General features: G+C 58.1%; 426 protein-coding genes, 5 tRNA genes and 86 pseudogenes (2 of these 517 only partly in view). 273 read left to right on the top strand and 244 right to left on the bottom strand.

Annotated features, from left to right (window positions below; all coding sequences use genetic code 11):
- Positions 1 to 875 carry the 5' portion of a dihydrodipicolinate synthase family protein gene (locus tag PSQ19_RS15420; RefSeq protein WP_282218457.1) on the bottom strand. It extends 40 nt beyond the left edge of the window, so the window shows 875 of its 915 coding nt (coding positions 1–875); the start codon lies at positions 873 to 875; its stop codon lies beyond the left edge, outside the window.
- A gap of 192 nt (positions 876 to 1067) precedes the next feature.
- Between PSQ19_RS15420 and PSQ19_RS15415 the strand changes: the two genes are divergently transcribed.
- The 3 genes from PSQ19_RS15415 to PSQ19_RS15405 are packed head-to-tail and all read left to right on the top strand — an operon-like array spanning position 1068 to position 3898.
- On the top strand, positions 1068 to 2072 hold the full coding sequence (locus PSQ19_RS15415; protein ID WP_282218456.1) for a sialic acid TRAP transporter substrate-binding protein SiaP: 1005 nt from the start codon (positions 1068 to 1070) through the stop codon (positions 2070 to 2072).
- A 6-nt stretch (positions 2073 to 2078) separates the two neighbouring features.
- Complete coding sequence (locus PSQ19_RS15410) at positions 2079 to 2582, top strand: TRAP transporter small permease (protein ID WP_282218455.1); 504 nt, start codon at positions 2079 to 2081, stop codon at positions 2580 to 2582.
- A 14-nt stretch (positions 2583 to 2596) separates the two neighbouring features.
- The gene (locus PSQ19_RS15405; RefSeq protein WP_282218454.1) at positions 2597 to 3898 is read left to right on the top strand and encodes a TRAP transporter large permease; all 1302 of its coding nucleotides are present in this window, start codon (positions 2597 to 2599) and stop codon (positions 3896 to 3898) included.
- 30 nt (positions 3899 to 3928) lie between these two features.
- Here the strand turns inward: PSQ19_RS15405 and PSQ19_RS15400 are convergent, their stop codons facing one another.
- Entirely contained in the window at positions 3929 to 4678 is a 750-nt protein-coding gene (locus PSQ19_RS15400) for a hypothetical protein (RefSeq protein ID WP_282218453.1), read from the bottom strand.
- Positions 4679 to 4744: 66 nt separating this feature from the next.
- On the opposite strand from PSQ19_RS15400, the gene PSQ19_RS15395 reads away from it, so the two are divergent.
- Positions 4745 to 5218, top strand: a complete 474-nt coding sequence (locus tag PSQ19_RS15395) for a MarR family winged helix-turn-helix transcriptional regulator (protein ID WP_282218452.1) — start codon at positions 4745 to 4747, stop codon at positions 5216 to 5218.
- 419 nt (positions 5219 to 5637) lie between these two features.
- On the top strand, positions 5638 to 6450 hold the full coding sequence (locus PSQ19_RS19980; RefSeq protein WP_407649008.1) for a hypothetical protein: 813 nt from the start codon (positions 5638 to 5640) through the stop codon (positions 6448 to 6450).
- A gap of 17 nt (positions 6451 to 6467) precedes the next feature.
- On the opposite strand, the gene PSQ19_RS19975 is transcribed toward PSQ19_RS19980, so the two are convergent.
- The 5 genes and pseudogenes from PSQ19_RS19975 to PSQ19_RS19970 all read right to left on the bottom strand — a co-directional run.
- On the bottom strand, positions 6468 to 6656 hold the full coding sequence (locus PSQ19_RS19975) for a glycosyl hydrolase-related protein (RefSeq protein ID WP_407649168.1): 189 nt from the start codon (positions 6654 to 6656) through the stop codon (positions 6468 to 6470).
- A gap of 364 nt (positions 6657 to 7020) precedes the next feature.
- Positions 7021 to 9099: pseudogene (locus tag PSQ19_RS15390) on the bottom strand (glycoside hydrolase family 38 N-terminal domain-containing protein); the annotation flags it as partial.
- Between the two features lie 16 nt (positions 9100 to 9115).
- Entirely contained in the window at positions 9116 to 11629 is a 2514-nt protein-coding gene (locus PSQ19_RS15385; RefSeq protein ID WP_282220717.1) for a glycoside hydrolase family 38 N-terminal domain-containing protein, read from the bottom strand.
- 159 nt (positions 11630 to 11788) lie between these two features.
- Positions 11789 to 12211, bottom strand: coding sequence for a lactonase family protein (locus PSQ19_RS15380; RefSeq protein ID WP_282218450.1), 423 nt, complete (start codon positions 12209 to 12211; stop codon positions 11789 to 11791).
- Between the two features lie 91 nt (positions 12212 to 12302).
- Positions 12303 to 12845 (bottom strand): annotated as a pseudogene (locus PSQ19_RS19970) (lactonase family protein); the annotation flags it as partial.
- 186 nt (positions 12846 to 13031) lie between these two features.
- Here PSQ19_RS19970 and PSQ19_RS15365 point away from each other — a divergent pair.
- The 9 genes and pseudogenes from PSQ19_RS15365 to PSQ19_RS15325 all read left to right on the top strand — a co-directional run bounded on the left by PSQ19_RS15365 (position 13032) and on the right by PSQ19_RS15325 (position 20088).
- Positions 13032 to 13811, top strand: coding sequence for an SDR family NAD(P)-dependent oxidoreductase (locus PSQ19_RS15365; RefSeq protein WP_282218447.1), 780 nt, complete (start codon positions 13032 to 13034; stop codon positions 13809 to 13811).
- A 3-nt stretch (positions 13812 to 13814) separates the two neighbouring features.
- A pseudogene (locus tag PSQ19_RS15360) lies at positions 13815 to 14546 on the top strand (enolase C-terminal domain-like protein); the annotation flags it as partial.
- Positions 14547 to 14580: 34 nt separating this feature from the next.
- On the top strand, positions 14581 to 14967 hold the full coding sequence (locus PSQ19_RS15355) for an enolase C-terminal domain-like protein (protein ID WP_282218446.1): 387 nt from the start codon (positions 14581 to 14583) through the stop codon (positions 14965 to 14967).
- Between the two features lie 84 nt (positions 14968 to 15051).
- Positions 15052 to 16149: pseudogene (locus tag PSQ19_RS15350) on the top strand (ABC transporter ATP-binding protein).
- Between the two features lie 37 nt (positions 16150 to 16186).
- Positions 16187 to 17425: an ABC transporter substrate-binding protein gene (locus tag PSQ19_RS15345; protein WP_282218445.1), complete on the top strand. Its 1239-nt coding sequence runs from the start codon at positions 16187 to 16189 to the stop codon at positions 17423 to 17425.
- A 68-nt stretch (positions 17426 to 17493) separates the two neighbouring features.
- On the top strand, positions 17494 to 18438 hold the full coding sequence (locus tag PSQ19_RS15340; RefSeq protein ID WP_282218444.1) for a carbohydrate ABC transporter permease: 945 nt from the start codon (positions 17494 to 17496) through the stop codon (positions 18436 to 18438).
- Between the two features lie 9 nt (positions 18439 to 18447).
- Positions 18448 to 19335, top strand: coding sequence for a carbohydrate ABC transporter permease (locus tag PSQ19_RS15335; protein ID WP_282218443.1), 888 nt, complete (start codon positions 18448 to 18450; stop codon positions 19333 to 19335).
- Positions 19332 to 19769 carry a GntR family transcriptional regulator gene (locus PSQ19_RS15330; RefSeq protein ID WP_282218442.1) on the top strand — a complete coding sequence of 146 codons (438 nt, stop codon included), beginning with the start codon at positions 19332 to 19334 and terminating at the stop codon, positions 19767 to 19769. The genes PSQ19_RS15335 and PSQ19_RS15330 overlap by 4 nt, the downstream gene beginning before the upstream one ends.
- Positions 19684 to 20088 carry an FCD domain-containing protein gene (locus PSQ19_RS15325; protein WP_282218441.1) on the top strand — a complete coding sequence of 135 codons (405 nt, stop codon included), beginning with the start codon at positions 19684 to 19686 and terminating at the stop codon, positions 20086 to 20088. Before PSQ19_RS15330 ends, PSQ19_RS15325 begins: the two co-directional genes overlap by 86 nt.
- A gap of 5 nt (positions 20089 to 20093) precedes the next feature.
- Here PSQ19_RS15325 and PSQ19_RS15320 read toward each other — a convergent pair whose 3' ends face one another.
- From PSQ19_RS15320 to lepA, 17 genes and pseudogenes are all read right to left on the bottom strand, one after another.
- Complete coding sequence (locus PSQ19_RS15320) at positions 20094 to 21191, bottom strand: Gfo/Idh/MocA family protein (RefSeq protein ID WP_282218440.1); 1098 nt, start codon at positions 21189 to 21191, stop codon at positions 20094 to 20096.
- 173 nt (positions 21192 to 21364) lie between these two features.
- Positions 21365 to 21739 (bottom strand): DUF1801 domain-containing protein, encoded by a 375-nt coding sequence (locus PSQ19_RS15315; RefSeq protein WP_282218439.1) that lies wholly within the window; start codon positions 21737 to 21739, stop codon positions 21365 to 21367.
- Between the two features lie 31 nt (positions 21740 to 21770).
- On the bottom strand, positions 21771 to 21995 hold the full coding sequence (locus PSQ19_RS15310) for a hypothetical protein (protein ID WP_282218438.1): 225 nt from the start codon (positions 21993 to 21995) through the stop codon (positions 21771 to 21773).
- Positions 21996 to 22030: 35 nt separating this feature from the next.
- Positions 22031 to 22442, bottom strand: a pseudogene (locus tag PSQ19_RS15305) (SRPBCC family protein).
- Positions 22442 to 22761, bottom strand: a pseudogene (locus PSQ19_RS15300) (ArsR/SmtB family transcription factor). The pseudogenes PSQ19_RS15305 and PSQ19_RS15300 overlap by 1 nt, the downstream one beginning before the upstream one ends.
- Before the next feature lie 105 nt (positions 22762 to 22866).
- Positions 22867 to 24654 carry a hypothetical protein gene (locus tag PSQ19_RS15295; protein WP_282218437.1) on the bottom strand — a complete coding sequence of 596 codons (1788 nt, stop codon included), beginning with the start codon at positions 24652 to 24654 and terminating at the stop codon, positions 22867 to 22869.
- A gap of 176 nt (positions 24655 to 24830) precedes the next feature.
- Positions 24831 to 25467 (bottom strand): annotated as a pseudogene (locus PSQ19_RS15290) (peroxiredoxin).
- 168 nt (positions 25468 to 25635) lie between these two features.
- Positions 25636 to 26142, bottom strand: a complete 507-nt coding sequence (locus PSQ19_RS15285) for a CreA family protein (protein ID WP_282218436.1) — start codon at positions 26140 to 26142, stop codon at positions 25636 to 25638.
- 64 nt (positions 26143 to 26206) lie between these two features.
- Positions 26207 to 27020, bottom strand: a pseudogene (locus tag PSQ19_RS15280) (amino acid ABC transporter permease).
- Positions 27021 to 27061: 41 nt separating this feature from the next.
- A pseudogene (locus PSQ19_RS15275) lies at positions 27062 to 27857 on the bottom strand (substrate-binding periplasmic protein).
- Positions 27858 to 27996: 139 nt separating this feature from the next.
- Complete coding sequence (locus PSQ19_RS19965) at positions 27997 to 28356, bottom strand: YegP family protein (protein WP_282218435.1); 360 nt, start codon at positions 28354 to 28356, stop codon at positions 27997 to 27999.
- A gap of 104 nt (positions 28357 to 28460) precedes the next feature.
- Entirely contained in the window at positions 28461 to 28913 is a 453-nt protein-coding gene (locus PSQ19_RS15265; RefSeq protein WP_282218434.1) for a Crp/Fnr family transcriptional regulator, read from the bottom strand.
- Between the two features lie 100 nt (positions 28914 to 29013).
- Entirely contained in the window at positions 29014 to 29634 is a 621-nt protein-coding gene (locus PSQ19_RS15260) for a DUF1236 domain-containing protein (protein WP_282218433.1), read from the bottom strand.
- A gap of 423 nt (positions 29635 to 30057) precedes the next feature.
- Positions 30058 to 30576 carry a hypothetical protein gene (locus PSQ19_RS15255; RefSeq protein WP_282218432.1) on the bottom strand — a complete coding sequence of 173 codons (519 nt, stop codon included), beginning with the start codon at positions 30574 to 30576 and terminating at the stop codon, positions 30058 to 30060.
- Between the two features lie 197 nt (positions 30577 to 30773).
- Entirely contained in the window at positions 30774 to 31442 is a 669-nt protein-coding gene (locus PSQ19_RS15250; RefSeq protein ID WP_282218431.1) for a Fic family protein, read from the bottom strand.
- A 7-nt stretch (positions 31443 to 31449) separates the two neighbouring features.
- Positions 31450 to 31641, bottom strand: coding sequence for a hypothetical protein (locus PSQ19_RS15245; protein ID WP_282218430.1), 192 nt, complete (start codon positions 31639 to 31641; stop codon positions 31450 to 31452).
- 110 nt (positions 31642 to 31751) lie between these two features.
- Complete coding sequence (gene lepA, locus PSQ19_RS15240) at positions 31752 to 33557, bottom strand: translation elongation factor 4 (RefSeq protein ID WP_282218429.1); 1806 nt, start codon at positions 33555 to 33557, stop codon at positions 31752 to 31754.
- A gap of 140 nt (positions 33558 to 33697) precedes the next feature.
- Between lepA and PSQ19_RS15235 the strand changes: the two genes are divergently transcribed.
- The 3 genes and pseudogenes from PSQ19_RS15235 to mbfA all read left to right on the top strand — a co-directional run bounded on the left by PSQ19_RS15235 (position 33698) and on the right by mbfA (position 36631).
- Positions 33698 to 34438: an extensin-like domain-containing protein gene (locus PSQ19_RS15235; protein WP_282218428.1), complete on the top strand. Its 741-nt coding sequence runs from the start codon at positions 33698 to 33700 to the stop codon at positions 34436 to 34438.
- A gap of 246 nt (positions 34439 to 34684) precedes the next feature.
- Positions 34685 to 35611: a LysR substrate-binding domain-containing protein gene (locus tag PSQ19_RS15230; protein ID WP_282218427.1), complete on the top strand. Its 927-nt coding sequence runs from the start codon at positions 34685 to 34687 to the stop codon at positions 35609 to 35611.
- Between the two features lie 40 nt (positions 35612 to 35651).
- A pseudogene (gene mbfA, locus PSQ19_RS15225) lies at positions 35652 to 36631 on the top strand (iron exporter MbfA).
- Here the strand turns inward: mbfA and PSQ19_RS15220 are convergent.
- Both PSQ19_RS15220 and PSQ19_RS19960 read right to left on the bottom strand, forming a co-directional pair.
- Positions 36628 to 36957, bottom strand: coding sequence for a DUF2306 domain-containing protein (locus PSQ19_RS15220; RefSeq protein ID WP_282218426.1), 330 nt, complete (start codon positions 36955 to 36957; stop codon positions 36628 to 36630). The pseudogene mbfA and the gene PSQ19_RS15220 overlap by 4 nt on opposite strands.
- 34 nt (positions 36958 to 36991) lie before the next feature.
- Positions 36992 to 37153: pseudogene (locus PSQ19_RS19960) on the bottom strand (DUF2306 domain-containing protein); the annotation flags it as partial.
- Between the two features lie 100 nt (positions 37154 to 37253).
- Here PSQ19_RS19960 and PSQ19_RS15215 point away from each other — a divergent pair.
- Positions 37254 to 38033: a LytTR family DNA-binding domain-containing protein gene (locus tag PSQ19_RS15215; RefSeq protein ID WP_282218425.1), complete on the top strand. Its 780-nt coding sequence runs from the start codon at positions 37254 to 37256 to the stop codon at positions 38031 to 38033.
- Between the two features lie 27 nt (positions 38034 to 38060).
- On the opposite strand, the gene PSQ19_RS19955 is transcribed toward PSQ19_RS15215, so the two are convergent.
- Genes PSQ19_RS19955 through trhO form a run of 3 tightly spaced genes read right to left on the bottom strand, consistent with a single transcriptional unit; the run spans position 38061 to position 39545 of the window.
- The gene (locus tag PSQ19_RS19955) at positions 38061 to 38192 is read right to left on the bottom strand and encodes a hypothetical protein (RefSeq protein ID WP_407649007.1); all 132 of its coding nucleotides are present in this window, start codon (positions 38190 to 38192) and stop codon (positions 38061 to 38063) included.
- A 13-nt stretch (positions 38193 to 38205) separates the two neighbouring features.
- Positions 38206 to 38454, bottom strand: a complete 249-nt coding sequence (locus tag PSQ19_RS15210; RefSeq protein WP_282218424.1) for a hypothetical protein — start codon at positions 38452 to 38454, stop codon at positions 38206 to 38208.
- A 50-nt stretch (positions 38455 to 38504) separates the two neighbouring features.
- Positions 38505 to 39545 (bottom strand): oxygen-dependent tRNA uridine(34) hydroxylase TrhO, encoded by a 1041-nt coding sequence (gene trhO, locus PSQ19_RS15205; RefSeq protein ID WP_407649006.1) that lies wholly within the window; start codon positions 39543 to 39545, stop codon positions 38505 to 38507.
- A gap of 100 nt (positions 39546 to 39645) precedes the next feature.
- On the opposite strand from trhO, the gene PSQ19_RS15200 reads away from it, so the two are divergent.
- The 5 genes from PSQ19_RS15200 to PSQ19_RS15180 all read left to right on the top strand — a co-directional run bounded on the left by PSQ19_RS15200 (position 39646) and on the right by PSQ19_RS15180 (position 43564).
- Positions 39646 to 40587, top strand: coding sequence for an aldo/keto reductase (locus PSQ19_RS15200; RefSeq protein WP_282218423.1), 942 nt, complete (start codon positions 39646 to 39648; stop codon positions 40585 to 40587).
- Positions 40550 to 40684: a hypothetical protein gene (locus PSQ19_RS15195; RefSeq protein ID WP_282218422.1), complete on the top strand. Its 135-nt coding sequence runs from the start codon at positions 40550 to 40552 to the stop codon at positions 40682 to 40684. Before PSQ19_RS15200 ends, PSQ19_RS15195 begins: the two co-directional genes overlap by 38 nt.
- Before the next feature lie 48 nt (positions 40685 to 40732).
- On the top strand, positions 40733 to 41338 hold the full coding sequence (locus PSQ19_RS15190) for a hypothetical protein (protein WP_282218421.1): 606 nt from the start codon (positions 40733 to 40735) through the stop codon (positions 41336 to 41338).
- A gap of 61 nt (positions 41339 to 41399) precedes the next feature.
- On the top strand, positions 41400 to 42596 hold the full coding sequence (locus tag PSQ19_RS15185; protein ID WP_282218420.1) for an O-antigen ligase family protein: 1197 nt from the start codon (positions 41400 to 41402) through the stop codon (positions 42594 to 42596).
- Between the two features lie 68 nt (positions 42597 to 42664).
- Positions 42665 to 43564: a glycosyltransferase family 8 protein gene (locus PSQ19_RS15180; protein WP_282218419.1), complete on the top strand. Its 900-nt coding sequence runs from the start codon at positions 42665 to 42667 to the stop codon at positions 43562 to 43564.
- Here PSQ19_RS15180 and PSQ19_RS15175 read toward each other — a convergent pair.
- From PSQ19_RS15175 to PSQ19_RS15140, 7 genes are all read right to left on the bottom strand, one after another.
- Positions 43561 to 44379 carry a hypothetical protein gene (locus PSQ19_RS15175; protein ID WP_282218418.1) on the bottom strand — a complete coding sequence of 273 codons (819 nt, stop codon included), beginning with the start codon at positions 44377 to 44379 and terminating at the stop codon, positions 43561 to 43563. The genes PSQ19_RS15180 and PSQ19_RS15175 overlap by 4 nt on opposite strands.
- Before the next feature lie 25 nt (positions 44380 to 44404).
- Positions 44405 to 46828 carry a phenylalanine--tRNA ligase subunit beta gene (gene pheT, locus PSQ19_RS15170; RefSeq protein WP_282218417.1) on the bottom strand — a complete coding sequence of 808 codons (2424 nt, stop codon included), beginning with the start codon at positions 46826 to 46828 and terminating at the stop codon, positions 44405 to 44407.
- 12 nt (positions 46829 to 46840) lie between these two features.
- Positions 46841 to 47881: an ASCH domain-containing protein gene (locus tag PSQ19_RS19505; protein ID WP_328517671.1), complete on the bottom strand. Its 1041-nt coding sequence runs from the start codon at positions 47879 to 47881 to the stop codon at positions 46841 to 46843.
- Positions 47881 to 49011, bottom strand: coding sequence for a phenylalanine--tRNA ligase subunit alpha (gene pheS, locus PSQ19_RS15155; RefSeq protein WP_282218416.1), 1131 nt, complete (start codon positions 49009 to 49011; stop codon positions 47881 to 47883). The genes PSQ19_RS19505 and pheS overlap by 1 nt, the downstream gene beginning before the upstream one ends.
- Before the next feature lie 111 nt (positions 49012 to 49122).
- Positions 49123 to 49527: a 50S ribosomal protein L20 gene (rplT, locus tag PSQ19_RS15150; protein WP_282212642.1), complete on the bottom strand. Its 405-nt coding sequence runs from the start codon at positions 49525 to 49527 to the stop codon at positions 49123 to 49125.
- Positions 49528 to 49550: 23 nt separating this feature from the next.
- A complete protein-coding gene (gene rpmI, locus PSQ19_RS15145) occupies positions 49551 to 49751 on the bottom strand; it encodes a 50S ribosomal protein L35 (protein ID WP_282212643.1) in 201 nt (66 codons plus the stop codon).
- 116 nt (positions 49752 to 49867) lie between these two features.
- The gene (locus PSQ19_RS15140) at positions 49868 to 51418 is read right to left on the bottom strand and encodes a methyl-accepting chemotaxis protein (RefSeq protein ID WP_282218415.1); all 1551 of its coding nucleotides are present in this window, start codon (positions 51416 to 51418) and stop codon (positions 49868 to 49870) included.
- 247 nt (positions 51419 to 51665) lie between these two features.
- Here PSQ19_RS15140 and PSQ19_RS15135 point away from each other — a divergent pair, with 247 nt between their 5' ends.
- Positions 51666 to 51980 (top strand): hypothetical protein, encoded by a 315-nt coding sequence (locus PSQ19_RS15135; RefSeq protein ID WP_282218414.1) that lies wholly within the window; start codon positions 51666 to 51668, stop codon positions 51978 to 51980.
- Here the strand turns inward: PSQ19_RS15135 and PSQ19_RS15130 are convergent.
- Complete coding sequence (locus tag PSQ19_RS15130; RefSeq protein WP_282218413.1) at positions 51977 to 52240, bottom strand: hypothetical protein; 264 nt, start codon at positions 52238 to 52240, stop codon at positions 51977 to 51979. The two genes, PSQ19_RS15135 and PSQ19_RS15130, sit on opposite strands and share 4 nt — an antisense overlap.
- A 49-nt stretch (positions 52241 to 52289) precedes the next feature.
- Positions 52290 to 52856 (bottom strand): glycosyltransferase family 2 protein, encoded by a 567-nt coding sequence (locus tag PSQ19_RS15125; protein WP_282218412.1) that lies wholly within the window; start codon positions 52854 to 52856, stop codon positions 52290 to 52292.
- A 124-nt stretch (positions 52857 to 52980) separates the two neighbouring features.
- Between PSQ19_RS15125 and PSQ19_RS15120 the strand changes: the two genes are divergently transcribed.
- Positions 52981 to 53400, top strand: coding sequence for an Hsp20 family protein (locus PSQ19_RS15120; RefSeq protein ID WP_282218411.1), 420 nt, complete (start codon positions 52981 to 52983; stop codon positions 53398 to 53400).
- A gap of 175 nt (positions 53401 to 53575) precedes the next feature.
- On the top strand, positions 53576 to 53704 hold the full coding sequence (locus tag PSQ19_RS15115) for a DUF1150 family protein (protein ID WP_282218410.1): 129 nt from the start codon (positions 53576 to 53578) through the stop codon (positions 53702 to 53704).
- A 70-nt stretch (positions 53705 to 53774) separates the two neighbouring features.
- On the opposite strand, the gene PSQ19_RS15110 is transcribed toward PSQ19_RS15115, so the two are convergent.
- The 4 genes from PSQ19_RS15110 to PSQ19_RS15100 all read right to left on the bottom strand — a co-directional run bounded on the left by PSQ19_RS15110 (position 53775) and on the right by PSQ19_RS15100 (position 56084).
- Positions 53775 to 54242 carry a PTS sugar transporter subunit IIA gene (locus PSQ19_RS15110; protein WP_282218409.1) on the bottom strand — a complete coding sequence of 156 codons (468 nt, stop codon included), beginning with the start codon at positions 54240 to 54242 and terminating at the stop codon, positions 53775 to 53777.
- A gap of 48 nt (positions 54243 to 54290) precedes the next feature.
- The gene (locus PSQ19_RS19500) at positions 54291 to 54539 is read right to left on the bottom strand and encodes a sigma 54 modulation/S30EA ribosomal C-terminal domain-containing protein (protein WP_328517670.1); all 249 of its coding nucleotides are present in this window, start codon (positions 54537 to 54539) and stop codon (positions 54291 to 54293) included.
- Positions 54508 to 54858, bottom strand: coding sequence for a ribosome hibernation-promoting factor, HPF/YfiA family (gene hpf / locus PSQ19_RS19495; RefSeq protein WP_328517669.1), 351 nt, complete (start codon positions 54856 to 54858; stop codon positions 54508 to 54510). The genes PSQ19_RS19500 and hpf overlap by 32 nt, the downstream gene beginning before the upstream one ends.
- A gap of 194 nt (positions 54859 to 55052) precedes the next feature.
- On the bottom strand, positions 55053 to 56084 hold the full coding sequence (locus tag PSQ19_RS15100; RefSeq protein ID WP_282218408.1) for a 2-hydroxyacid dehydrogenase: 1032 nt from the start codon (positions 56082 to 56084) through the stop codon (positions 55053 to 55055).
- Between the two features lie 146 nt (positions 56085 to 56230).
- Between PSQ19_RS15100 and PSQ19_RS15095 the strand changes: the two genes are divergently transcribed.
- Complete coding sequence (locus PSQ19_RS15095) at positions 56231 to 56767, top strand: SH3 domain-containing protein (protein ID WP_282218407.1); 537 nt, start codon at positions 56231 to 56233, stop codon at positions 56765 to 56767.
- 73 nt (positions 56768 to 56840) lie between these two features.
- Here the strand turns inward: PSQ19_RS15095 and PSQ19_RS15090 are convergent, their stop codons facing one another.
- Positions 56841 to 57593: a copper homeostasis protein CutC gene (locus PSQ19_RS15090; protein WP_282218406.1), complete on the bottom strand. Its 753-nt coding sequence runs from the start codon at positions 57591 to 57593 to the stop codon at positions 56841 to 56843.
- A gap of 182 nt (positions 57594 to 57775) precedes the next feature.
- Between PSQ19_RS15090 and PSQ19_RS15085 the strand changes: the two genes are divergently transcribed.
- The 6 genes from PSQ19_RS15085 to PSQ19_RS15060 all read left to right on the top strand — a co-directional run bounded on the left by PSQ19_RS15085 (position 57776) and on the right by PSQ19_RS15060 (position 62131).
- Positions 57776 to 58201 (top strand): TadE/TadG family type IV pilus assembly protein, encoded by a 426-nt coding sequence (locus PSQ19_RS15085; RefSeq protein WP_282218405.1) that lies wholly within the window; start codon positions 57776 to 57778, stop codon positions 58199 to 58201.
- A 38-nt stretch (positions 58202 to 58239) separates the two neighbouring features.
- A complete protein-coding gene (locus PSQ19_RS15080) occupies positions 58240 to 58761 on the top strand; it encodes a TadG family pilus assembly protein (RefSeq protein WP_282218404.1) in 522 nt (173 codons plus the stop codon).
- Complete coding sequence (locus PSQ19_RS15075; RefSeq protein WP_282218403.1) at positions 58652 to 59860, top strand: hypothetical protein; 1209 nt, start codon at positions 58652 to 58654, stop codon at positions 59858 to 59860. Before PSQ19_RS15080 ends, PSQ19_RS15075 begins: the two co-directional genes overlap by 110 nt.
- 108 nt (positions 59861 to 59968) lie before the next feature.
- Positions 59969 to 60352, top strand: coding sequence for a GntR family transcriptional regulator (locus PSQ19_RS15070; protein ID WP_282218402.1), 384 nt, complete (start codon positions 59969 to 59971; stop codon positions 60350 to 60352).
- Positions 60345 to 61244 (top strand): ABC transporter ATP-binding protein, encoded by a 900-nt coding sequence (locus tag PSQ19_RS15065; RefSeq protein ID WP_282218401.1) that lies wholly within the window; start codon positions 60345 to 60347, stop codon positions 61242 to 61244. Before PSQ19_RS15070 ends, PSQ19_RS15065 begins: the two co-directional genes overlap by 8 nt.
- On the top strand, positions 61241 to 62131 hold the full coding sequence (locus PSQ19_RS15060; RefSeq protein ID WP_282218400.1) for a hypothetical protein: 891 nt from the start codon (positions 61241 to 61243) through the stop codon (positions 62129 to 62131). The genes PSQ19_RS15065 and PSQ19_RS15060 overlap by 4 nt, the downstream gene beginning before the upstream one ends.
- A 36-nt stretch (positions 62132 to 62167) precedes the next feature.
- On the opposite strand, the gene pncB is transcribed toward PSQ19_RS15060, so the two are convergent.
- Both pncB and PSQ19_RS15050 read right to left on the bottom strand, forming a co-directional pair.
- The gene (gene pncB / locus PSQ19_RS15055; protein WP_282218399.1) at positions 62168 to 63472 is read right to left on the bottom strand and encodes a nicotinate phosphoribosyltransferase; all 1305 of its coding nucleotides are present in this window, start codon (positions 63470 to 63472) and stop codon (positions 62168 to 62170) included.
- A gap of 85 nt (positions 63473 to 63557) precedes the next feature.
- Entirely contained in the window at positions 63558 to 64712 is a 1155-nt protein-coding gene (locus PSQ19_RS15050; protein ID WP_282218398.1) for a winged helix-turn-helix domain-containing protein, read from the bottom strand.
- 110 nt (positions 64713 to 64822) lie between these two features.
- On the opposite strand from PSQ19_RS15050, the gene PSQ19_RS15045 reads away from it, so the two are divergent.
- Positions 64823 to 65074: a YdeI/OmpD-associated family protein gene (locus PSQ19_RS15045; RefSeq protein ID WP_282218397.1), complete on the top strand. Its 252-nt coding sequence runs from the start codon at positions 64823 to 64825 to the stop codon at positions 65072 to 65074.
- A 620-nt stretch (positions 65075 to 65694) separates the two neighbouring features.
- Positions 65695 to 65817: pseudogene (locus tag PSQ19_RS15040) on the top strand (transposase); the annotation flags it as partial.
- A 253-nt stretch (positions 65818 to 66070) separates the two neighbouring features.
- On the opposite strand, the gene PSQ19_RS19950 reads toward PSQ19_RS15040, so the two are convergent.
- Positions 66071 to 66391: a helix-turn-helix transcriptional regulator gene (locus PSQ19_RS19950; RefSeq protein WP_407649166.1), complete on the bottom strand. Its 321-nt coding sequence runs from the start codon at positions 66389 to 66391 to the stop codon at positions 66071 to 66073.
- Between the two features lie 28 nt (positions 66392 to 66419).
- A complete protein-coding gene (locus tag PSQ19_RS15035) occupies positions 66420 to 67136 on the bottom strand; it encodes a hypothetical protein (protein WP_282218396.1) in 717 nt (238 codons plus the stop codon).
- 117 nt (positions 67137 to 67253) lie between these two features.
- On the opposite strand from PSQ19_RS15035, the gene PSQ19_RS15030 reads away from it, so the two are divergent.
- The 9 genes and pseudogenes from PSQ19_RS15030 (at position 67254) to PSQ19_RS14995 (ending at position 74202) form a co-directional block, all read left to right on the top strand.
- The gene (locus PSQ19_RS15030) at positions 67254 to 68099 is read left to right on the top strand and encodes a sugar phosphate isomerase/epimerase family protein (protein WP_282218395.1); all 846 of its coding nucleotides are present in this window, start codon (positions 67254 to 67256) and stop codon (positions 68097 to 68099) included.
- Positions 68100 to 68115: 16 nt separating this feature from the next.
- Positions 68116 to 68982 carry a carbohydrate ABC transporter permease gene (locus tag PSQ19_RS15025; protein WP_282218394.1) on the top strand — a complete coding sequence of 289 codons (867 nt, stop codon included), beginning with the start codon at positions 68116 to 68118 and terminating at the stop codon, positions 68980 to 68982.
- Positions 68983 to 69060: 78 nt separating this feature from the next.
- Positions 69061 to 69891 (top strand): carbohydrate ABC transporter permease, encoded by an 831-nt coding sequence (locus tag PSQ19_RS15020; protein ID WP_282218393.1) that lies wholly within the window; start codon positions 69061 to 69063, stop codon positions 69889 to 69891.
- Positions 69892 to 69991: 100 nt separating this feature from the next.
- Complete coding sequence (locus PSQ19_RS15015; RefSeq protein ID WP_282218392.1) at positions 69992 to 71284, top strand: ABC transporter substrate-binding protein; 1293 nt, start codon at positions 69992 to 69994, stop codon at positions 71282 to 71284.
- A 79-nt stretch (positions 71285 to 71363) separates the two neighbouring features.
- Positions 71364 to 72416, top strand: a pseudogene (locus PSQ19_RS19945) (ABC transporter ATP-binding protein).
- Positions 72417 to 72471: 55 nt separating this feature from the next.
- Positions 72472 to 73146 carry a ThuA domain-containing protein gene (locus tag PSQ19_RS15005; RefSeq protein ID WP_282218391.1) on the top strand — a complete coding sequence of 225 codons (675 nt, stop codon included), beginning with the start codon at positions 72472 to 72474 and terminating at the stop codon, positions 73144 to 73146.
- Positions 73147 to 73171: 25 nt separating this feature from the next.
- Positions 73172 to 73534, top strand: coding sequence for a Gfo/Idh/MocA family oxidoreductase (locus tag PSQ19_RS19940; RefSeq protein WP_407649005.1), 363 nt, complete (start codon positions 73172 to 73174; stop codon positions 73532 to 73534).
- 10 nt (positions 73535 to 73544) lie between these two features.
- Positions 73545 to 74021, top strand: coding sequence for a hypothetical protein (locus tag PSQ19_RS15000; protein WP_282218390.1), 477 nt, complete (start codon positions 73545 to 73547; stop codon positions 74019 to 74021).
- Complete coding sequence (locus PSQ19_RS14995) at positions 74014 to 74202, top strand: hypothetical protein (protein WP_282218389.1); 189 nt, start codon at positions 74014 to 74016, stop codon at positions 74200 to 74202. Before PSQ19_RS15000 ends, PSQ19_RS14995 begins: the two co-directional genes overlap by 8 nt.
- A gap of 583 nt (positions 74203 to 74785) precedes the next feature.
- Here PSQ19_RS14995 and PSQ19_RS14990 read toward each other — a convergent pair.
- The 4 genes from PSQ19_RS14990 to PSQ19_RS14975 form a co-directional block, all read right to left on the bottom strand.
- Positions 74786 to 75028, bottom strand: a complete 243-nt coding sequence (locus PSQ19_RS14990; RefSeq protein ID WP_282218388.1) for a hypothetical protein — start codon at positions 75026 to 75028, stop codon at positions 74786 to 74788.
- 73 nt (positions 75029 to 75101) lie between these two features.
- On the bottom strand, positions 75102 to 75269 hold the full coding sequence (locus PSQ19_RS14985) for a hypothetical protein (RefSeq protein ID WP_282218387.1): 168 nt from the start codon (positions 75267 to 75269) through the stop codon (positions 75102 to 75104).
- Positions 75270 to 75610: 341 nt separating this feature from the next.
- A tRNA-Ala gene (locus tag PSQ19_RS14980) sits at positions 75611 to 75686 on the bottom strand.
- Positions 75687 to 75892: 206 nt separating this feature from the next.
- Positions 75893 to 76540, bottom strand: coding sequence for a glutathione S-transferase family protein (locus tag PSQ19_RS14975; RefSeq protein WP_282218386.1), 648 nt, complete (start codon positions 76538 to 76540; stop codon positions 75893 to 75895).
- A gap of 51 nt (positions 76541 to 76591) precedes the next feature.
- Here PSQ19_RS14975 and PSQ19_RS14970 point away from each other — a divergent pair, with 51 nt between their 5' ends.
- Positions 76592 to 76783, top strand: a complete 192-nt coding sequence (locus PSQ19_RS14970) for a hypothetical protein (protein WP_282218385.1) — start codon at positions 76592 to 76594, stop codon at positions 76781 to 76783.
- A 30-nt stretch (positions 76784 to 76813) separates the two neighbouring features.
- A pseudogene (locus tag PSQ19_RS14965) lies at positions 76814 to 77107 on the top strand (MarR family winged helix-turn-helix transcriptional regulator); the annotation flags it as partial.
- 209 nt (positions 77108 to 77316) lie between these two features.
- Here PSQ19_RS14965 and PSQ19_RS14960 read toward each other — a convergent pair.
- Positions 77317 to 77730: a TIGR02300 family protein gene (locus PSQ19_RS14960; protein WP_282218384.1), complete on the bottom strand. Its 414-nt coding sequence runs from the start codon at positions 77728 to 77730 to the stop codon at positions 77317 to 77319.
- 205 nt (positions 77731 to 77935) lie between these two features.
- On the opposite strand from PSQ19_RS14960, the gene aroA reads away from it, so the two are divergent.
- The 13 genes and pseudogenes from aroA to PSQ19_RS14900 all read left to right on the top strand — a co-directional run bounded on the left by aroA (position 77936) and on the right by PSQ19_RS14900 (position 89606).
- The gene (gene aroA, locus PSQ19_RS14955; RefSeq protein WP_282218383.1) at positions 77936 to 79279 is read left to right on the top strand and encodes a 3-phosphoshikimate 1-carboxyvinyltransferase; all 1344 of its coding nucleotides are present in this window, start codon (positions 77936 to 77938) and stop codon (positions 79277 to 79279) included.
- A gap of 15 nt (positions 79280 to 79294) precedes the next feature.
- Positions 79295 to 79369 (top strand): annotated as a pseudogene (locus tag PSQ19_RS19480) (hypothetical protein); the annotation flags it as partial.
- Between the two features lie 112 nt (positions 79370 to 79481).
- Positions 79482 to 79937: a (d)CMP kinase gene (locus tag PSQ19_RS14950; RefSeq protein WP_328517668.1), complete on the top strand. Its 456-nt coding sequence runs from the start codon at positions 79482 to 79484 to the stop codon at positions 79935 to 79937.
- A 187-nt stretch (positions 79938 to 80124) separates the two neighbouring features.
- Positions 80125 to 81828: a 30S ribosomal protein S1 gene (rpsA, locus tag PSQ19_RS14945; protein WP_282218382.1), complete on the top strand. Its 1704-nt coding sequence runs from the start codon at positions 80125 to 80127 to the stop codon at positions 81826 to 81828.
- Between the two features lie 70 nt (positions 81829 to 81898).
- Complete coding sequence (locus tag PSQ19_RS14940) at positions 81899 to 82405, top strand: GNAT family N-acetyltransferase (RefSeq protein ID WP_282218381.1); 507 nt, start codon at positions 81899 to 81901, stop codon at positions 82403 to 82405.
- A gap of 63 nt (positions 82406 to 82468) precedes the next feature.
- Positions 82469 to 83416: a signal peptide peptidase SppA gene (gene sppA / locus PSQ19_RS14935; RefSeq protein ID WP_282218380.1), complete on the top strand. Its 948-nt coding sequence runs from the start codon at positions 82469 to 82471 to the stop codon at positions 83414 to 83416.
- Between the two features lie 50 nt (positions 83417 to 83466).
- Positions 83467 to 83748 (top strand): integration host factor subunit beta, encoded by a 282-nt coding sequence (locus tag PSQ19_RS14930; protein WP_282218379.1) that lies wholly within the window; start codon positions 83467 to 83469, stop codon positions 83746 to 83748.
- A 127-nt stretch (positions 83749 to 83875) separates the two neighbouring features.
- On the top strand, positions 83876 to 84238 hold the full coding sequence (locus PSQ19_RS14925) for a lipopolysaccharide assembly protein LapA domain-containing protein (protein ID WP_282218378.1): 363 nt from the start codon (positions 83876 to 83878) through the stop codon (positions 84236 to 84238).
- A gap of 70 nt (positions 84239 to 84308) precedes the next feature.
- Positions 84309 to 84956 (top strand): phosphoribosylanthranilate isomerase, encoded by a 648-nt coding sequence (locus PSQ19_RS14920; RefSeq protein WP_282218377.1) that lies wholly within the window; start codon positions 84309 to 84311, stop codon positions 84954 to 84956.
- Positions 84957 to 84997: 41 nt separating this feature from the next.
- Positions 84998 to 86219 (top strand): annotated as a pseudogene (gene trpB / locus PSQ19_RS14915) (tryptophan synthase subunit beta).
- Positions 86219 to 87042, top strand: a pseudogene (trpA, locus tag PSQ19_RS14910) (tryptophan synthase subunit alpha). The pseudogenes trpB and trpA overlap by 1 nt, the downstream one beginning before the upstream one ends.
- 100 nt (positions 87043 to 87142) lie before the next feature.
- Positions 87143 to 88126 carry an acetyl-CoA carboxylase, carboxyltransferase subunit beta gene (gene accD, locus PSQ19_RS14905; RefSeq protein WP_282218376.1) on the top strand — a complete coding sequence of 328 codons (984 nt, stop codon included), beginning with the start codon at positions 87143 to 87145 and terminating at the stop codon, positions 88124 to 88126.
- Between the two features lie 94 nt (positions 88127 to 88220).
- Complete coding sequence (locus PSQ19_RS14900) at positions 88221 to 89606, top strand: bifunctional folylpolyglutamate synthase/dihydrofolate synthase (RefSeq protein WP_282218375.1); 1386 nt, start codon at positions 88221 to 88223, stop codon at positions 89604 to 89606.
- Here the strand turns inward: PSQ19_RS14900 and PSQ19_RS14895 are convergent.
- On the bottom strand, positions 89566 to 90783 hold the full coding sequence (locus PSQ19_RS14895; RefSeq protein ID WP_282218374.1) for an alpha/beta fold hydrolase: 1218 nt from the start codon (positions 90781 to 90783) through the stop codon (positions 89566 to 89568). The genes PSQ19_RS14900 and PSQ19_RS14895 overlap by 41 nt on opposite strands.
- A gap of 698 nt (positions 90784 to 91481) precedes the next feature.
- Here PSQ19_RS14895 and PSQ19_RS14890 point away from each other — a divergent pair.
- Positions 91482 to 91558 (top strand) — tRNA-Arg (locus PSQ19_RS14890).
- Positions 91559 to 92342: 784 nt separating this feature from the next.
- Here the strand turns inward: PSQ19_RS14890 and PSQ19_RS14885 are convergent.
- The 8 genes and pseudogenes from PSQ19_RS14885 to PSQ19_RS14850 all read right to left on the bottom strand — a co-directional run bounded on the left by PSQ19_RS14885 (position 92343) and on the right by PSQ19_RS14850 (position 98672).
- Positions 92343 to 93446: pseudogene (locus tag PSQ19_RS14885) on the bottom strand (ABC transporter ATP-binding protein).
- Complete coding sequence (locus tag PSQ19_RS14880; protein WP_282218373.1) at positions 93443 to 94993, bottom strand: sulfatase-like hydrolase/transferase; 1551 nt, start codon at positions 94991 to 94993, stop codon at positions 93443 to 93445. The pseudogene PSQ19_RS14885 and the gene PSQ19_RS14880 overlap by 4 nt, the downstream one beginning before the upstream one ends.
- Positions 94994 to 95010: 17 nt before the next feature.
- A complete protein-coding gene (locus PSQ19_RS14875) occupies positions 95011 to 95841 on the bottom strand; it encodes a carbohydrate ABC transporter permease (protein WP_282218372.1) in 831 nt (276 codons plus the stop codon).
- The gene (locus PSQ19_RS14870) at positions 95838 to 96722 is read right to left on the bottom strand and encodes a carbohydrate ABC transporter permease (protein WP_282218371.1); all 885 of its coding nucleotides are present in this window, start codon (positions 96720 to 96722) and stop codon (positions 95838 to 95840) included. Before PSQ19_RS14870 ends, PSQ19_RS14875 begins: the two co-directional genes overlap by 4 nt.
- A gap of 54 nt (positions 96723 to 96776) precedes the next feature.
- Entirely contained in the window at positions 96777 to 97355 is a 579-nt protein-coding gene (locus PSQ19_RS14865) for an extracellular solute-binding protein (protein ID WP_282218370.1), read from the bottom strand.
- Positions 97252 to 97632, bottom strand: coding sequence for a type 2 periplasmic-binding domain-containing protein (locus PSQ19_RS14860; protein WP_282218369.1), 381 nt, complete (start codon positions 97630 to 97632; stop codon positions 97252 to 97254). Before PSQ19_RS14860 ends, PSQ19_RS14865 begins: the two co-directional genes overlap by 104 nt.
- A gap of 34 nt (positions 97633 to 97666) precedes the next feature.
- Positions 97667 to 97996, bottom strand: a complete 330-nt coding sequence (locus tag PSQ19_RS14855; protein WP_282218368.1) for an extracellular solute-binding protein — start codon at positions 97994 to 97996, stop codon at positions 97667 to 97669.
- Between the two features lie 139 nt (positions 97997 to 98135).
- The gene (locus tag PSQ19_RS14850) at positions 98136 to 98672 is read right to left on the bottom strand and encodes a hypothetical protein (protein ID WP_282218367.1); all 537 of its coding nucleotides are present in this window, start codon (positions 98670 to 98672) and stop codon (positions 98136 to 98138) included.
- 1056 nt (positions 98673 to 99728) lie between these two features.
- Between PSQ19_RS14850 and PSQ19_RS14845 the strand changes: the two genes are divergently transcribed.
- Positions 99729 to 100433, top strand: coding sequence for a FadR/GntR family transcriptional regulator (locus tag PSQ19_RS14845; protein ID WP_282218366.1), 705 nt, complete (start codon positions 99729 to 99731; stop codon positions 100431 to 100433).
- Between the two features lie 12 nt (positions 100434 to 100445).
- Here PSQ19_RS14845 and PSQ19_RS14840 read toward each other — a convergent pair whose 3' ends face one another.
- On the bottom strand, positions 100446 to 101597 hold the full coding sequence (locus PSQ19_RS14840; RefSeq protein ID WP_282218365.1) for an ABC transporter ATP-binding protein: 1152 nt from the start codon (positions 101595 to 101597) through the stop codon (positions 100446 to 100448).
- Positions 101598 to 101716: 119 nt separating this feature from the next.
- Here PSQ19_RS14840 and PSQ19_RS14835 point away from each other — a divergent pair, with 119 nt between their 5' ends.
- The 7 genes and pseudogenes from PSQ19_RS14835 (at position 101717) to PSQ19_RS14805 (ending at position 108487) form a co-directional block, all read left to right on the top strand.
- The gene (locus PSQ19_RS14835) at positions 101717 to 102289 is read left to right on the top strand and encodes an ABC transporter substrate-binding protein (protein WP_282218364.1); all 573 of its coding nucleotides are present in this window, start codon (positions 101717 to 101719) and stop codon (positions 102287 to 102289) included.
- A complete protein-coding gene (locus tag PSQ19_RS14830) occupies positions 102273 to 103016 on the top strand; it encodes an extracellular solute-binding protein (protein ID WP_282218363.1) in 744 nt (247 codons plus the stop codon). The genes PSQ19_RS14835 and PSQ19_RS14830 overlap by 17 nt, the downstream gene beginning before the upstream one ends.
- 292 nt (positions 103017 to 103308) lie before the next feature.
- Positions 103309 to 104037 (top strand): carbohydrate ABC transporter permease, encoded by a 729-nt coding sequence (locus tag PSQ19_RS14825; protein ID WP_282218362.1) that lies wholly within the window; start codon positions 103309 to 103311, stop codon positions 104035 to 104037.
- A 2-nt stretch (positions 104038 to 104039) separates the two neighbouring features.
- Positions 104040 to 104909 carry a carbohydrate ABC transporter permease gene (locus tag PSQ19_RS14820; protein ID WP_282218361.1) on the top strand — a complete coding sequence of 290 codons (870 nt, stop codon included), beginning with the start codon at positions 104040 to 104042 and terminating at the stop codon, positions 104907 to 104909.
- A 14-nt stretch (positions 104910 to 104923) separates the two neighbouring features.
- Complete coding sequence (locus PSQ19_RS14815) at positions 104924 to 106969, top strand: alpha-amylase family protein (protein WP_282218360.1); 2046 nt, start codon at positions 104924 to 104926, stop codon at positions 106967 to 106969.
- Positions 106970 to 106984: 15 nt separating this feature from the next.
- Positions 106985 to 108204: pseudogene (locus PSQ19_RS14810) on the top strand (alpha-hydroxy acid oxidase).
- A complete protein-coding gene (locus PSQ19_RS14805; RefSeq protein WP_282218359.1) occupies positions 108125 to 108487 on the top strand; it encodes an L-rhamnose mutarotase in 363 nt (120 codons plus the stop codon). Before PSQ19_RS14810 ends, PSQ19_RS14805 begins: the two are co-directional and overlap by 80 nt.
- Before the next feature lie 222 nt (positions 108488 to 108709).
- On the opposite strand, the pseudogene PSQ19_RS14800 reads toward PSQ19_RS14805, so the two are convergent.
- Positions 108710 to 109343, bottom strand: a pseudogene (locus tag PSQ19_RS14800) (Vgb family protein).
- 9 nt (positions 109344 to 109352) lie between these two features.
- Complete coding sequence (locus PSQ19_RS14795; protein WP_282218358.1) at positions 109353 to 110573, bottom strand: HTH domain-containing protein; 1221 nt, start codon at positions 110571 to 110573, stop codon at positions 109353 to 109355.
- Between the two features lie 106 nt (positions 110574 to 110679).
- On the opposite strand from PSQ19_RS14795, the gene PSQ19_RS14790 reads away from it, so the two are divergent.
- From PSQ19_RS14790 to PSQ19_RS14780, 3 genes are read left to right on the top strand one after another with little or no spacing between them, the layout of a single operon-like run.
- Positions 110680 to 110970, top strand: a complete 291-nt coding sequence (locus PSQ19_RS14790) for a hypothetical protein (RefSeq protein ID WP_282218357.1) — start codon at positions 110680 to 110682, stop codon at positions 110968 to 110970.
- A gap of 2 nt (positions 110971 to 110972) precedes the next feature.
- The gene (locus tag PSQ19_RS14785) at positions 110973 to 111623 is read left to right on the top strand and encodes a DUF899 domain-containing protein (RefSeq protein WP_282218356.1); all 651 of its coding nucleotides are present in this window, start codon (positions 110973 to 110975) and stop codon (positions 111621 to 111623) included.
- Positions 111577 to 111681 carry a DUF899 family protein gene (locus PSQ19_RS14780; protein ID WP_282218355.1) on the top strand — a complete coding sequence of 35 codons (105 nt, stop codon included), beginning with the start codon at positions 111577 to 111579 and terminating at the stop codon, positions 111679 to 111681. Before PSQ19_RS14785 ends, PSQ19_RS14780 begins: the two co-directional genes overlap by 47 nt.
- A gap of 62 nt (positions 111682 to 111743) precedes the next feature.
- On the opposite strand, the gene PSQ19_RS14775 is transcribed toward PSQ19_RS14780, so the two are convergent.
- Both PSQ19_RS14775 and PSQ19_RS14770 read right to left on the bottom strand, forming a co-directional pair.
- Positions 111744 to 112097, bottom strand: coding sequence for a DUF2200 domain-containing protein (locus PSQ19_RS14775; RefSeq protein WP_282218354.1), 354 nt, complete (start codon positions 112095 to 112097; stop codon positions 111744 to 111746).
- A gap of 244 nt (positions 112098 to 112341) precedes the next feature.
- Positions 112342 to 112983, bottom strand: coding sequence for a dihydrofolate reductase family protein (locus tag PSQ19_RS14770; RefSeq protein WP_282218353.1), 642 nt, complete (start codon positions 112981 to 112983; stop codon positions 112342 to 112344).
- Positions 112984 to 113070: 87 nt separating this feature from the next.
- On the opposite strand from PSQ19_RS14770, the gene PSQ19_RS14765 reads away from it, so the two are divergent.
- Positions 113071 to 113556 (top strand): winged helix-turn-helix transcriptional regulator, encoded by a 486-nt coding sequence (locus tag PSQ19_RS14765; RefSeq protein WP_282218352.1) that lies wholly within the window; start codon positions 113071 to 113073, stop codon positions 113554 to 113556.
- Positions 113557 to 113780: 224 nt separating this feature from the next.
- Positions 113781 to 114480: pseudogene (locus PSQ19_RS14760) on the top strand (DUF899 family protein).
- A gap of 135 nt (positions 114481 to 114615) precedes the next feature.
- On the opposite strand, the gene PSQ19_RS14755 reads toward PSQ19_RS14760, so the two are convergent.
- Together PSQ19_RS14755 and PSQ19_RS14750 are read right to left on the bottom strand one after the other, a co-directional pair.
- The gene (locus PSQ19_RS14755) at positions 114616 to 115305 is read right to left on the bottom strand and encodes a CPBP family glutamic-type intramembrane protease (protein ID WP_282218351.1); all 690 of its coding nucleotides are present in this window, start codon (positions 115303 to 115305) and stop codon (positions 114616 to 114618) included.
- Between the two features lie 75 nt (positions 115306 to 115380).
- Entirely contained in the window at positions 115381 to 115773 is a 393-nt protein-coding gene (locus tag PSQ19_RS14750; protein ID WP_282218350.1) for a cupin domain-containing protein, read from the bottom strand.
- A gap of 300 nt (positions 115774 to 116073) precedes the next feature.
- Between PSQ19_RS14750 and PSQ19_RS19935 the strand changes: the two are divergent.
- Positions 116074 to 116157, top strand: a pseudogene (locus tag PSQ19_RS19935) (TetR/AcrR family transcriptional regulator); the annotation flags it as partial.
- Positions 116158 to 116223: 66 nt separating this feature from the next.
- Positions 116224 to 116610 (top strand): hypothetical protein, encoded by a 387-nt coding sequence (locus PSQ19_RS14745; RefSeq protein WP_407649164.1) that lies wholly within the window; start codon positions 116224 to 116226, stop codon positions 116608 to 116610.
- 50 nt (positions 116611 to 116660) lie between these two features.
- Here PSQ19_RS14745 and PSQ19_RS14740 read toward each other — a convergent pair whose 3' ends face one another.
- Positions 116661 to 117215, bottom strand: a complete 555-nt coding sequence (locus PSQ19_RS14740; RefSeq protein WP_282218348.1) for a substrate-binding domain-containing protein — start codon at positions 117213 to 117215, stop codon at positions 116661 to 116663.
- 76 nt (positions 117216 to 117291) lie between these two features.
- Positions 117292 to 117696: pseudogene (locus PSQ19_RS14735) on the bottom strand (LacI family DNA-binding transcriptional regulator); the annotation flags it as partial.
- A gap of 178 nt (positions 117697 to 117874) precedes the next feature.
- On the opposite strand from PSQ19_RS14735, the gene PSQ19_RS14730 reads away from it, so the two are divergent.
- The 9 genes and pseudogenes from PSQ19_RS14730 to PSQ19_RS14690 all read left to right on the top strand — a co-directional run bounded on the left by PSQ19_RS14730 (position 117875) and on the right by PSQ19_RS14690 (position 124775).
- Positions 117875 to 118084 carry a hypothetical protein gene (locus tag PSQ19_RS14730; protein WP_282218347.1) on the top strand — a complete coding sequence of 70 codons (210 nt, stop codon included), beginning with the start codon at positions 117875 to 117877 and terminating at the stop codon, positions 118082 to 118084.
- The gene (locus PSQ19_RS14725; protein ID WP_282218346.1) at positions 118065 to 119129 is read left to right on the top strand and encodes an ABC transporter substrate-binding protein; all 1065 of its coding nucleotides are present in this window, start codon (positions 118065 to 118067) and stop codon (positions 119127 to 119129) included. Before PSQ19_RS14730 ends, PSQ19_RS14725 begins: the two co-directional genes overlap by 20 nt.
- A 176-nt stretch (positions 119130 to 119305) precedes the next feature.
- Positions 119306 to 120217, top strand: coding sequence for a carbohydrate ABC transporter permease (locus PSQ19_RS14720; protein WP_282218345.1), 912 nt, complete (start codon positions 119306 to 119308; stop codon positions 120215 to 120217).
- On the top strand, positions 120214 to 121065 hold the full coding sequence (locus PSQ19_RS14715) for a carbohydrate ABC transporter permease (protein WP_282218344.1): 852 nt from the start codon (positions 120214 to 120216) through the stop codon (positions 121063 to 121065). The genes PSQ19_RS14720 and PSQ19_RS14715 overlap by 4 nt, the downstream gene beginning before the upstream one ends.
- 20 nt (positions 121066 to 121085) lie before the next feature.
- On the top strand, positions 121086 to 121640 hold the full coding sequence (locus tag PSQ19_RS14710) for a GH116 family glycosyl-hydrolase (protein ID WP_282218343.1): 555 nt from the start codon (positions 121086 to 121088) through the stop codon (positions 121638 to 121640).
- A pseudogene (locus tag PSQ19_RS14705) lies at positions 121537 to 121953 on the top strand (hypothetical protein); the annotation flags it as partial. The gene PSQ19_RS14710 and the pseudogene PSQ19_RS14705, both read left to right, overlap by 104 nt.
- Before the next feature lie 79 nt (positions 121954 to 122032).
- On the top strand, positions 122033 to 122413 hold the full coding sequence (locus tag PSQ19_RS14700; protein ID WP_282220780.1) for a hypothetical protein: 381 nt from the start codon (positions 122033 to 122035) through the stop codon (positions 122411 to 122413).
- A 1-nt stretch (position 122414) separates the two neighbouring features.
- The gene (locus tag PSQ19_RS14695) at positions 122415 to 123671 is read left to right on the top strand and encodes a GH116 family glycosyl hydrolase (protein WP_282218342.1); all 1257 of its coding nucleotides are present in this window, start codon (positions 122415 to 122417) and stop codon (positions 123669 to 123671) included.
- A 51-nt stretch (positions 123672 to 123722) separates the two neighbouring features.
- Entirely contained in the window at positions 123723 to 124775 is a 1053-nt protein-coding gene (locus tag PSQ19_RS14690; RefSeq protein ID WP_282218341.1) for an ABC transporter ATP-binding protein, read from the top strand.
- Positions 124776 to 124969: 194 nt separating this feature from the next.
- Here PSQ19_RS14690 and PSQ19_RS14685 read toward each other — a convergent pair whose 3' ends face one another.
- Complete coding sequence (locus PSQ19_RS14685; RefSeq protein WP_282218340.1) at positions 124970 to 126412, bottom strand: mechanosensitive ion channel domain-containing protein; 1443 nt, start codon at positions 126410 to 126412, stop codon at positions 124970 to 124972.
- 106 nt (positions 126413 to 126518) lie between these two features.
- Between PSQ19_RS14685 and PSQ19_RS14680 the strand changes: the two are divergent.
- The 5 genes and pseudogenes from PSQ19_RS14680 to PSQ19_RS14670 all read left to right on the top strand — a co-directional run.
- A pseudogene (locus PSQ19_RS14680) lies at positions 126519 to 127433 on the top strand (CorA family divalent cation transporter); the annotation flags it as partial.
- A gap of 4 nt (positions 127434 to 127437) precedes the next feature.
- The gene (locus tag PSQ19_RS19930) at positions 127438 to 127653 is read left to right on the top strand and encodes a CorA family divalent cation transporter (RefSeq protein ID WP_407649163.1); all 216 of its coding nucleotides are present in this window, start codon (positions 127438 to 127440) and stop codon (positions 127651 to 127653) included.
- Between the two features lie 200 nt (positions 127654 to 127853).
- Complete coding sequence (locus PSQ19_RS14675) at positions 127854 to 129563, top strand: putative bifunctional diguanylate cyclase/phosphodiesterase (RefSeq protein WP_328517666.1); 1710 nt, start codon at positions 127854 to 127856, stop codon at positions 129561 to 129563.
- Between the two features lie 34 nt (positions 129564 to 129597).
- The gene (locus PSQ19_RS19475; RefSeq protein ID WP_328517665.1) at positions 129598 to 129762 is read left to right on the top strand and encodes a hypothetical protein; all 165 of its coding nucleotides are present in this window, start codon (positions 129598 to 129600) and stop codon (positions 129760 to 129762) included.
- Positions 129763 to 129915: 153 nt separating this feature from the next.
- A complete protein-coding gene (locus PSQ19_RS14670) occupies positions 129916 to 130689 on the top strand; it encodes a hypothetical protein (RefSeq protein WP_282218338.1) in 774 nt (257 codons plus the stop codon).
- A 40-nt stretch (positions 130690 to 130729) separates the two neighbouring features.
- Here the strand turns inward: PSQ19_RS14670 and PSQ19_RS14665 are convergent, their stop codons facing one another.
- Entirely contained in the window at positions 130730 to 131617 is an 888-nt protein-coding gene (locus PSQ19_RS14665; RefSeq protein WP_282218337.1) for an SH3 domain-containing protein, read from the bottom strand.
- Positions 131618 to 131962: 345 nt separating this feature from the next.
- Positions 131963 to 133318 (bottom strand): annotated as a pseudogene (locus PSQ19_RS14660) (enolase C-terminal domain-like protein).
- A 261-nt stretch (positions 133319 to 133579) separates the two neighbouring features.
- On the opposite strand from PSQ19_RS14660, the gene PSQ19_RS14655 reads away from it, so the two are divergent.
- Positions 133580 to 134191, top strand: coding sequence for a rhomboid family intramembrane serine protease (locus tag PSQ19_RS14655; RefSeq protein ID WP_282218336.1), 612 nt, complete (start codon positions 133580 to 133582; stop codon positions 134189 to 134191).
- A gap of 179 nt (positions 134192 to 134370) precedes the next feature.
- The gene (locus PSQ19_RS14650) at positions 134371 to 135753 is read left to right on the top strand and encodes a serine hydrolase (RefSeq protein WP_282218335.1); all 1383 of its coding nucleotides are present in this window, start codon (positions 134371 to 134373) and stop codon (positions 135751 to 135753) included.
- 61 nt (positions 135754 to 135814) lie between these two features.
- On the opposite strand, the gene PSQ19_RS14645 is transcribed toward PSQ19_RS14650, so the two are convergent.
- From PSQ19_RS14645 to fabA, 10 genes are all read right to left on the bottom strand, one after another.
- Entirely contained in the window at positions 135815 to 136258 is a 444-nt protein-coding gene (locus PSQ19_RS14645) for a DUF1772 domain-containing protein (RefSeq protein ID WP_282218334.1), read from the bottom strand.
- Between the two features lie 25 nt (positions 136259 to 136283).
- The gene (locus tag PSQ19_RS14640) at positions 136284 to 137405 is read right to left on the bottom strand and encodes a nucleoside hydrolase (protein WP_282218333.1); all 1122 of its coding nucleotides are present in this window, start codon (positions 137403 to 137405) and stop codon (positions 136284 to 136286) included.
- A 20-nt stretch (positions 137406 to 137425) separates the two neighbouring features.
- Positions 137426 to 137911, bottom strand: a complete 486-nt coding sequence (locus PSQ19_RS14635; protein ID WP_282218332.1) for a sigma-70 family RNA polymerase sigma factor family protein — start codon at positions 137909 to 137911, stop codon at positions 137426 to 137428.
- Positions 137856 to 138440, bottom strand: a complete 585-nt coding sequence (locus PSQ19_RS14630) for a sigma-70 family RNA polymerase sigma factor (protein WP_282218331.1) — start codon at positions 138438 to 138440, stop codon at positions 137856 to 137858. Before PSQ19_RS14630 ends, PSQ19_RS14635 begins: the two co-directional genes overlap by 56 nt.
- Before the next feature lie 125 nt (positions 138441 to 138565).
- On the bottom strand, positions 138566 to 138892 hold the full coding sequence (locus tag PSQ19_RS14625; protein ID WP_328517664.1) for a carboxymuconolactone decarboxylase family protein: 327 nt from the start codon (positions 138890 to 138892) through the stop codon (positions 138566 to 138568).
- A 217-nt stretch (positions 138893 to 139109) separates the two neighbouring features.
- Positions 139110 to 139568 carry a Rossmann-fold NAD(P)-binding domain-containing protein gene (locus PSQ19_RS14620; RefSeq protein WP_282218330.1) on the bottom strand — a complete coding sequence of 153 codons (459 nt, stop codon included), beginning with the start codon at positions 139566 to 139568 and terminating at the stop codon, positions 139110 to 139112.
- Positions 139561 to 140337: an FAD-dependent monooxygenase gene (locus PSQ19_RS14615; protein WP_282218329.1), complete on the bottom strand. Its 777-nt coding sequence runs from the start codon at positions 140335 to 140337 to the stop codon at positions 139561 to 139563. Before PSQ19_RS14615 ends, PSQ19_RS14620 begins: the two co-directional genes overlap by 8 nt.
- On the bottom strand, positions 140321 to 140893 hold the full coding sequence (locus PSQ19_RS14610) for a TetR/AcrR family transcriptional regulator (RefSeq protein WP_282218328.1): 573 nt from the start codon (positions 140891 to 140893) through the stop codon (positions 140321 to 140323). Before PSQ19_RS14610 ends, PSQ19_RS14615 begins: the two co-directional genes overlap by 17 nt.
- Positions 140894 to 141064: 171 nt before the next feature.
- Positions 141065 to 142288 carry a beta-ketoacyl-ACP synthase I gene (gene fabB / locus PSQ19_RS14605; protein ID WP_282218327.1) on the bottom strand — a complete coding sequence of 408 codons (1224 nt, stop codon included), beginning with the start codon at positions 142286 to 142288 and terminating at the stop codon, positions 141065 to 141067.
- A 43-nt stretch (positions 142289 to 142331) separates the two neighbouring features.
- The gene (gene fabA / locus PSQ19_RS14600) at positions 142332 to 142838 is read right to left on the bottom strand and encodes a bifunctional 3-hydroxydecanoyl-ACP dehydratase/trans-2-decenoyl-ACP isomerase (RefSeq protein ID WP_282218326.1); all 507 of its coding nucleotides are present in this window, start codon (positions 142836 to 142838) and stop codon (positions 142332 to 142334) included.
- A 196-nt stretch (positions 142839 to 143034) separates the two neighbouring features.
- On the opposite strand from fabA, the gene irrA reads away from it, so the two are divergent.
- The 6 genes and pseudogenes from irrA (at position 143035) to PSQ19_RS14570 (ending at position 146513) form a co-directional block, all read left to right on the top strand.
- Positions 143035 to 143463 (top strand): iron response transcriptional regulator IrrA, encoded by a 429-nt coding sequence (irrA, locus tag PSQ19_RS14595; protein WP_407649161.1) that lies wholly within the window; start codon positions 143035 to 143037, stop codon positions 143461 to 143463.
- A 178-nt stretch (positions 143464 to 143641) separates the two neighbouring features.
- Positions 143642 to 144241, top strand: coding sequence for an arylamine N-acetyltransferase family protein (locus tag PSQ19_RS14590; protein WP_282218324.1), 600 nt, complete (start codon positions 143642 to 143644; stop codon positions 144239 to 144241).
- Positions 144222 to 144473 carry an arylamine N-acetyltransferase family protein gene (locus PSQ19_RS14585; RefSeq protein ID WP_282218323.1) on the top strand — a complete coding sequence of 84 codons (252 nt, stop codon included), beginning with the start codon at positions 144222 to 144224 and terminating at the stop codon, positions 144471 to 144473. Before PSQ19_RS14590 ends, PSQ19_RS14585 begins: the two co-directional genes overlap by 20 nt.
- The gene (locus tag PSQ19_RS14580; RefSeq protein WP_282218322.1) at positions 144473 to 145081 is read left to right on the top strand and encodes a YdeI/OmpD-associated family protein; all 609 of its coding nucleotides are present in this window, start codon (positions 144473 to 144475) and stop codon (positions 145079 to 145081) included. Before PSQ19_RS14585 ends, PSQ19_RS14580 begins: the two co-directional genes overlap by 1 nt.
- A pseudogene (locus tag PSQ19_RS14575) lies at positions 145078 to 145600 on the top strand (DUF1697 domain-containing protein). The gene PSQ19_RS14580 and the pseudogene PSQ19_RS14575 overlap by 4 nt, the downstream one beginning before the upstream one ends.
- Positions 145601 to 145613: 13 nt before the next feature.
- Entirely contained in the window at positions 145614 to 146513 is a 900-nt protein-coding gene (locus PSQ19_RS14570) for a ribokinase (protein ID WP_282218321.1), read from the top strand.
- Positions 146514 to 146589: 76 nt separating this feature from the next.
- Here the strand turns inward: PSQ19_RS14570 and infC are convergent.
- Positions 146590 to 147125, bottom strand: a pseudogene (gene infC / locus PSQ19_RS14565) (translation initiation factor IF-3).
- A gap of 267 nt (positions 147126 to 147392) precedes the next feature.
- Here infC and PSQ19_RS14560 point away from each other — a divergent pair.
- A complete protein-coding gene (locus PSQ19_RS14560; protein ID WP_282218320.1) occupies positions 147393 to 148163 on the top strand; it encodes an alpha/beta hydrolase in 771 nt (256 codons plus the stop codon).
- Here PSQ19_RS14560 and PSQ19_RS14555 read toward each other — a convergent pair.
- From PSQ19_RS14555 to PSQ19_RS14535, 5 genes and pseudogenes are all read right to left on the bottom strand, one after another.
- Complete coding sequence (locus PSQ19_RS14555) at positions 148160 to 148831, bottom strand: GNAT family N-acetyltransferase (protein ID WP_282218319.1); 672 nt, start codon at positions 148829 to 148831, stop codon at positions 148160 to 148162. The genes PSQ19_RS14560 and PSQ19_RS14555 overlap by 4 nt on opposite strands.
- Positions 148828 to 149685: an NAD-dependent epimerase/dehydratase family protein gene (locus PSQ19_RS14550; RefSeq protein ID WP_282218318.1), complete on the bottom strand. Its 858-nt coding sequence runs from the start codon at positions 149683 to 149685 to the stop codon at positions 148828 to 148830. Before PSQ19_RS14550 ends, PSQ19_RS14555 begins: the two co-directional genes overlap by 4 nt.
- 3 nt (positions 149686 to 149688) lie before the next feature.
- Positions 149689 to 150836, bottom strand: a pseudogene (gene queG / locus PSQ19_RS14545) (tRNA epoxyqueuosine(34) reductase QueG).
- Positions 150790 to 151191, bottom strand: a complete 402-nt coding sequence (locus PSQ19_RS14540) for a glutathione S-transferase family protein (RefSeq protein WP_282218317.1) — start codon at positions 151189 to 151191, stop codon at positions 150790 to 150792. The pseudogene queG and the gene PSQ19_RS14540 overlap by 47 nt, the downstream one beginning before the upstream one ends.
- Entirely contained in the window at positions 151175 to 151495 is a 321-nt protein-coding gene (locus tag PSQ19_RS14535) for a glutathione S-transferase family protein (RefSeq protein WP_282218316.1), read from the bottom strand. The genes PSQ19_RS14540 and PSQ19_RS14535 overlap by 17 nt, the downstream gene beginning before the upstream one ends.
- A 119-nt stretch (positions 151496 to 151614) precedes the next feature.
- Here PSQ19_RS14535 and PSQ19_RS14530 point away from each other — a divergent pair, with 119 nt between their 5' ends.
- Together PSQ19_RS14530 and PSQ19_RS14525 are read left to right on the top strand one after the other, a co-directional pair.
- The gene (locus PSQ19_RS14530; RefSeq protein ID WP_282218315.1) at positions 151615 to 152424 is read left to right on the top strand and encodes an undecaprenyl-diphosphate phosphatase; all 810 of its coding nucleotides are present in this window, start codon (positions 151615 to 151617) and stop codon (positions 152422 to 152424) included.
- An 87-nt stretch (positions 152425 to 152511) separates the two neighbouring features.
- Positions 152512 to 152731: pseudogene (locus PSQ19_RS14525) on the top strand (DUF6500 family protein).
- 11 nt (positions 152732 to 152742) lie between these two features.
- On the opposite strand, the pseudogene PSQ19_RS14520 reads toward PSQ19_RS14525, so the two are convergent.
- Positions 152743 to 153730, bottom strand: a pseudogene (locus tag PSQ19_RS14520) (complex I NDUFA9 subunit family protein).
- Between the two features lie 225 nt (positions 153731 to 153955).
- On the opposite strand from PSQ19_RS14520, the gene PSQ19_RS14515 reads away from it, so the two are divergent.
- Positions 153956 to 154040, top strand: a tRNA-Leu gene (locus tag PSQ19_RS14515).
- 355 nt (positions 154041 to 154395) lie between these two features.
- Here PSQ19_RS14515 and PSQ19_RS14510 read toward each other — a convergent pair.
- The 3 genes and pseudogenes from PSQ19_RS14510 to PSQ19_RS14500 form a co-directional block, all read right to left on the bottom strand.
- Complete coding sequence (locus tag PSQ19_RS14510) at positions 154396 to 154719, bottom strand: hypothetical protein (RefSeq protein ID WP_282220779.1); 324 nt, start codon at positions 154717 to 154719, stop codon at positions 154396 to 154398.
- Between the two features lie 171 nt (positions 154720 to 154890).
- Positions 154891 to 155072, bottom strand: a pseudogene (locus PSQ19_RS14505) (KilA-N domain-containing protein); the annotation flags it as partial.
- Positions 155073 to 155386: 314 nt separating this feature from the next.
- A pseudogene (locus PSQ19_RS14500) lies at positions 155387 to 155555 on the bottom strand (IS1595 family transposase); the annotation flags it as partial.
- A 22-nt stretch (positions 155556 to 155577) separates the two neighbouring features.
- Here PSQ19_RS14500 and PSQ19_RS14495 point away from each other — a divergent pair.
- Positions 155578 to 155907 carry a thermonuclease family protein gene (locus PSQ19_RS14495; protein WP_282218314.1) on the top strand — a complete coding sequence of 110 codons (330 nt, stop codon included), beginning with the start codon at positions 155578 to 155580 and terminating at the stop codon, positions 155905 to 155907.
- Positions 155908 to 155954: 47 nt separating this feature from the next.
- On the opposite strand, the gene PSQ19_RS14490 is transcribed toward PSQ19_RS14495, so the two are convergent.
- Positions 155955 to 156371, bottom strand: coding sequence for a hypothetical protein (locus PSQ19_RS14490; protein ID WP_282218313.1), 417 nt, complete (start codon positions 156369 to 156371; stop codon positions 155955 to 155957).
- Positions 156372 to 156709: 338 nt separating this feature from the next.
- Between PSQ19_RS14490 and PSQ19_RS14485 the strand changes: the two genes are divergently transcribed.
- The 5 genes and pseudogenes from PSQ19_RS14485 to rpoN form a co-directional block, all read left to right on the top strand.
- The gene (locus tag PSQ19_RS14485; RefSeq protein ID WP_282218312.1) at positions 156710 to 157324 is read left to right on the top strand and encodes a ribonuclease D; all 615 of its coding nucleotides are present in this window, start codon (positions 156710 to 156712) and stop codon (positions 157322 to 157324) included.
- A 12-nt stretch (positions 157325 to 157336) separates the two neighbouring features.
- Positions 157337 to 157969 (top strand): hypothetical protein, encoded by a 633-nt coding sequence (locus tag PSQ19_RS14480; protein WP_282218311.1) that lies wholly within the window; start codon positions 157337 to 157339, stop codon positions 157967 to 157969.
- A complete protein-coding gene (locus PSQ19_RS14475; RefSeq protein ID WP_282218310.1) occupies positions 157966 to 158421 on the top strand; it encodes an LptA/OstA family protein in 456 nt (151 codons plus the stop codon). Before PSQ19_RS14480 ends, PSQ19_RS14475 begins: the two co-directional genes overlap by 4 nt.
- A complete protein-coding gene (gene lptB / locus PSQ19_RS14470; RefSeq protein ID WP_282218309.1) occupies positions 158418 to 159176 on the top strand; it encodes an LPS export ABC transporter ATP-binding protein in 759 nt (252 codons plus the stop codon). The genes PSQ19_RS14475 and lptB overlap by 4 nt, the downstream gene beginning before the upstream one ends.
- A 122-nt stretch (positions 159177 to 159298) precedes the next feature.
- Positions 159299 to 160787: pseudogene (rpoN, locus tag PSQ19_RS14465) on the top strand (RNA polymerase factor sigma-54); the annotation flags it as partial.
- Positions 160788 to 160888: 101 nt separating this feature from the next.
- Here the strand turns inward: rpoN and PSQ19_RS14460 are convergent.
- The 11 genes and pseudogenes from PSQ19_RS14460 to PSQ19_RS14410 all read right to left on the bottom strand — a co-directional run bounded on the left by PSQ19_RS14460 (position 160889) and on the right by PSQ19_RS14410 (position 171488).
- Complete coding sequence (locus PSQ19_RS14460) at positions 160889 to 161509, bottom strand: hypothetical protein (RefSeq protein ID WP_282218308.1); 621 nt, start codon at positions 161507 to 161509, stop codon at positions 160889 to 160891.
- Between the two features lie 188 nt (positions 161510 to 161697).
- Positions 161698 to 163503: an ABC-F family ATP-binding cassette domain-containing protein gene (locus PSQ19_RS14455; RefSeq protein WP_282218307.1), complete on the bottom strand. Its 1806-nt coding sequence runs from the start codon at positions 163501 to 163503 to the stop codon at positions 161698 to 161700.
- 143 nt (positions 163504 to 163646) lie between these two features.
- Positions 163647 to 164111 carry an iron-responsive transcriptional regulator RirA gene (gene rirA, locus PSQ19_RS14450; RefSeq protein WP_282218306.1) on the bottom strand — a complete coding sequence of 155 codons (465 nt, stop codon included), beginning with the start codon at positions 164109 to 164111 and terminating at the stop codon, positions 163647 to 163649.
- Between the two features lie 129 nt (positions 164112 to 164240).
- Positions 164241 to 164594: a hypothetical protein gene (locus tag PSQ19_RS14445; RefSeq protein WP_282218305.1), complete on the bottom strand. Its 354-nt coding sequence runs from the start codon at positions 164592 to 164594 to the stop codon at positions 164241 to 164243.
- A 59-nt stretch (positions 164595 to 164653) separates the two neighbouring features.
- Positions 164654 to 165454: an ROK family transcriptional regulator gene (locus PSQ19_RS14440; RefSeq protein WP_282218304.1), complete on the bottom strand. Its 801-nt coding sequence runs from the start codon at positions 165452 to 165454 to the stop codon at positions 164654 to 164656.
- A 236-nt stretch (positions 165455 to 165690) separates the two neighbouring features.
- Positions 165691 to 166404, bottom strand: coding sequence for a Crp/Fnr family transcriptional regulator (locus tag PSQ19_RS14435; protein WP_282218303.1), 714 nt, complete (start codon positions 166402 to 166404; stop codon positions 165691 to 165693).
- Between the two features lie 83 nt (positions 166405 to 166487).
- Positions 166488 to 166859, bottom strand: a complete 372-nt coding sequence (locus PSQ19_RS14430) for a response regulator (RefSeq protein WP_282218302.1) — start codon at positions 166857 to 166859, stop codon at positions 166488 to 166490.
- A gap of 101 nt (positions 166860 to 166960) precedes the next feature.
- The gene (locus PSQ19_RS14425; RefSeq protein ID WP_282218301.1) at positions 166961 to 168193 is read right to left on the bottom strand and encodes a Gfo/Idh/MocA family protein; all 1233 of its coding nucleotides are present in this window, start codon (positions 168191 to 168193) and stop codon (positions 166961 to 166963) included.
- Positions 168194 to 168279: 86 nt separating this feature from the next.
- A complete protein-coding gene (locus PSQ19_RS14420; RefSeq protein ID WP_282218300.1) occupies positions 168280 to 169104 on the bottom strand; it encodes a sugar phosphate isomerase/epimerase family protein in 825 nt (274 codons plus the stop codon).
- Positions 169101 to 170270 (bottom strand): annotated as a pseudogene (locus tag PSQ19_RS14415) (dihydrodipicolinate synthase family protein). The gene PSQ19_RS14420 and the pseudogene PSQ19_RS14415 overlap by 4 nt, the downstream one beginning before the upstream one ends.
- A 65-nt stretch (positions 170271 to 170335) precedes the next feature.
- Positions 170336 to 171488, bottom strand: a pseudogene (locus tag PSQ19_RS14410) (Gfo/Idh/MocA family protein).
- Positions 171489 to 171759: 271 nt separating this feature from the next.
- Between PSQ19_RS14410 and PSQ19_RS14405 the strand changes: the two are divergent.
- Complete coding sequence (locus PSQ19_RS14405) at positions 171760 to 172413, top strand: TetR/AcrR family transcriptional regulator (RefSeq protein ID WP_282218299.1); 654 nt, start codon at positions 171760 to 171762, stop codon at positions 172411 to 172413.
- Between the two features lie 28 nt (positions 172414 to 172441).
- On the opposite strand, the gene PSQ19_RS14400 is transcribed toward PSQ19_RS14405, so the two are convergent.
- Positions 172442 to 173365 carry a LysR family transcriptional regulator gene (locus PSQ19_RS14400; RefSeq protein ID WP_282218298.1) on the bottom strand — a complete coding sequence of 308 codons (924 nt, stop codon included), beginning with the start codon at positions 173363 to 173365 and terminating at the stop codon, positions 172442 to 172444.
- 301 nt (positions 173366 to 173666) lie between these two features.
- Between PSQ19_RS14400 and PSQ19_RS14395 the strand changes: the two are divergent.
- From PSQ19_RS14395 to PSQ19_RS14370, 6 genes and pseudogenes are all read left to right on the top strand, one after another.
- Positions 173667 to 174959: pseudogene (locus tag PSQ19_RS14395) on the top strand (ABC transporter substrate-binding protein).
- 81 nt (positions 174960 to 175040) lie between these two features.
- Entirely contained in the window at positions 175041 to 175916 is an 876-nt protein-coding gene (locus PSQ19_RS14390; protein ID WP_282220714.1) for a carbohydrate ABC transporter permease, read from the top strand.
- A 109-nt stretch (positions 175917 to 176025) separates the two neighbouring features.
- Positions 176026 to 176799 (top strand): carbohydrate ABC transporter permease, encoded by a 774-nt coding sequence (locus tag PSQ19_RS14385; RefSeq protein ID WP_407648208.1) that lies wholly within the window; start codon positions 176026 to 176028, stop codon positions 176797 to 176799.
- A gap of 33 nt (positions 176800 to 176832) precedes the next feature.
- Positions 176833 to 177849 (top strand): Gfo/Idh/MocA family protein, encoded by a 1017-nt coding sequence (locus PSQ19_RS14380; RefSeq protein ID WP_282218297.1) that lies wholly within the window; start codon positions 176833 to 176835, stop codon positions 177847 to 177849.
- Positions 177846 to 178932, top strand: a pseudogene (locus tag PSQ19_RS14375) (Gfo/Idh/MocA family protein). Before PSQ19_RS14380 ends, PSQ19_RS14375 begins: the two are co-directional and overlap by 4 nt.
- A gap of 10 nt (positions 178933 to 178942) precedes the next feature.
- Positions 178943 to 180023 (top strand): annotated as a pseudogene (locus tag PSQ19_RS14370) (ABC transporter ATP-binding protein).
- 19 nt (positions 180024 to 180042) lie between these two features.
- Here the strand turns inward: PSQ19_RS14370 and PSQ19_RS14365 are convergent.
- Entirely contained in the window at positions 180043 to 181122 is a 1080-nt protein-coding gene (locus PSQ19_RS14365) for a citrate synthase/methylcitrate synthase (protein ID WP_282218296.1), read from the bottom strand.
- A gap of 85 nt (positions 181123 to 181207) precedes the next feature.
- On the opposite strand from PSQ19_RS14365, the pseudogene PSQ19_RS14355 reads away from it, so the two are divergent.
- A pseudogene (locus PSQ19_RS14355) lies at positions 181208 to 182355 on the top strand (citrate synthase).
- Here PSQ19_RS14355 and PSQ19_RS14350 read toward each other — a convergent pair.
- From PSQ19_RS14350 to PSQ19_RS14330, 4 genes and pseudogenes are all read right to left on the bottom strand, one after another.
- On the bottom strand, positions 182352 to 182891 hold the full coding sequence (locus tag PSQ19_RS14350) for an OmpA/MotB family protein (RefSeq protein ID WP_282218293.1): 540 nt from the start codon (positions 182889 to 182891) through the stop codon (positions 182352 to 182354). The pseudogene PSQ19_RS14355 and the gene PSQ19_RS14350 overlap by 4 nt on opposite strands.
- Positions 182854 to 183273, bottom strand: a complete 420-nt coding sequence (locus PSQ19_RS14345; RefSeq protein ID WP_282218292.1) for a flagellar motor protein MotB — start codon at positions 183271 to 183273, stop codon at positions 182854 to 182856. Before PSQ19_RS14345 ends, PSQ19_RS14350 begins: the two co-directional genes overlap by 38 nt.
- A gap of 27 nt (positions 183274 to 183300) precedes the next feature.
- On the bottom strand, positions 183301 to 184164 hold the full coding sequence (gene motA / locus PSQ19_RS14340; RefSeq protein ID WP_282218291.1) for a flagellar motor stator protein MotA: 864 nt from the start codon (positions 184162 to 184164) through the stop codon (positions 183301 to 183303).
- 272 nt (positions 184165 to 184436) lie between these two features.
- Positions 184437 to 185457 (bottom strand): annotated as a pseudogene (locus PSQ19_RS14330) (Ldh family oxidoreductase).
- Between the two features lie 373 nt (positions 185458 to 185830).
- On the opposite strand from PSQ19_RS14330, the gene PSQ19_RS14325 reads away from it, so the two are divergent.
- Positions 185831 to 188257 (top strand): transglycosylase domain-containing protein, encoded by a 2427-nt coding sequence (locus tag PSQ19_RS14325; RefSeq protein WP_282218288.1) that lies wholly within the window; start codon positions 185831 to 185833, stop codon positions 188255 to 188257.
- Here the strand turns inward: PSQ19_RS14325 and PSQ19_RS14320 are convergent.
- Entirely contained in the window at positions 188254 to 188985 is a 732-nt protein-coding gene (locus PSQ19_RS14320; RefSeq protein ID WP_282218287.1) for a M48 family metallopeptidase, read from the bottom strand. The two genes, PSQ19_RS14325 and PSQ19_RS14320, sit on opposite strands and share 4 nt — an antisense overlap.
- 130 nt (positions 188986 to 189115) lie before the next feature.
- Positions 189116 to 189631 (bottom strand): DUF2852 domain-containing protein, encoded by a 516-nt coding sequence (locus PSQ19_RS14315; RefSeq protein ID WP_282218286.1) that lies wholly within the window; start codon positions 189629 to 189631, stop codon positions 189116 to 189118.
- A gap of 136 nt (positions 189632 to 189767) precedes the next feature.
- Between PSQ19_RS14315 and PSQ19_RS14310 the strand changes: the two genes are divergently transcribed.
- Genes PSQ19_RS14310 through PSQ19_RS14295 form a run of 4 tightly spaced genes read left to right on the top strand, consistent with a single transcriptional unit; the run spans position 189768 to position 193326 of the window.
- On the top strand, positions 189768 to 191105 hold the full coding sequence (locus PSQ19_RS14310; protein ID WP_282218285.1) for an ActS/PrrB/RegB family redox-sensitive histidine kinase: 1338 nt from the start codon (positions 189768 to 189770) through the stop codon (positions 191103 to 191105).
- A 24-nt stretch (positions 191106 to 191129) separates the two neighbouring features.
- Positions 191130 to 191681, top strand: a complete 552-nt coding sequence (locus tag PSQ19_RS14305) for an ActR/PrrA/RegA family redox response regulator transcription factor (protein WP_282220713.1) — start codon at positions 191130 to 191132, stop codon at positions 191679 to 191681.
- Positions 191682 to 191705: 24 nt separating this feature from the next.
- Positions 191706 to 192644, top strand: coding sequence for an MBL fold metallo-hydrolase (locus tag PSQ19_RS14300; protein WP_282218284.1), 939 nt, complete (start codon positions 191706 to 191708; stop codon positions 192642 to 192644).
- Entirely contained in the window at positions 192622 to 193326 is a 705-nt protein-coding gene (locus PSQ19_RS14295) for an MBL fold metallo-hydrolase (protein ID WP_282218283.1), read from the top strand. Before PSQ19_RS14300 ends, PSQ19_RS14295 begins: the two co-directional genes overlap by 23 nt.
- An 8-nt stretch (positions 193327 to 193334) precedes the next feature.
- On the opposite strand, the gene PSQ19_RS14290 is transcribed toward PSQ19_RS14295, so the two are convergent.
- From PSQ19_RS14290 to PSQ19_RS14275, 4 genes are all read right to left on the bottom strand, one after another.
- The gene (locus PSQ19_RS14290) at positions 193335 to 193811 is read right to left on the bottom strand and encodes an MmcB family DNA repair protein (protein ID WP_282218282.1); all 477 of its coding nucleotides are present in this window, start codon (positions 193809 to 193811) and stop codon (positions 193335 to 193337) included.
- A gap of 3 nt (positions 193812 to 193814) precedes the next feature.
- Positions 193815 to 194900 (bottom strand): MFS transporter, encoded by a 1086-nt coding sequence (locus tag PSQ19_RS14285; protein WP_282218281.1) that lies wholly within the window; start codon positions 194898 to 194900, stop codon positions 193815 to 193817.
- A gap of 170 nt (positions 194901 to 195070) precedes the next feature.
- Positions 195071 to 195619, bottom strand: a complete 549-nt coding sequence (locus PSQ19_RS14280) for a hypothetical protein (RefSeq protein ID WP_282218280.1) — start codon at positions 195617 to 195619, stop codon at positions 195071 to 195073.
- Positions 195620 to 195731: 112 nt separating this feature from the next.
- Positions 195732 to 196097 carry a septal ring lytic transglycosylase RlpA family protein gene (locus tag PSQ19_RS14275; RefSeq protein WP_407649003.1) on the bottom strand — a complete coding sequence of 122 codons (366 nt, stop codon included), beginning with the start codon at positions 196095 to 196097 and terminating at the stop codon, positions 195732 to 195734.
- A gap of 125 nt (positions 196098 to 196222) precedes the next feature.
- Between PSQ19_RS14275 and PSQ19_RS14270 the strand changes: the two genes are divergently transcribed.
- From PSQ19_RS14270 to PSQ19_RS14240, 7 genes are all read left to right on the top strand, one after another.
- Entirely contained in the window at positions 196223 to 196495 is a 273-nt protein-coding gene (locus PSQ19_RS14270) for a hypothetical protein (protein WP_282218278.1), read from the top strand.
- A 61-nt stretch (positions 196496 to 196556) separates the two neighbouring features.
- On the top strand, positions 196557 to 197897 hold the full coding sequence (locus tag PSQ19_RS14265; protein ID WP_282218277.1) for an NAD(P)-dependent oxidoreductase: 1341 nt from the start codon (positions 196557 to 196559) through the stop codon (positions 197895 to 197897).
- 23 nt (positions 197898 to 197920) lie between these two features.
- Entirely contained in the window at positions 197921 to 198307 is a 387-nt protein-coding gene (locus PSQ19_RS14260; protein ID WP_282218276.1) for a VOC family protein, read from the top strand.
- On the top strand, positions 198300 to 199619 hold the full coding sequence (gene preA / locus PSQ19_RS14255) for an NAD-dependent dihydropyrimidine dehydrogenase subunit PreA (protein ID WP_282218275.1): 1320 nt from the start codon (positions 198300 to 198302) through the stop codon (positions 199617 to 199619). The genes PSQ19_RS14260 and preA overlap by 8 nt, the downstream gene beginning before the upstream one ends.
- A 99-nt stretch (positions 199620 to 199718) precedes the next feature.
- Positions 199719 to 200186, top strand: coding sequence for a cytochrome b (locus tag PSQ19_RS14250; protein ID WP_282218274.1), 468 nt, complete (start codon positions 199719 to 199721; stop codon positions 200184 to 200186).
- A 35-nt stretch (positions 200187 to 200221) separates the two neighbouring features.
- Positions 200222 to 200593, top strand: a complete 372-nt coding sequence (locus PSQ19_RS14245; protein ID WP_282218273.1) for a DoxX family protein — start codon at positions 200222 to 200224, stop codon at positions 200591 to 200593.
- Positions 200590 to 201534 (top strand): DMT family transporter, encoded by a 945-nt coding sequence (locus tag PSQ19_RS14240; RefSeq protein ID WP_282218272.1) that lies wholly within the window; start codon positions 200590 to 200592, stop codon positions 201532 to 201534. Before PSQ19_RS14245 ends, PSQ19_RS14240 begins: the two co-directional genes overlap by 4 nt.
- Here PSQ19_RS14240 and PSQ19_RS14235 read toward each other — a convergent pair whose 3' ends face one another.
- Positions 201535 to 202206: a TetR family transcriptional regulator C-terminal domain-containing protein gene (locus tag PSQ19_RS14235; RefSeq protein WP_282220712.1), complete on the bottom strand. Its 672-nt coding sequence runs from the start codon at positions 202204 to 202206 to the stop codon at positions 201535 to 201537.
- A 196-nt stretch (positions 202207 to 202402) separates the two neighbouring features.
- On the opposite strand from PSQ19_RS14235, the gene PSQ19_RS14230 reads away from it, so the two are divergent.
- The 9 genes and pseudogenes from PSQ19_RS14230 (at position 202403) to PSQ19_RS14190 (ending at position 212959) form a co-directional block, all read left to right on the top strand.
- Positions 202403 to 203683, top strand: coding sequence for an aspartate aminotransferase family protein (locus PSQ19_RS14230; RefSeq protein WP_407649160.1), 1281 nt, complete (start codon positions 202403 to 202405; stop codon positions 203681 to 203683).
- A gap of 66 nt (positions 203684 to 203749) precedes the next feature.
- Entirely contained in the window at positions 203750 to 205246 is a 1497-nt protein-coding gene (locus PSQ19_RS14225) for a CoA-acylating methylmalonate-semialdehyde dehydrogenase (protein WP_282218270.1), read from the top strand.
- Positions 205247 to 205268: 22 nt separating this feature from the next.
- Positions 205269 to 206518, top strand: a pseudogene (locus PSQ19_RS14220) (Zn-dependent hydrolase).
- Positions 206519 to 206563: 45 nt separating this feature from the next.
- Positions 206564 to 208015, top strand: a pseudogene (gene hydA, locus PSQ19_RS14215) (dihydropyrimidinase).
- Positions 208015 to 208794, top strand: coding sequence for an ABC transporter ATP-binding protein (locus tag PSQ19_RS14210; RefSeq protein WP_282218269.1), 780 nt, complete (start codon positions 208015 to 208017; stop codon positions 208792 to 208794). The pseudogene hydA and the gene PSQ19_RS14210 overlap by 1 nt, the downstream one beginning before the upstream one ends.
- Before the next feature lie 6 nt (positions 208795 to 208800).
- Positions 208801 to 209680: pseudogene (locus PSQ19_RS14205) on the top strand (ABC transporter permease).
- On the top strand, positions 209677 to 210795 hold the full coding sequence (locus tag PSQ19_RS14200) for an ABC transporter permease (RefSeq protein ID WP_282218268.1): 1119 nt from the start codon (positions 209677 to 209679) through the stop codon (positions 210793 to 210795). The pseudogene PSQ19_RS14205 and the gene PSQ19_RS14200 overlap by 4 nt, the downstream one beginning before the upstream one ends.
- A 23-nt stretch (positions 210796 to 210818) precedes the next feature.
- Positions 210819 to 211796, top strand: a complete 978-nt coding sequence (locus tag PSQ19_RS14195; RefSeq protein WP_282218267.1) for an ABC transporter substrate-binding protein — start codon at positions 210819 to 210821, stop codon at positions 211794 to 211796.
- A 281-nt stretch (positions 211797 to 212077) separates the two neighbouring features.
- Positions 212078 to 212959 (top strand): hypothetical protein, encoded by an 882-nt coding sequence (locus PSQ19_RS14190; RefSeq protein WP_282218266.1) that lies wholly within the window; start codon positions 212078 to 212080, stop codon positions 212957 to 212959.
- A 193-nt stretch (positions 212960 to 213152) separates the two neighbouring features.
- Here PSQ19_RS14190 and PSQ19_RS14185 read toward each other — a convergent pair whose 3' ends face one another.
- Complete coding sequence (locus tag PSQ19_RS14185) at positions 213153 to 213350, bottom strand: hypothetical protein (RefSeq protein WP_282218265.1); 198 nt, start codon at positions 213348 to 213350, stop codon at positions 213153 to 213155.
- Between the two features lie 97 nt (positions 213351 to 213447).
- On the opposite strand from PSQ19_RS14185, the gene miaB reads away from it, so the two are divergent.
- From miaB to PSQ19_RS14160, 5 genes are all read left to right on the top strand, one after another.
- A complete protein-coding gene (gene miaB / locus PSQ19_RS14180; protein ID WP_282218264.1) occupies positions 213448 to 214908 on the top strand; it encodes a tRNA (N6-isopentenyl adenosine(37)-C2)-methylthiotransferase MiaB in 1461 nt (486 codons plus the stop codon).
- A 72-nt stretch (positions 214909 to 214980) separates the two neighbouring features.
- Positions 214981 to 215988 carry a PhoH family protein gene (locus PSQ19_RS14175; RefSeq protein ID WP_407649001.1) on the top strand — a complete coding sequence of 336 codons (1008 nt, stop codon included), beginning with the start codon at positions 214981 to 214983 and terminating at the stop codon, positions 215986 to 215988.
- 145 nt (positions 215989 to 216133) lie between these two features.
- Positions 216134 to 216469, top strand: coding sequence for an rRNA maturation RNase YbeY (ybeY, locus tag PSQ19_RS14170; RefSeq protein WP_282218262.1), 336 nt, complete (start codon positions 216134 to 216136; stop codon positions 216467 to 216469).
- A gap of 65 nt (positions 216470 to 216534) precedes the next feature.
- Complete coding sequence (locus PSQ19_RS14165; protein WP_282218261.1) at positions 216535 to 217299, top strand: CBS domain-containing protein; 765 nt, start codon at positions 216535 to 216537, stop codon at positions 217297 to 217299.
- Positions 217250 to 217567 (top strand): transporter associated domain-containing protein, encoded by a 318-nt coding sequence (locus tag PSQ19_RS14160; RefSeq protein ID WP_282218260.1) that lies wholly within the window; start codon positions 217250 to 217252, stop codon positions 217565 to 217567. Before PSQ19_RS14165 ends, PSQ19_RS14160 begins: the two co-directional genes overlap by 50 nt.
- Positions 217568 to 217630: 63 nt before the next feature.
- Here the strand turns inward: PSQ19_RS14160 and PSQ19_RS14155 are convergent, their stop codons facing one another.
- From PSQ19_RS14155 to PSQ19_RS14115, 9 genes are all read right to left on the bottom strand, one after another.
- Positions 217631 to 218197, bottom strand: coding sequence for a NifU family protein (locus PSQ19_RS14155; protein ID WP_282218259.1), 567 nt, complete (start codon positions 218195 to 218197; stop codon positions 217631 to 217633).
- A 107-nt stretch (positions 218198 to 218304) separates the two neighbouring features.
- On the bottom strand, positions 218305 to 218778 hold the full coding sequence (locus tag PSQ19_RS14150) for a universal stress protein (protein WP_282218258.1): 474 nt from the start codon (positions 218776 to 218778) through the stop codon (positions 218305 to 218307).
- A 14-nt stretch (positions 218779 to 218792) separates the two neighbouring features.
- A complete protein-coding gene (gene trpS / locus PSQ19_RS14145; RefSeq protein WP_282218257.1) occupies positions 218793 to 219824 on the bottom strand; it encodes a tryptophan--tRNA ligase in 1032 nt (343 codons plus the stop codon).
- A gap of 90 nt (positions 219825 to 219914) precedes the next feature.
- Complete coding sequence (gene murJ, locus PSQ19_RS14140) at positions 219915 to 221471, bottom strand: murein biosynthesis integral membrane protein MurJ (protein ID WP_282218256.1); 1557 nt, start codon at positions 221469 to 221471, stop codon at positions 219915 to 219917.
- Positions 221472 to 221474: 3 nt separating this feature from the next.
- The gene (locus PSQ19_RS14135; RefSeq protein ID WP_282218255.1) at positions 221475 to 221777 is read right to left on the bottom strand and encodes an ACT domain-containing protein; all 303 of its coding nucleotides are present in this window, start codon (positions 221775 to 221777) and stop codon (positions 221475 to 221477) included.
- Between the two features lie 119 nt (positions 221778 to 221896).
- Complete coding sequence (locus PSQ19_RS14130; RefSeq protein ID WP_282220711.1) at positions 221897 to 222640, bottom strand: hypothetical protein; 744 nt, start codon at positions 222638 to 222640, stop codon at positions 221897 to 221899.
- A gap of 37 nt (positions 222641 to 222677) precedes the next feature.
- Positions 222678 to 224282, bottom strand: coding sequence for a [protein-PII] uridylyltransferase (gene glnD / locus PSQ19_RS14125; RefSeq protein WP_282218254.1), 1605 nt, complete (start codon positions 224280 to 224282; stop codon positions 222678 to 222680).
- A 161-nt stretch (positions 224283 to 224443) separates the two neighbouring features.
- A complete protein-coding gene (gene mutS / locus PSQ19_RS14120) occupies positions 224444 to 226978 on the bottom strand; it encodes a DNA mismatch repair protein MutS (protein WP_328517663.1) in 2535 nt (844 codons plus the stop codon).
- 65 nt (positions 226979 to 227043) lie between these two features.
- Positions 227044 to 227916: a DUF2189 domain-containing protein gene (locus PSQ19_RS14115; RefSeq protein ID WP_282218253.1), complete on the bottom strand. Its 873-nt coding sequence runs from the start codon at positions 227914 to 227916 to the stop codon at positions 227044 to 227046.
- Between the two features lie 316 nt (positions 227917 to 228232).
- Between PSQ19_RS14115 and PSQ19_RS14110 the strand changes: the two genes are divergently transcribed.
- The 3 genes from PSQ19_RS14110 to PSQ19_RS14105 are packed head-to-tail and all read left to right on the top strand — an operon-like array spanning position 228233 to position 229338.
- Positions 228233 to 228715 (top strand): PAS domain-containing protein, encoded by a 483-nt coding sequence (locus tag PSQ19_RS14110; RefSeq protein WP_282218252.1) that lies wholly within the window; start codon positions 228233 to 228235, stop codon positions 228713 to 228715.
- Positions 228716 to 228740: 25 nt separating this feature from the next.
- Positions 228741 to 228815 carry a histidine kinase dimerization/phosphoacceptor domain -containing protein gene (locus PSQ19_RS19925; protein WP_407649159.1) on the top strand — a complete coding sequence of 25 codons (75 nt, stop codon included), beginning with the start codon at positions 228741 to 228743 and terminating at the stop codon, positions 228813 to 228815.
- A gap of 31 nt (positions 228816 to 228846) precedes the next feature.
- Positions 228847 to 229338 carry a sensor histidine kinase gene (locus PSQ19_RS14105; RefSeq protein WP_282220710.1) on the top strand — a complete coding sequence of 164 codons (492 nt, stop codon included), beginning with the start codon at positions 228847 to 228849 and terminating at the stop codon, positions 229336 to 229338.
- A gap of 11 nt (positions 229339 to 229349) precedes the next feature.
- Here the strand turns inward: PSQ19_RS14105 and PSQ19_RS14100 are convergent, their stop codons facing one another.
- The 4 genes from PSQ19_RS14100 to PSQ19_RS14085 form a co-directional block, all read right to left on the bottom strand.
- Entirely contained in the window at positions 229350 to 230972 is a 1623-nt protein-coding gene (locus PSQ19_RS14100) for a glycoside hydrolase family 43 protein (RefSeq protein ID WP_282218251.1), read from the bottom strand.
- 98 nt (positions 230973 to 231070) lie between these two features.
- Positions 231071 to 232378 (bottom strand): xylose isomerase, encoded by a 1308-nt coding sequence (gene xylA / locus PSQ19_RS14095; protein ID WP_282218250.1) that lies wholly within the window; start codon positions 232376 to 232378, stop codon positions 231071 to 231073.
- The gene (xylB, locus tag PSQ19_RS14090) at positions 232375 to 233844 is read right to left on the bottom strand and encodes a xylulokinase (protein ID WP_282218249.1); all 1470 of its coding nucleotides are present in this window, start codon (positions 233842 to 233844) and stop codon (positions 232375 to 232377) included. The genes xylA and xylB overlap by 4 nt, the downstream gene beginning before the upstream one ends.
- 86 nt (positions 233845 to 233930) lie before the next feature.
- Positions 233931 to 234974 (bottom strand): LacI family DNA-binding transcriptional regulator, encoded by a 1044-nt coding sequence (locus PSQ19_RS14085; protein ID WP_282218248.1) that lies wholly within the window; start codon positions 234972 to 234974, stop codon positions 233931 to 233933.
- A gap of 113 nt (positions 234975 to 235087) precedes the next feature.
- Between PSQ19_RS14085 and PSQ19_RS14080 the strand changes: the two genes are divergently transcribed.
- Together PSQ19_RS14080 and cfa are read left to right on the top strand one after the other, a co-directional pair.
- A complete protein-coding gene (locus PSQ19_RS14080; RefSeq protein WP_282218247.1) occupies positions 235088 to 236098 on the top strand; it encodes an aldose epimerase family protein in 1011 nt (336 codons plus the stop codon).
- Between the two features lie 110 nt (positions 236099 to 236208).
- Positions 236209 to 237159 (top strand): annotated as a pseudogene (gene cfa, locus PSQ19_RS14075) (cyclopropane fatty acyl phospholipid synthase); the annotation flags it as partial.
- Positions 237160 to 237373: 214 nt separating this feature from the next.
- On the opposite strand, the gene PSQ19_RS19920 reads toward cfa, so the two are convergent.
- Together PSQ19_RS19920 and PSQ19_RS14070 are read right to left on the bottom strand one after the other, a co-directional pair.
- Positions 237374 to 237832 (bottom strand): NUDIX domain-containing protein, encoded by a 459-nt coding sequence (locus PSQ19_RS19920; RefSeq protein ID WP_407649000.1) that lies wholly within the window; start codon positions 237830 to 237832, stop codon positions 237374 to 237376.
- A 1-nt stretch (position 237833) separates the two neighbouring features.
- Entirely contained in the window at positions 237834 to 239357 is a 1524-nt protein-coding gene (locus tag PSQ19_RS14070; protein WP_282218245.1) for a YifB family Mg chelatase-like AAA ATPase, read from the bottom strand.
- A gap of 244 nt (positions 239358 to 239601) precedes the next feature.
- On the opposite strand from PSQ19_RS14070, the gene PSQ19_RS14065 reads away from it, so the two are divergent.
- On the top strand, positions 239602 to 240390 hold the full coding sequence (locus PSQ19_RS14065; RefSeq protein WP_282218244.1) for a GH25 family lysozyme: 789 nt from the start codon (positions 239602 to 239604) through the stop codon (positions 240388 to 240390).
- A 460-nt stretch (positions 240391 to 240850) separates the two neighbouring features.
- On the opposite strand, the gene PSQ19_RS14060 is transcribed toward PSQ19_RS14065, so the two are convergent.
- From PSQ19_RS14060 to rsmI, 5 genes and pseudogenes are all read right to left on the bottom strand, one after another.
- Positions 240851 to 241477, bottom strand: coding sequence for a MarC family protein (locus PSQ19_RS14060; protein WP_282218243.1), 627 nt, complete (start codon positions 241475 to 241477; stop codon positions 240851 to 240853).
- Positions 241478 to 241550: 73 nt separating this feature from the next.
- A complete protein-coding gene (locus PSQ19_RS14055) occupies positions 241551 to 241898 on the bottom strand; it encodes a YrdB family protein (RefSeq protein WP_282218242.1) in 348 nt (115 codons plus the stop codon).
- A 121-nt stretch (positions 241899 to 242019) separates the two neighbouring features.
- Positions 242020 to 242941 (bottom strand): annotated as a pseudogene (gene gshB / locus PSQ19_RS14050) (glutathione synthase).
- On the bottom strand, positions 242823 to 243353 hold the full coding sequence (locus tag PSQ19_RS14045) for a YraN family protein (protein WP_282218241.1): 531 nt from the start codon (positions 243351 to 243353) through the stop codon (positions 242823 to 242825). The pseudogene gshB and the gene PSQ19_RS14045 overlap by 119 nt, the downstream one beginning before the upstream one ends.
- Entirely contained in the window at positions 243331 to 244230 is a 900-nt protein-coding gene (gene rsmI, locus PSQ19_RS14040) for a 16S rRNA (cytidine(1402)-2'-O)-methyltransferase (RefSeq protein WP_282218240.1), read from the bottom strand. The genes PSQ19_RS14045 and rsmI overlap by 23 nt, the downstream gene beginning before the upstream one ends.
- Before the next feature lie 124 nt (positions 244231 to 244354).
- On the opposite strand from rsmI, the gene PSQ19_RS14035 reads away from it, so the two are divergent.
- Both PSQ19_RS14035 and PSQ19_RS14030 read left to right on the top strand, forming a co-directional pair.
- Entirely contained in the window at positions 244355 to 245626 is a 1272-nt protein-coding gene (locus PSQ19_RS14035) for a penicillin-binding protein activator (protein WP_282218239.1), read from the top strand.
- A gap of 8 nt (positions 245627 to 245634) precedes the next feature.
- Positions 245635 to 246441, top strand: coding sequence for an MBL fold metallo-hydrolase (locus PSQ19_RS14030; protein WP_282218238.1), 807 nt, complete (start codon positions 245635 to 245637; stop codon positions 246439 to 246441).
- Here PSQ19_RS14030 and hemW read toward each other — a convergent pair.
- The 3 genes from hemW to rph form a co-directional block, all read right to left on the bottom strand.
- Positions 246438 to 247598, bottom strand: coding sequence for a radical SAM family heme chaperone HemW (hemW, locus tag PSQ19_RS14025; protein ID WP_282218237.1), 1161 nt, complete (start codon positions 247596 to 247598; stop codon positions 246438 to 246440). The genes PSQ19_RS14030 and hemW overlap by 4 nt on opposite strands.
- A 35-nt stretch (positions 247599 to 247633) precedes the next feature.
- Entirely contained in the window at positions 247634 to 248281 is a 648-nt protein-coding gene (locus tag PSQ19_RS14020) for a non-canonical purine NTP pyrophosphatase (protein WP_282218236.1), read from the bottom strand.
- A 166-nt stretch (positions 248282 to 248447) separates the two neighbouring features.
- Complete coding sequence (rph, locus tag PSQ19_RS14015; RefSeq protein WP_282218235.1) at positions 248448 to 249164, bottom strand: ribonuclease PH; 717 nt, start codon at positions 249162 to 249164, stop codon at positions 248448 to 248450.
- A gap of 144 nt (positions 249165 to 249308) precedes the next feature.
- Between rph and hrcA the strand changes: the two genes are divergently transcribed.
- Both hrcA and grpE read left to right on the top strand, forming a co-directional pair.
- Positions 249309 to 250382, top strand: coding sequence for a heat-inducible transcriptional repressor HrcA (gene hrcA, locus PSQ19_RS14010; RefSeq protein WP_282218234.1), 1074 nt, complete (start codon positions 249309 to 249311; stop codon positions 250380 to 250382).
- Between the two features lie 81 nt (positions 250383 to 250463).
- Positions 250464 to 251051: a nucleotide exchange factor GrpE gene (gene grpE / locus PSQ19_RS14005; protein ID WP_282218233.1), complete on the top strand. Its 588-nt coding sequence runs from the start codon at positions 250464 to 250466 to the stop codon at positions 251049 to 251051.
- Positions 251052 to 251104: 53 nt separating this feature from the next.
- On the opposite strand, the pseudogene pncA reads toward grpE, so the two are convergent.
- A pseudogene (gene pncA, locus PSQ19_RS14000) lies at positions 251105 to 251742 on the bottom strand (bifunctional nicotinamidase/pyrazinamidase).
- 3 nt (positions 251743 to 251745) lie between these two features.
- On the bottom strand, positions 251746 to 253545 hold the full coding sequence (gene pabB / locus PSQ19_RS13995; RefSeq protein WP_282218232.1) for an aminodeoxychorismate synthase component I: 1800 nt from the start codon (positions 253543 to 253545) through the stop codon (positions 251746 to 251748).
- 239 nt (positions 253546 to 253784) lie between these two features.
- Here pabB and dnaK point away from each other — a divergent pair.
- The 3 genes and pseudogenes from dnaK (at position 253785) to dnaJ (ending at position 257758) form a co-directional block, all read left to right on the top strand.
- Positions 253785 to 255699: pseudogene (dnaK, locus tag PSQ19_RS13990) on the top strand (molecular chaperone DnaK).
- 143 nt (positions 255700 to 255842) lie between these two features.
- Positions 255843 to 256319 carry a hypothetical protein gene (locus PSQ19_RS13985; protein ID WP_282218231.1) on the top strand — a complete coding sequence of 159 codons (477 nt, stop codon included), beginning with the start codon at positions 255843 to 255845 and terminating at the stop codon, positions 256317 to 256319.
- Between the two features lie 290 nt (positions 256320 to 256609).
- Entirely contained in the window at positions 256610 to 257758 is a 1149-nt protein-coding gene (gene dnaJ, locus PSQ19_RS13980; RefSeq protein WP_282218230.1) for a molecular chaperone DnaJ, read from the top strand.
- Positions 257759 to 257775: 17 nt separating this feature from the next.
- Here dnaJ and PSQ19_RS13975 read toward each other — a convergent pair whose 3' ends face one another.
- The gene (locus PSQ19_RS13975; RefSeq protein ID WP_282218229.1) at positions 257776 to 258186 is read right to left on the bottom strand and encodes a VOC family protein; all 411 of its coding nucleotides are present in this window, start codon (positions 258184 to 258186) and stop codon (positions 257776 to 257778) included.
- Between the two features lie 119 nt (positions 258187 to 258305).
- On the opposite strand from PSQ19_RS13975, the gene PSQ19_RS13970 reads away from it, so the two are divergent.
- The 5 genes from PSQ19_RS13970 to PSQ19_RS13950 are packed head-to-tail and all read left to right on the top strand — an operon-like array spanning position 258306 to position 261718.
- Positions 258306 to 258854: an NADPH-dependent FMN reductase gene (locus PSQ19_RS13970; protein ID WP_282218228.1), complete on the top strand. Its 549-nt coding sequence runs from the start codon at positions 258306 to 258308 to the stop codon at positions 258852 to 258854.
- A 2-nt stretch (positions 258855 to 258856) separates the two neighbouring features.
- Positions 258857 to 259468: a histidine phosphatase family protein gene (locus PSQ19_RS13965; protein WP_282218227.1), complete on the top strand. Its 612-nt coding sequence runs from the start codon at positions 258857 to 258859 to the stop codon at positions 259466 to 259468.
- A 49-nt stretch (positions 259469 to 259517) separates the two neighbouring features.
- Entirely contained in the window at positions 259518 to 260216 is a 699-nt protein-coding gene (gene pyrF, locus PSQ19_RS13960; protein ID WP_282218226.1) for an orotidine-5'-phosphate decarboxylase, read from the top strand.
- A 50-nt stretch (positions 260217 to 260266) separates the two neighbouring features.
- Entirely contained in the window at positions 260267 to 261070 is an 804-nt protein-coding gene (gene dapB, locus PSQ19_RS13955) for a 4-hydroxy-tetrahydrodipicolinate reductase (RefSeq protein WP_282220709.1), read from the top strand.
- A 33-nt stretch (positions 261071 to 261103) separates the two neighbouring features.
- Positions 261104 to 261718, top strand: a complete 615-nt coding sequence (locus PSQ19_RS13950; protein WP_282218225.1) for a 2,3-bisphosphoglycerate-dependent phosphoglycerate mutase — start codon at positions 261104 to 261106, stop codon at positions 261716 to 261718.
- A gap of 31 nt (positions 261719 to 261749) precedes the next feature.
- Here PSQ19_RS13950 and PSQ19_RS19915 read toward each other — a convergent pair.
- Positions 261750 to 262620: pseudogene (locus PSQ19_RS19915) on the bottom strand (methylated-DNA--[protein]-cysteine S-methyltransferase).
- Positions 262621 to 262649: 29 nt separating this feature from the next.
- Positions 262650 to 263147 (bottom strand): DUF2244 domain-containing protein, encoded by a 498-nt coding sequence (locus tag PSQ19_RS13935; RefSeq protein WP_282218222.1) that lies wholly within the window; start codon positions 263145 to 263147, stop codon positions 262650 to 262652.
- Positions 263148 to 263185: 38 nt separating this feature from the next.
- On the opposite strand from PSQ19_RS13935, the pseudogene nth reads away from it, so the two are divergent.
- Both nth and PSQ19_RS13925 read left to right on the top strand, forming a co-directional pair.
- Positions 263186 to 263876 (top strand): annotated as a pseudogene (nth, locus tag PSQ19_RS13930) (endonuclease III).
- Between the two features lie 107 nt (positions 263877 to 263983).
- The gene (locus PSQ19_RS13925; RefSeq protein WP_282218220.1) at positions 263984 to 264988 is read left to right on the top strand and encodes an adenosine kinase; all 1005 of its coding nucleotides are present in this window, start codon (positions 263984 to 263986) and stop codon (positions 264986 to 264988) included.
- A 22-nt stretch (positions 264989 to 265010) separates the two neighbouring features.
- Here the strand turns inward: PSQ19_RS13925 and coaA are convergent, their stop codons facing one another.
- From coaA to hisB, 8 genes are all read right to left on the bottom strand, one after another.
- The gene (gene coaA, locus PSQ19_RS13920; protein ID WP_282218219.1) at positions 265011 to 265961 is read right to left on the bottom strand and encodes a type I pantothenate kinase; all 951 of its coding nucleotides are present in this window, start codon (positions 265959 to 265961) and stop codon (positions 265011 to 265013) included.
- A 2-nt stretch (positions 265962 to 265963) separates the two neighbouring features.
- Entirely contained in the window at positions 265964 to 266284 is a 321-nt protein-coding gene (locus PSQ19_RS13915) for a phosphoribosyl-ATP diphosphatase (protein ID WP_282218218.1), read from the bottom strand.
- A 19-nt stretch (positions 266285 to 266303) separates the two neighbouring features.
- Entirely contained in the window at positions 266304 to 267104 is an 801-nt protein-coding gene (gene hisF / locus PSQ19_RS13910; RefSeq protein WP_282218217.1) for an imidazole glycerol phosphate synthase subunit HisF, read from the bottom strand.
- Positions 267101 to 267430 (bottom strand): hypothetical protein, encoded by a 330-nt coding sequence (locus tag PSQ19_RS13905; protein ID WP_282218216.1) that lies wholly within the window; start codon positions 267428 to 267430, stop codon positions 267101 to 267103. The genes hisF and PSQ19_RS13905 overlap by 4 nt, the downstream gene beginning before the upstream one ends.
- On the bottom strand, positions 267427 to 268161 hold the full coding sequence (gene hisA / locus PSQ19_RS13900) for a 1-(5-phosphoribosyl)-5-[(5-phosphoribosylamino)methylideneamino]imidazole-4-carboxamide isomerase (RefSeq protein WP_282218215.1): 735 nt from the start codon (positions 268159 to 268161) through the stop codon (positions 267427 to 267429). Before hisA ends, PSQ19_RS13905 begins: the two co-directional genes overlap by 4 nt.
- Positions 268158 to 268811 carry an imidazole glycerol phosphate synthase subunit HisH gene (gene hisH / locus PSQ19_RS13895; RefSeq protein WP_282218214.1) on the bottom strand — a complete coding sequence of 218 codons (654 nt, stop codon included), beginning with the start codon at positions 268809 to 268811 and terminating at the stop codon, positions 268158 to 268160. The genes hisA and hisH overlap by 4 nt, the downstream gene beginning before the upstream one ends.
- Positions 268808 to 269158 carry a DUF2628 domain-containing protein gene (locus PSQ19_RS13890; protein ID WP_282218213.1) on the bottom strand — a complete coding sequence of 117 codons (351 nt, stop codon included), beginning with the start codon at positions 269156 to 269158 and terminating at the stop codon, positions 268808 to 268810. Before PSQ19_RS13890 ends, hisH begins: the two co-directional genes overlap by 4 nt.
- A 94-nt stretch (positions 269159 to 269252) precedes the next feature.
- Positions 269253 to 269840: an imidazoleglycerol-phosphate dehydratase HisB gene (hisB, locus tag PSQ19_RS13885; protein ID WP_282218212.1), complete on the bottom strand. Its 588-nt coding sequence runs from the start codon at positions 269838 to 269840 to the stop codon at positions 269253 to 269255.
- Between the two features lie 146 nt (positions 269841 to 269986).
- Here hisB and hslV point away from each other — a divergent pair, with 146 nt between their 5' ends.
- Together hslV and hslU are read left to right on the top strand one after the other, a co-directional pair.
- A complete protein-coding gene (gene hslV, locus PSQ19_RS13880) occupies positions 269987 to 270544 on the top strand; it encodes an ATP-dependent protease subunit HslV (RefSeq protein ID WP_282218211.1) in 558 nt (185 codons plus the stop codon).
- A 47-nt stretch (positions 270545 to 270591) separates the two neighbouring features.
- Positions 270592 to 271927 (top strand): annotated as a pseudogene (hslU, locus tag PSQ19_RS13875) (ATP-dependent protease ATPase subunit HslU).
- On the opposite strand, the gene PSQ19_RS13870 reads toward hslU, so the two are convergent.
- From PSQ19_RS13870 to PSQ19_RS13860, 3 genes are read right to left on the bottom strand one after another with little or no spacing between them, the layout of a single operon-like run.
- Positions 271908 to 272318, bottom strand: coding sequence for a helix-turn-helix domain-containing protein (locus PSQ19_RS13870; RefSeq protein WP_282218210.1), 411 nt, complete (start codon positions 272316 to 272318; stop codon positions 271908 to 271910). The pseudogene hslU and the gene PSQ19_RS13870 overlap by 20 nt on opposite strands.
- A complete protein-coding gene (locus PSQ19_RS13865; RefSeq protein WP_282218209.1) occupies positions 272315 to 272893 on the bottom strand; it encodes a Smr/MutS family protein in 579 nt (192 codons plus the stop codon). The genes PSQ19_RS13870 and PSQ19_RS13865 overlap by 4 nt, the downstream gene beginning before the upstream one ends.
- 24 nt (positions 272894 to 272917) lie before the next feature.
- Positions 272918 to 273628: a Tim44/TimA family putative adaptor protein gene (locus PSQ19_RS13860; protein WP_282218208.1), complete on the bottom strand. Its 711-nt coding sequence runs from the start codon at positions 273626 to 273628 to the stop codon at positions 272918 to 272920.
- 163 nt (positions 273629 to 273791) lie between these two features.
- Between PSQ19_RS13860 and PSQ19_RS13855 the strand changes: the two genes are divergently transcribed.
- Both PSQ19_RS13855 and secB read left to right on the top strand, forming a co-directional pair.
- Entirely contained in the window at positions 273792 to 274241 is a 450-nt protein-coding gene (locus PSQ19_RS13855; RefSeq protein WP_282218207.1) for an FxsA family protein, read from the top strand.
- 81 nt (positions 274242 to 274322) lie between these two features.
- Positions 274323 to 274841, top strand: a complete 519-nt coding sequence (gene secB, locus PSQ19_RS13850; protein WP_282218206.1) for a protein-export chaperone SecB — start codon at positions 274323 to 274325, stop codon at positions 274839 to 274841.
- A 5-nt stretch (positions 274842 to 274846) separates the two neighbouring features.
- On the opposite strand, the pseudogene dnaQ reads toward secB, so the two are convergent.
- From dnaQ to PSQ19_RS13830, 4 pseudogenes are all read right to left on the bottom strand, one after another.
- A pseudogene (dnaQ, locus tag PSQ19_RS13845) lies at positions 274847 to 275544 on the bottom strand (DNA polymerase III subunit epsilon).
- Positions 275541 to 276116, bottom strand: a pseudogene (gene coaE / locus PSQ19_RS13840) (dephospho-CoA kinase); the annotation flags it as partial. The pseudogenes coaE and dnaQ, both read right to left, overlap by 4 nt.
- 22 nt (positions 276117 to 276138) lie before the next feature.
- Positions 276139 to 276968, bottom strand: a pseudogene (locus tag PSQ19_RS13835) (shikimate dehydrogenase).
- A pseudogene (locus tag PSQ19_RS13830) lies at positions 276965 to 277580 on the bottom strand (Maf family protein). Before PSQ19_RS13830 ends, PSQ19_RS13835 begins: the two co-directional pseudogenes overlap by 4 nt.
- 437 nt (positions 277581 to 278017) lie before the next feature.
- Here PSQ19_RS13830 and hemE point away from each other — a divergent pair.
- The 9 genes and pseudogenes from hemE to PSQ19_RS13785 all read left to right on the top strand — a co-directional run bounded on the left by hemE (position 278018) and on the right by PSQ19_RS13785 (position 286531).
- Positions 278018 to 279055 (top strand): annotated as a pseudogene (hemE, locus tag PSQ19_RS13825) (uroporphyrinogen decarboxylase).
- A gap of 4 nt (positions 279056 to 279059) precedes the next feature.
- Positions 279060 to 279482: a protoporphyrinogen oxidase HemJ gene (gene hemJ, locus PSQ19_RS13820; RefSeq protein WP_282218204.1), complete on the top strand. Its 423-nt coding sequence runs from the start codon at positions 279060 to 279062 to the stop codon at positions 279480 to 279482.
- A gap of 225 nt (positions 279483 to 279707) precedes the next feature.
- Positions 279708 to 280926 (top strand): annotated as a pseudogene (gene rho, locus PSQ19_RS13815) (transcription termination factor Rho).
- Between the two features lie 7 nt (positions 280927 to 280933).
- A complete protein-coding gene (gene mnmE, locus PSQ19_RS13810) occupies positions 280934 to 281989 on the top strand; it encodes a tRNA uridine-5-carboxymethylaminomethyl(34) synthesis GTPase MnmE (RefSeq protein ID WP_282218203.1) in 1056 nt (351 codons plus the stop codon).
- On the top strand, positions 281955 to 282227 hold the full coding sequence (locus tag PSQ19_RS13805; RefSeq protein ID WP_282218202.1) for a hypothetical protein: 273 nt from the start codon (positions 281955 to 281957) through the stop codon (positions 282225 to 282227). Before mnmE ends, PSQ19_RS13805 begins: the two co-directional genes overlap by 35 nt.
- Positions 282228 to 282311: 84 nt before the next feature.
- Positions 282312 to 284176, top strand: a pseudogene (gene mnmG, locus PSQ19_RS13800) (tRNA uridine-5-carboxymethylaminomethyl(34) synthesis enzyme MnmG).
- Complete coding sequence (gene rsmG / locus PSQ19_RS13795; protein WP_282218201.1) at positions 284176 to 284823, top strand: 16S rRNA (guanine(527)-N(7))-methyltransferase RsmG; 648 nt, start codon at positions 284176 to 284178, stop codon at positions 284821 to 284823. The pseudogene mnmG and the gene rsmG overlap by 1 nt, the downstream one beginning before the upstream one ends.
- Before the next feature lie 30 nt (positions 284824 to 284853).
- Entirely contained in the window at positions 284854 to 285654 is an 801-nt protein-coding gene (locus PSQ19_RS13790; RefSeq protein WP_282218200.1) for a ParA family protein, read from the top strand.
- A 10-nt stretch (positions 285655 to 285664) separates the two neighbouring features.
- A complete protein-coding gene (locus PSQ19_RS13785) occupies positions 285665 to 286531 on the top strand; it encodes a ParB/RepB/Spo0J family partition protein (RefSeq protein ID WP_282218199.1) in 867 nt (288 codons plus the stop codon).
- A gap of 158 nt (positions 286532 to 286689) precedes the next feature.
- On the opposite strand, the gene PSQ19_RS13780 is transcribed toward PSQ19_RS13785, so the two are convergent.
- The 4 genes and pseudogenes from PSQ19_RS13780 to leuS form a co-directional block, all read right to left on the bottom strand.
- Positions 286690 to 286974: a DNA polymerase III subunit delta gene (locus PSQ19_RS13780; RefSeq protein WP_282218198.1), complete on the bottom strand. Its 285-nt coding sequence runs from the start codon at positions 286972 to 286974 to the stop codon at positions 286690 to 286692.
- On the bottom strand, positions 286961 to 287584 hold the full coding sequence (locus tag PSQ19_RS13775) for a DNA polymerase III subunit delta (protein ID WP_282218197.1): 624 nt from the start codon (positions 287582 to 287584) through the stop codon (positions 286961 to 286963). The genes PSQ19_RS13780 and PSQ19_RS13775 overlap by 14 nt, the downstream gene beginning before the upstream one ends.
- Positions 287584 to 288093, bottom strand: a complete 510-nt coding sequence (lptE, locus tag PSQ19_RS13770) for an LPS assembly lipoprotein LptE (protein WP_282218196.1) — start codon at positions 288091 to 288093, stop codon at positions 287584 to 287586. The genes PSQ19_RS13775 and lptE overlap by 1 nt, the downstream gene beginning before the upstream one ends.
- A pseudogene (gene leuS, locus PSQ19_RS13765) lies at positions 288080 to 290697 on the bottom strand (leucine--tRNA ligase). The gene lptE and the pseudogene leuS overlap by 14 nt, the downstream one beginning before the upstream one ends.
- A 192-nt stretch (positions 290698 to 290889) precedes the next feature.
- On the opposite strand from leuS, the pseudogene PSQ19_RS13760 reads away from it, so the two are divergent.
- The 3 genes and pseudogenes from PSQ19_RS13760 to PSQ19_RS13750 all read left to right on the top strand — a co-directional run bounded on the left by PSQ19_RS13760 (position 290890) and on the right by PSQ19_RS13750 (position 292919).
- A pseudogene (locus PSQ19_RS13760) lies at positions 290890 to 291523 on the top strand (YggS family pyridoxal phosphate-dependent enzyme).
- Between the two features lie 164 nt (positions 291524 to 291687).
- On the top strand, positions 291688 to 292371 hold the full coding sequence (locus tag PSQ19_RS13755; protein ID WP_282218195.1) for a response regulator transcription factor: 684 nt from the start codon (positions 291688 to 291690) through the stop codon (positions 292369 to 292371).
- Between the two features lie 98 nt (positions 292372 to 292469).
- Positions 292470 to 292919: a Crp/Fnr family transcriptional regulator gene (locus PSQ19_RS13750; RefSeq protein ID WP_282218194.1), complete on the top strand. Its 450-nt coding sequence runs from the start codon at positions 292470 to 292472 to the stop codon at positions 292917 to 292919.
- Here PSQ19_RS13750 and PSQ19_RS13745 read toward each other — a convergent pair.
- The 5 genes and pseudogenes from PSQ19_RS13745 to PSQ19_RS13725 all read right to left on the bottom strand — a co-directional run bounded on the left by PSQ19_RS13745 (position 292916) and on the right by PSQ19_RS13725 (position 299253).
- Positions 292916 to 293735 (bottom strand): annotated as a pseudogene (locus tag PSQ19_RS13745) (exodeoxyribonuclease III). The gene PSQ19_RS13750 and the pseudogene PSQ19_RS13745 sit on opposite strands and share 4 nt — an antisense overlap.
- An 85-nt stretch (positions 293736 to 293820) precedes the next feature.
- Positions 293821 to 294453: a LolA family protein gene (locus tag PSQ19_RS13740; RefSeq protein ID WP_282218193.1), complete on the bottom strand. Its 633-nt coding sequence runs from the start codon at positions 294451 to 294453 to the stop codon at positions 293821 to 293823.
- A gap of 117 nt (positions 294454 to 294570) precedes the next feature.
- Positions 294571 to 297238: pseudogene (locus PSQ19_RS13735) on the bottom strand (DNA translocase FtsK 4TM domain-containing protein).
- A gap of 278 nt (positions 297239 to 297516) precedes the next feature.
- Positions 297517 to 298888 (bottom strand): annotated as a pseudogene (locus tag PSQ19_RS13730) (ammonium transporter).
- A gap of 26 nt (positions 298889 to 298914) precedes the next feature.
- Entirely contained in the window at positions 298915 to 299253 is a 339-nt protein-coding gene (locus PSQ19_RS13725; protein ID WP_282218192.1) for a P-II family nitrogen regulator, read from the bottom strand.
- Between the two features lie 273 nt (positions 299254 to 299526).
- On the opposite strand from PSQ19_RS13725, the pseudogene PSQ19_RS13720 reads away from it, so the two are divergent.
- A pseudogene (locus PSQ19_RS13720) lies at positions 299527 to 300751 on the top strand (FAD-dependent monooxygenase).
- A 5-nt stretch (positions 300752 to 300756) separates the two neighbouring features.
- On the opposite strand, the gene PSQ19_RS13715 reads toward PSQ19_RS13720, so the two are convergent.
- From PSQ19_RS13715 to PSQ19_RS13700, 4 genes are read right to left on the bottom strand one after another with little or no spacing between them, the layout of a single operon-like run.
- A complete protein-coding gene (locus tag PSQ19_RS13715) occupies positions 300757 to 300984 on the bottom strand; it encodes a Trm112 family protein (protein ID WP_282218191.1) in 228 nt (75 codons plus the stop codon).
- On the bottom strand, positions 300984 to 301652 hold the full coding sequence (locus PSQ19_RS13710) for an LON peptidase substrate-binding domain-containing protein (protein WP_282218190.1): 669 nt from the start codon (positions 301650 to 301652) through the stop codon (positions 300984 to 300986). The genes PSQ19_RS13715 and PSQ19_RS13710 overlap by 1 nt, the downstream gene beginning before the upstream one ends.
- A gap of 11 nt (positions 301653 to 301663) precedes the next feature.
- Positions 301664 to 302482, bottom strand: coding sequence for a thioredoxin family protein (locus PSQ19_RS13705; RefSeq protein WP_282220708.1), 819 nt, complete (start codon positions 302480 to 302482; stop codon positions 301664 to 301666).
- Positions 302427 to 302615 carry a hypothetical protein gene (locus PSQ19_RS13700; protein ID WP_282220778.1) on the bottom strand — a complete coding sequence of 63 codons (189 nt, stop codon included), beginning with the start codon at positions 302613 to 302615 and terminating at the stop codon, positions 302427 to 302429. Before PSQ19_RS13700 ends, PSQ19_RS13705 begins: the two co-directional genes overlap by 56 nt.
- A gap of 189 nt (positions 302616 to 302804) precedes the next feature.
- Between PSQ19_RS13700 and PSQ19_RS13695 the strand changes: the two genes are divergently transcribed.
- Positions 302805 to 302879 (top strand) — tRNA-Gly (locus tag PSQ19_RS13695).
- A 234-nt stretch (positions 302880 to 303113) separates the two neighbouring features.
- Here PSQ19_RS13695 and PSQ19_RS13690 read toward each other — a convergent pair.
- On the bottom strand, positions 303114 to 303824 hold the full coding sequence (locus PSQ19_RS13690; protein WP_282218189.1) for a L,D-transpeptidase family protein: 711 nt from the start codon (positions 303822 to 303824) through the stop codon (positions 303114 to 303116).
- Between the two features lie 443 nt (positions 303825 to 304267).
- Between PSQ19_RS13690 and PSQ19_RS19910 the strand changes: the two are divergent.
- Positions 304268 to 304888: pseudogene (locus tag PSQ19_RS19910) on the top strand (AMP-binding protein); the annotation flags it as partial.
- Positions 304809 to 307100 (top strand): AMP-binding protein, encoded by a 2292-nt coding sequence (locus PSQ19_RS13680; RefSeq protein WP_282218187.1) that lies wholly within the window; start codon positions 304809 to 304811, stop codon positions 307098 to 307100. The pseudogene PSQ19_RS19910 and the gene PSQ19_RS13680, both read left to right, overlap by 80 nt.
- Here PSQ19_RS13680 and PSQ19_RS13675 read toward each other — a convergent pair.
- The 7 genes from PSQ19_RS13675 to PSQ19_RS13645 form a co-directional block, all read right to left on the bottom strand.
- Positions 307075 to 307731, bottom strand: a complete 657-nt coding sequence (locus tag PSQ19_RS13675) for a cytochrome P450 (protein ID WP_282218186.1) — start codon at positions 307729 to 307731, stop codon at positions 307075 to 307077. The genes PSQ19_RS13680 and PSQ19_RS13675 overlap by 26 nt on opposite strands.
- Complete coding sequence (locus tag PSQ19_RS13670) at positions 307670 to 308326, bottom strand: cytochrome P450 family protein (protein WP_282218185.1); 657 nt, start codon at positions 308324 to 308326, stop codon at positions 307670 to 307672. The genes PSQ19_RS13675 and PSQ19_RS13670 overlap by 62 nt, the downstream gene beginning before the upstream one ends.
- Entirely contained in the window at positions 308304 to 309425 is a 1122-nt protein-coding gene (locus tag PSQ19_RS13665; protein WP_282218184.1) for an amidohydrolase family protein, read from the bottom strand. Before PSQ19_RS13665 ends, PSQ19_RS13670 begins: the two co-directional genes overlap by 23 nt.
- A gap of 556 nt (positions 309426 to 309981) precedes the next feature.
- On the bottom strand, positions 309982 to 310350 hold the full coding sequence (locus tag PSQ19_RS13660) for a hypothetical protein (protein WP_328517661.1): 369 nt from the start codon (positions 310348 to 310350) through the stop codon (positions 309982 to 309984).
- A 49-nt stretch (positions 310351 to 310399) separates the two neighbouring features.
- A complete protein-coding gene (locus PSQ19_RS13655) occupies positions 310400 to 311212 on the bottom strand; it encodes a cytochrome-c peroxidase (protein ID WP_282218182.1) in 813 nt (270 codons plus the stop codon).
- Positions 311213 to 311291: 79 nt separating this feature from the next.
- A complete protein-coding gene (locus tag PSQ19_RS13650; RefSeq protein ID WP_282218181.1) occupies positions 311292 to 311576 on the bottom strand; it encodes a hypothetical protein in 285 nt (94 codons plus the stop codon).
- Positions 311533 to 312447, bottom strand: coding sequence for a helix-turn-helix transcriptional regulator (locus PSQ19_RS13645; protein WP_282220707.1), 915 nt, complete (start codon positions 312445 to 312447; stop codon positions 311533 to 311535). The genes PSQ19_RS13650 and PSQ19_RS13645 overlap by 44 nt, the downstream gene beginning before the upstream one ends.
- Before the next feature lie 275 nt (positions 312448 to 312722).
- On the opposite strand from PSQ19_RS13645, the gene PSQ19_RS13640 reads away from it, so the two are divergent.
- Positions 312723 to 312869, top strand: a complete 147-nt coding sequence (locus PSQ19_RS13640) for a DUF1127 domain-containing protein (protein ID WP_282218180.1) — start codon at positions 312723 to 312725, stop codon at positions 312867 to 312869.
- 103 nt (positions 312870 to 312972) lie between these two features.
- Entirely contained in the window at positions 312973 to 313626 is a 654-nt protein-coding gene (locus tag PSQ19_RS13635) for a DUF4386 family protein (RefSeq protein WP_282218179.1), read from the top strand.
- Positions 313627 to 314009: 383 nt separating this feature from the next.
- Here the strand turns inward: PSQ19_RS13635 and PSQ19_RS13630 are convergent, their stop codons facing one another.
- Together PSQ19_RS13630 and PSQ19_RS19905 are read right to left on the bottom strand one after the other, a co-directional pair.
- Positions 314010 to 314675, bottom strand: a complete 666-nt coding sequence (locus PSQ19_RS13630; protein WP_282218178.1) for a substrate-binding domain-containing protein — start codon at positions 314673 to 314675, stop codon at positions 314010 to 314012.
- Positions 314676 to 314741: 66 nt separating this feature from the next.
- Positions 314742 to 314843 (bottom strand): annotated as a pseudogene (locus tag PSQ19_RS19905) (hypothetical protein); the annotation flags it as partial.
- A gap of 137 nt (positions 314844 to 314980) precedes the next feature.
- On the opposite strand from PSQ19_RS19905, the gene PSQ19_RS13620 reads away from it, so the two are divergent.
- Positions 314981 to 315901: a DMT family transporter gene (locus PSQ19_RS13620; protein ID WP_282218176.1), complete on the top strand. Its 921-nt coding sequence runs from the start codon at positions 314981 to 314983 to the stop codon at positions 315899 to 315901.
- A 102-nt stretch (positions 315902 to 316003) separates the two neighbouring features.
- On the opposite strand, the gene PSQ19_RS13615 is transcribed toward PSQ19_RS13620, so the two are convergent.
- Entirely contained in the window at positions 316004 to 317416 is a 1413-nt protein-coding gene (locus PSQ19_RS13615) for a helix-turn-helix domain-containing protein (protein ID WP_282218175.1), read from the bottom strand.
- 460 nt (positions 317417 to 317876) lie between these two features.
- On the opposite strand from PSQ19_RS13615, the gene aceA reads away from it, so the two are divergent.
- Complete coding sequence (gene aceA / locus PSQ19_RS13610) at positions 317877 to 319160, top strand: isocitrate lyase (protein WP_282220706.1); 1284 nt, start codon at positions 317877 to 317879, stop codon at positions 319158 to 319160.
- Between the two features lie 184 nt (positions 319161 to 319344).
- On the opposite strand, the pseudogene PSQ19_RS13605 reads toward aceA, so the two are convergent.
- The 4 genes and pseudogenes from PSQ19_RS13605 to PSQ19_RS13590 form a co-directional block, all read right to left on the bottom strand.
- Positions 319345 to 320420, bottom strand: a pseudogene (locus tag PSQ19_RS13605) (ABC transporter ATP-binding protein).
- Positions 320421 to 320430: 10 nt separating this feature from the next.
- Positions 320431 to 322672, bottom strand: a pseudogene (locus PSQ19_RS13600) (glycoside hydrolase family 2 TIM barrel-domain containing protein).
- Positions 322673 to 322686: 14 nt separating this feature from the next.
- Positions 322687 to 323500: pseudogene (locus PSQ19_RS13595) on the bottom strand (carbohydrate ABC transporter permease).
- Positions 323497 to 324387 (bottom strand): carbohydrate ABC transporter permease, encoded by an 891-nt coding sequence (locus PSQ19_RS13590; RefSeq protein ID WP_282218174.1) that lies wholly within the window; start codon positions 324385 to 324387, stop codon positions 323497 to 323499. Before PSQ19_RS13590 ends, PSQ19_RS13595 begins: the two are co-directional and overlap by 4 nt.
- Positions 324388 to 324492: 105 nt before the next feature.
- Between PSQ19_RS13590 and PSQ19_RS13585 the strand changes: the two genes are divergently transcribed.
- Entirely contained in the window at positions 324493 to 324852 is a 360-nt protein-coding gene (locus tag PSQ19_RS13585; protein WP_282218173.1) for a hypothetical protein, read from the top strand.
- Here PSQ19_RS13585 and PSQ19_RS13580 read toward each other — a convergent pair.
- The 9 genes and pseudogenes from PSQ19_RS13580 to PSQ19_RS13540 all read right to left on the bottom strand — a co-directional run bounded on the left by PSQ19_RS13580 (position 324776) and on the right by PSQ19_RS13540 (position 332741).
- Positions 324776 to 325765 carry an ABC transporter substrate-binding protein gene (locus PSQ19_RS13580; RefSeq protein WP_282218172.1) on the bottom strand — a complete coding sequence of 330 codons (990 nt, stop codon included), beginning with the start codon at positions 325763 to 325765 and terminating at the stop codon, positions 324776 to 324778. The genes PSQ19_RS13585 and PSQ19_RS13580 overlap by 77 nt on opposite strands.
- Before the next feature lie 95 nt (positions 325766 to 325860).
- Positions 325861 to 326613, bottom strand: coding sequence for a substrate-binding domain-containing protein (locus PSQ19_RS13575; RefSeq protein ID WP_282218171.1), 753 nt, complete (start codon positions 326611 to 326613; stop codon positions 325861 to 325863).
- A gap of 193 nt (positions 326614 to 326806) precedes the next feature.
- A pseudogene (locus tag PSQ19_RS13570) lies at positions 326807 to 326890 on the bottom strand (LacI family DNA-binding transcriptional regulator); the annotation flags it as partial.
- A gap of 212 nt (positions 326891 to 327102) precedes the next feature.
- Positions 327103 to 328755 carry an ABC transporter permease gene (locus PSQ19_RS13565; RefSeq protein ID WP_282218170.1) on the bottom strand — a complete coding sequence of 551 codons (1653 nt, stop codon included), beginning with the start codon at positions 328753 to 328755 and terminating at the stop codon, positions 327103 to 327105.
- Positions 328752 to 329837 (bottom strand): ABC transporter ATP-binding protein, encoded by a 1086-nt coding sequence (locus PSQ19_RS13560; RefSeq protein WP_282218169.1) that lies wholly within the window; start codon positions 329835 to 329837, stop codon positions 328752 to 328754. Before PSQ19_RS13560 ends, PSQ19_RS13565 begins: the two co-directional genes overlap by 4 nt.
- Before the next feature lie 31 nt (positions 329838 to 329868).
- Entirely contained in the window at positions 329869 to 330903 is a 1035-nt protein-coding gene (locus PSQ19_RS13555) for an extracellular solute-binding protein (protein WP_282218168.1), read from the bottom strand.
- A 95-nt stretch (positions 330904 to 330998) separates the two neighbouring features.
- Entirely contained in the window at positions 330999 to 331559 is a 561-nt protein-coding gene (locus PSQ19_RS13550; protein ID WP_282218167.1) for a HupE/UreJ family protein, read from the bottom strand.
- Positions 331559 to 332392 carry a hypothetical protein gene (locus tag PSQ19_RS13545; RefSeq protein ID WP_282218166.1) on the bottom strand — a complete coding sequence of 278 codons (834 nt, stop codon included), beginning with the start codon at positions 332390 to 332392 and terminating at the stop codon, positions 331559 to 331561. The genes PSQ19_RS13550 and PSQ19_RS13545 overlap by 1 nt, the downstream gene beginning before the upstream one ends.
- Positions 332393 to 332504: 112 nt before the next feature.
- Complete coding sequence (locus PSQ19_RS13540) at positions 332505 to 332741, bottom strand: hypothetical protein (protein WP_282218165.1); 237 nt, start codon at positions 332739 to 332741, stop codon at positions 332505 to 332507.
- A gap of 102 nt (positions 332742 to 332843) precedes the next feature.
- Here PSQ19_RS13540 and PSQ19_RS13535 point away from each other — a divergent pair, with 102 nt between their 5' ends.
- Complete coding sequence (locus tag PSQ19_RS13535; protein WP_282218164.1) at positions 332844 to 333479, top strand: TetR/AcrR family transcriptional regulator; 636 nt, start codon at positions 332844 to 332846, stop codon at positions 333477 to 333479.
- Here PSQ19_RS13535 and PSQ19_RS13530 read toward each other — a convergent pair.
- The 5 genes from PSQ19_RS13530 to rplS form a co-directional block, all read right to left on the bottom strand.
- A complete protein-coding gene (locus tag PSQ19_RS13530; RefSeq protein ID WP_282218163.1) occupies positions 333476 to 334672 on the bottom strand; it encodes a class I SAM-dependent RNA methyltransferase in 1197 nt (398 codons plus the stop codon). The genes PSQ19_RS13535 and PSQ19_RS13530 overlap by 4 nt on opposite strands.
- Before the next feature lie 53 nt (positions 334673 to 334725).
- A complete protein-coding gene (locus PSQ19_RS13525; protein ID WP_282218162.1) occupies positions 334726 to 335298 on the bottom strand; it encodes a (Fe-S)-binding protein in 573 nt (190 codons plus the stop codon).
- Between the two features lie 7 nt (positions 335299 to 335305).
- A complete protein-coding gene (locus PSQ19_RS13520; protein ID WP_282218161.1) occupies positions 335306 to 337633 on the bottom strand; it encodes an FAD-binding and (Fe-S)-binding domain-containing protein in 2328 nt (775 codons plus the stop codon).
- 81 nt (positions 337634 to 337714) lie between these two features.
- Positions 337715 to 338407 carry a PadR family transcriptional regulator gene (locus tag PSQ19_RS13515; protein ID WP_282218160.1) on the bottom strand — a complete coding sequence of 231 codons (693 nt, stop codon included), beginning with the start codon at positions 338405 to 338407 and terminating at the stop codon, positions 337715 to 337717.
- Between the two features lie 147 nt (positions 338408 to 338554).
- A complete protein-coding gene (gene rplS / locus PSQ19_RS13510; protein WP_282218159.1) occupies positions 338555 to 339097 on the bottom strand; it encodes a 50S ribosomal protein L19 in 543 nt (180 codons plus the stop codon).
- A gap of 245 nt (positions 339098 to 339342) precedes the next feature.
- On the opposite strand from rplS, the gene PSQ19_RS13505 reads away from it, so the two are divergent.
- On the top strand, positions 339343 to 339756 hold the full coding sequence (locus PSQ19_RS13505; RefSeq protein ID WP_282218158.1) for a group III truncated hemoglobin: 414 nt from the start codon (positions 339343 to 339345) through the stop codon (positions 339754 to 339756).
- A 2-nt stretch (positions 339757 to 339758) separates the two neighbouring features.
- On the opposite strand, the gene trmD is transcribed toward PSQ19_RS13505, so the two are convergent.
- The 8 genes from trmD to PSQ19_RS13465 all read right to left on the bottom strand — a co-directional run bounded on the left by trmD (position 339759) and on the right by PSQ19_RS13465 (position 345776).
- On the bottom strand, positions 339759 to 340421 hold the full coding sequence (gene trmD / locus PSQ19_RS13500) for a tRNA (guanosine(37)-N1)-methyltransferase TrmD (RefSeq protein ID WP_282220705.1): 663 nt from the start codon (positions 340419 to 340421) through the stop codon (positions 339759 to 339761).
- A gap of 15 nt (positions 340422 to 340436) precedes the next feature.
- Positions 340437 to 340973: a ribosome maturation factor RimM gene (gene rimM / locus PSQ19_RS13495; RefSeq protein WP_282218157.1), complete on the bottom strand. Its 537-nt coding sequence runs from the start codon at positions 340971 to 340973 to the stop codon at positions 340437 to 340439.
- A gap of 96 nt (positions 340974 to 341069) precedes the next feature.
- On the bottom strand, positions 341070 to 341501 hold the full coding sequence (gene rpsP / locus PSQ19_RS13490; protein WP_282218156.1) for a 30S ribosomal protein S16: 432 nt from the start codon (positions 341499 to 341501) through the stop codon (positions 341070 to 341072).
- Positions 341502 to 341544: 43 nt separating this feature from the next.
- A complete protein-coding gene (ffh, locus tag PSQ19_RS13485; RefSeq protein WP_282218155.1) occupies positions 341545 to 343122 on the bottom strand; it encodes a signal recognition particle protein in 1578 nt (525 codons plus the stop codon).
- Positions 343123 to 343340: 218 nt separating this feature from the next.
- Positions 343341 to 344495, bottom strand: a complete 1155-nt coding sequence (locus PSQ19_RS13480) for a GNAT family N-acetyltransferase (RefSeq protein ID WP_282218154.1) — start codon at positions 344493 to 344495, stop codon at positions 343341 to 343343.
- Positions 344496 to 344586: 91 nt separating this feature from the next.
- Positions 344587 to 344937 carry a hypothetical protein gene (locus PSQ19_RS13475; RefSeq protein ID WP_282218153.1) on the bottom strand — a complete coding sequence of 117 codons (351 nt, stop codon included), beginning with the start codon at positions 344935 to 344937 and terminating at the stop codon, positions 344587 to 344589.
- Positions 344915 to 345508 (bottom strand): hypothetical protein, encoded by a 594-nt coding sequence (locus tag PSQ19_RS13470; RefSeq protein ID WP_282218152.1) that lies wholly within the window; start codon positions 345506 to 345508, stop codon positions 344915 to 344917. Before PSQ19_RS13470 ends, PSQ19_RS13475 begins: the two co-directional genes overlap by 23 nt.
- Positions 345509 to 345641: 133 nt before the next feature.
- Entirely contained in the window at positions 345642 to 345776 is a 135-nt protein-coding gene (locus tag PSQ19_RS13465; RefSeq protein ID WP_282218151.1) for a hypothetical protein, read from the bottom strand.
- 13 nt (positions 345777 to 345789) lie between these two features.
- On the opposite strand from PSQ19_RS13465, the gene dapF reads away from it, so the two are divergent.
- From dapF to PSQ19_RS13445, 4 genes and pseudogenes are all read left to right on the top strand, one after another.
- Entirely contained in the window at positions 345790 to 346647 is an 858-nt protein-coding gene (gene dapF / locus PSQ19_RS13460; protein ID WP_282220704.1) for a diaminopimelate epimerase, read from the top strand.
- Positions 346644 to 347909: a tRNA (N(6)-L-threonylcarbamoyladenosine(37)-C(2))-methylthiotransferase MtaB gene (gene mtaB / locus PSQ19_RS13455; protein WP_282218150.1), complete on the top strand. Its 1266-nt coding sequence runs from the start codon at positions 346644 to 346646 to the stop codon at positions 347907 to 347909. Before dapF ends, mtaB begins: the two co-directional genes overlap by 4 nt.
- Positions 347906 to 349103, top strand: a pseudogene (ftsY, locus tag PSQ19_RS13450) (signal recognition particle-docking protein FtsY). The gene mtaB and the pseudogene ftsY overlap by 4 nt, the downstream one beginning before the upstream one ends.
- Positions 349104 to 349175: 72 nt before the next feature.
- On the top strand, positions 349176 to 349808 hold the full coding sequence (locus tag PSQ19_RS13445; RefSeq protein WP_282218149.1) for a septation protein A: 633 nt from the start codon (positions 349176 to 349178) through the stop codon (positions 349806 to 349808).
- On the opposite strand, the gene PSQ19_RS13440 is transcribed toward PSQ19_RS13445, so the two are convergent.
- The 5 genes and pseudogenes from PSQ19_RS13440 to tsaD all read right to left on the bottom strand — a co-directional run bounded on the left by PSQ19_RS13440 (position 349805) and on the right by tsaD (position 353071).
- Entirely contained in the window at positions 349805 to 350194 is a 390-nt protein-coding gene (locus PSQ19_RS13440) for a DUF1761 domain-containing protein (RefSeq protein WP_282218148.1), read from the bottom strand. The two genes, PSQ19_RS13445 and PSQ19_RS13440, sit on opposite strands and share 4 nt — an antisense overlap.
- A 90-nt stretch (positions 350195 to 350284) precedes the next feature.
- Positions 350285 to 350717 (bottom strand): annotated as a pseudogene (locus PSQ19_RS13435) (EVE domain-containing protein).
- Positions 350717 to 351013 carry a YciI family protein gene (locus PSQ19_RS13430; protein ID WP_282218147.1) on the bottom strand — a complete coding sequence of 99 codons (297 nt, stop codon included), beginning with the start codon at positions 351011 to 351013 and terminating at the stop codon, positions 350717 to 350719. The pseudogene PSQ19_RS13435 and the gene PSQ19_RS13430 overlap by 1 nt, the downstream one beginning before the upstream one ends.
- Positions 351014 to 351015: 2 nt before the next feature.
- Positions 351016 to 352002: an NAD(P)H-dependent glycerol-3-phosphate dehydrogenase gene (locus PSQ19_RS13425; protein ID WP_282218146.1), complete on the bottom strand. Its 987-nt coding sequence runs from the start codon at positions 352000 to 352002 to the stop codon at positions 351016 to 351018.
- A complete protein-coding gene (gene tsaD / locus PSQ19_RS13420; protein WP_282218145.1) occupies positions 351992 to 353071 on the bottom strand; it encodes a tRNA (adenosine(37)-N6)-threonylcarbamoyltransferase complex transferase subunit TsaD in 1080 nt (359 codons plus the stop codon). Before tsaD ends, PSQ19_RS13425 begins: the two co-directional genes overlap by 11 nt.
- A gap of 47 nt (positions 353072 to 353118) precedes the next feature.
- Between tsaD and hemC the strand changes: the two genes are divergently transcribed.
- The 7 genes from hemC (at position 353119) to PSQ19_RS13385 (ending at position 361412) form a co-directional block, all read left to right on the top strand.
- Positions 353119 to 354078: a hydroxymethylbilane synthase gene (gene hemC / locus PSQ19_RS13415; RefSeq protein ID WP_282218144.1), complete on the top strand. Its 960-nt coding sequence runs from the start codon at positions 353119 to 353121 to the stop codon at positions 354076 to 354078.
- Entirely contained in the window at positions 354075 to 354806 is a 732-nt protein-coding gene (locus PSQ19_RS13410) for a uroporphyrinogen-III synthase (protein ID WP_282218143.1), read from the top strand. The genes hemC and PSQ19_RS13410 overlap by 4 nt, the downstream gene beginning before the upstream one ends.
- Before the next feature lie 27 nt (positions 354807 to 354833).
- Positions 354834 to 356162 carry a hypothetical protein gene (locus tag PSQ19_RS13405; protein WP_282218142.1) on the top strand — a complete coding sequence of 443 codons (1329 nt, stop codon included), beginning with the start codon at positions 354834 to 354836 and terminating at the stop codon, positions 356160 to 356162.
- On the top strand, positions 356159 to 357586 hold the full coding sequence (locus tag PSQ19_RS13400) for a heme biosynthesis protein HemY (protein WP_282218141.1): 1428 nt from the start codon (positions 356159 to 356161) through the stop codon (positions 357584 to 357586). Before PSQ19_RS13405 ends, PSQ19_RS13400 begins: the two co-directional genes overlap by 4 nt.
- 32 nt (positions 357587 to 357618) lie before the next feature.
- Positions 357619 to 357695: transfer RNA gene (locus tag PSQ19_RS13395), tRNA-Thr, on the top strand.
- 341 nt (positions 357696 to 358036) lie between these two features.
- On the top strand, positions 358037 to 359224 hold the full coding sequence (locus tag PSQ19_RS13390; protein WP_282218140.1) for a GNAT family N-acetyltransferase: 1188 nt from the start codon (positions 358037 to 358039) through the stop codon (positions 359222 to 359224).
- A gap of 16 nt (positions 359225 to 359240) precedes the next feature.
- Positions 359241 to 361412 carry a lipopolysaccharide biosynthesis protein gene (locus PSQ19_RS13385; RefSeq protein ID WP_282218139.1) on the top strand — a complete coding sequence of 724 codons (2172 nt, stop codon included), beginning with the start codon at positions 359241 to 359243 and terminating at the stop codon, positions 361410 to 361412.
- 133 nt (positions 361413 to 361545) lie between these two features.
- On the opposite strand, the gene PSQ19_RS13380 is transcribed toward PSQ19_RS13385, so the two are convergent.
- Positions 361546 to 362043 carry a GNAT family N-acetyltransferase gene (locus tag PSQ19_RS13380; protein WP_282218138.1) on the bottom strand — a complete coding sequence of 166 codons (498 nt, stop codon included), beginning with the start codon at positions 362041 to 362043 and terminating at the stop codon, positions 361546 to 361548.
- Positions 362044 to 362154: 111 nt separating this feature from the next.
- Positions 362155 to 362914: pseudogene (locus PSQ19_RS13375) on the bottom strand (Bax inhibitor-1/YccA family protein).
- A gap of 216 nt (positions 362915 to 363130) precedes the next feature.
- Between PSQ19_RS13375 and thpR the strand changes: the two are divergent.
- The 6 genes from thpR (at position 363131) to PSQ19_RS13345 (ending at position 366827) form a co-directional block, all read left to right on the top strand.
- On the top strand, positions 363131 to 363679 hold the full coding sequence (thpR, locus tag PSQ19_RS13370) for an RNA 2',3'-cyclic phosphodiesterase (protein ID WP_282218137.1): 549 nt from the start codon (positions 363131 to 363133) through the stop codon (positions 363677 to 363679).
- 217 nt (positions 363680 to 363896) lie between these two features.
- A complete protein-coding gene (locus PSQ19_RS13365) occupies positions 363897 to 364418 on the top strand; it encodes an invasion associated locus B family protein (protein ID WP_282218136.1) in 522 nt (173 codons plus the stop codon).
- Positions 364409 to 365020, top strand: coding sequence for an invasion associated locus B family protein (locus PSQ19_RS13360; protein WP_282218135.1), 612 nt, complete (start codon positions 364409 to 364411; stop codon positions 365018 to 365020). Before PSQ19_RS13365 ends, PSQ19_RS13360 begins: the two co-directional genes overlap by 10 nt.
- Before the next feature lie 98 nt (positions 365021 to 365118).
- Positions 365119 to 366321 (top strand): 23S rRNA (adenine(2503)-C(2))-methyltransferase RlmN, encoded by a 1203-nt coding sequence (rlmN, locus tag PSQ19_RS13355; protein ID WP_282218134.1) that lies wholly within the window; start codon positions 365119 to 365121, stop codon positions 366319 to 366321.
- Between the two features lie 85 nt (positions 366322 to 366406).
- Complete coding sequence (locus PSQ19_RS13350; RefSeq protein ID WP_282218133.1) at positions 366407 to 366616, top strand: hypothetical protein; 210 nt, start codon at positions 366407 to 366409, stop codon at positions 366614 to 366616.
- Positions 366552 to 366827 carry a GNAT family N-acetyltransferase gene (locus tag PSQ19_RS13345; protein ID WP_282218132.1) on the top strand — a complete coding sequence of 92 codons (276 nt, stop codon included), beginning with the start codon at positions 366552 to 366554 and terminating at the stop codon, positions 366825 to 366827. Before PSQ19_RS13350 ends, PSQ19_RS13345 begins: the two co-directional genes overlap by 65 nt.
- Here PSQ19_RS13345 and PSQ19_RS13340 read toward each other — a convergent pair.
- Positions 366824 to 367471 (bottom strand): LysE family translocator, encoded by a 648-nt coding sequence (locus PSQ19_RS13340; RefSeq protein WP_282218131.1) that lies wholly within the window; start codon positions 367469 to 367471, stop codon positions 366824 to 366826. The two genes, PSQ19_RS13345 and PSQ19_RS13340, sit on opposite strands and share 4 nt — an antisense overlap.
- A 113-nt stretch (positions 367472 to 367584) precedes the next feature.
- On the opposite strand from PSQ19_RS13340, the pseudogene PSQ19_RS13335 reads away from it, so the two are divergent.
- From PSQ19_RS13335 to PSQ19_RS13285, 11 genes and pseudogenes are all read left to right on the top strand, one after another.
- Positions 367585 to 368815 (top strand): annotated as a pseudogene (locus PSQ19_RS13335) (argininosuccinate synthase).
- Between the two features lie 122 nt (positions 368816 to 368937).
- Positions 368938 to 370908, top strand: coding sequence for a PAS-domain containing protein (locus PSQ19_RS13330; RefSeq protein ID WP_282218130.1), 1971 nt, complete (start codon positions 368938 to 368940; stop codon positions 370906 to 370908).
- A complete protein-coding gene (locus tag PSQ19_RS13325) occupies positions 370817 to 371044 on the top strand; it encodes an EAL domain-containing protein (RefSeq protein ID WP_282218129.1) in 228 nt (75 codons plus the stop codon). The genes PSQ19_RS13330 and PSQ19_RS13325 overlap by 92 nt, the downstream gene beginning before the upstream one ends.
- Positions 371045 to 371309: 265 nt before the next feature.
- Complete coding sequence (locus tag PSQ19_RS13320; RefSeq protein ID WP_282218128.1) at positions 371310 to 371969, top strand: ferritin-like domain-containing protein; 660 nt, start codon at positions 371310 to 371312, stop codon at positions 371967 to 371969.
- A gap of 11 nt (positions 371970 to 371980) precedes the next feature.
- Positions 371981 to 372643: a ferritin-like domain-containing protein gene (locus PSQ19_RS13315; RefSeq protein ID WP_282218127.1), complete on the top strand. Its 663-nt coding sequence runs from the start codon at positions 371981 to 371983 to the stop codon at positions 372641 to 372643.
- 253 nt (positions 372644 to 372896) lie between these two features.
- A pseudogene (typA, locus tag PSQ19_RS13310) lies at positions 372897 to 374710 on the top strand (translational GTPase TypA).
- A gap of 84 nt (positions 374711 to 374794) precedes the next feature.
- The gene (locus tag PSQ19_RS13305) at positions 374795 to 375403 is read left to right on the top strand and encodes a DedA family protein (protein ID WP_282218126.1); all 609 of its coding nucleotides are present in this window, start codon (positions 374795 to 374797) and stop codon (positions 375401 to 375403) included.
- Between the two features lie 312 nt (positions 375404 to 375715).
- On the top strand, positions 375716 to 376012 hold the full coding sequence (locus PSQ19_RS13300) for a YggT family protein (protein ID WP_282218125.1): 297 nt from the start codon (positions 375716 to 375718) through the stop codon (positions 376010 to 376012).
- A 10-nt stretch (positions 376013 to 376022) separates the two neighbouring features.
- Complete coding sequence (locus PSQ19_RS13295; protein WP_282218124.1) at positions 376023 to 376328, top strand: DUF167 family protein; 306 nt, start codon at positions 376023 to 376025, stop codon at positions 376326 to 376328.
- Between the two features lie 682 nt (positions 376329 to 377010).
- A pseudogene (locus PSQ19_RS13290) lies at positions 377011 to 379153 on the top strand (sodium-translocating pyrophosphatase).
- Between the two features lie 305 nt (positions 379154 to 379458).
- Complete coding sequence (locus PSQ19_RS13285) at positions 379459 to 380820, top strand: diguanylate cyclase domain-containing protein (RefSeq protein ID WP_407648997.1); 1362 nt, start codon at positions 379459 to 379461, stop codon at positions 380818 to 380820.
- On the opposite strand, the gene PSQ19_RS13280 is transcribed toward PSQ19_RS13285, so the two are convergent.
- Together PSQ19_RS13280 and ppa are read right to left on the bottom strand one after the other, a co-directional pair.
- Positions 380776 to 381393 (bottom strand): chloramphenicol phosphotransferase CPT family protein, encoded by a 618-nt coding sequence (locus tag PSQ19_RS13280; protein ID WP_282218123.1) that lies wholly within the window; start codon positions 381391 to 381393, stop codon positions 380776 to 380778. The two genes, PSQ19_RS13285 and PSQ19_RS13280, sit on opposite strands and share 45 nt — an antisense overlap.
- On the bottom strand, positions 381393 to 381926 hold the full coding sequence (gene ppa / locus PSQ19_RS13275) for an inorganic diphosphatase (RefSeq protein ID WP_282218122.1): 534 nt from the start codon (positions 381924 to 381926) through the stop codon (positions 381393 to 381395). Before ppa ends, PSQ19_RS13280 begins: the two co-directional genes overlap by 1 nt.
- A gap of 120 nt (positions 381927 to 382046) precedes the next feature.
- Between ppa and PSQ19_RS13270 the strand changes: the two genes are divergently transcribed.
- Positions 382047 to 382619: a hypothetical protein gene (locus PSQ19_RS13270; RefSeq protein WP_282218121.1), complete on the top strand. Its 573-nt coding sequence runs from the start codon at positions 382047 to 382049 to the stop codon at positions 382617 to 382619.
- Between the two features lie 90 nt (positions 382620 to 382709).
- Here PSQ19_RS13270 and PSQ19_RS13265 read toward each other — a convergent pair whose 3' ends face one another.
- A complete protein-coding gene (locus PSQ19_RS13265; RefSeq protein ID WP_282218120.1) occupies positions 382710 to 383054 on the bottom strand; it encodes a tellurite resistance TerB family protein in 345 nt (114 codons plus the stop codon).
- A 130-nt stretch (positions 383055 to 383184) separates the two neighbouring features.
- Entirely contained in the window at positions 383185 to 383475 is a 291-nt protein-coding gene (locus PSQ19_RS13260; protein WP_282218119.1) for a 4a-hydroxytetrahydrobiopterin dehydratase, read from the bottom strand.
- Positions 383476 to 383704: 229 nt separating this feature from the next.
- Between PSQ19_RS13260 and PSQ19_RS13255 the strand changes: the two genes are divergently transcribed.
- The 8 genes from PSQ19_RS13255 (at position 383705) to PSQ19_RS13220 (ending at position 388585) form a co-directional block, all read left to right on the top strand.
- Entirely contained in the window at positions 383705 to 384955 is a 1251-nt protein-coding gene (locus PSQ19_RS13255; RefSeq protein ID WP_282220702.1) for a diguanylate cyclase, read from the top strand.
- On the top strand, positions 384915 to 385751 hold the full coding sequence (locus PSQ19_RS13250) for a putative bifunctional diguanylate cyclase/phosphodiesterase (RefSeq protein WP_282218118.1): 837 nt from the start codon (positions 384915 to 384917) through the stop codon (positions 385749 to 385751). Before PSQ19_RS13255 ends, PSQ19_RS13250 begins: the two co-directional genes overlap by 41 nt.
- 10 nt (positions 385752 to 385761) lie before the next feature.
- The gene (locus tag PSQ19_RS13245; RefSeq protein ID WP_282218117.1) at positions 385762 to 386016 is read left to right on the top strand and encodes an EAL domain-containing protein; all 255 of its coding nucleotides are present in this window, start codon (positions 385762 to 385764) and stop codon (positions 386014 to 386016) included.
- A gap of 146 nt (positions 386017 to 386162) precedes the next feature.
- Complete coding sequence (locus PSQ19_RS13240) at positions 386163 to 386483, top strand: N-acyl amino acid synthase FeeM domain-containing protein (RefSeq protein ID WP_282218116.1); 321 nt, start codon at positions 386163 to 386165, stop codon at positions 386481 to 386483.
- Complete coding sequence (locus tag PSQ19_RS13235) at positions 386401 to 386922, top strand: N-acyl amino acid synthase FeeM domain-containing protein (protein ID WP_407648996.1); 522 nt, start codon at positions 386401 to 386403, stop codon at positions 386920 to 386922. Before PSQ19_RS13240 ends, PSQ19_RS13235 begins: the two co-directional genes overlap by 83 nt.
- A gap of 86 nt (positions 386923 to 387008) precedes the next feature.
- Positions 387009 to 387164, top strand: coding sequence for a hypothetical protein (locus tag PSQ19_RS13230; RefSeq protein ID WP_282218114.1), 156 nt, complete (start codon positions 387009 to 387011; stop codon positions 387162 to 387164).
- A 151-nt stretch (positions 387165 to 387315) separates the two neighbouring features.
- On the top strand, positions 387316 to 388110 hold the full coding sequence (locus tag PSQ19_RS13225; protein ID WP_282218113.1) for a di-heme oxidoredictase family protein: 795 nt from the start codon (positions 387316 to 387318) through the stop codon (positions 388108 to 388110).
- Positions 388079 to 388585 carry a di-heme oxidoredictase family protein gene (locus PSQ19_RS13220; RefSeq protein WP_282218112.1) on the top strand — a complete coding sequence of 169 codons (507 nt, stop codon included), beginning with the start codon at positions 388079 to 388081 and terminating at the stop codon, positions 388583 to 388585. The genes PSQ19_RS13225 and PSQ19_RS13220 overlap by 32 nt, the downstream gene beginning before the upstream one ends.
- A gap of 10 nt (positions 388586 to 388595) precedes the next feature.
- Here the strand turns inward: PSQ19_RS13220 and PSQ19_RS13215 are convergent, their stop codons facing one another.
- The 3 genes from PSQ19_RS13215 to acnA form a co-directional block, all read right to left on the bottom strand.
- On the bottom strand, positions 388596 to 388988 hold the full coding sequence (locus PSQ19_RS13215; protein WP_282218111.1) for a DUF2794 domain-containing protein: 393 nt from the start codon (positions 388986 to 388988) through the stop codon (positions 388596 to 388598).
- A gap of 274 nt (positions 388989 to 389262) precedes the next feature.
- A complete protein-coding gene (locus tag PSQ19_RS13210) occupies positions 389263 to 390000 on the bottom strand; it encodes a DUF1223 domain-containing protein (RefSeq protein ID WP_282218110.1) in 738 nt (245 codons plus the stop codon).
- A gap of 109 nt (positions 390001 to 390109) precedes the next feature.
- Positions 390110 to 392785 (bottom strand): aconitate hydratase AcnA, encoded by a 2676-nt coding sequence (gene acnA, locus PSQ19_RS13205; protein ID WP_282218109.1) that lies wholly within the window; start codon positions 392783 to 392785, stop codon positions 390110 to 390112.
- 209 nt (positions 392786 to 392994) lie between these two features.
- Here acnA and ccmA point away from each other — a divergent pair, with 209 nt between their 5' ends.
- The 5 genes from ccmA to PSQ19_RS13180 are packed head-to-tail and all read left to right on the top strand — an operon-like array spanning position 392995 to position 395733.
- On the top strand, positions 392995 to 393597 hold the full coding sequence (ccmA, locus tag PSQ19_RS13200; protein ID WP_328517771.1) for a heme ABC exporter ATP-binding protein CcmA: 603 nt from the start codon (positions 392995 to 392997) through the stop codon (positions 393595 to 393597).
- Positions 393594 to 394259, top strand: a complete 666-nt coding sequence (gene ccmB, locus PSQ19_RS13195; RefSeq protein ID WP_282218107.1) for a heme exporter protein CcmB — start codon at positions 393594 to 393596, stop codon at positions 394257 to 394259. The genes ccmA and ccmB overlap by 4 nt, the downstream gene beginning before the upstream one ends.
- A gap of 9 nt (positions 394260 to 394268) precedes the next feature.
- A complete protein-coding gene (locus tag PSQ19_RS13190) occupies positions 394269 to 395027 on the top strand; it encodes a heme ABC transporter permease (protein WP_282218106.1) in 759 nt (252 codons plus the stop codon).
- Positions 395024 to 395191, top strand: coding sequence for a heme exporter protein CcmD (ccmD, locus tag PSQ19_RS13185; RefSeq protein ID WP_282218105.1), 168 nt, complete (start codon positions 395024 to 395026; stop codon positions 395189 to 395191). Before PSQ19_RS13190 ends, ccmD begins: the two co-directional genes overlap by 4 nt.
- Complete coding sequence (locus PSQ19_RS13180; RefSeq protein WP_282218104.1) at positions 395191 to 395733, top strand: DsbE family thiol:disulfide interchange protein; 543 nt, start codon at positions 395191 to 395193, stop codon at positions 395731 to 395733. The genes ccmD and PSQ19_RS13180 overlap by 1 nt, the downstream gene beginning before the upstream one ends.
- On the opposite strand, the gene PSQ19_RS13175 is transcribed toward PSQ19_RS13180, so the two are convergent.
- Positions 395730 to 395927: a DUF1674 domain-containing protein gene (locus tag PSQ19_RS13175; protein ID WP_282218103.1), complete on the bottom strand. Its 198-nt coding sequence runs from the start codon at positions 395925 to 395927 to the stop codon at positions 395730 to 395732. The two genes, PSQ19_RS13180 and PSQ19_RS13175, sit on opposite strands and share 4 nt — an antisense overlap.
- A gap of 85 nt (positions 395928 to 396012) precedes the next feature.
- On the opposite strand from PSQ19_RS13175, the gene htpX reads away from it, so the two are divergent.
- From htpX to leuC, 7 genes and pseudogenes are all read left to right on the top strand, one after another.
- Positions 396013 to 396996 (top strand): zinc metalloprotease HtpX, encoded by a 984-nt coding sequence (htpX, locus tag PSQ19_RS13170; protein ID WP_282218102.1) that lies wholly within the window; start codon positions 396013 to 396015, stop codon positions 396994 to 396996.
- Positions 396993 to 398303 (top strand): RsmB/NOP family class I SAM-dependent RNA methyltransferase, encoded by a 1311-nt coding sequence (locus tag PSQ19_RS13165; protein ID WP_282218101.1) that lies wholly within the window; start codon positions 396993 to 396995, stop codon positions 398301 to 398303. Before htpX ends, PSQ19_RS13165 begins: the two co-directional genes overlap by 4 nt.
- A 116-nt stretch (positions 398304 to 398419) precedes the next feature.
- A complete protein-coding gene (locus tag PSQ19_RS13160) occupies positions 398420 to 400069 on the top strand; it encodes a heparinase II/III family protein (protein WP_282218100.1) in 1650 nt (549 codons plus the stop codon).
- A gap of 107 nt (positions 400070 to 400176) precedes the next feature.
- Positions 400177 to 401771 (top strand): annotated as a pseudogene (gene purH / locus PSQ19_RS13155) (bifunctional phosphoribosylaminoimidazolecarboxamide formyltransferase/IMP cyclohydrolase).
- Between the two features lie 116 nt (positions 401772 to 401887).
- Positions 401888 to 402316, top strand: coding sequence for a YciI family protein (locus PSQ19_RS13150; RefSeq protein ID WP_282218099.1), 429 nt, complete (start codon positions 401888 to 401890; stop codon positions 402314 to 402316).
- 18 nt (positions 402317 to 402334) lie between these two features.
- Entirely contained in the window at positions 402335 to 403603 is a 1269-nt protein-coding gene (locus PSQ19_RS13145; RefSeq protein WP_282218098.1) for an RNA polymerase sigma factor, read from the top strand.
- A 73-nt stretch (positions 403604 to 403676) separates the two neighbouring features.
- Complete coding sequence (leuC, locus tag PSQ19_RS13140) at positions 403677 to 405083, top strand: 3-isopropylmalate dehydratase large subunit (protein ID WP_282218097.1); 1407 nt, start codon at positions 403677 to 403679, stop codon at positions 405081 to 405083.
- A gap of 74 nt (positions 405084 to 405157) precedes the next feature.
- Here leuC and PSQ19_RS13135 read toward each other — a convergent pair whose 3' ends face one another.
- On the bottom strand, positions 405158 to 405427 hold the full coding sequence (locus PSQ19_RS13135; protein WP_282218096.1) for a hypothetical protein: 270 nt from the start codon (positions 405425 to 405427) through the stop codon (positions 405158 to 405160).
- A 117-nt stretch (positions 405428 to 405544) separates the two neighbouring features.
- On the opposite strand from PSQ19_RS13135, the gene PSQ19_RS13130 reads away from it, so the two are divergent.
- Positions 405545 to 406309, top strand: a complete 765-nt coding sequence (locus PSQ19_RS13130) for an SDR family NAD(P)-dependent oxidoreductase (RefSeq protein ID WP_282218095.1) — start codon at positions 405545 to 405547, stop codon at positions 406307 to 406309.
- Positions 406310 to 406337: 28 nt separating this feature from the next.
- On the opposite strand, the gene PSQ19_RS13125 is transcribed toward PSQ19_RS13130, so the two are convergent.
- The 3 genes from PSQ19_RS13125 to PSQ19_RS13115 are packed head-to-tail and all read right to left on the bottom strand — an operon-like array spanning position 406338 to position 408925.
- Entirely contained in the window at positions 406338 to 406658 is a 321-nt protein-coding gene (locus PSQ19_RS13125) for a hypothetical protein (protein WP_282218094.1), read from the bottom strand.
- Between the two features lie 18 nt (positions 406659 to 406676).
- Complete coding sequence (locus PSQ19_RS13120; RefSeq protein ID WP_282218093.1) at positions 406677 to 407552, bottom strand: COG3904 family protein; 876 nt, start codon at positions 407550 to 407552, stop codon at positions 406677 to 406679.
- Positions 407552 to 408925: a hypothetical protein gene (locus tag PSQ19_RS13115; protein ID WP_282218092.1), complete on the bottom strand. Its 1374-nt coding sequence runs from the start codon at positions 408923 to 408925 to the stop codon at positions 407552 to 407554. The genes PSQ19_RS13120 and PSQ19_RS13115 overlap by 1 nt, the downstream gene beginning before the upstream one ends.
- Positions 408926 to 409300: 375 nt before the next feature.
- On the opposite strand from PSQ19_RS13115, the gene PSQ19_RS13110 reads away from it, so the two are divergent.
- Complete coding sequence (locus tag PSQ19_RS13110) at positions 409301 to 409660, top strand: MerR family transcriptional regulator (protein ID WP_282218091.1); 360 nt, start codon at positions 409301 to 409303, stop codon at positions 409658 to 409660.
- A 12-nt stretch (positions 409661 to 409672) separates the two neighbouring features.
- Here the strand turns inward: PSQ19_RS13110 and deoD are convergent, their stop codons facing one another.
- A complete protein-coding gene (gene deoD, locus PSQ19_RS13105; RefSeq protein WP_282218090.1) occupies positions 409673 to 410485 on the bottom strand; it encodes a purine-nucleoside phosphorylase in 813 nt (270 codons plus the stop codon).
- Positions 410486 to 410513: 28 nt separating this feature from the next.
- Between deoD and argC the strand changes: the two genes are divergently transcribed.
- The 3 genes and pseudogenes from argC (at position 410514) to leuB (ending at position 413438) form a co-directional block, all read left to right on the top strand.
- Positions 410514 to 411464 (top strand): N-acetyl-gamma-glutamyl-phosphate reductase, encoded by a 951-nt coding sequence (gene argC, locus PSQ19_RS13100; protein ID WP_282218089.1) that lies wholly within the window; start codon positions 410514 to 410516, stop codon positions 411462 to 411464.
- Between the two features lie 84 nt (positions 411465 to 411548).
- A complete protein-coding gene (leuD, locus tag PSQ19_RS13095) occupies positions 411549 to 412154 on the top strand; it encodes a 3-isopropylmalate dehydratase small subunit (protein WP_282218088.1) in 606 nt (201 codons plus the stop codon).
- A gap of 185 nt (positions 412155 to 412339) precedes the next feature.
- A pseudogene (gene leuB, locus PSQ19_RS13090) lies at positions 412340 to 413438 on the top strand (3-isopropylmalate dehydrogenase).
- Between the two features lie 50 nt (positions 413439 to 413488).
- On the opposite strand, the gene PSQ19_RS13085 reads toward leuB, so the two are convergent.
- Positions 413489 to 413695: a DUF1737 domain-containing protein gene (locus PSQ19_RS13085; RefSeq protein WP_282218087.1), complete on the bottom strand. Its 207-nt coding sequence runs from the start codon at positions 413693 to 413695 to the stop codon at positions 413489 to 413491.
- Positions 413696 to 413766: 71 nt separating this feature from the next.
- Between PSQ19_RS13085 and PSQ19_RS13080 the strand changes: the two are divergent.
- A pseudogene (locus tag PSQ19_RS13080) lies at positions 413767 to 414409 on the top strand (carbonic anhydrase).
- A gap of 373 nt (positions 414410 to 414782) precedes the next feature.
- Complete coding sequence (locus PSQ19_RS13075; protein WP_282218086.1) at positions 414783 to 415022, top strand: EF-hand domain-containing protein; 240 nt, start codon at positions 414783 to 414785, stop codon at positions 415020 to 415022.
- Positions 415023 to 415066: 44 nt separating this feature from the next.
- On the opposite strand, the gene PSQ19_RS13070 is transcribed toward PSQ19_RS13075, so the two are convergent.
- From PSQ19_RS13070 to PSQ19_RS13060, 3 genes are all read right to left on the bottom strand, one after another.
- Positions 415067 to 415951, bottom strand: a complete 885-nt coding sequence (locus PSQ19_RS13070; protein ID WP_282218085.1) for an EamA family transporter — start codon at positions 415949 to 415951, stop codon at positions 415067 to 415069.
- The gene (locus tag PSQ19_RS13065; RefSeq protein ID WP_282218084.1) at positions 415951 to 416763 is read right to left on the bottom strand and encodes an EamA family transporter; all 813 of its coding nucleotides are present in this window, start codon (positions 416761 to 416763) and stop codon (positions 415951 to 415953) included. Before PSQ19_RS13065 ends, PSQ19_RS13070 begins: the two co-directional genes overlap by 1 nt.
- Before the next feature lie 169 nt (positions 416764 to 416932).
- Positions 416933 to 417973, bottom strand: a complete 1041-nt coding sequence (locus PSQ19_RS13060) for an aspartate-semialdehyde dehydrogenase (RefSeq protein ID WP_282218083.1) — start codon at positions 417971 to 417973, stop codon at positions 416933 to 416935.
- A 383-nt stretch (positions 417974 to 418356) separates the two neighbouring features.
- On the opposite strand from PSQ19_RS13060, the gene PSQ19_RS13055 reads away from it, so the two are divergent.
- Positions 418357 to 419535, top strand: coding sequence for a BaiN/RdsA family NAD(P)/FAD-dependent oxidoreductase (locus PSQ19_RS13055; RefSeq protein ID WP_282218082.1), 1179 nt, complete (start codon positions 418357 to 418359; stop codon positions 419533 to 419535).
- Here the strand turns inward: PSQ19_RS13055 and PSQ19_RS13050 are convergent.
- The 3 genes from PSQ19_RS13050 to PSQ19_RS13040 form a co-directional block, all read right to left on the bottom strand.
- Positions 419532 to 420089 carry an acyloxyacyl hydrolase gene (locus PSQ19_RS13050; protein ID WP_282218081.1) on the bottom strand — a complete coding sequence of 186 codons (558 nt, stop codon included), beginning with the start codon at positions 420087 to 420089 and terminating at the stop codon, positions 419532 to 419534. The two genes, PSQ19_RS13055 and PSQ19_RS13050, sit on opposite strands and share 4 nt — an antisense overlap.
- Positions 420090 to 420179: 90 nt before the next feature.
- Positions 420180 to 420779 (bottom strand): acyloxyacyl hydrolase, encoded by a 600-nt coding sequence (locus tag PSQ19_RS13045; RefSeq protein WP_282218080.1) that lies wholly within the window; start codon positions 420777 to 420779, stop codon positions 420180 to 420182.
- A gap of 174 nt (positions 420780 to 420953) precedes the next feature.
- The gene (locus PSQ19_RS13040) at positions 420954 to 421487 is read right to left on the bottom strand and encodes a fasciclin domain-containing protein (RefSeq protein WP_407649158.1); all 534 of its coding nucleotides are present in this window, start codon (positions 421485 to 421487) and stop codon (positions 420954 to 420956) included.
- A 178-nt stretch (positions 421488 to 421665) separates the two neighbouring features.
- On the opposite strand from PSQ19_RS13040, the gene PSQ19_RS13035 reads away from it, so the two are divergent.
- Together PSQ19_RS13035 and PSQ19_RS13030 are read left to right on the top strand one after the other, a co-directional pair.
- Positions 421666 to 422424, top strand: coding sequence for an MsnO8 family LLM class oxidoreductase (locus PSQ19_RS13035; protein WP_282218078.1), 759 nt, complete (start codon positions 421666 to 421668; stop codon positions 422422 to 422424).
- Positions 422408 to 422680 (top strand): LLM class oxidoreductase, encoded by a 273-nt coding sequence (locus PSQ19_RS13030; RefSeq protein WP_282218077.1) that lies wholly within the window; start codon positions 422408 to 422410, stop codon positions 422678 to 422680. Before PSQ19_RS13035 ends, PSQ19_RS13030 begins: the two co-directional genes overlap by 17 nt.
- On the opposite strand, the gene PSQ19_RS13025 is transcribed toward PSQ19_RS13030, so the two are convergent.
- Positions 422677 to 423261 carry an NUDIX domain-containing protein gene (locus PSQ19_RS13025; protein ID WP_282218076.1) on the bottom strand — a complete coding sequence of 195 codons (585 nt, stop codon included), beginning with the start codon at positions 423259 to 423261 and terminating at the stop codon, positions 422677 to 422679. The genes PSQ19_RS13030 and PSQ19_RS13025 overlap by 4 nt on opposite strands.
- A 199-nt stretch (positions 423262 to 423460) precedes the next feature.
- Here PSQ19_RS13025 and sdhC point away from each other — a divergent pair, with 199 nt between their 5' ends.
- The 19 genes and pseudogenes from sdhC (at position 423461) to lpdA (ending at position 440910) form a co-directional block, all read left to right on the top strand.
- Complete coding sequence (sdhC, locus tag PSQ19_RS13020; protein ID WP_282218075.1) at positions 423461 to 423847, top strand: succinate dehydrogenase, cytochrome b556 subunit; 387 nt, start codon at positions 423461 to 423463, stop codon at positions 423845 to 423847.
- Positions 423847 to 424242 carry a succinate dehydrogenase, hydrophobic membrane anchor protein gene (sdhD, locus tag PSQ19_RS13015; RefSeq protein ID WP_282218074.1) on the top strand — a complete coding sequence of 132 codons (396 nt, stop codon included), beginning with the start codon at positions 423847 to 423849 and terminating at the stop codon, positions 424240 to 424242. Before sdhC ends, sdhD begins: the two co-directional genes overlap by 1 nt.
- A gap of 6 nt (positions 424243 to 424248) precedes the next feature.
- Positions 424249 to 425416: pseudogene (locus PSQ19_RS19895) on the top strand (FAD-binding protein); the annotation flags it as partial.
- A complete protein-coding gene (locus tag PSQ19_RS19890; protein ID WP_407649156.1) occupies positions 425411 to 425866 on the top strand; it encodes a hypothetical protein in 456 nt (151 codons plus the stop codon). The pseudogene PSQ19_RS19895 and the gene PSQ19_RS19890, both read left to right, overlap by 6 nt.
- A complete protein-coding gene (locus PSQ19_RS19885; protein WP_407648993.1) occupies positions 425820 to 426062 on the top strand; it encodes a hypothetical protein in 243 nt (80 codons plus the stop codon). Before PSQ19_RS19890 ends, PSQ19_RS19885 begins: the two co-directional genes overlap by 47 nt.
- The gene (locus tag PSQ19_RS13005) at positions 426062 to 426796 is read left to right on the top strand and encodes a hypothetical protein (protein WP_282218073.1); all 735 of its coding nucleotides are present in this window, start codon (positions 426062 to 426064) and stop codon (positions 426794 to 426796) included. Before PSQ19_RS19885 ends, PSQ19_RS13005 begins: the two co-directional genes overlap by 1 nt.
- A 24-nt stretch (positions 426797 to 426820) precedes the next feature.
- Positions 426821 to 427604, top strand: a pseudogene (locus PSQ19_RS13000) (succinate dehydrogenase iron-sulfur subunit).
- A 41-nt stretch (positions 427605 to 427645) separates the two neighbouring features.
- Complete coding sequence (locus tag PSQ19_RS12995) at positions 427646 to 427867, top strand: hypothetical protein (protein ID WP_282218072.1); 222 nt, start codon at positions 427646 to 427648, stop codon at positions 427865 to 427867.
- A 178-nt stretch (positions 427868 to 428045) separates the two neighbouring features.
- Positions 428046 to 428327, top strand: a complete 282-nt coding sequence (locus PSQ19_RS12990) for a hypothetical protein (protein WP_282218071.1) — start codon at positions 428046 to 428048, stop codon at positions 428325 to 428327.
- Entirely contained in the window at positions 428302 to 428634 is a 333-nt protein-coding gene (locus PSQ19_RS12985; protein WP_282218070.1) for an AprI/Inh family metalloprotease inhibitor, read from the top strand. Before PSQ19_RS12990 ends, PSQ19_RS12985 begins: the two co-directional genes overlap by 26 nt.
- Positions 428635 to 428689: 55 nt before the next feature.
- On the top strand, positions 428690 to 429841 hold the full coding sequence (gene zapE, locus PSQ19_RS12980) for a cell division protein ZapE (RefSeq protein WP_282218069.1): 1152 nt from the start codon (positions 428690 to 428692) through the stop codon (positions 429839 to 429841).
- A 130-nt stretch (positions 429842 to 429971) separates the two neighbouring features.
- Positions 429972 to 430935: pseudogene (gene mdh / locus PSQ19_RS12975) on the top strand (malate dehydrogenase).
- 150 nt (positions 430936 to 431085) lie between these two features.
- Positions 431086 to 432282, top strand: coding sequence for an ADP-forming succinate--CoA ligase subunit beta (sucC, locus tag PSQ19_RS12970; protein WP_282218068.1), 1197 nt, complete (start codon positions 431086 to 431088; stop codon positions 432280 to 432282).
- A gap of 40 nt (positions 432283 to 432322) precedes the next feature.
- Positions 432323 to 433231, top strand: a complete 909-nt coding sequence (sucD, locus tag PSQ19_RS12965) for a succinate--CoA ligase subunit alpha (RefSeq protein WP_282218067.1) — start codon at positions 432323 to 432325, stop codon at positions 433229 to 433231.
- A 219-nt stretch (positions 433232 to 433450) separates the two neighbouring features.
- On the top strand, positions 433451 to 436447 hold the full coding sequence (locus PSQ19_RS12960) for a 2-oxoglutarate dehydrogenase E1 component (protein WP_282218066.1): 2997 nt from the start codon (positions 433451 to 433453) through the stop codon (positions 436445 to 436447).
- A 24-nt stretch (positions 436448 to 436471) separates the two neighbouring features.
- A pseudogene (odhB, locus tag PSQ19_RS12955) lies at positions 436472 to 437750 on the top strand (2-oxoglutarate dehydrogenase complex dihydrolipoyllysine-residue succinyltransferase).
- A 254-nt stretch (positions 437751 to 438004) separates the two neighbouring features.
- Positions 438005 to 438418, top strand: a complete 414-nt coding sequence (locus tag PSQ19_RS12950; protein ID WP_282218065.1) for a hypothetical protein — start codon at positions 438005 to 438007, stop codon at positions 438416 to 438418.
- A gap of 38 nt (positions 438419 to 438456) precedes the next feature.
- Positions 438457 to 439479, top strand: coding sequence for a LysE family transporter (locus PSQ19_RS20145; protein WP_282218064.1), 1023 nt, complete (start codon positions 438457 to 438459; stop codon positions 439477 to 439479).
- Positions 439480 to 439500: 21 nt separating this feature from the next.
- A complete protein-coding gene (gene lpdA / locus PSQ19_RS12940) occupies positions 439501 to 440910 on the top strand; it encodes a dihydrolipoyl dehydrogenase (protein ID WP_282218063.1) in 1410 nt (469 codons plus the stop codon).
- A gap of 86 nt (positions 440911 to 440996) precedes the next feature.
- Here lpdA and PSQ19_RS12935 read toward each other — a convergent pair whose 3' ends face one another.
- From PSQ19_RS12935 to PSQ19_RS12925, 3 genes are all read right to left on the bottom strand, one after another.
- Positions 440997 to 442142, bottom strand: coding sequence for a hypothetical protein (locus tag PSQ19_RS12935; protein WP_282218062.1), 1146 nt, complete (start codon positions 442140 to 442142; stop codon positions 440997 to 440999).
- Positions 442143 to 442217: 75 nt separating this feature from the next.
- A complete protein-coding gene (locus tag PSQ19_RS12930; RefSeq protein ID WP_282218061.1) occupies positions 442218 to 443171 on the bottom strand; it encodes a DMT family transporter in 954 nt (317 codons plus the stop codon).
- A gap of 196 nt (positions 443172 to 443367) precedes the next feature.
- Positions 443368 to 444297 carry a tyrosine recombinase XerC gene (locus tag PSQ19_RS12925; RefSeq protein ID WP_282218060.1) on the bottom strand — a complete coding sequence of 310 codons (930 nt, stop codon included), beginning with the start codon at positions 444295 to 444297 and terminating at the stop codon, positions 443368 to 443370.
- Between the two features lie 124 nt (positions 444298 to 444421).
- Between PSQ19_RS12925 and PSQ19_RS12920 the strand changes: the two genes are divergently transcribed.
- The 7 genes and pseudogenes from PSQ19_RS12920 to atpD form a co-directional block, all read left to right on the top strand.
- Positions 444422 to 444553, top strand: coding sequence for a hypothetical protein (locus tag PSQ19_RS12920; protein ID WP_282218059.1), 132 nt, complete (start codon positions 444422 to 444424; stop codon positions 444551 to 444553).
- A gap of 41 nt (positions 444554 to 444594) precedes the next feature.
- Positions 444595 to 445407, top strand: a complete 813-nt coding sequence (locus PSQ19_RS12915) for an omptin family outer membrane protease (RefSeq protein ID WP_407648992.1) — start codon at positions 444595 to 444597, stop codon at positions 445405 to 445407.
- 64 nt (positions 445408 to 445471) lie between these two features.
- Positions 445472 to 447640 carry a primosomal protein N' gene (locus tag PSQ19_RS12910; protein WP_282218058.1) on the top strand — a complete coding sequence of 723 codons (2169 nt, stop codon included), beginning with the start codon at positions 445472 to 445474 and terminating at the stop codon, positions 447638 to 447640.
- Between the two features lie 27 nt (positions 447641 to 447667).
- Positions 447668 to 448363: pseudogene (locus tag PSQ19_RS12905) on the top strand (F0F1 ATP synthase subunit delta); the annotation flags it as partial.
- Between the two features lie 42 nt (positions 448364 to 448405).
- A pseudogene (atpA, locus tag PSQ19_RS12900) lies at positions 448406 to 449943 on the top strand (F0F1 ATP synthase subunit alpha).
- Between the two features lie 23 nt (positions 449944 to 449966).
- Positions 449967 to 450846, top strand: a pseudogene (locus PSQ19_RS12895) (F0F1 ATP synthase subunit gamma).
- Positions 450847 to 450861: 15 nt separating this feature from the next.
- A protein-coding gene (gene atpD / locus PSQ19_RS12890; protein ID WP_282218057.1) for a F0F1 ATP synthase subunit beta crosses the window boundary here: on the top strand, positions 450862 to 451926 show its 5' portion. The gene runs 375 nt beyond the window's last position; 1065 of the gene's 1440 nt are visible here — the first part of the coding sequence; its start codon is at positions 450862 to 450864; the stop codon falls past the right edge of the window.

The raw sequence follows: 451926 nt of genomic DNA, 5'->3' as shown, positions 1-451926 counted from the left end.
GCTGCAAGCACGGCGGTGGCTTGTGCACTGTTCAACCCCTGCAATGGTGGGACCGCCCGCAGCCACGCTGCGTCATCATAGATCGCCGCCAGCGCCGCCTTGAGCGCCAGCATGCCGCCATTGCTGTCAACGGTGCCAATGCGCTGGGCGGCATACTCGCGCAGCGTTGCGGTTTCGGGGGACGTTGGAGCGGCGTAGATTTTGGCGAGATCGGCGCAAAACACATTGGGCATGCCCCCGATCATACCGGCACCGCCCGCCGTAACCAGACCGGGCATGACCCGGTCGTCGCCGGTAAAGATCGAGAGGTTTGGATAGCGTTCCGCCAGCATGACGGCGTTGGCGGCAACCCCGGTTGAGTCCTTGAGCCCGACAATGGCAGCGCCGAATTTGGCGATCAGTTTGTCGATCAGTTCAGGGGTATAGGTGATACGGCTAAAGCGCGGGATGTTGTAGAGCAGGATGTCGATGTCGGGGCGGCCCGCGCGGGTCATGGCATCATCGATGAAGGCAACGATGCCCTCGTCGGTTGGCGCATCGTAATAAAAAGGTGGCAGCACCAGCACACCGCGACAGCCCAAAGCGGCGGCGGCGGCGATCATCCGACCAGCCTCGTCGGCGCTCGGGGTCATGACCGAGGGAATGTGGCGCGCGAGGTCAGCGCCCTCGGCCTTGAGTTGCTCCAGCGCTGCGACCTTGTGCTGGCTCGAGAGTGAGGCGCCCTCCCCGGTGGTGCCAAAGGTCGAAACAAAACTGCAACCGGTGCTCAACAACCGCTCGCAATGGCGCGCCAGACGTGCCGCATCGATGTCAAAACTCTTGGTAACCGGGGTCGTTACGGCGCTTATAACACCGCACAGATCGGAATTTGGCACATTTTCCTCCGAGATTTCAATATGTTATAAAACTGATACAATCAGTTATGCAATCAACTATCACATCAGTGTTTACATCAGTCCAATGATGTTGCAAAGTCCGTTTGTCAAATTGAGCCTGTCTCGGCCCGGTCGCTCCAAACCTCGATCACTCTGGGCAGGGCAGACGAATAACCCCGGAAAGGGAGGAATATGAAAACTCTAATGCGCAGTGCGCTTGTCGCACTTTCAGCTGTGTCCTTTGCCGCCATGGCAATCGGCGCGGCTCAGGCACAGGATCCGATCGAGCTGAAATTCACCACCGTTTCCGTGCCAACCGATCTGCACACCCAGGCGATGAAGGTGTTTGCCGACAAGCTGAACGAACTCGAACCCAATCTGTTCGATATCCAGCTTTATGATTCCGGCTCGCTGTTCTCGCAGAATGGCGATCTTGATGCGTTGCAGCGCGGCAATGCGGAAATGGCCTATGTGTCGTTCCAGCTGATTGCCGACGCCATTCCAAAATTCGGCCTGTTTACCGCCGGCTACCTTTTCCAGAACGCTGACCATTATCGCAAGGTGATGGATTCCGATCTTGGTGCCGAATTCAAGCAGACGGTGTCGGACGAGATGGGCATCCAACTGCTCGACGTGTGCTATCTCGGCACGCGTGAATTGAACCTGCGCCGCGAGCGTGATGTGCAGACGCCGGCTGATCTCGATGGCATCAAACTGCGCATGCCCGGTTCTGACGCGTGGCTGTTCCTCGGCGAGGCGCTTGGTGCAAACCCGACACCATTGCCATTCTCGGAAGTTTATCTAGGCCTGCAGACCGGCACGATCGACGCGCAGGACAATCCCCTGCCAACTGTTGATGCGGCCAAATTCTATGAAGTCACCCAGCAGATCGTTCTGACTGACCACCTGGTCGACGGGCTGCCGATGGCCGTCAATAACCAGACCTGGGATCAACTCGATGAGACCCAGCAGGCTCATATGGTTGAAGCGGCGCACGTGGCCTGCGATTTCAACAATGAAAAGCGCTATGCCGAAGAAGCGCGGCTGGTCAAATTCTTTGAAGAAAAGGGTCTTAAGGTCACGACCCCTGACGTTGCTGCGTTCCGCAGCCATGTGCAGGAGTTTTACCTGACCTCGGACCGCGCCAAGCAGTGGCCTGAAGGCTGGGTTGATCGTATCAACGCCCTGGCTGACTGACACTGAATGTCGCCTGCTACCGCCCATAGGGTCCATACGGGCCTGCTCTGGCTGAAACGGGGCGCCGACGCTGTCGGCGTCCTGTTGTTCATGACCGCCTTTAGCGGTTTTATCGTGCAGATATTCTTCCGCTATGTGCTCAACCAGCCGCTGGCGTGGACCGAAGAAGCCACGATGATCGCCTTCATCTGGACCGTCTTCTGGGCTGCCGCCTTTATGGTGCCGGTGCGCGAGCACGTCACTTTTGACGTGGTCTATGATCTGGCGCCTGAACATGTAAGGCGAATTTTTTCGCTCTGCACCATGGTGCTGCTGGTCGTCGCCTTTGTCATTCTCGTGCCCTATACCCTCGACTATCTGCAGTTCCTGATGCGCAAGAAATCCAATGTGTTGCGCTTCCAGATGACCTGGATTTATGGGTGCTATCTATTGTTCATCGTCGCCTTTGCCATTCAGGGCGTCTGGCGCATCTATAATCTGTTGCGGCCGAACTGGCGCGACCAGATCTGATCCGGAGTGTTTGAATGTTAGTGGCTCTCGCACTGCCGGTGATGCTGATCCTGCTCATTGCCTCAACAGTGGCTGGCATGCCCATGGGCATCGCCATGATCGTTTCCTCGATCTTTTACCTGCTGCTGGCCGGGCGCGATGTCGGGCTGGCCGCCGAACAGGTGCTCAATGGCGTCTTCGGCAATTTCGTTGCCTTGGCGGTGCCGCTTTTCATCTTCGCCGCCAATGTGATGAATGCCGGGCAGATTTCGGACCGATTGCTCAAGTTCGCGCTGGCCATGGTCGGACGGTTGCCGGGCGGGCTGGCGCAGGTCAATATTCTGACCAGCCTGATCTTTTCGGGCATGAGCGGCAGCGCCGTGTCGGATGTGGCAGGCGTTGGCAAGGTTTTGACCAACATGATGATCAAGGACAATCGTTATCCGCGCGGCTTTGCCGGCGCGATCACGGCGACGTCTTCGGTGGTCGGGCCGATTTTCCCGCCCTCAATTCCGATGGTGTTTTACGCGCTGATCTCCTCAACCTCGGTCGGCGCGCTGTTTCTGGGCGGTATCGTGCCGGCGCTGCTGATCGTTGTGGTGCTCGGCATTGTGGTCATGATCATGGCCAAACTACGCGGCTTCCCGGTCGAAGAGGCCATTCCTTTCCGTGCTTTTCCAATGATCATCCTGCAGGCGCTGCCGCCGCTGATGATGCCAATCATCCTGCTGGGCGGGATCTATTCGGGTGCCTTTACGCCCACCGAAGCGGCGGCGGTATCGGCGTTTTATGCGCTGTTACTCGCCATCTTTGCCTATCGGGCGCTGAGCCTGCGCCAGTTCTGGGATGTCGTGGTGTCGACGGTCAAGACCACCGCCGTGGTCACGCTGGTTTTGTGCGGTGCTTTCATCTTCAATTATGTGGTGACGATCGAGCGCATCCCGCAGGAAGTGTTCCTGTTCTTTGACCAGTTCGAGATGAATGCGGCGATGTTTTTCCTCGTCATCAACATTCTCTATCTGGTGCTGGGCTGTTTTCTGGACGTCTCCACCATCATGCTGGTGATTACGCCGCTGTTTATCCCAACGGCAGCGGCGCTGGGCATTGATCTGCACCATTTCGGCATCGTGGTGGTGTTTAACATGATGATCGGGCTGATCACCCCGCCCTATGGCATATTGCTGTTCATCATCAAGGCGTTGAACGGCATACCATTGGGCGAGATGATCCGGGAGATCTGGCTGTTTGTCGGGGTCTTGATTGCCCTGTTGATGGTCATCACCTATTGGCCAGATCTCAGCCTGTGGCTGCCGCGCTATGCGGGGCTATTGGGGTAAGTACCCGCCTGTCTGGCGACACAGGCTGGCTCAGTTGAGCTTGCCCGGCAGGCTCAGATCGCCCGAGGCAATGTCGAACACATCAGTAACGCACAATAGCGGCGCGTGAATGTTGGCATTGACCTGCAGGGCGGCGGTGACCCCGTCATAGGCAGCATCGGCGAGGATGCTCTGGTCGGCAAAGGCCACATTGACGGTGATCTCGGGGCCGTCGAATAGCGGGGTAAATCCGGGGCTGTCGATGAATATCGGCAGGCCGGGCCACGTCGCTGGCATCCGTGGCGTTGTACCCTCTTCGATGTCGCGAACGCCAAGAGCCCCTTCCCCGCACGCGGGCGTTGGCGTCAGTACCACCCAATGACTATGCCATTTGGTGCCGTCATTGGCCGGGTCGCCATCGCCATCCTCGTCAAACAATGGGGTATCGTCAAAATCGGGATGGCTGGTCGCGGCCAGAGCCAATATGCCGGTCTCGCCCTCAAAGCCGACGCTGGACGGATCAAGCGAGGTTGGCCACACATAGGACAGAACCGGTGCGCCTGCCAGATCGCCAACCGGGGTGGGCGTTTCCGATCCAGCGGTGCCATTTGTTGTCATATGGAACGTCACGCGGCGACCGTCGCGATGGGCGTGGGCGGCCAGAATGTCAAAAGCGGCAACCTTGGCAGTGTCGGCGGACGAAATGACCGCGCCCTCCTGGTTGACCGCATGGTTTTCATCGGCGGTTGCAGCGCCCGCCATCAGCAGCAGGCTGGTCGGCACAATTAGAATGGATCTCATCGCGGTTCTCCGGGTTCATCATCGAGGACTCCCTTATAGTAGCGAGTCGCTATTATTGCAATGATAATGTCGACTCGCTATATATTGCGCATGAACCAGTCCCATTATCTGCGCACCCTGATCAATCGCCTGTCGCGCCTCGATGCTGCGCAAGGCTGGGTCGACGATCTCAATCCCACACAGTTGGCGGCGCTGACCTATCTGGCCCATGCCAATCGGTTTTCGCGCTCACCCTCCCATGTGGCCGATTATCTGGGCACCACCCGAGGCACCATGTCGCAAACGCTCAAGGCGCTGGAACGCAAGGGCCATGTCGAGGAGCAACGATCTGAAAGTGACAAGCGCTCGATCTCCTATGGGCTGACGGCGAGTGGGCAAGAGGCCACCGCGGCACCGAGCCTGATGGAAGCGGGACTTGAGGGGCTAAGCCGCGACGCGCGTGACGCGCTGGCGCAATTGCTGACCCGGTTGCTCAAACTATCTCTGGCCGAGAATCAGGGCCGGGCATTCGGCGTGTGCAAGAGCCTGCCGCTATTATAGCCCGGTTGGCGACAAGGCGCGTTGCGCCTTGCTGCAGGTCCCGCTGACGCCCCAAGATAGCCAAATGATCTGCCACGAGCATGTTCCGGCTGAAACCTGATTAAACCATGGTTGAGACATGGGCGGCAGCTGTTGGCCAACGTCGCCCCCGGTCCCAAATCATGCTAAGGCAGCGGCTCGGACTGATCCCCAAATTATTTGCAACGAGGTGAACCGGCAATGAGCAACCAAGTGCAGGCGCTGGCCTGGGATCATGGCGTTGTGAGCGTGCAAAGCCTGGGCGGTATGTTGGGGGCAACTTTGTTTGTACTGCCAGATGGCCGCCAGATCGCGCCCTTCCAGATTGCACCATGGGCCAATGAGGCGGGCCATGAGCAATTGCCCGGGATATTGCGCCGCTTGCGGGGGAATGGCCGTGCGTGCCGTTTGGTTCGGATGAGGATCGCCCCGCCCATGATGGTTGGCCCGGCTCCAGTGTCGCCGGTCGGGTTGATGTGTCGGCGCATGGATTTGGTGCCAATCACGACTGGGTATTCGCCAAGGGCGAGCCAGACCAAATTACCCTCTCGATCACCTATCCCGACACCCACCCCATCGCCTCGCTGGATCGGATCGTTCGCCCCGACGCCAACGGCGCAGCCGTCGATTTTGAACTGGGGATCAATGTTCGCGCCGACTGCGCATTGCCCATCGGGTTGCATCCCTGCTTTCGGCTGCCCGAGGCGCCAGGCGCCATGCGTGTCGAGTTTGGCGATAATATTGCCGGAGCAACCTACCCGATTGATGTCGATGATTCCTCGATATTTGCCACCGGACAAATGCTGCCCCGTTGGAACGAGGTGCCGTTGCGCGCCGGTGGCAAGATCGACGCCGGCCGCTTGCCGCTGGACCGGAACACCGAAGAACTTCTGCAATTGTTCGACGTACCCGGACAGGCGGCACTATGGAACAGTGCAGAGGGCTACCGGGTGCGCCTTGGCTGGGACCAAAGCCATTTCCCCAGCGCGCTGATGTGGATCAGCAATCGCGGTCGTCAGGCGGCACCATGGAACGGACGCCATCTGGGCTTAGGGCTGGAGCCGATCTGCGGCGCCTTTGATCTCGGACCGCAAATTTCTGCGGCGGACAATCCCATTGCGCGGCGCGGCACGCCGACGGTGCGCCAGTTCAAGGCGGGCGAGCGGTTTGTTACCCGCTATCGCATCGCGGTGGAGCCTGCGGCAGTGGTTTGACCGCCGCAGGCTGATCGTCAGGAAGCAAACCGCACCAGGATGGTGCGGATTTCGCGTGGTTTTAGCGTCACGCTCAGTGCCTTGCCATCGAGCGGCAGAGGATCGCCTGGATGCTCGAGCGGATCGGCGGCGCGCGCGCCTGCCGGTCGCTGTGCAAAAGTCAGGGTTGGCGACGCTGGTTTTGACGACAGGTTTTGCAACCGCATGGCGACCCAACCATTGTCCTCGCCCGGCTTGGTGGTGACCAGCACCGGGGATTTGAGATCGACGGCAAAAAAACTGTCCGAGGTTTTGCCGGTCGGGGCAATGTCGCGCACCGTGACCGGGGGGACCGCCATTTCGGCGGCAAAGCGGGCCGCGACCGCCGCGTCGGCGGGACCATCGTGGGTTACCAGACGATAGCGCAGCGGGATTGGTCCACTTTGCGATGATTTGAAATTGACCAGCCAATGGTTGTTGAGTGCCCAGTCTCATGATCGTTGGCCCCTCGGGATGCAGGGTGCGATCCCACTTGCCGGTGGTGATGCCACCAAGATGGGCGAGCGGGGTATCGAGCGGCACCAGGGTGACGCCACGGCGCTTGTCGCTGACATTGATCCAGCGGCCGGTCGGGTACCAGTCCTTGGCGGCGCCATCGAGTTGATCATCGTTGGGGGTGGCGGCAATGCCGTTGAGATCCAGCTCGAAATTGGCGGCATCGAGATTAAAGGGAAAGGCGATGAACACCGCCTCAGCCTTGGGGTGGTCGAGCTTGTCGATCAACCAATCCACCATGACGCATTTGGTATCGGCATCAAGGGCATAAACGACGCTGGCGCTGGAGACGCCGGGGGCCTCGATGGTAACAGTGATCGAAGCGCGGCCTTCAAATATTTCGGCCTTTTTGAGCGTGACCTTTGTTGCGGTCTGGCGACGCCACGGGGTGTCCTTGTGGCCGGTAAAAAACTCTGGCTTGTCAAAGCTGATGTCGGCAATGGCCAGGCGATCATCGGGGGAATCGACGGTTTCATAGATATATTCACCCGGTCCCCAGCCCTGATATTTGGCAGCAAAATCATGGCTTTGCGCCTTGTCGAACAGCTCGGCGATGGCACCGGTCTTGGGGTCGATCTTGAGGCGATAATGCTTGTTTTCGATAGTGTCGCCATCGGCCTTGAGATCGCTGGCCGGCACGCCTTGCGTGAGATCTAGAAAGGCATATCCCATGGGCGGCACGGTGCCGGCAACGCGGCGAATTTCGGGGTAAGGGCGCGGACCACCCCAGGTGCTGCGCCGATTGAAGAAGGTGTCGAGCACCCCGACCGGGGCGGCACCACCGCGTGGTTCAGGCTCTTCGACAATCACCTTGCGCTCCCAAGGCAGGGTATTGAACACCAGCAATTGCTCAATGCCCGAAGCCTTGAAGGCTTCGCTGGGATCAAGATTGCCGAGGTTGAAAATGCCCTCCGGCCCCTTGGTGCCGAGCGGTGCTGCCAGTGCATTGGCGGCGTTGGCAACGCTGGAGTGCCCTTCCATGGCGGCGCGATAGGCAAAGCCGGCCTTATGATTCCACTGGGCCTGGCTGAACAGCGAATGGGGCGCTTCGACCGAAGAGTAGGCACCCCAGGTGTGTTCATCAAACAGGGTCATCGATTCATAGATATCGGCAGCCTTGTCAGCGTCCCAGGCGCTTTGCCCCTTGCTTCGGCGCCAGGCTTCAAGCGCTTCGCCGATGCCGACGATTTCGTGGGCGGCACGATTGACGCCAACCTCGAAGGCCGACGAGCCGACACCATCGGCCCAATGGTCGGTCCAGTCGCCTCGTTGGGTGGCAATGGATTTGGCGTATTTTTCTTCCAGCAGCCGACCAAAATCTGTGACGGTGATGAATTCCATCTTGTAGGGGCGGCCATCCTCATTCCAGCGCTTGACGAATTCGGGCATGCGCGCGTCCGGTGGGCCATTATCGACGCGCACCGGGTGGGTGGATTCGCAATAAAGGAAATCGAAGGGATAGGATTTGTCGTTTTCAAGTTCGTCGATCCAGCGCGGCAACAGCCGGTCGACCAGATCCCAATTGCCCAGCCCCGCCTGACTGCGACCGAACAGATAATGATAGCCATTCCAGGCCAGAATTTTGTTGCCGCTCGGGCCTTCCCAGCGGAAGGCACCGGGAAATGGCTTTGGCCGTGCGCCCCGGATCGGGTTGATGGCGGCGGTATAGAATTTGATGCCCAGCTCAGCCAAAAGATCGGCATAGAGCCAGGAGACGCCATTGACGTCATCCTGCATCGCCGCTTCGACATGAAAGCCGAATTCGTCCCGCAGCGCCCGCAATGGATAGAGACTGCGGTGCATCTGCTCAACATTGAGTAGCGGCGTCATGTTGTATTGCATGCCGGCAATATCGATGCGGCCCTGCTCATGCCAATGGCGGAACCGCGCGATTTCGGCCTTGCTGGCGCTACGCAGATATTTGAGGAACGGCCCGGTGGTTTCGATTGTCCAGCGATATTGCGCCTCGGCTGGAAATCCATCGGTGGCCTCTATCAGGTCAAGAGCCTGACCAACAAACTCGCCATGCTGGCGCAAGGCGACTGGTTGATAGTCGGTAAAGCCGATATCGGTGTGGGCGTGGTTGCAGATATAGATGGTCTTGATCTTGCTCATCGGGGTCTCCTTTGGGCTAATGGGTCGCTAGTCTGATGCGGGTCCAGGCACGGGGGCCGACAGTGAAGCGGGCCGTACCCTCCGAACAGGAAAGAGTTTCGAGCGTCTCGCCGGCAAGCGAGGTTCTGGCGGCGCTGGCAAGTTTGAGAAGGCCAGAGCCGATTTTAGCCTCGATGGTTTCATCGCCGGGATTAAGCAGGCTCATCGCAACGCCTGCCCCATCGGTTTCGAGCCGGGTCAGTACCAATGGCCCGAGATCGGTGGTCAGAAGCGATGCTGCCGCCTGCTTGACCGCGCCGCGTTCGGCATAGACGTGGGTTGCCAGCGGACGGGTATGAGCCAGTGCACCTTGTATCGACGCACCAAGTGCCTGTTTTGGCGCCGGCAACAGCGTAAAGCGGAAGCGGAGTTTGCCGCTCTGGTCGGCCTGGAAATTGGTGCTCCAGTAATTGTTGGTAAGCCATGCCAGAAGTGCCGGGTGCTGGCGTTCAACGCGGCCATCAGGCTCGCCGAACCGGCCATAGGTAAACCCGCCGATCTGCCAAAGCGGCGCATCAGGACAGGCCACCATCAGTTCGTGTTTGGCATCGGCAACACGAATGAATCGCTGGGTGGTGATGTAATGACGGCTGGCATAGGGCAACTGCTCGTCGTCGAGCGCGACGGTGGCGCCTCCGGTTTCATAATCGGTCGACCAATCGGGACCGAGCGCTGCCATCATCGGCAAATAGAGCGATTCGGCGTCGGCGCGTGGCAATTTGCTGACCACCGCTTCGATCTGAACGCTGGGATCGTCGGGCAGGAGCCGGTAGATCATTTCGACCTGCTCGCCATTGGACAAGGCAAAGATCTGGGTCAGTTGGGCACTGCCACGAGCGGATACGGTTTTGGTGTCGACCAGTTTGGTCGGCATATGGCGCCGGGCTTTCCAGTCAGTATGCCAGGCCTTGTGCCAATCGGGGGATTCCAGCGCCACCTTATCGAACATGTCGGTGCGAACGCCGCTTTCGATCTGCTCCAGCACCGGGACGCCGAATATTAGATTTCCGGCGGCGGGGGCGGCATATTCGACGCCATTGCGTTCAAGCGAGGTCACGCCGCCAGCCTGCTGGTCGAAGGTCAAGGTAACCTGACCGTTTGACAGGGTGCTGTCGGTGCAACTCATGGTGCTGGTATCGGCGGGACGCACCGCCTCGGCGGCAAACGTCTGGTAGGAAAGCGGCGGCACCGAAATCGGGGCGCTCCAGAAAGCGCGCTCATCGGTGAGGTCCGAACTTACGACGTCCTGGCGTTGGATGCGATGCGAGGACGGGCCGGTTGGCACGATATCCTCAAGTCCGAACCCCTGTTTGGGATCCGGCGCCCCAGCCAAGGGCGGCAGGTACGGCAGCCGCACCGACTGACGCACCGCAAAAGGATGGGGATTAAAGACCAGAACACGCGGTTCGTCGCCGCCCGCTTCGATGGCCAAACGTTCAAGCCCGTCCCGGCGCAACATGCGTGCAACGCTTGCCCCTTCGGCAACAGTCGCCAGCTTGAGCAGTTGCTGGGTACGCGTTTCGGGTGAATGCGGATGGCTGATCGAGCGGTCTGCGCCCCAGGTGTGTTCGGCATAAAGTGCCAGTCCGGCGCGGGCGCTATTGTGTAGCATGGCACGGCGCGGGGTCGCGTCGCGATGCCAGGTTTCGAGCGCCAGCGCATCATCAAGGTCGCGCTGGCCGCGCAGGACCTGGGCGGTTTCATGGGCCGTGCTGCCGGCGCCAAAATTCCACCAGTCAGTCCAGTCGCCGCGCAGGGTCGGCAAGGTTTCCGCCGGTTCGGCGCGCAGCCGGTCAAAAAACTCCGAGAGGGTGCCAAAACGCAGTTTTACGCCCTGGTTGGCAGCGTTGCCATCATTGAAACGACGAATGAAATCGGGCAGGGCGGCTTGGGGCGCACCATTATCGTGGTAACGAATATTGGTGATCTGCATCATCAGGAACGGGTGGGGATAGCCGGTGGCCTCCCAGCGTTGTGCCCATTGCGGCACGCGGGTGCGCGCTTCGTCCATATCGAGCGGGATGCGCAGGCTCCGGTCCGAGGTGACGCCATAGATGAAGCCATTATAGGCGGTGATAGTGCGCCCGCCCGGTGCCTCCCAGTTGAAAGCGCGCGGCCAGGGTTTGAGCGCGTGGCCATAATGTTCGTTGATCGCCATCGAAATGCCGGTGATGCCATGATCAAGCAGAGCATCAATGACGCCCCATGGCAGGCCATTGACGTCCGTATTCATCGCCGAGCGCACGGGAATGCCCAGATCGCGGAAGAACTGGACCGATTTGAGAACATCGATCACCATGGAATGATCCATCAGCGGGGTCATGTGCCACCCCATGCCGGCGACTTCGAACTGGCCGCGCTTGACCGCCGCCAAGAAGCGATCGCGGTCGGTGTTGGAGGCGTTCTTCCACCAATCCATGGTGATGCCGGTGACTTCGCAGGTCCAGCGGAAGCGACTGTCGTCGGGATAGTCGGCAGTGCGCTCGGCAATATCGAGCGCCTCGTCAATGAAGCGGCGATGCAGGCTCCATCACCACCGGTTGGGGGTGGGTATAGCCAATATCGGTGTGGCTGTGATGGACGAACAGAATTTCCTTGATCATGGTGTGCTCGATTTGGAGAGAGTGATTGGTTGTGAGCGGTACACCGCCTAGACGGTGGCAAAGGCGACAGCCATCGGACTGCCCGTGGGTTGGTTGTGAACAAGCGCACCGAGTTCGCCGCTTTGCGGGTCAAAGGTGAATACGGTGACACTATCGGAATCCTGATTGGCAACGACGACATGGCGACCCGACGGCGCAAAAGCCAGCGCGCGCGGTGTATTGCCGCCACAGGACCAACGGCCGGTCTCAACCAGTGCGCCGCTATCGGCATCAATGGCAAAGCCCAAAATCTCGTTGGATACGCGTAGGGAGACCAGCAGGTGCCGATTGTCGGGCGACAATATGATGCCCGCGGGCTGCGTGATCGGCGCGTCGCCCGGCGGGATCGCCATGGTCTGCTCGGCGTGAAGTGCACCACTGACCTTGTCTATGCTGAAGCGCATGACGACAGGGGTCAACTCGCTTACCATGAACAAGAGCCTGGCCATCGGGATGAAAAACAATGTGGCGCGGGCCGACACCGGCAGGCACGGTAAAATCACGGTCGGGTGCAGCGCTCAACTGGCCGTCTTGGCCAAGCGCATAGGCAAACAATCGGTCGGCGCCGAGATCGGCGACGTAGACATGTTTGCCGTCCGGGGTTGGCATAATGCAATGGGCATGGGCACGCGTCTGGCGTTCGGCGTTGGGACCACTGCCGGTATGGGCGATGCTGCAGACGGCCGGCAACAAATTGCCGTCCTGTGCAAGCGGAAACACCGAAATGGATTTGTCCGGCCATCCCGTCGGGGTGGCGCCATTATAGTTGGCCACCAGAAGAAATCGTCCATCAGGGGTTATTGATGCATGGCACACTTCGCCGCCAAGGCTTGGCTGTGAGCCAAGGTGAGACAGGTGCCCGGTTTTAGCGTCAATCGCAAAGGCGGTTACGGCGCCCTGATCAGAACCGGTGACTTCGCAGGTCGCATAAAGCCGGTCCCCGGCCCCATTGACCACCAGCCAGGAGCCTGTCTTCGATGGCGCCTTCGACCGATTTGACGGTAAGTTTTCCGCTTGTCGGGTCCAGTTCGAACTGGGTAATCCCCTCGCCGTTTGCAGCGCCATATTGCGGCAATTGCCGCGTCAGGCTGCCCGCGAACGCAAAAATCCGCATGATTGTTTCCTCCGCAAACCAAGGTCGCGCTACTGGCATTGGCTGGGTTTTGCCAAACGCCGCATCGTCAGCACAAGTCAATTGACACGACTAGTATGGTAGCTCTACATTGGTTTGGCAAGAGGAGGAAATACGCTGTGAATGAGGCAGGCAAAACGGTTTTGGTCACGGGTGCTGCCATGGGAATTGGCCGTGCTGTCGCGGAGGTGCTGGCGGCTGAAGGCAAAAATCTCGTGCTGTTTGACCGGGATGCAGCTGCGCTCAAAACCACAGCCGCCGAGATCGGGGGCGCTGTGGCGACCCATGTCGGATCGGTCAGCAGTCTGGCCGATTGCGAGGCCGCCGTTAGCCTCGCGAAAGACCGGTTTGGTGGCCTGGCCGGGGTTTCCCACAATGCCGGTATCCAGCGCTATGGCGACGTGCTGGAAACCAGCGAGGCGCTATGGGCCGAAGTGCTCGATGTCAATCTGACCGGCGCATTTCTGGTCGCCAAGGCGGCAATGCCTGAATTGCGCCGCCAGCGCGGCGCCATCATTTTGACAGCATCGGTGCAGGGCATGGCGGCACAAAAAGGCGCATTGGCCTATGTGGTTTCCAAGCATGCGCTGGTTGGCCTTGTCACCGCCATGGCCGTGGATGAAGCGGGCAATGGCGTGCGTGTCGTTGGCGTTGCGCCCGGCTCGGTCGATACACCTTTATTGCGCGCCGCCATTGCGCTTGATCCTGATCCCGAAGCGCTGAGCGCTGTAGTAGATGCCATGCATCCGCTGGGCCGCCGCGCCGAAGCCTCCGAAATTGCCGATGTCATTGCCTTCTTGCTCTCGGACAAGGCCTCCTTCATCACCGGCGAAACCATCCGGGTTGATGGCGGGCTGCTGGCCCAGATCGGTGGCGCCCCCAAGGACGCGGGGAAATAGCAGATGAAGATCGTCGATATCAAGGCGACCACAATTGCGCTGCCCCTTGAAGCACCGCTTCGGCACGCGGCGGGGGCGCATTGGGGCCGATTTATCCGCACCATTGTGGAAGTCGTGACCGATGAGGGACTGTCGGGCTGGGGCGAATTGGGCGGCGGGGGCGAGGCGGCGGAAAATTCGGTTCGCAGCCTTTTGCCCTATCTCAAGGGCCATGATCCGCTGCAACTGGAACAGTTGCGCTGGAAAATCATGAATCCGGTGGCCAGCCTTTATAATTCGCGCATGCAGGTCCATGCGGCTATAGAGATGGCCTGCATGGATGTCGCTGGCAAGGCGCTGGGCGTGCGTGCCTGCGATCTGATCGGGGGCGCGTTGCGCGAATCCATCCCCTTTGCCAGCTATCTTTTTTATCGCTACGCCAATGCCGAAAACGGGTTTGGGGACGAATTTTCCGCCGACGAGATTGTTGCCGAGGCCAAGCGACAGAAAACGCTCAACGGCTTCAAGACTCACAAACTCAAGGGCGGCGTGTTCAAGCCCGACCATGATGTTGACGTCTATTCGGCGCTGGCCGATGCGTTTCCCGGGGACAGTTTCCGGTTAGACCCCAATAGCGTCTGGACGGTTGAGGATTCGATCCGTGTTGCCGGGCAGATCACCCATATCCGCAACGATTATTATGAAGACCCCTGTTTTGGTCTGGAAGGCATGCGGCGGTTGCGCGACCGCATTTCCATTCCCACTGCCACCAATACGGTGGTGGTCAATTTTGAACAGGCTCGCCACCTGCGTGCGACTCGAAGCGGTCGATGTCATCCTGCTCGATACCACCTTCTGGGGCGGGCTGAGACAGGCCTACCGCGCCGGGCAGGTGCTGGAAACCTTCCAGATGGGCACCAGCGTGCATTCCTCGGGGGAAGCGGGTATCCAACTGGCTTCGATGCTGCATCTGGGCGCAGCGCTGCCCAATATGAGTTTTGCGGCGGACGCACATTATCATCATCTGCTCGACGACATCATTGTCGGGGGCAAGATGAAATATGTCGATGGCGAAATTGCCCTGCCCAAGGGGCCGGGGCTCGGTGTCGAGGTCGACCGCGACAAGGCTCGCCCATTACGCCGGCCATTTTGCCGATGTCGGCGGCTACACCTATGACCGCGATCCGCAACGGCCTGGCTGGTACTCGATCCAGCCAGAGAGCCGCTATGCCGATCCGGCACAACGCTAGGAGGACTGCGGGTGGCGACTGTTACCTTGCGCAATATTATCAAGATCTATGGCGAGTTCGTCGCCATCAAGGGCGTCGACATCGATGTCGAGGATGGCAGTTTTGTGGTGCTGGTGGGGCCATCGGGCTGTGGCAAATCGACGTTGCTGCGCATGATCGCCGGGCTTGAAACCATTTCCCATGGCGAACTCAGGATCGACGACAAGCTGGTCAATGACCTGCCCTCGCGTGATCGCGGCATTGCCATGGTGTTTCAGTCCTATGCGCTTTATCCCCACATGAGCGTGTCGGACAATCTGGGATTTGGACTCAAGATCAGCGGCGCCAAACCCGACGAAATTGCCCGACGGCGCAATGAAGCCGCCACGATGCTCGGGCTGGACCCCTATATGGATCGCCGACCTTCCCAGCTTTCGGGTGGACAGCGGCAACGCGTCGCCATTGGCCGGGCCATGGTGCGCGATCCGGAAGTTTTCCTGTTTGACGAGCCGCTGAGCAATCTGGATGCCAAGCTGCGTAACCAGACCCGCATCGAGATCAAGCGGTTGCAGCGCGAGACTCAAGGCGACGGTGGTTTTTGTTACCCATGACCAGGTCGAGGCAATGACGCTGGCCGACAAGATCGTGGTGTTGCATGATGGTCTCGTCGCCCAGGTCGGCACGCCGCTGGACGTGTTCGAGCGGCCGCGCAACCAGTTTGTCGCCGGTTTCATTGGCGCACCATCGATGAATTTTCTCGATGCCGTCGTGGACGCCGATGCCAATGGTCCGGTGATCAAGGTGGGGGGCTTGATGTTGCCGTTCCCGCCGATCGATTTGATCTGCCGGCCAAGGGCGCACCGGTGGTTTTGGGAGTGCGTCCCGAGGACATCATTCCAGAGGGGCACGGCTCGCGACCCGAAGTGGGGGTCGATTTTACCGCCAAAGTCAATTTTGCCGAAATGCTCGGCAATGAAAGCCTGCTGTTCGCCCATCTCGGGGATACCGAGATTGTGTCGCGCATGCAGCACCCACGAGTTGTCGATCCCGACGAAACGCTGAAATTTCGCATTGATGGATCGCGGGTGCACGTTTTTGACAAGCAAACGCAGGACTCGGTGCTCCGGTGAGCACCGATCAACAAACTGTCAAAGGGAGAGAAGAACCATGTCACTGACAAAAACACTAACCGGACTGGCACTGACGACGCTGCTGGCGGCGGGCGGGGTCCAGGCCCAGGAGCTCAAACTCTATTCGGACAAGGCCGAATGGCATCCGGGCATTGAAGCGGTAACCGATGCTGCCGGTGAGGCTGCCGGGGTGACCATCAATGTGCAGGATTTGACGCCGACCGACAAATATCAGGCTTTCATGCAAACCTCGATTGCCAGCAACAATGTGCCGGCCTTCTTTACCTGGTGGAACGGCAACCAACTCAGTGACCTTGTCGCCACCGGCGTGGCTGCTGATCTGAGCCCCTATTGGGACCAGGCGATTGCCGACGGCGACTATTCGGCAGCGCAACGCGAACTGGTCAGCGTTGACGGCAAGCCCTATGGAGTGCTGCTCAATGTCGCCAACTGGGTGGTGTTCTACAATACCAAAGCATTTGCGGATGCCGGGATCGACGCACCGCCGACAACCTGGGAAGAATTCATCGCCGCTTGCGACAAGCTCAAGGCTGCTGGATATACCCCGATCAATGCGCCTACGTCGGGCGGCTGGATGCCGTTCATCTGGTTCAGCCAGTTGGTGCTGGGCACCAATCCTGATGATTTTGTCGGGTTGACCGATGGCTCGGTGCCGTATGACGGCCCAACTGTACAGAACGCCTTCAAGGTTTGGGGCGAGATGTATGACAAGGGATACTTTACCGATCCGCGCGAGCAGGACGACCAGAAATTCTTCGTCGACAAGTCCGCCGCCATGTTCCTGATCGGCGACTGGCATTCGGGGACTTTCGCGGCGGCTGGCATGGAGCCGGGCGTCGATTTCAAGACTTTTCTGATGCCTCCTGTTTCGCCCGATGCGGAGCAATCGGTGATCGTTGAAGCCTCGCCAATCGTTGTATCGGCGCAGGCCATGTCGGCCAATGCCGACCTTGGTAAGGCCGTCCAATCGATGATGGGGGAAGCTGCCTCAACTGCCTTGGGTACCGAGATCCAAGTCTATAACGGCAATCTCAAGGCGGCGGCACCCAATGCCACCATCGAGGCCAACAAGAAAATGGTTGCCGAGGCAAATCCACGGGCACTCGTGCGCTGGTGGGAAGCTGTGCCGTCTCAGATCCAGGGCGATCTGGTGGCAGCGATGGGGGCGTTCATGTTCAACCCGACCCCCGATCAGGCTCAAAAATCCATGTCTGACATGCAGGCTATCAATGCCGACTATTGGGCAAATCTTTAAGTCCTGAACCTGATCTCGGCTGCGCTCACCCGGGCGCAGCCGAGACCCAAATTTACAGGAAACCAATCATGGCCAGCAGCGCCTCTCATATGCTCAGCCCGGACGTCATCAAGGTGGCGCGCTCACGCGAGCGACGGGCCGCCTGGCAGCAGACGCGCGTGGCATGGCTGTTCATTGCCCCTGCCGTGATCATGGTGACGGTTTTTCTTCTGACGCCGGTGGTCTTCAACGTCATTCTCAGCTTTACCAAATGGCGTAAATTCACCGGCCTGGATCAGTTCGCGGGGATGGCCAACTATCAGCGCCTGTTCGCCGTGCCGTATTTCTCCGAAGCGCTGGGCAATACCGCGCTCTGGGTGGTTGGCGCGATCGTGTTTCCGCTGGCGTTCGGACTGGGGCTGGCGCTGCTTTTGCGCAATATTCCGTTTCAGGAGACGTTCAAGAGTCTCTATTTCCTGCCCAAAGTGATGGCGCCGACCGCCGTTGGTGCCATTTGGTATTATGTCTATGCCCCGCACGGCGTGATCAATTCGGCCGTATCGGGTCTTACCGGCAGCGATTTCGATTTTGGCTGGATTTTTGTGCCCGAGACAGTGACGCTCTCGATCATTTTCACCTTCGTTTGGCAAACCGTGGGCATTACCATGGTGCTGCTATTGCTGGGGCTGGCGGCGATGCCGCGCGATCCGCTGGAAGCGGCGCGGGTCGATGGAGCGTCGCAATGGCAGATTTTCCGCCACATCATCTGGCCGCTGCTGCTGCCAACGGTGCTGGTGGTGACCATTCTCAATGTCGCGGCGGGCTTTACAACGTTTGACCTGTTGTGGGTGATGGCCAGCAGTTATCCGGGCAAACGCACCTTATCGCTGGCGGTCTATATGTATTACGAATCCTTCTCCAACGGCGCCTGGGCCTATGGCTCGGCGGTGGCGGTAGTGCTGGGGGGCATGGTGATCACGGTGAGCGCGGCGCTGGCCATTATCCAGTCGCGTGTTGAAAAAAGCATCAGATAGGAGCCGGTCATGACTACCGACATCACTGACCAGAGTTTCATCAATAGTCTGATTGAAAAGGAGCGGCGCGCTCAGGCCAGCGGCGGGCGCTGGCTGATGGTGCCGATCATCGCCCTGACAATCGCCTATCTGACGCCGTTCTATTATCTGTTTGTCACCATCTTCAAGACCACCGAGGAATATGCCACCAGCGGCGTGCTGCAACTACCCCAATCGCTGGCGCCATTGGTTGACAATGTGGTGCAGGCCTGGACGCTGGCCAATCTGGGGTCGGCCGCGATCAATTCGCTGACCTATGCCGGGATCGGCTCGGCGCTGGCCGTGGCGTTTGCCGCCGCTGCCGCCTATGGCATGACGCGGCTCAACCTGTTGGGCGCCAATGGCTGGTTCATGCTGATTTTCACTGGCACTTTGTTTCCGTTCCAGATGTATCTGGTGCCACTGCTTTTTGGCTATCAGCGTCTGGGGCTGGTCAATTCGTGGCTGGGCATGTTGCTGATCTATGTGGCGATCTGCATTCCGTTTCCACTGCTGGTGCTGCGCAATTCGTTTTCGGGGATTACCCGCGAAGTCGACGAGGCGGCGCGCATTGAGGGGGCCAGCGAATGGCGGGTGTTTATCTCGATGATCATCCCCAATGCGACCGGCCCATTGATTGCATTGTTTTTGTTGCAATTCACCTTTATCTGGAACGACCTGCTGTTCTCCTCGATCCTGGCCAATGGCATCGAGGTGCGCTCGATCATGGTGGCATTGCAATCACTACAGGGAACCTATTCCACTACCGGCCCCAATGTTGTGATTACCGCCACGCTGATCTCGAGTATTCCCACTGTGCTCATGTTCGTGGTGTTGCGAAAATATTTCATGGCCGGTCTTCAGCTTGGTAACAAATGACAGACAAAGCCCAGCCCAGTATCGACCATGTCGGCAGCCAATTCGGCGGTGATGAAACATATCTGTTTAACCGCAGTAGCGGCTCGATTGCCTCGCAGGTCTATGATTATCTGATGCAACGCATTCTCGACATGAAGCTGGAACCATTTCAGGAATTGTCGGAGGCGCGGCTGGCAACCGAATTCGGGGTCAGTCGCACCCCGGTGCGTGAAGCGTTGGCGCGGCTGGCACGGCGCGGGCTGGTTGATATCCTGCCCCAACGCGGCACCAGGGTGTCGCCGCTGAGCGAAGAGCCTGATCGCCAAGTCGCGCTTTATCCGCGAGGCGCTGGAGCGACCGCTGGTGCGCATGGCAGCGGTAAAGTTGACGCCGGAAATTGCCGGGCTGATGCGGCGCGAAATTGCGCTGCAAAAGACCTATGCCAGCCTGAATGATGATCAGGGATTTCTTGATTCCGACGATCAGTTTCATGCCCTGATCGCCCGGGCCGCCGGGTTTGAATCGATCTGGGATGATGTGAGAGAGGCCAAGTTCCACATGGACCGCGTGCGCCGCCTGTCGCTATTGAGCCAGCAGCATATGCTCGACCTGGTGGCCGAGCATGAAGAAATTCTGGGCAAGCTGGTGGCCCACGATGTCGATGGCGCCGACAAGAGCATTGCCAGCCATTTGACGTCAGTCATGCACGAGCTGGATCTCATCCGCGCCCGCGCCCCACAATATTTTATCGGCGACAACGCCCAGAACCGTTGACCGGTTCAGCTTACTTTGCCCTTTGTCAGGTTTTCCGACAGCGGCGCGGGTCGGGTGACCGGCGTGGCAATCTCGACGACAGCCCCGTTACGCGATGCGGTGTCAAACGCCTCCATGACTTCGAGCACGTGCAACGCCAGATCGCCATTGGCGCGATGTGGCCGATCGGCAAGAATGGCGTGCGCCATGTCGGCCAGCCCGATAGATCGGTAATTGCCGTCGGCATAGGGCATATCGGTATCGATATTTGCCCACTCGCCACCGTTTTTCAATAGTTCGATCTGGCCACCGAAATTGTTGGGATCGGGCACGATCAGCGTGCCGTTCGTGCCATAGATTTCGAGCGGCACATGCTTGTGACCAGCCACATCAAAGCTCATCGCCATTTGCACCACGGCCCCGTTGTGAAATATCAGCGTGCCCGACACATGGGTTGGAACATGAACAGGAATGACCTCCCCTGCCCGCTCCTTGGCGGTGATGGTGCGGGTTGAACGCACCATGGTTCCAACGCCGAAGACTTTGGCGACGGGGCCCAAAAGATTGACCAGGTCGGTAATGTAATAGGGACCCATGTCGAGCATCGGCCCGCCGCCCTGTTCATAATAAAATGCCGGGTTGGGATGCCAGCGCTCGTGGCCGGGGCACATGAAATAGGCAGTGCCGCCAACAAGTTGGCCCAATGCGCCCTTGTCGACTAACTTGCGGGCGGTCTGATGGGCGCCGCCCAGGAACGTGTCGGGAGCCGAGCCGACCCGCAGCCCTTTTGCCTTGGCGGCAGCGATCAACTTTTGCGCTTCAGCAAAAACTATGCCCAGCGGCTTTTCGGAATAGACATGCTTGCCCGCTTCGATGGCGCGCAGGCCAACATCAACATGCGCTTTTGGAATGGTCAGATTGAGGATGATATCAATTGAAGGATCGGCAAAAAGTGCGTCCAGTGCCACGGCTTTGAGGCCAAACTCATCGGCCCGCGCCTTGGCTGCGTCAGGGTTCATGTCGGCAACCCCGCGAATATCGAGCACCGGAAATTGCTTGCTGGCCTTCAGGTAAGCCGCCGAAATATTGCCCAGCCCAACAATGCCGATGCCAATTTTTGCCATGAGTGTCGTCCCTGCCCCTTGATAGATTCTGACTGGCACGTGGCGGTGAGGCCCCGCACATTGCCAATAGCGCCATAGCACCGTCGCGCCGCGCCCACAACTCGATAGCAGCAGGACAAGCCAAGGCGTGGCGCGGGCGGGATGATCTTGGTCAATCGCTATCCGGCCCGGTTCTATCCGGCTTTCGATTTTGCCTGATTATAGGCAATAGCGGCACGGACGAGGTCTTGCAGGGCGCACTCGTTGATGTTGTCGCCCTGGAAAATATCAATGGAGCGCCAGACCTTGCCGCCAAAACCATTGTTGAAAATTTTCTCTGGGTCGGGCAAAGCGGCCCCGTGGGCGAAGGTGAGCTTGACCTTGTCCTTGTGGGCGTTGCCGACTACCAGATTACCAAATCGCGCCCAGACCGGGCTGCCCATCCATTTCCATTCCTCGGTAATTTCAGGATCGGCGGCAAGGATGGCCTTGCGGACGCTGGCAAGGGTTTTGCCGCGCCAGTCGTCCAGATTGTCGATATATTGGTCTATTTGTTCGGTTGCTTCCATTTGATCCGTCACCTCTGATTCCGGGCGCGCTCTAGGCGTGCCGGCTGGCCGCCATATTCCGACGGCGCCCTTTGTTGATGTAGGGTAAAAAGAACATATACAGCCCACTGAACAACATCAGAAAGAGCGGCGGCAGCGGTGAATAGACCACCCATGGCGGCGGGGTGCCAACGGCCATAAATCCAAAATTGGCGATAACGGTCGCCGTGAAAATGATCGATAGCCAGCGGTGGGCGTGCCGGATAGTCGGGCTCATTTGCTACTCCTGTTGTCCAGTGTCAAACCGGGCGTTCAGCCGATCTTTGCGACCACATCCTCCAGTTTTCCGAGGAATTGCTGCCACCCGAGTTTGGCGCCATTGTATGCTTGGTTCTGATCGGCCCTGAATCCCGCCTGTTCCATGCGCAAATGCGTGCCCGCACCAGTGGCGGTCAGCGTCCAGGTAACGGTGCTTTCAAGCCCCATCGCGTCCCAGGTGTACGCCAGCGTTTTCTGCGGTTCGACTTCGGTTACGGCACACTCAACAGATCCCCAATCTGCCGAGAATCTGAACCGATGTCCCACATCGGGCTGAAAATCATTGCTCATGAGCCATTCTGAAATCAGGTGCGGTTGGGTAAGTGCACGCCAGAGCCTTTTCTGGCGGACAAGCGATCTGGCGCTCGATGACAACAGAGCGTGTTTTGGTCGATTGGTCGGTCATTAGTCCATCCTTTGAAGCAGATCTTCGAGTTGGTCGATCCGATTTTCCCAGAAGCCGGTCATTTCTCGTGTCCAGTCATTCAGCGGGGCGAGCCTGTCAATCTGGGCGCTATAATGCGTCTGGCGACCCTGCTGCCGGAAGTGCACCAGCCCGGCGCGCTTGAGTACGCCGAGATGTTTGGAGACGGCCGGCTGGGAGACACCGGCATGGAGTGTCAGCCCCCCACTGTCTGGTCGCCATCGCGACACAGGCGCTCGAAAATGGCCCGGCGCGTCGGATCGGCGAGCGTCTTGAACAAAATATCGTGGGATTGGGGCATGATTTTCCATAACTCTTTGGTTATGGGTTTGATCAATAACCAGTGGGTTATCTAATGTCAAGTCGCCGTTGATAGCCTATGATCCGGGGAGCACGACACCAAGTGTCAGCGCGGTGCCACCGCGTAGATGTTGAGCGGTCCGGAGGTGCTGACCGGCTTTAGCCAATCGGGCAACTGGCCCTTGGGTGCCAGTTTGACAAAAGAGTCCGGCGCGGCGTCCGGCAGGCCGGCCATTTCTGGCAGCGCCGGGCAGGTCACGACCAAGCCAATGCCGCGCTTGTCAAGAATGTCGCGCACACTCCCAATGGGCTGATTGAAGAAATGGAACGCATCGAGCAGACCCTCGGTGTTGCGGTGATAGGGCGCCGCGACGACCGAATGGGCGGTGTTCAGCAAAATATGGGAACCGAGATCGATCGGGTTCATGAGCGGTTGGGCCGGCAGTTTTTTCAACGCGTCGAAGGCGTCGGGCAGCAGGCAGGCGGAGCGGTCAGGCTGGTTGGTCTGACTGGCATTGGACGGGGTGATCTGTCCACCGGTTATCAAGGTAACCAACACTACCATGATAATGCCGGAAAATGTCAGCCAACCGCCAACCAGCAAAGCGGCATCGGCAAGTTGTGCGCTATTGAGGTAGCGTTTGCGCAGGGTCACGATGAGCCATGCGGCCGCCGGAATGGCGGGCATGGTGACCAGTCGCGCGCCGCGCACCTGAAGCGCCATGACCAGCGTTGCCATGGCCAGAAATCCCAGCAACACCAGCCATTCGGCGCGATCATGCCGACTGCGGATGGCGCGCACGGCGATAATGATGAGCCCGGCAAATCCTGGCACGCTCACCGCGATTGTATAGGCGGGCAGTTCCCAGATGCTGTCCCACCAGGGTTTGGCCTCGGAGATGGCGTCGAGCCAATGGCTGACCAGCCATGGATCAACGGCAGCATAGGGCCCGCTTATACATTGCGGATCGATCATCAGGGTCAAGGCGACGCCGACAATACCCGCGACGGCCAGCCCGAGAAATTTTCGGCCGTGCGCGGTTTTGGCATTCGGCATGAAACTGAGCGCCGTAAACAGCACCCCAACCAGCACCGCGCCACCGACATAAAAAATAGAGATGGCATCGCAGGCGGGCACGAACCAGCGCCAGGGCGGCACCGCAATGGCTAGATTAACCAGGCCGGCAAGCGCAAAGCTGATGCCAAAGCCACGCAGATTTTTGCCCTGGTCGGCCCGGATGGCCCAAAGCAGAGCCATTGCGGCAATGGCGGTGATGACAGCGGGCACGGATTCGGTGCCGATGGCGAGTGCGGTTGCACACAACACACCGGCGAGTACCGCAAAGTGGTCGCGTTTGACGGCTTCGACGCAGGCCCAGGCGATTGCCAGCGTCAGGATGATCTGCACGCTATGATGATCAATCCGGCCGGGGGTGAATTCTGCGGTCACGGCGGGGCTGAGAACAGGCAATATCAGCGCCGGCAGCACGCCCTGCTGGCCGACCAGTCGCAAGGACAGTCGAGCGCTCAGCCACAGCAGCACCAGGAGCAAGAGCAATGGCCAGACATAAGCAGCAACCTGTTCGGCATGCCCAAAGGAAAAAGGTCGCGCCAGAGTGATAATGGTGGCAATGGGCAGATCGACCAGTCGCGACCAGTGTACCTCCGCGCCAAAGGGTGCGTTGAGCCGATGCTGGACGATATCAAACCAGTTCTGACCGTTGATAAGATCGCGGACCACAACCATGCGCATGGCATCGTCGGTATCGGCCAGCAGAGGGGTGTGGGCGGCGCCGACAACAGCGCGAACGACGAGCGTGACAACGGCGATGCCGAAGACGGCCAGCACCAACACCGGATTGATCCGCCCCGGTGCACTCGTTTTGTCGATCATTTGCCCGCAACCCAAACTCGCCGATACTGGAACGGCATCGGACAATTGCTAGCGCCTTGTCCTTAAGATCAGTTAAAAGGCAATCTCCCGATCCTGCCAGCCAGGCGGCAGACAGAAAACGGACGGCAGGTGGGGCGCCTGCCGTCCGGTCGTTCGGGAAGTAGCGGGCACCTATGTCAGGCGCGCGGCTGTGGCACAATGCGCAAATAGGGTTTTGGTTCCTTCCAGCCATTGGGGTATTTGGCCTTGGCCGCCTCATTGTCGACGGTGCCGGCAATGATTACATCCTCGCCGTTCTTCCAGTTGACCGGCGTTGCCACGGCATGGTTGGCAGTCAGTTGCAAACTGTCGATGACGCGAAGAACTTCATCAAAGTTGCGCCCGGTGGAGGCGGGGTATTCAATCTTGAGTTTGACCTTCTTGTCCGGCCCAATGACAAATACCGAGCGCACAGTGAGGGAATTGTCGGCATTGGGATGGATCATGTCATATTTGCGCGCAACCGCACCATCGGTGTCAGCCAGCAGTGGAAAGTTCAGGGCGGTGCCCTGGGTTTCTTCAATGTCCCTGGCCCAACCGGCGTGATCTTCAAGCTTGTCGACCGACAGGCCCAGAACCTTGACGCCGCGCTTGTCAAATTCGGGCTTCAGTTTTGCGGTATAGCCGAGTCTCGGTGGTGCAAACAGGCGTGTAATTTTTGGGATGCGAAAACAGCACAGCCCAAGAGCCATCGATATAGTCGTAAAAATGAATACGTCCTTCGGAGGATTCTGCCTCAAAATCGGGTGCCGTGTCGCCAATCAGAATAGCCATTTCTTGCTCCTTGCCTGCCCCGTTTGCGGAGCCCTCTGGTTTCGCCAATGATATCGTAGACTTATCGGTCGAATATAGCGGTATTGTGAAGAAAATTTTTGGTCAATGGCGCCAACCTGCACCATCTTGTTCCAACGCCGCTGCCAGCGGTAAAAAAACCCGCTTTCGCTACTTTGCGGATGGGGGTGTTGGCGGCCCGTTCGACCAGGTGACGTCTGCACCATTCAGCGGCACCACCGATAGCGACATCTTGCCCGAGCCCTGCTGCAATTCGCGCGCGTGAGCCAGATAGATCAGCGCATTGTTCTGCCCATCATAAATGCGCGAGACGCGCAGCGATTTCCAGATCAACGACCGGCCCTCGCGAAATATCTCCTCGCCACCCGACCCCATGGCAATGTCGCCGACGGTGATCGGGCCCATGGCCGAACAATCAAGGGCCGAATAGGAGGGATCTTCAAACCAGTTTCCCTGTTGCAGCCGGTCAATGAAACTGCGGTTGAAATAGGCCAGGTGGCAGACGACCCCCGACACTTCAGGATCGGCAACCGCATCGATGGCAATATCGTTGCCGGTCCAGTCGACGCCAACGCTGGCCACCTCGCGTTTGTCTGAACAGGCGCCAAGACTGACGGCGAGCACGAGGCCAACCAATAGGGCGGGAACAGGTTTCATGCCTTAACTCCGGTTGACGATGTTGTCGGGTCCCATGTGGTAGGTGCCCCGGTGCGACACAAGGCTAGCGCTTGTTGCGGGCCATACGTTTTTCGAGCAGGCGCACCAATAGTGATAGGGAAATGGTCATGGTCAGATAGAGAAATGCCACCACATTATAGGTTTCGAAGAACTTGAAATTGCTCGACGAATAGACCTTGCCCAGCTGGGTGATATCCTGCACGCCGAGCGCTGAAACCAGCGCCGAATCCTTGATCATCGAGACGAAATCATTGCCCAGCGGGGGCAGGATGGTGCGCAGGGCCTGTGGCGCGACGACATGGCGAAAGGTGCGCCATGGCGACAGGCCCAGCGCCCGCGCCGCCTCGGTCTGCCCTTCATTGACCGCCTCGATACCGGCGCGAAAAATTTCGGCGATGAAGGCGGAATAAGCAACCGTCAGTGCAAAAATTGCGCGCCAGGTGAAATCAAAGCTGCGAATGGTCAATTCTGGGAACAAGCCCATATTGACCATCGGCGCGATCAACCAGTTTGCGGCCCCAACCATCGCCGGGGCGCCGACAAAGGCGACGTAGAACAGAGCAACCAGAATGGGAATGCCGCGGACAATTTCGATATAAAAAGTTGCCAGCTGCACCAGGATGCTGGTGCCGCGAGGTGCGCGCCAATGCGACGAGCAATCCAAGCAGCATGGCCAGCGTAAACGCCACCATGGCCACCCAGAGCGTTGTGACCACGCCCCGAACCAGGACGGTGAAAATCTCGTTGTAGCCCTGATCGGCGACGATGGCCCACAAGATGAGCAGACCAATAAGTGCAATGGCCACGAGCCACCACGGAAACTGCACCGATCTGGGTTGCGGGTTAGGTTCGGACATTGCTGGGACCGTACATCATTAATGCACGGCCGATGCTTGTTTTACTGTTCAGCGCCGTATTCGAAGAACCACTTGTTGATCATCTTGTCGAGCGTGCCGTCGCCCTTCATTTGGGACAGTGCGTCATTGAAAGGATCAACAAGATCCGACTTTGGTGTCAGGATAAAACCCAGCGGTTCGGATTTGATCGGTTCGCCAACGATTTTGAAGGCGCCAGGATCGGCCCCGATATAGCCCGCCGCCGCCGCCTGATCGGCAATCACCGCGTCGACGTCGCCACTTTTGAGGGCCTGAACGGAAGCGCCAAACGTATCGAAGAGCCTTGATGCGTGGATTGGCCTCGTCGCCATCGAGCACGTCATAGACGGCTGTATAGAATGCCGAAGTGCCCGACTGGGCCCCGAAAAGCAAATCTGGATGTTCGGCAAAGCTGGCCGCATCCCTGATCCGATCCTCATCGGCGCGCACCAGGAAGGATTGGTCGACGGTAATGAAAGGTTGGGTAAAGTCGACCTGCTCGGCCCGTTCCGCATTTATGGTAATGCCGTCAGCGCCAATGTCGAACTGGCCGGTCTTGACCGCCTCGATCATGACGTCCCAAGCCGAAAGGCTCCAGTCGACCTTGGCATTTAGCCGCTTGGCCGCCTCATTGATCACATCATATTCCAGCCCGACACCGGCACCGGTCTTGTCGGCAAAGTTGAGTGGGTAATAGGCGTTCTCGGTGACCGCGTGGATGGTTCGCCCCTCAAGATTGGGCAAGGCCTGGGCTTGGGTCGGGATGGCCAATGCCAGTGCCAGCAAGGGCACGGCCAGAGTGGAAAGCAGGATTTTCATGAGGCGGCATTCTCCTGACAGCGGGGCGGAGGACAAAGTGGATCGCGGCGATCACCGGACCCCTGTTTGAGCCCAGTATAGGCAAATCTTTTCGAGCAGGTCCAAGATATTCTGATCAGCGGACGCTGGTCAGGATTCATCAACGGTGTCGGCGGCAGGTCCGTTTTTCTGAACCGAAGCGATACAATTTTTTGAGCCTGGATTTGGACTTGTAGGTTTCCGAACGCACCAAGGGTTCGCCATTGGCCGCCACGAAGCGCACAAACGTCTGGCCGTCCTTGGACGCGGCGATTTCGAAGCGGTAGCCCTTGCCTTCTTCGCCAGCGGTCTGGTCGACAATAGCGGCGCCGGGGGCATTCTTCTTTATCGATTCGATGCAGTTCTTGGCGCTGGCCTTGGATTTGTAGGTTTCGGACCAGACGAGAGTTTCGGCATTATAGACGAACTTGGCGACAAACTCGCCATTCTTGGCGGCGGTAATCTTGAATTTATGGGCCATGGCGCAGGGTGCTCCTCAAGTAATTGTTGGCGATTCTTTGGGTCGCGGGACACCAAGACTAGCAACGATCACAAAAATTGGAAGCGTTTGCTGAGGCACGGGCATCATTTGTTGTTATCGGACTGGGGTTCGACGAGCCGGGCGAGGATTTGATCGACGAGATCAAGGTCCTGACGCTTGCCGGCGGCCTGTTGTTGCAGATCGACGAGATAGGACGTTGTGTAATAGAGCCGCCGCGCCAGCATGGTGGCGATGTGCAGGGCAAATTCGGGGCGCTGGTCAAGAAAGGTCAGTGCGTCGGGGATCTGGTACGCCCGCACGTCCGAGAGTGCCTTGACGGTGGCCGAATGGGGCATGTCGAGCAAAACACTCATTTCACCAAAGAACGAGCCCGGTTCGTCCACATGGGTCACCTGGGTTTTTTCCCGGATTATTTCGATCTGGCCCTCGATCAGGATATAGAGCCTCCCCAGCCGTTCGCCCTCGGGCAGGATTATCTGCCCCGGCTTGAAATCGGTAATCTCCAGATCCTTGCAATAATCAAGAATATCGGCCATCGGCACCCTCCGCGAATGGGGCTGTTATATCGCGCATTGGCGGCGGGTCAAAGCAAAGCCGCCCGCCAGGAGCGGACGGCCTCGATCACAGGGAGTGTGATTATTTAATCCAGATGACGGTGCGGCTGGAATTTTCAACCAGGACCGGTCGGTCATTGATATAGGCGTAGCTATAGGTGCGATCGTCGGGCACCGCGGTCAGTTGCACGTCGGCGGGCACCTGATAGCCGACGACAATGTCACCATCGACATTGACCGAGCCAACAGGATTGTTGACGACGAAATCGGCGGTCGACTGCGCGACCAGATAGCCGGGCGACTGAACCAACGCGCGGCTTTGCAGGTCGACGATCCAGACACGATCATTGGCATAGACATAGCCATATTTGTCATCGCCTTCGACCGGATAGATGTTGACGTCTGCGGGCAGGGTCGCGCCAACATCGACGCCGCCATCAATATAGATGGGATCGACCGGGTGACTGCCGGCATATTCGACCGTGGTTGCGGCAACACCGGCTTCAGCACCAAGTGTAGCGCCAGCAAAACCGCCGACAACGGCACCGATCGGACCGCCGAGCACGAAGCCCAGAGCCGCGCCACCCGAACCGCCAGCGGCGGCGCCGACTGTGGCGTTGGCATCGGTCGTGGTTTGGGCAAAAGCTGGTGTCATGGCACCAAGTGAAAGGACGGCGACAGTCGCCAAAAGAATGTTCTTCATGGTTCTAGTTCCTTGTTTTGAGTGATTAATTCCCACTCGATTTTACGGAAGCGCCCAGAATGAGCAGGACGCCTTGCCACCCCGTGCCAATCAACGAGGCGCGTGGAGCCCGGTTCCTGAGAAGTGTGGCGCTGTAACCAACTGTGATAATTTGGCCACGCCAATTGCCCGACTGACCAAAAAGCCATCGGGGAACAAGCAGACGGCCCCCGAGGCGGCGGGCGCCTCTGTGGGTAGGTTAGTGTGAGGCACAAGTCGCCTCGGGGCGCCGGGCTTTCTGGACTACGGAGCGCTGCATGGGCCTGGCTGGCAGGCCGACATCCGTCACGCGGACCCAGGCGGAAAACGACTTCCGCCCTCCCGGCTGTCCTGCGCGCGGTTGGTCGTTGCAACTCCGTCCGGGCCCGCAGGATGGTTTTGAGTTTACAGCGGGTTTTGGCTAGGGGGATAAGTTTTGGCCATAAGGGTTGGCGTGCGGCCCGCCAAAATCTTTTCAATGCGCCGGGCCAGCTTGGCGCGAATGCGGGCGGTATTATCCTTTGCCGACGCGGGTGGTGGTGGCGGCAGTTGCGGCCTGAGGCGCTGCACCGGCAAAAATCCATTGTCGCCCAGGTGCCAGACGTAGCAATTATGCTGACCATCATAGCTGGTGCAGCGCGCCTCAAAAGCCACCAGCCCCGCCAGCGCCTGCCCCAACTGGGCCGCCAGCGCGCCATAGACAGGCGCGGCCACCGGCAGCGCGCGCCCAGGAGAGCGCACCAGAAACGGTCGGCAATCAAACAACAGGCCCTCGGCAACCATGCGCACCCCGTCTGGCACTTCGCCACCGGGCCGACGCGCCGCCGCCGCTTCGGCCTGTTTGGTCAGGCTGGTCAGCCGCAAAAAGATCGCCTCATGGCGCTGGGCGGTGGGGCGCGTGATTTTGGTCATTTTGTCGGGCATGGGGTTTCTCCTGCAGCAAGGTTTGTGTCAGGAGAGAGTAAAGCGCGGTGGTGAGTGCGGGGATTGGGGGGATTACGTTCCCATCCACGTGGGATGCTTGTGGCGGCACGTCACGATGGGCCTCGGGTCAAGGCCGGGGTGACGTGCGGTAGTGTGGGGTGACGTTGAGGTCAGAACGGGCGGCGTTGGGAAAGGTGCTATTCGGCGTCCTGCGCGCCAGAGGCGGCGTCATGGACCCCTTTCAACTGCACGGCCAACATGCCGCTGAGGAGATCTTCCATGGCCGACAAATCCAAATTTCCGACTTTGTATGCCGCATCGGCGGCGTCCAAGGCGTCAAAGTAGGGATTTCTATTGCTTACGATCTGTTCGGGTATCGTGGGATGTCCCGGCAACACGGCCTGCAGTCGACTGCACATCACGACATAGGAAAGCATTCTGGATGTGCGCCCATTGCCGTCTGAGAACGGATGTATCCAATTTAAGCGCCACATGACGTACGCGGCTAGATGGATCGGCGATGCCGTGTTCCAATGCTCATTTACATAGTCGCACATTTCCTCGACCAATTCAGGAACGAGGTGGGCGCCTGCGGGCTCGTGTTTGCTGCCTTCGATCGTGACGCCCGCTGGTCTAAAATTACCCGCGTATGCGCTGATACCATGTAGGGCTTCGCGCTGTAGAGCCAGTACGAGCGATACCCGCAACTTGAAGGCTTGGCGCTCAATTGCGGTTTTGACGGCGTCGATACCAAAATCATATTGCCGCAAGCCATTGAGCGCTTCCGCTTCGGCTTTCGCCAAAGGATCTGTAATCAACTCGGCTTCAAGTGCCTTGCTGTGGCGCTGGCTCGTCTCGTCGGCCATAATCGCCCTAGCGGTCACGCACTTCTGTATGCTGCACCGCAAGGCGGTCCGCCTGCTCGTCGACCATGGAACGGGTTATGTTCGAGTTCTCGAAAGCCGTGTTGCCAAAAGCGAAGCTGCGCCGCTGTTGCTCCTGCTGCTGCGGGGTCTGCTGAATTTTTTTGGTTGCCTCAATAAGCGCGTCAAGTGCGTTAGTCATCAAAACCTCCAAATCACTTTCAATCTATCTTGCACCATTGAATCACTAATGTCTTGTATCCAAAAAGTACGAAGAAATTTGTTGTAGGCCGAAACGGGTTTATGGAACCCTCATTCGTCACCCATTTTGAGGGCTTTGATGAAGGCTTCCTGGGGGATTTCGACGTTGCCGTACTGGCGCATCTTGGCTTTGCCTTTTTTCTGCTTGTCCAGGAGTTTGCGCTTTCGGGTGGCGTCGCCGCCATAGCATTTGGCGGTCACGTCCTTGCGCATGGCGCGGACGGTTTCGCGGGCGATGATCTTGCCGCCGATGGCAGCCTGGATGGGAATGACGAACAGGTGCGGCGGGATCAGTTCCTTGAGCTTTTCGCACATGATGCGGCCGCGGGTTTCGGCGACGGTGCGATGGACCAGCATGGAAAGCGCGTCGACCGGTTCGGCATTGACCAGCACGCTGAGTTTGACCAGATCGCCGGGGCGGTGGTCGATCAGGGCATAGTCAAAGCTGGCATAGCCCTTGGAAATGGATTTTAGCCGATCATAAAAGTCGAACACCACTTCATTGAGCGGCAGTTCATATTCGACCAGCGCCCGGCTGCCGACATAAGAGAGGTTTTTCTGAACGCCGCGCCGGTCCTGGCAGAGTTTCAGGATTGAACCGAGATATTCGTCGGGCGTCAAAATCGTCGCCTTGATCCAGGGTTCGCGGATTTCCTCGATCTTCATGACATCGGGCAGATCGGCGGGATTGTGCAGCGCGATGGTTTCGCCATTGGTCTGGACGACGTCATAGACCACTGACGGGGCCGTCGCGATCAACTCGAGATTGAATTCGCGGCTCAAGCGTTCCTGGATGATTTCGAGATGCAACAGGCCCAAAAAGCCGCAGCGGAAGCCAAAGCCCAAGGCGGCGCTGGTTTCCATTTCAAACGAAAAGCTTGCATCATTGAGCCGCAGCTTGCCCATGGCGGCGCGCAACTCTTCAAAGTCCGAGGCGTCGACGGGGAACAGACCGCAAAACACCACCGGCTGGGCCGGACGGAAATCGGGCAATGCCGTGGTGGTGGGCTTTTTGTCGTCGGTGATGGTGTCGCCGACATTGGTATCGGCCACTTCCTTGATCGAGGCAGTGAAAAAGCCCAACTCGCCGGGGCCAAGCTGATCAACCGCGACCAGTTTTGGCGTGAATACGCCAACGCGGTCCAGCTCATAGGTGGCCTTGGCATTCATCATGCGGATTTTCTGGCCTTTTTTCACCTTGCCATCGATGACGCGGATCAGGACCACGACGCCGAGATAGGTATCGTACCAGCTATCGACCAGAAGCGCTTTTAGCGGGGCGTTGATATCGCCCTTGGGCGCAGGCAGGCGGGTAACAATGGCCTCGAGCACACTATCAATGCCCATGCCCGATTTTGCCGAAATTTCGAGCGCGTCGGAGGCGTCAAGGCCGATGACATCCTCGATCTGCTGCTTGACGCGCGGAATATCGGCGGCGGGCAGATCAACCTTGTTGAGCACCGGCACGATTTCATGATTGGCATCGAGCGCGTGATAAACATTGGCCAGGGTCTGCGCCTCAACGCCCTGGGAGGCATCGACCACCAGCAGCGAGCCTTCAACGGCGGCCATGGAGCGCGAGACCTCGTAGGCGAAATCGACGTGTCCGGGGGTGTCGATCAGGTTGAGGATATAATCCTCGCCATCCTGAGCATGATATTTGAGGCGCACGGTCTGCGCCTTGATGGTAATGCCGCGTTCGCGCTCGATATCCATCGAATCGAGCACCTGAGCTTTCATCTCACGGATTTCCAGCCCGCCGGTCAATTGTATGAGGCGGTCGGCCAAAGTGGATTTGCCGTGGTCGATATGGGCCACGATGGAAAAATTGCGGATATTTTTAAGCGGCGTTGTCATGGCCGCGCTGATAGCAGAAGCGGGGCATGGCGCAAAGATGGTTTATGTGCCCTTAACCGTGCTATTTGCGTGATTGTGTCATTGATGGCAACGATTGGCAGAAACAAAACGTTTGGCCTGCCATGCGATGGCTCCTGATCATGAGTTTGATATTTGGTGTGGCCGGCCCGGCGGGGGCGGTCAATCTGCCCATTCCACGGCCGGACAGCGCCGCTGCGGAGACCGATGTGGCGTTGCCGCGACCGCGCCCCGTCCAATCCAAGCCAGTGGTGACACCACCAACCAGGGTGAAAACCGAAGCGCCTGCCAAGGCAGAGGCGCGGGTTTACCAGACTGCCTGTCCTGCGGTGATCCGTGGGCAGGTTGAAGCCAAGGCCTTGCCGCCAATCCGTGACGGTGTGTGCGAAGCGCGCTCGCCGCTGAGCGTGACGGGGGTTCTTGCCAATGGCCGGATGGTGGCACTATCGAGCCCGATCATTACCGATTGCGCCATGGCCAGCAGCCTGCCGGGCTGGGCGGGGGCGATTGACGGGTATCTGGGCGCGGCGCAGAACACCAATTTGGAAACCATATTGGTGGGCACGAGCTATATGTGTCGCAAGCGCAATAATGCCGCCGATGGTTTGACCTCCGAACACGGGTTTGCCGATGCGCTCGATGTGGTGGGCTTTGCCCTTGGCGATGGCACAAATGTCAAAGTGGCGGATGATTGGCTACCCGCCAGTAGCGCGGGCGGACGATTGTTGCGGCTGGCCCATGATGCGGCCTGCGCCCGGTTTACCACGGTGCTTGGACCCGAGGCCAATGCGCTGCACCGCGATCATTTGCACCTCGACCTTGGGTGCCATGGCAAGACCTGCACGGCGCGGCTGTGCGAATAGGGTTTTAGCCGCAGGGGCAATTCTGGTCCGGATGATAGGATGGCAGGTCGGCCCACAGCCGGGGCGGCAAATTATCCAGCGGTGTTGGCGGGCAGTCGCGGCGCCAAAGCGCGCGCAGCCAGCGTGTCAGAATAGTATACATAATGTACTCCTGTTATAAGAGTGCGTTGCGATATTCGACAGGATGAGCCTGCACCATCGAGAAAACAATCGACATCAGTTCGGTCAGCGATATAGATTATCTATATGCAAAATCCGTTTCCCATTCCGCTGAATGCTGTAAGGGCCATCGAGATCGTGGCGCGTCGCGGGGCGTTGGCGCCGGCGGCTGAGGAGTTGGGTGTGACCGTCGGCGCGGTCAGCCAGCATGTGCGGCGGGCTGAAGAGCGACTGGGGTTTGAACTGTTCGAACGTACGGCACATGGCCTGGTGCCACGCCCGGCGCTGGCGCAGGTGTTACCACAAATATCAGCGGGGTTTGCAGCGCTACAGGACGGGCTGGCGAATTTGAGTGGACGCGACGAGCTGGTGCTGAACCTGACCATGGGCAGCGTATTTGCCTCGCGCTGGCTGATCTGGCGGATCAATAAATTCACTGCCCTTAATCCGGGCCTTGAAGTGCGCCTGACAGTGACCGCGGCGATGCTGGATCTGGGGCGACCCGATATTGATTGTGCCATTCGCTATGGCTTGGGCGATTGGCCGGGGGTGGCGACCAGCGCGATTGGCGGCCGCGATTTCAGCCCGGTATGTGCGCCGCGGCTGGCCGAACGCCTGCCTGATCCGGCGGCATTGGCGCAGGTGCCGGTTATTCACGATCAGACCAGCATGCTGTCCTGGCCGCTATGGCAAAAGGCGGCGGGGCTGGACGCGGACATCCAGTGGCGCGGGCCGCGATTGTCAGATGCGTCGCTGGCATTTGATGCCGCCATTGCCGGGCAAGGTGTGTTGTTGGCAGCGGACATGATGAGCGCCGATGCAATCAGCGACGGGCGGTTGGTGCGCCCCTTCAAAATGTCGGCCAAGGGGCAGTGCGGCTATTGGCTGGCAACGGCCAAGGGACGGCGCGAGCCGGGCAAGGTCAAGCGTTTCCGGCAATGGCTAGCCAGTGAAGTGCCCGCATCAGCGGGCGGCTATATGCAACAGATGTCATCGGACTTGCCGATAGATTAGAATTGTTCTAAAAAATGACACCCTATCGTTGGGAATCGCCATGCTGCGCTTGTTGCCTGATAATCGTCGTGAATTTTCTTCGCTCAATGAGCGCGAAATCCTTTCGCTTGCTATTGCCGCCGAGGAAGAAGACGGGCGGATATATGGTGAGTTTGCCACCAGACTTGGCGAGCAATATCCCGGCTCGGCTGCGGTGTTTGAGGGGATGGCCGCCGAGGAAGACGAGCATCGGCGGCGGTTACTGGACCATTATCGCGAAAAGTTCGGCGAGCGGCTGGTGCCGATCCGGCGTGAACATGTGCGCGGTTTCCTGCAGCGCAAGCCGCTGTGGCTGATGCAGAACTTGACGCTCGAAGGCGTGCGCCAGCAGGTTTGGGAGATGGAAGAAGGGGCATACCGCTTCTATCTGGCGGCGGCCGAGCAGACACAGGATGTCGGGGTGCGCAAGCTCTGGGCGATCTGGCAGCGCAGGAGCGCGCCCATGCCAATGTCGCTGATCGGCTCGAAGCCAACGAACTGGGTGCCGATGCGCGATCCCAGGAGGCCAGCGAAGAGCATCGCCAGTTTGTCCTGACCTATGTGCAGCCGGGGCTGGCGGGGCTAATGGATGGGTCGGTGTCGACACTGGCGCCGGTGTTTGCCGCCGCCTTTGCCACAGGTGACACCTGGCAGACATTTCTGGTGGGGCTGGCGGCAGCGGTTGGCGCCGGTATTTCGATGGGCTTTACCGAGGCGGCGTCCGACGATGGCAAGCTGACCGGGCGCGGCTCACCACTCAAACGCGGGCTGGCCGCCGGGATCATGACCGCCATTGGCGGGCTAGGCCATGCGCTGCCTTATCTGATCCATGACTTTACCCTCGCCACAACGATTGCCGTTGTGGTGGTTTTGATCGAATTGTGGGTCATTGCCTTTGTCCAGAGCCGCTATATGTCAACGCCGTTCTGGCGCGCCGCCCTGCAGGTGGTAGTGGGTGGTGCGCTGGTGTTTGCGGCGGGTGTTTTGATCGGCAGCGCCTAGTGGGCCAGGCTTTTCTGCCGACGGGCACGGCGGGCGGGACGATAGCGGGCGATCATCATGGCGGCCAGCGCGATGGTAATGATGGTTATGCCAAAGGCCAAAAGTTCGGGTGCACTGGCCCCATCGGCGCCAAAAATGACCCGGTTCATGATTCGCGTGGGCAGGAAGGTGAAGAGGCCGGTTATCAGCAAGGCACCGACATAGGTCAGCTGCATTGTGCGCTTGTGCCGGGTGATATTGCGCTGGCGTGCATAGGATACGGCGCGCCACAAGGCATAAAGCGTGCCCAGCGACAGCAGATGGATGGGGCTGAACAGGCCGACCATGCGCAGGCTCCCAGATAAACAGCGAGCTGACACAGACCACGACCATCAAGCTGACCCAGATGCGCCCCATCATTTTGTGACGCGCATCGCCCTTGCGATTGAACAACACATAGGCGCCGGTGATCAGGGCAAGGGTGGCGGCCAGCGCGTGTAGCTGGATAATGGGGCTGGCGTGAAGGAGTGGGTCGAGGCTCATGAAAATCTCCGGCGGTTGGCGGCTCGTACGTCTTGCAAGTGCAGATGCCCGCGCTAGAGTGCAGAGGCAAATTGTGATGCGCCAAACCCCGGATTTCTACGTGAGCAACTCGCCCCTGCGTTTCACGATGCGCGAAATGCGCGCCCAGATGACCAATCGCGCCACCCAAATCGTGCTGCTGGGGCTGGCACTGGTATTCGGATTGTCGGGTCCGTTTGGCACGTTTGACGCGCTGGAGCCGTTGCCACGCCTGCTCTATTGGGCCGTGGTGGTTCTGAGCACCTATGCCATCGGTACGGCGACGGCCAATCTGGTCAAATTTGGGCTGACGCCGACCGGGATGAACCCCTGGCTATTGGCTTTGGTTGAAGGGTTTGTCGGCGGTGTGCCGGTAGCGCTTTGTGTATTGGGCATCAATCTGGTGGTTATGGGGGACTTGGGTATCAATCCCTGGCACCTGCTTGCCTATTGCATGATCATTTGCGCCGGCGCGATCATCATCACGCGCCTTGTCGAACGCGCCCGGGTTCCGGTTGCCCAAACAGCTGCCGCACCGGCGCCGCAGCCGCCCGTCATCCTGCAACGGCTACCCCTGCCCCAACGCGGAAAATTGCAGCAGATTTCGGTTGCTGACCATTATGTCGAGATCACCACCGACAAGGGGCACGGGCTGGTGCTGATGCGGTTGGGCGATGCCATTGGCGAAACTGGCGCGGTCGAGGGCCTACAAATTCACCGCTCCCATTGGGTGGCGCTGGATGCGGTGGCACGCTGCATCCGGGTCGATGGCAAGCCAATGGTGGAAATGGCCGATGGCACCCGCCTGCCAATCAGCCGTTCGTTCTTGCCGGCAGTAAAAGCTGCGGGGCTTATGCCATAGCGGGGACCGCCACTGGCCTTTAAATGGTCAGTTGTGCCCTAGAGCGTTTTTCCGCTCACTTACGGCGCTTCGGATCAAATCGACCAGCGCGGGATTGGCGCAATCGGCCATCGAGCGGATTTTGACATGCCGCATTTTGGCGCCGGTGCCCTCGAGCAAATTGTGTGGATCATCAAGCGCGACGCCATAATTGAAGCCGAGATTGACCCATCGCGCATGCGGGATGATATGGAGATAGGCTCTCGGTCATTTTTTTGGCGCCAACACCAAAGTTGGCGGCGCGGTAGCCGAGTTGAACCACAAGGCACGTTTCCGGATCGGCGGCCAGCACCAGATCGCGCAGGCGACAGACTACCGGCTGCAACGCTTCTGGTGCCAAGCTGACAATATCGTCAAAACTGACGGATTTTTCTGTGCTCATCGCCAAACCCATCCCATTGAGTGGCCCGCTGAACGGCCCGAAATCGAGCCTTAGCCAACCTTGCCACGGGCGCGCGCCCGGTTGGCTTCGGCGCGCTGTTGCTTGGCCAGCTTGCGCGCTTTGGCAGCATTATGGGAGGCATCGCCCATATGCTCAAGGCCGCGCGCATGGGCCAGTTCGATCTGGCGATGGCGCTCAGCGGCGGCGGCGTGTTTTTGCGGCTGATCGGCGCAATAGGGGCAGCAGATATCTTGCTGATAGGCCGGATCGGCGCGGTCAGCAGCGGTCAGCGGATGGCGGCAGGCCCGACACAGCGTGGCGTCGCCCTCGACCAACCCATGGCCGACGGCGACGCGCTCGTCAAAAACAAAGCACTCGCCCTGCCAGCGGCTATGCTTGGCGGGGACGGTTTCGAGATATTTCAAAATGCCGCCCTTGAGGTGGAATACTTCCTCAAAGCCTTTGCTCAAAAGGTAGGAGGAGGCCTTTTCGCAGCGGATGCCGCCGGTGCAGAACATCGCCACCTTCTTGTCGCGTTTGGGATCGAGGTGGGTGGCGACATAGTCCTTGAACTCGGTGAAATTTTTGGTCGCTGGATCAAGAGCGCGCGAAAAGGTGCCCAGGCCCACTTCATAATCATTGCGGGTATCGACCAGAACGATGTCATTGCGTTCGATCAGCGCGTTCCAGTTTTCCGGTTCGACATAGGTGCCGACCGATTGTGCGGGATTGGCCTCGGGAGCGCGCAGGGTGACGATTTCGGGCTTTAGCCGCACCTTCAAGCGCAGGAACGGCATGGTGCTGGCCGTTGAATACTTGATTTCGGCGCCCGCCAGGCGTCCGGCGAAGATTTTGCCAGTCAGCAGGAAATTTTTTAGCGCATCAATGGCCTCGGGGCGTCCGGCGACAGTGCCATTGATCCCCTCATGGGCAAGGATCAGCGTGCCAAAAATTTCATTGGCGCGGCAAAAATTCTCCAGCGCCGGCACAATCGCGGCGGCGTCGGGCAATAGGGCAAACTTGTACACAGCCATGACCGTGACGAGGGGGGTCTTGAAGGTTGGGGCGGTTTGGGTCAGGTTAGCGTTCATAGGGCAGGCCGCTGTTGGAATTTGCCCGCTTCTATCATTGCTCGCGGCGCGCTGCAAAGGGCGACGCCATGATGCATTTGCAGATATTTGGAGCTTTGACATGACCTATCGGGCCGATCCGGCACGCTATGATTCAATGCAATATCGCCGCTCGGGCAAATCGGGGCTGAAGCTGCCGGTTATCAGTCTGGGGCTTTGGCAAAATTTTGGTGGTACACGCGACTATCCCGGCGCCATGGAAATTCTGGGCCACGCCTTTGATGCAGGGATTACCCATTTTGACCTGGCCAACAATTATGGCCCTCCAGCCGGATCGTCCGAAGAATTGTTCGGCACCGTGCTGGCGCGCGACTTTCGCCCCTATCGCGATGAAATGATCGTTTCGACCAAGGCAGGCTACAATATGTGGCCGGGGCCCTATGGCGAGTTTGGCAGCCGCAAATATCTGCTGGCCAGCCTTGACCAGAGCCTTATGCGCATGGGTCTCGATTATGTCGATATTTTCTATTCACACCGCTTTGATCCCGAAACTCCGCTCGAGGAAACCATGGGCGCACTTGCCCATGCGGTGCGGTCAGGCAAGGCGCTTTATGTCGGCATTTCCAGCTATCCTGAAAAAGAAACGCGCGAGGCCTATCGGATCTTGAAGGAGATGGGCGTCGCCACCACCATCCACCAACCCTCCTATTCGATCCTCAACCGTTGGATCGAAGAGGACAAGACCATGGATGCCTGTGGTGAATTGGGCATTGGCATGATCGCTTTTTCGCCGCTGGCACAGGGCGTTTTGTCGGGCAAATACAATAAGGGCAAGACCGAGGGCACGCGGGGCGACAATCCCAATGGCTCACTGCGGGCCAGCCATATCGAGCCGCGTGTACTCTCGGCGGTCGAGGCGCTTGGGCCGATTGCCCATGCACGGGGCCAGTCCATGGTGCAGCTGGCGCTGAGCTGGGCCTTACGGCGCCCCGAAATGACCTCGGCGCTGGTGGGTGTACGGACGCTTGAGCAGGCTCAAGGACAATCTGGGTGTGCTCAATAATCTGAGCCTTGCCGATGAGGAGATCGCGGCGATCGATGCGGCGACCAAGGGCGGATTGATGGATTTGCATCCGCGCCCCAGCGGCTGGCTGCGCTAGGCGTTTTGCCAAGCGCGACGTGTTGGGCCGAGGGAAAGGGGAGCGTGCATGAATAGAGCCATGACGGGCGCGGCGGCGCTGGTGCTTTGCTGCGCGCCAGCGCTTGGTTTCGATGCGGCTACCGATGCGGCGCTGGCAAATGTCAAAATTGGCAAGGTGCTGCATCTTGACGCGCTCACCACGCTGATGAGCAGTTCGCAACGCTGGTGCTATCAACAGCAGCAAGACAGCTGCGGCTGGAGCGACATCTATCTCGACATTGGTGATAATAGAGTCAGCTATGAAGGCTCGACCCGCTGGGACGAAGCAACCGAGATCGCCGTGGTGCATGAACTGGCGCTGCGCGACGACCGGTTTGTGTGCGAAGTTGCCGAAACCGCCACGGTGACAACGCGGGCCTTTGCCGTGGGGACCGGACAACCCATTGGGGGACGCCCGCTGGCCGGGCTCAAGCGCGAGATCGGCGCGGCGGAAGCGGCGGACATTTCCTACGATTGTTTTGATTATGTGCTGATTTCGCTCGCTCAAAACCGTGAAAGCCTGGTCTTGCGCCAGCGTCAATATATCGATGGCACCACCGACGCGGCTAACGATGTATTGGTGACGCTGCACTTCGATCCGACCGTCGCCCATTCGCTGAAATTGCGGTGGTGAGGGGCAATTGACCTGACGCAGCAGGTCGTGCATTTTCCCGGCGACTCTTGAGGGACAATAATTGCCAGCCTTTCCATTGCCGTCGGCGCTGCGGACCGTAGCCCTGGTTGCGGGCCTTGTTCTGGGCTGTGTCGCCCCTGAAGCCAGCACCACCCTGACCATTGTGGCGGCAGTTGCAGGCTTTGGGGTGCTGCGCCGTCGGCATGGTGCGCTATTGGCACGACCGGCGGTGTGGATGCCACTGGCGGCGGGACTGTTGCTGGCGGCAACATATGCCATCGGATCCGGGTCTGCGGTCGGAGCGGTGGCGATCTACTTTTTTATTCCATTGTTTCTGATTGCCCCATTGCTGGCTTTACTGGACATAGAGACGAACGAAAACGACAATCTGATCATGGCGAGCCTCGCCCTGATCGGGGTTGCGGGGGCATGTGTTGTGGCTCTGAATGATCGATTGGTGCTGGGCGAGGTTCGCTCAGGATTTTCGGTCGCCAACCCAATCCATTTTGCCGACCTGGCGCTGGGCGTTGGTTTTCTGGCGCTTGTGGGATTTGTGCTGACGCAGCGCTGGTGGCGGGTGCTCTTTCTTTTCGGGCCGTTGCTAAGCCTTGTTACCATCTGGCTTTCTGGGTCGCGTGGGCCGCAGGCGGCGTTTTTGGTGATGATCGCGACAAGCATTGGGTTTCTGGTGTTTTGGGGCGGGCTCTCACGCCGACTGACACTGCTGGTCGCGTTGGGGGCAGTCGCCTTGTTGGTGGCAGTCCTGGCGATCGGTATCAACAGTCCGACGGGACCGTTGCAGGTCATTGCCGACATCTGGCAGCCGCTGATCAACGGGACAACTGACGACGCGTCTACGGGCGAGCGTCTGGTCATGTATCAAAGCGCCTGGAACGCCTTTATGGCGGCACCGATATTTGGGCATGGACTGCTCGATCTGGTGCCGATCACGGCAAACTATGTCCCTGCCGGGGAGGTATTTCCGGCCTATGAGCACCTGCATTCGGACCTCGCCGATTTTGCCGTCAGCGGTGGGATATTGGGGATTGCAGGCTATGCCATGCTCGTGTTGGCACCATTGGTTGAAGCATTGCGGGCGCCTGATGGTCCCAATCGCCGCCCCGCCATTCTCGCGGCAACCCTGTTGTCGGTCGGGTTTGTTTCTATGGGCCTGACCAACGCCATGTTCGGCATAATCCTGCTGACTGTGTTTTTTGCCTTTGCGACAGCCATGGTTAGCCGTTTGGCCCATTCGTGAGGCCGCAGTTGCGCCGCGCGACCCGTATGCTAGAAGCCCGCGTTGGAACCAATCCGGCGGGATGAGCCTTGACACAAACGATATCTGCCTCAACCGATCAGCCCATGCATATCGCGCTGACCTTTGATGACAATTTCTGGGCACCAGCATACGCGGTGATGCGCTCGATCTGTGTGCATACCAAGCGCAAGACTGATCTGGTGTTTCATCTTTGCCATCGCACCATGAGTGATGCGCACAAGGCGGACCTTGCCAAGATCGCAATCGAATTTGGCGCCAAGCTGGTCTGGTATGATCTTGATCAATCTGACCAGTTCAATCAAACGGTCGACCGCATTCCAGCAAAAAAACGGTTCGGCAAGATCGTCTATGCGCGCCTGTTGCTGGACCGGCTTATTGATCCTTCAATCGGGCGGGTTGTCTATCTCGATTGCGATGTATTGGTGCGAGCGCCCATCGAGCAGCTATACGACGTCGATCTGGGCGACTGCGCAATCGGGGCTGTTCGCGACACGATGGGCGGCTTTATCACCGGGGGACGTGACCTGGCGCACAATGGCGAGATCTTTGACATCGCCGACCCCTATTTCAATTCCGGCGTCATTGTCATCGATGTTGCCAAGTGGCGGCAAGCCGATATTGGCAGTCGGATCGATGGACTTCTGGCCGACGGCACCATGGACAAACTCTATTTTGATCAGGACATTTTGAACCTGATATTTGTCAACAAATGGCAACAACTGCCCGCGCGCTGGAATACGATTGACGCGCGCGGCGCGCACGAAGGCATGGACGTTGCCGTGTTGCATTATACCGGCCCATCAAAGCCCTGGAACCTGATATCGACCGTGGCCTATCGGCGATTTTACCGCCATGTGATGACCAATGAGCTGTTTTATCGCTTCATGCGGCATCGCTGGAAGCGCTATTGGGGCAAGAAATTTGGCGCGCTGACCGGCAGGCGCTAGGCCACCGGATCGATATTGTGACGCGCACACAATAGCGCCATGGCGCTGTTGGGAGCGGGCAATTGCATGCCGGCGCGACCGCGATTGGTGAACTGGCTGCGCCAGACATGCACACCCAGGGTTTCGGGCGTTATTGCCACTTCGATGCGGCTGCCGGGCTGCATAAGCGCGGGTACATCCTCATAGGGCACAGGGTAGAATACCGGCGGCGGTTGCACCTGATCCCAGAGACCGCGCTGGCGGGCAAAATGGGTCAGGGCAAAAGGGCCGGTGGCGCCATATTGCATGTTTTCAGGTGGCACTTTCAGGCCGACCAGCCGCTTGGTAGCGACTTCAAGACGCCGGATCGGGGGCAGGTGCGGCTCGAACAGGGGTCGGTTTTCTGCCGAAAAAACCTTTATCAGATCATCGAGCAAGGGCGCGTTGGCGGGCATTGAGAGCACCGCTACATTGATCGAGCCGGGGCGCTCAAAGCCCATCAGATAGTCTGGCAGATCGGCAAAGGGGCGGACGCAGAAAATATCGGCGTCTGACCAGATGCCCGCTTCGGCCTGCAACAGCTTTAGCCGAAAATAGTCGGAAAACACTGCCGGGGTGCCGTGGCCCTTGTAAAAAACGAGGCGATCTTCGGGCACGATCTTTGCTGCATCGTGCCAGACCGCGCCGGTTGGGATGTCGGGGACTGGGGCGTAGCTATAGAGGTGGAAGACGTGGCCCTGAGCGATGAAGGAGCGGATGCACAAATGCTCCAGCCAGCTCAAGGGTCCATGCCAGAAAGAAGCGATGACCGGCAGGCCGTTTTCCTGTGCGATCATCGCGCTTACTTCTTTCTCAAATCGGTCACGCCCGAAGCGTACCGCCGGTTGATTTGGTCACCGCGCCAATGATGGCGGCGGAGACTTTTTCGATATCCTCGTCGGTCAAGGTCTTATCCAGCGGCTGAAGCGTTACCTCGATGCCGACCGACTTCTTGCCTTCCCCGACATGGGCACCTTCAAAGACGTCAAAGATACCAACATCGCTGATCAAATTCTTGTCGGCGCCCCTCGCGGCGCGCAGAATGACCGCGGCAGTGACGGCGCGATCGACCACAAAGGCAAAGTCGCGACTGACGGGCATCAGGCCTGAGAGATTAAGCGCCGGCTTGGTTTTGGTCGGTTTTTTGCGCGGTTCGGGCAACGCGTCGAGGTCGATTTCAAAGGCAGCGACCGGCCCGTCAATATCAAGCTCGGCGGCCCAGGCGGGATGCAATTCGCCGAACCAGCCCAGAATGAGCTTTGGCCCCAGTTGAATGCGACCGCCCCGGCCCGGATGGCTCCAGGGTGCCGGGTCGGCCACCACTTGCACCTTGTCGATATCAACGCCCAAGGCATCGAGCGCGGCGCCGATATCGGCCTTTGCGTCGAAAACGCCGACGGGTTCGGCCTTGCCGGTCCAATGGCGCCCAGCGCCGGTCAGCCCGGCGGTGCCGGTACGCACACCGCTGGCAAATGTGTGTTGACCCTCGGGGGCCGATGACAGGAATATCTGGCCCACTTCAAACAGGCCCAGATCGGCAATGCCACGATTGGCGTTGCGCTTGGCGGCGGCCAGCAGGCCGGGCAGCAATGAGGGGCGCATGTCGGTCATGTCGGCGGCAATGGCATTGGCCAGTTGCAACTCGTCCTGACCACCGCCGAACTTTTCGGCCATCTCGTGATCGATAAAGCTCCAGGTGACCGCCTCATCCAGCCCGCGCGACGCCAGGGCCCTGCGGGCGATGCGGCGGCGATTCTGGATGGTCGTCAACATGGGAGGGGCGACATGGGTGAGCCGTTCAAGCGGCTCGACCGGGACATTATCGACCCCGACCATGCGCATGATTTCTTCGGTCAGATCGGCCTTGAGGCTCACATCGGGCCGCCAGCTTGGCACCTTGACAGTGAGGCTGTTGCCCGTAGCTTCAATGGCGAAGCCCAAAGCTGTCAAAATGGCCTTGATCACCATGGGTTCTACGTCGAGCCCGGTCAGGCGTTTGACTTCGCTCAAGGGGAACTGGATAGTTGTATTGGCATACTCATCCTCGCCCGAAATCACCGGCTGGCAGGGCTCGCCGCCGCAAATCTGCATGACCAGCCGGGTGGCCAGTTCGAGGCCCGGTTCAGTCAGCGCCGGATCGACGCCGCGTTCCAGCCGGTAGCGTGCATCGGAAACAATGCCGGTGGTTCGTCCGGTGCGGGCAATAAGATCAGGGTCCCAACTGGCGCATTCCATGAAGATATTGACCGTGCCCTCAGTGCAACTGGTGGGCACGCCTCCAAGGATGCCGCCGAGGCAGAGAGCGCCGCTATCGTCAGCAATGACGGTCATGGTTTCGTCGAGTTGATGGCTTTTGCCATCGAGCCCTTCAAGGGTTTCGCCGGGCTTTGCATTGCGCAGGAACGGCGCGCCGGTGAATTTATCGGCATCATAGGCGTGCAAGGGGCGCCCCCAGCCGAGTGAGACCAGATTGGTAATATCGGCCAGGGCATTAATGGGGCGGAGGCCAACGGCGCGCAGGCGTTGCTGCAGCCAGTCGGGCGATGGACCGTTTTTGACATTGCGGATCAGGCGACCGGCAAATTTGCGGATGGTTTTGGGTTCATCGGCGGCAAATCGCTGTTCGAGCGCGCCAATCGGGCTCGGCCCAACGGAAGGGACCGGCGACATGTCGGTGGGCCTTAGCGCGCCCAGCCCATAGGCGGCCAGATCGCGGGCGATGCCGAAAACGCCGGTGGCGTCGCCGCGATTGGGGGTGATGGAAATATCGAAGGTGACGCCATCCAGTTTGGCGAACTGATCGTAGGGCACGCCAACCGGCGCATCCTCTGGCAATTCAATGATGCCGTCGTGATCGCCCGACAGCTCCAGTTCGGCACCCGAGCACAACATGCCATTGCTGACCGCGCCGCGAATGTTGCCCTTGCCGATGGTCATGTCCTTGCCCGGAATATAGGTGCCGGGCGCGGCGAAGACGGTTTTCAGACCGGTGACGGCATTGGGCGCGCCGCAGACCACATCGATCAACTCGCCAGTGCCGGCATCAACCTTGCAGACGCGCAATTTGTCGGCGTTGGGATGTTTTTCGGCCGACACGACATGGGCGGTGACAAAATTCTTGAGCGCATCGCCCTCATGAATCACCTCTTCGACTTCCAGCCCGATCATGGTCAGGGTTTTGGCAATGTCGGCGACGCTGGCGTCGGTATCGAGATGCTCTTTGAGCCAATCAAGGGTGAATTTCATTGCTTTGGCACCTTATCGGAAGTCGCTGGCTGACCCGGAGATCGCGGGCAGTTGGCGGGAAATCTTGAACAGTTCGACCAGCACATTGGCAAAGCCGCGCGCATCATCAATGGCGTTATGGGTGTGGGCGATATGGCCGTAAAACTCGGCGGGCAATTTGCTCATGCCCCAATCGAGATAGGGCGCGCCGCGCAGGGTGCCAGCCATGGTGTAAAGACACACACCGCCGCCCCTGAAAATCTGCCGTGTCTTGAACGGGCCGCTTAAAACCCGCGTGCCGGCAAAAACATCCAGATAATGGTCCATCCACAGACCATCAAACATCATCGGCGCGGCGGCGAAAACCTTGGGGCCGGGCAGGCTATCGACCCAATCGGCAAAGCGCGGCATGACGATTTCCGGCGCCTCGGCATTTACGGTCGCCACCTTCCATGCCTCAGGCTGGGTTTGCCACCAAGCCATGGTGGTCGGGTCGGTGCCGCGATCGGCGCGTGGCTGTAATTGCGCTTCAAATTCACCATGGCGCGTGCCATCGGCTTCAATCGCCACCGAGGCGAAACTCAGCATCGAGTGATGCAGGGGCGTTGGGCCATTGCTTTCAATATCGGTGACAATGAAAATCGGACTGACCAATTGCGCATAGAGCGCTCTGCCGGCTGGCAAAATTTCCACCAGTTTGAAGGTCTCGCAGACAATCTCCATATCGGGGGTGAAACCGCCATTGCGGGCGAAATAGGCCTCATGGCCAGCGCGCCATTGTGCATAGTCGCCTTCCCCTTCAAGATCGGAAAACGCGGCGGTGATGGCGGCGAACGGCTTGATCTGGACCGAGTGGGTTTCGATGCGGGCCGCAGCTTCCCCGCGCCCGTTGAGCACGACATCGCGCCGTCCCACGACCGGCATCGGCTCGCCGTCGGCGCCAAAATCGCGCAGAGCGCCACAGGTCGCGGTTTTTTTGCCCGCTAATACCAGTGCGAGCAGCGAATCGGCCAGTGCCGGGCTGTCCCCGAAGCTGAACGTTACGCCGCCATCAATGGAGGGGGTCTGGCTCATCAGCTGCTCAGTCCGCCAAACAGAGTTGGCAGGTCAAGCGGGCGGAAGCCGTAATGATCGAGCCAGCGCTTGTCGGCGTCAAAGAAGGCGCGCAGATCCGGCATGCCATATTTGAGCATGGCGATGCGATCGATCCCCATACCCCAGGCAAAGCCCTGATAGATTTCGGGATCGAGGCCGACCATGGTGAGGACATTGGGGTGCACCATGCCGCAGCCGAGAATTTCGAGCCAATCGCTGCCCTGCCCGATCCTGATCTCGTTGCCCGAGCGGTCGCACTGCACGTCAACTTCCATTGACGGTTCGGTGAAGGGGAAAAAACTGGGGCGGAAGCGCAAGGTGACGTCGGGAATTTCGAAATAGGCCTTCAGAAACTCTTCGAGCACGAAACGCAGCTGGCCGATATGGCTGGACTTGTCGATCACCAGCCCCTCGATCTGATGGAACATCGGGGTGTGGGTCTGGTCGCTGTCATTGCGATAGGTGCGACCGGGAATGACGACGCGAATGGGCGGGTCCATCGGCGGAGTCATATATTTGGCTGCCGGTTTTTCATTGGCTTTCTGCATGACGCGGATCTGCACCGGCGAGGTATGGGTGCGCAGCACTTTCTTGACCCCGTCGGGGCCGGGCTTCATGAAAAATGTGTCGTGCATTTCCCGGGCCGGATGGCCTTCGGGGAAATTGAGCGCGGTGAAATTGTAATAGTCGGTTTCGATATCGGGGCCTTCGGCAATGGAAAAACCCATGTCGGAAAAAATCGCGGTGATTTCATCGAGCGTCTGGCTGACCGGATGAATGCGGCCCCGCGCGGTCGGCGCCGGCGGTAGCGGCAGGGTGATATCGACGGTTTCGGCGGCAAGACGCGCTTCGAGCGCCCTGGACCTGATCTCGACAAGGCGTTGTTCAATGAGGCCGGCGATTTCTCCCTTGAGCCCGTTAATTGCCGGTCCGGCGGTCTTGCGCTCTTCGGGGTCCATTTTGCCAAGGCCCGCCAGCAGCGCTGATACACTGCCCTTTTTTCCCAGACCCGCCACGCGCACTGCATCAAGGCTGGTCTCATCGCTGCTATCGGCAATGGCCTCTGTCAGTTCGGTGCGCAAACTGTTTATTTGTTGGTCTAGGGACATGGCTGGTTTCTCTTAAGAGCGGTGGGCAGACTGCTTGTACAAAACAAAACGCCCTGCGCCAGCCCCCAAGGGCGGCACAAGGCGCAAAATTTGCCTCAGCGATGCTGAAGATCAGGCGGCGTTGACGCGCGAGTGGGTCGTTTTTTCGACCCCTTCGAGATATGCCAATGCTGCCTTGGCCTTTTCGACCAATACGCCGAACGCTTCGGGCTGCGTGATCGCGAGATCGGACAACACCTTGCGGTCAACGGCAATCTCAGCCTTGCTGAGGCCGTCGATAAATCGACCGTATGTCAGGCCATGATCGCGCACGGCGGCGTTGATACGCTGGATCCACAGGGCGCGGAAGTTGCGCTTTTTGACGCGACGGTCGCGGTAAGCATATTGGCCAGCCTTTTCGACGGCCTGCTTGGCGATACGGATGGTTGACTTGCGGCGGCCATAATAGCCCTCCGCAGCTTTCAAAACTTTTTTGTGGCGGGCGTGGTTGGTAACGCCTCTTTTAACGCGTGACATGTGTCAGCTTCCTTTCAGCGTTCTTAGCGGTTGTAGGGCATGTACCATTTGACCAGATTCTCATCGCCCTTTTGCAGGATCTTGGTCCCACGATTGGTGCGGATGTACTTGGCATTGTGGTTGATCAAACGGTGACGCTTGCCTGCGACACCGGCTTTGACGCGGCCAGTCGCTGTGAAACTGAAACGCTTTTTGGCGCCAGACTTGGTCTTCATCTTGGGCATTTTGCGGGTCCTTGGTGTTATTAGATAGGTTTGGGCCTATCGCATTCATAGATCGCCACGGCATGCCTTTTGGCCGGGCGATCCGGAGAAGTTGGGTCTATAGGACCAATATGCGATTAAGGCAAGTCGGCTGGCCGCATTTTCAGGCTCGCCAGCGACAGGGCCGATGGGTTTTCTAGCTGATCGCGGTTTTGGCGCCCGGCGAATTGAGCGACAATGGCATCGAGCAGGGTGGCCTGCGCCTCCGTCTGGCCGATGGCGGCATTGGTCTGCTCGACCAATGCGGCATTGTTCTGGGTCATGATATCCATTTGCGCCATGGACTGGGCAATCTCGGCCACTGAGGCCGCCTGACGCTGGCACGCCCCCGAAATTGCCAGCATCTGCTCGCTGTTCTGGCCGGTGGCGCCGACAATCGCCGTCAATTTGTCGGCGGCCTCGGATACAAGGCGCGCCCCACCCCGGACCTCATCGCCCGATTGCTCGATCAGGCCCTTGATTTCCTTTGATGCCCCGGCGGCGGACTGGGCCAGTCGCCGCACTTCCTGGGCGACGACGGCGAAGCCATTGCCCGCCTCGCCCGCCCGCGCCGCCTCCACCGAGGCATTGAGCGCCAATAAATTGGTCTGGAAGGCGACATCATCGATCATGGCAATGATGGTGGCAATGCGGCCCACCGAGTTGGTGATCCGGTCCATGGCGTCTGTCGCCGCCGTCATCGCCGCCTCGCCGGCGCGCGCCACGCCCAGCGACTCCTGCATGGCCAAGGCCGCCCCGTCGGCAAGATTGGCATTATCGCTGATCGAACCATCAAGGCCTGTAATGGCCGCTGCCGTTGCCTCGATCGCGGTGGCCTGGAGATTGGTGCGCTCGGATAGATCGTTGGACCCACTCAGGATTTCGCCGGTGGCAACCTTGAGGGCGTGTGCAGAGTCCTCAAGGCGGGTCATTGTATCGGACAGAATTTCGGCCAACGCATTGGTATTGTCCTTGAGAATGGCAAAGGCGCCGGCATAGTCACCCTGCACCCGGCCACCGAGATCGGCATTGGCCAACCCCGCCAGTACCGTGCCGGTTTCCTCAAGACCCTTGGAGACCGTGTCGAGCAATCCATTAACGGATCGCGCGACGCCATTTAGATCTGGGGCGCCATAATCGCGGTCCAACCGGCCGGTGAAATCACCAACGGCAGCGGCAGCAAGGAGAAATTCGATATCTTCCTGCAACTCGTCGCGCACGGCCTGGCGGACAGCGGCCTCTTCGGCTTCTTCAATGCGCAGGCGCTGGCTTTCCATCAGGGTTCGCCCATTGGCACCAAAAACTGCTATGGCGCGCGCGATGCGGCCCAGTTCATGTTGCTGTTCGGCTCCGGTCAAGGTCACGTCCAAATCGCCGTCGGCCATCTGTTCCATGATTTCGGACATCTGCCGGATCGTTCGGGACAGCCAGCGTGCTGCAAGCAGGGCAATGGCAATAGCGATGGACAAGGTCAGAATGCCAAAACCGATGACTATGGCATGAATGCTGATCGCCTGGGTCTGACTATCCTTGTCCAGCGCTGCCTGGATACCAAAGACCGCCACCACCAACACTATGGCTGGCAGGACCGTCAGGGCGCCGAACACTGTATAAATGCGCCCCGAGATTGACAGGCGTGACAAATTCATCGGCATTACTCAACTCTATTCAGTCTTTTGCGTATAAATACGGGACAAGGGTTAAGGACCGACAAATTGCATTGTCATCGACTTGTTCCCTGGGATTTTCGGGCGGATCGCCACATCCAGACGCCCGGCACGGCACCGGGATGGTCATGGTCGCCAAACAGGGGGTGAAACTCTTTTTGCCAAGGTGCCGTTGTTTCAACCGAGCTTTAGAAAACTCGCAACCCATCAAACCCAAAGGAACATGACCATGAAAATCCTCAAAATTATCGCCGTCTCCGCGACGCTTCTTGCCGGTGCATCAGCCGCCTATGCCAGCCCCTTCAACGCCATGGGCGGGGTCGAAGGTCTCGACATGCTGAGTGATGCGACCTATGCAACCGTTTTGACCACTTCGGCAGGTGATGTGCCGTTCCTGCGTTCGCAGACCGACACACAGGCCCTGCAGCAGCGCATTTCCAACAATCCTTATCTGGCACAAACCGTGCAGGATCAGGGCTATAAGATCACCGACGTTGTCGGCCTTGATGCCAGCGGCTCAAGCATTACCCTTTACGTGCTTTAAGCGGCATGTCGGCTTCTCCCGATCGGGCGGTCCCTAACGGGGCTGCCCGTTTTTTTGAGCATCGGCTCGAGATGATCTTCGAACAATTGGCCTGTTTCGGGGGCGAATGTACGTTCGGCGGCCAGCGAAATCTCCAGAAACCTGATTATTCCACCGGGGCCATCGGTGTTTGCCAATGGATAATAGTTGGTACCAAGCCGCTCCAGCAGCGTCAGTTTCGAAGCGATCATGCCGGCCTTGGCCTTGTCGCTATTACTCATTGATCCGGCGCGCTTGATATACTCATGCAGCGGCGTGCCCAGATGATAGCTATGAGATGCGGTGCGGTAGAGCCTGGAGCAAAAATTCCAGGTCGGTCATGTTGCTCATGTCCAGATCATAGCGGCCATCAGCAACCCGCTGGTCCCAGACGAGCATGGAATCCATCGAAATACTGACCCATTTGTGGGTGCCCGGGGACAATGGCTGGTCCTTGCCCCGCGCCACAAAACGCAAATGGGCGAATTTTTCGTCCATGACATCGAGGGCAGTGGTGACAATCGGGTGATCGGCCAGCGCCGTTACTGCCAGCGCCAGTTTTTGTGGCTTGAGCCGGTCGTCGGCATCGAGAATAGCGGCATAGGGTGTGGTAATCGCATCGAGCGCCACATTGCGCGCCGCTGATGCACCACCGCCAATCCGCCCGCTCTGCATGAATTTGATCCGCTTGTCAGCAATGTCCTGGGCTTTCAGCACCGGGGCATAGTCGAGACCGTCATCGGCAATGATCACCAGTTCCCAATCGGGGCAGGTCTGGGCGATAACGCTTTTGACGCTGTAGCCGATTGTGTCGTGCGCCTTATAGGCGGGCATGATGATCGAGACGGTTGCACTCATGATATTTCTCCCCCGCGCAGGCGCTCTTGAAGCATTCTCATCACTGCCCCATATCAGTTGGGAACGCCAGATGCTGAACTAATCGGGTCTGGGTGTTGACGTTGCTTGGTTCAAGGACGCTTTGATGTCGCGCATTTCTGTATTTTCAGCCCCGTTTCTGCTCGGCTTCGACAGTTTCGAAGAGCGCGTGGATCGTATGGCCAAATCGGCCGAGGGCTATCCGCCCTATAATATCGAACGATCAATGACGCCCGAGGGCGTTGAGCGGTTTCTGGTGTCGATTGCCGTGGCTGGTTTTGCTCTTAACGAACTCGAAGTGATTGCGGAGGACAATCAGATATTGGTCCGCGGTCGGCAAAAGGACGACCCAGGCCGGGAGTTTCTGCACCGCGGCATTGCCGCCCGACAGTTCCAGCGCAGTTTCCTGCTGGCGGAAGGCATGGTGGTCAAGGATGCAACTTTAGGCCATGGTATGCTCGTTGTTACTCTTGAGAGGCCGCCTGTCGAAAAGATCGCCCGTCATATCGAAATTCGATCAGTTTAGAGAAAGGGCCGAAAAATGTACGAAAAGCGTAGTGAACAGCCCGAATCCATCGACCCCAATCATCCGCTCAAGATGCTGACGGCTGCCGAATTCGCCGCTTTGGGTGGCAATGCAGTGGCGTATGTGCGGGCCATCAGCGGCCACGAACTGGATTTTTTGATACAGGACGCAGACTTTGACGCCAACGAGCCTTTATCAGCTGGTGATGTCAGCCGATGGTACGCCATTGCTGGTTACAGACACCGAAGACGCGGTGGCGGAGTGGCTTGACGACAAGAATCTTGGCCTGGTGCTGGTGCACTAGGCGATAGCGCGGATCCAGCCGACACAAGCCGGTCCCCAGGGATCGGCTTTTTTTGACCGCAATTACTCGATCAGGCGGCAAAATGCGTGGTGATCGGGGCGGTGAGCAGTTCGAACAGGCGTTCGGGATCATCGCTGCGACGCAAATCGGCCACCAGCGCCTCGGTCCGCAGCAGGCGGGCGACGCGTGACAGTGCCTTGAGGTGATCGGCGCCCGACCCGGCCGGCGCCAAGAGCATCATGACCAGATCAACTGCCTGATCGTCGACCGAATCAAAATCGAGCGGCGGCACCAGGCGGGCAAAGACGGCGGTGACGCCATTAAGACCCACCAATTTGCCGTGTGGCACCGCCACACCGTCGCCCAGCCCGGTTGAACCCAGCGCCTCGCGATCCAGCAAAGTGTCAAGAATTTTGTCTCGATCATGCCCGCAAGTCTGCGCCGCTTGGTCGGCAAGGTGTTCAAATAACTGGTGTTTTGAATTGAGATCGGTACAAATAAGTACCGATCCCTTTGCCAGAATATCGGCCAGTTCCATTAATCTACCCTAGAATAATATCATTAGGTTATTTGGATTGACCGCGCGCTAATTCACCCCCAGCGCCGGATCGATCCAACCAATATTGCCATCGGAGCGGCGGTAGACCACATTCAGTCCACCATGTCCAGCGTGGCGAAATACCACAACGCCCGATTGGCTCAGGTCGAGTTCCATTACCGCCTCACCAACACTGAGCGAGCGCAGGTTCTTGGTGGTTTCGGCGATGACGGGGGCGTAATCCTCATCGAGTTCATCATCGTCATCACTGACGCCCAGCACTGTATATTGAGCCATGAGCCCTTCGCCCTTGGCACCCTTGCCATGGGACTTGAGCCTTGCGCTTGTAGCGGCGCAGGCGTTTTTCGATATTGAGAGTCATCACGTCATAGGCTGCAGTCGCATCGTTCCCCTGGGCGCTCGATTGCAGCATGGCCCCCGAATCGAGATGCACGATACAGTCGGCTCTAAAGCCACCGCCATCCGGGGTCAGGGTGAGATGTCCATCATATCCGCCATCAAAATATTTGGCGACGATGGCATCGAAGTTTTCTTCCGCCTTGGAGCGGAGCGCTTCACCAACGTCCATGTTTTTGCCTGAAACACGTAAGGTCATGGATCCCTCTTTTCGTTTAGTGCGTCGATATGGTTGCGACGATTATCTGGATATGGTCACGAACCACCCTGGATGCTAGCCCCAAGCCCGGCTTTGAGGCAATGAGCAACTATCCGTGCGGCGGCAAATGTCAGGGTGACATTGACGCCGAACGGGCTTAGGCTTCGCCTCGCGATTTCAGGGGTGGTCTTGCCCTATTCGCGCAGGTCGGCGCGCTTTAGCCCATGGCTGCCATCGGGCAGGACCAGATGCGGTGGCTGGTGCCCATCCATGAAGGCGCGGATGTTGACGATTACCGCTTCACCCATCTCGATTCGCGCTTCCAGCGTTGCCGACGCCATATGCGCGGTCAGCACGACCTTGTTGGCCTCGGCCAGTGCCAGAAGCCGCGGATTTATGCCGTTGCGATTCTCAAAAACATCGAGCGCCGCCCCACTCAGATGCCCGCTTTCAATGCCGGCCACCAGTGCGGCTTCATCCACCAGTTCAGGCCGGGACACATTGACCACGAAACTACCCTGCTTCATCCGCTCCAGCCGGTTCGCATCAAGGATGCGGAAGGTTTCGCGGGTGCGTGGGGTGTGCAGGCTGACAATATCGACGGCCTCGATCATGGCGTCGAGATCGGGCCAATAGACCGCCTCGAGCGGCTCTTCAACGGCGGGCGGACGGCGATTACGCGAATAATAATGAATCTTGAGACCGAAGGCCTTGGCGCGCTGGGCGACGGCGGTGCCGATGCGGCCCATGCCGACAATGCCAAGCGTCTTGCCGCGCAGGCGGTGGCCAAGCATCCAGGTCGGCGACCAACCGGCCCAGGCGCGTTCGCGCACCAGCAGTTGGGTGCCCTCGATCAATCGTCTGGGCAGGGCCAGCATCAATACCATTGCCATGTCGGCGGTATCTTCGGTCAAAACGCTGGGCGTGTTGGTCACCGACAATCCCGCCGCCAGCGCGGCGTCAATATCGATATTGTCAACGCCATTGCCGAACTGGGCAATCATGCGCACCGATGCGGGCAGGCGCGCAATCAATCTTGTGTCGATGATGTCGGTAATCGAGGATACAAGCACGTCCTTGTCGGCCAGCCCGGCCACCAGATCATCGGCATGCAGGGGCAGGTCGGCCTCGTTGACGTCGGTTTCAAACAGCGTGCCCATGCGGGCCTCGATGACCTCGGGCAGGCGGCGTGTCACCAGAATTCGAGGCTTTCGCGTGTTCATCAATATCGTAATTTCCGCACCGGTTTGGACCGTTCCAAGGCGCGGGAGAGCGGCGCCTCTGGGCAAAAACGACAGTCAAACTGCCATTTTCAAGGACCATTAAGGATCATCGTGTAGTGATAGGTCAATTCCACGACCTCTGCAAAGCCATGTTTGATTCCATGCTTCCCAAGCCATTGCTCGTTCCCCTTCGTCTGCTCGCCGCCTGGCGCGTGGGGTTGATTTGGGTTCTGGTGCTTGTCGGCACCAGCCTGCCGGTGATGGCCCAAGACAATCCCAGTGGCCTGCCGCTGCCCCGATTCGCCAGCACCCGCTCGGACCCGATCAATGTGCGGGTCGGTCCGGGCACCAAATATGATGTGGCATGGATCTATCTCAAGGCCGGCATCCCTATTGAAATCATTGCTGAATTTGATACCTGGCGCAAAGTACGCGACGTGGACGGGCAAACCGGCTGGATCCATCAGAATCTGTTGTCGGGCAACCGCGCGGCCTATGTGAAAGCGGGGGGCGCCAGCGGCGAGGTGCCGATGTTGTCATCAGCGGCGCCGGATGCCAGCCCGCGCGCCAATCTGCAGGATGGGCTGCGCGTGCAGCTCAATGAATGTGACGGCGATTATTGCCAGGTCACCGCGAGCCTATCAGCCCGAGCGCGGTCGCAGCCAAACCTACACCGGCTATGTTGAGCAGGGCGAACTCTGGGGCGCTTATCCCGACGAGACGTTCGACTAGCCCGAATGTGCTGGTCAATTATTGATGCTAGCCGCGCGCCGCCGCAATGGTGCGTGCCACCACCGCCGAATCGGTCACGGTAAGCTCATATTCGCGTTCCAGATTATCGCCGCCCATGCCGACATGAGGATTGGCAAACTCCATCGGGCTCTTGCGCGTCTTGAGCGCGGCGAAATGCATTTCGACCACACCGGTACCGGCGCGCACCGCCGCAATATTGTCAGCATCAAGTTCGCCGCAGGCCATGATCGCCAGCCGCCCGTCGGCCCGTGCCACACAATCCTTCAAGATATCGAGGCCTTCAATGGCGGTATCGCGTTGCCCGCTGGTGAGTACGCGATCAACCCCGCACCGGACCAGCGCTTCGATGGCCGCGGCATAGTCGCGGGTCATGTCGAAGGCGCGATGGCAGGTGACACTCATCGGTCCGGCGGCCTCGACCAGGGCTTTGGTACGCTCTTCGTCAATCTCGCCAGTGGCGGTGAGACAACCAATGACGACGCCCGGCACCTCAAGTTCGCGCAGGGCGGTCACATCGGCGAGCATGGCGGCAAACTCGACCTCGGAATATAAAAAATCGCCGCCGCGCGGCCGCACAATGACATGGAAGGGAATGGTGGCGAGCCGCAAGGCCTCGTGCACCACGCCAAAGCTGGGGGTCAGTCCACCTTCAATCAGGCTGGCGCACAGTTCCACCCGGTCGGCGCCGCCTTGCTGGGCGGCGATCAGCCCGTCTGTCCCCTCAACGCAAATTTCTATGGTCAGCGTATTGGCTGTCATCTCGTGCTCCCCCAAATCAGCGGCGAGTAGACATTGGGCCGGTTGGGGAGGCAAGCCCCATAGCAGGCAAACTACCTATTGTGTGGCGCGATATGGGGTGAACTGCGCATTTGCGTGGCAAGCAGAGTGCAAGCTATGCCCGCCATTGTGCTGGCATTGTAACAGATCCGGCTGGAGCCTTTATGCTGCATTGTCGCGCTTTCCTGTCCGACTGTCGGGCTGCATCGGCAGTGGAATTCGCCATTCTGGCCCCGGTTTTCATGCTGATGCTGACCGGCATGCTGGCTTACAGCATCTATTTTGGAGCGGCGCATTCGGTGCAGCAGATTGCCGCCGATGCCGCCCGCACCTCAATTGCCGGGCTCAATGCGCGCGAACGCGATGCGCTGGTTGGGGCCTACATCAACAATAATGCCGCCGACTATTTGCTGATCGAGCGCGCGCGACTGACCTATTCAATCGGGGACAAGGCCAGCGACCCCAACCAATATCAGGTCAATGTCGAATATGACGCCAGTGCGCTGCCGATCTGGAATCTTTATCCGCCGCTGCCGCTGCCCAGCAAAACCATCAGCTTTTCATCCTCGATCCGCCGGGGCGGGCTGTGAAACAGTTTTGGCGCTTTGGCCCGGCGGATGACGGGAACATGGCCATCCTGTTTGCTGTGGCACTGTCGATTTCGGCGGTGGTATCGGCTTTTGCCGTCGATGCGGCCAGCCTTTACAATGAGCGGCGGGTCATGCAGTCCAATGTCGACCTTGCAGCCCTTGCCGCCGCGCGTGATCCAGACAATGCGCTAAAAATTGCCGGTGACACGCTGGCCGAAGCAGGGTTGATCGCCGCGAACACGACTGCACCCGGCGTGCGGCTGCATGTCGATGTTGGGCATTATGAACCTGACCCTGACCGGACACCCGAACGGCGCTTTGTGGTTGGACAGACCCCGGTCAATGCCGTGCGCATTCACCTTGAGCGACCCGGCGAGCCTGTTTTTTGCCAAATCATGGAGCCCGACACCGGTGCTGGCTGTGTCAGCTACTGCCCGCATCACGCCGCAGGTGAGCCTTTTCCATCGGCTCGCGGTTGGCGCGTTTGCAGGGGGGCTGGTCAATGGGGTTCTCAATGCCCTGCTGGGCACAAATGTATCGCTCAGCCTGGTCGACTATAACAGCCTGCTGGACGTCAAAATTGACAGTTTTGCGTTTCTGGACGCACTGGCGCAGCGACTGCACATCGTTGCGGGCACCTATGATGATGTATTGGCCGCCGAGGCCGATCAGGGCGATATCGCTGCGGCCCTGGCGGCCATATTGGATGGCAACGCGCAATTGGTGGCGCACAAGCTCGCCAACAGTGTGAGTGGCGGCGGCCCGGTTGCCTTGGCCAGCCTGTTTGATCTAGGTGATCTGGGGCGGCTCGATCTCAAGTCCGGCGGACAAAACCTGTTTACCAGCGTATCCGCCTTGCAGATGCTGGTAGCCAGCGCCGGGCTGAGTGACGGGGACCATCAGATCGACCTTGATCTGGCGGCCAATGTGCCCGGACTAGCAGGGATTTCGCTCAAGCTGGCGGTGGGTGAGCCGCCTCAAGGAGGAGGCTGGTTTGCCATTGGGCCGCAAGGCACGGTGGTGCGGACCGCCCAGGTGCGACTGGCCCCGACCGCGCATCTGCTGGGCGGCGGTATTTTGGGCAATGCCGGGGTCACGCTGCCGCTCTATCTTGAACTGGCCCATGCCGAAGCCGTGGTCAGTAAGGCCACCTGCCCGACAACAGCCAGTCCGCGTGGCACCGCCACCATCGCCGCCCGCCCCGGCGTGGCGCGCCTGATTCTCGGCGAGGTCGATGCCAATAGCTTTGGCGCTTTTGCCAGCAAACCCAGGATCGGGGATGCGCAACTGATCAATGCCCTGCTGCTCAAGGTCACGGGCAGCGCCATGGTCGAGATTGCGCAGACACGTCCCCAGTCACTTGATTTTTCCGCCGCCGATATCGAGGCGGGGCGCGTCAAAAGCGTGCACACCCAAACCATTGTTTCCTCGCTGATCGGCTCGCTCCTCGGCGATCTCAAACTCAATGTGCGCACGCTCGGCCTCGGGCTGGCATCGCCCGCGCTCATCACCCAGGCGATCAAGGGGCTGGTGCGACCGCTCGCCCCGACGCTCGACCTCACCATCGAAACGCTGCTCAAAACCCTCGGGCTTAGCCTCGGCGAGGCCGATGTGCAGGTCTATGGGGTCAAATGTATCGAGCCGGTTCTGGTCGGCTAGCCCCGTAATTTTGTCGTTGGTCGCGCTGTTTGACGCGGCGGGAATTTTTGATGCTTGACATTCCGATATAGTGTGTTAGTTATCCAGCACACTATGCAGGTAATTCACATGGACGACTTTCATACTGGCCAGCCGATCTTCATGCAGATCCGACAACGCCTGATCGAGATGATCCTGCGCGGTTCGGTCGGGGAGGGTGATCCCCTGCCCTCGGTGCGCCAGATCGCCGCCGACATGGCGGTCAATCCATTAACAGTGACCAAGGCCTTTGAGGCGCTGGTCGATCTTGATGTTGTCGAAAAACGGCGGGGACTTGGCATGTATGTCAAAACTGGCGCGCGACCGGCCCTTTTGGCCCATGAGCGCGAAAAATTCCTGAGTGAAGACTGGCCGCGCATTGCCGCCCAGATCAAGGCACTCGAACTCGACCTATCCATATTACTGGCCAAGACGCGGCCGGCCACGCCCAGGGGGGACAAATCCAATGACTGAAGCTGAAGCCGCACTGGCCCCAATCGTTACGGCGCGTGGCCTGCGCAAGAAATTTGGCAGCAAGGAAATCCTGCATGGGCTGGATTTCGACATTCCTGCCGGGCGTATCTATGGGCTGATCGGCCATAATGGCGCGGGCAAGACCACCACGCTCAACGCCATTCTGGGGCTGACCAATTGCCAGGGCACCATACGGGTGCTGGGCGAAGACCCGTTTGCCCGCCGGGCTAATCTGATGGAAAATGTCGCTTTCATTTCCGATGTCGCCAGCCTGCCGCGCTTTTTGCGGGTGCGCGAATTGTTTGCCCTCCTGTCCAATATTCATCCCAATTTTTCGCAGGACAAAGCCCATAGCTTTCTTGAGGGCACCGACATTCGCCCCGAAGCCAAGATCAAGCAATTGTCCAAGGGCATGATGGCGCAATTGCATCTGGCCGTGGTCATGGCGATCGATGCCAAACTGCTGGTGCTGGACGAGCCGACGCTGGGGCTGGATATCACCTATCGCAAGCGGTTTTACCGCCGCCTGCTCGAAGATTATATGACCGAGGAGCGCACCCTGCTCATCACCACTCATCAGGTTGATGAGATCGAATTCATGCTCTCCGACATCATGTTCATTCGCGATGGCGATTTGATCCTGCACATGCAGATGGAAACCGTGAACGACAAATTCGCCCAATTGGTGGTTGGTGACGAGCAAAGCGCCGAGGCGGCGCGGACGCTCAAGCCGGTCTATGAGGAAACGCGGTTTGGCCAGACGGTGATGATTTTTGACGGGGCGGACCGTGAAACACTCGCGAGCCTCGGCAAGGTCTCGACGCCGACCATGTCGGATCTGTTTGTCGCCTTGATGCAACGGCCAACCGCCAATCCGGAGACCGCGAAATGAGGGCCTTTATCGCACTTGTTCGTCGTGAGCAGATCGAGCATCGCGGTGCGTTTCTGATCGCGCCGCTGGGCTTGGTCGCCATTCTGTTCGGCGCCACCATTCTGGCCTTTACCGTGGGGCGTGTCGATGCGCGCTTTTCGGGCGCGATGATGACGCTGGCACCATTGCGGGTGTTTGCGCTGGGCTTTTTGGGCATCGGCTTTGCCTGGGTGCTCTATCTGATCGCGACGCTGTTCTTTTATTGCGCCGACGGCTTTGCCGCCGACCGGCGCAACAATGCCATGCTGTTCTGGAAATCGATGCCGGTGTCGGATTTGCGCATCCTTCTTGCCAAACTGGTCGCGACGCTCACCATTTTTCCGGCGACGATCTATGTCGTATCATTGTTGAGCAGCGCCCTGTTGATGGCGGTTGCGGTGATCACCTCCAATATCAGCACCGGCAACGGCATGGCGCTGTTCGGCAATATTGTCGATATCTATCTGCAAGTCGCCGGCTCGACCCTTCTGGCGCTGGTTCTGGGGCTATTATGGTATGTCCCCTACATGGCGTTGGTCGGGGCAATGGCAACAGTTGTTGGACGTTGGGCCATACCCTTGTCGCTGTTACTGCCATCCCTTCTGGCGCTGCTCGAGTGGGTGACGCTGGGCGGCTTGAGCCCGATTCATACCCGTGTCTGGAACTATCTGGCCTACCGTAGCGATTTCAAGCTTGCCGATGGCTATCTCGAAAGCTGGTTTCACGCCGAGGGCACATTCAGCCTGAGTGAATTTGCCAGCGACCTGATTGCCCGCATTGACTGGGTCCAGATGGGAATCGGATGGCTGTTTGCGGTTGGGGTGATCTATCTGGCCAGCGAATATCGTCGCCGCTACAACGACAATTAAGGCGCTGCGGCGGGCGCTTGAACAGAACCTGCCGCTCTAGACCTTGACCGGGTGTTCGGCCCGGTCAAGGTTGCCGAAAATACGGATATAGCGATCGATTTCGCTCGGATCGCCGGTCGCCTTGGCCGGATTGTCCGACAGTTTGACCGCCGGGCGGCCATTGGCCTTGCTCACCTTGATGACGATGGAAATCGGGTCAAGGCCGGGATTGTGGTCGGGGGCGCAGCCTTCAAAATCATTGGTCAGATTGGTGCCCCAGCCAAAGGCCATGCGTACCTTGCCATCAAAATGCAAATAGGCCGCCTCGATCATGTCGACATCGAGCCCGTCTGAAAAGATCAGCAATTTTTCGCGCGGGTCGCGGCCGTGCTGCCTCCACCACTCAATGATCCGCTCCCCGCCGGCAATGGCGGGGGCGCTGTCGGGGCGGAAACCGGTCCAATCGGCCACCCAGTCGGGCGCGTCGCGCAAAAAGGCGGCGGTGCCGAATGCATCGGGCAAAACGATCTTGAGATTGCCGCCATAATAGCTCTCCCAATCCTGCAACACCTGATAAGGCGCGGCCTTGAGCGAGGATTCGGTGGTGGCGAGCGCTGCCAGAACCATGGGCAGTTCGTGGGCGTTGGTGCCCAACGCCTCCAGATCATTATCCATGGCCAGCTTTACGTTGGAGGTGCCGGTGAAATTTTCCCCGATCCCTTCCTTGAGGGCCTCCACGCACCAGCGCTGCCACAGGAACGAATGCCGCCGCCGCGTGCCGAAATCGGAAATTTTCAGGTCTGGCAGCTTTTGTAACCGCTCGACCTTTTCCCACATCTTGGCCTTGGCGCGGGCATAGAGCACATCGAGCGTAAACGGCCCATAACGCTTCATGGCAGCGCGTGAGCGCAGTTCATTGATGATGGCAAGCGCGGGAATTTCCCACATCGAGGTTTCCATCCACAGCCCGTAAAATTCCAGTTCAAACTGGCCATCGCGCTTTTCCAGCCGATATTCGGGCAGGCGGAAATTTTCCAGCCAGTTCAAAAAACCGGGCTCAAAGATCTGCTTGGAGCCGTAAAAACTGTTACCGGCCAGCCAGATCATTTCCTTTTTTGAAAAGCGCAGGCCGCGTGCATAATCGAGTTGGGCACGCAATTGGTCGATATCGATCTCATCTGCAAGACGCACCCTTTTGGTGCGATTGATCAGGGAAAATGTCGCCTCGACCTTGGGATAAAGTCCCCAGATCATCTGCAGCATCAATATCTTGTAGAAATCGGTATCGAGCAGGCTTCGTATGATCGGATCAAGCTTCCAGGTGTGGTTGTGCACCCGTCGCGCTATATCGGTCTTCGGCATTGGTCCCGCCCAGGCTCTTGCAAATTCACCTTGGGCTTTTATCGCGAACTGACGATGAATGCCAGTCGTTGCCCGGCCCTCAGCGTCAGGCGAATTGAAAGGCCGCGAAGCGATCAAGCGCCTCATCAAGCGCTGTTTTGGCGGTGGCGTCTGGGGAGCAACGCCAATGCAGGTTTTGCACCAGTAGCGATTTGGCTGCCCGATCCGCCTTGAGGTCGATCACCGCCGCGATTTCGTCGCCCATCAGCACCGGCAGGGCAAAATAGCCTATCTTGCGCTTTTCTGATGGCAGATAGGCCTCGAACTGATGGTCATAGCCAAAGAACTGCTTGAGGCGCGGGCGCTGGATGATCAGGGGATCGAAGGGCGAAAGGATATGCACCAGTTCAGGCGCCGGATGCGGTGATGCCGCCAAGGCCGCAGGGGTGACCCAATGTTGCGCCTCAGGGGCGTTTGCGAGATGGACCGGCACCAATTTTTTGGCCCGCACCCGCGCCGCGATCAGCGCGTTGACGGCTTTTTTGCGCGGGGCGTCGAGATGGCAGATGGATTGCAGGCTAACCATGCCCTGGGCCCGCAGCGCCCGATCCAGCACATAGGCGGTGACCTGGTGCTCGCTTGCCGGCCGGGGACGCGGTGGCCAGCCAAAGTGGCGCGCGCTCAGATCATAGGTCTTGAGCATCCCCTCGCGGGCGCTGACGGTCAGGTGGCCCTGGAAAAAAGCCATTTCGAGGACACGTTTGGAGGGTTTTCGACTGGCCCAGGGATGGGTCTTGTCGACGCGTACGTCACTATCGAAATCACGCATCGACAATGGGCCTTCGGCGCGGATGCGCCGGAGCACCGTTTTCACATCACGCGGCGCCACAGTGCCAAACCAGCGGTTCGGCGTTTCCCGAAGGCGCGCCATCGATCCCATGAAATAACGGTAGTCGGCCCTCGGCACATAGGCCAGCGCATGGGTCCAATATTCAAAGACCGATTTGTCATCGGACTGGGCCGTGCCCAGATCGGTTCGCCGATAGTCGGGAATGCGTGAATAAAGGATATGATGGTGGCAGCGCTCGATCACATTGATGGTGTCGATCTGGACATAGCCCAGATGCGCAATGGCGCGCGGCGTCGCGTCTGGTCCTGCGCCGAAGGGGGCCGACACATCGAGCCGCTGCGCCCGCAACCAGATGCGGCGTGCCTGCGATGCTGAAACGGGATGGGAGGAAACGATTGGGCCACGACTCATGGGCGCCACTATCGCCAAGACCGGGCGACATTTCCAGCGCGAAACTGGCATATCGCAACTGGCTCATTATATGATCATTGGAGTGTGACTAACGCCAAATGGATGAAGCAATGACCATGACAAGGATCGCTGGCGGCGTTGTTCATGACCTGCCGGCAGACCTGGAAAGTGCGCTGACAGCCAACCCAAAGGCCCTGGCAACATGGGAGGACATCACCCCTTTGGCGCGCAATGAGTGGATATGCTGGATAGAGTCCGCCAAAAAATCTGAAACCAGAAGCAAGCGGATCGACTGGGGCTGTTCAAACCTTGAAGAGGGCAAGCGACGCCCATGCTGCTGGCCCGGTTGTCCGCATCGCTAAAATGCGAGGCGCCATGTCCCACGGCCCGCATCGAGGCAAGTATCGTCGCCGATTGTATATGGATTATCGAGTGAAATGGTGGTGGAAGCAGTCTCGAGCGAAACAGTCTCAGGCTAAAATTCCCTGCAAACTGGAAATTTGCAGGGAATTTCGCGTGAAAATAGAATTTTTATCGATTCTGCCCGAACAACATAGCGGTATTCCAATGCGTTAGAAGACAAATTCCCTACTCATCGGAGCAGGGAATCGATTGAAACCCACGGCTAATGTCGGGGACTGGACCGATGTGGTGGGTAAAATCCTGATGGTCCGAAAAGGATCTATTTATTGTCGTTGACAATGACATAATGCCAAACAAACCTAGAGGCCGGCCACGGGGTTCATCCCCAAACAGCGAAACTGACGAATCTCTCCTAATCAGGGCGATCCGTGCCTTTTCATCTGGCAACCATTCACCCCACCGGCCGGTGCCGGTGAACACCTCAAACCGCCTCGCCCGCCAGAACGGATCTGTCCATGGCATTTACCTTTCAAGTTCTAGTCTAGGGAACGGACTAGACTTGTTACGGTTTTGCGCCGGACACTTGAGAGTTTAAAGTTCGCAACAGTAGACCGACAAGATGATCAAGTTTTCAGAAGAGTTCAAACGGGAGGCGGTGCGTATGGCACTCACCGGAGGGTTGTCACGTGAGCGAATTGCATCAGATTTGGGGATCGGCAAGTCGACACTGAATAGGTGGCTACCGCAGTGCGTCGTTCAATCTCCCGGATCGGCACTCCCTCACGAAAACGCCAGCGACGAATTACGCTCAATAACGCCATGTCGATCACTCCAATGTCCCCCAGCCAACAGCACGTAAACGTTTAAACATGGTTCAAGTCTCGGTCCATTCAACAACTGGTTTGAATTTGTCTGACGGCGCCCGCCGTCGGCTTCGGCCGATAATGTGCGTTGTTTCTTGGAGGACGAGAGCCGAGTCCTTCGACAGACCCTTTTCACTCTGCCGCTGAGGGAACGTCGGCAGCCTGACTGATGCGATGATGCGGTGCGAGGGCGCCGACTGCACATCGTTGAGTCTCTCGGTATTTGCGAGGGGAATTACCAATGCTTTTTCTGAATGCGTTGGAAAAATACTGGCTTGAGTCGAAGCCGCAGGCTCCCGAGACATCAGTTATGCTCATATCCAGATCTTGCGTAAGCAGCACTGCGGCCCTCTGAATCCTGCAAGACAGTAGGTACTCGATCGGGGACATATTTGTTAGATCTTTGCAGTGCTTGGCAAATTGGGTGCGTCCCAATGCGCAGGTATTGGCCATAAGATCAAGCGTCCAGGGCTGTTCGACACTATCTTGCAAGTCTTTGAGAAACAGCTGCACGTTTCGCTTTGTTGACGTCAGGCTCGATGTCGAGGGGCACCCATTGAGTTTCTAAAAGTTCAAGAATGTCCACGAGCAGGTTATTCACCAGCAGTTGAAGTCGCGACTGACGCGTGCTGGCGGTGGGGTTGGAAACCACCTCGGCTATTGCCTCAAAAGTCGCGCCGACCGAGTCGTTGGCAAACCAAACTGGATGTTCGTTCAATTGCAGAAGTTGTGTCAGTCGACGCACATCTTCGGAGGAAAGCACCAACCAGTCTGGCCATCTCCACACCTGGTTTGGACGGCGCACGCCCACATCAAGAATGAGCCAGTGAAGGCGGCTGGCGGCCACATTCGGGTCGCCAACACGGTGGCTTTGCCATGGCCGGGTGATAGTTAGGTGATTTTTTCCAAGATCATATTCGATCCCGTCGGCTGAAAACGGTGTCGAGCCGCCTGCAAGATAGGTAAACTCGATGCCTTCGTTGCGGTGCCAATCAAGCCCCCACGACTGTTGCCGCGGCGCGTCCCAGTAACCGATGGTCCGTACACCAGGCAGCCAAGAATTGGGCATCGTGGTACCCGGGTAATCACCCCGAGCGAGCGCAGTAAGCTCCAACTCGCCTTTTTCGACCGCCATCCGCAACGGCTCGCAGGTATCCGCCTCGTAAAGCTCTTCTCCGTACCGGAAAACCGTCGACATTGTTCAGTTCCAATAGTTGCAAAATTTACCAGCAGCATATTCTGCAAGACGCTCTCGCCTGCCATGCCTACGAATAGGCAACGCGGCCAATAAGGCCACATCGTAATGGAGAAGGCAATGGCCACCTACCGCATCGCGGCGAACATGGAATTTGTACGCAGTGCCGACATGGATTTCCGCAAGGGCGTGGCTGTCGCGGCCGAGCTAGGCTATGATTATGTAGAGCCCATGGTGCACACCGGATGGGAACTGCTTAGTGAGGTAGGCTACTTCCACTCCTTCTCGATGGAAGAAGATCCGCTGTTGATGGCTGAGATATGTGCCGCTCAAGGCGTTAAAGTGTCGAGCATCAGCGGTCATAGTCCCCTCATGAAGCCTGAGGCTGCCGTCGACCGCCTGACCCGGGCCATTGTGCTTGCCGACGCGGTCGGTGCGAGGTTCGTTAACACCGACGAGATGCTCAAGCCGGACTGGATGAACGACGAAGATGCTCACCAAGCCATGCGCTACACTTTGCGCCGAGCCGAGCAGGTGGCGACGCGCCACAAGGTGTATCTCTGTATTGAGCCTCACGGGGTCTATACCAAGACAAGTGCCGGCCTGCAACGCATCGTCGATCTGTGCCCCTCTCCTTGGATCGGTGTGAATTGGGATACAGGTAATTCGTATCTGGCCGGGGTCGAGGACCCATACGAGGGGTTAGAGCGCGTTCGGGACAAGGTGCTGCACGTTCACGCCAAGGACATCAGTTTCGATCAATCAGAAAAGGAACGCGGCAAGGTAACGGGCACTCCGGTTGGTTGTGCATGCGGTGATGGCGTCGTAGATTGGGAACGCGTGCTCAAAATTCTTGATCCACTCGATCGTGAGATAATATTCTCGGTCGAATGTGGCACAATCGATCAGGCGAGACGGAGTTTGCCGTTCTTACGTGAGGTCATCGGCGCGCGGCTGGCGCGGTAGAGGTGGAACCCGAAACGTGACAGCCACAGATACAACCAGCGCAACAGCTTGGAGGCCCTCACGACGTCGCTCGCGCGAACGGCTCCGCGAGTCATTGTATGCCGCGGTGTTTCTCGCGCCCAATGTCTTAGGCATCGGTCTCTTCGTCGTCGTACCAGTGATCGCAGGCCTGGCAATAAGTTTCACCAATTGGGACCTTCTTGGGGAGGCCTCTTGGATTGGGATCGACAACTATGTTGCACTCTGGAGCGACGCACTCTTTTGGACAAGCCTTAGAAACACGCTATTCTACACTGTTCTGGTGATCCCTGGTGGGCTAATTCTGTCGTTGCTGCTGGCTCTTGGGCTGAGCGGCAAGATGCGCGGCATTCGGTTTTATCAAGCAATTTTCTTTCTGCCCTATGTCTCTTCCACAGTTGCAATCGCGCTGGTCTGGAAGTGGATCTATAATCCTGATTACGGCGTCCTCAACGTCTTTCTGAGGGGCGTTGGCCTGCCTGCGCCCAATTGGCTGGGTGATCCCACTCTGGCTTTGGTCTCCATCGCTATCGTCAGCATCTGGCAGACCGCTGGCTACAACATGGTGCTGTTTGTGGCGGGCCTAAGGGCCATTCCCAAACATTATTATGAAGCGGCCCGCATCGATGGGGCCGGACCAATCACAATTTTCTTCAAGATCACGCTGCCGTTGCTGATGCCCACGATTTTCTTCGTTTCGGCAACATCTCTGATCGCCTCGTTCCAGGTTTTCAATCTCGTCTTCGTCATGACCAAGGGGGGCCGGGCAATTCCACCCGCGTCTATGTGCAGTACCTTTGGGAGAACGGGTTTTCGTTCTTCAAAATGGGGTACGCATCGGCAATGGCCTACGTCCTTTTCCTAATCATGCTCATCATCACCATTGCGCAGGTCCGACTTATGGGCAGGCGATCATCGCAATTTCGTTGAGGCGGGAATTCCTGTGAAAATTAGCAAGATCATCGGCGCTCTATTGCTTCACACGACACTGATTGCAGGCGCAACTATCGCGCTGGTGCCCTTTATCTGGATGGTGGCCACATCATTCAAACTTCCGTCCGATATCCTCTCAACGGCGCCTACGTGGTTGCCGCGTGAGCCTACATTCCGCAACTACGAACTGCTCTTTTCCTACATTCCGTTCTTACGTCAGTTCATCAACACCTTGTTCGTCACCATTGTCATCGTTCTGGGACAATTGCTGTTCAGTTCGATGGGCGCCTATGCGTTCGCGCGGTTGCGCTTTCCGGGACGAGACGGGCTCTTTCTTGTCTTCCTGGCAACGTTGATGGTGCCAAACGTCGTGACGTTGATTCCGGCCTTTATCGTCGTGCGCAATCTTGGCTGGGTTAACACCTACATGGCATTGATCGGGCCAGCGGTTTTGGGCAGTGCGTTCGCCACATTCCTCCTGCGTCAGTTCATGCTGACCATTCCAGCGGAACTGGAGGAGGCTGCCAAAATCGATGGCGCAGGCCACTTCACTATCTACTGGCGTATCATCCTGCCTCTTGTGAGGCCTGCCCTCGCCGTCGTGGGAATATTCGCCTTTGTCGCCTTCTGGAATGACTTCTTGTGGCCGCTCGTCGTTATCAATTCTGAAAGTCTCAAGGTGCTGACCGTTGGCATCGCGGGTTTAGCATCAGGACCTTACGGCACTGACTGGGGTGTCCTGATGGCTGGGTCAACATTGACTGTCATGCCCCTGATAGTGGTGTTTCTTGCCCTGCAGCGGCACGTGATCGAGGGGGTGGCGATTTCAGGCCTAAAATAGCCGCTCGTTGGCGGGAGTTGTAGCTGAAGAGCGAACAAAATCGAGATGCCGTGCACACCGGTAAAGTCGTGCTGCAATAAAACCAAAAGGGAGAACTACCGTGAAACTTATTGTATCTTCAGCGCTGGCGGTTGCCATGACTGTGGCAGGAATGGCCCAAGTCCATGCCCAAGAAAAACTGGTGATTGCGTCGTTCTACCCGGTCGACAAAGTTGCCGGCTGGGACGGGCTTGTGAACGCATTCAAGGCCATTCATCCAAATGTAGAGATCGAGGTGCAGGTTACCCCATTCGATCAATACCTGCAGAAGCTCACCAGCCAGATCGCAGGCGGCGACTCACCAGACGTGGCTGCTGTCGAAAACACGCCGTTCCCGCAGTTCGTTAGCCGAAATATCCTTCAGGATCTAACGCCCTATCTCGAAAATACACCAAATTTCTCGCTCAGCGATTTCTTTCCTGCGCTAATCGACCGCTACACGGTTGAAGGCAAGGTGTACGGCATTCCTTACGATGCGCAGCCACGTGCAATGCTGTTCTATAACCCGGCCATGCTCGAAGCGGCGGGCGTTGACGCACCGACAGACCAATGGGACTGGGAAGATATGCGCGCCGCTGCTCTGAAGTTGTCCGACGCTTCGGGCAGTGAGCCAGAATTCGGATTGTGCATGGCTTCAGACTTTCAAGACAGTTGGACGTATTTCCTGTACGGCGGCGGCGGTGCATTGGTGGATGATTCTAAGGCACCCAAGATGTCAATGATCGACCAGCAGCCCGCAGTTGATGCGACTAACTTCTATCTTGACCTCATGTATAAAGACAAAGTTATGCCCACAGTGCAGTCACTTGAGGCCATGGGCGATCCTGGCGATGGCTGCAAGACACTGTTCCTGAATGGCAGAGTTGCCATGATGATTGGAGGAATGTGGCTTGCGGTCGGCAGCCCGGAAGAGTTCAAGGCATTGGACATCAAGGTCGCTTTGGGGCCAGTGAAAGATACAGCCAATCGTGTTTATCCCACAGGGGGCACTGCATACACGATCCTGAAGTCGTCCGACAACCAAGATCTCGCGTGGGAGTTCATAACTCAGTTCCTGGGTCAGGCCGGCTATGAGAACGCCTACAAAGAGGCTAATCTGGGCGCCATCTATCCGCCAGCGCATATCCCCTCTTTCGACTGGTATGCCAAACAGGATATTGAATTCATCGATACGTTGAAGCCCAACGAGGAGGCGCTCGCCTCAATTCGCTTTGCGCCATTCACGCTCAATTGGGCCGAGGTGAGTAGCAAGTGCATCCAACCTGACATTGATCTGATTGTCCGCCAACAAGCGGAGGTTGAGCCGACTTTGGCCAAGATCACCGCTTGTGTGGACGCCGAACTCACCAACTAACATTAACAGTGGACGGCGCATCGTGTGCCGTCCGATTTTCTTGCGTGCCGTCGATAAAAAAATTCGTGAGGGAACGCCGATGGCGAAAGTAATGATCCGCGGGCTGCAAAAGGCGTTCGGCGCGCTCCTTGTCCTGAAGGGTATTGACCTCGACGTTTCCGACACCGAATTTGTGGCATTGGTCGGCCCTTCCGGATGCGGCAAGTCCACGCTGCTTCGGACGATTGCGGGACTGGAAGAGGCGTCGGGGGGCAGATCGTAATAGGTGGAAGGTCTGTTGAGGACGTCGCGCCAAAGGACCGCGATATCGCCATGGTATTCCAGAATTATGCGCTCTACCCGCACATGACTGTGCGCGAGAACATCGAGTTCTCGTTGAAGGCTCCGAAAGCATAGCAAGACCGAAATCGCCGAAAAGCTCAGGTCGGCCGCCGAGACACTGGGACTAACGACGCTCATGGATCGATTTCCAGCCGCCCTATCTGGTGGTCAACGGCAACGCGTTGCAATGGGGCGAGCGCTTGTTCGTGACCCGAAGGTGTTTCTCTTCGATGAACCACTCTCCAACCTTGACGCCAAGTTGCGTGTTCAGATGCGGGGTGACATCAAATCGTTACACCGCAGGCTTGGGGCCACAACAATCTACGTAACGCACGACCAAGTGGAAGCCATGACCATGGCCGACCGCATCGTGGTTATGCGCGATGGTGCCATCGAGCAAATCGGCACGCCGCTCGAACTGTACGATCATCCCGCCAATATTTTTGTTGCGGCGTTTATCGGCAGTCCGGCGATGAACTTGTTGCGAGGTGTCGTTGAAGGCAGCTATTTTCGGCTGCCCGGTGGGCCGATTTTGCCTTTGCCGACGGGCACCGACAAGCACGCAGTGTTGTATGGTGTCCGACCCGAGCACGTGCGAGTCGCAAGCGATGGCGTGTCGCTCCTAGTTGAAACTGTTGAGCCAACTGGCTCAGAAACACACGTATCTGGTGTCGTCGCCGATCAGACATTGAGTTGCTTGTTCCGCGAACGGCTGCAAGTTAGTCCCGGCGATACGCTGCGGGTGCTGCCAGCCGTCGAAACTGTCCACGTATTTTCAGAAGATGGCAATCGCCGCCAACCGGACGATTGAACCCAACAAGGCTAGCCCGGGATCGGGCGGCAACTATATAGAAGGTGTTTGAACGATGACGATTCGTTTCCAAGTCGGCGGCCCCTTGTTCCACCCCGTCGCGCAACAAGCCAATGAGGTCGCCAAGCTGTTGGGGCCGGGCTTTGACTGCCAAATAGTTGAGGGAGCGCCGGCGTTCGACAATCTCGATGACGTCGATTTACTAGTTCCCATGGGTCTTTTTTGGACCGGCATGAGTGCGGAATGGGCCGGTTCGCTGAACTATGAGCCACTGTCAGAAATCCGCAAGCAGGCTATCCGCGACTACGTCGGATCGGGCCGACCACTGCTTTGCTATCACGGCGGCATCGCCAGCTATGACGACTGGCCCGAATATGGACGTCTGCTTGGATACAAATGGCTCTGGGGGGTAACTTTGCACACTCCGGTTACAGTGCAGACCTTCCGTCCGCTCATCTCCCATCCCATCGTCGAAGGTGTCGATAGTTTCGAGGTCGAGGACGAAACATATTTCAACGTTCAAATGGCGCCGGATGTCGCGGTCAAAGTCATCGCGCACATCGAATATGAAAAGGCCAAAATGCCAATTTTGTTCGAAATCGAAGGAGGACGCATCCCAGGTGCAGGCAAGTCGGTCTATGTCGGCAACGGCCACGACATGCGAGCCTTTGAGCATGGGAACGTCCAGAAGTTAATTGTGAATTCAATTAAGTACCTGCTGAACCGTTAAGCGGCGGCCCAACAAGGAGAATATTATGTATCGAGTTGCAGTCATAGGTTGCGGCAAAGGCGGCGAAGGCGTTGGGGCACACAGCATCGGCCACGCCCACGGGCGGCATTGGTCACGATGCGATTACGCCAAGATTGTTGGCGCATGCGATCTAAATGCCGAAAACCTAGCCAGCTATGTGAAGAACTTTGAGGTCGAGTTCGCGTCCGATTCTGCTGCCGACATGCTTGCGCGGGCCAAACCTGATATCGTCAGCATATGCACATACGCCGGTTCACATGCAGACTTGGTTGAGGCTCTGCGCGAAGTCAGGGGTCAAGGGCGTCTATTGCGAAAAACCGATGGTGCTCAGCGAGTCGGAATTGGCTCGGATAGAGACTGCCTGTAAGACAAGCAAGATGAAGCTCATCGTTAACTATTGCCGTCGCCCGGGACCTCTGTACGTTAGAGTACGCAAAGCCATAGTCGACGGCGCGATCGGCGAGCGCGTACTTTATGCTGCCTCGCTTGACGGCTGGGACCAGATGGAATGGGGCGCACACTGGCACGACATGTTTAGGTTCTTCGAAGGCGAAGCCGATCCGATATGGGTCATGGGTCAGGTTCGTTGCACTGGTGCCAAACGCGGTTATGGACATGTCATCGAGGAACACTCAGTCGCTTATGGCGAGTTAACGGGTGGTGCCCGTTTTCTTCTGGAGGGAGGCAAACCACATGTCGGCAAGACAGCCATCCGCATCATTGGAACGCTTGGCTTGCTTGAGATTAACCGTGACGGGACCGTAGTTTTGACCAATAGCGATGGCAGACACGTTATATTTGAAGGATCGTTGAATCCCGGTCACGAGCCTTCCAGAGTACAAGGTTTTGAGTGATTCGCTGATCGCGTGGATCGAGGGCGCAGCCGAGCCAGCCGTTGGCTTTACCAATTCCTCAAAATCGACCGCCGTCTATCTCGCGGCCTATCGGTCGGCCGCGATCGGCGATCGCGTCGATTTCCCTGCGCCTATTGAAGAAGGATTTGCCCTAGACGTGGTGGCCAAACGGCAGGCATAGAGAGGTGTTCGCCAATGAACGAATCTTCGGCAAGAAGGCCCAGTGTTCGCTGAAACATCTACGTCGTCGAGATCGTGATCAGCCGGGTCGACCGGAGCGTCCGGCGCAGGATCGGGTTCCCAAAGTCCGCGTATGCGCAGATATGCAGGTCGGTCTCGAGATCCTCGAGTTCGGCTGGTGTCACTTCAGGACAGGCCGCAGCGATCTTCGTGAGCTTATCGCGACAGGACTGCACCCAGTCCCGGTCGAGCCTTTTCTGAGACCTGCCTCAGCGCATGTGGCTCGATCAGCGCCCACGCCTCGTAGATAGGCTCCGATCCGTTTTTCAGTTATCTGGCAGCACAGGGTGTTAAGAGGCTGCCGCTGGTGAGTACTGTTGGCAAGGTTGGGCAAGCGCTCGACTCCACCTTTGGCGCACCGAAGCCGAACGCAACCGCAATGAGCGATCTGCGCAGGTCGACGGCCCCGGCTCGACGCTCTGCCTATGATGCCGCCTACGAAACGCCGATCGACTATTCCACCGAAGCCGGCCGAGGCTTGACCGAATTGCTTGGGCGGGTCGAGCGGGCCGCGCCTGGAACTATCAAGGCTCGCCAATCGGCTCATGGCCGGCGAAGGCGTCAAGTCCGAACAGATTCTGGCCAACATCGCCGAAGACGGCAGCGTGACCAATCTGCGCATGCCTGACACACGGCAGATCGATTACATCACGCGCGCGCTTAACCACATTGTGAGTAACGGCGAAGGTGGTGGGGCGTTCGGTGGCCAGACCGACTTGGGCCGCGTCGTGAGCGGTCTCTCCAAGCAGATCAGGGGCAACTTGCACGACGCGAACTCGCTCTATGGCCAGGCGCTATCTTCAAACGATGATGTAAGGCCCTGCCGCTCTGGCCAAGTTGTTAGAATTGCGACTCGACGTAGGGCAGACCCGCCAGCATTCGATCTACCGAAGCGATAACAGGCTGATCGGGGTGAGCGCGGCAATAAGCAACCATGGCCTTCACCACGCCGATGGGCTTAAAGTTCGATACGTCATAAATTTTGCCGGTATCGACTGCGGTGGCCAAGTTAAATCCGGAAACGAACCCGCTCGCCCAATCATATGCGGCGTTCTGCCCGTTCTCGGATAGAGCATAGGGCAAGAAGTCCGCACACTTCACGGCCCCCAGCCCGACATTGTTGGCCTGTCCGAATGCCGGGGCTACACTGGGGCGCGCCGGCCAGCACGATAATATTGAAGATTCGCACTATCGCCTCTTATTTTGGTTAGTCTCAGCGTACCATAGGGTGCGAAAAAAGTTATAGCGAAGCACTACTGCGCGGTGCTTCCCCGTGCTACCCAACGCCAGTTCGGCGGGGGGAAATGCCTCAGCGTTCGACTTAAGTATTTGAAAACACATGGGTAAATTGGTGGAGCCTAGCGGGATCGAACCGCTGACCTCTTGCATGCCATGCAAGCGCTCTCCCAGCTGAGCTAAGGCCCCATTCCAAGGGATGCACGGCGGAAATTCCCGTCCGAAGCGAGGCGCAACCTATTCAAGGCTCGCCACGAGACGCAAGGGGCTAATTTGACTGTTTTGACATGATTTTCTGTGTGGCGTGGCTGTGCTGTTCGATTGGGCCATGCGCTTGGGTGTGACGTGGCGCGCCGCTCGGTATTGTTCTGTATCTCAAACCCCGTAGCCATCAATCATCGGCACTCAGCGCGTTTTTGGTCTGAAGCGGCGAAATGCGCCATTTGATCGGCATAGGCCTTGCGGAAGCCGGGGCGCGCGGTCATGCGCTTGACATAGGCCTCGCTTGCAGGCCGGTTGCCGTGGGCGCGCACGGTGGGCACGCGCAGCACATCCGCCATCAGCAGGTCGGCGACGGTAAAGCTGTTGGCGGCCAGCCATTCCCGCTGGCCTAGAACGGCCTCGAGGTGGGCGAGCCGACTGTCGGTCCAGTCGGTCAGACCATTATCGTGCTCACCCGACATTTTCAGAAACCACCAGGGAACGGTCACCATCTCCATCGAATTGAGCGCGGCGATTACCCATTGCAGCGTTTCGGCTTCCCCGATCGGATCGCGCGGCATCAGCTTTTCGCTCTTGCGCGCCAGATGCAGCAGACCGGCACCACTTTCAAAGATTTTGATGTCGCCATCGGTCAGGAACGGGACCTGCCCGAAGGGTTGGCGGTCGAGATGATTGGTAGCACGATCCTCGAACGCGATGGTGCGCACATCATAGGGCAGGCCCGCCTCTTCCGCCGCCCAACGCAGGCGCAGGTCGCGCACAAATCCGCGCGGCCCCTCGGGCAGCCAATCATAGGTCCAGATGATCAGTTTTTGGGTCACTGCCTTACAATTCCTTGCGGTTTTTGTACTTTTTGCCAATTGGTTGATGCCATGGCAACCAGCATAGCTGTCAATTTTATGACGCCACCCGATGGCGCACCGAGACCCGTCCCTGCAATCGCAACCAATATGGCTCGACCAATGCGGGTGTTGACGCTATTCATGCCAGATGAGGCCGGTTGCCCCGATTGGCAGGGGCAGACACCCAAGACGGCGCTGGTGGTGCGAACAATTGCGCTTTGATCGATACCAATGGGATGCTAACAAAATCCGATGACTGATCCTGCAGAACAACTACGCGAATTCACCCGGGACCTGGCCATCGTGTCCCGCCAATGGCGCAAACTGGCGCGCGATGCCATCGCCCGGCACGGGGTTGCCGAGGCGGGCGCTGCGCCGCTGGTGTGGGTGGGCCGGTTGGGCGGCAATGTGCGCCAGAACGTCCTGGCCGAACTTTGCGGCATGGAAAGCCCCTCGCTGGTGCGGATTATCGATGATCTGCAGGCAGCAAAGCTGGTGGTGCGGGTGCCTGATCCATCGGACCGGCGCGCCAATCTGGTCAGCCTGACGCCGGAGGGGGAGGTGCGACTGGCAGAGATCGAAACTGTTCTCAACCAATTGCGGTCGGAAACCTTTGCCGGCGTTTCACAAGACGACATCGTGGCGGCCGGCCGGATTTTTGCGGCTATTCGGGCGGCAAACGAAGAGAGCCTAAAAACAAAAACTCACCGGGAGCGCCCAGCGAGTTTGTTGCTCAAATCTGCGCGTTTCCAGGTTCAGGCGTCGTCGTCGCTGCCGACCTTGAACGCCAGATCGTCATCGTCGTCGTCTTCCTCTTCCAAAAAGACGTCCTGCTCGTCATCGGACAATTCGTCATCGACTTCAACATCGTCGGTATCTGGAATTTCCTCGTCGCCACTTTCTTCGGCGTCGGCATCTTCCAGCGAAACGATTTCGGGCCCGGAGCTGTCGGTGCTTTTTGCCTCATCGTCCTTGACGAGTTCGACCTCTTCCTCGGTGCCTTTGGCAGCGCGTCCAGTGCTGATCTTGCTGGTCGCCACTTCCTCGAAGTAGGACAGGGGATAGGATTTTCCCGTATAGGGCGACACAATCGGATTGAGATTGAGATCGTAGAATTTCTTGCCCGTATCGGGATCGGTGCGCTTGGTGCCGCGCTCGGAACTGGCCATCAAGGTCCCTCATATGAATTATGCGGTCAAAGCCCGCTTTGGTCAGTCCGGTTATGGGCAAATTTTGCCTCTGTCAAACCGAAAATGTACTCATCCACCCTATGGCAGCCATGCAGCGCCGATCAACCGGTAGTGGTCGAATGACGTGCGGATGTGATATGGGGCGCTCACAGCTTTGTTACACTTCGCGTCAGCCCCGGTCCTTATGGCTTCACAACCAGATTCTGCCCGTCCGACATCTATTGCCCGCGCTACGGCGCTCAAAGGGCAATTCACAATTATTGGAGACGCAGCGATTTCGCATCGCGCGCTGATATTGGGCGCCACGGCGCTGGGGCAGACAATCATCAAAGGGTTGCGCGAATCAGTTGATGTGCTGGCTACGGCGCAGGCGATGCGCGCCTTTGGGGCGCGCGTGGAAAAGCACGATGGCCATTGGTCGGTCGACGGGCTGGGCGTTGGCGGGCTGATGGCCCCGACTGCGCCAATCGATTTCGGTGGAAGCGCGACCAGCGCGCGGCTGACCATCGGGCTGGCCGCACCTTATAGCTTTGCCACCAGTTTTATTGGCGATGCATCGCTGTCGGCCCGCCCGATGCGCCGTATTCTCGATCCGCTGATGGCGATAGGGGTCGAGGTCATCGAGCATGCCGACTACCAATTGCCGCTGACCCTGCGCGGTCCAAAATTAGTGCGACCCCTCGACTATCGCCTGCCAATCGCCTCGAGCAAGGTCAAATCGACGCTGTTGATGGCAGGGCTGAATATTGCGGGCACCACCACCATTATCGAACCGGTTGCCACCCGCGACCACACCGAAAACCTGCTCCGCCAGTTTGGTGCCGATGTCCGCGTCACCACCCCGAAATCGGGCGATGCGATGGTTGAAATGGCTGGCTTGCCCGATCTACGGGCCCAAAATCTGGTGATCCCCGGTGATCCCTCAGCGGCGGCGTTTCCGATTGTTGCAGCACTGATTGTGCCGGGATCGGAACTGGTGATCGACAATGTGCTGATGAGCACATCGCGCACCGGGCTTATTGATACGCTGTTGGAAATGGGCGGCAATATCTCGTTTTTCAATCAACGCCAGATCGGTGGCGAGGATATTGCGGATTTAAGAGTGCGTCATTCCAATCTGCGCGGGTTGACTATACCTGCCGACCGGGTCGCGGCGATGATCGACGATTATCCGATACTGGCCATTGCCGCCGCCTTTGCCGAGGGGGAAACCACAATGTTGGGCATTGGCGATGTGCGGCCCGTTCACACCGAGCGCCTGGCCAGTGTGGTTGCAGGCCTTGCCGCCAATGGTGTTGAGGCACGTCTGGACGCCGATAGCGTGCGGATCAGTGGTGGCGCCAAAAAAACCGGGGGCGCCCGCGTCGCAACCAATGGCGATAGCCGCGTTGCCATGAGCTTTCTGGTCATGGGCATGGCCACCAGCCAGCCGGTTGCCCTTGACGATCAATCCATGACGATGGCGCGTCTGGCCGATTTCATTTCGGGTTTCAGCGCCCTGGGTGTTGAATTTGAAACCACTGAGTGAGCCTGGGGGCCAATCATGATCATTGCGGTTGATGGTCCGGCGGCATCGGGCAAGGGTACACTGTCTCAGGGCCTGGCGCGTCATTATGGCCTGGCTCATCTCGATACCGGCCTGCTCTATCGCGCGGTCGGCTGGGCAGTGCGCGAGCATCTGGAGGCGCCCGATTTCGTCGAGCGCGCCATTGCGGCCGCCCGCAATCTTGATGGCGACCATCTCGACAATGTCGAGCCTATTGACCAGCGCCCAGACCGGGGTCTTTGCCTCCAAGGTGGCGGTGATCGGCCCGGTGCGCGAAGCAATGCGGGCCTATCAGGTCAATTTTGCCAACCAACCGGGTGGGGCGGTGCTCGACGGGCGCGATATCGGGACGGTGATCTGTCCCGATGCCGACGTCAAACTGTTCATCCAGGCCGACAGCAAGGCGCGGATGGAGCGCCGGGCGCGCCAATTGGAGGCGCGGGGCGAAACGGTGGATCGTTATGCGCTTTACCATCAGATCGAAGAGCGCGACGCGCGCGACATGGCCAACCCGCACGGCGGATTTTATCGCGCCAGTGATGCGCACTTGCTTGATACGACACTTATGGGTATAGAAGCCGCACTCCGCGCAGCCGTCGCGATTATCGACGAAGTCATGGCGCGCAAGGGCAAGCACTAGCTTAATCCCCCCTTGCGATCCTGCTCTTTGATTTTCAACTGAAGCGATCCAGCCGGAACATTGCAAATTGTCATCATTGTGCGGGTGCGAACCCCTACGCCGGCTTGGTTGGTATTGTGCCAATTGAGCGGGTCTTGTTCCCATTTGATGGCTCAACCCCTAACCACCGGCGTATTTGGAGAGAAATTTGGCACAGCAAACTGTCGCTAAAGAAGATTTTGAAGCCCTGTTGATGGACTCGTTCATCGATAACGAGCCGCTTGAAGGTTCCGTCGTCAAGGGTACTGTGGTCGCGATCGAAAAGGATCTGGCGATCATCGATGTCGGTCTCAAGACCGAAGGGCGCATCGCGCTCAAGGAATTCGGCCAGGCTGGCCGTGACGGTTCGATCGAAGTTGGTTCGGTTGTCGAGGTCTATGTTGACCGGGTCGAAAATGCCGCCGGTGAGGCCGTGCTGTCGCGCGAAAAAGCCCGCCGTGAAGAAGCATGGGTCAAGCTTGAAGCCCTGCACACCGCCAATGAGCGCGTTGAAGGCATCATCTTCAATCAGGTCAAGGGTGGTTTCACCGTCGATCTTGAAGGCGCGATTGCTTTCTTGCCCCGTTCGCAGGTGGACATTCGTCCGATCCGCGATATTGCGCCATTGATGAATGTGCCGCAGCCCTTCCAGATCCTGAAGATGGACAAGCGTCGCGGCAATATCGTTGTTTCGCGTCGGGCGATCCTTGAAGAGAGCCGTGCCGAGCAGCGTTCGGAAATCGTTCAGCAGCTTGAAGAAGGCCAGGTTGTCGATGGCGTGGTCAAGAACATCACCGATTACGGTGCGTTCGTTGATCTGGGCGGCATTGACGGTCTGTTGCACGTCACCGATATCGCCTGGCGCCGGGTCAATCACCCGACCGAAGTGCTTACCATCGGTGAAACCATCAAGGTTCAGATCGTTCGCATCAACCATGATAGCCACCGCATCTCGCTGGGCATGAAGCAGCTTCAGGCTGATCCATGGGAAGGCATCGAAGCCAAATATCCAGTTGAAGCCAAGTTTACGGGCCGCGTCACCAACATCACCGACTATGGTGCCTTTGTTGAACTGGAGCCCGGCATTGAAGGCTTGATCCACGTTTCAGAAATGAGCTGGACCAAGAAGAATGTGCATCCTGGCAAGATCGTTTCGACCTCGCAGGAAGTCGAAGTTGTCGTGCTCGAAGTTGATCCGGACAAGCGTCGTATTTCGCTTGGCCTCAAGCAGACCCTGGCCAATCCATGGGAAAGCTTTGCCGAGAAGTTCCCTGTTGGGGCTGTTATCGAAGGCGAAGTCAAGAACAAGACCGAATTCGGCTTGTTCATTGGGCTGGACGGCGATGTCGACGGCATGGTTCACCTCTCCGATATCGATTGGCAGAAGGCCGGCGAAATTGCGCTGGACGACTATAATCGCGGCGACATGGTGCAGGCCAAAGTGCTTGACGTTGACGTTGAAAAAGAACGCATCTCGCTTGGTATCAAGCAGTTGTCGACCGGCGAAATCGCCGATGCCAGCGGCGATGTTGGCGGGATCAAGAAGGGTTCTGTCGTGACCGGCACCGTGACCGAGGTCAATGATGGCGGTATCGAGGTTCGGATCGCTGATAGCGAAATGACCGCGTTCATTCGCCGTGCTGATCTCAGCCGTGATCGCAACGATCAGCGTCCTGAGCGTTTCTCCAAGGGCGAAAAGGTTGATGCGCGCATCACCCAGTACGACCGCAAGACCCAGCGCATTTCTCTTTCCATCAAGGCGCTCGAAATCGCCGAGGAAAAAGAAGCTGTGGCCAATTACGGCTCGTCCACCTCAGGTGCTTCGCTCGGCGACATTCTGGGCGCAGCGCTCAAGGATCGCGACAAGGAATAGTTTTTCCTTTTCGACAAATATTGGGGCCCGCGCTTATTGGCGCGGGTCTTTTGGTTTTACGAGTAGGCCGATGATCTTGCCGTCCATCCATTGGCGCGCCGCGACCGGCGCCGACCTGTCGGCGCTCAACCGCATCGCCAACGTGGTCCACCCCGATTTTTTTGAAGAGCCTGCGGTATTGGCCGAGCGCATGGCGCTCTATCCAGCAGGCGCGCGCTTTTTGACGCTGAATGGTGTTGATTGCGGCTATGTGCTGTCCCATCCGTGGCGTTTCGGGCAATTGCCGCCGCTCAATCGCCTTTTGGGTACAATCCCCCTCGATGCCGACAGTTTTTATATTCACGATCTGGCGCTGTTGCCCGAGGCGCGCGGCAGTGGCGCGGCGGGTGCCATCGTCGCCGAGCTTGTCGCACACGCGGCGACCGAAAATTTCGCCAGCCTGAGCCTGACCGCCGTCAATGGCAGCCTCGGCTTCTGGCAGCGTCAGGGTTTTGCCGTATGCTCCCTGCCCCATCTTGCCGAAAAGCTCGCCACCTACGAGGCCTCGGCCCGCTTCATGGTCCGGATGCTGACCTGATCGACTTGCATTTGGGCCGCCGAGGCGGTAGGTCGCTTCAACGCGTTTGTTTTGAGGCCGTCCGTGACTGATCAGTCCAGTTCTGACCCGCATGCCACTCTGGCGGCCGATAAATTTCGCCGTTCCGCCGGTTTTTGGCGTCTGCTGACGTTCATGGTGCTGGCCCTGTTGATCCTGGCGCTGGTGGGGCGCTTTTTCTGGTCCAACGCCCCAACGGCCGACCATATTGCCCGGGTGGTTGTCGATGGCACGATTGCCACCAATCCCGCGCGCCTCAAGGCGCTGCGCGAACTGGGCGAGGATGACGCGGTCAAGGCGGTGATCATCGCCATCAATTCGCCCGGCGGCACAACGGCGGGCGGCGAGGAGCTCTATGAGGCACTGGGTGCCTTGCGGGCGCAAAAGCCGGTTGTTGCGGTGATCAATGAGCTTGGTGCATCGGCGGCCTATATGACCGCCATTGCAACCGACCGGATTTTTGCCCGGCGTCTGTCCATCGTTGCCTCGATCGGGGTGCTGTTCCAGCATGTCAATGCCGGAAAGCTGCTCGACACTATCGGGGTGGATCTGGACAAGATCGCCTCGGGTCCGCTCAAGGCCGAACCCGATTATGATGAAGCCATGACGCCAGAGGTGCGGCGGTCGCTGGCGGCGCTGGTCGATGACAGCTTTCAATGGTTCGTCGATATTGTGGCCGAACGGCGCAATCTTAGCCGTCCGGTGGCACTGGCGCTGGCCGATGGCCGCATCATGACGGGCCGCATGGGGGTCGAAAACAAATTGATCGATGCCATTGGCGGGGAGGCAGAGGCGATAGACTGGCTCGAAAGCGAGAAGAATATTGGCGAAAAACTGCCGGTCAGTACGGCCTTTCCGCACCCCGACCAGGGCTTTGGCTGGCTTGGTCAGTTCCTTGGGGGACAGGCGCGCGCCGCGCTGGGACTGTCGGGTTCGACTCCTATCGCGCTTGACGGGCTGGTTTCGCTTTGGCAGGTTGACGCAGCCCGCTAGAGTGCTGGCCAAACTAGCATTTTCGAAGTGACACTGCCCGGGGGGCAAAAATGATCAAATCGGAACTTGTCGAAAAGCTTGCCGAAGAAAATCCACACTTGTTTCAACGTGACATCGAAAATATCGTCAATGCCATTCTCGACGAGATCGGCGATGCGATGGCGCGTGGTGACCGGGTGGAACTGCGCGGTTTCGGGGCCTTCTCGGTCAAAAACCGCCCGGCGCGTATCGGGCGCAATCCCCGCACCGGCGAACAGGTGGATGTCAGCGAGAAATATGTGCCCCAGTTCAAGGCGGGCAAGGAAATTCGCGAACGCCTGAACCGCGACTAGTCCGGATCACCGCTTCACGGGACCCTCGATCCGGGCTAACTATGTTTGATGCAATTGCCGAGCGCAAACTGGTACCCATTGTGCGGGCAATTGCTCTATTGCTCAGGTTGGTATTAGGTACAAGCGTATGTACAGGCGGATAATTGGTTGGGTCGTTCTGGTGCCGCTGTGTGCGGTACTGGTTATTTTTGCCTTGGCGAACCGGCAACTGGTGGTCCTTAATTTCAATCCCTTCGCGTCGGTCGAACAGATTACGGCGCCCGGCTACGGGATACCGCTGTTTTTGGTACTTTATGTCGTCCTCCTGGTTGGCGTGCTGCTTGGCGGGGTTGCCACCTGGTTTACCCAAGGGCCGCACCGTCAGCGCGAACGTCATTGGCGGCGTGAGGCGGCGGCTCTCAGCTCGGAACTGGAAGCCCAGCGCAAGACGCCCGGGGCCAGCCGCAATAATGCGCTTTCGGAAGTCGATGATTTGATGGATTTGCGTTAATGACTTGCCGTGCGTTCCAATTTCATCCTATTGCCCCACATTCGCCCCACCATTGAGCACCATAGGCCCGATGACGACCCCTCTCGAAATCAAGATCTGCGGGATCAAGACCCCCGAAATTCTCAACGCAACCATTGACGCAGGCGCCGACATGGTCGGTTTCATGCATTTTGTGCGCTCGCCGCGCCATGTCGGTCTGGAGCCATTGGCTCAACTGATCTCGGAGGCGCGCGGACGGGTGCAAACCTGTGTTGTGCTGGTCAATCCCGACAATTCATGCGTCGCTGAAATCGCCGCACTCGGTCCGGACTGGATCCAGTTGCACGGTCCCGAGACCCCGCACCGCGTCGAAGCCATTCGCGCCGAGGCAGGGGTCGAGATCATCAAGGCATTGCCGATTGGCACCGCTGCCGATGTCGGCAACGTCCAAGCCTTTCTTGACGTGGCTGACCGTATCCTGCTCGATGCCAAGGCGCCGAAATCGGCGGAGCGGCCCGGCGGCCATGGCGTTGCCTTCGACTGGTCCCTGCTCAAGGCGCTTGACCCCGACCAGCCGTTCATGCTTTCGGGTGGGCTGACGCCGGACAGCGTGGCAGAAGCGATCAAGACCGTGCGCCCGTTTGGTGTTGATGTGTCCTCGGGCGTTGAAACGGCGCCCGGCGTCAAGGACATCAAGCTGATCAAAGCTTTCATAGACAATGCGCGCGCCGCCTTGTGAACGGGCAGGCGCCGCACACAGATTTCAGGTTAGGATAGTTTGTGGCGACTGACGGCATTAATTCCCTGCGCAACGGCCCTGACGAGCAAGGCCGCTTCGGCATTTTCGGTGGCCGGTTTGTCGCCGAAACGCTGATGCCGCTCATTCTCGACCTTGAAGCTGCCTATCGCGCCGCGCGTCTCGACCCGGCCTATCAAAACCAGTTGCAGGATTTGTCGGTCCATTATGCGGGTCGGCCAAGTCCCTTGTATTTTGCCGAGCGGCTGACCGCCGAGCCTTGGTGGCGCCAAAATCTGGTTCAAGCGCGAAGAGACTCAACCATACCGGCTCACACAAGATCAATAATTGCCTCGGACAAATTCTTTTGGCCAAGCGCATGGGCAAGACTCGTATCATTGCCGAAACCGGGGCGGGGCAACATGGCGTTGCCACTGCCACGGTCTGCGCCAAGTTCGATCTGCCCTGTACCATTTTCATGGGCGCCACCGACGTCGAACGGCAATGGCCCAATGTGCTGCGCATGAAAATGCTGGGCGCGGAGGTGCGCGCCGTAAGCGCGGGTGCCGGTACGCTCAAGGACGCGATGAACGAGGCGCTGCGCGACTGGGTCACCAATGTCGATACCACCTATTATTTGATCGGCACCGCCGCCGGGCCGCACCCTTACCCGGAAATGGTGCGCGATTTTCAGGCGGTGATCGGCCAGGAAATAAAAAGCCAGTTTGCCGAGGCCGAAGGGGGCCTGCCCGATGCGCTTGTCGCCTGTGTCGGCGGCGGCTCCAATGCGATTGGCACATTTCATGCCTTTCTTGATGATCCATCGGTTGCCATTTACGGCGCCGAAGCGGGCGGGCACGGCATTGAGGTCGATAATGGCCACGCCGCCTCGATGACGGGGGAAGCCCCGGCGTGTTGCATGGCAATCGCACCTATCTGCTGCAGGACAAGGACGGGCAGATTCTGGAGGGCCATTCGATTTCGGCTGGCCTCGACTATCCCGGCGTTGGTCCTGAACATTCGTTTCTGCACGATACCAAGCGCGTAACCTATGTCCCGATCACCGACGATGAGGCCATCGCGGCGTTCCAGTTGTGCACCAAGCTTGAAGGCATTATTCCAGCGCTTGAATCGGCCCATGGGCTGGCGCAAGTGATGAAGCTGGCGCCCACGATGGGCAAGGAACAGTCCATTGTGCTGTGCCTTTCGGGGCGTGGCGACAAGGATGTGGAAAGTGTCGGCAAATATCTCGGGATGAGCATGTAATGAGTACCCGCATCGCCGACCGTTTCGCCGCTTGCGCCGCGCAGAACCGCCCTGCCCTCGTCACCTTCATCATGGCTGGCGATCCGGACTTGGCCACGGGGCAGAAAATATTCGAGGCGATGCCGGCAGCGGGTGCCGATATTATCGAGTTGGGCATGCCGTTTTCTGATCCGATGGCGGATGGCGTTGCCATCCAGTTGGGGGGCAGCGCGCCTTGGCCGCCGGGCAAACCCTATTGGGCACGCTCGGCATGGTCGAGAATTTTCGCCGCAAGGACGAAACCACCCCGGTGGTGTTGATGGGGTATTACAATCCGATCCACAAATTTGGCGTCGAAAAATTTCTCGATATTGCCAAAGCCTCGGGTGTTGACGGGTTGATCATTGTCGATCTGCCGCCAGAAGAAGACGAGGAATTGTGCCTGCCCGCGCTTAAGGCCGGGCTCAATTTCATCCGCCTGACAACCCCGACCACAGATGACAAGCGGCTGCCGGCGGTACTCGCCAATACGTCGGGCTTTGTCTATTACGTCTCGATGACCGGCATTACCGGTGCGGCGATCAAATCGCGCGCGGCGGTTGGCGATGCGGTCAAGCGCATCAAGGGCCACACCGATTTGCCGGTTGCCGTGGGGTTTGGGATCAAGAGCGCTGAAGACGCCAAAACCATTGGACGGGATGCCGATGGGGTCGTGGTGGGCACGGTGCTCGTCGACGCCATCGCCCAATCACTGGACAATGGCCGCCCGACCGAGACGACCGTCGAGGCCGCCACTGTGCTGGTTGCTGCCCTGGCTGAAGGTGTCAGGTCCGCCCGGGCATAATCGCACTGGGCGCTTTGCCTGACCGGCTCGACCTGATAATAATTGCCACAATCACACGCTAGTTCCTGGACAACAGGACTAACCCACAGGGGTATGGCTCATGAACTGGATCGACAATTTCGTCCGCCCGAAAATCCGCTCGTTTCTCGGCAACAAGCGCGAGACGCCGGAAAATCTCTGGGTCAAGGATCCCGAATCCGGCGAGATGGTGTTTTATCGCGATCTGGAAGCCAATCAGTGGGTGGTGCCCAATTCGGGCTACCACATGAAAATCAAGCCCGCCGACCGCCTGGCCCACTTTTTTGACAATGGTCACTACAGCACCGTTCCGCTCGGCTCGGTACCACAGGACCCGTTGAAATTTCGCGATCAGAAACGCTATTCGGATCGTCTCAAGGAACAGCGCGCCAAGACCGGCAATGACGATGCGGTGATCGTCGCAACCGGCCAGCTTTACGAGCGCGACATCACCGTTGCGGTGCAGGATTTCGATTTCATGGGCGGCTCGCTCGGGATGGCCGCCGGGCAAGGCATCATTGCCGGGCTGGAAACCGCTGCCAATCGCAAGACGCCTTTCGTGCTGTTTGTGGCCTCGGGCGGCGCCCGGATGCAGGAGGGTATTCTGTCGCTGATGCAGATGCCACGCACCACGGTTGCGGTGTTGCGCCTGCGCGAAGCAGGCTTGCCGTTTTTCGTCGTCTTTACCGATCCGACGACGGGCGGGGTTACCGCCTCCTACGCCATGCTGGGCGATATTCACCTGGCCGAGCCGGGCGCCCGCATCGGTTTTGCCGGGGCACGGGTGATCGAGCAGACCATTCGCGAAAAATTGCCCAAGGGCTTTCAGCGCGCCGAATATCTTTATGAGCACGGCATGGTCGATATGGTTGTGCACCGCCATGATTTGCGCGCCATCATTGCCTCGCTGGCGGGAATTTTGACCAAATCGACACCGATTGCCGAACTCAATGAGAGTGCACCAGTGCCACGCGTCACCATGCGCGAGGCCGCCATTGCCGCCGAAGGTGATGGTGGCGATGAGGGTGATCTGGTGACCGCCCCCGAAGGCGCGCACGCCGAATAGCGTTCACCGCCAACATTTGGGACAGGCGACCAAAAATTGGCATTGAGCCGGGCACCGACAACGGGTAGGTCAGGATGAATCCAAAGGCCTGCCCATGTCCCGTACCGACGCCATTCTCAAGCGATTGCTGGGGTTGCACCCCAAGCTGATCGATCTGCATCTGGAGCGAATCGAGCGCCTGCTCGACCGTTTGGACCGCCCCCAAGACCGGCTGCCGCCCGTCATTCACGTCGCTGGCACCAATGGCAAAGGGTCCACCATCGCCTATCTGCGGGCTTTTCTTGAAGCGTCGGGCCGGTCGGTGCATGTCTATACATCGCCCCATCTGGTGCGGTTCAACGAGCGCATAAGGCTTGCGGGCAGGCTGGTGTCGACCCGGCGGCTCAATCAGGCCCTCGAACATGTCGAACGGGTAAATGCGGGCGAACCGATCACCTATTTCGAGATCACCACCGCCGCCGCCTTGTTCCTGTTCTCCCAGATCAAGGCAGATTATCTGCTGCTCGAAGTGGGCATGGGCGGGCGATTTGACACCACCAATGTGGTGGCGCGACCGCTCGGCACCATCATCTTGCCCGTAGACCTCGATCACCAGCATTTTCTGGGCAACACCATAGCCAAAATAGCCGCCGAAAAGGCCGGTATCCTGAAACGCGGCGCCCCCGCCGTCATTGCCCGCCAGCACGATGAGGGGATGGCGGTTATCGACAATGCGGCGCGGCGCCTTGATGTCACCCCGTTTGTTGCCGGGCAGGATTTCGACGCTTTCGCCCAGGACGGACGCCTGGTCTATCAGGACGAAGCGGGGCTGCTCGATTTGCCGCCGCCAGCCTTGATCGGCGCGCATCAGTTCGACAATGCCGGGGTTGCCATTGCCGCGGTGCGCCATTTCGGCTTGCCGGTTGACGAGGCTGCCATTGCCAGCGGCTTGCGCAAGGTTGTCTGGCCGGCCCGCCTCTCCCCGATCAAGGGACCGCTCCGGGACCTGTTGGGTGAAAGAGCAGAGCCTTGGCTCGATGGTGGCCATAATGCCCATGGCACCCGCGCACTATCGGGGGCGTTGGCGGCGATGAACAAAGCGCGCCCGGCGCCGCTGGTGCTGATCCTGGGGATGATGAACACACGCAGTCCCACCGATGTGTTGGCGCCATTCTCGGGCAAGATCGAGCGCATCCTGACCTTGACCATCCCAGGCGAGCAAAACGCCCATTCAGCCGATCATATCGCGGCCGAGGCGCGTAAAGCCGGATTTGATGCCAAAGCCTGTCGATCAATCAAAGCCGCCCTGCGCGCAGCCGCCGATGTGCCGGGAGCACGGGTGCTGATCTCTGGCTCTCTCTATCTTGCCGGCCAAGTGCTCCACGCCAACGGCACCCCCCAGACTAGGCATTTCGATGCCATGCATCCATCCGAGAAATTTGGGAACATTGCCGATCTGGCTAGAATGGCAGATCAGGTTCGGGTGCGTGTTGGAGGATAAACTTCTCCAGTCTATCAATGAGTATCGGCCAGGCTTTCTCCTGTTCCAGAACCACATGATTGCGGCTCTCAAGCATTAAAAATTCTGCCCCGGCGATCCTCGCGGCGAGTTGGCGACCCTCGTCAAGTGGTTGTACGGCGTCGTGACGGGCGTGGATAACGAGCGTCGGCGCAATGACTTTGTCCAGCGTATTGCTGACATCGAACCGATCCACCGCGGATCGTATGGCAACGGCATTTTCGGGCGACGTTGTCTGACGTTGCAAGTCAACCAGGGATTCGACCTGTTCTCGATTGCCGTCGGGAATGAACATGGCGGCAAAGGCGTTGATAAAGGCACTATCGGGTTTGCCCCAGCCGTGGCGCATCAATGTCAGAATGGCTTCGCCCTGCGCCCGCTCGCTTTCGGCCAATCGGATCAGGCGCCCTTTTTCAAAGCCACCATGAAGCACCAAATGACTGACGCGCGCCGGGTGACGGCAGGCGTAGGCGAGGGCAATCGGTGCGCCTTGCGAGGTGCCGTATAGCGCAAAGCGATCAAGACCGGCCGCATCGACGACGGCTTCCAGGTCGTCAACGAAGGCGTCTAGCGAAAACGTCGCGATGTCCCAATCAGACAGGCCGTTACCGCGTTGATCATAGCGGAGAACCCGGAACTTCTTGTTCATGGCATCGAGAAATGGCCGCCAGATCGGGCTGCGCCAGTCATGTTCGAGATGTGTAAGCCAGTGCCCCGCTTTCACCAGGGGATAACCCTGCCCGCTGGTCGCATAGGCGATGCGCGCGCCGTCGCTCGAACGGCAGAAGGCAACGCGCTGTTGTTGAGACACCGGTTGGTTGCTGACCATCGCAGCGGGGTGGGTGTTATCGGACTGCTCGACCGCGCCGACGAAGCGAAAGCCACGACGCGGCATCGTCCTGATCCATTGTTGGCTTTTTCCATTGTCGTTAATGGCCGCCCGTGCAGCACTGATGCGGGCGCTGATTGCAGCGTCGGAAACGATATTTCGGTTCCATACCGTTGCGATGAGTTCGTCTTGGGTGACAACGCGATCACGCGACTGCAACAGTTGGCACAATAGGTCGAAGACTTGCGGTTCAACAGTGCGCGGCTGTCCCAGCTCCAGTAGCTCGCGGGTTTCCTCGACCAGTTCGAACGAACCAAATCTATAGCGCATGGCAAGATGATACCACAAAGCGCCATCGACACTATCGCGGCAAAAGGAAAATCAGGAAAAGACAAGGAATCAACAAGGCACTCCTCAAGCGCGCCTATGGGAAACGGATCATGCTGCGCTGCATAGTCAGTAAACGGGAATCCAACCATGACGCAGCAACTTGACATCACCATTTGTCGGCGACCGGACGGGTCTATTGACACTGAATTTTATGGCAGGCGAGCCGCACGACTTCGGAGCAATGTTAGAAAGGCAGCCTTACAACATGTCGCTCATATCTTTGTGAAAGGCCTGCCCACCTCAGACATCGCGCTAGGGGGTTTTCAGCAATCGAGGATAAACAACGATTCGAGCCATTTTTCCGAACCGCCCACCAAACATGCTGGTGGATGCACTGCCCGGATCAACTAACGCGCGGGCCATAAATTACATTGGTCAGCACGCCCGTCCACGACGGCCGTTAAATAATACCGGCCAAGCAACTCCCAACAATGGGGCGCTTCAGCGATTACTCAGCCAGATTTGCAACCCAACACAGGCATGCTATCGGCACACCTTTAACGATTCGAACGGGTGGCCGCTGCCCGCGGAGCAGCGCAAAATTCCACGACCGCCATTTACCAAAAGCCCCGTTGCACACCGCCCCGACTTTGGTTAGGTTGCACCCCATTCAGCCGGACCGACATGGCCCGCCAAATGCACCCGTAGCTCAGCTGGATAGAGCGCTGCCCTCCGAAGGCAGAGGCCACACGTTCGAATCGTGTCGGGTGCGCCAATTATTTCAATGAGTTAAGCGATATTTCCGCCGTTGAGGGATTGTTCGCGGCAGCACTATGTCAGTGTACTCGTCTGTCTGGTCGACGAGAAATATACTAACGATTTTCTATGACTTAGTCGCCACAAGCGATGCGCGCTTTTGGCCACCGCCGCCGTTCAGAACACGTCATCGCCCGCCGTTGGCGCAATGCACTTATTGCGACCGCAAGTCCATGGCGAACTATTCCAAGACATGAAGATCAGACAGATTAATAAAACTTGTCAGGCTGGCACTAGCCTATGATCCATCCCGGCTCGAACGCACTACTGTCGCCGATCTGCTGACCCGCTTGGGTAACTGCCGGAGCAGTACCATCAACTTTTTGCGCGCCCAAGGCCACTTGCAACTTTGGTCGAGCCAAGATGTGCATCCGCCGGACGCAAATCATATATGTTGGAAAGGGCAGCCATCATTGTTGATGCATCTTCCGGAGTGCGACAAGCTATTCAATAACCTTCAGCGGCCCCGGCGTTTCTCACGCCTTGGAATTGCGATAAGGGGTTCCGGCACCGATCGGCGTGCAGCCTTTATTGTGCCGTGCGTCCGAGGTCACAAATGGTCGAAATTGTATATATGCTGATGAGCGCCTGAACGTATTTTGAACAGTACACATTGTCCAGACGGTACAGTCATGTTGCCCGAACCGTGTTTCCGGCCAACACCATCCATGTGTTGTCACCGCGCGATTTGGCGAGATCTCAAGGCAGAGAAAATCGAGATCGAGAATTGCTGATTGCGGCTCTCAATCCTTCACAGTCGCTAGCGCCTTTCCGTCGGAACCGAAAACAATGACCTTTTCGGGGGGAACCAGAAGCGCAGGACGTCGCCGGTACTGAACGCCGACTGGACATTGCGCTGAATCACCAAATGCGTTTGCTCTGACGGGTCTAGCGGAAGATCCGGGGCATCGATATGCAGCACAGTCTCGCGACCGAGCCGTTCCTCGAGAACAACCTTTCCCTCGAAACTGTCGTCGATATTCGATGTATCGTCGACCACAAAATGCTCAGGACGGAGTCCAAGCGTAACCTCAGTTCCGGGGGCGAGCGTCGCCGCAGGAATTTGCATTCGGCGCCCTGATGCGAGTTCGGCCCAACCCGCCGCCGCTATGCGTGCGGGTATGAAGTTGATCCGGGGTGCACCGAGGAACCCGGCCACGAAGCGATTGGCGGGGCGGTTGTATAGGTCAAGTGGTGTGCCCTGCTGCTCGACCAGACCAGCCCGCATTAGCACTATCCTGTCAGCCATTGTCATCGCCTCGACCTGGTCATGGGTGACGTAGATCATCGATGTGCCAAGTCGTTGGTGCAATGCCGCCAATTCAACCCGCATCTGGGCGCGAAGGGCGGCGTCTAGGTTCGAAAGCGGTTCATCGAACAGAAACACCGAGGGCTGTCGGACGATGGCACGGCCGATGGCAACTCGCTGCCGCTGGCCGCCGGACAGCTGGCGTGGCTTCTTCGTTAGCAGGTCGGTAATCTGCAACGTCTCCGCGACGCGATCGACCGCGGCGTTTATCTCGGCCTTGGGTTGACCAGCGAGCCGCAGGGCAAAGCCCAGATTCTCGGCCACGGTCAGATGCGGGTAGAGTGCATAGTTCTGGAAAACCATGGCGAAGCCGCGGTCACGCGGGGCGACATTCGTAACATCTCGCCCGTTTAGCACAATCTCGCCCGAGGTTGCGTCCTCCAGCCCGGCTATGGTGCGCAGAAGGGTCGATTTCCCACAACCAGAAGGTCCGACCATGACAACGAACTCGCCCTTTCCGATTGAGAGCCTCGATATCAATCAGCGCCTGTTGACGGCCATAATGTTTTTGCAAGCTGCGTATCTCGAGAAAGGTCATGCGGGGGTCTCCACGGCGGCGGGTGTGCTGGGCCAACGCCCGTCGGTTTGGCGAGGCAGAGTGTCCGAAGTTTCAAGATACCAGCTTAAGAGGCGCTCTTTCAGCTTTGCGATACGGCTGGCACAGGTAAGATCATCGATCCGGTTGTCCAGCTCCATAGGATCGACCGTGAGATCGTAGAATTCGTCCGCCTCTCCCAACCGTCGGATATATTTCGCATCGAGCGTCCGGATCATCACGGCGCGGTTATGCAGGTCGGGGCGTGTCACTTGAAGGTTAATACGTGGATAATAATGCCCCTGCTCTGGTTCATCACCAAACTGTAGCAATGACTCCCGTTCCGAGGCTTGCACCTCCTCAGGACGGCGCCCTCCTTCGCAATGCGCGGTGTCGCGATGTTCCAGGGCCGGGTCAGCGACAGCGGGTAGCAAGGACTTGCCGAAGTGGTCATAGCCCGGATCAATCCCGGCCAAGTCGTAGAGTGTTGCCGGCAGGTCTATCAGCTCGGCTAGAGTGCTGTCACGGATGCCCGGGCTGCATGGACGGTCTTTCGGCGGTTTCACCACTAGGGGGACGCGGGTGAGTGAGTCCTCGAAAGTGTTCTGGTTCTTTTCGACTACCTCGTAATCGCCGGTGTAATCGCCGTGGTCCGAAAACAAAAACATTGCGGTGTCGTCGTAGAAGCCCTCCTCCTTCAAGGCCTCGACTACCATGCGGAACTGCGCGTCGACGCGCGCGATCATGGCATAATAGGTCCTGCGAAGTTGGTCCCATCGTTCCTCGGACCATCCGGTTAGCCCCTGCCCTGCGCGGATGCCCGAGAGCATCCCGGCCTTGCGAGACATTTGGTCATCCGTTGCATGCCGGCGAGGAAGAAGTGGGGTGTCCGCAACCTGGGCGAGGTATTGAGTCTCGGCACCATAGGGCGGATGCGGGAATAGGATCGGCAGATAGATACAAAGGGGCCGATCCCGCGGCGCCGAGCGGATGAATTCACAGGCACCCAAAACGGCCTGCCAGTCCTTATCTAGGTAGTATTCCGCGCCTTCGGGGGTCTTTAATTCGCCGCGGAGGAAAGAATAGTAGCTGTCGGACCCTGGTTCGCCCCGCCAAGATTGGTTTCCGTTGTGCATGTCGGCGACAGGGCCAGAGCCGTGGCGGGCGAAGAACGCATCGTCTGGCTTGAAATATATGTCCGAGTACGCTTCGGGGCCCTCGTCGCCGGGAACAAGGTCGTTCTTGCCGCCCCACCATACAAAATAGCCTTCATCGCGCAGCACCTTGAACATGTTTGTCTGTCCGCGCTCGTCATGCAACATGTGATGCAATGAGCGATGGCCGTGGACATGCGGGTAAAGCCCGGTCGCGAAGGAACAACGGCTCGGCGTACAGACCGTTGCCTGAGTAAATGTCTGTGCGAAGGAAACGGCATCCGACGTGACTAAACTGTCGATAAACGGCGTCGCGCCAAGGGCGGTGCCGAGATGGCCCATCACGTCACCACGCCACTGGTCCGGGTTGAAAAGCAGAATGTGGGGTTTATTCATTGTAAGCCTTTCAACACTCAGCCCTTCACGCCGCCCGAGGCGAGGCCCTTGACGAAGAAGCGTTGCAGAAACAGAAACAGAACGAACAAGGGAAGGAAGGACAGGACCACGGCGGCGAATTTCATCGGCTGATTGCCGTCCTGCGTGGCTATGTTGTTGATGTTGGCGACCGCAACCGGGATTGTCGCCCAGTCGCTGCGAACAAAAATCGAGGCAAGCAGAAACTCGTTCCAGGTTTGGATGAAAGTTAGGATGCCAGCCGTTGCCAGCACCGGCACCGAAAGCGGCAGCAGCACAAGCCGGACGATCTGGAGGTCCGTGGCTCCGTCCATCCGCGCGGCGTGATCAAGGTCGATCGGCAGTTCCTTAAAAAAACTGCGAAGTATGAAGACAGAGAGTGGCAGGACGCCCAGTGTGTAAGGCAGTATCAGCGCTAATGGCGAGTAGAGGATTCCAGACTTCTGGAACAGCAGAAACTGCGAAATCAGCGTAAGCTGCGGCGGCATCATCATCACGACGACCAGCGCCACAAAGACCGTGTTGCGAAAGCGAAAGCGCAACCGGAACATTCCGTAGGCCGCCAGCAGCGCGATTGCCAGGCCCAGGCCGACTGCCGCCACCGTGACCGTGAGACTGTTAAAGTAGTTGTGGGCCAACCCATAGGTCACAAAGGCTTGGGTGTAATTTTCCCATTGTAAGCCGTCCATTGGCAGAAAGTTTGGAGAGAAGAACTCTGACGATGCCTTCAGGCTGGTCGCGATCACCCAAACAAATGGACCCGCAAAGGCTAGGGACAGAAGACAGAGAACAAGGTGCTTCACGACCGTGAGAGGATGATAGCGCCTCATGCTTCTTCCTTCCGAAACTCGGTCAGCCAGAGGTAGATGACCACCAACACCAATGTGACGAGCAGCAGCGCATAGCTCATCGCTGCCGAGTACCCCAGTTCACCCTTTTCGAAGGCCTGCTTGACGATGTGGGTTGCAACCACTTCTGAGGCATGCCGAGGGCCGCCGTCAGTCATCACCTTGAACAGGTCATAGGCTTTCAGGTTGTTGATGATGTTGATCACCACGACAATTGCGATGAAGCCCTTGAGATGTGGGAAGGCGACAAAGCGGAACATGCCCCACGTGCGTGCACCGTCCATCTCGGCCGCATCATAGAGTTCGCGCGGGACAGATTGTAGCCCGGCCATCAGGATAAGGGCGTTCTGGCCAAGAAACTGCCAGAATCCGACCGCAAATATAGACCAGAGGACGAGATCGCGGTCGCCTAACCACATGTGGTTGCTGCCCAGCAAGCGATTCAGAAGGCCAACATTGGGCTCGTACACAAAGGACCAGATCATCGCCGCGATGGCGGCAGAGATCAGCGAGGTGGAAAAGAAAATTGTCCGGTAGGTTACGCGCAACCACGTCAACCGAACGCTCTCAATGGCGTAGGCGAGGCAGAGGGCTGCGGCCGGTTTGAGGATCACATTGGCCAGGGTAAATATCGCGGTATTGCGGATCGCCTGCATCAATGTTTTGTCGCCCAGCATGTCGCGGTAGTTTTGCAAACCGACGAATGTCCATTTTGCCGACAATCCGTTCCAGGAATAGAAGCTCATTCCGAGCGTATACAAGGCTGGAATGATGGCAATCGCCAGCACCAGAAGGATGGCGGGCGATAAGAACCGCCAGCCCGTCCGGGTTTCGGCAGAGATACCGATGGAGATTTTGGGCATCTTAGACTCCGAGTGCCGCCCCCGCTCACGCGAGGGGGGCGGATGAAGGCGTCATCAACGGGCGTCTTCGACTTCCTGCATTGCTTCGGTGGGCGTAATCTCGTCCGACAGCACTCCTTGGATCGCGCCGCCGAGTGCCTCAAGCACATCGGCGTTCAGTAGCACTCGCGGAACCAAATTTGTCTTCTGGTTTTCGATGAAGACTTGCAATAGTGGATCGGTAGTATCGTCGTTTGGTCCAGAGTAGGGAGCGATTATCCGGTTGGCTTCCACATAGCCCTTCATGACTTCGGGACTTAGCAAATATGCTAGGAAATCCTTGGCGGCCTCGACATTGTCGCCCTTGGGGACTGCATAATTCTTGCCGACACCACCGGGAGAAGTGCCTTGCTTGACCCCGTCGAACAGTGGCGGGAAGCGCATCACCTTCAGATCGAACCCCTCGGGTGCATTGGTCGTATAGGGAACTATGTCCCAGGGACCCGACAGCACCATCGCGGCGCGACCGACATACCATGCCTGATTTTGCTCATCCGCGTTCATACCGTTGATGCCGGGCATAAAGATGCCGTCGCTGACCATGTCTTTCAGCTTTTGTGCCGCCTCCACCAGAATTGGATCGGTCCACGGCACTTCCCCAGAATCCGCCTTGCGGATGATTTCGGGATCGAGCCTGGCCGGCAATCATGTAGAAATAGTCGCGGCCGCGCTGTGGGAAACGGTTGAAGAAGGCAATCGGGTACACATCATCAGGGTTCATCGCCTCAGCCATATGCTTGAGGTCACCGTAGGATTCTGGCGGCTCGACGCCGTACTTATCCAGCATCGCTTGATTGTAGAACAACTGGAAGCTGTTCACGTCCACGGCCACCGAATAGAAGGTGCCATCAACATTCAGTTGGCGCAGCACGCTTTCGTTAAAACTCTTGTCCCAACCCTCGCGCTTATAGAGATCGTTCAGAGACTCGAGCCTGACCCGCCTCGATCAGCGGATACATGCCTACAGCACGGGCGTCGGGCTCGACACTAATGATATCAGGGATATCACCGCCGGCGAATGCGGTGCGGAGGGCCGCGTCATATGCAGTGTTCTGGAACACTTCGACATTGATTGTCACGCCGGGATTGGCCGCCTCGTATGCAGCGATGACTGTTTCGTAGTAAGGCACGTCTGTGGTGTAGAACGTGTACATCGTCAGGTCCTGCGCTGACGCCATTGTCGTCATCAATGCTCCTGCCACCAACACAAGGCCTGTTTTCAATTCGGACTTCATTCGGTTCTCCTCCCGCTGTCAGGCCATCCATAGAGACGTGCCATCTATTTTAGCAAGTAGGTTTATAAATTCTATTTCCGTAAGCTGTCAACCTCCCTCCGGCCTATTTGACAGGGCAGTGTTGGCATTTGTGCCCGGGTCAGGACCGGGATCGAAGCGCGCCGACGAGTTCGGAAAAAGCAGGGTTTGCGTGACTCGACAAGGTCATGGCTCCGGCGCCGAGCGGGATGAAATCGGCGGATCGTTCAGCCAGACTGAACCGAGGCATTAGCCGATCGGAGGCATGCTCTGGGTCCACCACGGAGACGTCGAGCGGCAAGGTCTGTGCCGCCAGCGCCTCCAGCACGGGCCGCGGTAGGAAGCCGCCAAGACGGATGCCGTCGGGCCGCATTGCATTCTCGAGAAAATTGATCACCATCCTCAACAGGCCTGCCGACTGGTACAGCCATGCGTTGAGACGCGGATCACCCTGCGCAAAAGCTTGCTCGATCAGAGGCTCATACTGACCTTGTGCCTCGCTCAGGCCAAGAAAATCGCGTAATCCCGAGGCTGACAGGATGCGGCCAAGCGGTTCACCATCATGAATTATGAACCCAAGTTCCCCGGCGCTCCGCCAAATTTGGGTGTTCAGTGACTGGCCCGTGACGAAGGAGGAACCGAGGCCGAGGCCCACCATGATGTAGAGGAAGGCTCGCCTTCGGCGGCAGCGTTAGCGCTTCTGCCATCGCCACCGATTGCGGATTGTTGAGCAGTACGGTCGGCCGCCCGGCTGCCGCATGGATGCGCGCCTGAAGCCCGGCCGGTGTGAAGGCACGCCAGAGTGCGCGGAACCAGACACTGTCTGCCCATTCGAACATGTGAGAGGGTGTCAACGTTTGATCCGACCTGGATGCTGGCAGGGGTGCGGATACCCCGACCGACCAGATGCCCTTTCGCGCGTGCCGATTGACGTAGTCGCCGATCGCCTCTGCAATCTCGTCCACGAACGCTTCGGATCCTGTGCGAGTTGGCACAATGATCTCGGTGGCGCTCTCGCGGAAGCCGAGATCGACAAGGCAAAGCTTCAACTGGTTCCACCGCAGCTGGGCGCCGACGGCATGACCACCTTCAGGAACAATTGCCAATGAGGTCGGCGGCTTGCCCTTTCCTCCGGCCTTGATCCTACTGCCTTCGGTGATGAGACCGAGTCTCAAGAAGCTCGTTGCAGACGTTCGACATCGTCTGTGGGGTGAAGGGCATTCCGTCAAGCAGCCTCGGCTCGAGACGGAGTCTTGGCTTCACGGATCGCCTCAAACACAGCAGCTAGGTTCCTGTTGCGTACAAGGTGATTGGTCACCGCACGCGAATTTTGCATGGCGTCAGTCAGAACAGGCTCCTCCACTCGCTGCAAGATTGGTCGATACCTGAATTAGGATCAAGAGGACAAGCCCGCGCTGGCAGGAAATCCGCCAGTGCATCGGCCATCTGGCGTTTTCAATGAGGCGACTAACACATCACCTAGACATTAGGCTGACCGGCGAAGGCTCACCAAACGAGTTTGAATTGCCACAGAACTCGGCAAACCGCGATGACGGCGATGATGTTTGAACGGCAGTACACAATCTAACCCCGAGGGTGTCTACAAAAGCCGGGGCTATTCAGTTCTCATTGTTGCCTAAACACAAGATAGCAAGTTGAATGTAATTCGAAGCTGAGATATATGGCTAAAAGTGATCCTACCATTGGACCAATTATGACTAACGATACACACCTCAAATCGGTTCGGCTGTACGAACAAGTTGCAGCTCAGATAAAAAAGCAGATTGTCAGCGGAGCATATTTACCGGGTTCAAAATTGCCTACCGAGAGGCAGATCGCACACACGTATGGTGTGAGCCGCAATGTTGTACGTGAGGCAATTCGCGCACTCGGAAACGATGGTTTAGTTGAAGTAAGGCAAGGCAGCGGAACATACCTAACAAATGGCACTTCCAAGGCACTAGGAGATTCCTTTAGTCTTGCCCTAGCGTTGGGAGGGGCTGCGGGAAATCTAGGCGATTTGATTGAGATTCGATCATTTGTCGAGCCGCCGATCGCAGGTTTGGCTGCAGCCAACGCCACGCCTGATGACATCGTGGCTTTAAGGCATGAACTCACCATAATGGGCGCGTCATTTGACGATGTAGATGCGTTTATTGCCGCAGATCATCGTTTCCATTTGGGGATAGCACGTGCCACGGGCAACAGCCTGATTGCGGTCATACTTGAGCCAATTGTAGACGTACTCTTTGAACAACGCAGTCAACTATTCTACGTCGACAGGAGCCCCTCTGCTGCCCAGAATTATCACCACGAACTTGTGGAACATATCGCCAACGGCGATGTGGACGCTGCAATTTCAGCTATGTCGCGCCACATGCGCCAAGTGAAAGACGATTTCCGCAAGCTCGGCGGTTGATGAAACGCGCGCTCAGGCGCGGCGTGGCAAGGCGTCGCCAGTTTGGGCATCAAAATACCGGAAATCAGCAGGATCAAGCGCCAGTAGTGTGCGCTCACCAATCCCAGGTTCAAACTTCGGATTTACCCGTGCGGTAAACCGAACTTCGCCGTTTTTCATCCCTTGATCACCACCGCGATCGATGAGTGCCGAGCCTGTGCCACTCGGGTTGGCGTCAACGCAAAAATCAATGAACGAATCCGCGCCCTGTGCCTCGATAAGGTCGGGGAAAACTTCAATTCGCGGCAAATCTGCTGGCGCTAGCGCGTCGGACTCAAAATTCTCTGGTCGAATACCCAAAATGATTTTCCCGTTTTCAGTCTTGGGCAGCAAACTAAAGTCAGAAACGCGAATTTCGTGGCTCGCAAAGCTGATTGTCTGGCCATCCAAATTTGCCTCGACCATGTTCATGGGCGGTGATCCGATGAAGGATGCGACGAATGTGTTGACTGGATTCGAATACAAGTCTTTTGGCGATCCAACTTGAAGGATTTTGCCTTCATTCATCACAGCAATCCGATCACCGAGCGTGAGCGCTTCGATCTGATCATGGGTTACGTAGATTGTCGTCACCTTTAGCCGTTGGTGCAAACGTGCCAGTTCCAAACGGGTGCTTACGCGCAGTTTAGCGTCGAGATTGGACAAAGGCTCATCGAACAAAAACACTTTTGGATCGCGCACGATAGCGCGTCCGATGGCGACGCGCTGGCGCTGTCCGCCTGAGAGTTCGCTTGGCTTTCGATCAAGCAATTGTTCGATCTGTAGCGTATTCGCGGCCTCCAAAACACGTTCTGTGACTTCAGCCTTGGGGCGTTTCGACAATTTTAGGCTGAAACCAATGTTCTCGGCGACACTCATATGCGGATAAAGCGCATAGCTTTGAAACACCATTGCGACGCCGCGCTTGGACGGCTCGCGATGGGTAATGTCATCCTCACCAATCCGAATGCTTCCGGACGTAGTGCTCTCTATTCCCGCGAGCATGCGAAGCAGCGTTGACTTTCCGCAACCGGACGGGCCGACGAGAACGGTAAACGATCCGTCGGGAACGTTCAGATCTAGCTCGGGAATAACTTCAACAGAACCGTAGCGCTTCTGAACGCGATCAAATGTGACGTCTGACATGTAATTTCCGTGTTTTTCGGTGAAGGCAAATCGGGGGTTGCATAGCTTAAATTCTTCCGCTAGAAGAATTGATAGAGTGATCCTACCAATCTGTCAACGCGAAACTCTAGGAGGAGAATATGTCAATGGAATTAGGTAGATCTGCCGTCAGCTTCATCGCTGTGGCGGCTATGATGGGGGGAGGGTTTTCCCCCGCGCTGTCGCAGGATGTCGTCAATCTAAGGCTCACCACACTTGCTGGTGGAAGCGCGGATGGGACAAACGCGGTTATTGATGCTTGGAACGCGGCTAACCCGGGTATCCAAGTAACCGTTGAGGCGCAAACCGACGAATTGAACTGGCAGGCCACCGCACCATCCACCATGTTCGCATCAGACGATGGCCCGGACATGTCTTGGTGGTGGTGCTCAAGTGCCTTCCAATACAAAAACATGATCGAAGCCGGAATGCTGGCCCCGTTGGATGAGCTTTGGGATGAAAACTATCCCGAAGGCACCGCGCGTTATTACACCGAAAACGACGGGCATAAGTATGCAATTCACGTCACACGCGTGTGGACACCCTATGTGTTCTACAACAAGGACATGTTTGCCAAACTTGGGCTGAGTGAACCCAAAACCTGGGATGAGCCTATACGCTATCGCAGATGCGGTGCGCGCCGACGGTGTTCAGCCCATGGTCACGTTATATGACTATGGCATGGTCAACCATTTACCCGATGGCATCCTGATGCGTGCATTGGGGCAGGACGAATATTACGCCCTGTTGAATAACTGGGCACCTGAATCCACAGACGAACAACGCAGTTACAAGTGGACAGACGCTAACGGTGTGCGGGTTTTTCAGGTGCTGGAAGAAATTGTCGACCGGGGATTGGCCTCGGACGGCTTCGCAGGGCTGACTGACGACACCATTGCACGGTCATTGTTCACATCTGGACGTGCCGCAATGTACCAAACTGGCTCCTGGGGTGGCAGTGGCCAGCTTGAGCAGGATAATTTTGAAGTTGGCTATTTCTACTATCCACCAATCAATGAAGAATCCTACGGCCAAGTCGGCAGCTGGTTGGCAAACTGCTTTGTGGCATTCGATCGTGGAAACCTTGAGGAAACCAAGCAGGTCTTGGCATTCATAGGCTCCCGTGAGGGTACTAAGATCTATTCCGAGGCCAATACTGCGCCTCCGGGCAGAAGCGATATCCCCACGGACGAACTTGCTGAGTTCTTGCCGGCACAAATAGTGCAGATGGTAAAAGACGCGGATAGCGCTGGTGCTCCACCATTGTTTGAATCGGCAGTTCCTCCCGACTTGCTGAACCTATTCAAACGCGTAGTGGGTGAAGTGTTGAATGATCTGGCGACGCCTGAAGAAGCTGCACAGCAGATGCAGGACGCTTGGGAAGAAGCCCGTCAGGGTTAGGTTCCTCTAGATGGTTGGTCGACCCACCGGGTCGGCCAACTTCCAACTGAATTCAACGGCGAGTTTTCAATTGTCCACCTCGAGTCAAATCGTCAGCGATGGCAAATTCTCCCAGTCTGCGACCTCAGGTGCCATGCAGAAGCGCGCAGCAGTGCGGGAGCGTGCGGTGTGGTACCTTTTCCTGGCACCGGCGATATTGCTTCTTGCCCTTTTCATGGCAGTTCCACTTTACAAGGCCCTTGAATTGTCCATGTATGAATGGAAAGGACTGCTGCCGCGCGCTTGGGTGGGGTTGGACAATTTTGTTGAACTGTTTCAGGACAAATATTTCTGGAACGCCCTAAGAAATACGATTTTCTTCGCCGTTGCAGCGACAGTTGGAACCGTCGGACTTGGTCTTTTTCTGGCACTCGCCATTTCAAGAAGAGTTCCGGGACATGGCCTTTATCGGTTCGCATTTTACCTGCCGGTCATGTTGCCGAATGTTGTCGCCGCCGCGCTTTGGACCAGAATTCTGGAACCGAATTTCGGCTTGTTGAACACATTTTTGGCGACGATTGGATTGGGGTTTCTCGCGCAACCCTGGCTCGCCAGCATCGACCTGTCGCTAGTGTCGATTATTGCTGTGGTTGTTTGGCATTATGCCGGCTTCCCCATGATCGTGCTGCTCGCGGCCATTGAAGGTATTTCAGAAGACCTGCATCACGCGGCAACATTGGATGGTGCAAGTGAGTGGAACCGTCTGCGTTATTTAATCGTCCCAATGATTTGGCCTGTGCTTGTATCAATCAGTGTTGTGCAGATTATTTTCTCGCTCAAGGTCTTCGACATCGTCTGGATCATGACAAAAGGTGGGCCTGCGGACAGTTCATCCGTGCTGGGTACATATTTGTACAAGCGTGCATTCGAGCAGCAAGAATTTGGCTACGCCTCCGCAGTCGCAGTGGCAATGTTCGCCGTAATTTTCACTGTCACCTATCTGTACTATCGGCTCACCAAGGTCAACGCGGTGGAGTATTGATCATGAAACATAGCCTAGCCAACATGCTCAGACCGTCCGGCATTCTCGGGGTGATTGCTCAAATATTGCTGCTCGTCTGGCTGTTTATGACGATGTACCCGATTGTTTATCTGTTTTTTACGTCACTAAAGACAGATTCTCGGATCCTGAATTCACCATTCTCAATCCCGCTTTCGCCGGTCATTGAAAATTATGCCGCCGTAATTTTAGGCGGGCGCACCAATCAGTCGGTCATGATTTACATGATGAACTCGTTCATTGTGACAGGCGGTGCATTGCTCGTTTTATTGGCCGCGTCATCCCTGGCCGGATACGCGCTGGCACGCGGGAAGTTTCCGGGCAATCAAGCAGCCCAGCAGCTATTTCTGCTCGCGCTGGCCGTGCCTGCGCACGTCTTGTTGATCCCAATCTACTTCTTTTTTGGAGACCTAGGTCTGCGCAATAGCCAGATCGGCATGATCCTGCTTTACGCAACACTTGGACTACCATTCACGACCATTTTGATGCGCGCTTACTTCGTCAGCTTTCCCAAAGAATTGGAAGAGGCCGCGCGTCTGGATGGTTGCTCAATGTTCGGAGTTTTTTGGCGGGTTGTGCTGCCCGTATCGCGCGGCGCTTTAGCCTCCATGGTCATCATCAATATCGGGTGGATTTGGAGCGAACTCTTCTTTGCGCTTGCGCTGCTCGACAAACTCGACGTGCGCACATTGCCCCTGGCCATCGCCGCTTATCGCCCCGACGCCATGGCCACAGAAACTGTTATTGGCGAACTGTTTGCCATCATGAGCCTCGCGGTTCTGCCCCTACTTATCTTCTACCTGGTGTTCCAGCGTCAGATTCGTAAGGGCATGACTGCAGGCGCCATCAAGTAAGAATGAGAAGAAAAATGTCACATTGGTACAACCAGAGTTTTAGAAAAGTTCACGTCCTTTACGTTTCGCCCCAGTGGGCAAAAAACCAAGGAGAGAACTTTGATGCTGTCGCACTTGCCGATGCCTATGAGCGTGCTGGCGTTGATTGCGTGCAGTTCTACTGCAAAGACCATCATGGGGTTGTCTATTACCCCTGTTCACTTGGCTTGCCTTATCCGCGGGACATTATCGGAGAGATTCAGTCGGAACTGTCGAAGCGCGGCATCCATTTCGTCGCCTATGTCAGCATATGCTTTGACAATTACGCTCTCGGACTACACCCCGAATGGCGGGCGGTGAATGACCATGGCGATCCGCACAAGGGCGGACCTTTCTGGTACGCATCCGTTTGTTCCCCGTACCGAAAATTTGTTCGCACTCAAATCGACGAACTTGCAAGCCGCTACCAGGCAGATGGCTTTTGGCTGGACATCATTCCGCTGGCCAGAGATTTGCCGCAGAAACTTTGGATGGTGGCACCACATCCCATGCCCGATTATTCGCACCATGCCCAATTGCGTTATCGCGAAGTAACTGGACGCGGTCTGCCCCACACGCCCACGCCGGAGCAAGAAGACGAAATTTTCGAATTTATGACCGGTGAGGTTGACGACTTCATAGCTGAAATGAAGTCGGTCATTAAAGGTCACCAGCCCGACGCGTTTGTTACCTATAACGCAGCGGGTGCACCAGGTGATCCTATCGACGGTGCCGACCTCATTTCCATTGAAGGACACGCACCTTTTTATACGCGTCAAAGCTTCATTGCGCGCTGGGCCAAGGGTCGTGAAAAGCCAATGGAAGCGCTTATCGCGGGCGGTGTGTCGCGCGCGCCGCGTGGCGGCGGCTGGAACGCTCTGGATCAAAAGCCCGTACCGGTTCTCAGATTGGAAGCGTCATTGCTTGTCGCGCAGGGCGGGTCGCCGGTTTTCGGACAAGCCCCGTTTGCTGATGGCGGTACAGACGCCACCCAGCTCGAGGGATTTGAGGCCGTGTTTAAGCCCATCGAGGCCGCCGAGCCCTGGCTGGTAGATGCAAAGGGTGTTGCCGAGGTTGGCGTCGTTCTCGCCGCCAAACCACGCTTAGCGTCGCGCGAGTGGCTGGATATGCAAAATGGTGCTGAGGCGTTCACTCAGGCACTGATTGATGAGCAAATTTTGTTCGACATCATTCGTCTTGATCAGGATATATCGGCTTACAAATGCGTTGTCGTGGCTGAACAAACTGCCCTGAGCGAAGAAGAAGTGCAAACGCTGCGTCATTATGCCGAAGCAGGCGGAACTTTGATTGTCACCGGTGCCAGTGGCACCCGCAATGAAGTCGGATCTTTGCGTGAAACACCAGCGCTCGACAAAATGTGCGGTTTCACCCGCTCTGGAAACTTCTCGTCAGCCTATTTCTATCTCAAACTGGATGGAGAGTTGGCCAAAGAGGTCTCACCGCAGCCACTTGCGGTCGACAGGGCCGGCGCAATCATCAGGCCCACGACTGGCAACGTTACGGCTCATGCCATGGAACCGGAATCCTTGCGTACTGATGCAACAACGGTGCTTTGGGGTGACGCAAGTCCAGACAATGACTTGAAATATCCGGCAATTGTTGAAAACGCCGTCGGCAGCGGGAAGAGCGTCTACCTTGCCTTCACGCCCGATTGCGAAGGCTTCAACAACATCTGGGTAAAACTGCTCACGCGCAAATTGGTGAGGATGAACCTTCACGCTTCAATGCTGACAACGGATGCACCGGTTGGTGTGGAGTTCACCCTTAATCGGCAAACTGGGCGCTTGGTCCTCCATCTGGTCAATCACCGTGCTGGCGACATTGAGCGCCTCAGCATCGGCGCACCTGCGCACAAGATTTGCAATGTCGCAGTGACACTTGATGCATCCGCAGCTGGTCTTGATGCCGTAAAGGCAGTGAATCTGGTGCCGGGCGTTGCTCTGCCGTTCGAACTGGCCAATGGCAAAGTATCCTTTGTGGTGCCTGAGATCGAAATTCACACCATCGTGGAGATCGCGTGAAATGAATGAGACGCGATGGGTGATTGCGCCATGAGAACGCTTGAGGTTCAAGACCTCAAGCGCTTGGCGCAGCGCCGTGTACCCAGAATGTTTTTTGACTATATCGACTCTGGTTCATGGACAGAAAGCACCTATCGCGCCAACGCTGGTGATCTGGATGCTATCCAGTTTCGCCAGCGTGTGGGCAAGCAGATCAGCAATCGTTCATTGGCCACCGAAATGGTGGGGCAGCCTGTGTCGATGCCATTGGCACTAGCGCCAACTGGTATCGCAGGCATGCAATGGCCGGATGGTGAGATCTGCGCTGCCCGAGCGGCAGAAAATGCGGGCGTACCCTTCACACTGTCGACAATGAGCATTTGTTCCATTGAGGATGTTGCGGCGGCGGTGAAGAAGCCGTTCTGGTTTCAACTCTATATGATGCGAGACAGAGGATTTGTCGCGAGTTTGCTTGAGCGCGCCAAGGAGGCCGGTTGTTCCGCTCTCATGGTAACAATGGACCTTCAGGTCGCAGGGCAAAGACACAAAGACCTCCGCAATGGGCTAACGACACCACCCACTTTGGGGTGGCGCACATTCATGCAGTTGGCATCGCGTCCGGGTTGGTGCTTACGCATGTTGGGCACGCGCAGGCACACGTTTGGCAACCTGTCTGGCTACGCGCCAGGTGCAGATAATTTGACTGAAATGACAGGTTGGGTCGCAAAGCAATTCGATCTGGATTTTAGCTGGAACGATATCGAATGGATTAGAAGCCGCTGGAACGGCAAGTTGATATTGAAGGGTATTATGGAACCCGAAGATGCGCGCCTCGCTTTCGCCAGTGGAGCGGATGCGATCGTTGTGTCCAATCACGGGGGCGGCAGCTAGACGCAGCGTCTTCAAGTATCTCCGCGCTTCCCCGAGTCCTTGATGCGGTGGGGACAGATATCGAAGTTCATTTCGACGGTGGAATTCGATCTGGCCAAGACGTTTATCGAGCCATAGCGTTGGGTGCCAAGAGCACTTACATCGGGCGTTCATACCTTTACGGGCTTGCCGCTGACGGACAACGAGGTGTCGAGCGGGCGCTTGAAATCATCGCCAAAGAACTCGACTTGACCATGGCGTTTTGCGGTGAGCGAAACATCAGCGACTCGGGCCTTCACAACGTCAATGTGCCAAACCAGAGGCAAAAGGAGAACGCAGGTGCAAAGAATGGGAATGGTTCTAGGCGTAAAAGCCAACAAAATTGACGAATATAAACGTCTTCATGCCGATGTTTGGCCTGAGATTTTAGCGTTGTTGAGCACGCATAATATCACCAATTATACCATCTTCCTTAAAGAGCCGGAAAACCTGCTATTTGGATATTGGGAGTATACAGGTGCTGATTTTGAAGTTGATTCAAAGGCGATTGCTGACGACCCCAAGAATGAGGAATGGTGGTCGGTTTGTATGCCGTGTCAGCAACCGCTCGAACACCGTAAATCGGGTGAGTGGTGGGCAATGATGGAGCCAGTTTTCCATACAGATTGATCGTTAAAGTGACCTGGTAATCCCCCCGTTTTTAACGGGGCTCTTTGGTAGAATTTACGCGGACATCAGACACGCGCCGTAGCGTTGGGCCAGAGGAGCGAGGGGGCGTGGGGAAAATTTCTCAAATTTGCTTGAACGATATTTACAACTTGATCTTGGGTCGACCGGCGCGCACGAATGATGCCATCAGGCGGTGTTGTGACCTCACAGGGCTGCTTCAGTTCACTTTGGCCTGCGGATCGCGCGCACCTTGGCGCTGGAGCCTCCGCCGCAGAAGAAGCGATCGCCGCCATCGGATTCGAGGCCCGAAACAGCGGTTCCCGCCGGCATATCCAATCGCTCCAGTACCTCCCCGCTCACAGGATCGATGTGGCGGATATCGCTTTCATTATCCTCCCAGGTTCCATGCCAGAGCTCACCGTCGACCCAGGTAACGCCGGTAACGAAGCGATCGGTTTCAATTGTGCGGCGTATCGTTCCCGTGTCGGGGTCCACTTGATGGATCTCGGCGGCCGCTATGCTGCCCGACCCAGAGCGAACCTTCCGCCCAGGCAAGGCCGGAATCATCCCTATCGCCGGGCGCCGGGATCGTGGCCAGCACCTTGCCCGTCTTGGGATCGATCTTGCGGATCACCGCCTCAGCGATCTGGAATAAATGCTCACCGTCGAACGCCGTGCCCGCTTCGGCAGCAACATTGAGCGGGGTCAGCATTTGCCCATTTTCCGGATCAAAAGCGTCCAGCCTGGTGCCTGTCGCCATCCAGACATGGCGGCCATCAAAGCTGACGCCATGGACGCAATCCACGCCAGGAAATGGCCCATATTCATGGAGGATTTCAGCGGCTGCGTGTTTCATGATGTCACCTTAGACCATGGCACTGTTGGCGGGGAGTAACAAACTCGTCGGGAAACCGGGCACGCTCGCGGCGATCCATCGGCGTGCCCGTCCATTTCCGAACCATTCCACCCTGCCGTTTTCCGCTAGAGTTTCGAGCGCCCGTTGCACGGTACGCGGGCTGACGTCGAGCGCCAGCGCCAGCGCGGAACTGGACCAGGCCTCGCCATCGGCGAGAAGCGCCAACACATCACCGTGCTCGTTCTCAACAGGCGGTGCCAGCACCACGACCGAACCGGCTTTATGGGGCTCAACAACGAATCCGCGCTCGGTGGCGCGTATCTCCGCCAAGGGTCTGACCGCCGCGCGCAAGCGCCCAATCTCGACCCGCAGCCGCGCGCGATGCGATTGATCTTCCTGCCGCGCGCCAAAGGCGCGAACGAGAAGCTCCTTTCGGGATGCGTCGTTCGGCCAGCTTTCACCAAGCAAACGCAGGAGCGCCATGAGGACCAAGCGACCGGCCAGAGAAACAATGTCTGTTTCGACGCGCACGGCGTTCCGGCATGAATCGATGATCAACGCGTCCGATGCCATCAGCGCCTCGACCTCCTCAAATCGGAGCAGTTGTTGGGTATGGCATGTGATCCGCCGCGCGGTGGGCGCTTCGAAGGCCTGCACGGCTCGATCGACCTCTGCCTTCAGTGCAGCATTGCCGACGTCCGCGGCGGCACTTTTTGCGCGGACGAACGCATCCCGGGCCGGTTTCGCGCGCATGCGGCGGATTGCAATGCCTGCGGCCACCAGTTGGTAACCCGCCCGCGATGTGATCGGCAATTCATCCGTATCAAGGTCGCCAAGGATCCGCTCCGCCTCATCCAGGCGACCAATCAACAATAGGCGCCTTGCCTGGAGATAGCGGGCATGCGCGGCATTGGCGCGGTCGCCAACGGTTTCCAGCGTTGACCGAGTGGCGTCGAGCCCATCCATAGGTCTGCCCAGGTCTCGTAAGACCAACGCAATTTCGGCGATGGCGAGGTTGCATCGCGCACGGGCGATCGGCTCGCGGGCACCGAACGCGCGCGCTGCGTTGCCTAGCAGCTCTCTTGCACGCGCCAGATCGCCGAGTTGCGCCATGGCGATACCACGCAAGGCCAGCGCTGGGGCATCGTCGCGCAGGGCGACGTGTTTGAGCGCGGCAAGCGGATCGCCCAGAGCAAGCGCCCGCGCCGCGGTGGTCATCAGAGCGTCCATTGAATTCCCGTCACATTTGTTACTCACGTGTTCGCGCCGTTTAGCCTACATCTTGGTCAGGTTCAGCGCCGACAGGTACTGACAAATCGAAATTGGACGATCAAAGATGTCGACGATCATACTAGCAGGAAAACGCTCTGTCCAAAGCCCGCACCGGCGCGATGCCGCAGGCTGGCTTGGCCTTGTGGCATCGCCAATTTTTGCGCTGATGGCCTGGCTTTCAGCGACTGACATGCAAGCCATGTCGTGTGCGTCGGCACTCGGCATACCGCCCGTCAACAGCATGGCCTTCATGTATCTGCTGATGTGCTTTTTCCACCTGTCACCCTGGCTGAAGCTCGCTGCCGCCCTGTCGCAGCAATTCATGAAACCCATACCGAAAATCCAAGAGGATTGATCATGCAACCCACTATTGTTTCACGCAAAGACTGGCTCGCGGCGCGCAAGGCGCTTCTGGCCAAGGAACTTGAAATGACCCATGCGCTCGACAATCTGCGGGCCGAGCGCCGGCAGCTGCCGTGGGTCAGGATCGAAAAAGGCTATGTATTCGAAGGTTCTGACGGCAAATGTAGCTTGCTCGACCTGTTCGGCGATCATAGCCAACTCGCCATCTATCACTTCATGCTCACGCCGGGCTCGGATCACATTTGTCCAGGCTGCTCCTATACCATGGATCACGTCGACGCGGCGCGCCAGCATTTCGAGCAAGCCGACCTCGCCTTCGCCGCGATATCGCGCGCCCCGATCAAGCGGATCGAGCAGGTCAAGGCCCGGATGGGCTGGAGCTTTCCCTGGCTCTCGTCAGGAGATGGTCCCTTCAATTATGATTTCGGCGTGTCTTTTACCGAGCCAGATCGCGCCGCCGGACGCGCGCGCTACAATTACGACAAGACCAAGATCCAGAATTCTGCGGACATGTTCGGCGTAAGCGTCTTCATCAGGGGCGGGGATGGCGATATTTTCCATACCTACTCGACCTATCATCGCGGCACCGAGCCTGCTGATGGGCGCCTTCAACTGGCTCGACCTGGCCCCCAGAGGCCGCAATGAGACTGATGGCACCATGAATTGGGTTCGTCTGCATGATGAATATCCGCAAGCAAACTAGCACCTTCGCGTCCTGAGGCGCCAGCGAAGCCACTGGAGGACATCCTGTCGACGCCCATCGACTTAGGCCGCTCGCAGGATTTTCGCCATGGCCTTGCCTCTGGCCAACTCATCGACCAGTTTGTCGAGATAGCGGATTTCCTGCATGGTCGGCTCCTTGATGTCTTCGACACGAATACCGCAAATCACACCCTTAATCAGCCGACGCGCGGGATTCATCTGCGGCGCGTCGGCGAAGAAGGTCTCAAAATCAGTCCCATCTGACAGTGCGCTTGCCAGTTGCTGCGGATTGTATCCGGTCAGCCAGCGAATGATCTCATCGACCTCACTTTTGGTCCGGCCCTTCTTCTCCGCCTTGGCGAGATAGAGCAGATAGATGCTCGCGAAGCTGGTGGTGTAAATCCTGTGCTTTGTCATCGCATTTTCCAATCGCGGGGTAGGGTCTGCGGCGATGCGGTTGATCGAGGGGTCACCTCCGCGAGGATCGTCGTTCCCTTAACCGAATGCGGTCAACCGCAAATGGGCCAGAATGCGCGCCGCTGGGCAATTGACTAACTCAATAATGAAAGTTTGACGAGACTCTAGGCAAACGGCAGGACATAACCCTATCAACAGGTTACATCGCGGCGACATGAAGCGTGTTAGGCCCACACGCCTCCCTTTATCTTGTGAGCACGATGTGCGTGGCGGCCTCGGTCGCGGCATGTTCGGTGACGGAAAAACCGAGGGCGGGCAAGTCAAGTCCTGCAAACATTGCCTCGCCCTGACCAAGCGCCACAGGCGATATCGCGAAATGTATTTCGTCGACCAACCCGGCCAGCAGATATTGGCGGACCGTAGAAACACCGCCGCCGATCTTTACATTCTTGTCCGCCGCCGCCGTTTTGGCTTGCTCAAGCGCAGCTTCGATCCCGTCGGTGATGAAATGAAAGACCGTACCGCCCTCCATCTCGATGGGCTCGCGCGCGTAGTGCGTGAGCACAAAGGTCGGTGCATGATAGGGCGGGTTGTCGCCCCACCAGCCCTTCCATGTCTCGTCCGGCCAGTCCCCCCGGATCGGACCGAACATGTTGCGTCCAAGAATGAAGGCGCCGAAGCCGGTCATCGACCGGGTGGAGAAATCGTTGTCGATACCTTCAGTTCCCCCTTCCTTGCCGAACATCCGATGGAAGTGCCGGCTGCCGGTATGCCAGGAGAACATCTCGCCCCCACGCTTGCCGAGCGGATTTTCCAGACTCTGATCGGGCCCCGCGCCAAAACCGTCTATCGAGAGGCAAAAACCTGAAACGATCACCTTGCCCATGACTGCGTCCTTTCCGTATGCACTTTGCAAGCAGTTGCGGTGTAGCAAAACCGAACCTATGTTGCAAGCAGTTTACGGAGACCCCGCATGGACAAGCCTATCCGGTCCGGTTGCCCGATCAATCTGACGCTCGAAACGCTCGGCGACCGCTGGAGCCTGATCATTATCCGCGACATCATGTTCGGAAACCGTCGGCACTATCGTGACCTGCTCAACCATTCGGAGGAAGGCATCGCTTCAAATATTCTGGCGGACCGGCTCAAAAAACTGACCAGTAAGGGGCTACTGTCGGCGCGCAGCGATCCTTCACACAAGCAGAAGACAATCTACAGCCTGACCGAGCCAGCGATCCAACTGGTACCGCTGCTGGTCCAGATGGGCGCATGGGGTCGGCGCTATACGCCAGTGACACGTGAACTCTCCATCCGCGCCCAGCTTCTAGAAGAGGGTGGCCCGGCTATGTGGGAAGCGTTCATGGCGGAGTTGCGCAGCCTGCATCTCGGCGCGGCGGCACCGGCACGCTCGGTGATCGAGGAACTGACATCGGCCTATCGGGCGGCGCTGGGCGGATAATGTTCGCAAGCGCCGAAATTGATGTTGGCAACGGTCAATTTTCACGCTGCGCATGCACGCACGGGCAATGGGCGCATACCATCAATGTCATGCCGTTGGGAACCCTCTGGGCCTGCCGGGGTTTCTGACAGATTTGCATTACATTGACATCAACTATCTTGTCGGCACCCGCGACTTAGGCGGCACTCAATGCTTGGGGCACCAAAACTGGAAGGGAATGAACCATGGTAGAACTGAAGCCCGCCAAGGAACTGGCGAAAACCAACTCGACGCGCTTTCCCAATGAAAGCGACGCCTATCGTGCGGCGCGCGACGCGCTGCTTGCCGAGGAGATTGAACTGCGCCGACATCTCTGGCGGGTTGCCGAGCAGCGCCGGGCGCTGCCACCGGGTGGCGAGGTGACGAAGGACTATCAATTTGAGGGGCCGAAGGGCGCAATTGGACTCGCAGGCCTGTTCGGAGATCATGACACGCTTGTGGTTTATTCCATGATGTATGGTCCGCAGCGCGCGCAAGGCTGCCCGATGTGCACCGCGCAGGCTCAGCGCCTGGGACGGCGAAGTTCCTCATATCGAGCAGCGGGTAGCGCTGGCCGTGGTTGCTCGCTCTCCTTACGAGCGGATCGCGAAATATGGAACAAGCCGTGGCTGGAAACATTTGAAACTCTATTCCGACACCAACGGTGATTTCACTGAAGATTATGTCGGCGAAAAAGATGCCGATATGCCGGCCTACACTGTCTTCCGGCGCGATGGCGACGTGATCCGGCATTTCTACAGCGCGGAGGGCAATATGGAGATGGCCGATCCTGGGCAGGATCCGCACAACGCCCCCGACATGAACCCGCTCTGGATCATCCTCGATACAACACCCGAAGGGCGCGGCACCGACTGGTATCCGAAGCTGAACGATGGTCAGGGGTGAATGATCCCGACGCGACGAGGACATCACCGAGGGTGATTTTGCAACCCTGCTTGAGTTGATTGACCCCAGTGGCAACACCATAATTCTGGCGGAAGCCAATGGTGACAAATGAACATCGTTTCTTTGGCCGACGCCTCAGCCCAGCAGCGGCCAAAGCGTGCCCGTGAACATTGCGGCGCCGTTCATCAGCCAATGCGCCGTGACAAGAGGCAGGAGGCGTTTCAGCCGAAGGAAGGCGAAGATCATGAACAGCGAGTTCGGGATCGACGCCAGAAACCGGTGCAGCATGTATTGGCCATCGAACGTCACAGGCATCACCGCGTGTTGTGCCGCCCACACTGTCGCAACCAGCACGACTGCCACGATTGAACCACCGAGCGCCCGCAGGCGCGGCACCAGATAGCCGTTATAGGTCATCTGTTCCGTGACACCCCACACCAGTGGCCAGATCAAAACCGCGTACAGGGCGGCCCCCATCGGCAGTCTGTCGCCAAGCTGCGGTATGCCGACTTCGCCGAAAACAAGGAGACTGCTAAGGGCTACTCCGCCGAATATGAAGCACAGGCAAACCGGAACAAGGCCGACACCGAGCTGTAGCTCCCGCACCAATTGGCCGCGCCGAAATCCGATCAGGTCAATCAGGCCGATTCCTTCGCGCCGCGTCAATCGCCAAAGCAAAAACAGGCAGCCGAGGTCGGTCAAGGTGCCGTAGACAGGCAACCACGTCCCGGCATCGCGCCAGGGCGCCGCTGATCCGTTGGCGATATAGATGAGGACGACCAGGCCCTGGGACAGAACAGCAAGTACCGGACGGGCGGCGAGCATGATTATCGAGTCCCTAAGCGCGGCGCCCTCCCATCGCTGAGCGGATTTTATATCGGCAATTTCGGTCATGGCGGATTACTCGGGATTCTTGCGGCGCTGGGTACCGGTGCGGTGGGTGATTGCCATCAACACAGACGGCGCCAGTAACCGCAGGCGGTGCCAGAGTCCTGATGCAACCACATAACCTGTACCCGGTGTCAGGGTGACGCTATGCGTGCCGTTGGCACAATCCAGATCGATCACGAGTCGGCCGGACCAGAGGTAAAGAAATTCGTCGCCCTCGGAATGCATCTCCCAGTGGTCGGGATGCACATCCTCGGGATGTTCGGCGTCGAAGATGGCGAGCGTCCTGCCCTCGGCCAGATGCGCACTTGCTGGCGCTGACGGCTGGATCGGGCGCATTTTTGCACCATTTTCCAATAGCACCTGCCACCGGGTCAGGTCGATTGCGGAGATCGTCTTGGTCATTTGCATTTCTCCTTTGTGCTGCGTGAGACCGGTAACGCGGACAAAATGGGGTCAGCACGGACAGCGCCATGTCGGACGCGACAATCAGTTTCGTGCGTGTCTCGCGGCCTCACTTGCGTTGAGACCGCAAATATGTGACGAATCTCTCAGTTTTTGTATTCGCTTTCGCGACACGCGACCCCAGGGCAGCGCAAATGGATGTAACCCAACGCAAAATTCCCCGTCAGAGCCGTGCGCGTGCCACGGTTCAGGCGATTATCGAGGCGACCGCTCAGATTTTGATTCTGCAACGGGTTCGAAGGCACGACCACAGCGATCGTGGCGGAGCGGGCAGGTGTCAGCGTCGGTTCTCTTTACCAATATTTTCCCAACAAGCAGGCGCTGGCGGCCGCCGTCGTCGATTACTATGGCGCGGCCTTTATTGAACGGTTTGCCGAGGCGATTGCCGCGATGCCGGGCGATAGCCTCGCAGAGGTGGTCGACAAACTGGTCGACATGGCGTTTGACGATCACCCTCAGGAACCGCAACTGCACAGGATATTGATCGGGATTGCGCCGCGTGTGGGACGGGCCGAGCATCGGCGCGCGCTCAGTGTGCAGGTTGCCGGGCTCATAGAAGATGTGCTGAGACAGCACCGCGCCGCCCTGGCGGCCGACCTCGATCCCAAAGACGCCGCCGGGATGCTGGAGGCGGTGCTTGAAACCGCGGCACACCGGGCGCTAGAGGACCATCCGGCAAGCATCGCACCGGGCAGGCTGGCGGCCCAGTGCAAAAGGCTGATCTGGTCCTATCTGACACAGGCCGAAACGCACTCACCGAGCGCATCAGTCTGGTGAATCACGACAAGTGGCAATTCGAAATGTTCGACCAGAACTAAGAGGCGTGGTCATTGCGTGTTGGAGATCGACAGCCTCTCCCGCACGATGAGTTCGGGCATGAATTGGGTCACGGAACTGGTTGGCTTGGATTTACTCAGGATTTGCTGAAAAAGCTGATCGATCGCGGATTGGGCCATTTCGGTCACGGGTGCGGCAACGACGGTGGGCGGCGGGTTCATGATATCGGCATAGTCGAAGTCGTCGATGCTGATGACCGAGACATCTGTTGGCACCGACAGCTTCAATTCGCGCAAGGCATTGAGTACGCCCAGGGTCATCATGTTGGACAGGGAAAAAATGGCCGTCGGGGGCTCGGGCGCGCGCATCAGTGCTAGCGTGCTATCATGCGCCACCGTCTGCAGGAAGCGACCGGCGATCTGGAGACGCGGCTGAACCGCGACGCCGCGCGCGGCATGTGCTTCGAAATAACCCCGAAGACGATCTTCGCCGGTAATGATGTTGTCGCGACCGCCCGTCACCGCAATGCGAGAATGACCAAGATCGAGTAGGTATTCGGTGGCCAGACGTCCGGCGCACACATTGTCGAGCCTTGACCACGTCATAGGGTAGGCCGTTGACAAAGGAGTCGAGGAGAATCGTCGGCACGTGGATTTGCTCAGCCAGCCGCTCGCCGTGCTCGATATCGGAGCGCGTCGGGATAATGATGAGGCCGGCAACGCGTTGGGCCCGCATCATTCTGAGTATCTGCCGTTCGCGATCGAAATCTTCATTGGTTGAATAGACGGCGGCCATGTAGCCGGTTTTCAGGCAGGCCGATTCCACAATCTTTGCCACATTGGAAAAGTGCGGATTGGTGATGTCGGGCAATATCAGGCCGATCAGGCGGGACTGACCGATGCGCAGGCTTTGGGCGGCGCCATGGGGCACATAGCCAATATCGCGCACAGCCTTTTCAACCCTGTCTATCACGTCCTGACTAACCGGGGCGGAACGGTTGATCGCCGCCGACGCGGTGGAGATGGCGACGCCTGCTCGTCGTGCGACGTCCTTGATGGTGGCCAATTCATTCTCTCCGTAAGGCATGCCCCCTTGTCACAAGAGCCGTTAAGTGCATTATACGAAACGTTTCGTGTAAGCAAATTCGGTGCGATAGGAAGAGGACAGATCAAACTGTCGGCGTATCAGGCACTTCACACGAAACGTTTCGACCGGGGAACGAGTGAACAATTGGGCGTCGGGAGCGGCGCATAGGGAGGATTTTATGAATAAGATTTCACGACGCAGTTTGCTGCTATCGTCAGCGGCTTTTGCCGCCGGTGTAAATTTGGGGGTAGCACCGGCTTTTGCGCAATCGGACGAACGGGCGACTTTGAAACTCCAGGCTTTTGGTGGCGACGCCGAGTTGGGCGCCATAACCAACGCCATAGCGCGATTCAACATCAAATATCCTAATGTCACTGTCGAGCTTTGAAATCGACGCCATCTCCGGTGGCTGGGGTGACTATGTGACCAAAGTGCTGGGCCAGTTCAATGCAGGCGCGGCAGCGGACGTCTATGGCACTGCCATCGAAACCTTCCAGGCCTTTTCATCGCGTAACTTGTGGATGCCGCTCGATGATTTCGTCGCGGCCAATAGCGGATTCTCCGACTTTGCGCCGAGCCTGTTTGAACAGGGTTCCTACAATGGGGCAATCAATTACGTCCCCATCAGCTGGAACAACATCATGATCAACTACAACCGCGATCTGTTCGACGCGGCCGGCGTTGCTTATCCCGTGGATGGCAAATGGACTTGGGACGAATTCCGCGATGTCGCCAAGAAGCTGACGATCAAGGACGCATCGGGCACCGTGACGCAGTTCGGCTATGAAGTGCCCAATCAGAACTTCTTCATACAGCCCTGGTTCTTCTCGAATGGCACCAGTATTCTTAGTGACGACTGGTCGGCATCAAATATGCTCGACCCCAAGGTCGCCGAGAGCCTGCAGTTCCTTTATGACCTGATCCATGTCGATGGCGTCTCGCCCATTCCAAGCAGCGGCGCCACGATGGACAGCCAGTTCATGGCCGGTCAGGTCGCGATGATCAGCCGCGGGCACTGGATCGTGCAAAGCGCCAAATCAAACGATCTCAACATGGACGTTGCCATTCCTCCATCAAAGGAGAGCGACACAACGGTCATCGGCTTTGGCGGCTATGCCATTAACAAGACCACCGCCAACCCCGACCTCGCCAAGGCACTCATCCTTGAGTTAACCAATGAAGAAACGCAGAAGGAAGAAGGCGAGAAGGGTGGCGGCGTACCTGGTCGCCTGTCGGCAGCCTCGACCGAGGCCTTCCTGAGCCTATCCTCCCTCAGCGGCACTTTATTACCAGACATTGCCGCACACAAAGGCGGTTCCCTCGCCGGCCAATTTCCAGGAAGTCGAGAAGATTTTCATTCGCTATTATACCGCGATGATGGCTGGCGAAGTGTCAATCGCCGATGGTGTCAAGCAGGCCGACGACGAGCCTGAACGAGTCGTTCGCGCGCCTCAAACAGCAGATGGGCGGCTGACCGAACCTCTCCCCCAACCCGTCCGGACCCCCAGCCTCGGCTGCGGCGCCCGGACGGGCCTCCACAATAACAACATTGCTTGCCGCGTCGGTTGAGGCGGGAGGCTGAGACAGCGTTTTGTGCGGACCCCGGATCATGACAGCCATCGACGTTTCAAGAAACCGCCGCTCGGAATTGAGCCGAGCGCAGGCCCGCACGGGATATCTCTTCGTGCTGCCAACTGCAGTGCTCTATCTGACCTTCGTGCTGGCGCCCGTGGTCGTCACATGCATTCTCGCCTTTGCCTATTTCGATCCCATGTTGGGCTCGCACTGGGTGGGATTCGACAATTTTGTGCGGTTTTTTTCAGATCGACGGTCGCTGCAGATCCTGTCGAACACGCTGCGCTTCACCTTCTTTGCGGTAACATTCAACGTTTCCATCGGGCTCGTCCTGGCGATTGCACTGAACCGAATGATGCCAGGCTGGCTGCTCTATTTCTTTCGATTGTCATTTTTCTTGCCGGTCATCATCGCGGCGGCATTCGTCTCGATCGTCTGGAGTTATCTCTATGGCGACGATCTGGGTGTCATAAACTATTATCTGCGGCTGATCGGCCTGCCAGGCGTGCGTTGGCTGACTGATGCCAATCAGGCGATGACCTCGATCATCATCATGGATGTCTGGAAAAATACCGGCTTCTTCATGATCATCTTTATCGCCGCCTTGCAGGGGGTGCCGAAGGCGATTATCGAAGCGGCGGTGATGGACGGGACGCCTGCATGGCGGCAATTCATGCGCATCACCCTGCCCTATATATCGCCGGTCGTGTTTTTCTGCATTGTCTATGCCTCGATCGGCGCGCTGCAGGTCTATGAATCGATTGTCATTCTGACCCAGGGCGGGCCTGGTGACACGACGCGGTCGCTGTCGATCCTGATCGTCGAGGAGGGTTTCGGCAGCTTCCAGATCGGTTACGCCGCCGCAATCTCGGTGGTCATGACCGCGATCATCCTGGTCATCACCGCAATCCAACAGCTCCTCTCCCGTCGGTGGGTTCAACAATGAACACAATGATGCAGACGCGCTCCGCCAAGCGCATAATAGACTGGGCCATCATCGCATGCATGATGTTGCTGGCCATCGGCATGTTGCTGCCATTTCTGTGGCTGTTCTCGATGTCATTTCGCTCGGTTTCGGATGCCTACAAGATGCCGCCGAGTTTCCTGCCGCCCAGTCTTGACCTTACCAATTACTGGGCGGTGCTGAATTCCAAGGTGCCCTTCATCAGGATTTATGCCAATTCGGTAATGATCGCCGTGGTTGTGACTATTGGCCAGTTGATCACGTGCTCGCTCGCCGCGTTCGCATTCTCCCGGCTCAAGTTTCGCGGGCGCGACGCGCTGTTCTTCATTTTGCTGGTCGGATTGATGTTTCCCGCGCAGGTCACCATCCTGCCGATCTATCTTGGCTATGCGCGCACCGGTCTGGTCAACCAGCCTATGGGGTTGGCGCTGATGTATTTGACCTCGAGTTTTGGCGTGTTCCTGATGCGACAGTTCATGGTCAGTCAGCCCAAGGCGCTGGAGGAAGCGGCGCTGATGGATGGCGCCGGTTATATCAAGATCTTCTGGCGAATTTCGCTCCCCCAGTTGCGGCCAGCATTGTCTGCGCTTGGCATCATCACCTTTACCCAGACCTGGAACTACTATTTCCAGGCCAAGGTATTGCTCGGCAAGCAGGACCAGATGACCCTGCCGCTGGCGATGGACGTGCTGCGCGGCTATCTGGGCGCGGGCAATCTTTCGGTGGTGATGGCCGCCATGAGCCTGTCGATCCTGCCGGTTGTTCTGCTTTTCCTCATCGCCCAGAAATTCGTGATCGAAGGCATCACAATGAGTGGCATCAAAAATTGAACTTTAAGGATATTTGACTCATGTGGGATGATCTACGCGCCGTTGATGACACGTTTCACTATTCGGGCGAACGCACCCAATATCTGGCCTTTCCTCTCGGCGGTATTGGTTCAGGGGGATTTTCGATCTCGGGCAGCGGCAGGCTGATCGACTGGTCCATCCGCAACCGGCCGGCTTTGCAGGGTTATAATGGCTATTCGCACTTCGCCATTAAGGCCGAAAAGAACGGTGAACTTGTCGACGCCCGGGTGCTCAATGGTCCCTATGATCTCAACCCGACGGGCGCGCCAGGCATGCGCAAGATGTTCGATGGTTTTGGCCATGGCGCAAACCGACAGACGCTGGCAGGGGTACCCCATTTCGACAAGGTCGATTTTTACGGCCGCTTTCCCACCGCCGACCTGGTATTTTCAGATAACCAGTTTCCAGGCGGGGTACGAATGACGGCATTGTCGCCGTTTATTCCGCACAATGACCGGGATTCGTCCATGCCAGTTGGCATGTTCCAGTTCGAGGTGGTCAACGACACCGCCGACGAGCCTTACCTATACGCTGGCGGGAACGTTGGGCAATGACGGCTCCAATAGCGGGCGCCATAGGTTCCGGCAGGAGGGCAGCATCAGTTCACTGCATCTCACCTCGACCGATAATGATCTGCCCGAAACGCAGCGTGGCGACCTTACCATTGCCACCGACGCGGATGACGTCGACCATATCGACCATCATTTCCGCGGCCAGTGGTTCGACGATCTGGCGGTGTTCTGGAAAGAATTCGCGCGCGCTGGCAGGTTGCCACAACGGCACTATGACCAGCCACGCGCCAGCAAGCATATGAGTAAGCAACCCGAACACGCCACGCTTGGCGCGCGCATCACCGTGCCGGCTGGTGGGCGAAAGACGGTGCGCTTTGTCATCTCCTGGAGCTTTCCCAAGGGTGATATTTACTGGGCGTTCCGGCCCAAGCCCGATGGCGAAATCCCCGATCAGGCGACGCCGAGCCTGGACCAATTATTATTCCACGCAATGGTCGGACTCGCTGGTCTGTGCCACCGATGCGTTAACCCGCTGGGACACGCTGACTGGGGCCACCCTTGCGTTCCGCGACAGCTTTTTTGGCACCACCCTGCCTGCCGAAATCAAGTATGCGGCCAGCGCAACGCTCGCCCTGCTTAGGACCGCAACGGTTATCCGGCTCGAACAGGGTCAATTATGGGCTTGGGAGGGACAGCATACACATGACGGGTCATGCGAGGGGTCGTGTACCCATGTCTGGAACTACCAGCAGGCCCTGCCGCATCTTTTCCCCGCGATAGAGCGGACTTTGCGCGAGACCGAGACTCACCTATAATATGCTGCCCAGTGGCGGGCTGACGTTCCGACAGAAATTACCGCTTGGCTCCGGATTCGACGTCATCGGTCCCTGCGCCGACGGACATTTCGGTGCCATCATCAAGACCTATCGCGACTGGAAACTCTCGGGGGACAACGCCTGGCTCGGCCGCTACTGGCCACAACTCAAGCGCGCCATCGAATATGCCTGGAGCCCGGAGAACCAGGATCGCTGGGACCCCGATCAGACCGGCATTCTCTCCGGCCGCCAGCATCAGACGCTCGACATGGAGCTTTTCGAGCCCAATTCATGGCTCAATTCGATGTATGTGGCTGCCTTGCTGGCCACCGCGGAGATGGCCAGGGCAATGGGTGACGATGCGCTGGCCGAGCAGACCGACCGCATGGGCAAGGCCGGTGCCGACTTTATCAATAGTGAACTGTTCAATGGACGCTGGTTCATCCAGAAGATCGACCTGTCCGACAGATCTGTGCTGACCCCATTCGATGTGGGCCGCAACGCCGGGGTTCTGGCCGACGGCATCATGGAGACCTATTGGTCGGATGAATTTTCCGGGCTCAAATATCAGATGGGCGAGGGCTGCATATCAGACCAGATTCTGGGACAATGGCATGCCGAAGTTGCCGGACTTGGCGGGTTTCTTGATGCCAGCAAGGTAAAGACCGCACTCAAATCTGTTCATGGCAACAATTTCCGAACGACACTGACCAGTCATTTCAACCCCTGCCGCAATTATGCCTATGAAGGCGAAGGTGGTCTATTGATCGCCACCTATCCAGCAGGCATCCGTCAGCCGATGGTGGCCGCCCCCTATGCAGAAGAGGTCTGGACGGGTGTCGAATATATGTCGGCTTCGCACATGATCATGCACGGTCTTGTCGATGAGGGACTGGATATCGTCCGTGCCGCGCGCGACCGTTATGATGGCGCCCGCCGCAACCCTTGGAACAATATCGAATGCGGCTCCTACTATGCCCGCTCAATGTCCGCTTGGCAGTTGGTGAATGCGTATTCGGGACTTTCGGCAGACTTCGTGGCGGGCCGCTTGAGCTTTGCACCCAAGGCGGACGGCGACTACAGCCTGTTCTGGTCAGCAGGCACGGGATTTGGCACATTGACCAGGGTTGGCGACGCCATCAATTTGTCGGTCGATGGCGGCGCTCTTGCTGCCAATGAGATCATCGTCGACGGCCGAAGCCATGCCGATGTCATTGCTCTCAAGGCCGGTGACAGCATCGCGCTCGAGGTGTCCTGATGGCCGAAATCGAACTCAAGTCGGTCACCAAGAGCCTTCCAGGGCCTGGAGGTGATCCATGGCATCAATCTCGCCATTCATGAGGGCTCGTTCACCGTCTTTGTCGGTCCCTCCGGCTGTGGAAAATCTACGCTGTTGCGCATGATGGCGGGGCTTGAAGAGGTAAGCGGAGGCGAGGTACACATTGACGGCCAGCGCTGCGACCATTTATTGCCTTCGGCGCGCGGTATGGCCATGGTTTTTCAATCCTATGCGCTCTACCCGCATATGAGCGTGGCCGAAAATTTGCGGTTTGGTCTGGAGAACCAGCGATTGCCCAAGGATGAGATCGCGGCACGGGTGGCCAAGGCCGCCAATATTCTCCAGATCGAACATTTGTTGGCACGACGAACAAACCAACTTTCCGGTGGGCAGAGCCAGCGCGTCGCCATCGGTCGGGCAATCGTCAAGGAGCCCAGGGCTTTCCTGTTCGACGAGCCGCTGAGCAATCTCGATGCGGAACTCCGGGTCACGATGCGCGGCGAACTCATCAGTCTGCACAAGCGGCTCGGATCGACGATGATCTATGTGACACACGATCAAGTGGAGGCCATGACCATGGCCGATACGATTGTGGTGCTCAGCGAGGGACAAGTCGAGCAGGTCGGGTCGCCCGTCGAACTCTATGCCACGCCGCGGAATGCCTTCGTCGCCAAATTTCTTGGCGCGCCGCCGATGAACATGCTGAACGGCACAGTCCAGCGGGTTGATAACAGGCTCGCCGTGACGCTTGCCGACGGGACCAAGATTCCACTGCCGGGGCGTCAGATCGCGCTGGCGGATGGCAGTCCGGTTACGCTGGGGATCCGGCCTGAGCATAGCCATGCCGGCGATGGACCGTTGGAGGCTCAGGTCGAGACTACCGAGGTGCTGGGGTCGCAGACCATCATCCACGCGGCGCTAAAATCTGGAGAACCCTTCACCGCAGCCCTGACCGGCATTCGCGGTACGCAATCGGGTGATACGCTGAGTATAGGCTTCCATGAGGATTTTGTGCATCTGTTCGACGCGACCGGCCTGGCAATCGGCGCCTCGGAAAACTGGCGCGAAGCCTATCTGAAATAGGGAGGAAATCTGGCTTTCCAGACCCCGGCAGCAGACTCTGTCGGCATTGGAGGCGGGGTGTCGAGGGCTATTACCAGTTGATATTGTTGAAATTGGAACATCCAGTGATGTCCAGGATGTCCGCGACCGGGGTTTTCACTGCGCCCAAAAAGACAATCCGGTGTCGGGCCACGCCCGTCCTCATCGTTTCACCATCATGAAGACGAACCGCCCCGCGATGGCGATTTCTTGGGGGCTTGCCCGGTAAGTTTGACCGGCAACTCGCCCGAGCGGATGTGAAGATCGCGTTGCGGAAACGGAATTTCGATGCCGTGACTGGCGAGCGCGGTTTCCAGCGCCCAATTGTAGTCGGCATGCACCTTGGCGGGGCGCTTTACCGATTCTGGTTTGATCCAGACGACGAGTTCGAAGTCGAGACTGCTTTCACCGAAATTGACCAGCCAGACTTCGGGTGGCTTGGCACCTCGGCCCTTCAACATATGCGGTACTGTCTCGGCCGCTTCCAGCGCCGCCTTTTTGACCAGTTCCTTGTCGGTACCATAGGCAACGCCGAACGGTATGCGGGTTCGCTTGTAATTGTCCCGAAATGTCCAATTGGTGACGCGATTATTGATGAATTCGGAATTGGGCACCAGAATATCAACATTGTCGCTGGTGGTGATGCGCGCCGAGCGGATATTGATTTCGCGCACTTCCCCCGTCAGTCCCGATTCCAGTTCCACAAAATCACCAACCTTGATGCTGCGCTCGACCAGAAGGATGATGCCCGAAACCAGATTGCTGAAAATGGCCTGCAACCCGAAGCCGATGCCGACACCAACGGCGCCGGAAAATACTGCAAGAGCCGTCAGATCGATGCCGATTACATTCATTGCCAGCATGATGGCGGCAAACAGGAAAACGATCCGGACCGCCTGACTGACGAGCCCCTTGACCGAAGCGGGCAGATTATCCTGCCGGTCGACGCGCGACTGGACAAACCGGCTGATAATGGATGCAAGCCAGACCAGCGCCGTCAGCGCCACCACGCCCTTGATGACCATGAAGACAGATATCCGGTCGGCGCCAACGCTGACTGACATGCTGTCGAGCAACGCGATGGTAGGATTGAGCAGGCGCAGAATATTCAACGCGGCGATGAACCAGGCCACCGAGGCAAAGGCGCGTGACCAGAATGGATCACGCACAAAGGTCGAAAACAAGCGAATGAGGACCCAGGCTTGCAACAGGCTTGCCACGGTGCGGATGAGATCGTTACCGGTGTTGAGCGAACTGAAGGCGGCCGTTGCCATCCACAGCGCCAGCACGAACAGCACCGGAAAGGCGAGCCGTAACACCACCATCCTTGTCAGCCTGACAAAAGCGGTTTCTCCCTCTGCTACTGGCCAGACATGGGCAAGAAACGGGCGAAAGCGGCCGGCAACCAGCCAGGATACAACAAAGGCGCCGAGGATCGTTCCAACCTGGAACAGACCTTCATAGGACAAGAACTGGTGGCCTAGCGCCTCGGCAGTGTCGGTAACAAAGCGCATGATCGGGGCAACGCCAGATGACACGTCCTCGATAATGGTTTCGGCCGTCTCTGGTTGTGCGGCTGGCGTCATCTGCACCTGCGCCAGAATTATCGGGGCATCCATCGCAACCTCCACCATCGCTCCCTCGTGCCGCACTCTAGCGCCCAACTGGCCCAGCGCCTAATAGCCCGACGCCAAATGATCGCCCCGATAGCGTTTGCGGGGGGCAATGTCTCAATGCGCCCCAACGGGTTGGGGGTGGCGGAGCGGGCTTGAGTTTGTTCTTATCCAGAAAGACGGGCGCGATTCAAAAGGACCAATCGTTGCCACCGGCAATGATTCCGGCACGATATTGGAGAAGAATATGGATGGCGTCGCTACAAGCGTCAGTGAAGAGGAGGGGCTCCTTTTTGCCTGCAGGCTGGATGGCAGCGGCTCGGCGACCCTGATTGGCTGGGACGCGGTCGAAAGCTGGCAACCCGACCATGGACCGCTTTGGGTTCATCTCGACCGGGACTCGCCTCGCGTTCAGGACTGGCTGATCAATCATAGCGGCCTGACGGCGCCAACCAGCGATGCGCTGATCGCGGAGGAAACCCGACCCCGCGTATTCCATGGCAAACAGGGCTTTGTCGCCATTTTGCGCGGCGTCAACACCAACGTCGGCGCGGACGCTGCCGACATGGTTGCCATGCGCATGTGGTCAGACGGGCAACGCGTCATTACCATTCGCCAGGAACGGCTGATGACCCCTCGCGATGTACTGGCGCAATTGCTGGAGCTTGGCACCGGGCCAATAAATGCTGCCAGCCTGTTTGAACGACTGATCCACCGCATCAATGAGCGCATGGCGGACGCCATTGATTCACTGGACGAGCAGCTTGAAGCGATTGAAGTGTCGCTTGACCTTGCACGCGCTGCCGAGCAACGAAAACAGCTCTCCGAAATCCGGCTGCACGCGGCGATCTACCGACGTTATATTTCACCGCAAAAAGACGCGTTGACAGCGCTCTTGATCGAGCCACCGGCATGGTTTGGCGACGACTGCATGCCGCATCTGCGCGAGTCTATAGATCGGCTGCTGCGTTATCTCGAAGACATCGACACCGCGCGGGAGCGAGCAACGGTGATCAAGGACGACATTTCCAATCAGGCTCGCCGAATCGAGCAACAAAACCCTTTATGTACTGGCAATCATCTCGGCGATATTCCTGCCGCTTGCCTTTCTGACCGGCCTTTTGGGCGTCAATGTCGGCGGCATGCCGGGCGTCGACAACCAGAACGCCTTTTGGATTTTTTGCGGCATCATGGTGGCGTTACTTGGGCTTGAACTCTTCATATTCAGATTACTGAAATGGCTGTGACGCGCTGCCATCTATTCAACGGCATTTTCTACTTGGCTATATTGATAGGCTCTGAGTCCAGGATAGTGTTGTGTTAAGTATGTAGGCGCAACGTAATATTTACCCGCGCACTCTATGTCAGTAACAGAGCATGGTGTGCGGTTGGACGGGTGGTTATCGTATTGGGTTCAATTTTCGCGCACAGTAAAGAGTTCTTTTCTGTGCCCAGCGCAGATAAGAACCCGGAATTGCTAAAGGCCCAGTACGAGGTCTTCTCGCGGCAAATTCCTGTCATGTATTCCATTTTGCTCATCAGCACATGGTCCGTTGCCAGCACCTTTCTGGATGCAGCACCCCAATGGCTTGTTGTCCATATTCCCATTGTATTCTCACTCGTCTGCGGCGTCCGTGTTTTCGGATGGTGGCGGTCCAGACGGCGCACGCCGTCCGCTGAAATTGCCCGCAAGGCATTGCTTCGTACCAACAGGTTCGCGCTTATAATGGCTATTGTCATTTCGGTCTGGTCGCTATCGCTGGCGCCTTATGGCAGCCACGACATGCAAAGCAGTGTCGCATTTTTCATGGCGATTACCGGCATTTGCGTCGTCGTTTGCCTCCTGCATTTGCGGTCTGCGGCCTTTATCGTCGCGATTGTTATCGCTGTTTTCTTTTCAGTACATTTTGGCTTTTCCGGCGTCCCGTCCTTTGTTGCCATGACGACCAATCTTGGGCTGGCCACTATCGCTTTACTGATGGTGGTCTTTGTACAATCGGGTCACTTCGCATCGTCCATTGATACGCGCACGTCGCTCGAGGCCGCCAACCGGGAAAACTTTCGCATGGCCAACCTCGACAGTTTGACCGGGCTTGCCAATCGTCGGCAATTCTTTTCAAAACTCGATGAGGTGTTTGCTGTCGCCGGATCGCAGGGGACACGCGTTGCCGTTGGCATTGTCGATCTTGACGGGTTCAAGCCGATAAATGATTTGTATGGGCATGTGATTGGCGACCAACTTCTGGTTGCTGTGGGGCAACGCCTGTTGACCATCGCCGACAAAAATACCTTCGTTTCCAGACTGGGTGGCGATGAATTTGCATTATTGGCAAGTGGCGGGCTTGATGACGCGGACCTGCTGGAATTTGGAGATCGCGTTTGCGCGGCCCTGCGCGAACCCTTCATATTGAGCGGCGCCACCGTGCAGATTTCAGGATCCATGGGTTTGGCGGTTTTTCCCGAACTGGCCGATAGTCCCGGCAAGCTTTATGAACGCGCCGATTATGCACTTTACAATGGCAAGCGTGTGAAGCGCGGTCACGCGGTGCTGTTCTCCGAGACACAAATCACCGAAATCGAAAAGAACGCGCGGATCGAGCAAACCCTGCGCGCCGCGGACCTTGATGTTGAACTGGAAGTCCATTTCCAGCCTATCGTGGATGCCCTCAGCCAGAAAACTGTTGCTTTGGAAGCCCTGGCGCGTTGGCACAGCCCGGTACTGGGGGATGTGCCGCCGAAATCCTTCATCCCGGTTGCTGAACGGGCAGGCCTAGTCAGCGGTTTGACGCGGGTCCTGCTGCAAAAGGCACTCGCCGCCGCGTCGCGCTGGCCCGATCCCATGCGGCTTTCGTTCAACCTTTCAACCCATGACATAAGCTCTGACGAAGGGGTGGCCCGCATCATGGGTATCATCCACAAGAGTGGCTTCGATCCAAAACGCATCGATCTGGAGATTACCGAGACCGCGATGATGTATGATTTTGCCCAGGCAAAGTCGGCCATCGAAACACTCAAACTGTTTGGTTGCGGCATTGCCCTGGATGATTTTGGCACGGGATTCTCCAGCCTCAGTCAACTCCACTCGCTCCCCCTGACAAAGATCAAAATTGACAGAAGTTTTGTCTCCTCGTTGGACACAAACCCCGCGAGCCTATAAAATCGTCAAATCGCTCCTTGCGCTCAGCCGGGACATGGGCCTGAGTTGCGTCGTGGAGGGCGTTGAGACCCATGAAGAGTTGACCGTTGTTGCCAAACTGGGCGGGCAGTATATTCAGGGCTATCTTTATTCAGCGCCGGTTCGCGAAGCCGAAGTTGCCGGTTTTATCGCTGAGCTACCTCAGGCTCTGGCTGAATAGAACCATGATATTGGTTGTTCAAGGTCGGGTTTTGGCGAAAGCGATTGCCATTTCGCTATTGTAGGGGAATGCTGGTGCCGGGCCCGGCACGCTGCAGTGCACCATGCTGGCGCTGATGATGCCCGGTTGTAGCGGCCACAGTCTGGACCATGCATGTTGAACGGCAAAAATTATCGTCCATTGATCCAGTCAGCAGTAGCGTTCGGTTCGGCGACACTTGCCACGCTGATTTTTCACGAATTTGCCCACGGCGTAACCGCGCTTGCCCTTGGATATCATCCAGTGGTCTACGCGGTGCACGAAACCGATACCGCGACCCTGGCACGCGATGTCGCCACCATTGAGCTATCCGGCCCAGTCGCCAGCCTGCTTGTTGGTGCCATAATGCTCTTGATCCATGCTCAAATGCGCGGCCAGGGCTTCGCCCGCTATCTGACGCTCTGGCTTGGCGTCATGGGCATGGCGATGTCTATGGGGTATCTGATTGTTACCCCGTTCTATGCCGAGGGCGACATCGCGACGGCGCTGACGGCTTTGGGTGCTGGTGCGGGCCTGCTGGCATGGCTGGCACTGGCGGCTGGTATTGTTGGCCTGATCTTCGTCGCACGTCTATCAGCGCCCTGTTTCCTGAACCTCACCAATCGCGATGAACCGCTTCGTCCCCAAATATACAGGCTCGGCCTTCTGGCGTGGCTGCTGGGCGGTTGTGCGGTGTTGCTGCTGACAATTCCCGCCTATCCATTAGCGATTCTGGCTGTCGGTTTCGTGGCGCCGCTGACCGGCATGTTTGCGATCAGACTCAACAGGGACCGCAACGATTACGGCGAATCCGGCGCCGTGCCGCAGATTTCATATATTGGCATCGGCCTGCTGATCGTGCTCGCCATTGCCTTGCAAATGCTGTTTCGCACCGGCCTGCAATTATAGCGAAAGAGCGAACGCGCACCAGGCCACAAGCCCGGCCACCTCATGAGCATGTTGTGACCTGATTGGCGCAGCTTTGGTTGGTCCAGCCGCGTAGCCGCTTGCTTGAGGCGGTACCATCCACTTCGATCCAGTCGTCTTCGCATTGATGCAGATTGTCGACACGAAAAATGTCGGCGGCGCTGCCGCTATCGTCCAGGGTGAAGGCAATCGGGGCGTCGGCAGACGGCCCGGTTCGCAGCTGCGCTGATTGCACCCATAGTCGGAGGACATTGCCCGGCAACCAGCCTTCACCAGCAAAATTGGTGATCGGGTCAGTGTCCAGGCCACCATAGAGATCGGTGACAATCTTGGTAATTTGGAACCAGCCGTCGCGAGAGCCGGTGATCGTCACTTCGGGAAAATAGATCTCGGCGCCATCAGTATAGGGGCCGGGCACGGTAGCAACCACCGGGTAGCCAGGGCCAGGCCCGGTACGCAGGGCGAGATCGACCGGCGCTTCCTCCATGATCCATGCTGCCAGATTGCACAGTTTGGTCCCCGATGGCGGCACGCTGGCGCTATTGCCGACACAGGTCTGAATCAACGACGTCGCGGCTTCCCGCGCGCCGCCGAGTGGAAATTCCTCGGCGCCATCCTCGACAAAGACACTGAGCGTGCCGCCCGCGGTGAGCAGGTCGGTAAGTTTGGCATCAAGCGCTATGCGGCCTTCGAGGATGAAGCTGTCGTCCATTTCTATCCGCGTGCCGGTTGTGGCAATCGGCACGGCGAGATCGCCAGCCTCAAGCAGGACTTCGACCTCGACACCGTTGAGCGCGTTGATGGGCGCGAATGCGAGTGCAAAGGTAAGGCTCGTTACTGCCTTGCGCGCAGGAGAACGATAAAGGGGCGTGATCTGTCTGCGGGATACCGTAGAACAGGGATGCGCCATTGGCCGCTTTCTGGCCGTGCCATCCAAGATTGTCCTCGGCCTGGGCGCTCATGGCCGTGAGGCAGACGAGCGCCGTAACGCGTAACAATGTGGTCAATCGGTCCAGAGCCATTGTTATTGCCGCCTTTCCCGGAAATTGCGTGCGCCATCCATATGGTAGCGCGGATGGCCAGGTGGATGGGCGGCAAGGTGTCGCTCAGATTGTCCGCCCTGGTGTCGAAAGATATATTCCCTCGACTTTATGCTCAAGCGGTAACCCGGAACGAGATCGGGCTGGACAGGCCATGCTCAATGGCCTCAACACACAAAATTTGTGTCGCTCACCGTTCCCCAACTGTTGGAGCCCTATCCGGCATCGGTTCGCACCATCGCGGGACATTTGGGGTCAAACTGCCAACCCTCGATGAGGTAGCGCATGGCCGTGGCATCATCGCGGTCACCTTGCGGGAGGGAGTGGTAGAGGGCGTTGGCGCGTTCAAGGGCAGCCCGGTCAAGCTCGATGCCAAGTCCGGGGCGCTCAGACAGTGTGACTTTGCCACCGGCGATGCGCAACGGATCGCGGGTCAGGGGTTGGTCATCCTGCCATATCCAATGGGTGTCGAGCGCCGTGATGCGCCCAGGCGCCGCCGCGCCCACTTGCGCAAACATCGCAAGCGAAATGTCGAAATGATTATTGGAGTGCGACCCCCATGTCAGTCCCCACCGATCGCAGAGCCTGAGCCACGTCGATCGATCCCTGCATGGTCCAGAAATGCGGGTCGGCCAATGGAATATCGATGCTTTGCGCTTGCAGCGCGTGTCCTAGCTGGCGCCAATCCGTGGCGATCATGTTGGTGGCTGTAGGGAGACCGGTGGCACGACGAAATTCGGCCATGGTTTCGCGTCCTGAATAACCGGGTTCCTGGCCGCATGGGTCTTCGGCGTAGGCGAGCACAGGCTTGAGCGCCTTGCCGTAGCCAATGGCGGCATCTAGGGGCCAGGCGCCGTTCGGATCCAGAGTGATCCGCGCGTCCGGAAAATGTTTGGCCAAAGCGGTAACGATCTCGACCTCGTCCTCGCCCGACAGCACCCCCCTTTCAGCTTGAAATCGTGAAAGCCATAGTGCGATTGTGCAGCTTCAGCCAGTTCTATCACCGCCGCAGCATCGAGCGCTGGTTCGTTGCGCAGGCGCGTCCAGTCATCGGCGCGGCCCGTTACCTGTCTGTACGGTAACCCCGTTTTCTGCTGGTCACCGATGAAAAACAGGTAGCCAAGCATCTCGACGTCCCGGCGAACCGGACCATCGGCGAGCAACGATGCCACCGGCAGGTCAAGGAATTGGCCGAACAGATCGAGCAGCGCACACTCGATTGCGGTGACTGCATGTACCGCAACGCGCTGATCAAAGGTTTGCAGTCCCCGGCCCGTTTCGTCCTGGCCGTCAAACACGTTCCGAATGGTTCGGAGCACGGCGCGATAGTCCCCCAATTGCCTGCCGATAACCAGCGGGATAGCGTCCCGAAGTGTCGCACGGATTGCCTCTCCGCCGGGGACCTCCCCGAGCCCGGTGTGGCCAAGATTATCGCGCACAATGACGATATTTCGTGTGAAAAACGGTGCATGTGCACCGCTAAGGTTCAAAAGCATGCTGTCGCGCCCGGCTACCGGAACAACCTCCATTGCGACGATTTTGGGTGCGGCGGAAACGCCGTGTGTGGGCATCGGAGAACTCTGGACCATTTGCCCCTCCCGGCGGCTGTAATTTTATGACAGCATGTTAGAGATCGAACAAGGTTTCGCCACCTCGTCAGGCGTTTGGAAACCGGGGCATGCCCCGTCCATCGACCATCATCGGTCACGATTTAACCCGACGACCCGCCGGCTCCGCAGGACAGGATGTTTGCCGCCGGGCTCGATATCATCATCCAGGGCACTGCCAGGCACCTGGCCTGACGGCGGTGCCAATATCAGAGCAAACAGATCATGATCGATACATTGCTATTGCAGGGTGTGTGGATAATGGCGATCATCGCCGGGTCTTTTCAGAGCCGCGACCGGGCCAGGCGCCTGCCGCTCCTGACGCTGTTAGTGAGCGCGTTCCTTGCCGCCTGCCTTGCGCTTCAGTTTGCCGACCCTGAAATTCTTCTCGTGATGCAAAGGAGCGCGTCGGCGATCCTTGCCGGTCAATGGTGGCGCATGGGCACAGCGCTGTTTTTCCAGGACGGATGGCTTGCTGGCGGGCTCTCCAATATTGCCGCCTTGCTGGTCATTGGCGGGTTGGCCGAGCAGGTTCTGACACGCTGGACGTGGATTGGCATCTACGCTCTGGGCGGGCTTGCCGCCGAAACCATTGCATTGGCGTGGCAGCCCATCGGGGCCGGCAATTCAATCGCCATCTGCGCGCTGGCCGGTGTCCTGCTGGTCGCCCCCTCGCTTGATCGGCGGCGTTGGCCGCCTGATTTTCGGCACGCGCTGTCGGGCAGCGGCGCCATGCGTGTTCTGGCAGCGAGCGCCGTGCTGATATTGCTTGTGCGCCAAGACATCCACGGCGCCGGCGCACTGGCCGGGGCGCTGCTGGCGATCATGGTCGCCTGAGCGCAGACGCGGCTGCAGCGATGGTCATGCCAATTGCAACCGTAGGCTCTCCGATGCGGCGTCGAGTCCGCCAGTCAGCCCGCGGGGGTAAAACCGACGCCGTAGCGATGCACTGCCACATCCCTGCCCCATCGAGTTGCATGCTCACAGGCTCGATCTCGCCAGCCTTGGAGTGCATAATGAAACCCATCATCATCGGATTGGCATCGGCGGCGCTGATGGCCACCGCTACCCTCGCGCAACAGCCCGCTATGCCCACAAACGCGCAAATTACCCAAATCCTCACCGACCGTATTGATCGCGATCAGGCCAATGTCGGCATTGCTGTCGCGGTGATCGAGGCGGGCGTCCCCCGTTTTGTCTCGTACGGCACGCTTGACACCGGCGACAGCACACCGGTCGACGAGCACACGCTGTTCGAAGCCGGTTCAATCACCAAGGTCATGACAAATGTGCTGCTGGCGCAACAGGTGGTGGCCGGGCGCATCGATCTCGATGCCCCACTGACCGACTACCTGCCCGCCGGAACGATTTTGCCCGAACGCGACGGCAAGGCGATTACCGCCTTCGATCTGGCAACCCATAGCGCCGGCTTTTCCGGCCTTCCGAGGGCCATCATGGCCAAAGGTCCGGCCAACCCCTATTCGGGCTACGACGCCAAGGCGCTGATGACGTGGATTTCAGAATATCAACTGCCGCGCCCCATTGGCGCAAAGTTTGAATATTCCAATGTCGGTATCGCCCTGCTGGCGCAGGCCGTCATTCATGTCAGCGGCATGTCCTATGCCGACTTGTTGCAGCAGGAAATTCTTGATCCACTTGCAATGACCGAGACATTTCTGGCTACAACCGGCGAGCCCATCGCCGGGATGGCGTCGGGTCACGATGCCGCAGGCGATGAGGTTCCGCATTGGGACATGGACGCCTTTGCCCCGGTGGGTGGGCTGGTTACCAGTGCGGCGGACCTCGCCAAATTCATCGCTGCGGCCAGCGGCCAGGTACAGAGCCCACTGGCGCCGGCCTTCGCGATCATGCTGGACCGCACAAGACCGGCGGGCAGCCCCGACCAAACCGTCGGTCTGGGCTGGTTCAACCTGATGGAGGGCGGTCGCGACATCGCCTGGCACAACGGTATCACTGGTGGTTTCCGCAGCTTTGCCGGTTTTGATCGCGACAGCGGCAATGGTGTGGTGGTCCTGTCCAATATGGTCACCGACAGCGGTATCGAAGATATCGGCCTGCACCTGCTCGATAGCACACTGCCGTTGCAACCTCAGCCAACGCGGCGGGAGGCCGTGACCGTCGACCCGGCTATCCTTGCTACTCATGTGGGTACCTACGAACTGGCACCTGGGGTCACGATCACCATTGCCCAGGAGGAGAACCGCCTGTTTGCCCAACTGACCGGCCAGCAGCGCCTGGCGATTTTTCCCGAAAGCGATAATCGCTTTTTCTTCCGGGCCGTTGATGCCCAAATCACTTTTGGCACCGACGACAAGGGTGTGGCGACCCTGACCCTGCACCAGAATGGTCTGGATCAGGTCGCCACCCGTGTTGAATAGGGGTGCAACGCGCGTTAGGCCAATCGCCTAATGTCGACTGGCGACTGGTTGCCCGCCGGTGTTAGGTCCGCTTCACAATTGCCAGAACCGATGCCAGCAGGGCGCAGCCCACGACGACGGCGTTGACTGCATGGCCATATTCCCAATTCCGGCGCAGGGCCTCCCAGTTCTCGGACTGGGTCGTCCAGTTGGCAGTCGCCTGATTGGCCGGGAATATCCATGCGAAAAAGATTCCCAGACTGATCACGGTTAGCGATGCCGCGATCAGTGCCCAATGCGCGGTTGCGGGATGGCGTCGCCGTTCCATGAAATAGAGTCCGATATTCACCAGGATCGCCGCAAAGATCGGCACCGCAAACAACGACCATCCCGCATAGATGTTTTGCACGATAAAATAGCTGTCGCGGTCGAGGCCGATCTTGCCGGGCAGTTCGAACAGATGCGCACCGCTGGGGATCAGGATGAGCGCCATGAGGGCCAGCGCGATGATTCTGAGAACTATCATATCTGTTATCCTCATTCTTCGTTCACTAAAGATGGGCCTGCGTCGTCCCGCCCGCCAAACGCTTCATCAGCCAGGGTTCCAACGCAGCATCGGTGGTCACGCAATAAACCGCCGATGATTCAGCAAGCGGGGCGCCGGGAGCGTTAGCCCTCACAGCGACCTGAAGTGCCACGGGATCGCTGAACCAGAGATTGTGCAATTGATCGTCGTGGCCGACCCAGGCATTGACCATCGCGCAATCAAAGAACGCGGGGTCCAGCAGGTAGGCGCCTGCCAATAGATCGTAGGGATGGAACCCCGGAAGCCCGATATCGGTCTGCCAGAAGTCGAGCCATCCGCGCGCGCCCGAGGCCACCCAATCGCCGACCGGACCGGCATGGGAGATGGTATCAAGATTGGCGCTGGTCAGGCTGACACCACGCGCAACATCATAGGGGATCAGCGATAGCGGCAGTCCCATGGCGACAATTTTGACGGCAGCGTCGCGGTCCAGGTCGAAATTGAGATCGCGAAAGACCGGGCCGTGCCCGAACAGCATGCCGTGCCCCACCCCCTCGGAAGGATGAAAAATATGGCCGGGTCGTCGACCCATGACGGCCACGATCCGCACAACATTGGTTTGCAGCGCAGCGCGACCTTGGAGCGCGGCCGCAATATTGGTCAACGGTCCAAGGGCGAGAATGGTCAGCGGGCCTTGGGCAAGGGCTTGCTGAAGCGCGGCCTCTGCCGGTGTTGACGGGGTGCCCGGTGCAGCGGCTCCGCGCATGATTTGCGGCACTTTTGCCCCTTCGGCGCGAAGCTTATCCGCCAGCGTTCGTACGGTTCGATCCGTGTCCTTGAGCGCGGCGTTCCCGAACACACTTGAAACGCCAGCAATCTCGATATTGGGCGCGCGTGCCAAAAGCATCAGCGTCAGGCAATCGTCGGGGTCGGACCGACGCGACAGACCGCAGGCGGCGTCGGTATCGATCCAGACGCGATGAGACAGTTCGATTTGGGGTCCGCTCTCGATAACTGGCAGCGGCGGTTCGGGGAGGCGGCCGGTCCGCCAGACGGGAACAGGCAGGGCCAATAGCAGCGCGACCACGCCGATGAGAACGGCGATGGCAAGACCTGTTCTGGTGGCTATCCTGCCAAGCCTTGGCATCCTCGCCTCTCCTGCTGATATTACTGGTTTTGGTTGTAGTATTTCGGGCCGGATTTTCGCTCCTGTTGCCCCACATCTGAACGGTGTTGGTCGCTGCAGGGTTCGTAATTGATCACCTCGGTTTTCGCATAGGTCCCGAAGGTGCCAACTGACGGGGGCGTTTTGAGATGTCGCAGCTTTTTGGGATTTCTAACGATCCATATGGCGCGGATGACCCCCTCGGCAATATCGATGGCCGTGGTCTGAAGCACGCCGCCGGGCTCCAGCGAAACAAATCCGGGCGCGCCATTGATGGTGCAGAGTTCAGGACAGGGCGGTAACAGATATTTGCTCCGGCGCGCCAGTCCGACGAACAAACCGATAGCGCGTCTTTTGCCGCGAAGAATATTGATAGCGGCAACGACTTCGCCACCGCCGTCGGTGTGAAGCTCGATATCTTCGGCAAACAGGTCACGCAGCGCCTGCATGTCCCCCGTGCGGCTTGCCTGCCAAAAGGCCGTCATCAAGGGGCGGGCCTCCTCGAGCGGCTTTTGCACCGGTGGCTCGGCGCCAGCAAAGCCTGCGGCGGGCGCGGGACACCAATTGGCGGCATGCCGTTGGCGACCGTCCGACAATCGCCGATATCTCATCGAATGAGTGATCGAAGGCATCGCGCAGAATGAAGGCGGCGCGCATTTCGGGCGACAGGGTCTGCAGTGTCAGCATGAGCGCCATCGTCACATCCTCGGCAACCATCCATTGATCTTCCGGGCTTGGGGCGCGCTCCTGCACCAGCGGCTCGGGCAGCCAGGCCCCGACATAGGTCTCCCGCCGCGCCCTGGCTGATGTCAAATGATCGAGACAAAGCCGCATGACCACCGATCGCAACCAGGCGGCGACATTGTCAATCACCGTAATGTCCTGGCCGGCAAATCTGATCCAGGCCTGCTGAAGCATGTCCTCGGTATCGGCAACCGATCCGGTCATCCGATAGGCCAGCGCCGCCAACCGGCGACGCTCGGCCTCGAATGCGGCGAATTTATCGTCAGTGATCATGCGCCTCGGCCCGCCCCGGGTGAACGGATCGGAACCCCACGGCCAAGCGGTTCCAGCCGTTTATGGTATTGACCACCAGCGTCAGTTCAGCGCGCTCGCGCTCATCAAACACCGCTGCCAGTTCATCATAATCCGCGTCGGGAACGCCCGTGGCCTCGATCTCGCGTCAGTGATTCGGCCCAGCGCAGTGCCGCCCGTTCGCGCGCGTCAAAGGCCGGGCTTTCGCGCCACGCCGCCAGAACATCGAGCTTTTCCTGCGAAACCCCGGACTTGCGGGCGTCCGGAGCATGCATATGCAGGCAATAGGCGCAGCCATTGATTTGTGAGACACGCATTTTGACCAGTTCGCGCAATTGCGGTGAAATGGTCATTTTATGCGTCGCTTCCTCAAGTGCCAGCATGGCCTGCATCACCTCGGACGCGCTTGCGCCATAGTTCATTCGTGGTTTCATTTTCGGTCTCCAATTCAAGGCTACACACATGACGATGTGCACGCTCGATTTGTGACAGGGCCTTGGCTCTTACCGCACCAGTTCGAAGCATGGCGGCGACGCGCACGCTATGATCTGCGCGTCGATAAAGAGCCTGGAGGCGGCGACCGATTTTATCCCGCGAACCGAGCCTACCCACCCGTTTCCGGTCGGGCCGCAGACTTGGTAACACCAATGGTCACGCCCATTGTTTACCCTTTGGTGTGGTCGCCTGCCGGTTCGGCACGTGGTTATCGTAATCGGGCAATTCAAGATCATCGCGAAAGGCGCTGGCGAGCATCCATTTAGCCAGGATCGGCACCGAGGCGATGTTCGACATCAGGTCACGCGCGACCAGACCTATCCATGATTTCGGCGCGAAGTAGCTGCTAAAGCGCAGAGCCGCATCCTGCTTCTTAACCAGGAAGGTTTTGAGCTGGCTTTCATAGCAATCAAACGCGGCGGCCACGTCGCCGCCAGAGCGGGCCAACTCACCGGCGAGCACGCGCGCCTCGGTCATGGACAGGCTGGTGCCCTCGCCCGCCAGAAGCGAGGGACAGGCCGCCGCATCCCCGATCAGTGCGACGCGCCCCTTGCTCCAATGCGGCATGCGGATCTGGCTGGCACGGTCGAAGTATAGATCGTCGGCCTCATCCATCCGCGCCAGGATCGCCTCGCTTTCCCAGCCGGTATCTTTGAAAATGTTTTTGAGTCTCATTGCGAATCGCATCGGCGTCCTGAGACATTTTGCGCAGATATTCGTCGGCGACGACCATCAGCACCAGGGTCCGGTCGTCGCGCAGCGTTACCCGAGACAAGAAGCGCCCCGGCACTGTATGGGACACGACGGTCAATTCGTCGCGTGGCTGATAGCCGTTCATGGTAAAGGCGGCGACGTGAAACCCCAGGCGTTGTTCAAATTGCTCTTGCGGTCCGAACACCAGAGCGCGAATTTTGGAATGCAGCCCATCGGCGCCGACAACAAGGTCGAAATTTTCGCTGGTGCCATCGGACAGACCGACAATGACCTGATCGCCGCGATCATCGATCTGCGTGACTTCGGTACCGAAGCGGGTCTCGATGCCCTCGCAGGCCTGAAAAATTCCTGCCGACAGGGCGCTGCGGGCAATACTGAAATAGCGGCCCTCGGCGAGCGTGTCGAAGACCGTAGCGTTTATCGATGATGTCGTCCGCCCGCCTGCGGTTACGGTGAGCAGGTGCTCCATATTGTAGCCCCGCGTCTTCAGGGCGGGCAAAAGTCCCATCTGTTCGGCGACATCATAGCCGGTGCCCCAGAAATCGATAATGTAGCCGCCTTCCCGCACCTGTTTTGCGCGTTCCAGCAATACCGGCTCATGGCCGTCGCGCCGCAACCACCACGCCAGCGTCGGACCGGCAATACCGCAGCCATTAATTGCTATTTTCATGTCCATACTCCTTGGCTAGAAGCCGTGCCATCGGGCGCCATAAGGCCAACTGGGCCTGTGCATCACCGGTCAGTGCGGCGTTGATCATCAAGCCATCCATGGTGACAAGGCACAGCCGCGACAGTTCGCTTGCCATGGCGGCATTTCGGGTTTTTTCGGCCAGCGCTGCGGCCAGGCGAGCCACCGCCGCATCCATTTCAGCGACAAGTTTCACCTTGAGGCGCTGCTCGAACATGGCCTTGGTCACAAAGCCGCAATAGGCCTGCACAAGGCCGCTTTGCTTGGCGCTCAGATCCAGACTGGTCGCGCCCAAAGCGACAAGAATATCCTCGAGATCAGCTGATTCATCAGGATCGTGGGGAACCATCATCTCGGTGAACAGGTCGAGCGCGGCAATCGGCACTTCGTCAAGCGTGGGGAAATGGTGGAACACGGTGGCCTTGCTGACGCCGACCTGGCGCGCCAGCGCCGAGGCGGTTACCCCGTCCATGCCGTTCTGGCCCATCAAAAGGATCGCGGCGTGCAGAATGGATTGTCGTGTGTCAGCTGGTGGCATGGTGCGAAACTACGCCTGACCGATCGGTCGGTCAATATACTTGTGGTGAAATTTTTCACCCGCCGCGGCCCAGCGGTTTACGCGCGCAAAATTATCGCGGTTGTCATTGAAGCTGCCAGCGCGCCGCAACCGGCGCGACGCACGAGGATGGTTGGCAAAACGTCAGGCAGATCAGGCGTCGGGATGCTTGAATACCAGCGTCGCATTGGTGCCGCCAAAGCCAAAGGAGTTGGACAGCGCCACGCCAATATTGGCATTGTCGCGCCGCGCCCGCAGGATTGGCATGTCGGCAAAGGCTTCATCGAGATTTTCGATATTGGCGCTCTCGCACAGGAATTTTTCGCGCATCATCAGGATGCAATAGATCGATTCCTGCACCCCTGTTGCGCCCAGTGAATGGCCGGTCAGCGACTTGGTTGCCGAGATTGGCGGGCATTTTTCGCCAGAGCCGAAAACAGCACGAATGGCGTCCATTTCGCGCGCATCGCCGACCGGGGTCGAGGTGGCATGAGGGTTGATATAGTCAACCGGCATGTCGATCCCTTCCAGCGCCAGCCGCATGCAGCGCTCGGCGCCCTCGCCCGAGGGAGCCACCATGTCGTAGCCGTCGGACGTTGCGCCATAGCCGATGATTTCGGCCAGAATATTGGCGCCGCGTGCCTTGGCGTGCTCAAGTTCTTCCAGCACCAGCACCCCGGCGCCGCCGGCAATGACGAAGCCATCGCGGTCGCGGTCATAGGCGCGCGATGCCTTTTGCGGATTGTGGTTGAAGTTGGACGACATGGCGCCCATGGCATCAAACAAATTGCTCAGCGACCAGTCCAGATCCTCATGGCCGCCCGCAAAGACAATGTCCTGCTTGCCCATCTGGATCTGCTCATAGCCATTGCCGATGCAATGTTTGGAAGTGGCGCAGGCCGAGGATATAGAATAATTGATGCCCTTGATACCAAACGGCGTCGCCAGCGTTGCCGAGGCCGTCGAACTCATGGCCTTGGGCACGGCCAACGGTCCGATGCGCTTAGGACCCTTGTCGCGGGTTATGTCGGCGGCTTCCACCACCGTGCGGGTCGAGGGGCCGCCAGAGCCCATGACAATGCCGGTGCGCGGATTCTTGACGTCCTTGTCGTCAAGTCCGGCGTCTTCGATGGCCTGCTGCATGGCCAGGTAGTTCCAGGCCGCGCCCTTGCCCATGAACCGCGTTGTACGCCGGTCCAGAATTTCAAACGGGTCGATGCTGGGCGCGCCATGCACATGGCAGCGGAAGTTGAGATCGGCGTAGTCCTGGGCAAAGCTGATTCCGGGTTTGGCGGCATGCAGGCTGGCCAGCACCTCGGCGCGATTGTTGCCGATTGATGAAATGATCCCAATACCGGTAACAACTACTCGTCTCATCTTAGCCTCTTGATAGTGTGTGCACTCAATGATGTCGCGACGTTCAGGTGCCGCCGATCAGGCCAACGCGGAGGTTTTCTGCAACATAAATGGTTTGACCATCGGCTTTGACTTGACCCTGCGCAATACCAAAAGGCAAGGGGGTGCGCATGTGGCGCTTGATGTCGATGCGGTATTCGAGCAGCTTGACCTCGGTGGTGGCCTGCCCGGTAAATTTGATAGTACCGCCAAGGGCTCGTCCGCGACCGGGCGAACCGCACCAGCCCAGATAAAAGCCCACCATCTGCCATAGCGCATCCAGCCCCAGGCAGCCGGGCATGACCGGGTCGCCGATGAAGTGGCATTTGAAAAACCAGAGATCGGGATGCAGGTCGAGTTCGGCGACCACTGATCCCTTGCCGAATTCGCCATCTTTTTCCCCGATATGGGTAATACGGTCGAACATCAGCATCGGCGGCGCGGGCAGTCGGGCGTCCATCTGGCCCGGCAATTCGCCCCGGCCATGGGCTAACAATTCTTCGTAACTGAATTGGTGTGCGCGTTCAGTCATGTCGGCCCCTTGGTTAACCATTCGGCGTTCTGTAGAGGGCACGAGCAGGGGGGTCAAGTGAGCCAAAGGTCAATAACAATTGTGGCGTTAGCCCTGTTTTTGTCCAGCGCTTGTGCCATTGGCCCGCTCTGGCTATAAGATAGGGCTTTATTCCGGCCCTTTGCCAATCAAGGACCCAATGCCTGATCGAACCCAGATGAGCCGAACCCACCCATCCCGCAAGCCTTGCCTTACAGCAGTCTTGCGCATGGCCGGGCTTCGCCCCACCCGCCAGCGCGTCGCCTTGGCTGAACTGCTGTTTGGCGGTCCGCATCGCCACGTCAGTGCTGAACAATTGCATTCCGAGGCCAGTGTGTCGCGCGTCAATGTTTCGCTGGCCACCATCTATAATACGCTGCATCAGTTTCATGAAGCCGGGCTTTTGCGCGAAGTCGCGGTGGATGCCTCGCGCTCCTATTTCGATACCGACACGTCTGATCATCATCATTTCTATGTCGAAGACGAACAGCGCATGATCGACATTCCGGCGACCGACGTTGCCTTTCAGGCGCTGCCCGAAGCGCCTGACGGTATGGTCGTCACTCATGTTGACGTGGTGGTACGCGTTCGCAAGGCACATAGCTGACAGCGGCAAATTCTCTTATCAAATCATGGCAAGCGCGCCGCTGGCGCGCGGCAATTCCTGTGGCCGGCGTCGCCCATGCTTATCCCCCGGCCAGGGGCGGTTTCAAGTCCAGAGGTGACAAATGCCCTGGCAGTGCCCATATTGCGGGCCGATCAAAAATTAGTGGCCAAGGTGATCGATGAGCGAAAAAGTCAACATCAAAGCCTATTTCGAGCGAATCGGCTTTGCCGGTTCCATCGCCCCCAGCCTGGCGACACTGGAGCAATTGCACGCCCTGCAGCCCGCCGCCATTCCGTTTGAAAATCTTGATCCCATCATTGGGCTGCCGGTCATGCTTGATCAGCGCAGCCTTGAGCAAAAATTGCTGCACAATAGGCGCGGCGGCTTCTGCTTTGAACTCAATACCCTGTTCATGCGGGTGTTGGCCGATCTCGATTATAGCGTAAAGCCCTATACGGCGCGCGTCCTGTGGGGTTATCCCGAAGGGGCTGAACGCCCGTTGAGCCATATGGTACTCGGCGTCGAGATCAATAATGCGCCCTATCTGGTCGATGTCGGTTTCGGCAGTTTCACCCTGACGGCGCCACTCAAAATGCGGCCCGATATCGAGCAGAAAACGCCCAACGAAACCTTCCGCCTGTTGACCGATGGCGATGGTTTCAGGCTTGAGGTCAGTCTCGACGATGACTGGAAGCCGGTATATCAATTCGATCCGGTCGAACGCACACCGCAAGAGTTGGAAGAGACTCAGCGTTGCCATGGCGGCCGATCATCATGATCACCAGCTATTGGGCGCGTCGCGGGCTGAAAAATCGGTGCGCTACAATCTGTTGCGCAACCGGTTGACCATTCACCGCGCCGATGAGGACCGCGAACGCGTGGTGCTCGAAGATGTCGAGGGGATCAAACAGGTGCTGGCGACGACATTCGAGATCAATCTGCCTCCCTCGGACGTGCTGAATCCGGCCCTGGCGCGGGTCATCGAAGCGGCCCCGGCCGAGGCCGATTAATGGCGCCGGTTATCCCGCGGCCTGATCGCATCAAGGGATTTGCCGACGCGGCGGCCTTTGAGGCCTGGCTGGCACACCACCACGACACAGAAACTGAATTGTGGCTTAAAATCTTCAAAAAGGGCAGCGATACGCCAACCATCAGCTATGCCGAAGCGCTGGATGTGGCGCTATGCTGGGGTTGGATCGATGGCATCAGGAAAAGTTTTGACGCCTCGGCCTTTCTGCAGCGGTTTTCGCCGCGACGGCCCAAAAGCATCTGGAGCCAGAAAAACCGCGATCATGTTGCCCGACTGACCGAAGCTGGCCGGATGCGCGGTGAGGGCCAGGCCCATGTCGACGCCGCGAAAAAGGATGGCCGCTGGGCGGCCGCCTATGCCTCGCCCGCCAACACGAAAATTCCCCAGGATCTGCTGGACTCCATTGCCGCCGATAAAGCCGCGCAAGCCCTGTTTGAGCAATTGGATAAGACCAATCGCTATGCGCTGGCCTTCCGGTTGGGCAATCTCAAGACTGCCGCCGGGCGCGCCCGAAAAATTCAGGGTTTTGTCGATATGCTGGCCAAGGGCGAGACCATCTATCCCCGACCCAAGAGCAAGAAATCGTGACTCGGCAAATTGCATTTCTGCGGGGGGTTAATCTGGGCAAACGCCAAGTCAAAAGCGCCGATCTGCGTGACGCCTTTACCGATATGGGATTTGACAATGTCAAAACCCTGTTGGCCAGCGGCAATGTCTTGTTTGACGCCGACGCGGTTGATCTCAAAGCCATCGAAAGCGAGCCTTGAGAAGCGGTTCGGCTTTCCCATCCCGGTGGTTGCTCGCGCGCAGACCGAATTGCAACGCCTTGTCGACTGCGACCCATTTGATGGCGCGCTTGAGGACGAGGACACCAAGCTTTACGTTACCTTCCTTGGCGATCCGGTGGCCAAAACCCTGCCGATGCCCTGTGAAGTGGCGGGCGATTTCTCCGTAGTGCATTTGAGCGACGCTGAAATCTTCATGACCGCTCATCGCCTGCCCAGTGGCCGCTTCGGCGCGGGCATGGACCAGGTCCATCAGTTCTTTGGCAAGCAGCACCTATGGACCTCGCGCAACTGGAACACGGTGCTAAAAGCCCTCAAATGAAAGTCCTTTCGTCATGATTACCGTTTTTGGCTCCACCAATCTCGATCAGGTCGGCACGGTCTCGCGCCTGCCCCAGCCGGGCGAAACCGTTGCCGGTGGCACATTTTCGATGGCGGCGGGTGGCAAGGGCGCCAATCAGGCACTGGCGGCGCGCCGCGCCGGTGCCGATGTCCGGCATTTTGGCGCGGTGGGCAATGACGCCTTTGCCGATATTGCGCTTGAAAAACTGCGCGCCGACGCGGTCGACCTGTCGGGCATGCGCACCACTGACGGGGCCAGCGGCGTCGCCATGATCTTCGTCGATAAAGAGGGTGAAAATGTCATTGCCGTGCTGCCTGGCGCCAATGGTCAATTGACACCGGCCGATGCCGAGGCGGCGCTGGCCGACATGGACAAGGGCGCCATCCTGTTGTTGCAACAGGAAATTCCGCAAGCGGCGACCGTTCGCGCGCTGGCGCTAGCCCGTGAAAAAGGCGTCATTGCCATTCTCAATACCGCGCCGTTTCTTAGCGATACGCCAGAGGTCGCGGCAAGGGCTGCCATGGTGGTGGCCAATGAGAGTGAATTTGCCCTGCTCTGCGGCGACAGGGACGGCGCGCTTGATGATCTGATGCGCGATTGGGCCCGGAACCATGATCAGACCATTATCGTGACGCTTGGTCCGGACGGCGCAAAAGCGGCCACACCGGATGATTTTATCGCCGTGTCCTCGCTCAGGATCACGCCCGTCGATACCGTTGGCGCTGGCGATACGTTTTGCGGCTATTTGGCCGCTGCGCTCGATGCTGGCCTACCACTCAAGCAGGCAATGCGCCGCGCCGCCTATGCCGGCAGCCTTGCCTGCCTCAACCAAGGTGCCCAACCCGCCATCCCCTATGCCAAGGATGTCGACGCGGCGCTCGCCAAGGGTTGACTGGCCGCATAAGAAAAAGGCGGGCATCTGGCCCGCCTTGATCACATTTATTACCTCAGGCGGCGTGGCGGGCCCATTATTTGGGCGCCAGCACCATAACCATCTGTCGGCCTTCCGAACGCGGCTGTGATTCGACCTTGGCCAATTCTTCCATCTGATCCTTGACCTTGATCAGCAGGTGCATGCCAATGTCCTGGTGGGCCATTTCGCGGCCCCGGAAGCGCATCGTCACCTTGACCCGATCACCATCCTCGAGAAAACGGGTAACCGCCTTCATCTTGGTGTCGTAATCGTGGGTGTCGATGTTGGGGCGCAGCTGGATTTCCTTGACCTCGATCACCTTCTGCTTCTTGCGTGCCTCGGCAGCTTTTTTCTGTGCGGCATATTTGAAGCGCCCCAGGTCCAGCATTTTGGCCACGGGGGTTGGGCGTTGGGAGAGATCAGTACCAGATCGAGGCCGACTTCCTGAGCCTCGGCAAGTGCGACACGGGTATTGACGATCCCGCGGTTTTCGCCTTCAGCGTCGATGAGTTGAACATCGGGGCTGGCAATATCTTCGTTGGAAAGCGGCCCATCCTTCTGGGGCGCGACGGGTCTCATGGGACGACGAATGGCAAACGTTCCTTGTGTTGATAAGCCAAATGGTGAATTCGTGCATAAAATCGTGTTAGCGCCCGCATAAGTCAACAGGCAAACATAGCCAAATTTTGACGGCTCTATCACCCCGACCCAGAGGCTGGAGCAGCGGACGTTCCGATAGCATCAGTACTGGCGCTCCATCTGTTTGTTGTCGCATCGCTGGTTTGCGGAAAACCGGTTCCCACTTGTCAGCACGATGCTCTAACCTCAATAGCATAATCGATTAAAGGACAAAGTGCGATGGTAGAAATTGTTGAGAGTAGCTTAAGTTTGGGTGAAGGGGATGCCGCCCGCACCCTTACGGTCGCTCAACGCCTTGGTGGCAGCCCCGGCATTTTCTGGCTCGGCGGTTTTCGTTCGGACATGGCTGGCTCCAAAGCCATGGCGCTGGATGCATTTGGCGCCGACAATGGTCTGGCGGTCACGCGTTTTGACTATTCGGGTCATGGCGTTTCGGGCGGCGATTTCGATCTCGGCACCATTTCGCGCTGGCTCGAGGAAACCATCGCGGTTTTCGCTTTAACCAAGGGCCCGCAGATCGTTGTCGGCTCCTCGATGGGGGGCTGGCTGGCGCTGCTATTGGCAAGGCACCTATTGACGCTCGGCACGCCGCTGCAAGGGCTGGTGCTGATCGCCCCGGCTGTCGACATGACCAGCGAACTGATGCTGCCCGGTTTTACACCCGAGGAACGCCGGTCGCTCAAAGACCATGGCTATGTCGACCAGCCCTCACAATATTCTGACACGCCCTATCGCATTACCAATGCCCTGATCGAGGATGGCGACAATCATCGCCTGTTGGGCGGGGTCATCGAAACTGGTTGCCCCATCACCATTTTGCAGGGCGGCAAGGATCCTGACGTGCCTCAGGCACACGCCATAAAGCTCAGCACGCATCTGCTGCACGATCCGGTCACGATGACGCTGGTACCCGATGGCGATCATCGCCTCAGCCGCCCCGAAGACCTTGTTCGCCTGACAGAAGCGGTTCGTCGTCTGATCGTCGCCTAATCCTTGCGCGTTGCCAGTTTCGAGCGTTGCTGACCGGCATCATCGAAATTGTCCGCGTCCAGCCAGCGATCATACTCGGCGCGCAGCGTCGGCCATTCGCTATCAATAATGGAAAACCAGGCGGTATCCCGGCTTTGTCCCTTGGCAATCCGGTCCTGGCGAAACAGGCCTTCATATTGAAAGCCGAACCGTCTGGCCGCCGCCTTGGAGGGGGCGTTGCAATTATTGCATTTCCACTCGAAGCGCCGGTAATCGAGCGTATCGAAGGCGTGCCGGGCGAACAGATAGAGGGCTTCGGTGGCCAGTCGCGAACGTGCCATCTGCGGCCCCCAATAGATGCCGCCGATTTCAATCGAGGCGTGATCGGGAAAAATGCGCAACCACCCCTGTCGGCCGACGGCGCGATCACTGGCCCTGTCAATGACCGCCACATAGCGGTCCGAGCCGCCATTGACGTTGTAAATCCAGCTTTCGATTTCTTGCTGGGAGGCGGGCGGATGTTCAAACAGCCAGCGATAGCGCTCCGGCACGCCCTCGCCGATCGAGGCGGCATAAAGATCGGCGGCGTGGTGCAGCGCCAAGGGCTCCAACCGCACATAATGGCCCTCCAGCGTGATCGGTTGCGGAGCCGATTTGGCCGGTTTCACTTCGGGTTCAGCGTGCGTCATGGATCGCTTGCAAGCCTTCTTTGTAGGCTCGGATACAAAAGCTCAATCCCGAGCGCCTGCTTGATCGCCTTGTTGGAGACCTTCTTGTTGTCGGCATAAAATGAGCGGGCCATCGGGGTCATCTCGGCCTGTTCAAAATCAATTTCGGGCGGCGGCTCCCGGCCCGCCATCGCGGCCGCCAAGGTCACAATGTCCTGCGGCGCGGCGGGTTCGTCGTCAGCCAGATTGAAGGTGCCGGCCAGTTTTTGCTGCGCCGCCAGCGCTGTTACCCGCGCGATATCGACGACGTGAATGCGATTGAACACCTGGCCCGACTTTACGATTCTCTTGGCCGTGCCCGTCAATAGCTTGTCAAAGCTCGAGCGCCCCGGCCCATAAATTCCTGCCAGTCGCAAGATCAATAGTGGCACGTTTTTGGCGGCAGCGAAATCGCGCCACGCCTGTTCAACCACAACCCGCTGCTGGGATCGATGGTTGATCGGCGCGCAAGGCGCGCTTTCATCGATCCATGCGCCATCAAAATTGCCATAGACCCCGACGGTTGAAAAATAACACAGCCATTCGAGATTGTTAGATCCGACCAATGTCGTGCCATAGTGATTCAGTACGGCGTCGCCACTGGCATCGGGTGCAATCGAATTGACCACATGGCTGGCCGCTTCGATCCGGGGCACCAGCGCGGGGTTGGGCGCATTGCCGTCAAACAGGTCGGCGACCAGTCCACGATCGCGCAGGCCGGGCAATTTATCAGCGCTGCGCACCGTGCCGCCAATGGGCGCGTTGGCATCCATTTTGCGGATCGCCGCCGCACTGGCCTGGGACGAATAGCCAAGGCCGAAAAAGAAGAAATTCATCGCCTATCCATCCAGTTCGCCATCCCACTCGGCGCGCACATCATTATCGACCTCAGCGGCCAGATAGTGTGCCCTGAGTCCGGCCGCCATCTCTGGCGCCAATCGTCGCACCGCCCAGACCGCCGCGCCGCGTATCAGCGGGTTGGCTGCATCCAGCCGCGCCCGCGCCACACCCAGCAATTGGGTATTTTCACTATTGCCGATGGCAATCAGCACATTGCGCAAAAATCGGGCGTACCCGATCCGCTTGATCGGCGAGCCGGCAAACAGGGCGCGAAACCCGGTATCGTCTAGCCGGGCCAGATCGCCCAGCTTTGGCCGTTCAAACTCGGTGCGTTCCTGCAACCGGACTTCGCGGCTGACACTGGCAAATTTGTTCCAGGGGCATACAGCCAGACAATCGTCGCACCCATAAATCCGGTTGCCCATCGGCACGCGAAATTCACGCGGAATTGGCCCTTTGTGCTCAACACTAAGATAGGCAAGGCAGCGCCGCGCATCGAGCCTGGAAGGGCGCTGGAAAGGCGTTGGTCGGGCAAATATCAAGGCATTTGGTACAGCTGCCGCAGTTTTCAGCGTGCGGGCTATCAAGCGGCAGGTCGGCGCTGGTAAAGATGGCCCCCAGAAACAGCCACGAGCCGAATTTTCTGCTGACCAACACACTGTGCTTGCCCTGCCAGCCGATCCCGGCGGCCTCGGCCAGCGGCTTTTCCATCACCGGGGCGGTATCGACGAACACCTTGACCTCGGCCCTGGTGCGCCGCGACAGCAGGCCCGCCAACTCCTTGAGCCTTGCCCTTGATGATCTCGTGATAATCGCGATTGCGGGCATAGACCGAAATGGTGCCCAGCGATTTTTCCTCGAGCAGCGCCAGCGGATCGCTGTGCGGCCCGTAATTCATGCCCAACAGGATGATCGATCGCGCCTCGGGCCACAGTGCCGTTGGTGCGGCGCGCCGTGTCTCGGTCTCGGCCATCCAGTCCATGTCGGCGTGCCAGCCTTGGGCCAGCGCCTGATTGAGTTTTTCGGGCAGGTCGGGACGCGCGGTGGCTGCCGTCACCCCAACACTATCAAAGCCGAGCGCTTTGGCGCGGGTCCGCAGCTCATCCAGGGCGCGTCGGGTCGACTGGTTCAAAATCCAGGTCCGCATAACCCTTGTGTGGCGGCATGGCGACAACGCGATCATTCAACAGGGTTCGAAATGCCGGACGCGACTTGATGCGCGCGTACCAGTCGCGGGTTTCCCCGGCTTTGCCCCAATCGATGTCACCGGTATAATCAAGGCTCGACAAATGCGCCGCCAGCGCGAAATCGGCCAGCGTCATCACCTCGCCGGCCAGCCATTCGCGCGAGGCCAACAGCCAGTTGAAATAGAGCATGTGCTCGCCAAGATTGGACTTTGCGGCGCGCAGCACCGATGGTTCGGGTGTGGCGCCACGACTATCGCGCTTGGCGATCTTTTCTTCGAGCACATAGCGGGTCACTTCATCATTGAGCCTTGGCATTGACCCATTCAAACAGCCGCCACATTTCGGCCCGGTCCCCGGCATCGGTCGGCAACAGGCCATCAACGCTGGTCGGGGCGTAAAGATCTTCGATCATGTGCAGGACCGCCAGGCACCCCACCGCCTGCCCGCCCTTGTCATCAACCAGAATCGGCAGGGTCGCGGCCGGATTGATCTCGAGAAAGTCGGGATCGCGCAGCCAGGGCTTCACCTCCTCAAGGTCGACGGGCACGCCATATTCCGCCAGCATCAACCGGGCCAGACGCGAGGAAGGATCGAGAGGGTGGTGCAGCAAGGTGGGCATGCTTTTATCTCTTTAACTTTCTAGCCATGTCCTGAGCATAGGGCTTATTGGCGCGCGACGCGAACAGCGCTATCACCTGTGCCCATGCCGGGGCTTGTCCTGATGAATTAGGGGATGAAATGAATTTCGATCAAGGTCTTTTTGTGCCTTTGGTGCTCGGATTAATTGAAGGGCTAACCGAATTCCTGCCAGTCTCCTCGACTGGCCATCTGTTGCTGGCGGGCGAATTTTTCGGCCTCACCCAGCCACCGGTATTTATCGTGCTCATTCAATTGGGCGCCATTCTGGCGATTGTCACGATTTATTTCGCCCGCCTCGCGACCCTGATTCGCGATGCATTGACCGGCAAACCCTATGCATGGGCGTTTGCCCGCAATGTCATACTGGCCTCGTTTCCGGCGGCGCTGGCGGGGGTATTGCTGCATGATTACATTCAAGGGGTGCTTTATGAGACGCCGCTGGTCATCTGCATCATGCTCTTGGTCGGCGGTATCATCTTGCTGATCGTGGACCGATTGCCGCTCAAGCCGCGCTACACCGATATTTATACCTATCCCTGGCATTTGAGCCTGATCATCGGCATTTTCCAGATGCTGGCGCTGGTGCCGGGCGTCTCGCGGTCCGGCGCCACCATTGTCGGCTCGATGCTGTTTGGCACCGACAAGCGCTCGGCGGCGGAATTCACCTTTTTCATCGCCTTGCCCATCATGATCGGCGCCTTTGGCTATGATTTTTACAAGAGCCGGGCGCTGATGGCCGCCGACCTCGGTCTGGCCATTGCCGTTGGCTTTGCCGCCTCGTTTGTTGTCGGGGCCATCGTGGTGCGCTATTTGCTCGACTTTGTCTCGCGCCACGGCTTCGCCCCCTTCGCCTGGTGGCGCATTGCGGTGGGTGGCGTTGGTCTTGTCGCCTTGCTGGTCATGCACTGACCACAAACAAAATGGCGGGTCGCCTGACCCGCCGCTTGGCACAACACGTCCGACAATATCCTGAAAACTATTCCCCAAGGCGAACCCATGCACGCCCATTTGCGCACCAGAATCATCGCTGTGTGCGATCAAAAAATCGCCGAGAAAGGCGAGACTGTCGGCCTCTCATTTTACGCGTTTTTTGCCAACAGGAACGATGACCCCGACTTGCTTATGGAAGCGGCTACCTGGTGGATCAAAACCCACCAGGCTCGATCATTTTGAAAAGGCGACAAAAATCCGCGACATGGTCCGCGGCGGGCAGTAGCCCGCGTGCAATTAAACCACGCTGTTCTGCGGCTCGTCTGGACGGTCAAACTGGCCATTGCGCCGAAAGCGCCACATATAGCTTGGCAAAATCGTTTCCATCGAGGTCGGCACGATGCCAAACGCGGCCAGCGTGCGCTTTTGGGCAATAGCCTCGGGCGAAACCACATTGTCCACCGCCAGCAACTTTATCTGGTCGGCGGTCAACAGCGGCGGAAACGGCAATAGCGAAAACTTGAAGGCGGCGATATTGGCCATCCAGTTTGGCATGGCGAACAGCGGACGCTGGCGTCCCGTTTCACGCAAGATCAGGCTCCAGCAAAGCCCTGTGGGTCAAAATTTCGGGCCCGCCCATTTCATAAATTTTTCCGGTCTTGACCTTGCCTTCGGCGGCCAAAACAAAAGCGTCAGCCACATCGCCAACATAGACAGGCTGGAATTTCGTCTCCCCGCCGACCAGTGGCATGACCGGCAGCATGCGCGCCAGCGATCCCATCAGATTGAAAAAGCCGTCGCCGCGCCCAAACAATATCGAGGGCCGGAAAATGACTGCCTGCGGAAATTCTTCCAGAACCGCCGCTTCGCCCGCCGCCTTGGAGGCGGCATAGTCGCTGACGCTGTCAATATCGGCGCCCAGTGCCGACATATGCACCATGGCCTTGGCCCCGGCCGCTTTGGCGGCACGCGCAATGGCGGCGGCGCCATCGACATGAACCGCCTGGAAGCGCTGCTTGCCGCCCTCAAAGCCGATGCCGACCAGATTGATGACAATATCGCTGCCGGCGACGGCGCGCTGGACAGATGCCTCGTTGCGCACATTGGCCTGAATGGGCTGGATCTGCCCGACCGCGCCCAGCGGCTTTACATGGCCCGCAAGGTCTGGCCGCCGCACCGCTACGCGCACCCGATAGCCCTTGCGCGCCAGCAATTGCACGATCTGCGTGCCGACAAATCCCGAGCCGCCAAAAATGGTGGCAAGTTTTTGGTGCAAATGATCCATCTGAAAGGCTCCAGCAACATCAGGCGGGGAAACAATATTTTCAAAAGGCTTCTAACGCACGCGCCGCCGCGCTGTCGAGGGTATTGAGACCATGCGGGCACGCGATCGCCACCGATTTGCCGCCAAAGCCGCAAATTGCTGTCAGACCGGATTGACATCCTCCCCCCGCCGCCCTACTAACCCCACGCTCCAACATGCGTCCTGGCCTCTGGCAGGACTTTTTGGGCCCAGATGGCGGAATTGGTAGACGCGCACGGTTCAGGTCCGTGTACCGCAAGGTGTGGAAGTTCGAGTCTTCTTCTGGGCACCATTTTATTACGGTCAGACCGGTCAGTTGAATGGCAGAGATAGATGGATTGGTTACAATCCAGCCTGTCGTGCATCTTTCCGCGCATTCGTTGAGGCACGAATAGTCCACTTAGAGCGGCGCCCCAATATCGCACTGCAATCCGGCCCGATGAAATACGCACGAACTAGCGTCACGGGTGATTGAGCATAAGGGCTTGGACGGAAACTATTGCTATTCGCGCACCGCCATAACCTACAGGATTATTCAGGCATTACGGTAGCAGGAAAGGCGCGGCGTGGAGTTTCGTCGCGTGGGTAAGGTCAACAATGTGGTGGTGTGGAGACTGGCAGAACTCGCCAGCCTCCGAATTGCTTAACTATGCTGCAATAGGTGCAGGGAGAAGCTTTGGGAGGTATTGTAAGGCAACGCCATCACGCGACTTGAAATAGTCCATGGAACGCTTGGGAAGCCACTCGTTATGAAAATGAGCCCGCCAACTTTCCAGCAGCGCATTTGGGTAGGCTTTAGCCTGAATACGCCGCCCGTCCTCGTACATGTGCCAATATTTAGGCAGGGCATCGGTATCGATTCCATGCGCGTCACGCAGCCACTTGCAGAACATCTGGCCATGAGAGATATCAGGAAGCATCCGCTCTGGGAGCGTGTAGCCCATAATTTCCAACGGAGCGATGAGAGCCATTGTCATTTCCGAAAGCATTGAGAAATGGCCGGGCGGGACGTTGGACTGATTAGCTACGTAGCGGCGCAGGTGGTACGGAACCGCATTTTCGGATGGATTTGTAGCCTTTCCGGACATCCACTCAAAAACCCATTTCGTTACCTTTACTGCAAATGCGGGTGAAAGCCATTGCGCGAGATGGATAGCAACTTGTGGATGAACCCACGTCCCTTGGAGTCGTGGGTCACCCCCTTAACTGCTTGAATTAATTCCGATATCGGCATGCCGATATCGGATGATAGCTCAGCGAAAAAGAATTTGTTGAGTGCCGCTTCATTGTAATGCCCAAACAACTTGCTCTCGGCTCGGCACATTGCCGTAGCGTTGATGTAGCCATCCTGAGGACGCTGATAGATAACACCGCCTTGGGCTTGGTGGGGGATAAGTTCAAAATGTTGCTGCATATAAAGACACCTTTATGTCTCTGTGTCTTTTGGCTTGACCTACACCAAGATTAGTTCCATGGTGATTTTGCATAATCGGCTGTCCAAAAGACGGTTCAAAAAAAGCCCGCTCCGCTCAAGTTGCGGGCTTTTTGTATGATCTGCCGATTCAAACAACGTGTCTAGTGCTCGTTTGTTCTTGTTTGTACTGGATGCGTTCCCATCTTTCTCGTAGTGGGCATATCCTACCCCACCCGCTGCCAATACCCAGCCCAATTGCGGCTAACCGGATGCGCCATTGCATTGGCCAACGCAGCGTTTGCATTTGATCCGTTATCAGCGCGACGCGACCTCCAGCCAAGCGGCGTGAACCGTTTACTGATGCAGGTGCTTTCGCGAAACGCCGTGGTGTTGGGTAATCGACGGGGATACCATCGTGATTGACAAAATTCGGGTGCGGCTTGCCGGTATCGATGCGCCCGAATTGGATCATCCATGGGGTCAGCGGTCGAAATGGGCTTTGGTCCAATTGTGCAAGGGACAGACGATTACGGCTCGGCTCAAGCCGGAATTGTCCTATGATCGTCTGGTGGCCGAGTGCTTCCTGCCCGATGGGCGCGATTTGGCGGGAGAGCTTGTTCGCATTGGTCTGGCGCTGGACTGGCCAAAGTTCTCGGGCGGCAAATATCGGCATCTTGAGCCGGAGGGCGCGCGCAATCGGCTCTGGCGCGCCTGCGCCCGCCAGCGCGGCAAGTTACCTCTGTAGATTGCAACAAAAAAGGCCCCGGATAGTGCACCCGGAGCCCCAAAAACTCATTCGGTGATCTTTGCCTTTTCCTCAGGCGTAATGAAGAAAACATGCAGGTCGTAATGGGGGATTTCGTACCCCTCATGGCCATGCGGTTCGAACCCGATATCGACATGATTGACCGAGGGCAGGTTGGTTAGTCCGGCCAGGGTCGGCCAGGATTTTCCGTCGGCAAAATCCTGCTGCGATATCATATATTCGATGCAAACCACCTTGCCGTCATGCACACAATAGATCGGCCCCAGCGGCAGCGTTTGCGGATTGGCCCAATGCTCGCCCATCAAAGGCACGGACGCACTGACCTGCACCACATCCGCAGGCAGCGTGCTTTTGTCGGGCAATGTATCGAGGCTTTGGCTGAAGGCGGTAGAGTTCAGGACCAGAAAAAATCCCGAACAAATCAGTGTTTTTACAAATTTCATTTCGATCCCTCTGGCTTTGTTTGCGCTTCGTAATATTAAATTACACACATACTTAAACCGTCGGCGACGATGGGGATCATTTTTGGACTTGTATTAATGACGCCATTCAATCGACGACAGGACCGTCTGGTTTGGCCAGAAGCCCGTTCTAAAATGCCCTATTTTATTGGGGCGGTCATGACCCAGGCGAGACAAAACGCACTATATACTTGCGTTTGGGGCCGGGCAACTCGAATCCGCTGGTTGGGGGTGGCGGGCCGCCATCCCTCAAAAACACCGCTTTGCCTTTTCAATGTCGCTTGTGTGTGGCATCACCGTTTCCAACAAAAGAGGCGAGCATGACCATCAGACTGCACCGCGGCGATTTGCCGGATCTTTCCAATTATGGGCGCGAGGTGGCTATCGACACCGAAACCATGGGCCTGCATCCGCACAGGGACCGGCTTTGCGTCGTCCAGCTCTCGCCCGGCGATGGCAGCGCCGATGTGGTGCAGATCCCTGCCGACGTCAATTCCGCACCCAATCTGGAAAAGCTGCTGGCTGATCCGGCGGTCACGAAAATTTTTCACTATGCGCGTTTTGATGTGGCGGTGCTCAAGCACCGTTTTGGCGTGGTTACCGGCCCGGTCTATTGCACCAAGATCGCCTCAAAACTGGTGCGCACCTATACCGACCGGCATGGGCTCAAGGATCTGGTGCGCGAACTTTTGGGCAATGACATGTCCAAGCAGCAGCAATCCTCGGACTGGGGCAGCGAAAAACTATCATCGGCCCAGCTCGATTATGCCGCCTCGGATGTGTTGTACCTGCATGATCTAAAACGGCATCTGGACCGCATGTTAGCGCGTGAGGGACGCACCGAAATTGCCACCGAATGCTTCAAGTTCCTCAAAACCCGCTGCGAACTGGACCTTTTGGGCTGGGATGAAACCGATATTTTCGCCCATAGCTGACGTTTTGGCGCCATGAGCGCGCCCAGCGCGGCACGCCGCACCCTTTATCGGCAACTGGCGGCGCGCAACCGCCGGGTAGCGGGTCTGCGCCTGATCGTGCCGACGGCCGGGGTGGTGATATTCGTCATCATCATTGGCCAGATTTTCATTTCGAGCCTGACCGCACGCTTTGGTATCGGCCAGATTGATCTGTCGTCTGACAGCATTACAATCCAGCAGCCGGAATATTCGGGTCGGCTGGAAGATGGGTCGCTCTACCGGGTCGACGCGCTAAGCGCCCGCGCTGCTGCCACCCAGCCCGATATCATCGAGCTGTCGAGCGCCGCGCTGGCGGTTGATCGGGCCTCCGGCACCTCGGTTTCGATCACCGCGCCAGCGGCGCAACTCGATACCACCAATCAGCTGGTGCTGGTCAAGGGGCTCGCCAAGGTCGAAGAATCCGACGGCACCATTTCCGAGCTCAACAACAGCGTTTTTGACTGGTCGGCCCAGACCCTGACCAGCGATGGTCCGGTTCGCGTCGATTATGCCGACGGAACAAGCCTTGTGGGCAAGAGTTTGTTCTATGACACCAAAACGGCGGTCTGGACATTTCACCAGGTGACCGTCACCCTGCCCTCGACCCCCGGAGCCGCGACGCAATGAGAATATTGGCCTCAATTTTCCTGCTCGGCACCCTGCTTGCGGGCCCCGCCATGGCAGCGGACAAGGTGCAGATTTCGGCGGACCTGTTTACCGTTGCCGAGGGCAATCAGCAGGCGGTGTTCACCGGCAACGTTATTGTCATCCACCCCAGCGTCAAGGTCTGGGCCGACAAGGTCGTCGCCGTCTATGGTGAGGGCGGCACGACTGACATCAAGAGTTTCATCGCCACGGGCAAGGTGGTTCACCTCAAGACCGACGAGCAGGACGCTGTGGGCGAAAAGGCGGTGTTCACCCCGAGCGACCAATTGTTGCGCCTTACCGGCAATGTGATTGTCACCAATGCCAGCGGCACGGTCAATGCCAGCGAACTTGTGGTGAATCTCGAGACCAATGTGTCAACCTTTACCGGCAGCGATGGCGGGCGGGTCACCGGGGTTTTCAACGCCGAATGAACCAGGCTCCGCCCAAACCCAAGGTCGATCAGACCGGCTGGCTGGTTGCGCATGCGCTGGCCAAGAAATTCGGCAAGCGCACCGTGGTGCGCGATGTGTCACTGGCGGTGCGGCGCGGCGAGGCGGTGGGTCTTTTGGGGCCGAACGGGGCCGGCAAGACCACGGTTTTCACCATGATCATGGGCCTGGTCAAACCCGACCATGGCGAAATTCGCCTCGATGGCTTCCCGATCACGCAATTGCCGCTGTTTCAGCGTGGGCGACTGGGTATTGGCTATCTGCCCCAGGAGCCATCGATTTTTCGTGGCCTCAGCGTTGCCAGCAACATCATGGCGGTGCTGGAAAACCATGTTCGCTCGCGCAAGGAGCGCCGGGCGCGTCTCAAGAACCTGCTGGAGGAATTTTCCATCGCCCATCTGGCAGCGTCCAATGCCATGTCGCTTTCGGGTGGCGAGCGGCGGCGGGTCGAGATTGCCCGGGCGCTGGCCGCCGATCCGATTTTCATGCTGCTCGACGAGCCGTTTGCCGGGGTCGATCCCATCGCCGTTGCCGAGGTCAAAGGGCTGGTCAGGCAATTGACCCAGCGCGGCATCGGGGTGTTGATCACCGATCATTCGGTGCGTGAAACGCTCAGCCTCGTGGACCGCGCCTATCTGGTGCACGATGGCCATGTGATGATCCAGGGGCGTCCCGAAACCATCATGGCTGATCCCGAAGCACGCCGCGTCTATCTCGGTGATATTTTCAACAGTTGAGCCTTTGTCAGCAACTGGCACGAAAATTGCTGTGGGTCTTGCCGTTGCCTCCAAAATAGGCCATTCTCGCGCTCAACAGGACCGGCTGCGGTCCTTTTGTCGTTTTCCAAGGGACTGAATTGATGGCCTTATCGCCGCGTCTGGAATTTCGTCAGGCCCAAAGCCTGACCCTGACGCCGCAATTGATGCAGTCGATTCGCCTGCTGCAGGCTCAGCCATCTGGAGTTGAGCCAATTTGTTGACGCCGAACTGTTGCGCAACCCGCTCCTGGAGCGCGAGGACGGCGCCGCCGATGAGGCGCCCGCACCACCAGACCCCGCACCCGAACCGGCCATTATTGAAGATTCTGTTACTCATGCGGAACGTATCCAGAGCGCCGATAGTATAGCCGATGGCTATGACACCTCGGTTGAAAACGTCTTTCCAGATCAAGCCAGCGCCGACCGGTTAAACCTGTCCAGCCGCATCGATGTGCATGGCACCGGTGATGGTGGCGAAGCGCCCGATATTGACCAGTTCGTTGCGGCCCGCCCCCGGCTTGCCGATCATCTTGAAGCACAGACCAATCTGATCTTGCGCACCCAGGCCGACAGGTTGATTGCCGGCTATCTGATCGACAGTCTCAATGAAGCGGGCTATCTCAGCGTTGATCCGGCCAACATTGCCGAACAATTGGGCGCCGAGTTGGCCGATGTCGAAGCGGTGCTCGAGGCGGTGCAGGGGTGCGACCCGCTGGGGGTTTTCGCCCGCAACCTGCGCGAGTGCCTCGCCATGCAGTTGGCCGAGCGCGACCGACTCGATCCGATGATGGCGGCACTGTTGGACAATCTTGAATTGCTGGCCAGTCACGACATGGTGGCGCTGAGTCGCGCAATCGGTGCTGACCGCGAGGATATTGCCGATATGCTGGCCGAGTTGCGCCAGCTCGATCCGCGCCCTGCCCGCGCCTTTGATTCCGGCCCGGTTGAAGCCGTGGTCCCCGATGTGTTTGTGCGCCAGAGCCCGGCGGGCGACTGGCAGATCGAATTGAACAGCGATGTGCTGCCCCGGGTTCTGGTCAATCGGGTCTATTATGCCAGCGTCAGCAAGAAGGCGCGCAATAGCGCCGAGAAGAATTTTCTGACCGATTGCCTGCAAACGGCGAACTGGCTGACCAAAAGTCTCGACCAACGCGCCCAGACCATGCTCAAGGTCGCCGCCGAGATCGTGCGGCAACAGGATGGTTTTTTGCTGCACGGCATTGCCCATCTCAGACCGATGACGCTCAAAATGGTCGCCGAAGCCATCGAAATGCATGAATCGACGGTCAGCCGGGTGACTGCCAACAAATATCTGTCGACCCCGCTCGGTCTATTGGAGATGAAATATTTCTTCACCACCGCGATTGCCGCGAGCGACGGGGGCGACCAGCATTCGGCCGAGGCGGTGCGTCATCGCATTCGCCAGTTGATTGATGGCGAGACGGTCAAGTCGGTGCTTTCCGATGACACGATTGCCGACATGCTCAAGCGCGAGCAGGGCATTGATGTGGCGCGCCGCACTGTCGCCAAATATCGCGAGGGCATGAATATCCCCTCATCGGTGATCCGGCGACGCCAGAAAAAAGTCTCGAACAAACCGCCTGAACGGCAGGTTTCGGTCGCCCGATTTAGGATGACGGCCGCATTTTTACCAATGGGCCAACTCGACCCCGGACCTATGGCCAGAAGAGGTCAATCGGCGTTGAGATAATTCATCAAAATGCCTGAAAAGGCCGCGTTACTGGGTGCATTGGTATCGCGCGCGATTGTGCGCATGGCGATAAGCGCCGCGCGAAATTCAACATAAAAATCCCAGCCGGGCGTCGCATGATAGGTCAATCCCAGGTCAAGTTTGCTATTGATGAGCTTGGCCGTACTTGGCTTGACGAAGACTTCGGTTTGCTGGGCATAATAGGCTGGCACGATGGTTACGAGGGTCCATTTGGCGAGTTGGTGCCGGGCGAAAACCGCGACCAATGCGACAAAACCCGTCTGCTGGTCGCCGTGCAGAAATTCGAACCAGGCTGCGGCCCAGTCCTCTGTTTCAGCCTCGGATAGTCCGGCGACGTCGGCTTTGAATTTCGGCTTTTCGAACATGGATACCAGGGCCGACCGGCTGACCAGTGTTGCGGCAGCATCAATAATGGCAGAAGGCTCGGCAAACCGGTCGGCGGCGAAGCGCTCGCGTGCGAAGTCGCCATGTTGCTCCATCTTGTACTTCTTGGCCATGGCCGCCATTTCAGGGTGGTCGAACCCACCCGGATAGCGTTCGAGAAAACGCCGTTGGGCTTCAAGCAGAACGTCCGTGTTCATGGCAGTCGCCTCCCATCAGCGGAGCATCAACAGCACACACATTGCCGTGCGATCCGGTGTACCCATAGAGGCATGGTTCGTACCGGAAAGGCAACAAACAGCGGCGCAATGGCGGACGCGCCGCAGCCGGTGTCATGACATCGAGGATATCCAGTCCTCGGAACACTCCGCGTCGCCGGTTTTAGCCCTCAAGGCTCTTCGCGCAATAATTCGAGTTCCAGCCATTGATCCTCGGCCTTGGCGCGTTTGGCGTCGACCTCGCTCAGCCGTGTGCTTTTTTTGGCAAATGCATCGGGGTCACGCGCATAAAGGCCGGGGTCGCCCAATTCCCTGGCAAGGCTGGCGCTATCGGCTTTCAGCTTTTCAATCTGGGCCGGCAATGTTTCAAGAGCGTGCTTTTCCTTGAAGGAGAGTTTGCGCTTGCCGGTGGCAGCGGTTACAGGCGCCAAGGCTGTCTTGCCGGGTTTGTGGGCCTTGGTTATGGCGGCACGCGCCGCCACGCCCTCGCCACGCTGAATAACCATATCCGAATAGCCACCCGCATATTCGGTCCAGCGACCATCGCCCTCGGACATGATCACCGAGGTTGCAACCCGGTCGAGAAAATCGCGGTCATGGCTGACGACCAGCACGGTACCGGCATAGTCGGAAACCATTTCCTCGAGCAGGTCCAGGGTTTCCAGATCCAGATCATTTGTGGGCTCGTCGAGCACCAGAAAATTGGAGGGCAGTGACAGCGCGCGTGCCAAGGCAACCCGGGCCCGTTCGCCGCCCGACAATTTGCCGATCGGGGTATTGGCCTGTTCGGGCGCAAACAGAAAATCCTTCATATAGCCAACGACGTGACGCGGCTGGCCATTGATGTGAATCGTGTCGCTACCGCCGCCCGTCAGCGCGTCCTTGAGACGGGTATCGGGCAACAGCTTGGCGCGCCCCTGATCGAGCATGGCCAGTTCCAGCGACGCGCCGCGCTTGATCTTGCCGCTATCAGGTTCCAGCAGACCGGTCAGCATGTTGATCAGCGTGGTCTTGCCCGCGCCGTTGGGGCCGACAATGCCGACCCGGTCACCCCGTAGCACCCGTGTCGAAAAATCGGTGACAATGGCGCGGGTACCATAGGTTTTATTGATGTCTTCGGCATCGACCACCAGCGCGCCTGACGAACGTCCTTCGGAAACCTGCATGTTGACGCTGCCGGTGACGCGGCGCTGGTCGCGCCGATCCTGGCGCAATCCTGCCAACCGTTCCAACCGGCCCACATTGCGCTTGCGCCGCGCGGTCACACCATAACGCAGCCAATGTTCCTCGCGCACAATCTGCCGGTCCAGCTTGTGTCGGTCGCGTTCTTCCTCTTCGAGCACCTGATCACGCCAGGCTTCAAAGGCGCCAAAACCCTTGTCCAGCCGCCGGGTGATGCCGCGATCCAGCCAGACGGTGGCGCGGGTCAGATCGCTGAGAAAGCGTCGGTCATGGCTGATCAGCACCATGGCCGAGCGCAGCGAGGCAAGTTCGGATTGCAGCCATTCGATGGCAGGCAGGTCAAGATGGTTGGTCGGCTCATCAAGCAGCAGGATGTCCGGCTTGGGTGCCAGAACGCGCGCCAGTGCGGCACGCCGCGCTTCGCCGCCGGAAAGCTTTTTCGGATCTTCAGTACCGGTCAGGCCCAGTGAATTGAGCAGATATTGGGCCCGATAGGGGTCATCGCCTGGCCCCAATCCTGCCTCGACATAATCGAGCGTTGTTGGAAAAGCGGAAAGATCGGGTTCCTGGGGCAGATAGCGCACGGTCGCACCCGGCTCGATGAAGCGGACACCGCCATCGCGAGCAACATCACCGGACGCGATCTTGAGCAGGGTGGACTTGCCCGATCCGTTGCGACCCACCAGCGCGATGCGCTGACCCGGGGAAACGATCAGTTCGGCGCTTTCGAGCAGCTGGGTGCCACCGAATGTCAGGGAAATATCTTGCAGGCTCAAAAGCGGGGCAGCAGCCATGAAACTTTAGCGATCCTTGGGTGTTTTGGGGCATAGAGCATGGCTTGGCGCCCAGATCAATCCGAGCTTTGGGCATAAGGGCCAAGTGTGCGGGGCATGGACGCCGACCGATTGCCATTTGATGGCGAAACCGACCGATGACCCTAATGGGCCGCCAGTTCGCCCTCGTCCAGATTCAATTCCAGCCCCAGCCGTTCGCGCAGCGAGCGCCGTTTGTGAGCCAGGTCGGCAATTGTATAGGTTTCGAGTACGGCGAAAAACGCGCCCAACGCCTCGCGTAGCGCCGCGTTCAACTCGCATTCGCCGATCAGGGGGCAGTCAGCGCCATCCTCGAAACATTCCGCCAGGGCGAAATTTTCTTCGGTCAGCATGACGATTTCGAGCAGGGTAATGTCGGCGGCGGGCTTGCCCAGCTTGATACCGCCCCGGCGCCCGCGCACGGTTTCAAGCAGACCCTTGGTCACCAGCGGCTTGATCAGCTTGAACAAGAACAGTTCCGAAATGGCGTAGGCCCGAGCAATGTCGGCCACGCGGCTCAGGCCGGGCTGATTGATGGCGCAATAGACCAGCGTGCGAATGGCATAGTTGGATTGGCGTGTCAGTCTCATGGTGATCCTTTTAGGAGACATAGGCCGATCCGGCCATGCCGCGACTTTGCCCTGACGTCCTGTCGGTCCGCTCAATTTATAATTGTTCTAACATATGTCAATTACATGAGCGCAAAATTCATAATTCGGTCAGGTGGTCAGATCGCCGATATTGCGGGAAAAATAGCGGCGATAGAGCGGCAATTCGGCAGCCCCGATTGACGGGGCCGTGCCGCCGAGGTGGCCTTGAAACACTTGAGGCGCCGCAAAGGGGCCTTCTTGCAGTTTCTGCAGCTCCTCCGTGACCTTGGCGACCAGCCGCTTGACCACTTTGGCGGGCATCAACCCGTCAATGATAGCCAACTTGCATTCGAGCACCATAGTGGTGTTGAAAATGACCACGGCGAGGGCGGCGCCAACGGTATCAAGCCAGTCTGACAGGACAGGCTCCAGCCTATCCCAGTCCCAATCGTCGGGTATCCCGGTGGGGGGCGCGACCGGCATCAACAAGGCGTTGCTCGAGGGCCGTGATCGAGGCAATATTTTGGGCGGGAATCGAACCATCACCCGCGTGGCCTACCAGCATCGACCCCAGATTGGCCGAGTTTCCGGTTGGCCCTTCCCATAATTGGCTCTGCCCAACAATGCCGGCGCCGACATAGCGCGACACCATAAGATAGAGGAAGTCGCCGGGCCGGGGTTTGGGAAAGGCAATCAGGCTCGGCCCAGCAGGCGGCATTGCCATCGTTGAAAATGGACACTGCCAGGCTGGTGGCGTTGCTCAACTCCCCTGCAAGGTCCTTACCCCTCCACAATGCTGCCTGCTCTGGCGGGGCGTTGACCAGGTGAATATAGCGCCAGAGATGGCTGGGCATGGCAATACCGAGGTCGAGCACCCGGAACTGCTCGCTGAATGACAGGGTGGCCATCAATTCGTCGACCATGGTGTTGATGTCGGCGACGATGGTATTGGCGTCGGGATAGGCATATTCCTTGCGTATTGTGCCGCGCGTCTGGCCGCGCAGGTCAATCAGATGGACCTGGATGTGCCGCCAACTGATTTCACAGCCGATGCAAAAGGCGCCGTCAGCATTGAGAAAAATTGGTGTCGCTGGCTGGCCACGACGACCGCGGACCACTTCGCCGCGCTCGATCAGGTGCGCCTTTTCCAGTTCGACCAGAATGGCGGATACGGTTTGCGGCGCCAGGCCAGACAGGCGCGATATTTCGGCATTGGAGACACCGGCATTGAACCCGATGATGGACATGACGGCACGTTCATTGGCCCGCCGAAGCCCTTGATGTTGCAAGCCGCGGCCGCCAGCGTCGAATACATCATGGGTCGGCTTTGGTGCCATGGTCATTACAAATGCTCCTTAGGCGCAGCGAATATTGGAGCCGCATTCAGTCGGGACTGTCGAAGCCCGGCTGACAATCTAGAAAATCGGAGTGAAAAATCATTGTCACAAAAAAATCCACGTAGTCCAAATACTGTTCTTTAACTGTAAGCAACCGTTAACGCAATGTTACCCAAATAATACACAACAACTTGCGCACCGCCGAAAGGTGGTCGCTCGTAACAATTGAGGATATGGTTGATTTAGGAGGGCATGCCCATGATGCGCTGGTATTCCAGCTCGGCCATGCCATAGGCGCCGTCGCCCAAAACGATCAGCCCCTCGCGATCACGGATGACTATTTCACCGCGATTTGCTCGCACCAGCCCTCTGCCTTCCAGTATATGCAAGGCGTCGGTGACACCGGACCGGCGCACCCCCAGCATGACCGAGAGGAATTCGTGGGTAATGGCAATCTTGTCGCTGTCGATGCGGTCCTGGACCATCACCAGCCAGCGCGCCAGACGCTCCTCAAGCCGCGAGCGGCCATTGGCCAAAGCGGTCGAGGCGATCTGAATGGCAAAGCTGCGCGCGTAGCGGTTAAAAATGATATTGAGCGAAATTGATTGAGCCAGCGCCACGCGTAAGGATTTGACGTCGAGTTTGAGGCCGCGCCCCTCGATCTGGACGAAGGTCGAAAAAGCGGCGATTTCGTCGAACTGGACCACGCCGGTGCCGCTCATGCCGTCGCGCCCGACGATGCCCACTTCGATATCGCGTCCCTCGGGCAGGTGCGCCACAACCGAGAGCAGCCCGGTTTCAGGGAAAATCACCGATTCAATTATGCTGCCCGGCTGCTCGATCTCGTCCTTTTGCACATATGACACCGGCTCGAGATGTTCGGCCAGAAAAGCCTGATCTTCAGGCTTGAGGATGGCCAACAGCTTGTTATGATGAGCATAATCTTTGTCGATCACCAGGCTCACTTCCCCGACGCAGGCACGTTATTGCCCCATTGATCTGGTCGCGTCGACCAGATCCTATTGTTAACACGAATTGTTCAGGCAGTCTTGACCTTGCACAATGCGGCCGCAACCACCTGGGACATCTGCTCAAACGAAAACGGTTTGGACAAAAGCGGGAACGCGCGCATTTCGGCGGGAAGATCCTCGGCAGTATAGCCGCTGGAAATGATCACGGCGATGCCGCGTCCCCGACAGGCCTCGACCAGTTTCATGGTGTCGTCGTTGCCCAGATTGAAATCCATGACCGCCAGACACGGCGCATGCTGTTCCAGCGACGCCCAAGCGCTGTCCTGATTATGGGCAACATGAATCTGGTCACCGCCCATATCCCTGAGCATGTCTTCAATCATGAGCGCCACCAGCGGCTCGTCCTCGACAACGAGTACACCGCAATTCTCAGGAATCATTGTTTCCGCCTTTATGCCCCGGTCGCACCCTAAACGAAGTGCGGCACGTCACAAGCCGGTGTCCGGTACCGTACAAAGAATTTCTCTTGCCGATCCGCTAGTTAGCCGATGTCGCCCAATTCATCGATCCGCACGCTCTTGCCGGTTCTTGAACTTTGCAACGCGGCGAGGCCGGTCATGACGCTCATGGCACCTGCACGCGACCCCGCCCGTTGCCCCAAACTGTCCTCGCCACCGGCAAAGATCATGTTGCGCATCCGGTCGTCGCCACCAAAATGGCCACCGGCCGAATGAGGCACCTTTATGCGCTCAACGCCCCCGCCAAAGCTCTTGATCAAAAGGATTTCGTCGTGGTCGGGACGCTCCCAGGGCTGCTTTTCATATTGACGCAGTTCGATCCGTCCCTTGGTGCCATTAAAGGCAATATGGTGCCCTTCGATCGGCATGAAGGTGTTGAGCGAATAGGAGACGACCACATCATTGGCGTAGCGGATGTTGGCGGTCATGGTGTCGGGAATGTCGATATCCGCGCGATAAACGCAGGCATCGCGTACATAGCCATCCAGATCGGAAGGGTCTTCATATAGCGCCTCCAGAAACGGGTCGGCACTCAGATCAAGGTAAAAATCGCAATAGCTGGCGTGTTCGCACCCCTTGCAGCGGGTGCCGCGATAAGGGCCCTTGGCGCCATAATTGCGCAATTCGCCAAAAGCGGTAACGGTTTGCGGATCAGCATCGATATACCAATTGAGCAGGTCGAAATGATGGGTGGCCTTATGCACGAACAGCGAGCCTGAATTTTCGACATAAGCGTGCCAGCGGCGGAAATAATCGGCGCCGTGATCGGTATCGAGATACCAGTGAAAATCGACCGACGTCAGCGTACCGATGGCCCCTGCGCTCAACAATTCCTTGAGTTTTCCGGCAGTGGGGGCAAAGCGGTAGTTGAACGACACATCGACCCGTTTGCCGCTGCGTTTTTCGGCTTCGCGAATGCGGCGGATCTTGTCGACCGAGGTGGTCATCGGCTTTTCGGTGATGACATTGCATCCCGCTTCCAGCGCGGCGACGATGATATCGTCATGATTGCTGTCGCGGGTGCACACGATCACCAGATCGGGTTTGGTCTGGCTAAGCGTCGTCTCAATATCGGTAAAGATCGGTGCATTGGAGCCGATCATGGTGCGGGCGCGTTCGGCGCGCAGTTCGTTGGTGTCGCAGATCGCCACCAGTTCGACGCTGTCACGCCAGCCTTCCAGCAGGTTCTGGCCCCACATGGTAGTGCCCCGATTACCCGTTCCGATCAGGGCAAAACGCTGTCTTTGATCCGTCATTTTCGTATTCCTTCACGGCGCCGGCCGGCCGCCGCATCTGTCAGACCCAGTCCACCCCGGCGATTCCGGGGTGAGAGCCTGTTCACTCAACACACACTGTTGAAGCGTTCGAGGCAAGTTTCCAGCACCTCGTCGCCGTCTTTCTTCCACCAATTTTCGCTGGAAAAAATCTCCACTTCCTGCGGGCCATTATAGCCCGCAGCCTCAATCATGGCACGAATGGATTTGAGGTCAATGATGCCGTCACCCATCATGCCGCGGTCGAGCAGCATGTCGCGCGTCGGTACCAGCCAATCGCAGATATGGTGAGCAAAAATCCTGTTCATCCGGCCAGCGCGCGCAATGGCTGCCGCAAGATTGGGGTCCCACCAGACGTGATAGACATCGATGGCGACCCCGACGGTTTCGCCCAAGTCCTCGCAGATATCGAGCGCCTGATCGATGGTGTTGACGCAGGCCCGATCCGCCGCATACATCGGGTGTAGCGGCTCGACGGCCAGTTTGACGCCGCTGGCATTGGCGTGCGGCAGCATGGCGGCAATACCGTCATGAACCATGGCCCGCGCCCCGGCAATGTCCTTGCTGGAGCCGGGCAGGCCGCCCACCACCAGCACCAGGCAGTCGGCATTGAGCGCCGCCGCCTCATCAATGGCGTGCAGATTATCGTCAATCGCGGCCTGACGTCCCGCTGCGGTGTCGGCTGGAAACATGCCGCCCCGGCAAACCCCGGTCACCCGCAGCTTGTTGTCGCGCACGATTCCGGCCGCTTCACTCGGGCCGATTTTTGCAATTTGATCGCGCCAGGGTGAAATGGCGGTGACCCCATGGCGCAGGCAGCCATCGACCGCTTCGGCAAAACCCCATTGCTGGCGGGTGGTCGCCAGATTGAGGGACAGGATATTGTCGCTCATGCCGCCACTCCATTCACCCTCAATATCGCCTGCATCCGCTTGACCGCCAGGTCTGGATCGCTCAGCGCCCGCGCTTTGTCTGCCAGTCGGAACAGTTCGGCCAGATGCTGTAATGAGCGGGTACTTTGTTGCCCGCCAACCATCGAAAAATGCTCCTGCAACCCATTGAGATAGGCCAGAAACACCACCCCGGTTTTATAAAAGCGGGTCGGGGCCGCAAAAATGTGCCGTGACAGCGGCACGGTCGGCTCCAGCAGTTCAAAAAACGCCTTGGAGTTGGATTGCCCCAATTGGGCCAGCGCCGCCGACGCCACCGGGGCGATAGCGTCAAAAATGCCCAACAATGCATCGGAATAGCCCTCCTGATCCCCGGCAATCAGTTCGGCATAGTTGAAATCGTCGCCGGTATACATACGCACAGTACCGGGCAGGCGGCGGCGCATGGAAATTTCCTTTTCCTTGCTCAGCAACGAAATCTTGATCCCGTCGATTTTTTCGGCATGGGCTGCCATGACGTCAAGGCAAACATCCATCGCCTTTTCAAGGTCGGCATGGCCCCAATAGCCAGTCAACGCCGGATCGAACATGTCGCCCAGCCAGTGTATGATCACCGGCTGTTTTACCTGGCGCAGAATATGGGCATAAACCCTCGCATAGTCGTCCGGCCCCTTGGCCGCTGCCGCCAGTGCGCGGCTGGCCATCAGGATAACGCGCCCCCCTGCCCTTCGACAAAGCCGACCTGCTCTTCATAGGCCTTGATGATATCGTCGATGCTCACATCGGGGCCGGGGGCCAGATGGTCGGTCCCCGCACCATAGGCAATCAGCGCATCGTCGCGCGTTCCGGCTTCCGCCTGCGATCGCTTGATCAGGCTCCTGCGCCTCGGCCCAGCCAAGTCCCATGCCGCGCTGCGCCGTGTCCATCGCCTCGGCCACGCCCAGTCCCAGATCCCACAGCCGATGCCGAAAGGCCAGCGTCCGCTCCCAGTCAATCGCCGGGGTCAACCATGGATCAACCGCCGCCAGCGGATCGGCCACCACATGGGCCGCTCCATAGGCAATGCGTGAAAACTCGGCCGCCTTGTGTTTGATAAAGGGCAATGGCTCGCCGGTGAGGGTGTAGCTGGTGATCGAGCGGTCGGAATTGGGTAGATTGATCCTGGTCATTTTGGCCTCCTAAGCCTCAACAAACTTGGGTCACCCCGGCAATGGCCAGGGTCAGTCCGTCGCTGTCAGAATTCCAGTTTCGGCACGTCGAGCCAGCGCCGTTCTTCCCAGCTCTTAAGGCCCAGTTCGGCCAGTTGCACGCCCTTGGCACCCGCCTCAAGCCCATAAGGCCACGGACCGTCTTCAGCGACATGGCGCAGGAACATTTCCCATTGCGCCTTGAAGCCGTTTTCGGCCGGCCAATTGTCGGGCACTTCTTCCCAATCGTTGAAAAAATTCATCGTTTGCGGCTGGTCCGGGTTCCACACCGGCTTTGGCGTATTGACCCGGTGCTGGCTCCAGCATTTGTGCAGGCCCGCAACCGCTGAGCCATGGGTGCCATCGACATGAAAGGTCACCAGATCATCGCGCCGAACCCGCGTTGTCCAACTCGAATTGATCTGCGCAATCACCCCGTCTTCAAGTTCAAACGTGGCATAGGCCGCATCATCAGTATCGGCCTTGTAAGGCTTGCCATTTTCATCGACGCGCTCTGGAATGTGCGTTGCGCCAAGGCAGGAGACGGCCTTGACCTCGCCGAACAGATTATCGAGCACATAGCGCCAGTGGCACAGCATATCGAGGATGATGCCGCCGCCATCGGCCTTGCGATAATTCCAGGCTCGGGCGTTGGGCCGGCTGCCAGTCACCTTCAAACACCCAATAGCCAAACTCGCCCCGCACCGAGAGAATTTTGCCAAAAAAGCCACTGTCGCGTAGAATTTTGAGTTTCATCAGGCCCGGCAGGAACAGCTTGTCCTGCACCACGCCATGCTTGAGACCCGAGGCGCGCGCCGTCTTGGCCAGATTGAGCGCCACCTCAAGATTGTCCGATGTGGGCTTTTCGCAATAAACATGTTTTCCGGCGGTCAGCGCCTTTTCGATCAGTCCGGCCCGCATCAATGTCGTGCCAGCGTCAAAAAACACGCTGTCGTCGGGGTTGGCCAATGCCGCATCAAGATTGCTGCCATAGCGCTCGATATTGTGCTTTTTGGCAAGGCGCTCGATCTTGTCGGCGTCCCGCCCGACAATGATCGGATCCACCACCAGCCGGTCGCCATTCTTGAGCGCAATGCCACCCTGATCGCGAATGGCCAGGATCGAGCGCACCAGGTGCTGATTATAACCCATGCGCCCGGTGACGCCATGCATGATCACGCCCAGCCGTTGTTCCGCCATTTGTCGCCCCTCAATATCATTGACATTTGTAACTGCTTGGTTACTTGTTACATCAGGCCGGTTTTCCGTCAAGTGGTTTGTCAAGGCGAGCCATGCACGAAATGCAGGACTCGATGCGCCCAAAACCACCTTTTGCCAGCGCTCAGCGTGAGCGCAATGTTAGCCGTTGAGGGGTGCGGAGGGGATCGGCGTCAACGCTAGTGCCTTTACCCGCTCCGTCGCCGCTGCTATCGCCTAGGCGTCGTTGCAAACCCGATTGGTGCCCTTTTCCGTGACCCTGACCGCCCCGCCCGCCCGGCGTCCCCGCAATTCGGCCAAGACGAAAGCTGCCATTCTGACGGCGGCGCGGGGCGAGTTTTCCGAGCGTGGATTCGAGGGCGCGCGGGTTGATGCCATTGCTGATCGCGCTGGCGCCAACAAGCGCCTGCTTTATCATTACTGGGGCAACAAGGAGGCGCTCTATCTGGCGGTTCTGCACGATGCCTATCTCGAAATCCGTAGCGGCGAACGCGAGCTTTCGCTCAGCAAACTCGATCCGGTCGAGGCGGTGGACCGCATTGTGCGTTTCACCTTTCGCCACTATCTGGCCAACCCCTGGTTCCCGCGTCTGCTGGCCGTTGAAAACCTGCATAATGCCCGCTTTCTCAAACAGATCGCTGACATTCCCGCCCTGCATTCGCCCTTGGTCGCCGAACTCCGGGCCATTGTCAGCAAGGGGAGTGACGCTGGTATTTTTCGCGGCGATGTCGATCCGGTGCAGCTTTATATTTCCATTGCGGGCCTTGGCTATTTCTATGTCTCCAACATGAAGACGCTCTCGGTTATTTTCGAGCGTGACCTGTCCGAGATCACTATGGTCCAGGAGCGCGAAGCCCAGGCGGTGCAGATGGTGCTGGACTATTTGCAGACCAGGCCGGACAGGTAGAACGGCAAGCAAAACCTCGGCGGGCTTGCTAGGCTGGCGGACCCAGCCTGGCGTGCGCCATCTGCTTGATCCGCGCGATCAGATCCGCGACCCGTTCGTCATTAATCCGTTCAGCGAGCACATAAATGCCAACGGTTTCGGGGGTTGGCGGCGTGCTCAACGCAATCTGGTGAATGTCGCGCTTGCCAAATTCGTCGGCCATGACGCTGGTATGGCTCAGCACTGCGTCCGTGGCGCTGATAAAATCAAGGCACGCGGCCAGCGAGTTGGACCCGAAGGCGAAGCGGGTGCGATCAAACAGAGTCGAGGACCGGTCCTGCCGATGGGCAGCGTCAAAAAAACGCTGGTGCCGGGTTTCGGGTGGCGTGCTCGTGACGCTGGGATAAGCCTCGATCTCGTGGCGGTCGCGCGGTCGCCCCAGCAACGGGTGGCGAGCGCGGACATAATAGGCGCCATGAACGCTGGTTAGCGGCAAAAACTCTGTGCTTGTGGCTGCGTTCAGACCGACAATTTCATGCCCGATAAACAGCGATATATCGCCGGACAACAATTGATCCATGCAGCGCAACTGGTTGCCCAGACTCGCCTGGATCGGCGCATTGGGATATTGCTGGGCATATTGAACCACCATGTCGCGTACCAGCAACGACCACCAGGAATAGCCGCAGCCGATGCTCAGGCCGCGTTCGGTGCGCAGCCGCTGGTTTTCGAGCGCATTGAGCGTGTTGTCGTAGAGCCGCCGCATCAGCCGGGCGTTTTCGTAAAGCGTTTCGCCATAGGCGGTCAGTCGCATGCCCTGGGAGGAGCGCACGAACAATTGCACGCCCAGGCTCTCCTCGAGTTTGCGCATATTGAAGGTCAGGGTGGGCTGGGTCACATATAGCGCCGCCGTCGCCCCACTGATGCTGCCAGCCTCGGCGATGGCCAGAAATTGCTGCAATAGTTTGTCCATGACCGATTCCTCCGCTGGGCCGGGCTATAGATAGCATCTATATTATCCCGGTGATTTCGTATTTTTCCCCGCACCCTCTCTATGGCTCTATAATGCCCAAACCGGCGCCTCGGCATGGCGATGGCAAACAATCGAGACGATAAATGACGAAAGTCTCGCGCGCCATCTTCCATACAAGTGTCTTGACACTGCAAAAAGAGTGCGTCAAAGTTTGTAACTAATCGGTGAATTAGCGACTGGGAGGTCGCTGTTCCAATAATAGCTGGCTCTGCCGGTAAAAAGATTTCCAGGGAGGAAGTAAATGTCAATTCGTATCGATCGCCGCCAGTTTCTGGTCGGCAGCACAACCCTCATGGCTGCTGGTGCTTTAGGTATCAGCCCGGTCCTGTCGCAGGAAGCGCGCCTGCGCTTGCTGTTCTGGGGCGGACAGGCCCGCGCCGACCGCACTTATGGCGTCACCGACCTCTATGACAAGGCCAATCCGGGTCAGGTCGTGGAAGGCGAGTTTCTTGGCTGGGGCGACTATTGGCCCAAGCTGGCCACCCAGACCGCCGGTGGCAACGCCCCCGACATCATCCAGATGGACTATCGCTATATCGTTGAATATGCCGACCGTGGCGCTATTGCCCCGCTCGATGACTATGTCGGGGATGTGCTGAAACTGGACGATTTCGATCAGGATCAGGCTCGACGGCGGCAAGGTCGATGGCAAGCTTTACGGCATCAGCCTGGGGGCCAACTCGGTCGCCATGATGGTCAACAAGGCCGCCTTCGAACGCGCTGGCGTCGAGTTGCCGGGCAAGATGACCACCTACGACGATCTCAAGGCCATGGCCGAAAAGTTCAATGCCAAGGGCGAAATGAAGCTGATCGGCGACGGCTCGGGTTCCGAACCCATGTTGGAAAACTGGCTGCGCCAGAAGGGCAAAGCGCTCTATACAGCCGAAGGCAAGCTGGCCTTTGATGATGCCGATGCCACCGAATGGTTCGCCATGTGGGCCGACCTGCGTGACGCAGGCGTTTGCGTATCCGCTGAAGATCAGGCGCTTGATACCGGACCGCTTGAAACAACGATGGTCACATTGGGCAAGGCGGCGATGATCCCGTCAAACTCAAACCAGTTGGTGGCCTTCCAGGCGATCAACCAGGATGAGATCACCATCACCAACTTCCCCCGCATCGCAACGGACGCCCCTGGCGGGCACTATCGCAAGCCTTCGATGTTCTTCTCGGTGGCCGGCAAATCCAACGACAAGGAAAGGCTCGGCAAAATTCATCAGCTTCTTTGTCAATGACAAGGATGCGGCCATGGTTCTGGGCGTTGAACGCGGCATTCCCTGCTCGGCTTCAGTGCGCGATGCGCTGGCACCGACACTGGACGAGCAGAGCAAGATCGCGCTGAACTTCGTGTCCAATCTGGGTGACCTTTTGGCGGCCTTGCCACCATCGCCACCGGCGGCAGCGGGCGAAATTGACAGCCTCGCTCCTGCGCACCATTAGTCAGGAAGTCGCCTTCGGTGCCAAGTCACCCGATGACGCCGGTCCCGAACTGGTCAGTGGCGCTGCCGATATTCTGGCACGGGCGGCGAGCTAATCGATGACCGCGCACTCCTATAGCGCCGCCGATAGCGCCGCCAAGTTGGGGCGCGCGGTCACTCCCTCGTTTTGGTCACGTATGTGGACCCGCGATGCACCGGGATATTTGTTTCTGCTCCCTTGGTTCATTGGCTTTTTCGGCCTCACTTTGGGGCCAATGCTCACTTCACTCTATCTCAGCTTTACCGACTTTGATCTCCTGACCTCACCCAACTGGGTGGGGATGGACAATTACACCCGCATCTTTACCGCCGATCCGAAATTTGCCGCCTCGATGCGGGTTACCTTCTTTTTCGTGATCTTTTCGGTGCCGCTGAAACTGGCGTTCGCGCTGGCGGTTGCCCTGCTGCTCAATCGCGGCATGCGCGGCCTGCCGCTTTATCGCGCCGTGTTCTATTTGCCATCGCTGCTGGGTGCCAGCGTCGCCATTGCCGTGCTATGGCGGCAATTGTTTGCCGGGGACGGCGTGGTCAATGATTTCCTCGCCATCTTCGGCATTGAGGGACCAAGCTGGATCTCCAATCCGCGCTATTCGCTGTGGACGCTGATTGTGCTCTCGATCTGGCAGTTCGGCTCACCCATGATCATATTTTTGGCCGGCCTTCGCCAGATTCCGCAGGACATGTACGAAGCGGCCAGTCTTGATGGGGCCAGCAAATCGCGCATGTTCTGGAAGATCACCTTGCCGCTTCTGACACCAGTCGTGTTCTTTAACGCCGTCATCCAGACAATTGATGCGTTCAAAAGCTTCACCCCCGCTTTCATCATTTCGGGCGGCACTGGCAATCCGATCAATTCGACGCTGTTTTACACGCTCTATCTCTATCAGGAGGCGTTTGGCTTTTTCCGCATGGGCTATGCCTCGGCGCTGGCCTGGGTGCTGTTGGCAATCGTGGCGGCCTTTACCGGCTTCTCCTTCCTGACCTCGAAATATTGGGTGCATTATGACGAGTAGCGCTCCCCGCCTCACCGTCGTAACGGGCGCTGATGACAGCGCAGCGCGCTGGCGCAAGCGTGCCCTGTCGACGGCTTCCCACGCAGCCCTCATCATCGCCTCGATATTGATGCTTTATCCCTTGCTGTGGATGCTGTCGGCCTCGTTCCGACCGGAGAACGAGATTTTTTCATCCTCAACGCTGTGGCCATCCAGCTGGTCGCTTGATGCCTATGTGCGCGGCTGGAACGGGTTGCGGGTCTCGTTCGGCACCTTCTTCCTCAATTCTTTCATCATCGCGATTCTGGCGATTATCGGCAATCTGGCGACCTGTTCGCTGGCTGCCTTTGCCTTTGCGCGCCTTGAATTTCGCGGTCGCTCCTTCTGGTTTGCGCTGATGCTGGGCACCCTGATGCTGCCCTATCAGGTCACCCTGATCCCGCAATATGTGCTGTTTCAGGGGCTGGGCTGGATCAACACCATTCTGCCGCTTGTCGTGCCGAAATTCCTCGCCGCCGACGCGTTCTTTATCTTCCTGATGGTGCAGTTTTTCCGCGGCATTCCCAAGGAGCTTGATGAGGCGGCGCAAATGGATGGTTGTTCACCCTGGCGCATCTATTGGAAAGTGCTCTTGCCGCTGTCGACACCGGTGCTGGCCACCGCAGGCGTTTTCACCTTCATCTGGACGTGGGACGACTTTTTCGGACCGCTGATCTATCTCAGCGATATTCGCACCTACACCGTCATGCTTGGACTGCGCACTTTTGTGGACTCCACCGCACAGTCGGATTGGGGCGGGTTGTTCGCCATGTCGAGCCTGTCGCTATTGCCGATCTTCCTGTTCTTCCTGTTCTTCCAGCGCCTGCTGATCGACGGCATCGCCACGACCGGCATGAAGCGCTGATCGATTTGAACCATCTTTTGTCAGAGTTTTCCCATGACCACTAAATTCGCCGCTATCGGCATCAATCACAGCCATATTTACGGACAGGTGAATTGCCTGCTGCGTGCCGGCGCGGAACTGGTCGCCTTCCATGCCGTCGAGGACGATCTGGCCGCCGAATTCGTCGCCAAGTTTCCAAAGGCAAAGCGGGTGGAAAAGCCTGAAGTCATCCTCGAAGACGAGACCGTCGCGCTGGTCATAACGTCGGCCATTCCCGGTGATCGCGCTGATATCGCCATTGCCGCCATGCGCCACGGCAAGGACGTCATGAGCGACAAACCGGGCATGATCAGCTTTGCCCAGCTTGATGAGATCAAGACGGTACAGGCCGAAACCAAGCGGATTTTTTCGGTCTGCTACTCCGAACACTTTGAAACCCGCGCCACCGTCAAGGCTGGTGAACTGGTGCGGGCTGGCGCCATCGGCGAGGTGATCAATACGGTGGGGCTTGGGCCCCATGCGCTCAAGAATAATCCGCGCCCTGACTGGTTCTTCACGCGCGCCCGCTATGGCGGCATTCTGGCCGATATTGCCAGCCACCAGTGCGAGCAATTCCTGTTTTTTGCCGACACGCTGGATGCCGAAGTCGTATCCGCCACCGTGTCCAACCGCGCCAATGCAGACCGGCCGGGCCTACAGGACATTGGCGATATTCACCTGCGTGCGCCCAATGCCACCGGCTATATTCGCGTTGACTGGTTCACGCCAAAAGGCCTGCCGACCTGGGGCGATGGCCGCCTGACGATTTTGGGCACCGAAGGCTATATCGAACTCCGCAAATATATAGACATTGCCGGGCGCCCCGGCACCGATCATCTGTTTCTGGTCGATGGCAAAGGCACCCAGCATATCGATTGCTCGGAGGTTGATTTGCCCTATGGTCGTCAGCTGATAAGCGATATCCAGAACCGTACGGAAACGGCAATGAGCCAGGCTCACTGTTACAAGGCCATGGAACTGGCGCTTAAGGCCCAGCAACTGGCGGAAACCAATTCGGAGTGGTCGGCATGAGCGACAAGATCTTGAATGTAGCGGTGGTCGGTCTAGGAATCGGGCGCAGTCATATCGTAGAAGGCTATCTGCCCAATACCGACAAGTTCCGCATCGCGGCCATTTGTGATCTCAGTCAGGATCGGCTGGACGGTATTGGCGCGGAATTCGGTATCGAGCAGCGGTTGACTGATTTCGACGCGCTGCTGAGGATGGACGATATCGACATCATCGATGTCTGCACGCCTCCCATGGTGCACTATCCCCAGATCATGGCCGCGCTCAGGGCGGGCAAGCACGTCATCTGTGAGAAACCATTAGTCGGCTCGCTGGCGCAGGCTCGACGAGGTTGTCGAGGTCGAAAAGACCGCCAAAGGCAAGTTGATGCCGATTTTTCAGTATCGCTATGGCGATGGCATCGAGCAGGTTCGAAAAATTATCAATAGCGGCCTGGCCGGCAAACCCTATGTCGCGACCGTCGAAACCTTCTGGAAGCGCACTTCGGCCTACTATGAGGTGCCGTGGCGCGGCAAGTGGGCCACCGAACTGGGTGGGGTTCTGATGACCCATGCCATTCACATCCACGATATCCTGACCTATCTGATGGGACCGATTACCGGCCTGTTCGGTCGCGTCGCCACGCGCGTCAATGACATTGAGGTCGAAGACTGCGTTTCAGCCTCATGCGTGCTTGAAAGCGGCGCCCTGGCATCGCTGACAGCGACATTGGGCAATCAGGACGAGATCAGCCGTATTCGACTGGCCTTTGAAAATGTTGCCTTTGAAAGCGATCACGAAGCCTATTCGCCTGGTGCCAAGCCCTGGAAAATCATCCCGGCCAACGACGAGATAGCGGCCAAAATTGCCGATCTACTCAAGGGTTGGACGCATGTGCCGCCTCGCTTTGAAACTCAGGTCGCCCGTTTTCACGACGCGTTGACCAATGGCACAGCCCTGCCTGTGACCACGGCTGATGCCCGGCAGGCGCTGGAAATTGTCACGGCTTTCTATCATTCGTCCGAAACGCACACCGAAGTGAGCCTGCCGATCGGTCGCGATCACCCCAAATATCAGAGCTGGGTTCCAGCCGCTTTCCGTACTTAAGGAGCCGACAATGGCTACCAACGTCGTTTTGCAGAATGTGGTGAAAGCCTATGGCGATATCGAAGTCATTCATGGCATTGACCTGACGATCGAGCCGGGCGAGTTCGTGGTTTTCGTCGGCCCCTCAGGGTGCGGTAAATCCACCCTGCTGCGGATGATCGCGGGTCTCGAACCGATTACCGGAGGCGATCTGGTGATCGACGGGGAGCGGATGAACGATGTGCCACCGGCGCGGCGCGGCATCGCCATGGTATTCCAGTCCTACGCACTCTATCCGCATATGTCGGTCTACAAAAATCTCGCCTTTGGTCTTGAAACAGCCGGGCTGAAAAGATCCGAGATCGAACCGCGCGTGCAGCGGGCAGCCGAAATTTTGCAGATCGTGCCGCTGCTTGGCCGCAAGCCCAAGGCGCTCTCGGGCGGGCAGCGCCAACGCGTTGCCATTGGCCGCGCCATCGTGCGCGAACCGCGTCTGTTCCTGTTCGACGAGCCATTGTCCAATCTGGACGCTGAACTGCGCGTTCAGATGCGCGTCGAGATCGCCAAGCTGCACAATGATCTGGGCAACACCATGGTCTATGTGACCCACGATCAGGTCGAAGCCATGACTATGGCCGACAAGATTGTGGTGCTCAATTCTGGCAATATCGAGCAGGTCGGCACCCCGCTCGATCTCTACAACCATCCGCGCAACCTGTTCGTTGCGGGCTTTATCGGTTCGCCCAAAATGAACTTTTTAACTGCCCAGTTGAAATCGGGCGATGACAATAGTGCGCTGGTTCATACCGGCGGACACGATCTGGCGCTAAGCCGGGCGGTCGGGGCCAAGCCAGGAGATAGCCTGACCTTTGGCGTCCGGCCGGAGCATATCACCCTTAACGAGGGCTCTGGCCTCAAGGCTCGGCGATATGCGGGTCGATCTGGTCGAACATCTGGGCGGCGCGACACTGCTTTACACAACGTTGGACGATGGGCAAAGCCTGGCCATCTCGCTGGAAGGCCAGCGCCCGGTGGCGTTGGGATCGACCGCAATCGCCTATGTCGATCCTGCCCGCTGCCACCTGTTTGATGGTAGCGGCGCCGCAGCGTGATCTGATCGCTCTTGGGAGGTCAAACGCCAAGTGGCGCTGTGACGTTGTGTCCAATATAGCGCGATTGCGGTCGCATCAGCCGACCGGTTGCAATCTGTTCGCGAGCATGGGCAACCCAGCCGCCGACGCGACCGGCGGCAAATACGCAGGTAAACGCTCCGCGCGGCAAGCAGAGCGATTCCAATAGCAAGGCTGTGTAGAATTCGACATTGGTTTCAAGTGGCCGGTCCGGCTTTTTCTGCTTGAGCAATCGCAGCGCCGTGGCTTCGACGGTTTCTGCCAGGGTCAAACGTTCAGGGGGCACATAGCCTGCGGCCGCAAGCTTCGCCAATGCCGCCTTGAGCGCATCGGCGCGCGGATCGCGCACCCGATAGATGCGATGACCAAAGCCCATCAATCGCTCTCCATCACCCAAGGCACGGGTCAGCCATTTTTCTGCATTGTCGGGCTGACCGATTGCATCAAGCATATCCAGCACCGGACCCGGCGCACCGCCGTGGAGTGGCCCCTTGAGCGCGCTCAAGGCCGCGAGCACCGCCGAGGTCAGACCTGCGCGGGTCGACGCGACGACGCGGGCGGCAAAAGTCGAGGCATTCAGTCCGTGATCGACAACAGTCACCAGATAGGCCTCAAGTGCCGCTACCTGTTCAGGTGCGGGATGCCTACCGTAGGTCATTGTCAACATATCAGCGGTGTGGCCCAGCGTCTGGTCGGGCGGCACCGGGGACAGACCCTGGCGCAGTCTTGTCAGGCCAGCGGTAAAAACCGCCGGGGCGGCGATCAGGGCATGGGCCGTCTCGTCATCCTCACCGTCTGCGAGCCGCGCCATTAGCGCTCGCAGCGCTTCAACCGGCGACATATTCAATAATGCGCCGTCAACGGCACTCAGATGATCAAAAACCCGGAGCCGCGCGGCGCCAATTGCCGCCTTGAGATCAGCTGGATCACAATCGAGCAGCAATGCCAGCACCGCTTCGAATTCGACCTGACCGGCCAAAGCATCGAGCGAATGACCGGCAATGATCAAGCGGCCCTGAAGACCATCGACATCTGACAACGCCGTTTCGGCGGCGATCACGTCATCAAGACCAGAACTCATATTGCCTTCTCCTTTGCCAAGGCTCGTAAATCGGCTCTATTATCATTGACGTCAATCTTGATGTAATTGATCAATATGAGTGACCATGACATGGATTACGGCCGACGCGGCGCTGGCACGACTAAGAACCAAGCCGCAAACTCTTTATGCCAATGTCTCGCGCGGTCGCATTCAGTCGCGCCCCGACCCTGTCGATTCACGTCGATCACTTTATCGCAGTGAGGATGTAGACCGGCTTGCCCAGCGCCGACCTGGCCCCGGCCGAGCCGCGACGGTGGCAAGCCAGACCATTGCCTGGGGCGAGCCGGTGCTGCCCACGGCAATTTCGACGATCACCGATGGTCGGTTGTATTATCGTGGTCAGGACGCAGCTGAGCCTGTCGCAATCGGTGAGCCTTGAAGCAATAGCAGGCCTGTTGTGGGACTGTCCTCACCCCGTTTTTCGGGTGCCGGACGCATTTGAGGTTCCAGAAAATCGGGCCCCTTTGGAGGTATTGGCCGATCTGGCCGGAACGCAATTACCGACGCTTGGCCGCAACGGGGCCATGCTGCAGACCGACGCCACCCAAACCGTGGGGGCGCTGGCCGCAACACTGGCCGGTCCGTCGCGACCCGATCTGGCGCTGCATTTGAGATTGGCCGACCATTGGGCACGTCCGGCCAGCGCCGATATGGTGCGGCGCGTTCTGGTTCTGCTCGCGGAACATGAGTTGAACGCCTCGACATTTGCGGTTCGGGTAACCGCGTCGACCGGCGCATCATTGGCAGCGGCGGCGCTAGCCGGGTTGGCAGCGCTAAGCGGGCCGCTTCATGGTGGTGCGGCAGCGGCAATGGGCGACCTGACCGAGACAGCCAAACGCATTGGTGCCCGCAAGGCCATCGAAAGCTTTTTGCAGCAGGGTCGCCCCATTCCCTGCGTCGGACACCGACTTTACCCGCAAGGCGATGTCAGGGCCGAGGCACTGATCGAACATTTCAAGCTGCCCGCGATCCATGCCGAACTTTACGAGGCCATTGAATCGATCGTTGGCGAGCAGCCCAATATCGATTTCGCACTGGCGGCCCTCGCCAGTGCATTTGACCTGCCCGCAGAAGGCTCCCTTTGCCCTGTTCACGCTGAGCCGTTCAATCGGCTGGCTTGCCCATGCGCTTGAACAGGTTGGTTCGGGGGCACTCATCCGCCCCCGCGCCAACTATGTCGGTCCACCACTGGAAACCATTCCGCGCGGCTAAAAATGCAGATCGGTAGGTACGGGCGGCGCGTCATAGAGCACGGTAATCTTTATGCGCTCATTGGCCGCCATATAGGGATCATTGGGAAAGAACGGTTCGGTGGTGGATTTGCCGATGACGGCATTGATGTGATCGTCACCCAACCCGAATTCGCCGAGAATCGAACGCACCACATTGGCACGGTCACTGGACAGGTCCCAAGCGCCGTATCGGGCATTGTTGAACTGCTCGCCGGCGGCGGTATGGCCTGAAATCGTGATCTGGTTGGACAATTGCTGCAGGATGGGCGCGATAGCGGCAATAGCCCGGCGGGTAATTTCAAGCGGATATTTCGAGCCTTCGGGGAACATCGGACGCCCCTTCTGGTCGACGATCTCGATATTCAGCCCATCCTTGGTTTCCTCGATCAGCAGATTATCGGCGATCTGGGCGATGTCGGGCATGGCCTGCCAGGCCTGCCGAATACTGGCAGCGGCGGCATGAAAATTGGGATCGTAGCTAGAGCGCGGATCGGCCCGGGTCGAGGCTCGAGGCATCGAGCTGGGTGCTGTCCTTGCCGTCTCTGCCGCCAAGCACGGCGCGCTGTGAACCGTCCTTGCCGCCCTCGGGGGTCAGCGAGACATCCATGGTTGCGTTCGGGGCCGCGCCCGCCATCTGGGCACCGGCCTGATCAATTGCCGTGCCACCCAAAATGCCGCCTGCGCCGCTATTGGAGGGGCTGACATTGGGTGGCGCAAAGTAATTGGCCAGGCCCTCCTTTTGCTCGGGCGTGGTCATGCTGATCAACCAGAGCAAAAGGAAAAATGCCATCATCGCGGTCACAAAGTCCGCATAGGCAATCTTCCAGGCCCCGCCATGATGGGCATGCGCACTCTTCTTGATCTTTTTGATGATGATCGGTTGGTCGTGGGTGGCCATGAGGCCCTCTTTGATGGTGTTCCAGCGTTACGTTATGGCCGCCAAGCCGGCGGTCGATTCATCAATCTCGGAAAATGTCGGGCGGTCCTCAGACATCAGCAGCTTTCGCGCAAATTCAATTGCCAGAACCGGAGGTTGGCCCGAAATGTGTGCCAGCAGCCCCACTTTCATCGACAGCAAATATTTGTTCTCTGCCTCGTAAATGTTGCGCAATGCCTGCGCCATGGGGCCAAAGAACCCATAGGCGACAAACACGCCAAAAAAGGTACCCACCAGCGCGCCGCCGATCATATGACCCAGAACCTCCGGCGGCTCGCTGATCGCGCCCATTGTATGGATAACCCCGAGCACGGCAGCAACGATACCCAATGCCGGTGTACCGTCTGCCAACGCCTGTATGGCAGAGACCACCCGTTCGTTTTCCTGGTGATGGGTTTCGAGCTCCTCATCCATCAACGCATCCATTTCGTGGACATTGTTGGTACCGAGCGTGACCATGCGCAGATAATCACACATGAACTCAACGGCATGATGGTTGGCCGCAAATTTCGGGAATTTGGCAAAGATCGGGGACTGACCCGGATCTTCGATATGCGGCTCCAGCGCCAGAACGCCCTTGGCCTGGACCAGCTTGAACAGGCTGAATTGCAGACCCAGAAGCTCAACATAGGCCGCCTTGTTGTAGCGCGGCCCGCGAAACAGTGTCCCCATGACGCCAATGCACTGCTTGAGAACGGCCCCCGTGTTGCCGATGACAAATGCCCCGGTCGCTGCCCCAAGAATGATCAACACTTCATAGGGCTGAAACAGCACCTCCATGTGGCCACCCTGGGCGAGATAGCCGCCGAACACGCAAGCAAAAACGATAAGAATTCCAACTAGAAGACGCATAACCCAGTTCCAAGTTAAGCCGTTTCCGGCGACAATACGCCCACCAGAACTGTCGTGATCTCACCGCCAGATGATCGACACCGATCAGACGTGCAGTTTGAGCGCGTGTGCGGTCCCTTTGACGAGGCGCGTTTGGACAGCACCAATTTGCTGCCACTGCCATTATGTGACCATTAACCTTAACAGTGAGTGTATTCTCGCGCGGGGCGGATCGAACTAGGCATGGTCATTGGGCGTGCCTAATTTGGCAAATTGCGCTTATTGGGCCGATCTTAACGTCGGGACAGGCGCATCAGGTCGTCATGCAGAGCCTTGGGGATGGACACCGTGCCGGACTGCTCGGTTCGCAAGCGCGCTGCGTATCGCCGTTGCGACGGCAGGCGCGCGCCCTGCCCGACGATGGCGTCGAACAATGCCTCGGCGCGCGCCTCACGCTGTCCATCTCCGTTGCCCGGAAATTTTTTTGGATCAAGCGCAATGAGCAGGCTCGCCATGGAACGGCGATGCGCCGACGTCACCATCGTGAGCCTGGCTGTCCAGGCTTGTCAGATCGCCAATCAGCGGGCCGGCCATAAGCTCGATCATCGCAGCGAGGGCTGACCCCTTGTGGCCTCCAAAGGTGAGCATGGCACCATCGAGCACCTCGGCGGCGTCCGTGGTTGGCTGACCGTCGCGATCAAGGCCCCATCCGGACGGTATTGCCTTGCCGGCCCGCCTATGCAGCTCGATTTCGCCGCGCGCCACGGCACTGGTGGCAAAATCGAAGACAAATGGCAATTTGCCGGTTCGTGGCCAGGAAAAGGCCAATGGGTTGGTCCCGAAAACCGGGCTGGTGCCGCCCGCTGGCGCTACCCAACTGTGACTGGGCGTCATCGCCAACCCCACCAGTCCGGCGGCGGCTATTGCCTCGACCTCGGGCCACAGGGCAGAAAAATGCACACAATTATTGATGGCGAGCGCCGCAATGCCCTGCGAACGGGCTTTTTCGGCCAGTATTGGCAATCCGCGCTTGAAGGCCAGCAGCGAATAGCCGCCTCTGGCGTCAACCTGAACAATGGCGGGCGCTGCATCGATAATCGCTGGACTGACGTCAAGAGCAACCTTGCCCGCTCTTATTGTCTGAGCGCAGACGATGAGGCGATACAGACCATGGGAATGGCAATCGTCGCGCTGCCCTGCAATGATGGTGTCGCTGACGGCATCGGCATGATCGGGCGACAGCCCCAGAGCCAGCAATATATCGATGCTCAGATGTCGCGCCTGTTCCAGGGTCAGGGTAATTGTATCGGTCAAGCTTTCCATTCTCCAAATTCCTGGTCCCCGACGCGCAAAGACATACACATGACGTCACAAACCCTGAGTGTTGCCAATCCAACCTCAACGGTCAGTCGAATCACGCGCACAAGTTCAAATTTTGTTTTACTGCAGACGCCGCAGTCTATGCTAATAGATGTGGCGCACGGGTAACAGTTGCAAGAATCAGGTCTGGTGCCCCATAAACCAGCCACATTTGACTCGGACAAGCGAATTCGCGTGTTTGCGGTCCACCGGAACAATATGCTGGTTCGGGAAGATTTTTATCGGTGCCGGACATGTCGAGGCGCCATCGGCTATGATGTTGGTGCAGGCTGAGCGGACAAAACCGCCATATCGTTGGACATAATGCATGGACTTTCGGATTTCTCCTGACGATCGTGTTGGCGCGCAACCAAAAAAGCGTGCGCGCAAACCGGCGGCCAAAGCCAAAAAGACCGGCTGGGGCAAGGGACGAGATCGGGTAGAACCCAGCATGGGCCAGTCTGTCGGCGGGTTCGTGGATGACGAGCGCTCCGGCGGCCCCAGCGCACCACCACCAAAGAAACGGCCGCAGAAACGCGGCACCGCGCGCACAGCCAAGCCGGTCAAGAAGAAGAAGCGGCGCAGCGGCGCAGGCGGCTTTTTGGTATTTGTCCTGCACTGGGGTTTTGTTGCCTGCCTTTGGGCGGGAATCGCAGTTGCCGGTATCATTGTCTATTATGGAGCGCAGTTGCCGGCATCCAATACATGGGCCGTGCCGGATCGCCCGCCCAATATCCGTATTCTGGCAGCAGACGGACAGCTTATCTCCAACCGTGGCAAGACCGGGGGCGAGGCGACGTCGCTGCGGGAACTGCCAGCCTATGTTCCCGCTGCCGTTCTGGCCATCGAGGACCGACGGTTTTACGAGCATTTCGGGATTGATCCGATCGGTATCGCCCGGGCGCTTGTCAATAATGTCAGCGAGGGTCGGATCACCGGCGGCGGATCGACAATTACCCAGCAATTGGCGAAAAATCTCTTTTTGACACGTGACCAGAATTTGGGCCGCAAGGTGCAGGAAGCGCTGTTGGCGATCTGGCTCGAGCACAATTACACCAAGGATCAGATCCTTGAGATGTATTTGAACCGAATGTTTTTCGGCAATAATTCGTTCGGCATCGAAGCGGCGGCACAGACCTATTTTGGCAAGTCGGCGCGCAATCTGACATTGGGCGAAGCAGCGATGCTGGCGGGTTCGCTTCAGGCTCCGTCGCGCCTCAATCCCAAATCCAATCCGCAGGCGTTAGCGCAACGCCAGAGTGTGGTGCTGCAGGCCATGGCCGATGAGGGCTATATAAGCGAGGCCGAGGCCAAAGCGGCAACGATTGATCCTAGCCAGAAAGTGCGCACCAAGATTGCGGGGGGCGAATCCTATGTGGCTGACTGGGTTGAAAGTCTCATGCAGGCCTATCTGGGCGATGTGAACGAGGACGTTATCGTTTCGACCACAATCAACTGGGACTTGCAGAAGGAAGCCGAATTCGTTCTCAAGGAAGCGGTGGCGCGCGATGGCGAGAAGCGCGGCTTTAACCAGGGCGCATTGGTATCAATGGATACCGAGGGCAATGTCCGCGCCATGGTGGGTGGGGTGGATTATCAGGCCAGCCAATATAACCGCGCGGTCACGGCGCGGCGTCAACCGGGTTCCACATTCAAGCCGTTCGTCTATCTGGCGGCGATGGAAAAGGGATATACCCCGGACACTGTCGCTGAAGATGCCCAGTTCGACTACAAGGGCTGGAGCCCGCGCAATTCAAACAATAAATATGCGGGGCCGGTGACGTTGCGACAGGCCCTGACCTATTCGATCAATACGGTTGCGGCGCGACTGGCTATCGATGTGACCCCACAGGTGGTGATCGACACAGCCATGCGGCTGGGCATTTCCTCGCCCATGCTCGCAGTGCCCTCCATTGCACTGGGGACCCAGGAAGTGTCGCTGCTGGAATTGACTGGTGCCTATGCGCCATTTGCCAACGGTGGCATCGGTGTGATCCCCAGCGTCATAACCAAGATCGAAACCGCCGAGGGCAAGGTGTTATATGAGGCATCGACCGCTGGTCCGGGCCGCGTTATTGCCCCCAATATTGTGTCTGAAATGGATGATATGCTGTCCGGGGTCGTCGAAGTCGGATCGGGCAAGGGCGCCAATCTGAGCGGCTGGAATTTTGGTGGCAAGACCGGTACCTCGCAAAACTCGAAAGATGCGCTGTTTATCGGCTTCACCTCGCGCTATGTGACCGGGGTATGGCTGGGCAATGACAATGCCACCAAGACCACGCTTTATGGCGGCACCGTACCGGCGGCGATCTGGTCGGAATTCATGGCAAAGGCCCATGCGGGTCTGACACCACAAAACCTGCCAAGCGGCTATGATGCCAGCAACACGCCGGTGGCCCAGCAATTGGTTGATCCCAATACGGGCGCCGCAATCATCGACCCCAATACGGGTCAGCCGATGGTGCAATATGTTGACCCGATCACCGGGCAGCCGGTGGAGGTTCAGATCGACCCGACTACTGGACAGCCCCTGGTGCCATCCGGGCAAGCCTTTGACGAGAGCCAGTTCGGCCCGAGCGATGGCCAGATCATTGGCGGCGATCAGGCATTGGATGGATCGCAGCCCCTGACGCCGGACCAGCCATTGACGCCGAGCCAACCTCTACAGGCGTTCGATCCCAACGGCACTGATCCAACGCCGCAGCAAAGCCAGAAGAGTCAGCGCACACTAATGGATCTGCTATTCGGCAACTAGACGCCGTAAGCCATGAGCTGGCGGCCATGGGCCTTGAGCCAGGCGCGGCCGCGTTCCATGTCCGGTAGGGTTTTGCTGACAGTCGCCCAGAATGCCGCAGAATGGTTCATTTCGACCAGATGGGCGACCTCGTGAGCGGCCACATAATCGAGCACATAATCGGGCGCCAGGATCAGGCGCCAATTGAAGTTGAGATTACCGACGCTGGAGCAGGAGCCCCAGCGGGTTGACTGGGAGCGCAGGCGCAACGCGCGCACCGTGACACCCAACCGTTCAGCATGGACCATGGTCTGACGTTTGAGGTCCAACTCTGCCTGTTGCTTTAGCCAATCGGTCAGCCGCCGCGCCTGATGCTCGGGGGCGCCGGGCACGATGAGCGTCATGACGTCGCCATCCTCAATAATCTCGACCCGGCCGCGCGTCCTGCCGCTCGCAACAATTAGATGATCCTGTCCGCGCAACGGCACGATGGCGCCGGGCGCAAAGACGACTGGGGCAGCAGCGCGCGGCAGTCGGGCGGCCAGCCAATTGCGCTGGCGCTGTAAAAAAGCTTCGGCGTCGATCCAACGTCCGTGAGGCGGTAGCGACAGGACTGGTCCACCACTATGAGGAATTGAGAGGCGATAGTTTCTCGCACGCGCATTTGTGCGCACGAGAACGAGCACCGGGTGCCCGTCAATATCGAGCGTGGTCGTGGCGGGAATTTTTTGTCGGGCGAACAGTTTCATGCTGGCGCGATAGAAGCGCGATTCGCGGCCGTTGCCTATCACCATGCCACACAAAAAAAGCGCCCCAACAGGGGCGCCACAGGTTTAATCGCCAATAGCAGGCGACTGCTCAGGAGGACTATTGGTGGGGTCAGCGGTTATCCTGACCCCAGCCGCTATTGTTGTCGCCATTGTTGGGACCGTTATCGTCGTTGCCACCATTGCCACCATTGTTGTTGTCATCGGTGTAGCCTTGGCGACTTCCACGGCGTTCGTTCATGAAGCGGTCAAATTCCTCGCGATCCTTGGCCTTGTTGAGGTTGGCCATATAATCGTGGAATTCATTGATCTCTTCATCAAGACGCGCCCGCTCTTCTTCGAGGCGACGAAGCTGCTCGGTACGATATTCGTCAAATGCGGCGTTGCCACTGGAGGTCGAGGCGTAGTGATTGTGGTGATGTCCATGACGACGACCACTATTTGAGGTGCACCAGGACTTGCCCTTGTTCCAGTAAGATTGTGCCTTTTCAGCTGACCCGCCGAACTTTTCACCCCAGATAATGTAACCCAGGATGGCTAGTCCAAGCGGCCAGAAGACGATAAACCCAAGTACCATCAAGGCGATGGTAATGGGCGAAAATTGTGGTTTGATGATTGCAGTGTGCATTTCGCTACCTTTCCCAGTCACGAATAGAGGAAATGTGGCAATTACCGCGGCGGTATCAAGAATGTGCCCGCAATTTTTTCGATCTTGAAATTGGCCCAGCTATTTCCCATGCGACCCAAAAAACGAGTGTGAATCCATGAACGATCAGCCTGCCGATGGGCTCGCCATGCCGTCAAGCTGGCGCCCCTTGCGCCTTGAAACGCTGGTGTTGCTTCGCTGGTTGGCGATTGGGGGGCAGGCAATCGGGGTGTTGTTTGTGGCACTGGGGCTGGGCTTTCGGGTGCCACTGGCCGAATGTTTTGCCCTGATCGGGCTATCGGTGCTGTTCAACATCGTGATGATCGTGCGGTTTGGCGTGGCGCATCGCCCTTCAACGCTGTTTGCCGCCATCCAGATTGGTTATGACTGCCTGCAGTTGGGCGGTTTGCTGGCGCTAACGGGGGGTTTGCACAACCCGTTTTCGCTGTTGTTATTGGCCCCCGTTTCTGTTTCGGCAAGCACCCTGCCCCAGCGCGCTACCTTTTGCATGGCATTGCTGGTTGCCGCGATCGCTTCACTGCTGGCGATCTGGCATCTGCCGCTGCCGTGGGATCCGCAGGAAACCATCATCTTCAATCGTATCTATGTCATCGGCATCTGGGTGTCGCTGATCTGCGGGGTGGTGTTTATTGCCGCCTATACCAACCGTGTCGCCCATGATGCGCGTCAGATTGCCGACGCGCTGGCAGCGACAGAACTGGCGCTGTCACACAAGGAACAGTTGAGCGCGCTCGACGGGCTGGCCGCGGCGGCGGCGCACGAATTGGGCACGCCGCTTTCCACCATCGCGCTGGCCGCCAAAGAGATGCGCCCGGATACCGAGCCGGGCAGCCAGTTGGCCGACGATGTGGAATTGATCATTGAGCAGGCGGCGCGATGCCGGGCCATTCTGGCCAAGTTACGCAATCTTGGCTCGGATGGCGCCGATCCTTTTGCGGCGGTGCCACTTACGGACCTGCTGGAAGAAGTCGCCAGACCGCATGAAGGGCGCGGCACTGTCATCCTGTTCGATCACAAAAATGCCGTGGGTGCGCCGCCAGTGTTTCGGCGTAGTGTCGGGTTGCTCTACGGACTGGGCAATTTGATTGAGAATGCCAGCGATTTTGCCAAACAGCAGGTGCATGTGGAGGCGGGCTGGGACAAGGATATGATCACCGTTGCCATTACCGACGATGGGCCCGGATTTCCGCCGGAGTTGATCGCGCGACTGGGGGAGCCATATCTGACGACTCGCGCCCGCGATCCTCAAGGGCCTGACGCCGACAAACCCGGCGGGTTGGGGTTGGGTATTTTTATCGCCAGAACCCTGTTGGAGCGCACCGGAGCGCGGCTGGCGTTTCAAAATATTGCCACTTATGGCCATGCGCAGGTCCGGATCCGGTGGCGGCGCCCAGCGCAAGATATCGAGATCGAACAAAGCAGCTTTGACGTTTAAGGCGTGAGCGCCTATCTAGGAGCGATGAGCACGATAGAAGAATTGTTGCAGCACGATGCAAGCCTGCTGCTGGTTGATGACGACGCGGCCTTTTTGACCCGCCTCGAGCGCGCTATGACGCGACGGGGTTTTGAGGTGCGCATTGCGGGCAGCGTCGCGGCGGGCCTTGCAGCGGTAACCGAGCGACCACCAGCCTATGCTGTTGTCGATATGCGCCTTGATGATGGCAACGGCCTGGCGGTTGTATCGGCACTGCACCAGAAACGTGCCGATGCGCGGGCGGTCATCCTGACGGGCTACGGCAACATTGCCACCGCGGTTACGGCGGTCAAACTCGGGGCGGTGGACTATTTGTCCAAACCGGCCGATGCTGACGATGTGATCAACGCCCTGTTGGCAACGGGCGAGGACAAGCCGGAGCCGCCAGAAAATCCGATGTCGGCGGATCGGGTACGCTGGGAGCATATCCAGCGGGTGTATGAATTGTGCGACCGCAATGTGTCGGAAACGGCACGGCGGCTCAATATGCACAGGCGGACATTGCAACGTATTCTGGCAAAGCGCGCGCCGCGCTAAGCCCGATCATTTTCAGGAGTATCCATGACCGTCACCTTGCAATTTCATGGGGCGGCGGGGACCGTCACCGGGTCGTGCTATCGCGTTACCCATCCCGGCGGGCAGTTTCTGGTTGATTGCGGCCTGTTTCAAGGCAACAAATCAGTCCGGGCGCTCAATCTCAAGCCAACGCCATTCAATCCGGGTGCCATCGACTTTTTGTTGCTGACCCACGCCCATATTGACCATGCGGGGCTATTGCCCAAACTCTATAAAGAGGGTTTCAAGGGTGAGATGTGGATGACGGGACCGACCGCGGGGCTACTGGAATATCTGCTCCCCGATAGCGCCGGCATTCAGGAAAGTGAAGCGGAGCGCGAATCGCGCAAGCGGGGGCGCCGTGGCAATGAACCGGCTCAGCCGCTCTATACCATGATCGATGCCGAAGAGGCGCTCAAACACCGACAAACCACGCAATACTACGAATGGATCGAACCTGGACCCGGGGTGCGGGCACGATTCTGGAACGCGGGCCATATTATCGGGTCCGCTTCAATCGAAGTGCAGGTCAAGGATGGCGAGGGCAAGACCATTTCGATCATGTTTTCGGGCGATGTGGGGCCGGACGAAAAGGTCTTTTACAAGGAGCCGGAAGGGCCGGCGGGCTTTGACTATATTCTGTCCGAATCCACCTATGGCGGCCGTGAGCGCGAAGACTACTCACTGGAAAAGCGTCGGACCGATCTCAAACGCGAGATCAATGGCGCGCTGGAGCGCGGCGGCAATCTGGTCATTCCCACATTTGCGGTCGAGCGCAGCCAGGAGCTGCTGCACGATATCGGCTATCTGATCAAGTCGGGTGAAATCGACCCACAGCTGGTGTTTCTCGATAGTCCACTGGCCAGCAAGGTGACCAGCGTCTACCGCAAATACGCAAAAATGTTTGACGATGTGCAGTTGGGTGCCGAAGAGCCTGTTCAATGATTCGCGTTTTCGCATTATCGAGGCGGTCGAGGACAGCAAGGCGATCAACACCATTCGGGGCGGTGCCATCATCATGTCGGCGTCGGGCATGTGTGACGCCGGACGTATCAAGCACCATTTGCGCAATAATCTGATCCGAAGCAACGCCACCGTGCTGTTTGTGGGTTATCAAGCCCCTGGCACACTTGGGCACGTCATTCAGTCGGGCGCGCGCGAAGTCCGCATACATGGATCGCTCGTGCCTGTTCGGGCGCAAATCCATTCACTCGGCAACTATTCTGCCCATGCCGACCATAGCGAGTTGATGGCGTGGATCGGCGAACGCTTGCCCGCGCATGGGGCCCTGTTCCTGACCCATGGGGATGATGAAGAACGGGACGCGTTGCGAGCCGCGCTGATCGAAACAGGATTGGCTGGTGACCAGGTTATACTGCCGTTGCTCGACGACAGTTTCGAGTTGCTGCCGCACGGCGTGGGGGCCATCACGCGACCAGCCGAGCAGCGCATCGATCATGCCCAGATCGCGTCGGACTGGCACAATGCATTTTCCGAGTTCACCATTCGGCTCAGCCAGGAACTGGGGGCGACAGCCAATGATGCGGACAAGCTCAAACTGATGCAATCGCTGCAAAGCACGCTGGGTGAATTGACCGGTGCCGAAATACGGGACGATGCACGCTAAGCAATGCCTTAGCTGGGCCCGGGGTCCATCAGGGCGTGGATTCGATCCGCGCCCAGCCGAGCCAGCTTGAGCATCAGCGCCTTACGCCGTGCAGCCGCGATGGGCGTATGAGGACCCTCGCGCAGGATGGCACCGTCGTGGCCATCGGCAACGATCAATCCTTCACTGGCGGGAAAGATTTCAGCATCCAGTTCGGGCGGTTTGGCAAAGAAGAACCTGTCAGAATAGTCGCGATATTCAGGCCATTTGCGATCAACCTGAAAATCAATGAGGCTGGATTTGATTTCAACGATCCAGATATCACCCTTAGGGCCGACCGCCAGAACGTCGGCGCGCCGGCCGCTGTTGAGCGACACCTCGGCGTAGCAGCACATGTCGTAGGTTTGACGTAGCAGGCGCATAACCCCGCGTTGCACTCGCAGGGCAGTCGCGGACTGGCGAAGGTCAACAATGGGCGGCAGATCAGGGGTGGCAGGCTCAGGCATGGTTCAGACAATCATTGAGGGCCGGGGCGAAAGCGCGCCGGCCGCCCAAAAACTCACGACCACCAGCGGAATGCCAACACCAAATGCCCATTGAATGCCAATATGCTGGGCGACGAAACCCAGTAGCGGCGGTCCAAGCAGGAAGGCGACAAACGATATCTGAGCCAATGCCGCCACATTGACCGCCGCGGGGCGATCGGTGCGCTGCGCAGCGGCGGACATGGCCAGGGGAAATATGGCACTCGTGCCAACGCCCATGAGGGCAAAACCGGCCAAGGCCACAACGGCGTTTGGCGCCAGAAAAACGGCGGTAGCGCCGATACCAAGCACTGTTAGCAAGACACGCGCTACCAACACCGGATTATAGCGCTCGACAAACCTGTCGGCGAATATACGAGTTAGAGCCTGGGCGCCCGCCCCGATAGCCACGGCAAAGCCGGCAAGAAACGGCTCCACGGCAAACATGTCGCGCATATAGATCGCGGACCAATCGCCACCCGCCCCTTCGAGCACCATGGCGGAGAGGGTGACGGCCACCAGCACCATAATGGCAAGCGAGGGGCGCGCCAGTCGCGGACCGGCATCGGCGCTACCGCCGGTGCGATGGGCGGCCGGCTGGAAGCGGCCAAGAATAAGTATCACGCCAACCAGGACAATGGGCACCATCAGGGCCAAATGAACCTGGGCGCTCAGACCGGTCTGAGCGATAAACGCACCAATCAGGCCGGAGGTGAAAAAGCCGATACTCCAGAAGCCATGCGAGCGGTTCATGATGCGACGCCCCAGGGCGTGTTCAGTACGGTCGGCCTCAAGATTGAGGACGATCTCGATTACACCGATCAATAGGCCCGTGGGCACCAGCAACAAAAACAGGGCGAGTGGGCCGGGCGCCAACACAGCAATTGCATAGCTGAGCGCCAGCGTCGGGATGGCGAATAGGATGACCCGACGATGGCCGATTTTTTCGATTAAACGGCCAAAAAAAGTCAATGAAATCAAAGTTCCTACGGCCGCGCCAACGAGGGCCAGTCCCAAGGCACCCTCCTCTACGCCCATGGCGTTGCGAATATCGGGGATGCGTGGGAACAAGCTTCCCATGCAGAATGAGTAAATAAAAAACCCGCCATAGACATGGAGCCTGTGGCGGTAGCTTTAGGCCGATATTCATGGATTGTACTCGTGGCAACAGACGGGCGCACGCTAAGGTAGAATCAAGAGTAGGGAAATAGGCCTTGCATCGATTTCAATGGCGCAAGCGCCTATGGGGTATCGCGGAGTTCGTCACGGACTACACTGATTCCCGAGATCAGGCTGCGCATGATTTCAAGTCTCCGATAGCGCCCGCCTTCACGCAACTCCCCTGCCGGTGTCTGCATCTGCCGGTGCCGCCGGTCCGGCCCAAAATAGGCAGAAGTCTCGTAATAGACGATGGTCTTGTTGATCTGGCGACTGATGCGTTCGGCCAGCCGATCCTGCCCAACCGGGATTGCGATGACATCGTCAAATCCCAGATTTGCGCACCGGTTTATGGTGTCGAGCGATGGGTTTGACGCAAAATAGATCAATGGTGAGAAACGAACCTTGCGACTGGGCGAGAAGCGTATTGCCTCTGCAACGTCGCGCAAGGAGCCAATATCGGGGACTGCGGCGAACAGAAAATAGCAAACAGGCGTGCGCATGGACTGCTGCTCGGCGGTACTTACTCCCGCATAGGGCAGCACCGAGGCGAAGTTAAGCCCGCGCGCCATATCCGACAATGCCGCGCCCGGCCCGTCTTGGGGGCCGACCACGAATGCTGTTGCCTGCATGGTTGGCGCACCCTCATTGTTTATCACTATTGTGACTACAATAGAGCCTTATTGCTAAGGGAGCGCTAACATCGCCATATTTGTTGATCGACCTCATTGCACGCCAGATCAACTACATTTTTTCGATACATACCGATGTTGTGCCGCGATTGCGAAAGCCCAGTTTGGTGGCAGCGGCTTTGGACAGATCGATGATACGGCCACCATGAAAGGGGCCACGATCATTGATGGTAACCTGGACATATTTGCCGGTGCGCTGGTCGACTACCTTGAGCTTGGTGCCAAAGGGCAGCGAGCGGTGCGCGGCAGTCATGGCGTTTTCGTTGAAGATCTGGCCGGAGGCGGCTTTCTTGCCGTTGAAGCCGGGGCCATACCATGAGGCACCGCCACATTGGGCAAAAGATGAAACGGTTGTTGCGAACAGCACAGTGGCAGCAATGGCGGCGGTGGTGATGAATTTCTTGGTCAAACGAGACACTCACTAAATTGTCGATGCCGCGCTGAGTAATTAGGGCAGGGGGCCAGAATATGGGCCAATTGGACAATGCCGGTCGGCCTGCAGGATGTGTTGCAGAATAGTCACGATTTTTTGGTTCACCCAATATGGGCGGGAGCCTGAATTTAGTGCCGACAGGAAAAATAATTCTTCTCTTTGGCACTTTGGCGCACCGCGTCTGGGTAGTTACTCTGCGTTTTCGGATTCAAATTTTAGAGCGTGTCCGTGGTGCAACAGTTCCACCCGGTATGCAGTCCTCGACGCCAAATGATCGGGTTGCATGGAAATTTTGGGCGATTGCGCGACTGAAAATGGTGCTTTTGGGCGAGAATGGGGCGGTTTTGGGCAACCAAACCCTCATGCAAATTCATGATATTTGACCAATTGATAAAAAATTGGAGCCTGCGTTAGCGTTGTGTAGAACGGAGCAGGGAGACTGGCATGGCACAGGGCGACGTCAAGCAGGGCATTGTATCGGGGCGACTTGCACCCAACCAATATGCGGACAATTTTTCCGATCTTCACCCGCCATTGGACCGGCACGAAGCCATAGTTGAAGCGGATCGCTGCTATTTTTGCTACGACGCGCCGTGCATGAATGCCTGCCCGACCACCATCGACATTCCGATGTTCATTCGCGAGATTGCCACCGGCAATGGCATGGGCGCCGCTGAGACAATCTTTGAGCAGAATATTCTGGGCGGCATGTGCGCCCGCGTCTGCCCCACCGAGCAATTGTGTGAGGAAGCGTGCGTCCGGGAGGAGGCCGAGGGCAAGCCGGTTCGCATCGGCCTGTTGCAGCGCTATGCCACCGACATGGCCATGGCCGACAATCGGCAGTTTTTTGAGCGGGCCGCTTCGACGGGCAAGACAATTGCCGTGGTCGGGGCAGGGCCGGCCGGGCTGGCGGCGGCGCACCGACTGGCGGTCAAAGGCCACGAGGTCACAATATATGACTCGCGTCCCAAGGCCGGGGGGCTCAATGAATACGGCATTGCGTCCTACAAATCGACCGATCAATTTGCCCAGGCCGAGGTCGACTATGTCACCGCCATCGGTGGCATCAACATTATCAACGGCAAGACGTTCGGACAGGACTTTACGCTGCAGCAATTGCAGGAGCGCTACGACGCGGTATTTCTGGGTATGGGTCTGGGCGGGGTCAATGCGCTACGGGCGGAGAACGAAGACGCCGAAGGCGTTGCCAACGCGGTCGATTTTATTGCCGAGTTGCGCCAGGCGGGCGATTTGAGCGGCCTGCCGATCGGACGCCGGGTGGTGGTGATTGGCGGCGGCATGACGGCGGTGGACGCGGCGGTGCAATCCAAACTATTGGGTGCCGAAGAGGTCAATATTGTTTACCGACGCGGCAAGGAGCAGATGAGCGCGTCCGAATTCGAGCAGGATTTGGCCGCCGCCAAGGGCGTCACGATCCGCCACTGGATGGCACCCCGACGCGTCGTGAGCGAGGGTGGGCGCGTCACCGGTGTTGAACTGGCCTATACTGCAATGGTTGACGGACAGTTGCGCGAAACCGGGGAAACCTTGGTTCTGGCCGCCGATCAGGTATTCAAGGCCATTGGCCAGACGCTCAATAGCGATGGTGGGGCGTTGGAGCTGGCGGGCGGCAAGATAGCGGTCGACGAATTCGGCCGCACGTCCGTTTCCGGCGTTTGGGCTGGCGGCGACTGTGCGACAGGCGGCGATGATCTGACCGTAACAGCCGTTGCCGAAGGGCGGGACGCCGCAGAACACATCCATGCGGCGCTATTGGCAACATAGGGGGGCCAACCGGGATGGCGGCCATGTTCAGCCATATCCATTTCCAATCCATCGGCGTGACCGACACGGCAAGGGCGCTGGCGTTTTACCGCGATACGTTGGGTTTCGCGGTCGAGCGAAACAACCCCTATGGGGAGGATCGTTGGATATTCATGCGGGTGCCAGGCGCCGCAACACTTTTGCATTTCGACAAGCGCGACAGTGTTGAAACGAGTAAAAAACCAGAGTTGGTGTTGGCGACTGGCGATGTCGACGCGACGTGCCGGACATTGGCCGAGCGTGGCGTGACCCCGGTCAGCGGACCAGACGACGCACCATGGGAGCCCGGTACGCGTTGGGCCCTGATAAACGATAGCGAGGGCAACCTCATTCTCATTCAGACGATCAAAGGGAGCCAGGACCATGGCTGATCTTCGGAATAATTTTGTTGGCATCAAATCACCCAACCCGTTCTGGCTGGCTTCGGCGCCTCCGACCGACAAAGCCTATAATGTCGAGCGAGCGTTCAAGGCCGGTTGGGGCGGGGTCGTCTGGAAAACGCTGGGTGAAGAAGGCCCCCCGGTGGTCAATGTGAACGGACCTCGATATGGCGCGATTTATGGCGCCGACCGCCGATTGCTGGGGCTTAACAATATCGAATTGATCACTGATCGCAGCCTGCAGATCAATCTGCGGGAAATGAAACAGGTCAAGATGAACTGGCCCGATCGCGCGCTGATCGCCTCAATCATGGTGCCTTGCGAAGAGGAGGCCTGGAAAGCGATATTACCGCTGGTCGAGGAAACCGGCGCCGATGGGATCGAACTCAATTTCGGCTGCCCGCACGGTATGAGTGAGCGCGGCATGGGTGCCGCAGTCGGGCAGGTGCCGGAATATATCGAAATGGTGGTGCGCTGGTGCAAGCAATATACACGCATGCCAGTAATCACCAAGCTGACCCCCAATATTACCGATGTCCGCAAACCAGCCCGCGCCGCCAAGGCCGGCGGCACCGATGCGGTGTCGCTGATCAATACGATCAACTCGATTGTTTCGGTGGATCTTGACCTTTTCGCCCCCAATCCAACGGTTGCGGGCAAGGGCACCCATGGCGGCTATTGCGGCCCGGCGGTCAAACCGATTGCACTCAACATGGTGGCCGAAATCGCGCGCGATCCCCAAACGCACGGGTTGCCGATTTCGGGCATCGGCGGGGTGACAACCTGGCGCGATGCGGCTGAGTTCCTGGCGCTGGGGGCGGGCAATGTACAGGTGTGCACTGCAGCCATGACCTATGGCTTCAAGATCGTCGAGGAGATGATTTCGGGGCTTGGCAACTGGATGGACGACAAGGGACACGCCAATCTCGAAGCAATCACCGGACGGGCCGTGCGCAATGTGACCGACTGGCAATATCTTGATCTCAACTATGTCGCCAAAGCCCGGATCAATCAGGATTTGTGCATTTCGTGCGGTCGCTGTCACATTGCCTGCGAAGACACATCGCATCAGGCGATCATGAAGGAAAAGGATGGCAAACGGCATTTTGAGGTGATGGACGACGAGTGCGTGGGCTGCAATCTGTGCGTCAATGTTTGTCCCGTCGATGATTGCATCACGCTTGAAGCAATGGCCCCCGGCACGGTTGACGAGCGGACCGGCCGCATTGTGACGGGCGAGTATGCCAATTGGACTACGCATCCAAACAACCCGGCAGCGAAAGCGGCAGAACCGGCGGAATGATCTAATCCAGATCGGATACCGCCAAGGTTCCTAACCTTTCGCACATCAATGCTCTGATATGATTGGGCACTGAACACTAGGTTTGCGATAGGTTCGACAATGAGCGGCGCCGTTGACATCCGGGACGAGGGGGCGAGCCTGCGCATTTCGCTGGGAATATTGCTTGCCGCCATTTTTGTTGCGCAGTTGGGATGGCGTCGTCTGGGTGGGCGGCGATTGCTGCGGGAAAGGCGTGACATTTCCCATTATCTGGCCGTCGCCATGCATTGGACGCTCTACGCCTTGCTGGCCGCACAGATCGGGTTCGGATTTTCGCTGCGCTGGTTTCGGGGCGGGAGCTTTACCTTCTTTGGACTGTTTTCCATGCCGCCTCTTATCGGCGCCGACCGGGGATTGGCTCGGGTCGTTGAAAACCTGCACAATATTGCCGCCTGGACCATCATCTATTTGGTGGGTCTGCACGCGCTTGCTGCGCTCGCCCACCATTATGTGCTCAGGGATGGCGTGCTCGGCCGCATGGTGCCAACAACTGTGAGAAGGCTCGCCAGAGACGACCGCACGAGTTAGGCTTGCGGTGTCGATTCTTTGAATAGAGACGTTCCTTGACCCTCGCTGCGTCGCTTCTCGTTATTGGGCGAGTTATCTTCGGTTTGTTTTTCCTGATCGCCGGTATTCGCAATTTCAGCCATTTTCCCGAGCGCAAGAATTCGAAGACCAATTATGGCTGGCCGTTGCCCACTATATTGGCAGCGCTTGGTTTTGGCGTGCAAATTGTCGGCGGATTGTTCCTGATTTTAGGGATGTGGACCGTATTGGGTGCCTTGGCGCTGATCATCTTTCTGGTGTTGGCAACCTGCCTGTTTCACAATCTGTTTCTGTTCAAGGGTGAAGAGCGCAATCCTCATCTTTACTTCACCCTCGTCAACATCACGCTTGCCGGTGGGTTGTTGATGGTGATCGCCGAGGCCCTGTGAGCACGGCAGACGAGGGCAAAAACCGCCTGCTGGCTCATTTGGCCATGCTGACATTTGCCCTGCTGATTGCGGGTTCGTTTGCCTTCGGTAGCCTGATTGCCGGTGAAATTGCGCCAGCGCCGCTAAACGCAGTTCGGTTTTTGCTTGGCACGGCAGTGATGGGGGTCGTGGCATTCGGACCGGCCGGCAACACGTTGGCAGTGCCTCAAGCTCCCTGGCGCTTTATAATTCTTGGCGCGCTGCTGGCGGTTTATTTCGTGACCATGTTCGTGGCGCTCAAGATTACCGCACCGGTGGCGACGAGCGCGATATTTACGCTGATACCGCTGCTGGTGGCAGGGTTCGGCCTGATTATCGTTGGGCAGCGCACAGGACCGGTGGGACTGGTAAGTCTGATTTTTGCCGGGATGGGCTCGCTTTGGGTGATTTTTCGTGGTGATTTTGGTGCGATGGCACGGTTTGAAATCGGGCCGGGCGAGCAGATCTTTTTTGTCGGCTGTCTATGCTACGCGATCAATACCCCGCTGCTGCGCCGATTCAGCCGGGGCGAACCGGCGATGGTACTAAGCTTTTTTTCCTTGGCAGCCACAACCGTCTGGATCGGGCTTTACGGGTTACCCGAAATGTTGGCCACCAATTGGGGTGCACTGCCGCCGATAGTCTGGTGGGTCATTCTGTATCTGGCAGTCTTTCCCACTGCGGTCAGTTTTTTCCTGTTGCAGTTCGCCAGCCTACATTTGCCGGCCGCCAAAGTGATCGCCTATGGCTATCTGACGCCAATCTTTGTCATAGTGCTTGAAGGGCTGATGGGGCACGGCTGGGCCAGTCTGTCCGTACTGATGGGTGCGCTGATCACCGTTCTTGGACTGTTGGTATTGGGGTTATCACATGAGCATCCCAAGAGCGGGAGCGCCCGTCCCAAAAAGCGGCTTCCCAGCTAATCAACCTATTGATTTTCCAGGCATAAGGCCAAAGAGAAACAGTTGCTCGAGATAGCGCGCGGCATCCTCAAAGCGCCCATCGCCGCCGCGCTTCGGGCCGAGGACCGCCCGAACCTGCACATCAAAATCGGCATAGTGCTGCGTGGTGGCCCAGATTGAAAAAATCAGGTGATAAGGATCGACGCGCGTCAGTTTGCCGTCGTCCATCCAGCCTTCAATGACCCGGGCCTTTTCATCCACAAGATTTTTGAGGTCAACCTCGATCATTTCACTGATGCGTGGCGCGCCCTGGAGCATTTCAGTGGCAAAAAGGCGGCTTTCGCGCGGGAAGTCGCGGGCCATTTCGAGTTTTCGCCGGATATAGGAACAAATTTCGGGGAACGGATCGCCCTTGGCGTCCATTTCGCGCAATGGCTCAAGCCAGGTGACAAGCAGTTCGGAAATAAGGCGGCGGTGAATCTCCTCTTTACGCGGGAAATAGTACAGGAGATTGGGCTTGCTCATGCCCGCAACCTCGGCGATCTGATCGATGGTGGCGCCGCGAAAACCGTGTAGCGAAAATACATCCAGCGCGGCTTCCAGGATAATATCCTGCTTCTCGCGCTGAATACGAGTTTTGGGCCGGTGTCCACGAGCGGATGCGGGACGCGATTTGGCGCTACTTTTGCTCACCACGACAATCTCAGCATTTTTCACCTTGATCGGCACCATCAGAGTGCTAACATTTTTCCAACTGGTCAAAAATCTTGGTAACACGGTCCCACGTCAAGTACCAATAAACATGATCGTACAAGTCATATTAACTGGGAGCGATTGCCTCGTGTCGAATTCAAGCAGTGTGACGCCGAATGATCTGAGCGCCTTCTGGATGCCCTTTACGGCAAATCGGCAGTTCAAGAAAGCGCCCCGCATGTTCGTTGGTGCCAAGGACATGCATTATACAACGGCTGAGGGCCGCCAGGTATTAGACGGCACTGCCGGGTTGTGGTGCGTCAATGCCGGCCATTGCCGTCCCAACATCGTCGAGGCAATTCAGACGCAGGCCGCCGAGCTTGACTACGCACCGGCCTTCCAGATGGGGCACCCAAAGGCATTTGAATTGGCCAACCGGCTGGTTGATATCGCCCCCAAGGGGCTCGACCATGTGCTGTTTACCAATTCAGGTTCCGAATCAGTGGAGACCGCGCTCAAGGTCGCCTTGGCCTATCACCGGGTCAAAGGCGACGGTGCCCGCAGCCGGTTGATCGGACGCGAGCGGGCCTATCACGGTGTCAATTTCGGCGGGATATCGGTCGGCGGCATTGTCAGCAATCGCAAGATGTTCGGGACATTATTGACCGGCGTCGATCACATGCCCCACACCCACAATCTGAGCAAGAACGCTTTTTCAAAGGGACCACCGGAATATGGCACCGATCTGGCAGACGAATTGGAACGGATCGTTACGCTGCACGATGCCTCGACCATCGCGGCGGTGATCGTCGAGCCCGTGGCCGGTTCAACGGGCGTATTGATACCGCCCATGGGGTATTTAAAGCGGCTGCGCGACATCACCAAGAAACACGGCATTTTGCTGATTTTTGACGAAGTGATCACCGGTTTCGGGCGGTTGGGCACACCATTTGGCGCCGACTATTTCGGGGTTACGCCTGACATTATGATTACAGCCAAGGGGCTGACCAATGGCACGATCCCGATGGGCGCAGTGCTGGTAACAGGGGAAATCCATGATGCGTTCATGAATGGCCCTGAGCATGTCATCGAATTCTTCCATGGCTATACCTATTCGGGCAATCCGATGGCGGCGGCGGCGGGTCTGGCAACACTTGAGACCTACAAGGACGAAGATCTGCTGACTCGCGGTGCCGATATGGGCGACTATTTTGGCGAGGCGCTGCATTCGCTGGCCGACTGTCCGCATGTCATCGACATTCGCAATATCGGACTGGTGGGCGCCATCGAGTTGGAATCAATCACCGGATCGCCAACCCAACGCGCCTTTTCAGCCTTTCTCAAGGCCTATGACGCTGGCGTGTTGATCCGCACGACCGGCGATATCATTGCACTGTCGCCGCCGCTGATTGTGGACAAGAGTCATGTCGATACGCTGGTTGATACATTGCGGACAGTGCTTAAATCGCTTGAATAGAATGGATCGTTCATTCTAAGAGTATTAAAGAATGTATGTTCCATTTTTTACGATCGGAAAGCCGACATGAAAACCATCCAAAACGCCATCAACGGGGCATTGGTTACCTCAAAAAGCCAGCGGCAAGCGGCGGTCTTCAACCCGGCGACCGGCGAGCAGAGTGCCAGCCTGCCACTATCAACGACGACCGAGATCGACGCTGCGGTCGCATCGGCCAAAGCGGCCCATCCGGCCTGGGCCAACACCCCGCCGATGAAGCGGGCGCGCATCATGTTCAAGTTCAAGGCATTGCTCGATCAGCATGCTGACGAGTTGGCACGCGCAATATCGCTGGAGCATGGCAAGGTGCACGATGATGCGCTGGGTGAAGTGGCGCGCGGCATTGATTGTGTGGACTATGCCTGCGGAATCCCGCAACTGCTCAAGGGCGAATTTTCGCGCAATGTCGGACCGTCGATAGATACGTATTCAGACCGGCAGGCGTTGGGCGTGGTGGCGGGTATTACCCCGTTCAACTTTCCGGCCATGGTGCCGATGTGGATGTATCCAGCCGCTATCGCCTGCGGCAACAGTTTTATCCTGAAGCCCTCGGAACGGGATCCGTCGGCGCCGATGCTGGCGTGGAACCTGTTCATGGAGGCGGGCCTGCCCGAGGGCGTCTTCAATATCGTGCATGGCGACAAGGAAGCGGTAGATCACATTCTGGATCACCCGGATATCCAGGCCGTAAGCTTTGTTGGCTCTACCCCGATTGCCGAATATGTCTATCAACGCGGCACCAAGGCCGGCAAACGGGTGCAGGCACTGGGCGGGGCGAAAAACCATATGGTGATCATGCCCGACGCGGACCTTGACCAGGCGGCCGATGCGCTGATGGGTGCCGGGTACGGCTCAGCGGGCGAACGGTGCATGGCGATTTCTGTAGCGGTGCCCGTGGGCGATAAGACCGCCGATGCGCTGGTGGCCAAACTGAAGCCACGCGTTGAAGCTCTCAAGATCGGACCGGCGACCGACAAGGATGCGGAAATGGGGCCCGTGGTCACCAGGATGCATCGCGACAAGATCCTTGGCTATATCGACAAGGGTGTCGAAGAGGGCGCCCAGCTGGTGGTCGACGGGCGCGGCTTCAGCTTGCAGGGCTATGAAGAGGGCTATTATGTCGGCGGAACATTGTTTGACAATGTCACCAAAGACATGACGATCTACAAGGACGAGATTTTCGGACCAGTGCTCTCGGTGGTACGCGCCAAGGACTATGGCGAGGCGGTGACGCTGATCAATGAGCATGAATATGGCAATGGTACCGCCATTTTCACCCGCGACGGCGATGCTGCCCGGGAATTTGCCAACAATATCGAGGTGGGTATGGTCGGGGTCAATGTGCCAATCCCGGTGCCGGTTGCCTATCACTCGTTTGGCGGCTGGAAACGCAGCCTGTTTGGCGACCATGCAATCTACGGGCCAGAGGGCGTACATTTTTACACACGGCTGAAAACCATTACAACGCGCTGGCCTGCCGGTATCAAGGGCGGTGCCGAATTCAGCTTTCCCAGCGCCAAATAATTGAAGCGAAAGGAACTATCCCATGGCAGCACCCGGTGAAAACCTCAAGATCAACGGTGACCGGCTCTGGGATAGCCTAATGGAGATGGCCAAGATTGGCCCGGGCATTGCCGGGGGCAATAATCGCCAGACCGTGACCGACGAAGACAGCGAAGGCCGGCATTTGTTCGCGCGATGGTGCGAGGAGGCCGGCCTTTCCATGTCTGTCGATGATATGGGTAACATGTTCATGCGGGCCGAAGGAACCGAACCGGATCTCGACCCGGTCTATGTTGGAAGTCACCTCGATACCCAGCCAACCGGCGGCAAATATGATGGGGTCTTAGGGGTGTTGTCAGGCCTCGAACTCATTCGCACGATGAATGATCTGGGTATAAAAACCCGTCGCCCCATTATTGTAACCAACTGGACAAATGAGGAAGGCACCCGCTTTGCCCCGGCCATGCTGGCGTCCGGGGTTTTTGCCGGCGTGCATGAACGCGACTGGGCCTATGATCGGGCCGATGCCAAAGGCAAGAAATTCGGCGATGAATTGGCGCGCATCGGCTGGAAGGGGAGGAGCCGGTCGGCCAGCGCAATATCCACGCGTTCTTCGAGTTGCACATCGAGCAGGGCCCTATTCTTGAAGCCGAGGGCAAAGATATCGGCGTGGTCACTCACGGGCAGGGCCTGTGGTGGTTGCAAATCACGCTCACCGGCAAGGAATCGCATACCGGTTCCACCCCGATGCCGATGCGTAAAAATGCCGGGCTCGGCATGGCGCGGATAACCGAGCTGGTCCACACTATTGCCATGAGTCATCAACCAATGGCGGTCGGGGCGATCGGGCATGCCGATGTATACCCCAATTCGCGCAATGTCATTCCGGGCAAGACAGTATTCACTGTCGATTTCAGGTCGCCCGACCGCGAAATTCTCGATGGCATGAAGGCGCAGCTGGAAGCCGAAGCACCTGAAATTGCCAAGGAACTGGGACTTGGCATCGAAATCGAGGTTGCGGGCCATTTTGATCCGGTGACGTTTGATGAAAAATGCGTCACGGCGGTGCGCAATGCGGCGGATCGACTGGGCTATTCACATCGCGACCTGATTTCGGGGGCGGGACATGACGCCTGCTGGATCAACCGGGTGGCGCCGACGGCCATGGTGATGTGCCCTTGCGTTGATGGGCTATCGCATAATGAGGCCGAGGACATATCCAAGGAATGGGCCACAGCTGGGGCGGATGTGCTGTTTCACGCTGTCGTCGAGACAGCGGAGATCGTGAGTTAAGCGCCGCGCCAGACTGAAAGAACCGATTATGAAAGGGCAGACCCAATGAGCAAAGTCATCAAGAACGGCACCGTCGTCACCGCCGACCTGACATACAAAGCCGATGTCAGGATTGAGGGTGACAGCATCGTCGAGATTGGGCCTAACCTTTCAGGTGATGAGGTGCTTGATGCAACCGGCTGCTATGTCATGCCGGGGGGATTGACCCGCATACCCACCTCGAAATGCCGTTCATGGGCACCTATTCGGCGGACGACTTTGAAAGCGGCACGCGGGCGGCACTAGCGGGCGGCACGACGATGGTAGTGGATTTCTGCCTGCCCAGTCCCGGTCAAAGTCTTCTGGAAGCGTTGCAGATGTGGGACAATAAATCGGGCAAGGCTTCGACCGATTATTCGTTCCATATGGCGATCACCTGGTGGGACGAGCAGGTATGGCGCGAAATGGCCGAAGTGGTGGATCGCGGCATCACCAGTTTCAAGCATTTCATGGCCTATAAAGGCTCGCTCATGGTCAATGACGACGAGCCTTTATGCCTCGTTTTCGCGCTGTGCAGACCTTGGTGCGCTGCCGCTGGTCCATGCCGAAAATGGCGATGTGGTCGCCGCGATGACGCAAAAACTGCTGGCGGCGGGCAATAATGGGCCGGAGGGACACGCCTATTCGCGGCCGCCAGAAGTTGAAGGCGAAGCGACAAATCGAGCCATCATGATTGCTGACATGGCTGGCGTGCCGCTTTATGTGGTGCATGTGAGCTGCGAGCAGTCACACGAGGCCATCCGTCGGGCCCGGCAAAAAGGCATGCGCGTATATGGCGAGCCACTGATCCAGCACTTGACGCTTGATGAAAGCGAATATTTCAATGCAGACTGGGACCATGCGGCGCGGCGCGTCATGTCGCCGCCATTCCGCAACAAACAGCATCAGGATTCACTGTGGGCGGGCCTGCAGGCTGGGTCGCTGTCGGTTGTGGCGACTGACCATTGCGCCTTCACCACCGAGCAGAAACGGAATGGAATTGATGATTTTTCCAAAATTCCCAATGGCACCGGGGGGCTTGAAGACCGCTTGGCTGTGTTATGGAGCCGCGGGGTCAATAGCGGGCGCCTGACCATGAATGAATTTGTCGCGGTGACCTCGACCAATATTGCCAAAATTCTCAATCTGTACCCGAAAAAAGGGGCGGTGCTGGTGGGCGCCGATGCCGATCTGGTGGTGTGGGATCCCAAGCGGACCAAAACCATATCTGCCAAGGCGCAGCAGTCGGTAATCGACTATAATGTGTTTGAAGGGTTCGAACTGACGGGGTTGCCGCGCTATGTGTTGAGCCGGGGCAAGGTTTCCATTATCGATAATGAGGTCAAGGCAGAGGCCGGGCACGGAAAGTTCGTGGCGCGAGAGGCCAAGAACCCGGTCAATCGGGCGCTGTCGACCTGGAAAGACATTGTGGCGCCTCGCAAGATCGAGCGTTCCGGCATTCCGGCCTCGGGGGTTTGATGAGTTCGGTCGTTACCGCAAAAGACCTCAGCCTGACTTTTGCCACCAGCGATGGTCCGGTTCATGCGTTAAGCGAAGTCAATCTGGAGATCGAAAAGGGCGAATTTGTTTCGTTTATCGGGCCATCGGGGTGCGGCAAAACCACTTTCCTGCGCACCATTGCCGATCTCGAAGACCTCACATCCGGGACGCTTGAAATCAATGGGATGAGCGCCAGGGAGGCGCGGCAGGCACGGGCCTATGGCTACGTGTTTCAGGCCGCAGCGCTCTATCCGTGGCGTACAATCGAAAAAAACATCGCGCTGCCGCTGGAAATCATGGGCTATTCAAAGCCCGAACGTGACAAGCGGATCGAACGCACGCTTGATCTGGTCAATCTGAGCGGCTTTGCCAAAAAACATCCCTGGCAATTGTCGGGCGGTATGCAGCAACGCGCCTCGATTGCCAGAGCGCTGGCCTTTGACGCCGACCTGCTGCTGATGGATGAGCCGTTTGGGGCGCTCGATGAAATTGTACGCGATCATCTTAATGAAGAACTGCTCAAGCTCTGGCGGCGCACCGAGAAAACCATCTGTTTTGTTACCCATTCAATTCCCGAGGCCGTTTATCTCTCGACCAAAATCGTGGTGATGAGCCCAAGACCGGGGCGGGTAACAGATGTCATCGCCTCGACACTGCCTGATGAACGCCCGCTGGACATTCGCGAAACGCCAGAATTTCTCGCCATTGCGGCGCGGGTGCGCGAAGGACTGCGGGCAGGGCACTCCTATGAGGAATAGAGCCTGATGACAGCCCGTGGCAGCGCAATACCGGTCCTGATCGTGCTCAGTGTGACCGTTGTGCTGTGGTATGGCGCGGCGGTGCTGATGAACTGGTCGCGACAAAGCGATTTTTACCAGCGAACTGATGTAACCGACGTCAGTTTTTCCCAGCAGTTGGGCGATGTGCTCAATCAAGACAAGCCGCTATTGCCGACCCCGCACCAAGTAGCCGGCGAGCCTTTGGCAAACAGTGGTCATGCAAAAAGTTACGTCCAAGCGCAGCCTGGTTTATCATGGCTGGATTACGCTGTCGGCGACGCTTCTGGGGTTTGTCTTCGGTACAAGCCTGGGAATCGGACTTGCCCTGTTTATCGTCTATAACAGTGCTTCTGACCGTTCGATGATGCCGTGGATCATTGCCAGTCAGACGGTGCCAATATTGGCGATTGCACCGATGATCATCGTTGTGTTGAACGCCGTCGGCATTTCGGGGCTGATCCCCAAGGCGATCATTTCGGCCTATTTGAGCTTTTTTCCGGTGGTGGTGGGCATGGTCAAGGGGTTTCGCAGTCCCGAGGCCATTCAACTCGACCTGCTCCATACCTATAACGCGTCCCCCGTCCAAACCTTTATCAAGCTACGCTGGCCGATCGCACTGCCCTATCTTTTCACCTCGATGAAGGTGGGTATCGCTGCATCGCTGGTCGGCGCCATTGTTGGTGAACTACCCGCCGGCGGCGGGTCGGGGCTGGGTGCGCGCCTGCTGGCCGGCTCCTATTATGGGCAGACCGTGCAGATCTGGTCAGCGCTGTTTGCGGCTGCTGCCCTTGCGGGCGGGCTGATCATCATTGTCAACGTTGTCGAGCGCTTGACCAGCAGACACATGGGGGTACGCCCCGCATGAGCAGGTTGCAGACCATTTTGGCGCTGTTTGCGGGCTTTGCGTGCATTGTGGCAATCGCGCTGCCATATGGTCAAATCGCTGACGGCCAGGCAATGAGTTGGCACTACTGGCCGCTGTTGCTGGTGCTATTGGCAAGTATTGCGGCGCTAGCCGTCTGGTTCCGCGGCATGCCTTTCGCGGTAGCTGGCGGATTGGCCGTCCTGGGCGGCGTCGTGCTGATGCTCTTGCTGCCCCGGATCGATCTGGCGCTAACCGGCTATTGGGCGGCGCTGGTCGCCATGTGGACGCTCGCATGGCTTTTCGCAGAACGATTATCGCTGGCAATTGCCGGGGGTGAGGTGGCCGAGCGGCCATATGGCGTGCTGATTCCGCTGATGTTCGGTGCCGCGATATTGACGGCATGGGAGGCGATAACACTAGGGGCCAACATACCCAAGATATTGCTGCCTGCGCCATCGGCAATCTGGGAAGTCCTCCTTGCCAATATTCCAGTGTTGGCGGCTGATTTTCAGCAAACCTTTATCAAGGCAGTGCTGATCGGGTACGGGCTCGGATGCGGGGTCGGGTTTGGTGTGGCCATTGCCATTGATCGATCGCCGTTTCTCAAGGCAGGACTCCTACCGTTGGGCAATTTCGTCTCGGCATTGCCCCTTGTTGGCATCGCACCGATCATGGTGATGTGGTTCGGCTTTGACTGGCCCAGCAAAGCGGCGGTCGTTGTCGTCATGACGTTTTTCCCCATGCTGGTGAACACGATCGCGGGGCTCAACGGATCAGGCGAAATGGAACGGGATCTGATGCGTACCTATGCGGCAGGCTATTGGCATACGTTGTTCAAATTGCGCTTGCCAGCGGCGGCGCCATTCATTTTCAATGCCCTCAAGATCAACTCCACACTGGCGTTGATCGGGGCAATTGTTGCAGAATTTTTCGGGACGCCCATTGTCGGCATGGGCTTCCGCATCTCCTCGGAGATCGGCAAGCTCAATGTTGAAATGGTCTGGGCTGAAATCGCCATGGCGGCAGTGGCAGGATCGGTCTTTTACTGGGTGGTGGTGCTGATCGAGCGCGCCGTCACCTTCTGGCATCCGTCGGTCCGTGGTGGACGGGCGTAACAGGGGAAAAGGGAACGCAAGCTATGAAGAAATTCGTCTTGGGAATGCTAGTCGGCGCCATGGCGCTGGGATCAGCGCCGGTATTTGCCGGTGACGCCGTCACCTTGCAGCTCAAATGGGTCACTCAGGCTCAGTTCGCGGGCTATTATGTGGCCAAGGACAAGGGCTACTATGATGACGAAAATATCGACATCACCATCAAGGCCGGTGGCCCCGATGTGGCACCTGAGCAGGTCATTGCCGGGGGCGGGGCCGATGTGATTGTCGACTGGATGGCTGGGGCGCTGGCCGCACGCGACAAGGGCGTGCCACTGGTCAATATCGCCCAGCCATACAAGAAATCGGGTCTACTTATGATTTGCCCCAAGGATGGGCCGGTGCAAACTACCGACGATTTCAAGGGTCACACACTCGGCGTCTGGTTCTTCGGCAATGAATATCCGTTCTATGCCTGGATGAACAAACTGGGCATTCCGACTGATGGCGGGCCTGACGGCGTCAATGTCTTAAAACAGTCCTTCGACGTCGAGCCTTTGATCCAGAAGCAGGCAGACTGCATTTCGGTGATGACCTACAATGAACTGGGTCAGGCGAAAGACGCTGGGTTTACCGAGGACAAGCTGGTGATCTTCAACTATACCGACCTTGGAAATGACCTGTTGGAAGACGGGCTCTATGCCATGCAGGACCGGCTGGACGACCCCGCCTTTGCCGACACGATGGTGCGTTTCGTGCGCGCCTCTATGAAGGGCTGGCAATATGCGGTTGATCATCCCGATGAAGCCGCACAAATCGTTCTCGACAATGACGAAAGTGGCGCCCAGACCATCGAGCATCAGACTTATATGATGAACGAGGTGGCCAAGCTTGTGGACCCAAGCGACCCATCGCTCAACGTTGCCGCTTACGACCGCACCGAAAAGGCGCTGATCGATCAAAAGATCATCGAGAAAAAGCCTGAGGGCGCCTATACCACGGCGATTACCGACGCGTTGAAGTAGACCTTTTCACACGCAGCATATTATTGAAGGCGGGGCAGGACCCCGCCTTTTTTGTACGGAAACGCACAGAGACTGCACATTCATTGTGCATCATCGGAACGATTTCGTTCACTGCCAGTTGTTTGACCATTGCGTCAACAACAGGGATTATCCGAAATGAACGGTATCATTTATCTCGTAGGTCTCGTCGTCGTGGTCATGGCCATCCTTTCCTTTATCGGGCTGGCGTGAGACCGGGCAGTAAGCCCCTTTCCCTCGACTGAAACCTGGAGAACATAAACATGGCTATCAATGCACCCGCCGGGGTTGCGGTCGTATCTGACGGCGCCGACGGCGAACAGTCTTCCTATGTCGATTGGCCTGCAATCATTGCCGGCATCGTGCTTGCATCAGCAATCTCGGTCATCCTTCTGGCATTTGGCTCCGCCGTAGGCCTATCATTTACGAACTTCCATGCCCGAGAGGGCGCTGCGCCAATCTGGATCGGCATTGCAGGTGGCCTGTGGCTCTTGTGGGTGCAGATCTCGAGCTTTTTGGCGGGTGGTTACATGACCGGCCGCATGCGCCGCCGATTCCATGACGCCACAGAACATGAAAGCGACGTCCGGGACGGCGCCCATGGCCTTCTGGTTTGGGCTGGCGCGGCTGTTCTGGGGACGGTGATTGCCCTTGGTGGCGTCGGCGCTGCGGCAAACGCCGTGGGCAATGTGGCGGCAACTGCAACAGTTGCGACGTCAAACGCTGCGGATGGCTCCATCGATCCAAACGCCTATTTTGTGGACACGCTGTTCCGCAGCGATCGTCCGGTCGATGCTGGTGTTGCGCGGGATGAAGCCGGGCGAATTTTTGCCAATTCAGCGCTCAATGACACTGAAGTTTCGGCTGAGGATCGCACCTATCTCGCCAATGTCGTCGCCGCCAACACCGGCCTCACCCCTGAAGAAGCCGGTGCGCGGGTTGATCAGGTTACTGCCAATGTAGAAGCCGCCCGTCAGCAGGCTGTGGATGCTGCTGAGGCCGCCCGCAAAACCAGCATCGTTGCAGCCTTTCTTCTTGCTGCGTCGCTGCTTGTGAGCGCGGTTGGTGCCTATTGGGCCGCCTCGATGGGCGGGCGCCATCGCGACGAGCAAACAGTGTTTGCTGACGTATTCCCCCGCTACTGAACCATAGAAAAAGGACATAACAATGTTTCGTGCCCTTGGACTGTTTCTGCTCGGTGTGCCTATTTGGCTGATCCTGATCATCATTTTCTTCATTCACTAGAAAAGAGGGCGGGATGTTTCCCGCCCTCTTTCAGTTGATATCGCCCCAAAAAGACCCGCTCCGGTTGGCTGGAGCGGGTTAACAACTTTGTGGTCAGTAATTGGCGGGTGGGTCGCTGGCGGGAAAGCTTTCGTCGAGTTCCTCGTCGTGCTTGGTCCAGTTCTTTTGTTTGTTGCCCATGTTTTCCTTGCCCGAGTCACGAACCTGAACCGGGGAGCCATCAGGCCCGGTTTTTTCCTCGTCCTTGAACGCGGGCGCCTTGCCGGACTTGGGTCTTTCTTTGTCGGTCATCGTAGCCTCCATCATTGGGGTGTCCCCTACAAAACCCGGCGACCGGGCGAGTGGTTGCACGCTTTTCGTCTTTGCCGCAGTCTGCTAAAGAGCGCGGATGACCCAGACGCCCCAGAACACCAAAAAACTATTCATCAAGACCTATGGCTGTCAGATGAATGTCTATGACAGCGACCGCATGGCCGATGCGCTGGCACCGCACGGATATCAACCGGTATCGGACATCGCCACGGCAGACCTCGTTTTGCTCAATACCTGCCACATTCGCGAAAAAGCGTCGGAGAAGGTCTTTTCGGAGTTGGGTCGCCTCAAGGAATTGCAGGCAGAGCGGCGCGCCGGCGGGCAGGATCTGCTGATCGGTGTGGCTGGGTGTGTGGCACAGGCCGAAGGCGAGGAAATTGCCCGGCGCGCACCCGTGGTCGATATGGTATTCGGACCGCAGGCCTATCATCGCCTGCCCGATATGGTGGCCAAGGCTGCCGGAAGCCGCCATTTGCATCCGGCGTTGCGCACGCCGGTCATCGACACTGATTTTCCCGAGGAAGACAAATTCGATTATCTCCCCGCGCCGCAGAAGGAAGTGGTGATCAAGCGGGGGCTCACGGCATTCCTGACCGTGCAGGAAGGCTGCGACAAGTTTTGCAGTTTTTGTGTGGTGCCCTATACGCGCGGCGCCGAAGTTTCGCGCCCCGTGCAGCAGGTTCTGGCCGAGGCGCGCGGGCTGGTCGCTGGCGGGGTCAGGGAAATTACCCTTCTGGGGCAGAATGTGAATGCCTATCACGGTTTGGATGAGGCAGGAAATCCGGTCGGACTGGGTCAGCTGGCCTATCTTTTGGCCGAAATCGAGGGATTGGCGCGGTTGCGCTATACGACCAGTCATCCACGCGACATGGATGATGGATTGATTGCGGCCCACCGCGACCTCGATATCCTGATGCCTTATCTGCATTTGCCGGTGCAGTCGGGTTCGGACACGATACTCAAGGCCATGAACCGGCGCCACACGCGCGACGACTATATGCGGGTGATCGACAAGATAAGGTCGGCGCGGTCAGACATGGCGCTATCGGGCGATTTCATCGTCGGCTTTCCCGGAGAAACCGACAAGGATTTTGAGGATACGCTCAGGATCATTGCCGATGTCGGCTATGCCTCGGCTTATTCGTTCAAATATTCGACCCGTCCGGGCACGCCGGGCGCAAATCTGGACGGTCAAATTGAGGAAGCGGTCAAAAATGAGCGGCTTTATCGGCTGCAGGCGCTTGTTGACGCACAGACCACGGCGTTTCACACGTCATGCGTTGGCAAGACCCTGCCGGTGCTGATCGAGCGCGAGGGGCGGATGGCCGGTCAGGTGGGCGGGCGGTCTCCCTATCTGCAGGCGGTGCATTTTGAGGGGTCGACCGATCTGATCGGGCAGATCCTGCCGCTTGAGATCATTGGGACCTCAACCAATTCGCTTGTCGGGAAATTGACACAAGCGGGGCTTAACAACAGTGATATTTCGCACGACACAACGCGCAAATCTGTTAGCGTTGACGAGTCTCGCGTGGCGTGACCTCATGCTGCGCTTCATTTCAGGAGCAGAAACAGCTTGAGCAGGCACTTGTCCCCGACATCAGATAACGCATTGGCATCCCAACTCGAACTCGCATTTGACGACAACCGGCTGGTGGCCCAACTCTATGGGGATTTCGACCAGAACCTGGCTCTTATCGAGCAGCGACTCAAGGTGACGGCGACCCCAAGGGGCAATCATGTCATGCTCAAAGGTTCTGCCGGAAGTGTTGATCAGGCGCGACGGGTGCTCGAGTCGCTCTATAGCCTACTTGAGGAAGGTCGACCCGTTGATATGAGCGATGTGGATGGGGTCATCCGCATGATCGAGACCGAAGACAGCCAGTTGACGCTGCCGACACTGGAAAAAAAGGGCAAGGTGCGCATGGCTCAGATCGCCACGCGCAAATCCACCATTGTTGCCAGAACGCCGGCGCAGGACGCTTATATGCGGGCAATGGACCGGGCCGAACTTGTGTTTGGCGTGGGGCCTGCGGGCACCGGCAAGACCTATCTGGCTGTATCGCACGCCGCCTCACTGCTGGAGCGTGGCGATATCAACCGCATCATCCTGTCGCGACCGGCGGTGGAAGCGGGCGAGCGGTTGGGTTTTTTGCCAGGCGACATGAAGGAAAAGGTCGATCCATATTTGCGCCCGCTTTACGACGCGCTCTATGACATGATGAAGCCGGAAAATGTCGAACGTTGCATTACATCGGGTATTATTGAGGTGGCACCCCTGGCATTCATGCGCGGCCGTACATTGGCCAATGCCGTGGTCATTCTTGATGAGGCGCAGAATACCACCTCCATGCAGATGAAAATGTTTTTGACCCGGCTGGGTGAAAACTCAAAAATGATCGTCACCGGCGATCCGACACAAGTGGATCTGCCGCGCGGTGAAAAATCGGGCCTGATCGAAGCCGTAGCGCTACTCGACGGCGTGGAGGGCGTGCATATTACTCGCTTTGGCGACAAGGATGTTGTCCGCCATGCGCTGGTAGGACGGATTGTGCGGGCCTATGAGGCAGACACGGCCCGCAGGCTCAAGGACAAATCCAGTGAAGGTGTTGCCCGCTGAGCCCCGCCGCGTTGCCACTCGAAATCGCCATAATCTGCAACGACGATGGCTGGCCTGAGGGGCTGGAGCCATCAGCGGAGCGTGCCATATTTGCGGTGCTGGAACAGAGTGGTTTGCGGCTGAGGGGGCCGCTGAAATCAGCATTGTGCTGACCAACGATGCTGAACAACGCGGATTGAACAGACAATGGCGCGGCAAGGATGCCAGCACCAATGTGCTCAGTTTTTCCCAGATCGAGCCATTTTCGCCGGTGGTCGGCATTTTAGGCGACATTGTGCTCGCGCGCGAAACACTCGAGCGCGAGGCCGCCGAGCAGGGTATTAGCTTTGACCATCATTTTACCCACCTGATTGTCCATGGGTTTTTGCATATACTGGGTTATGATCATATCGACGCGCAGGAGGCCCTGGAAATGGAGGGTCTTGAGACCAAAATACTGGCCAGCCTCGGAATAGGCGATCCCTATGGCGATCACACATAGAGGTGCCCAGTTGCGAAATACAGGCAAAAAAGGATAGAAAGCCGTTTGACCACGGCAAGATGAACATGAACGACAGCGAACCGAATAGTGCGCCCAAGGCGCCAGACAACAATAGCGAACCTCCTTCTAGTCCCGCCTCCGCGCCAACGCGGGGGCCTACAATCTGGGAGCGCCTCAAGGCGATGATGGCGCTGCGCAGTGTATCCCTGCGCAATGATTTGCGCGAAGCGCTCGACGAGAACGGCGGTGTCGACACCGCAGATTTCTCCGAGAGCGAGCGCACAATTCTGCAAAATGTGCTCAAACTGAGCGAAATATCGGTTGTCGACGTGATGGTTGAGCGTTCCGATATTCAGGCCGTCAATTCCGACATCAATCTGGGCGGGTTATTGGCTGAGTTCCGTCAGGCAGGACATTCCCGCCTGCCGGTTTACGAGGATGGGCTGGACAACATATTGGGCTTCGTGCACGTCAAGGATGTGCTGCATCGAATTGCCGAACCCAAACCAGCTGAGACCTCCCCAAAGGACGTTCCAGTGCGGCTGGTGTCGTCGGTGTTGCGGCAACGCGTGTCCAAACTGGATATTTTACGTACTGCCATGTTCGTGCCCACGTCGATGCCGGTGGGGGATCTATTGCAGCAGATGCGCGCCAGCCGGGTGCATATGGCAATTGTGGTGGACGAGTATGGTGGCACCGACGGGTTGGTTACCATTGAAGATTTGCTGGAGTCGGTGGTTGGCGAAATCGAGGATGAGCACGACGAGCCTGGAAGCGGTGTTGATCCGAAAGGTCGGACCGGACACCTATCTGGCGGACGCCCGCGCTGAATTGTGCGATGTGCAGGAATTGCTCGGACCCGAATTCAACCCCGGTGAATATGCTGAGGATGTCGAAACCATTGGTGGGCTGGTGTTTGACCTAGCGGGGCACGTGCCGGCCAAGGGCGAGGTGGTGTCCAAGCTTGACCATTTCGACTTTGAAGTACTGGCAGCCGACAGTCGGCGCATCAAACGCCTGCGCATCAGGCGCCGGCGTCGCGAGGGAGAGCAGGTCGATCCGACCGTTGATGCTCACCTTCATACCGCCGCTGAATAGCCGACAAAAATGGCCCGGATGTTTCCGGGCCGTTTTTACGGGACGTAAACGCGACTAGCGGTGCTAGACTTGCTGGACGTTTTCAACGCCGGGCACAAAATGGCGCAGTAGATTTTCGATGCCGTTTTTCAGCGTGGCGGTCGAGGAGGGGCAGCCCGAGCAGGCGCCCTGCATATGAAGAAAGACCGTGCCTTCCTTATAACCCTTGAAGATGATGTCGCCCCCGTCCATTGCGACTGCGGGGCGGACACGGGTTGCGAGCAACTCCTTGATGACTTCAACGGTTTCACCGTCGTCGGGCTCAAAGAACTCCTCACCGCCATGATCTTCATCCGACACTTCATTGCCCTCGGCAATTACCGGCTTGCCGGACAGAAAATGGTCCATGATGACGCCAAGAATGGCAGGCTTGATATGGGCCCAATCGGTACCGTCCTTGGTCACTGAGATAAAATCGGCACCGAGAAACACGCCGTTGACGCCGGAAATGGCGAACAGGCCCGTCGCCAAGGGCGACGCAGCCGCCGCAACCTGAGTGCGGAAATCGCGCGGCTCACCGACAAGGACGTCGCGACCGGGCAAAAATTTCAGCGTCGCCGGATTTGGTGTGGCTTCGGTCTGAATGAACATGACAGTTCCCATCGGAAACGAATTTGGAATGCTTCTAAAATAGTCATTTCCGGCCTATTTGCAAGGGCAAACGCTACCGGCTTGGCCTGGGTGGTTCTAGTCGCCAATCAGCAGATCGCAATTATTTCTTCGTCGGTCATGCGGCCGGGCACGATGGTCATGGGAATAGGCAATGCGTGGGCGCGATTGGCAAAGTGCAAGACCAACGGACCGGGACTTTCAGCCGATGTGCTGGCTGCCAGCACCAGGATGGCAATGGCACGGTCCTGATTGATCACCCGCTCGATCTGCTCAAAACCGCTGCCCTCGCACACAACTGATTCGACTTTGACGTTGCCAATTGTCTTTAATCGCTGCAGCCGCGCGTCAAGATTGCGCTCAGCCTGTTCGACCGCTTCGGCCCGCAGCACGTCCTCTACGCCCATGCCGATGAAATCGGGCGGCTCGACGACCGACATCAGCACCACAGTGCCGCCCGTACGATGGACACGGTAGGCGGCAAATGTCACGGCCCGATCGCACTCGACCGTATCGTCGATAACGACAAGAAATTTGCGCTGATATTCGGCAATGTGATCCATGGGACTATCCTTGTTCAGCGTATGAATCCGACGATCTGGCGGACCTCATTCATTGTGGCTTCGGCAAGGTCGGTGGCGCGGCCAGCGCCCTCGCGCAGATAGGCATCTATAGTGGCCGGGTCGCGGGTAAGGCGCCGCATTTCATCGGCCATTGGCGCCAGAACGGCGACGGCCAGATCGGCCAGTGCGGGCTTGAACGTGCCCCAGCCCTTGCCGCCAAATTGCGCGATCACTTCGGCTTTGGTCTTGTCGGCCAATGCCGCATAAATGCCCACCAGATTGTCCGCTTCGGCGCGTCCCGACAATCCCTCAACGGTTTCGGGCAGCGGTTCGGGGTCGGTCGTGGCGCGCTTGATCTTTTTGGCGATGGATGTGGCGTCGTCCAGCAGGGAAATTCGCGACTGATCGGAAGGATCAGATTTGCTCATTTTCCTCGAGCCATCACGCAGGCTCATGATCCTTGTGGCGGGACCGGCGATCAGCGGCTCGGTAATTGGAAAATATTCTGGTGCCAGGCCCTGATCTGCAATGGATTTTGCATAGTCATTGTTGAATTTGGCCGCGACGTCGCGGGTCAATTCAAGGTGCTGCTTCTGATCATTGCCGACAGGCACGTGCGTCGCCTTGTAAAGCAGAATATCGGCAGCCATCAGGGACGGGTAGGCCAAAAGTCCCAGCGAGACATTTTCAGAATTCTTGCCCGCCTTATCCTTGAACTGGGTCATCCTGTACATCCAGCCGATGCGCGCGATGCAATTGAACACCCAGGCCAATTCGGCGTGCTGAACAACTTGGGACTGGTTGAAAATGATGGATTTTTGCGGATCGACACCGGCGGCGATGAAGGCGGCGGCGACTTCGCGGGTGGCGCGGCGCAGATCGTCGGGGTCCTGCCAAACCGTGATGGCGTGCATGTCGACAACGCAATAAATGCATTCGTGGCTATCCTGCAGCGGCACAAAGCGGCGGATGGCGCCGAGATAATTGCCGAGATGCAGGTCGCCAGAGGGTTGAATGCCAGAAAATACGCGTTGCGCAAATGCCATGATAACTCCGCAGTCTAACTCATTCATATTCGCGATCTGACCGAACAGCACCGCGAGTTGGCTGTCAACACGGCCACATATCGCCATGGGTCAGCGTGCCCGCAACCGCCTTAGCAGCATCCCCAGCGGCTGGACACGCGAAAAATGCACCAAAACAAAATACATCACCACGCCATAGAGCATCAGCAACCCCAGCGCGGCGGCTTGCAGCAATAGAGGTTGTCCGCTTGCCAGAAGGGCCTCGCCGCGCTGCGCCAGCAGGTAGAGCGAGCCACCCATAAGGCAGGCGATTGCGATGATGGCAATATGGCGACGCCATTCATTCGGCTTTAGCGCAAAATGGCCACGGCGCGCCAGAAAAGCTGCGAGCAACAGCGCATTGAGCCAGGCCGAGACCGAGGTGGCGATAGCAATGCCGACATGGAGCAGGGTGGGGAACAGCAATAGCGACATGCCAATATTTGTGCCAGCCGAGATGGCCGCAAAAATCGTTGGCGTCACGGTATCTTCACGGGCAAAATAGCCCGGCTGCAACACGCGGATCAGCACATAGGCGGGCAAGCCGACCGCGAAGGCAACCAACGCATCCGCCGTCTGAGCGGTGGCCAACTGGTCAAAGGCACCACGTTCAAACAACAGGCGGACGATAGGTTGAGCTAGTGCCACCAGTGCTGCGGCGGCGGGCATGGACAAGAGCATGGATACGAGCAGCGCCTGATCCTGGCTCGCTCGGGCTTCGGCGACGCGATTGCCCTTGAGGTGACGTGACAATTCGGGCAGCAGCACGGTGCCGATGGCGATGCCAATGATGCCGAGCGGCAATTGATAGAGCCGGTCCGCATAATTGAGAATCGCGATGGCCCCGGCGGCGCTTGACGCAATGACGGTGCCAACAAAGAGATTTATCTGGGTGATACCACCGGTCAGGATCGCTGGTATGGCCAGGATCCAGAACCGTCGCACCTCATGATCGATACGTGGCCACGCGAAGCGCGGCACAAAGTTGGCCCTGCGGATCGACCAATAGACCAGCGCCAACTGGGCGACACCACCGAACATGGTTGCTATGGCGACCCAGATCGCGGCGTTGGCTGGTGCCTGGACAGCAAAGGTTACCAGCGGGATCATTGCGGTAATATTGACAATGTTGAGAATGACCGGAGCGAAGGCGGCCGCAAAGAAGCGTCCAAGGCTGTTGAGAATGGCGCCATAGGCAGCCATCAGCGACATACACATCAGATAGGGGAACATGATGCGGGTCAAAAGCACGGTCAGCTCGAATTTGGCCGGGTCGTCGAAACCGGGCACAAAAGGCACCATCAGTACGGGCATGAAGATTTCGGCCAAAACGGTCACCACAACCAGCGCCGCCACCAGCCAGCTCATGATGCGGGAGGCCAGCAGCCGGGCGTGATCGGGTCCGTCCTGCTCCAACGCTCCGGAAAACATCGGTACGAAGGCGGTATTGAAGGCGCCCTCGGCAAACAAGCGGCGGAAAAGATTGGGAAAACGGAAGGCGGCAAAAAAGGCGTCGGCGGCCGGGCCGGTGCCTAGTACAGCGGCCATCAGGGCATCACGGACAAAACCGGCCACTCGACTGAGCAAGGTCAGTCCACCGACCGAGAGAAAGTTGCGGTAAAGGCTCATGGATCAGCTATTGACCGCCTTGGCGCGTTCCTCGACGGGCTTGGGATTGAATACATCCAGCAAGGCTGCATGAATCTTGCGCTGACGCGGCTTGGAGGCGATTTTCTGGCCCGTCAGATCGGTGACGTAAAATACGTCGACTGCCTTTTCGCCATAGGTGCCGATATGGGCCGAGCCGATGGTGAGGTTGAGATCGGAAATTTCGCGGGTCAGTGAATGCAGCAGGCCGGTGCGATCCAGCCCCGAAACTTCGATGACGGTGAATTTTTCTGAAAGATTGTTGGATACCACGACGTCGGCAGGCAACTTAAAGGGTTTCAGGCGGCGATTGAGCCTTGCTGTCCTTGCCGGCATCGATCAGCACATAGCGTTTGCCCTGCAGCAATTGCTTGACGGTATCAATGATGCGCGTGGCGCGCACTTTTTCATCTTCGTCCGATGCAAAGCTGCGGCGTAGCCGGAATGTGTCGATAGCCTCGACCATCGCGGGTAGAGAAAATCTGCGCCCCGATAATCGAGGCTTCGGCCATGGTGCAGGCCCCCGCGATCAGCGAGAGCAATCGCGGATGGTCGGGGGTGTAAAAGGAAACCTCGGTTATGCCTTCAAACGCCTTCACCCTTGTTGAACCGGCAAATGGCTCGTCCGCCAAATCGGCAGTCTGGATCATGCGGGCGTGCGCCACCTGCAGTTCCGGCTCGGCGCGCAGCCAGTAATGGTCATAGTGGCGCGCGGCGTAGTCGGCAATCTGCTGTTCGGGCCAATCGTTAAGGGCCTCGGTTAGATCGGTGCGCGCCTGATGTATCCGGTCGGAATGAGTGACCTGCGAATGCCCTCCCGATAGCAGCGGCTCGGTGGCAAAATAGAGGGCACGGAGCAATGAGCCTTTCCAGCCGGTCCAGACACCGGGGCCGACGGCACGAATATCGCAGGCCGTCAGGATCATCAACAGCGCCAGCCGCTGCGGCGACTGGACAACGTCGGCAAAGGCCTTGGCGGTTTCGGGGTCCTGGATATCGCGGGCCTGGGCGACCTCGCTCATCAGCAGGTGATACTGGATCAGCCAGGACACGGTGTCAGTTTCGGCAGGGCTGAGACCAAAGCGCGGGCAGAGTTTGCGCGCCACACGGGCTCCGGCAATGGAATGATCTTCTGGGCGTCCCTTGGCGATGTCATGCAGGAACAGGGCGATATAGAGCAGACGGGTGTCATTGAGCCTGGGGCAACAATTCGTGGGTCAATGGCAGCTCCTTGCGCAGCCCCCCATTGGCGATTTCCGCCATGACGCCGACGGCGCGGATCAAATGCTCATCTACGGTATAGTGGTGATACATATTGAACTGCATCAAAGCGACGATCTTGCCGAACTCGGGGACAAATTTGCCCAGAACGCCGCTCTCGTTCATTTGCCGCAGCATCCGCTCAACCGACTGAGGGGCGGTCAGGATCGACAGAAAATAGTTGTTGGCCTTTGGATCGTTGCGCAGCTTGGAATCAATGAGGCGCAGACTTCGGGTGATCTGCTTGATGGCATCGGGATGGAACAGCAATTCTTCGCGTCCCGCCACCAGAAACATCTTGATCAAATTGACCGGATTTTTGGTAAATACGTCGGGCTTGGCAATATTGAGGCGTCCACTGTCGATGACGAAATCGGCATCGCCCTTGATCTTGACCTTGCCACGTCTGAACGGCGCGAAAACACGCCCGACCAGATCCATATCCTTGGCGTGATTGAATTCCAGTGACGTACAGAAGATGCGCGTCAGATCGCCGACGTCCTTGGCGACCAGAAAATAGCGTTTCATGAAACGTTCGACACCCAACATGCCGACGCGTTTAGCGTAGCCCAAGCGCTCGGCCATCTCGGGCTGCAGATCAAATGTCAGTTTTTCCTCGGCGCGACCGGTCAGGAAATGCAGATTGCAGCGGACCGCCCACAAAAACTCCTCAGCGCGCTGGAATTGACGATATTCGCGGGCGCTGAGCACGCCCTTGCCGACCAATTGCTGACTGGTCTTGAGTTGATAGAAATATTTGCCGATCCAATAGAGCGTATTGAGATCGCGCAGACCACCCTTGCCGTCCTTGATATTGGGTTCAACCACATAGCGGGTATTACCCATCATCTTATGGCGTTCGTCGCGCTCGGCCATTTTGGCCGCAATGAATTCGGGACCGGTCTTGGCCATGATCTCAGTTTCAAAACGCATCACCATCTGATCGAACAGTGTTTTGTCGCCGGTCAGGAAACGCGCCTCGAGTGTTGCTGTTCGTACGGTCATGTCGGAGCGGGCCATGCGCAGGCATTCATCGACCGACCGGACGGCATGACCCACTTTCTGGCCGAGGTCCCAAAGCATATAGAGAATATATTCGGTAACCTGTTCACCCCAGGGCGTTTGCTTATAGGGCAGGATAAACAGCAGATCGATATCGGAGCCGGGGGCAAGAGTGCCGCGGCCATAACCACCGACCGCCGAGACAGCCAACGTTTCCGCCTCCGAGGGATTGTCGACAGGATAGACCCGTTTGGTTGCAAACAAATGGATTGCCGAGATGATTTCATCTTCCGCATTGCACAGGTTTTGCGCGCAGCGAATGCCTTTGCTGGTAGCAAGTAATTCGGCTTCGGCGTCCGCGCGGGCCGCCACCAGCGTCTCGCGCATATGGGCCAGAACAATGGCCCGGGCGGCGGTAGAATTGGCTGGTTGATCTGCGACAAGCGCATCCAGCTCGCCAAACAGGGTTTTGGCGGTCTTGAGCACAAATAGCGATTTTCGCGGTTTGATTTCAGCTTCGACGAGCGACATCGCGGAGTTTCTTTAGTTCGTAGACTAGCTCGATCGCATCCTTGGGCGTCATGTCGTCAGGTTGAATGGCGTCGAGCCTTTCATAAACTGGATCAGCCGCGGCTTTTACAATGGCGGGCTGATGAGCGAACAGCGGCAAATCGTCTAGCACGGCCGCAACGCTACCGGAAGAGCCTTGTGCCAGTGGAGCGCTGTTCCAGAATGGTCAGGACCTGACGCGCGCGGTTCAGCACAGGTGTTGGCAACCCGGCAAGCTTGGCGACCTGAATGCCATAGGAGCGATCGGCGGCGCCTTGGCCGACCTCATGCAGAAACACGACCTCGCCTTCCCATTCGCGCACCTTCATGGTGACGTTGGAAACGCGGGACAGGGTTTTTTGAAGGCTGGTCAGCTCGTGAAAATGGGTGGCAAACAGCGCCCGACAGCCGGTAGTTTCGTGCAAAGCCTCAACGGCCGCCCACGCGATAGACAAGCCGTCAAAGGTCGCTGTGCCGCGTCCGATTTCATCAAGGATCACCAATGATCGACGGGTGGCGCGATTGAGGATGGCAGCCGTTTCGACCATTTCGACCATGAAGGTCGAACGTCCGTGTGCAATGTCGTCGGAGGCGCCGACGCGGGAAAACACCCGGTCAACGACCCCGATGTGGGCTGATGTCGCGGGCACGAAACTGCCCATTTGTGCCATGATGGCAATCAGGGCGTTTTGGCGCAGGAAGGTGGATTTTCCGCCCATGTTCGGGCCGGTGACCAGCCAAAGGCGTCCCCCGCCAATGGCGTCGGATCCTGATAGATCAGCATCGTTTGCAACAAAACTTTGCTGCTGAGCCACCACCATTTGCTCAACCACGGGATGGCGACCACCAACAATGGCGAAATTGAGCGAATTATCGATGGTAGGACGACAATAGTTGGCGGTGGCGGCGAGGTGGGCGAGGCCTGTGGTTACATCCAGTTCGGCCAGCGCATCAGCAATAGCGCGCAGCGCGTTGGTCGCCGTAACGATTTGGGCACATAATTGGCCAAAGATTGCCGTTTCGATCTGCATGGCGGCATCGTGGGCGCGGGCGATCCGCCCCTCCAGTTCCGCCAGTTCCTGGGTGGTAAAGCGCATGACGCTGGCCAGCGTCTGACGGTGAATGAAGATTTCGCGGAAGGGCGCTTCGAGCAACCTACCACCAGGAGACGAGGGGACTTCCACAAAATAGCCCAAAACGCCATTGTGGCGGATTTTCAGGGATTTTATCTCGGTTTGTTCGATAAGGCGGGCCTGAAGCGCGGCCACCACGGCCCGGGTTTCGGTGGCAAGAGCACGCTCAGCGTCCAGTTCGGCATGATAGTTCTTGCGCACAAAACCACCGTCTCGCGCCAATAGCGGTGGATCATCAGCCAGCGCCGCAGCCAATTCGGAAGCCAGATGCAGCGGCGCCGCCGCCAGCGTCGTGACCAGCCTTGACAATACCGGCGTTGTTTCAAGCCCGTCGAAACGCTGCGCCACGGCGATGGCCGCCGCTATCGCTTGCCCGACCGCAGCCAGATCGCGCGGGCCGCCACGCTCCAAGGCGACGCGGGTCAATGCGCGTGCCAGATCGGGCGCTGCCTTGAGATCGGCGCGGAGTCTGCCGGTCAACATTGTGTCGTTTGCCAGCGATCCAACGGCGTCAAGATTTTCGTTAATGGCCTCGGCGTCACAAAGCGGCGCTGCAAGCCGTTGGGCCAGAAGACGGGAACCGGGTGCCGTAACCGTCAAGTCAATGGCGTTCCGCAATGATCCTTTAGTAGCGCCACGCTGGGTCGCGAGTAACTCGAGGGAAGCGCGCGTGGCCAAGTCTATTGCCATGTGCTTGTCGGGCGCTACAGAAGTGGGAGCGCGAAGGGCGGGTGATTTGCCTTTTTGGCTGTCGAGCACATAGAAAACCAATGCGCCGAGTGCTGCCCGTGCAGCCCGCGACCATACCGTTGGATCAATGTCGGCCTCGGCAAAGACAGTTCGAAGTTGAATCGTAGCCACTTCGCTATCGAACTGTTCGGCACTCAATGGCGTAACCAGACTTGCCAAATTGGGCGGCAGCAGATGGGTAGCCATCAATTGTGTGCGCGTCACCTCGGTCATCAAAAGTTCGGCGGGATCTATGCGCGCCAACTCGTCCTGCACGGCATGGGCTGGTAGGTCGATTACATGGGTTTCGCCCGTCGATATATCGGCCCAGGCGAGGGCGAAATCGGTTTCCCCGTGACGCACGCTGGCCAAGGCCGCGAGGAAATTGGCGGCGCGGGCTTCCAGGTGATCATCTTCGGTGAGGGTGCCAGGTGTGATCAGGCGCACGACATCACGCTTGACGACCGACTTGGCGCCACGCTTTTTGGCTTCGACAGGGTCCTCGACCTGTTCGCACAACGCCACGCGATGGCCCAGTTTGATCAGTTTGTTCAAATAGTCGTTGGCGGCGTGAATGGGCACGCCGCACATGGCTATATCATCGCCAAGATGCTTGCCACGCTTGGTCAGGACGATGCCGAGGGCGGCACTGGCGATCTCGGCATCCTCGAAGAACAACTCGTAAAAGTCGCCCATGCGATAAAACAGCAAATAACCGGGATTGACTGCCTTGATCTCGAAATACTGCGCCATCATCGGCGTTAGCGCCGGGGCTTGCCCCGGTGCCTTGGCAGCACTGTCTTGCGCCTTGTTCATCCAACTCGTTGCCCATCAAGGAAAGCGGCGAACTTACGGGCAAGACGAGAAAATTCCAACAGTGATCAGGCGGTTTTTCCCGCCTTGGCAGCCGTTTTAGGTTTGGCGCCACGTTTGCGCCTGGTGGTGGGGCGATCTGCGTTCTCGGGTTCAATGACCTTGCGATAGAGATGCCATGTGGCATGGCCAAACACGGGGATCACAATGGCCAGCCCAACGAACAATGGCAGCGACCCCAAAGCAATACCCGCCGCGACCATCAGACCCCAGACAGCCATGGGTACCGGATTTTTAAGAACAGCCCGAAACGAGGTTTGTACCGCCACGAGGGCGCCAACGTCGCGATCAATCAACAATGGGAACGCCACGACGGTGGTGCAAAGGGTGAAAATAGCGAACCCAAACCCGATCAGATTGCCGACAATGATCAATGTCCAACCTTGCGGCGTGGTCAAAATCTGGGCCAGCAGCGCGTCCAATGCCATTGGCGGGGCAGCGCTGAATAGGGCTTCGTAAAGACTTTGCGCCGCGGTCAACCACAGTGTGAATACGGCGAACACCAGCAGCGCTACTGCACCAATCGAGGCAATGGCGGGCGACTGCAACACGCCAAAGGCGTGGCGCCATGACGTATCGAGCCCCGCTTCGCGACGCCGACTGATCTCGTATAGGCCAATCGCCGCAAAAGGACCGACCAGAGCAAAGCCGCCGAGCAAGGGGTAGAGCAGGGGCCACGTGTAAAAGCCGGACATCCAGATCGCCAAGGCAATACCGACGACAGGATAGATAATTGTCAACAGGACCAGGTGGGAAGGTTTTTCCCAAAAATCTGCCAACCCTGCTCGCAGGCTATTGGTCAGGTCGGCAATGGTGATCTTGCGGACGGTGGGATGAGCCAGCGTTTCGGTAGCACCGGCAACGACATGAAAGTTTGACATAATCTACTCCGCTCATTGGTGCAGAGATATTCGTCGATGTGGCCGGAAATGTTACATTTGACGCCGACGGTACGATTGCTGCACCCCACCAGCTTAGACAAGGTGCGTTGTTTTGTCGCGGGTTTCCTTGAGTTGTGATCGCTATTGGCGCAAGCTTGTGGCCGGGGCGGCCTTGGCCAAGCCCGGTCGCGGTTCTAGCTGTTTTGGGCCGACGTGTGTTTCACGTGAATCCGGTCGCCGTCACTAGAATGGCGGGCACAATGGAATGGTGATGTGAGCCATTCTGACGACGCTTGACGCACGCATGGGAGAGATAATGGCTCGTGCCGACAAAGACGTCGCTGAGCGGACGGGAACAACGACGAGGACACAATGGCACTCATATGTCATGGCCCTCGAAGCGAGTGCTGTGCCCATAGTCATCGCCGACCCTCATGCTCCCGATATGCCGCTGGTATTTGTAAATTCTGCCTTCCTGGCTTTGACTGGCTATGCCGAGCATGAAGTGCTGGGTCGCAATTGCCGGTTTCTGCAGGGCCCCGAAACGGCGGAAGCCGATCGTCTGGTCATCGAGCGGGGGCTCGCTGATCGTGCGGCAATTTCCCTCGAGATCCTCAATTATAAGAAGGACGGAAGCCCGTTCTGGAACGAACTTCATATGGCGCCGATGTATGATGAGGCTGGCGAGCCTGGAATTCTTCGTCGCCTCCCAGGTCGATATCACTGGGCGAAAAACGCGCCAGCAGGCACTGCAACAGGCGCTGGATCAGCACACGGAAGCCTTGCGCCTTCAGGCTGAAGAGACACGCCATCTGGCCCACGAAATGACGCATCGCGTTCGCAACTCCCTGTCACTGGTGCAAAGCATGCTTCGGCTTCAGGCCAGCCTCGCTCCATGAATCTGAGGCTCGTGACGCCATCGTGAGCGCAATGGGTCGGATCGAAGCGGTGATCGAAGTTCAGCGCGCCATAGAACGCGCCGATGTCGCGCCCGATTCCCGCATCGCCGATACACTCGAGGCACTATGCGGCAAGCTTGGCCAGCTAAGCCCCATTTCCGTGAGGACAGCGCTCGAGGATGTATCGGTTACGCGAGCGATGATGATGCCCTTGGCGCTCATTGTTTCGGAACTTGTAACCAATGCTCAAAAACATGGATTTTCGGACGGGGGTGCGGGCGAGATCACCGTGGGTCTGGCGTCCGCTGCTGATAACACAATCCAATTGTCGGTAAAGGATACTGGCACCGGTATCCCCGATGGCTTTGACATTGGAAAAGCCCAAGGTTTTGGGATAAAAATGCTGCAGGGGCAGATCGGTCAACTCAAGGGCGCGCTGCGCGTGGAAAGCACTGCGTCGGGTACGCTTTTTTGTGTGACCATCCCAGTCGAGGCGGAGACAGGCAAATCAGCTGCCCCCTAGCGCGATCTGCCTTATACCTCGTAGCGATCCGTCGGATCGGCGACCGGGCGATAGATAAAGCGGGAAAAATCCGCCGTGGTCGCAGTGCCGTTCAGATCGTGGGCTGCCATGCCGACAAAGGCACCGGTGAAACTGCCGTGTTCGGCGTGACCGCCACATTCATCGGACAATATCGAGGCATCGAGGACTGGTCCGATCGGGGTGAGTTCTCCATCGTCCAGCGCATGATAAAATTGCAGGGCGGCGCCCCGAATGGTCAGGGCGAGCCGAACTGAGCCGGTATTGGGTATGACGACAGGATCGGCGGGAAAGCGCAATTTGCCATCGGGAAAACTAGCCTCCGAACTCAAAATCAGTAGTTCCCGCTGCCCATCGGCGTCAGCGGTCACGGCGAGATAGAAAAAGTTGTAGCGGCCATAATAGGCAGCGAGCCCCGCCATGGTGCGTTCGTCGGTGGGAGCGAAGTCCAGCATGGTTTCAGCGTCGAAAGAAAAGTGCGTCTGGCGCCGAGCCACCAAGGCCTGTTCGAACCATGAACCGATCGATTCGCGCCCGAACAGGCGCAACGCGCCCGGTTTGGCCGTGAGCGAAAAAATGCGTTCGGTTTCAGGGGTGCGCAGCCATTGGAAGTCGATGGGCAGGGGGCGATCGGCGCTAAACGCATAATTCTGTTCAGTCCAGTAATCGGTGTCATCGCGCGCGCCGGGAACGTCAACCAGCAAAGATGGCACTGGCCCGTTCTTCACGTGAAGCCAGTCATCCTCACCCCAATAAGCCTGTTGGATGGCGGTTTCACGGCCCAGCACGCAGCGCCGTTTCTGGGTGGTCGGACGGCCCGTCAGATGCACCAGATAGGTTTGGCCGTCCGGTGTTTCGACCAGATCGCCGTGACCGGCACGCTGCAACGGGTTGAGGGGGTGATCCTTGGCAGTCAGAATGTGTTTTTGGGGATGGGTTTGATAGGGCCCGTCGATGTTGCGTGACCTGGCAAAGGTTATGGCGTGGTCATAGCCGGTGCCCCCTTCGGCGGTCAGCAGATAATACCAGCCATTGCGCCTATAGAGATGCGGGCCTTCGACCAGCTTGAGGTCTGTGCCCTTGTAGATATTCTTGATCGGGCCAACCAAATTGCCGGCCTTGGCGTCGAACTCCTGCAGCGCGATACCAGCGAACAACAGGGGACGCGCGCGATGGTCCCAGAGCATGTTGACGAACCATTTTCGACCGTCGTCATCATGGAACAGGGATGGATCAAAACCCGATGAATTTGTATAAATCGGATCGGACCAGGGCCCTTCGATATCTGGGGCGCTGACGATATAATTGTGGGCGTCCTTGAACGAGCCATCCTTGCGCTTGACGTCGGTATAGACGAGCCAGAATTTTTCGCCGTCATGGGTAAGACAGGGTGCCCAGACGCCGCAGCTGTCAGGATCGCCGCGCATGTCGAGCTGGCTGGCGCGATTGAGGGGGCGTGTCAGCAACTTCCAGTTGGCCAGATCGGTCGAGTGGTGGATTTGAACGCCCGGATACCATTCAAAGGTCGAGGTGGCGATATAGTAATCCTTGCCAACCCGCAGGATTGAGGGATCCGGATTAAAGCCAGGCAGAATGGGATTGGTGATTTGAGACACGGCTTACGACCCTCAGGGATAAATTGCGGGAACTGCAATTGGCTCGATAGTTTGTTTGTATGGAAGGGCAGGCTTTTCTGCCTGCCCCTAATCCCTGTCTAGACGAAACGGTTGATCAGGTTTTCGAGATATTCCTGCTGACCCGAACGGGGTTGGGGATTGATGTTTTCCTTTTCAACGCGCGCGGCAATTTGTGCCAATGTGCGCTCGCCGTTGAGCATGGCTTGGGCCTCAGGCGCATTCCAGCCAGCGTAGCGATCTTGGACGACCTTGTCGTAGGTGCCGTCTTCGATCAGGGCCACAGCGGCCTTGAGCGAGCGCGCCAACACATCGAGCCCACCAATGTGGCCGTGCAGTAAATCGGCAGGGTCGATAGACTGACGACGCAATTTGGCGTCAAAGTTAAAGCCACCTGGTCCCAATCCACCCGCCTTCAAGATTTGATAGAACGCTAAAGTCATTTCGGGAACGGAATTGGGGAACTGGTCAGTGTCCCAACCCGATTGCAGATCGTTGCGATTGGCGTCAACCGAACCCAAGATGCCCAACGAGGCGGCCAGCGCCAATTCATGCTCGAAACTATGATTGGCAAGGAAGGCATGGCCCACCTCGATGTTGCATTTGACGTGATTTTCAAGACCATATTTCTTGAGGAAACCATAGACTGTCGCCACGTCAAAGTCATATTGGTGCTTCGTTGGTTCCTGCGGTTTTGGCTCGATCAATATCTGGCCTTTAAAGCCGATTTTTTCGGCGTGCTCGACAACAAGCGTCAAGAACCGCCCCATTTGGTCCATTTCCTGCCCGATGCGGGTATTGAGCAGCGTTTCATAGCCTTCACGGCCACCCCAAAGCACATAGTTGGCACCACCCAACTCATGAGTGACTTGCATGGCGGTCTGCACCTGACCGGCGGCATAGGCAAAAACGTCCGGATCCGGGTTTGTCGAGGCGCCCGACATGAAACGGCGGTTGGAGAACATGTTGGCCGTACCCCAGAGCAGGCGGGTGCGGCTGGTTTCCATCTTGCGGGCAAAAATCTCGGCGATGGTGCGCACATTCTTGCTGCTCTCTGCCAAACTATCGCCCTCTGGGGCAATGTCGGCATCGTGGAAGCAAAAGAATGGCGCGTCGAGCAGGTCAAACAGTTCAAAGGCTACATCGGCCTTGAGTTTGGCGCCTTCCATGCCCTTGTCAAACCATGGACGGTCAAAAGTGCGCCCGCCAAACGGATCTCCACCTTCCCAAGCGAAACTGTGCCAATAGGCAACGGCGGGGCGGATATGATCCTCCATCCGCTTGCCCAGGACGATTTCGTCCTTGTTGTAGTGGCGATAGGCCAGCGCATTGGTGCTGTTTTCGCCTTCATATTTGACCGGAGCGATATTCTTGAAGAAATCAGTCACGAAATTGCCTCCTCGATGGCGGGATAGAGCGCGCGATAGCGCGCATATTGATCGGCATAGGCAGCCGACAGGGATTTGTCGGGTGCAATAATGGATTTGATGGCCGGCATGGTCATCACCGTTTGCGGGTCGGCACCGCTGGCAGCGCAGAGGCCCAGACGCGCTGCGCCCAGCGCGCCGCCAAAATCGCCGTCATCGGGCAGGGCGATTTCCATGTCGAGATTGGTAGCCAGAAGTTTCAGCCAAAGCGCTGATTTCGAGCCGCCCCCAACGGCCAGCAGGCGGTCAATGCTGGTGCCGGCGTCGGCGAGGACCCGCTGACAATCGCGCACTGCGAAGCTGACACCCTCCATCACCGCCTGCGTCAATCGTGCAGGATCGGACACATGCGAGAGGCCGGCAAAACTGCCGCGGGCACTGGCGTTATTGTGTGGGGTGCGTTCGCCTGACAGATAGGGCAGGAATATTTCTTCCCCCGGTCCGGTAAACTGCGCCTCTGCGGCGCCGGCCAGTTGGGCCGCGTTCTGCCCGGTCAATTTTGCGAGCCAATTGAGGCTGTCCGTGGCGGACAGGATAACACCCATCTGGTGCCAGGTGTTGGGAATGGCATGGCAAAATGCGTGCACAGCGCCTTCGGTATTGGGCCGGAACTTGTCGTTGGAAACGAACAGAACGCCCGACGTTCCCAGCGAAACAAAGCCTTCGCCGGGGCGAATGGCGCCAATGCCGCTGGCGGAGGCGGCATTGTCACCAGCCCCGCCAGCAATCACGACCTCACCATTCATGCCCCAACGGCTGGCCAGTTCCGGTTTAAGCTTGCCCGCGACCTCGGTGCCTTCGACCAATCGCGGCATGTGAGAGCGGTCAAGCCCGGTGACGCCCAGCAAGGCTTCGGACCAGTCGCGCTTGGCCACATCGAGCCAAAGGGTTCCGGCGGCATCGGACATGTCTTCGACATACTCACCGCACAGCAGCAGGCGGACATAGGCTTTGGGCAGCAGGACCTTGGCGATCCTGTCAAAAATTGCGGGCTCATTTTCGCGCACCCAGGCAATTTTTGGTGCGGTAAAGCCGGGCATGGCAATGTTGCCCGCCAACGCCCGCAGTTCGGGCAGCGCGGCCTCCATTTCAGCACATTGGGCGCTGGAGCGACCGTCATTCCACAAGATGGCGGGGCGGAGCACCTCATCGTTTTTATCAAGGAGCGTAGCGCCATGCATATGGCCGGACAGCCCGATTCCGCGAACAGCAGCGAGCGCTTGCGTATGCGTTTTCGAAAGCGAGTCAATCGCGGCAAGTGTGGCGCTCCACCAGTCGGCGGGATCCTGTTCCGACCAACCCGGGTGCGGGCGAACCGGCTCGCGCGCAGGTGCAGTGGCTTCGCCGATTATTGCGCCATCTTCAGTAATCAGGAGTGCCTTCACGCCGGACGTGCCGATATCGATGCCCAGAAAACTGGCTGTCATGATGTACGTACCTCAAAATTGCCTATCATCGCATTCAACTCCAGCGTGCCCTGGCGGGCGATCCCAATTGCGTGATGGCTTGCCTCTTAACCCAAATTGTCGCGCAGGAATATCCTGATTTCAATAGGCTTGACGTTTTCGACCGCACCCGAGCCCAGCGCCAGGGTGCGAACCGCCGCCAGTGCAGCGCGAATTTCCCCATCTGGATCCTGGTCGAGAACAACGTCGATCGTGCCGTCGGTGAGGCCCAAGCGGCTCGAGGCCGAGAGTTCATGCGCTATGACGCGTACCGACCCGGCGCGTCCAGTTTGGCGCAGCGCTGCCGTCAGCCCGGCTGTCCCAGCGCCCAGATTATAGATGCCGACAAGATCAGGATGCGATGCGAGTAACTGCTCCACGAGCACCTGGGTCTGGTGATGCTCATCGTGACCCTCAAGCGGCGGCAACGGGCGCAGTCCAGCAAATTCGGCGGCGACGGCGCGGAATCCTTCAAGTCGCTCGTGATGGTCATGCAGGTGCATTGACCCGGCTATCAGGGCGATCTTGCCACCATGGCTACAAAATCGTCCCATCAGCGAGGCGGCCGTGCGACCTGCGGCGACATTATCAATGCCGATAAAGTGGCGGCGGCTGGACGCGGGCAGATCCGACACCAAGGTCATGATCATGACGCCGCGGCGCGTTGCCGCTTCAACAGCGGCCAAAACCGATGGTTCTTCGGTGCCAACAATGACGGCACAATCGCAAAAATCAGTGGTCAACAGGTTGAGATTTTCGACAAGTGCCGCCGCGTCCAGCAGGGGCAGCCGGGTTACACCGATCTGCAAGCGCTCGATCAATGCCGTTTCAATGCGGCGAGTCGCGGCGTCAGCTAGACTATCCATGAACTCGTTGGAACCGGCGGGAATAAGAAAGCGCACGCGAAGATCGCGGGCGCGGGCCAGCAAGGACGCGGAAATATCGCGTTGAAAGCCGAGGCTGGCGACGGCCTCGGCGACTTTTTTGGCGGTGTTGGGTCGCACCCCGGTTCGATTGTTGAGCACACGATCAACGGTGGCCAGCGACACGCCGGCGGCACGCGCAACATCATGAACAGTGGCACGACGGGGGGCGGCAGCTGTCTCGCGCAATCGGGGTCTCCTTGTCGCTACCAAGTTGAAACGGGCGGCACAAAAAGGTCAAGGGCCGACATTGTCAGGGCAGCGGGGGAGGGCTAAAAGCTTGTGCCAACAGGGAGTTTGCCATGTCAGTATCGGTTTCGTCGTTCGGTCGTTTCAAAGACCAACCGGTTGAGCAATTCACTTTCACCAGCGAAACAGGCGTGGAAGTTGACATTATCAGCTTTGGCGTCGTCGTCAGGGACTGGCGTGTACCGGTTGATGCGCAGTTGCGTTCGGTCGTCCTCGGGTTTGATACCATTGAGGACTATGTCAAACACAGTCCGCATTTTGGTTCGCTTGCGGGTCGGGTCGCCAATCGTATCAAGGATGCCTCGTTCGAGCTTGACGGCGAATTATTCAAATTGCCGCCCAATGTCGGCGCACTGCAATTGCATGGCGGATCGGACGGTCTTGGCTTGCAGGTCTGGAAAGGCATCGTCAATCAGGAAGCCAACAGTGTCAGCTTTTCATGCTTCAGCCCCGATGGGGCGATGGGCTATCCGGGCAACGTCACTTTTACCGCCGTCTATACGCTTAAGCGCAATCGGCTCAGGCTCGATCTGAGCGCCACAGCGGACCGATCAACGCCAATAAGTCTGGTCCAGCATCAATATTTCAATCTGGGCACCGGACCCGACGTGCTTGACCATAAGGTCCAGATCAACTCGAGTGCCTATACCGAACTGGGCTCGGACCTATGCACCACCGGTGCAATCCTGCCCTCAAAGGGCACACAATATGATCTGCGTACGCCACGCACCCTGCGCGACAGCACTGGTGCTGCTGTCGACTATGACATCAATCTGGTGCTCGATAATGGCCGGGATCTGAATGAACCAATTGCGCTGGTCGAGGGACCTGACGGTGCGCTGACGCTGTCAATCTGGTCAGATCGACCCGGTGTGCAATTTTACAACGGGGTTTGGACCGATGTCTCAGTGCCAGGGCATAACCGGCCACACTATGGCAAGCATTCAGGGCTATGCCTTGAGGATCAGTGTTTTCCGGGCGCGCTGCACAATCCGCACTTTCCTTCCATAATTCACGGCCCAGAGCGACCTTATCGCCATTGGTGTGAAATCGAGATTTGCTGAGTGTGGAACGCTGCGATGGGAACTGTTCTGCGGCAAGACCGTTGCAGTATGCGTTAAACTGGCGCTAATCTGGCGTCATCGTTAGGTAGATCATTATCAGCGTCATAGCCATGTCCTCAAAAGCAAAGAATTTTATCGAATCGCAATTGCAACGTGCCGGGGTCTTGATCAACGGCAATCGCGCCTGGGACATCCAGGTGCACGATGAGCGCCTATATGATCGGGTGATGCGAGATGGCACACTTGGTTTGGGCGAAGGCTATATGGACGGGTGGTGGGATAGCCAGGCACTCGATCAATCTCTGTTCCGGATCATGAATGCTAAAATTCAGGACGCATTTCCCCGCGATATTGCGCTGGTTCTGAGTACTCTGCGCGGTCGCCTGCTCAATACCCAACGCCTGCGCGTCAAGGAAGTCGCGGAAAAGCACTATGATATCGGCAATGATCTTTATGGCGCGATGCTCGACAAGCGCATGATCTATTCGTGCGGTTACTGGAAGGACGTCGATAGTCTTGATGAGGCCCAAGAGGCCAAGCTCGACCTGATCTGCCGCAAGGTCGGGCTTGAACCGGGCATGCGCATTCTCGACATCGGCTCGGGCTGGGGCGGGTTTCTGCAGTTTGCCGCGGAACGCTATGGCGTAAGTGGCGTTGGCGTGACCGTGTCCAAAGAACAGGTGGCACTGGCCAATGAACGCACCAAAGGTTTGCCTGTCGAAACGCTGCTACAGGACTATTTGTCGCTCGAGGGCAAATATGATCGCGTCATATCAATCGGCATGTTCGAACATGTCGGCTACAAGAACTATCGCCGGTACTTTGAGAAGGCACGCTCGTTACTGAACGATGACGGACTAATGCTGTTGCACTCGATCGGCGGCAATCACAGCACTACTCATGGCGACCCGTGGAGTGAAAAATATATATTCCCCAATGGGATGCTTCCCTCGGTTGCTCAGATAGGCTCCGGGATCGAAAACCTCTTTGTCATGGAAGACTGGCACAATTTTGGGGCCTATTATGACCGTACGCTGATGGCCTGGTACGATAATTTCCAAGAGGCGTGGCCGCGGCTCAAAGATAATTACGACGAGCGGTTTTATCGCATGTGGAGCCTATTATCTGCGCATTTTCGCGGCCCTGTTCCGCTCGCGCAATATCGGCCTTTGGCAGGTCGTGCTGTCGCCCTATGGCGTGCCAGGCGGGTACACGAGCATTCGCTAGATGCGATTCACGTGAAACACTTATCCACAGCCTTATGCACAGGGCTACCTAGAACCGGGCGATGCGCGGCGGCAGAATTATCGGTGCGGCGAAGCCCGCCGCCAAATCGTCCCAGAACCGGGCGCCTATGGGCTCGGGAAAGACCGGGCCATCTGGCAGGGCATCGTGAGCAAACCAGTTGGCTTCAACAATGGATTCGTCTGTTGCCGGATTGGCCGCGATATTGAGGTTGCCCCCGATAGGATCTGCCAAAAACCAGAATTTGATCGAACTCTGGTCGGCGCGAAATAAATGCTCAATATAGGCGAGGTGCCCAACGGAGGTCCTTATGCCGGTTTCCTCAAGCGTTTCCCGCTCGGCAGCTTTTGACAGGGACTCGCCAGGCTCTAGACCGCCGCCGGGCGCGATCCAGAGATCATGGATGCCAGGCCGGTAATGGTGCACGAGAAGTATCTTGTCGTTTCGGATAACCAGCGCGCCGCAAGCAATCCTATGAACAGCTGCCATCTCAACCCGCCTGCATATTGATACGATAACTCAAGGCCTCGGCAATATGGGCCCGTGCGACTTTTTCAGCGCCGGCGAGATCGGCCAGAGTTCGCGCTACCTTGAGAACGCGATGATAGGCCCGAGCCGACAGCGAAAAGCGCTCAGCGGCTTGCAGCAACAACGCCTGACTTTCCCTGTCGGGATTGACCACCGCTTCAATTATGGTTGCGCTGGCGTGCGCATTGGTAAACGCCCCAACAACGCCCCGCTCGAGATAGCGCTGTCGCTGACGTTCTCGGGCATTTTTTACTCTGAGCGCCACCTGAGCCGAGGATTCCGCGCCCGCGGATGGGGCGATCATATCAGCGGCAGATACGGCTGGCACATCGATGCGAATATCGATGCGGTCGAGGAAGGGGCCGGAGACACGGCCCTGATAATCGGCGGCGCACGCGGCACCACGACGACAGGTGTGACCCGGCGTTCCGGCCATGCCGCATTTGCAGGGGTTCATGGCCGCGATCAATTGCACGCGTGATGGGTAGGAAATTCGGGCGTTGGCCCGGGCAATGACTGTTTCACCCGATTCGAGCGGCTGGCGCAGGCCGTCCAGAACCTGCGGTGAGAACTCGGGCAGTTCGTCGAGGAACAATACGCCATTGTGGGCCATGCTGACCTCTCCGGGGCGGACTTTCAAGCCACCCCCGACCAGGGCCGCCATCGAGGCAGAATGATGTGGTGCGCGAAAGGGCCGGCGATCCGACAGGGCACCACCGGCCAGTTCCCCGGCTATCGACTGTATCATTGAAACATCGAGCAGTTCACGCGGATTGAGCGGCGGCAGGATGGATGGCAATCGCGTGGCCAACATGGATTTTCCAGCGCCTGGCGGCCCGATCATCAGCATATTGTGCCCCCCGGCGGCGGCGACTTCGAGCGCCCGGCGCGCAACCTGTTGGCCACGAATATCCGCCAGATCGGGCAGAAGGGTGTTGGTTGGGGCCCGAATGGCGACCGGCCGCGCCGCAAGTTGGTGGCCGGTCAGATGATTGACCAGTGCCAAGAGGCTTTCGGCGGCGACGATATCAATGTCTTCTCCGGCCCAAGCGGCCTCGGGGCCACTGGGGGCAGGGCAGATCAGGCCCATATCGCGACTATGGGCAGCAATGGCAGCAGGCAAAGTTCCATTGACCGCAGCGAGGCGTCCATCTAGGCCAAGTTCGCCCAGCACCAGATAACCGTCGAGCGCGTCGGTTGGAATAGCGCCGATGGCTGCCATCAGACCCAGGGCGATGGGCAAATCATAGTGGCTGCCCTCCTTGGGCAGGTCGGCAGGGGCCAGATTGATGGTGATGCGTTTGGGCGGAAGTCCCAAACCGGAGGCCACGAGTGCCGCACGCACCCGTTCGCTGCTTTCCTTCACGGCCTTGTCGGGCAGACCGACCAACAAGAATTTTGGCAGGCCCGGCGCAATTTGCACCTGCACGTCAACGGGAACGGCCTCGATACCCTGAAAGGCAACAGTCTGTACGCGGGTTACCATTGTTGCTGTCCCCAATATTTTGGCACCAAACTATCAGGGGCTCGGCCTATAGACAAGAACGTTTACGGAACATTAACGCGTACATTAACCACGCAACCCGACATAAACGTTAGCGCAAGGTTTCATTAAGCGGGCCATGTTGAATCAAAGGTTGATCACATTCCTTTCCCAAAGTGCCCTTGCCATGTGTATTGCCCGTCCGATCGCGAGAACTGCCCTATGGCGTCGGTTGGCACGGGGCGGTGTGCTGGCCTTAGTAGTTATCGGCCTGGCCGCTTGCGCGCGCGGTGGCATCGGCAGCGCCATTCCGGGCGACAATCGACCGCATTCGGGTGTAGCGCGGGCGCGCAGCCTGCCGATACAAGGCATGGATATCGCGCGGTATCAGGGCGTCGTCGATTTCGGGGCGGCACGGCGCGCCGGTCAGCATTTCGTCTATATGAAATCGACCGAAGGCAAAGACTATATCGACCCCAATTTTTATACTAATTGGGCCAAGGCACGCGCCGCCGGCATGCCGCGCGGTGCCTATCATTTTATGACCTGGTGTTCACTGGCGTCCGAGCAAGCGGCGTGGTTCATCAAGATGGTGCCCAATGATCCTGATGCACTGCCGCCGGTACTCGATCTTGAATGGAACCACGTCAGCAGTTGCAAAAACAAGCCCAACCGCGAGGATGCGCTGGAAAAAGTACGCCTGATGCTAACGGCAATGGAAGTCCATACCGGCAAGCTGCCAATCATCTACACGGACATGACCTTTCATCGCGACGTTCTGGAAGGCGCGCATTTTCCCAATGCGTTCTGGCTTCGCTCAACCGCAGCCGAACCACACCAACGCTATCGCGGTCGTGATGGCTGGACGTTTTGGCAGTGGACCCAGACCGGTGTGGTTAACGGGGTCAAGCCAGAGGTTGATCGCAATGCCTTTTACGGTAGCCGGGACGATTGGACGAATTTTCTGCTGACCGGCTGTGATCCGCGCGCCATCGCCATTCTTGGCCCTACCGGGCGGTGCCTGATCGAGAAATAAATCCAGCTTGTGCGCATTTGGGCAAAGGCATAGCGTGTGCTGCCTACAGGTGGGCGATTGCGCCCGACGTAACAGGAGACGCAGATGGCCAAGGGTCAGATGAGAAGTAACAAGGAAGCCAAGAAGCCGAAAAAAGAGACGCCCAAGGCGGCAGTGGCGGCGACTGCAAACAGTTCGACTCTCGGTTCACACAAGAAAAAGTAGCGCTGACAGCGTTAAACATTGGCGGGCGGTGCGTCGCCGCCGGTATCAGGTCGTTGACCCGATTTGTGCGACATTGGGGGTTACCGGCCGATTGGCGGCGGCGGTCGACATGATGGCAAACATGATCAGGATGATCGCAGCAGCGACGCGCATTGTCGGACTCCGTTTTTGGCTATCTCATTGAGCCCGAGCGCACCGCACCGTCAATAACGACGTTAAATTTTGATTAATGCCGGGCATTTGAGGCAAATGCGTTCTAACTGCCCAAAAGGCCGCTGGTCTTGATTCCGTCGAAAACGAACTGGATGGCCAGCGCCGATAGCAATATGCCCATGACGCGCGACATGACCGACAGGCCGGTCAGGCCCAACAGACGCTGAATGGGAATGGCGACCAGCAAAGTCAGCCAGGCGAGGATCATGATGGCGGCCAGCGCCGCTAGCACAAGCCAGAATTCGAGGTCAGACTTGGCGCCGGTGGTCAGCAAAATCATGGCCGAAATTGCCCCTGGACCTGCCAAAAGCGGCAGCGCGAGTGGGAAGACCGATATATCGTCGCGCTTGTGGGATTCGGTTTCTTCTTCGTCGGTGGTACCGGTCCCACCAGAGTGACGGGCAAACACCATATCGATAGCAATCAGCAACAACAGCACGCCGCCTGCCGTGCGCAAGGCCGGAATGGTGATGCCAAACAGATCAAGTATCTGATTGCCCAAAAGCCCAAAGAACAACAGAATGAAGCCCGCGATCAAAACGCCGCGCGTTGCAAACAGGCGGCGTTGAGCTGGCGTATTGTCCTTGGTGAGCGCGGCAAAAATAAAGGCGATGTCAGCGACGCCAACGGTGGCGAAGAGTGTTGCGAATGCGACGAGAAATGTGTTCATGCCTGTCCCCGGTGACCGCCCTCAGCACTAAGGCATTTTATCGAGGCAGGCAAACCCGCCGCCCATAAGAGGTTCAACGTCGGCCGGTCAGCATGTCGAGCGTCCGGGTGGCATCCAGGCCGTAATTGAGTGTCAGTAGGACAACCAACCCAATGGCGAGATCCAGGCGTCCAAGGCCGACCAGGCTCGCCACGGCCAGGGCAAAATAGCCCATCTCCAGCTGTAGCCGGGCCCGGCCACCGATCTCTACGACCGGTGCGCCGCCATCATTGGCCATGCGAAAGACACCCCAACAGGTAGCCATGGCCAGTGGCAATAGCAGGCCGGTCGCGATCCGAATGAGCCCGTCGGAATTGGTGGCAAATCCCCACCAGCCGACCGCGAACAGCGCGGCCAGTTCGAGCGCAACTCTCAGGACCATATTGGGCCAATATAGATGATGCATCGATGTCGATCCCCAATTCAGTTGATCGATGTTTAGCTTTGGGGCGGACAGGTGGCGATTGCTCAACAGGCTATTTCTGGTCAACGAATATGAATGGCTACCGGACCCGCTTTTCGACGGCGTCCCAGATCAATACCGCAATATCGGGCCCACCGAAGCGCTTGATTTCGCGGATGCCGGTGGGGGAAGTGACATTGATCTCTGTAAGATAGTCGCCAATAACGTCTATGCCCACAAAAATCATGTCGCGCTCTTTGAGCGCCGGGGCGATAGTGGCGCAAATTTCGCGTTCGCGCGCTGTCAACTCCGATATTTCGGGCCGCCCGCCGACATGCATGTTGGAGCGTGCTTCGCCATCGGCGGGAATGCGATTGAGCCCGGCCACCGGCTCGCCGTCAATAATGATGATGCGCTTGTCACCCTTGCGCACATCGGGGAGATATTTCTGGATCATGAAGGGTTCGCGGTAATTCTGCTCGAACAATTCGAGCAGCGAGACCAGATTGTGATCGCCTTCCTGGATGAAAAACACACCGGCCCCGCCATTGCCGTAAAGCGGCTTGACGATAATGTTGCCGTGCTCCTTGCGAAACTCGTGAATCATGGTGCGATCGCGCGTCACAAGCGTCGGCGGCATCAACTGTGGAAAATCGGTGACAAGAATCTTTTCCGGCGCATTGCGTACCGCGGCCGGTGGATTGACCACCAGTGTCTGGGGGTGCAGCCGCTCCAGCAAATGGGTCAGGGTGATGTAATTCATGTCGAAGGGTGGATCCTGGCGCATATGGATCACGTCCTGGGTGGACAGGCTCGGTCCTGTGGGCGTCGCCAAGTTCGAAATGTTCGCCTTTGGGCAGGTCAAAAACGCTAACCGGTGCGGCCAAAGCCGTTAGCACATTGTCACGTAGTGCTAACGTTTCGGGCGTGTAATGGAGCAGTTGGTGACCGCGCGCCTGTGCTTCGAGCATCAGGGCGAAGGTTGAGTCGCCAAGCGGATTGATGGTGGCGATGTGATCCATCTGAACGGCGACTTTGAGCGACATCTACTTTTCCTAGCGAGCCTTGAAAGGCGTTTCTGACATGACGCGGCCAGTGACGCGGTGCAAGAAAAATCACGTCGAACCGCAAACTGTGTCGACCAAGTTCGGGATGAAGTGACAGATAATGTTCGGCGGCGCGACTGATCCGGGCGGTATTGACGGCTTCGAATGCACTGGTCAGATTTTCAAAGCTGTTACGCACCTTGACCTCAACGAAAATCACATGGCCCCAGCGCTGGGCGATCAAATCCACTTCGCCCACCGGGGTTTTGTAGCGGGTGGCCAGAATTGAATAGAATTGCAGTCGCAAATACCAGGCGGCCCAGCGTTCAGCGCGCTGCCCACCGCGATGGGCCTTTTGGCGGGCACTACTTTTGGGCTTTGAGGGCAAGGGCTGCATCATATACCTGTTTGCGCTTAAGACCGAAGGCGGCGCTGACCTCGTCAACAGCGGCGCGCAGGGGTTGATCGGCCAAGGCATCGACCAGTACCGCCTGCCAATCGGCAGCGGCGATGACGCTCGATTCGGGGGCGCCAGCTACGAGGATAACCGCTTCGCCTTTTGTGTCGCCCTGGGAAAATTCGACCGCCAGATCGGCAAGTGTGCCACGATGGACCCGCTCGAAGCGCTTGGTGAGTTCGAGCGCTACTACCGCCTGCCGGTCACCACCAAACGCGTCCGCCATGGCATTGAGACAGTTTTCAAGACGGCGAGGGCTTTCGTAATAGACCAGCGTTTCACGTGAATCAGCCATCGCCGAAAGTGCCTTTAGCCGCGCCTGAGTCTTGGTGGGCAGAAAACCGTGAAAGGCAAAAGCATCTGTTGGCAGGCCCGCGACAACCAGTGCCGACAGCAGCGCCGAGGCACCGGGAATGGCAAATACTGGCAGTCCAGCCTCGCCGAGGGCACGAATCAGCGGAAAGCCCGGATCGGACAAAAGCGGTGTCCCCGCGTCCGAAATCAGGGCAATAGCCTGCCCTTGCTGCAGACGGGCAATGATATCATCAATCCGAGCACGCTCATTGTGCTGATGCAGCGCCATGCGCGGGCCCTTGATACTGTAGTGATCCAGCAGACGAGCCGACAGGCGCGTATCCTCACACAGGACCAGATCGGCCGCCGAAAGGGTTTCGAGCGCCCGCAAGGTAATATCGCGCAAATTGCCGATGGGTGTGGCTACTACATACAACCCGGGTGCCAACGTCGGACCGGCAAAGCCTGTGCCAGCGATATAGTAGCTGCTGGTTTTTTGTGGATCGCTAGTCAAATCAAGCCTCGTTTCTGGCGTTCTTTTAGCAGTCACAGGCTGTTTGTATAGATTTGGTTAACCCAATCGGACCAAACTTGCCCAAAGTTTAACAAAGCCATCGCGACCGGCGGAGGGGATTGGCTTGAGCCGAAGGTGCGCGCGCGCAAAGCGGCAGAAAATATTTGGTTGGTGCCTCGGCGGGCTGGCCTTTGCGGGACTGGCTGGCTGTGCGCCGGGCGAATATGCCATTGGTTCGCGCACGTTTAATTGGCCCGGCCCCGGCCTGCCGCAGTCAAATGTTCCCGACACGATGGCAAATCAGATCATACCCGCCGGAACAACGGACACTCCAATTGGCGGTGTTGGGCAAAATTTTGGGCGCGGACCGGTCAAAGTCGCCCTACTGCTGCCACTGAGTGGCGATCCCGGCCTGTCCAGCGTTGGCACCTCGATGGCGAACGGGGCGCGGCTGGCGATGAATTATGTCGAAACCAGCTCGAATATTTCTGACAATATCACCGTGGTGCTCAAGGATAGCAGCGGCAGTGCTGGTGGCGCAGCCGAAGCAGCGAGCGCGGCGATTGCCGAAGGAGCGAGCCTCATTCTAGGGCCGCTCAAGGCGAACCAAGTTCGCGCGGCAGGATCGGTGGCACGAGCCGCCGGGGTGCCCATTATCGGGTTTTCCAATGATGCAAGTGCGGCCGGGCCCGGTGTATATTTGCTCAGCGTCTTGCCTGAAAACGAGGTCAAGCGCAGTTTGACTTTAGCCCAGGCGCAAGGGCGAAAAGGCTTTGCGGCGGTAGTTCCCAACACTGCGTTCGGGCGGGTGCAAGAGCGGGCGTTTAATCAGGCAACGCGAAGCCTGGGCATTTCACCGGCCGCGATCTATCATTTTTCCAACGAGACCGAGGCGCGATCCCTCACCGCGCAATTGGTAAACCAGATTGCCAACGGGCAAGTCGATGCTGTATTTTTGCCCGATCGCGGCACAGCCCCCAGCTTTGGCGCGATGATTGAGCAAGGTGGCATTGTTCGCTCGGCGATTGCCATTATCGGCTCGGCCGACTGGGAGGGGGATATGGCCATTGACAATACGTCCTACCTGACCGGGGCGATCTATCCCGCAGTTGATCCTGCGGGCTATAGCGCCATTGCAGCGGACTATCAGCGCATGTTCGGGAGTGCGCCTCACCCATTGACCACCATTGCCTATACCGCGACCATCCTGGCGAACGCTTCGGCGCTATCAATGGCGACGCCGCGCTATGATAGCGCAACAATGACGGCGCCAGCCGGGTTCCGGGGCCGTGACGGCATATTCAGGTTCAAGCCCAACGGGCAGGCCGACTATGCACTAGTGGTCAAGCAGGTAGTGCCGGGTGGTTCAAGCGTTATCGATGGACCGCGACTATAGGCACGACGATGACACCCTGGATCTGCGCCACCTGCTGCGTTGAATTCTCCCCGAGCCTGAACCCGCCCGCGCGCTGTCCGATTTGTGAAGACGAGCGGCAATATGTGGGCGCTGGAGGCCAGCGTTGGACCAGCATGTCCGAACTTGGACAGTCCCACACCAATCAGTGGGTTGAGATCGAACCCTGCCTGACCGGCATCGGGGTCAACCCGTCCACCGGGATCGGGCAAAGGGCGCTGCTGGTGCAGACCGACAAAGGCAATGTGTTGTGGGACTGCACGCCGCTGATCACCGCTGAGACCATTGCCCAGATCAAGTCGCTCGGCGGCGTTGTCGCCATGACCATGTCACATCCGCATTTTTATGCAGCAATGGTCAGTTGGAGCCAAGCACTGGGCGGGGTGCCGATCCTGTTACCCGAGGCCGACAAGGACCATGTAATGCGACCGGATCCGGCGATCACATACTGGCAGGGCGATGCACTTACAATCGTGCCGGGGGTGCGCGCGGTTCGCTGTGGCGGGCATTTTGCCGGCAGCACTGTTTTGCATTGGGCCGCTGGTGCGGGAGGCGATGGCATTCTATTGACCGGCGACACAATTCAGGTAGTGCCCGATGCCGGTTGGCTGAGTTTCATGCGCAGCTATCCCAACCTCATTCCCTTGCCCGGCCATGTCGTACGCCAGATTGCGGCGACGGTCGCGCCGCTCGAGTTTGACCGTCTCTATGGCGGTTGGTGGGACAAGTTCTTGTTGCAAGGGGCCCATGCGGCAGTTCAACGCTCTGCCGATCGCTACGTCAAAGCACTGGACTAGGCTGCCAGATCGGCGACCACGGCATCGAGAACTGGCCAGCCACGATCGGTCACGCGAAGATTGCCGTTGGGCAGGGTTTCAACAAAACCGTAGGATTTCAGGTCGCTGATCTGCTGGGCGGAAATCTGGCGACCGGAGATGGCTGTAAAGCGCTGAAGCGATATCCCTTCTCGCAATCGCAGACCCATGACCAGAAATTCGTCGCCCTGCTCCTCCCAGGTCAGCACATCATCGACAATCTGGCCGTGACCGGCTGCCAAAACCTTTTTTTGCCATTCGAAGGGCAGCTTTTCAGTGGCGGTGGCGTGGCGCTCATTGTTGATCAAGAGGCGGCCATGGGCGCCGGGGCCAATACCGACATATTCGCCGTAACGCCAATACAACAGGTTGTGCAGGCTTTCCTGTCCCGGGAGGGCATGATTGGAAATCTCATAGGCGGGCAACCCGGACGCGCGGGTCAGTTCCTGGGTCAATTCGTAAAAATCGGCCGACAGATCCTCGTCCGGCATGGCCAGTTTGCCGGCCTGATGCAGGTCGAAATAACGCGTGCCCTGCTCAATGGTCAGCTGGTAAAGCGAAATATGTCCCTTGGCCATCCATAGCGCTTCTTTAAGCTCATCCTCCCAATCGTCCAGCGTCTGGTGTGGGCGGGCATAGATCAGATCGAAGCTGGAGCGCTCGAATACCGATTGCGCAATACGAACGGCCGCGACCGCTTCTTCAACACTATGGCGCCGACCCAGGTCGGCTAGCGGTTTGGGCCTCAGTGATTGCACGCCCAGGGAGACACGATTAATGCCGGCGGCACGAAAACCCTTGAAACGGTCAACTTCAACGCTTGTGGGGTTGGCCTCGAGCGTTATTTCGGCGCCAGTTTCGACGTGCCAATATTTACCAATGGCCTTCAAAATCGCTTCGACGGCCCATGGGCTCATCAGCGAGGGGGTGCCGCCACCGAAAAATATCGATTGGACGGAACGCCCCGGCGTCAGGCTGGCGGCGTGGGCGATTTCGCGCTCATAGGCCGCGACATAGGCCTGCTCGTCGAACGGGCCGCGATGAACGTGCGAATTAAAATCGCAATAGGGACATTTGGCGGCGCAGAACGGCCAATGCACATAAATGCCGAACAGATCATTGGACTTTTCAAAAGGCATGATCGACTCCGAAATCCAGTTCACCGCGTCGGGGTTCATTCCCGTTCAATGGCACCCTCGACAAATCTGGCAAAGGCGCGCGCGCGATGCGACAGGCCAATCTGGCCATGCGCCCATGAATGCTTGTCGGAGGAAGGCATTTCCCCAAACGTGATATCGAATCCGGTGGGCATGAATACCGGATCAAAGCCAAAACCCAGGTCGCCACGCGGTGGCCAGACCAGCGTGCCATCGACGCGACCTTCGTAAAGCACATCGCGCCCATCGGGGTGGGCCAGGCAGAGCGTGGCATTAAAGGAGGCGTGGCGTTGGGCCGGCGTTGTAGCATTGGCGGCCTGAAGCGCATCTTCAACCCGCTTCATGCCGTGGGAAAAGTCCTTGTGGGGTCCCGCCCAATTGGCGGTATAGACGCCCGGGTCGCCGCCCAGCGCATCGACACACAAGCCCGAATCATCGCTGAGCGCCAGCATGTTGGCGGCCTTGGCGGCGGCATGCGCCTTGATGCGAGCGTTCTCGGCAAAGGTGGTGCCGGTTTCTTCGGGCTCTGGCAGGTCCAGCGCACCCGCCGAAATTATTTCTAGACCAAATGGGGCAAACAGTTCCTGAAATTCGGCCAGCTTGCCCAGGTTGTGCGAGGCCAGCACCAGCCGGTTACCCGAACGCAATTTGGCGATGGAGCTCATCGCTGGCCCCGGGCGCGATTGCGATTGGGCTGGGTGGACTGAGCCTGATTCAGGGCGCGCGACACATCATGCCAGATCGGACAGGACTGGCCGGGCGCACCGCGGTCAGTGTCGCCACGGGATGTTTCAGACTGGGTGGTGCGGCGCTTGAGCCAGTTGAAGAGATTCATTTGGCCAAAGCCGCTTCTTGCATTGCACTCAATTCGCCGATGCCTTTTTCAGCGAGCCCCATCAGCGCATCAAGTTCGTCGCGGCTAAAGGGGGCCTGTTCGGCGGTGCCTTGAATTTCAACAAATTTACCCAAACCAGTCATGACGAAATTGGCGTCGGTATGGGCTTCGACGTCCTCGAGATAATCGAGGTCGAGCACCGGGGTGCCGCGGTAAATGCCGCAGGAAACCGCGGCCACCGAATCACGCAGTACCGGACCCTTGGTCAGTTGGCGGGCCTCCATCCATTTGACCGCATCGGCGAGCGCCACATAAGCGCCGGTGATGGAGGCGGTACGGGTGCCCCCATCGGCTTCCAATACATCGCAATCGAGCGTGATCTGGGCTTCGCCCAATGCCTTGAGATCGACAATGGCGCGCAGCGACCGGCCTATCAGACGCTGGATTTCCTGGGTGCGACCGGACTGCTTGCCGGCAGTGGCTTCGCGCCGATTGCGGCTGCCCGTAGCGCGGGGCAACATGCCATATTCGGCGGTGACCCAGCCCTGTCCCTTGCCGCGCAACCAACCCGGAACGCTGGTTTCAACGCTGGCGGTGACCAGCACCTTGGTTGCCCCAAAGCTGATGAGAGCTGAGCCCTCGGCCTTGAGCGAAACACCACGTTCAATCGTCACGTCGCGCATTTGGTCGGTCTGGCGTCGGGATGGCCGCATGGGTCAAATCACCTTGGGCAAAATTCACATTAACCGCCTCTTAACCCTCATTAGCCCCACTCACAAGCCAGTGGCGCTTGGCGCGGGGCTTGTTTGCGCTTAAATAATGCAAGAGCGTTAAAGCGGACAATTTTAGCCAATCCCATGGTCAAACCACCCGAAGACTTTCTGGCTGTGCTTAATACCCGCAGCCAGGACATATTTAGAAAAATTGTCGAGCGGTATCTTGATACCGGGATGCCGGTGGGGTCACGCGACCTCAGCCGGATGCTTCAGGTGGGATTGTCACCAGCGTCGGTGCGCAATGTCATGGCCGATCTTGAGGATCTGGGCCTGATCGCGGCTCCCCATACCTCGGCCGGGCGCGCGCCGACCCAGGAAGGCCTGCGGTTCTTTGTCGATGCCATGCTCGAGGTTGGCACGGTCGACGAGCGCGAGCGCAGCCAGATATCCCAGCATTTCCAGGGCTCCACCAGCCAGGGACAGGTTGAAAATGTGCTTACCGAGGCCAGTTCACTGCTGTCCGGACTCAGCCAGGGCGCCGGGGTGGTCATCGCCGCAAAATCGGACATGGTGCTCAAGCATCTCGAATTTGTGCGGCTGGACGCGCAGCAGGCCATGGCGGTAATGGTAGGGCAGGATGGGCAGGTGGAAAACCGCATCGTGCCCCTGCCGGCTGGACTGACAGCGAGCGCTCTGCAACAGGCTGGTAATTATCTGGCCCATCATATCGTCGGGCGCACAATTGCAGAGGCGCGCAAGGCATTGGCGGCCCAACGCGCCGAACAGCGCGCCGAACTGGACGAATTGACTCAAAAACTTGTTGATGAGGGCCTGGCCACGCTGGCGCAACCCTCGGGCAGCGAGCAACCGACAATTATCGTGCGTGGCCGCGCCAATTTGATCAACGACACGATGGCGTCCGACGATCTGGCACGGATGCGGCAGTTGTTTGACGAGCTTGAAAGCAAGGATGGCCTGCTCGAACTTCTGGGTGATGCGGACAATGCGCAGGGCGTTCGGATATTTATCGGCTCGGAAAACAAACTGTTTTCGCTGTCGGGATCGTCGGTGATCCTGAGTCCCTACAAGGATGCCAATGACAAGGTTGTGGGCGTTCTGGGCGTCATTGGTCCCACCAGACTGAACTATGCCCGCATCGTGCCGGTGGTGGATTATACAGCCCATGTCATCAGTGCAATGATAGCGCGCAAATAGGCCAGTCAGACTCTAAGGCTTGAAATTGCCGCCCGGTTGGCCGATATGGCTGGCAAATCCTTTAACTTGCGGAAAATACATATGAGCGACGAGAACGCGACGCCAGAGCCAGAAACCGAAATCGAAGTGGACGCCACCCAGGCCGCGCCTGAGATCGATCCGGTTGTTGCCCTGCAGACCGAGAACGCCGAACTCAAGGATCGGCTGTTGCGCACCATTGCCGAGATGGAGAATCTGCGCAAACGCACCGAGCGCGAAATTGCCGACACGCGCAGCTATTCCATTGCCGGGTTTGCCCGCGACATGCTCAGCGCCACCGATGCGCTGAACCGGGCAATGACCGTACTGCCAGCCGACGCGCGTGAAAGCGGCGACGCGGCCACCAAATCGCTGATCGACGGCATAGAAATGACCGAGCGCGAAATGCAGCGGCTTCTGGCCAAGCATGGCGTCAAACCCATTGAAGCCGAAGGGCTCAAATTCGATCCGCACAAGCATCAGGCGATGTTTGAGGTGCCCGATGCATCCAAGCCAGAAGGAACGGTCGTGCAGGTGGTTCAGGCTGGTTTTGCCATCGGCGAACGCGTGCTGCGGCCTGCGATGGTTGGGGTGGCCAAGGGCGGTGCCAGCCAGGCAGAAGGCGATGAGGCCGTGGACAAGAGCGTTTAAGCGCGTTCTCCGGCGATCACCAACTAAGTTTGCCTCGCCCCTCGGGCGAGGCGTTACCCCAAAATTTCAGTGCTGTGGATGCGTTTGACGCCGGCTGCGTCCATGTCGGCCCAGGCGCGCGCCAGTGAGCCGTCATTATCGATGCCCCGCGTTGCGTCTTCGATCACGCTTACATCAAACCCGGCAGCGACCCCGTCAAGGGCGGTCCAGCCGACGCAATAGTCGGTCGCAAGCCCGACGACATATAGCTGACTAAGCCCGCGTTCGCGCAAATAGCTGCTCAACCCGGTCCGGGAGAGGCGGTCAGCCTCTTCAAAGCCGGAATAGCTGTCGACGGTGCGATCAAAGCCCTTGCGTATTATCAATTGCGCATGCGGAATATCGAGGTTGGCCGCCAGGCTCTGCGCCTTTGGTTTCCCAGACACAGTGATCGGGCCAAAGCACCTGCGGCCCATAGTCCAGGCTCTATGGTTTCGAACGGATTTTTGCCGGCATGGTTTGACGCGAAGGAAATATGGTCGGCAGGATGCCAGTCTTGGGTCAGGACAACATTGGCGAATTTTTTCGCGAGCTTGTTAATCAGTGGGATTACCGCGTCGCCATCGGCAACAGCCAGATTGCCGTCGGGCAAAAAATCATTCTGAACATCAACGACGATCAAAACGTCATCGGGATATATTGTTCGTGCCATCGCTCAACTCGCTTTTGACTGATCGACAAATTGGGCGGGCAGCAAACCACGAACCGAATTACCAAGATAGATCGAATCACCGCGGGTCAGGTCCGCCGGGATCAACCGCGCCTCGCTTGCCCTGCCGCTGGCCAGCAACGCCGCCCGCAACGTGCCGGGCAACAGACCAGCCGAAAGCGGCGGGGTCAGCAGCACGCCGTCGCGTTCGACAAAGATATTGGTGATCGAGCCTTCGGTCAGTTCACCCGTCTCATTGCAAAACACCACCTCATCGACACCGAATTGCGCCGCAGCTGCCTGGCGGGGTTCATCGTAAAAGGCACGATTGGTGGTTTTGTGGGCCAACCAGATGCTGCCCGATTGCAAGGGTTCAGGCGACAGGCAAAAGCGAAACACCGCTGGATTTGGTGGCAGTGGCACGGCGCTGATCGAAGGTCCGTGCACCTCATCGAGTAGCAGGCGCACGCGCACGGTGGTGCCTGCGAAGTCGCGCGCTGTTGCGGCGAGCAGTTCTTCAAGCTGTTGCCGCTGACACTCGATCCGGAAATATCGGCACGATGCCAGCAGTCGATCAAGATGACGATCGAGCAAATAATATCCCTCGTCGGCATCCCAACGCATGGTTTCAATTAGCGCGACCGGCACTGGAGGATCGGTCAGAAACTTCATTTTGAGCAGGGCCTCGTCATATTCAGCCTCAAGAATACTATCGGCAACAATGCCGCCACCAATACCGATTTCGCCGTGCCCATCCTGATCAATCATCAGCGTGCGAATGGCCACATTGAGACAAAAATCCCCGCTTGGTGCAAAGTAGCCGATGGCGCCGGTATAGAGACCACGCGGTCCCGCTTCGAGGGACGCAATGATTTCCATGGCGCGCATTTTGGGCGCACCGGTGATCGAGCCACAGGGAAACAGATTGGCCAGAATCTGACTGGTACCGAGGCCGGGCCGTAAGGTCGCGGTAATGCCAGAGGTCATGGTGTGCAGGCTGCGGTAGGTTTCTACGCTGAACAGGTCGGTAACCTCAACAGTGCCAATGTGGGCAATACGACCAAGATCATTGCGCAACAGGTCGGTGATCATCAGGTTCTCGGCGCGATTTTTCGGATCGTTTGCCAGGGCGGTCCGATCCAGTTCATCATCGTCAATTGAACGGCCACGCGGCCGGGTTCCCTTCATCGGGCGGGCCCGTAGGGTGCCAGCAGAACTGGCAATGAAAAGTTCTGGCGACCGCGAGAGGATGGTGTGAGACTTGGTTGCGATCAGCGCGCCATAGGCGACATTTTGCTGGCGCACCAGATCGCGATAGAGCGCTACTGCGTCGCCCTCAAGCTCGAACAGGGCCTTGAATGTCAGATTGATCTGATAGACATCGCCGGCGGCGATGTAGAATTTGATCGCCGCGAAGGCCTCTGCATAATCAGCGACATTTAGTGACGGTCGAATATTGATGACGCGCCCGCGAGTGTTACCATCGGTTTGCGCTTCAAGCCAGGCGAGCACTGAATCGCGGTCAAATTTTTGCGGGGCATCATAGAGGCCGAACCATAATAGTGGGGTTGGGGTGACCGCGGGTAACAGATGGGTCAGGCGTTCTTCGAACAAATAGCCCAGTTCGTAGGCAAAATAGCCCGCGGCCCATTGACCCTCAGCCTGCGCCGACTGTAGCCGCTCCAGCGCTGCACCGGCCGAATCGGCATCATAAGCACACAATATTTCTCGCGGCCGGGTGAACAACAGATTTTGTCCCAGCGGATTGAGTGTATCGTGTAAAAGGACTGTGCCGGGCGAGATCATGGCGCGTTTGTAATCAGGACCGGCGGCTTTGCAAAGCGCGACACGCGCTTATCGGGTCAATAGTGTGATCGCCATTTTACACCGAACAGTGCTTGAAGCATTCGGCGCCCCTCCTTATATAGCCCCCAAGCCCTTTGTCAGGGCATGTTCAAAGGTATAGGAACCTGGTCGTTCCGCGACCACGAGACTGCTTTTTGCGAAGGGTCTCAATCGGGTTTGCTGAAAGAGAGGCATAAATAATGGCTAAAGTAATCGGTATTGACCTCGGGACCACCAATAGCTGCGTCGCAGTTATGGATGGTACCAATCCGAAAGTTATCGAGAACGCCGAGGGCGCGCGCACGACGCCGTCAATGGTGGCATTCTCCAAAGATGGTGAGCGACTGGTGGGTCAGCCGGCCAAGCGCCAGGCAGTGACCAATCCTGAAGGCACGCTGTTTGCCGTCAAGCGCCTAATCGGGCGCCGCTATGACGACAAGGTTGTGGGCAAGGACAAGGATCTGGTCCCCTTCAAGATCGTCAAGGCCGACAATGGTGATGCCTGGGTGGAAGCCTCGGGCGAAAAGTACTCGCCGTCGCAGGTTTCGGCGATGATCCTGCAGAAGATGAAAGAAACCGCAGAAAGCTATCTGGGCGAGAACGTTACACAGGCAGTGATCACGGTTCCGGCCTATTTTAACGATAGCCAGCGTCAGGCAACCAAGGATGCCGGCAAGATCGCGGGCCTTGAGGTGCTGCGCATCATCAATGAGCCAACCGCTGCGGCGCTGGCTTATGGGCTCGACAAGAAGGCCACTGGCACCATTGCGGTATATGACCTTGGTGGCGGTACATTCGACGTCTCGGTGCTCGAGATCGGCGATGGCGTGTTTGAAGTCAAATCCACCAATGGTGATACGTTCCTAGGCGGCGAAGACTTTGATATGCGTCTGGTCGACTATTTTGCCGACGAGTTCAAGAAAGAGCAGGGCATCGACCTGCGCAATGACAAGCTGGCGCTGCAGCGGCTCAAGGAAGCCGCCGAAAAGGCCAAGATCGAACTGTCATCGTCGACGCAGACCGAAATCAACCTGCCCTTCATTACGGCAGATGCCTCGGGCCCCAAGCATTTGACCCTGAAGCTGTCGCGCTCCAAGTTCGAAACGCTGGTTGATGATCTGGTTCAGAAAACAATGGAGCCTTGCAAGCAGGCGCTCAAGGATGCTGGTGTTACCGCCGCGCAGATTGATGAAGTGGTACTGGTGGGCGGCATGAGCCGCATGCCCAAGGTTCAGGAAGTCGTCAAGCAACTGTTCGGCAAGGACCCCCACAAGGGCGTCAATCCCGACGAAGTTGTGGCACTTGGTGCGGCGATTCAGGCTGGCGTGTTGCAGGGCGACGTCAAGGACGTGTTGCTGCTCGATGTGACCCCCTTGTCGCTGGGCATCGAAACGCTGGGTGGCGTGTTCACCCGCCTGATCGATCGCAACACCACCATCCCGACCAAGAAGGGTCAGACCTTCTCGACGGCCGAAGACAACCAGTCCGCTGTGACCATCCGCGTGTTCCAGGGTGAGCGCGAAATGGCGGTCAACAACAAGCTGTTGGGCAATTTCGACCTGGCGGGCATTCCATCCGCACCACGCGGCGTGCCTCAGATCGAAGTGACCTTCGACATTGACGCGAATGGTATTGTCAATGTGTCGGCAAAGGACAAGGGCACTGGCAAGGAGCAGCAGATCCGCATCCAGGCCTCGGGCGGTCTGTCTGATGCCGATATCGAATCCATGGTCGCCGAGGCAGAACAGAACGCTGAAGCCGACAAGAAGAAGCGTGAAGCAGTCGAAGCCAAAAATCAGGGCGAAAGCCTTATTCACTCAACCGAAAAGTCACTGTCTGAGTATGGTGACAAGGTCACCGACGAGGTCAAAGGCGCGATTGAAACAGCGATTGCCGAGTCTCAAGGCCGTCATTGATGGCGATGATGGCGATGCGATCAAGGAAAAGACCAACAGTTTGGCCGAAGCCTCGATGAAGCTTGGCGAAGCCATGTACAAGGCCAGCCAGGAAGAGGCTGAAGCCAAAGCCAATGGCAGCGACGAGGACAGCGCCGACGACGATGTCGTTGATGCCGACTTCGAAGAGGTCAAGGACGATGACCAGAAATCGGCATAGGCCGACTTGAATTCAGATCGAGAGGGTCCGGCGCGAGCCGGGCCCTTTTTATTTTGGTGTGACACCACACTGGTGCCGTGCGACCAAACGCCAGAGGTTGCCTTAGTTCTAGGTAATCGGCACGAGATGGCCTATGGTGGGCTATGAACATTCCAGATCCTCAAACATTCACCGATCCCATCAAGCTGCGCAAACTCATGGCCAATGCCGTGCGTCTGGGCCACGATGATCTTGCATTCAACTGCCAATTGCGCATTGCCGAACTGGTGGGGGAGACCCATGACGCCGGTATCGAGCGCGAATTCTGGACTGCCATTGCGGCCGCCGAGGAATTCAAGACCGCTGCCGCTGGCAAGTCCTCCAAGCTGACCAAGCTGCGGGCCAAGCACAAGCGTGTGGGCGCCCAGCGCGTTCTTGCCGATCAGATTATGGAAGACGGGTTTAGCGACGGCTTCGATACACTGGTGGCCAATGGGCGCGGCGATCTGACCGGCGAGGCAGTTGTGTTGCGTCACGATGATGAATTTTCAGTCGACGAAGTCAATGCGGCGCGGAAAAAGCTGATGGAGCACGGCATTTCCAGTGCTGAACGTATGGAGCGAGAAGCCGTCGAAGACTAGGCGCCTCACGTCAACCGGCATACACGACCCGGTTCCCTGACATGATGAATTGCCAAAATCGGGGAGCGGTTTCACGTGAATCACCCAGCCCGGTCCTTGAACCGGGCCTTTTTGTTGGCATTGAATGCGCGGGCAAGCCTTGTTAAGAGCGGGGTGAATTTCCTGTTGGTCAGGCAAAACTGCCTGCTGCCCCTTGCGGGCGGCGGCGCTGATGGCCATTTAGGAAGCAGAATTTTGACCTGTGATGCGCACCGGAGAAATATCGGCTGCCGCGCTAGGAGATCGACTACTTGGCCAAACGTGATTTTTACGATGTGCTCGGCGTCCAGAAAGGCGCGGATGAGGCTGCGCTCAAGAGCGCCTACCGCAAGCTTGCCATGCAGCACCATCCTGACCGCAACCCCGGCAATACCGAGGCCGAGGCCAAATTCAAGGAAATCAGCGAAGCCTATGATACGCTAAAAGACGGCCAGAAACGGGCCGCCTACGATCGCTTTGGCCATGCCGCTTTCGAAAATGGTGGTGGCGGACGCGGGGGCGCGGGATTCGGCCCCGAATTTTCCTCGTCGATGTCGGATATTTTTGAAGATATTTTCGGCGACTTCATGGGCGGCGGTGGTGGTCAACAGCGGCGCGGCGGGGGCGGCGGATCAGCGCGCATGCGTGGCTCGGACCTGCGCTATAATCTGGAGATATCGCTCGAAGAAAGTTTTTTGGGCCGCACCGTAGAAGTCGATGTGCCAACATTGGTTGGTTGCACGACTTGCGATGGATCAGGCGCCAAACCGGGTACAGGCAAGCATAGTTGTCGGCAATGTAACGGTCACGGCAAGGTGCGCGCGGCACAAGGTTTTTTCACCATTGAGCGCACGTGTCCCGTTTGTCAGGGACGCGGTGAGATGATGGACGAGCCCTGCACCGATTGTGGCGGGCAAGGACGGCGCCAGGAAAATCGCAAATTGTCGGTCGACGTGCCCAAGGGCATCGAGGATGGCACCCGCATTCGTCTCGCCAATGAGGGTGAAGCGGGTTTGCGTGGCGGGCCGCCGGGCGATCTCTATATATTCATCTCGCTACGACCGCACGATCTGTTCCAGCGAGAGGGGGCCGATCTTTATGCGCGCGTTCCCATCGCCATGACCACGGCGGCACTCGGGGGCGAATTTGAAGTACCCACGCTTGATGGCGCCCGTGCCAAGGTCAAGGTGGCACCTGGCACGCAGCCAGGACAGCGGGTGCGGCTCAAGGGCAAGGGCATGCCGGTGCTGCGTACCAAGGACACCGGCGATCTCTATGTGCAGCTTGATATTGAAACCCCGCAGCATCTGAGTCGTCGCCAACGCGAACTTCTCGAAGAATTCCAGAACCTGACCACCGAAAAAACCAATCCGACATCTGACGGTTTTTTCGACAAGCTCAAGAAGATGTTCGAGGTCTAGCGCCTGCAGCTACGCGTTTATTGCGTCGGGGGAATTGCTGCTGGATCCATCCAGATGATTTCCCAGATATGGCCATCGAGATCGGCAAAGGCGCGTGAATACATAAAGCCCAGATCCTGGAGCGGACGTGGTTCGGTGCCGCCCGCGGCGATTGCCTTGTCGACAAACCCGTCAACCTCGGCGCGACTATCACGGTTCAGGGCAATGAGCACTTCGCTGACCTTATGAGCGTCGGCAATTGGCCGTGGGGTGAAATCGCCGAATTTCTCATGTGTCAGCAGCATGACAAAAATGGTTTCCGAAATAACCATGCACGCTGCTGTCTCATCGGTGAAATCAGGATTAAAACTCCAGCCCAACTTGCCAAAGAACGCCTTGGCCTGTTCAAGATCATGAACCGGCAAATTCACAAAAATACTGGTGGTCATTGTGCCCTCCCACTGTCGGATCAAAATAGAATAGCACCGGCGTGCCGGGGTTGCGACATCGAGCTTGCGCCAAGTCGAGCGTGCAGGCAAGGTCCAGGCAAACAAGACAGGAATTGACAATGACCACCGCCCTGACCCTTTCCGGCTCCATTCGTCGGGGATCGCATAATCGCCAATTGCAAGACCATATGGGCAAAAAGCTAGGCGAAGCCGGCGTGATGGTCACAGCACTTGATCTGGGCGATTTCGACATGCCGATCTTTAACGAAGAGCTGGAGCCGGACAATGTGCCCGAATCGGCGGGTCGATTGGCCGAGATGTTCCGGACTCACGATATCGTTTTCATTGCCAGCCCGGAATATAATGGTGGCGTGACCCCGTTGCTGGTCAACACAATCGCCTGGCTCAGTCGTCAGCGCCCAAGCCCGTTTCGCCAAGCCATATTCGGCATTGGCGGGGTAAGCTCTGGAAAGTACGGAACGATCTGGGCGTTATCGCACCTGCGCGATAGTCTGACCAAGATCGGTGGACTGGTGGTGCCAACCCTTCTGGGCATAGGGCCGGCAGAGCAGGCAATCGATGCCCATGGGGACTTCATTGAACCTGCCATCGTTCGAAAGGTCGACCAGATGGTGAGCGAACTGACACACTTCAGCCGCGGAGCCTGAAAATGTACGCGCTCTATCTGACCCATCCGCAGGTAGAGATTGATCCGGCAATAGAAGTGCCGCAATGGAAACTTTCCGGTGTTGGCCGCGAGCGTGCCCATGATCTTTCGAAGCGATTGCGGCTGCCGCCGAAAACACGGCTAATCGCCAGCACCGAACGCAAGGCGATGGACCTGGCACAAATCCTGTCCGAGGATCACGGTCTCGACATTACCAGCGCGGTGGTCTTTAACGAGAATGATCGTTCCGCAACCGGGTTTTTGCCGGGTGACGCATTCGAAATCGCGGCCAATTGTTTTTTTGGCGAACCAGAAAAATCCCATGCAGGTTGGGAGCGGGCGATTGACGCGCAGTGCCGGATCGTCGCTGCGGTCGAAGGTGCAATCGCTGCCACATCGCGACCACTGATATTTTGCGGCCATGGCGCGGTCGGCACATTGCTCAAGTGCCATATTGTCGGCACGGCGATTACGCGCGAGCAAGATCAAGGCCATGGCGGTGATCCCGGCGGCGGCAACGGATTAGTATTTGATTGGGCTGCCCAACGGTTGGTTTGCGACTGGACGCCGTTCGAGGCACTTGATCCCGACTGGCTGGTGCGCGCCATTGCCTAAGGGCGTTCACTGTGGCAATTAGGCGCAAAATCCGGGGAGATGCCATCAAATGAGCGGACAACTGATCGTTGGGCTGGACGTTGACACGCGCCAGCACGCCGAAAGCATCATCGAGTCGCTCGGCGACAGTGTCGATTTTTACAAGATCGGCTACCAATGCTTTTATGGTGCCGATGGATTTGCCCTGGGCAAGGCGCTGCTGGCGGCAGGCAAGAAGGTGTTTTTCGATCTCAAATTGCTCGATATCGACAACACTGTCGAAAAGGGTGTAGCGGCCATCGCCGCCACCGGTGCGACAATGCTCACGGTGCATGCCTATCCCCAGGCCATGCGTGCCGCGGTGCGGGGGGCGGCTGGTACAGGATTGACGGTGTTGGGGGTTTCGGTTCTGACATCAATGGACGACAAAGATGTGGCGGAAGCGGGATTTGCGCGCGATACAGCAGGGCTGGTTTCGCTGCGGGCCGACCAGGCCCGGCAGGCTGGTATCGGCGGGCTGGTGTGTGCAGCCTATGAGGCCAGCATGGTGCGCCAGATCGTGGGACCAAAGCTTGCGATAGTGACACCCGGCATCCGCCCCGCCGGGTCGGATAGCGGCGACCAGAAGCGGGTGATGACTCCGCGTCAGGCGCTCGATGCCGGGGCAACTCATCTGGTAGTGGCTCGGCCAATCGTCGAGGCGGCAGACCCTGCTGCGGCCGCCCGCGCCATTCTGGCAGAAATGGCTGGCGGCACGCGGTTGGCCTAGCCCCTTGTAACTGCTAGAGCGTTGGAGACGAGGAACAGCATATGGCCAATCTGAAAATAGTCATTGTGGGTGCAGGTGGGCGCATGGGCGCCGCCAATATTCGCGCTGTAACCGATCTGGACGGCGTTGTGTTGCATGGGGCGGTTGACCGCGCCGGGACCGATGCGATTGGCAAGGATGCTGGCAGTTTTGCCGGTATCGATCCGTTAGGCGTGTTCATCAGCGACAATATCGAGGCAGCGCTGGAAGGTGCGGACGCGGTGATCGATTTTACCATTCCTGCCGCCAGCGTTGCGTTGGCAGCACAGACCGGCGCGCGCGGGCTGGTCCATATCATTGGCACCACCGGGTGTTCACCCGAACAGGATGCCACTATTGCAGGAGCGGGCAAAGCAGGTGGTCGCATTGTCAAATCGGGCAATTTTTCCATGGGCGTTACCTTGCTGGCCAATCTGGTCCGTAAGGCGTCGGCGGCGCTTTTAACCTATGACATTGAAATTCTCGAAATGCATCACAACAAGAAAGTGGATGCGCCTTCGGGCACCGCGCTGTTGCTGGGGGAAGCGGCGGCTGAGGGACGTGACATAAAGCTTGGCGACCATGCCGTCCGGGTGCGCGATGGCCATACCGGTGCTCGCGAGCCGGGGAGCATCGGTTTTGCCACACTGCGCGGCGGCACTGTGGTGGGTGAGCACAGCGTAATTTTTGCTGGCCCATCAGAGCGCCTTGAACTGGCCCATCGTGCCGAGGATCGGGCGATATTTGCCAATGGAGCAGCGCGTGCCGCCTTGTGGGCACGCGATCAGAAGCCCGGCCTTTATGGTATGGACGATGTGTTGGGGCTGACCCATTGAAGGCCCCCTAATTCCCAAATTCTGGAGATGATAATGACCGGCACCCTGATACTCGTGCGCCACGGCCAGAGCGAATGGAACCTCAAGAACCTGTTTACCGGCTGGCGCAATCCGGGCCTCACCGAAAAAGGCATCGAGGAAGCCCGCGAGACCGGACGCGTCCTGGCCGCCAAATCCATCGTGCCCGACCTTTATTACACTTCAAGCCTCAAACGCGCCCAGCACACACTGGACCTGATGCTCGAGGAAATGGACATCGTCAATGTCACCATCGTGCGCAACACTGCGCTCAACGAGCGCGACTATGGTGATCTGGCCGGTCTCAACAAGGATGATGCGCGCGAAAAATGGGGCGACGAGCAGGTACATATCTGGCGCCGTTCCTATGACGTACCACCGCCGGGCGGGGAAAGCCTCAAGGACACGGCGGCGCGCGCGCTGCCTTATTATGAGCAAGAAATTCAACCCAAGGTTGCGGCCGGGCAGACTATTCTGGTGTCAGCCCATGGCAATTCCCTACGCGCATTGGTCATGGCAATTGAAGGGCTAACGCCCGAGGAAATCCTCAAACGCGAAATCGCAACCGGCCAACCTACCGCCTATAAACTCAAGGCCGATGGGTCGCTCGACAAGCGGATCGACATCTAGGCATGTCAATCGCAGGGCGGTCAGGAGCTGGTCAACTGGCCGCCGCGACGACCCCGGCTTCCCAGCCCAGGATGGCGCGCTTGCGCGGCACGCCCCAATGATACCCGGTGAGTGCACCGGCGCTGCCGACCACACGATGGCACGGCACGACAAACGATATCGGGTTCTTGCCCACAGCAGCACCAACAGCGCGCGATGCCGCCGGTCGGCCGATATGATTGGCAACATCGCCATAGGTGGTGGCACCACCAACCGGGATGCGCAAAAGCGTTTCCCATACCTTGACTTCAAAGTCAGTGCCGATCAGCACGATGCGGACTGGGTGGTCGGCGGACCAGTGTTGCGGCGCAAAAATTCCTGCCACCAACTGAGCGATTTGCCCGTCATTGCGAGTAAAGCGCGCATTGGGCCAGCGATTGGCCAAGTCGGCAAATGCCTGTTCGACGCTGATATCGTCATCGGCAAAGCCAAGCCCTGATATGCCGTAATCAGTTGCTGTGACCACAGCGGTGCCGAAGGGGCAGGGCGCCGCACCCCAAATCATGTCGATACCGGCCCCCTTGGCGCGAAAGACCCCCGGTGGCATGGCTTCGTAGGTGACGAAAAGATCGTGCAGGCGCGAGGCTTGACGACAAGCCAACTTCAAAGGTGGTATCGAGCACGCTGGCGCGTTGGGTCAACAACGACTTGGCATGATCGAGCGCCACGGCCTGGGCGAAAGATTTTGGACTCAGGCCACACCAGCGCCGAAACAAATCGGTCAGCTGGCGCTCGGTCAGCCCCAGTGCACGCGCAAAACGAGGCAGGTCCAGAACATCGGGACCGGTCTCGCTCAAATAGCGGATCGAGGCCCGAATGGTCTGGTAGTCGCTATCGGCGGTGGGGAGGGCATGTGTGTTCATGGCCAGACAATAGCGCTATCGCCTATTGCTTACGACCCGGTTTTTACGGCCCGGATACGCGCCTTGCGCAGCGCGGTACCAAATGCCTTGGCGAAGCTGGATTTTTCGTCGGCGCTGAGAAATTCGCCAATTTCGAGTTTGTCGCGGGCGCTGCGGATATAGAGGGCCGTGGTGCGTTCATCAAAGTCGCGGTCAATGATCAACCGGACCGCCGTCGGCTGGAATTTGCGCAACCTAGTATGTCCGCGCGGGCCGATTTGCGTAACCTCAAGTCGATCCGTCCATACCACAATGCGCTCGCGGCGTTGGCCATCCTTGTGGGTGTAATTGAGCGCCAAGGCGATTGCCAACACCGCGCCGGCAACACACAGTACGATCGGCCAGGCCCCCAGTGCCAACGATATCATGGCCGGCATTGCCCCCATGATTGCGGCACCAGCAATGATCAGCCAACGTCCCCGACGGGTCAATGCCCGGTGTGGCGTCAGCTCAGCGGAAAGCAGCGGTGTCGTCGTAATATCTTGCATTGGCTTTAAACTCGCTAAGGCAGTATAGACCCAGAAATATGGGAGAGAGAATGGCACGCGCGAAAAAAGTGAACAGTTTGCCCAAAGCCGACGTGGCGGCGATTTTTGCCCGGTTCGCGCAGATGGATCCCGAGCCCAAGGGTGAGCCTGGATTATACCAATGCCTTTACCCTGCTGGTGGCGGTGGTGCTGTCGGCGCAAGCAACCGATGTAGGGGTGAACAAGGCCACCAAACGCTTGTTTGAGCTGGCGCCAACTCCCGAAGCGATGGTGGGGCTGGGCGTCGACGGGATCGAAGATCTGGTGCGCACCATCGGCCTTTATCGCACCAAGGCGCGAAATGTTTTTGCGCTCAGCCAGCTACTGATCGAGAAACACCAGTCGCAGGTACCAAACGACAGGACGGCGCTCGAGTCCTTGCCCGGGGTTGGTCGCAAGACGGCCAATGTCGTGCTCAATATCTATTTCAGACAGCCAACGATTGCCGTCGACACGCATTTGTTCCGGGTCAGCAATCGCACCGGGCTGGCGCCCGGCAAGACACCCCTGGCGGTCGAGCAGAAATTGGTCAAGACCATACCCGAACCCTATTTGCTGCATGCGCACCATTGGCTGATCCTGCATGGGCGCTATATCTGCAAGGCGCGCAAACCTGAGTGCTATCGTTGTATCATCGCGCAATGGTGCCGGTTTGTACCAAAGACACCGCCGCCCGCCGCCAAGCGGTAACGACAAACCAGAGCAGCCGCGTGCGTGCCAAATCACGGTGAAAGCGTTGCGCCACGGCAGTCGATCGGGTACATCGAACCGAGTTATGTTATCCCGGAATCGCGCGCATGACCGATACCCGCTTTGATGTCCTGACCATCGGCAACGCCATAGTTGATGTCATTGCGCCTTTGCCGCCCGGCTTTCTGGAAGCCGAAGGCATGAGCGAAGGCATCATGCATTTGATCGATACCGATCGCGCTGCCTATCTCTACGACAAGATGCCCGCGGACAAACATCAGATTTCGGGCGGTAGTGCGGCAAATACGGCGGCTGGTGTCGCTTCGCTCGGTGGGCGGGCGGCATTTGTGGGCAAGGTGGCCAAGGACCCGCTGGGGGATGTGTTTGAAACCGATCTGCATTCGACCGGCGTGCATTATGGCACCAGCCGCCTGCTGAACGGGGCGTTGACGGCGCGCTCAATGATTTTTGTGTCGCCCGACGGCGAGCGCACCATGAACACCTATCTGGGTGCCTGTCATCAATTGACGGAAGCCGACATCAAGGAAGACGAGATCGGGGCAGCGACAGTAACCTATATGGAAGGTTTCCTGTGGGATCCGCAGGAGGCCAAGAAGGCGTTTGTGCTCGCGGCCCATTATGCGCACAAACATGAAAAGGCTGCAGCCTTTACACTGTCAGATCCATTTTGCGTCGACCGATTTCGGGATGAATTTCTTGACCTCATCCGTTCCAAGACCATCGATTATGTATTTGCCAATGTGCATGAATTGAAATCGCTCTACCAAACCGACAATCTCGGTGAGGCAGTGCGCGAAATCGCCAAGGACGCCGAACTTGCCGCCGTTACCATGGGGTCGGACGGTGCGATGGCGATCCATAATGGCGAAGTGGTTTCAGTACCGGCCTATCCGGTCAAAAAAGTCGAAGACGCCACTGGCGCCGGCGATCTGTTCGCTTCGGGATTCCTGCTGGCCATTGCGCGCGGTCAAAATCTGGAAAGCGCGCTCAAAACCGGGTGCCTGTCGGCGTCCGAGGTCATCAGCCATATCGGGGCGCGACCGGTGACGGAACTGGAAACGCTGGTCGAGGCACACGGCCTGGCCGGCTAGAACGTGTAGTCCGGGAGACAGATCAAACCCGGCGCAATTGCACTTCTTCGATTGTGTGACTGGGGCCTTTTTTGAGAATCAGGTCGGCGCGGCCGCGCGTGGGCAGCACATTGTCGACGAGATTGGGCAAGTTGATGGTTTCCCAAACCATCTTGCCCAAGGCACCCGCCTCATCCCGGCTCATTTGCGAAAAGCGATGAAAGAACGAGGTGGGGTCCTGGAACGCGGTTTCGCGCAGTCGGAAAAATCGCTCCATGAACCAGTCGCGCAGATCGCTTTCGGCGGCGTCGATATAGATTGAAAAATCCAGAAAATCGGAGGCGAACAGAATGGGCTTGCCGGTGCGCGGCAGATCGCCGGGCTGGAGAATATTAAGCCCTTCAACGATCAGAATATCAGGGCGGTCGATGGTGACAAACTCGCCCGGCACCACGTCATAGACCAGATGCGAATAGACCGGTACGGCGACGTCCGCCTTGCCTGATTTGATATCTGCCAGAAAAGCCACGAATCGGGCTCTGTCGTAGCTTTCGGGAAAGCCCTTGCGCTCCATGATGCCGCGCTCCTCGAGCACCGCGTTGGGATGCAGAAAGCCGTCCGTTGTCACCAGATCAACCTTGGGGCTGGCGGGCCATCGCTGGAGCAGGGCACGCAGGATGCGGGCGGTGGTTGATTTGCCCACGGCGACCGAACCGGCGACGCCGATGATAAAGGGCACTTTTTGGTCGGGCGTATCGAGAAACCGGGTCGAGACATTGTGCAGGCCCTGGACCGCCTCGACATAGAACGACAGCAAGCGGGTCAGCGGCAGATAGACGTCTTCGGCTTCCTCAAGCGATATCGGATCTGACAAGGTACGCAGGCGCTTGACGTCCTCCCGGCTCAAGGTCATTTTTTCATCGGCACGCAGATTGGACCATTGCGCCTTGGTGAAATGGTGATAGGGCGCGGGCGGTTTGATGCGCTTGTCCATGCTCAATCCTTGTTGCGGGCGGCTTTTTCGGCAAGGCCTGATTGGCCGGTGCGGCTTTCCAATTCGGCCATGACAGCGCTCAAGGGTACGTCGGCCGCGCGTAACAACACCAACAGGTGGTAGAGGACGTCACCGGCCTCCTTGGTCAGTTCCGGGCTGTTGTTGGTCACCCCGGCGATGACCGCTTCGGTCGCTTCCTCGCCCAATTTTTGCGCGCATTTTTCCACGCCGCGCGCCAAGAGCTTGGCTGTATAGCTGTGCTCTGGTGATGCCTTGGCGCGCTCGCCCAGTCGGGCGTCGAGTTGTTCAAGGGTAAAGCTCATAGGGGAGGCTCCTGACGCTTTAGGGGGCGGCGCGATCCATGCGCACGGCGATGCCATTGTCGTGCAGATGCTGCTTGGCCTGGGGAATGGTAAAGGTGCCAAAATGAAAGATCGAGGCGGCCAGCACCGCGCTGGCGTGCCCATCCCGAACACCCTCAACCAGATGATCGAGCGTGCCGACGCCGCCCGAGGCAACGACGGGCACGCTGACGCTATCGGTAATGGCGCGCACCAGCTTGAGATCAAAACCCGATTTGGTGCCATCGCGATCCATCGAGGTGACCAGCAGTTCGCCGGCGCCGCGTTTGACCATGTTGGCTGCGAATTCGACGGCATCCAGCCCGGTGGCGTTGCGACCGCCATGGGTGAATATTTCCCATTCCGAGCGATTGTCACCGCCCGGTGCCTGACTGAGGCGCTGCTTGGCATCGACGGAAACAACAATGCACTGATTGCCGAACTTGTCAGCAGCACGAGCGATAAAATCGGGATCGTTGACCGCCGCGGAATTGATCGCCACCTTGTCGGCACCCGACAATAACAGCTTTCTGATATCCTCGATGGTGCGAACACCGCCACCGACGGTAACCGGCATGAAACAGTGTTCTGCGGTGCGGGCAACCACGTCAAAAATAGTATCGCGGCCTTCATGGCTGGCGGTGATATCGAGAAAGCACAATTCGTCGGCACCCGCGGTATCGTAGGCAATGGCCGCCTCAACCGGGTCGCCAGCGTCGATCAGATCAACAAATTGCACCCCTTTTACGACGCGTCCGTCCTTGACATCAAGGCAGGGGATGAGCCGGGTCTTTAATGTCATTGTGCGACATCCTTGTTTTTCTGCCAGGCCAGCCGATGGATGATCAAGGAGATAAACCAGACAATGGCCGCTCCCGATCCCAGTGGCAATGTGACCAGACCAAACCAGCCCATGACACCCATGGTGTATAGCGTGCGCCCCCAATCGCTGCCCGCGATCACGCAGGCATGGACGCTGCCTTCATCGACGACACAACCGTTGGCTTCGGCCAACGCGTTGGTCACCAGCACCGAGCTGACTGGCCAAAGCGCAAATATCACTATGAACAGCAGTGCCAGACCATAGGCCCACCACGGAAATCTTGAGCTGCGAGCGGCGGCGCTCATCCAGCGCTGGCCTTGAGCCGGGCCAATGCTTCACGTGAATCAATGCGCCCGTCATAAAGCGCCCGGCCTGAAATCGCCCCTTCCAATATTCGGGTATCGGGCCGGGTCATGCGCTCGATGTCAGCCATTGACGCAAGGCCTCCTGAAGCAATCACCGGGATAGATGTCGCGTGCGCCAGGGCAATGGTGGCGTCCCAGTTGATCCCGGACAAAATACCGTCACGGTCGATATCGGTATAAATGATGGCGGCGACGCCAACCCCCTCGAAGCGTTTGGCCAGTTCAATGACGTCAAGTTCGGAGGTTTCCGCCCAGCCTTCGACGGCGACCCTGCCGCCCCGGGCATCAATGCCGACGGCAATCTGGCCGGGATAGCGTTTGGCAGCGGCCTTGACCAAGTCCGGATCGCGCACGGCCACAGTGCCGAGAATGATGCGGGCCAGCCCCTTGTCCAGCCAGGAATCTATATGGTCCAGCGTGCGAATGCCCCCGCCCAACTGAACGGGGAAATTGACGGTCTTGAGGATTTGCTCCACCGCCGCCCCATTGACGCTTTGGCCCGCAAAGGCCCCATTGAGATCAACGACGTGCAGATATTGAAATCCCTGGTCTTCAAAACTCCTGGCCTGGTCGGCGGGGCTATCGTTGAAAACCGTCACCTCGTTCATGTCGCCCAGTTTGAGGCGCACGCATTGGCCGTCCTTGAGATCGATGGCAGGGAACAGGATCATGGCGTCCAAACCAGAAAATTGGAAATCAGTGTCAGGCCAAGTGCCTGGCTTTTTTCAGGATGAAACTGGGTGCCGAAAATGTTGTCGCGACCAACTGCGGCCGTAACCGTGCCGCCATAATTGGTGGTGGCGATCAGGGTTTCGGGGCTATCTGTTTGCAAGTGGTAGGAGTGGACGAAATAGGCATGCAAGCCATTTTCGCCATCAGGCACACCGGCAAGCAACGGATGGGATTGCCTGATCTGCAGTGTGTTCCAGCCCATATGCGGAATTTTCAAACCTGGATCAACGGGGGCAAGTGGCACTACCGAACCGGGGATCCAGCCGAGACCGGAGGTTACCGTTTTTTCGCGGCCCTCTGTCGCCAGTAATTGCATGCCGACGCAGATACCAAGGAATGGCACCCCATAATTGAGGACGCGTTCCGCCAGCACGTCGACCATGCCCGCAACCTTGTCCAGCCCGGCTCGGCAATCGGCAAACGCGCCAACACCGGGCAAAACGATGCGATTGGCGCCGCGGACAATATCCGGATCGGCGGTAACGATAATCTCTGGCGGCTGATCGAGCATGGCAGCCTGCCGCTCGAACGCTTTGGCGGCCGAGCGCAGATTGCCCGAGCCATAGTCAATGATGGCCACCCGGCTCATGCGCGTTCCATCCAGGCCAGCGTTGCGGTATCGGAGCTGGCTGCAACCCGGTCGGCGCGATGGTGCCAGCCCTTTCGGCCTAGTTTTGCGCGCCGCATGGCGGGTGCGGCAAGGCCGATCCAGACGGCAAGCGCCAGATAAAGCAGCATTGCGGTGTCGCTGCCGATATATTGGCTCAACCAGATCAGGGCGACGATTTTGACCCCATAGACCAGTAGTTCGAGCCATAGACCATGGAGCACGGCAAAGACCGGCGGCAGCAAAAAGCCCAACCAGGAAAATTTTTCAGCAACCGCTACCGGCGCCTTGTTTCCAGATCCAGCTTCATAGATTGCATAGACCGTCACCAGTTACTCCCATCTCGCGCCTATTGCCCCGATATCGGGGTGCCAAATACCCGCTGGCTGTGGATTTAGTGCAATTACCACAAAAGCGAAAGGGTCAGAGCGTACCCTTGGTCGATGGAATGGTATTGGCGGTGCGAGGATCGATTTCGAGCGCATCGCGCAAAGTACGGGCCACCGCCTTGAAGCAGGTTTCGGCCAGATGGTGGTTATTGTCGAAATAGGCATTCTCGACATGCAGGGTTATGCCGGCATTGATCGCGAAGGCCTGAAAAAATTCACGGAACAATTCGGTATCCATCTCACCGACTTTTGGCGCCGAGAATGCAACCTTCCACACAAGGAACGGGCGGCCCGACACATCCAGCGCCACGCGGGTCAGCGTGCCATCCATGGCCAGATCGCTACTGGCATAGCGTCGAATGCCCTTCTTGTCGCCGAGTGCCTTTTGAATTGCCTGGCCCAATGCGATACCGACGTCTTCGACGGTGTGGTGAAAGTCAATGTGTAGATCGCCATCAGCCTTGACCACCATGTCGATCAGGGAGTGGCGGGCCAACTGATCCAGCATATGGTCAAAAAAACCGATGCCCGTCGCCATGGCCCGGGTGCCAGTGCCATCGAGATCGACCGACACCTCTATGGCAGTCTCATTGGTCTTGCGAGCAATCTTGGCGGTACGCATCTCGTCTCTCCATTGTGCGGTTGCTCTAGCATATGCAGGTGATTGGATAAAGATTGGGTTGAGACGGCGCCTCGACGATCATCACCTGCATTGCAATCGGGACGGTACCGCCTAAATAAGAGCCAACAGTTCTGGAGTTATTCCCTATGAGTGACAGTAGTTTTCCCGGTTGGCACGGCACTACCATTGTGGCCGTTCGCAAGGGCAACAAGGTTGTGGTGGCTGGTGATGGTCAGGTCTCGGTTGGCCAGACCGTGATGAAACACAATGCCAAGAAGGTCCGTCGGCTGGCTGGCGGCAAGGTCATTGGTGGCTTTGCCGGGGCAACGGCGGATGCCTTTACCCTTTTCGAGCGGCTCGAAACCAAGCTTGAGCAATATCCTGACCAATTGATGCGCGCCGCGGTCGAATTGGCCAAGGATTGGCGTACGGATCGCTATTTGCGCAAGCTTGAGGCGATGATGATCGTGGCCGACCAGACCGACACGCTGGTTTTGACCGGTACCGGTGATGTACTCAGCCCAGACCACGGCGTGATCGCCATTGGCTCGGGCGGCAATTATGCCCAGTCGGCGGCGCTGGCGCTGGCCGAAAATACCGAATTGGACGCCGAAGAGATTGCGCGCAAGGCGATGAAGATCGCTGAGCAGATCTGCGTCTATACCAACGGCAGCGTTACTGTCGAAACCATCGAAACAGATTAAACCGGGCCGGCTGGCCATTCGGCAGCCACCGCAAATGGATCGGCTCAATGAGCGATCCGGAAAGGGACAACGTGTCCGACACCAATTTTTCGCCGCGCGAGATCGTCTCCGAACTTGATCGCAATATTGTTGGCCAGAATGACGCCAAGCGTGCCGTCGCCGTGGCCCTGCGCAACCGTTGGCGCCGTCAGCAATTGCCGGAGGAGCCTGCGTCGTGAAGTCAGCCCGAAGAATATTTTGATGATCGGCCCCACCGGCGTGGGCAAGACCGAAATCGCCCGTCGGTTGGCGCGGCTGGCCCAGGCGCCGTTCATCAAGGTCGAAGCAACCAAATTCACCGAGGTGGGTTATGTTGGCCGCGATGTGGAGCAGATCGTGCGCGACCTGGTCGAATCTGGCCTGTCGCTATTGCGGGACAAGCGCCGCGCCGACGTACAAGCGCAGGCCCATCACAATGCCGAAGAACGGGTACTTGACGCGCTAGTCGGTACCTCCGCCACGCCCTCAACGCGCGACAGTTTCCGCAAGAAACTGCGGGCGAACGAATTGGACGACAGCGAGATAGAAATTGAGCTTGCGCCCTCGCCCGGCACCGGCATGTTTGAAATGCCCGGCATGCAGGGGGGAATGTGGGGATGATCAATCTGTCGGAAATGTTCGGCAAGGCGATGGGCGGGCGCGGCGTCAAACGCAAGCTCAAAGTCAAGGAGAGGCTATGACCTGCTGGTAACCGAGGAAGCCGACAAGTTGCTGGACCAGGAAGCGCTCAAGGTCGAGGCTGTTGATCTGGTTGAAAACCACGGCATCGTTTTTCTCGATGAAATCGACAAGATTGCCAGCCGCGAGGGTCGTGGTGGGGGGGATGTGAGCCGGGAAGGCGTGCAGCGCGATCTGCTGCCACTGATCGAAGGCACGACGGTTTCGACCAAATATGGTCCGGTCAAGACTGACCATATCCTGTTCATTGCCTCGGGTGCCTTTCACGTTTCAAAACCATCTGACCTGTTGCCCGAGCTACAGGGCCGCTTGCCGATCCGTGTTGAACTCAAGGCGCTGACGCGCGACGATTTCGTGCGCATCCTCAATGACACCGAAGCGAGCCTGATCAAGCAATATGTCGCCTTGATGGGGACTGAAGGTGTGACGCTGGTGTTTTCCGACAATGCCATCGAGGCCATCGCGGACGCCGCCGTCAAGGTCAATGCGACGGTAGAGAATATCGGTGCACGACGGTTGCAGACGGTGATGGAACGACTGGTCGAGGACATCTCGTTCGACGCGCCGGACAAGCACGGGGAAACCATCGATATCGACCGCGCCTTTGTTGCAGACAAGGTCGGTGTCCTGGCTGGTGATGAGGATCTTAGCCGGTTCGTGCTCTAATAACGATGGGGTGCGGCGTCAGGCTCTTGGCCTTGCCAGAGCGCCGCACCAGTTCGGTGCGCAGGAATGCCAGATCTTCAACCGACAGCCGAGAGATATCGGCGGCCAGCCGATTGGTCAGTTCGGTGGCTTCTGGCACCATGCCCCCGGTATCAATGGTAATTTTGGGATCGCTGATTTCGGCGAGCCGCTGCAATTCTTCGGCTTCGTCCCAAATGACGTTGAAAAACGCGATGATGCGATGCAGCAAAAAGCCGGTGGGCAGGCCACGCCGACCGTGTTCAAGTGCCGACAGATAAGCGCTCGACACATTGAGCGCTGCGGCCATCTGTTTAAGCGATATGCCGCGCTCTTCACGCATGGCGCGCAAACGTGCACCTAATGGGGTCATGGTCGCCGCAACCTCACATAGTAGGCGCCGTCACCACCATGATGCTGGGCGGCTGCGTTCCAGCCAGCGATCATCGGGGCAAGGCCCGGTTCGGAAAGCCACATGGGCAGCATGGCGCGCAGAATGCCGCGCTCGATAAATGTTGTGGCCAAATCGTCGGACTGGCGCAGACCCTTGCCGGTAATTACCAAAATGGTGCGGTCGCCGCGGGCCACGCGGGCGCGGACAAATCGGTTGAGCGCCTGATGGGCTTCGGTTTGGCGCATGCCGTGCAGATCAATGGTGCCGTTAATTTCGATGCGGCCGCGGGCGACCTTGCGGCGAAGGCGCGGCTCGATAGCGTGACCCGGATGGCGTTTCGGCGCGGGCGGCGCCTGATAGGCCGGCATGGTGATGGGCGCGGCGCGACGCGGCTTTTGCGGTGCGGGCGGGCTCGGATGAACAGCGGTATCGGGTATGGGAAGCGGCCCCTGGGCGATTTTATACAACCGCTTTGGCCGTAGGGGATCGACGGTTTCGGCAACCGCCGTCCATAGGTGAAAATCCGCCAGGCGCTTGGCATCGCGCTTTGCCATAGCCTGTCTCCGCAGCCAATCGAATCAGTTCAACTGGCTGGTGGAACTCACTTTCCAGTTAGGATCGCGCGATTTTGGATTGCGCGTAAAGCTCCATTCGTCGGCAATGGATTGCACCTGATCGGCATTGCCCTCCACCAGATTGCCATCCTTGTCGCGGGTGGCGGACACCACCTCGGCGTGAAAGCGCACGGTGACGGTAACGTTTTTCTTGTCGTACTCGGCCTCGGAAATTTCAACCTTGGGCAGGCCAACAAATGTAAAATCAACGCTTTGCTTGGCCGCCTCCCGCTCTGCGATGGCGCTCTGGAAGCCTTCGAACACATCTTTTTCCAAAAGATTCTTGAGCGTAGCCCGGTCGCCCGCGGCAAAACTGGTGACAATCATTTCATAGGCCTGCTTGGCCCCTTCAAGGAATGATTTTGGCATAAAGGTCTGATCGGCTTCGGCGACCGCCTTGAGGCCGGCGGCCAGTGGCGCGTTGTCGCGCGCGAACTGCTCAATCTCGGCCTCGATCTTGCGGGCACGAAATTCATCGTCAAGTTCGGGGTTGGTTACGCCGCGCGGCCGCATTGGCACAACGGTATCGTCGCTCTTGACCTCGCCCGATTTGTGTCGCTCGACCGGCGGGCGTTCGTTGCCAGTCCTGGTGCCCAATACGGACCGCAGGCGAAACAGAATGACAATGGCCAAGCCGATAACGATAAGGGTGGGGAGATCAAAAAATTCGTTCATGGGCCTGATTACCTGTTCATTGGCGCGGCGAAGATGCGGTCGCGCGCTCGCAGAGCGTCGATGTCTACCTATATATAGGCAATGCTTCACCTTGAAACCAGTTCACGTTTGGGCGAATTATCACATCAATTTGCCATGTGGCTTAACAAATTGGACCGATTACGTGGCTCGTATCCTTATCATCGGCTTTTTATTGCTCCCCATCATTGAAATTGCCCTGTTCATCAAGGTCGGTCAAACGATCGGCTTGTGGCCAACGTTAGGGCTGGTGATTCTGGGGGCCATTGGTGGTGTCATACTGTTGCGGCACCAAGGCTTGACCATCCTGCGCCAGATCCAGACCAGTCTTAACAGCGGCCAAATGCCAGGCCAACCGCTAGCCGAGGCGATGATGTTGGGCGTTGCAGCGGTATTCCTGCTATTGCCCGGCCTGTTCAGCGACGCGGTGGCACTATTATTGCTGCTACCGCCAGTGCGTGGCTGGATCTATCGCGCGTTTGCCAGCCGTGTTGTCGTGCACGCCAGCGCCAGCCAGACGCCGGGTCGCGAGCAACCCCAGGTCAAGCGCCCCGGCACAATCGATCTCGACGATGACGACTACCGCCCGAGTTAAAGGCGCACATTGCCAGCGCTTTACCAGTGTTGTCAAAGATGCTAGCCACCCCGCAAAGCTTTAATGCGAAAAGGACATGAAATGGCTGACGACAATCAGGCCGGCACAACGCCCGAGGCCGGTGCGGCTCCCGCGATGAACCTCGTTGGGCAATATATTCGCGATCTCTCATTTGAAAATCCCGATGCTCCGGCATCGATCATGCTGGGGTCGGGTCAGCCGACATTCAATGTGTCCATCAGCGTCGGCGTCAAGAAACAGAGCGATGACATCTATGCGGTCGAGTTGACGCTGAACGCCAAGGCGACCCGCGAAACCAAGGTCCTGTTCAATGTCGAGTTGGTCTATGGCGGGGTGTTCCGTTTGCAAAACATTCCCGAGGCCCAGCTCAGCCAGTTGCTGATGATCGAGTGCCCACGGCTGATTTTCCCATTCGCCCGGCAGGTATTGGCTGGCGTCACCCAGCAGGGCGGTTTCCCGCCCCTGATGATGGAACCAGTGGATTTTTCGGCGATCTATCGTCAGAATCTGGCCACGCTGGCCGCCAAGCAGCAAGCAGAAGGTGGCGCGACAACGCCCGAAGACAGCAAACCGAATTGATTGCGCTATTTGGCGCCATACTTGGCCCAGATCGATTCGGCACCAAGCGTTTCCAACAATGCTTGGTGTTTTTTTCTTCGACTGGCGTCAGGCGCGGCGGCAACGGCGTCGGGCGCCGGGCGGCCACAGCAATATTGGCGACGGCTTCGGCGGCAGACACGGTCGTTTGCGCATTCAGGGCAAACCCACCCTGCCGTCCGCCACGAAGTTCGAGATAGACCTCAGCTAGGATTTCACTGTCGAGTAACGCCCCGTGCAGGGTGCGACGTGAATTGTCTATGCCGTAAAGTTTGCACAAGGCGTCAAGGCTGACCCGGGCACCGGGGTGAACCTGGCGGGCCAGTGTCACCGTATCAACGACATCGTTGGGTAATGAGGGGCGCTTTGTACGTTCCATTTCATGGTTGAGAAAGCCCATGTCGAACGAAGCATTGTGAATGACCAGCGTGGCGTCACCGATGAATTGCAGGAATTCTTCAGCGACGGCATCAAACAGCGGCTTGTCGGCGAGAAAATCGGCCGAAAGTCCATGAACCCTAAATGCCTCCTCGGGCATGTCGCGTTGCGGGTTGCAGTATTTGTGAAATGTCTTGCCGGTCGGCAATTGGTTGATCAGTTCAACGCAGCCAATTTCCACCAACCGATCACCGTTGGCGGGTGATAGACCCGTGGTTTCGGTATCGAGGACGATTTCCCGGTTCATGGCTTTGCCTGACGTGCCCGGATCGCGGCGACCAGGGCCGCGACCATTTCCTGATTTTGCTTGATCGTGCCAGCACTATCAAACAAATAGGTGGCACGTTCTCTCTTTTGGGCCTGCGGCAGCTGACGAGCAAGGATAGCGTCGGGCTTTTCCACGGTCATACCGGGACGGGCCAACGCGCGCTGGCGCTGCGTCACCGCGTCCACTAGCGTCACCGCGATAGCATCAAAACCGTAATCGTGGCCCGATTCAAACAGCAGCGGCACTTCGACCACAGCCAAGGCTGCACCATCGCTCGCGGCCTTCTCGAAAAACTCCGCAATGCGCTCTCGCACCATCGGATGAATCAGTGCCTCCAAAGCTTCCAGCCGCTGTGGGTCTTTTGTCAGTTCGGCGCCGAGTGTTTGTCGGTCAACGATGCCGTTGATTATGGCGTCGGGAAAGAGTTTGGCGACCTCGGCAACTGCTGGTCCGGCATAGAGATCGTGAACAGCGCGGTCTGCCGAAAATACCGGCACATCCAGTGCCGCAAAAGCATCCAGAATCGTTGATTTTCCCGAAGCGATGGATCCAGTCAACCCGATGCGCCACATATCAGACCTCCAGCGTCGCGGCGATCTTGTCGCGCAAGGCGTCGTCGACCTGCGGCCGCTTGCCAAACCAGGCCTCAAAGCCGGGCACCGCTTGATGCAGCAACATGCCCAACCCATCCACTGTCGCCAGTCCCAGCCGTTGTGCGTCGGCCAGCAGGGGGGCACCAGGGGCGTATAAACAATATCGGTTACCAGCGCTGTCTTGGGCAGCCATGACAGGTCAAGCGCTTCAAAGGCGGTTCCATGCATGCCGATGGAGGTTGTGTTGACAACAAGACCGGTTTCGGGCGCCAACCGGGGAAAGGCATTGAACGGGTGGCTCTGGAATGGTCCCTTGATTTCAGCCGCCAGTTTTTGAGCGGTGGCCAAGGTACGATTAAGAATATGCACCGCCGGGATATTTCGACTGGCCAGCGCCACCAGAATAGCCCGCGCCGCGCCGCCAGCGCCGAGCACAATGGCGTGCTCTAAATGATCCGACCATCCAGGCGCTGCGGCATCAAGATTGCCCAGAAACCCCAGATAATCGGTGTTGGTGCCATGCACTTTGCCATTGTCGACAACCAGCGTGTTGACGGCGCCGATGGCGCGCGCCAACGGATCAACACTATCGCAGAGGACAAAAACCGCTTCCTTGTGCGGGATGGTTACATTGCCGCCGGCAAATTCGCCCGACCGAAGCCGTTCGAAAAAGCTATCCAGGGCGGTCGGCTCAACCTCAATTGCCTCATAGGCGCCATCGATCGAAAACGCATCCAACCAGTGGCCATGAATAATCGGCGAGCGCGAATGCCGGATTGGATGGCCAATGACAAAGGCTTTGGTGGTCACGGCGCTGGGGTTTCCAAAAGGCAATCTGGTGCAATGGCGCGCAGGGCCGCCAGAAGCGGTAGCAGGGGTAAGCCCAAAATGGTGAAATAGTCACCCGACACCGCTTCGAACAATCGTATAGAGGGCCCTTCGAGCCGATACCCGCCCACCGATTCCAACGCCGAGGCGCCCTCAAGGGTCAGGACAAAGTCGCGCTCGGCGGCAGAAAATTCCCGCATCGACAATTCCGCGGTTTCAAGGCTTGACCACAAAATGGCATCATCGCGCACAAGGGCTATGCCGGCATGCAGGCGATGGGTCTTGCCCGCGAGGCGGTCGAGCCTGGGCTATGGCATCATCACGATCGCGCGGTTTGTGAAGCAGTTCACTGCCCAGTGCCAGTGTCTGATCGGCACCAATGACCAGTGCTCCGGGATTTTGCCGGGCGACCGCGCGGGCTTTGGCGATGGCGAGCAGACTGGCAATGTCGCGCGCATCGGCGCCACTGTTCAAGGCTTCGGTTTCCAGTGCCCGCTCGTCGACAGTCGCCGGTGTGCTGGTAAAGCTCAAGCCAGCCTGACGGAGCAGCGCTTGGCGGGTTTTACTCTTTGAAGCGAGGATCAACATGGCCATAGGTTTTCCACACTGTCATCCCCAGCTCAAGCCCAGTTTGTGGTTATTGGGCGTCGATTTTGCAGTTGGACAAAGTTATTCGACCAGCTTCATAATTCGTTAACAATTCAACCTGGGGGCATCGGTGTTGACCACGTGGGAAAGGTTTGGGGATAAGCCAAAATGTGGAAAGGCAAGAGTACGCCGTTTATGCACATGCCGAGCCTGCACGATTTAGCCGCCAACAGCACCCGATTAACGCTTCGTTAACCTGTCTTAACGTTCTATTAACCCACAGCCTCGCCGGCGTTGTTAACACCCGGTTAACCATAGTGCTGTGCCCTTGTGTCGCGACAGGGTCAGATTGTTAAGAGGCGTGAATTGGGGCAAAACACATCCATGATAATAAAGATAAAGAAAGAAAGACTCTTTAATAGGATTTTGAAGGGTCGGTTTTCATGAGCGCTGCGGTCCATAAGCCGTTGCTTGCCACGGTGCTCGGCCAGCGACAGGAACGGCCACCGATCTGGATCATGCGTCAGGCGGGCCGTTATCTGCCTGAATATCGTGAAACGCGCGCCCGCTCCAAAGGGTTCCTTGATCTGTGCTATACGCCTGACCTAGCCGTTGAGGTGAGCTTTGCAGCCGCTACGGCGGTTTGATCTGGACGCCGCCATTCTGTTTTCGGACATTCTGGTTATTCCCGATGCATTGGGCCAGTCGGTACGGTTCGCCGAGGGTGAAGGACCAGTCCTTGAACCATTGGGTGTTGAAACACTGGCTCGACTGCGACCCGAACGGCTGCTCGAGCATCTAAGCCCGGTTTTTGAGACGCTTGGCCGGTTGCGCAGCACACTGGCGCCCGAAACGACCCTGATCGGCTTCTGTGGCTCTCCCTGGACTGTGGCTACCTATATGCTGGGCGGCCGCGGATCACCCGACCAGGCTATTGCGCGATTGTTTGCCCTTCAGCATCCTGACGCCTTTGCCAAACTGCTCGATATGCTGGTGAGGGTCAGCATCGATTATCTTGAAGCGCAGTTCAAAGCCGGCGCCGATGTGGTGCAATTGTTTGAGAGCCTGGGCGCTAAATCTTGATGAGCCTGGCGTTTGCGCGCCATGTCATTGAGCCAAACCGGCGCATAATCGAGGGTTTGCGCCAACGGATACCGAATGCACCAATCATTGGTTTTCCGCGCGGTGCGGGCGGGATGATCAGAGCTTATGTCGATGCCACCAAAGTCAACATAGTGGGACTTGATTACGCTACGCCGTTGGCCTTTGCCAATGCGGTGTTGCCGGGCAATTTCGGGGTTCAAGGTAATCTTGACCCGCTCAGGCTGGTTGTCGGCGGTGAGCAGATGGAGGCGCGGGCCCTCGATATTATCGAAGGCTTTTCCCAACGTCCGCACATATTCAATCTGGGTCATGGCATTGTTCCACAAACGCCGATCGAGCATGTGGCGCGGTTAGTCGAACTGGTCAAAAAAGGATAAAGCCATGGAATGGGTCAAGGCGGCGCATGTGATCTCGGTCATTGCCTGGATGGCGGGGATGCTCTATTTGCCACGACTTTTTGTCTATCACGCGGATGCAGAAATCGGCTCTGTACAGTCGGAGACCTTCAAGATCATGGAGCGGCGCCTTTTGCGCGGCATCATCAATCCGGCGATGATCGCGACGTTTATTTTCGGGCTGTGGATGATTGCTGCGGGTTTTATCGACTGGTCGCAGGGCTGGCCCTGGGTCAAGGCGTTTTTCGTCCTGGTACTTTCAGCTTTTCACGGCCATCTGGCTGGTCATTTCAAGCGATTCGCCAAGGATGCGAACCAAAAGCCGGCCAAATATTTTCGCCTGATCAATGAAGTGCCGACCGTCGCGATGATCATTATCGTCATCATGGTCATCGTGCGGCCATTTTAGGCTGTTTCACGTGAATCGGCGGCTTTTCCGGTTTCAATCTTGAATCGCGGATCGCTTCGCGTTATGGGAGTGCATCGCATCCATAGTGTTCGATCAATCCTGATCACCGTCGCGGTGCTATCCCTCCTTCAATAATTCCCGCCTCACTCTGATTTCCCTAAAGGGTCATCCTCCACATGCAGAATATGAAGCTCAGCGAGCCTTAAGGCCAAGACACCAGCCGAACTGTTGGTATTTGCCGAAGAACACGAGGTCGAGAATGCCTCGACCATGCGCAAACAGGAACTGATGTTTGCAATCCTCAAGGAGCCTTGCCGACAAGGATGTCGACATCACCGGCGAGGGTGTGGTCGAGGTCCTGCCTGATGGATTTGGCTTTCTGCGATCGCCTGATGCCAATTATCTGCCAGGGCCGGACGATATTTACGTCAGCCCCTCCCAAATCCGGCGTTTTTCGCTGCGTACTGGCGATACAGTTGAGGGGCAGATCCGATCGCCCAAGGAAGGCGAGCGATATTTTGCGCTGCTCAAGGTCAATACGATTAATTTCGAAGACCCGGAGAATGTGCGCCACAAGATCAACTTTGATAATCTGACACCGCTCTATCCTGAAGAGCGATTACAGATGGAATTGCCCGATCCGACACTCAAGGATCGTAGTGCGCGAATACTCGATCTGGTTGCACCCCTGGGCAAAGGACAGCGCGCCTTGATCGTTGCGCCTCCACGCACGGGTAAAACGGTATTGTTGCAAAATATTGCACAATCAATCGCCACCAATCATCCCGAATGCTATCTTATCGTTCTGCTAATCGATGAACGGCCCGAGGAAGTTACAGACATGCAGCGATCGGTCAAGGGCGAGGTTATCTCCTCAACCTTTGACGAACCGGCCAGTCGGCATGTTCAAGTCGCTGAAATGGTTATCGAAAAAGCCAAGCGATTGGTCGAGCACAAGCGGGACGTGGTCATTCTGCTTGACTCCATCACCCGACTGGGTCGTGCGTACAATACTGTGGTGCCCTCATCGGGCAAGGTTTTGACCGGTGGTGTTGATGCCAACGCGCTGCAGCGGCCAAAGCGATTCTTTGGTGCGGCGCGTAATATCGAGGACGGCGGATCGCTGACCATTATTTCAACGGCGCTCATTGATACTGGCAGCCGTATGGACGAAGTGATCTTTGAAGAGTTCAAAGGCACAGGTAACTCGGAAATTATTCTTGACCGCAAGGTTGCCGACAAGCGCGTGTTCCCGGCTCTGGACATCACCAAGTCTGGCACACGCAAGGAAGAGTTACTGGTAGAACCCGACATTTTGAAGAAAATGTATGTATTGCGTCGTATTCTCACGCCGATGGGTACTATTGATGCAATGGAATTTTTGATGGACAAGATTCGCCAAACTAAAACAAACTCCGACTTCTTCGATTCGATGAATACCTGACACAATAATGCGTCCTGACGATACAATTGCGGCACTATCCTCTGGTGCACTACCGTCAGGTGTCGCGGTTATTCGACTGTCGGGGCCGCGGACACACTCTCTTCTCGAAAAACTGATTGGTGAGGTGCCCAAGCCGCGCCAGATGGTGCTACGGGCGATTGGTGCTGACACTCTGTTGGATCGTGGACTGGTGGTCTATTTTCCGGGACCTCATAGTTTTACCGGTGAGGATTGCGCCGAGCTACAGGTGCATGGATCGCCAGCTGGCGTGCGCGCCATTCTGCGAAAATTGACAGCGCTTGGAGCGCGCTTTGCAGATGCCGGCGAGTTTACCCAGCGAGCATTCGAAAACGGTAAGCTGGATCTGGTGGCCGTTGAGGGGCTGGGCGATCTGCTCAATGCGGAGACGGAAAACCAACACCGCCAGGCGCTGGCGCGATTCGAAGGTGGGTTGAGCGACAAGATTGCGGCCTGGCTCAATCAAATTCTTGGCCTGCGCGCCGAAATCGAAGCCCAACTTGATTTTTCAGATGAGGGCGACGTCGGCGCTTTGCCCGACAATTTTGCAACCCAGATCATTACGTTGCGCCAGGAGTTGGAATTCGCGCTCGAGGGCGTAGCGCGCGGGCGTATCGTTAGGGAGGGATTACGCGTGGCCATGGCGGGGGCGCCAAATGCAGGAAAATCCAGCCTTCTTAATGCACTGGCGAACTCCGAGGTTGCCATAGTCACCGCCGAGGCGGGGACGACGCGCGATGTCCGTGAGGTGCCGCTCGATATTGACGGACAGTTAATAGTGCTACTGGATTTGGCAGGATTGCGAGATACCACCAGTCTAGCCGAGGCTGAAGGTGTTAGACGCGCGCGTGCAGAGATAGCTCGGGCCGACTTGACGCTGTGGCTGGTGGCACCCGATCAACATGACGCCGCAGCGCCTGCCACTGAAGGACCCATTTGGACTGTTGCCACCAAGTCTGATTTGGGTCGCGTTGAGCCTGCTATGCTCCATACGTCGGCGACAAGCGGTGATGGCATGGTCGAGCCTAAAACTGCAGCTGTCTAAATTCGCTAAAGAGGTGGCGGGTGTTGGTGAACCGGTTTTGGTAAGTCGTGAGCGAGACCGGGCGGCACTTGAGCACGGCATTGACGGTTTGACGAAGTCACTCGCTCATCTTGACGCGCCAGAACTTGCAGCCGAATCACTGCGCCTCAGTTCGCAGGCCCTTGAACGACTTATTGGCAAAATTGATGCCGAACACGTGCTGGATCGGTTGTTTTCCAGCTTTTGCATCGGGAAATGACTCACGTGAAACATTGCGTGTGACGCAAAGAAATTGATTCACGTGAAACATTGCTCTAAATAGGCGGCTCACAGGAATAATGTCATGACTGACTATGCCGTCATCGTTGTGGGTGGTGGTCACGCTGGATGCGAAGCCGCTGCGGCGTCTGCACGCCTCGGTGTACCCACAGCGCTGATCACCCACAAATTCGCAACAATAGGCGAGATGAGCCTGCAACCCGGCCATTGGCGGTCTGGGAAAAGGTCATCTGGTTCGGGAAATAGATGCCCTGGATGGCCTAATGGGTCGGATTGCCGACGCTGCCGGCATTCAGTTTCGCGTACTCAATCGTCGCAAAGGCCCGGCGGTGCGTGGTCCGCGTGCGCAGGCCGATCGAAAGCTCTACCGGCAGGCGATGCAAAAAGCTATAGCGGCGCAGCCATACCTTGACGTCATTGAAGGCGAAGTCGACGATTTGAAGGTCGACGACGGTGTTGTGTCCGGCGTGTCGTTGTTGGACGGTCGTCTACTGACTACCCATGCGGTGGTGCTGACTACTGGTACTTTTTTGCGCGGTCTGATCCATCGTGGCGAGGAAACAATCCCGGCTGGGCGCGTGGGTGAAAAACCGGTGCTGGGCCTGTCCCGCCGACTGGAGGTTCTAGGCCTTCAGTTGGGACGTTTAAAGACCGGCACACCGGCGCGACTTGATGGCACCAGTATCGATTATGCAGTGCTCGATGAACAGCGTGGTGACCAGCCGCCGGAACCGTTTTCCGCCCTCACTGATTGCATCACGAACCCGCAAGTTAGTTGCTTTGTTACCAGGACCACCGCGGAAACGCATCGGATTATCGCCGACAATATACATCGTTCTGCCATGTACTCCGGCAGAATTCAAAGTCGTGGGCCAAGATATTGTCCCTCTATTGAAGACAAGATTGTTCGCTTTGCCGATCGTGATAGCCACCAGATTTTTCTTGAACCTGAAGGACTGGACGATCCGACGATCTATCCCAATGGTCTCTCAACATCCCTGCCTGCCGACGTTCAGCCTCGCGTTCCTGCAATCAATGCCGGGGTTGGGGGTGTACGGATCGTCCGGTCCGGATACGCAATTGAGTATGATCATGTGGATCCACGTGAGCCTACGACATACGCTCGAACTAAAGCGTTTACCGGGTCTCTATCTTGCCGGACAAATCAACGGCACAACCGGTTATGAGGAGGCAGGGGCACAGGGTCTACTCGCTGGCGCCAACGCGGCATTGGCCGCCAAGGGTGAATTAGAGCTTATTCTGTCACGCACGCAAAGCTATATCGGTGTCATGGTTGACGATCTGGTGACGCGCGGCGTTTCCGAACCTTATCGCATGTTTACCTCTCGTGCCGAGTTTCGGCTGCATCTGCGGGCCGACAATGCCGACCAACGTTTGACCCAGATTGGAATCGACACCGGACTGGTCGGCGACTATCGTGGCGAGCCTATATCGCGAAAAAGCCGAGAAACTGGATGCCGGGCGGCAATTACTCAATGCGCTGAGTATTACGCCGAGCGCGGCGAGCAGGGCGGGAGTGTCGCTCAATGCTGATGGTAAGCGGCGCACGGCATTTGATCTATTGTCCTATCCCAATATTGACGTCGAGGCGGTGAAAGTTCTTTTTCCGCAAATATCTGATATTGCACCGCAATATCTTGATCAACTATTGGTGGACGCGCAGTATGCTGTCTATCTGGACCGGCAAGCGGCTGATATAGCGGCGGTGCAGCGCGACGAGGGCCGCGCCATTCCCGAGTGGGTGGACTATGAGGCTATTGGCGGGCTGTCTATTGAGATCCGCCAGAAGTTGCGACAGTTTTCTCCCGCACCATTGCTCATGCCCAAGCGATTGACGGTATGACGCCAGCGGCAATTACCTTGCTATTGGCGGTGATCCGTCGTGGTACGGCGCGAAAGTCTGCGTGATGATAGGGGCTGCCGAATCGGCTCAACTCAAGGCCCATTTAAGGGACTGCGTCCGTCCTCACGACTCTATCCTTGCGGATTTAGAATCCTATTCTGAACTCCTGAGAAAGTGGCAACGAATTCAGAATCTTGTTTCACGTGAAACACTGACTACCATTTGGTCGCGACACTTTCTCGACAGTCTACAAATACTCTCGCTGCTATTGCCGACGGATCGCCAATTTCTTGATCTGGGCAGCGGTGGCGGGTTTCCGGCGCTACCGATGGCTATCGCATTAAAAGGTACTGGGGCGACGTTTCTGCTGATCGAGCCGAACGGGCGAAAAGTCAGTTTCTTGCGAACGGTGGCGCGAGAGCTTGGGCTTGCGGTTCAAGTCGATGGTCGGCGGAGTGAGGAGATTGATTCACGTGAAACGCCAGCATTTGACGTGATTACCTCTCGGGCATTGGCCCCGCTTCCTCAGCTTTGCGGCATGATCGCGCCGTTTTTTGGCGCACACACCCGTGCAATCTTGCACAAAGGTCGGGAACATGTTGAAGAACTCGCTGAGGCGGGTGCTAAATGGCGCTTTAACGTGTTATCAACCAATAGCGACACCGCCGAAGACGGTGTGCTGCTCGCACTGAGTAATCTGGTTTCGAAATAAATGTTTGCGGCAACAGCTTTGGAGGCCGACTTGGCTCCGCGTATATTGACACTGGCCAATCAGAAGGGTGGTGTAGGGAAAACCACCACAGCGATCAATCTGGCAACTGCGTTGGCGGCGATTGGTGAGCGTGTTTTGATTGTTGATCTGGACCCGCAGGGCAATGCGTCTACGGGATTGGGGATATCACGGGTTGACCGCGAAATTTCGGCCTATGACTTGCTGTTGGGTGAAACCAGGGTCGCCGACGCGGCGGTGATGACAAGTGTTCCCAATGTTGCGATTATTCCCTCAACCATGGACTTGTTGGGCGTTGAATTGACAATTGCCAGCCAGGCGGATCGTGCATTCAAACTTCGCAATGCCTTCAAGGCCGTGGATGAATTGTCAATCAACGACAAGCCGGTCAGTTATGTGCTGATTGATTGCCCGCCCTCACTCAACTTGTTGACCGTCAACTCGTTAGTCGCTGCCGACGCCGTGCTTGTGCCGTTGCAGTGCGAGTTTTTTGCGCTGGAAGGCTTGAGTCAACTGCTGCAAACGATTGAGCAAATACGATCAACGCTCAATCCGAGGCTTTCCATTCAGGGCGTCGTCATGACCATGTTTGACAAGCGCAACAATCTCTCCGAACAGGTCTTGCAGGACGTGCGACAGGAAATGGGTGATCTGGTATATGACACGGTGATTCCGCGTAACGTGCGGCTGAGCGAGGCACCTTCTTATGGCAAGCCAGCCTTGCTTTATGACCTGAAATGCGCGGGAAGTCAGGCCTATCTGCGTCTGGCGACGGAAGTAATTCGTCGCGAGCGGCATCTGGCAGCGGCGTGAGGACATGGAAATGAATGATAAACCTTCCCGTTTGGGGCGTGGTCTGGCGGCGTTGATCGGCGATATGGCGACGATGGATGGTCAACGCATCGCCGAAAGCGGTAGTGGCGTCAAGCGACTTCCCGTTGAGTTCATTACGGCGAATCGCGCCAATCCGCGGCGCACTTTTGATAACGATCAACTCGAAGAGTTGACCAATTCCATTCGTGAAAAAGGCGTCATGCAGCCATTGCTGGTGCGGCCGAGCGACGATCCCAATATTTTTGAGATCATTGCGGGGGAGCGCCGCTGGCGTGCCGCACAGCGTGCCGGCTTGCACGATGTGCCTGTTATCGTTCGCGAGGTCGACGACAAAGAGGCGCTTGAGCTCGCAATCATCGAGAATGTACAGCGCGCCGATTTAAACCCGCTCGAAGAGGCGATGGGGTATGGGCAGCTGATCGAGCAGTTCGATTATACCCAGCAGGATCTGGCGCAGGTCATTGGTAAAAGTCGCTCGCATGTAGCCAATACGATGCGACTGCTGCGCCTACCAGAAGATGTGCGCGACATGGTCTCGAGCGGCGCGCTAACGGCGGGTCATGCACGCACCTTGATCACCGCCGATGATCCTGGGACACTGGCGCGGCAGATCGTAGGGAGTGGTTTGTCAGTGCGCGAGGCCGAGGCGCTGAGCCAACAGCGAGAATCGTCGCCCAAGAACAAGACGGTTCGCGCTGAGCGTGACGCCGATACTGTCGCGTTAGAACGGCGGCTTGCCGATGCGCTTGGTCTATCGGTTGCCCTGTCACACAGCGATTCTGGCGGCAAGGTCGAAATTCGCTACAAGACCTTGGAGCAGTTGGATGGCATCTGTGCCAAGCTAACCGGACATTAGCCCGGTTGGTTTCACGTGAAACGTTTGCTCAGCGGGTGGCAGCCATCATGCAGAGCGCGAGGAACGTCCGGCGCAGCATTGTTTCAGCAAGCGCCGGTTGACGACGGGTGTCGCGCGTAGCTAGTTGCAGTCGCTCGGTAACGGCAGCGAGGGCGGAATCATTCCAGAGTCGGAGCCTGTTGCTCGACTTGGGCGGTGCGTGAGAAATGGGGTTTTGGCCGGGCACTGCCTAAAACGTCGCGAATCGATTTGCCAGCATCTACCTGGGCGCGCCATTGACGTATCTGGGCAAAATGCAGGCTGGCCGACCGGAGCAGGCGCTGTGCGTCGACCCCGGCGGCGACGGCGCGGTTGAGTGCCAATTCCATCTTTTCGGGGTGGCCTGTACCCATCGCGTCAATAATCGCATCGGTTATGGTGGCGCCATTGTCAGCGCAGAGCATAAGCACCTGTTCGCGAGTGATTTCCTTGGTGTCGGCGGCATATAAGGTCAATTTCTCGAGTCTCACGCCGGGTTATCTCACGATCATTACCCAAATTCTCTCTTAGTAGTTGAATGACATCGGATTCAATCCTGATGCCATGTTGGGCAAATGTGTCGCGAAACAGGATGTTGAGTGCCTCGTCATTATCGGGATAGCAAGGGAGTGCGAGGCCGGCTTGGTGGCCTTCGACAAAGGCACGAAGCGCGTCCTTGGGCGTCAAATTGCCCGATTCTACGAGGATCGTCGCGTCACCAAGGTCGACGGCGACTTCCTTCAGAGTCGTTACCAACGATTTGCCATTGCCACGAATGCGAATGACCCGTTTGTCACCAAACAGCGAGATAGTCTTGGCCTCAACCGCGAGAAGCGAGGGATCGGCGTCGATCTCGCTGCCGTCAAGCGTAATGACGTTGCCATCCGGTGTGGCTTTGTCGGCAAAGTAGTTTGCCAGCGCCCGGCTGGTTTCGCGCACAAGCCCGGCGTCGGGGCCATAGACCAGGAAAATGCCGAGGTCGGTACGTGGCCGGGCAAGGAAGCGTGCGACTTCGTGTGCCTTGAGTGCCCCCATCAGCGTCGAGACAATTGGGCCAGAACTGCCATACGCAACGATTCAGCTACTGCACGCGCGGCGCGTTCGCCTGCCTCGATATTGGCTTCGGTGGCTGCAAGGACCTGGCCGCTGGAACTGAATTGGGCCGTCGCGGTCCTGGTAAAACTCAGGGGTTTGGCGTCGGTGCCATCGCGCGCCGTAATCGTTAGCGTTGCGGTGACCGAAATTTCGTAGGCACGGTTGGGATTTACCGTTTGAGACCGGGTAAGGGCCCTCACGGCACTGGTGGCGACGACTTGAGCAAGCGGCGCCGTGGCGGTGCTAGACGTGCCGAGCCGAAGCGCCAGCTCCTGGTTGACAATCTGAGCCAGGCGGTTCTGCGGCTTGGCGTACGCCATGGGGATATGGGGGGTTTGGGCCAGCGTGCCACTATAGACCGGGGCAAACGTACACGCACCGATTGCTGAGGTTGCCAGCAGTGCCGCCGCCATCAGAACCGCTCTAACCAATGGGTTAAATGACAACATTGACGATCCTGTCTGGGACGATAACCAGTTTCTTTGGAGCCTTGCCCTCAAGCATGCGAACAATTGTGTCCAATGACAAGACCTGCTTTTCAATTTCGGCGACGGGAGTACCTCGAGCGACGTTCAATTCGCCACGGCGCTTGCCATTAATCTGCACCGGGATGATGATTTCATCATCCACCAGAAGCGCTGGGTCGACCTCCGGCCAAGGTGCATCGGCGACCAATCCCTTGTGGCCAAGGGCTGCCCAACAGGTTTCGGCCAGATGCGGCATCATCGGGGCAATAGTTTGCACTAGCCGACCAACGCCGTCCTTGAGCGCGTCGAGACGCGTATCGGGCGCGGCGGCCATAATACCGGCGGCGCGGACCAATGCATTGGTCAATTCGTAGATTTGGGCGACTGCCCGGTTGAAGCGCAGTCCTTCAATGTCGTCGGCGATGGTGTGAACAGCGCGATGCGCAATTTTGCGCAGCGCCATTGCCTCTTTATCATCGTTTTTGATCACAATGTCTTTAGATTGTTCACTTAGTGCGACAATCTCGCCGACCAAGCGCCATACTCGTTGCTGGAACCGGCTGGCGCCTTCAACGCCGGCCTCGGTCCATTGCACGTCGCGCTCCGGTGGAGAGTCCGAGAGCATGAACCAGCGCGCTGTGTCGGCGCCATAGGTGGCGACGATTTCGTCGGGATCGACGACGTTCTTCTTGGATTTGCTCATCTTTTCGATGGGGCCGATGGTCAGCGGCGCGCCTGTATCCAACCGCTTGGCGCTACGGACATCGGCGGTAGTTTCGAGCAAGACCTCAGTTGGGGAAACCCATTCACCGCTTGCGGATTTATAGGTTTCATGGGTGACCATGCCCTGGGTAAACAACCCCTTGAAGGGTTCCGCCACGGCGACATGTCCGGTTTGCTGCATCGCACGGGTAAAAAAGCGCGAATAGAGCAGATGCAGGATCGCGTGTTCGACACCACCGATATATTGATCAACCGGCAACCAGGCACTTGCTGCGTCCGGGTCGGTCGGGGTCGAGGCATGCGGTGCGGTGAATCGGGCGAAATACCAGGAACTGTCGACAAATGTATCCATGGTGTCCGTTTCGCGCCGTGCTGCGCCGCCACATTGGGGACAATGTGTGTGCTTCCAGGTGGGATGATGTTCGAGTGCATTGCCAGGCTGGTCAAAGCTGACATCCGCGGGCAGGACCACCGGCAGGTCCTTCTTCGGCACCGGTAGCGTACCACACACTTCACAATGAATAATCGGAATCGGGCAACCCCAATAGCGTTGACGCGAAATGCCCCAATCACGCAGGCGATAGTTCACCTCAACAGTGCCCTGTGGTTTGCCATCGACTGTCCGCTGGGCAAAAATGCCGTCGCCGCCTGTTTGGCCGCGTCGATTGTCATGCCGTTGAGGAAGTCTGAATTGATAATGGTACCGATCTCGACATAGGCCTCGCCGGCAATGTTAAAACTGCTCGCATCTTGGTTGGGGGGCAGCACCACCGGCGTTACCGGCAGGTCGTATTTGCGGGCGAAGTCAAGATCGCGCTGATCGTGGGCCGGACAGCCGAACACGGCGCCGGTGCCATAGTCCATCAGCACGAAATTTGCGACGTAAACCGGCAATGTGGCGCCGTCGATGACCGGATGCTTGACCGTGACATTGGTCAGATAGCCGCGTTTTTCTGCTTTTTCCAAGGTTTCGGTGGCGGTGCCGAGGCGATGGCATTCGGCGACGAACTCAGTCAGTGCCGGATCATCGGCTGCCAGCTGACGAGTCAGCGGGTGATCCGGGGACAGCGCCAGGAACGACGCGCCAAAGATTGTATCGGGGCGGGTGGTGAAGACCTCAAGACTGGTTGCGCTAATCTTGCTGTTTGGCGAAATCTCGAATAGCAGGCGCAGCCCCTCGGACTTACCAATCCAGTTGCGCTGCATCAGGCGCACTTTTTCGGGCCATTGCTCGAGCTCGTCGAGACCCGAAAGCAATTCTTCGGCGAAATCACTGATCTTGAAGAACCATTGGGTCAATTCGCGCTGCTCGACGGGCGCGCCCGACCGCCAGCCCTTGCCATCGATGACTTGTTCATTGGCCAACACGGTCATATCGACCGGGTCCCAATTGACCTTGGATTTCTTGCGCGTAATCAGATCGGCAGCGAGGAAATCGATGAACAGCGCCTGCTGGTGCTGATAATAGTCAGGCTCGCAGGTGGCAATCTCCCGGCTCCAGTCCAGCGACAGGCCCATAGATTTGAGTTGATCCCGCATGGCGGCAATATTTTGCCGGGTCCATATGCCGGGATTCTGTTTGCGCTCGATTGCCGCATTTTCGGCAGGCAGGCCAAACGCGTCCCAACCCATTGGATGCAGGACATTTTTTCCGAGCGCTCGTTGATAGCGCGCCACAACATCACCCATGGCGTAGTTGCGGACATGGCCCATATGAATGCGGCCCGAGGGGTAGGGGAACATCTCGAGCACATAATAGCGTTCGCGCGTATCGTCATTGAGGGCAACAAATGACTGGTTCTCGTGCCAGACTTTTTGCCAATGGGGTTCCATCTCGCGCGGGTTGTAGCGTTCGGCGCTCACGGTGCTATCCTTGTGGTCAACTCGTTTTGGGGGCAGTTGGGCGGGTGGGCGCCGTGCTTGCTTGCCTTTTACGGGGATTTTGGTTACCGGACCATCATCAGAAAACCCCTTTGAGGTCAACAGGAACAGGGCAAAAGCGTGGATCAGGCCGAAGAACATGCCGCCGAGCGCCTCGCGGGTATCCGCCAGGCAATGTTGCGGGCCCGAAAGCGGTTCGACACCAATTTGGCGCCGTGCGAACTGATTGCTGTTTCCAAGACCGTGCCCGGGGACGCGTTGGAGCCTTTTCTGGTCGCCGGACAACGCGTATTTGGCGAAAACCGGGTGCAGGAAGCCGCGGAAAAGTGGCCGCGGTTGCGGACTCGGTTTCCTGATGTTGAATTACACCTGATCGGGCCGCTGCAAACCAACAAGGCGCGTGATGCGGTTGCCCTGTTTGATTGTATTCAAACCGTTGATCGCGACAAACTCGCGGCTACTCTTCGACGTGAGATGGATCGTGCGGGGCGATCGGTTCGCTGTTTTGTGCAGGTCAATATCGGGGACGAGACCCAAAAGCATGGTGTTGATGCGGCCGATAGTGTGGGCTTTGTTGAGCGGTGCCGCAGTCATCATGGGCTTGAGGTGGCCGGGTTGATGTGCATTCCACCTGAGGGTGTGCCGCCAGGGCCGTATTTCGCCAGTCTGGTATTGCTGGCGACACAGGCCGGGGTTACGCAGTTGTCGATGGGCATGAGTGGTGATTTTGAAACAGCGATCAGCATGGGAGCCTACCCATGTGCGGGTTGGGTCGGCCCTGTTCGGTTCCCGATCGCCGCTGCGTTGATGAACCAAATCCGTCTGACGGTTTGGTATAGTGCCAATGATATGCAACTTTCGATGCGGCTGACCCGTTGCTGATCCTATAACGTCGATGTGATGAGGTAACCCAATACGCCTCGCCATATTGTTATAGACAAATCCTGCTGCCTGCCTTTCTCGGAGAACATCATGAACAAGCGCCGTATTCTACTGGTTGATGACGACGCGGAGTTGCGCCAGACACTGGTGGAGCAATTGGCGCAGGGACATGAGTTTGAAATCAGCGAGGCAGGGACCGCCAATGAAGCATTGTCGGCGGTGCGCGAGCAGAATTTTGACCTGATGATCCTTGATGTCGGTCTGCCTGACATGGACGGTCGCGAAACCGTCAAGCTGTTGCGTCAGGCAGAGTTTCGCAGCCCCATCCTGATGTTGACTGGTCATGATAGTGAAGCAGATCAGATCCTGGGACTGGATTCAGGAGCCAATGATTATCTTACCAAGCCATTCCGGTTTCCCATTCTTCTGGCTCGAATCAATGCGGCGCTTCGTCAGCACGATCAGAGCGAAGATGTGGTTTTTACTATCGGCCAGTATGCCTTTCAGCCCGCCGCCAAGCTCCTGCAGACCAACGAAGGGAGCAAGGTGCGTCTGACCGACAAGGAAACATCGATCCTGAAATTCCTCTACCGCCAGGGTCCCAAGACGATTTCACGCGATATCCTGCTCAAGGAAGTGTGGGGCTACAACAACCGTGTCACCACCCATACGCTGGAAACACACATCTACCGACTGCGCCAGAAAATCGAGCGTGATCCCTCTCACGCGCGCCTGCTGGTCACCGAAGAAGGTGGATATCGGCTGGTACCTTAAGTTTTTGTAAAGATTTTGGTTCAGTCGATCCTAAGAAATGCCCTATAGGTTGAATGGTGCGGCAAAGGTGTGGCGCGCTCGGGTAAGTGTGGGGCGGGATGCGACTAGACGATGCGGCGGTGGTTCTGGCCAGCGCCGACTTCTTTGATATTTGCGATGACGAGCAGAAGCGTTTACTGGCGTTTTCCAGCGAACAGCGCCTCTTTGCGCCTGATGATGTCATCTATCGCGCTGGAGAAGTGCCGCTGGGCGCCCATGTGCTGATTTCGGGTACACTCAAGATCCAGCCTGAGGGTAAGGCCAAGCCCTCGGCAATCAGTGCACCCGGCAGCGTGGTATCAACGATTGCACTTATTCTGTCTAAATCGCGTCCGATCAGCATAACCGCAGTCGTTGAGTGCGAGACGCTGTTCGTGCCGCGAGCCTCGTTTCTCAAACTTTGCCGACAGTCGCCGGACCTTGCCGAGCGCGCGGCAGATCGCATTCAAAGTGATTTGTCAGCCTATCTTGGTGCGCTCGAGCCGGTTGGCGCCAAGATGAAACGCTAACCGCCTGTCAGGTCAAAACGGACGATAACGGGGACATGGTCAGAGGGTTTTTCGCTCCAGCCCCGCGCATCCCGGATTATTTCCGCCCCTTGGCTGACTTTGGCAATATTGGCCGTGGACCAGATGTGATCAAGGCGCCTGCCGCGATCCGATGCCTGCCAGTCGGCACTGCGATAGGCTCCACCAGGAATAGAGTTTTTGGTCATGGGGAATGTGCTTGCGCACGAGGTCAGTCCAGCCACAGCCGCCGACCAGCAACGCATCAAGCGTTTCGGTTTCAATTGGTGTGTGACTGACGACCTTGAGCAATTGCTTGTGGCTCCAGACATCGTTTTCATGGGGGGCAATGTTGAAATCGCCAGCGATCAGATGCTCGCCCACAAAAGCGGGATCGGCGAACCAATCGCCCAGCTCGCTTAAAAAACCCAGCTTGTGCTTGAACTTGGGATTGAGTTCGGGGTCAGGCTCGTCACCGCCCGCCGGAATATAGAAATTATGAACGGTCAGCGGCTGCGCCCCAAAATCCAGCTGGGCCGAAACATGGCGCGAATCAGGGATCTCGCAAAACATCCGGCTCGTAACATCGAGCAGCGGCAGTTTCGAAACAGTGGCAACCCCGTGATAGCTTTTTTGACCGTGAACCGCTTGGTGAGGGTAGCCCGCTTCAGCAAAGGCGGCGGCCGGGAACTGATCGTTGGTGCATTTGATTTCCTGGAGCATCAGGACGTCTGGCTTATATTGCTCGAGGAAATCAAGCACCATGGGTAGGCGCAGGCGAATGGAGTTGATGTTCCAGGTGGCAAAGGAGAGGGGCATGAAGAAACCTTGAGCGAGACTGAAGGTTCTTTATGGCCGAGGCTTGTGTGTGGGTAAACCCCGCCGGGCGGTGTTTAGCGTGGCGTCAGCGGCTCGAGGGATCAAGCGCTGTGTAGGTGGCGTCGATATAGAAATATGACTTTGGGATTTCAACGTCCTTTTGCACGTCATAGAGCGAAAAGGTCAGCTCCGACCCACCGGGTTCGACAAGGCTCCACTGGGTCAAATCCTTGGTATTTTTGTCAAAAATCAGTGATACCTGTACCGTTCCGGCCACCGTGTCGTCGGTAATGGTAATGGTCATATAGGCGTCGCTGGTGGTCACATCGATAATGTTGGATTGGGTAAAATCGATCCGGTCGCCGAGGAACTGGCGCAGCGGAATAGTGTCCTGCGGATAGGCGTAATAGGTTTTGTCGCGGCGGTTCATGACGTAAAAACCACGGCCGACCGAGACAATTTCCTCGCGGCTGGGCGGATTGTAGCGGAAGCGAATCTTGTCGGGGCGCTGCAGGTAAAAGGTGCCTTCGGTGCGCCCGCCTTGGGAGTCGATCTGCAAAAAGCGCCCGACCATGGTACGAATGGCGGAATTGTGTGTGCCAATATCGGCAATCAGTTGCTGCTCATCGGGCGTCAGGGCCCGGTCAAGCGCCCAGCTGGATGCGGCTGAGGCAAACAGGGCGGACAGACCCAGAAATAGGGCTTCGCGGCGAATCATGGCGTTTGGTCCCGAACATTGGTGATTGAAGCCTGCATAGCGAGCAATTACGGCAACAGCTGGAAATCACTACCCCAAATTGGGGTGCCGCACCTCCTGTACGACTGCAAAGTTTCGTTACTGGTCACCACCGACCAGTATTTCGCGTTTGCCGGCATGGTTGGCCTGGGAAATAACGCCTTCCTGCTCCATGCGTTCAATCAGGGTGGCGGCCTTGTTGTAGCCGATGGCAAGTCGACGCTGGATATAGCTGGTCGAAGCCTTGCGGTCCTGCAACACGATATTGACCGCCTTGTCGTACAATTCGTCACCTGAACCCGAATAATCGTCGCCAGGCGTCGGGCTATCCTCGTCTTCCTCGGTGATCGATTCGAGATAATCGGGTTGGCCTTGAGCCTTGAGGTGATTGACTACCGATTCGACTTCACTATCAGCCACGAAGGGGCCGTGCAGGCGCTTGGTGCGACCGCCGCCAGCCATATAGAGCATGTCGCCATTGCCCAGCAACTGTTCGGCGCCCTGTTCACCCAGAATGGTGCGCGAATCGATCTTGGAGGTCACCTGGAAGGACACGCGGGTGGGGAAGTTGGCCTTGATGGTGCCGGTGATAACGTCGACCGAAGGGCGCTGGGTGGCGGTGACCATATGAATACCGGCGGCACGCGCCATCTGCGCCAGACGCTGGATGGCGCCTTCGATGTCCTTGCCCGCGACCATCATCAGATCGGCCATCTCGTCAACGATGACAACGATATAGGGCAATGGTTCGAGGTCGAATTCCTCACTTTCGAAAATCGCTTCGCCGGTTTCCTTGTCAAAGCCGGTCTGGACGGTGCGGGAGATGACCTTGCCTTCCTTGGCGGCTTCCGACACGCGCTGGTTGAAACCGTCAATATTACGCACGCCGATCTTGCTCATCTTGCGATAGCGGTCTTCCATTTCGCGCACCGCCCATTTGAGCGCCACCACTGCCTTGGCGGGGTCGGTGACCACCGGGGTCAGCAGGTGGGGAATACCGTCATAGATCGACAGTTCGAGCATTTTCGGATCGATCATTATCAGACGGCATTGTTCGGGTGTCATCTGATAGAGCAGCGACAGGATCATGGTATTGATGCCAACCGATTTACCCGAACCGGTGGTGCCCGCGATCAGCAAATGCGGCATTCTGGCTAGATCGGCGATGACGGGTTCGCCGCCAATGGTCTTGCCAAGGCAGATGGGCAGCTTGCCTTTCATCTTCTCAAAATCGTTGGACGCCAGCATTTCGCGCAGATAAACGGTTTCGCGATTGTCGTTTGGCAGTTCGATGCCTATGGCATTGCGACCCGGTACCACGGCAACACGGGCGGATATTGCGCTCATCGAGCGAGCAATATCATCGGCCAGCGATATGACGCGGCTCGATTTGATGCCGGGCGCCGGCTCCAGTTCATAGAGGGTAACTACCGGACCGGGCCGCACATTGATAATGTCGCCCTTGACGCCGAAATCTTCAAGAACACCTTCGAGCCTGGCGCGCCATGGCTTCAAGATTTTCTGGAGAATGCTCGTGTGAGATACTGCGTGGCTTTGGTTCGGACAATAGCGCCAACGAGGGCAGCTCAAAACCGGCTGGCTCGTCAAGCAATGATCCCTGGGCCTCGCGCGCCATCCTGTTGCCCTGGATGGGGCGTGGCGCCGGTGCGGCTATTCGAGTGGCGCCGGATCGCGCCGCGCCGGGATTGAAACGCGAATCGCCACGTTGCTGATGGCTGGTTGGAACCGGCGACGGATCAGCGACGAACGGGGTGTCGTCATAGTCGACCTCGTCGGGGTAGTCCAATTCAGTATCGTCATAGTCAGCACGCTGGCCGGGTGCGGCAGGGGCACTGTCGGGTTGAGTGGGTGCGGAATGAATTCGGCGCGGGGCGATGGCTACGTCGGGCGCGCTCAGGCCGTCCAGATTGGGCTCGATCTCGGTGTCGCGCCATGGCGCTCCGTCCTCGGCGCGTTTTTGACGATGCTGGTTACGGGCCCGCCTGAAGGCTGTGCGAAGCGAATAGCCCAGATGCACCAGCGCACCAATGGCCACGTCAACGATGGGGTTGGTTTCAGGTTCATCGGCGTCAACTGCTTCAGTATTGGATGAGGACCGCCGCGCGGGGTTTGCTGGTTGTTCCCGAGTTTCAGTGGTCTTGCCCAGGCCCAGAGCGAGCCAGAACATCGCAAGTGTCGGAATAGCGATAATGATGGCAAACAGCGCCATGGTGATGGGTTGTGGATCGGCGCCAGCGATCATCGTTGCAAGCGTGATAAAACCCGAACCGATCAAGCCGCCAAGGCCCGTTGGCAGCGGCCAGGTTGCGGGCATGGCAGTGAAGGCCAAGGCGCCCGCCGCCAAGAGCGCCGAAGCCAGCCAGGCGAAAAGACGCAGAGCCATCGCGTTGGGCGCCACGCGGCGCAGCAATGTCCAGCCCCAAACAGCAGGTGGCACCAGCAGCACCAGACTTGCCAGGCCAAAAATCTGGAACAGCAGGTCCGCGGTTGCAGCGCCAGCAAAACCGAGCCAATTGCTGGCCGGTTTGGCAGTTGCATAGGAGAAGCTGGGGTCATCAACCGACCAGGATGCCAGCGCCACCAGGCACAATCCAACCAGCGCCAACATGATCAAACCGACCAACCGCAGCGGTATGCGGATGGCTATGGCGTGGCTGGCTGCCGGTTTTTTGGCTGCCGCTGGACGGCGGCTGCGGGCAGGGGTGGTGCGCACTTCATCAAGCACGGGTGTGGGATGTGTCGGCATGGATGGCAACAAATCTTTGGCACGGGCGTCGGGGATCGACAGCCCAATTTGGCATCATGCTAGAAGGGCGAAGTTAATCTGGTGCTAACCATCGGGCATTGGTCAACAAAAAGGCCCGCCAGTTTGCTGGCAGGCCTTGCAGATTGGTGGTGGGGTGCAGCCTCATGCCGTTTGCGAGTGGGAAGCCTCTGTGGCGGGCCAAGAGGAACACGAGCCTGCACGCGATCACCAATCGCTCGTTGGTGCCGGGGCGGCGCATCCGCCGCCGGCATTGTTGGTCAGTTGTAGGCGCGTTCACCGTGTGTTGCGAGGTCGAGACCGTCGCTCTCGGCACTTTCGGTAACCCGCAGGCCGCCGAACAGGGCTTTGACTATCAACAGGGCGACAAGGGCAACGACACCGGACCAGACCACGGCAATGGCCACGGCTGTCAACTGGATCATGAACTGGCCACCCATGGAATAACCGTCGAGTGCGTAACCACCTAGCGCTGGGCTGGCAACAATCGCGGTACCCAGTGCGCCGACGATGCCACCGATGCCGTGAATGCCGAAGACGTCGAGGCTGTCGTCATATTTCAGCATTGGCTTGAGGTTGACCACTGCCCAGAAGCACACGAGCGAGGCAACAGCACCCAAAACGATCGCCCCGAAGGTGCCGGAAAAACCAGCGGCGGGGGTGATGGCCACAAGGCCGGCCACGGCGCCAGAGACGGCACCAAGGGCCGATGCATGGCCACGGCTAAGTCTTTCTGCCAACGCCCAGGCCAGACCAGCAGCAGCGGGCGCGGTAATGGTATTCAGAAACGCTTGGGCGGTCAGGCCGTTGGCCTCAAGGTTCGAACCGGCGTTGAAACCAAACCAGCCAACCCACAACAGGCAAGCGCCGATATAGGTGAAGGTCAGATTATGGGGCGCAATCGGCTCCTTGAGGAAGCCAACGCGGGGGCCGAGCACGATGGCTGCGACCAGAGCCTGCGATACCGGAATTGATGTGCACGACGGTGCCACCGGCAAAATCATAGGCACCCAGATTGAATAGGAGACCGGGACCGCTCCAGACCATGTGGGCGATGGGGATATAGGAAAAGGTGAACCAGATGGCGAGGAAAGCCATCAGGGCGCCAAACTTCATCCGCTCGGCAATGGCACCGACGATCAGCGTGCCGGTAATGGCGGCAAAGGTCAGCTGGAAAATCACAAATACCAGTTCGGGCAATTCGAACCCGGCCGAGAAGGTCGCGGCGGTGCTGTCGGGCGTGACGCCGTTTAGGAAGAATTTGGAAAAGTCGCCAAAGAATGCGGACAGCCCGCCCTCGGTTGGACCGGCAAAGGCCAGTGAGTAACCGTAGGCGACCCAAAGCAGGGCCAGCATGGCAAAGCCCGCAAAAACCTGGGTGAGAACCGACAGAATATTCTTGGCGCGAACAAGGCCACCATAGAACAGGGCGAGCCCGGGAATGGTCATCAGAATGACCAAGGCTGTGCAAACCAGCATCCAGGCGGTGTCGCCCTTGTCGATTATCGGCACCACGGCGGCCGCGGCTTCAGCAGCTGGCGCCGCAGCCTCCTGTGCAAGTGTGGGCAGTGTCAACACCAGCGTTGCCAGCAGACCCCCACCCAATATTGTTGACGTTTTCAAGCCTGTCATTTCTTCTTCTCCGATTGGGGTGGCGCCTAAAGCGCGGCGGCGCCGGTTTCGCCGGTGCGGATGCGGGTTACGGCTTCGAGATCAACGACAAAAATCTTGCCGTCGCCAATGCGCCCGGTCTGGGCGCTTTCGCAAATGGCGGTCGTGACAGCGTCACTGACCGGATCATCAACGGCGATTTCAATTTTGAGCTTGGGCAGGAAATGCACGGCATATTCGGTGCCGCGATAGATTTCAGAATGCCCCTTCTGGCGGCCATATCCTTTGACCTCGGTCACGGTCATGCCGTGGATATCGAGGGAGTTGAGTGCCTGGCGGACCTCTTCGAGGCGTGAAGGCTTGATAATCGCTATCACCAGTTTCATGTTTGCCCCTTTGCGACTGTGCGCTGTTCACTGTAGATGGTCTTTTAGACTCAAGCGGCGTGCCAACTGCGAATTTGATCATATTGTTGTTGTAAAACAACGGTTTATAATCTGGCCTAATTTGCCAGCGCCAAAGGAGGTGCTATATTGCACATATTTTGTGCATGACCTTTTCGCAATTGGGCAAAATTCGGGCAGCCATTGACGCGCGGCGTTTGGCGCGCTTGTCTTGTGCCGTCGCGCGGGAGACAGTGGGGCAAATGGAGCTTTGTCATGGTCGCAGCTGTGGATCGATATGATGTCCTGATTGTCGGCGGTGGTCCGGTGGGCCTGTCCATGGCCCTCAGCCTGACCCGTTTCATGGCAGGTGCTCGCATTGGTCTTGTCGATCGCCGCCCGATGAGCGTGCCGCAGGATAGCCGGGCCAGTGCCATTGCGGCTGGCGTGCGGCGGGTGTTCGAGACGCTGGGCGTATGGGAGACGATGGCGGCGCAGGCCCAGCCGATCACCGCGATGAATATTACAGATTCAGGGGTCGGCGATATGGCGCGGCCGCTCTATCTGCGGTTTGAGGGGGATGTTGGGCCCGGTGAAGCCTTTGCCCATATGGTGCCCAATCGCGTTATGGCGCAGGCGCTGCTCGACGATATCACTGACATTGTCGACATCATCGCTCCAGTCGAGATCACCCATCGGGACCATGATAGTTTTGGTACGCGGCTGGTGCTCAGTAACGGGCGTCAGTTGGGTGCGGCGCTGGTGATTGCAGCCGACGGTGCACAGTCAAATCTACGCCAGGGCGCTGGTATCGGGGTGGTCGGTCATGACTATGGCCAGAACGGCATCGTTACCACGATTGAACACGAGCCTGGACCATCTTGGTGTCGCCTATGAGCATTTCCGCCCGGCAGGTCCTTTTGCCAGTCTGCCTTTGCCCGGAAATCGCTCGTCGCTGGTCTGGACCGAGACACGCGAGGCAGCGACCCATTATGTTGCCATGTCCGCACAACAATTGGCACACGAGATCGAAATGGTCATGGGATCCAGTCTTGGTACGGTAAAAATCGTTGAGAAGGTTCAGAGCTTTCCGCTGCGCATGCAGATTGCGCGCGACATGGTGGCGCCGCGCCTGGCGCTGATCGGGGACGCGGCCCATGTGGTGCATCCAATTGCCGGGCAAGGCCTTAATCTGGGCCTCAAGGACGTTGCGGCGTTGGCCGAGGTCGTCATCGAGGCGATGCGGCTGGGGATGGATCATGGGGGCGAGGATGTGCTGGCGCGCTACCAGTCCTGGAGGCGTTTGGACACCAGTGCCATGGCCATGGTCACCGACATGATGAACCGGTTGTTTTCCAACGATGTTGCCCCCGTCCGCGCCCTGCGCGATCTGGGCCTGGGGCTGGTCGACAGGGCAGGTCCGCTCAAGGAGGCAATGATTCGCAATGCGTCCGGGCTGACCAGCACCGGCCCACGCCTGTTGCTGGGACAGCCGATTTAGTCTTGTTATCGAGCGCCGGACGGATGTGGCAGGCGCTTGAGTTCGTCGGGCTCAACGCTGCGTGCCTCATCGAGGCTGAGCAATGGCACACCCTCAACGATTGGAAAGGCCAGTCGTCCCGCGATTGAAATCAGTTCTTTTTTGTCTTCCGACAGGCTCAATCGAGTCTTGGTCAGCGGGCAGACCAGCATTTCGAGGGTTTTGACATCAACGACGTGGCGCGGGTCGGTCATCAGTTCAGTGGTGCAGCCGGACCGTCACCGCCATGGGCCATTTCATACTCGGTCATGGCAATCAGGGTTTCAGCACGCGCCTCCAACGTATCGGCTTCGAGCAGGACCTGCTTTTCGGCGGCACCATAGGGTGACACCATGCAGCAAAAATTGATCAGGTCAGCCGTGCCGGTGCGCTCGATCTCATCCCAGTTCAGTTCAAAATTGGCGAATTCGGCGTAGTCGCGCATCATTTTGACAAAGCGATCGCGATCCACACCTTCCTCGCCAAAACTGCGCTCGAAATCGGGCTCGAACCCGTGTCCGGAGATCAGGCACTGGCGATAGGGGGTCATTACTGTCAGTTCAGACACCAATTTGAAACGGGTGACGCCTTCCAAAATGATGAAATAGTGCCCGTCACTATTCTCCTCGAAATGGGTCAGGCGTCCGAGGCAACCCACTTTTTGAAGTGGGCTGCGGCCTTTGGGTGATTCCTCAGAGGTGTCTTCGGGCTGGATAAGCCCAATCATCCGGTTGGTCCGCAGTGCCGCATCGACCATCTCGATATAGCGCGGTTCAAAGACGTTGAGCGGGCGGTGCGAAAAGGGCAACAACAGCGCACCGGACAGTGGAAAGACCGGCACCGATTTTGGCAACTCGGCGGGCGAGGCGGGTCTTTTGAGCATTGCGGGCTCCCTTAGGCGAAGAGGACGGCCGACATCAGCCGGCGGCCCTTGATGGTTGCTGGATCCTTGGCACCCCAGGCTTCGAACAGCTCGATCAGTTTTTTGCGGGCGCCATCATCGTTCCAGGTGCGGTCACGCTTCATCAGCGCCACCAACTGTTCGGCGGCGCCCAGCCGGTCGCCATTGGCGTTGCGTACGACCGCCAGGTCAAACCGCGCCTGATGATCGTCGGGATTGGCGGCAATCGCCGCCTCCAAAGTGTCGGCCTCGGACAGATCCTTGGCTTCCTCGAGCAGGCGAATGGCGGCCATCGCCGCGGCATAGTCGTCGCCGGTACGGGCGGCGTCGGGCAGCATTTCGAGCGTGGCCTTGGCCTGATCTGCTTCACCGGCAGCCAGATAGGTGCGTGCCAAGCCCAACGCCGCACCGGCATGGTCGGGCATATGCTGCAAAACCATGCCAAAAATTTGCGCCGAGCGGCCCAGATCACCAGCGGTCAATGCTTCATTGGCGGCTTCGATGGCTTTGGCAATCTGCTCTTCCATCGACTCGGGTTCGGGTGGGGCTTCGGGGGCGCCAGCGATCACTTTTTCGGCGAAGCGGCGCACCTCCCCTTCGGGCAGGGCGCCCATGAAGCCATCGACGGGCCGGCCGCCTGCGAAGGCGAACACTGCTGGAATGGACTGAACACCCAGTTGTCCGGCGATCTGGGGATGCTCATCAATATTGATTTTGACCAATCGGATCTTGCCGGCCTTCTCGGTTACCACTTTTTCAAGTGTCGGGGTCAGGGCGCGGCACGGGCCACACCATGGCGCCCAAAAATCCACCAATACAGGAGCCTTGTACCGACGCGTCGATCACATCAGCCTTGAAATTCTGATCACTTGATTCGGCGATCAAGGCGCCGGCGGGGGCGGCATTGTTTTTTGGGGCGGCTGCGCCGTTCAACTCAAATGTCATAACTGGGCCTTCGCGACTGAACTGTTTGCGGTTTTGGGGCTCTTTGTGCGCCTTGAGGCGCCTGTGTGACAAGCCCTTGTGTCTTGTGCGCCATCCACTTGCAGATTATTACTTGCAATCAGAGTGCGCATTGGGCATATAGGCGCGCGTCGCGTCGGTGCCAAGGCATCGCACGAAAGACACTGGAGTGCGGGTGTAGCTCAGGGGTAGAGCATAACCTTGCCAAGGTTAGGGTCGTGGGTTCGAATCCCATCGCCCGCTCCAATATCAAAGGGTGGCAAACCTTTGATGACAAAGGGTCCTTAGGGGCCTTTTTTTGTTTTTCAGACATTGTTGGAATGGTTTGGTTGGAGTGTCTGGCTCCTATCTTGTTTCCGCGCTGGCCATCATTCCCAATTAGCAGCGTTGAGAAACAAGCAGGTCGCACTTCCAAATCGCAAGCACGATGCGGTCTCAGCGATCCCTCCGGAGCGCTGGGATGTGGGACGACGCCCATGCCTATGCCGGCAGGACAATCACTTTGGTGTTGACCGGGGTCCGTGAATAAAGGTCCATCATGTCCTGAGTGAGAAGGCCGATACAGCCGCTTGAAATGCCTTTGCCGATCGTTTCCGCTACAGTTGTGCTGTAGAGCGTGTAGAGCGTATAAATGCCGTTCTGATAGAGATAGAGCGTGCGGGCGCCGAGAGGATTGTCCAGGCCCGGTGGCATGCCGCCGGCATATTTGGCGGCTTCTGGCTGTCGCAGGATCATTTCCCTTGGCGGCGTCCAGACTGGCCATTCGGCCTTGCGCCCGACATAGGCGTCACCGTTCCACAGGAACCCGGCGCGGCCGACATTGGCGCCGTAACGGGTGGCATATCCGTCGCCTTCGATGCGGTAGACATAGTAGTGGCTCGGATCGACGATAATCGTTCCAGCCACTTCCTTGGTGTCATAATGCACTGTCCGGCGATAATACTTCGGATTGATCTTGCTCACATTGACGGCCGGGATTGGGAAGCGCTCGTCAGGCAATGGTCCGTAAACCTTCTGCGCCTCTGCGAGGCTCATACCGCCGGTCGTGGCGCAACCGGCAAGCGCCAACGCGCTAAGACTGACGGCTGAGCCAACCAGAAATGATCGGCGGCTGATAGCCCCCGCCCTACGCACGGAACAAGCCGCCTCGTCCATATCGCCCGCATCGGCAATTCCATTGTCCAAGTTCATGACTTGAATATTCCCATTTCTCGTTGCCCGCCAACAATAATCGGTGGCAGGTCACACGCTGTACGTCTTGCTGCAATAAGATTGGTCTAACGCGACTCAATTGGCAAGCTTGGCTTTTTCCGGGTGGCGCTCGCGTTGTGGAGGCGGGATGAGACCGGTCAGTATTTGGTCAACCATCGCGTAGCAGACATTCAAACCTGTAGTGCCGCAGTTTTAGTCTGGTGTGAACACTATCTTTGCGGCGGGCGGACCGGCCAATACGGCATGCCAGAAAGAACGTCGAATTCGTGAGCTTCGTAGAGACCGCAGAATAGACCCCGTGGCGTTGGTTGGTGACCGGACGGTCTTGGCGTGGGACTTGGCAGAAAAATGTGTGCTAAACACAGAGCGTTTGTCGCTAATGTGGACTCGTTTGACTGTTGCCAGACCAGAAATCCGATCTTATGTCGCTCCTTGCCGCGCCGGACAAGGCAATTGCACTGCGCTCATCCGATGGCACGCAATGTACCTATGGGCAGTTGCGGAAACAACTCGCCGAATTTGGACGCTGGCTACGAGGGAGTGGATTTGCACCCGGTCATCGGGTCGCCACACTGTTGCCCGATGCCGCATCAACCGCGGTGGCACAGCTTGGCCTTTGTGCTGAATTGACGGCGATTCCGCTCAATCCAAAGCTGACTGCTAATGAGATTTCAGAAGCGCTCGCGCAGCTTGGCCCCGACGCTGTTCTGATCGACGCCAAGGACAGCGAGACGCGGGCGCTGCTCGAACGGCGCGGGATGGCGATTCTGGCGCTGCAGTCGGAACCGTCTCGCCATTATGGTGCCTTCTCGATCGGCCTTGCCTCGGGTGCTGTCCTGCCGCCGGAACGATCGAACCGCGGCGATATAGCCCTTGTCCTGCCGACCTCGGGGTCAACTGGCGGACCCAAACGGGTTCCGCTAACACGCCAAGCGCTTGTTAGGCTCGGCGCGAACAATTGCCATGACCCTCGCGCTTGGTCCTTCGGACATCGCCGTCCATATGCTGCCCATGTACCATATTGGTGCCATCGTCGATTTGCTACTTGCGCCCCTCAGCACGGGGGGCGGTGTGCATTTCGCTCATCCTATCGCCACCGAAAACCTTCGAGACGCGCTGCTCAGCGAGTCCTGCACCTGGATGCAGGGCGTGCCCACCATGCTGATCAATCTGGCTGCAGCCTGCTCGGATACCGAACTGGCGGCCATCGGACGCAAATTGCGCTTTGTGCGGTCGGTGTCGTCGGACTTATCGGCGGAACGTCAGAGCGAACTCGAAGCCCGCTTTTCGGGCATCCCGATCATTGCCATGTACGGCATGACGGAAACAGCCGGCCAAATCGCCAGTAATCCGTTGCCTCCCGCGCGTCGCCGACCCGGAAGCGTGGGGCTGGCAAATGGCGCCGAAATCCTGATCGCCGACGCGTTCGGTAATCCTGTTGAAACCGGTCTGCCCGGCGAGATTTTCGTAGCCGGTCCCACAACTACACCAGGCTACGAAGGCGTGCCACGTATCGACCATTTTGTCGGTCGCTGGCTGCGGACCGGCGACACGGGTCGGATCGACGCCGATGGATATTTATGGCTGACGGGTCGGGTCAAGGACATCATCAATCGCGGCGGTGAAAAGATCGCTCCGCAGGAGATCGACCGCGCCCTGATGGCGCATCCCGCCGTCGCAGAGGCTGCCGCATTTGGCGTGCCTCATCCCAGTCTTGGGGAGGAGGTCGCTGTCGCCGTGACGATGCGGAGGGATTGCATTGTAGAGCCGGTGGCCATGCGCGCCGCCCTCGCCGAACGCCTGGCCCCTCATAAATGCCCGCGCCGCATCGTGGTCCTCGACACGCTGCCAAAACTGGGATCCGGCAAGATCGACCGCAATGCACTCAGGCGCATGTTTGCTGATTCAGCCAATGCCGCTGTCGAGGAAGAGATAGCCACGCCGCTAGGAAAGCGGCTGTTCGCCCTATGGTGTGAGGTCCTGAAGCGGCCGCATCTGGCCCTCGACGATGACTTTTTCGATCAAGGCGGCGACAGTCTGTTGGCAACCACATTGATGCTGACTCTTGAGCAGGAATTTGGCAAATCGATACCGGCCAACCTGCTCTATGAAGCCCCCACCCTGCGCCAGTTCGAACAGCTCTTTGACCAGCTGGTCTCGCCGCCCTATGAGGGCGCGTTGCCCGCACCCGTGTTCAGCGCTGTCAAGTCCGCGATGACGGGCTGGGGTGGGCGGCGCACCCATTCCTGGTCGCTTGTGGCCGGCCATAATGGTGCCAGTGAAGGGCAACCCTTTTTCTGGTGTTCGGCTGGCGTGGAGCAGTGGCAGCATGTGGTTGACGCCAGCGCGGGTGATCGCCCCATCTATCTATTGCGATCGCTATCCGGATTGTCCGTAAAGTCTGCGGCCAATACGACCCTGCTTGCCGAGCACTATGCTGACGAAATCATGGGGCTGCATCCCCAGGGCGCCATTGCTCTTGGCGGCTTTTGTCAGGGTGCCGTGGTCACGCGGCAGATCGCCGAAAACCTGCGAGCGCGAGGACGGACGATCGCTCTGCATGTTGTGGTCGATCGTCGTTTTGACACGCCCGACCGACTGCCTACCGTCTATTTCTGGGGTAGGGACAATGTCCATTCGGGGGCCGCCGTGTTCACCTCACCGGAACTCGCCCTGCCTCGCCTGCATCCGGCGGGAGCGGTCAGTTTCAATCTCGATTACGACCATGGCGACCTGACCGCGCCCATCGCCGCCAAAACCATCATGCAGCGTGTCACGCAATTGCTGGCGTCCGGTTTGCAGGTGACGCTGGTCGAGAGTTGTGGCGAGACCCCGTCGGGGGACGACGTTATGGCCAGCATCATTGCACCAACGCCGTTCTGGGCTGCGCCGGGGCAGCCGCTGCAACTGGACGTCACGGTGCGCAATTCGGGCAACACGGCGTGGCGACGTGGCCCCCATAAAAGTTATCGCCTTGCGGCGCGTTGGTCCAATCTGGATGGCTATCCTCGAGTCCTGAATGCCGCCAGCGTTGACTTGCCGGCGGTGGTGCTGCCGGGCGAGAGTGTTGCATTGCAATTGCCGGTTGCCTTCCCTGAACGGGGCCTTCCCATGATGCTGCTGCTCGACGTGGTCGATGAGGGGGTCTTCTGGTTCCACGAAAGGACCGGACGCTCCTTTCGCCGCCTGGTATTGTGCAAGGGCCTGCCGCGCCGGGCTGCCAAAAAGTTCAGGAAGGCTGACGCCGGCGATTAGGGGCGATCCTTGCCTCGAGAAATTGTGGCCAGCGATGTCCAAAGCGCGGAACATAACGGACTTGCCCGGGTCTGGTGACAATCTCGATGTCCGCCCCAAGCAGGGCATTGACAGCCGCCGATATCTGACTTCGGGCCAGCTGCGCCCCGATACAAGAATGGCGACCGCCGCCAAAAGTCAGCATTGGCTCGAGATCTCGTTGGCAATCGAAGCGCTCCGGGTCGGCAAAGACGGTCTCGTCGTGATTGGCGCTACCAAGCAACAGGAAAACCGCCGTCTCGGCTGGTACTGCCAATCCCGCCAGCTCGGTGTCGCGCCGCACGATGCGGGAGATGATCTGCCCCGGCGCATCGCGTCGCAACGCCTCCTCTATCACGGCACCCAGCTTCATCTTGCCCTCGATCAGAGCCGCGCGTATTTCTGGGTGCTCGGTCAATGTCAGCATGACCGTACCAATCGCTGAAGCGACATTTTCCACACCATCCGCAAACAGCAAAATGCAGGCATCGACGATCTGCGTGTTGCTCAGACCGTGGCTACCATGGTCACGAAAATGCGCCAGAATACCGCTATCGGCATTGGGTAGGTGTTCGCAAACAATCGCTCTGAAGGCTGCCAGATCCTGGTTCACCTGACTGAAGGCGATGGGATCGGCAATCGGGGCGAATAGCAGGAAAAAGCTTTCGGCATATTTTTGCAGGCTCGGCGCCCGTTGCAGTTGGCAGGCCGAGAAAGTGACACATCACCTGAATAGTGAACGGCTTGGCAAATGTTTCAACCAGATCTCCACCGCCAACCGAGGCGAAGTCCTGGGCCTGGGTGCGTGCCAGCGCTTCGAGTTGGGTAGTGAAGTCGCGAAAACATGCAAAAAAGGCCGAGGTTATGGCCCTGCGCACCACAACGTGCTCGGGTTTGTCGAGGAAGGGCGGGATGTTGCTGGCAAGGTTTGCTGCTACATATTTTTCGGCATTGCGACTGTGCAGAGTGGAGAAGCGTGACGGCGCATTGCCAAGATCGGGATGGGACAGGGCCAGCTTGATATCTGCATGCCGGGTCAGGGCGAAACCTGCGGGCCGGCAGGGCAGTATTGGCCCGGCACGGCGCATCCGCCGATAGGCGGCATAGGGCGCGTTGTAGAGTTCGGCGCTGTCCAGCAGGAATTCCGCCGGGGCGGCAGTTCTTACTTTCCTGGCGAGCATGCCTTCAAACAGTTTGCCCAGTTGCACGCAGCACCTTTTCGATTTCGACGTCATTGCGGCGCAGATGGTCGGCAATGAGGGCACGATCATCTTCTGAAAGTGCCACTCCTGCGGCGAACTTTGCCAGGATCTCGGGTTGGTAGAAACGGATGGCGGCGCTGAGCACGAACACTTCGTCCATCAGGTCGGCCGTGGTGCTCGGCGAACAGATATCAGCAACATTGTCCGAGCCGAGACGGATAGGAATGCCGGCGGCGGCAAGTTGCAGAATGCGGGGGATGGAGTTGTCTGCCGGCGTGTGAAGGGGTCGTATTTGCCGCATCCCCACCGCCGCAGAGGGGCAACTGATGACGCCGACATTACACGCGAGCAGATTATCCACGAGGCGCGCGAAACGAGCGTCGTCATAGGTGGTCGGCGAAATCATGTGCACGGCCCAAACCATTGGCGTACCGTCCTGCGACACGGGTCCCGGCTCACCGTGCATCACCTCGAGAAGTCGCTCTGTTCCCCTTTCAGTCGGCTCCACGCGCTGGTCGGTATGTACGTGCAGCATCTTGTTTTCTCGCCGCGCCACATCGAGCATGCGCACGCAATGTTCCTCAAAGCCGATATTGTCGGGATAGTCGTCCCGATCATCGGCTTCAGGCAGGCAGCCGATGAAATCCGCGATTTTGGCGCCACGCTCGAAGACAGACCATCGTCCAGGCTCATCGTCGCGAAATCCAAGTGGAGAATAGGCTGCCGCTCGAATAGTGATGCGGTCCGCAACAGCTTGTGCGGCCTCGTTTAAGGTTTCAAGAGCCGAAAGCTGCACGCGATCATCGGTTACATCGACCATGGTATCGGCCAACCTCGTATTGGCCTCAAGCATGACCGCTACGCCATCCTCGACACGGGCAAGCATGTCGTCGCGACCATAGGCCGGGCCGTCGTGCACCGTATTGATCAGGGCATGTTTCTTCTGCAGCGAGATGGCCGAGCTTTCAAGTACGTGCACCCGCCCCTGATCGACATAGCCATCCTCGAGCGTGTTGATGCGGTCAAGATGAAGATGGGCATTGTGCAGACCGCCGTGTCGCGCGACGAGGACGCGCAGCCTGTCGTAAAATGGTGATTTGAGCATATTGGCGGCCCCCCAGGCGTCCAAATTCAAGAAATCGCCGCTGCGGCAAATGCCCTTCACACACGCAAGCAAAGTGCACGATGTGGATGACCAGCGACGCACCTACCAATGGAAATGTGCTGATTCGCTCCTGCCAGTCCAAGATCGCGGCGAGGGCAATGTTAATCGAAGTCGAATCCAGTTCCTGCCCATCACTAAAACTATGCAACAGGGAAGCGATGTCTACATTTTTCTTTCACGGACTATGGTCAAGTTGAAATAGGGCCCCCTGCAGAAAACATTATTTCGATCGGCGCAGTAACATTGAGAGTGTAAACGCGGCCGTTGACCTCGGTGTTATCGGGATGGCGCCTGTGTGCCAGGGCATGGTTCCTCGACCGATATGACACCCCTGGCGCTTCACGGTTCCGGTCGTTAGCGTGCGATGGGCCGGTCGAACCTCACGCACTGCAATCGTTCGGTTCTCAACGAAATTGGTAGATTTTGTGCTTTTTGGTGTGCCATTGAGCAGCCTATTAAATCAACGAATTTATTAGAACGGCCTCCCGCACCCGTTCTATGGCGCGGGCGGCGACGGGTTGAGGGTCGCCAGGAACGATTCGATGTCGGCAATTTGCTGGTCCGAAAGTTGCAGGGGTTTGAGTTCGCTTCTGCCGAAACTCGCTATGGGCGCGTTGTTGTAGTGGTCAATAACCGCGTGGAGGGTCGCGAATTGCCCGGCGTGCATATAGGGGGGACGTTGTGCCACGCCGCGCAGCGATGGCGAACGGAAGGCCCCGAAAAGATCAGGACTCGTAGTCTCCATAAAGTTGAGATCGGCACACTGGGCCGGTTTGGCATCGCTGAAGGGGCCGAGGCAATTGAACGGGTCGGACGCCAGTTGTTCGACAGCCGCACGCCGGCCACTATCGACGTCGGCTGACATCGATTGCAATCCCAGATTGTGGAAGGCGTTGTCGGTGAAAAGTGGTCCGTTATGGCAACTTGCGCAGTTTCCTTGTCCGATGAAGAGCCTTGAGGCCCCTACGTTCCGCTGCCGTGAAGGCAATATCGGCACCCTGCTGGTCGCCAGCCGCCAAAGCGGAAGCGTAGGCGTCGAATCGGGTCGGGACAGGCCCGATAGTCCGTTCGAACGCAGCAATCGATTTGCCAATATTGGCGTAAGCGAGGCCGACTGCTTTTTGCTGCCGAGGGTCGATTGCGTTCCAGGCGGCGACCATCTCGGCTGACCCGCTGGGCATGGCGTGTTGGGGCAGGCCCGAGACGTCGGGGACTTGGCCAAAGATCGCTTCATATTGCGCTTTATAGGCACTGGCCACCAACTGAACGACCATTGTTCGGTCAGCACCGTGCTCGAGTGGGTTTTCGAGGGGCCCAAGTGCCTGGGACCACTGACTGTCTTTGCGTCCGTCCCAGAACAGGAATGGGAAATAGGCTGTAGCGACGATGGGCATGGTGCGCCGTGTGCCATTGGCCATGCCATGCCCTACCGGCAGATCGTCCTGGAACTGGCGGTCGGGCCTGTGGCATGAGGCGCACGAAATGGCGCCGTTGGCGCTGAGCCGCGTGTCGAAGAACAATGCCTTGCCAAGCGCCGCCGCCGCCGGATTGGCCGACACACGGTTGGAGGGGTCTGGATGGAGCGGGGGCAGGTTTGCGAGCGACATCGATTCGATGTGCTCGATCTCCTCGGCGGTCCAATATGGATTGAACATGACCGAGCGCACCCCGAGCACCGAGGCAGCGCAGGCCAGACCAGCAAGAATGAAAAGGGTACGCGGTCGCATGATCACAGCACCAGGTTGAACGTCGCTTGATCAGCGCCATTCGGCCCGTCGATCGAGACGGTCAATGTCCACCATCCGGTCATGTTGAACTCATGCCTTCGATCAGGTGGCTTCCATTACCCAGGTCGGTCGTGACCACAGGTCTGGTCGGCAGGCCGTGGCCATGCTGGGGCATGCCGCCATCGATGGTGATCGTTGCAGCATCCACAGGCTCACCGTCCAACTGCGTGATCCTGACTGTCCAATTGTGTATTGCGCCGACGGGAATGGGTGAGTGGTCGGGCGCGAGCGAGGCTACATAATGGGCATGATCGGTGGCCTTACTGAGCGACAGGTCGAGATCTGACGGCGGCGGTGCCATCATGCGGGCAGCGAATCCGGCGCCGGCGACAATGATGAGGGTGAGTGGTGCGAGCCACAAAATCTGGCGGCGTGAAAATTTGGCGGACATTATTGGTTCCTCGAGTTGCGGTTATGCAGGGCTCGATAAACCTGTCCATTGTGCGAGAATTGAATATAGGGGCTAACCAGTCAGTTGACCCGTTGCCACCGGCCCATTCTGGCGCAGGGAGCCTCGGCGCAAACCCATACATGCGGCGTGCCGTACGCGTCAGATGCGCTGAGTCCGCAAAATTCGTTGCATGGGCGGCGTTGGTCCAGGACCCGTGAGTATAGCCAAGGTCGAGCGCCCGGTTAAGTCTCGTCCAAAGCAGGTAAGAGCGGAAGGAAATGCCTGTCTCCTGGACAAACAGGTGGCGGAAACGACCCGGAGAGAGCCCGACATGGGTAGCGACGTCCTCCAAGGTCAAAGTGTCGGCAAGTCGCCCCCAGATGAATGTCATGGCCTGTTTGATGCGCTGGTCGACCGGTTGGGGGACGATACGTTCGGCCAGAGAATAAAGTGCTTCGAGCACGATTTCTTCGATATTCTCATCGGCCTGTCCGTCGTCGAAGGCTGAGGCAAGGTGTGCAGCACGTTGACTGATCTCGGGCGCGGCAACAGCGCATATGTCCTCACCGCCAAAACGCAACCGCAATGCACGACCCAGGACCGACTCCGGTTCGCAGAACAGATGCGCGATAGTCTTGCCCGGCGCCTGAAAGGTGTGGGTGCGGTCAGGCGGGATCATCACTGCATCGTAGGATTGCCAGGCGTCTGAATTGCTGGTGCGAAACTGAACGCGACCGGAAAGGCCCACGCTGACCTGGATGGCATGATGTGCGTGGAGCCTCACTAACGCCAAGGGCCTGGCCGATCCACACGCTTCCACCCGACCAGAAGATGAAGCGTCCAATGCCGTTAAGCTGCATACGCGCATTATACCATAACGGCCATTTGTCTTGGAAGACTATCCAAAGCCGATTCTCACCTTTTACTTACGCCATGGAAAGACCGGCGGGCACATGCATTCCGATGCGCAACTGCATCGAAGTCGTGCAGCCCTTTTGTTCAATTGTCCGCCGGACTTCTCATCTAGAACCTCCCGCCATCGAAACAACGGAGGTTGTCATGTCTTTCACCCGCATCATGGCCAATTATGCCTTGCACCGCCGCCGCCGTCTGGCTGCGTTGGAGCTTTCCGATCTCAGCGAACGTCAGCTTCGCGACATCGGCCTCACCCGATACGACATCCGCGCTGCAATGCAACGCCGCTAACCTGAAAGGATTCAGAGATGACAAATGCTAAAACAGTCAGCCCACTCAATTCGCTGCGTCTTGCGAGCCTGGCTGATGCTTACGGGACAAGCCTCTTTATATCGTGGCTACCCAGTTTCACACGGGTGGCGACGCGAACAACCACCAGGCGATCTTTGCCCATTATGCTGTAGATGGCATCTGGTCGAGCGTGCATGTGGGCCAGTTCGCAGGCATGGCCATGTTGCTCGCCGGTCTTATTGGGCTCGGTTTCGTGCTGGAGCGCGATAGCGGCCGGGCGAAGTGGCTGATCCGCGGTGGCGCTGCGGCGACGGCAGCAACCCTGGCCCTCTACGGTGCCCTTCAGGCTGTGGACGGTGTAGCGCTAAAACAGGTCGTAATGGCGTGGGTCAGCGCTCCCGAAGCCGAAAAGGCGGCTCGCTTTGCGACCGCAGAGAGTATCCGCTGGCTCGAATGGGGCATGCGTAGCTACCAGGACTTCATGCTGGCCCTTGCCTTACTGCTGTTTGCCAGCGTTATTGCGACGACAAAATCAGTACCGCGAATTATAGCTTTGCTCATGGCACTGTCCGCATTCGCTTATCTTGCGCAGGGGTGGATTGCCGGGACTGAAGGGTTCTCGTCGGCACAGTCGATTGCCATCGTCGCATCCTGGGTTTTTGGCCTCTCATGGATGATCTGGCTCGCCATTGTGGCGGAGCGTCTTAATGAAGGCCAGGCCACGACGATCGCGGGTGGTCGCGCCGCTGCACTCTAGACGCACAGTACGCGACGGCTACGATAGTGGCGTGCGGTTCGAGGCATAAAGGCTACCGCCCGCCACCGCACCCTGGATTGTCATGGTGCCTATAGTGTTGCACCGAACGAGCGGTCGGTAATCTGGCCGAATTGGCCGCCACATGCGTGGTGGTGAAAACGCAATTGGGGTGGCGTCAGCCCGCAAATTGTCAGACCCTCAATGTCTCGCGTGCGCAACGCCGCTTCTAGGCCGGTACCGATGAAGGGGGCCGTTTCATGTCATTTGATAATGTCTGCGGCCCTTCAAATTTCGAAGACGCACTTGCAACGAGGTGACGTGACCGCCCCGATGGATCTCAAGCTTTAGGCGGCATTCGTAAGGGCCAAGCGGCTGCTCGACGATCACGGCTCAGCGATTTCGGCCCGCCTTGTGTTCATGGTCCTGACAAGGCAATTGGCCACGGTTCGGACCCGGCGCGAATGTGCCAGATCGGCGTGGATCGCAAGGAAGATGGGCAGTGTCATCCGCGCACCATCCGGCAGTCTGTCGGCCACAAGATTCAGCCCTTCGCGGCGAGCCAACACATGGGGAAGCACGGCAATCCCGACGCCCCGTGCAACGGCCTCGATCTGGCCCGCCAGCGTGTTGACCGAAAGTCGAGGTGCCCGATCGGCACCAAAGGCGCGCGACCAGTTGAGCAAGGTCCGCACCGCTTCCTGATCGGGCCAAGTCACGAACCGCTTGGGCATGTCGTTGCCGGCGGGACCATAAAGGCCAATACCCAGACTGCCGATTTGCCGCACCACGAGATGGCCACGCTCTGGCCGAACCAATCGCAGGGCAAGGTCGGCGTCGTGGCGGTCGAGGTTGACCGTGGCCGCACTGGACAGAATCTCGACATTCAGCCCTTGATGCTGCGCTAGGACTTGTGTCAATGCGGGCAGGATGATTGGCGCGATCAGCGTTTCAATGCTGGCAAGACGCACCAGCCCGGTGACGTCATCCTGCGATCCCGCCTCGGCGTGTAACCCCAGCATGGCCAGTTCTGCCGCCTCTGCTCGCGGCATCAGGGCCTCGCCCTGATCCGTCAGCCGATAGCCGCTTTGATGGCGCAGGAAAAGCGGAACCCCGAGCGCGCGTTCCAGCCTGTCGATTCGGCGCGCGACGGTTGCCGCACCGCCCCCAAACGCTGCGCTGCTTCCGACAAAGTGCCCGCGCGCGCAAGCGCTAGAAATATCCTCGTATCGTCCCAGTTAAGCAGATTCATCATTTTCCATTTTTGAAAAATAATCCGCCGATCCTAGCGCTACTTATATGATAACGAAAAGTGTAAATGCGCCTTTCGATCTGGAAAAACGCATATGAGGCGTAAATGTCTACTATCGACGTCACTCCCGCCAAACCCGCACTGTCGGACGGTGGAGCCCTGGCAACCAGCGCACTTGCCGCCATTTTTTGGGGCACGAATTTTGAGGCAACACGCATCGTGCTCGAACATCTCTCGCCCTGGACGGCTGCTGCGGATCGATTCGCGATTGCTGCGGTTGCCATTCTCGCTTGGTTGGGGTTAAGCCGCGGCATCGACCTTCAGGTTTTGAAACGGAACTGGCCGGCATTCGCGACGCTCGGCATTGTTGGAGTGGCCGGCTTCAATGCGGTCTTGTTTCTGGGCATGGAGACGTCGAGCCCGGTCACAGCAGCACTGATCATGGGGACGACGCCGCTGACAACAAGCTTGCTCGACGCGCTTTTGCAACGTCGTAAACCAAAGACCATTACCATAATCGGCATGGCCATCAGCCTGATCGGTGTGGCGATGACGGTCGGAGCTTTTTCGGGGACGCACTTTGCAAGTGGCGATCTTTTGATTCTGGCCGGCAGCGTCGGCTGGGCGCTTTATACCATCGGTTGCCGCAACTGGGTGCGCGGGGCCGCGGCGATCGAGACTGCCGCCTGGACGATGTTTTTTGGGGCCATCGGCCTACTGGTGATCGCCTTTCTGATCGAGTCCCCTGTGCAAGAAGTGCTGCAAACGACTTCGGTTACGCAGCTGGTCGTGGTCTACATGGCGTTGGTCGGCTCGGTACTGGCCTACATCTTCTGGCAGGTCGGTATTGCAGTCCGAGGGCCCGCGGCTACCTCGATTCTGTTCAATCTGGTTCCGGTCTCTGCCCTTGTCGTTGCTGTATTTTTTGGTCGAGTGCCTGCGCCGCCTCAACTGGCCGGTGTTGCCATCGCAATCCTGGGTGTTGTCATCGCCAGCGGGAAGGTACGCGTGCCGCGACGGCAGTAGATTGCCGCCCGCATGCTCTAAAGCGGGTCTGGAAACTGAAGTCCAATTGACGGCGCCCGATTGATTCATGCAGCGTCGTCACACTCCCGCACATTGCAGCAATCACAGCCCGCTCATAAGGCCATATAGGCTACGGGGGCGGATTTCGTCGCGCAGGGTAAAACGATAGTCGGCGGGCGGGTAGGCCCGTTGTCCGCATTCGAGGCGCGGGCAGATTCGGCAGCCCACCCCGATGGGTACCAACTGGCTCTCGCCGCTCAAATCAATGCCGTCCGAATAGATCATTTCCTTGGCGTGATGGATAGAACAACCGAGCCCGATCGACATGTATCGACGCGGTGCATTATAGCGATGGTCGCCCTTGGCGATGGTCCGGGCTATGCAAAAGTAACTCCGCCCATCCGGCATCTGCGACAGCTGGATATTGATCTGCTCGGGGCTGAGAAACGCCGAATACACATTCCAGCGCGGGCAGGCGCCCGAGTGGCGCGGAATATGAATGCCCGAGAGTGAGAACCGTTTCGAGATATTTCCGGCAATGTCAGTCCGAACCAGATGTAGCGGTATCCCTGTGGCGCCTGGTCGCTGCAAGGTCGTCATGCGGTGGCAAACCTGCTCGAAACTTGCGCCGAATCGTCGCCCGATGCGCTCGATATCATAGCGATGATCCTTACAGGCGCGCAGGAATGGCGCGTAGGGCATTGTCAATGCCGCGGCGAAATAGGCCGCCAATACGTTGCGGGCGAGGCCAGGCGCGTCACCCTCGGGCAGCCCGGCCGCGTCGATGATCGCATCGATCTCGTCGCCCGCAGCCAATTGCCCGAGCTGATGTGCGACGAGAAACAGCGCCGATTCCGTCGGCAGGATATCGGATACCAGCAGATGCTGCCGCCGTTGATCGAACTGTCGGGCAATGCCATTGGCCAGTGACGCCAGCCGCACCTCAATACCAAACACATTGAACAGATAGGTCCACAATCCATGGCCGAAATTGTCGCCCGACCTGTCGATATCGGCGCGTATGCGTTCGGCAGCCGCTTCGAGAGTCGGGAAGTGGTTGGCATGTTCCTGCAGGAAGTCCGAAATGGCGTCGGTGGCGAGATGAAATGGTTCGGCTTCACCTTGGATATTGGCAGCCGGACCCGACTTGGCCAGGAGCCTATAGCGGTCGTAGAGCTTGAGCACGGCCCGCGCTGCCTCTGGGTTCGACTGTGCGAGGTCCCGGATTTCGAGATTGGTCACGTCGCTATCGGCGAAAATGTCGTCACCGAACGCCTCCATCAAGTCACCCAGCAATCGTCCCTCGTCACTGTCCACCAAGTCGCCGGGCTCTACGCCAAAATAGCCGGCGATTGAGAACAGCAGCGGCACCGTGATCTTGCGGCGATTATGCTCAATCAGGTTGAGGTAGGCTCGCCGAAATGCCCAATGTTCGCGCCAGATCGGCTTGTGAAATCCGCTTCTGACGGCGCAGCCGCTTGATACGACCGCCGATCTGCTTGTCTTGTATTTCACTCATTTGCCCTCCGCGCAATCTTGACAGGCTTTACAGTTTTGCGTCGAAACTTGACAGTGTATTTACAGATTTACAGCCTGATTGTAGCTTATTTCTTGCATGTTCTACTCGTTTGTCAAATGTTTACACAACAACCGAGGAGAATTGCGAATGAGCCCGTCCATCAGTGAACGCGTGGAATATCTGACCATCATTGCCCACTCGGCCAGCGCCGCCATGGCCCAGTTCAAGGCGCGCCAGTTGGGCAAGCAGGGCTACACCATAGCTGGCAAGATTGGTCGCCATCAGTTTTCGCTCGTGACGGGCGACACTAGCACCGAGCCTATTGTCCGGCGACGGCATGATCGCTGCCACCTTCATCCGCAAGGTCGTCGCCTAGTCGCCACACATACCCTGACATCACCCTACCAACAATGCCGCCAAGACGGTTGGCAAACCATGTTCCGAGGAGGACACAACATGCTCGACAAGACCAGATTCCCGACGCCCGACTATGCACCCGATCGCTGGCGCAACATCACCCGCAGCTACACTCAGGTCGACGTTACGCGGCTATCAGGGTCCTTGCCAATTCACTATACATTGGCCGAGAACGGCGCGCGCCGCCTCTGGGAGTTGCTGCACAGCGAGGATTTTGTGCCCACCCTCGGCACCTTCACCGGCAATCAGGCGGTGCAGCAAGTCAAGGCCGGTCTCAAGGCCATCTATCTCTCAGGCTGGCAGGTAGCGGCCGACGCCAACTCTTCGGGCAACATGTATCCCGACCAGAGCCTTTATCCGGTTGATAGTGTCCCCAGTGTGGTCAAGCGCATAAACAAGGCACTGCAACGTGCCGACCAAATTCAGACAATGGAGCAGGCCGACGGTCTGGACACAACAGAGATCGACTTTTACGTGCCCATCATCGCGGACGCGGAAGCCGGATTTGGAGGTTCGCTCAATGTGTTTGAATTGATGAAGGCGATGATAGAGGCCGGTGCCGCCGCCGTGCATTTCGAGGATCAGCTGGCATCGGAAAAGAAATGCGGTCATCTGGGCGGCAAGGTGCTGGTGCCCACCAGCCAGTTTATCCGCACGCTCACCGCAGCTCGTCTCGCCGCAGACGTCATGGGCGTGCCGACACTGATTATGGCCCGCACCGACGCCGAGGCCGCGCGGTTGATTACATCCGATATCGATCCTTACGACGCCCCTTTTGTTACCGGTGAACGAACCTCGGAAGGATTTTATGTCCTCAAGGGCGGCATCGATGCGGCCATCGCGCGCGGAATCGCCTATGCGCCCTATGCGGACCTCATTTGGTGTGAAACCAGCAAGCCGGATCTGGCCGAGGCCAAAAAGTTTGCCGAAGCGGTACGCAAAGCCCATCCCGAACAGATGCTGGCATATAATTGTTCGCCCAGCTTCAATTGGGCCAAGCATATGGACGAGGCCGCCATGGCCAGCTTCCAGCGCGAAATTGCCGCCATGGGGTACAAATATCAATTCATCACGTTGGCCGGTTTCCACAATCTCAGTCTTACAACCTTCGAGTTGGCGCGGGCCTACAAGTCCGAAGGCATGGCAGGCTATTCACGCCTGCAACAGGCCGAGTTTGCCGCCGAGCCGCATGGCTTCTCTGCGGTTCGCCACCAGCGCGAGGTCGGAACCAGCTATTTTGACGCGGTATCGCTTGCGGTGAGTGAAGGCAAAAGCGCGACCACGGCGATGGGCGAGTCAACCGAGACAGCGCAATTTCACTAATGGGTAACCGGACGCGCAGCTGACACCGGCGTCGCTAACGGCGTGGGTGTCAGCTATTTTTCGGCAGTTGAGGACATGACCCACACACCGGCACTGTCGTCGGGATGACATGTCCAAGACCTGCCTAAAATAGTCGCGCGACCTCCAAACCGAGCGCAATGACTGAGTCGTCTCGGCACCATTGCTAACGTATGCGATTGCCGTCGGCGCCGAACAGCAAGACACTTGTCGGGTTAAACCGCGCGACGAAATCCTGGCCGGTCTTGACGGCACGGGCGTCCCGCGCGGCGACAGTGATTACCTCGCCATCATTGTGACTGGCATAAACATAGGTTTCGCCGCCGAGATGCTCGATCATTTCGATTTTGAGATCGAGTTTTGTGCTGCCGTCCGGCTCGAATTGTTCGGGACGAATGCCAACAGTGACTTTGGTGCCCGCAGCAGGCCGGACTACGCTGTCGTGCAGCGGGATGATCTGGTCACCATAGTCGAGCAGGCGCACATCCGAGCCGGATTCAGCGACCACACCCTTGAGGAAATTCATCTTCGGCGACCCGATAAAACCGGCCACGAACAAATTGTCGGGGTCATCATAGAGCGTTAACGGGCTGCCCACCTGTGCCACCGATCCATCGCGCAGCACCACAATCTTGTCGGCCAATGTCATCGCTTCGACCTGATCGTGGGTGACGTAAATGATTGTTGTCGCCAGTTCCTTGTGCAGCCGCGCAATCTCGATGCGCATGTGCACCCGCAACTCGGCATCGAGGTTGGAGAGCGGTTCGTCGAAAAGAAACACCTCTGGATGGCGCACGATGGCACGTCCGATCGCCACACGTTGGCGCTGCCCGCCCGACAACTCGCCCGGCCGGCGATGCATGAGCGGGGCCAGGCTCCAGGATACGCGCCGCTTCATCGACCTGCCGGTCGATCTCGTCCTTGGCGACGCCGGCGAACTTGAGCGCAAAACCCATGTTCTGACGCACACTCATATGCGGATAAAGCGCATAAGTCTGGAAAACCATGGCAATCCCGCGTTTGGACGGATCGACATCGTTCATGCGCGTCCCGCCGATATCCAGGCTCGCCCTCGGTAATTCCCTCAAGTCCGGCAATCATCCGCAATAATGTGGACTTGCCGCAACCGGACGGACCAACGAAAACCACGAACTCGTTCGGGTCGATATCGAGATCAATGCCCTTGATCACTTCGACGCTGCCAAAGGATTTGCGAACGCCGCGCAGTTTCAATCCACTCATGCGATTTTCCTCATTCCGCTTTGAGTTGAACAGTTGTTGTGCCCAAGCGTTCGCTTGTCACAGTAACCGAGACAGGTCCGGTCGTGCCCGTCGATTCCAGCCAGAACCCCGTCGCGCCGCCACGCAATGATACAAGTTTCGGACCATGCACAACCGCGGCGCCCTCAACAGAGATACTGACCGGCTCGAACAGAAACGGCATCTTGTTGCCCGCCTGATCCAGTGCCCGCACCATGACGCGGACGCTATCCTTGCCTTGGGCGGCCAATATCTCGCGATCCGGTGTGACTTGCAGCGTCGTGAGCACCGGATTGGCAACAAATTTGGCCGTCTTCACCGGTTTGTCGTCGACATAGCCGACGATCTTGGCGTCTTCCCATACCATCCCCCAGCGTCCGAGTTCGTCGGCGGAAAAATGCCGGCGGTCGATGATGACTGGCGGATGGGGCAGGTACGGGAAGCGCTCGACGTCCGGTTTGATCCGTTTTGGTGGATTGGCGCCGTAGGTAAACTCAACTTCGTCGCAATTGGTCAGAACGATCAATGGCAGCACGCCGCCAATATTGCGTTCGCCCCGTGCCCAGAAGGTCACTGGCGCCAACACGGGATCATTGTCGGGTTCAGCCTGGCTGGCATAGGCGTAGGCGGCAAATTTGGGCTCGCGATACATATCCATCACGCCATGATGGCAAATACGATCGCCCGAGCCGAAATCGGCATGTGTATTGTAATCGAATGCACACCAGCCGATGCACCCCGAAATGGCCGGATCGCCATAGGTTGCGTCGAGTACCTCAAGATGACGGATCACATGCTCGGCCTGCCGCTGCTCCTGATCGTAGCTTTTGGTTGGATACATGTGCCCGTTATATTCGGTCACCAGGTAGGGAACCGGCCGGTCGAGGCCAGTGGTCTCGGCCACCGGGCGCAGGGGCGTCCGTGGCCGATTGCCGCCGAGTTCCTCATTGCCGAGGATGAAGTCGTTCATCGTATAGACGTCTTCGAGCATTTCGCTCTCGGTGATGTAGCGAACGCCCCCGGTCTGCCGGGTCGTGTCGAGTTCATGGGCAACGCGGTTCGTCTCGGCATAAAAGTCGTGATCGTCCTGACTTTCGTTGATGCGCACGCCCCAGATGATGATCGAGGGGTGGTTCCAGTCTCGTTCGATCATGCGGCGGACATTTTTGACCGATTCCGTCTTCCAGTCGGTACCGCCAATATGTTGCCAGCCGGGAATTTCCTCGAAAACCAGCAAGCCGATCTCGTCGCAGCGGTCAAGGAACCAGCTTGACTGCGGATAGTGCGAGGTGCGTACCGTATTGAGTTTTAGCGCATGCTTGAGGATGTCTGCATCCCGCTCCTGTGCGGCGCGTCCCAGCCCATAACCGGCGTGGGGAAAGGACTGATGCCGGTTAAGACCGCGGATTTTGAGCGGCTGGCCATTGAGCAGGAAGCCGTCCGGCGTGAATTGAGCACTACGAAAGCCAAATTTGGTCTCGGTGGCATCGGTGCCATGCGGGGTTTCGAGCACCAGGCTCGATTGCATAGAGTTTGGGGGTGTCGATGTCCCACAATTTTATGTTTTCGAGGCCATCAAATGCGAGGGCGATATCAGTCCCGGTCACTGGCAACGACGTCGTTGCCAGTACCGTGTCGCCGTCCCGAAGTGTGGCCCGGATGGTGCCGGAAAGAGCTTTGTCCTGCGGATTGGCCAGGGCAACGGCAATTCTGACCGATCTGCGCCCTTCAAGCACATTCGGTGTCTCGATCTTCTGGTTGGCGATAAAGAGGGGTGGCGTCACCCGCAACCAGGCATCACGGTAGATGCCAGCATAGGTGAGATAGTCGATCATCGCGCCGAACGGCGGAATCTGAGGGTTTTCGCTGCCGTTGATTGTCACGGTCAAAAGGTTGTCACCATCCTTGAGCAGACCGGTCAGCCTGGCCTCGAAGGGCGTATATCCATCCTTGTGCGCGGTGATTTCATTGCCGTTGAAATAGACTTTGGCATCGGCCATTGCCGCATCGAAACGCAGCGTGACTTCCTTGTCCGCCCAGGCGGGGTCAGGGCGGATCAGTTTTTGATAGGCGAATGGTTTTTGGTAGGCCTTTTCATCGAAATAGTTGAACGGCAGTTCGAGCGCGTTATGCGGCAGCACAATTGGTTCGCCCTCCACGAACGCCGATGTCAGTGCATCGGTGGGATCGGCGTGGAACTGCCAGTCGGTATTGAATGATTGGATCGAACGCATCGTGAAAAGTGTGCCTATTTGACGGAGCCCAACATCCCCTGCACGAATTGTCGCTGCAGGACGAAGAAGATGATGAGCGTGGGAAGAGTGGCGAGCACGGTGGAAAGCAAGATCACGCCGAAATCGGGTGTGTAGGCCGACGTCAGAGACGATATCACCAGGGTGATGGTCTTTTTGTCCTCCGTCTGTAGCACGATGAGCGGCCACAAATAATTGTTCCAGGCTCGTCATGAAGACGATGATGGTCGCGGCCGCATAGGTCGAGCGCATCGAGGGCAGATACACAAAAAGGAAAATCTGCCATTCCTTTAGGCCATCAACGCGGGCGGCATCGCGCAATTCACCGGGAAAGGCCTTGGTGGCCTGCCGGAAATAGAAAATGATGAAGATCGAGGCGACGGTGGGCAGAATGACCGCGGTAAAGGTGTTGGTCAGATGGGCTCGCGAGATCATCACAAACAGCGGCACCATCAGGGCGGCAAACGGAATGGACAATAGTAGCAGCAGCACCTGGAAAATGCGCTCGCGCACGCGCGATCTGAAGATCTCGAATCCATAACCGGCCAGCGACGATACGGCGAGTGTCAGCACTGTTGCGGCTATCGCCACCACGGCTGAATTCCAGAACACTTGCGCCAGGTCGACCTGGGCCAGCAAATTCTGAAAATTCGCCACAAGGTTGGTGCCTATAGTGCTCTTGCCGGTCACGATGTCACGGGACTCGTTGGTGGCCCCTACCACCATCCAGTAGAACGGAAATATCGAAATGAACGTGGCAATGGACAGTGACAGATATACCGCCGCCCGGCGAACGATCATGAAGTTCATGCTGTCCTCCGGCGGTCGCGGGCGATCATGAACTGAGCAATGCTCAGGATCGCCACCATGATGACGATGACATAGGACACAGTTGCCGAATATCCGAAGCTGGGCATGAAGCGGAATGTCAGGTTGTAGATGTAAAGCGACAGGGTCAGCGTCGCGTCCCCGGGACCGCCTTGGGTGATGTTGTTCACTTCGTCGAACAATTGCAGTGTGCCAATGGTTGAAATGATGGTGGTGAACAGGATCACTGGCTTCAACATTGGAATGGTGATCTGGGTGAAGCGGGCCCATGCCGGAACACCATCAATGCGTGCCGCCTCGTAAATCGATTTATCGACATTTTGCAGCGCCGCCAGGTAGAAGATCATGTTGTAGCCAGTCCAGCGCCAGGTGATGGCAAGAATGATGACGATCTTGGCCCAAAACGGATCGGTAAGCCATGGAATGGGGTCGCTGACCAGATGGGTTGCCAGCAGCACATTGTTGACAACGCCGTCACCGGAAAACATTGATTTGAACAAGACAGAATAGGCGACAAGCGAGGTTACGCATGGCAGAAAGATTGCGGTGCGGAACAGGCCCCTGAAGCGCAGCGTCGAGTCGTTGAGTGCCACGGCGAACAGCAGGGCGAGGATGATCATGATGGGCACCTGCACGATGAAAAATATGCAGGTATTGGTCAGCGCGCGCAGAAAAACCGGATCATTGAGCAAGCGGTTGATATTGGCGAGACCACCGAACTGGAAATTGGTGCCGCGTCCGACCTGAAAGCTCATCCAGAGCGACCATAATATCGGATAGATCATGAAGATACCGATGAGCACCATGGCGGGCATGATGAATGCCCATCCATTTAGCTGCGCGTTTCGGTCGAAACGAGTTTGAGCCATGCCGCCCTCCAAATCACGCTCAATCGTGCCACCACGGCCATGTCAGTGCCGTATGATGGTATGCGAAGAGCGGGCCGAAGCCCGCCCCCGGAAAGGTCGTGGTTATTGAATCTGCTGACGGAGTTGGCCGTCGATGGCCTGGAGCGCATCGTCGATGCTGCCACCATTGGCGATGGTGGGCAGCTGAGCCTGGACCGCAGCACGTGCTTCGGGCGTGAAGGTGCCATAGTTGACCGAAGGCACTTTGCTGAGCCAATCGGAGAAGTTCTGCCAGACTGGCTCGCCACCAAAGAAGTCGTCGCTCGCTTTGTAAGCGTCACCGTCGCGCGCTGCCAGCAGCGAGCCAACGGCGCCCTGATTGACGAGGATGCCCTGATAGAAGTCGACATCACCGGCCCAGACGGTCTTGAGGAAGTCGACGGCTTCGTCCGTGTGCTCGGACGAGGCCAGAACGTACCAGCTTGAGCCACCATTGTTGGAGTAATGCGTTGCGCCATCGACACCGTCGAGCCTTGGGCAGGGGTGCTACACGCCAATCGCCGCTCTGATCAGGCTGCGATTTGATTGTGCCGGTGATCCAGACGCCCTGTGGCACAGCGGCAACCTCGCCCGAGGTGAAAGCACCGGTATAGTCTGTCCAGCCGGTGATCGACTTGATGAGACCGGCCTGCGCCATCTTCTGGAAAACTTCGAGGGAGGCCTTGAGGGCGGTGTTATCAATGATATTCGGCTCGCTGCCATCCTTGAGATACCACTGGCCGGTGGACTGCATCATCATGATGATCATACCGTCATCATTATAGTCCATGCTCAGCAGCTGATGGCCGGTCTTGTCCTTGACGTCGGTGCCGATTTTGATCAGCTGATCCCAGGTGATGTCGTTGAGATCGTCAGCGCCGTAGCCAGCCTGTTCAAGATAGTCGGAACGATAGAACAATCCACCAACGCCGGAATCGAACGGGAGTGAATAGGATTTGCCGTCATAGGTTGCCGCAGCAACCTTGTAGGATGCAAATTTCGTCATGTCGATGGAGTCAGACAGCGGGACGAAAGCGCCTGGAAATGACTGAAGAAAGCGCTGTGCGTTGTCGTCCTGGATCAGCACCATGTCGGGCAACCCGTCGGTGACGCCGGCCAAAAGCTGGGTTTGCAGCTTCTGGTTGATATCGTCTTGAGAGATGTTGTTGATGTTGAACGTGGTGTCCGGGTGGTCCTTGGTATAACGGGCACCGGCATCGGTCATTGCCGGAATGTTGAAGTTAGGGTCCCAGCACCAGACCGTCAGTTCACTGGCAGACACAGCGGTCGCCGTGAGCATGCCAACGCCAGCCATGGTGGTGCCGAGCACGCGGCTCCATCTCGAAGCAAACAGATTCATGAATTCCTCCCAATTCGTGGCAGGCTCTCTCCCTGCCAGACACCAATCCTTAACGGGTGTGGGTGGCGAGTGCAATAATTTAGTAAATATTTATCTCAGCCGCTTTTCATCGCCTGCACGGCGTGTGTGCTGCGCCGCCAGATGATGCGGTTTGCAATGCTGATATGGCGCGAGAGATCCCGACCGCCAAGGCGTTCGACCAGGAGATTGACGGCGGTTTTCCCGATCTCTTCGGCGGGCAGCCGGATGGTTGTCAAAGGCGGATTGAGAAATTGCGCCACCGAAATGTCGTTAAAGCTGGCGACCGCTATATCGTCGGGAATGCGCAGGCCGCGCTCGTGCAGGGCGCGATATATGCCCACTGCGATATTGTCGTTGGATGTCAAAATCGCATCGGGTAGTTCGGGTGAGGACAATAGCCGCGGTGCGAGCCGGTGCCCGAACTCTTCGGTGGTTCGATCCATGCTGTGTTCAGTAATGCAGCGGCTGGGATCAAAGGTCGCAAATTCCCGGGACCATTCGACATAGGCCCGGCAGCGGGTTTCCGAATAGGGTTCATCCGCAGACTCCGCCCATCCGACGAACCCGATCCTTTTGTACCCCATATCGTTCAAGGCATTCAGCATTTTGCGGGTGGCGGTCCGCAGGTCGCTGCCGACGCTATCGAATTCATCGCCGGGTGGCGCAAAGTCAGCGAAGACCAGGTGCCGGCAATGTTCGCGAAGCCAGTCGATTTCCGCTGTGGAATGTATCCCGATGGCAATGACGCCGTCGGCGGACTGCAGCAAGGTCGGGTCGGGCATGCTGACGGTATGATAGACCTTTATCGTTTCGATCTTGAGACTCATGACACCGGCTCTCGATGCCAAGCCGCAAGCCGACATAATAGGGGTCGGTCAGTTCCTGTTCGGGCCGCAGGAAGTGGACGAGCGCCACGCGATGCAGATCGCGCTGCCGCGTACGCTTGCGGGCGCGTGGCGTTGCGTAACTCAGCGCTTCGGCGGTTTCGATAATTGCCTGGCGCTTCTGTGGTGTGACCGACAAGGTGGTATCAAAATTGAGCACGCGGGAAACCGTCGCAGACGAGACGCCAACCTTCTTGGCAATTTCCTTGAGCGTGACCATTATTGAGATGCCTGAGAACGGTTGTATGCGACAGTGGCATGACTTAGCGCAGCGCTGCGCAATAGGCAAAGCAGTAGTTTTCGCTGGACGTCGGCGGCTCTTGCCGCCAGTGGCGTTCATGGGGGCCATTCACAACGCCACTGCCGCCCCATAATTGTACATGCTCGCATTGCAAGTTGTGCGCCATAATCGCTGTCTGCTGCGGCCAATGGTCAGACCCGCAACTCCCTTTGCCCGCCGGGTAGCCGCATCAGCAGAATGAGTGACAGCATGGTAAGCGCAAGCAACATTGTTGACAGGGCTGCAGCGGTGCCGAGTTGGCCTCGAATGACCTCGGCATAAATACCGAGCGACAACGTCTGGGTCGAGGTATTGTAGAGGAACAGCGTCGTGCTCAACTCGGTGATGATGGTGACCCAGCTCAAAATCGCCCCGGAGAGAATGCCGGGCGCCAGGGCAGGCACGATAATCCGCACCAATGTTCGGAATTTGGACGCCCCCAGACTGATGGCCGCTTCCTCAATGCTCGGGTTAAGCTGATACATGAGCGCCGTGGTCGAGCGCACGGAGTACGGCAGGCGTCGGATGGTGAGCGCGATCACCATGATGGTGAAGGTCCCGGTGAGGATCAGCGGTGCCTGGCTGAAGGCGGTGACAAGGGCGATACCAATCACCAGTCCGGGGACCACATAGGGTACCATGGTCATGGTGTCGAGCGTACCGCTAAGCATGCCCTTGCGGCGCACAGTGAGGTAGGCGACGAGCACGGCGACGATGACCAGGATGACCAGCGCGGTAATGCCAATGCCGAAGGTGTTGCCGACATAGCGCAGGATGTCGCGGTGGGAATCGAGATAGTTCTCAAAGGAATATCCATCGACGAACTGACCATATAGCGTGTTCCGGAAGGAACTGACGACGACAACGATGAGCGGTGCCAGCGCCAGGGTCAGAAAGCCATAGATATAAAGATGGACCGCAACGCCACGCCATCCGGGCAAGCGGCTGGGCTCGATGGGCCGCAGTGCTGTCATCGAGAAATTCTGGCGGCTGACAAGGTATTTTTGTACCAGGAATACGCCGAGCGTGACCGCTATGACGATCACCGATACGGCGGCGGCAAAGCTCTTGTCGACGCTCACTTCGCCCACGAAGGAGCTGTAGATGAGCACCGGTACGGTGCGAAAACCCTGGCCGATGAGCATCGGCGTTCCAAAGTCGGCAAAGGCGCGCACGAATACCAGCAAGCTGCCAGCAAGAACTGTGGGCCAGAGTAGCGGGGAAATTACCTGAACGGCACGTCGCCATCCGGTTATGCCCATGCTCTCGGCGGCCTCCAACAGGGCGACATCGATGGTGCGCCAGGCGCCCATGAGGTAGGTGAAGATCAGCGGGACCAATTGCAGGGTAAGCACTAGCACGATACCGGCAAAACCGTAAATGCTTGGCGGTTTGACGCCGATCACGCTCTCGATCAATTTGGTGATCATGCCGTTATTGCCGAGCAGCAGGATCCAGGAGTAAGCCCCGATGAATGGCGGTGACATCATCGAAGCGAGGATCAGCATCTGGACGGTCCGATTGCCCTGAATGCGGAACATGGTCATGAAATAGGCCAGCGGAAAGGCGACAACCAACGCCAGGACGGTGACGCAAACAGTAACCAGAACGCTGTTGATCAATGTCCCGTAATATAGTCGTGAGGAGAAGAACTTTTCGAATCCGGCCAGAGAAAACTCGCCGCCGCCAGCAAAGCTGTTGATCAGCACCATGATGAGTGGCCAGATCACCAACAGCAGATAACCGCCGGTGAGTGCGAGCGCCACGGAGGTCCAGCCATCGTACCGACCCCCCGAAGCCTTCACCGCTGGGCTCCGTGCATGATCGACACGCCGCTTTCGGCATCGAAATATGTCAACATGTCGGTTTTGAGCTGGAGAGACACTTTTTCGCCGCGCTCCCAGAGTGCGGCTCGACGCGAGAATTCCAGGAACTCGACGGTCTCGCCGGTACTCAATTGCGCCCGGATCTGTGAGTGCGAGCCAAGGAAGGTTTCCGCCACCACCTCGGCACTAAGGCCTTCACTCGCCGCGCTCACCGCTTCAGGTCGCACCGACACCTGAACACGTCCGGTTATGGTGGAGGGAATAGTAGAGGTGACGTCGACCGAAACCCCATCGCCCAAATCGAGCATGGTGGCGCCGTTTCGATGGTGCAGTTCGCGCTCGATCAAATTGGTCTTGCCGATGAATTCGGCGACGAAGCGGTTGGCAGGATTGCGGTAAATCTGGGCAGGCGAGCCGACCTGCTGCACCACGCCAAGATTCATTACCGCGATGCGGTCCGATACCGCCATGGCTTCTTCCTGATCGTGCGTGACATAGACTGTGGTTATGCCGGCCTCGCGTTGGGCCTCGCGAATGGTGTCGCGCATTTCGACACGAAGTTTGGCGTCAAGGTTGGAAAGTGGCTCATCCATCAGCAACATAGCGGGTCGGATAACCAAAGCGCGCGCCAGGGCAACGCGTTGCTGCTGCCCGCCCGACATCTCCCCGGGGAGACGATCTTTGAGGTGCGCCATATGGACCGATTCGAGCGCTGCCGTTACCCGCCGGGTGGTCTCGGCCTTGTCGACATTGCGGGTCTGCAAGCCGAAGGCGACGTTTTTTGCCGCCGTCATCTGGGGAAAGAGTGCGTAGCTTTGAAACACCATGCCGATGTTTCGCGCCGCCGGTGACCTGTCGTTGATCACAATATCGTCGAAAGAGATTGTGCCGGCTTCAATGGAGTTGAAACCGGCAATCATGCGCAGCAACGTCGTTTTGCCGCAACCCGATGGGCCAAGGAGCGTAAAGAACTCGCCGTTAGAAATATCCAGGTCGAGATTGGGAACCGCGACCTGGCCGTTATATTCCTTGCGCAGGGAACGCAGCGCGATACGGGTCACCGCGTTGCTCCTGCATCAGTCAAATCGAACCTCAAAACTGGGCCTCAAGGATCGAGGAATATTTGGCGACGATTTCATCGCGATGGGCCGATACATAGGCGCCATCTTCCTGGACGGTGGGGATGTCTGCAAGCGCTGGCAGGCCCGGCTTGGTAATGCCGTCACGTAGGGGACGCCCCGCGGTCTTTTCCGCGATGATGGTCTGCCCTTCTTCGGAAATCACGAAATCAATGAAGGCGTGCGCGGCCGCCGGATTGGGACCGTCCTTGATGACCTGAATCGTGGCTGGCAGGAAGGCAGCGCCTTCCTTGGGGTAGACGATTTCAACCGGCGCGCCGCTCAGTACAAAGTTTTGGGAAAGTGGTTCGTAGGTGAGCCCGACAATATATTCGCCAGCGGCGACATCCTTTGCCACCTGGCTCGACGAGCCGATGGTGATGCCGTCGAGCTGGGCAACCAATGCACTCACATAGCCCCAGGATGCATCAGACTCATAGTCCCCGCCAACGGCCTTGAGCATGTTGGTCAGCTGCGCGAATGCCGATGAGGAGGCGGTCGGATCGCCAAATGCAATCTTGCCCTTGAGTGCGGGATTGAGCAGATCGGCGTAGCTGCCGATTGTGACGCCCGCTGCGGCTGCCGCATCGGTGTTGATCAACAGGTTCGAACCGTCTGCCTGGTAGGGCGTAAAGAAACCGGTCGTGTTCTTGCCGGCCTCAACCATGGCACCATCCTCGGGCGAAACATATTCTGCCCAAAGCTCAAGGTTGGCGTTGGCCTGTGCTGCACCGCCACCGAACATGATGTCGCCCTGCGGGTTTCCGGCCTCGCTGCGAATGCGCTGGTAGAGTTCGCCGGTGCCTGCGGTGATCAACTGGACCGTGACGCCCGTATCACTTTCGAACACGGGAATGAGGCTATCCAGCATCCCTTCTTCGTTCGGCGTATAGACCACCAGCGTCGATCCCGAGATGCTCGCATCTTGGGCATAGGCGCCGACGGCGGCGGGCAGCGCGAGCGCGATGAGTGTTAGCGCGGTGGCGCCAATGACGGAAATGCGGGGCATGGAAATTCCTCTCGGTTACGCATTATGACCAAACTTTGAATGAATATTGCACTCTTTGTGAAAGGCTCGCCACCCCTGTTGCGCGGGGGTCGGCACTAGAGCCCAGACGCTGCAAAATAGATGCCGGCAACGACTGTGCAGGCACCGAGTCCGCGCAAAAACATCGCGCCCCGTGAGCTTTCGAGCAGCAATAGTCCGCCGACCAGTCCGACCACATGCAGGCCTGCGGTCGTGGTCAGGAAGCCCAGTTCATACAATAGCGGATTGTCATGGGTATGAATTTCCACGCCGTGGGCCATGCCGTGTGAAAACCCGAATATCAGTGTCGCGATGGCGGCGACCGGCCAACCGGCGGACCATGCGAACAAGACGACAGTACCCAGCAACAAGACCGAGAGCGCGATGCCAATCTCGGTTCCCGGCAGGTTCAGCCCGGCAAAACCAAGCGCGCCGCCGGCCGCCATCGACAAGAGAAAAGCCGACGGAACGGTCCACAGCGCCCGCCCGCCCATCTGAGCGCTCCAGGCACCCACGGCGATCATGGCCAGCATGTGATCAGGTCCGGTAAGAGGGTGCAGCCAGCCTGACCCGCCAAAACCGTGCGCCTGGGCGGGCACTGCCATGATCGACAGGGCGATGGTGGTCGCCAGACGCATCAAGCGGGGCCTGCGACCTTGGACTGGCGATGATCCCTGATGATCATAACCAGTGCCAGGATGGCCGGGATCATCGGAAACAGGGATGTGTACATGCCGGAGAAATATTCATAGCCGATACCGAATTTTGCCATGGCGATGACTGGGAAAACCAGAATATGCGTCGGCTCGCCCAAGATCATGCCGACGATCAGAAACCAGAAGACAAAGTTGCCAAGGGGCTGGCGCATCCACAGGCTCCAGGCAGCGAAAAACCAGACAATTGGTCCTGACAGCGTGATCAGTTGCATGAAATCGTGATTGTTCCAGTCGACGCCGGTGATAGTCGCGATCATGCCGCTGAAATTGGTCAGGGTCTCCTCGCCGACATGGACGTAGAAAAGCGCCAGCATCAATGCAAACAGAGGCAAGGCATGTGCAGGATCGGCGGGCGCGCGCGACGTTGTTTTCAACCAACCGATCATGCCGCCAATCATCGAGCCGATGATTACGATAACGGGCACTGGACCGCCCTGGCTCAACAATGTCGCGCCGTATATGACACCGATTGCCGCGAATAAAACCGCCCACAACAGGCGCCGTCGCGGGCTCATTGGTGGCGGCATGGCAATTGTTGCGGCCCGTTTGGCAAGCAGCCGCTGGGCGGTTAGCGCCGCAACAACAACCAGCGCCACCGCCAGGACACCGGCGAGCAGCCGGGCAGGGCCAAACGACCCTGATCCGCCACGCAAGAGTTCAAAACAACCATCGGCGGCGGCATATAGCACGGCCCACCATGCGAGATAGACACCGACCCGGCGCTGACGTGCCAATTGATGGGCACCAAGAAGCATTAGCACTGCGGGCGCACACACAAACAGGATAAACCAGCTGGTGTCGGTCAGTTGGAAGGACGGGTTGAAGGCGCCGGGAAGTCGGGTCAGCCACTGCTCAAGCCAACCGCTTTCATAGCGGGCGGCCTGCAGAGTGACAAAGGCTCGCCGGCAGCAGGAGATAACGCGTCAGGACGGTGTTGATCTCGCCTTTTTCCAGCCCGCCACTCCATAACCAGAGCACAAACGCGACCGCGCCGCTCACGCCAATAGCGAGTGCGGGTCCCGGGCCTGCCAGAACCTGGCAGACCACAATGATCGTGACGAGGCTGGTCAGAATTGTCAGTGCGGATACAAGTTTGGAGTCCATGTCGCCACCGAATATCAACAGGTGTTGAATAATGTAGGGGCTTGCATTTGTCAACGATCGTTGACAAATGGCAGGATACAAACCGGCATCCGAGGCGGATCATTGAGCAAAGCCGCAAAAACCCGAGAGCGCATCATCGAGACGGCTCGCGAACAGTTCAGCGATGCCGGCTATGATCGCGTGACGGTTCGTGACATCGCCGCTGGCGCTGGATGCGATCCAGCCCTGATAATCCGATATTTCGGCAGCAAAGACAGCCTGTTTGCCGAAGCGGCACAGTTTGATCTTCACTTGCCTGATCTCAGCACAGTAGCGCACCAGATACTCGGTCGGGCACTGGCAACGCATTTTTGCGCGATATGGGAGCAGGATAGCGGCGCCTCGGGTTTCCCCGTTCTCCTACGGTCGGCGGCATCCAATGAGATTGCTGCCCAAAAAATGCGCCAGATATTTGCGGCGCAGGTTCTGCCAGCACTCAAGCCGGTTGTGCGGCGTGAAAACCTCGAATTGACGGCGGCACTGATTTCAAGCCAGCTTCTTGGTATCGCGTTAGGGCGATATATTTTGAAACTACCGCCCTTGGTGGCCCTGTCGCGGCAAGAGACTCATATCCCGTGTCGAACCGGCCATTCAAGCCAGCTTCCAACCGCCCGGCGCCTAGCCGGTTGGCCAAGCGCTCATGCCACGACTTTGGGCAACCGAGTTGTTGTGGGTGTGCCGAGTACCAACCGCTGTTAGCGACGGAAGGTTGCGGCAATCTCGATATGGGTCGAGTGCACGAACTGGTCAACCGCCACCAGATTGTCGAGCTTATAGCCGCCGCCGATCAGTGTTGCGGCGTCACGGGCAAAGGTCTTGGGGTCACAGGCAATCATGACAATGGTCTTAACCTTGGACGCGGCCAGTTCGCGGACCTGGTTGGCGGCACCAGCACGAGGCGGATCCAGTACCACGGCATCAAAATCGACCAGTTCAAATCGGGTCATTTCCTCGCGGAACAGATCACGCCGCTGCGCGGTAAGCTGTTTGAGGCCACGGGTCAGCCGTCGTGCCTGGTCCAGCGCCTTGATTGCAGCGTCGTCGCTGTCGGCGGCAAAGACCTTACTCGATTGCGCCAGGCGAAACGCAAAGGGGCCAACGCCACAAAACAGATCAGCAGCGTTTTTGGCGCCTTTGAGTGCTTCAATTACATACTCGGCCAGAAAATTCTCTGCCGCTTTTGTGGCCTGCAAAAAACTGCCACTGGGCAGTTCGACGGTCGCCAGTCCCATGCGGACGGCAGGCGGTTGGGTCTGCAGCACCATTTCACCATTCAACGTTAGCCGCGCCAAACGAAACCTTGCGACCAACGGCTCAAGAGCTTTGGCGTTGGCGCGCTTTTTTCCGGTGCGCACCGCAACGTCGAGGCCGGTCAGCGTCGCGGTAAAACTGACATCGGCTTCACCAATCGCCTGGTAGACGGCGCTGGTCATGGCCGGGGCACGCGCCAGAGCCGGCACCAGTATGGGGCAATGCTCAATTGGCTCAACCTGATGGCTGCGGGCACGCATATAGCCCGATCCTTCGCGTCGGGCATGAAGCGTAGCCCGCCGCCGACCGTCGCCCCCGGCGTCAACAAAACGGCTGACCGGGGTCTGGATCCCGGCAAATTGCAACGGTGTTTCGATCAGAGAGGACTTGAATGCCTGATAGCTGCCGGTGTCCATATGCTGTGTCTGACAGCCACCACATTGTTCGAAATGCGGGCAGAATGGCGCTATCCGCGCCGGGCTGGCGTTTTCGATGGCCAACAGGTCTGCGCGGTCACCATCGTGCTCGATTTCAACCCGCTCGCCGGGCAGGGCGCGCGGTACGAAAATACGCTTGCCGTCGATCTCGGCGACGCCCTCGGCCCGTTGGCCGAGGCTTTGAATAGTGACAATGGTGCTCATGGGGCTTCCTAGCCGCTAGCATCGTGTGCCGACAAGGCTTTTCGGTGCGTGGGTCAGGGGCGGCTGACATATTCCAAAATACTGGCTAGGGCGACAAACGGAATACCAGCGTGTTCGGAAAGACCTGAGGCGCAGGTCGATACTGTCGATATCCCGATCCGGCAGTCTGGTGGAATGTCGTTCTTGGCAAAGCGCGTCGCATGCTTGTTCAACTCGGGGGTGAACAGTCCTTTGTCCCCGGCATAGCCGCAGCAGGTAACCGAAGAGAGCACGGCAATCGCGGTAGCACAGGCACGGGCAACCGCTTCGGTCGCCGGTTGTTCCTTGAGGCGCTGGGCCGAGCAATTGTGATGCACCGCCAGTGCGGGCAGCGGATTGGTTATGGTCAAGCGCGGCAGAAGCGTGTCGGCCAGGAACTGAGCGCTATCGACAATTGTGGCGGTGCCGGGCAAATCGGCGAGATGCTTGGCGCAGGTCGATGCGTCGGTCAGCACCGGCAGGGCATCCTCCCCCGACAGGTTCGACAAGGCCTTGACCAATTGATTGCCGACACGTTCGCCTTCTTGTGGAAATCCCTTGGATACAAAGGGCTGACCGCAACACCGACCGTTGAGATGATCGGGCATGACAACGTCAAATCCAGGCTCGGTCCAGCAGTGCCAGCATGGCTTGCGGGGCAGCCAGCAAATCCAAATCGGTCTTGGCGGCGCCGAACATGCGGGTTGGGCAGGCGGGAAAGTAGACGATTTTCTTGCGATCCTGCCGGGCAATCGGCACTGGAAAGCCGGTGGCGCGGGGATCCTCGCGTGAGATTTGGGTGGGTGCCTTGGGCGCGCCGGGGCCCGCATCAAGCTGGGGCGAAATACGCGGTAGCCGCCGTCCGGTGGCCTTCCGGGTGGCATCGGTAACGGTTTCCATCGCTGCCGTGCCAAGAATCGATTGGCCAAGATCGGCCAAGGCAACGCCACCCCGCATTGCCGTTTCTATCATGCCGGTATGGCCAGCGGCGAAATGGGCGACGGATTTGGCCAAGCCACCGCGCCGTTCGGCGCGTTGTCCCATGATCATGGTGCCCGTTTCGATCCCAACCGGGCAGCGAAGGGAACACAGATTACAGGCGGCGCAGGTATCAAGGCCCGGATATTGGAAATCTTCATCCAATCGCGCCAGCAGTTCGGGATCTTCGCCACTATCGCGCAGGCGGGCGCGTTCGCGGGTCACCGCGATGCGCTGGCGCGGCGACAGGGTCATTTGATGGCTGGGACAGGCCGGTTCACAAAAGCCGCATTCGATGCACAGATCGACCAGCGGATCGGCCAGCGGCATCAGCTTGAGATTCTTGATGTGGATATCGGGGTCATGGTTGAGCAGCACGCCGGGATTGAGTAGCCCTTCGGGATCAAACAGGGATTTTATCTGATGCATCAGGGCATAGGCGGTCGGTCCCCATTCAGCCTCGACGAAGGGGGCGATGGCGCGGCCGGTGCCATGCTCGGCCTTGAGCGAACCACCATATTGAATCGATACCAGGTCTGAAAGCGCCTTGGAAAACCTGTCGAACTTTGCTGCAGAACCCGGAAGCGAGAAATTGTCTCCCATCTGAAAATGCAGATTGCCCGCCAGCGCATGGCCAAAAATCACCGCGTCTTCATAATCGTGCTCATCGAGTAATTGGCGTAGATCGATAACAAAATCCGCCAGCCTGTCGATTGGCGCGGCCACATCTTCGGTCAGCATCGATGTGCCCTTGGGGCGGGCGGCGCCAGCCGAGGCGAAAAAGCCCTTGCGAATATCCCACAGAGCATGGGAGCGGGCCTCGTCGGTCGAAAAATCAATTGTTGTGGCGCCTTCACCGGCCAGGATCGTTTCGGCCTTGGCAACTTCGAGGGCCAGTGTTTCAGCGTCGGGCGCCGTTACATCGATCAACACCGCGGGGGAGTTTTCATCCAGAAACGGCACCAGTGGCTGCATGGCAGGAAGGTGAATGACCGTTTCCAGCGCGCGCCGCTCGATATATTCGGCAGCGGTGACCCCGGTGGTCACATGCACGCCGCCATTGGCAAGGGTTGATATGGCGCGGGCGCAGGAGTGCGGATCGGGGAAGGGCACAAGCGCCGTCGATTTGAACGGATGTTCGGGAACGGTGTTGTAGGTCACCTCGGAAACAAAGCCGAGCGTGCCCTCTGAACCAACGATCAGGTGAATGAGAATATCGAGCGGATCGTGAAAATCGATCAGCGCGTTGAGCGAATAGCCCACCGTGTTCTTGATGCTGTATTTTTTCTGGATCAGCGCCACCAGTTCGGCATCGTTCATGACCTGATGGTGCAGCGCGTGGAGTTGGTCGAGCAGGTCGGTGCGCTTGGCGCGAAATGCTTCACGTGAATCATTGTCGCCTGAATCGAGCAGGGTGCCGTCGGTCAGGATGATCCGCAGTCGGGCCATGGTGTGATAGGTGTTTTGGGCGACGCCACAGCACATGCCCGAGGAATTGTTATTGACCACGCCACCAATTTTGCAGGTCGCCTGACTGGCAGGATCGGGGCCGATCTTGCGATTAAACGGCTTTAGGGCGGCGTTGGCATTGGCTACGATGATGGCAGGTCCCAGAACAATCTGTTCGCCACCGTCAAGAATTTTCATCTTGCGCCAACCATCGCCGAGAACCGCCAAGACGCCGTCGGTTACCGCCTGACCCGACAGCGAGGTGCCTGCCGCACGAAAGGTCAACGGCAGGCCTTCGGCGCGTGCCGCCTGCATCACGGCGCGCACCTGATCTTCGGTATCAATGATGGCAACAACAGCAGGGATCAGCCGGTAGGAACTGGCATCGCCCGACCAGGCATAGGTCATGAGTGGGTCGGTCATCAGTTTGTTGGCCGCAACAATGTCCTTGAGTCGCGCAGCCACGCGCAAGCCTGCGGCGTGACGATCGGGCGTGATGGCGGAAATCTGGTTCAAGGCACATTCCTTTGCGACTAACATGTTAGTGCGGCTGGATGGTGTTTAAACCAAAACCCCCGCCTTGGCGAGGGGTTTTTTCTAGAGATCGATATCGCTCTTGGTTGCCTTGACGATCTTGTCAGCGGCTTTTTTCATGATGCGCGCGGCTTCACGCTGTGCCGTCTCGCCGTGGTTCACGGCTTCGGCTATGGCCACCTTGAGGGCACGGCGCGCCTCGTTGAGTTCGGGCAATACATCCTTGATATCGCGGTCGGGTCCGGGGTGCCGGGATCGGTGCGCATCGGCATCGTCCTTGCCGAATTTCCAGTCCCGGTTGGCCATGTCGCGAAACTGGTTCATACGTTCACCCGCCTTGGCCAGAAAGCCCAGGGTGGTGGCGATGGCGTCGCGATTCTCTGCCAGATGGGCGCGGCCGGGATCAGTGATGGTATAGAGTTTCTTGTTGGCTTCGCTCTGCGAGGTCACATAACCAGCTTCCTCGAGATAGGTCAGTGCCGGATAGATCATGCCGGGGCTGGGGGCATAAAAACCGTGTGAATGCTCCTCGATCGCCTTGATCAGATCATAGCCGTGGCGCGGTTGCTGTTCGATCAGATAGAGCGCCACGAGCCGCACATCGCCCGCGGCGAGCATCCGGCCCATTCGCAGATTATTGCCAAAGCCCTCCCGACTGTTGGGATCGCCCCAGCCCGTCAGCCGATCAAAACCCTTACGCGCCAAATTCTCAAAACGGCGCCACTGGGCGGCGAAATCGTCATCATCATTGCGCATTTTTTCGCTCCACAATTTATCTTTATCGAAAGTGGTGAGTGGGTGCGACCAATTCAAGATATATCTTGAGATAGTTTTGGAAATTATGGTGACAACAAAAAACCCGGCCTTGCGACCGGGTTTTCAATTCTACGATAGACTAAAAGCCTATTCGCTCTTGGACTCTTCGCCAGCGGCGGCCTGTGCCGCTGCTGCCGCCGCTGCGGCTTCGGCGTCCTTGGCGGCCTGTTCGGCGGCAAAGGCCTCAGCGGCTGCGATCTTTTCGGCTTCGCGGGCATTCTTGGCCTCGATGGCCGCAGCGCGTTCACCGGCTTCGATCTTTTTGGTGCGTGAGTTGGTCGATTCGAAAATACGGGCCGATTTACCGCGACGGTCGCGCAGGTAGTAGAGTTTGGCGCGACGGACCTTGCCGCGCTTCAAGACTTCGACGCTGTCGACATTGGGCGAATGCAGCGGGAAGACGCGCTCCACGCCTTCGCCATAGGAAATCTTGCGAACGGTGAAGCTGGCGGTAATGCCGCCGCCATTGCAGGCAATGACAACGCCTTCATAGGCCTGCAGGCGTTCTTTTTCACCTTCGCGGATTTTGACCCAGACCTTGACTGTGTCGCCATGGGTAAAGTCTGGAAGCTGGCGCTTGGCGGTAAGAGCTTCTACCTGCTCCTGCTCAAGCTGCTGGATGATATTCATAGTTGATCCGTTCTGATCTTTTCAAAGGAGCGTTAATTCGAAACCATCTGGTTCCGATCGCCCGGTCTTGGTTACACGGAGTTTGGTCGTCTTCGCGCCGGGTAATATCCCAGCAGCACTTTAGTGGCCGCGCTATAGGGCAAAAATCGCCCTGAGTCCATGGCTTTTTGCGCGATTTGTCGCGACGGCGCCCTGCGACAAGCTGGATGGTGCCCAAGCCACAGGCTTGGCGTTATAGTAGGGCCATGCAAACCCTAGACCATGACGATGCCGGCGCACAGCCGATTACCGAGGTGATGATTGAAAAGCTGGTGCGGCTTTTTTACGCGCGCGTCCGCCAGGACAACGTTCTGGGGCCGATCTTTGCCCGCCATATCGGGGAAGACTGGGAACCGCATCTGCAGATCATGTTCGGCTTCTGGTCCTCGCTGATGCTCACCAGCGGGCGCTACAAGGGTCGCCCGATGCCCAAGCACATGGCACTTCGATCCGAAGTGGTGCCAGAGGATTTCGATCGCTGGCTGGCATTGTTCGAGGCGGCGGCCATTGAAGTGTGCGGGCCCCAGACAGGTCAGCTATTCCTGTTCAAGGCGCAGCGGGTGGCGGAAAATTTCAAGCTGGCGATGTTTTTCGACCCCGCAGCCATAGCCCCACGCTAAGATTATTCGAGCAGGTCGGGTCGGCGGTCGCGTGTGATCTTTTCGCTCTGCTGGCGCCGCCATTTAGCAATTTTTCCGTGATCGCCCGAGGTCAGGATTTCCGGTATCTCCGCGCCTTCAAAGTTTTGCGGGCGGGTATATTGGGGATATTCGAGCAGGCCGTTTTCAAAACTTTCGTCGGCATGGCTCTCGGGTGCCCCCAAGACGCCCGGGATCAGCCGAACGATGGCTTCGAGCAGCACCATGGCAGCGGTTTCGCCGCCGGCGAGCACATAGTCGCCAATTGAAATTTCCTCGAGATTTCGTGCCTCGATTACGCGTTGATCAACGCCCTCAAACCGACCGCAAACAATGACGATTCCTGGACCCTGAGCCAGTGCCCGCGCTTTTGCCTGCGTCAACGGGGTGCCGCGCGGCGACATCAAAATGCGGGCGCGCCTGTCGTCTGGCGGCGCGATGGTGTCGATGGCGCTGGCCAGAATGTCGGGTTTGAGCACCATGCCAGCGCCGCCACCCGAGGGCGTATCATCAACAGTACGGTGCTTGTCATGGGCAAAATCACGCAATTGGCTGGCGCGCAACGACCATAGTCCATCGTTCAGACCCCGCCCCAGAACCGAAGCCCCCAGCGGGCCGGGGAACAGTTCGGGAAACAGGGTGATGATATCAGCTGAAAAGGCTCAATCGGGTTCTTCTTCGCCGGGTTCCGCATCGGTGGGCACGACAATGGTAACAAAGCCATCCTCGATGCGGATATGGGGCACCACGGCCTTGGTGAAGGGATAGAGATAGGTATCGCCGCTGCGGGGATCGCGAATTTCAATGAGGTCGCCGGCACCAAAATTGGGCAGGGCGATGACTTCGCCGATGACCGTGCCGTCCTCGATCCGCGCTTCCAGCCCGATCAGATCGGCGTGGTAGAAATCGTCCTCATCGCCATGGTCAGGCAACAGGGCGCGATCAAGATAGAGTTCGACGCCATTGAGCTTTTCGGCGTCCTCGCGGCTGGAAATACCCTTCAACCGCGCCACCACGACGTTTTTCTGCACCCGCAAATCGTCAATAGTAATGGTCAGGCCGGCCCGGTTGGTGCTCAGTGGTCCATAGGCGGCAATATCTTGAGGATATTGGGTAAACGGGGCAATGCGCACCTGGCCACGAATGCCATGGGCCGCGCCGATCTTGCCCATCAACAGCAGTTTTGATTTTTCAGCCATTGGCAGGCTCCGCAATGACGGGCAACGTTCCCTGTCAGCGATAGACCCGGAGCCCCAACACGCAGGTGAGGGGGCTCTGAGCAGGTTGTCTGCGCCTTATTCGGCGGCAGCTTCGTCAGCGGCTGGAGCTTCAGGTGCAGGTGCTTCAGGTGCAGGTGCGTTCTTGGCTTCTTCTGCAGCCGCCTTGCGATCAGTCTCAGCCTGCGCCTTGGCTTCGGCGCGCTCGGTTGCCTTGGCGCCTGGCTTGCCAGCTTCGGGATTGTTGCGGGGCTCGCGCTTGGCGATTCCGGCGGCGTCAAGGAAACGCAGCACCCGGTCGGTTGGCTGTGCGCCAACGTCAATCCAGTGCTTGGCGCGTTCGGCGTCAAGGATGATGCGGTTTTCGTCGTCCTTGGCCAATAGCGGATTGAACGAACCCAGCCGTTCGATGAAGCGACCGTCGCGGGGCGAACGGGCGTCAGCAATAACGATATGGTAGAATGGGCGCTTCTTGGTGCCACCGCGCGACAGACGAATCTTGAGAGCCATTTTAAGTTCCTTGTAAAAGCTGAATGGTTGATCTGGATTGGGGTTATTTCTTCTTGCCCAGGCCCGGCAGGCCTGGGAAACGGGGAGCGCCACCGAGGCCGGGCAGACCGGAGCCGGATTTCAGCAATGAGCCAACATCGCTGGGCAGTTTTTCACTCAATTGCGGCTCGTTACCCATGCCCTGCTGAAGTTGCTTGGGATCGATGCCGGCCTGACGGGCCATGGCTTCAAGCTGTTTGGGGTCCATCTTGGACATGTCGGGCATACCGCCCATCATCCCACCCATCTTGCCGCCAAACATACCGGCCAGCGAGCCCATGCCGCCCTTGGAGACTTTTTTCATCATGTCCGCCATCTGGCGGTGCTGCTTGATCAGCTTGTTGATGTCGGAAACTTCAACCCCCGCACCAGCGGCAATACGCTTGCGGCGGCTGGCATTGAGCACGTCAGGTTGAGCCCGTTCCTTCCTGGTCATCGAACCGATGATGGCGATCTGACGATCAAAGACTTTTTCATCGACATTGGCGCCAGCCATGGCTTTTTTCATCTGGCCGACACCGGGCATCATGGCCATCAGGCCGCCCATGCCGCCCATTTTTTTCATCTGCTGCAACTGGCCGCGCAGATCTTCGAGATCGAAAGAGCCCTTTTGAGCCTTCTTCGCCATTTTCTGGGCGTCTTCGGCCGAAACATTCTCGGCGGCCTTTTCGACCAGCGAAACAATGTCGCCCATGCCCAGGATACGGTCGGCAATGCGGGAGGGATGAAAATCCTCAAGCGCATCCATCTTTTCGCCGACACCAATCAGCTTGATCGGCTTGCCGGTGGCGGCGCGCATCGACAAAGCCGCACCGCCACGACCATCGCCATCAACGCGGGTCAGAACGATACCGGTAATATCAACGCGACTGTCAAACGATCGCGCCAGATTGACGGCATCCTGACCCGTCAACGCATCAACGACCAGCAGCACCTCATGGGGGCTGGCGACCGATTTGATCTCGGCAGTCTCTGCCATCAATTCTTCATCGATATGAGTGCGACCCGCCGTATCGAGAATGAGAATATCATAGCCGCCCAGCTTGCCTTCGCGGGCGGCGCGCTTGGCAATCTGGACCGGGGTTTCATCGGCAATGATCGGCAGCGTGGCCACATCGACCTGCTCGCCCAGCACCCTCAATTGCTCCATCGCAGCCGGGCGGCGGGTATCAAGCGAGGCCAGGAGAACCTTCTTGTTCTGCTTTTCCTTGAAGCGCTTGGCAATCTTGGCGGTCGTCGTGGTCTTGCCTGAGCCTTGCAGGCCGACCATCAAAATGGTTACCGGGGCAACGGCATTGAGATCAATGGGCACCGCGGCGTCGCCCAGAACGCTTTCGAGCTGGTCGTGGACGATCTTGACCACTTGCTGGCCGGGGGTAACCGAGCGGGTGACCTCGGCGCCAATAGCGCGTTCGCGCACCTGCTCCATGAAGGCGCGCACGACTTCAAGCGACACGTCGGCTTCAATCAACGCCCGGCGAATTTCGCGCAGCGCGGCATCGACATCGGCCTCGCTTAGCGCGCCCCGGCCGCGCAGACCGTCAAATATTTTTCCTAAGCGGTCGCTTAAGCTATCGAACATATCGCATCCCTTTTCTCGCTGGCTCTGCCAGGAGATATGGTGCTTGAACGCCAAACCCAAAAAGCACCCGTGGGCGCAACGCGCTGGCGGGTGGTGACCGTTTCCCTCGGAGGGAAACCAGTGGCTCGGTTGTCGGCACTCAAGTTAAGTCGTCGCGCTTATAGTGTGGGATGGATGGGGAGTCAATTATTCGCGCGCGGTTGAAAAACAGCGCCAAACTAGCTCTTGCCAAGCAATTTCATCACAACGCCTCGGGCACTGCTCGGCATGGCCATGACCATTGCCTTGGCCAGGGGGCGCAGTTTCTGGTCCCAGAGCGTCAGGATCAGGCGGCCACGTAGCGTCAAGGGCAGGGCATAGTCGGTCACATCGATCACGTCAGTGGCCCAGGTCAATTTGTAGGGCATGACGGGCACCATCAGATCGGCCCCGACGAGTCCACGTGCAGCGCACACTTCGATGATCTCTCCCAGTTGCAATTTGCCGGGACTTTCGGCATTGGCAAAATCGCGACTGGCAATGAAAGCGTAATAGCGTCGATTGTGTACAAAGCCCCATTGCTCGGCAATCGGCTCACCCTTGTGGCTCAGCGACATGGCCATCAGTTCAAGATCAGATTTGTCAGGCAGGCCCCGGCAGAAATCGAAAAAGGCACTGTCGCCAAAGGCGCGGGAGGTCAATCCCTGCTGCTTTAGTCGGTCCGCGCGCCCCTGCATGGTGCGTTCGATGATGCTGCGGGTCTGTTCCGCAGTCTTGGCAACCTGATGGGTCACCGGACCATGGCGCTCAAGTCGATTGCGGTCATTGCGCATATTCTTGCGCGTCTTGGTTTTGATGGTTGCGAAATAGCTGGCAAAGTCAGGAAAATTTTCAAGGCGCACATAGGGGGCGCCCTGTTTGGTGCCCGTAACCAGACGGTCGGCGGGCATGCCCTTGGCCATTGCGCTGTCAGCCCGCACCTTTAGCAGGGTTATTGCATCACAGGGCGCAGCTTTGGCAGCGGCCTTGAGCAGTTTGCGCATCGCCATTTGTGGGTCGATGCCGGGCGCCAGCAGCATATCGCCATATTGGGCGAAGCCATGGCCAATGCTGGTCAACACCGTCCGGCCGGTTCGGCGTACCCGCTCGAGCGGCAGGATAGCCTTGAGATCACCGCGCTCATAAAGGCAAATAATGACCGGATCAAAGTGCTTGTTGCCGCGCGCCGTTTCAAAATCAAAGATCGCCTTGGCCCAGGCGTGGCTCTGAAACATTATAGCCGATGGGTTTCCACGCTCGAGCGCTGTCCATGACGGGGCCAGGGCGTCAAACTCAAGGCGCGTCTGGACAATGCTCGCGCGCAACTGAGTGGCGGGGAGCGGTTTATCACTCACGCGCGCGACATCAAGATTGAGGCTCCTCAGGAAAAACAGCGCTCATATCGCTCATTTGCCGAAGGTATAGGCATCAATATCGCGCACACCTTCAGGCGTTTTGGGGTCTACCTGGAAGTCGACGGTGTAGACCTTCTTTTTTTGCGGGTTGAGCGGGCTGAATTTTACCATTCCGGCCAGCGCGAGGCTTGGCGTAATAGCTCAGGCCCGTAGTCTGCTGCGACAGCTTGTTGAAGCCGGTTCGTCCCCGCATGAAGCCGTTCGCATAATTGACCGCATAGTGCTTGCGCAACTCGTCGGTCCAGTGCTCGGTGGTAAAGCTGACATTGAGCATGTTTTCATTGACCACGCGGTGCGGCCCATTGAGCGGCCAGTGCAGCATCTTTCCCGCTTCGAGCATGTGCACCTCGGCGTAATCGTCATACCAGGGCTCGTAGGGCATGTCGGTTTCGCGCAACTGCCCCAGGATCAATTTTTCCAGGGCGGGTTGGGAGATGAAGGGCTTTGAGGCGGGGTAGACATAGAGCTTTTTGGTGCCGCGCACCTGCCAAAGGCTCTGGCCGGGCACGTCGGAATGATATTTGACCGACACATTGGGCGAGGAAATCAGGATGGTCAGGTTGCGCTTGTAGGCTCTTGAAACCGGGTACGCGTTCCTCAAACTCGGCATAGATGGCGTTAAGTAGGTCGGTATAGGCGCTATCGACCGTGCCGGGGGCCGTCAGATTGACCCAGATATTGCCGTTGCGTACCGTGTCGAGCACTTCAAGGCCAGACAGATTCTTGATTTCGCCTTCGCGGCGCTTCGGGGGATTGCCGGGAGTTTTTTGCGAATAGTTGACGTGATAGGCTTCGCGGGGGCTATTCTCGATCAGGCGCGCCAGCGCCTCATCGGTAAACAGGCTCGACGCCGCCAGATTATGGGCCAGCGCCAGGGAATGATTGCCGAACAGGGACGCGTGGTGGGGTTGCCAGTCGGTAAGGATCTGGTTGGTCATCAAATTCATGTTCATGAGATCGGACTCCACGCAGGTGCAATCGAGACAATTGTTCAATCTGGCTAACGTAACGCAAAACCGGGTGGAATGCGCCTCGGACCTGCGATGCTGGTTAAGGGGACATGAAGCGCGAAGTCCTTACAATCCCTTACCTATTGGCTGCAATGGCAGGCGCCATGCGGGTTGTTGGCGTGCGGTGCTCTGGCAATTTGGCGCGGGTTCGGCCATATAGGCTTTCAAAAGAGCGATGCAGCAGTTTGAGCGAGGCCAGAGTGAGCGGCATTCCGTTTGCCAAGATGAACGGTTTGGGCAACCAGATCATCGTTGCCGATATGCGCGGCCGTCCGGGTCGGGTACGTCCGGCTGCGGCGGTGGCGCTCAATGGCGACGAGGCCACCCGGTTCGACCAGATCATGGCCATTCACGATCCCAGAACACCGGGCACGGCCAATTATATCGAGATCATCAATTCTGATGGTTCCTCGGCCCAGGCCTGTGGCAATGGCATGCGGTGTGTGGTGCAGGCACTCGCAGCGCAGAGTGGCCAGACCAGCTTCCTGTTTGAAACCGTTGCGGGGATTTTGACGGCTGATGAGCATGAGGACGGACTGATTTCGGTTGATATGGGCGTGCCGCGCTTTGGGTGGCAAGACATTCCCTTGGCTGAGGAATTTGCCGACACCCGCAAGATCGAATTGCAGATCGGCCCGATCGACGCGCCGGTGCTGCATTCGCCTTCGGTGGCCTCGATGGGTAATCCGCATGCTATTTTCTGGGTCAAGGATGATGTTTGGCATTATGCGCTCGACCGGTTCGGGCCGATGCTGGAAAATCATCCGATCTTTCCCGAACGCGCCAATATTTCAATTGCCCAAGTGACTGCCAATGACGCCATGATCCTGCGGACGTGGGAGCGCGGGGCGGGGCTGACGCGGGCTTGCGGCACAGGCGCGTGCGCGGCGGCGGTCAATGGCTTCCGAACCCGCCGGACCGGCCGTCAGGTCACGGTAACGGTGCCGGGTGGCGATCTGCATATCGATTGGCGCGACAATGATCATGTGGTCATGACCGGGCCGGCCGAACTGGAATGGTCTGGCACAGTCGATCCCGCCACCGGAGAATGGTCGCGCGCGTTAGCGGATGCGACCAAATGAGTGTCGAAACGCTAACATTTGGTTGCCGTTTGAACGCCTATGAGGGCGAGGTGATGAAACTCGAAGCCGCAAAGGCCGGCCTTGAGAATGCGATCATCATCAACACCTGCGCTGTGACCGCCGAGGCCGTTCGACAGGCCAAGCAGGCGGTGCGCAAAGCCAAGCGTGACAATCCCGAGCGCCGGATCATCGTTACCGGCTGCGCCGCCCAGACCGAGGCGCGCACTTTTGGCGATATGGCCGAAGTCGATTTGGTGATTGGCAATGCCGACAAGCTGGAGGCGAAAAGCTATGCGCCGATGGTTTTCGGCACGCCGCTCAATGACAAGGTCCAGGTCAACGACATCATGAGCGTGCGTGAAACCGCCGGGCATCTGATCGAGGGCATGGACGGCAGGGCACGCGCGTTTGTGCAGGTGCAGAACGGGTGCGACCATCGCTGCACCTTCTGCATCATTCCGTTCGGTCGCGGCCCGTCGCGTTCGGTGCCGATGGGGCTGATGGTCGATCAGATCAAGAAACTCGTCGGCAACGGCTATGGCGAAGTGGTGCTGACCGGGGTCGATATTACCTCCTATGGTGGTGACCTGCCGGGAACCCCGAGCCTTGGCAAGCTGGTGCAGTCAATCCTGCGGCACGCGCCGGATCTCCGGCGGTTGCGCATCTCCTCGATTGATTCCATCGAGGCCGATCCAGCGCTTTATGAGGCGGTGGCCAGCGATCGGCGTCTGATGCCGCATCTGCATTTGTCGCTGCAGTCGGGGGATGATCTGATCCTCAAGCGGATGAAGCGGCGGCATAGCCGCGAGGATGCGCTGGGGATCGTTGCCAAATTGCGGGCGTTAAGACCCGATATGGTGTTTGGCGCCGATATCATTGCCGGTTTCCCCACCGAAACCGATGAGATGTTTGCCAACAGTTTGCAGTTTGTCAGCGAAGCTGACCTGACCTATCTGCACGTTTTCCCCTATTCGCCGCGCGAAGGCACGCCAGCGGCGCGGATGCCACCGGTGGCAAAAAGCGTGGCGCGGCAGCGGGCGGCTCAATTGCGGGCGCTGGGGGCTGAACAGTTTGCAAAACTCTGTGCGTCGCGGGTCGGTCTGGTGGAAAGCGTATTGATCGAGCGCGACGGGCTGGGCCGAACCGAACAATTTGTGCCGGTGGTCGTTCCCGGCACGCTGTCGGGCCAGATATTGCCCGTGCGAATAACGGCAGTCTCGACCGATAGTCTGGTCGGTGAGCCCATCAAGGATGCTGCATGAATCAAAGCAAGAAACCGGGATTTTTCAAACGCCTGTTCGGGACGCCTGAAGAAGCGCCCGTTCCTGAAACGCCGGAAAATTTGGTGCCCGACGCCCAAGAGGCAGCGCCCGAAACGCCTCTGGAGCCGGATCGCGGCACGGCGGGGCCACCCGAGGCTACGCCCGATTATATTGAAGATGTTGAGGCTGGCGATCCCGAGGTTCTGGCGACCGATCCGGACCCGGTTTTAGCCACCCCGCCCGAGATCTTGACGCCGGCGCCCAAGCGGGGCTGGTTTTCGCGACTGACCACCGGATTGCGGCGTTCCTCGGATCAGTTGACCGGCTCGATTACCGGGGTTTTTACCAAGAAGAAACTCGATGCGGAAACGCTTGATGATCTTGAAGATGTGTTGATTCAGGCCGATCTTGGCGTCGATACAGCGGTTGCGATTACTGAAACGCTGCGACGGGACCGGTTTGACCGGGATGTGTCGAGCGAGGACGTACGGGCCGTACTGGCTGCTGAAGTTGAAAAAGTGTTGACCCCGGTGGCTCTGCCGCTGGTGATTGATACCAGCCAAAAACCCTTTGTCATCCTGATGATCGGGGTCAATGGTTCGGGCAAGACCACAACGATTGGCAAATTGGCGCAAAAGCTCAGCGCCGACGGCAAGTCGGTGATGCTGGCGGCGGGCGACACGTTCCGGGCCGCCGCCATTGAGCAATTGCAGATCTGGGGGCAACGCACCAATGCGCCGGTTGTCAGCAAGGCGGCCGGGTCCGATGCATCCGGACTGGCCTTTGACGCGGTAACACGTGCCAGGACCGAAGGGCGCGATGTATTGATCATCGATACGGCGGGGCGGCTGCAAAATCGCGATGAATTGATGAATGAACTCGAAAAGATCATTCGCGTCATCAAGAAGGTCGATCCCAGCGCCCCGCATGCAACCCTTTTGACGCTGGATGCGACAACCGGGCAGAATGCGCTCAAGCAGGTGGAAATCTTTGGCAAGCGGGCCGGGGTCACCGGATTGGTGATGACCAAGGCTCGATGGTACGGCGCGGGGTGGCATTCTGGTGGCGATTGCGCGACAGTTCGGCCTGCCGGTGCATTTTATCGGCGTGGGCGAAGGCGTGGCAGATCTTGAACCGTTCGCGGCCGCCGATTTTGCCCAGGCGATTGCTGGTACGCCCGAACCGGGCACCTAAATTGAACCATGTTCGGCTTGTAGGAGGGCGCTGAGCGGCCTTTTGGGGGCACATGGCAAAGAGTTGGATTTTATGAGCCAAGAGAACAAAGTCGAGAATGCCGAACCAGAGGTGAATTGGAGCGAATTGCGTCCGCAGGCGATCAAGCTCATATTGGAGCTTGGCCCGCTGGTGGTGTTCTTCATCGTCAATGCGCGCTTTGAGATTTTTACTGCAACCGCCTGGTTTATGGGCGCCATGGTTGTATCGCTGGCGCTAAGCTGGATGATCCTTAAAAAGATCGCGATCATGCCGTTGGTTACCGGCGTTGTTGTGCTGGTGTTTGGCGGCCTGACGCTCTGGCTGCAGGATGATACTTTTATCAAGATCAAGCCGACGATCACCAATTGCCTGTTCGGCTCGGTGCTGTTGGGCGGCCTGATCTTCAAGCAGTCGCTACTCAAATATGTGTTTGGCGACGTCTATAAACTGATGCCGCGCGGCTGGTATATTCTGACGTTGCGCTGGGGGCTGTTCTTTTTTGTACTTGCCATCATCAATGAAATTTTGTGGCGCAATTTTTCCACTGATGTGTGGGTGGCGTTCAAGGTATGGGGCGTCATGCCCATCACCATCATCTTTTCGCTGGCCCAGCTTCGGGTGCTGAACAAATATGCGCCGCCCGCCGAGCCGACGCATGTGCCCCCGATTGTGGTCGATCCCTAGCCAAACAGACCGATCACCACGCCCTGCACTACCAGAACGCCGAGCAGATAGCCGGCATCAATAAAGGTCAGCGACCAATTGGCGCCCTGATAGCGATGGTTGAGGATCATGGCGGTGACGACAAATCCGACCCAAAGCTGGGCGCCAACCAACGCCCCGTTCGTGGGGTTGATGGCCCCGGTCAATGCCGGGATCAGGACCGCCAGAAAATAGGCCATGACCAGTTGCACCGCGACCGACCAGACATAGGGGCTGGGGTCGGCCGAATTGATGTCCTCGGGCTTTTTGCCCAGGGCCTCGAGCCATTGCCGGGACAAGGCCATATACCAGCCCATGCCCAGCGCCATGCTGGCGACTACGGCCAGAATGATAGCCAGCCAGTTCACTGAAAAATGCAAAAACATCTTTACCCCCTCGCATTGGCGTCCCCCGACGCCGACCTCACATTATGACGAAAACCCGTCCAACAAACGGTTTCAGAGCCCACCCATCTTGCAAATGATCCGCCATTCCTTTGGCGTGACCGGGGACACCGATAGCCGTGAGAGCTTGACCAGTGCCATTTCGGCAAGGCTTTCAGTATCTTTGATCGTGGCCAGCGTCACGGGTTTGGGTATGGGTTTGACCGCTTCAATATCAACGCATTCCCACACCACCTTGCCGTCCTTTAGGCTCGGCGGTGCTATCGGGATGAGCAAGCGCAGCGATACGCACGATACCCACGATCTCCTTGCCGACATTTGAGTGGTAGAAAAAGGCTTCATCGCCGATTTTCATGGCCCGCATGAAATTTCTGGCGGCGTAATTGCGCACGCCGTCCCATTCCTCGGTCTCGCCCCTGCGGGTCTTGGCCTGCATGTCCTCAAAGGAGAATACGTTGGGCTCTGACTTGAGCAACCAATAGGCCATTATTGACCTCGCCCAGTGGGGTTGTTGATGGCCCAGTTCCAGCGAATGACCTCGTACGAGTCAAAAACGCCTTCGGTTACAAAGGGATCGGCGGCTGCGAGCGCCTTGGCCGCGCCAAGATCGGCGGCTTCGATGACCACGAGACTACCGCTTGGCTGATCGGATTCATCGTAGAGCGCTCCAGCACAGACAATCTGGTCGCCAGCGGATTTCAGATGCTCGAGATGGGTTGGCCGGAGCGCCTTGCGACGGTCGACATTATTGGGTTTGTCCCGGGCGATAATGGCGTAAAGCATTATTATTCCTCGCGTTTGAGCGGTCGGGCCATGAGGCCTGCGACGATGGTGGTAATGTCGGCGTGGCCGTCGAGCAATTGGTCGACGGCAATTATCAGGGGGGCATCGACGCCCAGATCACGGGCCAGGGCTCTGGCAACTGGGGTCGTGGCGACACCTTCGGCCAGCTTTGCATCGCCCGCCAATATTGCCTGGACCTTCTGGCCGCGTCCCAATGCCATGCCGAACTGATAGTTGCGCGATTGCGGCGAGGAGCAGGACAGGGTCAAATCTCCGAGCCCGGCAAGACCGGTCAAGGTGGTTGCCGACCCGCCCATGGCGACGACCATGCGCGCCATTTCAGCATAGGCCCGTGCCAGAAGCGCGGAACGGGCCGACGCGCCCAGTTCAGCGCCCTCAACCGCACCGCACGCCAGCGCATATATATTCTTGAGCGCCCCGGCCAGTTCAACGCCGATGCGATCATCTGCGGCATAGGGACGAAAACTGGGGCCAGCCAGCGCCCCCGCCAACGCCGACGTCAAATCGGCATCATCACCCGCCAGGGTAACAGCCGTCGGGCGACCCGCGGCGACATCGGCGGCAAAACTGGGGCCCGACAGTACAAACGGAATGGCATCCGGCGCCATGTCGGCCAATATTTCGCTCTGGCGTTGCAGCGTACCGGTTTCGAGACCTTTGGCCGAGAGCATGACCGGCTTGTCCGCCAGCAGTGCCGGGGCAATCTCGCCCAGCGCCGTGCGGCTGGATTGGGCGGGCACCGCCAGAATAAAGCAGTCGGCGGCGCTGGGGCTGGGTTGGGCGGTAATTTTGGTGGACAGTGTCTGCGCGCCCAAGGCGCGGCGGTTGGTATGGTGATCGTTGATTTCGCGTGCCTGTTGGTCGGTTCGCACCACGAGGGTGACATCGCGCCCGGCCATGGCGGCGGCCTGGGCCAGGGCGGTACCCCATGCACCGGCGCCAATCACGCAGACATTGTCAAGTTTCATGGCGGATCACCTGCATGTCTGGCGCGTCCAGTGGCCATCGGGCCCTGGCGGTGAAATCCAAGCCATCGGCGGCCCCAAGGGCAAGGCGTTCAGCCCCCGCCCAGGCTACCATGGCGCCATTGTCAGTGCACAGGGCGATGGGCGGCACGATCAAGGTGGCGCCAGCCTCGTCGGCGGCTGACTGAAGTGCTGCGCCAATGGTGCGATTGGCCGCAACGCCACCAGCGACTACCAGAGTAGGATGTTGTTCGGGCAGGTCAATGGCAAACTGCCGCAGCGCGTCACGGGCCCGCGTGCCGACCACTTCGGCCACAGCGGCCTGAAAACTGGCGGCAATATCGGCAATATCTTGCTGGTTAAGCGGGGCAATGGCCTCGGCTTGCAGGCGCACGGCAGTCTTGAGCCCGGAAAACGAAAAATCGAGTCGGGCTTCGCGCAGTAGCGGGCGCGGAAAGCGAAAGCGTTTTGGATCGCCCATTTTTGCAATGGCTTCCACAGCTGGACCGCCTGGCACACCGAGACTGAGCATTTTGGCGACCTTGTCGAAGGCCTCCCCGAGCGCATCGTCAATGGTTGTGCCCCAGCGCTGATAATCGCCGACGCCGCGCACCAGAACAAATTGGCTGTGCCCGCCCGAAACCAGCAGCATAAGGTATGGAAAGGCGACATTGTCGGTCAGGCGTGCGGTTAGCGCGTGGGCTTCAAGATGATTGATGGCCAACAGGGGTTTGTCGAGCGCGGCGGCCAGCGCCTTGGCGGTGGTGAGCCCGACAAGCACGCCCCCGATCAGGCCGGGGCCGGCCGTGGCGGCAATGGCATCGACATCAGCAAGCGCCATATCGGCCTCGCGACAGGCCTGGGCAATGATGTAGTCGAGAAAACTGACATGAGCGCGTGCCGCCAGTTCAGGCACCACACCGCCAAAGGCTGCGTGTTCGTCGAACTGGCTGCGCACGACATTGGCAATGATGGTGCCCACGCCATTGTGATCGCGCACGATAATGGCGGCGGCGGTTTCGTCGCAGCTGGTCTCGATACCCAATATGGTAGCTTGCGCTTGCCCGGTCACGACGATCTGGTCTACTCCCTTTGGGGAGCCTTTGCCTACTATAGGATATGACCATATTGCAATCACTTGTCCCTCTTGTTCGAATCGGCACCCGCGGCTCACCGCTGGCCATGATGCAGGCGAGGCTCGTGGCAAAGCTGTTGCGTCAGCATCACGGGTTGAGCGAGACCGAAATTGCGGTATTGCCTATTTCGACCGGCGGCGATCGCTCGCAAAAATCCAATGCGAGCCTATCGGAAATTGGCGGCAAGGGGCTGTTCACCAAGGAAATCGACGCGGCGATGCTGGGTGGGCAGATAGATATTGCCGTGCATAGTTCCAAGGATGTGGCGACGGTTCTGCCCGAGGGCATTGTCATGCCGGTCTATCTGGAGCGTGAAGATGCGCGCGATGCCTTTATATCGTTGCGTTTCAGGACAGTGCAGGAGTTGCCCCGAGGGGCAAAATTCGGGACGTCCTCGATTCGCCGCGCGGCGCAGGTGTTGAGACTGCGACCTGATCTTGAGATCGTACCATTTCGCGGCAATGTCGATACCAGACTGCAAAAGTTGGCCGATGGGGTCGCAGATGCAACAATGCTGGCTGTTTCGGGTTTGAACAGGCTGGAAAAAATGGATCGAATCACCGCTATTCTGGATGTCGAAAATTTCATGCCAGCACCGGCGCAGGGCGCTATCGGAATCGCTACGCGACACGGTGACGCCAAGGCGCAGGATCTGATCGCGCCACTCAACCACGCGCCTACCCATAGTGCCATTATTGCTGAGCGCGCCATGCTGGCGGTGCTGGACGGTTCGTGTCGCACGCCGGTCGGGGCCTGGTCGCAGCTTGAAAATGATCAGATCGAGTTGCGTGGCGAAATATTGAGTCTGGATGGCCAGCAGCATTTCGCTGCACAAGCATCGGGGCCGGTTGACGCCGCCGAAACGCTGGGGGCAGCGCTCGGGCAGCGATTGTTGCAAAGTGCTGGCACCGCCTTTGTTGCCCAATGGGCGTCCGCGCCATGAAAATGCTGGTGACCCGACCGGAGGCCGACGGGCTGGGCACTTTGCGTCGGCTGAAAATGCTCGATATTGAAGCGGTCGCTGCGCCATTGCTGCGCAAACAGGTGCTGGATACCGACCTGCCAGGCGCGGGCCAATTTGTGGCGATGGCCGTTTCGAGCAGCAATGCCCTGCGCGCGCTTGACGAGCGCGGCGTTTTCGATCAATTCCGGCATTTGCCGGTCTATGCGGTCGGCGACCGTACGGCGCAGGTGGCCGTCGGGATGGGATGCGCCAAGGTAATCAGCGCCGCAGGAGGATTTGTCGAACTGGTTGATGCGTTGGTTGATGCAAACCTGACCGGGCCGGTGTTCTATCCCGCTGGGCAGGCATTGTCGGGTGATCTGGCCGGAATCGTGGCGGCGGTCGGGGTCGAAGTGGTTACAGTGCCGGTCTATGAGATGGTGGCGGTGGCAGCATTGCCGAACGACATTGTAAGTGAGATTGCCGACGGTACCATTGCGGCGGTATTGTTGTTTTCGCGCCGAACGGCCACCAGCTTTGTCGATGCGCTGGCGGCGGTCACCAATTCCGAGCAGCGCCGGGCGCTCTCGGTTTTATGTATATCCGATGCCGTTGCGGAACCATTGGTGCGGGCGGGTTATTCCCTTGGTGGGGTCTCAAAACGCCCCGACGAAGAATCGATGATGTCGTTGGCGTTGACTTTTGCGCGGGCGCAATACGCGTCATGATGACGATGGCGAACAGGGAGCCGCACAATGGCTGAATCCAAGGGCGGACCGGTTAAGCCACCGGTTATTGATCTGAGCGCACGCGAAGCGGGTGCCGCAGGCGGGGAAAAGGACATCAAGTCCAGCCCCGAAAAGCCCGCGTCTGCCAGCGATACCAAATCTGCGAGTGGTCCGGCAGCAAAATCGACCAGAGCGTCCGAGACCAAAACCTCCACCCTAGGTGCGGCCAGCGCAGCGCCTTCGGCTCCTGGTGCAAAGCCGCAGCCGGGCCCGCAATCCGCTTCGGAAAAAGCCAGCCAGCCCGAGCGGACGCCCGCTGCCGCTCCATCTGGTGGTGATCGCGGTGGCCTTGCTGTGGGCGCAGCGTTGGCCGGGGCCGTTCTGGGACTGGCGGCGGCCTATGGTCTGGCGTGGGCCGGTTTTTGGCCGACCCCGGTAGCTAAACCCGATCCGCGGCTGGCCCAATATGATCAGGTTTTGCCCGAACTGCGCAACGAGGCCCAGTCCGCCCAGAGCGCGGTAGCTGGACTTGTCGATCGGGTTGCAGCGCTGGAAAGCGCCGCACCCGCCCAAACGCCCGCAGGCGGACAGGCCGACAATTCGGGCGCCATCAGTGATTTGCGCGATCAGATCGAAACCCTGAAGGCCCAGATTGCGGCCCAGCCGACGAGCGGGGACGCTGCTGCTGCGCTCGATCTGTCGGGTATTCGTGACGATCTGGCCCAGTTCCGTCTGAATTTGAGCGAATTGGGCGCACGGATTGGTACAGCGGAGAGTGGGCTGGACCAACTTGATAAATCCGTTGCCGCCAATAGCGAGGCGGTATCAAAACAACCCAATGATATCAATGCCGTGCTGCAATTGCCGCTGATCCTTTCGGGGCTTGAAACCGCATTTGCCAGTGGGCGCCCCTATGAAACCGAACTCAATGCCCTGCGCGCCGGTCTGCCCGATGCGGCGGTGCCAACCGAAATTGCCAATGGTGCTATTGAGGGCCTGACCAGGGGCGATGTGATCGAAGCACGGTTTGCCGCAGTGCTGCCCAACATTTTGGCAGGGCGCCCGGCCAATCCCGATGCCAGTTGGCAGGACAATACGCTGGACTGGTTCCGTTCGGCCATTGCGCTGCGCCCGACCGAGGCGATGGAAGGGGATAATCCAGAGGCGGTTGTGTCGCGGCTCAATGCCGCCATTGGTCGGCGTGATTTTGTCGAGGCAGATACGCTCTTTGCCAAATTGCCCGCGCCCATGCTGGCAGCGGCTGGAGACGTCCCGGCCATGGTCAAGGGGCAGGCGGCCGCCAGTTCGTTCCTTGATGGTCTGCGTCAGCAGGCCTTGAGTGAGGTCGCACCATGACCCGGCTTGCCTCATGGATCATTGGCAGCCTTGTCGTTACGGCGCTGATCGCCTGGATGATTTCGCTGCCCGGCACTGTAACGCTCGAAGTGGCCAACTATCGTATGCAGCCGCGTTTGGGCACGGCCATTTTCATGTTGATGATTATTGCCGCTCTGGTCATTTTTGTCTGGGCGGTGGTGCGGCGGGTGTTAGGCACGCCAAAATATCTGGCCCGACGCAATCAGGAAAAGCGCAAGCAGCAAGGGGTTGATGCGCTTTCGGATGCCTTTATTGCGTTGCAGGCGGGTGATCTGGGGCGGGCCCGCTCGTTGGCGCGCGATGCCCAGTCGCGCCTGCCTGAAAATGCAGCCGCCCTATTGCTGGAAGCGCGCGCTGATCTGGCGCTGGGCGACATGCGCGCTGCCCGACAGCACTATCGCGCCCTGATCTCCAATGAAAAAACTGCCATGGCCGCGCTCTCGGGGCTTTACGAACAGGCCCGCACGCAAAATCGGCCGGAGGCGGCGCTGACTTTTGCCCGCAAGGCTTTGACCCTGGCGCCAACGGCGGATTGGGCCGGAGCGGCGGTCTTTGATGATCTGGTGCGACAAGGCGCCTGGGCGCAGGCGGTGGGCATGGTCAATAATGAGGTGGCCAATAACCGTGAGGAGCGGGCGCAAAAACGTCGTCGTCAGGCCGTGATTGAAACCGCGCGCGCTCGCGAGAATGAAACCAGCAATCCGCTGACCGCATTCGATCATGCCTCGACCGCGCTCAAGCTGCTGCCCGACTTTGTGCCCGCGGCCCTGATCGCGGCGCGCATCCATATCAATCGCGGGGAAACCCGCCGGGCGATGAGCCTGTTGCGCCGTATCTGGCGCGGCACCGGCCACCCCGATATTGCGGCACTTTATGCGCACGCCCAGCCCGGTGCGTCTGCAGTCGAACGGCTCAAGCGGACGCGGGAGCTGATCGCAACGCCGGTCAGCACGCGCACCGAGGCAATGGTTTTGGCGCGTGCGGCCGTTGATGCCTATGACTGGAGCCTGGCGCGTGAGGTGCTCAAGCCCTATGTCGGCGAACAGGCCAGCCAGGGCGTTGCCAGTCTGATGGCGGAAATTGAAGAAGGCCAGTCGGGCGATCAAGGCAAGGCGCGCGAATGGCTGGCCCGGGCAGTGCGGGCGCCCCGCGATCCAGCCTGGACCGCCGATGGTCTGGTGAGCGACGAATGGGAGCCGGTTTCTCCGGTGACCGGCAAGCTCGATGCGTTCGAGTGGAAAGTGCCGGTCAGCCTCACCGCGACCCGCGCCCCGGCGCCCGCGACGCCACCCGCCATTGCGCCACCTGCGGCGGTCAAGCCGGCAGCGGACAAACAGGCGTCCACCAAACAAGATTCCAACGGCGACGTCTTGGCTCTTGCACGCTCGGGCAACGCTGAGTAAAAGAACGCCCGTCAGCGCCCCGCGCCGACATTGCCGCATTAGGCTCAGTTGGTAGAGCACATCATTCGTAATGATGGGGTCAGGTGTTCGAGTCACCTATGCGGCACCATATTTTCAAGTGTGATCGTCCAGCGACGTGGCAATTATGGCTTGGTGGCCAGATTTGTGTCGTTGCCCGTGAAGCTGAAACGCCCTTTGATAGTTCAATTGAGTAATGACAGGCTCGAGGAGCGTCAATGGCGAGCCTTGGCTGCCGATGCCAGCGCATTAACAATAACAGGAGTTCTCGAATTTTATCGGGCGTTCCGATGGTAGATTGCTCTCAGGCTCAATGATGTCGGGCGCTAAGGGGGTGAACAGGCATGCAACGGGTTTTGGTAAACGACTGGACAATGGACGAGCATAAGGCTCGCCCGCCCGCCGTGCGCGAAAACCCGTAGCCATGGTGGGTTGTCCAATATCACCGTGACGACTGATCTTGCCTCGATTGAAAAGGCGTGGCGCTCCTTTGAAATGTACGCCGCATCTACGCCGTTTCAAACATTTGAATGGCTCAATGCCTGGTATTCGGTCATCGGGTCGGTGTCCAACGTGACGCCGGCAATCGTATGCGGTAGCAACGAGGATGGCAGTATGGCGTTTATCCTGCCCCTGGCCGTTGAACGCCTTTCAGGATCGCGTCGGCTGGTATTCCTCGGCCGCGACTTGAGCGACTACAATGCGCCACTGCTGGCGCCGGACTTTGACCCCGGTACATCAGCCAGGGATTGGTGGAAGCGGGTGCACGACACGGTGCAGCAGGCGTCTGGATGCCACCATGATCTGGTATTTTTGGACAAGATGCCCGAACGCGTGGGTGAACAGCCCAATCCGCTCAGCGCGCTACCGACCCGGCTTAATCCCAGCCATGCCTATGCAACCGGGTTGAACGGCGATTGGGACAGTTTTTATGCCGCCAAACGCTCCTCCCATGCCCGCCGAAATGACCGCAGAAAGTTTCGCCACCTGCAAAACGAGGGTGTTGTCAGTTTCAGGACTGCCAGTGAACATGGTGAAATCCGCGATACGCTCGATATTCTGTTCAACCAGAAGGCGCGTTCTTTTGAGCGCATGGGTGTGCCCGACCTTTTCGAAAAACCTGGCGTCGCCGAATTTTTTCGACAAATTGCCATCAAGGCACCGGATCTCATCCATGTCAGTCGGCTTGAGGTGGGATCGGCATGCGTGGCTGCCAATCTGGGTCTTGTTGCTCAGAATACCTATTATTCGGTTCTGATCAGTCATGTCGACGGCCCGCTCAGCCGACATAGCCCGGGCACTTTTCATCAACATGATCTGATGCGGCACGCGATGGCGCGCGGTTGCGATGTGTTCGACTTCACCATTGGTGATGAGCCCTTCAAGCGCGACTGGGCCGACGCGATTTACAATTTGCATGATCATCTGGCTGCCGTCACACCCTTGGGTGTCGCTGTCGCTATTGTGACGTCGGCACGATTGCAAGCCAAGCGGTTCATCAAGCAGACCCCCCGTCTCTGGCTTTGGGCATCAAGGGCAAGAGCCGGGCTTGGCTCGTTGCTTATCTATTTGAAAACCGGCAAGCCAATGCCGAAAAAGGCCTCCAAAATTGATGAATAGGGCTGAAATCGGCCTGATGTTCAAGACTGTCCTGGATAAACACTCGGTCGCAGGACTGATGTCGGGCATGATGGGCCTCTTGCGAAAAGCGCACTCGATCGCGCTGCTCGACCAGATTGTTGTGAGTGGCACCAGCTTTGTGGCAACCGTCGCAGTGGCGCGGGCGGGTAGCGCGCATGAACTGGGCGCCTATGCGATCGCCATATCGATATTGGCGGTGCTGATTTCATTTCAGGACTCGGTTGTACTTACGCCCTACACTGTACATCGCGACCATTCGAACCGTAAGTCTCGAGAGCAAGCGGGCGCGGCTTTCGGGCTGAGCGTAGGGCTTGCGGGCGTTGGCATTGCTGGCCTTTTGCTCATTGGGTTGGTGCTCGGTCTTGTTTTCGAAATGACGCAGGTGGCGCGTATTGTTTGGGCCTTGGCCTTTGCCGCCCCGTTTGTATTGTTGCGCGAATTCGGACGGCGCTATGCATTCGCGCACATGGCCCCGATGCATGCGGTTATCCAGGATGCGGTCGCGGTCGTGTTGCAGCTGGGGGCGCTCGCGCTGCTGTTTGTGACCGGTCAGATGACCGCGTCGACCGCCATATTGGCGCTCGGATTTGCCTGTCTTGTAACCGATATCGGCTGGTATTTCCGGTTCCGTCGCGACATGGTCTTTGACAGGACGGCCTTACGCAAGAGTTGGGGCGCGAGTTGGAATTTGGGGAAATGGTTGGCCGGCAGCCGATTGGGCACGAATATTCAGGGCTATGTATCCTACTGGTTGACAACGATGTTCTTCGGCGCTGCGACCACTGGTGTTTATGCGGCCAGCATGACCATCGTTTCGTTTTCCAATCCCATCATCTTCGGTCTTGGTAACGTGCTGACGCCGAGGACGGCGCTCGCCTGGAAAACCGGCGGCGCGTCGGCGCTCTGGCGTGTTGCGATTGTTGAGGCCCGGCTCCTGGCCGTTCTGGCCAGCGCCTTCGCTGTTCTCGTCATGCTGGTCGGCGACCAGATCATGTTGCTGCTCTATCACGGCTCGGAATTTGCCGGCCAGGGTCAAACGCTTATTGTCCTGTCGTTGGCGATGATCGCGCTGGCCCTGGGTCGACCCGCCGCCAGCGGGCTGGCCACGCTGGAGCGCTCGAAGGAAATTTTCAACGTCGCTGTGTTCGCGACACTCATAACGCTGGTTCTGGCTGTCGTTCTGACGTTTACCTGGGGGCTGGTTGGGGCGGCCACAGGCTATCTGGCGGGCAATCTCCTCAATACAGCGGGCCGCTGGGTTGTTTTTCACCGCGCCTTGCGGGTCTCCACATCGAGCGAGAATGACATAACGGCATCCATCAACGCCATTATTGCCGATTTTGAAGCTGACGGGGCCTCGGCAAGCACCATGGTCACGAAAATCGGTGCGGGCGATCACGCGACGGCGTTCATGGTGTCCTCGAGTGACGGGACGCCGGTATGGCAATCGCGGGACCGGATCGTGGTCAAGCTTTTCAACTCTGATGGGAACACCGGGCAGACGGAGGCACAGGTCCAGTTTACGGCGATGGCAGAACTGCACAAATCGTTTGGCCCCATGGACAATAGTGGATGGACCGTTGAGGCTGCACAGCCTTTGAAACTCTGCCAGCAGCCGCCTGCCATCGTCATGGAAAAAGTCGGGGGCGCGCATTTTGATCGATGCGATTGGCATGGCGAACCCCTCAGACAGGCTGCCGGAGCACTTGTGAATGCCCTGTCGCCGAACTGGAAATCTGGCAGGGCACACGGCGATTTCGGGCTACAGAACGTGCTTTTCGATCTTTGTGAGCAACGCATGGGCCTGATCGACCCCGGGACCTACCTAAGTTGCCCTTCGTGCCATCTCCCGACCGGCCGGCCGATGGCGGCGGCTCTGGATATGGGGCATTTGCTGGCCGATTTGGCCCGCGATCAGGTTCATCGTCGCGGAGGATCGACGGAGCGGTCGCTGCGGCAGGCATTTGTCATCAATTTCCTCAAAGCAGGAATTGCCAGCGCCGGCGCACGCCACGAGCAGGCCATATTGATGGCGGCGGTAAAAAGCAGCGCGATTGCGCATATGGAGGAGCTCGTCCGGCGTGCCAATGGCGTCAAATGGCTTTGGCTGCGCGCGGTGTTGCCGATCAAGTGCGCGCTGATATCCACGGTCCTCGCCAAGGTTTAACTGATGTGGCGTAGCGCCATTTCCAGTCGTATGCCGGAGGCATATGGGCAGGCCACAAAACCAATTCGCGCGGCGCTAGACCGGGCGTCTCCAACAATTCAATGCCACGGTATAAGGCAAAATATGCCCTCGCTCACAGCGTGCGTTGCATATGGACGATGTCGAGCCAACGGTCGAATTTCAGCCCCAGGCCCTTGTGCACACCGATATGGGCGAAGCCGAATTTTTCGTGGAGGCGGATGGAGGATTGAGTACCAGCGGTGATCACGGCGATCATTTGCCTGAAACCGAAGGTCTGGCTCCGGGCAATCAATTCCGCCAGCATGGCGCCGCCAAGACCTTTGCCAACCGCATCGGGATGCAGATAGAGCGAATCCTCGCAGGTAAAGCGATAAGCGGGGCGGGGGCGATAGGTTGAGGCATAGGCATAGCCCAATAGCGTGTTCTCTTGTTCGGCAACGATCAGCGGATGACCCAGCGCCAGCATGTCGCCGAACTTGGTCGCCATTTTGGCTTCGCCCGGTGGTTCAGTGTCAAAAGTGACGACAGAGGTCTCCACATAGTGGCGATAGATATTGGTGATTGCAGGAATGTCGCGCCAGGCAAAGGGGCGCAGGATCGCTTCAGACACGGTGCTACTCTCACAAAACAGTGCGGGCCGCGGTCCTTTTAGACCGCGGCCCGATTATCCGTCCAACCAAATCCTTGATCAATTGATCAAGTCTGGGCTCAAACTCATGTCCTAGTTGCGATTGCCGAACAGGCGCAGCATCATCAGAAAGAGGTTGATGAAGTCGAGATAAAGCCTGAGCGCGCCCATGATTGCATTCTTGGCCATGACGTCGGCGCCGTGGCTTTCCGAATAGCTTTCCTTGATCTTCTGTGTGTCATAGGCAGTCAGCCCGACAAAGATCAAAACGCCAACCACCGAGATGATGAAGCCCATCAACCCCGAGGGGAAGAACATGTTGACCACCATGGCGATGATCAGGCCGATCAGGCCCATCATCAGGAACGAGCCCATTTGGGTCAGGTCGCGCTTGGTGGTGTAGCCGTAAAGGCTCATCGCGCCAAACGTGGCGGCGGTGATGAAGAACACTTTTGCGATCGAGGCGCCGGTATAGACCAGGAAGATCGACGATAGCGACAGGCCCATGACGGCGGCAAAGGCCCAGAACACCAGTTGAGCAGTCGAAGCGCTCATCTTGTTGATGCCGAAACTGAGCACCATGACAAAAGCCAGAGGCGACAGCATGACGACAAACTGCAGCGGGCTGCCATAAAGCAGCGCCCCGAGCCTGGGTCACATAGGTGCCGTTGGCGAGTTGGCCAACGGCGTTATCAGCCGTGCCGATTGCCATCGAATTGACGAAATAGGCGACGACGCCGGTAACGATCAGCCCGATGCCCATATAATTGTAAACGCGCAACATGTAGCTGCGAAGACCCTCATCAATAGCCGCGGCCGAGGCTGGCCCGCGTATTGAGGGTCTGACGGTCATATTCAGCCATGAGTAATGTCCCTTTCCCATCAAGCTGTTGCGGGACTCATGCCCGCCGGAGGCGATGTTTGAGCGCCACTTGATAGACAATATGGATGCATGGGCGCCGCTTTACAAGTCGGATCGCCGGGCTGTGACGATATGGGGCTGGGTCAGAGGCGGGTTTGTGTTAGCGTCCGGGTATCGAATCGCGGATTTTATGAAGAGGAGGGCGCCATGCCCCGGCTCTTTACCGGTCTTGAAGTGCCGACGGATATCGGCTTCGCGCTGTCACTCAAGCGGGGTGGCCTGCAGGGCGCACGCTGGCTCGATCCGGAAAATTATCACATCACCCTGCGCTTTATCGGCGACGTCGACAATGGCACCGCCAACGAGGTGGCCGACGGTCTGGACCGGCTAACCAACTCCGCCGCTTTTTCCATCAAACTCAACCATCTGGGCGCCTTTGGCGGCGACAAGCCGCGGGCGCTTTATGCCGGAATGGAAGGCAATGAGGCGCTGTTGCGGCTGCAGGCCGCGCAGGAGCGGGTGCTGCAGCGAATTGGTCTGGCGCCGGAAGGGCGCAAATTTGTACCCCATATTGCCCTGGCCCGGTTGCGCGGGGCCACGGCTGGCGATCTGGCGCGGTTCATGGCCATGGCGGGCCGATTTGAGCCGCTCAGCTTTGCGGTGCCGCGCTTCGTGCTGTTTTCGAGCCGCGATTCGGTGGGGGGCGGCCCTTATCTGATCGAGCAGAGCTACGCCTTGAGCGAATTTGTGGCCTGAGGGCTGCTCACGCAACTGTTAGCGAAAATTTAACTCTAGGAGCGCAAACCCGAAAAACGGTCTGTGTCCCGCCAAATTGCTGTCACCTTTGACGCCCATTTGCGTGGCTATTAGTTCAAATGTGGCGGCCTTTGACTCCTTGGTAACCATGTTCTGGTCATGCTAGCGGGCGGCAAATCAGAAACTTGGGCCCACTCGAATAAAAGGATGGAATACAATGACGATTAAAAACCTTGGCCTTTTAATTGGTCTGGCAGTCGGCGGTTTCATGGCGTTGGCTCCGAATGCGTACGCTCAAAAAGCGGTTTTGTTGGGCGAGTTCACGGCATGGAATGCCTGGCAAAGCAATGATGACACAGGCATGACCTGTTATATATCGGGCGTGCCCCAATCCAGTCTGCCAGCAGGCGCCAATCGTGATCCGATCCATTTCATCATCATTAACCGCAAGGCGATGGGAATTCCGCATGAGGTGCAGACCATCATCGGGTATCCGTTCAGCACCACCAAGGCCAATGCCAGCGCCACGGTTGATGGCAAATCCTATCCGATGGTGACCGAGGGCCCGGCTGCGTGGCTGGCTTCGACAGCCGACGAAGCTCCGTTTGTTGAGGCCTTCAAAGCTGGCAGCAAGCTGGTGGTCAAGGGCACCAGCCAGAGGGGTACGACGACGACCGATACCTATTCGCTGTCCGGGGCGACTGCGGCTATGAATGCGATGGAGGATGCGTGCAAATAAGGGCACGGGTACAATTGCTCGCTGCGGCAAAACCACTTAAGCCAGTCGGGGCATTGATGATGGCCCATTTTCCGACTCCTGCAGTCAAGAAGGCAAGACCGATGAAATATTGCGCGCTTCTGGCGTTTACCTTGGCCTTGGCAGCGACTCAGGGGGCCATGGCTGAAACGGTTCGCCTTTTGGGCGACTATCGGGACTGGTCGGCCTATGCCTCAACCGACGCGAGCAATCAGGTCTGCTTTGCAATGACCAAGCCCACATCGGTGGAGCCGCAGCCCAATGGCTATACCCAGGCGCAGATCTATGTGGCGCACCGGCCAGCGGAAAATGTCACCAATGAATTCAATCTGGTTGCCGGATTTGACTTCGCTCCTGACAGCAAGGCCACCGTCAGCATTGGCGGGCAGAGCTTTGCCCTGTTCACGCAAAAGGATGCGGCCTGGCTCGATGATGCCAGCCAGAGCGCCAATCTGGCCGGGGCCATTCGTGCCGGGTCAACGCTTGTGATCGAGGGTACGTCGGCGGCCGGCATCAAGATCAAGGAAACATTTTCGCTTTCGGGGGCGACGGCTGCATCCCAGGCCATTGCCGGGGAATGTTGAACCTGCCGGCATAGCTGGTCCGCACCGGGTTCCTTTGCCTAAGCCTGCCCGATATGGTATTGGCCGCGCCAATCCCTTTATTCCGGACATTCGGCCCCATGAGCATTGTGCTTGATCTCGACCATTCGACTGCCGTGCGCCCTGCCGCGCCTGGACGTCCTTCGCTTATCGGTATGAGCAAGCCGCAATTGGCCCAAACGCTTGCGGGCATCGGCATTGCCGACAAGGAAAGCCGCATGCGCGCCAGCCAGTTGTGGAACTGGCTTTATGTCAATGGCGTCACTGACTTTGACAGGATGAGCAATATCGCCAAGCCGGTGCGCCAGCTGCTGGCCGATGAGTTCATTCTGGATCGGCCCGAAATTGTTTCCGAGCAGATTTCCTCTGATGGCACACGCAAATGGCTGTTCCGGTTCCGTGATCCGGCCAATCCGCGCCTGCCGCCCGTCGAGGTGGAAACCGTCTATATTCCCGAGGCGGATCGGGGAACGCTTTGCGTGTCCTCGCAAGTTGGCTGCACGCTGACCTGCACTTTTTGCCATACCGGCACGCAAAAGCTGGTGCGCAATCTGACCCCGGGCGAAATCCTGGGGCAGATGCTGATGGCGCGCGAGCGGCTGGGCGATTTTCCCGGCGGCAGCCGTCCGGCGGATGGTGGCCTGGTGCCTGGTGGCGATAGTCGCGCCATTACCAATGTGGTGATGATGGGCATGGGCGAGCCGCTCTACAATTACGAAAACGTCAAGCAGGCGCTGCTGATTGCATCAGCGGGGGACGGGATGAGCCTCTCCAAGCGCCGCATTACGCTGTCGACCTCGGGCGTCGTGCCCTTCATCGGGCCAACGGGCCGGGAAATCGACGTGATGCTGGCGATCTCGCTGCATGCGGTCAATGATGATCTGCGCGATGTGCTGGTGCCGATCAACAAGAAATATCCGTTGGCGGAACTGCTTGAGGCCTGCCGCAATTATCCGGGTCTGTCGAATGCGCGCCGGATCACCTTTGAATATGTGATGCTCGATGGCATCAATGACAGCGATGCGGATGCGCGCGAACTGGTGCGGCTGCTGGCCGGTATTCCGGCCAAGATCAATCTGATCCCGTTCAATCCATGGCCGGGCACCAATTATGGTTGCTCGCCGTCGTCGCGGATCGAGCGTTTTGCCGATATCGTCAACAAGGCCGGTTATGCCAGCCCGGTGCGCACCCCGCGCGGTCGCGATATATTTGCCGCCTGCGGCCAGCTCAAGTCGGAAAGCGAACGGCTGAGCAAGAAGGATCGCGACGCGCTCACCGGCTAGGACGGTCAAGCCAAACGATGCATTGGCACGAAGCGGCAATCATGGTTGCATGGCCGCGATGGTGCAAGCAGCGGAAGGGTCGACCATGCCCATTTCCTATCGACGCATCGGGGTTGGTGATGCGGCCCTGTTGAGCACAGTCGCTGATGGTGTGTTTGACGAGCCAATAGATCCCGGGCGGCTCAAAACCTATCTCGCCACCGCCGAGAATCTGATGGTCCTGGCATTTGATGGTGAGGCTCGTCGTGGGGCAATGCGTTGGTGTGCTGCATCACCATCCCGACAAGGTCACTGAACTTTTTGTCGATGAAGTGGGCACCGCCGACGCCTATTTGCGGCGGGGCATCGCCAGCGCCATGATGGCCGAATTGATGATTTGGGGGCGCGAGCATGGTTGCGAGGACGCCTGGCTCGGGACCGAGCTGGATAATGATGCGGCCAACGGACTTTACCGTTCGCTCGATGCCAAGGAAGACACCATCAAATATTACGAGTTCAAGCTTTAGCGGCGCCCCTCGGCCAAAAGGATGGTCGCGGCAAAGGCCATGAAGACGGCGGCAAAACTCCAGTTAAGGGCGCGACCGACCCATTGTTTTTCCCTAAGCGTCGTGGTCAGCCATTCAGCCGCCAGCACGATGGCGATTACCACGGGCAGCGAGACGGTGACAAACTCAACGCCTAAAAACAGCAGTTTGCCTGAAGCGTCGGGATCGTGGGCTGAAACGAACTGGGGCAGGAAGGTGATGAAGAACAGTGCCACTTTGGGGTTGGTCAGATTGATGCCGAGACCGGTCATATAGCTTTGGGCCATACGCGGCATCTTGCCGGCGCGCCGGTTGAGCGTCAGCGCCGTGCCCGAGCGGATGGCCTGAATGGCCAGCCAGATCAGATAGAGCGCGCCGATGATCTTGAGCGCCCAAAAGGCGGCGGGCGCGGCAATGATCAGCACTGAAATGCCAAAGGCGACGAGCGCTGTGTGCACGGCAATGCCCGACAGCGCCCCCAATATGGTGGCGAAGCCATGCAGGCGGCCAAAATTGATGGTGCGCGAAACAAACAATGCCATGTCGGGGCCGGGGGTGACCGCCAGCAACAGGGCGGCAAGTCCGAAGGCGAGGATCACCGGCAGGTCAGGGACAAAGGGGGGCATTCAAAATCACTCAAATCCAAGAATCTTGGCACGGACAATTGCACGCGCCCTGCGGCTTGAATAGGGTGCGCCAAAATTTGCCCGCGACGCGGGTTATCGAGCATGGGTTTGCAATGACAAAAGACATCAAAAAAGTGGTTCTGGCCTATTCGGGCGGTCTGGATACCTCGATCATTCTGAAATGGCTGCAGGAAACCTATGATTGCGAAGTGGTGACCTTTACCGCTGATCTCGGGCAGGGCGAGGAGCTGGAACCAGCGCGCAAGAAAGCCGAAATGATGGGGATCAGGGAAATCCACATCGAGGATCTGCGCGAGGAATTCGTGCGTGATTTCGTCTTCCCGATGTTCCGCGCCAATACGGTTTATGAGGGCCAATATCTGCTGGGCACCTCGATCGCGCGCCCCTTGATCGCCAAGAGACTGATCGAGATCGCCGAGGAATCGGGGGCAGACGCGATTTCTCATGGTGCCACCGGCAAGGGCAATGATCAGGTGCGGTTTGAATTGACCGCCAATGCACTCAATCCCTCGATCAGGGTGATTGCGCCATGGCGCGAGTGGGATTTGCAGAGCCGGACCAGGCTGATCGAATATGCCGAAAAGAATCGGATCCCCATTGCCAAGGACAAGCGCGGCGAAGCCCCGTTCTCGGTCGACGCCAATCTGTTGCACACGTCTTCGGAAGGCAAGTTGCTCGAGGATCCCGCAGATGTCGCACCCGAATATATTTTTCAACGCACCGCCGATCCGCTGACCGCTCCCAATGAGCCTGAAACCATCACTGTCGGCTTTGAAAAAGGCGATGCGGTTTCGGTCAATGGCGTCACGCTTTCGCCCGCCATGGTGCTGACCAAGCTTAATGAGCTGGGCGGCAAGCACGGCGTTGGTCGGCTCGATCTGGTAGAAAACCGGTTTATCGGCATGAAGTCGCGCGGCGTCTATGAAACCCCGGGCGGCACGGTGTTGCTGGCTGCCCATCGCGGCATTGAATCGATCACGCTGGATCGGGGCGCGGCGCATCTCAAGGATGAGATCATGCCCAAATATGCCGAGCTGATCTATAATGGCTTCTGGTACAGCCCGGACCGGGAAATGCTGCAGGCGCTGATCGACAAGAGCCAGGAGCCTGGTCACTGGCGAAGTGACGCTCAGGCTCTACAAGGGCTCGGTCAATGTCATCGCCCGCACCTCGCCATTCTCGCTCTATTCAGAGGATCTGGTGACCTTTGAAGAGGGGTCGGGCACCTATGATCATCATGATGCTGAAGGCTTTATAAAGCTGCAGGGTTTGCGCCTCAAGACCTATGCGGCGCGCGCCCGGCTGATAGCCCAGCGCAACTAGGACTTTGGGACGGCCCTCGGTCCGGGGCCGTCCGTTTCCGTACTAAACGATCTTAAGGCCTCATTAAGTATAAGTGCCTAAATTTTTGGCTTACAGAACGCGTTGGGGCGCCAAGGATTAAAGTGCAAGCCGAGACCGCTGGCAAAGAACAGGCTTTGGCCGACGCGCTGCTGCTCGATGCGGCGCTCGAAGCCATTCCCTTTGGCTTTTGCGTCTGGAGTCCACAGTTTCGCCTCGTCATGTGGAACAAGAAATACCGCGACTTTTACGGCTTTTCGCTGGCGCAATTATCGCGCGGCATGACGCTCGAAGAGGTCGTCGACCTGTCCATCGGCCTGGGCAATCATCCTGCCACCGATTCACAGGCATTTTACGAAAATTATACCGGAGAGCTGCTGGCCAACCGCTTCGGTGAGCAAGTCAAGAGTCAGGAAATGATGCCTGACGGTCGCTGGCTTCAAACGGCGCACAGCTATGCTGAAGGGCTCGGGTGGGTGGTGACCCACGAGGACGTTTCCGAGCAGGTTGAGCGCGAGCAGTTGCAACAAAAGCGCGAAAATGAACTGGCGCGGCAAAATCTGCGCCTTGATGCCGCTGTCAACAATATCTCCCAGGGGCTTTCCATGTGCGATTCGCAGGGACGGCTGATCGTGTGTAACGAGCCCTATGCCCGTATCTACAAACTGCCAAAGCGTCTGCTGCGACCGGGCACTGGCATCGAAGATATTCTGACCTATCTGTTCGACCATGGATTTGCCACGAGCGAGGGCCGCGAGGGCTACATGCAGTGGCGCCGCGATGTTGGCGCAAGGGCGCAATATGGCAAGCGCATTCATCAATTTGCCGGTCGCACCATCATGATGCAGCAGCATCCGATGAAAGATGGCGGCTGGGTTACCACCCATGAAGACATTACCGAGCAGCGCCAGAACGAGGAACGTATTCGCCATCTGGCACGACATGACGCGCTGACCGACCTGCCCAACCGTATCGAGTTTCTCGAGCAGATGGCGCGGACCGAGGCGGGTGCCCGCCGCGGCGAAGCGGCTGCGGTCATGTTCATTGATCTGGATCGGTTCAAGGCGGTTAACGACACGTTGGGTCATGCCGTTGGCGACGCGGTGCTCAAACAGGTTTCGGCTCGATTGTGGGGCGCAACGCGGGAAACCGATGTGCTGGCACGGTTGGGGGGCGATGAATTTTCCTTGCTGATCCGGCCGATTGAAACGCCAGAGCAAGTTGCGCGCGTGGCCGAGCGAATCATCAAGTCGATCAGGGCGCCGATCCACATCGATGGCCAGCAGATTGATATTGGCGTCAGTATCGGCATTGCGATGGCGCCCCATGATGGCGAGGAAGCCGATACGTTGATGCGCAATGCGGACCTGGCCCTTTACAAGGCCAAGAATGAGGGCCGCTCGACCTATCATTTCTTTGAAAGCGGCATGGACGCGGCCCTGCAGCAGCGTCGGGTCATCGAAGCGGGGCTGCGCCGGGCGCTGGACAATGGTGAAATGCACCTGATGTTTCAGCCAATATTCGATATCGGGCGGAACGGCATCAGTTGTGCCGAAGCCCTGCTGCGCTGGGAGCATGAGGGGCGGATCGTTTCCCCGGCTGAGTTCATTCCTATTGCCGAGGAAACCGGGCTGATCGTTTCCATTGGCGAATGGGTGTTGCGTCAGGCCTGCAAATTGGCCGCTGACTGGCCGACCAATGCACGGGTGGCAGTCAATCTGTCGCCGATTCAGTTCAAGAGCCAGGACCTTGTGGGGCTGGTGCGTTCAGCGCTTTCGGATGTCAACATGCCGGCGAGTCGGCTGGAACTGGAAATCACCGAATCGCTGCTCTTGGCGGAAAATGATCAAACGCTGGCGTGCCTGCACGCGTTGCGCGCCATGGGCGTGCGTATTTGCCTGGACGATTTTGGCACAGGCTATTCGTCGCTGAGCCTATCTGCGCAGTTTCCCCTTCGACAAGATCAAGATCGACCGCACCTTCATGCGTGGGCTGACGACGCGAAAAGACAGTCTGGCGATCATCCAGGCCATTGTCGGGCTCGGCAAAAGTCTGGGGATGACAACAACAGCTGAAGGCATCGAAACCCAGGAACAACTCGATATGGTGCGAGACCAAGGGTGCGACGAAATTCAGGGTTATCTGTTCTCGCCGCCGATTCAGGCTCAAAAAGCTGGAGCGATTGCTGGGTGCCGAACGCGAACGCGTTGAGGCGCAGGTGCAGCGGACCGGCTGATCCGCGCCCGCCAGCGTAGGCGCGAGTTTAATCTTATCATTTGGTTCCATCACATTTTACTTTAGTGATCACGATTTCTATAGTTCTTGGGCACTATAGATTTAGAATTTCGTACGATCTCAAGCAAATTTATCCATGATATTTCTGTGACCTGAAACTTTCACTCCGAAGTGGTCGTTGCTGCGCCCAAGCGTCAGATGAAACCGCCGCGGGACTATCTGCGGCAAATGGAGATTGAAAATGGATGTCACACATGACTCATCCCGTCGTCGTCTGCTCAAATGGACCGGCGCCGGGGCTGCGCTGATCGCCGTATCCGGTGCGTGGTTGCCAAATTTCGGGATTTCGACAACTCTTGCCGCCGATTTGGGCGAAGGCGATGTTGGAATATTGAATTACGCCTATGCGTTCGAGCAACTCGAAGCGGCCTTTTACACCCAAGTAATCAAAACGCCCTATGAGGGCATGTCCGAAGCAGAGACCAGCATGCTGACCGATATTCGGGATCATGAGGTTGCGCATCGCGACTTCCTCAAAAAGGCATTGGCTGAAAATGCCATTCCGGGACTGGAGGTCGATTTTTCCAGCGTGGATTTTGCCAAACGCGACAGCGTGCTGGGCACCGCCAAAATATTCGAGGATCTGGGGGTTTCGGCCTATAACGGGGCCGGCCAACTGATTGAGAATGTCGATTATCTCGCCGCGGCGGGCACGATCGTTTCGATTGAAGCGCGTCACGCCGCCGCCATTCGCGATCTTTTGAACATGAACAGCGTGGCTTTCGCCGGCGATGACGTCGTGGACAAGAATGGGCTGGACGTCGTCAACGAGCCCGCAGCGGTGCTCAAGGCGGCCGATCCGTTCATCAAGACCGACGTTACCGCGATGTCGCTGGTTTAAGGAGCAAGAACATGAGCAATCTCAATCAAAACCTGTTGGCCGATATCGATCCCGAAATCTCCGATCGACTGGTGGCCAATCGCCGCGCGTTTTTCAAGACCTCGGCGCTCAAGCTGGGCGCCATGGCGTCGGCCCCTGTCGTTTTGGCGATGAGCGCACAAAATGCCTTTGGCGCGGAATTGCCCAAGGACATTGTCGACGTCTTGGTATTTGCGCTAACGCTTGAACATATCGAGGACGCCTTTTATCGAACCGGGCTCGAAACCCATGGGCTGATCCCGGACAAATATGTTGGCATCTTCAACCAGATCGGCAAGCATGAGGCGGCCCATGTGGCTTTCCTTACCAGTGCTCTGGGCAGCGCGGCCATCAAGCGGCCACGGCTGGATCTGACCGCCGGTGGCAAGTTTGGCGATGTGTTGTCCAATTTTGACACCTATCTGACGCTGAGCCAGACTTTTGAGGACCTTGGTGTTGCAGCCTACAAAGGGCAGGCAGGCAATCTGATTGCCAATGACGGCATTCTGACCGCCGCCCTGCAAATACACTCGGTGGAAGCGCGCCACGCCGCCATTGTGCGCAAGATCGGCGGTAAAAAGCCCTGGGACGGCGCTTTTGACGAGCCCAAGACCAAGCAAGAGGTTTTGGATGCTGCCGGGCCGTTTCTGGCCTGACTTGATCTGACGCACGATAGCGCCGCGCCCAGTTTCGGGCGCGGCGTTTCGGGGGATTTGGGCGGCGGCGCAGATCAGAGTTGCACGACAAGACCTTGTCTGCGGCCGCGCCATGGGGTATGGCAGCGGCAAATGCGCTCGCCCTCAGGGTTGAGTGCTTGTTTGTATCCCGCATGGTCCTGTCGTTCTACGGTCCCCACTTTGAGTGAGTACCTTCGGTTTCCGGATCATGCCAACAATGGCTGACCAATTAATGTCCTTGCGCAATATTGCGATTATTGCCCATGTTGACCATGGCAAGACCACCATGATCGATGTCCTGCTCAAGCAGTCCGGTTCCTTCCGCGAAAATGAACGCGTTGAAGAGCGAGCCATGGATTCCAACGACATTGAGCGCGAGCGCGGTATCACCATTCTGGCCAAGGTCACGTCGCTGATGTGGAAAGACCAGCGGATCAATATCGTGGACACGCCCGGCCACGCCGACTTTGGCGGCGAAGTCGAGCGCATCCTGTCCATGGTTGATGGTGTTGTCATTCTGGTGGACGCCGCCGAAGGGCCAATGCCGCAGACAAAATTCGTCTTGGGCAAGGCGCTGGCGCAGGGCCTGCGGCCGATCGTGGCGATCAACAAGATCGACAAGTCCGATGAGCGGCATCTGGAAGTGCTCGAGGAAATTTTTGATTTGTTCATCGCGCTCGACGCGACCTCCGAACAGGCTCGATTTCCCGGTGCTCTACGGTTCGGCCAAGCAGGGCTGGATGAGTGCCGAGCCTGAGGGGCCAAAGGAAAGCCTGGCGCCGTTGCTCGACAAGGTGCTCGACTATGTGCCGGAGCCAAAGGTGGAGGCCGGACCGTTCCGCATGCTGGTCACCACTATCGAGCGTAATCCGTTCCTGGGCCGTATCCTGACGGGTCGCATTTTTTCGGGCGCAGTCAAGGCGGGTGAGCCAATCCATACGCTTAGCCGCGACGGCAAGATCATCGAAAAGGGCCGTGTCTCGAAGGTTCTTGCTTTCCGCGGCTTGGAGCGTACCCCGGTCGATCTGGGCGAGGCGGGCGATATTGTTTCGATTGCCGGGCTCGAAACCACCACCGTTGCCGATACGATCTGCGTGCCATCCGTTTCCGAACCTCTGGCTTCAAAGCCAATTGATCCGCCAACCCTGTCGGTGACCTTCCGTATCAATGATGGCCCGCTCGCCGGTCGCGAAGGCGACAAGGTGCAGTCCCGCGTCATTCGTGAACGGCTGATGCGCGAAGCCGAAGGTAATGTTGCGATCAAGGTGACGCCGGGCGACGACAATGACTCGTTTGACGTTGCCGGACGTGGCGAATTGCAACTGGCGGTGCTGATCGAAAACATGCGTCGTGAAGGCTTTGAGCTGACCATTGGTCGCCCCAAGGTGCTGATGCAGGAGCGTGATGGCGTCAAATATGAGCCCATCGAAGAAGTCATCATCGATGTTGACGACGAGTTCACCGGCTCGGTTGTCCAGAAAATGACCGAGCGGCGCGGTGAATTGGTCGAAATGCGCGCCTCGGGTGTTGGCCGCACCCGCATACGCCTCTATGTGCCGACCCGTTCACTCATTGGCTACCAGCCCGAATTGCTCAGCGACACCCGTGGCACGGCGATTTTCAACCGGCTATTTCACGAATTCGCCCCCTATAAGGGCGATCTGCCGGGTCGCCGTACCGGCGTGCTGATTTCCAATGGTACCGGCCAGTCGGTGGCCTTTGCCTTGTGGAACCTGGAAGATCGTGGTGCCATCATGATCGATGCTGGCGTCGATATTTATGAGGGCATGATCATTGGCGAGCACAGTCGCGATAACGATCTCGAGGTCAATGCGCTCAAGGGCAAGCAGGCTCACCAATATCCGTACCCAGTCCAAGGATGAGGCGGTACGCCTGACCACACCCAAGAAGCTGACGCTGGAACAGTCGCTGGGCTATATTGCCGAAGACGAATATGTCGAGGTCACGCCCAAGTCGATCCGCCTGCGCAAGATTTTTCTTGATCCCAATGATCGCAAGCGGGCCTTGCGCGCCAAGGCAAGCTGATTTGTTTGGCCTGAGGCACCCCCTCTCGACTTCCCCCGTCAGGGGGAGGTGTGATTTGAGCGCCCGGATTGTGGAGCCCCTCAAATGAGTGAATGGATCATTTCTGTTGTCACCGACTGGGGTTATGTCGGGGTGTTCCTGATGATGGTGCTGGAAAATATCTTTCCGCCTATTCCCTCGGAACTGATCATGCCATTTGCCGGTTTTGCCGCGGCAAATGGCGATCTCAATATGATCGGCGTTGTCCTGGCGGGCACGGCCGGCTCGATATTGGGCACGCTCGCCTGGTACTATGCGGCCCGCCTGCTGGGGCTCGAGCGCTTTCGGGCGCTGTGCAACTGGTTTGGCCGGTTTGCCACCGTCTCGGAGCAGGACATTGATAGCGCGGTGCATTGGTTTGATCGCTACGGGCGATGGGCTGTGTTGTTCGGGCGGCTGATACCGGCCATTCGCACGCTGATTTCGGTCCCCGCAGGGTTGGCCGCCATGTCGCTGCCGCAGTTTCTGGTGGTCTCGACCATTGGCACGGCGCTCTGGACCGCCATTCTTACTGGCGCGGGGTATGTGCTGCACGACAATTATGATCTCGTAGAGGGCTGGCTCGATCCTGTGACCACGGGGGTGATCATTCTGGTCGTGGTCATTTATGTCTACCGGTTTGTCACCTGGAAGCCGATCAGGTCGATCGGCTAGGCTGGTGTTGCAAACTGCATTTCTGTTGCATTGTGCAACGAATGGGTTTGGCAAAACGCAAAATTTATCAAATAATTAACCCTAAAATCGCCTGAAACCCGAAACTTCGCGACTGGCACGATTCCTGCAGTATTCTTGCGAGCCGGGTTCTGGTTTTGCGTACCGGTGTCAGTCATTCGAGCCCCGCCCGTTTTGCCCGGTGCGGGGCTCATTTGCCGCATAGGCTTGTCGGCATGGTCCGACCGCCTTACATAGGGGCTGCCACAATATTACCCCGCTCAGGGGTTTGTACTTAGCCTACGGGACGAATTGATGATTGCAGTGCTCCAGACCCTCTCGATGATTCTCAATCTGGTATGGTGGATATTCCTTATCATGATCATTATGAGCTGGTTGATCAGCTTTAATGTGATCAATACTCGCAACCAGTTCGTGGCCAGCCTCTGGCAGATCGTCAATGCCATTACCGACCCGATCCTGGCGCCAATTCGCCGAATCATTCCGCCCATGGGTGGGCTGGACCTGTCGCCGTTGATCGTTTTCGTGGCGATTTTCTTCCTGCAATCGTTCCTGGCCAATGATCTGCCGCGCCTGATGGGACTGTACTAGGTCCCATCCCTTGGCGCTGTGCTATCGGCGCGACGCTGATGGTCTGAGCCTTTTTGTCCGCGTTACCCCGAATGCGGGGCGCAATACCATTGATGGCATCGATGTGCGTGACGATGGCCGTGCGGTGTTGCAGGTGCGGGTCAACGCTGTTCCCGACAAGGGGCGCGCCAATCTGGCGGTCATTGCGCTTCTGGCCAAACAATTCGGCGTGCCCAAATCAAGCATTGCTGTTGCCGCTGGTGCAACAGGGCGGCTCAAGACCTTGTTCTTGAGCGTCGAGCCAGACCGAATCATCCAGCAACTGACCGCGCTATAATCACGCTCCTCATCATCTGCCCCTCGCCGCGTCATCCTTGCTTAGTGGCACCCTCCCCCTCGCGGTGTCACCCTCCCTCTCGCTCTTCACCTTCCAACTCTCGGTGTCACCCCGGGCTTGACCCGGGGTCCATCGTGAGATCTTTCCGCCCTCACGGCGGGTTGGTGCATGTCATGATGGATTCCGGCCTCCGCCGGAATGACCGTATGGCGATGGAGGGTCAGCACTCCCACGCAAAACTTATCCCCACCCGCGAAACCTCCCCCATACTAGCCTCACTCCCCACGCGATTGCGGGGTCGCGACGAACGGTCCGTGGGAGAGCAGATGGGTGGGAGGCGGTCGCGCGCTCCTGGGTCCGTGTGACGGGTTTGTCCGGCAAGGCTGGAACAAAGCGCTCCATAGTCCTGAAAGCCCATCGCATGCGGCGAGACCAGTCTCGTAACTTAAAAATCACATGAGGCCGGTTCTCGCCGCATGTCGCAATCATTTTGTAACCGCAGGCTTGGCGCTGGGCGGACATTTGTGCTGTTGGTTACAAAACATCGCAATATCCATTGCTTAAGCGGCAAATCCGAATAATCATCAGGGCAGGGAAGTCTCAGAGGGCTCAAGGCTCGGCGGTTGGAGGATCGCCGTGCCTGGGTGGGGGCTTTGCAGGATACACAATTGAGGGAAGTTCTATGACTTTGGCACTATGGCTGATCGTCGTCTGTGGCGCTCTGTCTATCGTCTATGGCGTGGTTACCACGCAAGCCCTGCTGGCTGCCGATTCGGGCAGCGCAAGAATGCAGGAAATTTCCGCTGCCGTGCGCGAAGGCGCGTCGGCCTATCTCAAACGTCAATATACCACTATTGCCATTGTCGGCGTGGTCATCCTGATCGCGGCGTTTTTCCTGTTGGGCATCTATGCAGCCATCGGCTTTCTGATCGGTGCGGTTCTGTCCGGTGCGGCTGGCTTTATCGGCATGAACGTGTCGGTGCGCGCCAATGTGCGGGTCGCACAGGCCGCGACCACTTCGCTCGGCAAGGGGTTGGACCTGGCCTTCAAATCGGGCGCCGTCACCGGCATGCTCGTGGCCGGACTGGGTCTTCTGGGTGTAACAATCTATTTCATGGTGTTGACTGGACTGGGCTTTGCGCCAACCAGTCGCACGGTTGTGGATGCCTTGGTCTCACTCTCGTTCGGCGCGTCGCTGATCTCGATTTTTGCTCGTTTGGGCGGCGGGATCTTTACCAAGGGTGCTGACGTTGGCGGCGACATGGTGGGCAAGGTCGAGGCGGGCATCCCCGAGGATGATCCGCGTAACCCCGCCACCATTGCCGATAATGTTGGCGACAATGTCGGCGATTGTGCCGGTATGGCCGCCGATCTGTTCGAAACCTATGTGGTGACCATCGTCGCCACCATGGTGTTGGCTGCCATCGTTTTGCCTGATGCGTTCAAGCTGATGGGCATGGTCTTGCCGCTCGCCATTGGCGGGGCATGCGTGGTGACCTCGATCATCGGCACCTATTTCGTCAAGCTTGGCCCGTCGGGCAGCATTATGGGGGCGCTCTATAAGGGCATCATCGCCACCGGCGTCTTGTCGTTGATCGCGCTGCTACCGGTACTGTGGCTGGTGTTTGGTGATCTCAATGTCGAGATCGCCGCCATCGGTAAAACCTTTACGCCGATGAGCCTGTTCTGGTGTGGGGCGGTTGGGCTGGTGATCACCGGGTTGATCATTGTCATTACCGAATATTACACCGGTACGGACCGTCGTCCGGTCAATTCCATTGCCGAGGCCTCGGTTACCGGGCACGGCACCAATGTCATCCAGGGTCTGGCGGTATCGCTGGAGTCAACGGCGCTACCGGCGCTGGTGATCATTGCGGGCATCATCATCACCTTCTCGCTGGCGGGCCTGTTCGGTATCGCTTTTGCGGTGGCAACCATGCTGGCACTGGCTGGTATCATTGTGGCGCTCGATGCGTTTGGACCGGTTACCGACAATGCCGGTGGCATCGCCGAAATGGCCGGGCTCGATGCTTCGGTTCGACACAATACCGATGCGCTCGATGCGGTGGGCAACACCACCAAGGCGGTGACCAAGGGCTATGCCATTGGCTCGGCTGGACTTGGCGCTCTGGTGCTGTTTGCCGCCTATACCCAGGACCTGATCTATTTCGCAGGGCTCGAAGATGCGCCCGCGATCTTCAAGGGCATGGGGACGCTGACCTTCTCGCTGGCCGATCCATATGTCGTGGTTGGTCTGCTGTTTGGCGGCCTGTTGCCGTTCCTGTTCAGCGGCATGTCGATGACAGCGGTGGGGCGTGCAGGCTCAATCGGTTGTGGTTGAAGTCCGCCGCCAGTTCAAGGAACGTCCCGGCATCATGGCGGGCACGGAAAAGCCCGATTACGCCCGAGCCGTTGACATGCTGACGCGGGCGGCGATCAAGGAAATGATCGTACCATCCCTGTTGCCGGTTCTCAGCCCGATCGTGGTGTTCTTCCTCATCAACTGGATCGCAGGCCCAGCGGCCGGCTTTTCGGCGCTCGGGGCCATGTTGATGGGTGTTATCGTCACCGGGCTGTTTGTGGCTATCTCGATGACCGCCGGTGGCGGTGCCTGGGACAATGCCAAAAAGAGCTTTGAAGATGGCTTTACCGATAGTCACGGGGTCAAGCATGAAAAAGGCTCGGACGCCCACAAGGCTTCGGTCACCGGCGATACCGTCGGCGACCCGTACAAGGACACAGCCGGCCCGGCCGTCAACCCGATGATCAAGATCACCAATATCGTGGCATTGCTGCTGTTGGCGGTGCTGGCGCATCTGGGTTAGCGATTGCGGCGTCTGCATGGCGAAAGGCCGGGCATGCCCGGCCTTTCGTTGTTTGGGGCGTGCCATTGACTAAGACCTTGCCGCAACCGGCAAAAAATGAACCGAACTTATGCCCGGCCCGTCAGACAATCTTAAGCTACAATGGGCTAAATTCTGGTTCTACGTTTGCTCAAGGACCGCCCATCATTCATGAAGACCGCCAGCAAGCGCCAAAACGGCCGATCGTGGTTTTCGCCTGACCCACCCCCGATTCTGGCGATGATGCCATCGATCGATTGCTGGTAAAGGTGCGGGATCGTCTTGGCATGGCGGCGGCCGTGGTTTGCCTTGACGAGGATGATCAACTTCACAGCCAGTGCCGTGACAGCACCATGGCGGCGTGCCTGGGGCAAGGCACATCATTTGCCAGTCTGGCGCGCATCAGCCCCAGACCGCTTATTGTGGCGGATACCGCGCTCGATCCGAGGTTTTGGCTCGATCCGCTGGTAACCCGAGCACCCCATATTCGCTTTTATGCCGGTGTGCCGCTTTTTGCCGGCGCGGACAGGCCCGTCGGCCTGTTCAGTCTTTATGACCAGCGCCCGCGCAGCGCGGACCTTGGCCAGTCATTGGGTGAGTTGGTCAGCGAAGTCATGTCCATTGCCGCTCAGCGCCGTGCCCGTCAAACGATAACGCAGCTTCAATCAAAATTGACGGGGCGCATTGGCGAACTGGATGCGCTGGCATCACAGGTGACAAGCAATCTCGAACTGTTCGAGCGCGCATCAGCAACGGCCCGGATCGGGGTCTGGCAATGCGATCTTTCTGGCGAGGTGCTGCATTGGACCGACAGTGTCTATGATATGTTCGAGCTGCCACGAGGCAGTCAGCTGAGTCGGGAACTGGCGTTGCAATGCTATACGGACGCGTCTCGCGAAGCTCTACAACGGGTGCGGACCGAGGCAATCAGGGACCGGACCGGTTTCAACCTTGATGTCGAAATCAATACCCGCAAAGGCAATCATCGCTGGATTCGGATTACGGCGACGCTGGACTGCAAGGATGGCGAACCGGTGCGCATTTTCGGTATGAAGCAGGATATCACCGAGGAAAAGATCTTGGCCGATCGCACTCGCTATCTGGCTGAGTTTGACGTGATGACAGGCCTTGCCAACCGTGGCCAGTTTCAGGCCAGGATCGACCAGAACCAGTCGGGCGCATTACTGCTGATCGACCTGGATGGGTTCAAGCAGATCAATGACCGTTTTGGGCATCATGCCGGGGATGAGTGTCTGAAAATGGCTGCGCGACGACTGAACGATGTCTGCGGTCAGGCCCAATTGGTGGCGCGCATTGGCGGCGATGAATTTGCGGTACTGCTGGCACCAACGGGTGAACAAACTTCCGCCCGGAAACTGGCCGCCGAAATTGTTCGTCACCTGGCCGACAATTTTGAATTGGGCGGCGTGGATTTGCGGCCAAGCGCTTCGGTCGGGGTCGCCTTCGCAAACGGGCAGTCGCCCGATGATTTGTTCAAGGCTCGCCGACACTGCGCTCTATGCGGCGAAGGCGGAGGGGCGAAACAGGTTTCGAATTGCGGAGACAGCCGAAGCCCATCAGGCAAAAGCTACTGGCTGAGGGCGCTAGCTGTCTGCCAATCGTTCAAAAGCTGTGGGATGAACCACTGAGCGAGCCAGCGTTTGTCCGATGATGTCGGCGCTCGCTTCCGGCGTCAGGGTGCTGGTATCAAGTTCAAGGTCATAGATGCCGGGCTGATGCACCGCGACCTGCCACCGGGCAACCGGAGGCGGTACTGTGTCACCGCTGGCGTAAAAACCGTCCTGTGGATCGCTGTTGCGACGCGCCATGATGGTATCGAGTGGGCAGTGAACGCCGATGAACAATACTGGCATGCCGACAAGACGACGCGCGCAGGCCGGCAGGATATGCAGTGAGTGCGTGTAATCATCATGATGGCCGATATCGACGACGACATTGAAGCCAAGTCGCGCGTGGGCGGCAATGGATTGATACAAAGCGTCAAACAGGTTGGGCAGCACTGGTTCGAGATCCGGCCGCTCACCGCCCGGCCGCAGACCAATGCCGGGCAGTAGCGACCGGGGCAGCGTCGCGTTGACCGCATCGACACCCAAATTGATCCAGAAGCCCGACAGTTGGTTCTGGACGGCGCGGGCGATCGAGGTTTTACCGGCGCGTGGCGCGCCGTTGAGAATGACGATCTGTCCCGACGCCACTGCCATTATTTGGACTTTGCGTGCAGCTCAACCGACTCCATGATGACCCTGCGTGCATCCGCCAGATTGCCGATCCGATCGATCTTGGCCCATTTTCCCGGCTCCAGATCCTTATAGTGGGTAAAGAAGTGCTTGACGCGCTCGACCTGAATTTCCTGCAGGTCGGCGACATCAAGAATGCTGTCATACATGCGGGTCAGTTTGGAGACGGGCACGGCAAGGATTTTTTCGTCCTGGCCGCCATCGTCCTCCATGAACAGCACGCCGACCGGACGGCAGCGCACGACGGCACCGGGCACCAGCGGGCGGGAGTTCATGACGATCACATCGAGTGGGTCGCCATCGCCACACAGGGTGTGGGGTACGAACCCGTAATTGCCCGGATACCGCATAGGCGTATAGAGAAAACGGTCGACAAACAGGGCGCCACTCGCCTTGTCTATTTCGTATTTTATCGGCTCACCGCCCATCGGCACTTCGATGATGATGTTGAGGTCGTCAGGGGGATTTTTGCCGGTAGGGATTGCATCGATGTTCATAATCGTTCAGTTCTCGTTCAGGTCGGTGGCGACAGGGTGCTCGCGTTCTGCCTAGCCAGCGCCTCAAATGCAACCCAAAAGGCGTTGGTGCAGCCATGCGCGCAACGGGATCGAGTAGCCATGAGCCATAAATTTATCCTGGCCAACGCCATGTTGACCGCATTGCTGCTGCTTTGCGGGCCGGCGCGCGCCGCCGCCTTTGACAGTGGCTACACCGATATCAACCTAGATGATTGCACAATCATGAGTGCGGACGATTTTGGCGCTCGCTGGGCGTGCCCGGGGTATCGGGGCTATCCACTCTATATCGCCGAAGGCGATCTGAGATTCATGGTCAGCTACGGTTTTGATGCGCCTAATGAATTTGCCGCGACCCAAACGCCGCCACCGTTCAACTATCTGGGTGACAAGCTGGAATGGCGTCTGTCCAACAAGGGTGGCGAGTTCAAGCCGGTCGCCACAATAGTGCGCTACTTCGTCGACGATCAGGATAGCGATACCGACAAGCAGGTACTGGCGGTTACCCAGTTGGCACCCGGCAATACGTGCCATATCGGCTATGTAGATGCCACCGAAACTGCTGATGCCAATATCGCGGCGCGCAAGATCGCGGATCGTGCTGGTTCATTTGACTGTGCAAACGACCGGCCCGAATACAGCACGCCATTCAAGGCCTGGCGGCCACCTCAATGATTGGTCTGCTTGCCGATCTGGTGCCGCAAGACCGTGCGGTCGCGCGCTGATACGCCAATCAGTTCGGCGATGCGCCAAACCATATTGTCTTCAAGGCTCGTGGTTTTTTTTGTCGGCAAATACCACCAGCCACATCATGCGTATAATCTCGATCCGTTCACTGCTGTCGAGGCGCGAAAGGGCGGAGGTGAAATTATACAGATCGACGGCCTCGGCGTCGCGGGCCATGGCCTGGCGGATCAAGGTGTCAACCGATGCCTCATCGAGACCGTACTGATCCTGCAACACGCCCTTGACAGCGATGCGCTCTTGCGGTGTCGCCTCGCCGTCGACCGCGGCCAGATGCACCAACAATGCGGCGACCGCCAGCTTGGGATCATGGTCCACCATGACCGCTTCGGGCTTGGTGAACATGCGGGTGAGAACTTCAAACATACGCTATCTCCGGACAGTGACGCCGCGATGGCGCGTATGAAATTATCTAGGCGCGCAGGCTCTCCACCTCAACAGGCTCAGACAGCCAAACACTCACTGTTGATGTCAATTGAGGTTTGCCCGCCACACCTCAAATCAGTATTTCATCAATAATTTTGGCCAATGCCATGTCCTTTTGCGTTAGCCCGCCAGCATCGTGGCTTGTCAATATTATCGTTACCTTGTTGAAGCTGTTGCTCCAGTCGGGGTGATGATTGGCGGCCTCGGCGGCTAGCGCGATCCGGGACATGAAGCCGAACGCCTCGGAGAAATCCTTGAACTTGAAGACATGGCTAATGCTGTTGGCGGATTCGTCATAGACCCAGCCATTCAGTGCAGCCAAGGCCTTGTCGCGTTGTTTGTCCGTCAGTGTCTCGGCCATGTCCGTCTCCAAATGCAGTGTTTTGCTTAGGCGCACAAAGTGACTGTTCCATGGCCACTGCCTGCCCACTGGCGCAGCGCGTTTGTCGGCCTCAATTTGGCACCGCACTTTAAACTTGCATTCACTACGGAGGCGGGTTTTTCGATGAAATGCAATACTGATAGATTGCTGAATAGAAGTTTTTAACTTCGGGCGCGTCAGTTGGAGCCATTGAAAGGAGCTTGGCTTGGTGCTGACCTCTGCACGCAATTCGATGCCGGCACTGGATTATGTGTCGATTGTACGCTCGGTCTATGGCGACCGGCGGGCGCTGTTGTTTGGTGCCTTCGCCAGCGCCCTGGCGGCGGGGCTGTCGGCCTATCGAGCGCAGTCCTTCCCGCTTTTCCTGATCGCTGTTGCCTTTGTTGTGGTCGGTTTTATCCGTTACCACAATATGCACGCATTCTGGCGGGCCGCGATTGATGGCGAAGATGACGAAGTTGCCGAATATTGGGAAATCCGTGCCACCATAGGCGGCGGCATGGTCGCGTTCGTTTATGGCATGTGGTGTCTGGTGTCGATGTTGCTGGTCAGGGACCCGTTTGCCGAGTTGGTCAGCATCAGCCTGTCGATGGCGGCGATGGTGGGGGTGTGCGCCCGCAATTTCGGTCTCGACCGGCTGGTCGCCATTCAAACGCTGTTGCTGAGTGTGCCGCTGGCGTTCGGCCTGTTATTGCGTGGCGATTTCTATCATCCGGTACTGGCGGGATTGCTGGTCATCATGCTGGTCAGTTTTCGCAAGCTGGCAACCGACATTCGGACCATCCTGCTTAGTGCGGTGCATGGGCGTATTGAAGCGACGCGGCTGGCGGGCGAGTTGGACATGGCAATGGGCACGCTTCAGCATGGATTATGCATGCTGGATGATCAGGGACAGGTTAGTGTTGCCAATGATCGCGCCGTCCGGCTGTTGGGTCTCTTCGGTATCGATAATCTGGTCGGCACCAACTTTGAGGACATCGCCCAAAAGCTCAGCCAGAGCGATATACTTTCGGAGGCGGTGATCCGCAGGCTGCGGGGGCTCGTCGCCAAACGGAGCACGGGCAAGATACTGCTATGCCTGCCGAACCAGCGTTATTGCGAGGTTACGATCAGTTCGCGCCGCGCCAATATTGTGCTGCTGTTCGAGGATATCAGCGAGCGCGTCGCCGCCGAGGAGCGGATCAATTTCATGGCGCGGCATGACGGCCTGACAGGGCTGCCCAACAGGGCCCATTTCAGCACGATCGTAACCGAGGATTTGATGGATCGGCGCGACGCCGCCAGCATTGGGGCGCCGGACCGCATTGTGGCGCTGACCATTGTCGACATCGATGATTTCAAGCACGTCAATGATTCATTGGGTCACGTGGTGGGCGACCAGGCTCCTCAAAGAGGCCGGGCGCCGCTTGCGGGATGCCTTGGGCCCGCAATGTACGCTGGCGCGGCTGGGCGGCGATGAGTTCATCATCTATCGAAATCAGATGAACGACCCCGCCGAAGCGGAACAGGACGCCGATGCCATATTGCAGGCGTTCGCCCAACCCATTGGTCTGATAGAAACGGCGTTGTCGGTTAATGTCAGCGTTGGCGTCGTCGCCAATCCGCCGGCGGCCGACGATCTGGATGCACTTATGGCCAAGGCCGATCTGGCGCTTTATGCCGCGAAGGGCGAAGGCAAGGCCAGAAGCCAAATCTTCCATGCCCAGATGGATGTCGACTATCATTATCGTCAGCGCCTGAAGGCCGATCTTGAGAAGGCTATTGCCGAGGGTGCGCTGACACTGGCGTTCCAGCCACTGATGGACATGGCGAGCGGCCAGGTGGTTTGTTGCGAGGCTCTGGCACGCTGGGATCATCCAACTCTGGGCCCGATCAGTCCGACGGTGTTTATACCGCTGGCTGAAGAAACCGGTCAGATCACCGACATTACCCGCTGGGTGTTGTGTGCTGCGGCGCGACAGTGCAGAAAATGGCCTGAACAGATCAGCGTGGCGGTCAACATATCGGCGCGCGACTTCCGTGGTGGTGATGTCGCGCAAATGGTTACTGACGCTCTGGATAGTTCGGGACTGGCGCCACACCGACTGGAAATTGAGGTGACCGAAAGCGCCTTGATCGAGGAACGGGACCTGGCGCAGGCGGTGCTGGACATGCTGGTGGAACGTGGCATTGGCATTGCGCTGGACGATTTTGGAACCGGCTATTCATCACTAAGCTATTTGCAGGCGCTGCCGTTCTCCAAGGCTCAAGATTGACCGCAGCTTTGTGGTCGACATTGCAACAAATCCAAGATCGCGGCGGCTCCTTGCCAATGTGGCGCGGCTGGGACAGGACCTGGACCTTACCGTAGTCGCTGAGGGGATCGAAACCGAAGAGCAGTTGGCCGTGTTGCAGGCTCACACCGGCGTCGACCTGGTTCAGGGCTTCCTGTTTGGTCGGCCGATGGCCGCCAGCGGCATCGGTGCGTTGATCGAGCAATTAAATGCGGCGCCCGCCGATAATATCCGCAAACACGGTTAACGCGCGTTAACCTATTCATATTCCTTGCAATTGTAAGTGCCTGATCGACGCGATTGGTTGGGGCAGCGATGGTGCGGCCAACTCGCGTGTTCATTTCGGCCCCTAGCAGGTTTATATCGCTGTCATATGGCGGCGGGGGCTTGGCTATGCGGACAGCGACCCAATTGCCAGCGGACGGGATATCCCGGTTCGCTGGGACTTTGATCGATCTGCTCGATCGGGTGGAATATAGACGTGTCAGTATCGAGAACGAATTCGATCCGGTTTATCGCTTGCGTTATGAGGCCTATCGGCGCGAAGAGTTCATCCCGTCCAATATGCAATCAATCACCCGGGATGAGTACGACCTGGCAGATAATTGCTATTGTTTCGGGGTCTATATCGATGATGAGCTGGTCAGGCTCAATCCGGTTCCATCATGTTACGCCGACCAATCCGACATCGCCGGGGCGGTCGGTATGGCCTGATGTGCTCGACCCCATACTGGATGAGGGGCATAGCTATATTGATCCTAGCCGCTTTACCGCTGATCGCGACGCTTCGCTGGCCTTTCCGGCGTTGCCCTATCTGACGCTGCGCATTGTGGCGATGGCCTGCGAACATTTTGTTGCCCGCTATTGCATATCGGCGGTGCGGCCTGAACATGCAGCGTTTTACAAGCGGATATTCGGTTCCCACCAACTCGGCACCGAACGCAATTTTGCCGAATTGCAGTTTGCCATGCGGCTATACGCCGCTGAGGTGCCGATGATCCGCAATCGGGTGGCGGATCGGTATCCGTTTTTCATGTCCACGTCGGGCGAACGCGAGCGTTTGTTTGCCGATGGCGCTACAAATATCGACCCGATCGCCCCGACGGCGCGTCTGGCGCACCGCCTGCGCCTGCTCGATCCGGACAACAACTAGGCTCCGAAAGGCTTTGACAAAGGGTATTCATCTTGGCTCAAATAGACATGACAGGCGGCGACAATCGCCGCCAGTGGAGAAATTGAATGAGTCAGACCGAATATCCTGCCTGGACTGAGAAAAATCCAGATGCATCCGTTGTCGATACGCTGGCCTATCTGGCGGGCGCGATGATTGTACTGTGGAGCGCGGCGCTCCTGTTCTTTGTGTTTGCAGCCTTTCATCAGCCGCCTGCCTTGTAGGTGGCCGGGCCGATAGGCAAGCCTTGCGCTGACGGCTACACCGGGCCTAAACTGGGCCATGATGAAATCTGGTATTGGGTTTGATCGTATCAGTCAGTTGTCGACGTGTTTGGTCGCGCTATTGCTGTGCCTGCCGGCTTTGGCGCAGTCCGTGCCAAACCAAAGCCGTACTTTTAGCCATTTGATTTCAGGACTTAACTCGACTTTTGTTGCCAAGTTCAACTATGGGCGGGGCATATTTGAACATCAGTGGACCAGTTCGCACCATCCAGACGGTACCAGAACGGGCCTGGGACCGCTCTATAACGGCACCGGTTGTGCGCAGTGTCATGTGCGTGACGGACGTGGTCAGCCGCCGGGCCCGGAGGCGCCGGAGATCTCGGGCTTTGTCATGCAGCTTGGTGTCGCTACGGTTGCCAGCGCTGCGTTGACCCCAGATCCGAACTATGGCTGGCAGCTTCAGGACCGGGCCATTGACGGGGTGCGACCAGAGGGCCGGGTGGTGGTCAATTATACGTCGGTGCCAACCCGGCTGGGCGAGGAAACAGTGCAGCTGCGCCGCCCCAGCTATGACGTTGTGGACCTGGCCTACGGGCCACTGGCATCCGGCATTCGCTTCGGTCCGCGCGTAGCGCCACCGGTTTTTGGCTTGGGCTATGTGTCAGCGATCGACCCTGCGGACATTATTGCCAACGCCGACGACAATGACTTGGATGGGGATGGGATCAGCGGTCGGCCCAATTTTGTTACAGATCCGGTTTCGGGCAAAGCGCAACTCGGGCGTTTCGGCTGGAAGGCCAGTGAACCAAGCATACGGGCACAAGCGCAACGCGCGGCGGCAATCGATATCGGTTTGAGTTCGCCAGATCATTTGAGCCCCTATGGCGACTGTATGGCGACACAAGCGATTTGCGATGCGGACAAGACCGGAAAGCCGGAGCCTTAACGACGAGTCTGTGCGGCTTATCGAATTTTATGTTTCCCATCTTGCCATTCCCACAAGCGATGCCGTGGAAAGCGCGCGCGCGATCACGGGCAGGACGATCTTTGGCACTATTGGCTGTGCTGCGTGCCATGTGCCCAGTTTTGTGACGTCGCAGCGTGACGATGCGGCCATATTTGATGGCAAACAGATCTGGCCCTATTCTGATTTTTTGTTACATGACATGGGAGCGGACCTAGCCGATGGTGTCAGCGTCGGGGCCGCCAGTGCATCGGAATGGCGTACGGCACCGCTGTGGGGGATCGGGCTTACCGAAGCCGTAAGCGGGCACAGCTATTTTCTCCATGATGGTCGCGCCCGCACCGTGAGCGAGGCCATCCTATGGCACGGCGGGGAAGCTGCTGCAGCGCGGTCAGAATTTCAGGATTTGAGCGATGAGGAGCGTCAGGCGCTGCTCGAGTTCCTCGCAACTATCTAGGCGCTATGGGCTAGCGGATCAGTGCGAGTTGAGGGTCGAGGACCCGCAGTACCAACGCCAGATCGTGGCCGCGCTTTAGAATGCGGCCCTGTTGGTTGGTAACGGAAAACTGGCCCTGACGATTGCGCAGTTTAGGTGTCTTTTCGATCAGGTATAATGGCCGTTCGGAGACACGGGCATAGATCGAGAATATGGCGCGTTCCCTCAGAAAATCCATTGCATAGTCGCGCCAGTCGCCCGAGCTGACCTTGCGACCATAAACGGACAGAATCAGTGTAAGTTCGCGTCGGTCAAATGCAACAACCGGAATGGGCTTTGCGGAGTTGACTGCGGCCGGTTGATCATTGGCATGGACCAGCGCTATGACGCCTGACTTGTCGATCTTGTTATGGCCCTCGGCCACGCGCGCTCTCCCATGACAGATGGGTCATGATTGCGGCATTCGCCTAATTTGGCAATAGGCTGGTAGGCGCCGCTGAGGCAAAATTCCTCAATTTGGTCACAGTTTGAACCCGCTTGTGCCGAATTACGGTGTCATACATCAACTATTGCCTCCAGTGATCGGCGGGCGGGCCGAATGAGCCCCCAAACCTGAAGCTTGCTTGCCGATCGCCCTATTTGGCTAAATCTGGATTGTCCCGTTCCTCCCCCAGGAACGGGATTTTTTTGTCTGGGGGTCAGTTTTCGATTGCGGCGGCGCCGATGATGGGACCGGGAAGATTATCGTGATCTTGTTGCACCAGTATGGCGACGCCGCTGCCTGGCGATTGTAACAATTCTCCCAGTGGCAGTTTGATCATGGCACCGGCCTCCGGCTCCCACATGCCAAGTACCTGCCGATTATTCACGACATTGGAGTAGATCATTGTCTGACCAGCATTTTCGCCACGCTCAATGGCGACGCTGGAGCGGGTTGAATAGCTCACGAGCCAAACAGTTGCCTTACCGACCCCGGCCTTGCCCGCAATCGCGACCTTGAGCATATCGTCGCCCAGCGTCAGCTTGACCGGCAAATCGAGTTTGGCGCCATCCAGAGCGCCGGTGACATCGTTCTGGCGCGACCCGACAACCCCGGTTGTGCCATTGACGACCATTTGCGGGGTATAGATGCGCGAGGATTCCCAGTTCTTTGCGTAGGCGCGCTGATATTCGGAGTTTTCCGCGGAGCCAAAAGTGTCGGGCCAGCCGATATAGTCCCAGTAGTCGACGTGATAGGCTAGGGTGATCACATCGTTCCTGGCACTGAGCCGGGTCAGCAATTTGTCGGCGGGCGGGCAGGACGAACAGCCCTGACTGGTAAATAATTCAACCACGGCCTTGGCCTGCAGTCGGGTTTTTTCGGCGTGCGCCGGGCCGGCGACAAGCAGGGCGGCGGCAAGACTTAAGCTGAGGGCCAGGGTGGAAAAGGATCGCATGGCGATGTTGTAAGGCGAGCCCGATGGCAGTTGCCAGTCAAATCAGGGTGAAGGCACAAAAAAGCGACGACCCGGAGGTCGTCGTTTGGTGTTTCAAGCTTGCCGGACGTCAGGCCGCAACGAGGCTGCGCAGGACATAATGCAAAATGCCGCCGTGGCGATAATAGTCCAACTCAATGGCTGTATCGATGCGACAGCGGGTGGTGATTGTGCGCTCCTTGCCATCGGCAGAAACAATCTTGACGGCGACATCGGCGCGCGGCGCGACGTCGGCGATGCCTTCAATGGTTACGGTTTCGCTACCGTCCAGACCCAGCGTCTGCCAGCTCTCACCCTCGGTGAACTGCAGTGGCAAGACGCCCATACCGACAAGGTTGGAGCGGTGGATGCGTTCAAAGCTTTGGGCGATGACGGCGCGGATGCCCAAAAGATTGGTGCCTTTGGCGGCCCAGTCACGGCTGGAGCCAGTGCCGTATTCCTTGCCGGCAAATACCACCAGTGGGATGTTCTGTGCCTGATAGGCCATTGCCGCGTCATACATCGCCATCTCTGTGCCGTCGGGGCCCTTGGTAAAGCCGCCCTCCACACCCGGCACCATCTGGTTCTTGATGCGGATATTGGCAAAGGTGCCGCGCATCATTACTTCGTGATTGCCGCGACGGGCGCCATAGGAATTGAAATCGCGCGGGGCAACCTGATGCTCTTCGAGATAGCGACCCGCCGGGGTGTTGCCCTTGAATGAACCCGCCGGCGAGATGTGGTCGGTGGTGATTGAATCAAGGAACAGACCCAAAATACGCGCCTTGTTGATGTCGGTGACGGGGGCGGGTTCCATTTTCAAATCTTCGAAATATGGCGGGTTCTGTACATACGTCGAACCCGAGTTCCAGCCATAGGTTTCGGATTCGTCCACGGCAATCCCCTGCCAGTGGGTATCGCCCTTAAAGACGTCCGAATAGCGGCCCTTGAACATTGCCTGTGTCACGTGGGTGCGTACAATTTCGGCGACTTCGTGATTGGTGGGCCAAATATCCTTGAGATAGACCGGCTGACCGTTCGAGCCGGTGCCCAGAGGTTCCGTGGTGATATCAATGTTCATCGATCCTGCCAGCGCATAGGCAACGACCAATGGGGGTGATGCCAGGAAGTTGGCCTTTACATCAGGATTGACCCGTCCCTCAAAGTTACGATTGCCCGACAGGACGGATGCCGCAACGAGATCGCCCGATTGCACGGCCTTGGAAATTTCGACCGGCAGCGGGCCGGAATTGCCTATGCAAGTTGTGCAGCCATAGCCGACCAGGTTGAAGCCAATGGCATTGAGATCTTCGGAAAGACCGGCACTATCGAGATAGTCGGTCACCACCTGCGAGCCGGGGGCCAGCGAGGTCTTGACCCATGGTTTGCTGTCAAGGCCCAGCGCACGAGCCTTGCGCGCCACGAGGCCCGCTGCAACCAGAACCGATGGGTTGGAGGTGTTGGTACATGACGTGATGGCGGCGATTACCACATCGCCATGGCCGATTGCGTAATCGGTGCCTTCGACATCGATCTTTGGATTGTCTGTTTTTGAGAACTCGGTGGGCAACGCCTTGGCGAAGGCCAACTTGGCGGCGTCGAGCGCGATACGATCCTGTGGCCGCTTTGGTCCCGAAATCGAGGGCACCACCGTCGTCAAATCCAGTTCCAAGGTTGAGGTATAAACGGCATCCGGCGAACCTGTTTCGCGGAACATGCCCTGGGCTTTTGCGTAGGCTTCAACCAAGGCCACGCGATCAGCGGCGCGTCCGGAGGTGGTCAGATATTTCAATGTATCGTTGTCGATCGGGAAAAAGCCGCAGGTGGCGCCATATTCGGGCGCCATGTTGGCAATGGTTGCCTGATCTTCAAGCGAGAGGAAATCGAGGCCGGGGCCATAAAATTCGACGAACTTGCCGACAACGCCTTTTTTGCGCAGCATTTCGGTGATGGTGAGCACCAAATCGGTGGCGGTAATGCCTTCATTGATCTTGCCGGTGACCTTGAAGCCGACAACTTCGGGAATCATCATGGTGATTGGCTGACCCAGCATCGCGGCCTCAGCTTCAATGCCGCCAACGCCCCAACCCAGAACCGACAGACCATTGACCATGGTGGTGTGGCTGTCGGTGCCTACCAGCGTATCGGGGTAGGCGACGGTTTCGCCGTTTTCATCCCGGGTCCACACGGTTTGGGCCAGATATTCCAGATTGACCTGATGGCAAATGCCGGTGCCGGGTGGCACAACGCGGAAATTGTCAAAGGCCTTCTGGCCCCAGCGCAGGAATTCGTAGCGCTCGCCATTGCGCTTGTACTCCAGTTCGACATTCTGGCTGAAGGAGCCGGGCGTGCCGAAACTGTCGACCATGACCGAGTGATCGATGACCAGGTCGACCGGGACAAGCGGATTGATCTTTTGGGGATCGGCACCAAGTCCGGTCGTGGCATCGCGCATGGCGGCCAGATCAACGACAGCGGGTACGCCGGTAAAATCCTGCATCAGCACGCGGGCCGGGCGGTAGGAAATTTCGTGTTCGGAGGTGCGCGATTTGAGCCATTCGGCCACTGCCAGAATGTCATCCCGGGTTACGGTGCGCCCGTCTTCAAAGCGCAACAGGTTTTCCAGCACCACTTTCATAGAGTGCGGGAGAGCGGAAATGCCATCCAGACCATTCTTTTCAGCCAGGGGCAGCGAAAAATAGGTGTAGGTCTTGCCGCCTACATCGAGCGTGGTCTTTGACTTGAAGCTATTGAGAGATGAGGTCACGATGCCCGCCTTTAGCTAGGTTCCAAAGGCGATGCGGCTGGGCCAAGTTGGGCAGGTTTGCCCGGTTGGCACAAGAGCGCAGCGCCTTTGCTGGAATGAGTCCAATCTAAATGCGCTTATAGCCAAACAAATTGGTGCTTGCCAGTGCACACTTGGTTTCAATACGACATGGGGTCATGACAGATCGGCAAGCCTTTGGCGAAATCACTGTGCGCGTTGCGGGGCTTAGTACGCGGCGCGGCGACAATATCCTGTTCCGCGGGCTCGATTTTGAAATCAGCGGCGGGGAGGCATTGGCACTGCGCGGTCCCAACGGGGCCGGCAAGACCACATTGCTTTTGACGCTTGCGGGTTTGATAGCGCCCGAGGCTGGTCAGATCACGTTTGACGGCGCTGATTCGGAAGGCGCGCCAGTACTGCATTTTTGCGGGCACCAGAACGCGGTCAAGGCTCGGTTGAGCGTGCATGAAAACCTCAACTTCTGGGCGGTGCTCAATGGTCGAACCGGCAGCGCCGTAGCGGCTGCGCTGGAGCGTGTGGGGTTGGGCGATATTGCTGCTATCGACGCCGGACATCTGTCCGCTGGCCAGGGCAAGCGGCTGGCGTTGGCGCGCCTGTTGGTCAGCCACCGGCCGATCTGGCTGCTCGATGAGCCAATGGCGGCTCTCGATAGCGCCGGCGACCAGTTGATCGGTGCGCTGCTCGACGAGCATCTCGAGGGGGGCGGTCTCGTGATTGCCGCGACCCATGATGATCTGCCGCTGGGCGATGCTGCATGCGGGCGGGTGTTGCGCCTGGGGAATCACTCATGAGCGCATTTGGCACCGTTCTGGGGCGCGAGTTGAAACTGGCGGCGCGAGGCGGTGGCGATGTACTGACGCTGGTGTTGTTTTTTGTGATGGTGGGCGTGATCGTGCCCTTCGCCATTGGTCCAGACAAGACGACATTATCCCGTCTGGCACCGGCGATTGTCTGGATCGCGGCGTTCCTGTCGATGCTACTGGGACTGGATCGACTGTTTCGGGCAGACCATGAGGATGGCACGCTGATTTTGCTCCGGCAGGCAGATTTGCCTTTTTCGGCGATCATTGGCGCAAAAGTGATTGCCCATTGGCTGCTGACAGCGCTGCCCCTGATCATTGCCAGTCCGCTGTTGGCCATCATGCTGGCCATGGATGTGGCGACACTGGGGCGGGCGGTGGTCTCGTTGCTGATTGGCACACCGGCGTTGGTGGCGCTGGGCGCAATCGGCGCGGCGGTTACTGTGTCGATCCGTGGTGGTGGGCTGATTGCGCCGGTACTGATCCTGCCGATGGCGATCCCGGTGCTGATCTTTGGGGTGGGGGCGATTTCGACAGGTGTTGGCGCCGATCAGTCGGGTGCCGCGCTATTGTTTCTTGCGGCAATCAGTCTCATGGCGGTGGCGCTGGCTCCCTTTGTGGCGGCGCTTGCGATAAAGTGGGGGGAAGATTAGGGGCGGCCTATGAGCATTGACAGCAAATCCAGGCAGGGTTGGTTCAGCCGCATTGCCCATCCCGGCCAGTTCGCGGCCTGGACACAACCGCTGTTGTGGCCGTTGGTGGGCATCACCACGGTGCTGTTCGGTGTCGGGCTCTATTTTGCCTTTTTCAATTCGCCCCAAGATTATCAGATGGGTGAAACGGTGCGGATCATGTATGTGCATGTTCCCAATGCATGGCTCAGCCAATTCGTCTACGTGATCATGGCGGTTTCGGCACTGGGTACACTGGTTTGGCGGCATCCTTTGGCCGATGTTTCAATGAAGGCGGCGGCGCCACTTGGAGCAGTATTTACCGCGCTGGCGCTTTACACCGGGGCGCTTTGGGGGCGACCGACCTGGGGCACCTTCTGGGAATGGGACGGGCGCATGACCTCGACGCTGGTGCTATTGCTTATCTATCTGGGCATTATCGCCCTGTGGCGGGCGTTTGATGATCAGTTGCGCGCGGCGCGGGTCATTGCGGTCTTCACGCTGGTCGGGGCGGTCAATATTCCGATCATCAAATTTTCGGTGGATTGGTGGAGCACTCTGCATCAACCTGCCAGCGTATTCCGCGCCGGTGGGCCAACCATGCCGCCTTCGATCCTGATACCATTGTTCCTGATGTTCTTTGCCTTCACTTTTTTGTTTCTCGTGCTGCATCTCAAGGCCATGCATACCGAAATTCGGCGGCGCCGGGCGATGGGGCTGGAGCGACGCGCTGCGGGGGCGTTGGCATGATGGATCTGGGACCACACGCGATTTTTATTATCTGGGCCTATGTCGGGGTTGTTGTGGCTGTTTTCGCGCTGATTTGCGCGGTACGCATCGACGCGCGACGGGTGGCAAGACGGCTCGCGGCACTTGAAGCGCAAGGCCTGCGCCGGCGCTCGGACGCACCGTGATGCGCTATGTGTTTTTTGCGCTACCATTGTTGGTGCTGGTCGGGCTCCTGGCGGTATTTGCCGCCTCGATCGATCGCGATCCGAACCTTGTGCGTTCAGTATTGATCGACAAGCCAGCACCAGAGTTCTCCATGCCCGCCGTTGCAGGGCTGGGCGTTCCCGGCTTTGATACAGAAAGCCTCAAGGGCGCGGTTACCGTGGTCAACGTCTTTGCCAGTTGGTGCGTGCCCTGCCGTGAAGAGCATCCGATACTAAGCGCGCTCAAGGACGTGTCCGGCGTCCAGCTCTTTGGCATCAATCAGGCGGACAAACCGGAAAATGCCGTGGCGTTTCTTGAGGAACTGGGCAATCCCTATGATCGGGTGGGCGCGGATGACAATCGGCGCGTCTCCATTGACTGGGGCGTTTACGGGGTGCCCGAAACCTTTATTGTCGATACGCGCGGGGTAATCACGTTCAAACATGTCGGCCCGATGAGTGGGACGGATGTAGAAAATGTAATTCTGCCCGCAATCGAGAAAGCCCGGGCAGTCAAACCCTAAAAATCACTGGTCAGGCCCTTTATTTCCCAATCGCCATATCGGGCAGGCTCCAAACCGCCGCGACCGCCGGTTTCAGGTGGCGCTTCGGCCAGTCGCCGATCCAGATCGGCGCGGCGCGCCTCGGCTTCGGCCAGGGCGCGGCGGGCTGCAGGCGTCAGTGTCTTTGTGGGTGCTGGCGGGGGCGTTTGGGTCATGGTGTGCTGACATCCAGGGCTGGCATCTTGCGCGGAAGCGTTCGGCTCCCAACATATTGGCCTTAGATTGGCAGGATGAGGCTTGATGTTCAACGCTCTTCGTACAGGTGTGTTACTGGCCGGGCTGACCGCGCTGTTCATGGCCGTTGGCTACTTCATCGGAGGTACCGGTGGTATGGTGCTGGCATTTGGCTTTGCGCTGGTGACCAATGCCATCGGCTACTGGAATTCGGACAAATTGGTGCTGCGCATGCAAAATGCGGTACCCGTGGCGCAAAGCCGGGCGCCCGAACTTTACGAAATGGTCGATGTGCTGTCACGGCGTGCGGGCATTCCAACGCCCGAAGTTTACCTGATCCAGACCGATCAACCCAATGCCTTTGCGACGGGCCGCGACCCCCAACACGCAGCGGTTGCCGTATCTTCAGGCCTGCTGCAACATCTTGAAACCCGTGAAGTCGCTGCGGTCGTCGCCCATGAGTTGGGTCATATCCGCAATCGCGACACACTGACCATGACGATTACCGCAACATTTGCCGGTGCCATCTCCATGCTGGCACAGTTCGGGCTGTTCTTTGGTGGTGGCAATCGACGCGATAATCCACTGGGCGGCATGGGTGCGCTGCTCATGGTGTTTCTGGCACCGGTAGCGGCAATGCTAGTGCAAATGGCGGTGAGCCGTACCCGCGAATATGAGGCGGACAAGGCGGGCGCCGAAATTTCAGGCGATCCGCTGGCGCTGGCTTCTGCCCTGCGCAAAATTGCCGGTTCAGCGACGCAACGGGTCAATGTGGCGGCAGAACGCAATCCGGCCATGGCGCACATGTATATCATCAATCCGTTGAGCGGGCGGCGCATGGACAATCTGTTTTCCACCCATCCCGACACGGCCAACCGGATTGCTGCACTGACAAACCTTGCGAGTGAGATGCAGGTGAACCATAAGAGCCCAACAAGTGCTTCGCGTTCGGGCATGGTGCGGGCAGCGCCTGGTCAGGGCGGAAGCTGGCGCGTGCCACAAATACGGCGTGATGATGAGGACGGCGAAAATCGCGGTCCCTGGGGATGAGTGAACGCTTTGACTGCAAAAAAGAACCGGCAGGGCTCGCCCTGCGCCTGACGGCTGCGACCCGGCTGCGCTCTGTACTGGCTGGCGACAATTTTGTTGCGCTGGACGCCAGCGATATCGCCGATAGCCGTGATCGCGCCACGGCCAATCGACTAATTACGACGGCATTGCGTCGGCACGGGCAGATTAGCTTCATCATCCATGCCTTGCTCGAAAAGGGCATGCCCGGCAAGAGCGGCAGTTTTGAAGCCGTATTGCGCCTGTCGCTGGCGCAATTGATCTTTCTGCCCGACCTTGGTGCGCATAGTGCCGTGTTCCTGGCGGTTGAGGCGCTGAAGCGCGACAAGAAGGCTCAGCACCTGAGTGGACTGATGAATGCCGTTCTGCGTCGGGCACAAGCCAATTCGGCGAAATACTGGTCGCTCGCTGATGATCTGCTGATCCCCGATACATTTGGCGACACTTGGGTTGATGCCTATGGGGAAGATGCGATTTCTTCGTTTACCGATGCATTGATTGCCGGGGCACCGCTAGATCTGACGCTTAGGGACAATGATCCCGATTTGATAGCGGCGTTGGGTGCCATGCCGCTCATGGGTGATTCGGTTCGTATCGAAACGCGCGACCGACCGGTTGAGGCATTGCCAGGCTACGCCGAGGGGCGCTGGTGGGTGCAGGACGCGGCGTCTGCGCTGCCAGCACGTCTGTTGGGGTTGGAAGCCGGCGCGCGTGTGCTCGACCTTTGCGCGGCCCCTGGCGGCAAGACGGCCCAATTGATCAAGTCTGGCTATGCAGTTACCGCGCTCGATAGCGATGCCAAGCGCATGGATCGTCTCAAGACCAATCTTGATCGGCTGGGCTATCAAGCCGAGACCGTCACTGCCGATGCGGCCACTTTCGCGCCGGACCAGGGATTTGATGGCGTGTTGCTGGACGCACCCTGTTCGGCCACCGGAACGTTCCGGCGACACCCCGAAGTCATTTGGCACCGGATGGCCAGCGACATTGCCGGGCGGGTCAGTATCCAGCGCGCGTTATTGATTAACGCGTTTCGTTGTCTCAATCGCGGTGGGGTGCTGCTATATTGCGTATGTTCGCTGGAACCCGAGGAGGGTGAGGCACAGGTTGATTGGGCGTTGGAACAATTGCCAGATCTGAAGTTGTTGCCCATCAGGCCCGACGAAATAGGCGATCTGGCGGGTGCTGTATCGACAAAAGGTCTGCTGCGCACCCATCCGGGACTGGCGCCGGGTGGACAGGAAGGCGGCATGGACGGTTTCTTTGTGGCTCGGTTTGGGCGACATTGAATGGCACCGCTGCAATGGGGTGCATCGGGCAGGTTGATATTGAGTCAGTTTGAGTTGAGTAAGGCTTTGATCGGTTGTTTGATACCAGTAGTGGCGGCCGGCGTGGTCGGGGGCGTATGATGCTGGACGCATGGCGATTTGCCGCCAAGCGGTTCGGCTGTGGTATTGCTGATCGGCTGGTGACCATGCCTTTGCTGCGCTGGACGTGGACCGGAACGGCCGAGACCGGCTATAGTGGCAATCTGCCAGAGTATCGTCCCAGCGATCGCGATGCGGTCCGCGACATGATGGCGGGACGGTATCTGCTGGCATCCAAACTGGTGGAAACCGGCGGCGTGTCGCCGTTTGGTATCGAGACGGATCACATCGACTGGCGTCATAATCTCCTGGCGTTTTCCTGGCTGCGCCATTTTCGCGATATCCGCGATAGTGGCGAGCGCGGATTTGCACGCATGCTGGTGCTTGACTGGATCGGGCGGGCGGGCGATTTCGATCGCGACAGTTGGGCGCCCAGCATCTGTGCGCAGCGCGTGATGAACTGGTTGCGTCACCTGGACTTGTTGGTCGAAGGCGCCAACCCCGAGCAAAGCCGCACCATCATGCGCTCGCTGGGCACCCAAATTCAAAGCCTCAAGGTGCGATGCAGGCTGATCAATGATCCTATTGATCGGTTACTCGCCAGTATCGGGGTTCTTGCCGCCGCGCTTTGCGACCAGGAAACGTCACACAATATCGAGGCTGCGGCGCTACGCCTAAACGACATTCTGGACACCCAGATAGATGCCGATGGCCTGCACCTGTCGCGCAGTGCGCGTGTGCAACTGCAACTGCTGGCAGAATTGGCGAGTGTGCGATCGGCGCTATCCAATTTCAACAGCGACTGGGGACATCGGCTTGGCGGTCAGGTTGAAAGGATGCACCAGGCACTTGATGCGATGACACTGGGCAGCGGGGAGCCGGTCTACGCCCATGGCACCGGGCAATTGCCCCATGATGTGCTGATCGCGGTTCAGGCCAGCGGTGTGCCACAAAAACAGGTCAGTCGGCTGCTGGGCGGCTTCGGTATTTTACGCGATGGTGAGGCGGTGGTTATCGCCGATGGCGGGCAGGTGCCACCACATGAGTTTGCCCGCGAGTCTCATGCGGGCGCCTTGTCGTTTGAGTTCAGCCACGGCACCGAACTGATCATCGGCAATTGCGGACCAGCGCCGGTGGATATGCCCGACAGCAAATTGCTGTTCCGGCGTGGGGTGGCGCATTCGGCGCCCACCATCAATGCCCAGAGCGCAACGCGCATTCGCGAAAAGGGACCTCTGGCCAATATGCCGGTACAGACGGGGGCAGCGCCGAAACTGACGCTCAACAGTGCCGATCAATTATTGAGTTTGGTGCAAGAGGGGTACGCAGGCAGGTTCGGCGTGTCGCTTGAGCGGCGGATTACCCTCTTGTCGAGTGGGACAACCCTGGTCGGGCAGGATCGCATGGTTCGATCGGGCAAGGCACCCGTTTCTGGTGTCATAACGTCACGGTTTCATCTGGCCGCCGGTGTTTTGGTGCGCCGCATTGGCAATGAAGGCATTGTGCGTCTGGTGTTGCCCAATGGCGCCGTCTGGAGTTTTCTGTGGGAGGGCGCGGAATTGCGGATCGAGGAAAGCGTGCGCCAATCGTCCTATGTCGGGTTTCATCGCACGCACCAATTGGTGCTCGAGACTGATGTCGATGCGGGCAGCGAAATCGCCTGGATCGTGACGCTGGAGCAGTCCTGAGCCGCGATCTATCGGGGGACGGACAGGCTAAATCGCGCTTGGCAGTTGCCCGCAAGCGCCGATATGGCCTATAGCGCCCCCATCATATCAAATCGGGAAATGTGTTCATGAGTCAAAGCAAGACAGTCAAGGTCGGGCGGGCCATGCTATCGGTGTTTGACAAGGCTGGCATGGTGGACTTTGCCAAGGGGCTGACGGCAGCCAGGGTCGAGCCTGGTGTCAACGGGTGGCACGCATCGCCTGATCGCTGACGCGGGGCTAAAGGTGCGCGAAATTTCGGAGCCTGACTGGCTTTCCCGAAATGATGGATGGCCGGGTCAAGTCCCTGCATCCCAAGGTGCATGGCGGGCTTTTGGCGGTGCGCGACAATGCCGAGCACAAGGCGGCAATGGATGCCCATGATATTGGCGGTATCGAGCTGGTCGCGGTCAATCTGTATCCGTTTGAGGAAACCGTCGCCAAGGGCGCCGATTATGACACCATTATCGAGAACATCGATATAGGCGGGCCTGCGATGATCCGCTCGGCGGCCAAGAACCATGCCTATGTCACGGTTGTGGTCGATCCGGCCGATTACCCGGCGATCCTTGCGGCGATTACACAAACCGGTGGCGTCCCATTTGAAATGCGCCAGAGGTTGGCGGCCAAGGCCTATGCCCGGACCGCCGCTTACGATGGGGCGATTTCGAGCTGGTTTGCCAAGGCAATCGATTATCCCGAAATTCCCTATCGCAGCTTTTCGGGGCGATTGGTTGAAGTCATGCGCTATGGCGAAAATCCGCATCAATGGGCAGGATTTTATACCACAGGCGACAAGCGGCCCGGTGTGGCCAGCGCCAAACAGGTGCAGGGCAAGACGCTTTCCTACAACAATATCAATGATACGGACGCGGCCTTCGAGCTGGTGAGTGAATTTGATCCGATCGAAACGGCGGCGGTGGCGATCATCAAGCACGCCAACCCGTGCGGTGTGGCCGTTGCCGATAATGTCATTGACGCCTATCGCATGGCGTTGCGTACCGATCCGGTCAGCGCCTTTGGCGGCATAGTGGCGATCAACCGCGAAATTGATGCGGCAACCGCCACCGAGATCGTCAAGGTGTTTACCGAGGTGATCGTGGCGCCATCGGCAACTCCCGAAGCCATCACGATCATTGCCGCCAAGAAAAATTTGAGGCTGCTATTGACGGGCGGACTTGCCGATCCAAAGGCGGATGGACTGACGGTACGTTCGGTATCGGGCGGGTTGTTGGTACAGACCCGTGACGACGCCAGTATTGATGATTGCGACCTCAAGATTGTCACCAAAAAACCGCCCAGTGCGGGCGAGTTGGCCGACATGAAACTGGCGGCAAAAGTAGCCAAGCACGTCAAATCCAACGCGATTATTTACGTCAAGGATGGCGCTACGGTAGGCATTGGCGCCGGGCAGATGAGCCGGGTCGATTCCGCCCGTGTGGCGCATCGGAAATCCATTGATGCAGCCCAGGCCGCCGGGCATGAAGGTGCGCTGACGCAGGGGTCTGTCGTTGCTTCAGATGCGTTTTTTCCGTTTGCTGACGGGCTTGAGGCATTGGTTGAGGCCGGTGCAACCGCCGTAGTGCAGCCGGGTGGATCGATGCGCGACCAGGAGGTGATTGACGCGGCGGACGCGGCGGGCATCGCCATGGTCTTTACCGGCATGCGCCACTTCCGCCATTAATTTGCCCGTCGGACAATTTATTTTGTCTGACGTGTCGATCCAGCTACCATTGGTTCGTCGTGTTGGTATTCGGGCAGGTCATGGGGACCGGCCCGGTACAACAAGGGAGTATCCCAATGCGTTTCATGATCATCGTCAAGGCCAATAAAGACAGCGAAGCTGGCGTCATGCCGTCCTCCGAAGCCATCGCCAAAATGGGCGTGTTCAACGAGAAAATGATCGAGGCCGGCGTGATGCTGGCTGGCGACGGTCTGCATCCCTCGTCGAAAGGCGCTCGGATCAAATCGGAAAACGGCAAGATCGTCGTCACCGATGGGCCGTTCAGTGAAACCAAGGAATTGATCGCTGGATTTTGGATGATCCAGACCAAATCCTACGAAGAGGCGCTGGAATGGTGCAAGCGAATCCCCTTTGATCCGGGGATGGAAGTTGAGTTGCGCAAGGCGTTTGAAGCATCCGACTTTGTTTCAGATAGCATTACCGAGGAACATCTCGCCAAGGAACAGGAATTTCGGGATGCTCAAAAGCCCATCTCCAATGGCTAACGGCTGCATAATGCTCTGATGAACGGCGACAATACCAGCCGCGCCATTGAAACGGTCTGGCGCATGGAAGCGCCCAGATTGGTGGCGGGGCTGGTGCGCATGGTGCGCGATATCAGCCTGGCGGAGGAGTTGGCGCAGGAGGCGCTGGTCGGTGCCTTGCAGTCGTGGCCAAAATCGGGTGTACCGGATAATCCGGGCGCTTGGTTGATGACCACGGCCAAGCGTCGCGCTGTCGACTATTTTCGGCACAATGCCATGGTCGCCCGCAAACTGCCCGAAATTGCGCAAGCGACGCCGACCGACGCGTCGGCGGCGCCCGACCCCGAAGCATTGCTCGATTCCGGGTCGGGCGATGATTTGCTGAACCTGATGTTCGTATCCTGCCATCCTGCATTGTCGCCCGAGGCACAGTCAGCGCTGACCCTACGCCTGATCGGCGGGCTGAATACCAATGAGATCGCCCGCGCCTTTTTGGTGAGCGAAGCGACCATGGCGCAACGGATCGTACGCGCCAAGCGAACGTTGGCCGAAGCGGGCGAACGGTTTGAATTTCCCGACAGCGCCGAACGACAGGCGCGGGTAGGGGCGGTTTTGGGCGTCCTGTATCTGATTTTCAATGAAGGCTATTCAGCAACCACAGGGCAGGATTGGATGCGACCGCAACTGTGCGAGGAAGCCATGCGCATGGGCCGTATCCTGGCGCAAATGCTGCCTGATCAGTCTGAAGTCCATGGGCTTGTTGCCCTGATGGAGTTGCAAGCGTCGCGTCTGATGGCGCGCCGCAATGACGATGGCACGCCAATCCTGCTGATAGACCAGAACCGGGCGCGCTGGGATCGGACATTGATTGGGCGTGGGTTGGCGGGCATTGCGCGTGCCGAAGCGCTTTCATCGGCACTGGGGCCCTATGGTTTGCAGGCCGCGATTGCCGCCTGCCATGCGCGAGCCCCGCGATCTGAAGCGACGGACTGGAGCCAGATCGCCCGGCTCTATGGGCAGTTGGCCCAGATCAATCCCGGCCCGATCATCGAGTTAAATCGCGCCGTGGCAATCGCGCAGGCGCACGGTGCGCAAGCAGGCCTTGACCATATCGAGCATTGCGTCGATGCCGAGGCATTGGCGCGGTATCCGCTATTTGCGGCGGCACGCGGGGAGTTGCTGGAACGGTTAGGACGGTTTGAAGCGGCAGCGGCTTGTTTTACCAAGGCCGCCGACCTGACGCAAAATCAGGCAGAACGGACGCTGATGCAGCAAAGGGCAGAGCGATTGGCCAATGAGGGCTCATAATCTTGACCCCTGCGGGCGCTGGGATTAGAACGGCTCCAGACTTCATTCCCACGCTTTGCTGGACACACATTACATGACCAAGGCCCGCACGCTTTACGACAAGATCTGGGACGACCATCTGGTCCAGAACAATGATGATGGCACCTCGCTGCTCTATATTGACCGGCATCTGGTCCATGAAGTGACGAGTCCCCAGGCATTCGAAGGCCTGCGCCTCAACAAACGTCGTGTTCGCCATCCTGAACGCACGCTGGCCGTGGTTGACCACAATGTGCCGACGACTGACCGCAGCGCCGGAATCGATGATCCCGAAAGCAAGTTGCAGGTCGATACACTGGCCGAAAACGCCCGCGAATTTGGTGTCGAGTATTTCGATGAATTGGATAAGCGGCAGGGCATTGTGCACATCGTCGGTCCCGAGCAGGGCTTTACCCTACCGGGCATGACAATCGTGTGCGGTGATAGCCATACCTCGACCCACGGCGCGTTTGGTGCGTTGGCACACGGCATCGGCACGTCCGAAGTCGAACATGTGCTGGCCACACAGACCCTGATCCAGCAAAAAGCCAAGAACATGCTGGTTCGCGTCGATGGCAAATTGCCGCCCCATGTTACCGCCAAGGACATCATTTTGGCGATCATCGGTGAAATCGGCACGGCGGGCGGCAATGGTCATGTGATTGAATTCGCGGGCGAAGCTATTGAAGCGCTGTCGATGGAAGGCCGGATGACGGTCTGCAACATGACCATCGAAGGCGGCGCGCGCGCCGGCTTGATCGCGCCTGACCAGATTACATTTGATTATGTCAAAGGCCGCAATCGGGCGCCAACCGGTACCGCCTGGGACATGGCGCTCGACTATTGGAAAACGCTCTATACCGACGAAGGCGCCCATTACGACAAGGTTGTTGTGCTTGATGCCGCCAACCTGCCGCCCATCGTGTCATGGGGGTCGTCGCCAGAGGATGTGATCGCGGTCACGGGCGAAGTGCCCAATCCCGATGACATTGGCGATGAAAACAAGCGTGCCTCCAAATGGCGGGCGCTGGACTATATGGGGCTGAAGCCGGGTACCAAGATAACCGACATTGCGGTGGACCGGGTATTCCTGGGTTCATGCACCAATGGGCGCATTGAAGATCTGCGGGTCGCCGCTGCTGCGATCAAGGGCAAGAAGGTTCATGCCAATGTGTCGGCCATGGTTGTGCCGGGCTCGGGGTTGGTCAAGGAACAGGCCGAGGCTGAGGGTCTCGACGTCATCTTCAAGGACGCCGGATTTGATTGGCGCGAGCCCGGCTGCTCTATGTGCCTGGCCATGAATGCCGATAAGCTCAAGCCACAGGAACGTTGCGCGTCGACATCAAACCGCAATTTTGAAGGCCGACAGGGCTTTAAGGGCCGCACCCATCTGGTATCGCCGGAAATGGCGGTTGCGGCAGCGGTAACCGGGCATTTCGTCGACATTCGCAACTGGCAGTAAGCCAATAGTCATGGGGGCGCGCAACAGTGCTCCCAAATGCCACCTAGTCGCGGGGCACAAATTCGAACTCGGCTTCATTGCCGCCCGATGGATCGTCGGACACGCGCAGCCATAGTTTGTTGTCGTCGAGCGCCGCGAACCAATCGTCCCAGGCTCACAAGCTGAAACCCACCAATGCGGTCGGGACCCTGATTGTTGTCGGAATTGAGCGCTTCCTGTCCAAATGTCAGTTGCAGGATCGTGCGGGTGTCGGACCCGTCGGGCACCTCCATCAGCATCGGATTGCCACCGCGCGCCGATGTCCATTGGCGAATATCATCGTGGGATGTGAGGGTCTTTGGCATTTGGCGCTCCTATCTTGGTGTCAGCTCAAGTCCAATAGGTCGATATGGTTCCCTTGTAACGGCGACACGTTGCGCGCGCGACCGAATGAGTTAAGTTCGGTTTATTGGGAGGCGCAAATGATTTTTGATTTATTCAAGCTCGATGGCAAGACCGCTCTGGTCACAGGGGGCACACGCGGGATCGGCCTCGGGATAGCCAGGGCCCTTGGCGATGCCGGGGCGCGGCTGGTAATTTCCTCGCGACAGGAAAATGCGGCGGCACTCGCCGAACTGCGCGACGCCGGTTATCGCGTTGATTATATCAATGCCGACATGAGCGATCCCGATGCGCCGGGCAAATTGATCTCGGACACATTGGCGTTAGTCGGCAATCTCGAGATTCTGGTCAATAATGCGGGGGTGGCAGACCACGGGGACACTGTGGGGTTTTCTGCCGAACGCTACCGGCACCTAATGGCGATCAATCTGGATTCGGTATTTTATGCGTGTCAGGCCGCACTGAACTCGATGCGCCAGCAGCGGGGCGGCGTCATTCTCAATATCGGCTCGATTTCGGGCTATATTTCAAACATCCCCCAGCGTCAGGCGGCCTACAATGCCAGCAAGGCGGCCATCCACATGCTGACCAAAAGTCTGGCGAGCGACTATGCGGAGGATAATATCCGCGTCAACGCCATAGCGCCCGGCTATATTGAGACGGACATGACCGCAGGGGGATTTGCCAATGCGGAGTGGGCACCGGTCTGGACCGGCATGACGCCAATGAAGCGTGCCGGCTCCCCACAGGATATCGGCGCTGCCGCCGTCTATTTATGCTCGGATGCGTCCAGCTATGTCACCGGTGAAGTGCTGGTGATCGACGGGGGCTATACTGCACGCTGACCCGTCGACACCCATCGCCATGTGCTAATCAGTTTACCTGACGCAAGTCGTTGGCCGCCTCACGGCGCTGAACCAATTCACAATCCTGAGTGCTTGTGGCAGAAACCTTGAGGGCGAGTTGCTGGCGATCGAGCTCCGCCAACCAGGCCGTCCAGGAAACCGGGCTCATGCCGTCGTCCTGATCCTGATCCGTCGCGGCGTCACGACGGCGTTTGTCAAAGCTCAGGCATAGACGTGACTTTACGTCGCCAAAGTTGTCGCGAATCCGCGAAATTGCCGGGATTCCCTTTTTGTCGCAGACCCAATTCCGAATGTCCTGATGCCTGACAAGCGTATGACTATCTTTCATAGTTGGCCTCCCCGCCATTTAGTGAACAATTGGTGAATCAACGGTCCCGGCTTGATATGGGTTCCGTCCGCAAGGCATTAGTGAACGATCTTTGTGACAAGTTTCAGGCGCTCGAGTCTCCTCTGTTGATAAATAATACAATCGATCGGGCGGTGTCTCGAGCGCGTGCAACCATAGCGCCGGATCAACGCCGGATGATGTCAGATATCGGGACACACGTGCGGTGGTGGACTGTGCGCTGGATATGGCCAAACCGGCGGTTCGGCTGAGCGCCACGGGATCGGTTGACATGGCTGCGGCGTAGATCTGATGCACGCCGATGGCGGCCTTGTCCGAGGCCAGACGCTCGACGCCACCCGCCAGCACCAAGGGGCACGAAGAGGCGCAGAGCGCTCCAGCCGCAACCTCGGTCGCAAAGCCTTTGTCCCGTATAAGGGCACCGATTGCCAATGCATCCATCACCGAGCCTCCCGGCGAATCAAGGCTTACAGTTTCGACGTATTCGCCGCGCGCCGCAATCTCTTTGGCAAATCGAGTGTCCGATCCGGGCTCGATCGTGCCGGTCAGGCGCAATATGCCGCCTGGCTCAAGCGATATGACCAGTGGCGCGCGCAGGATAGCGGGGTCGGTGGTAATCTCGGGCGCCGACGTCGCGTCGGGACCACCAGGACTGAATGGGGGCAGGATTGGCTGCAGGGGAGCCGCAAGGGCGGTGTCGGCGGCCGTCAGTTCGCGGAAGTCAACATAGAGAACCGATAGTGTTCCAAACAGCAGGGCGAAAAATGCGAACCGCATGATCGAGCCGTCATCAATGCTGCCGAGCCAGACCAGGGTGCGGCGGTAGAACGGCCCATTGCGGCCAGCATTGTGGGCGTTGGCGGCAGTTGTGACCATCAGGTGCGAGCCGGACCGTCGCCGCGCTGGCGCTTGGCAGCGTCGATCGGCGTGACGCTACTGGTGTCGGGCGTTGGATCGGTTGCCGGTTCAGTGTCGGGCTTGGGATCGGTTTGGGCAACAATGCGCTGATCGGGGTCGATGGCTGGCTCTGCGGGCGCGATGGCGGGCGGCAGATCAATGTCGGCTTCCTGCATCTGGCGGTACAGTGTCATGGCGCGAATCATTTCGGCGGCGGTGATATTTTCGGCTTCGGCCAGAGATTCCGCGTCTCGCCGCATGGCGTCATTGACGATCATCAGCACCAGCACCAAAACAACAGGCAGCAAGTCGATGGAAATTGCGCCGGCCCATGATGGTATAAAATCGCTCCAATAGCGGATGACTGCCTCGGCGCTGGAGAGCGGCACAAAGCGGCGTTGTGCCACTTTGGGCTGGGCCAGAATTTCATTGGCTGCGGCGCTGAGCGCCGCAGACTGGGTCGCGACTGAATTTCGAACCGTCTCCATGACCTGGTCCTGTCGACTGGCCAGATCGGGGTTTTGGCCGTTGGCGACCGGCGCGATAAAGCCCGCCGACAGGTCCGCAGAGGCCCGCTGCACCGATGCTGCGACCCCGGTTTGCTGGAGGGCGGCAATAAGGGCGGTCAATTGGACCGCTTCCGCCTGAAATTGATCCGAGCGCGGTTCGATGGCGCCGGGCGTCGACACCAGTTCGCGCATCGAGGCGAGGCGTTCGGAGCCTTGGGTGAAAATGCCCGCAACCTCATCGCGGCTCGAGGTGATGGTCGAGCCAAGCTCGGTCATTTGCGCCGACATCTGGGTGAGCAATTGTACCACGCTTCCTGATCCTGTTGATCCGGTCAGGGCGCCACTTTCGCGCTCGTCGGCGGCCAGACGGGAAAAGCGTTCGGCGGCGCGTTGCACGTCAGGCAAGAGCGACTGGCTGGCCAAGGCGTTGGCGTGCGCATTGTCGATATCCTCGGCATAGCCCTGCAGGGTAACGGCCATGTGCTGTTCGAGTGCTGCCGAACCGGCCAGGGCGGCGGCATTGAGCCAGGATGACATGGCGATGATCATCACGGCGCCAATAGCCATGGTGACAAACAGCGATATGCGTTGGATGCCGCTAACCACCAACGGAATGAACCGCATCATGAAGGTCCAGAATGCATAGATGGCAACCGATACCGCGGCTGAATAAATGATGGCGGCGAAGAAGACGAATGTGGCACTGCCATCGAGCAGACCGCGCACGCCGAGATAGGTATAAACGCCTGAGGCCAGCGCCAGCACCGCCAGAGCGAACCGGGTCATGGTTTCGACGCCCTTGACGGTTTCGTTGAGGCGATAAGCGTTGTTCTTGAGTTGCATTGCTAACCCCGTGGCACCCATCCGAAAACTTAAGCAGACGTTAACACGCGGATGGCGGCAGGAAATGGGCGAAAGCAAAAAGTCGGACGAATATGTCTACACTTTCGCGTTGGTATCGTTCCTCACAATCGGTAGGCCGTGGCGCAATAGTCATGACGGCCATATAGTCCTAATCCGTTGGTGTTATAGACGATGCTATGGTTATCAACTATTTCATCTAGATCATTTCCATCTGGTATGTTCAGTTCACTTTAACGTTACCTGTAGTTCTATTTTCAGTGGTATTGTTTTAACGATCTAAAGTATTGACTCATTATTAGGTTAGATAGTACTTTAGACCATGGTCTTTGGTTAACAGTTACTTCCGGAGTGTTAATGCGGATAGGCGAGATTGCTCAAAAAACAGGGTTGAGCCGTGACGCCATCCGGTTTTACGAACGCCGTGGCCTGTTGCGCTCCCAGCCCTCGACTGACAAGACCAATAGTTATCGTCGCTATGGCGATGAGATGATCGAACAGATCGAGACGATAAAGCTGGCGCGTGATGCCGGGCTCAGTCTTGCTGATCTCGAGGTGCTGCTGGGCGTGATGGGGCGAGGCGGTCGTCATTCGTCCAATGCGCAGGAGTTCCTGCAGTCGCGCATCGGGCAGGTGCGTGGAACGATTGCCAACTCGGTGCGGTTGCTGGTGTTGCTGTGCTCGGTACGAGATGGCAAGCCGCCGGCGGCAAATTAGGCGCCGCTGCCGTTAATCTGCTATGGCCACGTCGAGCGCCAATGTCACCATGTCGCTGAGCGAGGTCTGGCGCTGTTCCGCGTCTATCTCTTCATGGGTAATCAAGCAGTCGGTCATCGTGCAGATGGTGAGTGCCTTGACGTTGAAGCGCGCCGCCAGCGTATAGAGCGTGGCCGCCTCCATTTCGACGCCAATCACGCCGTGGTCAGGCAGTTTGTCATAACCGGCCAGCCCGTCGGCATGATAGAAAATATCGGAGGACAGAATATTGCCAGCGTGAAAACGCAATCCGGCGGCGTCAGCTTTTTCTGCTGCAATTCGAAGTAGCCCAAAATCGGCAATTGGGGCGAAGTTGAAGGCGCCGAAACGGCCTTTGACAATGCTGCTGTCGGTGGAGGCGCCTTGGGCCAATATTATGTCGCGTACTTTGACATTGCTATTAAGGCCACCGCAAGTGCCGACACGGATCAGAGATTTTACGCCGTAGTTATTGATCAATTCGTGCACATAGATGGCCAGCGATGGCTGGCCCATGCCCGAGGCCTGCACCGAAACCGGTTTGCCTTTCCAGGTGCCGGTATAGCCCAGGCAATTGCGCACCGAATTGACCAGTTTGGGCACCTCGAAGAATGTCTCGGCAATCCATTTGGCGCGTAAAGGGTCGCCCGGCAGCAGAACGGTTTCGGCATAGTCGCCCGGTTTTGCGTGATTGTGCGGTGTCATGATTGGCTCTTGATTGTTCGATTGGGCCAGACACTGCCATTGCGCCCGTTGCAGGGCAAGGGTGCGCCGTGCGGCCTTGACCTTGCCAAGGTTGACGTTCATCTAGCGGCTGGATAGCGGGAGACACAAAATGGGCGCGAAGATATTCATCGACGGCGAGGCCGGCACCACCGGGTTGCAGATCCGTGAGCGGTTGGCCAGACGCAGCGACATTGACATGCTGTCGATCCCGCAAGACAAACGCAAAGATCTCGACACGCGCGCCGAATTGCTCAACGCCGCAGATGTCGCGATCTTGTGCCTGCCCGATGAGGCGGCCAAACAAAGCGTTTCGTTGATAACCAATGACACGACCCGCGTAATCGATGCCTCGACCGCCTTTCGGGTCGATCCCAACTGGGCCTATGGGTTTGCCGAAATGGCCAAGGGGCAGAGCCAGGCGATTGCCGAAGCTCATCGTGTTGCCAATCCGGGATGTTATCCGCAGGGGCCAATCATCATGGTCCGTCCCCTGATTGAGGCCGGCCTGTTGCCCGCCAGCTTTGCACTGACCATCAATGCAATTTCGGGCTATTCCGGCGGCGGCAGGCAGATGATTGCTGATTACGAGGCAGACGGCGTTGTCGCCAGCCATTTCATGCCGTACGGGCTGACGTTCAATCACAAACATGTCCCGGAAATGACGGCCTATACCAAGCTGGCCGGTGCGCCGCTGTTCGTGCCCGCCGTAGGCGATTATGCCCAAGGCATGGTCACGTGCGTGCCCTTACAACTGGGCATGTTGGGCAAGGTGCCGACGGGCGCGGAAATTCACGGTGCCATTGGCGCGCATCTGGCTGATATCAACGACAGTTTTGTATTGCTGGCACCTTATGAGGCGTTGGCAAAAACGCCTGATCTGGATCCGCAGCGCTATAATAATACCAACAAAATGGTGCTGCATGTGTTTGCTAACGACGCCCGGGCGCAAGTGTTGCTAGTCGCCGTTTATGACAATCTGGGCAAGGGCGCGTCCGGCGCGGCGGTACAAAATCTCAATCTGATGCTGGGAGTCGATGTACGCACCGGGCTGGCCGACTAGGCGATCTGGACGTATTTGGGCATTCCAGACTTGACCGAAACCCTGCTGTTGCGCCATTACAGCGCCAACAGACAAGGATGCATCATGGACAAGTTTACGACATTGACCGGGGTCGCGGCACCGCTGCCGATCATCAATATCGACACCGACATGATTATTCCCAAGCAATATCTCAAGACCATCAAGCGCACCGGGCTGGGTACGGCGCTGTTTTCAGAGATGCGCTATAATGATGATGGCAGCGAAAACCCCGATTTCGTATTGAACAAGCCTGCCTATCGCCAGGCCAAGATTATTGTTGCGGGCGACAATTTCGGCTGCGGTTCGAGTCGTGAGCACGCCCCGTGGGCGCTTTTGGATTTTGGTGTTCGCTGCGTGATCTCAACCAGCTTTGCCGACATTTTTTACAATAATTGCTTCAAGAACGGCATTTTGCCGCTGGTGGTGACACCTGAACAATTGGCGATGCTACTCGACGATGCCGAGCGCGGCTCCAATGCTACGCTTACCGTGGATCTTGAAGCGCAGACCATCAGGGGTCCGGATGGTGGCGAGTTGCATTTTGATATTGATCCTTCGCGCAAACAAATTCTGCTCGAAGGGCTCGACGATATTGCCGGCACGCTCAAATCCGATCCGGCTATTGCCGGGTTTGAGGCCAAGATGAGCGAAAACCGTCCTTGGCTTTAAGGGCAGCGGCCTGAACGCCCCAGCGAATAGTGCAATTGTATCCACAGGGCTGCCGTTCGGTCGGTGTTGGAGAATATTCACCAAATTGCTTCGAGTTTGATCGTGGAAATAATCAAACCAGGCCTGAAAGTAGAAATTGACGTGGCGACGCGCATGAGCGCTGCCAATAGCTAAGGAAAATCGTGATGTCTCAGTCCCTGTTCCTGCTTCCCGGCGATGGCATCGGCACCGAAATAATGGCCGAGGTCGAAAAGCTTATCGCTTGGACAAATGAGGCGGGCCTGACCGATTTTACTACTGATCATGGTTTGGCTGGTGGGGCCGCCTATGATGCGCATGGAGTTGCCATTACCGATGACGACGTCGCCAAGGCGTTGGCGGCGGATGCGGTACTGTTTGGCGCGGTTGGCGGTCCCAAATGGGATGATGTGCCCTATGATCAGCGTCCCGAGGCGGCCCTATTGCGCTTACGCAAGGAACTGGCGGTGTTTGCCAATCTACGCCCGGCAATCTGCTATCCGGCGTTAGCCGATGCCTCCTCGCTCAAGCGCGAACTGGTTGAAGGGCTCGATATCCTGATCGTACGCGAGCCTGACCGGCGGGGTCTATTTTGGGGACCCCAAGACGATTACGGAATTGGGGAATGGGCAAAAGCGCGCCATCGACACCCAGGTCTATGAGACCTATGAAATCGACCGGATCGCGCGGGTGGCTTTCGATCTGGCCCGGACGCGCGGATCACGGGTGCATTCAGCCGACAAGAAAAATGTGATGAAGTCGGGCGTTTTGTGGGATGAAGTGGTCAAAGGCGTTGCCAACGACTATCCCGACGTCAAGCTCGAGCACATTCTTGCCGACAACGCCGCCATGCAACTGGTGCGCGCGCCAAAGCAGTTTGATGTGATGGTCACCGATAATCTGTTCGGGGACATATTGTCTGATGTCGCGGCAATGCTGACCGGCTCGCTGGGCATGCTGCCATCGGCCTCGCTCGGCGCGCCTGATCCAGCAACCGGCAAGCGCAAGGCGTTTTACGAACCCGTGCACGGTTCGGCGCCAGATATCATGGGCAAGGGCATTGCCAATCCCATCGCCATGATCGCCAGCTTTGCCATGGCGCTGCGTTATTCGTTCAATCTCTCGGAATTGGCGGATCGCGTCGAAAACGCCATAGCCAGCGTTCTCGAAGATGGCCTGCGCACCGCCGACATTGCCCAGGGCGGCGCCAAAACGATTGGTACCCAGGAAATGGGCGCGGCCATTCTGGCCAAGCTCAGAGCATGATATTGCCGCCTATTGGCGTACGCTGCGCCTCGAACCGCATTGGCTAGGGTTTAATAGTCCACCAGCTTCTTGTTCGGATCATAGGGCTGGTCCGGTACTGCTCTGGTGACCGCCTGGCCGCAGCGCATTTTTTTGGCGTGGGCATCATAGGCATAGGTTGGGTTGCCATGCAGCGACCAGCCTTCGGCAAGTGCCTTGGTAATCTTGTGGCAAAAACTCGAGTCATCTTCCCCCGACAAGAAGCGATAGACCAGCATGCATTCCCCCCATGTTACAGGCGCATAACAGCGCAGTTGATCTTGGCTTCTGTTAGCGCTAATCGAATAATATGCACAGCTTTCCACCGCATTTAATCACGGGCTACTCCAACTTCATGGCCGGGCGCTATGAACGTGAGGAGGGGCGTTACAAAGAACTGGCCAGCCAGGGCCAAAAACCCACGACGATGATCATCGCCTGTTGCGATAGTCGCTCGGCGCCAGAAACCATTTTTGACGCAGGGCCGGGCGAGTTGTTCGTCATGCGCAACGTTGCCAATCTGGTGCCGACCTATCAACCCGACTCCGCCCAGCATGGTACCTCCGCCGCCATCGAGTTTGCGGTCAAGGCGCTCAGCATCGAAAACATCGTTATCATGGGGCATGGCCGGTGCGGCGGCATTCGGGCCGCCCTTGACCCCAGTGCCGGACCACTGGACGAGGGGGATTTCATTGGCAAGTGGATGGCCATGTTGGGACCGGTCTCGGCACGAGTCAGTGACAACAAGCTGATGACCGCAAGTGAACGCCAGACAGCGCTTGAGCGCATCTCGATCCGCAACTCTATCGGCAATTTGCGCACATTCCCCTATGTTCACGAGCCTTGAGGCCGAGGGCAAGCTGGCGATTCACGGTGCCTGGTTTGATATTTCCACCGGCGAGTTGTGGGTGATGGACCATGAGAGCGGGGATTTCGCCCGCCCCGATATTTGAGTGCGTTCACGTTCTATTGATTTTGGTCATACCCATCGACCCTGGTGACGGTTAATCACGACGTCGTGATCCATTGTTGGTTGGTTCTATTTTGGTTAGACTCCGGGCGCCGCACAGTTGGACCAGCGCGATAACAATTCTGCCGCATTCGGTGCCCTTAGCATTCAAGCGATGCTTTCACACTTCAAAAACCCTTGTTTCGCAGGGATTTAAGTGCCCCAATATCGCCCCGATATTTCCCTGCCCCGGTCCATTTTACGGCGTGGACGTACCACAATGCACCGTTAGCTTTTTGGTCACGGGCCGCAGACAAGCGGTACGTCAGCACCGGGATGACTCGACGCTGCTATTCTCCCACTCTGGAGCACTTCTTATGAAAAAGATCATTCTCTCCTCGCTCGTCGTTCTTGGCCTGTCCACGGCAGCCTTTGCTCAGGCCGGCGCAGATTTTTCGGCGCTCGATGCCGACGGCAATGGCGAGTTGAACCTTGCTGAAGTGCAGGCAAGCATGCCTGACGTGACCGCCGAGCAGTTTGCTGCGGCCGACGCCGATGCCAATGGCGAACTGTCCGCTGATGAATTTGCAAAGCTGACCGAAGCGCCGGCACAATAAGCGCTTCGATCATCATGGATGGCCACCCGAGAGAGGGTGGCCTTTCACGCGCCTGGATTGGCGGGCAGTTGCCGCGCCTTGATCCGCACCAATGTCACCATCAGTCCCGCCAGCACTAGGATGCCGCCCAGAATTTCGGGCGGACTGATCTGTTCGCCTAGTACCAGGTAGCCTGAGACAATGCCGGTAACGGGCACGAGCAGCGTAAAGGGGGCGACAATCGAGGCCGGGTGCTGGCCGAGCAACCAGCTCCATATCGAGGCTCCCAAAAGTGTCGCCGGATAGGCCAGGAAGCCAATAAGCATGGTGTCGCTCCAACTGAAGGCACTCAGGGCTGCCCCGATCGCTGACGGTCCCTCCGCCAGCAGCGACAGGCATAATAGTGGGATCGGTGCGACCAGCACGCCCCAGACGGTATAGGAGAGCGCGTTGACCTTGCCCACCTTCTTGGTGAGTACATTGGCGACGCCCCATGCAAAAGCTGCCGACAGGGTCATGACGAACGGCAGCAACGAGGCGCCACCGAGCCGACCACTGGCGATAACAGCAATCCCGGCAAAGGCAATGATGGCCCCAGTGATCTGAAAGCGACCGGGTCGCTCGCCCAACAGCACAAACGCCAGGCCCATGGTAAAAAACGCCTGTACCTGCAGCACCAGCGAGGCAAGTCCGGCGGGCATTCCCCAGGCCATGGCCAGGTTCAAAAAACCGTACAGCGCCACACCGAAGGCGAGCCCGAAGCCCACGACCAACAACCAGGGCGCTTTTGGCGGCTTGACCAGCAATATGGCGGGAATGGCCGCAAACAGGAACCGCAAGGCCGCCGCCAACAAGGGCGGCAGGGCGTCAACGCTCAATTTGATGACGACGAAATTGAAGCCCCAGATCGCGACAACCAGAAGGGCGAGGGCGATATGACGCAGCGGCATCAGCTGATAGTCACCGGACGACCGGCTCTGAGCAGGCGTGGGCCGAAGACATTGATGGCAAGGCCAATGAAAATCATGACGCTTCCGATGACTTCGGCGCGGCTGAAAGTTTCGCCCAAAAACACATAGGCAGCGGCAAAGCCGACAACGGGCACGAGCAGCGAAAATGGCGCGACAGTACTTGCCTTGTGTCGGCCAAACAGGATGGCCCAGCCGCCATAGCCCATCAGCGTTGAGCCATAGGCAATGAACAGCACCGAGCCAAGCGCCAGCGGGCTCATCTGGGTGACAGCGACAAAAGCCTGGGGGCCATCGAAAATCAGCGCCAGTGCCAGCATGGGGATCGGTGGGATTAGTGAGGCCCAAACGACGAACCCCAGCATGTCGACCTTGCCGGCGCGTTTGCTGATTATGTTGGAAAAGCTCCAGAAGGTGGACGCGATCAGGGTCATGATCAGAGGGATCATTACCGCCGTACCAATATAGTCGGCGCCAATCGCTACCAGACCCAATAGCGCCAGCAGCGCTCCACCAATCTGCAATTTTGTGGGGCGGTCGCCGAGCAGCATGATCGCCAGACTCATGGTGATGAACACCTGCAATTGCATGACAAGACTTGCCAGCCCTGCGGGCATTCCCATCTTGACCGCGGAGAACAGGAAGCTGAACTGAAGCACCCCGACGGTAGCGCCATAGGCCAGCAAGAGCCACCAGCTGACGGCAGGGCGCCGGATAAAAAGATCGCTGGCAGCATGCAGCCGATATAGCGCAGCGCCGTCAGCATGAAGGGCGAAATCTCCGCGACGCTCCATTTCATGGCGACGAAATTGAGGCCCCAGACCAGAACGACGAACAAGGCCAAGGCAATATCGCGAAGAGGCATCGAGCGCTTTTCTACACAAATGCCGCTTCAGATGGTCAAAGCGCGGCGTATCGATAATCCGGCGGCGGGCCGACAAGCCCGCCGCGTCGGGCTGCCGTTCAGGCGGCCTTCTTGCCCATGAGATTGCGCTCGATCAAGGTTTCGGCGATCTGGATGGTATTGAGCGCCGCCCCCTTGCGCAGATTGTCCGAAACCACCCAGATAACGAGTCCATTTTCGACTGTATTGTCTTCGCGGATACGCGAAACGAAGGTGTCATATTCACCAACGCATTCGACCGGCGTCGCATAGCCACCGGCCTCGCGCTTATCGATCACCGAAATGCCGGGCGCCTCGCGCAGGGCATCGCGGGCTTCATCGGGCGAGATGGGGTTTTCAAACTCGATATTGACTGCTTCGGCATGACCCACAAATACCGGCACGCGTACGGCGGTGCAGGTGACCTTGATCTTGGGATCGAGAATTTTCTTGGTTTCGGCCAGCACCTTCCACTCTTCCTTGGTGTAGCCGTCTTCCATGAACACATCGATGTGCGGGATGACGTTGAAGGCGATCTGCTTGGGGAATTTTCCGGGGGTCGCACTGTCGTTGACGAAAATGCCCTTGGTCTGGTTCCAAAGCTCGTCAACGCCTTCCTTGCCGGCGCCCGAAACAGACTGATAGGTCGACACTACGATGCGCTTGATCTTGGCCAGATCATGCAGCGGCTTGAGCGCGACGACCAGCTGGGCGGTGGAGCAATTGGGATTGGCGATGATGTTTTGCCGCTTTGGCCGGGCCATATAGGCGTCGAGTGTTGCCCCATTCACTTCGGGCACGATCAGGGGCACATCCGAGTGGTAACGCCAGAAGCTGGAATTATCGATGACCATGATGCCCATGGCGCCGAGTTTTGGCGCCCATTGCTTTGAGATGTCGGATCCAGCCGACATAATGGCAAAATCAATGCCACCAAAGTCGTAATCATCAAGGTTCTTGACCTTGATAATCCTGTCGCCAAAGCTGAGTTCGCGGCCCGTGGAACGGGACGACGCCAGCGCGACAACTTCGTCGGCTGGGAACTTGCGCTCGGCCAGAATATTGAGAACTTCCCGGCCCACATTGCCTGTGGCACCGATTACTGCGACGCGATAGCCCATATTGGAACTCCAGTCCCTTACCAGTTTCCGCTCCCGCGCGATCCTCGTGATCGCGGCCCATCCGGGTTCAGCCTCTCCCCGTCGGGAGTCGACCCGGGGAAAAGCGTCAGGTGGTTTTGGTAGTTTTGGTGGTAGGCGCAGGTTCACACCACTGGGCGATGGGCCCGGTGCATGCCAGTTCGGCGATGGTGAACAGTGTGCGCATGATATTTCTGCTGATTGAAAGCTACGCCTTTCTACTCGGCACAGCCTAAAAGTCAATGAAAATGGCGTCACAATTGCACCAGATGGCCAAAGCTTAGGCGTTGATGGTGGGCGAGCATTGGCAGGACGATCCGCATGGACTAGAGCAGGGGCTTGTTTCATTTTGATCGGCCCGGTTTATGGCTCACTACGACATAATCATTCTGGGCGCCGGTGCTGCTGGCATGATGGCGGCCATAGAAGCGGGCAAGCGCGGCCGCTCGGTGATGGTTGTGGATCACGCCAAATATCCGGGCGAAAAAATTCGAATTTCTGGTGGCGGGCGTTGCAATTTCACCAACACCAATACCCAGCGTGACCGGTTTCTGTCGCAAAATTCGCGTTTTGCCCTTTCGGCACTGTCGCGTTATACACCGACCGATTTCATCGCCATGGTCAAACGGCACGGCATTGCCTTTCACGAAAAGACATTGGGTCAGTTGTTTTGCGACAGCAACGCCCAGCAGATCATTTCGATGCTGACCACCGAAATGCGCGCGGTCGGCGTCAAGCTGGCGCTCTCGACCAATGTTGCTTCGGTCAACAAAACCGACAACGGGTTTGCAGTGGCGCTATCGGACAGCAATGCAACCTGCGACAGCCTGATCGTGGCCACCGGCGGCAAGTCGATCCCGAAAATGGGTGCCACCAGTTTTGGCTATCAATTGGCCAGCCAGTTCGGCCTGCGGACGGTTGAAACGCGACCGGCACTAGTGCCGCTGACCTTTGAAGCGGGCGCACTGGAGCGGTTAAAACCACTCGCAGGGATCGCAACGGACGTAGCAGTCAGTCATGGCAAGACCCGGTTCGATGAAGCGTTACTGTTTACGCATCGCGGCCTCTCGGGACCGGCCATCCTGCAAATATCGTCGTTCTGGCGCGAAGGGGATCAGATCAGCATCGATCTGTTGCCTGGACGCGATGTCATGGCGTTGTTGCGCGAGGCGCGCGCCAAAACCCCCAAATTGCAAATTCAAACGGTGATCAGCGCATGGCTTCCTAAAAAACTGGCGCAGCTGCTGAGTGAGGATCTGGCCATGACCGGCATTGTGGGGGATTTTTCCGACAAGAAGCTGGCGACGGTGGATGAGGCATTGAGCCGTTGGACGCTCAAGCCGGTTGGCTCGGAAGGGTACCGCACGGCGGAAGTCACATTAGGCGGTATCGACACACGCGATCTCGACGCCAAAACCATGGCTGCGCGGGCCGTTCATGGACTCTATTTCATCGGCGAGGTGGTCGATGTAACCGGTTGGCTCGGTGGGTACAACTTTCAATGGGCCTGGGCGTCTGGCTGGGCCGCCGGCCAAGTGGCCTAGAACCGAAAGCCGACGCGGAGGCCGACATTGGTCACGCCATCATTGGGCGTGCCGCAGAGTCCCCCGTCAGTGTAATGCTCAACGGTGCCAATGATCGAGGCGCCGGGCAGAACATTGACACCGACACTGGCGGCGGCGCGAGCGACGGCAAGACAGCCAAAACGCGGCGTGGTTGCGGCACTGGAAAATGGCGTGCCGTGCGCAGCGCCGCCAAGGCTTGCCTCAACAAATACAGGTAACAACGGTAGTTGCGCGGTGAGGCTCAACCCGGCATAAGCAAAGCTTTCCTGACCCTTGAAATTCAGCGACGCACCAATGTGAGGGCGAAGTTCGGCCACAACAAGCACATTGGACAGATCGCCCAGTGAGAACAGCAGCTCAACACTGGCATCACTCAGCCGCTGTGGGTCGAGTAGGGCATTGGTGCCGTTGCCGACATCGTGGGACAGGATACCGGCGCGCACTTCGGGCAGAATATCGACTTGGGCGTATGCGATCGTTGACCCGAGTATGAGCCAGATCAAACCCACCAATAATCGTACTGTCATACCCATTGGATTTCCTGATGTCAGGAAAAGCATGGACGGGGTGAGTAATTGGTTCAAGAAGTGCTTAAAATTGCACTTAACCGCTGGTTACCGCCGCTAGAATTTGTGGCCGAATCGCACGCCGACATTGGAAAGGCCGGCATTGGCGCTGCACAGTTCCCAATTGGAAGTGTGCTCATATTGAAGCGAGGCAGTCACCTTGTCGGAAATGTTCCAACCCAGCCCATAGCGCTCGTAAAAATTGACCCGGCAGCCAAAATTCTTGCGGCCAACCGGTGCACCGGTCAGATAGCCATTGTGCGCCGCGGCACCAAAGCTGCCTTCGAGAAACAATGGTGTGTCAAACAATGGCAACTGCCAGGTCAGGCTCAAATGGGCGATACTGTCCTGTCCGGCAAAATTGATGGTAGTGCCGATTTCGGGACGCGGTGACCCGATCCAGCGAAAGACATCGACATCGGGCGAGACAAACAGCACGTCAAAGCTGAGGTCATTGACGTGGCTGAGGTCAAAATTCTGGACATCGGAAGGCAGCAACGCGTAATGGGCGTTATGCGCGGCAAAGCCGATGCGCAGTTCATCGACTACGCCGCTGAGCGGATTAGGATCAAGCAGGTCCTGTGCCGTGGCCGGTGTTGCCAGCGCCAAAGCGCCCAAAATCGCGCCGAATGCCGCCAATCCAAGTTCGCGTTTCAATGTTTTCGCCATCCCTGCGCCCGCCATTTGGGTTACTAACCTTAAGTGGCGGGTCGGAGTCAATGCGTGGTGTTGTCGATGCGAAATGCGTTGGGTGTCACTAACGTTTTGTCCGCAATGACAATTCGGGCCCGCGCCAGTGTGATGCGGGCCCGAGGAAACTGGCGTGACCGCTTATTTGGGCAGCAATACTTTGTTGACTACATGGATGACGCCGTTGGACTGATTGACGTCGGAAATGGTGATTTTGGCAGCATTACCGCTTTCATCGACTACGTAAAGCACCGAGCCGAGTTTGGTAAATTGTAGCCGGTCGCCCGACAATGTCTTGAGCGTGAAGCCCTTGGGGTTGGCTTCCGCCTTGGCCAGAAGGTCAGCGTCGGAATATTTGCCGGAGATGACATGGGCCGTCAGGATTTTGGTCAGCATGCCCTTGTTTTCGGGCTTGAGCAATGTGTCGACCGTGCCAGCGGGCAGGGCTGCGAATGCCTCATTGGTGGGCGCAAAAACGGTGAACGGACCGGGGCCTGACAGGGCGTCTACCAGTCCGGCGGCCTTGACGGCGGCAACCAGTGTCGTGTGATCCTTGGAGTTGACGGCGTTTTCGATGATATTCTTGTTGTCAAACATTGGCGCGCCGCCGACGCGGACCGACATTTGCGCCAGCGCGGCGGTGCTGGTGGTGGCAAGAAGTGTGGCAATAGCCATGGCTTTGATGGTGATATGCATGTTGGTTTCTCCCTAAGATCAAAAGTTGAAGTCGGGCGAAGTTACGCAGGCCGATCACATTAAGTTTCACGGGTGATCACTTTTTGATTTTGATGTTTTCAATACCGCCCGCCGATCAAGGCTTGACCTTTAGTGCTGCAGTAACAATCTGGCGACCATGACCCAATTGATTGCGCTTTCCCTGCAAGACCTCGCCCCAATATCGGACGGCACCAGCACGGCGGCGGCACTGCAGGAGACCGTGGCGCTGGCCCAACTCGCCGATCAACTTGGCTATCAACGCGTCTGGTACGCTGAACATCACGGTATGCCCTCGATTGCCTCGTCGTCTCCCGAGGTACTGATTGCCAGTGCAGCCGCGCGCACCAACGCCATCCATATCGGCTCCGGTGGCGTCATGCTGCCCAATCATGTGCCGTTGCGCGTGGTTGAAACCTATCGCACGCTCGCCGGCCTCTATCCGGGCCGGATTGATCTGGGTATCGGCCGCGCGGGCGGCAGCGACGGGCGGACGCTACAGGCATTGCGCTCATTTGGCGGTGAGCATTTTTCTGAGCAATTGGGCGAAATGCTGGCGTTCGACAACGAGGATTTTGGCATCGAGCATCCGTTTTCACGGGTGCAGGTGACACCGTCTGGTGTACAATTGCCACCGATCTGGCTGCTCGGATCGTCCGGCGCCAGTGCCAGCGCCGCTGGTAGCATTGGTGCAGGCTATGCGTTTGCGGCTCATTTCAGTCACGCCCCGGCAGCGCCCGCATTCGATGCCTACCGTGCCGCATTCCGGGCCAGCACGCATTTTGCCAAGCCGCACGCAATGCTCTGTGTCTCGGTGGTTTGTGCACCTACCGATGAGGAAGCCCGGTTTTTGTCGGGCTCGCAGGCGTTGAGCCTGGGCATTGTTTCATTCGGGTGAGATTCGCAAGCTGGTGTCGCCAGAGACTGCGGCGGTCCATGAGTACACGCAAAAACAGCGCGATATCATCACCCAGCAAAGTGCCCTGTGGATCGTGGGGAGTCCGGAAACAGTGCGCGAGCAGATCATGACCAAGGTTGCGGAGACCGGCGCCAGTGAGGTGATGATCACTACCACCATGCATAGCTATGAATTGCGCCAGCGCTCCTATCGCTTGTTGGCTGAAGCCTTTGGGCTGACGCCACGGGTATTTTAGGGCAGCAGTTCTGGCCGGTTAAGCGCGGCCCATTGCAATGCCATGATGGTCTTGGCGTCAATGATTTCGCCGGTGCTGATCATGGCGAATGCCGTGGCGAAATCCAGTTCGACAATTTCGATGTCCTCGCCTTCCTCCGTCAGCCCGCCACCCTCGCTTTCCAGGCTTTGATCGGAATAGTGGCCAACGAACATGGACAGTTTTTCGGTCAGCGATCCGGGGCTCATATAGGCGTCGTACAAATGGACAACATTTGTCGGACGGTGCCCAGTTTCCTCGACGGCCTCGCGGATGATGGCGCTGGTTGGATCATCGCCATCGAGCAGACCGGCGCAGACTTCCAGCATCCAGGCCGAATCGCCGCAGCTATGCACCGGGTAGCGAAACTGGCGGGTCAGCAATACGCGGCCGGTTGCCGGATTGATCAGCAGGATGGCGGCGGCGTGACCGTGATCGTATGATTCGCGGGTGTGGTGCTGCCACGAGCCATCACTACGAAGAATGTCATATTGAGCCTCAGTCAGTGTGGCCCAAGCCTTCGAAAGGGTCTTGACTGCAAGGTTTCTTATCCGTTCGACCATTCAGGTACCGTCCAGTCCGATATGTGTGGGCTTGTATGAGCAGGTTCGACCCGTAATACCACCCTGTTCAGTGATCGCCTGATGGCAAATATTCTGACTTTACTTTGCTTTGTGGCTTTGACGTGAGCGCCTGCCGGGTCTAGAAGTCTCGAACTATTCCAAACTGCAGCGGCCTGTTGCCGCATGACAGCGAGGCCACATGGCAGTCCGACCCCGTCCGTTATCCCCACATCTCCAAATCTATCGCTGGACCATTACCATGGCCATGTCGATATTACATCGTGCCACCGGCATTGCACTTTATATCGGCACATTGTTGCTGGTCATCTGGCTGGCAGCAGCCGCCATTGGCGTCGAGGCGCTGGACGGGGTCAATGGCCTATATGGCAACTGGTTCGGGCAGTTGGTTTTGTTTGGTTACACCTGGGCATTGTTTCATCACATGCTGGGCGGGCTGCGTCATTTCCTCTGGGACAATATCATCGGCATGGAGCCGGGCGAGCGTGAAAAGCTGGCCTGGGTCAATCTTGTCGGTTCGATTGTACTGACCCTGCTGGTCTGGACGATTTTTGTGTGGGTAGGGTGATGCGCGAAAAAGTCATAACAACAAAAACCATCGCCAATCCGGAAACCCGTTACGGCGACGGCAAGGCGGCAACGCGTCATTTCGTGGTGCAGCGCTGGACCGGTGCCGTCAATGTTTTGCTGGTCGGATTTCTGGTCTGGCTGGTAGTGCGGTTGGCAGGGGCGGATCGAGCCGAGATGATCAGTATTGTTGCCAATCCGATCGCGGGGATTGTGCTGGCGGTGCTGCTGGTTGTGGCGCTTGTGCATATGCGCATCGGTATGGTCGAGATCATTGAGGATTATGTCCTTGATCCACGCACCAACCGCTTGAGCCTGATGCTCAATACCCTGTTTTGCCTCGGGGTCGGGCTGATCGGGGTTATCGCACTATTGAAACTGGTAATCTGGGGTTAGCGGGCAATGGCATCTGCATACGAAATCATCGACCACGAATTCGATGTGGTAGTTGTTGGTGCGGGCGGCGCTGGCCTTCGCGCGACGCTTGGCATGGCCGAGCAGGGATTTAATACCGCCTGCATCACCAAGGTTTTCCCGACGCGTTCACATACCGTGGCAGCGCAGGGCGGCATCGCCGCTTCGCTGCAGAATATGGGTCCCGATAGCTGGCAATGGCACATGTACGACACCGTCAAGGGGTCGGACTGGCTGGGCGATAATGACGCCATGGAATATCTGGTACGTGAGGCCCCGGCGGCAATCTATGAGCCTGGAACATTACGGGGTGCCGTTTTCACGTACCGAAGACGGCAAAATATATCAGCGCCCCTTTGGTGGGCATATGACGGAGTTTGGCGACGGTCCGCCGGTGCAGCGCACTTGCGCGGCGGCCGACCGCACTGGCCACGCCATCTTGCATACACTTTATGGCCAGTCATTGCGCAACAATGCACAGTTCTTCGTTGAATATTTTGCACTTGATCTGATCATGGGTGATGATGGCGCCTGCCAGGGCGTCATTGCCTGGAAGCTCGATGATGGCACCATGCATCGTTTCCGCGCCAAGAGTACTGTTCTGGCCACCGGCGGCTATGGCCGCTCCTTCTTTTCGGCGACCTCGGCCCATACCTGCACCGGCGATGGCAATGGCATGGTCGCTCGGGCGGGCCTGCCGCTGCAGGATATGGAATTTGTCCAGTTCCACCCCACCGGCGTATATGGGTCCGGTGTTCTGATCACCGAGGGCGCGCGCGGTGAGGGCGGGTATCTTACCAATTCAGAGGGCGAGCGTTTTATGGAGCGTTACGCACCCAACGCCAAGGATTTGGCCAGCCGCGACGTCGTGAGCCGCTGCATGACCCTGGAAATCCGCGAAGGGCGCGGCGTCGGTCCGAAAAAAGATCACATATTTCTGCATCTGGATCATCTGGACCCAAAAGTACTGCATCAGCGCCTACCGGGCATTACCGAATCGGCCAGGATTTTTGCGGGTGTCGACCTGACGCGTGAGCCGATCCCCGTGCTGCCGACGGTCCATTATAATATGGGCGGTATTCCGGCCAATTATCATGGCGAGGTGCTCAACCCGACCGATGCTGAACCGGATCGGATCGTGCCGGGTCTGATGGCTGTGGGCGAAGCGGCGTGTGCTTCGGTACATGGTGCCAACCGGCTGGGTTCCAATTCGCTGACCGACCTTGTGGTCTTTGGCCGCGCGGCCGCATTGCGGGCCGGGGAGGTCATTGATCGTGCCGCGCCAATTCCGGCGATCAACAAAGCACAGGACGACAAGATCATGGCGCGGTTTGATCGCCTGCGCAACGCCAATGGTTCCAAGCCGACGGCAGAGTTGCGCGATGCAATGCAACGCATCATGCAGGAAGACGCCGCGGTTTTCCGTACCGGGGAAACGCTGCAGTCTGGCGTGACGCGGATGAGCGAAATTTACGGGCAATTGCCTGACATCAAAGTGACTGACCGGTCGCTGATCTGGAACACGGATTTGGTGGAAACGCTGGAGCCTGGAAAATCTGATGGCCAATGCCATGGTCACAGTGGTTTCGGCCGAGGCGCGGCATGAAAGCCGTGGCGCCCATGCGCGGGAAGATTTTCCGGATCGCGATGATGTGGACTGGCGCAAGCATTCGCTAAGCTGGGTCGATGAGGCTGGCAAGGTCCGGCTGGGTTATCGGCCAGTTCATGTTGATCCGCTGACCCCGCATAGCGATGGTGGCATTGACCTCGAGAAAATTGCGCCGAAAGCGCGTGTTTACTGATGGGGTCGAGCGCCGGATATTCCAGCACCCCGCTAGCGCAAAAGTTGGGGCTCAAGGATGGGCAGCGGGTGCTGTTCATCAATTTGCCCGTAGCGCAACTGGAATTGACCCGTTCGCGCGATTTTGCCGAGGTCAAGGTGATTGGCCAAGCCGCGTTTGGCGATGATCGTCGGGACTATGATGTTATTCACCTGTTTACCGCGGCGCGCACTGTTCTGGAGACGCTCGCGCGACCGATGATGGATGCGATCGCTCGCAACGGCATGATCTGGATTTCATGGCCCAAAAAGGCAGCAAAGATTGCTACCGACATGACCGAGGATGTGATCCGCACCGTGATTTTGCCGTTGGGGCTTGTCGATGTCAAAGTATGTGCCGTTGATGATGTGTGGTCTGGACTAAAATTGATGATCCGCAAGGAGCCTGCGATGAAAACGGGGCGTTGGTCGATAGTGGCACCAGGGTGCCTTGTGGCCAGTTTTCTGGTGTACCCGGTGTTGGCGGCAGCGCCGAGCGCTGCGCAAAAAACTGAATTTCATTCGGTCTGCATGGGCATTGCTCATGATGAAACGCTATGCAGTTGCAAGGCCGAGGCCACGCCCCGCCTGATCGACAGCGATTTCATGTCGGTGGTCATCGCCTCGATGAAGGGCAAGTCGCTCGATCCAAAATATGCCGTGGCCTACAATACCTACGTCGCCAAATCGAACCAGATCTGCAAGCCGAACTACTAAGCTTTAGAACAAGGAACGCCGGATATGGTTGAGCCTGCTGCTCCCAAAAATTCTCGCCCCGCCAAAGGCAAGACCTGGCCCAAGCCACAAGGTGCGACGGTGCTGCGCGAGTATAACATTTATCGCTATGATCCAGATAGCGAGGCCAATCCACGCATCGATACCTATTTTGTCGATACAAGTGATTGTGGTCCGATGATTCTGGATGGGCTGTTGTGGATCAAGAACAAGGTTGATCCAACGCTGACCCTGCGCCGTTCATGCCGCGAAGGCATTTGCGGGTCGTGCTCGATGAATATCAACGGGCTTAATACGCTGGCCTGCACCAAGGGCATGGACGATTCAACCGGCCCGATAAAAATCTATCCGCTGCCGCACATGCCGGTGGTCAAGGATCTGGTGCCGGATCTGTCCAATTTTTATGCGCAGCATCGCGCCATTGAGCCATGGTTGCAGACGACATCGGAAACGCCAAAGACTGAATGGAAGCAGTCAATCGATGAGCGCGGCAAGTTGGACGGGCTTTATGAGTGCATCCTGTGCGCCTGTTGCTCGACGTCGTGCCCGAGCCTATTGGTGGAACGGGGAAAAATATCTTGGCCCGGCGGCACTGTTGCAGGCCTATCGCTGGTTGATCGACAGCCGCGACGAGACCACACAGGCCCGTCTTGATGATCTTGAAGACCCCTTCAAACTCTATCGCTGCCACACGATCATGAATTGTGCCAAGGTGTGCCCCAAGGGCCTCAACCCGGCCAAAGCCATTGCCGAGATCAAGAAGATGATGGTCGAACGCAAGGTCGCCTGATAGTTTTGTGCGCAACGCGTAATCAAACCGAGGGTGCCGTCATGTTTGAGATCATCGCCCAGGTTGAGGATCCGTCGATGGCGCGGGTGCTGATCACCGCCCTTCGCGCCCACGGTTTTCATCCGCTCGAAAGTGGCGATGGCGGCCTGCCCGGCGTCGGCGCTGCCTTCGGCAAGGGTGGGGTGCCTATTCAGGTTCCCGAAGAAGAAGTGCGCGACGCACGGACGCTCGCCGACGATCTATTACGCGAAATGTTGGGCTGATTGGCGCGCAACCTGATGAATGATTGCAACAATTCTGCGTTCCAGACATTGCACCCTCATGGTTGCCACAATACTATAGTTGATAGTTCACTCGATTGCGGCGATTGAACCGGGACGGGGCTTTGGCTATAAACCCCGACGTTTATTTTTTGTTGAGCCTAATGGCAGGAGCAGGCCAATGACGGATTGGACACGTGGATCATTTTCCGTTGCAGGATTTGCGGCGATGGCGGTGGTGCTGGCAGGATGCTCGACGGCCCAGCCTCCGGTCAATACTTTGCCCGCGCCGCAGCGTCTACCAGCGGTGGCCAATTCAACCGTTGCCACACAATCGTTACCGGCGATCGGCACAAGTGCTGCACCGGCGCCGGGATTGTCGGGCCAGCCGGTTCTTGGCGGTGTTTCGAGTGCCCCGACCCAGACAGCAACGGCCAATGACAGCCTCGTTTGTGTCGCTTGACCCGCTTGCCAGCAGCTCGGGTGGTTCGGTCGGTGCGGGCCCCGAAGGGGTTTGGACTGTGGTGTCCGGTGTCAGCCGGTGCCGGCTCAACCTGCCGATGACGGCCAAGTCGGGCACCAACAAGTTCCGGGCGTCGGCGCCGGGTTGTGTCATGCCGGGTCTGACCAATGTGGCGTCCTGGCAGCAGGTGGGCAATCAGGTCCAGATATTTGACGAAAACAATAATATGGTGGCGGCAGTCGCTCAGAATGGTGGCGGTTATATCGGCACCACGTCTGGTGGTCAGGGAATTTCAATGACCCGTTAAAGCCGGGCTGCTAAGGAGGGGCATTCGTGCCCCTTTTATGTGCAGCGCCTTTGTGATGATCCCCGAACCCTTATCCAGTCCCGGCGATGGCCTGGTCAGCGCCGCTTACAGTGCCCTGACCGAGCGTGGGGCATTGCATAGCGATCCGGCGCAAATTGAGGCGGCCCAGCTGCTCGACACAATCGCGCTCCAACTGGCAGAAAGCCAAGCGCGACCAAGCTTTTTGGCGCGCTTGTTCGAGGCGCCGGTCAGCGTCAAAGGCGCTTATATTTACGGCGATGTCGGACGCGGCAAGACCATGTTGATGGACATGTTCTTCTCGGTCGCGCCCGAGCCACGCAGACGGCGGGTGCATTTTCACCAGTTCATGGACGAGATTCATGTCGGCATTGCTCAATTTCGCAAAAAGGCCAAGCCCCGCGGCGACGATAGCGATCCGGTGGCCGCTGTAGTCAAGCCGATCATCAAGGCCACGCGATTGCTTTGTCTCGATGAATTTCACGTCCATGACATTACAAATGCCATGCTGCTGCAGCGCCTGTTCGAGCAATTGTTTGCCAATGGTGTTGTGCTGGTGGCGACGTCCAACGTTGCGCCGGACGGCCTCTATAAGGATGGTCTGAACCGGCACCTGTTCCTGCCTTTCGTCGAACTGCTCAAGGCCAATACAACAGTGGCAGCGCTCCCGGCGGCGCGCGATTATCGGCGTGAAAAATTTGTTGGCCAGAAAGTTTACGCCATTGGCGAGGGCGACGCCGCGCGGGCGCGGATGGACAAGCTCTGGACACGGGTGACGGGTGGCGTCGAGGCCAAACCCACCAGCGTTGAAAGTCTTGGGCGACAGATTCACGTGCCGCTGGCGGCAATGGGTGCGGCGCGATTTGATTTTGCCGATCTTTGCGAAAAGCCTTTGGGGGTGCGTGACTATGTGCGCCTGGCCCATGCGTTTGACACCATCCTGATTGATGATGTGCCACAGTTCAGCCGGGTGCGCACCGATGCAGCCAAGCGGTTTATCCTTTTGATCGACAACCTTTATGATCGCGGCGTCAAGCTGGGTGCCAGTTTTGCGGTGCCCATCGAGGCGTTGGGTCAGGATGACAAGACCCGTTTCGAATTTGCCCGCACGGCGTCGCGATTGATGGAAATGAGTTCTGATGAATATCTGGCGCAGTCGTTGCGCGACACTCCTCCCAGCGAGGCATGATTTTTCGGCGAGCCCTCGTGATATATAAGGCATGGGGGCTTGCCAGTTTTAGACGAACGGTTCACTTGCCTCATTAAAGGTCAGGGCGTAAGAAACTGGCCAAATTCAACATAGTCGGAGATGGATGCTTATGGCGCGCAAAAAGATTGCTCTCATCGGATCTGGGCAGATCGGTGGAACTCTGGCCCATTTGGCGGCCCTCAAGGACCTTGGCGATGTCGTGTTGTTCGACATTGTTGACGGGGTGCCGCAGGGTAAAGCGCTGGATCTGAGTCAGTCTGCACCGGTCGAGGGGTTCGACAGCAAGATTACCGGCACGTCCGAGTACAAGGATCTGGCGGGCGCCGATGTGATCATCGTTACAGCGGGCGTTCCGCGCAAGCCCGGCATGAGCCGTGACGATCTGCTCGAAATCAATCTCAAGGTCATGGGCCAGGTCGGCGCGGGTATCGCCAAATACGCGCCTGATGCCTTTGTTATCTGCATTACCAACCCGCTCGATGCGATGGTCTGGGCGCTGCAGAAATTCTCCGGCCTGCCATCGAGCAAGGTGATCGGCATGGCCGGCGTGCTCGACAGCCTCGCGCTTTTGCCATTTCATTGCCGACGAACTTGACGTGTCGATTGAAGACGTCAACGCGTTCGTTATGGGCGGGCACGGCGACACGATGGTGCCATTGCCGCGCTATTCGACAGTTGCCGGCATTCCGTTGACCGATATCGTCAAGATGGGTTGGATGAGCAAGGACAAGCTCGACGAGATCATACAACGCACCCGTGATGGTGGTGCAGAGATCGTGGGTCTGCTCAAGACCGGGTCGGCGTTTTATGCGCCCGCCGCCTCGGCCATTTCGATGGCGGAAAGCTATCTCAAGGACAAAAAGCGGGTGCTGCCTGCCGCTGCGTTCCTTGCGGGCGAATATGGGGTCAAGGACACTTATGTCGGCGTGCCGGTGGTGATCGGCGCCGACGGGGTCGAAAAAGTCATCGAAATCTCACTCAATTCCGCTGAACAAAAGGCGTTTGACAAATCAGTGTCGGCGGTTGAGGGATTGATCGAGGCGTGCAAGAAAATAGCGCCGGCACTGGCCTGACACATGAACAAAGCCGCCCTCGGAAACAGGGCGGCTTTTGACTAGCGGGGCACGCAACATTGCGATGTCTCGCACAATGAAATTTACCCCGGTCCATCATGCGGCTGGGTGCCAGAGCACTCAAATGAGTGTCGCACGGAAGGGCTAGACATGAATATCCACGAACATCAGGCCAAGGCGCTGCTTAAATCGTTTGGCGCCCCGGTTGCCGAAGGCGTTGCGATCTATTCCGCCGACGAGGCTGCGGACGCGGCCAAGTCACTGCCGGGACCGCTCTATGTGGTCAAGAGCCAGATCCACGCCGGGGGACGCGGCAAGGGCAAGTTCAAGGAATTGGGTCCCGATGCCAAGGGCGGCGTGCGCCTGGCCAAGAGCATTGATGATGTCGTGGCCCATGCCAAGGAAATGCTGGGCAATACGCTGGTAACCAAGCAGACCGGCCCGGCTGGCAAGCAGGTCAATCGGCTTTACATCGAAGATGGCGCCGACATTGCGCGCGAGCTTTACCTTTCGCTGTTGGTGGATCGTACCACCGGGCGTGTCGCTTTCGTCGTTTCGACCGAAGGGGGCATGGATATCGAGGCGGTTGCCGAGGAAACCCCTGACAAGATCATTTCGCTTTCGATTGATCCCGATGCCGGGGTGACTGCGTCCGATGTCAAAGCCCTTTCCGACGCGCTGGCACTGACCGGTGAGGCGCGCAACGATGCAACCAAGCTTTTCCCAATTCTCTATAAGGCCTTCACCGAAACCGACATGAGCCTGTTGGAAGTCAATCCGCTGATCGTCATGGATAATGGCCGGTTGCGGGTGCTCGATGCCAAGGTGTCCTTCGACAATAATGCGGCGTTCCGTCATGCCGATCTGGCCCCGCTGCGCGACATGAGCGAGGAAGACGAAAAGGAAATCGAAGCGTCAAAATTCGACCTCGCTTACGTGGCGCTCGATGGCAATATCGGCTGCATGGTCAATGGGGCGGGGCTGGCGATGTCGACCATGGACATCATCAAGCTCTATGGTGCCGAGCCTGCAAACTTTCTTGACGTTGGCGGTGGTGCGACAACCGAGAAAGTCACGGCGGCCTTCAAGATCATTACAGCCGATCCAGCGGTTGAAGGCATTCTGGTCAATATCTTTGGCGGCATCATGCGCTGCGACGTGATTGCGGAGGGTGTGATTGCGGCGGTCAAGGAAGTCGGTCTCAAGGTGCCGCTGGTGGTGCGCCTTGAAGGCACCCGCGTCAAAGAGGGCAAAGAAATCCTCGACAAGTCCGGCCTTAACGTGATTTCGGCCGACGATCTGGATGACGCTGCACAAAAAATTGTGACAGCCGTCAAGAACGCCTGATCGTCCATTCCCTTTCGGCAAGCCAAATCAGAGGCCTCCCATGTCCATTCTCGTCAATAAAGATACCAAAGTTCTCGTCCAAGGCCTGACCGGCAAAACCGGCACGTTCCATACCGAACAGGCGCTGGCCTATTATGGCACCCAGATGGTAGGTGGTACCCATCCCAAAAAGGGTGGCCAGACCTGGACCAGCGGGCTCGACGGTTCCGCTTCCCTGCCCATTTTTACAACCGTTGCCGAAGGGCGCGACAAGACCGGCGCCAATGCTTCGGTAATCTATGTGCCGCCAGCGGGCGCGGCCGCTGCCATTCTTGAAGCCATAGAGGCGGAGATCGAGTTGATCGTGTGCATCACCGAGGGTGTGCCGGTGCTCGATATGGTCAAGGTCAAGCGGGCCTTGGAAAAGTCCAACTCGCGGCTATTGGGGCCGAATTGCCCTGGTGTTCTGACCCCCGAAGAATGCAAAATCGGCATCATGCCGGGATCGATCTTTTCCAAGGGATCGGTAGGTATTGTTTCCAGAAGCGGCACGCTTACCTATGAAGCAGTGTTTCAGACAACCAATGAAGGGTTGGGCCAGACCACAGCCGTCGGTATCGGCGGCGACCCGGTCAAGGGCACCGAATTTATCGATATGCTGGAAATGTTCCTGGCCGACGATGCGACGAAGTCCATCATCATGATCGGTGAAATCGGTGGTTCAGCTGAAGAAGATGCGGCCCAGTTCCTGATTGATGAAGCCAAAAAGGGCCGCAAAAAGCCAATGGCCGGGTTTATTGCCGGATTGACCGCACCCAAGGGGCGCACCATGGGTCATGCTGGTGCCGTGATTTCAGGTGGTAAGGGCGGAGCCGAGGACAAGATTGCGGCGATGGAAGCGGCGGGGATCAATGTGTCCAAGTCGCCCGCGCGCATCGGCAAAACCTTGACCGAAGTACTCAAGGGTTAAACTTTGGTAGCCGGGGTCTTTGGCAGGGGGCTATGGTATGCCGAAATTGCGGCGGGCGATCACGATTGAGCGATATGCGGCGCCTTGCGAGGCGTCGCGGGACTTAACAGGATACTAAGGATAACCAACCATTATTGATCAACTTTGATGGTGACATGTGCGGCTGGCGATGCCAGCCCGATGAAAAGGATGGCGGGGCAAGCGCCTCGTAACAAAGCGATGACACGACAGGAAAAGAACGACTCGTTCTTGCTGACCTCGTTCCTCTATGGTGGGAACGCCGACTATATCGAACAGCTTTATTCGCAGTTCAAAACTGATCCGGCCAGCGTCGATCCGACCTGGTCATCGTTTTTTTCGAGACTCGACGACAGCGCCGATGATGCGCAGAAAAGTGCTGAGGGCGCATCCTGGGCTCGCAGCGACTGGCCAGTGAGCGCCAATGGCGAACTGGTTTCGGCGCTTGACGGTAATTGGGGTGAGATCGCCGTCAAGACCGAAAAGGCCATGGCCAAAATGGCCGAAGCGTCCGGGACACCGGTCGCTGCCGCTGGCGATGTCATGCAGGCGACGCGCGATTCGATCCGTGCCATCATGATGATCCGCGCCTATCGCATGCGCGGGCATCTTCATGCCGATCTTGATCCGCTCAAGCTCAAGGCCGATGAGCCTGCTCCCGAACTGGATCCGGCGACTTACGGGTTCACCGATGCCGACTATGATCGCAAGATTTTCATCGACAATTATCTGGGTCTTGAATACGCCACCCTGCCCGAAATGCTCGAGATCCTGCGCCGCACCTATTGCGGCACGGTCGGCATTGAATTCATGCATATTTCGGATCCTGAAGCCAAGCAGTGGCTGCAGGAGCGGATCGAAGGGCCTGATAAGGAAATTACCTTCACGCCAGAGGGCAAAAAGGCCATCCTGACCAAGTTGGTGGAATCCGAGGGTTTTGAAAAGTTTCTCGACGTCAAATATACCGGCACCAAGCGGTTTGGGCTGGATGGCTCCGAGTCCTTGATTCCGGCGCTGGAGCAGATCGTCAAGCGCGGTGGCGCGCTGGGGGTCAAGGATATTGTGCTGGGTATGGCCCATCGCGGGCGTCTCAATGTCCTGACCCAGGTGATGGCCAAGCCGCACCGGGCGCTGTTTCATGAATTCAAGGGTGGTGCTTTTTATCCGGAGGACGTGGAAGGTTCGGGCGATGTCAAATATCACCTTGGCGCCTCGTCGGATCGCGAGTTCGACGGCAACAAGGTGCATTTGTCGCTAACTGCCAACCCAAGCCATCTCGAAATCGTTGATCCGGTGGTTCTGGGCAAAGCCCGCGCCAAGCAGGACCAGCATATCGCCCCCAATGGCAAGCTGGTTAATCTTGATGTGGTTAAGCCAGATCGTTCGATGGTGCTGCCATTGCTCATTCACGGCGATGCCGCGTTTGCCGGTCAAGGCGTGATTGCCGAGTGCCTGGGCCTGTCGGGCCTTAAAGGACACCGCACCGGTGGGTCGATACATTTTGTTATCAACAATCAGATCGGGTTCACCACCAGCCCGATGTATTCGCGGTCGTCGCCCTATCCCACTGACGTTGCCAAGATGATCGAAGCCCCGGTGTTTCACGTCAATGGCGACGATCCGGAGGCTGTGGTGTTTGCGACCAAGGTTGCGGTGGAGTTCCGTCAGCGCTTTGGCCGACCGGTGGTCATCGACATGTTCTGCTATCGCCGCTTTGGTCACAATGAAGGCGATGAGCCATCATTCACCCAACCGCTGATGTATGCCAAGATCCGTGCGCACCAGACGACCCTGCAGATCTATTCGGAAAAGCTGATCGCTGAAGGGGTGATGAGTGAGGCTGAGGTTGATCAGGTCAAGTCCGATTGGCGTGCCAATCTTGAGAAGGAATTTGAAGCGGGGCAGGACTATCGCCCCAACAAGGCCGACTGGCTTGATGGTCAATGGAAAGACTTCAAGCCTGCCGAACAAGAAGGGCCGCGTCGTGGCGCTTCCGGGGTCAGCGTAGATCGCCTGGCTGAAGTGGGAGCTTTGCTCACCAAGGTGCCTGCCGAATTTCACGTCCACAAGACGGTCAAGCGCTTTCTCGATCATCGCTTGAGTGCCATCCAGTCAGGCGAAAACATCGATTGGGCGACGGCGGAGGCCCTGGCGTTCGGGACATTGGTCACTGAGGGGCATCCGGTGCGTCTGAGTGGGCAGGATGTGGAACGCGGCACGTTTAGCCAGCGCCATTCGGTGCTCAATGATCAGGAAAACGATTCCACCTATACCCCGCTCAACAAGTTGGCCGACGATCAGGCCCGCTTCGAGGTCATCAATTCGATGCTCTCGGAAGAGGCGGTGCTGGGTTTTGAATATGGCTATTCGCTGGCCGAGCCACGGGCTCTGACAATCTGGGAAGCCCAGTTTGGCGATTTCGTCAATGGTGCTCAGGTTGTGATCGATCAGTTCATTTCATCGGGTGAACGCAAGTGGTTCCGTATGTCGGGTCTCGTCATGCTGTTGCCGCACGGTTATGAGGGACAGGGTCCAGAGCATTCCTCGGCCCGTCCCGAGCGGTTCCTGCAATTGTGTGCTGAAGACAATATGCAGGTGGCCAATTGTACCACCCCGGCCAATTATTTCCACATATTGCGTCGGCAGGTAACCCGCGACTTCCGCAAGCCGCTGATCCTGATGACGCCAAAATCGCTGCTGCGCCACAAGCGGGCTGTTTCTGGTCTGCATGAGATGGGCGTTGAATCCTGCTTCCACCGATTGCTTTGGGACGATGCCGAAGCGCCGGGCGCGGCCAAGACCAGCGTCAAGCTTGCCAGTGACGAGCAGATTCGCCGGGTAATCCTATGCACCGGCAAGGTCTATTATGATTTGCTGGAGGATCGTGAAAAGCGAGGCGTAAACGATGTCTATCTGTTGCGTGTCGAGCAGCTTTACCCGTTTCCGGCCAAGGCGGTGCTTGATGAACTCAATCGCTTCAAGAATGCCGAGATCGTCTGGTGCCAGGAAGAGCCAAAGAACATGGGCGCCTGGGCCTTTATCCAGCCCTATGTCGAATGGGTTCTTGACCAGATGGGTCGAACAAACCAGCGGGTGCGCTATGTAGGCCGACCTGCATCCGCATCGACGGCAACCGGGTTGATGCGTACGCACCTGGCCCAACTTGCTGCGTTCCTAGAAGACGCCTTCGCCAATTAGGCGCGACCAAAAAGGGTTATTACAATGTCGACAGAAATCCGTGTACCAACGCTGGGCGAAAGCGTTACCGAAGCGACCATCGGGCAGTGGTACAAGAAGGTGGGTGACACAATTGCGGTGGACGAACCGCTGGTTGAGCCTTGAAACCGACAAGGTGACCATTGAGGTTCCGGCGCCTTCGGCCGGTGTGCTCGAGGCGATTGCGGCCCAACCTGGTGACACAGTCGATGTGGGCGCGCTACTTGGTGCCATTGGCGCCGGTTCCGGCGCTGACAAGGCCGAGACTGCCAAACCCGAAGTGGTCGCGGAAAAGGCGGAAGTGCCGACCTCAAATGCTGCAGGACCCGAGCCGGTCGCACCAGCAAAAACCGAAACGCCCGCGCCAGCCCCGTCAGCACAAAAGCTGATCAAGGAAAACAACATCGATACTGCGTCAGTGGAAGGATCGGGCAAGCACGGTCAGGTTCTCAAAGAGGATGTGCTGGCAGTGATGAGCCGTCCAGCCGCGGGTGCGGCGCCGAGCGCCCAGAATGCGGTTGAATCGGCCAAGCCCGCCGCCGCCGCGACAGCACCGGCCCGCGCGCCAAGCGTTGTTGGCGATGATGAACGCGAGGAACGTGTGCGCATGACGCGACTGCGCCAGACCATTGCGCGGCGTCTCAAGGATGCCCAGAACACCGCCGCCATGCTGACTACCTTTAACGAGGTGGATATGGCACCCGTCATGGCGCTCCGCGCAACCTACAAGGAAATGTTCGAGAAAAAGCATGGCGTCAAGCTCGGCTTCATGGGCTTTTTCACCAAGGCCGTGGTTCATGCGCTCAAGGAAATTCCGTCGGTCAATGCCGAGATTGATGGCGATGACCTGATCTATAAAAAGTACGCCCATATCGGGGTTGCCGTTGGTACCGACAAGGGGCTTGTCGTGCCGGTGGTACGTGATGCCGACCAGATGAGCATTGCCGAGATTGAAAAATCGATCAATGGGTTGGGCCGCAAGGCGCGGGACGGACAATTGTCGATGGCCGACATGCAGGGTGGCACCTTCACCATTTCCAATGGTGGCGTTTATGGCTCGCTGATGTCGACGCCAATTCTCAATGCGCCGCAGTCCGGTATTTTGGGCATGCACAAGATCCAGGAGCGCCCAGTGGTGGTTAATGGCGAGGTGGTTGTGCGACCGATGATGTATCTGGCCCTTAGCTATGATCACCGCATTGTGGACGGTAAGGAGGCCGTGACTTTCCTCGTGCGCGTCAAGGAAAGCCTCGAGGCGCCCGAACGGCTGGTGCTGGATCTTTAGGGATCGGCCACCCATCAACGATCGTGCAAATATCGACGCGGGTCTGTTCTCGAACAGGCTCGCGTTTTGCGTATGGTAATCATATTGGCACGTTGGGACAGCGGACACGCAGCTGTGAGCGAGCCAGTCATAGCTTTGCCCGATTTGCCCATTGAAACGCCCCGGTATTATGAACAAACTACCGCCGGTTGCGGACGAAAAACCTGATCAGGAGTGTCTGTTTGAAAGTAGTTGGGTTGTGCGCGGCGATGCTAATGGTCGGAATGGCCGGCAATGCAATGGCCCAGGATAGCGATCCGGCGCTTGTTGGGGAATTGATGGGCTTTCACGGCACCGAAACCATCGTGTCGGTGATGACGACCCATTGCTACGAAACCACCGGGCTTGATGGCAGCTACAAGAGTGCGGCAGAAAACTGGTATCTGCGCAATGTAGGATTTCTGGAACTCGCGGACCGGGTTATCGAACGATTGGGCGGTCAGTCGGCTGCCGAAGAGTCAGCGGCGCGCGACTATAGCGGCGCCCAGATCATGAGCGCTTATAATCAGGCGGCCGATAAGGACAGATTTTGCCAGGGTTTTCTGGCCCAGGTCGATGGCGGCAAACTCGATATTGATCAGCAATTGCCCAAAATCCTGGAACAGGCACAGGCCATCGCCAGCGAGTAAAGAGTTGCGCGCGGCGGCCAATATGGTCAGATGCAACCATGAGTTTTACCCTGTCACTACTGGCCTGGAGCACAACGCTGGTTGGTGCCTATGTGCTGGTCCAGTCCATTGCCTATCAGTTTGATGTTGGTGTGACACATGGCGCCGGGCCGCGCGACACTGATCGGCCCCCTGGCAAAGTGGCGGGTCGGGCACGCCGCGCATTGGCAAATCTGGGCGAGACCTATGCCGTATTCGTCGCGCTCAGTCTGGTGGTGGAGCCTGTCGGGGCGCGCGGGACCGCTCAGTTTGTGGGGGGGACAGCTATACTTTTGGGCCCGCTGGGTCTATTTGCCAAGCTATCTGATCGGAGTGCCCTATGTGCGCAGCGCCTGCTGGTTGGTATCGGCGCTGGGATTGGTGCTGATGTTTTTCTCGGTGGTGCTTTAGTGGCGATACCATGGTTGGAGTTTGCGGGACTGATGCTGGCCTTTGGCGTCAGCGCCGTCGTGCCGGGCGCCGATTTTGCCATGGTGCTACGGCAATCAATCTCGCGCGGACGACGACCGGCCCTGTTTACCGCCGCCGGCATTGCCAGCGCCATTCTGGTTCATGGCAGTTATACCCTGTTGGGGGTTGGGGTGATCGTTGCCCAATCACTGATTGTCTTCAATATCCTTAAATGGTTGGGAGCGGCATATCTGATTTGGCTGGCCATTGCCGCATTGCGCGCGCCGCCGCCCCAACCACTAGACGATCTGGATAGCGGGGCACGCGCACGCGGCGATGGCGCGGCCTTTGTGCTCGGCTTTTTGACCAATCTGCTCAATCCCAAGGCAGTATTGTTTTTTCTGGCACTGTTTACGACATTGGTGTCGGCGCACACCAGTATGCAGATCAAGGCGCTTTATGTGGGGAGCATGAGCATCACGCTCTTTTCCTGGTTCGCTCTGGTTGCGGTCTTCTTTACAACACCAGCGGTTCGACTTGGATTTTTCCGGTTGGGGCGGTGGTTTAATCGGGTAAGCGGGATTACATTCATCGTGCTGGCGGTTCGAGTGGCTGTGGCACAGCAGCATTAATTTGTTTTGGGGCATGAAATCATGGCAGACGCGTTCGACCTCGTTGTAATCGGCTCGGGCCCAGGCGGATATGTGGCGGCGATCCGGGCTGCGCAACTTGGGCTCAAAGTTGGCGTGGTTGAAAAATGGCCGACCTTGGGTGGCACCTGCCTCAATATCGGCTGCATTCCATCAAAGGCCCTGCTGCACGCTTCGGAAATGTTTGAGGAGGCCGGTCACGGTTTCAAGGCGCTGGGCATCGAGATTCCCAGCCCCGGCCTCAATTTGCCGCAAATGATGAAACACAAGAGCGAAACCGTCGCCTCCAATGTTGGCGGCGTCGATTATCTATTCAAGAAAAACAAGATTACCACGCTGCGCGGCATCGGTTCGATTGCGGCGCCCGGCAAGGTTCTGGTGACGCCGCAAAGCGGACCGACCCAGGAGGTAACCACCAAAAACATCATCATTGCTTCGGGCTCGGTTTCGGCCACCCTGCCAGGCATTGAAATTGACGAGAAGCAAGTCGTGACGTCAACCGGGGCGCTAACGCTCGACAAGGTACCGGCAAAACTTGTGGTCATTGGTGCCGGGGTCATCGGGCTGGAATTGGGATCGGTCTGGGCGCGCCTCGGATCGCAAGTGACGGTGGTTGAATATCTCGACCGGATATTGCCCGGCATGGACAGCGAAGTGGCACGCCAGTTCCAGCGCATGCTGCAAAAGCAAGGCATGGAATTCAAGCTGTCGACCAAGGTTTCGGCGATCGAGAAGACCGAAGAGGGCGGGCTCAAACTGCAGGTGGAAGCTGCCAAGGGCGGTGACGGCGAAGTGCTGGATGCCGATGTGGCGCTGGTGGCCATCGGGCGCAAGCCCTACACGGACGGGCTTGGCTTGGACATTGTCGGTGTGGCGCTGGACGAACGCGGCCGCGTCCGCGTTGATGGCCAATATCGCACCTCGGTTGAGGGCATTTATGCCATTGGTGATGTGATTGCCGGACCCATGCTGGCCCATAAGGCCGAGGACGAAGGTATAGCGGTCGCCGAGATTCTGGTTGGACAGGCGGGGCACGTCAACTACGCCGCCATGCCGGCAGTGGTCTATACCAATCCCGAAATTGCAACCGTGGGCAAGACCGAGGACGAACTCAAGGCCGAGGGCATTGACTACAAGATCGGCAAGTTTCCCTTTACCGCTAATGGCCGTGCCAAGGCGATGCTGGCGACGCAGGGTTTTGTCAAGATATTGGCCGATGTGGATACGGATCGAGTGCTGGGTGCGCATATCGTGGGCAAGAACGCCGGCGAGATGATCCACGAACTGGTAGTGCTGATGGAGTTTTCGGGTGCCGCCGAAGATCTGGCCCGCACGACGCACGCCCACCCCACACTGTCGGAAGCAGTGCGCGAAGCGTCCTTGTCGCTCGGCGACGGCGCCATTCACATTTGATCAGCGGCGACTGGCTAACGGTCGACTAAATCAAAGAGGCGGATCGCTGGGGCGATCCGCCTCTTTCCACTTTGTGCCCGGAGGGCTCAGGGCATGGCCGCGACCGTGCCGCCTTCAAATGCCGCGCGGCAGTCATTGGCATCATGCCACTGGTTGTCATAGGTCAGATCGCTAGCCACCCCGGGGCCCTCAAAGCGTGGGTCATCGCACTCGTCGTCATTGGCATAGCTTGAGGTATTGTCACCAAAATCAATGCCGCTCGCCTTGGCGTCATAGGGGGCTTTGCCCTGGTAGCTGGCCTGATAGACCGGGCGTGGCCAGACAGTGCCTTCACTCATCAGCGCCGCACAATCGGTCGCATCGGCCATTTGGTCGACGGACAGTAATTTCTTGGCGACGCCCGAGCCCTCAAATCTTGGATCGTCGCATTGTCCGTCATTGGCATATTTGGAATTGTCGGTGCCCATGGCAAAGCCGGATATCGGGGTGGTGTCTCGTACGGTGATGCTGCCTGCAGCAAAGGCGGCGCGACAGTCGCTGGCGTCATGCATGATGTTGCCAAAGGAGGGGTCGTCGGACACTCCTGCGCCCTCGAACCTTGCGTCATCACATTCATTGTCGTTGGGATAGGTGCCCTCATCGTCGCCAAAATTGACCTCGTCGATGGTGGGTTGAACGAATGGTGGCGGTGGCACTGCGGAGGCTTTCAGGATTGCGGTGCCAGCCTCGACGGCGGCACGACAATCACTGGCGTCGTGCATGGTGTCGATTTCTTCGGCTGATTCGATGGCGCCACTGCCCTCAAAGCGTGGGTCGTCGCAATCGCCATCATTTGGATATTGACCAAGATCGTCGCCATAGTTGATCTCCTGGTTTGAGATGACCTCTGGCGTCTGGATAGCGGGTTCGGTGGTTGCCGGTGGCACCTCGGATGCATCGCGCAGCGTTACCGTGCCGGCCTCGAACGCGGCCTTGCAGTCGGCGGCGTCCTTGCCGATATCGACGTCCTCGAGTTCGACTGCCATCGCCGAACCGATGAAGCGTGGATCGTCACATTCAGTATCATTGGCCCAGGCGCTGGTATTGTCGCCAAAATCGATGGCGTTGATGGCGTCCGGGGTTGGCGCTGTTGTCTCGGTGGTGTCGCTCTGGGCAAATCCGGGACTTACCGCAGCAAGGCCGAGCAGTAGTCCCAGGACGGTGCCGGTGCGCAAGTGTCTGGCGACGTTCATTAGTTCTCTCCCAAGAGCGATGCATCAATTTGGGCTACCCTACTACGGCAATGGCCGGGTCAAAAGCCCCTGCAATCATGCAATGCTGCGGGCGGATCGCTCGGCCCGACTGAAAAGCACCGATCCCAGGATAACCAGCGCGGTGCCAGTTATGTGGTAAAGGGTGAAGGGCTCCGAGAGCACGATCACAGCCAGGGCAATGGTAAAGATCGGTCCGAATGTCGACATCGACGAGGTGGCTCTCGCGCCGATGCGCTGAATGGCATTGTTGAGCAAAAACGACGGCAACACCGTGCCGATGACGCCGAGACACAGCCCGTAGATCCAGACCTCGATGCGCAGGTGGGCAAGGGAGGCCGCGCCGTAAAGCGCCGTGTTCTGGCCCAGTGCGGCGATGGCGGCGGTCATCATGCCGATGCAGGTAAAAAGCCCAGCGCCAATCTTGCGCATCTGAGCCTTGGCGAAGTGCTGATAAAAGGCAAAGGTCACTGCTGATCCCAATACCAGGGCGGTGCCGATCACCAATCCCTCGGGTGCTACCGAGAGGTTCCAGCCAAATATCACCAGCAGGCCCGAGTAGGAGATGGCCATGGCGGGAACGACGCGCCAGATCATCCGGTCACCAAAAAACCAGACGCCAAACAGCAGGACGAAAAAGGGATAGGTGAACAGGACCAGCCGTTCATACTGAGCGGACAGGAAGTTGAGACCGGCAAAATCAAGATAGCTGGCGACATAATAGCCCAACAACCCCACGGCCATGCTCAGCAGCAAATTGGTTGGGGTCAGTCGGGCGCGGTTGGTCGGGTCGCGCCACAGCAGGGTTATGAAAATCACGACATAAAACGGCATGGCGACGAGCATGCGCAGTGCCAGCAGGGTTTCGGTTCCCACGCCATAGGCATAGGCCAGCTTGATGAAAATGCCCTTGGTGGAAAAGAGTACGGCACCGCCTATGGCTAGTGCGTAGCCGGACAAATCAATGGTGGCGGCGGTGGGCGTCGTAACGGCAGCAGCGTCGGTGGGCATGGATATGGTCCTTGTAGACCTGCCATCAGGTCACCGGAGGCGCCTGATGGCGGGCCGGTGACATTAAATTCGCTCAAGAAATCAGCGCGCGTCCCGGTCCCAATTGGTGCCAGGAAGCAAAATAACTGTGATGAGAATGGTGCGCGCAGACATGGTCATATTGCTACATCGTGGACAGCGGCGGGTAAAGCGCATTTCAGGCGCGCGGATGGGCCAGGCGATAGCTTTCGAGCAATCGGTCAGTATCAACTGCGGTATAGATCTGGGTGGTGGACAGTGAAGCGTGGCCAAGCAATTCCTGGATTGCGCGCAAATCCCCGCCGCGCCCGAGCAGATGAGTAGCAAAGGAATGGCGTAATGCGTGCGGGGTAGCCGAGGGCGGAAGGCCAAGGGCCGCGCGCAATTGTACTACTCGCATCTGCACCAGTCGGGGTGAGAGCACGCCTCCCCGGACGCCGCGAAACAGCGGGTCATCGGGCCAAAGCTTGAACGGGCACAGTTCGAGATAGGTCTTAACGCTCCGGCGCACGCTATCAATCAGGGGTACGAGCCGTACTTTGCCGCCCTTGCCGGTAACGCGCAATGAATTATCTTCAAGATCGCTGCGGGTGATCGCCAACGCCTCTGCGATACGCAGTCCTGCTCCGTAACACAGCGCCAGCACCGCCATGTCGCGAGCGGCGACCCATGGCCGCTCCTCCATTTCAGCGGTAGTGGAGATGGTGTTCTTGGCCTCGGCCACGGTCAATGCCTTGGGTAGCGAGCGCGCCATTTTTGGGGTACGGATAGTGTTGAGCGCCTCGGTAGAGACCGCGCCTTCGCGCTCGAGATGGTTGAAAAAAGATTTGAGTGCCGAAAGGGCGCGGGCCAGCGAGCGCGACCCCAGAGATTGTTGGCGCCGGACTGCCATGAAGGCACGAATGTCGGCGCCGCGCAGGGCATTTAGCGTATCGATGGTGACAGTGCCGCCGCAATGGGCGGAGAGAAAATTGAGAAACTGGCCGAGGTCGCGGCTATAGGCCTCAAGCGTATTTTGGGACAGGCGTTTGACCGATCCCAGTTCGCGCTGCCAATTGGCGATGTGGGATTTGATCGCCGCGTCGGTGGCAAAGGCGGTATCGTTCATCTACTCAACATGGCACAGTCAGCGTTAGCAAAGTATAACATATTGTTAGCGTCTCGGTGCCACATGGTTAACCCGAGTTTAACATAAAGCGCCGAAATTGGGGCAAGGCGGTTTGGAGCGGATCATGACCAGAATAACAACACTATCGGTAGTGATCCTGGCGACAATGTCGCAGGCGGCGCTGGCGCAGTTTGACGACGGGTTCGGGTCGGACGGGTTTTTGGACCCGACGGATCGCCCGGTGCACAATATGTAAGCCCCGACGAAACGCTACGGGCCGCCATTGGCGTTGGCGCCATGTTCCTTGAGGGCAACGAGTTTGTCTATAATGGCGACTACAGGGTCAGCCGCCTCAACTGGCGGAGCCGGTCACCGGTATTGCGCGGCAGCATCGATGTTAATCTGGCCAGTCGGTTTAGCGTGCGTGCGGAAGGCAGCGCGGCTGGGTTCGGTACCAGCTATATGGAAGATTACGACTGGTTGGGCGGTTCAGACGCCGAGGCGAACTGGACGCATCGCTCCCAACATGACGACACAAGACTTGATCATTATTTCTCGGGCAGCCTGGCTCTGGGCTATGAACTATTCAACGACGGTGACGCCAATGTGCGATTCCTGGCCGGGGCGGAATATACTGATGTCAAATGGTCTGCCTATGGCGGTTCTTATATTTATAGCTCAACAAGCCTGCGCGACACGATTGGCGTTTTCCCTGCCGGCTCACCCGCGATCGCCTACCGCCAGCAGTTCCCCGAAGTTTTTGTCGGCTTTGATGGCGATGTGAATTTTGGCAATGTGCGCTGGGGCGGCATGATGCGTGGCGGGTTCACTGTCTATTCGCGCGCCACAGACGATCACTGGATGCGAAACCTGAATTTTGTCGACACGCTCAATGTCGCGCCGAGTTTCGCGCTTGGAACCGATGTCGGCTATCAGCTGGGCCAAAATGCCGAAGTGTTTCTGGCCGCCCGCTACGACCAGATTATGGAGCAGCGCGGCGACACCGAGATCACCGACACAAATACTGGGGTGGCCACCACCTATCGCGACACCGGCGCGGGACAGTTGCAGAGCCTGACACTCACCGGCGGTTTCAAAGGAAAATTCTGACTGCCCCGACTGGCCGAATCGCATCGACGCCCTATTTAATGTGTCTGGAACAGAACGGGCACAAATGGATCAGGCGCCAGACATAGTTGCAGTGATGGTCGGTGTTGCCGTCGAGGGGCCCTATAGTTATCGGGTACCGGATGGCATGACAGTGGAACGCGGCTCCATAGTCGTGGTGCCGCTTGGGCCTCGGCCTACGCTTGGCGTGGTCTGGGGTCAGCCCAGGGACAGTTTTGCTCATAACCGACTCAAGGACATCTCCCGGGTCTTTGATGTACCCCCGCTCAGTGAGGAATTGTTGTCGCTGGTGGACTGGGTTTCGCGCTACACGCTGGCCGCGCCGGGCATGGTGTTGCGGGCGGTGCTTCGTTCGCATGAGGCGTTGGAACCAGAACGGCGACAAATTGTTTTTCGCGCCACCGGGTTTGAGCCGGAAAAGCTGACCGCGGCACGGTTGCGGGTGCTCGATACCCTCAATGACGGGCAGGCCTGGGCCAAGGCCGCGCTGGTTGGCGCTGCCGGGGTTTCGGCCTCGGTAATTGATGGTCTTGAGCGGGCGGGGGCGCTGGAGCGCCTTGAAGTGCCACTGCCGCCGGTAGTCATGCCACCTGATCCCGATACCGATGTTGCCAGGCTCAATGCGGAGCAACAGCAGGCGCTTGATGATATTCGTGCGCTTGACCCGCATGAGTTTGGCGTGGCGCTTCTCGACGGGGTGACTGGCGGCGGCAAGACCGAAGTATTTTTTGAAGCGGTAGCCGACACATTGCGGGCCGGGCGCCAGGCTTTGATACTTCTGCCCGAGATCGCGCTGACGCACACATTTCTGGCGCGTTTTACCAAACGATTTGGCACCAAACCGGCGGAATGGCACTCGGATATGACCCCGGCGCAGCGCGGACGGGTCTGGCGCGGGGTGCTTGAGGGCGACGTGCGGGCGGTGGTGGGTGCCCGCTCGGCGCTGTTCCTGCCGTTTCGCGAGTTGGGCCTGTTGGTGCTGGATGAAGAACATGACGGTGCATACAAGCAATCGGACGGTATTACTTATCACGCCCGTGATATGGCGGTGGTGCGGGCAAACCTTGCCAAGGCGCGGGTCATTCTGGCCTCAGCAACACCCTCGGTTGAAACCCGCAACAATGCCAATGCGCGGCGCTACAGCCATGTGATGCTCAACGCCCGATTTGCCGAGGCGGCAATGCCCGACATTGCCGCTATCGATATGCGCGAAGAGGGTCCGGCAAAGGGCGAATGGATTGCACCTCGGCTGGCGCGCGAAATATTTGCGACGCTGGACAGGGGAGAACAGGCGTTGCTGTTTCTCAACCGGCGTGGTTACGCGCCGCTGACATTGTGCCGCCAGTGCGGGCACCAATATCAATGCCCTGATTGCTCGGCATGGTTGGTCGAGCACCGGTTTCGCGGCGTTCTTGCCTGCCATCATTGCGGGCATGAACAAAAAATTCCCAAGGATTGCGGGGCCTGCGGGGCGGTCGACGCCCTGGTTGCCGTTGGGCCGGGGATTGAGCGGATAGCCGAGGAGGCGGCAGCGCGCTTTCCCGACGCCCGTCGGGTTATTCTGTCGTCAGACATGGGCAGCAACGCCCATTTGCGTGACCGTTTCGCCGAGGTCGAAAAGGGTGACTATGATCTGATCATTGGCACGCAACTGGTGGCAAAAGGTCATCATTTCGAAAAATTGACGCTTGTCGGGGTGCTCGATGCGGATCTGGGGCTTGCCCATGGTGATCCTCGGGCAGCTGAAAAAACCTTCCAGATCCTGACCCAGGTCGCGGGACGCGCCGGGCGAGCATCAAGAGTGGGGCGGGCATTGCTGCAGACCTATCATCCCGATCATCCAGTGATGCGGGCGATGGTGAGCGGGGACCGTGAAGCGTTTTATGCACATGAATTGGCAGCGCGCGAAGCGGGCGGGTTGCCACCCTTTGGGCGGTTGGCGGCGTTGATCGTTTCGGCCAGCGACCATGATGTGGCGATGGGGCATGCCAGAAAGCTGTTGACCGCGGCACCCATGGCCGATGGTGTGCGCCTGTTCGGCCCGGCAGATGCGCCCGTAGCGATGGTGCGTGGACGCTATCGAGTGCGGTTGCTGGCGCAAAGCGGCAAGGGGTTTGACCTGTCCGGCTATGTCCGGTTCTGGCTGGCTTCGGCAGAGCGAACCTCGGGCAATTTAAGGGTGCAGGTGGACATCGATCCGCAAAGCTTCATGTGAGGTTTTCCCTGCGACACTTTTCCGGCCATGAATCGGCGCGGCAAGCCTTGCAAGGCTCGCTGTGGCTGTGGTAGAGCGTGCGCAACATCGGCGGGGTCTCCGGACGGCCCCGTTGCAAGAACTATTTCAAGCGTCAGCAACCGCCCGGCTCTTTCTTGTTTGAGGCGGGTTCAGCAGGCAGGCAACCAAGAGGGTGATGCGGCATTGGCAGCGCAGAATTCAGTGCTTGTACAGATCGCACGACCATATGCGTCGGCTCTGTTCGACCTCGCCCAGAGCGAGAATCAGCTGGCATCAGTTGAAACCGGTCTTTCCGATATTTCCCGCCTGATTGGGGAAAGCGACGATTTTTCCCGCTTTCTCGGCTCACCCGTCATAACCGGTGACGTCAAGGCTACCGCTATCGATGCGATACTTGAGAAGGCACAGACCAATCCATTGGTCGCCAATTTTGTGCGCCTGGTGGCGCAAAAGGGGCGGCTGTTTGCACTTGAGCAGATCATTGCCGCTTTTCGCGCATTGGCTGCCGCCGAACGCGGTGAGGTCTCCGCGGATGTGACTTCGGCCGTGACGTTGAACGACGAGCAGGTTTCGGCGCTGGCCGAAGCGCTCAAGGCCAAGATTGGCAAGACTGTCACACTTAACCAATTTGTTGATTCATCCTTGATCGGCGGCCTTCAGGTGAAGGTCGGCTCGCAGATGATCGACAGCCTCGCTAAAATCGAAATTGACCGCGATGAAGATCGCCATGAAAGAGGTCGGGTAATGGATATCAAAGCTGCGGAAATTTCCGCGATCCTCAAGGACCAGATCAAGAATTTTGGTCAGGAGGCCCAGGTTTCCGAAGTCGGCCAGGTTCTGTCTGTCGGCGATGGCATCGCTCGTGTTTACGGGCTGGATGCTGTGCAGGCTGGTGAGTTGGTTGAATTTCCCGGTGGCATCATGGGCATGGCGCTGAACCTTGAAGCCGACAATGTCGGTGTGGTTATTTTTGGCGATGACCGTTCGATCAAGGAAGGTGATGTCGTCAAGCGCACGGGTTCGATCGTGGATACGCCAATCGGCAAGGGCCTTTTGGGCCGTGTCGTTGACGGTCTGGGTAATCCAATTGATGGCAAGGGTCCAATCGAGCACACGGAGCGCAGTCGCGTCGACGTCAAGGCGCCCGGCATTTTGCCCCGCAAGTCGGTGCATGAGCCAATGTCGACAGGCCTCAAGGCCATCGATGCGCTGATCCCCATTGGCCGTGGCCAACGCGAACTGATCATTGGTGATCGCCAGACCGGCAAGACGGCGGTTATTCTCGACACTTTCCTTAACCAAAAGCCTGCGCACGCGGCCAATGGATCTGAGACTGAAAAGCTCTATTGCATCTATGTCGCTATCGGGCAGAAACGCTCGACCGTTGCCCAGTTCGTGCGTCAGGCTCGAAGAATCGGGCGCCATGGAATATTCGGTGGTGGTTGCCGCCACCGCTTCGGATCCAGCCCCGCTACAGTACATCGCACCCTTTACCGGTTGCGCGATTGGCGAGTTCTTCCGTGACAATGGTATGCATGCGGTTATCGCTTATGACGATTTGACCAAGCAGGCCGTGGCCTATCGCCAGATGTCGCTTCTGCTGCGTCGTCCGCCCGGTCGCGAAGCCTATCCCGGCGACGTATTTTATCTGCATTCACGTCTGCTCGAACGGGCTGCCAAGGCTCAATGATGATCATGGTCTTGGTTCACTGACGGCGCTGCCGGTTATTGAAACCCAGGCAAACGACGTGTCGGCCTATATTCCAACCAATGTGATCTCGATCACCGACGGCCAGATATTCCTTGAAACCAATCTGTTCTTCCAGGGTATCCGCCCGGCGGTGAACGTTGGTATTTCGGTGTCTCGCGTGGGCTCGGCCGCCCAGATCAAGGCAATGAAGCAGGTTGCGGGTTCACTCAAGGGCGAATTGAGCCAATATCGTGAAATGGCTGCTTTTGCCCAGTTCGGCTCGGATCTCGATGCCTCGACCCAGCGATTGCTGAACCGTGGCGCGCGGCTGACTGAATTGCTCAAACAACCCCAGTTCTCCCCACTCAAGATCGAGGAACAGGTTGCGGTGATTTTTGCGGGCGCCAATGGCTATCTCGATGATCTACCGGTGAACAAGGTATCCGATTTCGAGGCAACTGTTCTGTCCAACATGCGCGGCAAGCATGCCGATTTGTTGGCTGCGATCGCCAAGGAAAAAGCCCTGTCGGACGATTTGCGCAGCCAGCTCAAGGCAGCACTCGACGCCATCAAGAAGACCTACGCGGCTTAAGCGTTTTACGGAAGTAGAGGCCTATGCCTTCGCTAAAAGACCTTAAAAACCGGATTTCCTCGGTCAAATCGACCCAGAAGATCACCAAAGCCATGCAGATGGTGGCCGCCGCCAAATTGCGGCGAGCGCAGGACGCGGCCCAAGCTGCGCGTCCCTATGCCGAGCGCATGGATCGCGTGCTGGCCAGTCTGGGTGCCGCATATGAAGGGCGGGCCGATGCGCCGCTGCTGTTGGGCGGTACTGGCAAGGACGAAACCCATTTGCTGATCGTGGCCACCGGCGAGCGCGGTTTGGCGGGCGGATTCAATTCCTCGATTGCCCGGCTGGCGCGTGACCATGCAGTCAAGCTTCTGGCGGCGGGCAAGACCGTCAAGATCATGACCGTTGGCCGCAAGGGCAATGATGTGCTCAAGCGCACCCATGGCGGCAATATTGTGGATTTCGTGACCTTTCGCGAAGTCAAGCAGATCGGGTTCAGCCATGCAGCCGAAATTGGCGACAAAGTGCTGACAATGTTCAATGCTGGCGAGTTCGACGTGGCGACGCTGTTCTATTCGCGATTCCAGTCGGTGATTGCCCAAATTCCAACCGCGCAACAGATCATTCCAGCCAAGTTCGAGGCTGCTGACGACGATGATGCGGCCAGCATCCCTTATGAATATGAGCCGAGTGAAGAAGCCATTCTTGACGCCTTGCTGCCGCGCAGCGTGAGCGTTCAGATTTTCCGTGCCTTGCTGGAAAATGGCGCATCATTTTATGGGGCGCAAATGTCTGCGATGGACAATGCGACGCGTAACGCCGGCGAAATGATCGGGAAGCTGCAGCTGAGCCTATAATCGCCAGCGCCAGGCCCAGATCACCAAAGAACTCATTGAAATCATTTCGGGCGCGGAAGCGCTCTAACACGAGGACCTTCAAATGGCAGAGAAAAAGGCCGGCCGCATTTCGCAGGTCATTGGTGCCGTTGTTGACGTAACGTTTGACGGCCACTTGCCCGCAATCCTGAACGCGCTTGAAACCAGCAATAATGGCAATCGCCTGGTGCTGGAAGTGGCGCAGCATCTGGGTGAAAACACAGTTCGCACCATTGCGATGGACACGACCGAAGGTCTGGTGCGCGGGCATGAAGTTACCGATACAGGCACTGCGATTTCGGTTCCAGTTGGCGAAGCGACTTTGGGTCGCATCATGAATGTTATCGGCGAGCCGATTGACGAAGTTGGTCCTTTGTTGACCGATGATCGTCGTGAGATCCACCAGGACGCGCCGTCTTTTGTCGATCAAAACCCAGAAAGCGAAGTTCTGGTTACCGGGATTAAAGTGGTTGATCTGATCGCCCCTTATGCGCGTGGCGGCAAGATTGGTCTGTTCGGCGGTGCCGGGGTTGGCAAGACGGTGTTGATTCAGGAATTGATCAACAATGTCGCCAAGGCGCATGGTGGATATTCGGTGTTTGCCGGGGTTGGCGAACGCACCCGCGAAGGCAATGATCTTTACCACGAAATGATCGAGTCGGGCGTGAACAAGGATCCAGCCAAGAATAATGGCTCTGCCGAGGGCTCAAAGTGCGCACTGGTCTTTGGTCAGATGAACGAGCCTCCAGGGGCGCGTGCCCGTGTGGCGTTGACCGGCTTGACCGTGGCGGAAAACTTCCGCGATCAGGGTCAGGACGTGTTGTTCTTTGTTGATAACATTTTCCGCTTTACCCAAGCCGGTGCTGAAATGTCGGCGCTATTGGGTCGTATTCCGTCTGCGGTGGGCTATCAGCCAACTCTGGCCACTGATATGGGCCAGATGCAGGAGCGGATTACCACTACAAATAAGGGCTCGATCACCTCTGTGCAGGCTGTTTATGTGCCCGCAGACGATTTGACCGATCCCGCCCCTGCCTCCTCTTTCGCTCACCTTGACGCGACGACCGTTCTGGATCGTTCGATCTCGGAAAAAGGCATTTACCCAGCGGTTGATCCCTTGGGGTCGACG

Origin of the sequence: Devosia algicola (genome assembly GCF_028816455.1) — a bacterium.
In the GTDB taxonomy this organism is placed as follows: Bacteria; Pseudomonadota; Alphaproteobacteria; order Rhizobiales; family Devosiaceae; genus Devosia; species Devosia algicola.
The sequence above is the reverse complement of the archived record's forward strand: the minus strand, read 5'-3'. Positions and strand labels throughout refer to the sequence as shown.

What these genes read in the sequence shown, in the direction of transcription:
- PSQ19_RS15415 (WP_282218456.1), top strand. Translation starts at nt 1,068, where the DNA reads ATGAAAACTCTAATGCGCAGTGCGCTTGTCGCACTTTCAGCTGTGTCC.
- PSQ19_RS15410 (WP_282218455.1), top strand. Translation starts at nt 2,079, where the DNA reads ATGTCGCCTGCTACCGCCCATAGGGTCCATACGGGCCTGCTCTGGCTG.
- PSQ19_RS15405 (WP_282218454.1), top strand. Translation starts at nt 2,597, where the DNA reads ATGTTAGTGGCTCTCGCACTGCCGGTGATGCTGATCCTGCTCATTGCC.
- PSQ19_RS15400 (WP_282218453.1), bottom strand. Translation starts at nt 4,678, where the DNA reads ATGAGATCCATTCTAATTGTGCCGACCAGCCTGCTGCTGATGGCGGGC.
- PSQ19_RS15395 (WP_282218452.1), top strand. Translation starts at nt 4,745, where the DNA reads ATGTCGACTCGCTATATATTGCGCATGAACCAGTCCCATTATCTGCGC.
- PSQ19_RS19975 (WP_407649168.1), bottom strand. Translation starts at nt 6,656, where the DNA reads ATGCGGTTGCAAAACCTGTCGTCAAAACCAGCGTCGCCAACCCTGACT.
- PSQ19_RS15380 (WP_282218450.1), bottom strand. Translation starts at nt 12,211, where the DNA reads ATGGTAAGCGAGTTGACCCCTGTCGTCATGCGCTTCAGCATAGACAAG.
- PSQ19_RS15345 (WP_282218445.1), top strand. Translation starts at nt 16,187, where the DNA reads ATGTCACTGACAAAAACACTAACCGGACTGGCACTGACGACGCTGCTG.
- PSQ19_RS15340 (WP_282218444.1), top strand. Translation starts at nt 17,494, where the DNA reads ATGGCCAGCAGCGCCTCTCATATGCTCAGCCCGGACGTCATCAAGGTG.
- PSQ19_RS15335 (WP_282218443.1), top strand. Translation starts at nt 18,448, where the DNA reads ATGACTACCGACATCACTGACCAGAGTTTCATCAATAGTCTGATTGAA.
- PSQ19_RS15330 (WP_282218442.1), top strand. Translation starts at nt 19,332, where the DNA reads ATGACAGACAAAGCCCAGCCCAGTATCGACCATGTCGGCAGCCAATTC.
- PSQ19_RS15325 (WP_282218441.1), top strand. Translation starts at nt 19,684, where the DNA reads ATGGCAGCGGTAAAGTTGACGCCGGAAATTGCCGGGCTGATGCGGCGC.
- PSQ19_RS15320 (WP_282218440.1), bottom strand. Translation starts at nt 21,191, where the DNA reads ATGGCAAAAATTGGCATCGGCATTGTTGGGCTGGGCAATATTTCGGCG.
- PSQ19_RS15315 (WP_282218439.1), bottom strand. Translation starts at nt 21,739, where the DNA reads ATGGAAGCAACCGAACAAATAGACCAATATATCGACAATCTGGACGAC.
- PSQ19_RS15310 (WP_282218438.1), bottom strand. Translation starts at nt 21,995, where the DNA reads ATGAGCCCGACTATCCGGCACGCCCACCGCTGGCTATCGATCATTTTC.
- PSQ19_RS15295 (WP_282218437.1), bottom strand. Translation starts at nt 24,654, where the DNA reads ATGATCGACAAAACGAGTGCACCGGGGCGGATCAATCCGGTGTTGGTG.
- PSQ19_RS15285 (WP_282218436.1), bottom strand. Translation starts at nt 26,142, where the DNA reads ATGAAACCTGTTCCCGCCCTATTGGTTGGCCTCGTGCTCGCCGTCAGT.
- PSQ19_RS19965 (WP_282218435.1), bottom strand. Translation starts at nt 28,356, where the DNA reads ATGGCCCATAAATTCAAGATTACCGCCGCCAAGAATGGCGAGTTTGTC.
- PSQ19_RS15265 (WP_282218434.1), bottom strand. Translation starts at nt 28,913, where the DNA reads ATGGCCGATATTCTTGATTATTGCAAGGATCTGGAGATTACCGATTTC.
- PSQ19_RS15260 (WP_282218433.1), bottom strand. Translation starts at nt 29,634, where the DNA reads ATGAAGAACATTCTTTTGGCGACTGTCGCCGTCCTTTCACTTGGTGCC.
- PSQ19_RS15255 (WP_282218432.1), bottom strand. Translation starts at nt 30,576, where the DNA reads ATGCCCGACAAAATGACCAAAATCACGCGCCCCACCGCCCAGCGCCAT.
- PSQ19_RS15250 (WP_282218431.1), bottom strand. Translation starts at nt 31,442, where the DNA reads ATGGCCGACGAGACGAGCCAGCGCCACAGCAAGGCACTTGAAGCCGAG.
- PSQ19_RS15245 (WP_282218430.1), bottom strand. Translation starts at nt 31,641, where the DNA reads ATGACTAACGCACTTGACGCGCTTATTGAGGCAACCAAAAAAATTCAG.
- lepA (WP_282218429.1), bottom strand. Translation starts at nt 33,557, where the DNA reads ATGACAACGCCGCTTAAAAATATCCGCAATTTTTCCATCGTGGCCCAT.
- PSQ19_RS15235 (WP_282218428.1), top strand. Translation starts at nt 33,698, where the DNA reads ATGAGTTTGATATTTGGTGTGGCCGGCCCGGCGGGGGCGGTCAATCTG.
- PSQ19_RS15230 (WP_282218427.1), top strand. Translation starts at nt 34,685, where the DNA reads ATGCAAAATCCGTTTCCCATTCCGCTGAATGCTGTAAGGGCCATCGAG.
- PSQ19_RS15220 (WP_282218426.1), bottom strand. Translation starts at nt 36,957, where the DNA reads ATGGTCGGCCTGTTCAGCCCCATCCATCTGCTGTCGCTGGGCACGCTT.
- PSQ19_RS15210 (WP_282218424.1), bottom strand. Translation starts at nt 38,454, where the DNA reads ATGAGCACAGAAAAATCCGTCAGTTTTGACGATATTGTCAGCTTGGCA.
- trhO (WP_407649006.1), bottom strand. Translation starts at nt 39,545, where the DNA reads ATGAACGCTAACCTGACCCAAACCGCCCCAACCTTCAAGACCCCCCTC.
- PSQ19_RS15200 (WP_282218423.1), top strand. Translation starts at nt 39,646, where the DNA reads ATGACCTATCGGGCCGATCCGGCACGCTATGATTCAATGCAATATCGC.
- PSQ19_RS15190 (WP_282218421.1), top strand. Translation starts at nt 40,733, where the DNA reads ATGAATAGAGCCATGACGGGCGCGGCGGCGCTGGTGCTTTGCTGCGCG.
- PSQ19_RS15175 (WP_282218418.1), bottom strand. Translation starts at nt 44,379, where the DNA reads ATGATCGCACAGGAAAACGGCCTGCCGGTCATCGCTTCTTTCTGGCAT.
- pheT (WP_282218417.1), bottom strand. Translation starts at nt 46,828, where the DNA reads ATGAAATTCACCCTTGATTGGCTCAAAGAGCATCTCGATACCGACGCC.
- PSQ19_RS19505 (WP_328517671.1), bottom strand. Translation starts at nt 47,881, where the DNA reads ATGAGCCAGACCCCCTCCATTGATGGCGGCGTAACGTTCAGCTTCGGG.
- pheS (WP_282218416.1), bottom strand. Translation starts at nt 49,011, where the DNA reads ATGTCCCTAGACCAACAAATAAACAGTTTGCGCACCGAACTGACAGAG.
- rplT (WP_282212642.1), bottom strand. Translation starts at nt 49,527, where the DNA reads ATGTCACGCGTTAAAAGAGGCGTTACCAACCACGCCCGCCACAAAAAA.
- rpmI (WP_282212643.1), bottom strand. Translation starts at nt 49,751, where the DNA reads ATGCCCAAGATGAAGACCAAGTCTGGCGCCAAAAAGCGTTTCAGTTTC.
- PSQ19_RS15140 (WP_282218415.1), bottom strand. Translation starts at nt 51,418, where the DNA reads ATGAATTTGTCACGCCTGTCAATCTCGGGGCGCATTTATACAGTGTTC.
- PSQ19_RS15135 (WP_282218414.1), top strand. Translation starts at nt 51,666, where the DNA reads ATGAAAATCCTCAAAATTATCGCCGTCTCCGCGACGCTTCTTGCCGGT.
- PSQ19_RS15130 (WP_282218413.1), bottom strand. Translation starts at nt 52,240, where the DNA reads ATGAGTAATAGCGACAAGGCCAAGGCCGGCATGATCGCTTCGAAACTG.
- PSQ19_RS15125 (WP_282218412.1), bottom strand. Translation starts at nt 52,856, where the DNA reads ATGAGTGCAACCGTCTCGATCATCATGCCCGCCTATAAGGCGCACGAC.
- PSQ19_RS15120 (WP_282218411.1), top strand. Translation starts at nt 52,981, where the DNA reads ATGTCGCGCATTTCTGTATTTTCAGCCCCGTTTCTGCTCGGCTTCGAC.
- PSQ19_RS15110 (WP_282218409.1), bottom strand. Translation starts at nt 54,242, where the DNA reads ATGGAACTGGCCGATATTCTGGCAAAGGGATCGGTACTTATTTGTACC.
- PSQ19_RS19500 (WP_328517670.1), bottom strand. Translation starts at nt 54,539, where the DNA reads ATGGCTCAATATACAGTGCTGGGCGTCAGTGATGACGATGATGAACTC.
- hpf (WP_328517669.1), bottom strand. Translation starts at nt 54,858, where the DNA reads ATGACCTTACGTGTTTCAGGCAAAAACATGGACGTTGGTGAAGCGCTC.
- PSQ19_RS15095 (WP_282218407.1), top strand. Translation starts at nt 56,231, where the DNA reads ATGTTTGATTCCATGCTTCCCAAGCCATTGCTCGTTCCCCTTCGTCTG.
- PSQ19_RS15090 (WP_282218406.1), bottom strand. Translation starts at nt 57,593, where the DNA reads ATGACAGCCAATACGCTGACCATAGAAATTTGCGTTGAGGGGACAGAC.
- PSQ19_RS15085 (WP_282218405.1), top strand. Translation starts at nt 57,776, where the DNA reads ATGCTGCATTGTCGCGCTTTCCTGTCCGACTGTCGGGCTGCATCGGCA.
- PSQ19_RS15080 (WP_282218404.1), top strand. Translation starts at nt 58,240, where the DNA reads ATGGCCATCCTGTTTGCTGTGGCACTGTCGATTTCGGCGGTGGTATCG.
- PSQ19_RS15070 (WP_282218402.1), top strand. Translation starts at nt 59,969, where the DNA reads ATGGACGACTTTCATACTGGCCAGCCGATCTTCATGCAGATCCGACAA.
- PSQ19_RS15065 (WP_282218401.1), top strand. Translation starts at nt 60,345, where the DNA reads ATGACTGAAGCTGAAGCCGCACTGGCCCCAATCGTTACGGCGCGTGGC.
- PSQ19_RS15060 (WP_282218400.1), top strand. Translation starts at nt 61,241, where the DNA reads ATGAGGGCCTTTATCGCACTTGTTCGTCGTGAGCAGATCGAGCATCGC.
- pncB (WP_282218399.1), bottom strand. Translation starts at nt 63,472, where the DNA reads ATGCCGAAGACCGATATAGCGCGACGGGTGCACAACCACACCTGGAAG.
- PSQ19_RS15050 (WP_282218398.1), bottom strand. Translation starts at nt 64,712, where the DNA reads ATGAGTCGTGGCCCAATCGTTTCCTCCCATCCCGTTTCAGCATCGCAG.
- PSQ19_RS15045 (WP_282218397.1), top strand. Translation starts at nt 64,823, where the DNA reads ATGACCATGACAAGGATCGCTGGCGGCGTTGTTCATGACCTGCCGGCA.
- PSQ19_RS19950 (WP_407649166.1), bottom strand. Translation starts at nt 66,391, where the DNA reads ATGGCCAATACCTGCGCATTGGGACGCACCCAATTTGCCAAGCACTGC.
- PSQ19_RS15035 (WP_282218396.1), bottom strand. Translation starts at nt 67,136, where the DNA reads ATGTCGACGGTTTTCCGGTACGGAGAAGAGCTTTACGAGGCGGATACC.
- PSQ19_RS15030 (WP_282218395.1), top strand. Translation starts at nt 67,254, where the DNA reads ATGGCCACCTACCGCATCGCGGCGAACATGGAATTTGTACGCAGTGCC.
- PSQ19_RS15005 (WP_282218391.1), top strand. Translation starts at nt 72,472, where the DNA reads ATGACGATTCGTTTCCAAGTCGGCGGCCCCTTGTTCCACCCCGTCGCG.
- PSQ19_RS19940 (WP_407649005.1), top strand. Translation starts at nt 73,172, where the DNA reads ATGTATCGAGTTGCAGTCATAGGTTGCGGCAAAGGCGGCGAAGGCGTT.
- PSQ19_RS15000 (WP_282218390.1), top strand. Translation starts at nt 73,545, where the DNA reads ATGAAGCTCATCGTTAACTATTGCCGTCGCCCGGGACCTCTGTACGTT.
- PSQ19_RS14970 (WP_282218385.1), top strand. Translation starts at nt 76,592, where the DNA reads ATGGCAACCAGCATAGCTGTCAATTTTATGACGCCACCCGATGGCGCA.
- PSQ19_RS14960 (WP_282218384.1), bottom strand. Translation starts at nt 77,730, where the DNA reads ATGGCCAGTTCCGAGCGCGGCACCAAGCGCACCGATCCCGATACGGGC.
- aroA (WP_282218383.1), top strand. Translation starts at nt 77,936, where the DNA reads ATGGCTTCACAACCAGATTCTGCCCGTCCGACATCTATTGCCCGCGCT.
- PSQ19_RS14950 (WP_328517668.1), top strand. Translation starts at nt 79,482, where the DNA reads ATGGCGACCATCTCGACAATGTCGAGCCTATTGACCAGCGCCCAGACC.
- PSQ19_RS14940 (WP_282218381.1), top strand. Translation starts at nt 81,899, where the DNA reads ATGATCTTGCCGTCCATCCATTGGCGCGCCGCGACCGGCGCCGACCTG.
- PSQ19_RS14930 (WP_282218379.1), top strand. Translation starts at nt 83,467, where the DNA reads ATGATCAAATCGGAACTTGTCGAAAAGCTTGCCGAAGAAAATCCACAC.
- PSQ19_RS14925 (WP_282218378.1), top strand. Translation starts at nt 83,876, where the DNA reads ATGTACAGGCGGATAATTGGTTGGGTCGTTCTGGTGCCGCTGTGTGCG.
- PSQ19_RS14920 (WP_282218377.1), top strand. Translation starts at nt 84,309, where the DNA reads ATGACGACCCCTCTCGAAATCAAGATCTGCGGGATCAAGACCCCCGAA.
- accD (WP_282218376.1), top strand. Translation starts at nt 87,143, where the DNA reads ATGAACTGGATCGACAATTTCGTCCGCCCGAAAATCCGCTCGTTTCTC.
- PSQ19_RS14900 (WP_282218375.1), top strand. Translation starts at nt 88,221, where the DNA reads ATGTCCCGTACCGACGCCATTCTCAAGCGATTGCTGGGGTTGCACCCC.
- PSQ19_RS14895 (WP_282218374.1), bottom strand. Translation starts at nt 90,783, where the DNA reads ATGCGCTATAGATTTGGTTCGTTCGAACTGGTCGAGGAAACCCGCGAG.
- PSQ19_RS14880 (WP_282218373.1), bottom strand. Translation starts at nt 94,993, where the DNA reads ATGAATAAACCCCACATTCTGCTTTTCAACCCGGACCAGTGGCGTGGT.
- PSQ19_RS14875 (WP_282218372.1), bottom strand. Translation starts at nt 95,841, where the DNA reads ATGAGGCGCTATCATCCTCTCACGGTCGTGAAGCACCTTGTTCTCTGT.
- PSQ19_RS14870 (WP_282218371.1), bottom strand. Translation starts at nt 96,722, where the DNA reads ATGCCCAAAATCTCCATCGGTATCTCTGCCGAAACCCGGACGGGCTGG.
- PSQ19_RS14855 (WP_282218368.1), bottom strand. Translation starts at nt 97,996, where the DNA reads ATGAAGTCCGAATTGAAAACAGGCCTTGTGTTGGTGGCAGGAGCATTG.
- PSQ19_RS14850 (WP_282218367.1), bottom strand. Translation starts at nt 98,672, where the DNA reads ATGGTGGGCCTCGGCCTCGGTTCCTCCTTCGTCACGGGCCAGTCACTG.
- PSQ19_RS14845 (WP_282218366.1), top strand. Translation starts at nt 99,729, where the DNA reads ATGACTAACGATACACACCTCAAATCGGTTCGGCTGTACGAACAAGTT.
- PSQ19_RS14840 (WP_282218365.1), bottom strand. Translation starts at nt 101,597, where the DNA reads ATGTCAGACGTCACATTTGATCGCGTTCAGAAGCGCTACGGTTCTGTT.
- PSQ19_RS14835 (WP_282218364.1), top strand. Translation starts at nt 101,717, where the DNA reads ATGTCAATGGAATTAGGTAGATCTGCCGTCAGCTTCATCGCTGTGGCG.
- PSQ19_RS14830 (WP_282218363.1), top strand. Translation starts at nt 102,273, where the DNA reads ATGGTCACGTTATATGACTATGGCATGGTCAACCATTTACCCGATGGC.
- PSQ19_RS14820 (WP_282218361.1), top strand. Translation starts at nt 104,040, where the DNA reads ATGAAACATAGCCTAGCCAACATGCTCAGACCGTCCGGCATTCTCGGG.
- PSQ19_RS14815 (WP_282218360.1), top strand. Translation starts at nt 104,924, where the DNA reads ATGTCACATTGGTACAACCAGAGTTTTAGAAAAGTTCACGTCCTTTAC.
- PSQ19_RS14805 (WP_282218359.1), top strand. Translation starts at nt 108,125, where the DNA reads ATGTGCCAAACCAGAGGCAAAAGGAGAACGCAGGTGCAAAGAATGGGA.
- PSQ19_RS14795 (WP_282218358.1), bottom strand. Translation starts at nt 110,573, where the DNA reads ATGGACGCTCTGATGACCACCGCGGCGCGGGCGCTTGCTCTGGGCGAT.
- PSQ19_RS14790 (WP_282218357.1), top strand. Translation starts at nt 110,680, where the DNA reads ATGTCGACGATCATACTAGCAGGAAAACGCTCTGTCCAAAGCCCGCAC.
- PSQ19_RS14785 (WP_282218356.1), top strand. Translation starts at nt 110,973, where the DNA reads ATGCAACCCACTATTGTTTCACGCAAAGACTGGCTCGCGGCGCGCAAG.
- PSQ19_RS14780 (WP_282218355.1), top strand. Translation starts at nt 111,577, where the DNA reads ATGGGCGCCTTCAACTGGCTCGACCTGGCCCCCAGAGGCCGCAATGAG.
- PSQ19_RS14775 (WP_282218354.1), bottom strand. Translation starts at nt 112,097, where the DNA reads ATGACAAAGCACAGGATTTACACCACCAGCTTCGCGAGCATCTATCTG.
- PSQ19_RS14770 (WP_282218353.1), bottom strand. Translation starts at nt 112,983, where the DNA reads ATGGGCAAGGTGATCGTTTCAGGTTTTTGCCTCTCGATAGACGGTTTT.
- PSQ19_RS14765 (WP_282218352.1), top strand. Translation starts at nt 113,071, where the DNA reads ATGGACAAGCCTATCCGGTCCGGTTGCCCGATCAATCTGACGCTCGAA.
- PSQ19_RS14755 (WP_282218351.1), bottom strand. Translation starts at nt 115,305, where the DNA reads ATGCTCGCCGCCCGTCCGGTACTTGCTGTTCTGTCCCAGGGCCTGGTC.
- PSQ19_RS14750 (WP_282218350.1), bottom strand. Translation starts at nt 115,773, where the DNA reads ATGACCAAGACGATCTCCGCAATCGACCTGACCCGGTGGCAGGTGCTA.
- PSQ19_RS14745 (WP_407649164.1), top strand. Translation starts at nt 116,224, where the DNA reads ATGCCGGGCGATAGCCTCGCAGAGGTGGTCGACAAACTGGTCGACATG.
- PSQ19_RS14740 (WP_282218348.1), bottom strand. Translation starts at nt 117,215, where the DNA reads ATGACGTGGTCAAGGCTCGACAATGTGTGCGCCGGACGTCTGGCCACC.
- PSQ19_RS14730 (WP_282218347.1), top strand. Translation starts at nt 117,875, where the DNA reads ATGAATAAGATTTCACGACGCAGTTTGCTGCTATCGTCAGCGGCTTTT.
- PSQ19_RS14725 (WP_282218346.1), top strand. Translation starts at nt 118,065, where the DNA reads ATGTCACTGTCGAGCTTTGAAATCGACGCCATCTCCGGTGGCTGGGGT.
- PSQ19_RS14720 (WP_282218345.1), top strand. Translation starts at nt 119,306, where the DNA reads ATGACAGCCATCGACGTTTCAAGAAACCGCCGCTCGGAATTGAGCCGA.
- PSQ19_RS14715 (WP_282218344.1), top strand. Translation starts at nt 120,214, where the DNA reads ATGAACACAATGATGCAGACGCGCTCCGCCAAGCGCATAATAGACTGG.
- PSQ19_RS14710 (WP_282218343.1), top strand. Translation starts at nt 121,086, where the DNA reads ATGTGGGATGATCTACGCGCCGTTGATGACACGTTTCACTATTCGGGC.
- PSQ19_RS14700 (WP_282220780.1), top strand. Translation starts at nt 122,033, where the DNA reads ATGGCGAAATCCCCGATCAGGCGACGCCGAGCCTGGACCAATTATTAT.
- PSQ19_RS14695 (WP_282218342.1), top strand. Translation starts at nt 122,415, where the DNA reads ATGCTGCCCAGTGGCGGGCTGACGTTCCGACAGAAATTACCGCTTGGC.
- PSQ19_RS14685 (WP_282218340.1), bottom strand. Translation starts at nt 126,412, where the DNA reads ATGGATGCCCCGATAATTCTGGCGCAGGTGCAGATGACGCCAGCCGCA.
- PSQ19_RS19475 (WP_328517665.1), top strand. Translation starts at nt 129,598, where the DNA reads ATGGGCCTGAGTTGCGTCGTGGAGGGCGTTGAGACCCATGAAGAGTTG.
- PSQ19_RS14670 (WP_282218338.1), top strand. Translation starts at nt 129,916, where the DNA reads ATGTTGAACGGCAAAAATTATCGTCCATTGATCCAGTCAGCAGTAGCG.
- PSQ19_RS14665 (WP_282218337.1), bottom strand. Translation starts at nt 131,617, where the DNA reads ATGGCGCATCCCTGTTCTACGGTATCCCGCAGACAGATCACGCCCCTT.
- PSQ19_RS14655 (WP_282218336.1), top strand. Translation starts at nt 133,580, where the DNA reads ATGATCGATACATTGCTATTGCAGGGTGTGTGGATAATGGCGATCATC.
- PSQ19_RS14650 (WP_282218335.1), top strand. Translation starts at nt 134,371, where the DNA reads ATGAAACCCATCATCATCGGATTGGCATCGGCGGCGCTGATGGCCACC.
- PSQ19_RS14645 (WP_282218334.1), bottom strand. Translation starts at nt 136,258, where the DNA reads ATGATAGTTCTCAGAATCATCGCGCTGGCCCTCATGGCGCTCATCCTG.
- PSQ19_RS14640 (WP_282218333.1), bottom strand. Translation starts at nt 137,405, where the DNA reads ATGCCAAGGCTTGGCAGGATAGCCACCAGAACAGGTCTTGCCATCGCC.
- PSQ19_RS14630 (WP_282218331.1), bottom strand. Translation starts at nt 138,440, where the DNA reads ATGATCACTGACGATAAATTCGCCGCATTCGAGGCCGAGCGTCGCCGG.
- PSQ19_RS14625 (WP_328517664.1), bottom strand. Translation starts at nt 138,892, where the DNA reads ATGAAACCACGAATGAACTATGGCGCAAGCGCGTCCGAGGTGATGCAG.
- PSQ19_RS14620 (WP_282218330.1), bottom strand. Translation starts at nt 139,568, where the DNA reads ATGGATGAGGCCGACGATCTATACTTCGACCGTGCCAGCCAGATCCGC.
- PSQ19_RS14615 (WP_282218329.1), bottom strand. Translation starts at nt 140,337, where the DNA reads ATGAAAATAGCAATTAATGGCTGCGGTATTGCCGGTCCGACGCTGGCG.
- PSQ19_RS14610 (WP_282218328.1), bottom strand. Translation starts at nt 140,893, where the DNA reads ATGCCACCAGCTGACACACGACAATCCATTCTGCACGCCGCGATCCTT.
- fabB (WP_282218327.1), bottom strand. Translation starts at nt 142,288, where the DNA reads ATGAGACGAGTAGTTGTTACCGGTATTGGGATCATTTCATCAATCGGC.
- fabA (WP_282218326.1), bottom strand. Translation starts at nt 142,838, where the DNA reads ATGACTGAACGCGCACACCAATTCAGTTACGAAGAATTGTTAGCCCAT.
- irrA (WP_407649161.1), top strand. Translation starts at nt 143,035, where the DNA reads ATGAGCCGAACCCACCCATCCCGCAAGCCTTGCCTTACAGCAGTCTTG.
- PSQ19_RS14590 (WP_282218324.1), top strand. Translation starts at nt 143,642, where the DNA reads ATGAGCGAAAAAGTCAACATCAAAGCCTATTTCGAGCGAATCGGCTTT.
- PSQ19_RS14585 (WP_282218323.1), top strand. Translation starts at nt 144,222, where the DNA reads ATGGCGGCCGATCATCATGATCACCAGCTATTGGGCGCGTCGCGGGCT.
- PSQ19_RS14580 (WP_282218322.1), top strand. Translation starts at nt 144,473, where the DNA reads ATGGCGCCGGTTATCCCGCGGCCTGATCGCATCAAGGGATTTGCCGAC.
- PSQ19_RS14570 (WP_282218321.1), top strand. Translation starts at nt 145,614, where the DNA reads ATGATTACCGTTTTTGGCTCCACCAATCTCGATCAGGTCGGCACGGTC.
- PSQ19_RS14560 (WP_282218320.1), top strand. Translation starts at nt 147,393, where the DNA reads ATGGTAGAAATTGTTGAGAGTAGCTTAAGTTTGGGTGAAGGGGATGCC.
- PSQ19_RS14555 (WP_282218319.1), bottom strand. Translation starts at nt 148,831, where the DNA reads ATGACGCACGCTGAACCCGAAGTGAAACCGGCCAAATCGGCTCCGCAA.
- PSQ19_RS14550 (WP_282218318.1), bottom strand. Translation starts at nt 149,685, where the DNA reads ATGAATTTCTTCTTTTTCGGCCTTGGCTATTCGTCCCAGGCCAGTGCG.
- PSQ19_RS14540 (WP_282218317.1), bottom strand. Translation starts at nt 151,191, where the DNA reads ATGCCAAGGCTCAATGATGAAGTGACCCGCTATGTGCTCGAAGAAAAG.
- PSQ19_RS14535 (WP_282218316.1), bottom strand. Translation starts at nt 151,495, where the DNA reads ATGCCCACCTTGCTGCACCACCCTCTCGATCCTTCCTCGCGTCTGGCC.
- PSQ19_RS14530 (WP_282218315.1), top strand. Translation starts at nt 151,615, where the DNA reads ATGAATTTCGATCAAGGTCTTTTTGTGCCTTTGGTGCTCGGATTAATT.
- PSQ19_RS14510 (WP_282220779.1), bottom strand. Translation starts at nt 154,719, where the DNA reads ATGGCTCTCATCGCTCCGTTGGAAATTATGGGCTACACGCTCCCAGAG.
- PSQ19_RS14490 (WP_282218313.1), bottom strand. Translation starts at nt 156,371, where the DNA reads ATGAAATTTGTAAAAACACTGATTTGTTCGGGATTTTTTCTGGTCCTG.
- PSQ19_RS14485 (WP_282218312.1), top strand. Translation starts at nt 156,710, where the DNA reads ATGACCATCAGACTGCACCGCGGCGATTTGCCGGATCTTTCCAATTAT.
- PSQ19_RS14480 (WP_282218311.1), top strand. Translation starts at nt 157,337, where the DNA reads ATGAGCGCGCCCAGCGCGGCACGCCGCACCCTTTATCGGCAACTGGCG.
- PSQ19_RS14475 (WP_282218310.1), top strand. Translation starts at nt 157,966, where the DNA reads ATGAGAATATTGGCCTCAATTTTCCTGCTCGGCACCCTGCTTGCGGGC.
- lptB (WP_282218309.1), top strand. Translation starts at nt 158,418, where the DNA reads ATGAACCAGGCTCCGCCCAAACCCAAGGTCGATCAGACCGGCTGGCTG.
- PSQ19_RS14460 (WP_282218308.1), bottom strand. Translation starts at nt 161,509, where the DNA reads ATGAACACGGACGTTCTGCTTGAAGCCCAACGGCGTTTTCTCGAACGC.
- PSQ19_RS14455 (WP_282218307.1), bottom strand. Translation starts at nt 163,503, where the DNA reads ATGGCTGCTGCCCCGCTTTTGAGCCTGCAAGATATTTCCCTGACATTC.
- rirA (WP_282218306.1), bottom strand. Translation starts at nt 164,111, where the DNA reads ATGAGACTGACACGCCAATCCAACTATGCCATTCGCACGCTGGTCTAT.
- PSQ19_RS14445 (WP_282218305.1), bottom strand. Translation starts at nt 164,594, where the DNA reads ATGCCGGTCGCGCCCCCCACCGGGATACCCGACGATTGGGACTGGGAT.
- PSQ19_RS14440 (WP_282218304.1), bottom strand. Translation starts at nt 165,454, where the DNA reads ATGACCATGGCACCAAAGCCGACCCATGATGTATTCGACGCTGGCGGC.
- PSQ19_RS14430 (WP_282218302.1), bottom strand. Translation starts at nt 166,859, where the DNA reads ATGATTCCTGAGAATTGCGGTGTACTCGTTGTCGAGGACGAGCCGCTG.
- PSQ19_RS14425 (WP_282218301.1), bottom strand. Translation starts at nt 168,193, where the DNA reads ATGACGGATCAAAGACAGCGTTTTGCCCTGATCGGAACGGGTAATCGG.
- PSQ19_RS14420 (WP_282218300.1), bottom strand. Translation starts at nt 169,104, where the DNA reads ATGAGCGACAATATCCTGTCCCTCAATCTGGCGACCACCCGCCAGCAA.
- PSQ19_RS14400 (WP_282218298.1), bottom strand. Translation starts at nt 173,365, where the DNA reads ATGGACAAACTATTGCAGCAATTTCTGGCCATCGCCGAGGCTGGCAGC.
- PSQ19_RS14390 (WP_282220714.1), top strand. Translation starts at nt 175,041, where the DNA reads ATGTGGACCCGCGATGCACCGGGATATTTGTTTCTGCTCCCTTGGTTC.
- PSQ19_RS14385 (WP_407648208.1), top strand. Translation starts at nt 176,026, where the DNA reads ATGCTTTATCCCTTGCTGTGGATGCTGTCGGCCTCGTTCCGACCGGAG.
- PSQ19_RS14380 (WP_282218297.1), top strand. Translation starts at nt 176,833, where the DNA reads ATGACCACTAAATTCGCCGCTATCGGCATCAATCACAGCCATATTTAC.
- PSQ19_RS14365 (WP_282218296.1), bottom strand. Translation starts at nt 181,122, where the DNA reads ATGAGTTCTGGTCTTGATGACGTGATCGCCGCCGAAACGGCGTTGTCA.
- PSQ19_RS14350 (WP_282218293.1), bottom strand. Translation starts at nt 182,891, where the DNA reads ATGCCTCGAGCCTCGACCCGGGCCGATCCGCGCTCTAGCTACGATCCC.
- PSQ19_RS14345 (WP_282218292.1), bottom strand. Translation starts at nt 183,273, where the DNA reads ATGGCCACCCACGACCAACCGATCATCATCAAAAAGATCAAGAAGAGT.
- motA (WP_282218291.1), bottom strand. Translation starts at nt 184,164, where the DNA reads ATGCGTCTTCTAGTTGGAATTCTTATCGTTTTTGCTTGCGTGTTCGGC.
- PSQ19_RS14325 (WP_282218288.1), top strand. Translation starts at nt 185,831, where the DNA reads ATGGACTTTCGGATTTCTCCTGACGATCGTGTTGGCGCGCAACCAAAA.
- PSQ19_RS14320 (WP_282218287.1), bottom strand. Translation starts at nt 188,985, where the DNA reads ATGAAACTGTTCGCCCGACAAAAAATTCCCGCCACGACCACGCTCGAT.
- PSQ19_RS14315 (WP_282218286.1), bottom strand. Translation starts at nt 189,631, where the DNA reads ATGCACACTGCAATCATCAAACCACAATTTTCGCCCATTACCATCGCC.
- PSQ19_RS14310 (WP_282218285.1), top strand. Translation starts at nt 189,768, where the DNA reads ATGAACGATCAGCCTGCCGATGGGCTCGCCATGCCGTCAAGCTGGCGC.
- PSQ19_RS14305 (WP_282220713.1), top strand. Translation starts at nt 191,130, where the DNA reads ATGAGCACGATAGAAGAATTGTTGCAGCACGATGCAAGCCTGCTGCTG.
- PSQ19_RS14300 (WP_282218284.1), top strand. Translation starts at nt 191,706, where the DNA reads ATGACCGTCACCTTGCAATTTCATGGGGCGGCGGGGACCGTCACCGGG.
- PSQ19_RS14290 (WP_282218282.1), bottom strand. Translation starts at nt 193,811, where the DNA reads ATGCCTGAGCCTGCCACCCCTGATCTGCCGCCCATTGTTGACCTTCGC.
- PSQ19_RS14280 (WP_282218280.1), bottom strand. Translation starts at nt 195,619, where the DNA reads ATGCAGGCAACAGCATTCGTGGTCGGCCCCCAAGACGGGCCGGGCGCG.
- PSQ19_RS14270 (WP_282218278.1), top strand. Translation starts at nt 196,223, where the DNA reads ATGGGCGGGAGCCTGAATTTAGTGCCGACAGGAAAAATAATTCTTCTC.
- PSQ19_RS14265 (WP_282218277.1), top strand. Translation starts at nt 196,557, where the DNA reads ATGGCACAGGGCGACGTCAAGCAGGGCATTGTATCGGGGCGACTTGCA.
- PSQ19_RS14260 (WP_282218276.1), top strand. Translation starts at nt 197,921, where the DNA reads ATGTTCAGCCATATCCATTTCCAATCCATCGGCGTGACCGACACGGCA.
- preA (WP_282218275.1), top strand. Translation starts at nt 198,300, where the DNA reads ATGGCTGATCTTCGGAATAATTTTGTTGGCATCAAATCACCCAACCCG.
- PSQ19_RS14250 (WP_282218274.1), top strand. Translation starts at nt 199,719, where the DNA reads ATGAGCGGCGCCGTTGACATCCGGGACGAGGGGGCGAGCCTGCGCATT.
- PSQ19_RS14230 (WP_407649160.1), top strand. Translation starts at nt 202,403, where the DNA reads ATGCCCTTTACGGCAAATCGGCAGTTCAAGAAAGCGCCCCGCATGTTC.
- PSQ19_RS14225 (WP_282218270.1), top strand. Translation starts at nt 203,750, where the DNA reads ATGAAAACCATCCAAAACGCCATCAACGGGGCATTGGTTACCTCAAAA.
- PSQ19_RS14210 (WP_282218269.1), top strand. Translation starts at nt 208,015, where the DNA reads ATGAGTTCGGTCGTTACCGCAAAAGACCTCAGCCTGACTTTTGCCACC.
- PSQ19_RS14200 (WP_282218268.1), top strand. Translation starts at nt 209,677, where the DNA reads ATGAGCAGGTTGCAGACCATTTTGGCGCTGTTTGCGGGCTTTGCGTGC.
- PSQ19_RS14195 (WP_282218267.1), top strand. Translation starts at nt 210,819, where the DNA reads ATGAAGAAATTCGTCTTGGGAATGCTAGTCGGCGCCATGGCGCTGGGA.
- PSQ19_RS14190 (WP_282218266.1), top strand. Translation starts at nt 212,078, where the DNA reads ATGGCTATCAATGCACCCGCCGGGGTTGCGGTCGTATCTGACGGCGCC.
- PSQ19_RS14185 (WP_282218265.1), bottom strand. Translation starts at nt 213,350, where the DNA reads ATGACCGACAAAGAAAGACCCAAGTCCGGCAAGGCGCCCGCGTTCAAG.
- miaB (WP_282218264.1), top strand. Translation starts at nt 213,448, where the DNA reads ATGACCCAGACGCCCCAGAACACCAAAAAACTATTCATCAAGACCTAT.
- PSQ19_RS14165 (WP_282218261.1), top strand. Translation starts at nt 216,535, where the DNA reads ATGAACGACAGCGAACCGAATAGTGCGCCCAAGGCGCCAGACAACAAT.
- PSQ19_RS14155 (WP_282218259.1), bottom strand. Translation starts at nt 218,197, where the DNA reads ATGTTCATTCAGACCGAAGCCACACCAAATCCGGCGACGCTGAAATTT.
- PSQ19_RS14150 (WP_282218258.1), bottom strand. Translation starts at nt 218,778, where the DNA reads ATGGATCACATTGCCGAATATCAGCGCAAATTTCTTGTCGTTATCGAC.
- trpS (WP_282218257.1), bottom strand. Translation starts at nt 219,824, where the DNA reads ATGGCATTTGCGCAACGCGTATTTTCTGGCATTCAACCCTCTGGCGAC.
- murJ (WP_282218256.1), bottom strand. Translation starts at nt 221,471, where the DNA reads ATGAGCCTTTACCGCAACTTTCTCTCGGTCGGTGGACTGACCTTGCTC.
- glnD (WP_282218254.1), bottom strand. Translation starts at nt 224,282, where the DNA reads ATGTCGCTCGTCGAAGCTGAAATCAAACCGCGAAAATCGCTATTTGTG.
- mutS (WP_328517663.1), bottom strand. Translation starts at nt 226,978, where the DNA reads ATGAACAAGGCGCAAGACAGTGCTGCCAAGGCACCGGGGCAAGCCCCG.
- PSQ19_RS14115 (WP_282218253.1), bottom strand. Translation starts at nt 227,916, where the DNA reads ATGTCAAACTTTCATGTCGTTGCCGGTGCTACCGAAACGCTGGCTCAT.
- PSQ19_RS14110 (WP_282218252.1), top strand. Translation starts at nt 228,233, where the DNA reads ATGGCTCGTGCCGACAAAGACGTCGCTGAGCGGACGGGAACAACGACG.
- PSQ19_RS14105 (WP_282220710.1), top strand. Translation starts at nt 228,847, where the DNA reads ATGGGTCGGATCGAAGCGGTGATCGAAGTTCAGCGCGCCATAGAACGC.
- xylB (WP_282218249.1), bottom strand. Translation starts at nt 233,844, where the DNA reads ATGACAGCCAGTTTTCTGGGCATCGATATCGGCACGTCCGGCGTGAAG.
- PSQ19_RS14080 (WP_282218247.1), top strand. Translation starts at nt 235,088, where the DNA reads ATGTCAGTATCGGTTTCGTCGTTCGGTCGTTTCAAAGACCAACCGGTT.
- PSQ19_RS19920 (WP_407649000.1), bottom strand. Translation starts at nt 237,832, where the DNA reads ATGGCAGCTGTTCATAGGATTGCTTGCGGCGCGCTGGTTATCCGAAAC.
- PSQ19_RS14070 (WP_282218245.1), bottom strand. Translation starts at nt 239,357, where the DNA reads ATGGTAACCCGCGTACAGACTGTTGCCTTTCAGGGTATCGAGGCCGTT.
- PSQ19_RS14060 (WP_282218243.1), bottom strand. Translation starts at nt 241,477, where the DNA reads ATGAACACATTTCTCGTCGCATTCGCAACACTCTTCGCCACCGTTGGC.
- PSQ19_RS14055 (WP_282218242.1), bottom strand. Translation starts at nt 241,898, where the DNA reads ATGGTCCTGAGAGTTGCGCTCGAACTGGCCGCGCTGTTCGCGGTCGGC.
- PSQ19_RS14030 (WP_282218238.1), top strand. Translation starts at nt 245,635, where the DNA reads ATGACACCCTGGATCTGCGCCACCTGCTGCGTTGAATTCTCCCCGAGC.
- hemW (WP_282218237.1), bottom strand. Translation starts at nt 247,598, where the DNA reads ATGCCTTTTGAAAAGTCCAATGATCTGTTCGGCATTTATGTGCATTGG.
- PSQ19_RS14020 (WP_282218236.1), bottom strand. Translation starts at nt 248,281, where the DNA reads ATGAGCTCCATCGCCAAATTGCGTTCGGGTAACCGGCTGGTGCTGGCC.
- rph (WP_282218235.1), bottom strand. Translation starts at nt 249,164, where the DNA reads ATGCGGCCATCCCGACGCCAGACCGACCAAATGCGCGACGTGACGATT.
- hrcA (WP_282218234.1), top strand. Translation starts at nt 249,309, where the DNA reads ATGGTCAAACCACCCGAAGACTTTCTGGCTGTGCTTAATACCCGCAGC.
- grpE (WP_282218233.1), top strand. Translation starts at nt 250,464, where the DNA reads ATGAGCGACGAGAACGCGACGCCAGAGCCAGAAACCGAAATCGAAGTG.
- pabB (WP_282218232.1), bottom strand. Translation starts at nt 253,545, where the DNA reads ATGATCTCGCCCGGCACAGTCCTTTTACACGATACACTCAATCCGCTG.
- PSQ19_RS13985 (WP_282218231.1), top strand. Translation starts at nt 255,843, where the DNA reads ATGAACATTCCAGATCCTCAAACATTCACCGATCCCATCAAGCTGCGC.
- PSQ19_RS13975 (WP_282218229.1), bottom strand. Translation starts at nt 258,186, where the DNA reads ATGACCACCAGTATTTTTGTGAATTTGCCGGTTCATGATCTTGAACAG.
- PSQ19_RS13970 (WP_282218228.1), top strand. Translation starts at nt 258,306, where the DNA reads ATGACCACCGCCCTGACCCTTTCCGGCTCCATTCGTCGGGGATCGCAT.
- PSQ19_RS13965 (WP_282218227.1), top strand. Translation starts at nt 258,857, where the DNA reads ATGTACGCGCTCTATCTGACCCATCCGCAGGTAGAGATTGATCCGGCA.
- pyrF (WP_282218226.1), top strand. Translation starts at nt 259,518, where the DNA reads ATGAGCGGACAACTGATCGTTGGGCTGGACGTTGACACGCGCCAGCAC.
- PSQ19_RS13950 (WP_282218225.1), top strand. Translation starts at nt 261,104, where the DNA reads ATGACCGGCACCCTGATACTCGTGCGCCACGGCCAGAGCGAATGGAAC.
- PSQ19_RS13935 (WP_282218222.1), bottom strand. Translation starts at nt 263,147, where the DNA reads ATGCAAGATATTACGACGACACCGCTGCTTTCCGCTGAGCTGACGCCA.
- PSQ19_RS13925 (WP_282218220.1), top strand. Translation starts at nt 263,984, where the DNA reads ATGACCGATACCCGCTTTGATGTCCTGACCATCGGCAACGCCATAGTT.
- coaA (WP_282218219.1), bottom strand. Translation starts at nt 265,961, where the DNA reads ATGGACAAGCGCATCAAACCGCCCGCGCCCTATCACCATTTCACCAAG.
- PSQ19_RS13915 (WP_282218218.1), bottom strand. Translation starts at nt 266,284, where the DNA reads ATGAGCTTTACCCTTGAACAACTCGACGCCCGACTGGGCGAGCGCGCC.
- hisF (WP_282218217.1), bottom strand. Translation starts at nt 267,104, where the DNA reads ATGACATTAAAGACCCGGCTCATCCCCTGCCTTGATGTCAAGGACGGA.
- PSQ19_RS13905 (WP_282218216.1), bottom strand. Translation starts at nt 267,430, where the DNA reads ATGAGCGCCGCCGCTCGCAGCTCAAGATTTCCGTGGTGGGCCTATGGT.
- hisA (WP_282218215.1), bottom strand. Translation starts at nt 268,161, where the DNA reads ATGATCCTGTTCCCTGCCATCGATCTCAAGGACGGCCAATGCGTGCGC.
- hisH (WP_282218214.1), bottom strand. Translation starts at nt 268,811, where the DNA reads ATGAGCCGGGTGGCCATCATTGACTATGGCTCGGGCAATCTGCGCTCG.
- hisB (WP_282218212.1), bottom strand. Translation starts at nt 269,840, where the DNA reads ATGCGTACCGCCAAGATTGCTCGCAAGACCAATGAGACTGCCATAGAG.
- hslV (WP_282218211.1), top strand. Translation starts at nt 269,987, where the DNA reads ATGAGTGACAGTAGTTTTCCCGGTTGGCACGGCACTACCATTGTGGCC.
- PSQ19_RS13870 (WP_282218210.1), bottom strand. Translation starts at nt 272,318, where the DNA reads ATGACCCCATTAGGTGCACGTTTGCGCGCCATGCGTGAAGAGCGCGGC.
- PSQ19_RS13865 (WP_282218209.1), bottom strand. Translation starts at nt 272,893, where the DNA reads ATGGCAAAGCGCGATGCCAAGCGCCTGGCGGATTTTCACCTATGGACG.
- PSQ19_RS13860 (WP_282218208.1), bottom strand. Translation starts at nt 273,628, where the DNA reads ATGAACGAATTTTTTGATCTCCCCACCCTTATCGTTATCGGCTTGGCC.
- secB (WP_282218206.1), top strand. Translation starts at nt 274,323, where the DNA reads ATGGCTGACGACAATCAGGCCGGCACAACGCCCGAGGCCGGTGCGGCT.
- hemJ (WP_282218204.1), top strand. Translation starts at nt 279,060, where the DNA reads ATGGAATGGGTCAAGGCGGCGCATGTGATCTCGGTCATTGCCTGGATG.
- mnmE (WP_282218203.1), top strand. Translation starts at nt 280,934, where the DNA reads ATGCGTCCTGACGATACAATTGCGGCACTATCCTCTGGTGCACTACCG.
- PSQ19_RS13805 (WP_282218202.1), top strand. Translation starts at nt 281,955, where the DNA reads ATGGCATGGTCGAGCCTAAAACTGCAGCTGTCTAAATTCGCTAAAGAG.
- rsmG (WP_282218201.1), top strand. Translation starts at nt 284,176, where the DNA reads ATGATAGGGGCTGCCGAATCGGCTCAACTCAAGGCCCATTTAAGGGAC.
- PSQ19_RS13785 (WP_282218199.1), top strand. Translation starts at nt 285,665, where the DNA reads ATGAATGATAAACCTTCCCGTTTGGGGCGTGGTCTGGCGGCGTTGATC.
- PSQ19_RS13780 (WP_282218198.1), bottom strand. Translation starts at nt 286,974, where the DNA reads ATGCTCTGCGCTGACAATGGCGCCACCATAACCGATGCGATTATTGAC.
- PSQ19_RS13775 (WP_282218197.1), bottom strand. Translation starts at nt 287,584, where the DNA reads ATGGGGGCACTCAAGGCACACGAAGTCGCACGCTTCCTTGCCCGGCCA.
- lptE (WP_282218196.1), bottom strand. Translation starts at nt 288,093, where the DNA reads ATGTTGTCATTTAACCCATTGGTTAGAGCGGTTCTGATGGCGGCGGCA.
- PSQ19_RS13755 (WP_282218195.1), top strand. Translation starts at nt 291,688, where the DNA reads ATGAACAAGCGCCGTATTCTACTGGTTGATGACGACGCGGAGTTGCGC.
- PSQ19_RS13750 (WP_282218194.1), top strand. Translation starts at nt 292,470, where the DNA reads ATGCGACTAGACGATGCGGCGGTGGTTCTGGCCAGCGCCGACTTCTTT.
- PSQ19_RS13740 (WP_282218193.1), bottom strand. Translation starts at nt 294,453, where the DNA reads ATGATTCGCCGCGAAGCCCTATTTCTGGGTCTGTCCGCCCTGTTTGCC.
- PSQ19_RS13725 (WP_282218192.1), bottom strand. Translation starts at nt 299,253, where the DNA reads ATGAAACTGGTGATAGCGATTATCAAGCCTTCACGCCTCGAAGAGGTC.
- PSQ19_RS13715 (WP_282218191.1), bottom strand. Translation starts at nt 300,984, where the DNA reads ATGACCGACCCGCGCCACGTCGTTGATGTCAAAACCCTCGAAATGCTG.
- PSQ19_RS13710 (WP_282218190.1), bottom strand. Translation starts at nt 301,652, where the DNA reads ATGCTCAAAAGACCCGCCTCGCCCGCCGAGTTGCCAAAATCGGTGCCG.
- PSQ19_RS13700 (WP_282220778.1), bottom strand. Translation starts at nt 302,615, where the DNA reads ATGACATTTGAGTTGAACGGCGCAGCCGCCCCAAAAAACAATGCCGCC.
- PSQ19_RS13690 (WP_282218189.1), bottom strand. Translation starts at nt 303,824, where the DNA reads ATGAACTTGGACAATGGAATTGCCGATGCGGGCGATATGGACGAGGCG.
- PSQ19_RS13680 (WP_282218187.1), top strand. Translation starts at nt 304,809, where the DNA reads ATGACCCTCGCGCTTGGTCCTTCGGACATCGCCGTCCATATGCTGCCC.
- PSQ19_RS13665 (WP_282218184.1), bottom strand. Translation starts at nt 309,425, where the DNA reads ATGCTCAAATCACCATTTTACGACAGGCTGCGCGTCCTCGTCGCGCGA.
- PSQ19_RS13660 (WP_328517661.1), bottom strand. Translation starts at nt 310,350, where the DNA reads ATGTCAGCCGACGTCGATAGTGGCCGGCGTGCGGCTGTCGAACAACTG.
- PSQ19_RS13655 (WP_282218182.1), bottom strand. Translation starts at nt 311,212, where the DNA reads ATGCGACCGCGTACCCTTTTCATTCTTGCTGGTCTGGCCTGCGCTGCC.
- PSQ19_RS13650 (WP_282218181.1), bottom strand. Translation starts at nt 311,576, where the DNA reads ATGATGGCACCGCCGCCGTCAGATCTCGACCTGTCGCTCAGTAAGGCC.
- PSQ19_RS13640 (WP_282218180.1), top strand. Translation starts at nt 312,723, where the DNA reads ATGTCTTTCACCCGCATCATGGCCAATTATGCCTTGCACCGCCGCCGC.
- PSQ19_RS13630 (WP_282218178.1), bottom strand. Translation starts at nt 314,675, where the DNA reads ATGCCGCGAGCAGAGGCGGCAGAACTGGCCATGCTGGGGTTACACGCC.
- PSQ19_RS13620 (WP_282218176.1), top strand. Translation starts at nt 314,981, where the DNA reads ATGTCTACTATCGACGTCACTCCCGCCAAACCCGCACTGTCGGACGGT.
- aceA (WP_282220706.1), top strand. Translation starts at nt 317,877, where the DNA reads ATGCTCGACAAGACCAGATTCCCGACGCCCGACTATGCACCCGATCGC.
- PSQ19_RS13590 (WP_282218174.1), bottom strand. Translation starts at nt 324,387, where the DNA reads ATGGCTCAAACTCGTTTCGACCGAAACGCGCAGCTAAATGGATGGGCA.
- PSQ19_RS13580 (WP_282218172.1), bottom strand. Translation starts at nt 325,765, where the DNA reads ATGAATCTGTTTGCTTCGAGATGGAGCCGCGTGCTCGGCACCACCATG.
- PSQ19_RS13575 (WP_282218171.1), bottom strand. Translation starts at nt 326,613, where the DNA reads ATGAGTCTCAAGATCGAAACGATAAAGGTCTATCATACCGTCAGCATG.
- PSQ19_RS13555 (WP_282218168.1), bottom strand. Translation starts at nt 330,903, where the DNA reads ATGCCCCGCATTTCCGTCATTGGCGCCACCGCGCTAACACTCATCGCG.
- PSQ19_RS13550 (WP_282218167.1), bottom strand. Translation starts at nt 331,559, where the DNA reads ATGCGTCTGGCGACCACCATCGCCCTGTCGATCATGGCAGTGCCCGCC.
- PSQ19_RS13545 (WP_282218166.1), bottom strand. Translation starts at nt 332,392, where the DNA reads ATGCTTCTTGGTGCCCATCAATTGGCACGTCAGCGCCGGGTCGGTGTC.
- PSQ19_RS13540 (WP_282218165.1), bottom strand. Translation starts at nt 332,741, where the DNA reads ATGGACTCCAAACTTGTATCCGCACTGACAATTCTGACCAGCCTCGTC.
- PSQ19_RS13530 (WP_282218163.1), bottom strand. Translation starts at nt 334,672, where the DNA reads ATGAGCACCATTGTCACTATTCAAAGCCTCGGCCAACGGGCCGAGGGC.
- PSQ19_RS13525 (WP_282218162.1), bottom strand. Translation starts at nt 335,298, where the DNA reads ATGCCCGATCATCTCAACGGTCGGTGTTGCGGTCAGCCCTTTGTATCC.
- PSQ19_RS13515 (WP_282218160.1), bottom strand. Translation starts at nt 338,407, where the DNA reads ATGCGCAATGATGATGACGATTTCGCCGCCCAGTGGCGCCGTTTTGAG.
- rplS (WP_282218159.1), bottom strand. Translation starts at nt 339,097, where the DNA reads ATGAATATCATCCAGCAGCTTGAGCAGGAGCAGGTAGAAGCTCTTACC.
- PSQ19_RS13505 (WP_282218158.1), top strand. Translation starts at nt 339,343, where the DNA reads ATGCAAACCCTAGACCATGACGATGCCGGCGCACAGCCGATTACCGAG.
- rimM (WP_282218157.1), bottom strand. Translation starts at nt 340,973, where the DNA reads ATGGCTGAAAAATCAAAACTGCTGTTGATGGGCAAGATCGGCGCGGCC.
- rpsP (WP_282218156.1), bottom strand. Translation starts at nt 341,501, where the DNA reads ATGGCTCTCAAGATTCGTCTGTCGCGCGGTGGCACCAAGAAGCGCCCA.
- ffh (WP_282218155.1), bottom strand. Translation starts at nt 343,122, where the DNA reads ATGTTCGATAGCTTAAGCGACCGCTTAGGAAAAATATTTGACGGTCTG.
- PSQ19_RS13475 (WP_282218153.1), bottom strand. Translation starts at nt 344,937, where the DNA reads ATGCCCTACGAGCCCTGGTATGACGATTACGCCGAGGTGCACATGCTC.
- PSQ19_RS13470 (WP_282218152.1), bottom strand. Translation starts at nt 345,508, where the DNA reads ATGAACATGAATTTGATGACCAACCAGATCCTTACCGACTGGCAACCC.
- PSQ19_RS13465 (WP_282218151.1), bottom strand. Translation starts at nt 345,776, where the DNA reads ATGCCGCTCACTCTGGCCTCGCTCAAACTGCTGCATCGCTCTTTTGAA.
- dapF (WP_282220704.1), top strand. Translation starts at nt 345,790, where the DNA reads ATGAACGGTTTGGGCAACCAGATCATCGTTGCCGATATGCGCGGCCGT.
- mtaB (WP_282218150.1), top strand. Translation starts at nt 346,644, where the DNA reads ATGAGTGTCGAAACGCTAACATTTGGTTGCCGTTTGAACGCCTATGAG.
- PSQ19_RS13445 (WP_282218149.1), top strand. Translation starts at nt 349,176, where the DNA reads ATGAGCCAAGAGAACAAAGTCGAGAATGCCGAACCAGAGGTGAATTGG.
- PSQ19_RS13430 (WP_282218147.1), bottom strand. Translation starts at nt 351,013, where the DNA reads ATGCTTTACGCCATTATCGCCCGGGACAAACCCAATAATGTCGACCGT.
- PSQ19_RS13425 (WP_282218146.1), bottom strand. Translation starts at nt 352,002, where the DNA reads ATGAAACTTGACAATGTCTGCGTGATTGGCGCCGGTGCATGGGGTACC.
- hemC (WP_282218144.1), top strand. Translation starts at nt 353,119, where the DNA reads ATGACCATATTGCAATCACTTGTCCCTCTTGTTCGAATCGGCACCCGC.
- PSQ19_RS13410 (WP_282218143.1), top strand. Translation starts at nt 354,075, where the DNA reads ATGAAAATGCTGGTGACCCGACCGGAGGCCGACGGGCTGGGCACTTTG.
- PSQ19_RS13405 (WP_282218142.1), top strand. Translation starts at nt 354,834, where the DNA reads ATGGCTGAATCCAAGGGCGGACCGGTTAAGCCACCGGTTATTGATCTG.
- PSQ19_RS13400 (WP_282218141.1), top strand. Translation starts at nt 356,159, where the DNA reads ATGACCCGGCTTGCCTCATGGATCATTGGCAGCCTTGTCGTTACGGCG.
- PSQ19_RS13385 (WP_282218139.1), top strand. Translation starts at nt 359,241, where the DNA reads ATGTTCAAGACTGTCCTGGATAAACACTCGGTCGCAGGACTGATGTCG.
- thpR (WP_282218137.1), top strand. Translation starts at nt 363,131, where the DNA reads ATGCCCCGGCTCTTTACCGGTCTTGAAGTGCCGACGGATATCGGCTTC.
- PSQ19_RS13365 (WP_282218136.1), top strand. Translation starts at nt 363,897, where the DNA reads ATGACGATTAAAAACCTTGGCCTTTTAATTGGTCTGGCAGTCGGCGGT.
- rlmN (WP_282218134.1), top strand. Translation starts at nt 365,119, where the DNA reads ATGAGCATTGTGCTTGATCTCGACCATTCGACTGCCGTGCGCCCTGCC.
- PSQ19_RS13350 (WP_282218133.1), top strand. Translation starts at nt 366,407, where the DNA reads ATGCCCATTTCCTATCGACGCATCGGGGTTGGTGATGCGGCCCTGTTG.
- PSQ19_RS13345 (WP_282218132.1), top strand. Translation starts at nt 366,552, where the DNA reads ATGGTGAGGCTCGTCGTGGGGCAATGCGTTGGTGTGCTGCATCACCAT.
- PSQ19_RS13340 (WP_282218131.1), bottom strand. Translation starts at nt 367,471, where the DNA reads ATGCCCCCCTTTGTCCCTGACCTGCCGGTGATCCTCGCCTTCGGACTT.
- PSQ19_RS13325 (WP_282218129.1), top strand. Translation starts at nt 370,817, where the DNA reads ATGCGTGGGCTGACGACGCGAAAAGACAGTCTGGCGATCATCCAGGCC.
- PSQ19_RS13320 (WP_282218128.1), top strand. Translation starts at nt 371,310, where the DNA reads ATGGATGTCACACATGACTCATCCCGTCGTCGTCTGCTCAAATGGACC.
- PSQ19_RS13315 (WP_282218127.1), top strand. Translation starts at nt 371,981, where the DNA reads ATGAGCAATCTCAATCAAAACCTGTTGGCCGATATCGATCCCGAAATC.
- PSQ19_RS13305 (WP_282218126.1), top strand. Translation starts at nt 374,795, where the DNA reads ATGAGTGAATGGATCATTTCTGTTGTCACCGACTGGGGTTATGTCGGG.
- PSQ19_RS13300 (WP_282218125.1), top strand. Translation starts at nt 375,716, where the DNA reads ATGATTGCAGTGCTCCAGACCCTCTCGATGATTCTCAATCTGGTATGG.
- PSQ19_RS13285 (WP_407648997.1), top strand. Translation starts at nt 379,459, where the DNA reads ATGGCGGCGGCCGTGGTTTGCCTTGACGAGGATGATCAACTTCACAGC.
- PSQ19_RS13280 (WP_282218123.1), bottom strand. Translation starts at nt 381,393, where the DNA reads ATGGCAGTGGCGTCGGGACAGATCGTCATTCTCAACGGCGCGCCACGC.
- ppa (WP_282218122.1), bottom strand. Translation starts at nt 381,926, where the DNA reads ATGAACATCGATGCAATCCCTACCGGCAAAAATCCCCCTGACGACCTC.
- PSQ19_RS13270 (WP_282218121.1), top strand. Translation starts at nt 382,047, where the DNA reads ATGAGCCATAAATTTATCCTGGCCAACGCCATGTTGACCGCATTGCTG.
- PSQ19_RS13265 (WP_282218120.1), bottom strand. Translation starts at nt 383,054, where the DNA reads ATGTTTGAAGTTCTCACCCGCATGTTCACCAAGCCCGAAGCGGTCATG.
- PSQ19_RS13260 (WP_282218119.1), bottom strand. Translation starts at nt 383,475, where the DNA reads ATGGCCGAGACACTGACGGACAAACAACGCGACAAGGCCTTGGCTGCA.
- PSQ19_RS13240 (WP_282218116.1), top strand. Translation starts at nt 386,163, where the DNA reads ATGCGGACAGCGACCCAATTGCCAGCGGACGGGATATCCCGGTTCGCT.
- PSQ19_RS13235 (WP_407648996.1), top strand. Translation starts at nt 386,401, where the DNA reads ATGATGAGCTGGTCAGGCTCAATCCGGTTCCATCATGTTACGCCGACC.
- PSQ19_RS13230 (WP_282218114.1), top strand. Translation starts at nt 387,009, where the DNA reads ATGAGTCAGACCGAATATCCTGCCTGGACTGAGAAAAATCCAGATGCA.
- PSQ19_RS13220 (WP_282218112.1), top strand. Translation starts at nt 388,079, where the DNA reads ATGCGGACAAGACCGGAAAGCCGGAGCCTTAACGACGAGTCTGTGCGG.
- PSQ19_RS13210 (WP_282218110.1), bottom strand. Translation starts at nt 390,000, where the DNA reads ATGCGATCCTTTTCCACCCTGGCCCTCAGCTTAAGTCTTGCCGCCGCC.
- ccmB (WP_282218107.1), top strand. Translation starts at nt 393,594, where the DNA reads ATGAGCGCATTTGGCACCGTTCTGGGGCGCGAGTTGAAACTGGCGGCG.
- PSQ19_RS13190 (WP_282218106.1), top strand. Translation starts at nt 394,269, where the DNA reads ATGAGCATTGACAGCAAATCCAGGCAGGGTTGGTTCAGCCGCATTGCC.
- ccmD (WP_282218105.1), top strand. Translation starts at nt 395,024, where the DNA reads ATGATGGATCTGGGACCACACGCGATTTTTATTATCTGGGCCTATGTC.
- PSQ19_RS13180 (WP_282218104.1), top strand. Translation starts at nt 395,191, where the DNA reads ATGCGCTATGTGTTTTTTGCGCTACCATTGTTGGTGCTGGTCGGGCTC.
- PSQ19_RS13175 (WP_282218103.1), bottom strand. Translation starts at nt 395,927, where the DNA reads ATGACCCAAACGCCCCCGCCAGCACCCACAAAGACACTGACGCCTGCA.
- htpX (WP_282218102.1), top strand. Translation starts at nt 396,013, where the DNA reads ATGTTCAACGCTCTTCGTACAGGTGTGTTACTGGCCGGGCTGACCGCG.
- PSQ19_RS13165 (WP_282218101.1), top strand. Translation starts at nt 396,993, where the DNA reads ATGAGTGAACGCTTTGACTGCAAAAAAGAACCGGCAGGGCTCGCCCTG.
- PSQ19_RS13160 (WP_282218100.1), top strand. Translation starts at nt 398,420, where the DNA reads ATGATGCTGGACGCATGGCGATTTGCCGCCAAGCGGTTCGGCTGTGGT.
- PSQ19_RS13150 (WP_282218099.1), top strand. Translation starts at nt 401,888, where the DNA reads ATGCGTTTCATGATCATCGTCAAGGCCAATAAAGACAGCGAAGCTGGC.
- PSQ19_RS13145 (WP_282218098.1), top strand. Translation starts at nt 402,335, where the DNA reads ATGAACGGCGACAATACCAGCCGCGCCATTGAAACGGTCTGGCGCATG.
- leuC (WP_282218097.1), top strand. Translation starts at nt 403,677, where the DNA reads ATGACCAAGGCCCGCACGCTTTACGACAAGATCTGGGACGACCATCTG.
- PSQ19_RS13135 (WP_282218096.1), bottom strand. Translation starts at nt 405,427, where the DNA reads ATGCCAAAGACCCTCACATCCCACGATGATATTCGCCAATGGACATCG.
- PSQ19_RS13130 (WP_282218095.1), top strand. Translation starts at nt 405,545, where the DNA reads ATGATTTTTGATTTATTCAAGCTCGATGGCAAGACCGCTCTGGTCACA.
- PSQ19_RS13125 (WP_282218094.1), bottom strand. Translation starts at nt 406,658, where the DNA reads ATGAAAGATAGTCATACGCTTGTCAGGCATCAGGACATTCGGAATTGG.
- PSQ19_RS13120 (WP_282218093.1), bottom strand. Translation starts at nt 407,552, where the DNA reads ATGGTCACAACTGCCGCCAACGCCCACAATGCTGGCCGCAATGGGCCG.
- PSQ19_RS13115 (WP_282218092.1), bottom strand. Translation starts at nt 408,925, where the DNA reads ATGCAACTCAAGAACAACGCTTATCGCCTCAACGAAACCGTCAAGGGC.
- PSQ19_RS13110 (WP_282218091.1), top strand. Translation starts at nt 409,301, where the DNA reads ATGCGGATAGGCGAGATTGCTCAAAAAACAGGGTTGAGCCGTGACGCC.
- deoD (WP_282218090.1), bottom strand. Translation starts at nt 410,485, where the DNA reads ATGAACGTCAACCTTGGCAAGGTCAAGGCCGCACGGCGCACCCTTGCC.
- argC (WP_282218089.1), top strand. Translation starts at nt 410,514, where the DNA reads ATGGGCGCGAAGATATTCATCGACGGCGAGGCCGGCACCACCGGGTTG.
- leuD (WP_282218088.1), top strand. Translation starts at nt 411,549, where the DNA reads ATGGACAAGTTTACGACATTGACCGGGGTCGCGGCACCGCTGCCGATC.
- PSQ19_RS13085 (WP_282218087.1), bottom strand. Translation starts at nt 413,695, where the DNA reads ATGCTGGTCTATCGCTTCTTGTCGGGGGAAGATGACTCGAGTTTTTGC.
- PSQ19_RS13075 (WP_282218086.1), top strand. Translation starts at nt 414,783, where the DNA reads ATGAAAAAGATCATTCTCTCCTCGCTCGTCGTTCTTGGCCTGTCCACG.
- PSQ19_RS13070 (WP_282218085.1), bottom strand. Translation starts at nt 415,951, where the DNA reads ATGCCGCTGCGTCATATCGCCCTCGCCCTTCTGGTTGTCGCGATCTGG.
- PSQ19_RS13065 (WP_282218084.1), bottom strand. Translation starts at nt 416,763, where the DNA reads ATGGAGCGTCGCGGAGATTTCGCCCTTCATGCTGACGGCGCTGCGCTA.
- PSQ19_RS13060 (WP_282218083.1), bottom strand. Translation starts at nt 417,973, where the DNA reads ATGGGCTATCGCGTCGCAGTAATCGGTGCCACAGGCAATGTGGGCCGG.
- PSQ19_RS13055 (WP_282218082.1), top strand. Translation starts at nt 418,357, where the DNA reads ATGGCTCACTACGACATAATCATTCTGGGCGCCGGTGCTGCTGGCATG.
- PSQ19_RS13050 (WP_282218081.1), bottom strand. Translation starts at nt 420,089, where the DNA reads ATGGGTATGACAGTACGATTATTGGTGGGTTTGATCTGGCTCATACTC.
- PSQ19_RS13040 (WP_407649158.1), bottom strand. Translation starts at nt 421,487, where the DNA reads ATGGCTATTGCCACACTTCTTGCCACCACCAGCACCGCCGCGCTGGCG.
- PSQ19_RS13035 (WP_282218078.1), top strand. Translation starts at nt 421,666, where the DNA reads ATGACCCAATTGATTGCGCTTTCCCTGCAAGACCTCGCCCCAATATCG.
- PSQ19_RS13025 (WP_282218076.1), bottom strand. Translation starts at nt 423,261, where the DNA reads ATGGTCGAACGGATAAGAAACCTTGCAGTCAAGACCCTTTCGAAGGCT.
- sdhC (WP_282218075.1), top strand. Translation starts at nt 423,461, where the DNA reads ATGGCAGTCCGACCCCGTCCGTTATCCCCACATCTCCAAATCTATCGC.
- sdhD (WP_282218074.1), top strand. Translation starts at nt 423,847, where the DNA reads ATGCGCGAAAAAGTCATAACAACAAAAACCATCGCCAATCCGGAAACC.
- PSQ19_RS19890 (WP_407649156.1), top strand. Translation starts at nt 425,411, where the DNA reads ATGGCTGTGGGCGAAGCGGCGTGTGCTTCGGTACATGGTGCCAACCGG.
- PSQ19_RS19885 (WP_407648993.1), top strand. Translation starts at nt 425,820, where the DNA reads ATGGCCAATGCCATGGTCACAGTGGTTTCGGCCGAGGCGCGGCATGAA.
- PSQ19_RS13005 (WP_282218073.1), top strand. Translation starts at nt 426,062, where the DNA reads ATGGGGTCGAGCGCCGGATATTCCAGCACCCCGCTAGCGCAAAAGTTG.
- PSQ19_RS12995 (WP_282218072.1), top strand. Translation starts at nt 427,646, where the DNA reads ATGTTTGAGATCATCGCCCAGGTTGAGGATCCGTCGATGGCGCGGGTG.
- PSQ19_RS12990 (WP_282218071.1), top strand. Translation starts at nt 428,046, where the DNA reads ATGACGGATTGGACACGTGGATCATTTTCCGTTGCAGGATTTGCGGCG.
- PSQ19_RS12985 (WP_282218070.1), top strand. Translation starts at nt 428,302, where the DNA reads ATGACAGCCTCGTTTGTGTCGCTTGACCCGCTTGCCAGCAGCTCGGGT.
- zapE (WP_282218069.1), top strand. Translation starts at nt 428,690, where the DNA reads ATGATCCCCGAACCCTTATCCAGTCCCGGCGATGGCCTGGTCAGCGCC.
- sucC (WP_282218068.1), top strand. Translation starts at nt 431,086, where the DNA reads ATGAATATCCACGAACATCAGGCCAAGGCGCTGCTTAAATCGTTTGGC.
- sucD (WP_282218067.1), top strand. Translation starts at nt 432,323, where the DNA reads ATGTCCATTCTCGTCAATAAAGATACCAAAGTTCTCGTCCAAGGCCTG.
- PSQ19_RS12960 (WP_282218066.1), top strand. Translation starts at nt 433,451, where the DNA reads ATGACACGACAGGAAAAGAACGACTCGTTCTTGCTGACCTCGTTCCTC.
- PSQ19_RS12950 (WP_282218065.1), top strand. Translation starts at nt 438,005, where the DNA reads ATGGTCGGAATGGCCGGCAATGCAATGGCCCAGGATAGCGATCCGGCG.
- PSQ19_RS20145 (WP_282218064.1), top strand. Translation starts at nt 438,457, where the DNA reads ATGAGTTTTACCCTGTCACTACTGGCCTGGAGCACAACGCTGGTTGGT.
- lpdA (WP_282218063.1), top strand. Translation starts at nt 439,501, where the DNA reads ATGGCAGACGCGTTCGACCTCGTTGTAATCGGCTCGGGCCCAGGCGGA.
- PSQ19_RS12935 (WP_282218062.1), bottom strand. Translation starts at nt 442,142, where the DNA reads ATGAACGTCGCCAGACACTTGCGCACCGGCACCGTCCTGGGACTACTG.
- PSQ19_RS12930 (WP_282218061.1), bottom strand. Translation starts at nt 443,171, where the DNA reads ATGCCCACCGACGCTGCTGCCGTTACGACGCCCACCGCCGCCACCATT.
- PSQ19_RS12925 (WP_282218060.1), bottom strand. Translation starts at nt 444,297, where the DNA reads ATGAACGATACCGCCTTTGCCACCGACGCGGCGATCAAATCCCACATC.
- PSQ19_RS12920 (WP_282218059.1), top strand. Translation starts at nt 444,422, where the DNA reads ATGACCAGAATAACAACACTATCGGTAGTGATCCTGGCGACAATGTCG.
- PSQ19_RS12915 (WP_407648992.1), top strand. Translation starts at nt 444,595, where the DNA reads ATGTTCCTTGAGGGCAACGAGTTTGTCTATAATGGCGACTACAGGGTC.
- PSQ19_RS12910 (WP_282218058.1), top strand. Translation starts at nt 445,472, where the DNA reads ATGGATCAGGCGCCAGACATAGTTGCAGTGATGGTCGGTGTTGCCGTC.